This window comes from Streptomyces sp. NPDC039462 (assembly GCF_055639375.1).
Genome location: NZ_JBVKAO010000005.1, coordinates 224,110 through 567,815, shown reverse-complemented (window position 1 = coordinate 567,815; position 343,706 = coordinate 224,110). Strand labels below are relative to the sequence as shown.

General features: G+C 71.4%; 310 protein-coding genes, 7 tRNA genes, 2 pseudogenes and 1 riboswitch (1 of these 320 running past the window's edge). Of the genes and pseudogenes, 111 read left to right on the top strand and 208 right to left on the bottom strand.

What is annotated here, in order from left to right; genetic code table 11:
• Window positions 1-402: 402 nt before the first annotated feature.
• Together ACZ7LU_RS28345 and ptsP are read left to right on the top strand one after the other, a co-directional pair.
• Window positions 403-852 carry a PTS glucose transporter subunit IIA gene (locus ACZ7LU_RS28345; protein ID WP_398312449.1) on the top strand — a complete coding sequence of 150 codons (450 nt, stop codon included), beginning with the start codon at window positions 403-405 and terminating at the stop codon, window positions 850-852.
• Window positions 853-929: 77 nt separating this feature from the next.
• Entirely contained in the window at window positions 930-2,600 is a 1,671-nt protein-coding gene (gene ptsP / locus ACZ7LU_RS28340; protein ID WP_468092715.1) for a phosphoenolpyruvate--protein phosphotransferase, read from the top strand.
• Between the two features lie 69 nt (window positions 2,601-2,669).
• Here ptsP and ACZ7LU_RS28335 read toward each other — a convergent pair whose 3' ends face one another.
• Both ACZ7LU_RS28335 and ACZ7LU_RS28330 read right to left on the bottom strand, forming a co-directional pair.
• Window positions 2,670-3,563: a hypothetical protein gene (locus ACZ7LU_RS28335; RefSeq protein WP_471918357.1), complete on the bottom strand. Its 894-nt coding sequence runs from the start codon at window positions 3,561-3,563 to the stop codon at window positions 2,670-2,672.
• Between the two features lie 90 nt (window positions 3,564-3,653).
• Window positions 3,654-5,639, bottom strand: a complete 1,986-nt coding sequence (locus ACZ7LU_RS28330) for an acetoacetate--CoA ligase (RefSeq protein WP_471918356.1) — start codon at window positions 5,637-5,639, stop codon at window positions 3,654-3,656.
• 215 nt (window positions 5,640-5,854) lie between these two features.
• On the opposite strand from ACZ7LU_RS28330, the gene ACZ7LU_RS28325 reads away from it, so the two are divergent.
• Window positions 5,855-8,218, top strand: a complete 2,364-nt coding sequence (locus ACZ7LU_RS28325; RefSeq protein ID WP_471918355.1) for a glycoside hydrolase family 31 protein — start codon at window positions 5,855-5,857, stop codon at window positions 8,216-8,218.
• A gap of 51 nt (window positions 8,219-8,269) precedes the next feature.
• Here ACZ7LU_RS28325 and ACZ7LU_RS28320 read toward each other — a convergent pair whose 3' ends face one another.
• Window positions 8,270-8,800, bottom strand: coding sequence for an NUDIX domain-containing protein (locus ACZ7LU_RS28320; protein ID WP_471918354.1), 531 nt, complete (start codon window positions 8,798-8,800; stop codon window positions 8,270-8,272).
• A 72-nt stretch (window positions 8,801-8,872) separates the two neighbouring features.
• Here ACZ7LU_RS28320 and ACZ7LU_RS28315 point away from each other — a divergent pair, with 72 nt between their 5' ends.
• From ACZ7LU_RS28315 to glpK (ACZ7LU_RS28295), 5 genes are all read left to right on the top strand, one after another.
• On the top strand, window positions 8,873-9,679 hold the full coding sequence (locus ACZ7LU_RS28315) for a M15 family metallopeptidase (RefSeq protein WP_471918353.1): 807 nt from the start codon (window positions 8,873-8,875) through the stop codon (window positions 9,677-9,679).
• Window positions 9,680-9,741: 62 nt separating this feature from the next.
• Complete coding sequence (locus ACZ7LU_RS28310; protein WP_468316818.1) at window positions 9,742-10,188, top strand: Zn-ribbon domain-containing OB-fold protein; 447 nt, start codon at window positions 9,742-9,744, stop codon at window positions 10,186-10,188.
• A complete protein-coding gene (locus ACZ7LU_RS28305) occupies window positions 10,185-11,375 on the top strand; it encodes a lipid-transfer protein (RefSeq protein ID WP_471918352.1) in 1,191 nt (396 codons plus the stop codon). The genes ACZ7LU_RS28310 and ACZ7LU_RS28305 overlap by 4 nt, the downstream gene beginning before the upstream one ends.
• A 486-nt stretch (window positions 11,376-11,861) precedes the next feature.
• Entirely contained in the window at window positions 11,862-12,617 is a 756-nt protein-coding gene (locus ACZ7LU_RS28300) for an MIP/aquaporin family protein (RefSeq protein ID WP_398312423.1), read from the top strand.
• Window positions 12,618-12,650: 33 nt separating this feature from the next.
• Window positions 12,651-14,171 (top strand): glycerol kinase GlpK, encoded by a 1,521-nt coding sequence (glpK, locus tag ACZ7LU_RS28295; protein WP_471918351.1) that lies wholly within the window; start codon window positions 12,651-12,653, stop codon window positions 14,169-14,171.
• A 66-nt stretch (window positions 14,172-14,237) separates the two neighbouring features.
• On the opposite strand, the gene ACZ7LU_RS28290 is transcribed toward glpK (ACZ7LU_RS28295), so the two are convergent.
• From ACZ7LU_RS28290 to ACZ7LU_RS28270, 5 genes are read right to left on the bottom strand one after another with little or no spacing between them, the layout of a single operon-like run.
• Window positions 14,238-14,843: a GTP-binding protein gene (locus ACZ7LU_RS28290; RefSeq protein WP_398312417.1), complete on the bottom strand. Its 606-nt coding sequence runs from the start codon at window positions 14,841-14,843 to the stop codon at window positions 14,238-14,240.
• The gene (locus tag ACZ7LU_RS28285) at window positions 14,824-18,567 is read right to left on the bottom strand and encodes a hydantoinase B/oxoprolinase family protein (protein WP_471918350.1); all 3,744 of its coding nucleotides are present in this window, start codon (window positions 18,565-18,567) and stop codon (window positions 14,824-14,826) included. The genes ACZ7LU_RS28290 and ACZ7LU_RS28285 overlap by 20 nt, the downstream gene beginning before the upstream one ends.
• A 25-nt stretch (window positions 18,568-18,592) precedes the next feature.
• Window positions 18,593-19,039, bottom strand: coding sequence for a DUF742 domain-containing protein (locus ACZ7LU_RS28280; RefSeq protein ID WP_398312411.1), 447 nt, complete (start codon window positions 19,037-19,039; stop codon window positions 18,593-18,595).
• Window positions 19,040-19,048: 9 nt separating this feature from the next.
• Entirely contained in the window at window positions 19,049-19,489 is a 441-nt protein-coding gene (locus ACZ7LU_RS28275) for a roadblock/LC7 domain-containing protein (RefSeq protein WP_398312407.1), read from the bottom strand.
• Window positions 19,486-22,551, bottom strand: a complete 3,066-nt coding sequence (locus ACZ7LU_RS28270) for a sensor histidine kinase (protein WP_471918349.1) — start codon at window positions 22,549-22,551, stop codon at window positions 19,486-19,488. The genes ACZ7LU_RS28275 and ACZ7LU_RS28270 overlap by 4 nt, the downstream gene beginning before the upstream one ends.
• Before the next feature lie 443 nt (window positions 22,552-22,994).
• Between ACZ7LU_RS28270 and ACZ7LU_RS28265 the strand changes: the two genes are divergently transcribed.
• Window positions 22,995-23,558, top strand: a complete 564-nt coding sequence (locus ACZ7LU_RS28265) for a hypothetical protein (protein ID WP_471918374.1) — start codon at window positions 22,995-22,997, stop codon at window positions 23,556-23,558.
• Window positions 23,559-23,624: 66 nt separating this feature from the next.
• On the opposite strand, the gene ACZ7LU_RS28260 is transcribed toward ACZ7LU_RS28265, so the two are convergent.
• Both ACZ7LU_RS28260 and ACZ7LU_RS28255 read right to left on the bottom strand, forming a co-directional pair.
• The gene (locus tag ACZ7LU_RS28260) at window positions 23,625-24,893 is read right to left on the bottom strand and encodes an FAD-dependent oxidoreductase (protein WP_471918348.1); all 1,269 of its coding nucleotides are present in this window, start codon (window positions 24,891-24,893) and stop codon (window positions 23,625-23,627) included.
• Entirely contained in the window at window positions 24,890-25,273 is a 384-nt protein-coding gene (locus ACZ7LU_RS28255) for a bifunctional 3-phenylpropionate/cinnamic acid dioxygenase ferredoxin subunit (RefSeq protein ID WP_471918347.1), read from the bottom strand. Before ACZ7LU_RS28255 ends, ACZ7LU_RS28260 begins: the two co-directional genes overlap by 4 nt.
• A gap of 212 nt (window positions 25,274-25,485) precedes the next feature.
• Here ACZ7LU_RS28255 and ACZ7LU_RS28250 point away from each other — a divergent pair, with 212 nt between their 5' ends.
• From ACZ7LU_RS28250 to ACZ7LU_RS28230, 5 genes are all read left to right on the top strand, one after another.
• Complete coding sequence (locus tag ACZ7LU_RS28250) at window positions 25,486-26,316, top strand: IclR family transcriptional regulator (RefSeq protein ID WP_468717607.1); 831 nt, start codon at window positions 25,486-25,488, stop codon at window positions 26,314-26,316.
• 207 nt (window positions 26,317-26,523) lie between these two features.
• The gene (locus ACZ7LU_RS28245; protein ID WP_471918346.1) at window positions 26,524-27,609 is read left to right on the top strand and encodes an S-(hydroxymethyl)mycothiol dehydrogenase; all 1,086 of its coding nucleotides are present in this window, start codon (window positions 26,524-26,526) and stop codon (window positions 27,607-27,609) included.
• Entirely contained in the window at window positions 27,606-30,050 is a 2,445-nt protein-coding gene (locus ACZ7LU_RS28240) for a GcvT family protein (RefSeq protein WP_471918345.1), read from the top strand. The genes ACZ7LU_RS28245 and ACZ7LU_RS28240 overlap by 4 nt, the downstream gene beginning before the upstream one ends.
• Window positions 30,051-30,083: 33 nt before the next feature.
• Window positions 30,084-31,238: an N-methyl-L-tryptophan oxidase gene (gene solA, locus ACZ7LU_RS28235; RefSeq protein WP_471918344.1), complete on the top strand. Its 1,155-nt coding sequence runs from the start codon at window positions 30,084-30,086 to the stop codon at window positions 31,236-31,238.
• Between the two features lie 27 nt (window positions 31,239-31,265).
• Entirely contained in the window at window positions 31,266-32,390 is a 1,125-nt protein-coding gene (locus tag ACZ7LU_RS28230) for an aromatic ring-hydroxylating oxygenase subunit alpha (protein WP_471918343.1), read from the top strand.
• A gap of 21 nt (window positions 32,391-32,411) precedes the next feature.
• Here ACZ7LU_RS28230 and ACZ7LU_RS28225 read toward each other — a convergent pair whose 3' ends face one another.
• From ACZ7LU_RS28225 to ACZ7LU_RS28210, 4 genes are all read right to left on the bottom strand, one after another.
• A complete protein-coding gene (locus ACZ7LU_RS28225; protein WP_471918342.1) occupies window positions 32,412-37,064 on the bottom strand; it encodes a coiled-coil domain-containing protein in 4,653 nt (1,550 codons plus the stop codon).
• 66 nt (window positions 37,065-37,130) lie between these two features.
• A complete protein-coding gene (locus tag ACZ7LU_RS28220) occupies window positions 37,131-38,024 on the bottom strand; it encodes a hypothetical protein (RefSeq protein WP_398312377.1) in 894 nt (297 codons plus the stop codon).
• Between the two features lie 259 nt (window positions 38,025-38,283).
• The gene (locus tag ACZ7LU_RS28215; protein WP_398312374.1) at window positions 38,284-39,810 is read right to left on the bottom strand and encodes a hypothetical protein; all 1,527 of its coding nucleotides are present in this window, start codon (window positions 39,808-39,810) and stop codon (window positions 38,284-38,286) included.
• 59 nt (window positions 39,811-39,869) lie between these two features.
• Window positions 39,870-40,595 (bottom strand): GntR family transcriptional regulator, encoded by a 726-nt coding sequence (locus tag ACZ7LU_RS28210; protein WP_468316789.1) that lies wholly within the window; start codon window positions 40,593-40,595, stop codon window positions 39,870-39,872.
• A 150-nt stretch (window positions 40,596-40,745) separates the two neighbouring features.
• Here ACZ7LU_RS28210 and ACZ7LU_RS28205 point away from each other — a divergent pair, with 150 nt between their 5' ends.
• The 5 genes from ACZ7LU_RS28205 (at window position 40,746) to ACZ7LU_RS28185 (ending at window position 45,197) form a co-directional block, all read left to right on the top strand.
• Window positions 40,746-42,047, top strand: a complete 1,302-nt coding sequence (locus tag ACZ7LU_RS28205; protein WP_471150014.1) for an MFS transporter — start codon at window positions 40,746-40,748, stop codon at window positions 42,045-42,047.
• On the top strand, window positions 42,044-42,832 hold the full coding sequence (locus ACZ7LU_RS28200; RefSeq protein WP_468564692.1) for a putative hydro-lyase: 789 nt from the start codon (window positions 42,044-42,046) through the stop codon (window positions 42,830-42,832). Before ACZ7LU_RS28205 ends, ACZ7LU_RS28200 begins: the two co-directional genes overlap by 4 nt.
• Before the next feature lie 81 nt (window positions 42,833-42,913).
• Window positions 42,914-43,678, top strand: coding sequence for a LamB/YcsF family protein (locus ACZ7LU_RS28195; protein WP_471918341.1), 765 nt, complete (start codon window positions 42,914-42,916; stop codon window positions 43,676-43,678).
• Window positions 43,675-44,325 carry a 5-oxoprolinase subunit B family protein gene (locus tag ACZ7LU_RS28190; RefSeq protein WP_471918340.1) on the top strand — a complete coding sequence of 217 codons (651 nt, stop codon included), beginning with the start codon at window positions 43,675-43,677 and terminating at the stop codon, window positions 44,323-44,325. Before ACZ7LU_RS28195 ends, ACZ7LU_RS28190 begins: the two co-directional genes overlap by 4 nt.
• The gene (locus ACZ7LU_RS28185; RefSeq protein WP_471918339.1) at window positions 44,322-45,197 is read left to right on the top strand and encodes a 5-oxoprolinase subunit C family protein; all 876 of its coding nucleotides are present in this window, start codon (window positions 44,322-44,324) and stop codon (window positions 45,195-45,197) included. Before ACZ7LU_RS28190 ends, ACZ7LU_RS28185 begins: the two co-directional genes overlap by 4 nt.
• Before the next feature lie 15 nt (window positions 45,198-45,212).
• Here ACZ7LU_RS28185 and ACZ7LU_RS28180 read toward each other — a convergent pair whose 3' ends face one another.
• Window positions 45,213-46,631 (bottom strand): HEAT repeat domain-containing protein, encoded by a 1,419-nt coding sequence (locus ACZ7LU_RS28180; RefSeq protein WP_470985737.1) that lies wholly within the window; start codon window positions 46,629-46,631, stop codon window positions 45,213-45,215.
• A 300-nt stretch (window positions 46,632-46,931) separates the two neighbouring features.
• The gene (locus ACZ7LU_RS28175; protein WP_398312351.1) at window positions 46,932-47,324 is read right to left on the bottom strand and encodes an ankyrin repeat domain-containing protein; all 393 of its coding nucleotides are present in this window, start codon (window positions 47,322-47,324) and stop codon (window positions 46,932-46,934) included.
• A gap of 308 nt (window positions 47,325-47,632) precedes the next feature.
• Between ACZ7LU_RS28175 and ACZ7LU_RS28170 the strand changes: the two genes are divergently transcribed.
• Window positions 47,633-47,827 carry a hypothetical protein gene (locus ACZ7LU_RS28170; protein WP_362994889.1) on the top strand — a complete coding sequence of 65 codons (195 nt, stop codon included), beginning with the start codon at window positions 47,633-47,635 and terminating at the stop codon, window positions 47,825-47,827.
• Between the two features lie 37 nt (window positions 47,828-47,864).
• On the top strand, window positions 47,865-49,487 hold the full coding sequence (locus ACZ7LU_RS28165; RefSeq protein ID WP_471918338.1) for an ATP-binding protein: 1,623 nt from the start codon (window positions 47,865-47,867) through the stop codon (window positions 49,485-49,487).
• A gap of 70 nt (window positions 49,488-49,557) precedes the next feature.
• Here the strand turns inward: ACZ7LU_RS28165 and ACZ7LU_RS28160 are convergent, their stop codons facing one another.
• Window positions 49,558-51,057, bottom strand: coding sequence for an SCO1417 family PLP biosynthesis transcription factor (locus ACZ7LU_RS28160; protein ID WP_468564682.1), 1,500 nt, complete (start codon window positions 51,055-51,057; stop codon window positions 49,558-49,560).
• A 101-nt stretch (window positions 51,058-51,158) separates the two neighbouring features.
• Here ACZ7LU_RS28160 and yczE point away from each other — a divergent pair, with 101 nt between their 5' ends.
• The 4 genes from yczE (at window position 51,159) to ACZ7LU_RS28140 (ending at window position 54,640) form a co-directional block, all read left to right on the top strand.
• The gene (gene yczE / locus ACZ7LU_RS28155) at window positions 51,159-51,839 is read left to right on the top strand and encodes a membrane protein YczE (RefSeq protein WP_471918337.1); all 681 of its coding nucleotides are present in this window, start codon (window positions 51,159-51,161) and stop codon (window positions 51,837-51,839) included.
• Window positions 51,836-52,603, top strand: a complete 768-nt coding sequence (locus tag ACZ7LU_RS28150; protein ID WP_471918336.1) for a glycerophosphodiester phosphodiesterase — start codon at window positions 51,836-51,838, stop codon at window positions 52,601-52,603. Before yczE ends, ACZ7LU_RS28150 begins: the two co-directional genes overlap by 4 nt.
• A gap of 46 nt (window positions 52,604-52,649) precedes the next feature.
• Window positions 52,650-54,008, top strand: a complete 1,359-nt coding sequence (locus tag ACZ7LU_RS28145) for an MFS transporter (RefSeq protein ID WP_471918335.1) — start codon at window positions 52,650-52,652, stop codon at window positions 54,006-54,008.
• 257 nt (window positions 54,009-54,265) lie between these two features.
• Complete coding sequence (locus ACZ7LU_RS28140) at window positions 54,266-54,640, top strand: RNA polymerase-binding protein RbpA (protein ID WP_030360404.1); 375 nt, start codon at window positions 54,266-54,268, stop codon at window positions 54,638-54,640.
• A 122-nt stretch (window positions 54,641-54,762) separates the two neighbouring features.
• Here ACZ7LU_RS28140 and fxsA read toward each other — a convergent pair whose 3' ends face one another.
• From fxsA to ACZ7LU_RS28120, 4 genes are all read right to left on the bottom strand, one after another.
• The gene (gene fxsA / locus ACZ7LU_RS28135; protein ID WP_468717626.1) at window positions 54,763-55,338 is read right to left on the bottom strand and encodes an FxsA family membrane protein; all 576 of its coding nucleotides are present in this window, start codon (window positions 55,336-55,338) and stop codon (window positions 54,763-54,765) included.
• Window positions 55,339-55,444: 106 nt separating this feature from the next.
• Entirely contained in the window at window positions 55,445-56,236 is a 792-nt protein-coding gene (locus tag ACZ7LU_RS28130) for a polyprenol monophosphomannose synthase (RefSeq protein WP_398312331.1), read from the bottom strand.
• Between the two features lie 512 nt (window positions 56,237-56,748).
• Window positions 56,749-58,428 (bottom strand): amidohydrolase, encoded by a 1,680-nt coding sequence (locus ACZ7LU_RS28125; RefSeq protein ID WP_471918334.1) that lies wholly within the window; start codon window positions 58,426-58,428, stop codon window positions 56,749-56,751.
• 42 nt (window positions 58,429-58,470) lie between these two features.
• Entirely contained in the window at window positions 58,471-58,911 is a 441-nt protein-coding gene (locus ACZ7LU_RS28120) for an Lrp/AsnC family transcriptional regulator (RefSeq protein WP_030789227.1), read from the bottom strand.
• A gap of 207 nt (window positions 58,912-59,118) precedes the next feature.
• Here ACZ7LU_RS28120 and ACZ7LU_RS28115 point away from each other — a divergent pair, with 207 nt between their 5' ends.
• Complete coding sequence (locus tag ACZ7LU_RS28115; protein WP_362994870.1) at window positions 59,119-59,547, top strand: hypothetical protein; 429 nt, start codon at window positions 59,119-59,121, stop codon at window positions 59,545-59,547.
• A gap of 1 nt (window position 59,548) precedes the next feature.
• On the opposite strand, the gene ACZ7LU_RS28110 is transcribed toward ACZ7LU_RS28115, so the two are convergent.
• Together ACZ7LU_RS28110 and ACZ7LU_RS28105 are read right to left on the bottom strand one after the other, a co-directional pair.
• Window positions 59,549-60,649: a phosphotransferase family protein gene (locus tag ACZ7LU_RS28110; protein ID WP_471918333.1), complete on the bottom strand. Its 1,101-nt coding sequence runs from the start codon at window positions 60,647-60,649 to the stop codon at window positions 59,549-59,551.
• Window positions 60,650-60,678: 29 nt separating this feature from the next.
• The gene (locus ACZ7LU_RS28105; protein WP_471918332.1) at window positions 60,679-61,806 is read right to left on the bottom strand and encodes an Rv3169 family protein; all 1,128 of its coding nucleotides are present in this window, start codon (window positions 61,804-61,806) and stop codon (window positions 60,679-60,681) included.
• 500 nt (window positions 61,807-62,306) lie between these two features.
• Between ACZ7LU_RS28105 and ACZ7LU_RS28100 the strand changes: the two genes are divergently transcribed.
• Complete coding sequence (locus ACZ7LU_RS28100; RefSeq protein ID WP_468092871.1) at window positions 62,307-62,525, top strand: hypothetical protein; 219 nt, start codon at window positions 62,307-62,309, stop codon at window positions 62,523-62,525.
• On the opposite strand, the gene ACZ7LU_RS28095 is transcribed toward ACZ7LU_RS28100, so the two are convergent.
• Window positions 62,488-63,660 (bottom strand): acyl-CoA dehydrogenase family protein, encoded by a 1,173-nt coding sequence (locus tag ACZ7LU_RS28095; RefSeq protein WP_468564671.1) that lies wholly within the window; start codon window positions 63,658-63,660, stop codon window positions 62,488-62,490. The two genes, ACZ7LU_RS28100 and ACZ7LU_RS28095, sit on opposite strands and share 38 nt — an antisense overlap.
• A 348-nt stretch (window positions 63,661-64,008) precedes the next feature.
• Here ACZ7LU_RS28095 and ACZ7LU_RS28090 point away from each other — a divergent pair, with 348 nt between their 5' ends.
• The gene (locus ACZ7LU_RS28090; protein WP_471918331.1) at window positions 64,009-65,253 is read left to right on the top strand and encodes a glycoside hydrolase family 18 protein; all 1,245 of its coding nucleotides are present in this window, start codon (window positions 64,009-64,011) and stop codon (window positions 65,251-65,253) included.
• Window positions 65,254-65,317: 64 nt separating this feature from the next.
• Here ACZ7LU_RS28090 and ACZ7LU_RS28085 read toward each other — a convergent pair whose 3' ends face one another.
• Window positions 65,318-65,941, bottom strand: coding sequence for a TetR/AcrR family transcriptional regulator (locus tag ACZ7LU_RS28085; protein ID WP_468316764.1), 624 nt, complete (start codon window positions 65,939-65,941; stop codon window positions 65,318-65,320).
• Between the two features lie 232 nt (window positions 65,942-66,173).
• Between ACZ7LU_RS28085 and ACZ7LU_RS28080 the strand changes: the two genes are divergently transcribed.
• From ACZ7LU_RS28080 to ACZ7LU_RS28070, 3 genes are read left to right on the top strand one after another with little or no spacing between them, the layout of a single operon-like run.
• Window positions 66,174-66,695 (top strand): DUF6230 family protein, encoded by a 522-nt coding sequence (locus ACZ7LU_RS28080; protein ID WP_471918373.1) that lies wholly within the window; start codon window positions 66,174-66,176, stop codon window positions 66,693-66,695.
• Window positions 66,686-67,678 (top strand): DUF6114 domain-containing protein, encoded by a 993-nt coding sequence (locus ACZ7LU_RS28075; RefSeq protein ID WP_398312310.1) that lies wholly within the window; start codon window positions 66,686-66,688, stop codon window positions 67,676-67,678. Before ACZ7LU_RS28080 ends, ACZ7LU_RS28075 begins: the two co-directional genes overlap by 10 nt.
• A 10-nt stretch (window positions 67,679-67,688) precedes the next feature.
• Window positions 67,689-68,648, top strand: a complete 960-nt coding sequence (locus ACZ7LU_RS28070) for a hypothetical protein (RefSeq protein ID WP_471918330.1) — start codon at window positions 67,689-67,691, stop codon at window positions 68,646-68,648.
• Here the strand turns inward: ACZ7LU_RS28070 and ACZ7LU_RS28065 are convergent.
• Window positions 68,626-68,772 carry an SCO1431 family membrane protein gene (locus tag ACZ7LU_RS28065; RefSeq protein ID WP_362994854.1) on the bottom strand — a complete coding sequence of 49 codons (147 nt, stop codon included), beginning with the start codon at window positions 68,770-68,772 and terminating at the stop codon, window positions 68,626-68,628. The genes ACZ7LU_RS28070 and ACZ7LU_RS28065 overlap by 23 nt on opposite strands.
• Window positions 68,773-68,994: 222 nt before the next feature.
• Here ACZ7LU_RS28065 and ACZ7LU_RS28060 point away from each other — a divergent pair, with 222 nt between their 5' ends.
• The 4 genes from ACZ7LU_RS28060 to ACZ7LU_RS28045 all read left to right on the top strand — a co-directional run bounded on the left by ACZ7LU_RS28060 (window position 68,995) and on the right by ACZ7LU_RS28045 (window position 71,946).
• Window positions 68,995-70,503: a M1 family metallopeptidase gene (locus ACZ7LU_RS28060; RefSeq protein ID WP_468717640.1), complete on the top strand. Its 1,509-nt coding sequence runs from the start codon at window positions 68,995-68,997 to the stop codon at window positions 70,501-70,503.
• A gap of 88 nt (window positions 70,504-70,591) precedes the next feature.
• Window positions 70,592-70,963, top strand: coding sequence for a hypothetical protein (locus ACZ7LU_RS28055; RefSeq protein ID WP_471918329.1), 372 nt, complete (start codon window positions 70,592-70,594; stop codon window positions 70,961-70,963).
• A gap of 82 nt (window positions 70,964-71,045) precedes the next feature.
• Window positions 71,046-71,231, top strand: a complete 186-nt coding sequence (locus ACZ7LU_RS28050) for a CsbD family protein (RefSeq protein ID WP_398312299.1) — start codon at window positions 71,046-71,048, stop codon at window positions 71,229-71,231.
• 178 nt (window positions 71,232-71,409) lie between these two features.
• Entirely contained in the window at window positions 71,410-71,946 is a 537-nt protein-coding gene (locus ACZ7LU_RS28045; protein WP_471918328.1) for an MmyB family transcriptional regulator, read from the top strand.
• Between the two features lie 45 nt (window positions 71,947-71,991).
• On the opposite strand, the gene ACZ7LU_RS28040 is transcribed toward ACZ7LU_RS28045, so the two are convergent.
• Window positions 71,992-73,365: a peptidase C39 family protein gene (locus ACZ7LU_RS28040; protein ID WP_471918327.1), complete on the bottom strand. Its 1,374-nt coding sequence runs from the start codon at window positions 73,363-73,365 to the stop codon at window positions 71,992-71,994.
• Between the two features lie 358 nt (window positions 73,366-73,723).
• Between ACZ7LU_RS28040 and ACZ7LU_RS28035 the strand changes: the two genes are divergently transcribed.
• Both ACZ7LU_RS28035 and ACZ7LU_RS28030 read left to right on the top strand, forming a co-directional pair.
• A complete protein-coding gene (locus tag ACZ7LU_RS28035) occupies window positions 73,724-74,332 on the top strand; it encodes a uridine kinase family protein (protein ID WP_471918326.1) in 609 nt (202 codons plus the stop codon).
• 507 nt (window positions 74,333-74,839) lie between these two features.
• Window positions 74,840-76,822 (top strand): AAA family ATPase, encoded by a 1,983-nt coding sequence (locus ACZ7LU_RS28030; RefSeq protein WP_471918325.1) that lies wholly within the window; start codon window positions 74,840-74,842, stop codon window positions 76,820-76,822.
• Window positions 76,823-76,859: 37 nt separating this feature from the next.
• On the opposite strand, the gene ACZ7LU_RS28025 is transcribed toward ACZ7LU_RS28030, so the two are convergent.
• From ACZ7LU_RS28025 to ribD, 10 genes are all read right to left on the bottom strand, one after another.
• Complete coding sequence (locus ACZ7LU_RS28025; protein WP_471918324.1) at window positions 76,860-77,954, bottom strand: hemolysin family protein; 1,095 nt, start codon at window positions 77,952-77,954, stop codon at window positions 76,860-76,862.
• A complete protein-coding gene (locus ACZ7LU_RS28020) occupies window positions 77,951-79,303 on the bottom strand; it encodes a hemolysin family protein (RefSeq protein WP_468564657.1) in 1,353 nt (450 codons plus the stop codon). Before ACZ7LU_RS28020 ends, ACZ7LU_RS28025 begins: the two co-directional genes overlap by 4 nt.
• A 203-nt stretch (window positions 79,304-79,506) precedes the next feature.
• Complete coding sequence (locus tag ACZ7LU_RS28015; protein ID WP_471918323.1) at window positions 79,507-79,956, bottom strand: PH domain-containing protein; 450 nt, start codon at window positions 79,954-79,956, stop codon at window positions 79,507-79,509.
• Window positions 79,957-79,987: 31 nt separating this feature from the next.
• A complete protein-coding gene (gene hisG / locus ACZ7LU_RS28010) occupies window positions 79,988-80,836 on the bottom strand; it encodes an ATP phosphoribosyltransferase (RefSeq protein WP_398312276.1) in 849 nt (282 codons plus the stop codon).
• 63 nt (window positions 80,837-80,899) lie between these two features.
• Complete coding sequence (locus ACZ7LU_RS28005) at window positions 80,900-81,172, bottom strand: phosphoribosyl-ATP diphosphatase (protein WP_030951748.1); 273 nt, start codon at window positions 81,170-81,172, stop codon at window positions 80,900-80,902.
• 35 nt (window positions 81,173-81,207) lie between these two features.
• On the bottom strand, window positions 81,208-81,693 hold the full coding sequence (ribH, locus tag ACZ7LU_RS28000; protein WP_398312273.1) for a 6,7-dimethyl-8-ribityllumazine synthase: 486 nt from the start codon (window positions 81,691-81,693) through the stop codon (window positions 81,208-81,210).
• 34 nt (window positions 81,694-81,727) lie between these two features.
• Window positions 81,728-83,026: a bifunctional 3,4-dihydroxy-2-butanone-4-phosphate synthase/GTP cyclohydrolase II gene (locus ACZ7LU_RS27995; RefSeq protein WP_471918322.1), complete on the bottom strand. Its 1,299-nt coding sequence runs from the start codon at window positions 83,024-83,026 to the stop codon at window positions 81,728-81,730.
• A complete protein-coding gene (locus ACZ7LU_RS27990; protein WP_398312461.1) occupies window positions 83,023-83,622 on the bottom strand; it encodes a nicotinamide riboside transporter PnuC in 600 nt (199 codons plus the stop codon). Before ACZ7LU_RS27990 ends, ACZ7LU_RS27995 begins: the two co-directional genes overlap by 4 nt.
• 44 nt (window positions 83,623-83,666) lie before the next feature.
• Window positions 83,667-84,287: a riboflavin synthase gene (locus ACZ7LU_RS27985; protein WP_398312267.1), complete on the bottom strand. Its 621-nt coding sequence runs from the start codon at window positions 84,285-84,287 to the stop codon at window positions 83,667-83,669.
• A gap of 1 nt (window position 84,288) precedes the next feature.
• A complete protein-coding gene (ribD, locus tag ACZ7LU_RS27980; RefSeq protein ID WP_471918372.1) occupies window positions 84,289-85,344 on the bottom strand; it encodes a bifunctional diaminohydroxyphosphoribosylaminopyrimidine deaminase/5-amino-6-(5-phosphoribosylamino)uracil reductase RibD in 1,056 nt (351 codons plus the stop codon).
• Between the two features lie 210 nt (window positions 85,345-85,554).
• A riboswitch (FMN riboswitch) is annotated at window positions 85,555-85,685 on the bottom strand.
• A gap of 283 nt (window positions 85,686-85,968) precedes the next feature.
• Between ribD and ACZ7LU_RS27975 the strand changes: the two genes are divergently transcribed.
• Window positions 85,969-88,305 carry a chitinase C-terminal domain-containing protein gene (locus tag ACZ7LU_RS27975; protein WP_471118814.1) on the top strand — a complete coding sequence of 779 codons (2,337 nt, stop codon included), beginning with the start codon at window positions 85,969-85,971 and terminating at the stop codon, window positions 88,303-88,305.
• Window positions 88,306-88,349: 44 nt separating this feature from the next.
• Window positions 88,350-89,240, top strand: a complete 891-nt coding sequence (locus tag ACZ7LU_RS27970; protein WP_471918321.1) for an RNA polymerase sigma-70 factor — start codon at window positions 88,350-88,352, stop codon at window positions 89,238-89,240.
• Between the two features lie 28 nt (window positions 89,241-89,268).
• Here ACZ7LU_RS27970 and ACZ7LU_RS27965 read toward each other — a convergent pair whose 3' ends face one another.
• Window positions 89,269-90,438, bottom strand: coding sequence for an ROK family transcriptional regulator (locus ACZ7LU_RS27965; RefSeq protein WP_470985677.1), 1,170 nt, complete (start codon window positions 90,436-90,438; stop codon window positions 89,269-89,271).
• 99 nt (window positions 90,439-90,537) lie between these two features.
• Between ACZ7LU_RS27965 and ACZ7LU_RS27960 the strand changes: the two genes are divergently transcribed.
• From ACZ7LU_RS27960 to ACZ7LU_RS27940, 5 genes are all read left to right on the top strand, one after another.
• A complete protein-coding gene (locus ACZ7LU_RS27960) occupies window positions 90,538-91,746 on the top strand; it encodes an MFS transporter (RefSeq protein WP_471918320.1) in 1,209 nt (402 codons plus the stop codon).
• A 98-nt stretch (window positions 91,747-91,844) separates the two neighbouring features.
• Complete coding sequence (locus ACZ7LU_RS27955) at window positions 91,845-93,224, top strand: uracil-xanthine permease family protein (protein ID WP_471918319.1); 1,380 nt, start codon at window positions 91,845-91,847, stop codon at window positions 93,222-93,224.
• Between the two features lie 195 nt (window positions 93,225-93,419).
• On the top strand, window positions 93,420-94,613 hold the full coding sequence (locus tag ACZ7LU_RS27950; protein ID WP_471918318.1) for a Cmx/CmrA family chloramphenicol efflux MFS transporter: 1,194 nt from the start codon (window positions 93,420-93,422) through the stop codon (window positions 94,611-94,613).
• Between the two features lie 35 nt (window positions 94,614-94,648).
• Window positions 94,649-95,362, top strand: coding sequence for a DUF5995 family protein (locus tag ACZ7LU_RS27945; protein ID WP_471918317.1), 714 nt, complete (start codon window positions 94,649-94,651; stop codon window positions 95,360-95,362).
• A 48-nt stretch (window positions 95,363-95,410) separates the two neighbouring features.
• On the top strand, window positions 95,411-96,340 hold the full coding sequence (locus tag ACZ7LU_RS27940; protein ID WP_398312243.1) for an LLM class F420-dependent oxidoreductase: 930 nt from the start codon (window positions 95,411-95,413) through the stop codon (window positions 96,338-96,340).
• Window positions 96,341-96,443: 103 nt separating this feature from the next.
• Here the strand turns inward: ACZ7LU_RS27940 and ACZ7LU_RS27935 are convergent, their stop codons facing one another.
• The 4 genes from ACZ7LU_RS27935 to ACZ7LU_RS27920 all read right to left on the bottom strand — a co-directional run bounded on the left by ACZ7LU_RS27935 (window position 96,444) and on the right by ACZ7LU_RS27920 (window position 101,179).
• Window positions 96,444-98,135: a flavin monoamine oxidase family protein gene (locus ACZ7LU_RS27935; protein WP_398312240.1), complete on the bottom strand. Its 1,692-nt coding sequence runs from the start codon at window positions 98,133-98,135 to the stop codon at window positions 96,444-96,446.
• Between the two features lie 76 nt (window positions 98,136-98,211).
• Window positions 98,212-99,009, bottom strand: coding sequence for a carbon-nitrogen hydrolase family protein (locus tag ACZ7LU_RS27930; RefSeq protein ID WP_471918316.1), 798 nt, complete (start codon window positions 99,007-99,009; stop codon window positions 98,212-98,214).
• A 234-nt stretch (window positions 99,010-99,243) separates the two neighbouring features.
• Window positions 99,244-99,699 carry an Lrp/AsnC family transcriptional regulator gene (locus ACZ7LU_RS27925; protein WP_268770070.1) on the bottom strand — a complete coding sequence of 152 codons (456 nt, stop codon included), beginning with the start codon at window positions 99,697-99,699 and terminating at the stop codon, window positions 99,244-99,246.
• Between the two features lie 10 nt (window positions 99,700-99,709).
• Window positions 99,710-101,179 carry an amino acid permease gene (locus ACZ7LU_RS27920; protein ID WP_398312234.1) on the bottom strand — a complete coding sequence of 490 codons (1,470 nt, stop codon included), beginning with the start codon at window positions 101,177-101,179 and terminating at the stop codon, window positions 99,710-99,712.
• A gap of 310 nt (window positions 101,180-101,489) precedes the next feature.
• Here ACZ7LU_RS27920 and ACZ7LU_RS27915 point away from each other — a divergent pair, with 310 nt between their 5' ends.
• The 3 genes from ACZ7LU_RS27915 to ACZ7LU_RS27905 are packed head-to-tail and all read left to right on the top strand — an operon-like array spanning window position 101,490 to window position 104,385.
• Entirely contained in the window at window positions 101,490-102,605 is a 1,116-nt protein-coding gene (locus tag ACZ7LU_RS27915) for an LLM class flavin-dependent oxidoreductase (RefSeq protein WP_470985659.1), read from the top strand.
• Complete coding sequence (locus tag ACZ7LU_RS27910) at window positions 102,602-103,411, top strand: SDR family NAD(P)-dependent oxidoreductase (RefSeq protein WP_471918315.1); 810 nt, start codon at window positions 102,602-102,604, stop codon at window positions 103,409-103,411. Before ACZ7LU_RS27915 ends, ACZ7LU_RS27910 begins: the two co-directional genes overlap by 4 nt.
• An 8-nt stretch (window positions 103,412-103,419) precedes the next feature.
• The gene (locus ACZ7LU_RS27905) at window positions 103,420-104,385 is read left to right on the top strand and encodes a GDSL-type esterase/lipase family protein (protein ID WP_471918314.1); all 966 of its coding nucleotides are present in this window, start codon (window positions 103,420-103,422) and stop codon (window positions 104,383-104,385) included.
• On the opposite strand, the gene ACZ7LU_RS27900 is transcribed toward ACZ7LU_RS27905, so the two are convergent.
• Window positions 104,361-104,789: a winged helix-turn-helix transcriptional regulator gene (locus ACZ7LU_RS27900; protein WP_471918313.1), complete on the bottom strand. Its 429-nt coding sequence runs from the start codon at window positions 104,787-104,789 to the stop codon at window positions 104,361-104,363. The two genes, ACZ7LU_RS27905 and ACZ7LU_RS27900, sit on opposite strands and share 25 nt — an antisense overlap.
• A gap of 129 nt (window positions 104,790-104,918) precedes the next feature.
• On the opposite strand from ACZ7LU_RS27900, the gene ACZ7LU_RS27895 reads away from it, so the two are divergent.
• Entirely contained in the window at window positions 104,919-105,731 is an 813-nt protein-coding gene (locus tag ACZ7LU_RS27895) for an NAD(P)H-binding protein (RefSeq protein ID WP_471918312.1), read from the top strand.
• A gap of 88 nt (window positions 105,732-105,819) precedes the next feature.
• On the opposite strand, the gene ACZ7LU_RS27890 is transcribed toward ACZ7LU_RS27895, so the two are convergent.
• The 5 genes from ACZ7LU_RS27890 to rpe form a co-directional block, all read right to left on the bottom strand.
• The gene (locus ACZ7LU_RS27890; RefSeq protein WP_471918311.1) at window positions 105,820-107,262 is read right to left on the bottom strand and encodes a GuaB1 family IMP dehydrogenase-related protein; all 1,443 of its coding nucleotides are present in this window, start codon (window positions 107,260-107,262) and stop codon (window positions 105,820-105,822) included.
• 174 nt (window positions 107,263-107,436) lie between these two features.
• Window positions 107,437-107,871 (bottom strand): barstar family protein, encoded by a 435-nt coding sequence (locus tag ACZ7LU_RS27885; RefSeq protein WP_471918310.1) that lies wholly within the window; start codon window positions 107,869-107,871, stop codon window positions 107,437-107,439.
• Window positions 107,871-108,263, bottom strand: coding sequence for a guanyl-specific ribonuclease (locus ACZ7LU_RS27880; RefSeq protein ID WP_471918309.1), 393 nt, complete (start codon window positions 108,261-108,263; stop codon window positions 107,871-107,873). Before ACZ7LU_RS27880 ends, ACZ7LU_RS27885 begins: the two co-directional genes overlap by 1 nt.
• A 75-nt stretch (window positions 108,264-108,338) precedes the next feature.
• Window positions 108,339-109,391, bottom strand: a complete 1,053-nt coding sequence (locus tag ACZ7LU_RS27875; RefSeq protein ID WP_150165561.1) for a sugar-binding transcriptional regulator — start codon at window positions 109,389-109,391, stop codon at window positions 108,339-108,341.
• Window positions 109,392-109,469: 78 nt separating this feature from the next.
• Window positions 109,470-110,156, bottom strand: a complete 687-nt coding sequence (gene rpe / locus ACZ7LU_RS27870) for a ribulose-phosphate 3-epimerase (RefSeq protein ID WP_398312208.1) — start codon at window positions 110,154-110,156, stop codon at window positions 109,470-109,472.
• A 134-nt stretch (window positions 110,157-110,290) separates the two neighbouring features.
• Here rpe and ACZ7LU_RS27865 point away from each other — a divergent pair, with 134 nt between their 5' ends.
• A complete protein-coding gene (locus tag ACZ7LU_RS27865) occupies window positions 110,291-112,399 on the top strand; it encodes an MMPL family transporter (RefSeq protein ID WP_471918308.1) in 2,109 nt (702 codons plus the stop codon).
• 1 nt (window position 112,400) lies between these two features.
• On the opposite strand, the gene ACZ7LU_RS27860 is transcribed toward ACZ7LU_RS27865, so the two are convergent.
• The gene (locus tag ACZ7LU_RS27860) at window positions 112,401-112,574 is read right to left on the bottom strand and encodes a hypothetical protein (protein WP_468316706.1); all 174 of its coding nucleotides are present in this window, start codon (window positions 112,572-112,574) and stop codon (window positions 112,401-112,403) included.
• A 207-nt stretch (window positions 112,575-112,781) separates the two neighbouring features.
• On the opposite strand from ACZ7LU_RS27860, the gene ACZ7LU_RS27855 reads away from it, so the two are divergent.
• A complete protein-coding gene (locus ACZ7LU_RS27855) occupies window positions 112,782-113,708 on the top strand; it encodes a hypothetical protein (protein WP_398312199.1) in 927 nt (308 codons plus the stop codon).
• Between the two features lie 39 nt (window positions 113,709-113,747).
• On the opposite strand, the gene ACZ7LU_RS27850 is transcribed toward ACZ7LU_RS27855, so the two are convergent.
• Both ACZ7LU_RS27850 and fmt read right to left on the bottom strand, forming a co-directional pair.
• On the bottom strand, window positions 113,748-115,220 hold the full coding sequence (locus tag ACZ7LU_RS27850) for an RsmB/NOP family class I SAM-dependent RNA methyltransferase (protein ID WP_468316702.1): 1,473 nt from the start codon (window positions 115,218-115,220) through the stop codon (window positions 113,748-113,750).
• Between the two features lie 34 nt (window positions 115,221-115,254).
• Window positions 115,255-116,199, bottom strand: a complete 945-nt coding sequence (gene fmt / locus ACZ7LU_RS27845; RefSeq protein ID WP_468092846.1) for a methionyl-tRNA formyltransferase — start codon at window positions 116,197-116,199, stop codon at window positions 115,255-115,257.
• 335 nt (window positions 116,200-116,534) lie between these two features.
• Here fmt and ACZ7LU_RS27840 point away from each other — a divergent pair, with 335 nt between their 5' ends.
• On the top strand, window positions 116,535-117,113 hold the full coding sequence (locus ACZ7LU_RS27840) for a hypothetical protein (RefSeq protein ID WP_398312190.1): 579 nt from the start codon (window positions 116,535-116,537) through the stop codon (window positions 117,111-117,113).
• A 134-nt stretch (window positions 117,114-117,247) separates the two neighbouring features.
• Here the strand turns inward: ACZ7LU_RS27840 and ACZ7LU_RS27835 are convergent, their stop codons facing one another.
• The 14 genes from ACZ7LU_RS27835 to pyrR all read right to left on the bottom strand — a co-directional run bounded on the left by ACZ7LU_RS27835 (window position 117,248) and on the right by pyrR (window position 133,916).
• Complete coding sequence (locus ACZ7LU_RS27835; protein ID WP_471918307.1) at window positions 117,248-119,428, bottom strand: primosomal protein N'; 2,181 nt, start codon at window positions 119,426-119,428, stop codon at window positions 117,248-117,250.
• Between the two features lie 100 nt (window positions 119,429-119,528).
• A complete protein-coding gene (gene metK / locus ACZ7LU_RS27830; protein ID WP_223773522.1) occupies window positions 119,529-120,737 on the bottom strand; it encodes a methionine adenosyltransferase in 1,209 nt (402 codons plus the stop codon).
• A gap of 327 nt (window positions 120,738-121,064) precedes the next feature.
• On the bottom strand, window positions 121,065-122,270 hold the full coding sequence (gene coaBC / locus ACZ7LU_RS27825; RefSeq protein ID WP_398312184.1) for a bifunctional phosphopantothenoylcysteine decarboxylase/phosphopantothenate--cysteine ligase CoaBC: 1,206 nt from the start codon (window positions 122,268-122,270) through the stop codon (window positions 121,065-121,067).
• A gap of 125 nt (window positions 122,271-122,395) precedes the next feature.
• The gene (gene rpoZ / locus ACZ7LU_RS27820; protein ID WP_005319902.1) at window positions 122,396-122,668 is read right to left on the bottom strand and encodes a DNA-directed RNA polymerase subunit omega; all 273 of its coding nucleotides are present in this window, start codon (window positions 122,666-122,668) and stop codon (window positions 122,396-122,398) included.
• Between the two features lie 52 nt (window positions 122,669-122,720).
• The gene (gene gmk / locus ACZ7LU_RS27815) at window positions 122,721-123,314 is read right to left on the bottom strand and encodes a guanylate kinase (RefSeq protein WP_471918306.1); all 594 of its coding nucleotides are present in this window, start codon (window positions 123,312-123,314) and stop codon (window positions 122,721-122,723) included.
• 38 nt (window positions 123,315-123,352) lie between these two features.
• Window positions 123,353-123,679: an integration host factor gene (locus ACZ7LU_RS27810; RefSeq protein WP_055564204.1), complete on the bottom strand. Its 327-nt coding sequence runs from the start codon at window positions 123,677-123,679 to the stop codon at window positions 123,353-123,355.
• A gap of 223 nt (window positions 123,680-123,902) precedes the next feature.
• Entirely contained in the window at window positions 123,903-124,748 is an 846-nt protein-coding gene (gene pyrF, locus ACZ7LU_RS27805; protein WP_471918305.1) for an orotidine-5'-phosphate decarboxylase, read from the bottom strand.
• Window positions 124,745-125,860, bottom strand: a complete 1,116-nt coding sequence (locus ACZ7LU_RS27800; RefSeq protein ID WP_471918371.1) for a quinone-dependent dihydroorotate dehydrogenase — start codon at window positions 125,858-125,860, stop codon at window positions 124,745-124,747. Before ACZ7LU_RS27800 ends, pyrF begins: the two co-directional genes overlap by 4 nt.
• 100 nt (window positions 125,861-125,960) lie before the next feature.
• Window positions 125,961-129,269, bottom strand: coding sequence for a carbamoyl-phosphate synthase large subunit (gene carB, locus ACZ7LU_RS27795; RefSeq protein WP_398312171.1), 3,309 nt, complete (start codon window positions 129,267-129,269; stop codon window positions 125,961-125,963).
• Window positions 129,262-130,404, bottom strand: coding sequence for a glutamine-hydrolyzing carbamoyl-phosphate synthase small subunit (gene carA / locus ACZ7LU_RS27790; protein WP_468092856.1), 1,143 nt, complete (start codon window positions 130,402-130,404; stop codon window positions 129,262-129,264). Before carA ends, carB begins: the two co-directional genes overlap by 8 nt.
• Window positions 130,401-130,973, bottom strand: coding sequence for a PH-like domain-containing protein (locus ACZ7LU_RS27785; protein WP_471918370.1), 573 nt, complete (start codon window positions 130,971-130,973; stop codon window positions 130,401-130,403). Before ACZ7LU_RS27785 ends, carA begins: the two co-directional genes overlap by 4 nt.
• A gap of 5 nt (window positions 130,974-130,978) precedes the next feature.
• Window positions 130,979-132,265, bottom strand: a complete 1,287-nt coding sequence (locus tag ACZ7LU_RS27780) for a dihydroorotase (RefSeq protein WP_471918304.1) — start codon at window positions 132,263-132,265, stop codon at window positions 130,979-130,981.
• Window positions 132,266-132,270: 5 nt separating this feature from the next.
• Window positions 132,271-133,257: an aspartate carbamoyltransferase catalytic subunit gene (locus ACZ7LU_RS27775; protein WP_398312162.1), complete on the bottom strand. Its 987-nt coding sequence runs from the start codon at window positions 133,255-133,257 to the stop codon at window positions 132,271-132,273.
• An 86-nt stretch (window positions 133,258-133,343) separates the two neighbouring features.
• Window positions 133,344-133,916, bottom strand: coding sequence for a bifunctional pyr operon transcriptional regulator/uracil phosphoribosyltransferase PyrR (gene pyrR, locus ACZ7LU_RS27770; protein WP_362994752.1), 573 nt, complete (start codon window positions 133,914-133,916; stop codon window positions 133,344-133,346).
• 224 nt (window positions 133,917-134,140) lie between these two features.
• Between pyrR and bldD the strand changes: the two genes are divergently transcribed.
• Window positions 134,141-134,641, top strand: coding sequence for a transcriptional regulator BldD (bldD, locus tag ACZ7LU_RS27765; protein WP_030787240.1), 501 nt, complete (start codon window positions 134,141-134,143; stop codon window positions 134,639-134,641).
• A 218-nt stretch (window positions 134,642-134,859) separates the two neighbouring features.
• On the opposite strand, the gene nusB is transcribed toward bldD, so the two are convergent.
• From nusB to aroC, 8 genes are all read right to left on the bottom strand, one after another.
• On the bottom strand, window positions 134,860-135,294 hold the full coding sequence (gene nusB / locus ACZ7LU_RS27760; protein ID WP_398312155.1) for a transcription antitermination factor NusB: 435 nt from the start codon (window positions 135,292-135,294) through the stop codon (window positions 134,860-134,862).
• Between the two features lie 2 nt (window positions 135,295-135,296).
• Window positions 135,297-135,863 (bottom strand): elongation factor P, encoded by a 567-nt coding sequence (efp, locus tag ACZ7LU_RS27755; protein ID WP_345647318.1) that lies wholly within the window; start codon window positions 135,861-135,863, stop codon window positions 135,297-135,299.
• 57 nt (window positions 135,864-135,920) lie between these two features.
• Window positions 135,921-137,027, bottom strand: coding sequence for a M24 family metallopeptidase (locus tag ACZ7LU_RS27750; protein ID WP_398312151.1), 1,107 nt, complete (start codon window positions 137,025-137,027; stop codon window positions 135,921-135,923).
• Window positions 137,028-137,112: 85 nt separating this feature from the next.
• Window positions 137,113-137,616 carry an excalibur calcium-binding domain-containing protein gene (locus ACZ7LU_RS27745; RefSeq protein WP_471918303.1) on the bottom strand — a complete coding sequence of 168 codons (504 nt, stop codon included), beginning with the start codon at window positions 137,614-137,616 and terminating at the stop codon, window positions 137,113-137,115.
• A gap of 112 nt (window positions 137,617-137,728) precedes the next feature.
• Window positions 137,729-138,679 carry a Pro-rich N-terminal domain-containing protein gene (locus ACZ7LU_RS27740; protein ID WP_471918302.1) on the bottom strand — a complete coding sequence of 317 codons (951 nt, stop codon included), beginning with the start codon at window positions 138,677-138,679 and terminating at the stop codon, window positions 137,729-137,731.
• A gap of 162 nt (window positions 138,680-138,841) precedes the next feature.
• Window positions 138,842-139,939, bottom strand: coding sequence for a 3-dehydroquinate synthase (gene aroB / locus ACZ7LU_RS27735; RefSeq protein ID WP_398312142.1), 1,098 nt, complete (start codon window positions 139,937-139,939; stop codon window positions 138,842-138,844).
• Entirely contained in the window at window positions 139,936-140,418 is a 483-nt protein-coding gene (locus ACZ7LU_RS27730; protein WP_398312452.1) for a shikimate kinase, read from the bottom strand. The genes aroB and ACZ7LU_RS27730 overlap by 4 nt, the downstream gene beginning before the upstream one ends.
• A 29-nt stretch (window positions 140,419-140,447) precedes the next feature.
• The gene (aroC, locus tag ACZ7LU_RS27725; protein ID WP_468717689.1) at window positions 140,448-141,632 is read right to left on the bottom strand and encodes a chorismate synthase; all 1,185 of its coding nucleotides are present in this window, start codon (window positions 141,630-141,632) and stop codon (window positions 140,448-140,450) included.
• On the opposite strand from aroC, the gene ACZ7LU_RS27720 reads away from it, so the two are divergent.
• Window positions 141,541-141,729 (top strand): hypothetical protein, encoded by a 189-nt coding sequence (locus ACZ7LU_RS27720; RefSeq protein WP_469252458.1) that lies wholly within the window; start codon window positions 141,541-141,543, stop codon window positions 141,727-141,729. The genes aroC and ACZ7LU_RS27720 overlap by 92 nt on opposite strands.
• 83 nt (window positions 141,730-141,812) lie before the next feature.
• On the opposite strand, the gene ACZ7LU_RS27715 is transcribed toward ACZ7LU_RS27720, so the two are convergent.
• The gene (locus tag ACZ7LU_RS27715) at window positions 141,813-142,640 is read right to left on the bottom strand and encodes a shikimate dehydrogenase (RefSeq protein ID WP_471918301.1); all 828 of its coding nucleotides are present in this window, start codon (window positions 142,638-142,640) and stop codon (window positions 141,813-141,815) included.
• A 180-nt stretch (window positions 142,641-142,820) separates the two neighbouring features.
• Between ACZ7LU_RS27715 and ACZ7LU_RS27710 the strand changes: the two genes are divergently transcribed.
• A complete protein-coding gene (locus ACZ7LU_RS27710; protein WP_471918300.1) occupies window positions 142,821-143,213 on the top strand; it encodes a hypothetical protein in 393 nt (130 codons plus the stop codon).
• A 350-nt stretch (window positions 143,214-143,563) separates the two neighbouring features.
• On the opposite strand, the pseudogene ACZ7LU_RS27705 reads toward ACZ7LU_RS27710, so the two are convergent.
• The 6 genes and pseudogenes from ACZ7LU_RS27705 to ACZ7LU_RS27680 all read right to left on the bottom strand — a co-directional run.
• A pseudogene (locus tag ACZ7LU_RS27705) lies at window positions 143,564-143,925 on the bottom strand (shikimate dehydrogenase); the annotation flags it as partial.
• Between the two features lie 87 nt (window positions 143,926-144,012).
• On the bottom strand, window positions 144,013-145,776 hold the full coding sequence (gene mltG, locus ACZ7LU_RS27700) for an endolytic transglycosylase MltG (RefSeq protein WP_471918299.1): 1,764 nt from the start codon (window positions 145,774-145,776) through the stop codon (window positions 144,013-144,015).
• Window positions 145,777-145,900: 124 nt separating this feature from the next.
• Window positions 145,901-146,395 carry a Holliday junction resolvase RuvX gene (gene ruvX, locus ACZ7LU_RS27695; RefSeq protein WP_398310830.1) on the bottom strand — a complete coding sequence of 165 codons (495 nt, stop codon included), beginning with the start codon at window positions 146,393-146,395 and terminating at the stop codon, window positions 145,901-145,903.
• Window positions 146,395-149,064, bottom strand: a complete 2,670-nt coding sequence (gene alaS, locus ACZ7LU_RS27690) for an alanine--tRNA ligase (protein WP_398310833.1) — start codon at window positions 149,062-149,064, stop codon at window positions 146,395-146,397. Before alaS ends, ruvX begins: the two co-directional genes overlap by 1 nt.
• The gene (locus ACZ7LU_RS27685; protein WP_398310836.1) at window positions 149,064-149,411 is read right to left on the bottom strand and encodes a DUF6167 family protein; all 348 of its coding nucleotides are present in this window, start codon (window positions 149,409-149,411) and stop codon (window positions 149,064-149,066) included. The genes alaS and ACZ7LU_RS27685 overlap by 1 nt, the downstream gene beginning before the upstream one ends.
• Before the next feature lie 7 nt (window positions 149,412-149,418).
• Window positions 149,419-149,877: a DUF948 domain-containing protein gene (locus tag ACZ7LU_RS27680; RefSeq protein WP_398310839.1), complete on the bottom strand. Its 459-nt coding sequence runs from the start codon at window positions 149,875-149,877 to the stop codon at window positions 149,419-149,421.
• 173 nt (window positions 149,878-150,050) lie between these two features.
• Between ACZ7LU_RS27680 and ACZ7LU_RS27675 the strand changes: the two are divergent.
• Window positions 150,051-152,145 (top strand): annotated as a pseudogene (locus ACZ7LU_RS27675) (ATP-binding protein); the annotation flags it as partial.
• Between the two features lie 25 nt (window positions 152,146-152,170).
• Here ACZ7LU_RS27675 and rpsD read toward each other — a convergent pair.
• The 5 genes from rpsD to ACZ7LU_RS27650 all read right to left on the bottom strand — a co-directional run bounded on the left by rpsD (window position 152,171) and on the right by ACZ7LU_RS27650 (window position 157,343).
• Window positions 152,171-152,785, bottom strand: coding sequence for a 30S ribosomal protein S4 (gene rpsD, locus ACZ7LU_RS27670; RefSeq protein ID WP_125511570.1), 615 nt, complete (start codon window positions 152,783-152,785; stop codon window positions 152,171-152,173).
• Between the two features lie 343 nt (window positions 152,786-153,128).
• Window positions 153,129-154,490, bottom strand: a complete 1,362-nt coding sequence (locus ACZ7LU_RS27665; RefSeq protein ID WP_470984606.1) for a replication-associated recombination protein A — start codon at window positions 154,488-154,490, stop codon at window positions 153,129-153,131.
• Window positions 154,491-154,536: 46 nt separating this feature from the next.
• The gene (locus ACZ7LU_RS27660; RefSeq protein WP_398310846.1) at window positions 154,537-155,166 is read right to left on the bottom strand and encodes a vitamin K epoxide reductase family protein; all 630 of its coding nucleotides are present in this window, start codon (window positions 155,164-155,166) and stop codon (window positions 154,537-154,539) included.
• Window positions 155,167-155,350: 184 nt separating this feature from the next.
• Complete coding sequence (gene hisS, locus ACZ7LU_RS27655; protein WP_471918298.1) at window positions 155,351-156,616, bottom strand: histidine--tRNA ligase; 1,266 nt, start codon at window positions 156,614-156,616, stop codon at window positions 155,351-155,353.
• Window positions 156,617-156,629: 13 nt separating this feature from the next.
• Entirely contained in the window at window positions 156,630-157,343 is a 714-nt protein-coding gene (locus tag ACZ7LU_RS27650; protein ID WP_471918297.1) for an MBL fold metallo-hydrolase, read from the bottom strand.
• Between the two features lie 167 nt (window positions 157,344-157,510).
• Here ACZ7LU_RS27650 and ACZ7LU_RS27645 point away from each other — a divergent pair, with 167 nt between their 5' ends.
• Window positions 157,511-158,332 carry a peptidylprolyl isomerase gene (locus ACZ7LU_RS27645; RefSeq protein ID WP_471918296.1) on the top strand — a complete coding sequence of 274 codons (822 nt, stop codon included), beginning with the start codon at window positions 157,511-157,513 and terminating at the stop codon, window positions 158,330-158,332.
• A 134-nt stretch (window positions 158,333-158,466) separates the two neighbouring features.
• Window positions 158,467-159,699: a DUF349 domain-containing protein gene (locus ACZ7LU_RS27640; protein ID WP_398310857.1), complete on the top strand. Its 1,233-nt coding sequence runs from the start codon at window positions 158,467-158,469 to the stop codon at window positions 159,697-159,699.
• A 69-nt stretch (window positions 159,700-159,768) separates the two neighbouring features.
• On the opposite strand, the gene ACZ7LU_RS27635 is transcribed toward ACZ7LU_RS27640, so the two are convergent.
• The 15 genes from ACZ7LU_RS27635 to pgsA form a co-directional block, all read right to left on the bottom strand.
• Window positions 159,769-162,309: a RelA/SpoT family protein gene (locus ACZ7LU_RS27635; RefSeq protein ID WP_398310860.1), complete on the bottom strand. Its 2,541-nt coding sequence runs from the start codon at window positions 162,307-162,309 to the stop codon at window positions 159,769-159,771.
• A 228-nt stretch (window positions 162,310-162,537) separates the two neighbouring features.
• The gene (locus ACZ7LU_RS27630; RefSeq protein WP_398310863.1) at window positions 162,538-163,086 is read right to left on the bottom strand and encodes an adenine phosphoribosyltransferase; all 549 of its coding nucleotides are present in this window, start codon (window positions 163,084-163,086) and stop codon (window positions 162,538-162,540) included.
• On the bottom strand, window positions 163,083-164,207 hold the full coding sequence (gene secF, locus ACZ7LU_RS27625) for a protein translocase subunit SecF (RefSeq protein WP_471918295.1): 1,125 nt from the start codon (window positions 164,205-164,207) through the stop codon (window positions 163,083-163,085). The genes ACZ7LU_RS27630 and secF overlap by 4 nt, the downstream gene beginning before the upstream one ends.
• Window position 164,208: 1 nt before the next feature.
• Window positions 164,209-165,978, bottom strand: a complete 1,770-nt coding sequence (gene secD, locus ACZ7LU_RS27620) for a protein translocase subunit SecD (RefSeq protein WP_471918294.1) — start codon at window positions 165,976-165,978, stop codon at window positions 164,209-164,211.
• Between the two features lie 164 nt (window positions 165,979-166,142).
• Complete coding sequence (gene yajC / locus ACZ7LU_RS27615; RefSeq protein ID WP_468092485.1) at window positions 166,143-166,610, bottom strand: preprotein translocase subunit YajC; 468 nt, start codon at window positions 166,608-166,610, stop codon at window positions 166,143-166,145.
• Between the two features lie 220 nt (window positions 166,611-166,830).
• Window positions 166,831-167,928 carry a Holliday junction branch migration DNA helicase RuvB gene (ruvB, locus tag ACZ7LU_RS27610; protein WP_468316330.1) on the bottom strand — a complete coding sequence of 366 codons (1,098 nt, stop codon included), beginning with the start codon at window positions 167,926-167,928 and terminating at the stop codon, window positions 166,831-166,833.
• 61 nt (window positions 167,929-167,989) lie between these two features.
• The gene (gene ruvA, locus ACZ7LU_RS27605; RefSeq protein WP_398310878.1) at window positions 167,990-168,601 is read right to left on the bottom strand and encodes a Holliday junction branch migration protein RuvA; all 612 of its coding nucleotides are present in this window, start codon (window positions 168,599-168,601) and stop codon (window positions 167,990-167,992) included.
• Window positions 168,598-169,185 carry a crossover junction endodeoxyribonuclease RuvC gene (ruvC, locus tag ACZ7LU_RS27600; RefSeq protein WP_468717712.1) on the bottom strand — a complete coding sequence of 196 codons (588 nt, stop codon included), beginning with the start codon at window positions 169,183-169,185 and terminating at the stop codon, window positions 168,598-168,600. The genes ruvA and ruvC overlap by 4 nt, the downstream gene beginning before the upstream one ends.
• Before the next feature lie 103 nt (window positions 169,186-169,288).
• On the bottom strand, window positions 169,289-170,041 hold the full coding sequence (locus ACZ7LU_RS27595) for a YebC/PmpR family DNA-binding transcriptional regulator (RefSeq protein WP_362999325.1): 753 nt from the start codon (window positions 170,039-170,041) through the stop codon (window positions 169,289-169,291).
• Window positions 170,042-170,121: 80 nt separating this feature from the next.
• Window positions 170,122-170,727, bottom strand: coding sequence for a pyridoxal 5'-phosphate synthase glutaminase subunit PdxT (gene pdxT, locus ACZ7LU_RS27590; RefSeq protein ID WP_398310887.1), 606 nt, complete (start codon window positions 170,725-170,727; stop codon window positions 170,122-170,124).
• Window positions 170,727-171,641, bottom strand: a complete 915-nt coding sequence (gene pdxS / locus ACZ7LU_RS27585) for a pyridoxal 5'-phosphate synthase lyase subunit PdxS (protein ID WP_398310890.1) — start codon at window positions 171,639-171,641, stop codon at window positions 170,727-170,729. The genes pdxT and pdxS overlap by 1 nt, the downstream gene beginning before the upstream one ends.
• A gap of 169 nt (window positions 171,642-171,810) precedes the next feature.
• Window positions 171,811-172,356 (bottom strand): hypothetical protein, encoded by a 546-nt coding sequence (locus ACZ7LU_RS27580; RefSeq protein WP_398310893.1) that lies wholly within the window; start codon window positions 172,354-172,356, stop codon window positions 171,811-171,813.
• Window positions 172,357-172,501: 145 nt separating this feature from the next.
• On the bottom strand, window positions 172,502-173,662 hold the full coding sequence (locus ACZ7LU_RS27575) for a glycosyltransferase family 4 protein (protein ID WP_471918293.1): 1,161 nt from the start codon (window positions 173,660-173,662) through the stop codon (window positions 172,502-172,504).
• Complete coding sequence (locus ACZ7LU_RS27570) at window positions 173,659-174,582, bottom strand: phosphatidylinositol mannoside acyltransferase (RefSeq protein ID WP_471918292.1); 924 nt, start codon at window positions 174,580-174,582, stop codon at window positions 173,659-173,661. Before ACZ7LU_RS27570 ends, ACZ7LU_RS27575 begins: the two co-directional genes overlap by 4 nt.
• Entirely contained in the window at window positions 174,579-175,274 is a 696-nt protein-coding gene (gene pgsA / locus ACZ7LU_RS27565; protein ID WP_471918291.1) for a phosphatidylinositol phosphate synthase, read from the bottom strand. Before pgsA ends, ACZ7LU_RS27570 begins: the two co-directional genes overlap by 4 nt.
• A 259-nt stretch (window positions 175,275-175,533) precedes the next feature.
• On the opposite strand from pgsA, the gene ACZ7LU_RS27560 reads away from it, so the two are divergent.
• Both ACZ7LU_RS27560 and ACZ7LU_RS27555 read left to right on the top strand, forming a co-directional pair.
• Window positions 175,534-177,741, top strand: a complete 2,208-nt coding sequence (locus ACZ7LU_RS27560) for an elongation factor G-like protein EF-G2 (RefSeq protein WP_398310903.1) — start codon at window positions 175,534-175,536, stop codon at window positions 177,739-177,741.
• Window positions 177,742-177,922: 181 nt separating this feature from the next.
• Entirely contained in the window at window positions 177,923-179,590 is a 1,668-nt protein-coding gene (locus ACZ7LU_RS27555; protein ID WP_398311267.1) for a hypothetical protein, read from the top strand.
• Between the two features lie 48 nt (window positions 179,591-179,638).
• On the opposite strand, the gene ACZ7LU_RS27550 is transcribed toward ACZ7LU_RS27555, so the two are convergent.
• The 4 genes from ACZ7LU_RS27550 to ACZ7LU_RS27535 all read right to left on the bottom strand — a co-directional run bounded on the left by ACZ7LU_RS27550 (window position 179,639) and on the right by ACZ7LU_RS27535 (window position 184,174).
• Complete coding sequence (locus tag ACZ7LU_RS27550; protein ID WP_398310906.1) at window positions 179,639-180,202, bottom strand: HIT family protein; 564 nt, start codon at window positions 180,200-180,202, stop codon at window positions 179,639-179,641.
• A gap of 60 nt (window positions 180,203-180,262) precedes the next feature.
• Window positions 180,263-182,242 (bottom strand): threonine--tRNA ligase, encoded by a 1,980-nt coding sequence (gene thrS, locus ACZ7LU_RS27545; RefSeq protein WP_471918290.1) that lies wholly within the window; start codon window positions 182,240-182,242, stop codon window positions 180,263-180,265.
• A 139-nt stretch (window positions 182,243-182,381) separates the two neighbouring features.
• Window positions 182,382-183,611: a hypothetical protein gene (locus tag ACZ7LU_RS27540; protein WP_471918369.1), complete on the bottom strand. Its 1,230-nt coding sequence runs from the start codon at window positions 183,609-183,611 to the stop codon at window positions 182,382-182,384.
• Entirely contained in the window at window positions 183,608-184,174 is a 567-nt protein-coding gene (locus tag ACZ7LU_RS27535; protein ID WP_398310912.1) for a DUF4365 domain-containing protein, read from the bottom strand. The genes ACZ7LU_RS27540 and ACZ7LU_RS27535 overlap by 4 nt, the downstream gene beginning before the upstream one ends.
• 168 nt (window positions 184,175-184,342) lie before the next feature.
• Between ACZ7LU_RS27535 and ACZ7LU_RS27530 the strand changes: the two genes are divergently transcribed.
• On the top strand, window positions 184,343-185,068 hold the full coding sequence (locus ACZ7LU_RS27530; protein WP_398310915.1) for a 3'-5' exonuclease: 726 nt from the start codon (window positions 184,343-184,345) through the stop codon (window positions 185,066-185,068).
• Window positions 185,069-185,158: 90 nt separating this feature from the next.
• On the opposite strand, the gene ACZ7LU_RS27525 is transcribed toward ACZ7LU_RS27530, so the two are convergent.
• Together ACZ7LU_RS27525 and ACZ7LU_RS27520 are read right to left on the bottom strand one after the other, a co-directional pair.
• A tRNA-Val gene (locus ACZ7LU_RS27525) sits at window positions 185,159-185,230 on the bottom strand.
• Window positions 185,231-185,269: 39 nt separating this feature from the next.
• Window positions 185,270-185,716 (bottom strand): SRPBCC family protein, encoded by a 447-nt coding sequence (locus ACZ7LU_RS27520; protein WP_398310918.1) that lies wholly within the window; start codon window positions 185,714-185,716, stop codon window positions 185,270-185,272.
• A gap of 94 nt (window positions 185,717-185,810) precedes the next feature.
• On the opposite strand from ACZ7LU_RS27520, the gene ACZ7LU_RS27515 reads away from it, so the two are divergent.
• Complete coding sequence (locus tag ACZ7LU_RS27515; RefSeq protein ID WP_471918289.1) at window positions 185,811-188,336, top strand: SCO7613 C-terminal domain-containing membrane protein; 2,526 nt, start codon at window positions 185,811-185,813, stop codon at window positions 188,334-188,336.
• A gap of 124 nt (window positions 188,337-188,460) precedes the next feature.
• On the opposite strand, the gene ACZ7LU_RS27510 is transcribed toward ACZ7LU_RS27515, so the two are convergent.
• Window positions 188,461-188,532, bottom strand: a tRNA-Val gene (locus tag ACZ7LU_RS27510).
• Window positions 188,533-188,598: 66 nt separating this feature from the next.
• The gene (locus tag ACZ7LU_RS27505) at window positions 188,599-189,033 is read right to left on the bottom strand and encodes a TIGR02611 family protein (protein WP_468092463.1); all 435 of its coding nucleotides are present in this window, start codon (window positions 189,031-189,033) and stop codon (window positions 188,599-188,601) included.
• A gap of 191 nt (window positions 189,034-189,224) precedes the next feature.
• On the opposite strand from ACZ7LU_RS27505, the gene ACZ7LU_RS27500 reads away from it, so the two are divergent.
• Both ACZ7LU_RS27500 and ACZ7LU_RS27495 read left to right on the top strand, forming a co-directional pair.
• A complete protein-coding gene (locus ACZ7LU_RS27500; RefSeq protein ID WP_003959770.1) occupies window positions 189,225-189,638 on the top strand; it encodes an SsgA family sporulation/cell division regulator in 414 nt (137 codons plus the stop codon).
• A 215-nt stretch (window positions 189,639-189,853) separates the two neighbouring features.
• Entirely contained in the window at window positions 189,854-190,411 is a 558-nt protein-coding gene (locus tag ACZ7LU_RS27495; protein ID WP_468561421.1) for a CGNR zinc finger domain-containing protein, read from the top strand.
• Here the strand turns inward: ACZ7LU_RS27495 and ACZ7LU_RS27490 are convergent.
• The gene (locus ACZ7LU_RS27490; RefSeq protein ID WP_398311298.1) at window positions 190,408-190,674 is read right to left on the bottom strand and encodes a hypothetical protein; all 267 of its coding nucleotides are present in this window, start codon (window positions 190,672-190,674) and stop codon (window positions 190,408-190,410) included. The genes ACZ7LU_RS27495 and ACZ7LU_RS27490 overlap by 4 nt on opposite strands.
• Window positions 190,675-190,858: 184 nt before the next feature.
• Here ACZ7LU_RS27490 and ACZ7LU_RS27485 point away from each other — a divergent pair, with 184 nt between their 5' ends.
• Window positions 190,859-192,454 carry a DUF4874 domain-containing protein gene (locus ACZ7LU_RS27485; protein WP_471918288.1) on the top strand — a complete coding sequence of 532 codons (1,596 nt, stop codon included), beginning with the start codon at window positions 190,859-190,861 and terminating at the stop codon, window positions 192,452-192,454.
• Window positions 192,455-192,476: 22 nt separating this feature from the next.
• Here ACZ7LU_RS27485 and ACZ7LU_RS27480 read toward each other — a convergent pair whose 3' ends face one another.
• On the bottom strand, window positions 192,477-192,923 hold the full coding sequence (locus tag ACZ7LU_RS27480; RefSeq protein ID WP_398310933.1) for a hypothetical protein: 447 nt from the start codon (window positions 192,921-192,923) through the stop codon (window positions 192,477-192,479).
• A 205-nt stretch (window positions 192,924-193,128) separates the two neighbouring features.
• Between ACZ7LU_RS27480 and ACZ7LU_RS27475 the strand changes: the two genes are divergently transcribed.
• Entirely contained in the window at window positions 193,129-193,656 is a 528-nt protein-coding gene (locus tag ACZ7LU_RS27475) for a DsbA family protein (RefSeq protein WP_471918287.1), read from the top strand.
• On the opposite strand, the gene ACZ7LU_RS27470 is transcribed toward ACZ7LU_RS27475, so the two are convergent.
• Genes ACZ7LU_RS27470 through ACZ7LU_RS27460 form a run of 3 tightly spaced genes read right to left on the bottom strand, consistent with a single transcriptional unit; the run spans window position 193,653 to window position 196,374 of the window.
• Window positions 193,653-194,477: a GNAT family N-acetyltransferase gene (locus tag ACZ7LU_RS27470; RefSeq protein ID WP_471918286.1), complete on the bottom strand. Its 825-nt coding sequence runs from the start codon at window positions 194,475-194,477 to the stop codon at window positions 193,653-193,655. The genes ACZ7LU_RS27475 and ACZ7LU_RS27470 overlap by 4 nt on opposite strands.
• 53 nt (window positions 194,478-194,530) lie before the next feature.
• Entirely contained in the window at window positions 194,531-195,352 is an 822-nt protein-coding gene (locus ACZ7LU_RS27465) for an aminotransferase class IV (protein ID WP_471918285.1), read from the bottom strand.
• The gene (locus tag ACZ7LU_RS27460) at window positions 195,349-196,374 is read right to left on the bottom strand and encodes a chorismate-binding protein (protein WP_468316465.1); all 1,026 of its coding nucleotides are present in this window, start codon (window positions 196,372-196,374) and stop codon (window positions 195,349-195,351) included. Before ACZ7LU_RS27460 ends, ACZ7LU_RS27465 begins: the two co-directional genes overlap by 4 nt.
• A 187-nt stretch (window positions 196,375-196,561) precedes the next feature.
• On the opposite strand from ACZ7LU_RS27460, the gene ACZ7LU_RS27455 reads away from it, so the two are divergent.
• From ACZ7LU_RS27455 to ACZ7LU_RS27435, 5 genes are all read left to right on the top strand, one after another.
• Window positions 196,562-196,634: transfer RNA gene (locus ACZ7LU_RS27455), tRNA-Gly, on the top strand.
• A 40-nt stretch (window positions 196,635-196,674) separates the two neighbouring features.
• Window positions 196,675-196,748 (top strand) — tRNA-Cys (locus ACZ7LU_RS27450).
• A 1-nt stretch (window position 196,749) separates the two neighbouring features.
• Window positions 196,750-196,821, top strand: a tRNA-Val gene (locus tag ACZ7LU_RS27445).
• A 37-nt stretch (window positions 196,822-196,858) separates the two neighbouring features.
• Window positions 196,859-196,930: transfer RNA gene (locus ACZ7LU_RS27440), tRNA-Val, on the top strand.
• A 29-nt stretch (window positions 196,931-196,959) separates the two neighbouring features.
• A tRNA-Val gene (locus ACZ7LU_RS27435) sits at window positions 196,960-197,034 on the top strand.
• 78 nt (window positions 197,035-197,112) lie between these two features.
• Here ACZ7LU_RS27435 and ACZ7LU_RS27430 read toward each other — a convergent pair.
• The 4 genes from ACZ7LU_RS27430 to ACZ7LU_RS27415 form a co-directional block, all read right to left on the bottom strand.
• On the bottom strand, window positions 197,113-197,427 hold the full coding sequence (locus ACZ7LU_RS27430) for a TFIIB-type zinc ribbon-containing protein (protein WP_398310945.1): 315 nt from the start codon (window positions 197,425-197,427) through the stop codon (window positions 197,113-197,115).
• 95 nt (window positions 197,428-197,522) lie between these two features.
• Window positions 197,523-198,461 (bottom strand): aminoglycoside phosphotransferase family protein, encoded by a 939-nt coding sequence (locus ACZ7LU_RS27425; RefSeq protein ID WP_471918284.1) that lies wholly within the window; start codon window positions 198,459-198,461, stop codon window positions 197,523-197,525.
• Window positions 198,462-199,340: 879 nt separating this feature from the next.
• Complete coding sequence (locus tag ACZ7LU_RS27420; protein WP_055569527.1) at window positions 199,341-199,544, bottom strand: hypothetical protein; 204 nt, start codon at window positions 199,542-199,544, stop codon at window positions 199,341-199,343.
• Between the two features lie 209 nt (window positions 199,545-199,753).
• Window positions 199,754-200,020: a hypothetical protein gene (locus tag ACZ7LU_RS27415; RefSeq protein ID WP_398310951.1), complete on the bottom strand. Its 267-nt coding sequence runs from the start codon at window positions 200,018-200,020 to the stop codon at window positions 199,754-199,756.
• A 196-nt stretch (window positions 200,021-200,216) separates the two neighbouring features.
• Between ACZ7LU_RS27415 and ACZ7LU_RS27410 the strand changes: the two genes are divergently transcribed.
• Window positions 200,217-201,542: a serine/threonine-protein kinase gene (locus ACZ7LU_RS27410; protein WP_471918368.1), complete on the top strand. Its 1,326-nt coding sequence runs from the start codon at window positions 200,217-200,219 to the stop codon at window positions 201,540-201,542.
• Window positions 201,543-201,556: 14 nt separating this feature from the next.
• Here the strand turns inward: ACZ7LU_RS27410 and ACZ7LU_RS27405 are convergent, their stop codons facing one another.
• The 10 genes from ACZ7LU_RS27405 to ACZ7LU_RS27360 all read right to left on the bottom strand — a co-directional run bounded on the left by ACZ7LU_RS27405 (window position 201,557) and on the right by ACZ7LU_RS27360 (window position 215,034).
• Entirely contained in the window at window positions 201,557-202,375 is an 819-nt protein-coding gene (locus ACZ7LU_RS27405) for a TrmH family RNA methyltransferase (protein WP_398310954.1), read from the bottom strand.
• Between the two features lie 88 nt (window positions 202,376-202,463).
• On the bottom strand, window positions 202,464-203,696 hold the full coding sequence (gene cobA / locus ACZ7LU_RS27400) for a uroporphyrinogen-III C-methyltransferase (RefSeq protein WP_471918283.1): 1,233 nt from the start codon (window positions 203,694-203,696) through the stop codon (window positions 202,464-202,466).
• A 192-nt stretch (window positions 203,697-203,888) separates the two neighbouring features.
• Window positions 203,889-207,920 carry a nicotinate-nucleotide--dimethylbenzimidazole phosphoribosyltransferase gene (gene cobT, locus ACZ7LU_RS27395; protein ID WP_471918282.1) on the bottom strand — a complete coding sequence of 1,344 codons (4,032 nt, stop codon included), beginning with the start codon at window positions 207,918-207,920 and terminating at the stop codon, window positions 203,889-203,891.
• A gap of 356 nt (window positions 207,921-208,276) precedes the next feature.
• Window positions 208,277-209,491 carry a precorrin-6y C5,15-methyltransferase (decarboxylating) subunit CbiE gene (cbiE, locus tag ACZ7LU_RS27390; protein ID WP_468092444.1) on the bottom strand — a complete coding sequence of 405 codons (1,215 nt, stop codon included), beginning with the start codon at window positions 209,489-209,491 and terminating at the stop codon, window positions 208,277-208,279.
• A 106-nt stretch (window positions 209,492-209,597) separates the two neighbouring features.
• On the bottom strand, window positions 209,598-210,278 hold the full coding sequence (locus ACZ7LU_RS27385; protein WP_468316365.1) for a GNAT family N-acetyltransferase: 681 nt from the start codon (window positions 210,276-210,278) through the stop codon (window positions 209,598-209,600).
• A 153-nt stretch (window positions 210,279-210,431) separates the two neighbouring features.
• Entirely contained in the window at window positions 210,432-211,247 is an 816-nt protein-coding gene (locus ACZ7LU_RS27380) for a MetQ/NlpA family ABC transporter substrate-binding protein (protein WP_398310969.1), read from the bottom strand.
• 2 nt (window positions 211,248-211,249) lie between these two features.
• Window positions 211,250-212,086 carry a MetQ/NlpA family ABC transporter substrate-binding protein gene (locus ACZ7LU_RS27375; protein WP_398310972.1) on the bottom strand — a complete coding sequence of 279 codons (837 nt, stop codon included), beginning with the start codon at window positions 212,084-212,086 and terminating at the stop codon, window positions 211,250-211,252.
• A 78-nt stretch (window positions 212,087-212,164) separates the two neighbouring features.
• The gene (locus tag ACZ7LU_RS27370) at window positions 212,165-212,911 is read right to left on the bottom strand and encodes a methionine ABC transporter permease (protein WP_471918281.1); all 747 of its coding nucleotides are present in this window, start codon (window positions 212,909-212,911) and stop codon (window positions 212,165-212,167) included.
• Window positions 212,908-213,966, bottom strand: a complete 1,059-nt coding sequence (locus ACZ7LU_RS27365; RefSeq protein WP_398310978.1) for a methionine ABC transporter ATP-binding protein — start codon at window positions 213,964-213,966, stop codon at window positions 212,908-212,910. Before ACZ7LU_RS27365 ends, ACZ7LU_RS27370 begins: the two co-directional genes overlap by 4 nt.
• Window positions 213,967-214,386: 420 nt before the next feature.
• Complete coding sequence (locus ACZ7LU_RS27360) at window positions 214,387-215,034, bottom strand: HAD family hydrolase (protein ID WP_398310981.1); 648 nt, start codon at window positions 215,032-215,034, stop codon at window positions 214,387-214,389.
• Window positions 215,035-215,147: 113 nt separating this feature from the next.
• Here ACZ7LU_RS27360 and ACZ7LU_RS27355 point away from each other — a divergent pair, with 113 nt between their 5' ends.
• Window positions 215,148-215,507: a hypothetical protein gene (locus ACZ7LU_RS27355; protein WP_468092432.1), complete on the top strand. Its 360-nt coding sequence runs from the start codon at window positions 215,148-215,150 to the stop codon at window positions 215,505-215,507.
• The gene (locus tag ACZ7LU_RS27350) at window positions 215,488-215,940 is read left to right on the top strand and encodes a hypothetical protein (RefSeq protein WP_468092430.1); all 453 of its coding nucleotides are present in this window, start codon (window positions 215,488-215,490) and stop codon (window positions 215,938-215,940) included. The genes ACZ7LU_RS27355 and ACZ7LU_RS27350 overlap by 20 nt, the downstream gene beginning before the upstream one ends.
• An 82-nt stretch (window positions 215,941-216,022) precedes the next feature.
• Here ACZ7LU_RS27350 and ACZ7LU_RS27345 read toward each other — a convergent pair whose 3' ends face one another.
• The 4 genes from ACZ7LU_RS27345 to ACZ7LU_RS27330 all read right to left on the bottom strand — a co-directional run bounded on the left by ACZ7LU_RS27345 (window position 216,023) and on the right by ACZ7LU_RS27330 (window position 219,211).
• Window positions 216,023-216,790 carry a hypothetical protein gene (locus ACZ7LU_RS27345; RefSeq protein ID WP_471918280.1) on the bottom strand — a complete coding sequence of 256 codons (768 nt, stop codon included), beginning with the start codon at window positions 216,788-216,790 and terminating at the stop codon, window positions 216,023-216,025.
• Window positions 216,791-216,862: 72 nt separating this feature from the next.
• Window positions 216,863-217,390, bottom strand: a complete 528-nt coding sequence (locus ACZ7LU_RS27340; RefSeq protein WP_470984539.1) for a GNAT family N-acetyltransferase — start codon at window positions 217,388-217,390, stop codon at window positions 216,863-216,865.
• A 37-nt stretch (window positions 217,391-217,427) separates the two neighbouring features.
• Complete coding sequence (locus tag ACZ7LU_RS27335; RefSeq protein ID WP_471918279.1) at window positions 217,428-217,955, bottom strand: RNA polymerase sigma factor; 528 nt, start codon at window positions 217,953-217,955, stop codon at window positions 217,428-217,430.
• Between the two features lie 74 nt (window positions 217,956-218,029).
• Window positions 218,030-219,211 (bottom strand): glycerophosphodiester phosphodiesterase, encoded by a 1,182-nt coding sequence (locus tag ACZ7LU_RS27330; RefSeq protein WP_468561441.1) that lies wholly within the window; start codon window positions 219,209-219,211, stop codon window positions 218,030-218,032.
• A 435-nt stretch (window positions 219,212-219,646) separates the two neighbouring features.
• On the opposite strand from ACZ7LU_RS27330, the gene ACZ7LU_RS27325 reads away from it, so the two are divergent.
• Window positions 219,647-220,267: a lysophospholipid acyltransferase family protein gene (locus ACZ7LU_RS27325; RefSeq protein ID WP_223828252.1), complete on the top strand. Its 621-nt coding sequence runs from the start codon at window positions 219,647-219,649 to the stop codon at window positions 220,265-220,267.
• A gap of 191 nt (window positions 220,268-220,458) precedes the next feature.
• On the opposite strand, the gene ACZ7LU_RS27320 is transcribed toward ACZ7LU_RS27325, so the two are convergent.
• From ACZ7LU_RS27320 to ACZ7LU_RS27300, 5 genes are all read right to left on the bottom strand, one after another.
• Window positions 220,459-222,006 (bottom strand): MFS transporter, encoded by a 1,548-nt coding sequence (locus ACZ7LU_RS27320; RefSeq protein ID WP_471918278.1) that lies wholly within the window; start codon window positions 222,004-222,006, stop codon window positions 220,459-220,461.
• Window positions 222,003-222,554 (bottom strand): TetR/AcrR family transcriptional regulator, encoded by a 552-nt coding sequence (locus ACZ7LU_RS27315; protein WP_468092421.1) that lies wholly within the window; start codon window positions 222,552-222,554, stop codon window positions 222,003-222,005. The genes ACZ7LU_RS27320 and ACZ7LU_RS27315 overlap by 4 nt, the downstream gene beginning before the upstream one ends.
• Before the next feature lie 53 nt (window positions 222,555-222,607).
• Window positions 222,608-223,582 (bottom strand): aldo/keto reductase, encoded by a 975-nt coding sequence (locus tag ACZ7LU_RS27310; RefSeq protein ID WP_471918277.1) that lies wholly within the window; start codon window positions 223,580-223,582, stop codon window positions 222,608-222,610.
• A gap of 94 nt (window positions 223,583-223,676) precedes the next feature.
• Window positions 223,677-225,107 (bottom strand): argininosuccinate lyase, encoded by a 1,431-nt coding sequence (argH, locus tag ACZ7LU_RS27305; protein ID WP_398311011.1) that lies wholly within the window; start codon window positions 225,105-225,107, stop codon window positions 223,677-223,679.
• A gap of 45 nt (window positions 225,108-225,152) precedes the next feature.
• The gene (locus ACZ7LU_RS27300) at window positions 225,153-226,346 is read right to left on the bottom strand and encodes an argininosuccinate synthase (RefSeq protein ID WP_398311014.1); all 1,194 of its coding nucleotides are present in this window, start codon (window positions 226,344-226,346) and stop codon (window positions 225,153-225,155) included.
• A gap of 152 nt (window positions 226,347-226,498) precedes the next feature.
• On the opposite strand from ACZ7LU_RS27300, the gene ACZ7LU_RS27295 reads away from it, so the two are divergent.
• Complete coding sequence (locus tag ACZ7LU_RS27295) at window positions 226,499-227,086, top strand: pyridoxamine 5'-phosphate oxidase family protein (RefSeq protein WP_471918276.1); 588 nt, start codon at window positions 226,499-226,501, stop codon at window positions 227,084-227,086.
• 73 nt (window positions 227,087-227,159) lie between these two features.
• Window positions 227,160-228,131, top strand: coding sequence for a bile acid:sodium symporter family protein (locus ACZ7LU_RS27290; RefSeq protein ID WP_471918275.1), 972 nt, complete (start codon window positions 227,160-227,162; stop codon window positions 228,129-228,131).
• A gap of 17 nt (window positions 228,132-228,148) precedes the next feature.
• Here ACZ7LU_RS27290 and ACZ7LU_RS27285 read toward each other — a convergent pair whose 3' ends face one another.
• The 6 genes from ACZ7LU_RS27285 to ACZ7LU_RS27260 are packed head-to-tail and all read right to left on the bottom strand — an operon-like array spanning window position 228,149 to window position 234,113.
• Window positions 228,149-228,694, bottom strand: coding sequence for an arginine repressor (locus tag ACZ7LU_RS27285; RefSeq protein ID WP_468717938.1), 546 nt, complete (start codon window positions 228,692-228,694; stop codon window positions 228,149-228,151).
• 7 nt (window positions 228,695-228,701) lie between these two features.
• On the bottom strand, window positions 228,702-229,907 hold the full coding sequence (locus ACZ7LU_RS27280) for an acetylornithine transaminase (RefSeq protein WP_398311026.1): 1,206 nt from the start codon (window positions 229,905-229,907) through the stop codon (window positions 228,702-228,704).
• The gene (gene argB, locus ACZ7LU_RS27275; RefSeq protein ID WP_471918274.1) at window positions 229,904-230,893 is read right to left on the bottom strand and encodes an acetylglutamate kinase; all 990 of its coding nucleotides are present in this window, start codon (window positions 230,891-230,893) and stop codon (window positions 229,904-229,906) included. Before argB ends, ACZ7LU_RS27280 begins: the two co-directional genes overlap by 4 nt.
• A complete protein-coding gene (argJ, locus tag ACZ7LU_RS27270) occupies window positions 230,890-232,041 on the bottom strand; it encodes a bifunctional glutamate N-acetyltransferase/amino-acid acetyltransferase ArgJ (protein ID WP_471918273.1) in 1,152 nt (383 codons plus the stop codon). The genes argB and argJ overlap by 4 nt, the downstream gene beginning before the upstream one ends.
• Window positions 232,038-233,066 (bottom strand): N-acetyl-gamma-glutamyl-phosphate reductase, encoded by a 1,029-nt coding sequence (argC, locus tag ACZ7LU_RS27265; protein ID WP_471918272.1) that lies wholly within the window; start codon window positions 233,064-233,066, stop codon window positions 232,038-232,040. The genes argJ and argC overlap by 4 nt, the downstream gene beginning before the upstream one ends.
• A gap of 45 nt (window positions 233,067-233,111) precedes the next feature.
• Window positions 233,112-234,113 carry an ArsR/SmtB family transcription factor gene (locus ACZ7LU_RS27260; protein ID WP_471918271.1) on the bottom strand — a complete coding sequence of 334 codons (1,002 nt, stop codon included), beginning with the start codon at window positions 234,111-234,113 and terminating at the stop codon, window positions 233,112-233,114.
• Window positions 234,114-234,168: 55 nt separating this feature from the next.
• Between ACZ7LU_RS27260 and ACZ7LU_RS27255 the strand changes: the two genes are divergently transcribed.
• From ACZ7LU_RS27255 to ACZ7LU_RS27245, 3 genes are all read left to right on the top strand, one after another.
• Window positions 234,169-235,452: an MFS transporter gene (locus ACZ7LU_RS27255; protein ID WP_471918270.1), complete on the top strand. Its 1,284-nt coding sequence runs from the start codon at window positions 234,169-234,171 to the stop codon at window positions 235,450-235,452.
• 346 nt (window positions 235,453-235,798) lie between these two features.
• Entirely contained in the window at window positions 235,799-236,272 is a 474-nt protein-coding gene (locus tag ACZ7LU_RS27250) for a carboxymuconolactone decarboxylase family protein (RefSeq protein WP_398311278.1), read from the top strand.
• 20 nt (window positions 236,273-236,292) lie between these two features.
• Complete coding sequence (locus ACZ7LU_RS27245; RefSeq protein ID WP_471918269.1) at window positions 236,293-237,225, top strand: RNA polymerase sigma-70 factor; 933 nt, start codon at window positions 236,293-236,295, stop codon at window positions 237,223-237,225.
• Between the two features lie 35 nt (window positions 237,226-237,260).
• Here ACZ7LU_RS27245 and ACZ7LU_RS27240 read toward each other — a convergent pair whose 3' ends face one another.
• Window positions 237,261-237,668: a DUF5997 family protein gene (locus ACZ7LU_RS27240; RefSeq protein WP_468092403.1), complete on the bottom strand. Its 408-nt coding sequence runs from the start codon at window positions 237,666-237,668 to the stop codon at window positions 237,261-237,263.
• A gap of 57 nt (window positions 237,669-237,725) precedes the next feature.
• On the opposite strand from ACZ7LU_RS27240, the gene ACZ7LU_RS27235 reads away from it, so the two are divergent.
• Window positions 237,726-238,481, top strand: coding sequence for a LysR substrate-binding domain-containing protein (locus ACZ7LU_RS27235; protein ID WP_471918268.1), 756 nt, complete (start codon window positions 237,726-237,728; stop codon window positions 238,479-238,481).
• An 86-nt stretch (window positions 238,482-238,567) separates the two neighbouring features.
• Here ACZ7LU_RS27235 and ACZ7LU_RS27230 read toward each other — a convergent pair whose 3' ends face one another.
• A complete protein-coding gene (locus ACZ7LU_RS27230) occupies window positions 238,568-240,787 on the bottom strand; it encodes an NADP-dependent isocitrate dehydrogenase (RefSeq protein ID WP_471918267.1) in 2,220 nt (739 codons plus the stop codon).
• Window positions 240,788-240,947: 160 nt separating this feature from the next.
• Between ACZ7LU_RS27230 and ACZ7LU_RS27225 the strand changes: the two genes are divergently transcribed.
• On the top strand, window positions 240,948-241,544 hold the full coding sequence (locus ACZ7LU_RS27225) for a TetR/AcrR family transcriptional regulator (RefSeq protein WP_471918266.1): 597 nt from the start codon (window positions 240,948-240,950) through the stop codon (window positions 241,542-241,544).
• Window positions 241,545-241,639: 95 nt separating this feature from the next.
• Entirely contained in the window at window positions 241,640-243,079 is a 1,440-nt protein-coding gene (locus ACZ7LU_RS27220) for an MFS transporter (protein WP_471918367.1), read from the top strand.
• On the opposite strand, the gene ACZ7LU_RS27215 is transcribed toward ACZ7LU_RS27220, so the two are convergent.
• On the bottom strand, window positions 242,982-244,193 hold the full coding sequence (locus tag ACZ7LU_RS27215; protein WP_471918265.1) for a serine hydrolase domain-containing protein: 1,212 nt from the start codon (window positions 244,191-244,193) through the stop codon (window positions 242,982-242,984). The two genes, ACZ7LU_RS27220 and ACZ7LU_RS27215, sit on opposite strands and share 98 nt — an antisense overlap.
• Window positions 244,190-245,695 (bottom strand): alpha/beta hydrolase, encoded by a 1,506-nt coding sequence (locus tag ACZ7LU_RS27210; protein ID WP_471918264.1) that lies wholly within the window; start codon window positions 245,693-245,695, stop codon window positions 244,190-244,192. Before ACZ7LU_RS27210 ends, ACZ7LU_RS27215 begins: the two co-directional genes overlap by 4 nt.
• A gap of 241 nt (window positions 245,696-245,936) precedes the next feature.
• Between ACZ7LU_RS27210 and ACZ7LU_RS27205 the strand changes: the two genes are divergently transcribed.
• Window positions 245,937-246,926 (top strand): aldo/keto reductase, encoded by a 990-nt coding sequence (locus ACZ7LU_RS27205; RefSeq protein ID WP_470984492.1) that lies wholly within the window; start codon window positions 245,937-245,939, stop codon window positions 246,924-246,926.
• Window positions 246,927-246,945: 19 nt separating this feature from the next.
• Window positions 246,946-247,443, top strand: coding sequence for a DUF6314 family protein (locus ACZ7LU_RS27200; RefSeq protein ID WP_471918263.1), 498 nt, complete (start codon window positions 246,946-246,948; stop codon window positions 247,441-247,443).
• Between the two features lies 1 nt (window position 247,444).
• Here ACZ7LU_RS27200 and ACZ7LU_RS27195 read toward each other — a convergent pair whose 3' ends face one another.
• Window positions 247,445-247,882 carry a GNAT family N-acetyltransferase gene (locus ACZ7LU_RS27195; protein WP_471918262.1) on the bottom strand — a complete coding sequence of 146 codons (438 nt, stop codon included), beginning with the start codon at window positions 247,880-247,882 and terminating at the stop codon, window positions 247,445-247,447.
• Window positions 247,883-247,952: 70 nt separating this feature from the next.
• Entirely contained in the window at window positions 247,953-249,389 is a 1,437-nt protein-coding gene (locus ACZ7LU_RS27190) for an aminotransferase-like domain-containing protein (RefSeq protein ID WP_471918261.1), read from the bottom strand.
• Between ACZ7LU_RS27190 and ACZ7LU_RS27185 the strand changes: the two genes are divergently transcribed.
• Window positions 249,388-250,332 carry a DMT family transporter gene (locus tag ACZ7LU_RS27185; RefSeq protein ID WP_468092386.1) on the top strand — a complete coding sequence of 315 codons (945 nt, stop codon included), beginning with the start codon at window positions 249,388-249,390 and terminating at the stop codon, window positions 250,330-250,332. The genes ACZ7LU_RS27190 and ACZ7LU_RS27185 overlap by 2 nt on opposite strands.
• A gap of 95 nt (window positions 250,333-250,427) precedes the next feature.
• Window positions 250,428-250,622, top strand: coding sequence for a DUF1918 domain-containing protein (locus ACZ7LU_RS27180; protein WP_398311077.1), 195 nt, complete (start codon window positions 250,428-250,430; stop codon window positions 250,620-250,622).
• Window position 250,623: 1 nt separating this feature from the next.
• Here the strand turns inward: ACZ7LU_RS27180 and ACZ7LU_RS27175 are convergent, their stop codons facing one another.
• Window positions 250,624-251,868 (bottom strand): glycoside hydrolase family 10 protein, encoded by a 1,245-nt coding sequence (locus ACZ7LU_RS27175; protein ID WP_398311080.1) that lies wholly within the window; start codon window positions 251,866-251,868, stop codon window positions 250,624-250,626.
• A 189-nt stretch (window positions 251,869-252,057) separates the two neighbouring features.
• On the opposite strand from ACZ7LU_RS27175, the gene ACZ7LU_RS27170 reads away from it, so the two are divergent.
• Entirely contained in the window at window positions 252,058-252,918 is an 861-nt protein-coding gene (locus tag ACZ7LU_RS27170) for a 3-hydroxybutyryl-CoA dehydrogenase (protein WP_398311083.1), read from the top strand.
• Between the two features lie 217 nt (window positions 252,919-253,135).
• A complete protein-coding gene (locus ACZ7LU_RS27165; protein ID WP_468092381.1) occupies window positions 253,136-253,393 on the top strand; it encodes a hypothetical protein in 258 nt (85 codons plus the stop codon).
• On the opposite strand, the gene ACZ7LU_RS27160 is transcribed toward ACZ7LU_RS27165, so the two are convergent.
• The 10 genes from ACZ7LU_RS27160 to infC all read right to left on the bottom strand — a co-directional run bounded on the left by ACZ7LU_RS27160 (window position 253,394) and on the right by infC (window position 264,508).
• Complete coding sequence (locus tag ACZ7LU_RS27160; RefSeq protein ID WP_362993555.1) at window positions 253,394-253,936, bottom strand: NUDIX hydrolase; 543 nt, start codon at window positions 253,934-253,936, stop codon at window positions 253,394-253,396. It abuts the gene before it with no gap.
• Window positions 253,937-254,021: 85 nt separating this feature from the next.
• Window positions 254,022-255,371, bottom strand: coding sequence for a transcriptional regulator (locus ACZ7LU_RS27155; RefSeq protein ID WP_398311089.1), 1,350 nt, complete (start codon window positions 255,369-255,371; stop codon window positions 254,022-254,024).
• 314 nt (window positions 255,372-255,685) lie between these two features.
• Complete coding sequence (locus tag ACZ7LU_RS27150; protein WP_468092378.1) at window positions 255,686-256,792, bottom strand: PP2C family protein-serine/threonine phosphatase; 1,107 nt, start codon at window positions 256,790-256,792, stop codon at window positions 255,686-255,688.
• 191 nt (window positions 256,793-256,983) lie between these two features.
• Window positions 256,984-259,494: a phenylalanine--tRNA ligase subunit beta gene (pheT, locus tag ACZ7LU_RS27145; protein ID WP_398311095.1), complete on the bottom strand. Its 2,511-nt coding sequence runs from the start codon at window positions 259,492-259,494 to the stop codon at window positions 256,984-256,986.
• A complete protein-coding gene (gene pheS, locus ACZ7LU_RS27140) occupies window positions 259,494-260,624 on the bottom strand; it encodes a phenylalanine--tRNA ligase subunit alpha (protein WP_468092374.1) in 1,131 nt (376 codons plus the stop codon). The genes pheT and pheS overlap by 1 nt, the downstream gene beginning before the upstream one ends.
• A 166-nt stretch (window positions 260,625-260,790) precedes the next feature.
• A complete protein-coding gene (locus tag ACZ7LU_RS27135; protein ID WP_398311101.1) occupies window positions 260,791-261,933 on the bottom strand; it encodes a sensor histidine kinase in 1,143 nt (380 codons plus the stop codon).
• Between the two features lie 51 nt (window positions 261,934-261,984).
• Window positions 261,985-262,830 carry a TrmH family RNA methyltransferase gene (locus ACZ7LU_RS27130; RefSeq protein WP_471918260.1) on the bottom strand — a complete coding sequence of 282 codons (846 nt, stop codon included), beginning with the start codon at window positions 262,828-262,830 and terminating at the stop codon, window positions 261,985-261,987.
• Window positions 262,831-263,023: 193 nt separating this feature from the next.
• On the bottom strand, window positions 263,024-263,407 hold the full coding sequence (rplT, locus tag ACZ7LU_RS27125; protein WP_362993569.1) for a 50S ribosomal protein L20: 384 nt from the start codon (window positions 263,405-263,407) through the stop codon (window positions 263,024-263,026).
• A gap of 93 nt (window positions 263,408-263,500) precedes the next feature.
• Complete coding sequence (rpmI, locus tag ACZ7LU_RS27120) at window positions 263,501-263,695, bottom strand: 50S ribosomal protein L35 (protein ID WP_362993571.1); 195 nt, start codon at window positions 263,693-263,695, stop codon at window positions 263,501-263,503.
• 105 nt (window positions 263,696-263,800) lie between these two features.
• Window positions 263,801-264,508, bottom strand: a complete 708-nt coding sequence (infC, locus tag ACZ7LU_RS27115; protein ID WP_398311108.1) for a translation initiation factor IF-3 — start codon at window positions 264,506-264,508, stop codon at window positions 263,801-263,803.
• A gap of 441 nt (window positions 264,509-264,949) precedes the next feature.
• Here infC and ACZ7LU_RS27110 point away from each other — a divergent pair, with 441 nt between their 5' ends.
• Window positions 264,950-265,327, top strand: coding sequence for a DUF1844 domain-containing protein (locus ACZ7LU_RS27110; protein WP_398311111.1), 378 nt, complete (start codon window positions 264,950-264,952; stop codon window positions 265,325-265,327).
• Between the two features lie 43 nt (window positions 265,328-265,370).
• On the opposite strand, the gene ACZ7LU_RS27105 is transcribed toward ACZ7LU_RS27110, so the two are convergent.
• Genes ACZ7LU_RS27105 through ACZ7LU_RS27095 form a run of 3 tightly spaced genes read right to left on the bottom strand, consistent with a single transcriptional unit; the run spans window position 265,371 to window position 268,994 of the window.
• Window positions 265,371-266,105: an SseB family protein gene (locus ACZ7LU_RS27105; RefSeq protein ID WP_398311114.1), complete on the bottom strand. Its 735-nt coding sequence runs from the start codon at window positions 266,103-266,105 to the stop codon at window positions 265,371-265,373.
• A gap of 40 nt (window positions 266,106-266,145) precedes the next feature.
• Window positions 266,146-267,315, bottom strand: a complete 1,170-nt coding sequence (gene mycP, locus ACZ7LU_RS27100) for a type VII secretion-associated serine protease mycosin (RefSeq protein ID WP_471918259.1) — start codon at window positions 267,313-267,315, stop codon at window positions 266,146-266,148.
• Window positions 267,312-268,994, bottom strand: a complete 1,683-nt coding sequence (locus ACZ7LU_RS27095; protein ID WP_471918258.1) for a hypothetical protein — start codon at window positions 268,992-268,994, stop codon at window positions 267,312-267,314. Before ACZ7LU_RS27095 ends, mycP begins: the two co-directional genes overlap by 4 nt.
• 542 nt (window positions 268,995-269,536) lie before the next feature.
• Between ACZ7LU_RS27095 and ACZ7LU_RS27090 the strand changes: the two genes are divergently transcribed.
• On the top strand, window positions 269,537-270,763 hold the full coding sequence (locus ACZ7LU_RS27090) for an amino acid deaminase/aldolase (protein WP_471150158.1): 1,227 nt from the start codon (window positions 269,537-269,539) through the stop codon (window positions 270,761-270,763).
• 16 nt (window positions 270,764-270,779) lie between these two features.
• On the opposite strand, the gene ACZ7LU_RS27085 is transcribed toward ACZ7LU_RS27090, so the two are convergent.
• The 6 genes from ACZ7LU_RS27085 to ACZ7LU_RS27060 form a co-directional block, all read right to left on the bottom strand.
• Complete coding sequence (locus tag ACZ7LU_RS27085) at window positions 270,780-271,733, bottom strand: DUF2510 domain-containing protein (protein WP_398311126.1); 954 nt, start codon at window positions 271,731-271,733, stop codon at window positions 270,780-270,782.
• Between the two features lie 58 nt (window positions 271,734-271,791).
• Window positions 271,792-273,093: a haloacid dehalogenase-like hydrolase gene (locus ACZ7LU_RS27080; RefSeq protein ID WP_471918257.1), complete on the bottom strand. Its 1,302-nt coding sequence runs from the start codon at window positions 273,091-273,093 to the stop codon at window positions 271,792-271,794.
• A gap of 16 nt (window positions 273,094-273,109) precedes the next feature.
• Window positions 273,110-274,423: a haloacid dehalogenase-like hydrolase gene (locus ACZ7LU_RS27075; RefSeq protein ID WP_468316431.1), complete on the bottom strand. Its 1,314-nt coding sequence runs from the start codon at window positions 274,421-274,423 to the stop codon at window positions 273,110-273,112.
• 91 nt (window positions 274,424-274,514) lie between these two features.
• A complete protein-coding gene (locus ACZ7LU_RS27070; protein WP_468316433.1) occupies window positions 274,515-275,303 on the bottom strand; it encodes a 3-oxoacyl-ACP reductase in 789 nt (262 codons plus the stop codon).
• 3 nt (window positions 275,304-275,306) lie between these two features.
• Window positions 275,307-276,704: an aldehyde dehydrogenase family protein gene (locus ACZ7LU_RS27065; protein WP_471918256.1), complete on the bottom strand. Its 1,398-nt coding sequence runs from the start codon at window positions 276,702-276,704 to the stop codon at window positions 275,307-275,309.
• Window positions 276,705-276,711: 7 nt separating this feature from the next.
• A complete protein-coding gene (locus ACZ7LU_RS27060) occupies window positions 276,712-278,082 on the bottom strand; it encodes a glutamine synthetase family protein (RefSeq protein WP_471918255.1) in 1,371 nt (456 codons plus the stop codon).
• 75 nt (window positions 278,083-278,157) lie between these two features.
• Here ACZ7LU_RS27060 and ACZ7LU_RS27055 point away from each other — a divergent pair, with 75 nt between their 5' ends.
• The 3 genes from ACZ7LU_RS27055 (at window position 278,158) to ACZ7LU_RS27045 (ending at window position 281,309) form a co-directional block, all read left to right on the top strand.
• Window positions 278,158-278,907, top strand: a complete 750-nt coding sequence (locus ACZ7LU_RS27055; RefSeq protein WP_468316438.1) for a FadR/GntR family transcriptional regulator — start codon at window positions 278,158-278,160, stop codon at window positions 278,905-278,907.
• A 139-nt stretch (window positions 278,908-279,046) separates the two neighbouring features.
• Entirely contained in the window at window positions 279,047-280,492 is a 1,446-nt protein-coding gene (eat, locus tag ACZ7LU_RS27050; RefSeq protein WP_398311143.1) for an ethanolamine permease, read from the top strand.
• A gap of 100 nt (window positions 280,493-280,592) precedes the next feature.
• Window positions 280,593-281,309 carry a gamma-glutamyl-gamma-aminobutyrate hydrolase family protein gene (locus ACZ7LU_RS27045; protein WP_471918254.1) on the top strand — a complete coding sequence of 239 codons (717 nt, stop codon included), beginning with the start codon at window positions 280,593-280,595 and terminating at the stop codon, window positions 281,307-281,309.
• On the opposite strand, the gene ACZ7LU_RS27040 is transcribed toward ACZ7LU_RS27045, so the two are convergent.
• The 3 genes from ACZ7LU_RS27040 to ACZ7LU_RS27030 form a co-directional block, all read right to left on the bottom strand.
• Window positions 281,278-282,246, bottom strand: coding sequence for a phosphotransferase family protein (locus ACZ7LU_RS27040; protein ID WP_471918253.1), 969 nt, complete (start codon window positions 282,244-282,246; stop codon window positions 281,278-281,280). The genes ACZ7LU_RS27045 and ACZ7LU_RS27040 overlap by 32 nt on opposite strands.
• A gap of 138 nt (window positions 282,247-282,384) precedes the next feature.
• Window positions 282,385-282,828, bottom strand: coding sequence for a DNA-binding protein (locus ACZ7LU_RS27035; protein WP_471918252.1), 444 nt, complete (start codon window positions 282,826-282,828; stop codon window positions 282,385-282,387).
• A 94-nt stretch (window positions 282,829-282,922) separates the two neighbouring features.
• Window positions 282,923-283,927 carry a LysR family transcriptional regulator gene (locus ACZ7LU_RS27030; protein ID WP_471918251.1) on the bottom strand — a complete coding sequence of 335 codons (1,005 nt, stop codon included), beginning with the start codon at window positions 283,925-283,927 and terminating at the stop codon, window positions 282,923-282,925.
• A 70-nt stretch (window positions 283,928-283,997) separates the two neighbouring features.
• On the opposite strand from ACZ7LU_RS27030, the gene ACZ7LU_RS27025 reads away from it, so the two are divergent.
• Both ACZ7LU_RS27025 and ACZ7LU_RS27020 read left to right on the top strand, forming a co-directional pair.
• Window positions 283,998-285,116: a TDT family transporter gene (locus ACZ7LU_RS27025; protein WP_471918250.1), complete on the top strand. Its 1,119-nt coding sequence runs from the start codon at window positions 283,998-284,000 to the stop codon at window positions 285,114-285,116.
• 59 nt (window positions 285,117-285,175) lie between these two features.
• Window positions 285,176-285,574, top strand: coding sequence for a GNAT family N-acetyltransferase (locus ACZ7LU_RS27020; protein ID WP_470984441.1), 399 nt, complete (start codon window positions 285,176-285,178; stop codon window positions 285,572-285,574).
• Here ACZ7LU_RS27020 and ACZ7LU_RS27015 read toward each other — a convergent pair.
• The 5 genes from ACZ7LU_RS27015 to ACZ7LU_RS26995 form a co-directional block, all read right to left on the bottom strand.
• Entirely contained in the window at window positions 285,571-286,326 is a 756-nt protein-coding gene (locus tag ACZ7LU_RS27015; RefSeq protein WP_471918249.1) for a helical backbone metal receptor, read from the bottom strand. The two genes, ACZ7LU_RS27020 and ACZ7LU_RS27015, sit on opposite strands and share 4 nt — an antisense overlap.
• A 1-nt stretch (window position 286,327) precedes the next feature.
• Window positions 286,328-286,903, bottom strand: coding sequence for a helix-turn-helix domain-containing protein (locus ACZ7LU_RS27010; RefSeq protein ID WP_362993648.1), 576 nt, complete (start codon window positions 286,901-286,903; stop codon window positions 286,328-286,330).
• A 126-nt stretch (window positions 286,904-287,029) separates the two neighbouring features.
• Complete coding sequence (locus ACZ7LU_RS27005) at window positions 287,030-288,025, bottom strand: hypothetical protein (protein ID WP_471918248.1); 996 nt, start codon at window positions 288,023-288,025, stop codon at window positions 287,030-287,032.
• A 163-nt stretch (window positions 288,026-288,188) separates the two neighbouring features.
• Window positions 288,189-290,801 carry an ABC transporter permease/substrate binding protein gene (locus ACZ7LU_RS27000; RefSeq protein WP_471918247.1) on the bottom strand — a complete coding sequence of 871 codons (2,613 nt, stop codon included), beginning with the start codon at window positions 290,799-290,801 and terminating at the stop codon, window positions 288,189-288,191.
• Window positions 290,794-291,864, bottom strand: coding sequence for a quaternary amine ABC transporter ATP-binding protein (locus tag ACZ7LU_RS26995; RefSeq protein WP_468092334.1), 1,071 nt, complete (start codon window positions 291,862-291,864; stop codon window positions 290,794-290,796). Before ACZ7LU_RS26995 ends, ACZ7LU_RS27000 begins: the two co-directional genes overlap by 8 nt.
• Window positions 291,865-292,184: 320 nt before the next feature.
• On the opposite strand from ACZ7LU_RS26995, the gene ACZ7LU_RS26990 reads away from it, so the two are divergent.
• Together ACZ7LU_RS26990 and ACZ7LU_RS26985 are read left to right on the top strand one after the other, a co-directional pair.
• Window positions 292,185-293,090: a 5'-3' exonuclease gene (locus tag ACZ7LU_RS26990; RefSeq protein WP_471918366.1), complete on the top strand. Its 906-nt coding sequence runs from the start codon at window positions 292,185-292,187 to the stop codon at window positions 293,088-293,090.
• A gap of 51 nt (window positions 293,091-293,141) precedes the next feature.
• Window positions 293,142-293,978, top strand: a complete 837-nt coding sequence (locus ACZ7LU_RS26985) for a siderophore-interacting protein (protein ID WP_471918246.1) — start codon at window positions 293,142-293,144, stop codon at window positions 293,976-293,978.
• A 27-nt stretch (window positions 293,979-294,005) separates the two neighbouring features.
• Here the strand turns inward: ACZ7LU_RS26985 and ACZ7LU_RS26980 are convergent, their stop codons facing one another.
• Window positions 294,006-294,608: a GNAT family N-acetyltransferase gene (locus tag ACZ7LU_RS26980; protein WP_398311179.1), complete on the bottom strand. Its 603-nt coding sequence runs from the start codon at window positions 294,606-294,608 to the stop codon at window positions 294,006-294,008.
• Between the two features lie 194 nt (window positions 294,609-294,802).
• Between ACZ7LU_RS26980 and ACZ7LU_RS26975 the strand changes: the two genes are divergently transcribed.
• A complete protein-coding gene (locus ACZ7LU_RS26975; protein WP_471918245.1) occupies window positions 294,803-295,747 on the top strand; it encodes an RluA family pseudouridine synthase in 945 nt (314 codons plus the stop codon).
• A 6-nt stretch (window positions 295,748-295,753) separates the two neighbouring features.
• Here the strand turns inward: ACZ7LU_RS26975 and ACZ7LU_RS26970 are convergent, their stop codons facing one another.
• From ACZ7LU_RS26970 to ACZ7LU_RS26890, 17 genes are all read right to left on the bottom strand, one after another.
• Window positions 295,754-297,235: a cytochrome P450 gene (locus ACZ7LU_RS26970; protein ID WP_471918244.1), complete on the bottom strand. Its 1,482-nt coding sequence runs from the start codon at window positions 297,233-297,235 to the stop codon at window positions 295,754-295,756.
• Window positions 297,236-297,296: 61 nt separating this feature from the next.
• A complete protein-coding gene (locus ACZ7LU_RS26965; protein WP_398311188.1) occupies window positions 297,297-297,920 on the bottom strand; it encodes a GTP-binding protein in 624 nt (207 codons plus the stop codon).
• On the bottom strand, window positions 297,901-298,314 hold the full coding sequence (locus ACZ7LU_RS26960; protein WP_398311191.1) for a DUF742 domain-containing protein: 414 nt from the start codon (window positions 298,312-298,314) through the stop codon (window positions 297,901-297,903). Before ACZ7LU_RS26960 ends, ACZ7LU_RS26965 begins: the two co-directional genes overlap by 20 nt.
• Window positions 298,311-298,718, bottom strand: coding sequence for a roadblock/LC7 domain-containing protein (locus tag ACZ7LU_RS26955; protein ID WP_055556816.1), 408 nt, complete (start codon window positions 298,716-298,718; stop codon window positions 298,311-298,313). Before ACZ7LU_RS26955 ends, ACZ7LU_RS26960 begins: the two co-directional genes overlap by 4 nt.
• A complete protein-coding gene (locus ACZ7LU_RS26950; RefSeq protein WP_398311195.1) occupies window positions 298,715-300,319 on the bottom strand; it encodes an ATP-binding protein in 1,605 nt (534 codons plus the stop codon). The genes ACZ7LU_RS26955 and ACZ7LU_RS26950 overlap by 4 nt, the downstream gene beginning before the upstream one ends.
• Window positions 300,320-300,670: 351 nt before the next feature.
• Window positions 300,671-303,481: a DEAD/DEAH box helicase gene (locus ACZ7LU_RS26945; protein WP_471918243.1), complete on the bottom strand. Its 2,811-nt coding sequence runs from the start codon at window positions 303,479-303,481 to the stop codon at window positions 300,671-300,673.
• Between the two features lie 54 nt (window positions 303,482-303,535).
• The gene (locus tag ACZ7LU_RS26940) at window positions 303,536-304,426 is read right to left on the bottom strand and encodes a diacylglycerol kinase (RefSeq protein WP_468083877.1); all 891 of its coding nucleotides are present in this window, start codon (window positions 304,424-304,426) and stop codon (window positions 303,536-303,538) included.
• A gap of 17 nt (window positions 304,427-304,443) precedes the next feature.
• Entirely contained in the window at window positions 304,444-305,337 is an 894-nt protein-coding gene (gene tatC / locus ACZ7LU_RS26935; protein WP_398311289.1) for a twin-arginine translocase subunit TatC, read from the bottom strand.
• Between the two features lie 95 nt (window positions 305,338-305,432).
• Entirely contained in the window at window positions 305,433-305,717 is a 285-nt protein-coding gene (tatA, locus tag ACZ7LU_RS26930) for a Sec-independent protein translocase subunit TatA (protein WP_398311204.1), read from the bottom strand.
• A gap of 209 nt (window positions 305,718-305,926) precedes the next feature.
• Window positions 305,927-306,124, bottom strand: coding sequence for a hypothetical protein (locus ACZ7LU_RS26925; RefSeq protein WP_398311207.1), 198 nt, complete (start codon window positions 306,122-306,124; stop codon window positions 305,927-305,929).
• A gap of 9 nt (window positions 306,125-306,133) precedes the next feature.
• On the bottom strand, window positions 306,134-306,394 hold the full coding sequence (locus tag ACZ7LU_RS26920) for a CpXC domain-containing protein (protein ID WP_362993733.1): 261 nt from the start codon (window positions 306,392-306,394) through the stop codon (window positions 306,134-306,136).
• Between the two features lie 11 nt (window positions 306,395-306,405).
• Window positions 306,406-307,446 carry a helix-turn-helix transcriptional regulator gene (locus ACZ7LU_RS26915; RefSeq protein ID WP_398311210.1) on the bottom strand — a complete coding sequence of 347 codons (1,041 nt, stop codon included), beginning with the start codon at window positions 307,444-307,446 and terminating at the stop codon, window positions 306,406-306,408.
• A gap of 16 nt (window positions 307,447-307,462) precedes the next feature.
• Window positions 307,463-308,440, bottom strand: a complete 978-nt coding sequence (locus ACZ7LU_RS26910; protein ID WP_398311213.1) for a helix-turn-helix transcriptional regulator — start codon at window positions 308,438-308,440, stop codon at window positions 307,463-307,465.
• Window positions 308,441-308,574: 134 nt separating this feature from the next.
• A complete protein-coding gene (locus ACZ7LU_RS26905; RefSeq protein ID WP_398311216.1) occupies window positions 308,575-308,949 on the bottom strand; it encodes an FKBP-type peptidyl-prolyl cis-trans isomerase in 375 nt (124 codons plus the stop codon).
• A gap of 58 nt (window positions 308,950-309,007) precedes the next feature.
• Window positions 309,008-310,006, bottom strand: coding sequence for an FKBP-type peptidyl-prolyl cis-trans isomerase (locus ACZ7LU_RS26900; protein ID WP_398311219.1), 999 nt, complete (start codon window positions 310,004-310,006; stop codon window positions 309,008-309,010).
• Window positions 310,007-310,153: 147 nt separating this feature from the next.
• Complete coding sequence (gene pafA, locus ACZ7LU_RS26895) at window positions 310,154-311,515, bottom strand: Pup--protein ligase (protein WP_055567245.1); 1,362 nt, start codon at window positions 311,513-311,515, stop codon at window positions 310,154-310,156.
• Window positions 311,516-311,524: 9 nt separating this feature from the next.
• Window positions 311,525-312,784, bottom strand: a complete 1,260-nt coding sequence (locus tag ACZ7LU_RS26890; RefSeq protein ID WP_471918242.1) for an MFS transporter — start codon at window positions 312,782-312,784, stop codon at window positions 311,525-311,527.
• A gap of 142 nt (window positions 312,785-312,926) precedes the next feature.
• On the opposite strand from ACZ7LU_RS26890, the gene ACZ7LU_RS26885 reads away from it, so the two are divergent.
• Window positions 312,927-313,949, top strand: coding sequence for a LacI family DNA-binding transcriptional regulator (locus tag ACZ7LU_RS26885; RefSeq protein ID WP_471918241.1), 1,023 nt, complete (start codon window positions 312,927-312,929; stop codon window positions 313,947-313,949).
• Between the two features lie 72 nt (window positions 313,950-314,021).
• On the opposite strand, the gene prcA is transcribed toward ACZ7LU_RS26885, so the two are convergent.
• The 6 genes from prcA to arc form a co-directional block, all read right to left on the bottom strand.
• Window positions 314,022-314,795, bottom strand: a complete 774-nt coding sequence (gene prcA / locus ACZ7LU_RS26880) for a proteasome subunit alpha (protein WP_398311228.1) — start codon at window positions 314,793-314,795, stop codon at window positions 314,022-314,024.
• 53 nt (window positions 314,796-314,848) lie between these two features.
• Entirely contained in the window at window positions 314,849-315,694 is an 846-nt protein-coding gene (gene prcB, locus ACZ7LU_RS26875) for a proteasome subunit beta (RefSeq protein ID WP_398311231.1), read from the bottom strand.
• The gene (locus ACZ7LU_RS26870; protein ID WP_468317761.1) at window positions 315,646-316,239 is read right to left on the bottom strand and encodes an endonuclease VII domain-containing protein; all 594 of its coding nucleotides are present in this window, start codon (window positions 316,237-316,239) and stop codon (window positions 315,646-315,648) included. Before ACZ7LU_RS26870 ends, prcB begins: the two co-directional genes overlap by 49 nt.
• 3 nt (window positions 316,240-316,242) lie before the next feature.
• Window positions 316,243-316,461, bottom strand: a complete 219-nt coding sequence (locus tag ACZ7LU_RS26865) for a ubiquitin-like protein Pup (RefSeq protein ID WP_150165888.1) — start codon at window positions 316,459-316,461, stop codon at window positions 316,243-316,245.
• A 124-nt stretch (window positions 316,462-316,585) separates the two neighbouring features.
• A complete protein-coding gene (dop, locus tag ACZ7LU_RS26860; protein WP_398311234.1) occupies window positions 316,586-318,097 on the bottom strand; it encodes a depupylase/deamidase Dop in 1,512 nt (503 codons plus the stop codon).
• Window positions 318,098-318,310: 213 nt separating this feature from the next.
• Entirely contained in the window at window positions 318,311-320,077 is a 1,767-nt protein-coding gene (gene arc / locus ACZ7LU_RS26855; protein WP_398311237.1) for a proteasome ATPase, read from the bottom strand.
• A gap of 254 nt (window positions 320,078-320,331) precedes the next feature.
• Between arc and ACZ7LU_RS26850 the strand changes: the two genes are divergently transcribed.
• Window positions 320,332-320,643: a ferredoxin gene (locus ACZ7LU_RS26850; RefSeq protein ID WP_398311240.1), complete on the top strand. Its 312-nt coding sequence runs from the start codon at window positions 320,332-320,334 to the stop codon at window positions 320,641-320,643.
• A gap of 19 nt (window positions 320,644-320,662) precedes the next feature.
• Here ACZ7LU_RS26850 and ACZ7LU_RS26845 read toward each other — a convergent pair whose 3' ends face one another.
• From ACZ7LU_RS26845 to ACZ7LU_RS26835, 3 genes are all read right to left on the bottom strand, one after another.
• Complete coding sequence (locus ACZ7LU_RS26845) at window positions 320,663-321,244, bottom strand: hypothetical protein (protein WP_468317764.1); 582 nt, start codon at window positions 321,242-321,244, stop codon at window positions 320,663-320,665.
• A gap of 228 nt (window positions 321,245-321,472) precedes the next feature.
• Window positions 321,473-322,375: a tRNA (adenine-N1)-methyltransferase gene (locus ACZ7LU_RS26840; RefSeq protein WP_398311246.1), complete on the bottom strand. Its 903-nt coding sequence runs from the start codon at window positions 322,373-322,375 to the stop codon at window positions 321,473-321,475.
• A gap of 58 nt (window positions 322,376-322,433) precedes the next feature.
• On the bottom strand, window positions 322,434-323,855 hold the full coding sequence (locus tag ACZ7LU_RS26835) for a site-2 protease family protein (RefSeq protein WP_471918240.1): 1,422 nt from the start codon (window positions 323,853-323,855) through the stop codon (window positions 322,434-322,436).
• Window positions 323,856-323,984: 129 nt separating this feature from the next.
• Between ACZ7LU_RS26835 and ACZ7LU_RS26830 the strand changes: the two genes are divergently transcribed.
• Window positions 323,985-324,866, top strand: a complete 882-nt coding sequence (locus tag ACZ7LU_RS26830; protein WP_471918239.1) for a RecB family exonuclease — start codon at window positions 323,985-323,987, stop codon at window positions 324,864-324,866.
• A 15-nt stretch (window positions 324,867-324,881) separates the two neighbouring features.
• On the top strand, window positions 324,882-325,553 hold the full coding sequence (locus tag ACZ7LU_RS26825) for a response regulator (RefSeq protein WP_098241447.1): 672 nt from the start codon (window positions 324,882-324,884) through the stop codon (window positions 325,551-325,553).
• Window positions 325,554-325,636: 83 nt separating this feature from the next.
• Here ACZ7LU_RS26825 and ACZ7LU_RS26820 read toward each other — a convergent pair whose 3' ends face one another.
• The 4 genes from ACZ7LU_RS26820 to metH all read right to left on the bottom strand — a co-directional run bounded on the left by ACZ7LU_RS26820 (window position 325,637) and on the right by metH (window position 333,576).
• Complete coding sequence (locus tag ACZ7LU_RS26820) at window positions 325,637-327,223, bottom strand: ABC transporter substrate-binding protein (RefSeq protein ID WP_398311255.1); 1,587 nt, start codon at window positions 327,221-327,223, stop codon at window positions 325,637-325,639.
• 65 nt (window positions 327,224-327,288) lie between these two features.
• Window positions 327,289-328,896: an ABC transporter substrate-binding protein gene (locus tag ACZ7LU_RS26815; RefSeq protein WP_398311258.1), complete on the bottom strand. Its 1,608-nt coding sequence runs from the start codon at window positions 328,894-328,896 to the stop codon at window positions 327,289-327,291.
• Between the two features lie 350 nt (window positions 328,897-329,246).
• Entirely contained in the window at window positions 329,247-329,942 is a 696-nt protein-coding gene (locus tag ACZ7LU_RS26810; protein ID WP_398311261.1) for an HAD family hydrolase, read from the bottom strand.
• A gap of 100 nt (window positions 329,943-330,042) precedes the next feature.
• Window positions 330,043-333,576: a methionine synthase gene (metH, locus tag ACZ7LU_RS26805; protein ID WP_471918238.1), complete on the bottom strand. Its 3,534-nt coding sequence runs from the start codon at window positions 333,574-333,576 to the stop codon at window positions 330,043-330,045.
• A gap of 267 nt (window positions 333,577-333,843) precedes the next feature.
• On the opposite strand from metH, the gene ACZ7LU_RS26800 reads away from it, so the two are divergent.
• The 7 genes from ACZ7LU_RS26800 to mtnB all read left to right on the top strand — a co-directional run bounded on the left by ACZ7LU_RS26800 (window position 333,844) and on the right by mtnB (window position 341,066).
• Window positions 333,844-334,608 (top strand): IclR family transcriptional regulator, encoded by a 765-nt coding sequence (locus ACZ7LU_RS26800; protein ID WP_471918237.1) that lies wholly within the window; start codon window positions 333,844-333,846, stop codon window positions 334,606-334,608.
• Window positions 334,609-334,924: 316 nt separating this feature from the next.
• Window positions 334,925-335,716 carry an MIP/aquaporin family protein gene (locus ACZ7LU_RS26795; protein ID WP_398309738.1) on the top strand — a complete coding sequence of 264 codons (792 nt, stop codon included), beginning with the start codon at window positions 334,925-334,927 and terminating at the stop codon, window positions 335,714-335,716.
• 81 nt (window positions 335,717-335,797) lie between these two features.
• Entirely contained in the window at window positions 335,798-337,342 is a 1,545-nt protein-coding gene (glpK, locus tag ACZ7LU_RS26790) for a glycerol kinase GlpK (RefSeq protein ID WP_398309741.1), read from the top strand.
• A 3-nt stretch (window positions 337,343-337,345) separates the two neighbouring features.
• Window positions 337,346-338,956 carry a glycerol-3-phosphate dehydrogenase/oxidase gene (locus tag ACZ7LU_RS26785; protein ID WP_398309744.1) on the top strand — a complete coding sequence of 537 codons (1,611 nt, stop codon included), beginning with the start codon at window positions 337,346-337,348 and terminating at the stop codon, window positions 338,954-338,956.
• A gap of 165 nt (window positions 338,957-339,121) precedes the next feature.
• Complete coding sequence (locus ACZ7LU_RS26780) at window positions 339,122-339,712, top strand: 1,2-dihydroxy-3-keto-5-methylthiopentene dioxygenase (protein ID WP_468091056.1); 591 nt, start codon at window positions 339,122-339,124, stop codon at window positions 339,710-339,712.
• On the top strand, window positions 339,709-340,452 hold the full coding sequence (gene mtnC, locus ACZ7LU_RS26775; RefSeq protein WP_471918236.1) for an acireductone synthase: 744 nt from the start codon (window positions 339,709-339,711) through the stop codon (window positions 340,450-340,452). The genes ACZ7LU_RS26780 and mtnC overlap by 4 nt, the downstream gene beginning before the upstream one ends.
• Window positions 340,449-341,066: a methylthioribulose 1-phosphate dehydratase gene (gene mtnB / locus ACZ7LU_RS26770; RefSeq protein ID WP_398309753.1), complete on the top strand. Its 618-nt coding sequence runs from the start codon at window positions 340,449-340,451 to the stop codon at window positions 341,064-341,066. The genes mtnC and mtnB overlap by 4 nt, the downstream gene beginning before the upstream one ends.
• Window positions 341,067-341,208: 142 nt before the next feature.
• On the opposite strand, the gene mtnA is transcribed toward mtnB, so the two are convergent.
• A complete protein-coding gene (mtnA, locus tag ACZ7LU_RS26765) occupies window positions 341,209-342,276 on the bottom strand; it encodes an S-methyl-5-thioribose-1-phosphate isomerase (protein WP_471918235.1) in 1,068 nt (355 codons plus the stop codon).
• Between the two features lie 353 nt (window positions 342,277-342,629).
• On the opposite strand from mtnA, the gene ACZ7LU_RS26760 reads away from it, so the two are divergent.
• Window positions 342,630-343,706, top strand: a complete 1,077-nt coding sequence (locus tag ACZ7LU_RS26760) for a BMP family ABC transporter substrate-binding protein (protein WP_471918234.1) — start codon at window positions 342,630-342,632, stop codon at window positions 343,704-343,706.
• A protein-coding gene (locus ACZ7LU_RS26755; protein ID WP_471918233.1) for an ABC transporter ATP-binding protein crosses the window boundary here: on the top strand, window positions 343,690-343,706 show its 5' portion. It continues 1,558 nt past the right edge of the window; 17 of the gene's 1,575 nt are visible here — the first part of the coding sequence; its start codon is at window positions 343,690-343,692; its stop codon lies off the right edge, out of view. The genes ACZ7LU_RS26760 and ACZ7LU_RS26755 overlap by 17 nt, the downstream gene beginning before the upstream one ends.

Here is a 343,706-nt window from a genome sequence, read left to right as displayed (position 1 = left end):
CTATCAGACTCTTTCGTGTCCGATTTCCTCGGTGCCTTTCCGGTTCCCGCTCCGGCCTTTCGGCTTTCGCGTTTCCCTTTCCGGCGGTTCCGACTTTATCAGGTCTCATTCGTCTCTCTGACCACGGTCACCGCGAACATGCGGAACCGATCCCAGGGATAGGATCTGATGTGAAGGATGCCGCCGGGGCCGGACGCTTGCGTCCCACGACCTCAGGCAGGAGTACGACTGTACATCGGGCATCGGGCCGGGCGCAAATCGTTCGTGCGCTGCCTCTACGTCCGTCAACCGGGACCACTCATGCGGAACCGGGACTTCTTATGACTTACCCTTCTGAACAGCGCGTCGTCCCGGACAGGTAGTGACGACGGCTATGAATCTCCACCCCCTGGGAGGCTTGCCATGACCAGCGTTTCGTCCCCGCTTGCAGGACGCGCCATTGGGCTCTCTGCTGTACCGGATCCCGTGTTCTCAGGCGCGATGGTCGGGCCTGGCACGGCTATCGATCCCGTGCGTGAGCCTTCCGAGGCCGTCTCTCCCGTGGACGGCATCGTCGTCTCTCTCCACCCCCACGCGTTCGTGGTGGTCGACGACCAGGGTCACGGCGTGCTGACGCACCTGGGCATCGACACTGTCCAGCTCAATGGTGAGGGCTTCGAGCTGCTCGTCAACAAGGGCGACACCGTGCAGCGCGGTCAGGCCGTGGTCCGCTGGAACCCGTCCGCCGTCGAGGCGGCCGGCAAGTCCCCGGTGTGCCCGATCGTGGCGCTCGAGGCCACGGCCGAGTCCCTCGCCGACCTCGTCGAGGCCGGCGACGTGAAGGCCGGCGACGCGCTCTTCAGCTGGAAGTGACGTCATCGCCGTCACTGACGGCAGGCACGACAACCACCGCGACGGCTGGGCCCGTCGCACTACCGGAGACGGGTGAAATGGAGACAACGCTGCGAGGCGTCGGTGTCAGCCACGGTGTGGCGATCGGCGAGGTTCGGCACATGGGTACGGCTGTGCTCGAGCCGCCGGCCAAGCAGATTCCCGCGGAGGAGGCGGAGCGCGAACAGGGGCGCGCTCGCCAGGCCGTGGAAGCTGTGGCGGCCGACCTGAATGCGCGCGGCAATCTGGCGGGCGGCGAGGCCCAGGCGGTGCTCGAGGCGCAGGCCATGATCGCCCAGGACCCGGAGCTCATGTCCGACGTCGACCGGCGCATCACCGTCGGCAGTACGGCCGAGCGTGCCGTCTACGACGCGTTCTCCCACTACCGCGAACTGCTGGCCGGCGCCGGTGAGTACATGGCCGGTCGCGTGGCGGACCTCGACGACGTGCGGAATCGTATCGTCGCGCGTCTGCTCGGCGTTCCGATGCCGGGCGTTCCGGACAGCGACCAGCCGTACGTGCTGATCGCGCGTGACCTGGCGCCCGCGGACACCGCGCTGCTCGACCCGGCTCTGGTGCTCGGCTTCGTCACGGAAGAGGGCGGTCCCACGAGCCACAGCGCGATCCTGGCGCGGGCGCTCGGCGTGCCGGCCGTCGTGGCGCTGCCCGGCGCCGGTGAGCTCGCCGAGGGCACGGTCGTCGCCGTGGACGGCAGCACCGGTGAGATCTTCGTGGACCCGAGCGAGGAGAAGCGGGCGCAGCTGTCGGCCGCCGCCGCCGAGCGCAAGGCCGCGCTGGCCGCGTCGACCGGTCCGGGTGCGACGTCCGACGGGCACAAGGTGCCGCTCCTCGCCAATGTCGGCGGTCCCGCCGACGTGCCGGCCGCGGTCGAGGCGGGGGCCGAGGGCGTCGGTCTGTTCCGTACCGAGTTCCTGTTCCTGGACGACAGCACGAAGGCGCCGTCCGAGGAGAAGCAGGTCGAGGCGTACCGCAAGGTGCTCGAGGCGTTCCCCGAGGGCCGGGTCGTCGTGCGTGTGCTGGACGCGGGCGCCGACAAGCCGCTCGACTTCCTGACGCCCGGCGACGAGCCGAACCCCGCGCTCGGTGTGCGAGGGCTGCGGACGCTGCTCGACCACCCCGAGGTGCTGCGGACGCAGCTGACGGCGCTCGCCAAGGCCGCCGAGGGGCTGCCCGTCTACCTCGAGGTCATGGCCCCGATGGTGGCGGACCGCACCGACGCCAAGGCCTTCGCGGACGCGTGCCGTGAGGCGGGGCTGCAGGCGAAGTTCGGCGCGATGGTCGAGATTCCGTCGGCCGCCCTGCGGGCGCGCTCGATCCTGCAGGAGGTCGAGTTCCTGTCGCTGGGCACCAACGACCTCGCTCAGTACGCCTTCGCCGCTGACCGGCAGGTCGGTGCGGTGTCCCGGCTGCAGGACCCGTGGCAGCCCGCGCTGCTCGACCTGGTGGCGATGTCCGCCGAGGCGGCGAGTGCCGAGGGCAAGAGCTGTGGCGTGTGCGGCGAGGCCGCTTCGGACCCGCTGCTCGCGTGTGTGCTGACCGGTCTGGGTGTCACCTCTCTGTCGATGGGTGCGGCGTCCATTCCTTACGTGCGTGCGACGCTCGCCAAGTACACGCTGGCGCAGTGCGAGCGTGCCGCGTCGGCGGCGCGGGCCGCGGACAGTGCCGAAGAGGCTCGCAAGGCCGCGCAGGCGGTGCTGTCGGGCGAGTAGCCCGCTTGCGGCATTCTGATCGCGACCCCGAGGGGCGCTCCACCGGTCGGTGGGGCGCCCCTCGGGCGTTCAGTGCGTGTGTCCCCCTTCGGGAGCGTCCGGTTCGAGGTCGGGGGCGGCGCAGTAGTCGACGCCGGATTCCGGGGAGACCAGTTCCCCCGAGATGGCGTCGGTGCAGTACGCGTCGAAGACCTCGGCCGCGTTGAGGGGCTGGAGGCGGCCGCCGTGCATGCGCCAGCCCTGGACGCGGTCGCGGGTGCCTTCGGCGCTGGAGCGCAGCACCATGCCGACGGCGCGGTGGGTGGCGATGCCGACGGCCAGGACGGTGGCGAACTCCAGGGCCTCTTGGTCGTCGAGCAGGGCGCGGCCGTCGGCCTCGACCTCGATGTGCAGTGCGGCGAGGAGGGTTTCGGGGTGGGCGGGGACGCTGCACACGAGGTGCCGGGTGCCGGGGCGGGAGGTGTCGAGGGCCCGCGTGATCAGTTCGGAGGCTCGGGCGAAGGCGGCTCGTCCGATGTCCTCGCCGCAGGTGGCGCAGGTGCCGGCGCGGGCGAGCTGCACTGTCGCGTACTCCCAGGTGGCCCGGCGGACCGCCTCGTCGACGAGGTCGGGGACGAGGTCGGCGAGGGGCTGGCCCTCGTACGGAACGGTGGGGCCGCCTGCGGCCAGTTCGGCGGTGAAACGGGTGCGGCTGTCCGGGGTGTCCGGGTCGCGGCCGGTCTCCGCGCAGTACTCCTCGTACTCCTGTGGGTCGAAGAGCGCGATGGTGGTGTGGCTGCCCTGGGCCGCGAGGGTTTTGAGGAGGGCTTCGACCTGCTGGAGGTAGGTCTCGTGGTCGTCGAAGGTGAAGGTGCGGTAGCGGCGCATGGCCGCGAAGTCCGTCTCGTCGGCCAGCAGGCCGATGGTTCCAGCGACTTCGCGGCGCAGTGCGCGTCGCATCGTGTCGTGTCGGGTGTGCGCCATGATTTTCCCCCTGCGTACGGTCGATCAATGCTCACTCACAGTAACGAGGGCCACTGACAACGGCCGCTGAGCTGCGGGAAGGCGCTTTCGTCAGGCGCGCTTGCGCGCCAGGTCGGCGTAGAAGTCGAGGAGTTCGACGCGGTCGACGGAGCCGGGATTGACCGCCTTGTCCAGAGGTGTCCCCTGGAGGAGGCGTTTGACCGGGACCTCGATGCGCTTGCCGGTGAGGGTGTGCGGGACGGCGGGGACCTCGATGACCTCGTCCGGGACGTGGCGGGGTGAGAGCTGCTCGCGGATGGTCCGCTTGATGCGGTCGCGCAGGGCGTCGTCGAGGGTGGCGCCTTCGGCGAGGTGGACGAAGAGGGGCATCCAGTAGCCGCCGTCGGGCTGTTCGACGCCGATGACGAGGGATTCGCGGATTTCCGGGAGCCGCTCGACGGCTTCGTAGATGTCGGCCGACCCCATGCGGACGCCCTGGCGGTTGAGTGTGGAGTCGGAGCGGCCGTGGATGACGACCGAGCCGCGTGAGGTGAGGGTGATCCAGTCGCCGTGGCGCCAGACGCCGGGGTACGTGTCGAAGTAGCTGTCGTGGTAGCGGGTGCCGTCCGGGTCGTTCCAGAAGTGGATGGGCATGGACGGCATGGGGTTGGTGACGACGAGTTCGCCGACCTCGTCGGTGAGTGGTTTGCCCTGGGGGTCCCAGGACTGCAGGTCCGTGCCGAGGCAGGGCGCCTGGAGCTCTCCGATGTGGACGGGGAGGGTGGGGACGGCGCCTGCGAAACAGGAGCAGACGTCCGTGCCGCCGCTGACCGATGCCATCCACAGGCCGCCCGGGGTGTCGGCGAATTCGTCGTGCAGCCAGCGGAAGCCGTCGGGGGGCAGCGGGGAGCCGGTGGTGGCGACGCAGGTGACGCGGGAGAGGTCGAAGTCCCTGGCGGGGTGGACGTCGGCCTTGCGGCAGGCCATGACGTATGCGGCGGAGGTGCCGAAGAGGGTGGCTCCGGTGCGCTCGGCGATGCGCCACTGGGCTCCGGTGTCGGGGTGGCCGGGGCTGCCGTCGTACAGGACGATCGTGGTGCCCGTGAGGAGACCGGAGACGAGGAAGTTCCACATCATCCAGCCGGTCGATGTGTACCAGAAGAAGCGGTCGTCGGGGCCGAGGTCGCAGTGGAGGCCGAGCTGCTTGAGGTGTTCGACGAGGATGCCGCCCTGGGACTGGACGATCGCCTTGGGCAGGCCGGTGGTACCGGAGGAGTAGAGCACCCACAGGGGGTGGTCGAAGGGCACCTGTTCGAAGGTGGGTGCCGTGTCCCCCGAGGTGAGGGCGGACCATTCCAGGGCGCCGTCGGGGGCTTCGGTGCCGAGCAGCGGGATGTGGACGACGGCGCGGAGGCTGGGCAGTTCGGCGCGGAGTTCGGCGACGGTGTCACGGCGGTCGTGCTCCTTGCCGCCGTAGCGGTAGCCGTCGACGGTGAAGAGGACGACCGGTTCGACCTGCTGGAAGCGGTCGAGGACGCTGCGGGCGCCGAAGTCGGGGGCGCAGGAGGTCCAGACGGCGCCGACGGCGGCGGTGGCCAGGAGGGCGACGACGGCCTGCGGGATGTTCGGCAGGTAGCCGCTGACGCGGTCTCCGGGGCGTACACCCAGATTGCGCAGTTCCGCGGTGAGGGAGCCGACTTGGCGGCGGAGCTCGGCCCAGGTGACGGGCTGGGGGTCGTGGCTCTCGTCGACGTGGAGGAGGGCGGGGGTGTCCGCGCGCGTGGGGTCCTCGGCGGCGCGGAGTGCGTGCTCGGCGTAGTTGAGGGTCGCTCCGGGGAACCACTCGGCGCCGGGCATGGCGCGGTCGCCCAGCACGCGCGCGTAGGGGGTGGTGAAGCGGACGTCGAACCAGTCGGTGACGGCTTTCCAGAACGTCTCGAGCTCGGTCACCGACCAGCGGTGCAGCGCTTCGTAACCCCCCTCGGCGGGGGCTCCGTAGTGCTCGGCCGCCCAGGCCTGGAACTGGGTGACCTGCGCTTCGGCGATCCTCTCGGGGCTCGGCTGCCAGAGCGGCACAGGGTTCGCTGAGGACGTCATGGGGCGGCTCCCGGACTGTACGCGTCGTATGCGTGTGGGGTGCGCACGTGCTGGGTGTGCGCGTGAACACGGCTGCAAGGGACGATGCCACGTGATCGACTTCCGCACCAGGGTCTGCCGCACAAGGGCGCCCCGTCGGACATGTGGCGTAGCCCCAGGTGAACGGCAGTTGAACGCGGCCCGCACACGGCTTCTTCGGTGGCAGGGTGAGCAGCATGAACGGTCGTGACCTGGTGCGTTCGGTGAAGGCGGTCGGCATGGTCGGCACGGCGCGGGGGTTGCGCACGGTGCGCTCCTCGTGGCGCAGGTGGCGGGCGGACGCGACGGGGCTGGCGCCCCGGGGTGCGGAGCGTGCGCGGGTGCCGGGGGCCGTGACGGGGATGGAGCCGGAGCCGGGCGGTGGTGTGGTGCGGTTCGCCCGCTCCGAGCTGCGGGTGCGGGTGACGGTCGGCGGAGCGGTCTTCCTGGGCTGGGACGGGGCGGAGCCCGAGCCGTCGTACGCGTTGTCGTGCGGGAGCCCCGAGCCGGACCCGCGGGCCGTGCTCGAGCCCGACAAGGAGGGCGGCTGGCGGGTCGTGTCGGAGCGGGCGACGGTCGTCGTCTCGCGGCACGGTGCGGTGGAGCTGCGCACGCCGGGTGGTGTGATGCTGCGGCGTGATCTCCCGCCGCGCTGGTGGGAGCCGGCCGAGGGGGGTGCGGCGCGCTGGGTGCAGCGGTCGGAGGTGGCGGCGGACGCGCGGTTCTTCGGTCTGGGCGGGCGGTCCGGCGGGCCACGGCTACGGAACGGGACGTACCGGCTGTGGAACACCGACCCGGGCGGCTCCTTCGGGCCGGGTGACGATCCGCTGTACATCACCATGCCGGTGCAGATGGTGGTGGCGGATGCCGCCACGCATCTGGTCTTCCACGACAACACGTGGGAGGGCGATGTCTCGGTGCGCGAGGGGGTGGAGGGTGACGGGTCCGGTCATGACCGGGCCGGTGCGTGCGAGGTGCGGATGAGTGGCGGGCCGCTGCGGTGCTGGGTGATGGTCGGTACGCCCGCGCGCGTGATGCACGCGTGGGCGTCGCTCACCGGCCCGCCCGCGCTGCCGCCCTCGTGGGCGCTGGGACACCATCACGCGCGGTGGGGTTTCGGCAGTGAGCAGGAGGTGCGGCGGATCGTCGCCGGGTATCAGGAGCGCGGGCTGCCGTTGGACGCCGTCCATCTGGACATCGACCACTACGAAGCCCACCAGGTCTTCACCGTCGACAAGGAGCGCTTTCCCAAGCTGCCGCAGTTCGCCGAGGAGTTGCGCAGGGACGGGATCCGGCTCGTCTCGATCATCGATCCCGCGGTGAAGTCCGAGCGGGGTGTCGAGGTGTACGACAGCGGGGTGGCGGCCGATGTGTTCGTGCGGGATGTCGCGGGGCGGCCGGTGCGCGGTGTCGTGTGGCCCGGAGAGGCGGTGTATCCGGATTTCACCGACCCGCGCGCGCGTGAGTGGTGGGGCACGCTCTACGAAGAGCGTCTGGAGCAGGGCTTCGCGGGCTTCTGGCACGACATGAACGAGCCGGTGTCGTTCGCGGCGTTCGGTGAGACGACGCTGCCCCGGTCGGCGCGGCACTCCCTGGAGGGGCGTGGTGGTGACCACAGGGAGGCCCACAACGTGTACGGCTTGGGGATGGCCCGTGCCGGGTACGAGGCGCTGCGTGTGCTGCATCCCGAGGAGCGGCCCTTCTTGTTCTCGCGTTCCGGCTGGGCGGGGATGCAGCGCTACGGAGGGACGTGGTCCGGAGACGTGTCCTCGGACTGGCCGGGGTTGCGGGCTTCGTTGGCGTTGGTGCTGGGGCTCGGGTTGTGCGGTGTGCCGTACTCGGGGCCTGACGTGGGTGGTTTTGGCGGCAGTCCGTCGCCGGAGCTGTATCTGCGGTGGTTCCAGTTGGGGGCCTATCTGCCGCTGTTCCGTACGCACGCGGCGATCGGGGCCGGGCGGCGTGAACCGTGGGAGTTCGGTGAGGAAGTGCTGGGGCACGCGCGCGAGGTGCTCGTCGAGCGCAGGCGGCTGTTGCCGTACTTCGTGACGCTCGCCCATCTCGCGCGGCGTACGGGGGCTCCCTATGTGCGGCCCCTGTGGTGGGGGAACCCCGAGGACCGGGCGTTGCGGGACTGTGAGGACGCGTTCCTGCTCGGGGATTCCCTGCTGGTGGCGCCGGTGCTGGAGTGCGGTGCGTTGCGGCGGTCGGTGCGGTTGCCGGCGGGGCGCTGGTACGACACGGCGACGGGCAGGGCGTACGAGGGGCCAGGGAAGGTGCTGGTGGACGCTCCGTTGGCGCGCGTGCCGGTGTTCGCGCGCGCGGGCACGGTGGTGCCCGTGCGCGGCGCCGACGGCGACTTGGAGCTGGAGGTCTGGGCGCCTGCCGAGGGGCGTACCGGTGGTGGTGTCGTGGTGGTGGACGCGGGTGACGGCTGGGCGGAGGCGGAGCTGGAGCGGTTCACGACGCGGTGGAGCGCGGGGCGGGTGGTCGTCGAGCGGGACGGGGGCGAGGACGGGCCCGCACCGGGGCGTCCGGTGCGGGTACGGGGACTCGATGGCTGAGGGGCAGTGTGTGACGGGAGTGGGCGGCGGCTGCGGGCCGGGAGCTCCTGGTCAGTAGCGGCCCTCGAACCACGCGCGTGCCGCCAGCGTGTGCAGCGGGAAGGCGAGCTCGCCGGGGCGGCGCAGCAGGTCCCAGCCCTCGGTCTCGTCGGTCGGCGCGGGCGCCGGCAGGTCGGAGACGGGTCGTGCGGGGAGGAGGCCGAAGAGCAGGAGGTATCCGTCGGGGGCGCTCATGGCGTCGGCCAGGCGGACGTCGCGGCTCTCCGCGCCGATGCCGGTCTCTTCCTTCAGCTCGCGCACGACCGCGTCGCGCCAGTCCTCCCTGTCGTCGATGTAGCCGCCGGGCAGGGCGAGGCCGCCGAGCGCGGGGGCGATGGTGCGGGTCACGACGACCAGGCCGGTGCCCTGTGTGTCGTACGCGGGCTGGACGGCGACCGCCACGGGCAGCGGGTTGCGGTAGGCCACTGTGCCGCAGGCGGCACAGGTGCGGGGCCAGCCGGAGGGCTGGTCTTCGTAGGACGCTCCACAGCTCGAACAGTGGGAGCCCGGAACGGAGTTGGTGGTGTGTGGGGATGCGGACACGCCGCGGACTGTATCCGATCCCCGATGCGTCGGTCTTTCGCGGGTGGCGGAGACCCTGATAGACGCAGGGGCATGACAGGAATTGTCCCCGCTCTGCGGAATCTCGCCGTCGGCGCCGCCGCTCTGCTGGCCGTGGCAGCCGCTCCTTCGCCCGCGCAGGCCAAGCCTGAACCGAAGGCTCCGGAGGAGTTCGTCGCGCTGCGCGACGTCGACCCGACGATCATCCAGGAGATGCGCTACTTCACCCCGCACAACTTCGTCGGGGAGCCCATCGACGGCTATCGGAAGCCGATGTGCATCCTCACCGAGCCGGCTGCGAAGGCACTCCACAAGGCGCAGCGCACTCTCCTGCGCAAGGGCTACTCCCTGAAGGTGTACGACTGTTACCGGCCGCAGCGAGCCGTCGACCACTTCGTGCGCTGGGCCGAGGATCTCTCCGACGAGCGCATGAAGGCGGAGTTCTATCCCCATGTCGACAAGTCGCGGCTGTTCGCGGACGGTTACATCGCCAAGAAGTCCGGGCACAGCCGTGGTTCGACGGTGGATCTGACGGTGGTAAGACTGCCTGCCCTGCCGACCCGCCCGTACGTCCCTGGAGAGCCCCTGACGCCCTGCTTCGGTCCGCGGAGCGAGCGCTTCCCCGACAACTCGGTGGACATGGGGACGGGGTTCGACTGCTTCGACACGCTGTCGCACACGGACGATCCGCGCATCAAGGGGAAGCAGCGGGCCAACCGCGATCTGCTGCGGAACACCCTGGGCAAGCAGGGCTTCGTCAACCTCCCTGAAGAGTGGTGGCACTTCACGTACAAGCCGGAGCCGTTCCCCGACACCTACTTCGACTTCCCCGTCTCGCGGAGGTCGCTGCGGGGGACGTAGCGCCGACGGACACCCCGTGGCACACTTCTGACGTTCCGTCAGATCCAGTGCCTGGAGGAGCCTTGTCGCGTACGCGCACACCCGTAGTGGCCAACTGGTTCGCCGGGGAGGGCGAGGACTTCCGCCTTCTGGGCACGCGTTGCTCTGCCTGTGCCTGCGTCTTCTTCCCTCGCGAGGACGGCTTCTGCCGCAACCCCGGCTGCGGGAGCGGGGAGCTGGCCGAGGTGCCGCTGTCGCGGCGCGGGCGCGTGTGGTCGTACACCGACGGCCGCTACCGGCCGCCCGCGCCCTACGTCTCCGACCCGGAACTTCCCTGGCAGCCCTACACGTTGATCGCTGTGGAGCTGGCGGCCGAGCGCATGGTGGTGCTCGGGCAGTCGGTTCCCGGGGTCTCCGTCGCCGACCTGGAGGTCGGCATGGAGGTCGAGGTCGTCCCCGGGGTGCTGAACGAGGACGACGGGACGACGTGGACGACCTGGCACTGGCGGCCCGTGGGGGTGGGCGCATGACCGGAGAGGTGGCGGTGCTCGGCGCGGGCATGCATCCCTGGGGCAAATGGGGGCGCGGCTTCGTCGAGTACGGAGTGGCGGCGGCGCGCGCGGCGCTCGCGGACGCCGGCGTCGACTGGCGGGACGTGGGTTCCGTCGTCGGGGCGGACACGGTGCGCGGCGGCTATCCCGGTTACGTGGCGGGGGCAACGTTCGCCAAGGCGCTCGGTTGGCAGGGCGCGCGCGTGGCGAGTGTGTACGCGGCGTGCGCGTCCGGCGCCCAGGCCATCAACGCGGCGCGTACGCAGATCCTGGCGGGCTTGGCCGACGTGGTGCTGGTGGTCGGCGCCGACGCGGCCCCCAAGGGGTTCTTCCGGCCCGCCGGCGGGGACCGGCCGGACGATCCCGACTGGCTGCGGTTCCGGGTTCTCGGGGCGACGAACCCCGCCTACTTCGGCCTGTACGCACGCCGTCGGATGGCCGTGCACGGCGACACCCTGGAGGACTTCGCGCAGGTCAAGGTGAAGAACGCGGCAGCGGGCGCGCTCAATGAGAACGCGCGCTACCGCAAGGCCGTCACCGCCGAGGAGGTCGCCGCCTCCGCCGTCGTGGCCGACCCGCTGCGACTGCTCGACATCTGCGCCACCTCGGACGGCGCCGCGGCCCTGGTGCTGTCCAGCATGCAGTTCGCGCGGCGGCACGGGGCGGCGGATCCGGTGCGCATCCGCGCGGTGTCCACGGTCACGCCGACGTATCCGACGACGGTGCTCGACCTGCCGGACATCGCCACGGACTCGGCGGCGGTCGTGAGCCCCGCCGACGGGACGTTCCGCGCGTCCATCGCCCGGGCCGCGTACGAAGAAGCGGGCATAGGCCCCGAGGACATATCGCTGGCGGAGGTCTACGACCTGTCGACCGCCCTGGAACTGCAGTGGTACGAGGACCTGGGGCTGTGCGGCGAGGGCGAGGGCGCCAAGCTGTTGCGCGACGGGGTGACGGCGCCGGGTGGGCGCGTGCCCGTGAACACCAGCGGAGGACTCGCCTCCTTCGGGGAGGCGGTGCCCGCCCAGGCCATCGCCCAGGTCTGCGAAGTGACCTGGCAGCTGCGCGGGGCCGCCGGGGCGCGGCAGGTCGAGGGGGCGCGCGTGGGAGTGACCGCGAACCAGGGGTTGTTCGGACACGGGTCGTCGGTGGTGGCGGTGCGCTGACGGGTCGGTGGTGGCGGTGCGCTGACTGGTCGGTCGTCGCGGTGGCTCCTCAGTTCGCCGGTCGTCGCGGTGGCCTGAGCCTGCCGATCCTTGCGGTGCTCTGAGGCCGTCCGCGGGGTCTGCCGGTCGCTCACCACGGGCGCTGTTGAGGAAGCCCACGCGCCGGTTAACCGTTGCCGTCCGCGACCTTGACGCTCCATCACCATCGGTGAACACTTCCGGGTGTCAGTCGGCGTCGCCGCACTTCGGCTCCACGCGTTCAGAGCGTCTGCGCGCGCGAAGGGTCTGCACAAAGGGCCTGTTCACCGGGTCATCCCCCATGGGCGATTCGACTGCGACGGCACGCTCGCCATGGACGCCGGGCGGGGTTCGGGAGACCTCTGCCGCCGGCTGCGTCAGCCGGGCGTATCCAGGCAGCGGCCGTGAGAACGCACCCTGCACGGAGGACCGGGGCGCACCGCCCCGGACCAGGGCCTAGGAGCCGCCATGTACTCGAACGGGGACATCTTCGTCGGTGAGGTCATCGGCACCGCGATCCTGATTCTTCTCGGCGCCGGCGTGTGCGCCGCCGTCACGCTCAGCCATTCGAAGGCGAAGGCCTCCGGGTGGGTCGTCATCGCCTTCGGATGGGGCTTCGGCGTGCTCGCCGGCGCGTACACCGCGGGCCCGCTCTCCGGCGGTCACCTCAATCCGGCCGTCACGCTCGGCATCGCGATCGACACCGGCGAGTGGGACAAGACCTGGGTCTACGTCCTCGGGCAGATGGTGGGCGCGATGCTCGGCGCCGTCCTCGCCTATCTCGTGTACCTCGCGCAGTTCAACGCCAACGTCACGCGAAGCGTCAAGGACAAGGTGACCAGCGCGCACGAACCGACGCCGACGCTCGGCATCTTCTCCACCATCCCGGAGATCCGGAACCCCGTCGCCAACATCATCACCGAGGTCATCGCGACCGTCGCCCTGGTGCTGCCCATCCTGGCCTTCGGGCTCACCGAGGGACTCGGCGAATCCGGCACGCAGACGCTGATCGTGGCCTTCCTGGTCGTCGGCATCGGCCTCTCCCTCGGTGGCCCCACGGGCTACGCCATCAACCCGGCGCGCGACCTCGGTCCGCGCATCGTGCACACCTTCCTGCCGATCCCCAACAAGGGAACGTCCGACTGGAGCTACGCCTGGGTTCCCGTGGCCGGACCGCTGATCGGCGGCGCCCTCGCGGGCCTCATCTACAACGCAGCCTTCTGACGTCGTCTCACCAAGGGTCATCAAGGGGTAGCCATGCCGGACAGCTCCGAGAAATTCGTCGCCGCCATCGACCAGGGCACCACTTCGAGCCGCTGCATCATCTTCGACCAGGACGGCGCGATCGTCGCCGTGGACCAGCGGGAACACCGCCAGATCTTCCCCAAGCCCGGCTGGGTGGAGCACGATGCCACGGAGATCTGGTCCAAGGTGCAGGCGGTGGTCGCGGGAGCCATCGCCAAGGCCGGGCTCCGCGCCGACCGGCTGAGCGCGCTCGGCATCACCAACCAGCGCGAGACGACGGTCCTGTGGGACCGCGCCACCGGCAAGCCCGTGCACAACGCGATCGTGTGGCAGGACACCCGCACCTCCGGGCTCTGCAACGACCTGGGCGGCGCGGACGGCCAGGACCGCTTCCGCGAGCAGACGGGGCTGCCCCTGGCGAGCTACTTCTCCGGGCCCAAGGCCGCCTGGCTGCTCGACAACGTGCCGGGGCTCCGGGCCCGCGCCGAGCGGGGCGAGATCGCCTTCGGCACCATCGACTCCTGGCTGATCTGGAACCTCACGGGCGGCACCGGCGGCGGCCGGCACGTCACCGACGTCACCAACGCGGGCCGCACCATGCTGATGAACCTCCAGACGCTCCAGTGGGACAACTCGATCCTGTCGGCGATGAACATCCCCGAAGCGATCCTGCCGGAGATCAGGTCGTCCGCCGAGGTCTACGGCACGGCCGTGGGCCAGCTCTCCGGAGTGCCCGTCGCCTCCGCCCTGGGTGACCAGCAGGCGGCCGTCTTCGGACAGGCCTGCTACGACACGGGGACGGCCAAGAACACCTACGGAACGGGCAGCTTCCTGCTGCTCAACACCGGCAACCGGCCCGTTCCCTCGAAGAACGGGCTGCTCACCACGATGGGCTACAAGATCGGCTCCGAGGCGCCCGTGTACTGCCTGGAGGGGTCCATCGCGATCACCGGCGCACTGGTGCAGTGGTTCCGCGACCAGCTCGGCATCATCCGCAGCGCCGACGAGATCGAGCCGCTCGCGGCGAGCGTGGACGACAACGGCGGGGCGTACATCGTGCCCGCGTTCTCCGGCCTGTACGCGCCCTACTGGCGCTCCGACGCACGCGGTGTCGTCACCGGGCTCACCCGGTACGTCACCAAGGCGCATCTGGCGCGAGCGGTCCTGGAGGCGACCAGCTGGCAGACCCGCGAGGTCGTGGACGCGATGTACCAGGACTCCGGAGTGCGGATCACCACCCTCAAGGTGGACGGCGGCATGACCAAGAACAACCTCCTGATGCAGCACCAGGCGGACGTCCTGGGCGTGCCCGTGATCCGCCCCAAGGTCTCCGAGACCACCTGTCTGGGGGCGGCGTACGCGGCCGGGCTCGCGACCGGCGTATGGAACGACCTCGACGAACTCAAGGCGCACTGGCAGCAGGACGTGGAGTGGACGCCGCGGATGGACGCCGCATCGCGGGACCGCGAGTTCCATAACTGGCACAAGGCCGTGGAGCGGAGCTTCGGCTGGCTGGAGGACGGCGAGGGCTGAGCCGGGCAGAGCTGCGGCCCGTACCCCGGTCGGCGGGGGTACGGGCCGCTGAGGGCGGTCGCCGCCCTAGGTGGTGGCGTGCTCGCGGGAAGCCGCGGCCGCCGCCATCGCGTGTTCGACGACGTCGATGAGGACCTCCTTGACGGACTCGCGGTCGCGCGCGTCGCAGAGCACGACGGGCACTTCGGGGTCGAGGTCGAGCGCCTGGCGCACGGTGTCCGTGGGGTAGCGCGAGGCGCCTTCGAAGCAGTTGACGCCGACGACGAAGGGTATGGAGCGCCGTTCGAAGTAGTCGATGGCGGCGAAGCAGTCCTCCAGGCGGCGGGTGTCGGCGAGGACCACGGCGCCCAGCGCCCCGGTGGCCAGCTCGTCCCAGAGGAACCAGAAGCGGTCCTGCCCCGGGGTGCCGAAGAGGTATAGGACGAGGTCCTCGCGCAGGGTGATGCGGCCGAAGTCCATGGCCACCGTGGTGGTGTGCTTGCCCGCGACGCCGCGTGTGTCGTCGACGGGGCGGCCGGCCTCGCTGAGGGTCTCCTCGGTGCGCAGCGGCCTGATCTCGCTGACCGCGCCGACCAGGGTCGTCTTGCCGACGCCGAAGCCGCCCGCCACCAGGATCTTCAGCGTGACCGGCTCGACGGGGGCCTTGCCGCGCTCACTGCGCTTGAAGATCATCGCTCACTTCTCCTGCATCGGTGGTGTCGCGTGCATTGGTGGTGTCGCGCGGGGCCGTTCCGTATCCGCCGCCGCCGGGGGTTTCGATCACGAGTACGTCGCCGGGGCCCAGGTCGGCCGAGTCGCTGCCCGCGAGCTCCACGACGGTGCCGTCCGCGCGTTCCACGCGGTTGGCCCCGAGGGCGCCGGTGGCACCGCCCGCCATGCCGTACGGCGCGATCCTGCGGTGCTGCGACAGGGTGGAGACCGTCATCGGCTCGCGGAAGCGGATGCGGCGCACGGCTCCGTCGCCGCCGCGCCATCTCCCGTCGCCCCCGCTGCCCCGTCGCACGGCGAACTCCTCCAGGAGGACGGGCAGCCGCCACTCCAGTACCTCGGGGTCGGTGAGCCGGGAGTTGGTCATGTGGGTCTGTACGACGGGCGCCCCGTCGAAGCCGTCGCCCGCTCCGGAGCCGGAGGCCACCGTCTCGTAGTACTGGTGGTGGTCGTTGCCGAACGTGACGTTGTTCATCGTGCCGGAACCCTCGGCCTGCACGCCCAGGGCGGCGTAGAGCGCCCCCGTGATGGCCTGGGAGGTCTCCACGTTCCCCGCGACGACGGCCGCGGGCGGCTCGGGGGCGAGCAGCGAGCCCGGGGGCACGATGACGCGCAGGGGACGCAGGCAGCCGTCGTTGAGCGGGATGTCGTCGGCGACGAGGGTGCGGAAGACGTACAGGACGGCGGCGTTGACCACAGCGAAGGGGGCGTTGAAGTTCGTGGCGAGCTGCGGCGACGTACCACTGAAGTCGATGGTCGCGGAGCGTTCCGCGCGGTCCACGGTGACGCGGACGTGGATCGTGGCGCCCGAGTCGGTTTGATAGGCGAACTCGCCGTCTTCAAGGACGTCGATCACGCGGCGTACTGATTCCTCGGCGTTGTCCTGGACGTGCTTCATGTACGCCTGGACCACGTCGAGGCCGAAGTCGTCGATCATCCGGGAGACTTCGTCGACGCCCTTCTGGTTGGCGGCGATCTGGGCACGCAGGTCGGCGAGGTTCGTGTCCGGGTTGCGTGAGGGGTAGGGGGCGTCGGTGAGCAGGCGGCGGGTCTCGACCTCACGGAAACGGCCGTCTTCTACAAGAAGCCAGTTGTCGAAGAGGACGCCCTCCTCGTCGATGGTGCGGCTGTCAGCCGGCATGGAGCCGGGGGCGATGCCGCCGATCTCGGCGTGGTGCCCGCGCGAGGCGACGTAGAAGAGGATCCGCTGCACGGGAGAACCGTCCGTCTCCGAAGTGCCGTGCTCCCCCGGCCTGTCGAACACCGGCGTGATCACCGTGACGTCGGGGAGGTGCGTGCCACCGTGGTACGGGTCGTTGACGGCGTAGGTGTCGCCGGGACGCATGCCGGTGCCACGGCGCTCGATCACCTCCTTCACGCTGGTGCCCATGGAGCCCAAGTGGACGGGGATGTGCGGGGCGTTGGCGACGAGGTTGCCGTCGGGGTCGAACAGCGCGCAGGAGAAGTCGAGACGCTCCTTGATGTTCACCGACTGGGCCGTGGACTCCAGGCGGGCGCCCATCTGTTCGGCGATGGACATGAAGAGGTTGTTGAACACTTCGAGGAGCACGGGGTCGGCCGCGGTGCCCGCGGTGGAACTCTCCGGCGCGGTGACGCGTTCCATGAGCAGATGGCCCGCTTCCGTGGTCGACGCCTCCCAGCCGTCGTCCACGACGGTGGTGGCACCGGCTTCGGTGATGATCGCCGGTCCCGTGACGGTCCGGCCCGGCGGCAGCTCCTCGCGGCGGTGCAGGGGTACGTCGCGTCGGCTGCCGCCGGTGTGGAGGCCGACCCGCTGCGGGGTGCCCGGCCGAACCGCGCCCGCGAGGGCCGAGAGATCGGGTGGTTCGGTGCCTCCGGTGGCCTCCACGGAGAGGGCCTCGACCACGACGGGCCGGTCCAGGGTGAAGGAGTAGGTGGCGCGGTGGCGGTCCTCGAAGTCCCGGGTCATGGTGTCCGGGTCCGTGAGTTCCACGGTCAGGGCGGTGTCCGTGCCGTCGTAGCGGAGTTGGGCGCGGCGCGTGACGCGGACGCGGTCGGTCGGCACGTCCTCGGCGAGGAGTTCGTCGCGGGCCGCGCTCTCCAGGTCGTCCGCCGTTTTGCGGACGTGCGGCATCGACGAAGCCTCCAGCGGCATCTCCACGGACTGCTCCCGTATCGCCGTGGTGTCGGCGAGGCCGATGCCGAGGGCGGAGAGCACACCGGCCATCGGCGGTACGAGGACGGTGCGGATGCCGAGTGAGTCGGCGACCATGCACGCGTGCTGGCCGCCCGCGCCGCCGAAGGTGGTCAGGGCGTAGCGCGTGACGTCATGGCCTTTCTGTACGGAGATGCGCTTGACGGCGCCCGCGATGTTGGCCACCGCGATCCGCAGGTAGCCCTCGGCGACCTGCTCGGGCGTGCGGTCATCGCCCGTCGCCGCGCGGATTTCCTCGGCCAGGGCGGTGAAGCGGTCGCGGACGAGGTCGCCGTCGAGGGGCTGGTCCCCGTTCGGCCCGAACACCGCCGGGAAGTGGGCGGGTTGGATGCGGCCGAGGGCGACGTTGGCATCGGTGACGGTGAGAGGTCCACCGCCGCGGTAGCTCGCCGGGCCCGGATCGGCGCCCGCCGAGTCGGGGCCGACGCGGTAGCGGCTGCCGTCGAAGTGGAGCACCGACCCGCCGCCCGCGGCGACGGTGTGGATGTCGAGCATGGGGGCACGCAGCCGGACCCCGGCGATCTGCGTGGTGAAGACCCGCTCGTACTCGCCGGCGTAGTGCGACACGTCCGTCGACGTGCCGCCCATGTCGAAGCCGATGACGCGGTCGAAGCCCGCGAGGCGCGACAGGCGCGCCATGCCGACGATGCCGCCCGCGGGACCGGACAGGATCGCGTCCTTGCCGCGGAACCGGCCCGCTTCCGTGAGACCGCCGTTCGACTGCATGAACATCAGCCGCACGCCGTGGAGTTCGTCGGCGACGTGCTGGACGTAGCGGCGCAGAACCGGTGACAGATACGCGTCGACGACCGCGGTGTCGCCCCGCGGTACGAGCTTCATGAGGGGGCTGACCTCGCTGGAGAGCGAGACCTGCGGGAAGCCGGCGCGGACGGCGAGCTCGCCGATGGCCTGTTCGTGGGCGGGGTACAGGTGGCTGTGCACGCAGACCACCGCCACCGAGCGGATTCCGTCCTCGTACGCGGCGCGCAGGGGGCCCGTCAGGCCCTCCAGGTCGGGTGGGCGCAGCACGTCGCCGTCGGCGGTGACGCGCTCGTCGACCTCGATGACGCGGTCGTACAGGAGTTCGGGGAGGACGATCTGGCGGGCGAAGACCCGTGGGCGGTTCTGGTAGGCGATGCGGAGCGCGTCGCGGAAGCCCCGGGTGATGACCAGGGCGGTGGGCTCTCCCTTGCGCTCCAGGAGGGCGTTGGTGGCGACGGTGGTGCCCATGCGGACGGCGTCGACGGGCGCGGCGTCACCGCCGTCGCCCGCCTGCCTGCCGTGGCCCGCCTCCGTGCTGCCGCCGGTCCACGTACCGTCGCCCGTCTTCGCGTCGGCGAGCAGTTCTCGGATGCCCGCGACCGCCGCGTCCCGGTAGCGCGTCGGGTTGTCGGAGAGGAGTTTGTGCGTGCGGAGGCTGCCGTCCGGGCGCCTTGCGACGATGTCGGTGAAGGTGCCGCCCCTGTCGACCCAGAACTGCCAGCCAGTCACGTTCTCACTCCCGCTTCCGCGCTGTTCAGAGCGCCCGGAGGCCGCTGATCACGTCGCGCAGAATACTCTCGTCCGGGAGCTCGGCAGGGGGCACCGGACGGGTCACGTGCACCAGTTCGTCCTCGACGAGATCGCCGATGAGGACGCGGACCACGCCGACGGGCAGGTCGAGTTCGGCCGCCAGTTCGGCGACCGACTGGGGTGTGTCGCGACAGAGCTCGACGATGTCCACATGCTCCGGAGACAGCGTCTGGTCGGCCTCGTGGACGCCGGACGCCCGGTCCTCGGTGATGACGACCGCGATCAGGTCGAGCCGGTGCTGCCCGGGGCTCGTGGTGCGGCCGCGTGTCATGGCGTACGGACGCACTACGGGACCGGCGTCGTCGTCGAACCAGCGGGGCGCCTCCTGCGCCTTCGGTAACTTCCGCGTGGCCTCTGTTGTTCTCTGCGTCCCTCGACCGTCTTCGCTCATGACCTCCCACTACCCTCCGGCGGGCAGATCCGTGCGCGGCGCCGTACCCAGATGCACACCGACCCGCTTGACCAGCAGCGTCATCTCGTACGCCACCAGGCCGACGTCGGAGTCCGCCTCCGCGAGGACGGCGAGGCAGCTGCCGTCGCCCGCGGCCGTGACGAAGAGGAAGGCGTCGTCGAGCTCGACCACGGTCTGCCGGACCCTGCCCGCCTCGAAGTGCCTGCCGACCCCCTTGGCGAGGCTGTGGAACCCGGAGGCGACGGCGGCGAGGTGCTCGCTGTCCTCCCGGGTCAGGTCCTTCGACACACCGGTCGGCAGGCCGTCTCCGGAGAGCACGAGCGCCTTGCGGATGCTGGCGACGCGCTGCACCAGGTCGTCGAGGAGCCAGTTCAGCTCCCTCCTCCCGCCGGTCGTGGTGGTGCGTGCGTCGGCATTCGGTGCGGTCATCGACCGTCCCCCTCGGATGTCGTTCCTGGTGCTGTGCCGTTCGTGGCGTCGTCGCCCGCGGCGTTCTCGTCGCGGCCGCGCTGCCAGCCCCGCTGGAGCGAGGCCATGCGGCTGCGTACCTCGTCCGCGTCGCGCTCCTCCGGCCGGGTCTCGGCACGTCGGGGGCGGCGGTCGGGTCCGTCCTTCAACTGCGGGGCCAGGTTGGCCTGCCGGACGCGGCGGGGCAGCCCGCCCGTAGCGGTCGTGTCGGGGTCGGGCGCCGCCGCTGGGCGGAGCCCGGTGCCGTCCCAGGGGGCGCGGTCCGGGGTGGCGCGGTCTTGGGCGGCGGTGTCGGGGGCGGCGGTACGGCGGCCGCGCCGGGGGAGGTCCGTCGACGCGTCGTCGACGGCTGTGACGTCGTGGTGCGGGGGCGACAGGTCGGGCCAGGCGGGCTGCGACTGCGGGCGCCGCGGGATCTCGTCCTCTGCGGCCGGGGCCAGGGGCCTGCTCTCCGGCTGTCTGTCGTCCAGGAACCGGCTGTCGAACTGTCTGTCGTCCGGGTACCGGCTGTCGGACCGCCTGTCGTCCGGGAATCGGCGGCTGTCCTGCGGGAACCGGCTGTCCTGCGGTTTGCCGTCGGGGAACCGGCCGTCCTGCGGCTTGTCGTCGGGGAACCGGCTCTCCTGCGGCCTGACGTCCGGGAAACGGCTGTCCTGCGGCCTGGTGTGCGCCACCGGGCGGCCGTTCGAGCGGACCAGTTTCGGGGTCCTGCGGCGCGGCAGCGGGACGGGCCCTCCGGAGTGGGCGTCCTCGCCGGCGTCGTCCTCGGCTCCGGTGGGCGCGGCGCCCCTGCGGGTCGGCTCCCCGCGGCTCGCCTCGCGGTCGTCGCGAGCCTGCTGATGCTGTTCGCCGGGCGTGCCCGCCACCCGGCGGCGCGGCCGGAAGAGGCCGCCGCGCTCGCTCTCCTCGTCGCCGAGGGCACCGGGGAAGGCGTCGAGGTCGGCCAGGCCGACGGGCGCCTCCAGCTCGACGGGGCCGTCCAGGACGGAGGCGGGCAGGCCCGGCAGCTGCACGGGCACCTGGGCGAGCGCCGCAGCGCGGTCGGCCGCCTTGTCGGAGCCCGCCACGGCCTCCCTGGTCTGCGCCCGGTCGAAGCGGAAGCCCGCGCCACCCGTGTCGGGGACGTCGTCGGTGAGCAGTGACTCGGGAATGAAGACGACAGCGGTCGTGCCGCCGTACGGAGAGGGCTGCAGCGACACGCGGACGCGCTGGCGCTGTGCGAGCCTGCTGACCACGAACAGACCGAGCCTGTCGGTGTCCGACAGCTCGAACTCGGGGGTCTCCGCGAGCCGCAGATTGGCGTCCAGGAGCGCGTCGGCCGTCATACCGAGGCCCCGGTCGTGGATCTCCAGGGTGAAGCCGTTGGCGACGTGCTCGCCGAGCACCTGCACCGCGGTGTGCGGCGGTGAGAACACCGTGGCGTTCTCCAGGAGTTCGGCCATGAGGTGCGTGAGGTCGGCGACCGCGGGCCCGGTGACCGCGATGCGGGGCAGGCGGCGCACCTCGATGCGTTCGTAGTCCTCGACCTCGGCGACGGCGGCGCGGACCACGTCCATGAGCTGGACCGGCTTGCGCCACTGCCGCGACGGGGCGGCGCCGGAGAGGATCACGAGACCCTCGGCGTGCCGCCGCATGCGGGTGGTCAGGTGGTCGAGACGGAACAGGTCGGCGAGCTCGTCGGTGTCCTCGGTCCTGCGCTCCATGGCGTCCAGCAGGGTCAGCTGCTTGTGCAGCAGGACCTGGCTGCGGCGGGCGAGGTTGACGAAGACCTCGGAGACGCCGCGGCGCAGGTCGGCCTGTTTGACGGTGGCCTCGACGGCGGCGCGCTGCAGCGTGTTGAGGGCCTGCCCGACCTGGCCGATCTCGTCCTTGCCGTACTCGAGGCGCGGGGCCTCGGTCTCCACGTCGACCTGCTCGCCCGCCGCCAGGCGACGCAGTACGCCGGGCAGCCGGACCCCGGACGCCTCGTGGGCCTCCAGCCGCAGCCGGCGCAGGTCGCGGATGAGGCCGCGGCCGATGCGTACGGACAGGAAGAGCGAGACGAGCAGCGCCAGCAGGCCGAGCACGCCTGCCGCGATGACCCGCACGATCACGCCGACGGCGGCCGGCTCGACGCGGTCCTGGAAGCGGTCGGTCGCCGCGTTGTTGCTCTCGGAGAGCTGCTTGAGGACCCGGCCCGCGGCCTGGTCCCACTGGCTCGACGTGACCGCGCGCTGTTTGTCGGGCCCGGACTCGATGATGTCCTGCTCGGCCTTGCGCAGCTGGGTGGTCTCGGTGCCGTTCCAGTAGCGCTCGTAGCGGGCGCGGTCGTCCTCGGGGAGCTGCGCGAAGTTCACCTCGAAGAGGAGGGAGCGCTGGGCGCGGAGCTCGGTGGCCTGCCGGATCTCGGCCTTGGTGATCCGGCCGGCGACGAGCGCGGAACCGATCAACGCGTCCTCGCGGGAGAGCAGTTCACGCGCGCGGGTGGCGCCGACGAGCGCCCGGCCCTGCTGGTCGTACTTCATGTCGTCGAGACCGGAGAAGCCGTTGAGCGTGCTGAGCAGGTCGAAGTAGGGGTCGATCAGCTTCGTGTACATCTTCAGGGCGCCGGCCCTGGTGATCGTGCCCTCTTCGACGCTCCTGCGCAGCGGCTCGATGCCGTCGAAGGCTTCGACGAGCTCGTCGAGCCGCTTCCGTGAGTCTCCGTTGACGCCGTCACGGACGTCCGGGTCCTGGGCGTTGGCCCGGATCTTGTCGACCATCTCGTCGGTCGCGGTGCGGCTGCGGCGCAGCGCTGCGAGCGCGTCCGAGGCCCGGGGGTCGGCGAGGTAGACGAGGGTCTGTCGGCGCTCCTGCTGGATCACGCGCGCCGTGTCCTCGACCGGGTAGGCGAGCTTGTCGACGACGTTCACCGTGTCGATGAGGCTCAGCGCCTGGCGACCGGTGACGACGGTGGCGAAGCCCCAGATGGCGGTGAGGGAGAGCAGCGGCACGAGCAGCAGCGCCACGATCTTCCGGCGGATGGACTTCCCGCGAAAGCGCATGGCCTCCCCCAGATCGGCCCCCTGCGGCCGTTGCATGGGCCAGGGGCACACATGTGCGTCAACAAACGGCGCGAGCCTACTACTGACTCACGGGCAACTCGAAGGTGCATCCGAACGCTTTTCAGCCGTGACGCGAAAAGGACGTCCCTAGTTGTCCCTCCATTACGGGAGATTGCGTCCCAGCATGTGGCACCTACTTGGAGGCTTCATCCGCCTTTGTTGGCACGCCAGTTGGCCGGATCTCTTCGCTTCGCGGAACCGGAGCGGGAATCTTTCTGATCTCTCGTTCGTCCATGAGGAAGAGAGCCGCGGATCGAGGAGAGGTCACCGGCGCGCCACCGGTAGGTCACGGGGGCAGGCGACATGAAGCGCGGCAAAACGGGCAGCCAGTGGTGAGTTGGTGTCTGTGAACGACCGCGAGTAGCGGGGGGAGTGACGAGATGATGGGCACGGCAGAGCGCCACAGGAAGTCCGGGGCCGGGGCGGACGGGGCCGGTCCGCAGGAGCATGGGGCCGGTCCGCGGGAGCGGGAGCGTTCGGCCGAGCGGCCGCCGTTGTGGGTCGAGGAGCCCGCCCGCAGAAGGCGGTTGCCCGATCCGGTGCGGACGGCCGCGGTGCGGGCCGTGATCATAGTGGCGGTCACCCTCGTGCAGGCGATGGTCGCCGTCCTCGCCGCCCTGGCGGGCTCCTGGCTCTCCTTCCCCATGGTCCTGAGCAGCGTGGCCAGCACGGTCGTGGCCACCTGGGGCGTGCTCGACGTGTGGGTGACCCGCCAGGTGTGGAACCAACGGCACGGGGTCGTGTCGATGCCGAGCAGTACGGCACGGCGGCTGCGGCGCGAGCGGCGCCGGGCCCGCCGCCAGGCACGGGCCGCGGCGCGCGGGAAAGAACGCATACAGGGGTACGACCGCACACAGGGATACGACCGTGCGTCGGGGTACGACCGAATACAGGGACGCGACCGCGTACAAGGACGCAGCGGGTCGGGGCAGTTGTCGCACTCCTGAGTGCGACCTGCTGAGCGTGGGCTCCTGACTGTGAGCGGTCACCCGTAACGCCCTCAGGGCGCCGCCTCAGACCGCAGCGAGCTCCGCCGCCCGCTCGGCTGCCCGCTCCGCCGCCAAGGCCCTGCGCGCCTTCATGAAGGGACGGGCGCGGTCCACCGCGAGGACCGCCGTGGTCCTGCCCCTGCGCTCGTACGCGGCGAGGAACCCGTTGCCGCCACCCTCCCCCACTCCCTCCGGCGAGCCCTCGACGATGCGCACGGTGTCACCCTCGCCCCGGCGCCCGGCGAACTGCACGCGGGAGCCGTACTGATCCGACCAGAAGTACGGCAGCGGGCACACCGACTCCACGGTGCGCCCGGCGAGCAAGTTGCGTACCGCGACGCGGGGTTGCTCTGTCGCGCTCGTCCAGTGCTCGGCGCGGATTCCGCCCACCCTGGCGACATCCCCCACCGCGACGACCTGAGGCAGCGCGGTGACGCAGCCGTCGTCGCACAGGACGCCGTCGTCGACGGCGAGAGGTGAGCCCGCGAGCCAGCCGGTGTTGGGGGTCACCCCGATGCCGACCACGACCACGTCGGCGGGCAGCAGCCGGCCGTCGGACAACTCCACAGCGGTGACAGCGCCCCCGGCGCCCTCCGCACCCCTCACACTCCCCGAGCCCCCCGCACTCCCGGCGCCCGGCGACACAAGCCTGGACGCGCCGCGCAGCGCCGCCACCCCGACCCCCGTCAGCAGTCCGGCCCCACCGCGCGCGTGCAGCCCGGCGCACACCGACGCCATCTCCGGCCCGAGCTGGGCCACGAGCGGCAGCGGTGCGGCTTCGACGACGGTGACGTCATGCCCCAGTGCCACGCACGAGGACGCGGTCTCGGCGCCGATGAAGCCGCCGCCGATCACCACCACCCGACGCGGGCCGCGGTTCAGTTCCGCCCGCAACTCGCGGGCGTCGTCGAGGGTTCGGAGCGTGTGGACGCCCGCGAGCGGGGGCCCGGGCAGGCGGCGTGCCGACGCCCCGGTGGCGATGACGACGCCGTCGCCGGCCAGGGTGCGGCCGTCGTCGAGAACGACCGTGCGGCCCCGCGCGTCGAGGGCCCGTGCGCGCGTGCCGAGGATCCACTCGGCGGCGAGCTCCGCCGTCTCCTCCTCGTCGGATAGGGCGAGTTGGGTTTGGTCCATGTCTCCGGTGAGGAAGCCCTTGGACAAGGGCGGCCGGTCGTACGGCGCGTGCGGCTCGTCCCCGATGAGGACCAGGCGGCCGTCGAACCCCTGGGCGCGCAACTCCCGCGCGGCGTACAGGCCGGCGAGTGAGGCGCCCACCACGATGACGGTCCTCATGCCGCGGACCCCTGGCCGGCGGTTCCCGCGCCAGTGGCTCCCACGTCGGTGGCTCCCGCATCGGTGACTCCCGCGTCGGTGGCCGCGAGGCGCACATGGACGACGCCGTCCTCGACGTACACCTGATGCGTGCGTACGGGGCGGCGCGCGGGCAGGCAGACGGGCCGGCCGGTGCGAAGATCGAAGGACGCGGCGTGCAGCGGGCATTCGACGAGACAGCCCTCCAGCCAGCCCTCCGAAAGGGACGCGTCCTGATGGCTGCACGTGTCGTCGATGGCGAAGAGCTCACCGTCGGCGTTGAACACCGCGACGGGCGGTGTGGTGTCGAGGCGGACGGATTCGCCCGCGGGGAGGTCTTCAAGGCGGCATACGGGGATCATGGGCCCCCCTCTGGGTCGTTCCCGCTGTCATTTCTGATGTCATGCGGCGCGGTCCTGGGCCCTCGGGGGTCCCAGACCCTTCGGTAACATGCTGTTTCGCATGACGCATGAGAGAGCGCCATGCGCAACAGAATCCGGGTGGGGCGCCCATCGCGTCAAGGGCTTCCCGAAGACGCGGCTTCAACAGGCCGCAAGGTGGTGAGGGTTCAGGTATGACGGGCGACCGGAAACAGGCTGATCAGGGCAGAGAACCGCGCGGTGAGCCGCGGGAGAGGCAGGCGAAAGGCGCGGCCGGATCCGTCCAGTCCGTGGACCGCGCGGTGAGCGTGCTGGAGATCCTGGCGCGGCACGGGGAGGCCGGAGTCACCGAGATCGCCGACGAGTTGGGCGTCCACAAGTCGACGGCCTTCCGGCTCCTCGGCGTGCTGGAGAACCGCGGCCTGGTCGGCCAGGCCAAGGACCGCGGGAAGTACTTCCTGGGCGCCGGCGTACTCCGCCTCGCGGGGGCGGCGGCAGTGCGCATGGACATCTCGCAGGAGGGCGGCCCGGTCTGCCGCGAGCTCGCGGACGAGCTGGGCGAGACGGTGAACATCGCGGTCCTGGACGACGACGCCGCGGTCAACATCATGCAGGCCAGGGGCCCGGCGTCGGTGACCGCGCAGAACTGGCTCGGCCGGCGCACCCCGCTGCACGCCACGTCCAGCGGAAAGGTGCTCCTCGCCCATCTGCCGACGACGCTGCGGGAGGGCCTGATGGCCCGCACCCTGCCCCGGCTCACCGAGCACACGGTGACCGGGACGGTGGCGCTGCGCCGCGAGCTGGAGGCCGTCACCGGGCAGGGATACGCCGTCGCCGTCGAGGAGTTGGAAGTGGGCCTCGCCGCGGTCGCGGCGCCGGTGCGCGCGCACGACGGCAAGGTGATCGGGGCGCTCAGCGCGTCCGGGCCGGTCTACCGGCTGACCGAGGAGCGGTTGACCGAGCTCGCCAAGCGCACCGTCGCTGCCGCCGTCGAGCTGTCCCGCCGGATGGGGTACGGCTTCTGACACTCGACGGGAGGGCGGGGCCGGAAGTCTCCGGCCCCGCCCTTTCGTGCGTTGCCCGCACCCCGGCGTCCACCGTTTCGCGAAGGCTTGACTCCGCCCTCTTGACGGCCTCTTGATGGCGTTCCCAGTATGTCTCTCATAGCGCAACCGAACGTGCAGTACGCAACAACACCGCCACGCCGTGCGCAACAGCAGAGGAGTCTGGCCGTGCCCCACGAGGTCCGTGCCGTCGTCGCCCCGAAGAAGGGCGCACCCGTCGAGGTGCAGACGATCGTCGTGCCAGATCCCGGCCCCGGAGAGGTGCTCGTCTCCGTACAGGCCTGCGGGGTCTGCCACACGGATCTGCACTACCGGGAAGGCGCGATCAACGACGACTTCCCGTTCCTGCTCGGCCACGAGGCGGCCGGCACCGTGGAGGCGGTCGGCGCGGACGTCGCCGATCTCGTCCCCGGCGACTGCGTCGTGCTCGCCTGGCGCGCGCCCTGCGGGGCCTGCCGCTCCTGCCTCCGCGGCCGCCCCTGGTACTGCTTCGACTCGCGCAACGCCGCGCAGCCCATGACCCTCCTCGACGGCACCCCGCTGAGCGCCGCCCTCGGCATCGGCGCCTTCGCCGAGAAGACCCTGGTCGCCGCCGGGCAGGCCGTGAAGGTCGACCCGGCGGCCCGACCCGAGGCCGTGGCCCTGATCGGCTGCGGAGTGATGGCGGGGTACGGGGCCGCGGTGAACACCGGCGGAGTGGGCCGCGGGGACACCGTCGCCGTCATCGGCTGCGGCGGCGTCGGGAACGCCGCGATCGCCGGGGCGTCGCTGGCCGGGGCGCGCCGCGTCATCGCCGTCGACATCGACGAGGGCAAGCTGGACGGTGCGACGCGGTTCGGCGCCACGCACACCGTCAACTCGCGCGGCACGGACGCTGTCGAGGCGGTGCGCGAGCTGACCGGCGGTCACGGCGTCGACGTCGCGATCGACGCGGTCGGCACCCCGTCGACGTACAAACAGGCCTTCTACATGCGTGACCACGCCGGCGTGCTCGTCCAGGTCGGAGTGCCCGATCCGGAGATGACCGTCGATCTGCCGCTGATCGATATCTTCTCGCGCGGGGGCGCCCTCAAGTCGTCCTGGTACGGCGACTGCCTGCCCACCCGGGACTTCCCGATCCTCGTCGACCAGTACCTCAGCCGCCGTCTCGACCTGCGCGGATTCGTCTCCGAGACCCTTCGGCTCGACGAGGTGGAGGAGGCGTTCGCGCGGATGCGCCGGGGCGAGGTGCTGCGATCGGTGGTGGTCCTGTGAGCGCCGCCCGGTCCCGCGGGCCCCGCGTGGTCGTCATCGGGGCCGGCATCGTCGGCTGCTCGCTCGCCGACGAGCTGACCGCCCGCGGCTGGACCGACGTCACCGTCCTCGACCAGGGGCCGCTGCCCGCACCGGGCGGCTCCACCTCGCACGCGCCGGGCCTGGTCTTCCGGACGGGCCCCTCCAAGACGCTGACCGCGTTCGCCGCGTACACCGTGGAGAAGTTCACCGCCCTGGAGGTGGACGGCCTTTCCTGCTTCAACCCGGTGGGCGGTCTGGAGCTCGCCACCACGTCCGAGCGCTGGGCCGACCTGCACCGCAAGGCCGGATGGGCCGCCTCCTGGGGCGTGCGCGCCGAGCTCGTCGGCGCCGCCCGCTGCAAGGAGCTGTGGCCGCTCATCGACGCGACACAGGTGTACGGCGGTCTGTACACACCCGACGACGGGCTGGCCCGCGCCGTGCCCGCCTGCCGTGCGCAGCTGGAACGGGCACGCGCGCGTGGAGCACGTTTTCTCGACCGGCACACCGTGACGGGCATTGAGCGGGACGGCGGCCACGTCACCGGCGTCACCACCGACCGCGGCACCTTCCCCGCCGACCACGTCGTCTCGGCGGCCGGCTTCTGGGGTCCGGTGATCGGGCGCATGGCCGGCGTCGACGTGCCCCTGCTGCCGCTCGCCCACCAGTACGTGAAGACCACGCCCCTGCCCGAGCTCGCCGGGCTCAACGACCCGCGCACCGAGGCGTCGCGGCCGACCCTGCGCCACCAGGACCGGGACCTGTACTTCCGTGAGCACACCGACCGCGTCGGCATCGGGTCGTACGCCCACCGGCCGCTGCCCGTCGACCCGTTCGCTGTCCCGGCGTACGACGACGCGGAGGACATGCCCTCCTCGTACCCCTTCACCGAGGAGGATTTCGCGCCCAGTTGGGAGGACTGCCGCCGGCTGCTCCCGGCCCTGAAGGGGGCGGAGATCGCGGAGGGCTTCAACGGCGTCTTCTCCTTCACGCCCGACGGCATGCCGGTGCTCGGCGAGTCCCGTGAGCTGCGGGGCTTCTGGCTGGCCGAGGCCGTCTGGGTCACGCACTCGGCGGGCGTCGCCAGGGCGGTCGCCGAGTGGATGGTCGACGGACGGCCCTCGCTCGACCTGCACGACTGCGAGCTGACGCGCTTCGAGGACGCGCAGCGCTCCCCCGCGTACGTGGCCGAGCGCGGGGCACAGCAGTTCGTCGAGGTCTACGACGTCATCCACCCGCTCCAGCCGCCGGACCGGCCGCGGCCCCTGAGGGTCAGCCCCTTCCACGTCCGGCAGCAGGAGCTGGGCGCGGTCTTCCTGGAGGGCGGCGGCTGGGAGCGCCCGCACTGGTACGAGGCCAACACTCCGTTGACGGAAGGCATCGAGGTGCCCGGGCGTGACGCGTGGGCGGCCCGTCACTGGTCGCCCGTCGCGGCGGCCGAGGCGCGCGCCACCCGCGAACGGGTCGCCCTCTACGACATGACACCGCTGCGCCGCCTCGAGGTCACCGGCAGCGGGTCCCTCGCCTTCCTCCAGCGCATGACGTCCAACAACTGCGCCAAGAGGCCCGGTTCGGTCACGTACACCCTCCTGCTCGACGAGGCCGGGGGCATCCGCTCCGACCTGACCGTGGCGCGGCTCGGCCCCGACCGGTTCCAGGTGGGCGCCAACTCCCCCGCCGACCTCGCCTGGCTGCTCCGCCACGCCCCCGACGACGTGCACCTCAGGGACATCACCTCGGGGACGTGCTGCGTCGGTGTCTGGGGACCGCTGGCCCGCGCGCTCGTCCAGCCGCTCACGCGTGACGACTTCTCGCACGAGGCGTTCGGCTACTTCAAGGCCAAGGAGACGTACATCGGACACGTGCCGGTGACCGCCATGCGCCTGTCGTACGTCGGTGAACTGGGCTGGGAGCTGTACACCAGCGCGGATCTCGGGCTCCGCCTCTGGGACACGCTGTGGGAGGCGGGCCGCGCGCACGGCGTGATCGCGGCGGGCCGGTCCGCCTTCAACAGCCTGCGCCTGGAGAAGGGATACCGGGCGTGGGGCCAGGACATGACCACCGAACACAACCCCTACGAGGCCGGTGTCGGCTTCGCGGTCCGGATGAACAAGGGTGACTTCGTGGGACGTTCGGCACTCGAAGGGCTGGGGTCGCCCACGCGCAAGCTCACCGCCCTCCTCCTCGACGACCCCACGGCGGTCGTCCTCGGCAAAGAGCCCGTCTACGTAGAGGGCGCCCCGGCCGGATACGTCACCAGTGCCTCCTACGGGTACACCCTGGGCCGTTGCGTCGCCTATGCCTGGCTGCCGCCCCTGGAGCCAGGTGCCGGTGTCACCGTCGAGTACTTCGGCGAGAAGGTTCCCGCGACGGTCGCCGAGGAGCCCCTGTTCGACCCGGAGATGACCCGCATCCGCCGCTGACCCATCCCGCCCGCCGACCGCCAGGAGGCAACGGTGTCCCCCACCCATGACGTGATCGTGATCGGCCTCGGCGGCATGGGCAGCGCCGCCGCCCACCATCTCTCCGCACGCGGCGCCCGCGTCCTCGGCCTGGAGAAGTTCGGCCCGGTACATCGACGCGGCTCAAGCCACGGCGGTTCGCGCATCACCCGCCAGTCGTACTTCGAGGACCCCGCGTACGTACCGCTGCTGCTGCGCGCCTACGAGCTCTACGACCGCCTCGAACGCGACACCGGCCGCGACATCGCCACCCTGTGCGGCGGCGTGATGCTCGGGCGGCCCGACAGCCGTACGGTGACCGGATCTCTGCGCTCCGCCGAGCAGTGGGGCCTGCCCCACGAGATGCTCGACGCGAAGGAGATCCGCCATCGCTTCCCGACGCTCACCCCTGCCGACGACGAGGTGGCCCTGTACGAGGCGCGGGCGGGTCTCGTCCGGCCCGAGAACACGGTGGCCGCACATCTCCAGCTGGCCACGCGGCACGGCGCCGACCTGCACTTCGAGGAGCCGATGACGCGGTGGGAGCCGTACAAGGACGGAGTGCGCGTCCACACCGCGGAGGACACCTACACCGCCGGGCAGTTGGTGATCTGCCCGGGCGCGTGGGCACCTCAGCTGCTGACCGACCTGAGCGTGCCGTTCACCATCGAACGGCAGGTCATGTACTGGTTCCAGCCCTCCGGAGGAGTCGGCCCCTTCCTCCCCGAGAACCATCCGATCTACATCTGGGAGGACGCGGAAGGCGTCCAGGTCTACGGTTTCCCCGCCATCGACGGACCCGCCCTGGGAGCGAAAGTGGCCTTCTTCCGCAAGGGCACGCCCTGCACTCCGGAGACCATCGAACGGACGGTCCACGATGACGAGATCGTCGCCATGGCCGAGCAGGTGGGGCGGCTGCTCCCCGACCTCCCCGGCGGCTTCGTCAAAGCTGCCACCTGCATGTACTCCAACACCCCCGACGAGCACTTCGTGATCGCCCGCCATCCGGAGCACCCCGGGTCGGTGACCGTCGCGGCCGGCTTCTCCGGACACGGCTTCAAGTTCGTGCCCGTGGTCGGCGAGATCCTCGCCGACCTGGCCCTCGACGGTGCCACCGGACACCCCATCGAGCTCTTCGACCCCAGCCGCCTCGCCGCCGCGCCTGCCTGACAAGCACCGTTGAGGAGTACGAGAACCGTGACGACGACTCCGTTGCCGCCGAGCCTCACCGCGACCCTCCCCGGCCGCTACTACACCGACCCGGAGATCTTCCGGCAGGAGCAGGAACGCGTCTTCGAAGCGCTCTGGTTCTGCGCGGTGCGCGCCGCCGACCTGGACAGGCCGGGCGCCTTCCGCACCGTGCGGGTGGGGCGTGAGAGCGTCCTCGTCACCCGCTCGCGCACCGGAGAACTGCGGGCCTTCCTCAACGTCTGCCGCCACCGCGGCGCCCGACTGTGCACCGAGGAGTCCGGCCAGGTGCGCCGCGCCCTCCAATGCCCCTACCACGCCTGGACGTACGACCTGGACGGCCGGCTGATCGCCGCGCCCGGCCTGACGAAGATGCCGGACGTCAACCGCACCGCGTACGGCCTGGTGAAGGTTGCCCTACGGGAGTGGCTCGGCTACGCGTGGGTGTGCCTGGCCGACGAGCCGCCCTCCTTCGAGGAGACCGTCATGGGCGCCGCGGTCGAACGCCTCGGCGACAAAGCGTCCATCGAGCGGTACGGCACCGAGCGGCTCGCGCTCGGCAAACGCGTCACGTACGACGTGCGCGCCAACTGGAAGCTGATCGTCGAGAACTTCATGGAGTGCTACCACTGCGCGACGATCCACCCGGAACTCACCGACGTGCTGCCGGAGTTCGCGGAGGGCTTCGCCGCGCAGTACTACGTGGGGCACGGTGCCGCGTTCGGCGAGGAGGTCGGCGGCTTCACCGTCGACGGCAGCGCGGGCTTCGGCCGTCTCCCCGAGGTGCCGGAGGACCAGGACCGCCGCTACTACGCGATCACCGTGAAGCCGACCGTGTTCGTCAACCTCGTCCCCGACCACGTCATCCTGCACCGCATGTTCCCGCTGGCCGAGGACCGCACGGTCGTCGAGTGCGACTGGCTGTACGCACCCGACGTCGTCGCGTCCGGCGCCGACCTCACGCACTCCGTGGAGCTCTTCCACCGGGTCAACACGCAGGACTTCGCGGCTTGCGAGCGCACCCAGCCCGCGATGGCGTCACGCGCCTACCGCGAGGGCGGGGTGCTGGTGCCGACCGAGCACCACATCGGGCTCTTCCACGAGTGGCTGACGAAACAGCTCACTACGGAGTGAGTGCACGGTGGAGTGAGTGCACTACGGAGTGACGGGGTCCGGCTGTGCGGCGGGCCGCTTGTACATCCGGGTCGCGGTGATCTCGCCGTGCACCGTCTCGCCGTCGGGATCCTGCTGCGGCAGGCCCGGACGCAGGTGCTCCTCGACGCTGATGTACTTCAGGCCCGCCCGCAGGTCCGCGTCGTTCCGCAACCGGATGACCAGCGGGAACTCCGCGAGCGCGGTCGTGTCGAACAGTCCGGTCGTGTAGAGCAGCTGCACGCCGAGCGCGTCGGAGACGGCCCGCTGGAGCTCCAGGAGGTACGTCGCGTTGGCGCGGCCGATGGGGTTGTCCAGGAACAGCGTGCCGGCGTGCCGGTGCTTGTCGCGCCCCCGGTCGTTGCTGCGCAGGGCGGCCATCGTGCAGTACAGGGCGATGGCCGCGGTCAGCAGCTGGCCGCCGGAGAACACGTCGCCCATCTGTCCGACGGGGACGCGCTCGGCACGCAGCACGGCGTCCGGCTTGAGGATCTCGACGGCGACACCGCGTGGCTCCAGGGCGGCCTGGACGCCGCGCAGCAGCAGGGACATGCCGTCGCGCCGCAGGTCCGAGTTCTTCTTCACGGCGGCGCGGGTGGCCTCGTCGATGACCTCGCCGAGCCGCTCCACGAGGGTGGCCTGGTCGGGCTCCTCGAAGCGGACCCGCAGGAACTCCTGCCCGGACCACTCCCCCAGGCCCTCGGGCAGGCGGGAGAGGCGCTGGGCGGAGCGCAGGGTGGCGAGCGCGGACTCGACGAGGCCGCGCAGGCGGTCGACGATGCTGTCGCGGTTGCGCTCCAGCTGCTCCAGCTCGTCGGTGAGGACACGGAGGCGGGGCGCGAAGGCGTCGGCCCACTTCTTGGCGTGCTCGGGCAGCGCGGACGCGGGCAGCTCGCGGATCTGCTGGCGGGCGGGGGTGCGCACCTGCTCGTACCGCGTCGAGTTCGCGTGGCGTACGAGGATGTCGCTCGCCTCGCGGACCGCGGACTCGGCCGTCGACAGGTCGGCGGCGCAGCCGCGCAGGGAGCGGCGGGCCTCCGCGGCGGCCTGGCGGGCCTCTTCTAGGGAGCCGGGGTAGGCCTCGGGGGCCTCCTCGGTCTCCTCTTCGTGGTGCTCGCGGAGGAGGTCCCGCAGCAGGGCCGCGGTCTCGTCGAAGCCGCCGGCCGCGTCCTCGGTGGCGCGGTGGGTGTGCAGGAGGGCGGCGTGCGCCTCCTTGGCTCGGCTCAGCGCCTCGGTGTGCGCGGCCAGCTCGCCGGTGGCGGTGCGCAGGAGTGCCTGGGCCTGCTCGGCGTCGCCGGGAACGAGCTCTTCGGGGAGCTCGGTGTGGGCGTCGCCGTCCTCGGGGGCGTGCCGCTCGGCCTCGCCGCGCAGCCGGCCGAGCTGCTCGCTCGCGGTGGCCGCGCGGGCCTCGATGAGCTGGACCTGGGCCTCGGCGCGCGCGGCGGCGGCCTGCCGGGACGGGCCGTCGGAGCCGTCGGTGCCTTCGAGGAGCAGGGCGGCGCGGGTGCGGACCTTGTTGCTGAGCCGGTCGAGCTCGGCGAGCGCGGCGCTCTCGTCGCTCTCGGCGCGGGCCTGCTCGGCCCGCAGGTCGGCGCCGACGCCCACCTTCTCGTAGAGCTGGGACGCCGCGCGGTAGGCCTCGCGCAGGGCGGGCAGGGACGCCTTCGGGGGCTCGCTCTCCGCCGGTACGTCCTCGGGGGCGCCGGCGATCTCGGCGCGCTCGGCGCGCAGCGCGCGGGCGGTGCGACGGGCGTCGTCGGCGGCGCGCTGGGCGGCGCGGCGGTCCTCGTCGGCGGCGCGGGCGCGGTCCAGGCAGGTCTGGGCGCGGGCTTCGTACTCGACGGCGTCGTCGGCCAGTTCGCGCAGCTTGGCCTGCCATCCTGCCCGCTCGCGGAGCCTGAAGGCGAGGCCCGCGAGGGCGTCGGCGGAGCGCCGGGCGCGCTGGGCGGCCTCCTGGCGCTCGTCACGCACGCGTGCCGCCTCGCTCGCGGCCTCGTCGGCCTCGGCGCGCGCGGTGCGGGCCTCGGTGAGCTCGGCCTCCGCCTCCTCGGCGAAGGCGCGCGCTTCGGCGGCCGCGGTGGCGAGCTCGGCGAGCCGGCCGCTGGGGCAGCCGGCGCGCCAGGAGGCGAGGCGGGCGGCGAGCTCACGGTCCTTGCCGAGCCGGCCGGCGAGCGTCCGGATCTCCTCGTCCCGCCGTGCGGCCCGCGCGCGGAGCGCCTGCCGCTCCTCGTCGGCCGCGTGCTCGTCGTGCATGGCCGGGTTCGGCGGTACGAGGAAGACGCTGCCGGCGCTGCTGTCCGCCGCCTGGTCGCTCGGGGTGGGGGCGAGGAGGGCGGCGGCGGTGCCGACGGCGACGGCGGAGCGGGGCAGCAGCGCGGCGTCGGCGAGGGCTTCGCGGGCGCGGGCGTGGGTGTCGGGGTCGGTGATGACGACGCCGTCGACCAGCTCGGGCCGGGCGGCGAGCACGCGCGCGTGGTCGGCGGGGTCGACGGCCTGGGCGAGGTAGCGCCAGCCGGGCAGTGCGGGGATGCCGTGCTCGCCGAGGAACTCGACGGTGGCGAGGACGTCGGGGCCGGGCGGCAGCAGTCCGCCGTCGCCGAGGGCGCCGAGGATGCGGGAGTCGTCGGCGGCCGCGGTGCGCAGCTCGAACAGCTGTCGCTCGGCGGAGGCGACGCCTTCTTCGAGGAGGGCCTTCAGGTCGTCCGCGGAACGGTCGAGCTCCTCTACGGAGAGGACGCCGTCCGCGGCGGTGCCCGTGTCGGTGTCGGCCTGGTCGGCTCCGCGGCGGGGCTGCGGCACCGCGGTGGCCCCGGTCGGCAGGCTCAGCAGCTCGGCGAGCCGGGGGTCCCGTGCGATGGACTCGGCGGCGCGGCGCTCCGCGTCGTGGGCGGCCTCGGCGGCGGCCGCGGCGTCCGAGGCACGCGCGGCGGTCAGCTCGGCGCGGGCCTCGGCGGCGGCGGTCTCCTTGGCGTGGTCGGCGGCGCGGCGAGCGGCCTCGCGGGCGGTGTCCCAGGCGGCGACGGTGGTCTTCTCGGCGTCGCTCGCGGCGAGGGCGGCGCGGGCCGGGTCGGCGTCGGGGGCGGTGTCGTCGAGCCAGCCCGCGCGGACGGCCTCTGCGGTCTCCTGCTCGACCTCGGCGAGGCGCTGCTTCAGGTGGCCCGCCTCGCTGCGGGCGCGCTGGGCCTCGGTGGCGGCGGCGGTGGCGTCGCGGTGCGCGGCCTCGCCGGTCTCCTGGAGGGCGGCGGAGCGCTCCTCTTCCTCGTTCGCGACGTTCTCCGCGCCTTCGGCGGCGGTGTGCAGGGCGCGGACGAGGTCGGACGCGGCCTTGGCGCGAGCGGCGAGCGCGGGTGCCGCGTCGCGCTCGGCCTCGCGGATCGCGACGGCCACGCGCGCGGAGCGGTCGGCGGCCGCGCGGTGCCGCAGGACGGCTTCGGCGGCCTGCCAGGCGGCGTGCAGGGTGCGTGCGTCGGCGAGCTCGCGGCGCTGGGCGGCGGCGGCCTTCTCGGCGACGGTGAGCGCCAGGGAGGCGTGCCGGTAGGCCAGTTCGGCGGAGATCAGGGCGCTCCTGCCGCGGGCCCGCTCGGCCTCGGTGACGGTGCGGGCGGCGGCGGTGACCTGCTCGGCCAGTTCGGCGGCGCGGCCCCGCTCCTCCGCGGCGCGCGCGGAGAGCCTGCGCGCCAGCGTCCGGGTGCGGCGCTCGGCGCCCGCGTGCACGTCACGCGCGCGTGCCCGGGTGTCGGCGGCGTCGACGATGCGGCCGAGCAGGTCGACGGAGCCGGCGGTGAAGTCCCGTTCGGCCATGAGTTCGGCGCGGCGGCCGAGTTTGTTGCCGAAGCCGTGGACGAGGTCGGCGAGGCCGTCCGTGTCGCGCGTGTCGGTGACGGCGCGCAGCAGCAGGTCGGTGAAGTCGGAGTCCTTCTTGACGGCGAAGAGACCCGCGGCCTCGCCTTCGTCGGCGTTCATCTCGCGCTGGTAGCGGAAGAGTTCGGGGTCGAGGCCGAGGTCGCCGAGGTGTTCGTTCCAGCGGTCGTGGATCTCTTCCCAGTGCACCTCGAGGTGCGGGTACGCCTTGCCGGCCTCGGTCAGCGCGTCGCGGAAGCCCTTCATGGTGCGCCGTCGCCCCTGGGCGCCCGAAGCACCCTCCACCGACGGCCGTACGGCGGTGGACTCGGCGACGGGCAGCGAGTCCAGGCTCATGCCGGGCCCGGGCCGGAAGGAGTACCAGGCCTCGGCGAACTTCCGCGGGTCGTTGGAGACCTGCCGCCCGCGCCACTCGCTGACCTTGCCGACGACCACGCACTCGCCGGTCAGGGTGTGCTGCCACTCCAGGGCGACGTGCCCGCAGTCGTCGGCGAGCAGGAACTTGCGCAGCACGCCGGAGCTGGCGCCGCCGAGGGTGTTCCGGTGGCCCGGCAGCATCACCGAGAAGATCAGCTTGAGCAGGACGGACTTGCCGCCGCCGTTCTCCAGGAAGAGCACGCCCGCGGGCGCGGGGCGGCGCGGCGGGCCGACCGGCTCGTCCTCGAAGAACTCCGCCTGGGCGGGCGCGGGGTCGGGCACCTCGGCGCCGACTCCGCGCAGGTCGAGCACGGTGTCGGCGTAGCGCGCACCGGCCGGACCGATGGAGTAGAGGCGGACCCGGGACAGCTCGTACATGGCGGCGGACTCTCGTCGTAAGTCGTGCGGAACAGCAGGAAGTCAAGCAGGCGGGGGCGGCGGGGCTCAGGAGTGGAAGGGCAGCCCCGCGTCGGCGGCCAGCTCCAGGTCGTCGGTGTCCTCGGGCGGCAGGAGCGTCGCCGAGCCGTCCGTGACCGGCACGACGCCGAGCTCCAGGAGCTCGGCCATGGCGGCGCTGCCCGCCATGTCGCGGACCTGCAGCTGGTAGCGGGCCGTGGTGCGGTAGGTCCCTCCGGAGTCGTCTCCCGTGCGCTGGAGGAAGCCGGAGTCGGTGAGGAAGGCGACGGCCTTGCCGATGATGCCGGTGGTGGAACCGGCGAGGCGGCGGGCGTCCTTGGTGGCGCCGGTCGAGCTGCGGCGCGCCCAGATCCGCCAGGCGGCTTCGAGGCCCGGGGCGTCGGTGGCGGGGTCGGTGTTCTCGCCGTGCTGCTCGGCGCGCTCCTCCAGGCGCCGGCAGGCCTGGCGGACGAACGCGTCGACGCCGTTGACCGTGACGCGGCCGATGTAGCCGTCGTCGGCGAGGTCTTCGGGGCGGGGGAACGCCATGGCGGCGACGGCGAGATGGGCGAGGCCGTGCAGGAAGCGGTCGGAGGCGTCGGTCGCCGCGCGGCGGGCGTAGTCGCCCATGCGGACGGCGAAGACGGAGTCCTCGGCGGCGGTCACGGCCATGCCCGCGCGCGGGGAGACCTCCAGGACGACGAGTCCGAGTCCGGTGGCGACGGCGTCGGCGAGCCGGGCGAAGGGCGGGTCCTCGCGGTAGCGGCGGAGCAGTTCGGCGTACTCCTGGTCGCGGGCGGGCTGGAGCTTGGGCTGCAGGCCGAAGGCGACGAGCCGCGCGGCGTCGGCGGCGTCGGCCGGGGTGACGGGCGCGGGGGCCGCGGGCGCCGCCGTGGAGTCCGGCTCGCCCCACGCGGCGTGCTCTGCGGGGTGGTCGGTCACGGCGTGTGCTCCTTGTGGGGGTGGGGCGCGCGGACAGGGTGGGGCGCTAGTTCGGGGAGGGGCGTGCCGGGCCCGGGGTGTGGCGCGCGGTCGGCGTGCCGTGTGCCGGGTCCGGGGTGAGATGTGCGGACGGGGTGCCGCGTGCCGGGTCCAGAGTGAGGCACGCGATCGGCGTGCCGCACGCGCGGTCCGGGGCGGGGCGCAAGCTCCGGGTGCCGTATGCCAGGCCCGGGGCGGCGTACGCGAGGGGTGGTCATGGTCAGGCCGCCTCCGTCCGGTCGGCCGCCATGCCGGCGGCGTCCAGGAGGGCGGTGCCGACGATGAGGTCGGCGCCGCCGAACTCCTCGTCGTCGAGTTCGGTGCCGTCGTCCACGGCGAAGAGCAGCTTCTCCTCGCCCTGGCGGTAGGCGGTGCCGACGGGCGGGCTGGCCGCGTGGACGGCCAGCAGGGCGACGAGGTAGGGCAGTTCGGGGTCGCGGCGACGGGCGTCGGCGAGCAGACCGGAGAGCCGCCGCGGCGCGTCGGCGGGCAGGTCGAGCAGCTCCATGGCGCTGGAGAGCTGCTCCTCGCTGAAGCGGCTGTCGTCCGGGGTGGCGATGAGGTCGGGCTCGGGCATCTCGGCGCCCAGGTGCTCGCGCTCCATGGGCGGCGTCAGCAGTATGTCGACGAGGTCGCCGACGCGGACGGACACGGGGGTGCGCAGTCCGGTGCCGCGCGCGAAGAAGGCGTCGGTCACGCGGCTCGCCTGCTCCGCGGGGAGCGGCAGGAGGGGGGCGACCAGCTGCCCGTACAGGTCGAGGCCCGCGCGGGCGGCGGGGGTGGCGAAGGCCTGCCGGTCCTGCTCGGCGCGGAACAGCGGGCCGGCCTCCAGGAGGCGGGACTGCAGCTGGGTGTGGCGGCGGATGCAGTCCTTGACGATGTCGACGAGCTCGGCGGCGCGGCGCTTCTGCTCGGGGTCCTCGGACTCGTCGCGGGCCTTGCGGATGTTGGTCAGGATGGCGTTCTCGTGGCGGTAGCGGTCGGCGACGTGGTCGAGCGCCTCCGCGATCATGTCGGGGACGGCGCGGAGCCAGTCGACCGCGCGGACGTTGCGCCGGGTGGCGTCGAGGGCCTTGCGGAGGGATTCCGAGTACTGCACGGTGCGGTAGCGGGCCTGCTCGGCGGCGAGCTGGGCGTCGGCGAGCCTGCCGCGGCTGATGAGGACCTCCAGCTTCACCTCGGCGGCGATCTGGGCGCTGGTGACGTCGGTGTCCAGGGCCCCTACCAGGACGTTGACCGCTTCGTCGGTCGTGCGGAGGTAGACGCTGCCGCCGTAGCCGGAGACCTCTTCGAGGAGCTTGAAGTCGTAGTCCCTGCGGACATATGTCCCGTCAGGGGCGAAGGTGCCGTACACGGCGCGGAAGCCGCGGTCGACGCTGCCGACGTTGATCAAATTCTCCAGGACCCAGCGGGCCACGCGCTCGTGCTCGGCGGCCGGGCGACGCGGGGCCTGGGCGGCGACGCGCGGGAGCAGCCTGGCGACGATCTGCTCGTGGTCGGCGCCGGTGTCGAAGTCCATGTTCAGCGTGACGAGGTCGATGGCGGAGAGGGCCACTTCCGCCATCGCGTACACCGTGTACTCGCCCGCGAGGTTGGCCTTGCGCACGTCGAGGTCGTGCAGCGGAGCCGTGCAGGCGAGGGCGCGCAGGCGGCGCGCCAGGCCCTCGTCGGCGGCCGGGCCCAGAGCGGGCCGCGGCCCCGCGCTGAGCTGGGGCGGAGCGGTGTCCGTAACGGCAGGCGAAGTCACGGTGCACAGACTAGGTCCTCGGTCTGACAACGGTCGAAACGGCGCAGACCCGGCGGCCCTCAGCCGTGGTCCCGCCCGCTCCGCCCACCGTCGGTGTCGCGCCGCCCGTACGCCTCGACGAGCCGCCTGCGCGAGTCGTCGAGGTACTCGGCGAGCAGCGTCTCGGCGTCGTCACGACGGCCTTCCTGGAGCGCTTCCAGGATCTGCCGGTTGCGTGCGATGTAGGGCTCGTGGAGTCGCCGGGGGTCGCCCATCACATGGAAGGCGAGGCGCAGTTCGGCGAAGACGCTGCGCATCAGCTCGTCGGTCCTGGCGCTGCCGGCGAGGGCGACCAGTTCCCGGTGGAAGTCGATGTTGGCGGTGGAGACGCCTTTCCAGTCGCCCGCGCGCGCGGCCCGCAGGCCGTCCGCCACGGCGCTTGCGAGCCCGTCCACGGCGTACGGCGGCTCGCCGAGTCCGCGTACGACGGCGCATTCGACGAGCGAGCGGGTGCGGTAGATGTCCAGTACGTCCTCGTCGGTCAGTACGCGTACGAAGACGCCGCGGTTGAGCTGGTGCTCCAGGAGCCGCTCGTGGGTGAGCAGCCGGAACGCTTCTCGCAGGGTGTTGCGGGAGACGCCGAGCGCGCTGCCGATGCTGTCCTCGGAGAGCCGGGTTCCGGGCGGGAAGAAGCCCGCGGCGATGCGGCTCCTGAGGATGTCGGAGACCCGCTCGGCCGTGCTGGTGCGCCCCAGGAGCGCGCGGTCGTCGGCCAGTCCGTTCACGTCGGTCATCCCCTCCGCCATGCCCGGATTCAATCGCAGACAGCAGAACGAAACAACATGGGTATTGAGGGATCGTTCAACGATCCTCTACCTTGTCGGGCACCGCTCCCTTCGAGCGCACCGAAGGACCGCACGCTCCAGCACCCTCCGTCCCTCTTCTGCGAGGTGCCCATGAGCACGACCCCACCACCCGGCATCGCCCCGGCCGACATACGCTCCGGCAAGGAGGAACTCCCCGACGACAGCGGCGCGTTCGGCTGGCTGCGCGCGCTCGGCCCGCGCGGCCGCCGCGCCTTCGGAGGCGCCTTCGGGGGCTATGCCCTCGACTCGTACGACTACTTCACACTGCCGCTGAGCATGGTGGCGCTCGCGGCGTACTTCGGCCTCGACAGCGGCCAGACCGGGCTCTTCACCACCGTCACGCTCGTCGTCTCCGCCGTGGGCGGCGCCGTCGCGGGTGTGATCGCCGACCGGATCGGCCGCGTCAAGGCGCTGATGATCACGGTCATCACGTACGCGGTCTTCACCGTCGCCTGCGGTTTCGCGCCCAACTACGAGACCCTGCTGGTCTTCCGCGCTCTCCAGGGGCTCGGTTTCGGCGGCGAGTGGGCGGTCGGCGCGATCCTCGTCGCCGAGTACACCACCGCCAAGCACCGTGGCCGCACCCTGGGCGCGATCCAGAGCTCCTGGGCCGTGGGCTGGGGCCTCGCGGTGATCGTCTACACCCTGGTGTTCCAGTTCCTGGACGACGACGTCGCCTGGCGTGTGATGTTCTGGACCGGCGCCCTGCCCGCGCTGCTCGTGATCTACGTCCGCCGCAACGTGCACGACGCCCCTGAGGCCGCCGAGGAGCGGCGCAAGAGCACCGACAAGGGGTCGTTCACGGCCATTTTCAAGCCGGGACTGCTGCGCACCACGTGCTTCGCGGTGCTCCTGTCCACGGGTGTGCAGGGTGGCTACTACACGCTGGCCACCTGGGTGCCCACCTATCTGAAGAGCGACCGGGGCCTCACCGTCGTCGGCACCGGCGGCTATCTGACCTTCCTGATTTCCGGCGCCTTCGTCGGCTATCTGACCGGCGGCTATCTGACCGACAAGCTCGGCCGGAAACGGAACATCACGCTCTTCGCGTTCCTCTCCGCGGCGAGCATCCTCGCCTACACGAACATCCCCGACGGCGCCAACGGCCTTCTCCTTGTGCTCGGTTTCCCCCTGGGCTTCTGCATGTCGGCGATCTTCAGCGGCTTCGGCTCGTTCCTCAGCGAGCTCTACCCGGCCGCCGTGCGCGGTACGGGACAGGGCTTCACGTACAACACAGGGCGCGCTGTCGGCGCCGTCTTCCCCACCATGGTCGGCTTCCTCGCCGACAGCTGGGGCGTCGGCGGAGCGCTCGTCTTCGGAGCGGTGGGCTACGGCCTGGCCGTCGTCGCGCTGCTCGGCCTCCCCGAGACGCGTGGAAGGGAGCTCCTGTGAACGGCACACGAGTGATCCGCAGCGCCAAAGAGGCCCGGGCGGCGTTCCGCTCGGGCGAGACGAGCCCCACCGCCGGCTGGGCCGCGGGCTTCACCCAGGCCAACCTCATCTCCGTCCCCGCCGACTGGGCGTACGAGATGCTGCTGTTCTGCCAGCGCAACCCGAAGCCCTGCCCGGTGCTCGACGTCACGGACGCGGGCTCCTGGGTCACTCCGCTCGCCCCCGGCGCCGATCTCCGTACCGACCTGCCGCTCTACCGGGTCTGGGAGCACGGCGAGTTGACCGAGGAGCCCACGGACGTGGTCGGCCGCTGGCGGGACGACCTGGTGACCTTCCTCATCGGCTGCAGCTTCACCTTCGAGTGGGCGCTCGCCGACGCCGGTGTGCCGCTGCGCCACATCGAGCAGGGCCGCAACGTCCCGATGTACGTGACCGCGCGCCCCTGTCGCCCCGCCGGGCGCCTGCACGGCCCCATGGTGGTGTCGATGCGCCCCGTGCCGCCGCGGCGGCTGGCCGACGCCATCAGGGAGAGCGCCCTGATGCCCGCGGTGCACGGCAGTCCGGTGCACTGCGGCGACCCCGGCGGGCTCGGCATCGAGCACCTGGACCGCCCCGACTTCGGCGACGCGGTGACCGCCGAACCGGACGACATACCGGTGTTCTGGGCGTGCGGGGTGACCCCGCAGGCCGCCGTGATGGCCTCCAGGCCGCCCTTCGCGATCACGCACGCGCCGGGCCGGATGTTCATCACCGACGCCAGGGACGAGCAGTACCGCGTGGTCTGACCGTCGCGGACAGCGGGTTTCGGGTATACGGACAGCAGCCTTCCAGAACACGGGCTTCGAGAGCACGGGAGAGCCACGAGGATGAGCACGGCCCTGATCGATCTGAACGCGGACCTCGGCGAGGGCTTCGGCCGCTGGCGCCTCACCGACGACGAGGAGCTGCTGTCCGTCGTCACCAGCGCCAACGTGGCCTGCGGCTTCCACGCCGGGGACGCGGTCACCATGCGCCGGGTCTGCGACAGCGCCGCCGAGCGCGGTGTGCGGATCGGTGCCCAGGTGTCCTACCGGGACCTGGCGGGGTTCGGGCGGCGCGCCATGGACGTGCCGGCCGAGGAGCTGGCGGCCGAAGTGGCGTACCAGATCGGCGCTTTGGAGGTCTTCGCCCGCGCGGCGGGCACGCGCGTGTCGTACGTGAAGCCGCACGGCGCGCTCTACAACCGTGTCGTCTACGACGAGTACCAGGCCCGCGCAGTCGTCGACGGCGTACTCCTCGCGGATGACTCGCTGCCGCTCCTGGGGTTGCCCGGATCACGTCTCCTGGAGACGGCGGAAAAGGCGGGACTGCCGGCCGTGACCGAGGCGTTCGCGGACCGCGCCTACACCGACGAGGGCACTCTGGTTCCGCGTACCGACGAAGGAGCGGTCATCACGGAGGAGGACACCGTCGTCGCGCGGTCCGTCGGCATGGCCCGCCTGGGCGTCGTCACGTCCCAGGGTGGGCGCGAGATCCCGGTCCGCGCGCGTTCCCTGTGCCTGCACGGCGACACTCCGGGCGCGGTGGGCCTGGCCCGCCGGGTGCGGGCCGAGCTGGAGTCGGCGGGCGTGCGGGTGGAGGCCTTCGCGTGAGAGTCCTGCCGGTCGGCGACCGGGCCCTGCTCGTCGAACTCGCCGACGGCACCGAGGCCCAGGCCCTCCACGCCGAGCTGCTGCGCCGCCGCGCGACGGGCTCCTTGCGGGTACGGGAGATCGTCCCCGCGGCCCGCACGGTGCTCCTCGACGGCCTCGACGAGCCCGGCCGTCTCGAGGCGGAGCTGCCGGGCTGGGAGATCCCGCCGCTGCCCGCGCGCGCGGGAGCCCTCCTGGAGATCCCGGTGCGCTACGACGGACCGGACCTCGCGGACGTGGCGGCGCACTGGGGGGTGCCCGTGGCCGAGGTGGCGCGGATCCACTCGGACGCCGAATTCCGCGTCGCCTTCTGCGGGTTCGCCCCCGGCTTCGGCTATCTGACCGGACTGCCCGCGCCCTACGAAGTGCCGCGCCGGGCGACGCCCCGCACCTCCGTGCCCCGGGGCAGCGTCGCGCTGGCGGGCCCGTACACGGGCGTCTATCCCCGCGCGTCGCCAGGCGGCTGGCAGCTGATCGGCTCCACGGACGTCGTGCTGTGGGACCACGCGCGCGTGCCCGCCGCGCTCCTCTCCCCAGGCGTACGGGTCCGCTTCGTGCCGGTCGGCTCACCGGCGGAGTCGTCGCCCGCGGCGGCGGGGGCGCGATGACCGACCGTGCCGTGTCCGTCGTGCGGGCCGGGGCGCTGACCACCGTGCAGGACCTCGGGCGCCCCGGGCACGCCCATCTCGGGGTGCCGCGCTCCGGGGCCCTCGATCCGCCCGCTGCCCGCCTGGTCAACCGCCTGGTGGGCAACGCGCCGGATGCCGCCGTCCTGGAGACGACCCTCACCGGCTGTGCCGTGCGCCCGCGCCGCCCCGTGACGGTCGCCGTCGGCGGTGCGCCGTGCCCGGTGACCGTGGACGGCCGGCCCGCGCCCTGGGGAGTGCCGGTGCGGGTGCCCGCGGGGGCACTCCTGGACGTCGGAACCGCTCTCTCCGGAGTACGTTGCTACCTCGCGTTCGACGGCGGGGTGACCGTGGACCCCGTGCTGGGCAGCCGCTCCACCGACCTGCTCTCCGGACTCGGTCCGCTCCCGCTCGCGGACGGGACCGTCCTGCCGCTGGGGCGCCCCGGTACCACGTACGCGCGCGTGGACACCGTCCCGCAGCCCGCACCGCCCCAAGAGCTGGTGCTGCGGGTGACGTTCGGGCCGCGCGCCGACTGGTGCACGCCCGCGGCGCTGACGACGCTCACCACGCGCGCGTACCGGGTGTCGTCGGCGAGCAACCGTATCGGGCTGCGCACCGAGGGTCCTGCCCTGGAGCGGGCGCTCCAGGGCGAACTGCCCAGTGAGGGCATGGTGCTCGGCGCGGTTCAGGTGCCGCCGGACGGCAGGCCGGTCGTCTTCCTCGCCGACCATCCGACCACCGGGGGCTACCCGGTGGTCGCGGTCGTGCGGGAGGCCGACCTCGCCGCGGCGGCCCAGGCGCGGCCGGGCACGCCGGTGCGTTTCGTCGCGGTCGGCCGGGGCCGGGGCTGACCCGGCGCCCCGGTTCTACATCGCGGGCGCGTCAGGTCCGATCCTGCTCCGTACCGCGGTCTGTACGTCGTCCTCCTCGGCGGGGTCCGAGGCGAGTCTCCGGAGCCTGTTGACCACGCGGGCGTCGCCGGTCTCGGCGTGCCGCGCGGCGACTTCCCTGGTGGACTCCTCGCAGTCCCACAGGCACTCGACGGCGAATCCGGCCGCGAAGGTGGGGTCGGTGGCGGCAAGCGCGCGGGCGGCGCGGCCGCGGAGGTGGGAGGAGGCGGTCTCCCTGTAGACGTGCCTCAGCACGGGGGCGGCACAGGCGATGCCGAGGCGTCCCGCGCCGTCGACGAGGGTCCACAGCGTGGGGGCGTCCGGGCCCTCGCCGCGGACCGCCTCGCGCAGTGCGGCCAGGACCGGCTTGCTGTCCTGCGCGCCGCCCCGGCAGGCGAGCATCCGCCCGGCGGCGGCGCCCAGGTCGTCGGGGCGATAGGCCCAGCGTCGGGCGCGCTCGACGGCGGCGACGCTGCGCATCCGTTCGAAGGCGCCGGTCGCGGCGTCCACGATGACCTGGGAAGGGCTTTCCGCGGCGTACTCGATGAGGTCGAGCACCGCGGGGTCGTGGGCGTCGGCCAGGTAGCGCAGGGCGGTGCCGCGCGCCCCGTCGGACCCTTCGCGGGCGGCCTCGATGATCTCGGGGCGGTCCTCGGGCCCGGCGACGGCGGCCAGGCAGCGGGCCGCGGGGACGTAGAGCACGGAGCCCCGCTCCAGGCCTTCCTGTGCCCAGTCGAAGATGGCCCGGACGCTCCACTCGGGGCGTGGTCCCGAGGGCCGCATCTGGCGCTGCCAGCGGTCGAAGGAGCCCTGTTCCCGGGCGGCGCGCACCCGGGCGCCGATGTCCGGGCGGGGGTCCTCTTCCCAGAGGCGCCAGGGCCGCGGTTCGTAGGCGTCGCGGACGGCGGCGGCCAGGTCGGCCTCGCCCTCGGCGTCGGGGGCGAATCTGGCGAGCACGGGGGCCGCGAGGGCGCGCAGGCCCGCGTCGTCGTCCCGCAGCGCCAGTTCGTCGAGGGCCCAGGCCCAGTTGGAGCCGGCCGCCGCGTACCTCCGGAGGAGGTCGAGGGCGTCCTGCCTGCCGTACGAGGCGAGGTGCCCGAGCACGGCCAGGGCGAGCCCTGTGCGTGAGTCGTCCGTGTTCAGGACGTCCTCGGCGTCGAAGAGGTGGCGCTCGATCTCACCGAGCCCGCCGTGCAGGTCGAGGTAGAGCCGGGCGTAGTACAGCGAACGGTTCTCCACCTGCCAGTCGTGGCGGGGATCGTTCAGCACGCAGTGGTCGAGGGCGGCGAGCGCCTCGGATCGTGGAGCGGTGAGCGCGTGCAGGGTGCCGTCGCCGCGGCCTCTCTGCAGCAGGCCGAGCAGCGTACCGCTGGGCGCTATGACCGGATCGAACATGGGAAACAGCCTCACATCAAGCGTCGACGCAACCGGGAATCACGCATTACCTGGCCGTGCGCCAACACGTCGGGCCGCCCGCCGTCTCTTGCTTGTCGAAGACCATCTTCCTCTGCCTCTCATCCATGGCCCAGGGGTCCCGGACGGGAGGTCCGGGGGCGGGCCGCTCACGGGCCACGCGGTGCGGCACCAACTGCCCCGCCGTCGCGTCCGTGAATCACGTCGTCATGATGACCCGGCGGTAAGCTCCGCCGCGACCACATTTCCAGCGCCCCCGTTGTTGCTGGTCAGGTACCCCGTTCAGGCGGCCCCGAACAGATCGAGCAGTTCGGCCTTCCCGAACATGCGGGCCGTGTCGACGGCCGACGGAGTGCCCGCGGCCGGATCCGCGCCTCCGTCGAGAAGGGCCCGGATCACCGCCTCCTCGCCCTTGAAGACGGCCCCGGCGAGCGGCGTCTGCCCCCGGTCGTTGGCGCGGTTGGTGTCGGCGCCGCGCTCCACGAGGGCCCGGACCGCCTCGGCGTGGCCGTGGTAGGCGGCCAGCATGACGAGCGTGTCGCCGCTGTCGTTCGTGAGGTTCGCCGGGACGCCCGCCTCGACATAGGCAGCGAGCGCCGCGGCATCGCCCTGGCGCGCCAGATCGAAGATCTTGGTCGCCAGCTCCACGACCTCGGGGTCGGGAACTTCGCTCATGGGGGCGTCCGCCTTTCTGGCTTTCTGGCTTTCCGGCTTTCCGGCTTTCCGGGGGTGCTGCATGTGCAGCCGTACGAGTGAATCGACAGGGTACTGCCCCCGCGGGCACATGACCCGGCCCGCCCGAGGCAAAGATCACGGCGAGAGCGGGAGCCCGTCCGGACCCGCTCCCGCACGGCCCGACCGGGCTCCGCCATTCAGGGGAAATCCCCAAAAAGCAACCCATTTGCACCTTTAATCGCATGGATACATGCTGTGAACCTGGAAGAACTCATGGTGACTGTCCCCACGAAACCAGGAGAACCGTCATGATCCTTTCCATCTCGGGCGTCGTGCTGCTCGGCATCATCGTCTTCCTCTTCTTCCGCAAGGACGGGCTGAAGGCGTCCCACGCACTGGTCTGCGCCCTCTTCGGCTTCTTCCTGGCGGGCACCGCCATCGCCCCGAGCATCAAGGCCGGCAGCGCGAGCCTGGCGAGCCTCCTCGGCGGGATCAAGTTCTGACGTTCCCGCTGTCCGCACGCACCTCCAGGAGACAGACGTGGCCAGGCGCCCACTCCCCCGCATTCTGAGCAACGGCACCGCATCCATCGCCCGGAGCCGGGAGCTGGCACGGTCGGCGGCCGACAGCGCCACCGACGTACTCCATCCGCTGATCACGATCACCCGTGGACTGCGCCGGCTGGCTGGTGCCGGGCGGCGCAAGTGGGCCGACACGCCGAAGGACAAGCGCGGACCGCTGCTGTTCCTGGTGGCCTCCGTGGTCCTGGTCGTGGCGCTCGTCCCCTACGGGCCGCTGCTCGCCCTCATCACCTTGATGGCGGCCTCCGCGTGGACGGGCCGCGAGCGCACCCCGGCGGCGCCCACCGGCCCGGACGAGGCACAGGTGCAGCGGCTGCAGTCCCTCTACGAAGCACTCGTCCCGTACTTCTCGGTCCCCGAGGACCCCGCCCCGCTCTTCGCGCACGGCGGCGAATGGGACAAGGCCTTCCCGGAGTACGACTTCGACGGCACCGGGCGGATCTCCCGGCTCGTCGTGCACTACCCCGCCTACTTCACGGACGGCGAGGCCGAGTCCCGCGCACGGATCGAGCAGCTGCTGCACGCCAAGGCGGGCCGCGGCCGGGAGTACCACTTCGCGTGGGACGAGGAGGCCAACCAGCTCGTCGTCACGGTGCTGCCCCCACTGCCCACCGACATCGCCGCCCAGCGCTTCGTCACCGCCCCCGGGGAGACCGTTCTCGGCTTCACCGACGAGACCGGCGTCCAGCGCACCCTGCCGCTGGCCGAGGGCGAGGGGCAGCGTGACGTGCCCCCCGTCGTGTGGCGCACCGGCATCCGCTCCACCGAGCCCCACCTCCTGATCGCGGGCCAGCCGGGCAGCGGCACGACGACACTGCTTCGCTCGATCGCCCTCCAGGCGCTCCAGTACGGCGACATCCTCGTCGTCGAAGGCAGCGGCACCGGTGACTACGCCTGTCTGACCGGCCGCGACGGGGTGCTCGGCATCGAGTGCGGCCTCTCCGGGGCGCTCGCGAGCCTCGAATGGGCGGCGCACGAGACCGAGCGCAGGCTCATCGCCGCCAACCGCGCCCGACAGGCCGGCCACCCGCCGCCGGAGGACACCAAGCGCCCCCTGTGGATCCTCCTCGACCACCCGAGCGCCCTCGGCCATCTCGCGGCGGCCGACGGGCGCACGGACCCCCAGTCGCTGCTGCAGGTCCCCCTGCGGCACGGCAGGGCGGCCAACGTGACGGTCGTGGTGGCGGACCAGCTGGACAGCCTGGACGCGCTGAGCGACGCCGTGCACCAGCACACCCGCGCGCGTGTGGTGCTCGGATACGCCACGCCCGACCAGCTGGAGGACGTCCTCGGAGCGCCGCCCCACACGACACCCACGTCGGACGTCCCGCCCGGCCGTGGCTACGCCCGGCTCGGCACCGGTCCGGTGCACCGCCTCCAGGTGCCCGCGACCCCCGATCCGTACGACGACGCGACCAGCGAGGCGCACCGGCGGGCGGTCCTGGAGCTGCTGCCGGAGCGCAGCACCCCGCCGGACGAGGCGGACGCCGTCACCCCGGCTCCGGCCCCCTCACCTGCCCTCGCCCCTGCTCCCGAGGCCGCAGAGGCGCAACCGGTCCCCCGCCAAGAGCTCACTACGTAGAGGACGTCCAGAAGAGGGGGATCCAGAAGAGGGGCATCCAGGAAAGAGGCATCCAGGAAAGGGCAATGGCTCACGCCACGAAGGGATGCGCGGCCTGCGTGCCCGCGCCCGCCCCCGTCTCCACCAGCCGGGCCGCCGCCGCGAGCCGCGCCGCCGCCTCGTCGGCCACCGCGCCCCCCACGGTGAACGGCAGCCGCACATATCCCTCGAAGGCCCCGTCCACTCCGAAGCGCGGCCCCGACGGAACCCGGACTCCCACGCGCTCGCCCACCTCGGCGAGGCGCGACCCCGAGACGCCCCCGGTGCGCACCCACAGGGTCAGCCCGCCGCTCGGCACCTCGAACTCCCAGCCGGGGAGCTCCCGCCGCACGGCCGCGACCAGCGCGTCGCGGTTCTCCCTCGCCTGTTCCCTGCGCACGTTCACGGCCGACTCCCAGCCCCCGGTGTTCAGCAGCCAGTTCACGGCGAGCTGTTCGAGGACCGGGGTGCCGAGGTCGGCGTAGGCGCGAGCCGCGACGAGGCTGCGGATCACGTCGGGCGCGGCCCGCACCCAGCCGATGCGCATGCCCGCCCAGAAGGCCTTGCTCGCCGAGCCGACCGTGATGACGGTGGAGCCCGCCGGGTCGAAGCCGCAGACGGGGCGCGGCATGGTGAGGTCCGGGTCGAGCCCGAGCTCGCTCATCGTCTCGTCGACGACGAGGACCGTGCCGGCCGAGCGGGCCGCCTCGACGAGCTGCCTGCGCTGGTCCTCGCCGGCGAGCGCGCCGGTGGGGTTGTGGAAGTCGGCGACGACGTACGCGAGCCGGGGCGCCGCGTCGCGCAGCACCTGCCGCCAGCGGTCCATGTCCCAGCCCTGGAGGCCTTCGGCCATGGCGACGGGGACGAGCCGGGCGCCCGCCTCGCGCATCAGCTGGAGGATGTTGGCGTACGACGGGGACTCCACGGCGATGCGCTCGCCGCGGCCCGCGAAGAGGTGGCAGATCGCGTCGATGGCACCCATGGCGCCGGTGGTCACCATGATCTGTTCGGGCATGGTGGGGATGCCGCGCGCGGTGTAGCGCTCGGCGAGCATCTGGCGCAGCGCGGGCAGCCCCGCGGGGTAGTCGCCGTGCGTGTGGGCGTACGGCGGGAGTGCTTCGAGGGCGCCTTGGACGGACCGCGTGAGCCACGGCTCGGGCGCGGGCAGCGCGGCGCAGCCCAGGTCGATCATGGAGCCGAGCGCCTCGGGCGGCAGCGGTTCGAGGCCGCGCGCGGGGAGGGGGTTGCCGGCCGGGACGGCGGTCCAGCTGCCCGCTCCCCTGCGGGACTCCAGGAACCCCTCGGTGCGCAGCGCTTCGTAGGCGGCGGCCACCGTGGTGCGGCTGACGGCGAGTGCCACGGCGAGTTCACGCTCGGCGGGCAGGCGGGCGGCGACGGGCACGCGGCCTTCGAGCACGAGCAGCCTGATGCCGTCGGCGAGGGCGCGGTAGGCGGGCGGACGGCGCGAGCCGGTGCCCGCGGGGCGCTCCTGCTGGGAAGCGAGAAGGCGGGCGAGCTGCGTCGACCCCATCGCCGAAGTCCACTGAGCCATGATTCCCAGTCCACCTTCCCTGAATTGGCCATGGTTGAGGTCCGGTTCCAAGCCACAGGGTGTCATGCGTCGGGCCACCAGCACTACACGGGGAGCGTTCCTTGTCCGGTACGAAGCCACATCTCACGAGGCGGCTCATCAAGCTGTACGCGGGTCTCTCCCTGTACGGCGCGAGTTCCGCGCTGATGGTCTCGGCGGGCCTGGGGCCCGAGCCCTGGAACGTCCTCAACCAGGGCCTCGCCGAACTGACCGGCCTGACCATCGGCGCGGTGTCGATCGTCGTGGGCGCCGCCGTGCTGCTGCTCTGGATCCCCCTGCGGCAGCGTCCCGGCCTGGGCACGGTCTCGAACGTGTTCGTCTGTGGTCTGGCGATGGACGCCACACTGGCGCTCCTGCCGGACGTGCACACGCTCGCCGTCCGCGTTCCGCTGCTCGCGGTCGGAATCCTGCTCAACGGAGTGGCGACCGGGCTCTACATCACGGCCGCCTTCGGCCCCGGCCCCCGGGACGGCCTGATGACGGGCCTGCACGCGCGCACCGGCCGCTCCATCCGGCTGATCCGCACCTCGATCGAGGTGACGGTCGTCGCCACGGGCTTCGCGCTCGGCGGCACGGTCGGCGTGGGCACGGTCCTCTACGCGCTGTCGATCGGCCCGCTCGCGCAGTTCTTCCTGCGCCGCTTCGCCGCACCCGCGCCCGCACCCGCACCCGCACCCGCGACCACCGCGTCGACCGTCGTGGCCTCCGGCGGCCCCACGGAGCAGGCGATACTGCACCCGTGACCACGCGCGTACGCCACCCCTACCTCGATCACCCGGGACCGCTCGCCCTCGCCCACCGCGGCGGCGCGGCGGACGGCCTGGAGAACACCGCGGCGGCCTTCCGGCGCGCCGTCGACCTCGGCTACCGCTACATCGAGACCGACGTGCACGCCACCGCCGACGGCCGGCTCGTCGCCTTCCACGACACGACGCTGGACCGGGTGACGGACGCGGTGGGGCGCATCGTCGACCTCCCCTGGAGCGAGGTGCGCCACGCGCGCGTGGCGGGCAGCGAACCGGTGCCCCTCTTCGAAGAGCTCCTGGAGTCGTTCCCCGAGGTGCGCTGGAACGTGGACGTGAAGGCGGAGCCCGCGCTCCTGCCCCTGCTCGATCTCATCCGCCGCACCGGATCCTGGGACCGCGTCTGCGTCGGCTCGTTCTCCGAGGCCCGGGTGGCCAGGGCCCAGCGCCTGGCGGGCCCGCGCCTGGCCACCTCGCTGGGGACGCGGGGCGTGGCGGCGCTGCGGATGGTGTCCTACGGAGTACCCGCCGCGCTGCGCCGGTCCGCGGTCTGCGCCCAGGTGCCCGAGACCCACGGCCGGATCCGGGTCGTCGACCACCGCTTCGTGCGCGCGGCCCACGCGCGTGGGCTGCAGGTTCACGTGTGGACCGTCAACGACGCCGAGCGGATGACGGCCCTCCTCGACCTCGGCGTGGATGGCATAGTTTCCGATCACATCGAGACGCTGCGCGGGGTGCTCGAGGCCCGGGGCACCTGGGTCTGACCTCCCCGGAGGCCGCGTCGCACCACGGGGAACAGCGAGGTCACGGGTGAGCACCGACACCGTGAAGGCAGCGGCGGCCGACGACGCCGCCATGGAACGACGACGCGAACAGCGGGGCTGGTACTTCTACGACTGGGCCTGCTCGGTCTATTCGACGAGCGTCCTGACCGTGTTCCTGGGGCCCTATCTCACGGAGATCGCCAAGGCGGCCGCCGACCCGGAGGGCTATGTGCACCCGCTGGGCATCCCGGTCCGCGCGGGCTCCTTCTTCGCGTACACGGTGTCCGCGTCCGTGCTCGTGTCGGTCTTCGTCATGCCGATGGCCGCCGCGGCCGCCGACCGCACCGGCCGCAAGAAGCCCCTCCTGGCCGTGGCCGCGTACCTGGGGGCGGCCGCCACGGCGGGCATGTTCTTCCTGGACGGCGAGCGCTACCTCCTCGGCGGCTTCCTGCTGATCGTCGCCAACGCCTCGCTCGCCGTCTCGATGGTGCTCTACAACTCCTACCTGCCGCAGATCGCGCCCCCTGAGGAGCGCGACGCGGTCTCCTCGCGCGGCTGGGCCTTCGGTTACGCGGCGGGCGCCCTCGTCCTGGTGGCGAACCTCGTCCTGTTCCTCGCCCACGACAGCTTCGGCGTCTCGGAGTCGACCGCGGTCCGCATCTGTCTGGCGTCGGCAGGTGTGTGGTGGGGCGCCTTCACCCTCGTACCCCTGAAGCGGCTGCGGGACCGGCGGACGGCGCCGGCCGAGGCGGGGGCGCCGTCCCGGGGAGGCTGGCGGCAGCTGCGCTCGACGGTCCGCGACATGCGCCGCCACCCGCACACACTCGCTTTCCTGCTCGCCTATCTCGTCTACAACGACGGGGTCCAGACGGTGATCTCGCAGGCGTCCGTCTTCGGCTCGGAGGAGCTCGGTCTCGACCAGTCCACACTGATCGTCGCGGTCCTGCTGGTGCAGCTGCTCGCCGTCGCCGGTGCGCTCGCCATGGGGCGGCTCGCCCGGACGTACGGCGCCAAGCGCACCGTGCTCGGCTCGCTGGTGGCCTGGACGGTCACGATCGGGGCCGGTTACTTCCTGCCGGCCGGCGCGCCCGTGTGGTTCTTCATGCTGGCCGCCGGGATCGGCCTGGTGCTCGGCGGCACGCAGGCGCTGTCCCGTTCGCTCTTCTCGCATCTGGTGCCGCGCGGGAAGGAGGCCGAGTACTTCTCCGCGTACGAGATCAGCGACCGCGGGATGGCCTGGCTGGGACCGTTGATCTTCGGCCTCACCTATCAGCTCACGGGAAGCTACCGGGACGCGATCGGCTCGCTCGTGGCGTTCTTTTTGCTCGGTTTCGTCCTGCTCGCACGGGTACCTGTACGGCGTGCGGTGCGCGACGCGGGCAATCCCGTACCCCGGCGGATTTAGCAACTGGAGGCAAAGGCCGGTAGTGTACGCCTTTGGCCTGCCAGGCGGACCGTTACTGCGAGCTGAGGATTCAGAAACGCTGGGTGACATCTGCTACTAGATGTGACAAACCGGGCGCTGGTGGGTACAACAAGGGGCGGCATACGACGGCGACGCATGACCCAGATCGGGAATCTTTACCGCCGACCGGACGTTGACCGGATGACGACGACAGCGACACCTGTCCTGTGGGCGACAAAGCCCGGGAGGCACGATTCATGAGTGAGCGAGCTCTTCGCGGCACGCGCCTCGTGGTGACAAGCTACGAGACCGACCGCGGCATCGACCTGGCCCCGCGCCAGGCCGTGGAGTACGCATGCCAGAACGGACATCGTTTCGAGATGCCGTTCTCGGTCGAGGCGGAGATCCCGCCGGAGTGGGAGTGCAAGGTCTGCGGGGCCCAGGCACTCCTCGTGGACGGCGACGGACCTGAGGAGAAGAAGGGCAAGCCGGCGCGTACGCACTGGGACATGCTCATGGAGCGCCGCACCCGAGAGGAGCTCGAAGAGGTCCTCGAGGAGCGTCTCGCGGTTCTCCGGTCCGGTGCCATGAACATCGCGGTGCACCCGCGAGACAGCCGCAAGTCCGCCTGACGGCGGTCACCTGCGGCACACCGCACAAGCACGACGCACAAACGCACAACGCATCAAAAGGGCCGGGGCCACTGCTGAGCAGTGGCCCCGGCCCTTTTGCGCGTCTTGGCGCCTGCGCGCACTCAGCGCGGCAGCTGCGGGTCGTCCGGACGCGGGCCCCGCGTCGGCGGCTCGTCGTCCCTGATGACCTCGCCCTGCACGACCTTGCCGTCGGGCCGGTGCATCCGGGCCTGCTGGAAGGCGTCGCCCAGACCGCCGGGCGTCGCCTCGCGCACCTTGCGCTCGAAGGTCCGCTCCGCATACCGCCCGAGGGCCTTCTGGACCGGCGGGACCAGCAGGATCAGCCCCAGGGCGTCCGAGATGAGCCCCGGCAGGATGATCAGGAGGCCGCCCAGCATCGTGAGGGCGCTGCCGCCGCCGGTCTCCGGAGGGGGCGTCACACCGCTCTGCTGCTGTTGCACCGCCTCGCTGAGCTTGCGGAACGCCCTGCGCCCCGCGCGCTTGATCACCGCGGAGCCGAGCACGAGGCCGCCCACCAGGAGCAGGAAGACCACGAACCCGCTCGTGGCTCCCGCCACCACGGTGAGCAGCCAGATTTCCAGGACCAGCCACGCGGCGATACCGAGCGGCAGGTACTTCAGGCGCCCGGAGCGCCGGGGCCGGGCAGGTCGGATGGGAGGCGGTGCGCCAGTCGTCATGCTCCCAGTGTGCCTGGGCCCGCCTCAGTCCGGCATAAGGGGGATGATCAAGAAGGGCAGCGGCTGGACCGCACGGCACAGCCCTCAGAGCCGCACGGCACGGCGCTCAGGGCTGCTTGCGGCCGATGACCTTGCCGACGCGCTCGCCCACGCCCCAGGCCGTGACCCGCCACAACGCCTCGACGACGATGTTCTGGCTCATCTTGCTGTCCCCGAGCTCACGCTCGACGAAGGTGATGGGCACCTCGACGACGTGATAGCCCGCCTTCACCGCGCGGCGCGCCAGGTCGACCTGGAAGCAGTACCCCTGCGACTCGACCTCGCCGAGGCCGAGCCCTTCCAGGGTCTCGCGGCGGAAGGCGCGGTAGCCGCCGGTCACGTCGCGGATGGGCACGTCGAGCAGGAGGCGCGAGTAGGTGCTGCCGCCGCGCGAGATGAACTCGCGGTGCTTGGGCCAGTTGACGACCCGGCCGCCCGGCACCCAGCGCGAGCCGAGCACGAGGTCGGCGCCCTTCAGCGCGGTGAGCAGCCGGGGCAACTCCTCCGGCTGGTGGGAGCCGTCGGCGTCCATCTCGACGAGGACTCCGTAGTCGTTCTCCAGGCCCCAGCGGAAGCCCGCGAGGTAGGCCGCGCCGAGCCCTTCCTTGCCCTTGCGGTGCAGCACGTGGACCTGGTCGTCGTCGGCCGCGAGCTCATCGGCGATCTTGCCGGTGCCGTCGGGGCTGTTGTCGTCGGCGACCAGGATGTGCGCGTCCGGTACGGAGGCCCGCACCCGGCCGACGATCGCCTGGATGTTCTCCGCCTCGTTGTAGGTCGGAATGATCACCAAGGCCGTGCCGAGCGGGCCGAACCGCCTCCCCTGGTCCCCCGCTTCGGAGACCCCGCCGCCGTCGTTCACTACTGCCCCTTCGTTCGTACGCAGAGGACCACCATAGTGGCCGCGGCCTGCGGCGCAGCGACGGCACGGAGGTCGGGGCGCGAGCGCCCGCCGCCCGGGCGGAAAGTACTGCGGATCGGGGCCCGGCGCCCTTCGGGCCGGCCTGGGACCCGCTGGCTGCGGATCGACCGAGAGCCGTTGTCTACTGAGCGTCCGGGCCCCACCCGGGTCACACCTGCCGATCGGCTGATACGTTCCCTCGCCTCCGCGTCGCGGGCGCTGGACCTGGCTCCCAGTGGTGGTGCGCCGGTGCGGCACACCACCTGTGACCCAGCGGCGTTCGACGACTGCGTGGAGGTTCGCCGGTCGGACGTCCTGTGGTGGACCCGGCCGAACCTACCGGCCCACGGCGGCTGTCTGTCAATACCCCGCTGAGCTGCGGCTCCTTCACGGACCGCCAGGTCAGTGCCGAGGATTCCCAGGTCGTGCGAGGCGGTGCGGGGCCGCGATCGGCGCCGCGCACCGCCGGGACATCACTCTTCCGGCCGCACGAACACGGGCCGTCCGGCCACGACCGTGCGCAGGCACACGGGGAGCTGGGCGCCCGGCGACAGGTCGGGCAGGCCGGGCGTGCCGGAGCGGGGGTCGGTGGACCAGCGGGCCACCCGGTCGTCCGGGGCCTGCACCACCAGCTCGGAGGTGCGCCACACGGCGTAGTCGGCGGGCGCGCCCGGCACCAGGGTGCCCGCGTCGTCGCGGCCGACGGCCCGCCAGCCGCCCCGGGTGTGCGCGGTGAACGCGGCGCGCACGGAGACGCGGTGCTCGGGCGTGCGGTGGAAGGCGGCGGCGCGGACGGTCCCCCACGGGTCGAGCGGCGTGACGGGGCTGTCGGAGCCGAACGCCAGCGGCACACCGGTGCGCAGCAGGGCCGCGAAGGGGTTGAGGGTGCGCGCCCGTTCGGCGCCGAGGCGCTGGACGTACATGCCGTCCTCGCCGCCCCAGAGCGCGTCGAAGGCGGGCTGGACGGACGCGGTGAGGCCGAGCTCGGCGAAGCCCGCGATCGTCTCGGGCGTGAGCATCTCGGCGTGCTCGACGCGGTGCCTGGCGGCGCGCACGCGGGCGAGGCCGACCTTCTCGGCGGCCGCGCGCATGCCGTCGACCACGGAGGCCACCGCGGCGTCCCCGATGGCGTGGAAGCCCGCTTGGAGGCCCGCCTCCGTGCAGGCCACGACGTGGGCGGCGACATCGGCGGCGTCGAGGTAGGCGGTGCCGGTGTGGGCGGCGTTTCCGTCGGTGTCGGCGTAGGGCTCGTGCAGGCAGGCGGTGTGCGAGCCGAGGGCGCCGTCGACGAAGAGGTCACCGGCTGCGCCGACCGCGCCGAGCTCCCGGGCGCGCCGCACGTCGCGCTCGGCCCAGTAGCCGACGACGCGCGGGCCAGGCTCCTCGGCGGCGAGCCGCAGCAGTCCGGTGAAGTCGTCCTCGTCGGAGATCTCGGGCCCCGCGCACTCGTGCACGGAGCCGATGCCGAGGGACGCGGCGTGCCGGAGAGCGGCGCGCTGGGCCTCCGTGCGCTGGCGCGGGGTGATCGCGCCGAGCGCCGCGGCGCGCACGCCGTGGTGGGCGTCGGCGGTCAGTGGGGCGTCCGGGTGGTAGCCGGCGCGCTCGGTGACGCCGGGCACCAGGTCGAGGAGCGCGGTCGTGACCACGGCCGAGTGGACGTCGATGCGGGAGAGGTAGAGCGGCCTGCCGCCGGTCGCCTCGTCGAGCTCCGCGCGCGTGGGCGGGCGGCCGCCGGGCCAGCGGGCGGCGTCCCAGCCGTGGCCGAGGAGGACGGTGTCGTGCGGATGCGCGGCAGCGTGTTCGCGTACGAGAACGAGTGCGTCGGCCAGCGAGCGCGCCCCGGACAGGTCCAGGCCCGTCAGGGCGAGGCCGGTGGCCGTGGTGTGCACGTGGGCGTCGGTGAACGCCGGGGTGACCAGCGCGCCTTCGAGGTCGACGACCTCGTCGACACCGTCGGCGAAGGAATCGGCGGCGCCCTCGGAGCCGACCCAGGCGACGTGCCCGCGTTCGACGACCATCGCAGTGGCGAACGGGTCGGCGGGGCTGTGGACGTCGCCGCCGCGCAGCAGCACGGTGCGGTGGTTCTGCGGTTCCTGGGCAGGGTGGTGCCGAGGGTCCTGCGGGGTGTTCCCGGGGGTGGTGCTCTCGCTCATGGGACCAGTCTCGCCCCTGTCGGCGGCGGGCCGGCGCGGGGGTCAGACCTGGGGCGGGCGGGCCTCGTACGGAGTCGAGAGGACGACCGTCGTGCGCGTGGAGACGCCTGCGAGGGCGCGCAGGCGGCTGAGCAGGTGCTCCAGCTCCAGCGGCGTGGCCACGCGGACCTTGAGGATGTAGTTCTCGTCTCCTGCGACGCTGTGGCACGCCTCGATCTCCGGAACGCCCGCGAGCCGTTCCGCGATGTCGTCGGGGGCGCTGGGGTCGAACGGCTTCACCGAGATGAACGCGGTGAGCGGCAGCCCGACGGCTTCGGGGTCGACGACCGCGGCATAGCCGCGGATGACGCCCCGCTGCTCCAGACGGCGCACACGCTGGTGCACGGCCGAGGTGGACAGGCCCGTGGCCTTGCCCAGGTCGGTGTAGCTCATCCGCCCGTCCTTGACGAGCAGCTGCACGATCTGTCGGTCCAGCTCCTCCATGCGCCGAACCTACAGGGCTCTTGATCTCGGCGGATACCTGAGGGCCGGTCTTTGCGGGGCGGGCAACTCCATTTGGCATGTGACGAACGCCACACTCTCGTGACCGGGTCCGAAGGGATGCAACGATTACCTCTACGACGGGACGGGAAGTGCTTGCTGTGGTCGAGGCCGCAGCGCCTTGTCGGCCCACCCGAGGGGGAGATTCCCATGCAGAATTTGAAGCGCCCCGGCCGGTCTGTCCGCGCCAAGCAGCAGCCGGCCGCAGAGCCCGAGCCGGAGGGCGTCGAACCGGCGGACGCCTTCCTGGACGCCTACGACACTTTCGAGATGTACCGGGTGAACTGCCCCGACTGCGAGCAGCCCATCGCGCTCCTCGCGGACGAGGACGTGCTGCCCGAGCACGCACTGTGCCCCACTCCGTGGAATCCGTTCGGGCTGACGGTCTGCGCCGGCACCGGCCGGGCGGCCACCGACGCCACGCCCGCCGACGAGTCGATGGAGGTTCAGGAGCAGGACACGGCCCTGCTGTTGACGCTCCCTCAGGGACTCGACTGGCGGACACAGCCGTTCTCGCATGTTGGCGGGCCCGGCTCGCAGCCGTTCCGCGTGCCGCGACAGCAGCGGCCCGCCGCCTGATTCACCAGTAGGTGCCCTGCACCATGGCGGCCAGGCTGTCGTGGTGCAGGATCAGCGCGTCCGCGGCCGCCGCGCTCTCGGGCACGGCGGCCTCGCCGAAGTGGACCTGGCGGTAGGCGACGCGCAGCATGACGATCGCGTGCCGCAGCGCGGCGTACAGCGTGTAGAAGTCCATGTCGCGCGGCGTGTACCCGGTGAGCAGGGCGTATGCCTCCTCGACGCGGTCGCGGCGCAGGAAGTCCGGCAGTCCGGGCTGGCCGAAGCTCACCGTCAGGTCCTGGAAGAAGCGGTGCAGATAGACCGCCCAGCCGAGGTCGACCTCGCGCGGAGCGAGCGCCGCCATCTCCCAGTCGAGGACCGCGGCGGGCTCGAAGCCGTCGTAGATGATGTTTCCGATGCGTGCGTCACCCCAGTTGAGGACGGCGTCACCCTCGTCTCGTGGCCACAGTTCCTCGAGGCGGTCGAAAGCTCCCTCTATGACGGGCGAGCGGGGCAGTCCGCTCACCACCCAGGCGTAGTAGGCGCGTTGGGCCGTGACATGGCGGCGCAGCGGGCTGCCCTCGCCCGGCAGGGTGAGGAACTCCGCTGCTTCGGGCGACACTTGGTCGTGCAGCCGTGCGAGGACGCGGACGGAGGCCTTTTCGAGGTGTGCGCGCTCGGCGTCGGTGGCGGCGTGCAGCCAATTGCCCTCGTACGTATAGGGCATGACGTCGGGCGGGACGCGTCCCTCGACGCGCTCCATCACGAAGAAGGGCGCGCCGAGCGGGCCCGGGTCCTCCTCGAGCCACAGCACACGCGGCACCGGCACGTCGGTGTGTTCGGCGACGAGCCGCATCGTGCGGTACTGGCGCGGCATGTCGTAGACGGGAAAGATCGTGTACGCCGCCGGGTCGGCCGCCACGCGCAACGCGCAGCGCTCGATGGGTGGTTCGGGGTGCTCGACGGTGAAGAGCAGCGTCTCGCTGGACATGCCGTTGGACTCGGGCACGGTCACGTCGACGGCTTTGGCGCCGGGCAGCCGCGTGTCGAGCCAGGCGCCGAGGCGGCGGGCGAGGTCTTCCGGGTCGCGCGTGGTGGTGCGGGGGCGGGGTGCCGTTGCCATGTGCGTACTCCTTCCTCCGGCCCGTGCCCTCAGGGCGCCACGGAGTCGAATCCGGTGAAGCCGCTCGGGTCGTGGCGGCCGAAGCTGCCGTGCTCGAAGATGCCGTATCCCGTCTGTCCGTCGAGGGTGAAGCGCGCGGCGTGGTCGATGACTCCGTAGGCGGCGAGCGGGTGGGCGGCGGGGTCCGACAGGTCGTAGGTGCGGCGGTCGGTCCAGTCGCGGCCGCGCCAGGTGCCGTGCTGCCAGTCATCGGCGGGCGGATACCCGGCGCCCACGGCCAGGGGCAGCGAGGCGAGCACCTGTACGCCGAGTTCCAGGGGCTTGCGGCCGTCGGGGCCGGTGAGGTGGATGACGGCGCTTTCGGGGTGGCGGGTGCCGGAGCGGTAGGTGATGTCCGCCTGGGGCCAGCCGAGTTGGCGGTCGCGCTGGTCCGGGCGGACGAGGGTGGCGTCGTTGAGGGTGCGGTAGCCGTCCGCGTCCTCCTGGGAGATGACCATGAGGAAGCGGTCGTCGAAGCGGACCGGACACCAGATCCAGTGGAAGCCCTCGGTGGCGAACTCCTCCTCCAGGCGCCCGCGTTCCTCGCCCGGCACGGGCCGCACGCCCCAGCTGCGGTCGCGGGTGGCGGTCCACTCCCCCGCCGTGACGGCGATCTCCTCGCCGCCCGCGCGGATCACCCCGGCGGGCCGGCCCGCCTGCACGAACCGGCGCCCTTCGAGGGTGAGCCGGTCGCCGCGGCGCTGGATGTGGTGCGGCTCCCACAGGGCGGGGAAGTCGGCGGTCCAGGTGAGGTCGTACGAGAGTGAGGCGGGGTCGCCTGGGTCGGCGGCGCACCGCAGACGGAGGCGGCGGAGCGGTTCGTCGACGGTGATGTCCAGCGGGCCGACGCGGAGGTTCATGCGGTCCTCGCCGAGCGCGTCACTGGCGCGTACGGCGTGGAGCGTGTCCCCCGTACGCAGGGTCGCGTACGCGTCGATGACACCGGTGTTCGGATAGACGCCGAGCCCGAGGATGAGCAGGGCGCGGCCCCGGTGGTCGAAGAGGTGGAAGATGCACCGGTCGTAGGCGTTGCGGTCGCCCGTCGCGACGTGCTTCATCGACAGGGGGACCTGGTGGACGGGGTATTCGTCGAGCGGGACCGGACGGTCGTCTGCCACGGCAAACCTCCCTGGTCGCACGGCAGTTCAGGGTGGCGGGAGGCGGTGGGGCCCTCCGACGCGGAGTTGACGGTACGTCAGTTCATCGGGCGGGACCAGAGACGTGCCGGGCCGTTCGCGGGGCGGGGCCAGAGCCGTGCCGGACCCTTCACCGAACACATGTCGTACACCCGCCCGAGCCGTCACCGCCCCCACGGGCACGCCGTGAACAGACGCCCTATTCGCCCGGGCGGTGACTTCGCCGCGACAGTGCGCGTTGCCCTGGTATGACCCCCATGGAAACGGGTGCGGGCACGGGCCCGACGCACCTTCCCAGCGGGCGGCGGCGGCACACCCTGGTGACGCTGCCCGTCGCAGAATCGGTTCCCCGGCACCCCCCGGATCCCCCGCAGCACCAGTCGTCACCCCAGCCACCGGGGCCGCCCCAGCCACAGCAGCACGTGTACCAGCAGCCGCCGCAGCAGCACGTACACCAACAGCCGCACCAGCAGTACGGGCAGATGTATCAGCCCTACCAGCCGCCGCACTTCCCGGATCCGCACTTCCCCGATCCGCACTTCCAGGACCCGCCGATCTACCGCGCCCTGCTCCACCACTGGGCCGACCGCGGCCGGACGCTGCCCGGGCGCCACGACCCGGAGTGGGCCCGGCTCTTGGCGCCGCCCGTGCACCGCGGCCAGTTCAGCGCGAGTCGGGACCCGCGAGGTGACGCGCGATGACCATGCGCTGGATCTGATTGGTGCCCTCGACGATCTGCAGCACCTTCGCCTCACGCATGAGGCGCTCCACGGGGAAGTCCGCGGTGTAGCCGTACCCCCCGAGAACCTGCACGGCGTCCGTCGTCACCTTCATCGCGGCGTCCGTGCACAGCAGCTTGGCCATGGCCGCCTGCTTGGCGAACGGCCGCCCAGTGTCGCGGAGCCTGGCCGCGGCCAGATAGAGCGCCCGGCCCGCCTCGATCTGCGTCGCCATGTCCGCGAGCATGAAGCGCAGGCCCTGGAAGTCCGCGATGGGCCTGCCGAACTGTTTCCGCTCGGTGGCGTACGCGACGGCCTCGTCGAGCGCCGCCTGGGCCACGCCGATCGCGCAGGCCGCGATACCGAGCCGCCCGGAGTCGAGCGCGGAGAGCGCGATGGCGAAGCCCTGGCCCTCGTCGCCGATGCGGCGGGAGTCTGCGACGCGCACCCCGTCGAAGTGGATCTGGGCGGTGGGCGAGCCCTTCATGCCCATCTTCTTCTCGGGCGCCGCGGCGCTCAGCCCCTCGGCGTCGCCCGGCACCAGGAAGGCCGTGACGCCGCGGGCGCCCTCGCCGCCCGTGCGGGCGAGCACGGTGTAGAAGTCGGCGACGCCGCCGTGGGTGATCCAGGCCTTGGTGCCGGTGATGACCCAGTCGTCGCCGTCCCTGACGGCCTTGGTGCGCAGCGACGCCGCGTCGGACCCGGACGCGGGCTCCGACAGGCAGTACGCGCCGAGCAGGCCGCCGCCGAGCATGGCGGGCAGGTGGTCGGACTGCTGCTCCTTGGTGCCGTAACCGGCGAGGGCGTGGCAGGACAGGGAGTGGACGCTGACGCCGAGGCCGACGGTCAGACGCGCTGCGGCGAGCTCTTCCAGGACCTGGAGATAGACCTCGTACGGCTGGTCGCCGCCGCCGAACTCCGAGTCGTACGCCAGGCCGAGCAGGCCGGATTCGGAGAGCAGCGTGAAGACCTCGCGGGGGAAGCGCCCGGCGTCCTCCTCCTCGGCGGCCTTGGGGGCGATCTCGCGCTGGGCGATGTCCCGGACCAGCGAGAGCAGATCCCTGGCCTCATCCGTGGGCAGCTGACGCTCCACCGACTGCGTGATGTGGTCGGGCATGACGCTCTCCTCCCTGTGGGGCTGCGGCGGACGCCCGCGCTGGGTGGGGCGGCGCCGCCGGGAAACGTTGCCGAGCCGGGGTCTCCTTCCGGGTCTCGGAAGCAGCTGACCAGCGGCTCTGGCGCGTTGAGTATGCCCGATCGGCGGCAGCCCGTCACTAGTTAACGACCGCTTACTCAAAACATAACTGAAGATCGCCACTGCGGGCCGGATTGGTCCGAACCATTGACCACACTGGTCTAGTCCTCCTACTGTTCTTTTCAACGACTTAACGCGTTCATGCCAAGTCGTACGCGCAGGTCCACAGCACCACTTCCCGCTCCCGGTTTCCCCCCACGAGGAGACACGATGCTCAGACCGCACTCCCCTCGCGCCTCCTTCCGGGCGCTCATCGCCACCACCTGTGCCGCCGTCCTCGGCGCGGGCCTGCTGGCCGGCGCGGGCACCGCCGCCGCCGAGCCCGACCAGGGCACCGAGCAGAAGGCCGCCGCCGGCTCCAAGGTCGTCGGATACTTCACCGAGTGGGGCGTCTACGGCCGGAACTACCACGTCAAGAACGTCGAGACGTCCGGCTCGGCCAACAAGCTCACGCACATCAACTACGCCTTCGGCAACGTCCAGGGCGGCAAGTGCACGATGGGCGACGCCTACGCGGCGACCGACAAGGCCTACACCGCCGACCAGTCCGTGGACGGCGTCGCCGACACCTGGGACCAGCCGCTGCGCGGCAACTTCAACCAGCTGCGCAAGCTGAAGAAGAAGCACCCGGACCTCAAGGTCCTCTGGTCGTTCGGCGGCTGGACCTGGTCGGGCGGGTTCACCGAGGCGGCGAAGAACCCCGCGGCCTTCGCCCAGTCCTGCTACGACCTGGTCGAGAACTCCAAGTGGGCCGACGTCTTCGACGGCATCGACATCGACTGGGAGTACCCCAACGCCTGCGGCCTGACCTGCGACACGAGCGGGCGCGCGGCCTACAAGAACCTGATGTCGGCGGTCCGTTCGAAGTTCGGCAGCAACAATCTGGTCACCGCGGCGATCCCGGCGGACGCCTCGACCGGCGGCAAGATCGACGCGGCCGACTACGCGGGCGCGGCCCAGTACGTCGACTGGTACAACCCCATGACGTACGACTACTTCGGCGCCTGGGACGCGAAGGGCCCGACCGCCCCGCACTCGCCGCTGACGTCGTACACCGGCATCCCGAAGGCCGGCTACAACTCCGACGCCACCATCAAGAAGCTGAAGGCGCTCGGGGTGCCGTCCCAGAAGCTGCTGCTCGGCCTCGGCTTCTACGGCCGCGGCTGGACGGGCGTCACGCAGAAGGCGCCCGGCGGCACCGCGACAGGACCGGCCACGGGCAAGTACGAGCAGGGCATCGACGACTACAAGGAACTGAAGACCAAGTGCCCGGCCAACGGCACGGTCGGCGGGACCGCGTACGCGCACTGCGGGAACAACTGGTGGAGCTACGACACCCCGGCGACCATCACGGGCAAGATGAACTACAAGAACCAGCAGGGCCTCGGCGGCACCTTCTTCTGGGAGCTCAGCGGAGACACGTCCAACGGTGAGCTGATCAAGGCCATCAACTGACCTGAAGCATCAGCTGTGTCGAGGGGCGGGAGCCGGCGGGCTCCCGCCCCTCGCGCGCGTCCGCTCACGGGCGCGCCGGCGCCGGGTACGACGGCTCGAAGTCCTCGATGACCCGCAGCGTGTCCCCGAGCGTCCGCACCAGGAGCGCGCCGACCGTCTCGCGCGACAGGCCCCGGCTGCCGATCCAGTCGAGGGTGATGCCCTCCACGCTGCACAGCCAGCCGAGCAGGGCCGTGCGCGCCAGCTGCGGGATGTCCTTGCGGCCGTACGCCCCCTCGGCGATCGTCCCGATCAGCGCCTCGCGCACGCCGTCGCGTATGGCGTGCACCTCCGCGTCGAAGCCGACGCCGCCGCTGATGATCGTGCGGTACGCCGCCTGGTGGTGCTCGGCGTAGCGCAGATAGCCGTCGACGGTGCGCTGCACCCGCTCCACGGGCGGGAGGTCGTCGTGGCGTCCCGCGCGCGCGACCAGGTCCGCGACGGAGTCCTCGATGATCGCCAGGTAGTAGCCGCGCTTCGACTTGAAGTAGTAGTAGATCAGCCCCTTGGCGACGCCCGCCTGCTTCGCGATGTCGTCCATCGACAGGGCGTCGTAGGACGTGTCGGCGAACAACTTCCGTCCGATGGCGATGAGTTCGGCCCGACGTGCCGCCGAGCGGTCCGTTCCGCGCTGTTGACTATTATTCAATTTCGGCCCTAGTCTCCAACTGCCTCGGGATCGTCCGCAGTATGGCAGACCACTGCCACCTGCCGGTTCGGCTCCCGTCGGCCCCACGCACTCCCCTTACGCACGCCTACGGACGCGGAACGACGTACGGGAGGAAACAGTGAACGCAAGCCGCACCGCGTTACGCGAGGGCAGAACCTCCTGGAAGAAGACGGCCGTGGTGGCCCTGCCGGCCGTCCTGGCCGTCGGTGTGATGGCCTCCGTGATGGCCGAGGGCGCGCTCGCCGCGTCCTTCGCCGTCTCCGGCACCAGCTTCCAGGTGTCGTCCGGCAAACTGACCAGCCAGGGCCTGTCCTCGTACGTACAGACGGACCGGGACATCGACGGCAAGGGGCACCCGGTGGCGCTCCTCGGGATCGGTGACGCGACCCTCTCCGACATCTGCCAGGCCGCCAAGGTCAAGACCCCCCTCGGGAACGTCGTCTTCAAGCTGACCGCGGGCGGCGACGCGGGCAACGTCACCGCGAGCAACCTCATCATCGACGGCGAGGACCTCGTCGGCGACGCCCGCTTCGGCACCGCGCAGATCGGCCGGGACGCCTCGACGCTCGACGAGGTCCCCGGCATCAAGGGCGAGCGGGGCAAGTTCGGACTCCAGGCCGGGGACATCACCGTCTCCGGGGTGAAGTCGAACGCCTGGTCGGCGACGGGCGGCAACTTCCGGCTCAAGGGCATGCGGGTCGACGTCAGCCTCGGCGGCAAGAAGTGCTTCTGACCGGCGGCGGCAGAAGTGGTGTCAGAGCCTTCCGGGGCGACGGCGGCGGCTGGCTCGACCGGCGGCTGCCGTGGCCCGACCAGCGCCGGGCCGTCCGCAGATGGCGGCGCACCCGGCCGTTCTGGGGCGGGCTGCTGCTGATCCTCGGCGGCGCCGAACTGCTCCTGATCCCGCTCTCGCCGCTGACCGTGCTCGTCAGCCTCGGCCTCGGCGGGATCGCGGCGCTCGGCATCGGGATCGCGCTGGTCGTGGCGGGGCTCTTCCTGTGGCTGCTGCCCCACACGCACCACTACGTGAGCGTCAACGCGCTGATCCTGTCGGTGCTCTCGTTCGCGGCCACCAATCTCGGCGGGTTCCTCGTCGGGATGCTGCTGGGCATCGCGGGCAGCGCCATGGGGTTCGGCTGGACTCCGGTGCCCGACGACGCCGAGGAGGATCCGGCGCGGCCGAAGGTGCGGGACGGACAGGGCACACGGACGCTCGGGGTACTGCTGCCCGTGGTGATCGTCGCCGGCATCGTGAACGGCAGCCCGGCGAAGGCGACGCCCGCGCAGGCGCCGCCCGCCGGGGCGATCGTGGCCGCGCGGGTGCCGCCGACGATCACCACGACGCTCTTCGCGCCGCAGGGCTTCATCGTGGCGGGCGTCCGCGAGATCCCGACCGCCGACGGGCCGCTGAAGGTCATGGTGCTGCGGATGAAGGCCGCCTCCCTGACCGACTACAAGCTCACGACGCGCGACGGGAGCCGGGAACTCGCCCTGGGCGCCGACACGTTGGACCTCAGTGGTCAGGTGACGCTGTATCTGACCAAGTTCAGGGGATGCATCGAGGGCATCCTCTGCCTCACCTTCACGCCCGACAAGCTGCCGGTGCCGCCCCTCGTGCCGCCGTTCATCTTCATGACGGACGTGAGCGCCGAGCAGGCCCTGGTCACCTCGGACTCGATCGTGGCGGGCGGGCTGACACTGAAAGCCACGGCATGAGGGGCGCGGCGTGATCCAGATCCAGGCCGCCCTCTTCTGGGCGTACGCGGTCGGCGCGACGTTCGCCCTCTCGGCCGGGCGTCAGCTCCAGGTGTGGGAGCGGATCAACGCCGGCGAGGGCCCGCGCACCCGCAGCCGGGCCGCCAACCCCTATCTCGCGCTGACCGCGCTCTTCGCCGCCGTCCTGATGGTGCCGACGGGACTCTTCCTGCTGTGGCAGAACCCGTCCTGGTCGACCATGCACGTGGCGGAAGGCCACGAAGGCGTGTGGGCGGGGTTCGTGCTGTTCTACGCGGGCGGCATCCCGGTGGCCGCGATCCTCGGGTTCCTGGTGGCGCAGGGCCTGGTGCTCGTGGGGGCCGGCTACTGGGCGTACCTCCAGTGCGTCGGCGGGTATTTCCTGCTGTTCGGGACGTTGATCCACGGGTGGGACGGCAGAGGATACGAGCGCTTCCTCTCACCCGGCGCCGAGGATTTCGCCGACTGGTCGCGGGACAGCGTCGTCAACCACGTGCTGGACTTCCTGACGTCCGGGACGTTCCTGGCGCTGCTGCTGTTCGGCGCCGCGGTGATCGGCACCATGCTGGTGACCGAGATCGGCTGGCTCATGGAGGGCTGGTCGCTGCCGGGCGCCGACGAGGACCGCAAGGTGCCGAGGTTCCTGGGCATCGCCATCGCGGCGGCCGGGGTGTACGGGCTGCCCTTCGTGGGCGCGCTCTTCGCGAGCGTGCTGGTGCGCCTCGTCGGCGGGTGGCTCGGCCTCCCGCTGTTCGCGGTCGTGGCGGGCATCACACTGCTGCACCGGCGCTCGCCGGTGCGGTGGCTGTACGGCTTGGTGGGCGTGCCGGGGCGGCACTGGCGGGCCGGCCTCGACGAGGCCGGCGGTCAGGAGAGCGCGGGCTCGGGCGGCCGGGAGGGCGACGGCAGGGACGGCCGGGAGAGCGACGTCACAGCAGACCGGTCTGGGTGACGAGCATCGCGAGGACGACGACGAGGGTCCAGCCCGCGAGGTGCTCCAGGAGGGTGGGCCCGTCTTCGTCGGGGCCGCCGGTGCGGGCCTTCGCGCGGACAGCGGTGGCAGAGGTCGCGGTCATGTCTTTCTCACTGACGTCTCGTGTGGCAGTACTCCCCCGCAAGGTCCCGGGCAGTGCCTGCACCCCCACGGGACCCCCTCCACCTTGCCAGCCGGAAGGCCTTTTGCGGGCGAGACCTTGGTCACCCCGCAACTGGGACGTCGCGTCGCGCGTCTAACCCCGGACGGCGGGGTCGTCTCCCCCGTCCGTCCGCCCGTGCACCGTACGACCGAGAGGTTCCCGATGAGCACGAACCGGACGACGTCCCGCCCGCGCCGCAGGGCCGGGCTCGCCCTCGCGGCCGCGATCACCGCCGCGGCCGCCCTCACCGCACCTGTCTCGCAGGCCGCACCGCTCCCCCAGGCCGCACCGGTCACCGCCGAGAAGCCGTCGCCGGGCGCGCCAGGGCTCGGCGACCCGATGTTCCCGCTGGACGGGAACGGCGGGTACCAGGTGGAGCGCTACTACCTGGACTTCGACTGGCAGGCCCCGAAGACGCCCTTCGAGGCGACGACGACGATCAGGGCCCGGTCCACCCAGGCACTGTCCCGCTTCAACCTCGACTTCGGCGGCAACACCCTGCACGACGTCACCGTGAACGGCTCCCCGGCGGGCGCCTCGCGCGCGGGCGACGAGCTCACCGTCACCCCCAAGTCCCCGATCGCCAAGGGCAGTTCCTTCACGGTCAAGGTCACCTACACCGCCGACCCGACGCAGACCCGGCACCGCGACGACGCGATCGAGGACTACGGCTGGATCCCCACGCCCGACGGCACAGTGGTCTACCCGCAGCCGAACGGCGCCCGGCTGATCTTCCCGGCCAACGACCATCCGAGCCGGCGCGCGCCGATCACCTTCCGCATCACCACGCCGGGCGACCGCACGGCCGTCGCCAACGGCAAGCTGGTCTCGCGCACCGAGCGCCCCGACGGCCGGGTGCGCTGGACGTACGACTCCGAACAGCCCCTCTCCACCCAGCTGGTGCAGCTGGCCATCGGCAAGTTCCGGCTGGTCGACAGCGAGGGGCCCGGCGGGCTGCCGCTGCGCGACGTCGTCCCGGAGGAGCTGGTCGAGCCGACGGCCGCGTACCGCGCACTCACCCCGGACCACCTGAAGTGGCTGGAGGAGAAGCTCGGCCCCTACCCCTTCAACCGCTACGGCCTGCTGGTCGGCGACACCGACCTCGGCGTGGCCCTGGAGACGCAGACCCTGTCGCTCATACCGAAGGCGGACCTGCTCGGCACCCGGGTCGACGCCGAGCGGAACATGGTGCACGAGCTGGCCCACCAGTGGTTCGGCGACAGCGTGGCCCTCAAGAGCTGGTCCGACCTGTGGCTGAGCGAGGGCCACGCCCGCTTCTACGAGAGGGAGTACTCCGAGCAGCACGGCGGGGACAGCTTCGAGGCCGCCATGAAGACCGCGTACCAGAACCACGACATCTGGCGCCGCGACTTCGGCGCGCCCGCCGAGCCGACCGAGCCGAACCTCTTCAAGCGCATGCGGTACGACGGCTCGGCCCTGGTCCTGTACGCGCTGCGCGAGCAGGTCGGCGACGCGACGTTCCAGAAGATCGAGCGTGCCTGGGTGAGCGGTTTCGCGGGGCGCGCGGCGAGCACGCGGCAGTTCGTCGACCTCGCGTCGAAGGTCGCGGGCGAGGATCTGGAGGGTTTCCTCAACCCCTGGCTGTACGGCTCGAAGACGCCGCCGATGCCCGGGCACCCGGACTGGGTGGTGGAGCCGGCAAGCGGATGAATCCATTCGGTCCCACGGCGCGCTTTCCGCCCCTATGATCACGTCGATCTCCAGGGGGGAGATCAGCACCATCTAGGAGGGGACCACCATGACCGGAGTTTCCAGACGCGCCCTGCTGGGCTATTCGGGCAGTGCCGCCGCAGGAGCGGCCCTGGCGGGCGCGGGGTCCGCCGGTGCCGCCGAGGCCGACTCGGCGGCGACCGCCCAGGCGGCCTCGGCCACCGCGGCCACGCCGACGTCGGACGCCGACGTACCGAACGGGCAGAAGTTCGGGGGCAACGTCAGCATCGGCGACATCGACGCGATGATGGACTTCTCGTTCAGCCTGCGGGTCGAGAACGCTCCCGCGGCAAAGCAGATCACCCCGATGGAGATCGTGAACGCCTTCAACGAGATCGCCACGTCCCGCGGCTGGCCTCGGATGACGTTCTACTACGAGACCAGCGCCCCGCTGAACTGACCGACCGCGCCCGCTCCGCCCGAGATGCACCTTTCCTCCGCTCCTCTTAGCGTGGGGGCATCCCCGACCAAGAGGAGCCGTCATGGGCGACAGCGCCATGAACAAGGCAAAGGGCAAGGCCAAAGAGATGGTGGGCAAGGCCACCGGCAACGACCGCAAGGTGGCCGAGGGCAAGACCGATCAGGCCAAGGGCAAGGCGAAGGACGCCGCGGACGACATGCGCGACAGGGCCGAGGGCATGCGCGACTCGTTCCGCGACGACCGCTGAGCCGACGCGTGTGCCCGTCCCCACGTGGGGGCGGGCACACGCGCGTCACCGGCCACCTCAGTCTCAGCCCCCCCGGCCGCGCACGCTGGCTAGGCTTGCGGCACACGCTGTGATCGCGCTGGTACCGACCTGCGGCCGACATGAAGGGGACGGGCAAGTGCAGCCGGACGGACAGGACTTGGCAGAGCGGACGCCGATGGGCGCGGCCTGGCGGACGGTCGTCGAGGGCGTCACGGGCTCGATGGCCTACATCGCCGACGCGCACTGGAACGTCGTGGCCTGCAACGACGAGTTCAGAGCCCTCTTCCCGGCCGGTCGGCCACCGGCCAACATCATGCGGTGGATGCTCCTCGACGATCAGGCCCGGCACAACGTCCTGCTGAACTGGGCCGAGGACTGGGCGCGCGGCGCCTGCCCCGCGCTCCGCCGGGCCGTCACGAACCGTCCCGCCGACCCCGCGCTCATCGAGCTGGCGAGCGATGTCCGGCGCGACCCGCTCGCGGGGCCCATCTATCTGGCGACCGCGAGCTCGCACCCCCTGCACCCGGACGGTGCCGTGCGCCAGGTCAACCACGCCGCGAAGGGGCCCGGCTGGGTGATCGCGTCCGCCGCCAGCCCGCTGCCGGAGACGGACGCCCTGTTCGTGATGATGCAGTACCGGCCGGGCGCGACCCGCCCTCATCAGCCGCCGCCGCTGAGCACGAACACCCGCTGACGCCGACGAGCGCCCACTGACAGGCGCCTGCCGACGAGCGGTGGTTCAGCGGATGCCGACCGCGGCCAGCGCGCTCCGCCGGCGTGCGGACAGTGTCGTCGGGAAGTACAGGTAACAGACGCCTCCCGTGCCCGACACGACCTTTCCGGTGGAGTTGTAGCGCTTCGTCCTCAGCCAGATGTTTTCCCACTCGCGCCTCTTGTAGACGCGGCGCACCTCGGGATTGCTGGGCGACGCCGGGTCGTTGGCGATCACGTCGCCGTCCGCCGTGAAGCCGATGACGGTCATGAGGTGGCCAGCCGTGCCGTAGCCCGCGCCCGTCAGCTCCTCCCTGAGGAACGACTGGGACGTTATGGCCGGGATGCCCGCGGCGATCAGCGTCTCCAGCTCCGTCAGCGAGGCGAGCCGGGTCACGACGCCCTGGAGGTCCTTGTACGTCGACGCGTACGCGGCGTTGAAGGGCCAGTTGCCGCAGCCGTTGTACTGGTAGTCGAACGTGAAGCGGGCCGCGTGGCAGACCTGCGGATCGGCGTAGGAGGGGTCGACCCAGGCCAGGTCCTCGGCCGTCGGCCTGCGCCCCCAGTACTCAATGATCATCTGGGAGGAGGTCGGGCTGCACCAGGCCTCGCCTCCGTTGTCGTACTCCGGATACTGGCCCTTGTGGATGTCCTGCGAATAGCGCGGGACCGTCAGCTCCTTGGCGAGGCCCGGCTGCGACGCGGGGACCGTGAAACGGTCGGGGACCGCCGAGGCCATCGCGCCGAGCCGCCAGACCGTGGGGGTCGCGGTGGCGCCGGGCCTGCGGTGGAGCGTCAGGCGCAGCTGGTACGAGACGACGCGCAGGCCGGTGGTCGTGTCGTCCACGGAGAGCGTGTCCGTCCAGACCGTCGACTTGCCGTCGGTCTGGTCGTCGACCGAGGTCCGCCGGATGTCGGCCTCCGCGTCGTCGCCCGAGGCCCAGCGGCCCATCACGTACCACGGCGAGTCCGTCCCGTCGGAGTACGTGCCCCGCAGCTCGACCTGGAGCCAGGTCCCGGCGGGGGTGTGCGCGTTCCAGGACGCGATGAGCTCTGTGGCGGGGACGGTGGAGCGGTGCGTCGGCGAGGTCCACCTGGCGTACTCGTAGGTGGTGGTCCTGCCGGTGTGCGGGTCGGCGTAGTCGGTGCGGCCCGCGGGCTCGGCGATGCGCAGGCCGGGGCGGGCTCCGGTGACGGCGGCCGTGCCCTCCGCGGTGCCGGTGCGCCAGTCCTTCGCCGAGGTCCAGAAACGGTTGTCCACGAAGCGGTCCGCGCGCGGGGTGCGGCCCTGGGCCGGTGCCGGGCCCGCGGCCAGGGCGGGCGTGGCGTGCGTGGCGGTCGCCGCGAGGGCCGCCCCTGCGGCGGCGGTGACGGCGGTGGTGAGCACGGATCTGCGCGACATGCCGTCGACGCGGCCGGCTGCGTCCGTACCGCCCGTCCTGTCAGGTCGCTCTGCTCGGCCGACTCCGTCTGCTTGGCCTGCTTGCCCTGCTTGGTCTGCTCGGCCGGCTCGGTCGGCTTGCTCTGCTCGGTCTGCTCGGTCTGCTCGGTCCATGGAAGGGACCCCCAGTCGACATGGTTTCCGGCGGGATCCGGAAGGGTCGGGTCAGGTGCACGGAAGTGGGCCAACTATGGCCGGTCCCGGCCGACTTCTGCCAGCGCTTCGGGCACTGTCGCGCGCAACAATATTGGCCTCAACCAATGGCATGACCTGCGGCGGCGCGCGGAACACATCCTTCCGCAGTCGTACCCTTGCCGTGATGACCGGACACCCGCCCACCCCGCTCCCCCGCCTCGCCGACACCCTGCGACGCCTGCCGCCCTCCTGCGGCCCCGTCCGCCTGATCGCCGTGGACGGGCACGCGGGCTCCGGCAAGTCGACGTTCGCCCGGCGGCTCGCCGAGGCGTCCGGCGACGCTCCCGTCCTGCGGCTCGACGACATCGCGAGCCACGCGGAGCTCTTCGACTGGACCGAGCGGCTCCGGCGGCAGGTCATCGGGCCGCTCTCCCGCGGCGAGACGGCGCACTACGCGACGTACGACTGGCACGAGCGCCGCTTCGGTCCCGCCGACGAGCCCCTGCCGTCCGCGCCCGTGGTGATCGTCGAGGGCGTCGGGGCGGGCCGCCGGGCGCTGCGGCCGCACCTCGCCGCGGTGCTGTGGATGGAGGTGCCGCGCGAGGAGGCGTGGCAGCGGGGCCGCCGGCGGGACGGGGCGGTCCAGAGCGACTTCTGGGACGGCTGGGAGCCCGCGGAACGTCGGCATTTCGCCGAGGACCCCTCCAGGCCTTTCGCGCACTATGTGGTACGACAGTGCCCAGAGGGATACGAGGTACTTCAAGGGCCCGGTGTGGCGCTTACAAAGGCCTGAGCCGTCACGCAGAGTGAAGGACCGTGGGCGGTCCGCTGAACCTCCGGAAAACCGCTTCCAGTTGGCCTCACGAGTTTTCGCCAGTGCCCCAACTACGCTTGACCCAGGGCCCTTACAGGACTTACGTTCTGAATGTGCGGTGTTGCGACACCGCCCGCAGACGCGAAGCCCCCGGTTGTTCCCCCGTGATCGGGGGCTTCGTTCTGCCTCAGGAGCCCGATTTCCGACCGCCGCGTGCCGCCATCCGCTCACCCTCGGTCACCGTCGGGCCACCCTCCATCGGCCCTTTCCGGCCGATCCGCCGGTGCGGCACCCTACGGCCCACCGCTCCCCCGCAGGTACGATGCATCTCGGTGCGCCTTTTCGGACGGCTGCTCTGCGCATCGAATCAACTCCCGTCCGCAGCACAGTGGTTCAGGCAGTGGTTCAGCGCGGTGGTTCAGCGCAGTCGCCGGCGGGCACCGGTCCGGCGGTACGCAAACGGGGGCACGGTTTGTGGGGGACCTGATGGACTTCGACGCGGTGGGCTCACCCGCCCCGGCCGACCTCGCCTGGCTGAGGGGCGTCGACGCCTACACCATGGGCGCCTATCCGCAGGCGGAGGAGGAATTCCGGACGGCGGTGCGGATGGATCCCGGGATGGCCGACGGCTGGCTCGGGCTGCACGCGCTGCGCATCGACACGACGACGGCGTTGCTGCGGATGTTCCAGCACCGGGACCGGTTCGGGGAGCAGCGCACCCGGCACGCGCGCGCCCTCAACTCCTGGTACTGGCTGGGCTGGTGGGTGCAGCCCGTCCTAGAGAGCACCCGTGACCTGCTGCTCGCCCACGCCTCGCACTGGCTCGACGGCCGCCATGTCCCGGAGCTGGACCGGGCGTTGGCGGGCCTGCCGCCCGTCGACGCCGATCCGCAGGTGCGCTTCCTGCACGCCTGCCGCTCCTATCTGGTCAAGGACTGGGAGCAGTTGGTGCGCCACACTGACCCGCTGATCGACGACCCGATGCTGGGCATCGAGGCCGGGCTCTTCGGCGGCATGGCCCGGGTCCGCCTGGAGACGTACAGCCAGGCGGAGCCGCTGCTGTCCGCCGCCCTCATGCGCTGCCGCAGCGAACAGCCGCAGCGCAAGGAGCTGCGCTACTGGCTGGCCCGCGCGCACGAGGGCACAGGACGCTCGGCGGCGGCCCTGCCGCTGTACCGCGCGGTGCACCGGGTCGACGCCTCCTTCATGGACACCTCGGCCCGGCTCGCGGCGATCTCCGAGGGCGACGGGTACGACGAGGCGGCCGACCTCGCCGCCGCGATCAGCCTGACCGGGGTGGGACAGGACGTGCTGGAGGGGCCGGACGGCATCGACGTGCTCTTCGGCACGGAGGGGCGTGACGTGAAGGTCACCGACCCCGAACCGCCGTCGGGCGGCGGCTCCCCGACCACCAGCAGCCCCACCGGCCCCGGCAGCCCCGGCAGCCCCGGTAACCCCGGCGGGTCCACTGGTCCCACCGGCCTCTCCGGCCCCACCGGCCCCTCGAAGCCCTCCGAGGCCGACGCCGTCCGCGAGAAAGCGATCATCCCCATCAAGGCGGCCCCGACGCAGCTGCCCCCGGGCCCCACCGACCCCGCGCTCCTGGAGGCCGCCCTCTCCGAACTGGAGGGCATGGTGGGTCTGGAACCGGTGAAGCGCCAGGTCAAGGCGCTCTCCGCGCAGCTGAACATGGCGCGGCTGCGGGCCGCGCAGGGCCTGCCGGTGCAGCCGCCGAAACGACACTTCGTCTTCTCCGGCCCCTCCGGCACCGGCAAGACCACCGTGGCCCGCATCCTCGGCCGGGTCTTCTACGCGCTCGGCCTGCTCGGCGGCGACCACCTGGTGGAGGCGCAACGCGCCGACCTGGTCGGCGAGTACCTGGGCCAGACCGCCGTGAAGGCCAACGAACTGATCGACTCGGCGATCGGCGGCGTCCTCTTCGTCGACGAGGCCTACTCCCTCTCCAACTCCGGCTACGGCAAGGGCGATGCCTACGGCGACGAGGCCCTTCAGGTCCTCCTCAAGCGCGCCGAGGACAACCGCGACCACCTCGTCGTGATCCTCGCGGGCTACCCGGAGGGCATGGACCGGCTCCTGGCCGCCAACCCCGGCCTGTCCTCGCGCTTCACGACCCGCGTCGACTTCCCCTCGTACCGCCCGCTCGAACTCACCGCCATCGGCGAGGTCCTCGCGGCCGACAACGGCGACGTGTGGGACGAGGAGGCGCTCGAAGAGCTGCGCTCCATCAGCGGGCACGTCGTCGAGCAGGCCTGGATCGACGAGCTCGGCAACGGCCGCTTCCTGCGCACGCTGTACGAGAAGAGCTGCGCCTACCGCGACCTGCGGCTCTCCGGCTACCCCGGCGAACCGGGGCGCGACGACCTGTCGACCCTGCGGCTGCCCGACCTGATGCAGGCCTATGGAGAAGTGCTCTCGGGGCGGGGACCGCAGGACACCCCGGGGATCTGACGACCCCCGGGGCGCCCCGCCACGCGGCGCATGGAGCTCAGCCCACGCGGCTGCCGGCCAGCGCGGAGTCCCTGGCGTCCCCGGCGTCCTCCGGCGGCGTCCGCTGCACCGTGACCCGGTGCGCCGGGTCACGGACCTCGCCGACCAGCATTTCCAGGACGTCCTCCAGGGCGACCAGGCCCAGCACCTTGCCGGACGCGTCGGCGACCTGCGCCAGGTGCGTCGCGGCGCGGCGCATCACGGTCAGGGCGTCGTCCAGCGGCAGTTCGGACCGCAGGGTGGTCATCGGGCGCCAGACCTGCTGCGGCACGGCGCGGTCGGTCTCCTCCAGATCCAGTACGTCCTTCACGTGGAGGTAGCCCATGAACGCGCCGTTCTCCGCGCGGACCGGGAAGCGGGAGTAGCCGGTGCGCCCGGTGAGCTCGATGACGCGGGCCGGGGTGACCGAGGGACCCACGGTCACCAGGGACGCCCGGTCGAGCAGGACGTCGGTGACCGGGCGCGAGCCCAGCTCCAAGGCGTCCTCCAGGCGCTCCTGCTCGACGGGGTCCAGCAGGCCCGCCTGGCCGGAGTCCTCCACGAGGCGGCCCAGCTGCACGCTGGTGAACACCGCCTCGACCTCGTCCTTCGGCTCCACCCCGAAGAGCCGCAGGACGACGCGGGAGCACGCCCCGAGCGCCGCGGTCACCGGCCGGCACAGCCGCGCGAAGGCGACCAGGCCGGGACTGAACCAGAGGGCGGTCTTCTCGGGGGCCGCCATCGCGAGGTTCTTCGGGACCATCTCGCCGATGACGAGGTGGAGGAAGACGACGACGGCGAGCGCGATCACGTAACCGAGGGGGTGGATCATGCCCTCGGGCAGGTGGACCGCCTCGAAGAGCGGCTCCAGGAGGTGCGCGACGGTCGGCTCGGCGACCGCGCCGAGCGTCAGCGAGCAGACGGTGATGCCGAACTGGGCGGCCGCCATCATCTGCGGCAGATGCTCCAGGCCGTACAGGACCTGGCGGGACCGCTTGGTGTCCAGGGGCTCGATCTGGCTGCGGCGCACGGACACGAGCGCGAACTCGGCGCCCACGAAGAAGCCGTTGGCGAGCACGAGCAGGACGGCGAAGAGGAGTTGCAGCATGCTCATCGCAGGGCCTCCGCCGGGGCTGCGGGGACTGTGGACACAGGGGTTTCCGCCGTCCTCGCGATCCTGACCCGCTCGGCGCGGTAGTGGCCGACCTGGCGCACCGAGAGCCGCCAGCCCGGGAGTTCGGCCCGGTCGCCGGGGGCCGGGATGCGGCCGAGCAGATCCGCGACGAGGCCGGCGACGGTCTCGTACGGGCCCTCGGGCACGGCGAGTCCGATGCGCTGGAGCGTGTCGACGCGGCAGCCGCCGTCGGCGTCCCACGCGGGCCTGCCGTCCTCGGCGGGTGCCACGCAGAGCTCCGGCAGGTCGAGGAGGTCGTGCTCGTCGCGGACCTCGCCGACGAGTTCCTCGACGATGTCCTCCAGGGTGACGACGCCCGCCGTGCCGCCGTACTCGTCGACGACGACGGCGATGGGCTGCTCGCTGCGCAGCCGCTCCAGGAGGGGCTGCACGGGCAGCGTCTCGGGGACGAGCAGCGGGGATCGCGCGATGCGTCGCACGGGCGTCCTGAGGCGCTCGTGGGCGGCGACCGCGAGGGCGTCCTTGAGGTGCACCATGCCGACGACCTCGTCGATCCGCTCGCTGTAGACCGGGAAGCGGGACAGGCCGGTGGCGCGGGTCAGGTTCACCACGTCCTCGGCGGTCGCCGACGACTGCAGCGCGCTGACCTTCACGCGGGGCGTCATGACGTGCTGCGCGGTCAGCTCGCCGAGGGAGAGGGTGCGGACGAACAGGTCGGCGGTGTCCTGCTCCAGGGCACCGGCCTGCGCCGAGTGCCGGGCCAGGGAGACCAGTTCGCCGGGGGTGCGGGCGGAGGCCAGCTCTTCGGCGGGCTCGACGCCGAGGGCGCGCACCAGCCGGTTGGCCACGGCGTTCAGGAGGGCGATCACGGGCCGGAAGAGCCGCGCGAACACGTGCTGCGGGCCCGCGACGAACCGCGCGACCTGCAGCGGCCTGGAGACCGCCCAGTTCTTGGGCACCAGCTCGCCGATCACCATCTGTACGGCGGAGGCGAGCAGCATGCCGACCACTACGGAGACACCGCCTACGGCGCCTTCGGGGACGCCGGCCGCCGTGAACGGGCCCGCGAGCAGGTGCGCGAGGGCCGGTTCGGCGAGCATGCCGACGACGAGCGAGGTGATGGTGATGCCGAGCTGGGTGCCGGAGAGCTGGAAGGACAGCTCCTTGAGGGCGCTGACGACCGTGGCGGCCCTTCGGTCGCCGTCGGCCGCGGCCTTCTCCGCGTCCGGCCGCTCCACGGTGACGAGGCCGAACTCGGCCGCCACGAAGAAGCCGTTGGCGAGAATCAGCAGGAATGCCGCCCCGAGAAGCAGCAGGGGCACTGTCATGCCGCCGCCTCTCCGGTCGTGCCGGTCCCGGTATGTCGGGAGGGGGCGGCGCAGGTACTACAGGACGATCCGTCCATCGCCGGAGGGAGTCACTCCTCGGATAGCAGGAGCCCCTGGGAGCCGGGCGGGCCCGTCAGGAGCGGGGCGGCACTCACACGCCCCGCCAACAGATTAATCAAGACCGGGCGCGGAACGTCCAGAGCCTAGTTCTCGCGAGCCGTCCTGGCCTCGGCGAGGGCGCGGAGGCTGCGGGCGTCGGTGACGGCCTGCTGCCTGCCGATGCCCGGCTGGATGCCCAGGGCGGGCAGGCTCGTGCCGTCGCTGAGGTTGAGGAAGACCCACGGGTCGCCGGGGCGGAGGTTGACCTGCACGATCTCGGCCCACGCCAGACGGCGGCTCGTCGCGATGTTGACGACGGTCACGCCGGACTCGTCGGCGACGACCTTGGGCCTGCTGAGCAGCACGAGCACGCCGAAGAGAAGCGCGCCGGTGAAGACGAAGCTGGTCCGCTCCCCCGGGCTGAGCTTGGGCAGCAGGAAGGCGATCGCCGTGATCACCACGAAGATCGCGGCGCCCGCGGTGAGCAGGACGGCCCGGGTCCGCGTCGGCCGGAAGGTGACGGGCAGCGCGGGGAGGGCGGAGGTGTCGGACATGAGGCGGGTGCTCCTACCGGATCGGGGCCGGTCAGAGGCGGCAGGCGTGGATGGCCGTGGTCAGGATGGCCCGGGCACCGATGGCGTACAGGTCGTCCATGATCCGCTGGGCCTCCTTGGCGGGGACCATGGAGCGCACGGCCACCCAGCCCTCGTTGTGCAGCGGGGAGATGGTCGGCGACTCCAGGCCCGGGGTGAGGGCGACGGCCTGCTCCAGGTGCTCGGCGCGGCAGTCGTAGTCCATCATCACGTACGACCTGGCGACGAGGACGCCCTGGAGACGGCGGAGGAACTGCTGCACCTTCGGGTCGTCGGTGTCGGCGCCGGTACGGCGGATGACGACCGCCTCGGACTTCATGATCGGGTCGCCGAAGACCTCCAGGCCGGCGTTGCGCAGGGAAGTGCCGGTCTCCACGACGTCCGCGATGACCTGGGCGACGCCCAGTTCGATGGCGGTCTCGACGGCGCCGTCCAGGTGGACGACGGAGGCGGCGACGCCCTGCTCGGCGAGGTGCTTGGCGACGATGCCCTCGTAGGAGGTCGCGACGGTCTTGCCCGCGAGGTCCTTGATGTCGCTCGCCGTGCCCGGCTTCGCGGCGAAGCGGAAGGTGGAGCGGGCGAAGCCGAGCGGCAGGATCGCCTCGGCGTCGGCGCCGGAGTCGATCAGCAGGTCCTCGCCGGTGATGCCGATGTCGAGCCGGCCCGCCGAGACGTAGATCGCGATGTCCTTGGGGCGCAGGTAGAAGAACTCGACCTCGTTGTCGGGGTCGACGAGGACGAGCTCCTTCGACTCCTTGCGCTGCTGGTAGCCGGCCTCATGGAGCATCGCCGACGCAGGTCCGGACAGTGAACCCTTGTTGGGGACGGCAATGCGCAGCATGAGGTCAGCTTCCTTGATCGGTTGATACGAGTCGGTTGGTACGGGGACGAGTCGCGGTGCGGCTCAGAGGTGGGCGTAGACGTCGTCGAGGGAGATGCCGCGGGCGACCATCATCACCTGCACGTGGTACAGGAGCTGTGAGATCTCCTCGGCGGCGGCTTCCTTGCCCTCGTACTCGGCGGCCATCCAGACCTCGGCGGCCTCCTCGACGACCTTCTTGCCGATGGCATGGACGCCCTTGTCGACCAGCTCGGCGGTGCGGGAGGTCGCGGGGTCGCCGTTGGCGGCCTTGTGCTGGAGCTCGGTGAAGAGCTCCTCGAAAGTCTTCTTGGACATGATGGTCGCCACTCTACGCGGCCGGGCGGTCCCCCTCAGCGCCAGGGTTCGGAGACGGTGCGCAGCGTGGTCGCGGTGGCCACGGCCGCGGTGACCGCTTCGTGGCCCTTGTCCTCGCGGGAGCCCTCGATGCCCGCGCGGTCCAGGGCCTGCTCCTCGGTGTCGCAGGTCAGCACGCCGAAGCCGACGGGGACGCCGGTGTCCACGGAGACCTGGGTGAGGCCCTGGGTGACGCCCTGGCACACGTACTCGAAGTGCGGGGTGCCGCCGCGGATGACGACGCCGAGCGCGACGATCGCGTCGTAGCCGCGCCCGGCGAGGACCTTGGCGACGACGGGCAGCTCGAAGCTGCCGGGCACGCGCAGCACCGTGGGCTCGCTGATGCCGAGTTCGTTCAGGGCGCGCAGGGCGCCGTCGACGAGGCCGTCCATGACCTTCTCGTGCCACTGCGCGGCGATCACCGCGACCCGCAGGTCGCCGCAGTTCTTCACGCTCAGTTCGGGTGCACCCTTGCCGCTCACGCGCTTCTCCTCTGACTCACGGGACGTACTGGATCTACTGGTTTCCACAGGCGGACACTTCGGTGGCGTCCAGCCAGGGCAGGTCGTGCCCCATCCGGTCCCGCTTGGTGCGCAGGTACCGAAGATTGTGTTCGCCGGCCTCGACGGGCATGGGCTCGCGCCCGGTGACCTTGAGGCCGTGCCGCAGGACCGCGTCGGTCTTGTCGGGGTTGTTGGTCATCAGCCGGACACCGCGTACCCCGAGGTCGCGCAGGATCTGCGCGCCCGCGCCGTAGTCCCTGGCGTCGGCGGGCAGGCCGAGCTCCAGGTTGGCGTCGAGGGTGTCGCTGCCCTGTTCCTGGAGGGCGTACGCGCGCAGCTTGGAGAGCAGGCCGATGCCGCGCCCCTCGTGGCCGCGCAGGTAGACCACGACGCCGCGCCCCTCTTCCGTGATGCGCCGCATGGACGCCTCCAGCTGCGGGCCGCAGTCGCAGCGCAGGGAGTGGAAGACGTCGCCGGTGAGGCACTCGGAGTGGAGGCGGGCGAGGACGTCCTCGCCGTCGCCGATGTCGCCGTGGACCAGGGCGACGTGTTCGACGCCGTCGACGGTGGAGCGGTAGCCGTACGCCGTGAAGTCGCCGAAGGCGGTGGGCAGGCTGACCTCGGCCTCGCGGCGGACGGTGGGCTCCGAGGAGCGGCGGTACGCGATGAGGTCCTCGATGGAGATGATCGTCAGGCCGTGCTTGCGGGCGAAGGGGACGAGCTCGGGCAGCCTGAGCATCTTCCCGTCCTCGCCCGCGATCTCCACGATGGCTCCCGCGGGGCGCAGTCCCGCGAGGCGGGCGAGGTCGACGGCGGCCTCGGTGTGGCCGTCGCGGGCGAGGACGCCGCCGGACTTGGCGCGCAGCGGGAAGATGTGCCCGGGGCGCACGAAGTCGTCGGGTCCGGCCCCGCCGCCCGCGAGGAGCTGGAGCGTGGTGGCGCGGTCGGCGGCGGAGATGCCGGTGGTGACGCCGTGCGCGGCGGTCGCGTCGACGGAGACGGTGAAGGCGGTGCTCATCGACTCGGTGTTGTGCTCGACCATCTGCGGGAGCCGGAGCCGGTCGAGCTCGTCGGCCTCCATGGGCGCGCAGATGAGGCCGCGGCACTCGCTCATCATGAAGGCGACGATCTCGGGGGTCGCCTTCTCGGCGGCGACGACGAGGTCGCCCTCGTTCTCGCGGTCCTCGTCGTCGACGACCACGACGGGGCGGCCCGCCGCGATGTCGCGGACGGCCTGCTCGACGGGGTCGAGGGAGAGGTCGAAGGGGTCTTCGTTGCCGGCGGTGCGGTGCCAGACCGGTGCCACAGTCATGCCGGGGCTCCTTCCATGACGGGCTGCGAGGCGGCCGCGCGGGAGCGCAGCCACCAGTCGCGCATGCCCCAGAGGACGAGGGCGAGGTAGACGACGTAGACGAGTCCGGAGAAGGCGAGGCCGCTGCTGAAGGCGAGCGGCACGCCGACCACGTCGACGAGCAGCCAGGCGAACCAGAACTCGACGAGTCCGCGGGCCTGGGCGACCATCGCGGCGAGCGTGCCGACGAAGATGTAGGCGTCGGGCCAGGGGTTCCAGGACAGCGAGGGGACGGCGCTGAACAGGGCGCCGACCGCGAGGGTGCCGACGGCGGTGCCGGCGAGCAGGATGCCCCGCTCGCGCCAGGTGGCGAACCGGATGGCGATGGAGCCGTCCTGCGCCTGCTGCCTGCCGCGGGTCCACTGCCGCCAGCCCCACAGGGCGACGCCGATGACGAGGAGCTGCTTGCCGACGCCGCCGGAGAGCTGCGCGGAGGCGTAAGCGGCGACGAGGATGACGCCGGACAGGAACTGGGCGGGCCAGGTCCATATGGAGCGCCGCCAGCCGAGCGCGAGGGCGATGAGGCCGACGGTGTTGCCGATCATGTCCGACCACATGATGTGCTGGTCGAAGGCCGTGAAGGCTTCGGAGTTGAGCCAGTTCACTTGGTGGCCTCCTGAGCGGGCACTTGAACACGGTCGCCGAGCAGGCGCTCGACGTACTTGGCGATGACGTCGACCTCGAGGTTGACCGGGTCGCCGGGCTGCTTGATGCCGAGCGTGGTCAGCGCGAGGGTGGTGGGGATGAGGCTGATGGTGAAGTGGTCGGGGCCCGCGTCGACCACGGTGAGGCTGACGCCGTCGACGGTGATGGAGCCCTTCTCGACGACGTAGCGGGAGAGGCCGGCGGGGAGCGAGACCTTGACGATCTCCCAGTTGTCGGACGGCTTGCGCTCGACGATCTCGCCCGTGCCGTCGACGTGGCCCTGCACGATGTGGCCGCCGAGGCGCGCGCCGACCGCGGTGGGGCGCTCCAGGTTGACGCGGGAACCGACTGTGAGCGCACCGAGGCTGGAGCGGTTCAGGGTCTCCGCCATGACGTCGGCGGTGAACTCGTCGCCCTCGTGCTCCACGACCGTCAGACAGACTCCGTTGACGGCGATGGAGTCGCCGTGCTTGGCGCCCTCGGTGACCACGGGGCCGCGCAGGCGGAAGCGGGAGGCGTCGGGGAGGTTCTCGACGGCGGTGATCTCGCCCAGCTCTTCGACGATTCCGGTGAACACGTCAGTGCTCCTTCGCTACGAGGGTCGCGGTGATGCGCAGGTCGGGGCCGATACGGACGGTCTCGCTCACGTGGAGCCGCAACGCTTCGGTGATCGTGGTGATTCCGCCGCCGGTCAGGGCGGCGGGGCCGGCGCCCAGCAGGACGGGGGCCAGGTAGCCGACGACGCGGTCGACGGCGCCGGCGGCGACGAAGGCTCCGGCGAGCGTCGGGCCGCCTTCGAGGAGGACGGACCGCACGCCACGCGCGTGGAGCACGTCCAGGAGGGTTTGGATGTCCAACCCGCCTTCCGCGCGCGGGAGCCGGACGGTGTCCGCCGGAAGCCGCGTCTGGACGTCGTCGGCGACGGCGATCAGGGTCGGTGCCGCGTCGTCCAGGACGCGGGCGCCCGGCGTGACGGCGGTGCCGTTCGTGTCGACGACGACCCGCAGCGGCTGCACGGCGCCGTCGATGCCGCGGACGGCGAGGTGCGGGTCGTCGGCGCGCTGGGTGCCGGAGCCGACGACGACGGCGTCGCACTCGGCGCGCAGCCGGTGCACGTCGGCGCGGGCGGCGGCGGAGGTGATCCAGCGGCTGGTGCCGTCGGCGGCGGCGATGCGGCCGTCGAGCGTGGCGGCGTACTTCCAGGTGACGTGGGGGCGGCCGAGGCGCACGGAGGTCAGCCAGGCGGCGTTGACCTCGGCGGCCTCGGCCTCCAACAGGCCCTGCTCCACCGGGACTCCGGCCGCGCGCAGGGTCTGCGCGCCGCCGGTCGCGGTGGGGTTGGGGTCGCCGACCGCGTAGACGACCCGGGCGATGCCTGCGTCGATGAGGGCCTGCGCGCAGGGGCCGGTGCGGCCGGTGTGGTTGCAGGGTTCGAGGGTGACGACGGCGGTGCCGCCACGGGCCCTGTCGCCGGCCGCGCGCAGGGCGTGGACCTCGGCGTGCGGGCCGCCCGCGCGCTGGTGCCAGCCCTCGCCGACGGGCTCACCGGAGGCGTCGAGGACGACGCAGCCGACGACGGGGTTGGGGCTGGTGGAGCCGAGACCGCGGGCGGCCAGCGTGATGGCGCGCCGCATGGCGGCTGCTTCGGCTGTGGCGGTGGCCACCGGGTCCTCCTGCCTCTTCGGGCACGGACTCCGGGGCCTGTCGATGACGACAGAAAGGACGGACAGCGACATCTGGGGAACGCCTGCGCCGGATGACACCTGTCCCCGGAAAACCCAGGAACCGTCCCCGGCCGAGGCCAGGAACAAGCCAATACGGCGGCGTGCACAAATGCCCGCCCGCCGCGCACTGCCTCCCATCCGGACTTTCACCGTCGGTCCAGGAATTTCACCTGGTCAACCGGCCACTGGAGGTGGCCGGGTCGCGGACTGTAACCGCCGGTTCGGAATTACACCGACCCCGGAGTGCGCTGCTTCTGGTACGAGGCCAGTGTGCCATGGCTGGTTGCGGGCCATACGGGTGACTCGCTGTGGGCTGGCTCACAACATCACCGTCCAACATCATGTTCAACCAACTTGGTCCAGACCTATTGACGCACTGGTCTAGTCCTCTTAATCTCTGCGACACCTCCGAGGAGCCGGAGCCGACGGTGTGCGCACACCGGGGCCCCAGAACGATTCACATCTCCACCAGTTGTGTTGTTCCGCCCCGTCTCTGCCCCGCACCTGTGTGCCGACCGTCCCCAGGAGGTCCCCTTGCCTTCCCTCATCCGTGCGAGACCCACGCTGCTCGCGTCCGGCGCGGCCGTCGCCGGTCTGCTGATCAGCCTCGTCTCCGGCGGCGCCACGCAGGCCGCGGCCGCCGACGACGCCGCCTGCCGCCCCGACGGCCTCTACAAGACGCCCGGCGTCGACGTCCCCTACTGCTCCGTCTACGACAGCGAGGGCCGCGAGAAGATGGGCGCCGACCACCAGCGGCGCGTCATCGGCTACTTCACCGGCTGGCGGACCGGCAAGAACGGTGAGCCCGCCTATCTCGCCTCGGACATCCCCTGGGAGAAGGTCACCCACGTCAACTACGCCTTCGGGCACGTGGACAAGGGCAACAAGCTCTCCGTCGGCTCCGACAGCGACACGAACCCCGCCACCGGCATGACCTGGCCGGGCGTCGCGGGCGCCGAGATGGACCCGGCGCTGCCCTACAAGGGCCACTTCAACCTGCTGAACAAGTTCAAGAAGAAGCACCCGAACGTCAAGACGCTCATATCGGTGGGCGGCTGGGCGGAGACCGGCGGCTACTTCGGGGACGACGGCAAGCGCGTGAACTCCGGCGGCTTCTACTCGATGGCCACCAATGCGGACGGCTCCGTGAACCACGCGGGCATCGACACGTTCGCGGACTCCGCGGTCGCCTTCATAAAGAAGTACGGCTTCAACGGCGTCGACATCGACTACGAGTACCCGACCACGATGAAGGACGCGGGCAACCCGCTCGACTACTCCATCTCCAACGCCCGGCGCGGCGGCCTCGTCAAGGGCTACGCGGCGCTGATGAAGTCCCTGCGCGAGAAGCTCGACAAGGCGGGCGCCGCCGACGGCAAGCACTACATGCTGACCGTGGCGGCCCCCTCCTCCGGCTATCTGCTGCGCGGCATGGAGACCTTCCAGGTCCAGAAGTACCTGGACTACGTCAACATCATGTCGTACGACCTGCACGGCGCCTGGAACGAGTACGTGGGCCCGAACGCAGCGCTCTTCGACGACGGCAAGGACGCGGAGCTGGCGGCGGCGAACGTCTACGGAAGCCAGCAGTACGGCGGCATCGGCTATCTGAACACCGACTGGGCCTACCACTACTTCCGCGGCTCGATGCCCGCGGGGCGCATCAACATCGGCCTGCCGTACTACACGCGCGGCCACAAGAACGTGCAGGGCGGCACCGACGGACTGTGGGGCAAGGCCGCGGCCACGACCTGTCCGGCCGGATCCGGCCTGACCAAGTGCGGTGACGGCGCGGTCGGCATCGACAACCTCTGGCACGACAAGGACGACAACGGCAAGGAGTCCCCGGCGGGCTCCAACCCGATGTGGCACGCCAAGAACCTGGAGAAGGGGATCGTCGGCGACTACGTCACCAAGTACGGCTTCCCCGCCGGCACCAAGCTCACCGGCACCTACGCCCGCAAGTACAGCTCCTCGCTGGTCGCGCCCTGGCTGTGGAACGCGGACAAGAAGGTCTTCCTGTCCACGGAGGACGAGGAGTCGGTGGCGAAGAAGGCCGACTACGTGGTCGACCGGGGCATCGGCGGCACGATGGTCTGGGAGATGGCCGGTGACTACGACTGGAACGCGGCCAAGGGCCAGTACGAGATCGGCGACACGCTCACCTCGCTGATGTACGACAAGTTCAAGGCCGCGAAGCCGTACGGCGCGAAGGTCTCGAACAAGGAACTGCCCACCAAGGCCGTCGACATCGGCGTGGACTTCGGGGACTTCAAGCTGGGCGACTCCAACTACCCGATCACGCCCAAGGTGAAGATCACCAACAACACGAAGACGGCGCTGCCGGGCGGCACGGAGTTCCAGTTCGACTACTCCACCGCGGCCCCTGGCAACGCCTCCGACCAGTCCGGTTTCGGTACGAAGGTGATCAGCAGCGACCACACGGGCAGCAACGCCGGCGGCCTGAAGGGCGACTTCCACCGGGTCTCGCTGAAACTCCCGGCCTGGCAGTCCCTCGCGCCCGGCGCCTCCGTGGACCTGTCCTTCAACTACTACCTGCCGGTGTCCACGCCGTGGAACTGGACGGTGAACATCAGCGGCACGACGTACGCGCTCGCCGGTGACCTGGCGCGCGGCACCACGCTCGTCGAGCCGGGCGGCGGCACAGGACCGACCGACCCGCCGGACCCGACGGACCCGCCGACGCCCGGCAAGTGCACGGCGCCCGCGTGGAGCTCGTCCGCCGAGTACGGCAGCGGGACCAGCGTGTCCCACAAGTCCCACACGTGGAAGGCCAAGTGGTGGACGAAGGGCGATGAGCCCGGCGCCGGCGGCGAGTGGGGTGTCTGGCAGGATCTCGGCGCCTGCTGACCGTCGCGCGTGCTCACGCCCACGGGATTTGGCACCCTGTGGGCGTGAGCACCGCAGCGGCACTGGCCGAGGAGTTCGAGTCCCACCGTCCCCGGATGTTCGGCCTGGCCTACCGCATACTCGGCTCCGCGCAGGAGGCCGAGGACACCGTGCAGGACGCGTATCTGCGCTGGAGCGGCGCCCGGCGCGAGGACATCGCGCAACCGGCCGCCTGGCTGGCCAAGACCGTCACGAACCTCTGTCTGACCAGGCTGACCTCGGCCCGCGCCCGGCGCGAGCAGTACGTGGGGACCTGGCTGCCGGAGCCGGTCATCACCTCCGGCGGCACCCTCGGACCGCTGGAGTCGGCCGAGCAGCGGGAGGCCGTGTCGATGGCGCTGCTCGTCCTCCTGGAACGACTCACGCCCAAGGAGCGTGCCGTGTACGTGCTGCGGGAGGCGTTCGCGTACAGCCACCAGGAGATCGCCCGCGTCCTGGACGCCGGTGAGGCCAACTGCCGCCAGCTGTACCGCAGGGCGGTACGGGCGGTCGCCGACGCGCGGTCCCGCTTCGAGCCGGGGCACGAGCTGCGGCAGAGGTTCGTGGAGGCGTTCGTCGCGGCGGCCCGCGAGGGCGACGTCGCGAGCCTGGAGAAGATACTGGCCAGGGACGTGACGTGGTGGGGCGACGGCGGCGGCAAGGCGGCCGCTACCCGCACCCCCGTCCTCGGGCGCGACAACGTACTGCGCTTCCTGATCGGCGTGATGGTGGACTTCGCAGCCGACGAGGTGTCGTACGCCGAGGTCAACGGCGGCCCCGCGCTGGTCGTGCGCGCGGCGGGACACCTGACGGCCGTCGCCGCGTTCGAAGGGGGCGACGGGGTCGTCACCGGGGTGCGGTCGGTCGTCAATCCGGACAAGCTGGGGTTCGTGGCACGCCAGCTGGCCGCCGCCTGACGGCGAAGGAGCGCCCCGGGCCCCCTCCTCAGTGCCCCGTCGGCGGCCCGAACAGCTCGTCCTGCGCCGCGTCCCGCGCGGCGAGCAGCGCGCCCCGCAGCACCGCGGCGCCGCCCAGCGTGCTCGCGCGGACCTCGGTGCGCAGGGGTGACATGGCGGTGACGCGGTCCTCGACACGGGCGGCGAGCGGGGCGCCGCCCGCGCGGCCCACCTCGCCGCCCAGGACGACACAGCCGGGGTCGAGGATCGCGGCCATCGCGGCCGCGCCGACGGCGACCCGGTCGGCGACGGCGTCCAGGAAGGCGTCCTCACCGGCCCCGACAGCGTGCCGCACCACGTCGGCGGCGGACATACCGGGGCCCAGGAGGCCGTGCGCCTCGCCGAGTTCGCACAGCGCGGCGGCGCAGGCCAGCGAGTGGAAGCCGCCCTCGCAGCCGGTGGCCGACGGCAGCGAGCCCGTGCCCGGCACCGGCAGGAAGCCGATCTCGCCGGTGCCGCCCGACGCGCCCCTGCGCAGCACGCCGTCGAGCACGACGGCGGCGCCGACCCCGTCGCCGAGCCAGAGCAGCACGAAGGTGTCCCGGTCGTGCGCGGCGCCGTCGCGGCGCTCGGCGCGGGCCGCGAGGTTGGTCTCGTTCTCCACGAGGACGCGGGCGCCGAGCCGCTCCTGGAGGCTCCCGGCGAGACGGCGGTGCCAGGCGGGCAGCGAGGTCGTGTCGTGCAGGTCGCCGGTGGCCGGGTCGATGAGGCCGGGGGCGCCGATGCCGACGGTGTGCAGCCGCTGGACGCCGCCCTCGCGCGCCGTGCGCCCGACGAGGTCGAGGACGCCCCCGAGGGCGGTCTCCGTGTCGCCGCCGACGGGCGCGGAGGCCTCGGCGAGCACCGCGCCGAGCAGATCGGTGACGACGACGGAGACGCTCTCGGTGCGCACGTCGAGGGCGGCGAGGTGGGCCCGGTCGGCGACTATGCCGTAGAGCCGGGCATTCGGGCCGCGCCGCTGGGCACCCGCCTCCCCGACGACGGTGATGAGCCCGGAGCCCTGGAGCCGCTCGACGAGGTCGGCCACCGAGGGCCTCGACAGGCCGGTGAGCTGCTTCAGCTGGTTCGCGGTCAGGGGCCCTTCGCGCTGCAGGAGACCCAGGGCGAGCCGGTCGTTGATGGCCCGGGCGGTCCTCGGTGAGGCAGGCGAGACAGGCATGTCCGGGATCCTCCCACAGAAAGTCTTCTATTTATCAGGCAGGGTTCCTGATAGTTTACGTCGCCGTACCGGTGCGGCACTCGGGAGGGGCGGAACGGCATGAGTGAAGTGGTCTACGACAAGCGCCGGTTGAAGCGGGCGCGGGTCGCCGTGGCGGCCGTCTTCTGCGCGCACGGCGCGGTCGCGGGATCCTTCGCGACCCGGGTGCCCTGGATCCAGGAGCACGCCGACGTCAGCGCGGGCATGCTCGGCGTCGCGCTCGCCTTCCCCGCGATCGGCGCCTCCGTCGCGATGCCTCTCGCGAGCCGGATCAGCCACCGCTTCGGCACCAGGCCCGCGCTGCGCGGCCTCCTCGCCCTGTGGACGCTCGCCCTGATCCTGCCCTCGCTGGCGCCGAACCTGCTGACGCTGTGCGTGGCGCTCTTCGTGTACGGCGCCACTTCCGGCATGTCGGACGTGGTGATGAACGCCGTCGGCGTCGAGACCGAGACCCGCATGCGGAAGTCGATCATGTCGGGGCTGCACGGCATGTGGAGCGTCGGCGCCCTGATCGGCTCGGCGGCCGGCACCGTCGCCGCCCATCTGGGCTCCGACGCCCGCCTGCACCACGCCCTCGCCGCCGCCGCGCTCACCGGGCTCGGCCTCGTGGCCTGCCAGGGCGTGCTCGACGTACAGGCGGAACCGGAGGAGGAGGCGCCGCCGCGGTTCTCGCTGCCGCCCAAGTCGGCGCTGCTCATCGGCGCCGTCGGGTTCTGCGCGGTCTTCGCGGAGGGCGCGAGCCTGGACTGGTCGGCGGTCTATCTGCGGGACGTCCTCGACACGTCGGCCGGTGTCGCCGCCGCGTCGACCACCGGCTTCACGCTCACCATGGCGATCGCACGGCTCGCGGGTGACGCCGTGGTCGACCGGTTCGGCGCGGTGCGCACGGTGCGGGCGGGCGGCGTCCTCGCGGTGCTCGGCGGGCTGCTCGTGGTGCTGGCCTCGCACCCGGTCATGGCCATGGGCGGCTTCGCGCTGCTCGGTCTCGGCATCGCGGTCGTGGTGCCGCTCGCCTTCGCCGCCGCCGGGCGCAGCGGCCCGAACCCGAGCCAGGCCATCGCGGGCGTCGCCACCATCACGTACACCTCAGGTCTGATCGCCCCCTCGGCGATCGGCGGTCTCGCGGACGCGACGAGCCTCGTGACCTCCTTCGGCCTGGTGACGCTGCTCGCCTTCGGCCTGGTGATCTTCGCGGGCGTGCTGCGCACGGACAGCCGCAAGGCGGCCGAGGCGGGAAGTCCTCAGCCCACCGGAGAGAAGTCGCACTGACGTCGCATTAACATGGCGTCGATCATTTCGGGCCACGCACCACTGGGGAACGCACCACTGGAACGGCCCGGCCCGGCGCACAGAAAGCGACACTCACCATGGATCTCGGCGTGCGCTGGAAACTCCACGGCGACGGACGCACCCCCGCCCCGGGCGCCGTCGTCCGGCCCGACGAGCGCCTCTCCTGGCCCCGCACGTTCGGGCTCGGGGCGCAGCACGTGGTGGCCATGTTCGGGGCGTCTTTCGTAGCACCCGTCCTCATGGGTCTCGATCCGAATCTGGCCATCATGATGTCGGGCGTCGCGACCGTCATCTTCCTGCTCGCCACGCGCGGCCGGGTGCCCAGCTATCTGGGGTGCTCGCTCTCCTTCGTGGGCGTCGCCGCCGTCATCCGGGCGCAGGGCGGCTCCAGCGCGACGGTGACCGGCGCGGTCTTCGTCGTCGGCGCCGCGCTGTTCCTGGTGGGGCTCGCGGTGCAGAAGTTCGGGGCGCGGATCATCCACGCCGCGATGCCGCCGATCGTGACCGGCGCGGTCGTCATGCTGATCGGCTTCAATCTGGCGCCGGTCACGGCGTCGACGTACTGGCCGCAGGACCAGTGGACGGCGCTCCTGGTGATGCTGTTCACCGGATTGGCCGTGGTCTGCCTGCGCGGCTTCTGGTCGCGCGTCGCGATCTTCCTCGGCCTGATCTTCGGCTACGGCATCTCCTGGGCCTTCGACCGGATCTTCGGCAGGATCCACTCGGCGGACGCCTCGGGGAAGGTCGTCGACCACTGGCGGCTCGACCTGTCCGCCGTGGGCAGGGCCGACTGGATCGGCCTGCCGTCCTTCCACGCGCCGAGCTTCGAGTGGTCGGCGATCCTCGTGGCGCTGCCCGTCGTCATCGCGCTCATCGCGGAGAACGCGGGCCACGTGAAGGCCGTCGGCGAGATGACCGGCGACAACCTCGACGACAAGCTCGGCACGGCGATCTCCGCCGACGGCGCCGCCTCCATGCTCTCCACCGCGGTCGGCGGCCCGCCCAACACGACGTACTCCGAGAACATCGGCGTGATGGCCGCGACCCGCGTCTACTCCACGGCCGCCTACTGGGCCGCCGCGTGCTTCGCCCTGCTCTTCGGGCTCTGCCCCAAGTTCGGCGCCGTCGTGGCCGCGATCCCCGGCGGCGTGCTCGGCGGCATCACCGTCATCCTGTACGGCATGATCGGCCTGCTCGGCGCCCAGATCTGGATCAACGCCAAGGTCGACCTGCGCAATCCACTGAACCTGGTGCCGGCCGCGGCGGGCATCATCATCGGCGTCGGCGGCGTCTCCCTGAAGATCAGCGACAACTTCGAGCTGAGCGGCATCGCGCTCGGCACGATCGTCGTCATCACGGGCTACCACGTGCTGCGCGCCTTCGCCCCCGAGCACCTCAAGTCGCAGGAACCGCTGCTCGATTCGGGCACGTCGACGTACGACAAGGAAGAACGCTAATCGGTTGGACGTGGTGCGTGACGCCTGATTAGGGTGCGCACCATGTCCAGCCCCGAGTCCGACAGACTCCCGCCACCGGTCGTCCGGTGGCTTCTCGCACCGTCGCGCTGACGCGCCCGCGGCACCACCACCGGATCACCGCTCCCGTGTCCTGATCGTCTCGATCGATCCACACCGTGGTTGCGGAGTCTTGCTGTGCCCTTTGCCCTCTACCTCCTCGGACTCGCCGTGTTCGCGCAAGGCACCTCCGAGTTCATGCTGTCGGGACTTGTCGCCGACATCGCCGCGGACCTGGATGTCTCCATTCCGTCCGCGGGCCATCTGACCTCGGCGTTCGCCGTGGGAATGATCGTCGGCGCGCCGCTGATGGCCGTCCTGAGCCGCCGCTTCTCCCGCCGGAGCGCGCTTCTCGTCTTCCTGATCACCTTCCTCCTCGTCCATGTCGTCGGCGCGCTCACCACGAGCTTCGCCGTGCTGCTCGCGACGCGCGTCGTGGGAGCCCTCGCCAACGCCGGATTCCTCGCGGTCGCCCTGGTGACCGCCACGGACATGGTCGAGCCGAACGCGAAGGGGCGCGCGACCTCCGCGCTGCTCGGCGGCGTCACCCTCGCCTGTGTCGCGGGCGTGCCCGCGGGCGCGCTGCTCGGCGAGGTCTGGGGGTGGCGCTCGGCGTTCCGGGCCGTGGCCCTGATCTCCCTGCCCGCCGTCCTCGCCATCGCGCGGGCCGTGCCCGCCGGCGCGCCGGACGCCGCGGGGCCGAGCGCGCTCGGTGAGTTGCGCGCGCTGCGCCGCCCGCGGCTGCTCGTGACGCTGCTGCTCGGCGCGCTGGTGAACGGCGCGACGTTCTGTACGTTCACCTACCTCGCACCGCTGGTCACCGGCGTGACCGGCGTCGGCTCCGGCTGGGTGCCCGTGATGCTCGCGCTGTTCGGCATCGGCTCCTTCATCGGTGTCACCGCGGGCGGCCGCGTCGCCGACGCTCGGCCCGTGCCGCTCCTGGTGTGCGGCTCGCTCGCGCTGCTCGCCGGCTGGACCCTCTTCGCGGTGACGGCCGCGCATCCGGTGGCGGCGGTCGTGCTGGTCCTCGTCCAGGGCGCGCTGTCGTTCGCCGTCGGGTCCACGCTCATCTCGCAGGCGCTGTACGCGGCGACCGACGCGCCGCACCTGGCGGGCGGGTTCGCCACGGCCGCGTTCAACGTGGGCGCCGCCCTCGGCCCGTGGCTCGGCGGCCTCGCGATCTCCGCGGGGCTCGGCTACCGCTCGCCGCTCTGGCTCAGCGCGCTCCTGGTGGCGGCGGCCCTGGTCATCGGGGGCGTGGCGGTCGGTGTGAGCCGTCAGGCCCCGCGCGGTGGCCGTTCCCTCGTTTCGGGGAAGCGGCCGGTGCGCTGACACCCGGGCGCGCCCGGGGCTGCGACCCTGCCCCCATGGCGCAGTTGGAGCGGTTCGCAGAGTTCGGGGCACCGGCCCGTGGGGACGACGACGTCGCCGCCGTGGCGGCACGGATGCGTGCGCTCGGCGCCGACTGGCCGCCGCGCGACGGCGTCGCCGTCTTCAACCGCGTCTACCTCTCGGTGACCGAGGAGGTCGGCCGGCGCCTCGACGGCGGCGCGTTCCCGGACGCCCGTGCCGCGACGACGCTGGCCGTCCGCTTCGCCGGACGCTATCTGGCGGCCGTCGACGCGGCGGCCGACGGGCACCGCCCGCCCGCCTGCTGGCGCCCGCTGTTGCAGTACCGCAGGCATCCGGGCGTCAGCCCGCTGCAGTTCGCGCTCGCGGGGATCAACGCGCACATCGGACACGACCTGGCACTCGCCCTCGCGGACAGCTGTCGCACGCTGGGCTGCGAACCGGCCGATCTGGAGGACGAGTTCGACCGTGTGGGCGATGTCCTCGCGGCACTGGAGGAGCGCATTCGCGAAGAGCTGATGCCCGGCCCCGACCTGCTCCAGGTCGGCGACCCGCTGACGCATCTGGCCGGTTCCTGGAGCCTGGAGCGCGCCAGGGACGGCGCGTGGGCGTCGGCGCGGGCCCTGTGGGCGCTGCGTGAACTGCCCGCTGTCGCCGAGGAGTTCGTGGAGCGACTCGACGGGGCGGTCGGGTTGGTGGGACGCATCCTGTTGACGCCCCTTCCGGACTGAGGTCGTTGTACGTTGAATGCACTGACCCCGACGCGAAGGAGCACCGGAATGGCGACGCGACTCGGACTGAGTCTTCCGCAGGGCCGGCAGTACACCATCGGGCGTGACGTCCCCGCGGTCGCCCAGGCCGCCGAGGACATCGGCTACGAAAGTCTCTGGGTCTACGAGCGCGTCCTCTACCCCGAGCCCGCCACCCAGGGGCTCTACGGAATACCGGGCCGCCCCTGGCCCGACGCGTACCGCTCGGTCGCCGATCCCCTGATCACCCTGACGCTCGCCGCCGCGGCCACGGAGCGCGCCCGCCTCGGCACCAGCGTGCTCGTCGCCCCGCTGCACGTCCCGTTCCAACTCGCCCGCTCGCTGGCGTCGTTGGACGCGGCGAGCGGCGGCCGGGTCGTCGCGGGACTCGGTACGGGCTGGTCCCACGACGAGTACGCGGCCGCCTCGGTCGCCCCGTTCAAGCAGCGCGGCCGGGTCCTCGACGAGCTGATCGACGTCTGCCACGCGGTCTGGGGCCCGGACCCGGTGGCGTACGAAGGGGAGCTGACCACCATCGCGCCGTCCGTGGTGGGCCCCAAGCCCGCGGGTCCGATCCCGATCCTGCTGCCCGCCAACAGCCCGCGGGCACTGCGCAGACTGGTGGACCGCGCCGACGGCTGGATGCCGGTGGCGACGGGCGCCGACGCGCTCGCCGAGCAGTGGGCCACGGTGCGCGAAGCGGCCGCGGAGCGGGGCCGCGAGCGGCCGGTCCAGAGCGTGCTGCGGGCCAACGCGCGCTACACACGCAAGGCGTACGACGGCCCGGACCGCGCCCCGTTCCGCGGCAACGTCGAGCAGATCGTCGAGGACCTCGCGGCGCACGCGGCGGTGGGCGTCGACGAGATCCTGATCGACCTCGGCGGCTCGGCACGCGACGCGCAGGAACTCAAGGACCTGGCCGCCCAGGTGTACGAGGAGGCACGGGCGGCCGGGGTCTAGAGCAGGCGCCCTGAAAGGGCGCGGCCCTCAGGGGCGCGGGGAACTGCGCGACCAGCCACAACGGCCCGGCAGCTTCCCACGCGCCCCACCCCCAACGGCGCCGTCAGTCCTCAGGCAGCTCGACGGGAGCAATCTCGTCGTACACATCCCCGGGCCCGGGGTTCGTGGCATCGGTCGCCCCGCCGAAGTGGTGCATCACACCCCACACCGCGTTGAGCGCGGTCTGAATCGCCCCCTCGGCCCAGCCTGCCGTCCACGAGATGTCGTCCCCGGCGAGGAAGATGCCCCGCTTGTCCTCGGGCAGCGACTCCTGCATGAAGTGGGTGAACAGGCGCCGCTGGTAGCGGTAGTGGCCCGGCAGGTTCGCCTTGAAGGCGCCCATGAAGTAGGGCTCGTTCTCCCAGGACACGGTCACCGGGTTGCCGATGATGTGCTTCCGGATGTCGACCTTCGGGTAGATCTCGCCGAGCGACTTGAGCATGACCTCCATGCGCTCGTTCGCCGACAGCGGCAGCCACTTCAGGCTGTCGTCGCACCACGTGTACGAGAGGCAGATGACGGCGGGCTTGTCCGGCCCGTCGTCGAGCAGGTAGGTACCGCGCGTCATCCGGTCGGTGAGCGTCATCGACATGACGTCACGCCCGGTCTCCTCGTCCTTGTCCAGCCAGAACGGCCGGTCCACCGGCACGAACAGCTTCGAGGACTCCATGTAGTGGGTGCGCTCCATCGCCGTCCAGTGGTCGATGGGGAAGAGCGAGTCGTCGCACTCGATCTTCGAGAGCAGCATCCAGGACTGGGCGGTGAAGATCGCCGCCTGGTAGGTGCGGATGTCACCGGAGGCGTCCGTGACGGTGATCCGGTTGCCGGCGGTGCGGTTCAGGCGGGTCACGGCGGGCTTCGGCTCGCCCTCGTGCAGCGACTTCAGCGACGTACCCGGCGCCCAGTGCACGATCTTCTGCGGCTCGCGCTCCCACAGGCGCAGCGGCAGCTGCTGGCTGCCGCCGACGATGCCGCGGTGGTGGTCGTCGGCCTCGGTGTAGACGACGCGCAGGATCTCCAGGATGGAGTTCGGGAAGTCGGTGTCCCAGCCGCCCGTGCCGAAGCCGACCTGGCCGAAGATCTCGCGGTGCCGGAAGGACTTGAAGGCCTCGGAGTCGCAGAGGAAGCCGTAGAAGGTCTGGTTGTCGAGCTTCTCGACGAGCTTCGACCAGATCTCGCGGATCTTCGGCACGTCGCGCTCGCGCAGGGCGCGGTTCATGTCGGAGAAGTCCGCACCCTCCTCCAGGCAGTCGGCCCACGCCTTCGCCACGTCGCGGTAGACCTGCGGCAGGTCCTCCACGGTCTCGGCGTAGTGCGACTCGCCCTTGAGGTCCACGACCGTGGAGGGCGTCGCCTCGGCGAGCGGGTTGGGGAACGCCCTGGTCTTCAGGCCGACCAGGTCGATGTAGTGCTGCAGGGCCGTCGACGACGGCGGGAAGCGCATCGCGCCCATCTCGGCGGTGAGGTCGCCGTCACAGCCCTCGAAACCCACCGTCCGCAGCCGGCCGCCGATCTGGTCGGCCTCGTAGACGACGGGCTTGAGGCCCATCTTCATCAGCTCGTACGCGGCGACGATGCCGGAGAGTCCGCCGCCGATGACGGCGACCTCGGTGCCGTGCTCGGTCGCGGGTATCTGGCCGAGGCCCGCCGGGTGGGCGAGGAAGTCGTCGTAGGCGTAGGGGAAGTCCGGACCGAACATGGTGATCGGCGGCTGCGCGTCGGTGTGCTGGATGGCGGTGGGCACCGTGGACGTCATGGGGTACGGACTCCTTGCACGGAACTGAAAGACAGGTGAGGGGGGGGTGCGGGCCGGGACTGGGGCTCGGGCGCGGTCAGACGAGGGACGCGTACAGGCCGGGCCGCCGGTCGCGCAGGTAGGGGTTGGTCGCGCGGGAGGCGCTCAGGAACTCCGGGTCGACGTCACCGAAGACGAGTTCCTCGCCGCGGCCCGCACGCGCGCGTGCCACGCCGTCCGGCCCCGCCAGCGTGGAGAGCCCGACGAACTCGAACTCTCCCTCGGGCCCGACCCGGTTGACGTACGCGACGTACATCTGGTTCTCGAAGGCGCGCACCGGCACGACGGACTCGGCGACGAACTGGAAGGGGTGCATCTGCGCGGTGGGGACGACGAGGAGGTCGGTGCCGGCCAGCGCGTGCGCGCGGACGTTCTCCGGGAACTCCACGTCGTAGCAGATCATCAGGCCGACCCGCACGCCGCCCAACTCGGCCTGCACGACGGTCTGTTCACCGGGGGTGAAGGCGTCGCGCTCGAAGCCGCCGAAGAGGTGGGTCTTGCGGTAGTTCGCGAGGCGGGCCCCGTCCGGGCCGACCAGCTGGACGGAGTTGTAGACGACATCGCCGTCGCGCTCCGGATACCCGTAGGCGACGCCGACCTCGTGGCGCGCCGCGATCCCGGCGACGGCCTTCGCGGACTCCCCGTCGACGGGTTCGGCCAGCCGGGCGATGTCGTCACCGATCGCGTACCCGGTGAGGAAGAGCTCGGGCGCGATGAGCAGCCCGGCACCCGCCGCGGCGGCGCGGCCCGCCGCACGGTCCAGTGCCGCGAGGTTCTCGGCGACGGATCCAAGCTGCCCGGAGCTCTGGAGCAGGGCGGTGCGCAGCGCAGGCATGGCGGAACCTCAAAGGGTACGAAGGGGAAGGCGGGATCGATAAGACGGTACGGTCGTCAACCACCCCCGGACAAGCTCAGACCGTTGCGCCCAGCCGCACGATCCGTTGCGCATACACGCCCCGAACCAGCGATTCATTGCGCCCCCACACCCGCACCCAGCAAACCGACCGGGGGGACGCCCCAGGGGCGCGGGGAACTGCGCAAAACCCACACTCAACCCGCAGCCGAAGACTTACGCGGGGGACCCCGAAGAAAACCTCCGCATAAGCGGCGAAAGCACAAGAACAGACTTGGTCCGCTCCACGAACGGCTCCCCCGCAATCCGCTCAAGGACCCGCTCAAAGTGCCGCATATCAGCAGCGAAGACCTGGACGATCGCGTCCGCGTCCCCGGTAACGGTGGACGCGGACGAAATCTCCGGATACCTCTCGAGCCCCCGCTGAATCGCCTCCGGCGAGGTGTTCCGGCGACAGTAGATCTCGATGAACCCCTCGGTCTCCCAGCCGAGCGCCGCCGGGTCCACCCGCACGGTGAACCCGGTGATGGCACCCGTGGCCCGCAGCCGGTCCACGCGCCGCTTCACGGCGGGCGCGGAGAGTCCGACCAGCTGGCCGATGTCGGCGTAGGAACGGCGGGCGTCCTCGGCGAGGGCGTGCACGATGCGTTCGTCGAGATCGTTCAGTCGCACGGGGGGTGGATCACTTCTCTGCTGTGGCCAATCGGGAGCGGCTCATGCCGTACAGGAAGTAGAACACGAGGCCGACGGCCATCCAGACACCGAAGACCGTCCAGGTGGTGGAGTCGAGGCTGAACATGTTGTACGCGCAGAAGCCGAAGCCGAGGACCGGGAAGAGCCAGCCGAGCGGCACCCGGAAGGTGCGCGGCATGTCCGGGCGGGTCCGGCGCAGCACGATCACGGCGATGTTGACCAGGCCGAAGGCGAAGAGCGTGCCGATGCTGGTGGCGTCGACGAGCTTGCCGAGCGGGATGACCGAGGCGAGGGCGCCGCAGAACAACGAGACGATGACCGTGTTGACGCGGGGCGTGCCGGTCTTCTTGCTGACCTTGCCGAAGGCCTTGGGGACCAGACCGTCGCGGGACATGGCGAAGAGCACGCGCGTCTGGCCGTACAGCACGGTGAGGACGACGGACGCGATGGAGATGACCGCGCCGGCGGCGAGCAGCGTGCCCCAGAAGCTCTGGCCGCTGACGTCGTTCATGATCGCGGCGAGCGTGGCCTCGGAGCCCTCGAAGTCCTTCCAGTTCCAGGCGCCGACGGCGACGGCGGCGACGAGGACGTAGAGCGCCGTGACGATGACCAAGGACAGCATGATCGCGCGGGGCAGGTCGCGCTGCGGGTTCTTGGCCTCCTCACCTGCGGTGGAGGCGGCGTCGAAGCCGATGTACGAGAAGAAGAGGCTCGCGGCGGCGGCGCTGACGCCGGCCGTGCCGAGCGGCATGAAGTCCGAGTAGTTGCCGGACTTGAAGCCCATGAAGCCGATGGTGCAGAAGAGCACGAGCGCGGCGATCTTCACGATGACCATGATCGTGTTGGCCGTCGCCGACTCCTTGGCGCCGCCGAGCAGGAAGACCATGGCGAGCAGCACGACGATCAGGCCGGGCAGGTTGATGATGGCGCCGTCGACCTCTCCGGGCGCCGCGGAGAGCGCGTCGGGGATGGTGACGCCGATCGTGCCGTCGAGGAGTTCGTTGAGGTACTCGCCCCAGCCGACCGCGACGGCGGCCACGGACACGCCGTACTCCAGGACCAGGCACCAGCCGCACACCCAGGCGATGAGTTCGCCCATCGTTGCGTACGCGTACGAGTAGGAGGAGCCGGCGACCGGGATGGAGCCCGCCAGTTCGGCATACGAGAGGGCCGAGAAGAGGGCGGTGAGTCCGGCGATCACGAAGGAGATGGTGACGGCGGGCCCGGCCTTGGGCACGCTCTCGCCGAGGACGACGAAGATGCCGGTGCCGAGCGTGGCACCGATGCTGATCATGGTCAGCTGCCACATGCCGAGGGAGCGCCTGAGCGATCCTCCCTCACCCTGGCCACCCTCCTCGACCAGGGCTTCGACCGGCTTGCGGCGCATGAGCCGGCTGCCGAGGCCGGGGGTGCCCTTGGGGCGTGGGCGGTTCTGCGGGGGTGCGCCTTGGTCGAGCACGCGCTGGCTCCTTCATCGCTGCCGGTCAGGGCGGCGAGGACCTCGGGGGAGTCGCGCCGGGCGACGGGAACCACCGAGCAGGCAGTCCCCGCCACACCACGTTCAGGGCCTGACTCTAGAGTCCATGGTTCCCGACCGTAATGCAGCAACCTTGCGTACCGGCGGATGATCATTGCGCACTTCCGTCATATACGTCTCATCGTTGCGCCGTCCGTTTCGTCCGTTGCGTTCCGTACCTCGCCGAGCGCTGTTGACACTTCGTCAGATCTGCCGCATCGTGCACGCCTCTCGCCCGAGACGGAGGCACGGCATGGACCTCGACGTCCTGTACGAGATCGACGTACCGAAACCGTGGGGCGCGCCCCACCCGCACGGTCAGCGCGCCGCCGAGCAGCGCGCCTACCGCGAGGCCGTCGAGCAGATCCGGCTCGCCGACCGGATGGGCTTCCGTACCGTCTGGGCGGTCGAGCACCACTTCCGCGAGGGCCGCTCGCACTGCCCCGCGCCGGAGGTCCTGCTCGGCCACCTCGCGGCGCTGACGGAGCGCATCCGCCTCGGCTTCGGCGTCACGCTCACCCCCTTCGGCTTCACGCCGCCGCAGCGGATCGCGGAGAAGGTCGCGGCGGTGGACGTGCTCTCCGACGGCCGCGTGGAGTGGGGCACGGGCCGCTCGACCCCCATGGAGCAGACGGCCTTCGGCGTCGACAGGGAGCAATCGCGCTCCGACTGGCGCGAGGCGATCGAGATCGTCACGGGCATGTGGCGCGAGGAGTACTTCGCGTACGAGTCGGAACGCTTCAGCTTCCCCCGGCGGATGGTCACCCCGAAGCCGGTCCAGGACCCGCACCCGCCGTGCTGGATGGCCGCCACGTCGCCCGGCTCTGCGGAGGTCGCGGGCGCGGCGGGCCTCGGGCTGCTCTCCTTCTCGATCATGCAGCCGCTGGAGGCGATGGCGCGCCAGGTCGCGGCGTACCGCAGGGCGGCGCGCACCCCGTCCCCGATCACGGACGTCACCACGGACCGCGTCAGCGCGTACACCCTCGTGCACGCGGCGGACCGGCCGTCGAAGCGCGTCTGGGACTCGGTCGCGTGGTGGTACCGCAACCTCGCCCAGTTCACGCTCGACTGGGAGCTGCCGCACCTGAGCCCCGAGGAGCGCGAGCGGACCTTCCCGTTCCTCACGCCGATCATCGAGGGCAGCGTGCCCGTCGAGGAGTTCGACGCCGGGGACATGATCCTCATCGGCGACGCGGAGACCATCGTCCGCAAGGCCAAGCGCTACGCCGATCTCGGCATCGACCAGCTCATCTGTTACGTCCAGTGGGGCTATCTGGAGCACCGCGAGATCCTGCGGACGATCGAGATCCTCGGCAAGGAAGTCATCCCGGAGCTCGCGTCGTACGTGCCGAGGGGAACGCCCGCATGACGGAGCCCCTGGACACCTCCCCCGTCCCCGACTACGCCGCCCTGCACCGCCTGGACGGCCGCGCCTTCGTCCTGCTGGGCGCGGGCAACGGCATCGGCCGCCAGACCGCGCACGCGCTGACGGCGGCGGGCGCGCGGGTGCTGTGCGTCGACGTCGACAAGGCGCGGGCGGAGGCGGTGGCCGCCGAGACCGGCGGGGTCCCGTACGTCGCCGACGTGACCCGGCGCGAGGAGGTGCGGGACCTCTTCGCGTCCGCGCGCCGGGAGTGGGGGCCGGTCGGCGGCGTCGTCGACATCGTCGGCATGGCCCGCTACGCGCCCCTGGCCGACCTGGACGACGAGGCGTGGGACTGGCACTTCTCGGTGGTCCTGCGGCACGCCTGGCTGGCCGTGCGGTACGGCGGCGAGGCCCTCGCCGGCGGGGGCGGCGGCGCGATGGTCTTCGTGGCGTCGGTGTCGGGGCTGACGGCGGCGCCCCTGCACGCCGCGTACGGCGCGGCCAAGGCGGGCCTGGTCTCCCTGGTCCGCTCGGCGGCGGTGGAGTACGGCCCGCGCGGCGTGCGGGTGAACGCGGTGGCGCCCGGCGTCGTGTGGACCCCGCGCGTGGCCGCCCTGGTCGGCGACGAGGGACGCGAGCGCAACGCCCGCAACGCGCCGCTCGGCCGCGTCGCCGAGACCTCCGACATCGCGTCGGCCCTGCTGTTCCTCGCCTCGCCGCTCTCGTCTTACGTCACCGGGCAGACGCTCGTCGTGGACGGCGGGGTCGGCGTGAAGTTCCCGTACCCGACGATCGGCGGCGCGCGGTGAGGGAGTTCGTGCGGGGCGCGCCCTGGTGGACCGGGGACGGCCGGGTGGTGCGCGCCGACCCGGCCGACCGGGAGCGGCTGCCCCGGGACACGTGGGACCGGGCGGGCCTGCCCGCCGGGGTGCGCCTGGAGTTCACGGCGCACGGAGTGAGCGCCGTCGAGGTCGCGTACACCGCGTCACCGCCCGAGGGAGCGGACGCCCACCGCGACGCGCCCGCGATGTTCACACTCCTCGCCGGCGAGGACGCCACCGACACACCGGCCTCACCCGGCGAACACCGGGCGCTCATCCAACTCCCCTCCCCCGACGGCGAGTTCACCCTGCACCTGCCGGAGACCCTGCGGCCCGCCCTGCACGGGGTGCGCCCGGTGGACGGCACCCTGACGCCCGCCGTCCGCCGGCCGCGCTGGCTCGTCCACGGCGACTCGGTCGCGGAGGGCTGGTCGGCCTCGCGGCCCCATCTCGCCTGGCCGGCGCTCGCGGGGCGGGCCCTCGGCGTGGAGACGGTGAACCTCGGCTACGCGGGCGCGGCACGCGGGGAACTGGCGTCGGCCGAGCAACTCGCCTCACTGGACGCCGACTTGATCACCCTCGCCTTCGGCACCAACTGCTGGTCGCGGGTACCGCATTCGGCGAGGCTGCTGTACGAGACGGTGCGGGCGTTCCTGGATCTGGTCCGCCGGGGCCACCCGAGCACCCCCCTCCTGGTCGTCTCCCCCGTGGTCCGCCCGGACGCCGAGGCGGTGCCGAACGTACTCGGCGCCACGCTCCGGGACCTGCGGACCGCCGTGGAGCGGGCGGCCCTGGACGCGCGGACCGAGCTGCTGCCGGGCGGTGAACTGCTGGACGCCGGGCACCTGGTGGACGGGGTGCATCCGGGCGACGCGGGCCACCGTGTCCTCGCGGAGGCGGTGGCGTCCGCGGTGCGGAAGGGTTACGGCACGGGCTGTCAGTCGCGGGCCGCTTCGTCGTAGGCCTCGCGGGCGGCGGCGATGGCGGGCCGGTGGTCGATGGACCAGTCGGCGAGCGCCTTGACGAGGTGGGTGAAACTGTGGCCCATCGCGGTCAGTTCGTACTCGACCTGCGGCGGGATCGTCGGGTAGACGGTCCGCTTGACCAGGCCGTCGCGCTCCAGGCGGCGCACGGTGAGGGTGAGCATGCGCTGCGAGATGCCGCCGTGGATCCGGCGCTGCAGCTCCTTGAACCTCAGGACGCCCGAGGCCAGTTCGACCACCACGTACACGGACCACTTGTCGCCGAGCCGGTCGAGGACGTCCCGCACCCCGCACTCGTCCTGCGGGGTCTCACAGCTGATGACGGGCTCGGCGGGGGCCGAGCCGGCCTGCGGGGTGGTTACCGCCGTGTGCCCTGCTGACATGAAAGTGCCTCCTTATGCGCCTGCGTCACGCGGGTCACCATGGTCACAGGCCCGGTCACCGGGCCCGGCCCGGACTGCGGGCCCCGCCCGGACGGCGGGCACAACCACTCACCACGGGGGAACCTTCCCATGCTCATGATCACCGGCGCCACGGGCGCACTCGGCTCGCTCATCACCGCCCGCGTCGCGGACCGCGACGACGTCGTCATCGGCAGCCGCAACCCCGCGCCCGGCGGGCGCCGCGTCGACTTCGACGACCCTGCGTCGCTGGACTTCACCGGCGTCGACACCCTCCTCGTCATCTCGGCGGGCGCCGCCGAGGACGACGTGGTCGTCTCACGCCACGAAGCCGTGATCTCCGCCGCCGAGAAGGCGGGCGTCGGCCACCTCGTCTACACCAGCCTCAGCGGCGACGGCGACCATCTGACGTACGCGCTCGCCCACCGCTGGACCGAGCGCAGACTGCGCGGCTCCTCGCTGCACTGGACGGTGCTCCGCAACGGCCTGTACGCGGAGTTCCTCGCCGCCGTCGCGGCGCCGGGACCCGACGGGACCATCGCCGCGCCGCTGGGGGCGGGCCGCCTCGCCGCCGTGGCGCGCGAGGACCTGGCCGAGGTGGCGGTGCGGGTGGCGAAGGACCCGGCCGCCCACCGGGGCCGCACCTACGAACTGGTCGGCGAGCACGCCCTGGGCGGCGCCGATCTTGCCGCCGCGGTCGGCGGATCGTACGAACCGGGCACGCTCGCCGCGACCCGCGAGGCGCTGACCGCCGCCGGCCAGGCGCTGCCCTTCCAGGTGCCGATGCTCATGAGCACGTACTCGGCGATAGCGGGCGGCTTCCTGGACGGCACAGGGGTCGAGGACCGGGGCGCGCTCCGCACCCTGCTGGGCCGAGCGCCCCGCCCGGCCATCGAGGCATACACGGCAGCGGTACGGGGCTGACCCGAGGCACCCCGTCACGGGCGCGGGGAACCGCGCGACCAGCCGCGGTCGCCCCGCGGCCGGGAGGGCGCAGCTCCCCGCGAAGCGCCTAGCTCCAGCTGGCGTGCAGCGGCTTGCCCTCCGCGTAGCCCGCGGCGCTCTGCACACCCACGGTGGCCCGCTCGGCGAACTCCTCCAAGGAGGCCGCGCCCGCGTACGTGCAGGAGGAGCGGACGCCCGCGATGATCGAGTCGATCAGGTCCTCGACGCCCGGACGGGTCGGGTCGAGGAACATGCGGGAGGTGGAGATGCCCTCCTCGAAAAGCGCCTTGCGGGCACGGTCGTACGCGGACTCCTCGGACGTGCGGTTGCGCACCGCACGGGCGGAGGCCATGCCGAAGGACTCCTTGTACGCGCGACCCTGGGCGTCGTGCTGGAGGTCGCCCGGGGACTCGTACGTCCCCGCGAACCAGGAGCCGATCATGACGTTCGAGGCGCCGGCGGCGAGCGCCATGGCGACGTCGCGCGGGTGGCGGACACCGCCGTCGGCCCAGACGTGCTTGCCGAACTTCTTGGCCTCGGCGGCGCATTCGAGCACCGCGGAGAACTGCGGGCGGCCGACGCCGGTCATCATGCGCGTGGTGCACATGGCGCCGGGACCGACACCCACCTTGATGATGTCGGCGCCGGCCTCGATGAGGTCGCGCACGCCCTCGGCGGCGACGATGTTGCCCGCGACGATCGGCACCTGCGGGTCGAGCGCGCGCACGGCCCTGACCGCGGAGATCATCGACTCCTGGTGGCCGTGCGCGGTGTCCACGACGAGCGTGTCGACGCCCGCGTCGAGGAGCTGCTTGGCCTTGCCCGCCACGTCGCCGTTGATGCCGACGGCGGCGGCGATGCGCAGGCCGCCGTCGGCGTCGACGGCGGGGGTGTAGAGCGTCGCGCGGAGGGCGCCCGTGCGGGTGAGGATGCCCGCGAGGCGGCCGTCCTTGTCCACGGCCGGGGCGTACCGGCGGTTGGCGTGGTCCAGCTTGTTGAAGGCGTCGCGCGGGTCGATGTCGGCGTCCAGGAGCAGCAGGTCCCTGGACATGACCTCGGAGAGCTGCGTGAAGCGGTCGACGCCGCTCAGGTCGGTGTCCGTGACGACGCCGATGGGCTTCTGGTCGGCGTCGACGACGACGCCCGCGTTGTGCGCGCGCTTGGGCAGGAGGGCCAGCGCGTCCGCGACGGTCTGCGACGGGGCCAGGACGATCGGGGTGTCCAGGACGTGGTGGCGCGTCTTGACCCAGGAGATGACGTCGGTGACGACCTCCATCGGGATGTCCTGCGGGATGACGACGAGGCCACCGCGGCGGGCGACGGTCTCGGCCATGCGCCGGCCGGCGATCGCGGTCATGTTGGCGACGACCAGCGGGATCGTGGTGCCGGTGCCGTCGGGCGAGGAGAGGTCCACGGCCTGGCGGGAGCCGACGGCGGAGCGCCTCGGGACCATGAAGACGTCGTCGTACGTCAGGTCGTACGCAGGCTGGATGTCATTGAGGAAGCGCACGTGCTGCTCATCCCAGTCGATCAGAGGTGGCCCCCGGACAGTTAGGCCGAGGGAAAAGCACGTACTTCATTCTCCCATGCCGACCGGGTTATGCCGCCTGGGACGATCACCCAGGGGGGCCGTACGGGCGGTGGTCGGATCATCCAAGCCCCGGCCGGAAGCGGAACAGTCCGTTCAGGACTCGGCACGCTCTGTGTCGGCGGGGTCGGGGGCGGGTGCGGGGGCCGGTCCGAGCGCGAGGACGATCTCCAGACCGGTCTCCGCGTCCCGCCAGTGCTCGACCGCCGCGGAGAACACCTCCTGCGCGATCCGCCACTCCCCCGGCGCCCCCCGCGCGTACTCCTGCCACTCGGAGACGACGAGCAGCCGTCCCCGCGCGGCGGGCGCCCACGACAGGTCGGTGAGGCAGTCGGCGAGGGCGTCCCAGTTGTGCCCGAACCAGTCGGGCAGGCCGAGACCGCGGGCGCAGCGCTCCATGAACGCGGCCTTGTCCGTGACCCCCGCCAGGGAAAGCGTCGCGGTGGTCCAGCCCGCGCCGCGCGCCGCGTCGAGGACGGGCGCGAGAGGGTTGGGGTGGGGTGAGCTGCTGCTGTCAGTACCGCCGGGCATTACCTCAGCACCGCCTTGAAGGACGCGTAGTGGTCGTCGGTGTAGTAGATCTCGCCCCCGCCGCCGGTGACGATCCGCCGGGCCCCGCGGTCGCGCTCGCCGGGCGTGCGGACGGTGTACTCGCGGTAGTAACCGCGCTTCTGGCGCGGCAGCTCCCGCTCGAAGTTCCCGAAGACGGCACCGTCCTTCTCGTATGGGAAGGGCCCCCCGTCATCGATGCGCCGCAGCGTCTTCCGCGCCTCGGCAGGCAACGCACTGACCGTGACGGTGTCCATGCCGCGCGCCCAGGCAGGGGCGTCCCCGTCATTACCCCCGGACGAGCACCCGGCGACGAAGACCGCGAAGCAGACGAACAGAACCGCCATGACGCGAGGAACAAATCGGTGCACCATGCGTCAGACCCTGCCACGGCGCCCCTTTAGGGGCGCGGGGAACTGCGCGACCAGCCCCCACCCTCCCGCAGGAACTCAGCTACCGTCCGGGTCCGCCCGGTTCAACGCGGGCCGAGGCGCAGCCCCGGCGACGAGCAGCTGATCGGCCGCCGCCGTGTCCGTCACCAGACTGGTGACGAGCCCGGACCGCAGCACCGCGTCAATGGCGGCAGCCTTCCGCTGTCCGCCCGCGATGGCGACGACCTCAGGGATCCGTCGCAGCCGGTCCGCTTCGACGGTGATGCACCGCTCCCCGAGGTCCCGCCCGACCCGACGCCCCTCGGCGTCGAACAGGTGCGCGGACATCTCGGCGGCCACGCCCAGCGAGGCGTAGTGCGCGCGCTCCTCGTCGCTGAGCATGTCGTGGACGGTGGAGATGCCCGGCTCCCAGGAGCCGATGGAGACGCAGGCGACCGTGACCTTGTCGAAGTACTCGAAGGCGCGGGCGATGCCGGTCTGGTTGCGCAGCGCCGCCGCGGTCGCGGGGTCCGGCAGCAGCATCGGCGCGTAGATGGGGTGGGCCTCGCCGCCGGAGACCTGGGCGGCGCGGCGGACGGCCTCGACGGAGCCGCGCTCGGCGGTCCCTGCGTCGTACACCCCCGTCAGCTGCACGACCGTGCAGGGCGGCAGCTGGTCGAGCGCGGCCGCCATGTGGATCGTGGAGCGGCCCCAGGCGAGGCCGAGGACGTCGCCCTCGTTGACCAGCTCGCCGAGCAGATCCGCCGCGACCTCGCCGAGATTCTCGGGGTCGGGCGAGTCCTCGATCTCGTCGGTCGGCGCCGGGGACTCCACGACGACCGCGTGCCGCAGTCCATAGCGGGCGCGCAGCGCGTCCGAGCGCTCGGCGTCCAGTTCCGCTGGGACCCGGATCTCGATGCGCACGAGATCCCGCTCGAGGGCGGTCTCCAGGACCCGGGCCACCTTGAAGCGGCTGACGCCGAACTCCTCGGCGATCTGGATCTTGGACTTGCCCTCGAGGTAGAAGCGGCGGGCCATGGCCGCCGCCTGCACCAGCTCCGCGGGTCCCATCCGCATGGCTGACCGACCCGCCGACATGGCCGACACGGCGCTCTCCTCACTGCTGTTCACAAACTGGGTTCGCCGTTCATCCTTGCAGATCCGGCCTAGTCGATCAGCCCTGAGGGACTGCGTTCACGTTCCCTTGGCTCAGTGGTCGCACGCCCAGCCGCTTGACGCGGTCTTTGCCTGCGCTTGGGTGCGCAATGAACGTACCGCTTCCGCCGGATCCTTGGCGCCGTAGACCGCCGAGCCCGCGACGAAGACATCGGCGCCGGCCTCGGCGCAGCGCTCGATGGTCTCGGCCGAGACACCGCCGTCGACCTGCAGCCACATCTCCAGGCCGTGCTTGGCGATGAGCTCACGGGTGCGGCGGATCTTGGGCAGCATGATGTCCAGGAACGCCTGGCCGCCGAAGCCCGGCTCGACCGTCATGATCAGCAGCATGTCGAGCTCGGGGAGCAGGTCCTCGAACGGCTCGATGGGCGTCGCCGGCTTCAGCGCCATGGAGGCGCGGGCGCCCTTGGCGCGGATCTCGCGGGCGAGACGGACCGGCGCGGCGGCGGCCTCGGCGTGGAAGGTGACCGACCCGGCACCCGCCTCGACGTACTGCGGGGCCCAGCGATCGGGGTCCTCGATCATCAGATGGCAGTCCAGAGGCGTGTCCGTCGCACGGGCCAGCGACTCTACGATCGGCACACCGAGCGTCAGGTTCGGGACGAAGTGGTTGTCCATCACGTCGACATGGAGCCAGTCGGCGCCTTCGACAGCCTTTGCCTCCTCGGCAAGACGGGCGAAGTCCGCGGACAGGATGCTGGGGTTGATCTGCACGGCCATACCCCAAGCCTGCCATGCCCGGCGCGCGTCGCCGACCGCAGTCCACCGCCTGGGCACAGCGGCTCCCGCGCGCACCCCCCGAGTGTCATGCTGGACGGTCAAGCGGCACCGCGCACGGCGAGCGGGGGGAAGCCATGGCGGACGAACGGCGGCGGGAGCGACGCGGGGTCGCGTGGCTGGTGTGCGGGCGGCGCACCAAGTGGCTGGTGGTGCTGTTCTGGCTGGTGGTGCTGATCGTCGCCGCGCCACTCGCCCAGAAACTCACCGACGCCCAGGAGAACGACGCGGAGTCCTGGCTGCCCGGCTCCGCGGAATCGACCCAAGTCCTGGACGTCTCCGCCGACTTCAGGCCCGAGGTGATCCCCGTCATCGTCGTGTACGCCCGCGAAGGCGGACTCACCGCGGCGGACCGCGCGCAGATCGCCGAGGACGTACGGCAGGCGAAGGCGCTGCGCGACCACGGGACCCGGGGCGCCGAGACCCGCGGCCCCGTCTTCGACAAGAAGTCGGGCGCCGAGGCGGCCCAGGTGTTCGTCCCTGTCACCATGGACGCCGAGGGCTGGGAGCGCATCGGTCCGGCCGTCGACGCCGTCCGGGAGCGGGTCGGCGACGGCGGCGACGGACTGGCCGTGCACGTCACCGGCCCTGGTGGCACGGCCGCGGACTCCGCCGAGGCCTTCGAGGGCATCGACTCGACGCTGCTGCTCGCGGCGGCGGGCATCGTCGTCGTGATCCTGCTGTTCACCTACCGCAGCCCGACGCTGCTCCTGGCGCCGCTGCTCGCCGTGATCACCGCCCTCTTCACGGCCCAGGCCTTCATCTATCTGCTCGCCGAGCACGCGGACCTCACCGTCAACGGCCAGAGCGCGGGCATCCTGACCGTGCTCGTGTTCGGCGCGGGGACCGACTACGCGCTGCTTCTCGTCGCTCGCTATCGCGAAGAACTGCGCCGCCACGAGGACCGTCACGAGGCGATGGCGCTCGCCCTGCACCGGGCCGGCCCCGCGGTCCTCGCGTCCGGCGCGACCGTCGTCCTGAGCATGCTGGTGCTGCTCGCCGCCGAGATGAACTCGACGAGCGGCCTCGGTCCGGTCGCCGCGATCGGCGTCGCGGTGGGGCTCCTCGCGATGCTGTCGCTCTTCCCGGCCCTCCTGGTGATCTTCGGCCGGTGGTTCTTCTGGCCGCTCGTCCCGCACGTCGGCTCCCCCGAGCCGACCGAGCGCGGCGTGTGGGCCCGCACGGGCCGGCGCATCGACCGCCGCCCGCGGCTGATCTGGGGCGTCACGGCGGCGGCCCTCGCCCTGCTCTCGCTCGGGCTGCTGCAACTGCGGGCCGAGGGGCTCAGCAACGCCGACGCGTTCACCGACAAGCCGGACTCGATCACCGGCCAGGAGGTGCAGGCGAGGTACTTCCCCGCGGGCTCCGGCGACCCGCTGGTCATCGTGGCGGACGCGGCGCGCGGCGACGAGGTCGCCGAGGCCGTCCGGAAGACCCGGGGCATCGTGCCCGACAGCGTCGCCCGCCCGCCGGGGACGAAGTCCGAGCACGACGGCAAGGTGCTGTTCGAGGCGACGGCGACCGACCCGCCCGACAGCGCGGCCGCCAAGGAGACCGTGGAGCGGGTGCGCGACGCCGTCCACGCCGTCCCGGACGCGGACGCGCGGGTGGGCGGCGGCACGGCGGCCCTGCTCGACATGGACCGCGCCACCGCCCACGACAACAAGCTGATCATCCCGCTGGTCCTGGTCGTGGTCCTGCTGATCCTCGCCGTGCTGCTGCGCGCGGTGGTGGCCCCGCTCCTCCTGATCGCCACCGTGGTCCTGTCCTTCGCCACCGCGCTCGGCCTGAGCGCGCTCGCCTTCCGCCACCTCTTCGACTACGCGGGCGAGCCGACCGACTTCCCGCTCTTCGTCTTCGTGTTCCTGGTGGCCCTCGGCATCGACTACAACATCTTCCTGTCGACCCGCATCCGCGAGGAGGCGGGCCACCAGGGCACTCGAGCGGGCGTCCTGACGGGCCTCGCCGCGACCGGCGCGGTGATCACCTCGGCGGGCCTGGTCCTCGCGGGCACGTTCGCCGCACTCGGCACGCTCCCGATGGTGGCCTTCGCCGAGATCGGCTTCGCGGTGGCACTCGGCGTCCTGCTCGACACCTTCGTCGTACGGTCGATCCTGGTCACGTCACTGTTCCTGGACGTGGGGCCGAAGGTGTGGTGGCCCCACCCCTTGGCGAGGCGTCCGTGAGTCACCGGATGAGGGCGTGCAGCGCAGGGATGCTGCTGCCCGCACTGGCGAGGCCGGCGATGACGGCGGCGGCGACATGGACACCGGTGAGCACGGTGAGTCCGCCGATGACGAGACCGATGACGAGCGCGGCGAGCAGGACGACAGCGCTGTGCAGGGAGAGGAAGGGTGTCATGGCTCGATTGTGGAAGCGCCTTCCACGAGGGTGCGTCTGGAGCGAACGAATCCGCAGAGACCCGATCACCGGCGTACAACACCGTTGAGTCGCCCCCGCGTTCGCCGTTGTTCGGGCACGTTCAGCCAAGTTCGGCGCCGTTCCTTCCAGTTCGGTGATGTTCCGTGCATCGGACCGGCCCGGCCGGCCCTCTGCCAGGCTGGGCCGATGGACCAGAAGGGGTACTGGACGTGGCACCCGGGCGATCCGACGGACCCGTCGGCGGAAGCCGCGGCCGTGGAGCGGTACTTGGCCCACGCACGCGGCGGCGCCGCGCGGATCATCGCCGAGGCCAAGGACGAGGCGGGCAGAATGCGCAGCGCCGCCGCCGAGCAGGTCAAGCATCTGCTGCGGGAGGCCAAGAACATCAAGGCCGAGGCAGTCCTCGAGGCCGAGCGCACAGTCGAGGAGGGAAGGCGCGAGCTCGGCATCCTGATGCGTCGCCGTGAGGACATCAACGCCGAGATCTCCCGCGTCCAGGACGTGCTCGAGGCGTTGGAGTCGTTCGAGGCCCCGCCGACTAGCAGGAACGGCAACTCAGGTGCGCATGCGTCCAAGGCAGAAGCGCCCGGGGCGAGTGGACCGGCGCCGAGCCGCGTGTACGTGCCCCGGCCGGGCGGCACACCGCACGAGACCCCGCACTCCGTGAGCGTCCCGCCGGCCGCGGCAGCAGAAGCCACCCGCCCGGCCGGCGAGCCGCCCACCGAGGACGTCCGCGCCGACCATGCCCTCCACGCCTACGAGGAGAATCTGCGACGCCTCGCGGACAGCCTGAAACGACTGAAGGCCGAGCGCGGCGACCCCTCGATGCGCACGGTCGAAGCCCGGGCCAAACAACTGTTCGGGGGGAAGGCGGTGCTGTCGGCCGCGACGCAGAGCGCCGCCTTCAACGCCCGGTACGTGGGTCGGGACAAGGTGATGTGGCTCGTACGCACCCTGCTCTCCTGGGACGAGTACGGCGAGGAGTGCGCCCCTCCCGACCACCGGTCGGACGAGCTGATCGCATGGCGCGCGCAACTGGTGGCCATCTCCAGGCTGCGGCCACCACGCCGACGCCCGCCCTCGGAGACACCCACGCACGACACCGCCGAGTGATCCGTCGCGGTCGTCACACTCGGCGGCACAGGAACAGAATCAAGCGGTCCGTCGGATCAGCGCCAGATACATCGCGTCCGTCCCGTGCAGATGCGGCCACAACTGCACGTCGGGCCCGTCCCCCAGCGCCGGCACACCCGGCAACAGCGGACGCGCGTCGATGAGTTCGGCGCCGCCGGTCTGCTTGAGCACGTCGTCCACGACGGCCCGCGTCTCGGCGAGGTGCGGCGAACACGTGGCGTATCCGACGACACCGCCGACGCGGACGGACTCCAACGCCCTGCGCAGCAGGCCGCGCTGGAGCGGGGCGAAGCCCTCCAGGTCCTGCGGGCGGCGGCGCCAGCGGGCCTCGGGGCGGCGGCGCAGCGCGCCGAGCCCCGTGCACGGCACGTCCATCAGGACGCGGTCGAAGGTGCCGGGCCGCCACGGCGGACGGGTCCCGTCGGCCGCGATGACCTGGTAGGGACCGGGGTTGCCGGCGAGCGCCTGCGCGACGAGACCGGCCCGGTGCGGCTGCTTCTCGGAGGCGAGCAGCGCGGCACCTCGCCCGGCGGCGAGCCCGGCGAGCATGGCCGCTTTGCCGCCGGGGCCCGCGCAGCCGTCGAGCCACTTCTCGTCGGGGCCGTCGAGCGGCGCGTTCGCCAGCGCGAGCGCGACCAGCTGGCTGCCCTCGTCCTGCACGCCCGCGCGCCCCTCGCGCACCGCCTCCAGCGAACCCGGCTCGCCGCCTTCGCTGAGCCGCACGGCATACGGTGACCAGCGCCCCGGCAGCGCGGAGTCCTCGCCGACGGAGTCGAGGAGGTCGTCCGCGGTGGTACGTCCCGGCCGCGCCACGAGCGTCACCTCGGGCCGTTCGTTGTCCGCCTCCAGCAGGTCCTCGATGCCGGCGCGGCCGCCGCCGAGGGCGTCCCACAGTGCCGAGACGACCCAGCGGGGGTGCGAGTGGACGACGGCGAGATGCTCCTCGGCGTCCTCGTCGTAGGGCGGCGCGACCTTCTCCACCCAGGCGTCGAGGTCGTGCTGCGCGACCTTGCGCAGCACGGCGTTGACGAACTTGGCCCGCCCGTCGCCGAGCACGACGCGCGCCAGCTCCACGGAGGCGGAGACGGCGGCGTGCGTCGGGATGCGCGTGCCGAGCAGCTGGTGCACGCCGAGGTTGAGCACGTCGAGGACCGGCGGGTCGACCTCGCGCAGCGGCCGGTCGATGCAGGCCGCCACGATCGCGTCGTACGTCCCCTGCCGGCGCAGCGTGCCGTAGACCAACTCGGTGGCGAGCGCCGCGTCCCGCGCGTCGAAGTTCTCGTCCTTCTCCCTGGCCTTGCGCAGCAGGGGCGGCAGGACGAGGTTCGCGTAGGCGTCGCGCTCGTCCACGGCCCGCAGCGCCTCGAAGGCGAGGATGCGGACCGGGTCCTTCTGCGGGCGGCGGTAGGGCTTCCCCGGCTTTCCCGGCTTGCCGGACTTGCCCGGCTTGCCGGCCGCGTTACGGGGTCGCCGGTTCGGCTGGTCGTTCACAAGGTGCTCCGCTGCTGGTGTGGGTCGAACCCACCTAGCCTACGTCGCCCGCGCCCACCCGCTCGCCGGAGGCGATCCGCACCCCGCGCGCCCAGTCCGCGCCGCGCATCGGCTTCTTGCCCTGCGGCTGGACCCAGAGCAGCTCGACGGCGTGCGATCCGGAGCCCACGTACACGTTGTTCTTGGCGGCCGACAGCTCACCGGGCGCGAGATCCGTGCGGTCCGGGACCAGCGCGGCCTGGATGATCTTCAGCCGCTCGCCGCGGAACAGGGTCCACGCACCGGGCGCGGGGGTGCACCCCCGGACGACCCGGTCCACCCGCAGCGCGGGCGCCGCCCAGTCCACCTGCGCGTCCTCGACCGTCAGCTTGGGGGCGAGGGTGACGCCGTCGGCGGGCTGCGGCACCGCCTTCAGGCTGCCGTCCTCGATGCCGTCCATGGTCGCGACGAGCAGCCCCGAGCCCGCGAAGGCGAGCCGGGTGAGCAGGTCGCCGCTGGTATCGGTGGGCCGCACCTCCTCGGTGACCGTCCCGTACACCGGACCGGAGTCGAGGCCCTGCTCGATCAGGAAGGTGGAGGCGCCGGTGATCTCGTCGCCCGCCAGCACCGCGTGCTGCACCGGCGCGGCACCGCGCCAGGCGGGCAGCAGCGAGAAGTGCAGGTTGACCCAGCCGTGGGCCGGGACGTCCAGGGCGACCTTGGGCAGCAGCGCGCCATAGGCGACGACGGGGCAGCAGTCGGGGCCGATCTCCCGCAGCCGCGCCAGGAAGTCCTCGTCGCGCGGCTTCGCGGGCTTGAGCACCTCGATGCCGGCCTCCGCCGCGCGCTCCGCGACCGGGCTCGCCACCAGCCTGCGGCCCCGCCCCGCGGGCGCGTCCGGGCGGGTCACGACGGCGGCCACCTCGTGCCGGTCGGAGGCGATCAGGGCGTCCAGGGCGGGGACGGCGACCTCGGGAGTGCCTGCGAAGACGAGCTTCACTGGTGGGTACCTCGGATCTCTGGTCAAGGGTGGGGCGACGGCAGCGCACCAGTCTATGGGCCGCTCCGGGAACCCGCCCCGGGCGGTCTTCCGGAGAGCCGCGGTTCCGGACCTCGGTCGAGCTCTGCGGTTGGGGACCGCAGTTGTGGACCGCTGTTGTGGACCGAGGTTGACGCTCTTGGGGGCGTACGAAGCGGCGCGCGCCCCGTGCATATGCGCATACGCCCCTGCACCGTGACCCCTCACGAGCTAGCGCGTTGGTCAAGAAAGAGTTGACCAAAACGGGCCAGCGATACGGCCCGATCCTTTTCAACGCCGGTTCGAGAGGCTTGTTCATGGCCGACCACGCAACCCACGACGCCCAGGCACGGGCCAGCCTGCACCTTCTGGTGCGGGACATCGAGCGGGTCCGCCGGCAGGTGGATGCACTGCGCACCCTGACCGCCCAGCTCGGCAACGTCTACCGCCCGCGCCGCTCCAGCCCCTCCGCGGGCTTCGTCGTGTACGGGCGGGCCCCCGCCCCGACCGTCCGCCTCGCCCAGGAATTGCGGGACAGTGTCGAGACGCTGGTCACCGCGGCGGTGGACTTCGACCGTTCGCTCGGCTTCTCGTGGGACGCGGTGGGCTCGGCCCTCGGCGTCACCAAGCAGGCGGTCCACCGCCGGTACGGCGCGCGCCGGGCCACCACGCAGGCGGCGGCCGAGGCGGAGCGCGCCGCGGAGGCCCCGGCGCAGGCCGTGACGTCCACGGTGACGTCGACATCCACCGTCACGGCCACGCGCCCGCTCCCCGTCGGTGTCCCGCTGCCGTCCGTCCCCGCCGCCCGCGCGATGCCGACCCAGCCCACCGCGGGCAGCCCCACACTCCGCGACGAGCCCAGGCCGACCGCCTTCCCCGGCCCGCGCAACGGCTGACACACGACGGGTGACACGCAACAGCCGAGGCGCGACGGCTGACGCACACCGGCCGCCCCTCCCCCGACCGCTGCCCCCTCGTTCCTCCGCCAAGGGCGAGGGGGCAGCTCTGTGCCGTCATCCGTACGACGTACTCAGCCGATGTCCAGCGGATCCACCCGGACCCGAACCGCCTCGCCCCCCGCCTCCCGAGCGCCCTTGGCGCCCCGGGCCATCCGCGCGGCCTGCGCCACCTTCAAGGAGGCGGCGAGAGCGGCACCGCTGCCCGGCGGCACCCGGATCAGCACCCGCTCCCACGCCTCTCCGGCGGGCACACCCGCACCCCGCCGCGAACCCCCGGCACCGGCGGCGGGCCCCCCGTCCCACATCGGAACAGGCCCCAACACCACCGCGTCCCGCGGCAGTTCCGCGGCGGACAGGAACTCCGCGAGCGCCTCGGGCGGTCCCGACACCGCCGCCATCCGCGACACCGGCGGAAACCCGAGCTCGGCCCGCTCGGCGAGCTCCCGCACCGCGTGCCCCACGGGATCCCACCGCACCAGCGCCTGCACGGGCCGCAGCGTCGGCTCGGCGACCACCACCACCGTGCCGCCCGCGCCCTGCGGCCGGACGAGCGAAGAGGCCCCGATCCACCGGCGCAGCGCGTCCTCACCCGCCCGCAGGTCGGGCCGCCCCAGCATCGCCCACCCGTCGAGCAGCAGCGCGGCCGCGTAACCGCCCTCGGCGATGGGCTCCGCCCCCGGCGTACTGACCACGAGCGCCGGCGTGTCCGGCACCGTGTCGAGAACCTGCTCCCGGCCCGACGTCCGCACCGGCACCGCGGGGAACGCCCGCCCCAGCTCCTCGGCGGTCCGGCGCGCCCCGACGACCTGCGCCCGCAGCCGGAAGGCGCCGCAGGCCTCGCAGTGCCAGGCGGCCTCCTCCACCCCGCACCAGCCGCACCGCAGGGCGGCCCCGCTCTCCTGCGCCTCCAGCGGCCCGGCGCACCGCCGGCAGCGCGCGGGCTCGCGGCACCGCTCGCAGGCGAGCCTCGGCACATAGCCGCGGCGCGGCACCTGCACGAGGACGGGGCCGTGCTTCAGTCCCTCCCGCGCGACCTGCCACGCCAGCGACGGCAGCCGCGCGGCCCGCGCCGCCTCGTCCCGCGCCAGGTCACCGTCGCCCACGGTCCGCACGAGCGGGGCAGCCCCCCGCACCTGCTCGCGGTCGGCGACCAGCGGCGCGGCCCACCCGCTCTCGACGAGCTGCGCCGCCTCCACCGTGCAGCTCCAACTCCCCAGCAGGAAGCCGCACTTGTCCCGCGTGGCCCGGAGCTCCAGGACTTCCCGCACATGCGGGAAGGGCGCGCGGTCGTCGCTGTGGCTGGAGTCCCCGTCGTCCCAGACGACGACCAGGCCCAGATCCCGGACCGGCGCGAACATGGCGGCCCGGGTGCCGACGACGGCGCGCACGGCCCCGCGCCGCACGGAGAGCCACTCCTGATACCGCCGCTCCTGCCCGGCGTCCGCGGTCAGCAGCGCGTGCTGCCCCGCACCGAGCAGTCCGGTGAGCGCGGCGTCCACGCGCGCGGCGGGCCGCCCGGTCGGTACGACGACGAGCGCGCCGCGCCCCGAGGCAAGTGTGGCCTGCACGGCGCGGGCGATCTCCTCGGCCCACTGCGGCCCCGGCAGAGCGGTCCACACGGCACGCGGGGCGCCGCCTGTGGCCAGTGCCCGCAGGAATTCGGGCCCGTGCCCGTACCTCCGCCAGCTCCCCGCGTCGGGCGCGGCCGGCGGAGCCGGGGGCTCGGGCGACACCCGTGACTCGGCCCGCGCGTGCCGCGGCGGAACCGCCAGCTGCAGCACGTCGGCGAGGCTGCCCGCGTACCGGTCGGCGACGGCCCGGGCCAGCTCGAGCAGCTCGGGCGAGAGCACGGGCTCGGGCGACACGACCTGCGCCAGGGCGGCCAGCGGTCCCGTGTAATCGGTCTCGGCGCACCGCTCGACGATGAACCCGTCGATCAGCCCGCCGCCCTCGCGCCGCCCGTCCCGCACGTTCCGCGACCCGGCGCCGAACCGGACCCGGACCCGGACCCCGGGCTGCGCCTCGGCGTCGAGTTCCTCGGGCACGGCGTAGTCGAAGTACCGGTCGAGGTGCAGCACGCCCTTGTCGACGAGCACCCGCGCCACCGGCAGCTCCTTGGCCAGCGCGGCCCCCCGCCACGTCCGCGGCTTGGCCCGCGGCACCTTGGCCTTGCGCACCGACTCCCGAATGAGCGCAAGCTGCTCCGGCTCCTCGTCTCCCCCCACCCCGGACCCTTCGTTCTCCCTGCTCACAGCTGCATTCCTACCAGACCCCACTGACACGCCCGGAAAACGCCGAGGCCCGGCACCCCCGCAGGGGTACCGGGCCTCGCCGAGCCTGGAAGAGCCGGGACTAGAGCCCCGCCGCCTTCCGCAGCGCGTCCACGCGGTCCGTGCGCTCCCACGTGAAGTCGGGGATCGCCCGGCCGAAGTGGCCGTACGCGGCGGTCTGCGAGTAGATCGGGCGGAGCAGGTCGAGGTCGCGGATGATCGCGGCCGGACGCAGGTCGAAGACCTCGCCGATGGCCGTCTCGATCTTGTCCGTGTCGACCGTGGCCGTGCCGAAGGTCTCGACGAAGAGACCGACCGGCTCGGCCTTGCCGATGGCGTACGCGACCTGGACCTCGCAGCGGGCCGCGAGGCCGGCCGCGACGACGTTCTTGGCGACCCAGCGCATCGCGTACGCCGCGGAGCGGTCCACCTTGGACGGGTCCTTGCCGGAGAAGGCGCCGCCGCCGTGGCGGGCCATGCCGCCGTACGTGTCGATGATGATCTTGCGGCCGGTCAGGCCGGCGTCGCCCATCGGGCCGCCGATCTCGAAGCGTCCGGTGGGGTTGACCAGCAGGCGGTAGCCCTCGGTCTCCAGCTTGATGCCGTCCTCGAGGAGGGCCTTCAGCTCGGGCTCGACCACGAACTCCCGGATGTCGGGAGCTAGGAGCGAGTCCAGGTCGATGTCGCTCGCGTGCTGCGAGGAGACCACGACCGTGTCGAGGCGGACGGCCTTGTCGCCGTCGTACTCGATGGTGACCTGGGTCTTGCCGTCGGGGCGCAGGTAGGGAATTGTCCCGTTCTTGCGCACCTCGGAGAGGCGGCGCGAGAGACGGTGCGCGAGGTGGATCGGGAGCGGCATGAGCTCCGGGGTCTCGTCGCAGGCGTACCCGAACATCAGGCCCTGGTCGCCCGCGCCCTGCTTGTCGAGCTCGTCCTCATCGCCCTCGACACGCTTCTCGTACGCCGTGTCGACGCCCTGCGCGATGTCGGGGGACTGTGAGCCGATGGACACCGAGACGCCACAGGAGGCGCCGTCGAAGCCCTTCTTCGAGGAGTCGTAGCCGATCTCGAGGATCTTGTCGCGCACGAGCTGCGCGATCGGCGCGTACGCCTTCGTCGTGACCTCGCCGGCCACGTGGACGAGGCCGGTGGTGATCAGCGTCTCCACGGCGACGCGGGAGGTGGGGTCCTCCCGCAGAAGCGCGTCGAGAATGGTGTCGCTGATCTGGTCAGCGATCTTGTCGGGGTGACCCTCGGTCACAGACTCCGAGGTGAAGAGGCGCCGGGACACATCGCTCCCTGTGGTTGCAGCGGCTGCTGGCTGATCATGGGTGGACGGCCGGGGGCTGCGCCCGGCGTCGTCCGAGACCAGTTTATCGGTCACACTCGGCCGCCGGTCCACATGTCTCGCCACTTGGGAGGCCTGTGACCTGCGGCACTGTCTTGCGCGGTACGACGATCGTCCTCCTCCAGGCGGTCTCGCGCCCGTTTTCCCCGGGTTTGAGGCGCCCGATGGGGCGAAGGTGACATTGAGCCCTGCCTGCGCAGACCTCGTCAAGAGAGGCGCCAGAATGTGGCCAAGTTCCGCCAAGAGGCGAAACGGGAATGGCCACGGCTGTCACCGCAGCCGCTCCGCGACCAGGTCCCAGACCGTGTCCGCGAGGGCCTCCTTGGGGCCGTGGGGCACCGGCGTCTCGCTGCCGTCGGCGCCGAGCACGACGGCTTCGTTCTCCTCGGCGCCGAAGGTCTTGCGCTCGCCGACCTCGTTGACGACCAGCAGGTCGCAGCCCTTGCGTGCGAGCTTGGCGCGGCCGTTGGCCAGGACGTCGTCGGTCTCCGCGGCGAAGCCGACGATCACCTGGCCGGGACGGGGCCTGTCCCCCGCGATCTCCGCGAGGACGTCGGGGTTGCGGACCAGGGCGATCGGCGCAGGTTCCTGGCCGTCCTTCTTCTTGATCTTCCCGGTCGCGTACGTCTCGGGGCGGAAGTCGGCCACGGCGGCCGCCATCACGACGGCATCGGCGTCGGGCGCGGCCTTCAGGACGGCCTCGCGCAGCTGCACCGCCGTGCCGACCGGCACGACGTCCACGCCGGCCGGGTCGGGCAGCGCCGCGTTGGCCGCGACGAGGGTGACGCGGGCGCCGCGCGCCGCCGCGCTGCGGGCGAGCGCGTAGCCCTGCTTGCCCGAGGAGCGGTTGCCGAGGAAGCGGACCGGGTCGAGGGGTTCGCGGGTGCCGCCGGCGCTCACGACGACGTGGCGGCCCGCGAGGTCCTGGGCCAGGTCGCCCCTGGCGAGGACGCGGCGTACGACCTCGAAGAGCTCGACGGGGTCGGGGAAGCGGCCCTTGCCGGTGTCGACGCCGGTGAGACGCCCGACGGCGGGCTCGACGACCAGCGCGCCGCGGCGGCGGAGCGTGGCCACGTTCTCCTGGGTGGCCGGGTGCTCCCACATCTCCGTGTGCATGGCCGGGGCGAAGATCACCGGACAGCGGGCGGTGAGGAGCGTGTTGGTGAGCAGGTCGTCGGCGAGACCGTGGGCCGCCTTGGCGAGCATGTCGGCGGTGGCGGGCGCGACGATCACGAGGTCGGCGTGCTGCCCGATGCGGACGTGCGGCACCTCGTGGACGTCGGACCAGACCTCGGTCGAGACGGGGTTGCCGGACAGCGCGGACCAGGTCGCGGCGCCGACGAAGTGCAGCGCCGACGCGGTCGGCACGACGCGCACGTCATGGCCCGACTCGGTCAGCCGCCGCAGCAGCTCGCACGCCTTGTAGGCGGCGATGCCACCGCTGACCCCCAGGACTACCTTCGGCTTCTCGGCCACGGCCTCTGTCTCCCCGCGCTCGGTGCGTACGACGTTCGGATGCGTACGACTCCATGACACACCACAGGCCCGGCAGCCGTGCTGCCGGGCCTGTGGTGAAAGAACGAACCTGAAGGTGGGACCGCTTACTGAGCCGGGCCCTCGATGGCCTCGGACGTCAGCAGACCCGCGTTGATCTCGCGGAGCGCGATCGAGAGCGGCTTCTCGTGGACGTGCGTGTCCACGAGGGGGCCGACGTACTCCAGGAGGCCCTCACCGAGCTGCGAGTAGTACGCGTTGATCTGACGCGCGCGCTTGGCGGCGTAGATCACGAGGCTGTACTTCGAGTCGGTGGCTTCGAGCAGCTCATCAATCGGCGGGTTGATGATGCCCTCGGGCGCGGTGATGGAAGAGGACACTCTTCGCCTTCCGATGGGGTCAAGACCAGAAGGGTCAAGACAGGGGTAAAGATCAAAGAACCTTCATCAAGGCTAGCAGCTCACGAGCCACGTCCTCGACTGAGGTGTTGACCAGGGTCGTATCGAACTCGGCCTCCGCGGCCAGCTCCACCTTGGCGGCGGCGAGCCTGCGCTCGATCACCTCGGGCGCCTCGGTCCCCCGACCGGTGAGCCGGCGGACCAGCTCGTCCCAGCTCGGCGGGGCGAGGAAGACCAGCTGTGCCTCGGGCATCGATTCGCGCACCAGGCGCGCGCCCTGCAGGTCGATCTCCAGGAGGACGGGCTCGCCCGCCTCCAGGCGTTCGAGCACGGCGTGCCGGGGCGTGCCGTAGCGGTTGCCCGCGAATTCGGCCCACTCCAGGAGCTCGCCGTTGGCGATGAACTTGTCCATCTCGTCGTCGGAGACGAAGAAGTACTGGACACCGTGCTTCTCACCGGGCCGCGGCTTGCGGGTGGTGGCGGAGACCGAGAGCCAGACCTCGGGGTGTTCTTTGCGCATATGAGCGACGACCGTGCTCTTGCCGACCCCGGAGGGGCCGGAGAGCACGGTCAGCCGCGGACGTACGTCCGGGGGCGCGGGGGTCGTCCCCCGGGATGTTGCAGCCATGCAGCGATTATCCAGGTTCTCAGGAGTGCCTGAGAACATCAGCCCGCGGCACCGCCACCGAACTCTCGCTCGAGCGACGCGATCTGGTTGGAGCCGAGACCGCGCACACGGCGGCTCTCGGAGATGCCAAGACGCTCCATGATCTGCTTGGCGCGGACCTTGCCCACGCCAGGCAGGGACTCCAGGAGGGCGGAGACCTTCATCTTGCCGATGACATCGTTCTCCTGGCCCTGCTTGATGACCTCGTGGAGAGAAGCACCGGAGTGCTTGAGTCGATTCTTGACCTCGGCCCGCTCCCGGCGAGCCGCGGCGGCCTTTTCGAGCGCGGCTGCGCGCTGTTCAGGGGTAAGGGGCGGAAGAGCCACGCCTACGTCACCTCGGATGTCGAACTGTCGGATACGGACCGGTGAGGAACCTAGTCGCCCCACACCTGGTGAGCAACGTGCAACGCGCTTGCCCGTTCGCTCTCGTCGGAGACTAGCGGCCATGGCCGCTGGAGTCAGCGAGAACAGACGAAAAGTCCTGGTCAGCCTGCGCCGAGCCGTACATATCGGGCATTTCTCCCCGGTTTTGAGCCGGCGGTCGCTCTCAGGCCGCTCCGACCGCCGCCCTGATCTCGTCCGCGAAGCGCTCCGCGGAGTCGCGCAGGGCCGTGACATCGGGTCCGTGCCGCAGCACACCCCTGCTGACGTTCGGCACGACGTTGCGCACGGCGGCGCCGAAGACGCCGGGAAGATCGGCCGGGGTCGCGCCCTGCGCCCCGATGCCGGGGGCGAGCAGCGGACCGTTGATCCCGAGGTCGTACGACGACAGGTCGCCCAGCGTCGCCCCGACGACCGCCCCGAAGGACCCCAGGGGCGTCTGGCCGGCGTTCTCCGCGGCGAGGTGCCCGAGGACGGTGGCCGCGACGGTCCGCCCGTCCTCGCGCACCGCGTGCTGCACCTCGGCGCCCTCCGGGTTGGAGGTGAGGGCTAGCACGAAGAGCCCGGCGCCGTTCTCGCGGGCGAGGTCGACGGCCGGCTTCAGGGAGCCGTACCCGAGGTAGGGCGAGACCGTGAGCGCGTCGCTGAAGAGCGGCGAGTCCTTGCGCAGGAAGGTCTCGGCGTACGCGGCCATGGTCGAGCCGATGTCGCCGCGCTTGGCGTCCATGACGACCAGGGCACCGGCCGCCCGCAGCTCCTCGACCGCCTTCTCCAGGACGGCGATGCCGCGCGAGCCGAAGCGCTCGAAGAACGCGCTCTGCGGCTTGAAGACGGCGACGGTCCCGGCCAGCGCCTCCACGACGGTCCGCGTGAACCGCTCCAGGCCCGCGATGTCGTCGTTCAGGCCCCACGCGGTCAGCAGGGAGGCGTGCGGGTCGATGCCGACGCACAGGGGGCCGCGCTCGTCCATGGCGTGGCGCAGGCGCGTGCCGAAGGGCTCCAGGGGGCTCATGCGGTGACCTCGGGCTTCCTCACATCGGCGCCGACGGCGTCGGCGAGGGTGGCGTACGGGCTCGTCCGCAGGCGTGCGGCGAGGCCCTTGTGGATCGCGCGGCCCCAGAAGGGCCCTTCGTAGATGAAGGCGCTGTAGCCCTGGACCAGGGTGGCGCCCGCGAGGATGCGCTGCCAGGCGTCCTCGGCGGTCTCGATGCCGCCGACGCCGACGAGCGTGATCCGGTCGCCCACGCGCGCGTAGAGGCGGCGCAGGACCTCCAGGGAGCGCTCCTTCAGCGGCGCGCCCGAGAGGCCGCCGGTCTCTCCGTAGAGGGCGGGTTCGGATTTCAGACCGAGGCTCTCGCGCGCGATGGTGGTGTTCGTGGCGATGATGCCGTCCAGGCCGAGCTCGACGGCGAGGTCGGCGACCGCGTCGATGTCCTCGTCAGCCAGATCCGGCGCGATCTTGACGAGCAGCGGGACGCGGCGGCCCTCGACGCTGCGGTCCGCGGCCTCGCGGACGGCGGTCAGGAGGGGCCGCAGCGACTCGGTGGCCTGGAGGTTGCGCAGGCCCGGGGTGTTGGGCGAGGAGACATTCACCACGAGGTAGTCGGCGTGGCGGGCGAGCCGCTCGGTCGACTTCACGTAGTCGGCGGCGGCCTCCTCCTCGGGGACGACCTTGGTCTTGCCGATGTTCACGCCCACGACGGTCTTGAAGACCGCCGTGCGGGCCGCCAGACGGGCCGCCACGGCTGCCGAGCCCTCGTTGTTGAAGCCCATGCGGTTGATCAGCGCGCGGTCCTGCACGAGGCGGAACAGCCGCTTCTTGGGGTTGCCGGGCTGCGGCTCGCCCGTGACCGTGCCGACCTCGATGTGGTCGAAGCCGAGCATCGACATGCCGTCGATCGCGACGGCGTTCTTGTCGAAGCCCGCGGCGAGCCCGAAGGGGCCGTGCATCCGCAGCCCGAGGGCCTCGGTGCGCAGCTCCTTGTGGCGCGGCGCGAGGACGGCCGCGACGAAGGTGCGCAGCACGGGAACGCGGGCCGCGAGGCGGATCCAGCGGAAGGCCAGGTGGTGGGCCCGCTCCGGGTCCATGCGCTTGAAGACGAGGTTGAAGAACAGCTTGTACATGAAGGGGTCCTCGGTGTCCTCACCGGAAGTCGGTGTTCTCACCAGATCGGTGTTCTCACCAGAAGGGGGACACCGTCTCCGGTGTCCCCCTCGTGGGCTGCTAGTCGCGGGTCGCGGTCAGGTGTTCCGCGTGTTCCTGGAGTGACCGGACGCCCACGTCCCCGCGGCCCAGCGCGTCGATGCCCTGGACGGCCGCGGCGAGCGCCTGGACCGTGGTCAGGCACGGCACGGAGCGTGCCACGGCGGCGGTGCGGATCTCGTAGCCGTCGAGGCGGCCGCCGGTGCCGTACGGGGTGTTGACGATGAGGTCGACGCCACCGTCGTGGATGAGCTGGACGATGGTCTTCTCGCCGTTCGGGCCCTCGCCCTCGGACTGCTTGCGCACCACCGTGGCGTTGAGGCCATTGCGCTTGAGCACCTCGGCCGTGCCGGACGTGGCGAGCAACTCGAAGCCGTGCGCGACCAGTTCACGCGCCGGGAAGATCATCGAGCGCTTGTCGCGGTTGGCCACCGAGATGAACGCGCGGCCCTTGGTCGGCAGCGGGCCGTACGCGCCCGCCTGCGACTTGGCGTACGCGGTGCCGAACACCGAGTCGATGCCCATGACTTCGCCCGTGGAGCGCATCTCCGGGCCGAGGACGGTGTCGACGCCGCGGCCGTGGATGTCGCGGAAGCGCGACCACGGCATGACGGCCTCCTTGACGGAGATCGGCGCGTCCATGGGGAGCGTGCCGCCGTCGCCGACGGCCGGCAGCATGCCTTCGGCGCGCAGCTCGGCGACGGTCGCGCCGAGCGAGATGCGCGCGGCGGCCTTGGCCAGCGGCACCGCGGTCGCCTTCGAGGTGAAGGGGACGGTGCGCGACGCGCGGGGGTTGGCCTCCAGGACGTAGAGGATGTCCCCGGCCATCGCGAACTGGATGTTGATCAGGCCGCGTACGCCGACGCCCTTGGCGATGCCCTCCGTGGAGGCGCGCAGGCGCTTGATGTCGAAGCCGCCGAGCGTGATCGGGGGCAGCGCGCACGCCGAGTCGCCGGAGTGGATGCCGGCTTCCTCGATGTGCTCCATGACGCCGCCGAGGTAGAGCTCCTCGCCGTCGTAGAGCGCGTCGACGTCGATCTCGATGGCGTCGTCCAGGAAGCGGTCGACGAGCACCGGCCGGGTGGGGCTGATCTCGGTCGACTCCTCGATGTACGCGGAGAGGCGGGTCTCGTCGTACACGATCTCCATGCCGCGTCCGCCGAGCACGTACGAAGGACGGACGAGGACGGGGTAGCCGATCTCGTCGGCGATGGCCTTCGCCTCCGCGAACGTCGTCGCGGTGCCGTGCTTCGGCGCGGGGAGCCCGGCCTCGGCGAGCACGCGGCCGAAGGCGCCGCGGTCCTCGGCGGCGTGGATGGCCTCCGGCGGGGTGCCGACGATCGGCACGCCGTTGTCCTTGAGTGCCTGGGCAAGGCCCAGCGGGGTCTGGCCGCCGAGCTGGACGATGACGCCCGCGATCGGCCCGGCCGCCGCCTCGGCGTGGACGATCTCCAGGACGTCCTCCAGGGTGAGCGGCTCGAAGTAGAGCCGGTCGGAGGTGTCGTAGTCCGTGGAGACGGTCTCCGGGTTGCAGTTGACCATCACGGTCTCGTAGCCCGCGTCGCTGAGCGCGAAGGAGGCGTGGACGCAGGAGTAGTCGAACTCGATGCCCTGGCCGATGCGGTTCGGGCCCGAGCCGAGGATGATCACGGCGGGCTTCTCGCGCGGGGCGACCTCGCTCTCCTCGTCGTACGAGGAGTAGAAGTACGGCGTCTTCGCGGCGAACTCGGCGGCGCAGGTGTCGACCGTCTTGTAGACCGGGCGTACGCCGAGTGCCTGGCGCACCTCGCGGACGACGTCCTCGCGCAGGCCGCGGATCTCGGCGATCTGGGCGTCGGAGAAGCCGTGCCGCTTGGCCTCGGCCAGCAGGTCGGCGTCCAGGCGCTCGGCGGCGGCCAGCTCGTCGGCAAGCTCCTTGATGAGGAAGAGCTGGTCGACGAACCACGGGTCGATCTTCGTGGCGTCGAAGACCTCCTCGGGGGTGGCGCCCGCGCGGATGGCCTGCATGACGAAGTTGATGCGGCCGTCGGTGGGGCGCACGGCCTCTTCGAGGAGCTGCTTCTTGTCGCCGGGCTCGCCCACGAAGGTGAACTGCGAGCCCTTCTTCTCCAGCGAGCGGAGCGCCTTCTGCAGGGCCTCGGTGAAGTTGCGGCCGATGGCCATGGCCTCGCCGACCGACTTCATGGTGGTCGTCAGGGTGGAGTCCGCCGACGGGAACTTCTCGAAGGCGAAACGCGGGGCCTTGACGACGACGTAGTCGAGGGTCGGCTCGAAGGACGCCGGCGTCTTCTCGGTGATGTCGTTCGGGATCTCGTCCAGCGTGTAGCCGACGGCCAGCTTGGCGGCGATCTTCGCGATCGGGAAGCCGGTGGCCTTGGACGCGAGCGCGGAGGACCGCGAGACGCGGGGGTTCATCTCGATGACGATGACCCGGCCGTCCTCGGGGTTCACCGCGAACTGGATGTTGCAGCCGCCGGTGTCGACGCCGACCTCGCGGATGATCGCGATGCCGACGTCGCGCAGGATCTGGTACTCGCGGTCGGTGAGCGTCATCGACGGGGCGACGGTGATCGAGTCGCCGGTGTGCACGCCCATCGGGTCGAAGTTCTCGATGGAGCAGACGACCACGACGTTGTCGTTCTTGTCGCGCATCAGCTCCAGCTCGTACTCCTTCCAGCCGAGGATGGACTCCTCCAGGAGCACCTCGGTGGTCGGCGAGAGGGTGAGGCCCTGCCCGGCGATGCGGCGCAGCTCCTCCTCGTCGTGCGCGAAGCCGGAACCGGCGCCGCCCATGGTGAAGGAGGGGCGGACGACGACGGGGTAGCCGCCGAGCTCGTCGACGCCCTTGAGGACGTCGTCCATGGAGTGGCAGATGTACGAGCGGGCGGACTCGCCGTGCCCGATCTTCTTCTTGACCTCTTCGACGACGCCCTTGAAGAGGTCGCGGTCCTCGCCCTTGTTGATGGCCTCGACGTTGGCGCCGATGAGTTCGACGCCGTACTTCTCCAGGACGCCCTGCTCGTGCATGGAGATGGCCGTGTTGAGGGCCGTCTGGCCGCCCAGCGTCGGCAGGAGGGCGTCGGGGCGCTCCTTGGCGATGATCTTCTCGACGAACTCGGGGGTGATCGGCTCGACGTACGTGGCGTCGGCGATCTCCGGGTCGGTCATGATCGTCGCCGGGTTGGAGTTGACGAGGATGACGCGCAGGCCCTCGGCCTTGAGGACGCGGCACGCCTGGGTACCGGAGTAGTCGAACTCCGCGGCCTGGCCGATGACGATCGGGCCGGAGCCGATGACCAGGACGGACTGGATATCGGTGCGCTTAGGCACGCTGGCCCTCCATCAGGGAAACGAAGCGGTCGAAGAGGTACGCGGCGTCGTGCGGGCCGGCAGCCGCTTCGGGGTGGTACTGGACGGAGAAGGCCGGCTGGTCGAGCAGCTGGAGGCCTTCCACGACGTTGTCGTTGAGGCAGACGTGGGAGACCTCGGCGCGGCCGAAGGGGGTCTCGCTTGCCTTGTCGAGCGGCGCGTCCACGGCGAAGCCGTGGTTGTGCGCGGTGACCTCGACCTTGCCGGTGGTGCGGTCCTGCACCGGCTGGTTGATGCCGCGGTGGCCGTACTTCAGCTTGTACGTGCCGAAGCCGAGGGCGCGGCCGAGGATCTGGTTGCCGAAGCAGATGCCGAAGAGCGGCGTCTTGCGCTTGAGGACGGCGGTCATCAGCGCGACCGGGCCTTCGGCGGTGGCGGGGTCGCCGGGGCCGTTGGAGAAGAAGACTCCGTCGGGGCTGACGGCGTAGACGTCCTCCTCGGTGGCGGTCGCGGGCAGCACGTGCACCTCGATGCCGCGCTCGGCCATCCGGTGCGGGGTCATGCCCTTGATGCCGAGGTCGATGGCGGCGACGGTGAACTTCTTCTCACCGACGGCCGGGACGACGTAGGCCTCCTTGGTGGCGACCTCCTCGTACAGGCTCGCACCCTTCATCTGGGGCTGTGCCTGGACCCGGGCGGCCAGCTCGGCGTCCGGTGCCAGCGCCTCGCCGGAGAAGATGCCGGAGCGCATGGAGCCGCGCTCGCGCAGGTGGCGGGTGAGGGCGCGGGTGTCGATCCCGGAGATGCCGACGACGCCCTGCCGCGACAGCTCGTCGTCGAGGGAGCGCGCGGAGCGCCAGTTGGAGGGGATGCGGGCCGGGTCGCGGACCACGTACCCGGAGACCCAGATGCGGTCCGACTCGTCGTCCTCGTCGTTCCAGCCCGTGTTGCCGATCTGGGGGGCGGTGGCGACGACGATCTGACGGTCGTACGACGGGTCGGTCAGGGTCTCCTGGTAGCCGGTCATGCCGGTGGAGAACACCGCTTCGCCGAAGGTCTCCCCCACGGCGCCGTAGGCACGGCCGCGGAAGACGCGGCCGTCCTCCAGGACGAGTACGGCGGAAACCTTGCCGGTTTCCCTTGTGGAGGTCGTCATCGTGCGGTGCCTTCCGTAGTGCTGGTGTTGATCATGTTGCTGATGGCCTCGACCCACTCGGTGTGCTCGGCCGCGTGGTCCGAGCGGAAGCCGGAGTCGAGCAGCTTCCCGCCGTGTTCCCAGGTGACGATCAGGAGACCGCCCTCCGTGAGGACCTTGCCCGCGATGCCCTTGTCGAGACGGGCCTCGCGCAGCTGTGCGACCGGGATGAAGAAGTCGGTCGCGCCGGGGCGTACGACGCCCAGGCCCGCGTCGGTGAGCGTCAGCTCGACGCGGCTGCGGGTGCCCAGGCCGTGCGCCACGATGCGGTCGAGCCACTGCCCTGCCGTGGTCGAGCCGTGGTAGCGGCCGCTCAGCTCAAGTCTGGCCGGACCCGGGTCGCTCGGCGCGTCGGGCAGCTCGGGCAGGTCGCCCTGGAGCGTGCCGCGCCACTTCCAGCCCTCGCGCATCAGCCAGTAGACGAGCGCGATGAAGAGCAGGAGTCCGACTACCCAGCCGAGGCGCGCGGCCCAGTCGGTCACCTCCGCCGATTCCTTCTCGGCGGCCAGTTCCAGAAGAGGTGTTCCCAGAGATGTCACGTGAGCTTCCCGTCGTCGAGCGTGGCCCGACCCCGGAGCCACGTGTGCGTGACGCGGCCCGGCAGCTCACGGCCCTCGTAGGGAGTGTTGCGGCTGCGCGAGGCGAAGCCCGCGGGGTCCACTGCCCCACGGTAATCCGCGTCGACCAGGACGAGGTTCGCGGGCTCACCTGCCGAGACGGGGCGTCCGTGGCCGGTCGCCCGGCCGATCCGCGCGGGCTTGAAGGACATCCGGTCGGCGACGGCCTCCCAGGTCAGCAGGCCGGTCTCGACCATCGTCTGCTGGACGACGGAGAGCGCGGTCTCCAGGCCGACCATGCCCATGGCGGCCGCGGCCCACTCGCAGTCCTTGTCCTCGTGCGGGTGCGGGGCGTGGTCGGTGGCGACGATGTCGATGGTGCCGTCGGCGAGGGCCTCGCGGAGCGCCATGACGTCGCGCTCGGTGCGCAGCGGCGGGTTGACCTTGTAGACGGGGTTGTAGGAACGCACCAGCTCATCCGTGAGGAGGAGGTGGTGCGGGGTGACCTCGGCGGTGACGTCGATGCCGCGCGACTTGGCCCAGCGGACGATCTCGACGGATCCGGCGGTCGACAGGTGGCAGATGTGGACGCGGGATCCGACGTGCTCGGCGAGCAGGACGTCCCGGGCGATGATCGACTCCTCGGCCACCGCGGGCCAGCCGCCGAGGCCCAGCTCGGCGGAGACGACGCCCTCGTTCATCTGGGCGCCCTCGGTGAGCCGCGGCTCCTGGGCGTGCTGCGCGACGACGCCGCCGAAGGCCTTCACGTACTCCAGGGCGCGGCGCATCATCACGGCGTCGTCGACGCACTTGCCGTCGTCGGAGAAGACGGTGACCCCGGCGGCGGACTCGTGCATGGCGCCGAGCTCGGCGAGCTTCTTGCCCTCGAGGCCGACGGTGACGGCGCCGATGGGCTGCACGTCGCAGTAGCCGGACTCCTTGCCGAGCCGGTAGACCTGCTCGACGACGCCGGCGGTGTCGGCGACGGGGAAGGTGTTGGCCATGGCGAACACGGCGGTGTAGCCGCCGGAGGCGGCGGCGCGGGTGCCGGTCAGGACGGTCTCGGAGTCCTCGCGGCCGGGCTCGCGCAGGTGGGTGTGGAGGTCGACGAGGCCGGGGAGCAGCACCTTGCCCTGGGCCTCGACGACGGTCGCGCCCTCGGCGGCGAGGCCGGTGCCCACGGCCTCGATGGTCTCGCCGTCGATCAGGACGTCCTGCGCCTCGCCGCCGAGCACCTTCGCACCACGGATCAGGATCTTGCTCATGGGTTTTACTTCTCCTCGGAACCGGTGGGGCGGGTGTGGGTGACGGCGGGCTCGTTGCCGCCCAGGAGCAGGTAGAGGACGGCCATGCGGATGGAGACTCCGTTGGCGACCTGTTCGACGACCGTGCAGCGGTCGGAGTCGGCGACCTCGGCGGTGATCTCCATGCCGCGGACCATGGGGCCGGGGTGCATGACGATGGCGTGCTCGGGCATCTTCGCCATGCGCTCGCCGTCCAGGCCGTAGCGGCGCGAGTACTCGCGCTCGGTGGGGAAGAACGCGGCGTTCATGCGTTCGCGCTGCACGCGCAGCATCATCACGGCGTCGGACTTCGGCAGCACGCTGTCCAGGTCGTAACTGATGTCGCAGGGCCACTGCTCGACACCGACCGGCACGAGGGTGGGCGGGGCGACGAGGGTGACCTCGGCGCCGAGGGTGTGCAGCAGGTCGACGTTGGAGCGGGCGACGCGGCTGTGCAGGACGTCCCCGACGATGGTGATGTGCTTGCCCGCCAGGTCCTGGCCGAGGCCCGCGTCGGGTCCGACGAGGCGGCGCCGCATGGTGAAGGCGTCGAGCAGGGCCTGGGTGGGGTGCTGGTGGGTGCCGTCGCCGGCGTTGATGACGGCGGCGTCGATCCAGCCGGACGTGGCCAGGCGGTAGGGCGCGCCGGACGCGCCGTGCCGGATGACGACGGCGTCGACGCCCATGGCCTCCAGGGTCTGCGCGGTGTCCTTGAGGGACTCGCCCTTGGAGACGCTGGAGCCCTTGGCGGCGAAGTTGATGACGTCGGCGGAGAGGCGCTTCTCGGCGGCCTCGAAGGAGATCCGGGTCCGGGTCGAGTCCTCGAAGAAGAGGTTGACCACGGTGCGGCCGCGCAGGGCGGGAAGTTTCTTGATCGGCCGGTCGGCGACCCGCGCCATCTCCTCGGCCGTGTCGAGGATGAGGACGGCGTCGTCGCGGGAGAGGTCGGCGGCCGAGATGAGGTGTCGCATCATCTGCGTGTACTCCGGTGTGTGGAGGTCTGCGGGCGCGCGGGCGCACAGGGGTGTGCCCCTGTGGCCCGTGAGGGAGGAAACCGGTCTTACGCGGAGGCGGGCTTGGCGCCGAGCAGCACGGCGTCGCGGCCGTCCTCCTCGGCGAGCTGCACCTTGACCGTCTCCCGCAGCGACGTGGGGAGGTTCTTGCCCACGTAGTCGGCACGGATGGGCAGTTCGCGGTGGCCGCGGTCGACGAGGACGGCGAGCTGCACCGCGCGGGGGCGGCCGATGTCGTTCAGCGCGTCGAGGGCGGCGCGGATGGTGCGGCCGGAGAAGAGCACGTCGTCGACGAGGACGACCAGGCGGCCGTCGATGCCCTCACCGGGGATCTCGGTGCGGGCCAGCGCGCGCGGCGGATGCATGCGCAGGTCGTCGCGGTACATGGTGATGTCGAGGGAGCCGACCGGGATCGTGCGGCCGGTGATCTCTTCGAGCTTCTCGGCGAGCCGACGGCCGAGGAAGACGCCTCGGGTGGGAATGCCGAGGAGGACCACGTCGTCGGCGCCCTTGGCGCGCTCGACGATCTCGTGGGCGATGCGGGTCAGAACCCGCGCGATGTCGGGCCCTTCGAGCACGGGCCGGGCGACAGCGGAGTCTTTGGTGTCCTGCGTGTCCATATGAAAACGGACCTCCTTCTCCGCCTCACGGGACGGACCTTAAAGGACGTCGAAATTGCGCCAGTCATGCTACCAGTACCCGGCACTCGGCACGTCATCGGCCTCCACCGAAGGGGCGGTAAGGACCTTTCGGCTTGACGCAGGCAAGTAACGCTGCGTAACCTCACAGTGAGTTACCAGCCACGCGGCGGAGCCGCATGATGTCGCAGCGTCCGGGGAGCTATATGTCCAGCGAATACGCCAAGCAGCTCGGGGCCAAGCTCCGCGCGATCCGTACCCAGCAGGGCCTTTCCCTCCACGGAGTCGAGGAGAAGTCCCAGGGACGCTGGAAGGCGGTCGTCGTGGGGTCGTACGAGCGCGGCGACCGTGCCGTGACCGTGCAGCGCCTCGCCGAGCTGGCGGACTTCTACGGCGTCCCGGTGCAGGAGCTGCTGCCTGGCACGGCTCCCGGTGGTGCCGCCGAGCCGCCGCCGAAGCTCGTCCTCGACCTGGAGCGTCTGGCGCACGTCCCGCAGGAGAAGGCGGGCCCGCTCCAGCGGTATGCCGCCACGATCCAGTCCCAGCGCGGTGACTACAACGGCAAGGTGCTCTCGATCCGCCAGGACGACCTGCGCACCCTCGCCGTGATCTACGACCAGTCGCCCTCGGTCCTGACCGAGCAGCTGATCAGCTGGGGCGTCCTGGACGCGGACGCGCGTCGCGCCGTCGCCCACGAAGAGGTCTGACCGCCGCGCGACACATCAGCAGAAACGTGCCGCCGGGGTGGCCGCAGCCGAAAGGCCGCGGCCACCCCGGCGGTTTTCTGTTCCGCCGGAGCGCTTTCTCCGGAGCGCTTTTCCCCGGAGCGTTTTCCTGGCGCGTTTTCGCGAAGCGTTTTCGCAGAGAAAACCGGAGGGCCCGCAGCGGATTGCTGCGGGCCCTCCGGTTGGCGTACGACGACGCCTTACGACTCGTCGCGGCGCAGGGACGGCTTCAGGTCCTTGAAGCGTCCCAGCAGACCGTTGATGAACGACGGCGACTCGTCCGTGGAGAACTCCTTGGCGAGCTCGACCGCCTCGTCGATCACCACGGCGTCCGGCGTCCCGTCGACCCATACGAGTTCGTAGGCGCCGAGCCGCACGATGTTCCGGTCGACGACCGGCATGCGGTCCAGGGTCCATCCGACGGCGTACTGCGAGATGAGTTCGTCGATGCGGCGCTGCTGCGTCGCGTACCCCTCGACGAGCTCCATCGTGTACTCGCTCACCGGCGGCTGCCGGGTGTCGGACCGCGAGTGGCGTACCCAGTCCGCGAGGACCGTCAGGACGTCCGTACCGCGCTGGTCCGCCTCGAAGAGGATCTGGAAGGCGCGCTTGCGGGCCGTGTTACGAGCAGCCACGGTTAGCTGTTCACCCGGCCGAGGTAGTCGCTGGTACGGGTGTCGACCTTGATCTTCTCGCCGGTGGTGATGAAGAGCGGCACGTTGATCTGGTGGCCGGTCTCCAGGATCGCGGGCTTGGTGCCGCCCGTGGAGCGGTCGCCCTGGACGCCCGGCTCGGTCTCCTGGATGACGAGCTCGACGGCGGCCGGCAGCTCGACGAAGAGCACCTCGCCCTCGTGCTGCGCGACCGTGGCGGTGAAGCCCTCGATCAGGAAGTTGGCGGCGTCACCGACGGCCTTCTTGTCGATGTGCAGCTGGTCGTAGGTCTCCATGTCCATGAAGACGAAGTACTCGCCGTCCATGTAGGAGAACTGCATGTCGCGCTTGTCGACAGTGGCCGTCTCGACCTTGACGCCGGCGTTGAACGTCTTGTCGACGACCTTGCCGGAGAGCACGTTCTTGAGCTTGGTGCGCACGAAGGCCGGGCCCTTGCCGGGCTTGACGTGCTGGAACTCGACGACGGACCAGAGCTGGCCGCCTTCGAGCTTGAGCACCATGCCGTTCTTGAGGTCGTTCGTGGAAGCCACGGTTGCGGAATCTCCTGCACTGACTGACTGGTGGACGACCCCGGTCGGGCACGCGCGCTAGAGCGCGAGCAGTTCCTTGGTCGTGATGGTGAGTAGCTCGGGTCCGCCGTCCGCCTCGGGGCGCACGACGAGCGTGTCATCGATCCGGACACCACCCCGGCCAGGGAGGTGAACCCCCGGTTCGACGGTGACCGGCACGCAAGCGTCCAGTTTACCCATGGCCGCGGGCGCCAATTGAGGGTCCTCGTCGATTTCGAGCCCCACACCGTGCCCAGTCAGCGGAGCAAGGGCCTCCGCATAGCCCGCGGAGTCCAGTACGTGGCGTGCCGCGCGGTCCACATCACGGCAGGCGGCACCGGGTACGAGGGCCTCGCGGCCGGCCCGCTGCGCGGCGAAGACCAGGTCGTACAACTCGATCTGCCAGTCGGCGGGCGACGTACCGATGACGAACGTACGCCCGATCTCGCAGCAGTAGCCGCGGTAGCTCGCCCCCAGGCAGACGGAGAGGAAGTCGCCCTCCTCCACCCGCCGGTCCGAGGGCCGGTGGCCACCCTTCCCGGAATTCGGGCCGGTGGCCACGGACGTCGGGAACGCGGGGCCGTCCGCGCCGTGGTCGACGAGCCGCCGCTCCAGCTCCAGCGCCAGATGGCGTTCCGTGCGCCCCACGAGGATGGACTCAAGGAGCTCCCCCAGCGCCTGGTCGGCGATCTCGGCGGCGATCCGCAGGCAGGAGAGTTCGTCGGCGTCCTTGACCAGGCGCAGCTGTTCGACCGCCGTGCCGAGATCCGTCAGGCGCAGCCGGGGCGCGACCGAACCGAGTGCCCGGTGCCGGGCGACGGTCAGGTGGTGCTCCTCGACGGCCAGCGCCCCGACGCCCGCGGCAGCCGCGAGACCGGCTCCGGCGACGGCCGGATCGGCACCCGGCGCGGGCAGCACCTGCACCTTCAGTGCTTCGTCGGGCCGCCCCTCGCCCTGCTGCTCACCGGGCGGACGCCCGCACAGCAGTACGTCCTCGTCCCTGCCGACGAGGAGTACGGCGCCGTGGGGCGCCGCACCGGCGAGATAGCGGACATTGGCGGGCCGGGAGACCAACGCCGCCGCGCCGCCACCGGCGGCACACCGCTCCCGAACCCGCTCCCTGCGGACCGCGTACACCTCTGACATGGGGCGAGCCTATGAGCGCCGCCACCACACGGCCCGGCAGACGCGTCCGACCGGGCGGCGCCCCCGCCCCGGGCCCCTCGCCCACTCAGCTGTCGCAGCCGACCCCGTCGCCGTCCCGGTCCAGGTGGCTGCCGTAGCCGGGTTCGCCCCGACGGACGGGGGCGGCACCGGCGGCCCGGGCCTCGGAGCAGTTCGCATAGGACACGGAGCCGCCTCCACCGGACCCGGAGCCGCCGTCGCCCGAGCCGCCGTCGCCCGAACGCCCGTCTCCGGAGCCGGCCGCCGAGGTCACCGTGACCGTCGCGGTCGACCTGACCGTCTTGGTGGACCGGACGGTGACAGTCGGAGTGGGTTCGGCGGCTGCCTTCGGCGTCACGGTCGCGGTCGCGGTGACCGTCGCCGTACTGGTGGCGGCCGGGGCGGCGCCGGTCTTCTTCTCACCGGTCGTGTCACCCTCGGCCGCGCCTATGCCGACGCCGAGGAACAGGGCGACGGCGAGGGCGGGCAGGAGGTAGCGCTTCCGGGCCCACTTCGGGGCGGGCCGGGAGGCGGGCGGCGGGGTGGGCGGTGTGCCGTACGGAAGGGTCATGTCATATCCCTCGCGCTCATTGCGGAGGCATGACCGTAGTACCGGTGACGGACGTGTGAGGTGGTTCGGAGACTCGGTGGCTCAACTGTGACCGATGGTTCGGACTACCGGACTACCACTTCGGAGGGCTGGTGATCGCGCGGGCCAGGACGTCGTCCAGGACGCGGGCCGTGGCGGGGACGTCCAGCTGGGAGTTGTCGATGATCGGGAGGCCCGAGCCGTACCAACCCGCCATGCGGCCGTGGATGCGGGCCACTTCCTCGTCGGAGAGGCGGCGGTTGCCGCTGCGCTCCGCGTTCCGCTCCAGGACGATCTCCAGGCCGGGGAGGAGGACGACCGGCAGCAGACCGGGACCCACGTGCCGCTTCCAGCCACCGAGGCCGACGACGGGGCGGTCGGGGAAGACCGCGTCGTCGAGGATGCACGAGATGCCGTTGGCCAGGAAGTTCCGCGCGGCGAAGCCGCAGGTGCGGCGGGCCAGGCGGTACTGCGCCTCGGAGTGGTCGTTCCACCCGGACTGGGGGTCGGCGAAGCCCGAGCGCACCCATTCGCGCACGTCGTCGAGGCTGATGTGGGCGGTGGGCACACGGCGGTGCTCGGCCCAGTACTTCGCGACGCTCGTCTTACCCGCGCCCGCGGGTCCGATGAGCAGCACGGCGAGTGTCGTGCCGCCGGTGTCGGTCTGTGCCGTGCCCGGCGGAGGGCTCGGCATGGCCACCGGGCCGCCCGGCGGCAGTTGTATGTGCCCCGTCTGCCCCGAGGTGTCCGGTGGCGGGGGCACGGGGCCTGGCCCGTGCTGCGGGGGCTGGGGCTGGGGTGCCGCGTGTGGCGCCGCAGGAGCGTGCGGCATCGGCGCCTGCCCCGGCGCGTGAGCGGCCTGCGTGTGCGGGGCGGACGGTGGGACGGGACCGCCCGTGAAACCGGGCGCGGGAGGCACCGCTCTGTGCGGCGCCGCTCCGGGGGGCGGAGCGCTCGGGTGGTGTGCGGCCGGCGTCCAGCCGGTGGCCGGTCCGTGCCCCGGCTGATGGGGCGGCGGCAGCGGAGATCCCACTGCGTGCTGCATCCGGTGCCACTCCGTCTCGTGCGACTGACGCTGGTCGGGCGGCGGCCGGGCCGCCCGTTACCGAACGGTACCGTCCCCGGCCGCCGTTGTGTGAACGGCCGGGGAGGCCGAGAGGTGCCCGTGGCCGGATCCGGCAGCTCCGGCAGCCACGGAGGAAGCCGGTTACTGGCCGACTTCGCCGTACGCGGCGAGGAGGACGGCCGGGTCGGGGCCCTCCAGGACGGTCGGCTTGCCGAGGCCGTCGAGGACGATGAAGCGCAGCAGGTCACCGCGGGACTTCTTGTCGACCTTCATGGTCTCCAGGAGCTTGGGCCACTGGTCGTAACGGTAGGTCAGCGGCAGACCGACCGATTCGAGGACCGTGCGGTGCCGGTCAGCGGTCGCGTCGTCCAGACGGCCCGCCAGACGGCCGAGTTCGGCCGCGAAGTGCATACCGACGGAGACCGCGGCGCCGTGCCGCCACTTGTAGCGCTCGTTCTTCTCGATGGCGTGCGCGAGGGTGTGGCCGTAGTTGAGGATCTCGCGGAGGCCCGCCTCCTTGAGGTCGCCCGAGACGACCTCGGCCTTGACCCTGATGGAGCGCTCGATGAGCTCGGCGGTGTGCGGTCCCGCGGGCGTACGGGCCGCCTGCGGGTCCGCCTCGATGAGCTCCAGGATCACCGGGTCGGCGATGAAACCGGCCTTGATGATCTCCGCGAGCCCGGAGACGTAGTCGTTCACGGGGAGCGAGTCCAGCGCCGCCAGGTCGCAGAGGACCCCGGCCGGCGGGTGGAAGGCGCCCACCAGATTCTTGCCCTCGGCGGTGTTGATGCCGGTCTTGCCGCCGACCGCCGCGTCCACCATGCCGAGCACCGTGGTCGGTACGGCGATCCACCGCACCCCGCGCAGCCAGGTCGCGGCCACGAACCCGGCGAGGTCGGTGGAGGCGCCGCCGCCGACGCCGACGATGACGTCGCTGCGCGTGAAGCCGGACTGGCCGAGGGCCTTCCAGCAGTACGCCGCGACCTCCGCCGTCTTGGCCTCCTCGGCGTTCGGGATCTGGATGGCCACGGCCTCGTAGCCCTGGTCTGCGAGGTCCTGCCGCAGCGCGTCGCCGGTCTCGGCGAGCGCCTCGGGGTGGATCACGGCGACCCGCTTGGCCTGGTCGCCGATGAGGCCGGGCAGCTCGCCGAGGAGCTGCCGACCGACCAAGACCTCGTACGGATCCGTGCCGGCGGTGCCACCGACCTGGATACGGGTGGGGGTCTGCTCCGTCGTCATGCTTCCTTCAACTCCAGTGCGTCGAGGACCGCCTGGGCGACCTCATCGGGGGTGCGGCCGTCGGTGGCGACGACCGCGCGGGCGACTTCGGCGTACAGGTGGCGGCGGGCGTCCATCAGCTCGCGCCACTGCTTGCGCGGGTTGACGGCCAGCAGCGGGCGCGCCTGGTTGAGGCCGGTGCGCTTGACGGCCTCCTCGACGTCCATCGAGAGATAGACGACGGGGTGGGCGCCGAGCAGCGCCCGCGTCGTCTCGTCGAGGATCGCGCCGCCGCCGAGGGCGAGGACGCCGTCGTGTTCCGTGAGGGCACGCGCCACGGCGGCCTTCTCCAGGCCACGGAAGTACGGCTCGCCCTCGTCGACGAAGATGTCGGAGATCTCCCGCCCCTGGGCGGCGACGATGTCGGCGTCGGTGTCCCGGAAGGTGACACCCAGTCGCTCGGCCAGCAGCTCACCGACCGTCGTCTTGCCGACACCCATCGGACCGACGAGGACGATCTGCGGACCGCTCACCGGATCTGGAGGTGGTCGAGGTACGACTCCACATTGCGCCGCGTCTCGGGCACACTGTCGCCACCGAACTTCTCCGCCACCGCGTCCGCCAGAACCAGCGCCACCATCGCCTCCGCGACGATCCCGGCAGCCGGCACCGCACACACATCCGAACGCTGGTGATGCGCCTTCGCCGCCTCACCCGTGGCCACATCGATGGTGGCCAGCGCGCGCGGCACGGTCGCGATGGGCTTCATCGCGGCACGTACACGCAGCAGCTCACCCGTGGTCAGACCACCCTCGGTGCCACCGGAGCGGCCCGAGGTGCGCTTGATGCCCTCGTCCGTGGTGACGATCTCGTCGTGCGCCTTGGACCCCGGAACCCGCGCCAGATCGAAGCCGTCCCCGACCTCGACACCCTTGATCGCCTGAATACCCATCAGCGCCGCCGCCAGACGGGCATCGAGCCGCCGGTCCCAGTGCACATGCGAGCCCAGACCCACCGGCACCCCATACGCGAGCACCTCGACCACACCGCCCAGGGTGTCGCCGTCCTTGTGCGCCTGATCGATCTCCGCGACCATCGCCTTCGACGCATCCGCATCCAGACACCGCACCGGATCCGCGTCCAGCTTCTCCACATCCGCTGGCGTCGGGTAGACGCCGTAGGGCGCCTTCGCCGCCGCCAGCTCCGTGACGTGCGAGACGATCTCGATCCCCGCCGTCTCCTTCAAATACGAACGCGCCACCGCACCCAGCGCCACCCGGGCCGCCGTCTCACGCGCCGAAGCACGCTCCAGCACCGGACGCGCCTCATCAAAGCCGTACTTCTGCATCCCCGCCAGGTCCGCGTGACCGGGCCGGGGCCGCGTCAGCGGCGCATTACGCGCCAGCTCGGCCAGCTCCGCCGGATCCACCGGATCGGCCGACATGACCTGCTCCCACTTGGGCCACTCCGTATTGCCCACCATCACCGCGACCGGCGAACCCATGGTCAGCCCGTGCCGCACACCACCCAGGAACGTGACCTCATCACGCTCGAACTTCATCCGCGCACCACGGCCATACCCCAGCCGCCGCCGCGCCAGATGATCCGCCACCATCTCCGTCGTGATCGGCACGCCGGCGGGAAGACCCTCCAACGTCGCGACAAGCGCGGGTCCGTGCGACTCCCCCGCGGTCAGCCAACGCAACCTGCTCAACGGTGTGCTCCTCATGCTCGCGCCTCGAACTGCGGTCTTCGACGGCGCGGCCGGGTGCGCGGCCCTGGCCCGCCACCCCGATCCTCCCACGACCTGAGGCGCGACCTGCCGTCCGGTCCATCTGACGGACGTCATCGGCCCACCCCTCGGCCGCGCCTCGACCACGGCGCGACCAGGGATTTACCGGGCGGCGAGCGCGCGCTCCCCCGCCTTGCGCATGGCGGCCAGCGGCGCGGGCGCGCGACCCGTCATCTGCTCGACCTGGAGCACGGCCTGGTGGACGAGCAGGTCGAGTCCGCTGACGACCGCCCCGCCGTACGCCGACCAGCGCGCCGCGAGGTCGGTGGGCCACGGGTCGTACAGCACGTCGAAGAGGGTGGCGGGCCGCTCGGGGACCAGGCCGGCCAGCGCGTCCGTGGTGCCCGCCGGGGTCGTGGCGATCACCAGGGGGGCGGTCAGCGCCTCGCGGGCGTCCTCCCAGGCCTCGGTCCTGACCTCCACGTCGAGGCGTTCGCCCCACTGCCGCATCTCGGCGGCGCGGGCGTCGCTGCGTACGTAGACGACGACCTCGCCCGTGCAGATCCGGGCGAGCGCGGCCAGCGCCGACGACGCGGTGGCGCCCGCGCCGAGGATCGCGGCCGACTCGACCTGCTCGATGCCGTGCTCGCGGAGCGCGGCGACCATGCCGGGGATGTCGGTGTTGTCGCCGACCTTTCGGCCGTCCTCGGTGAACACGACCGTGTTCACGGCCTCAACGGAGGCGGCGGTGCAACTGATCTCGTCGAGCAGCGGGATGACCGCCCGCTTCAATGGCATCGTCAGCGAGAGCCCCGCCCATTCGGGGCCGAGCTCCCCGACGAAGCTGGGCAGCGCGGCCTCGTCGATCTCGAATCGGTCGTACGACCAATCACTCAGTCCCAGCTCTTCGTATGCGGCGCGGTGCAGCACCGGAGAGAGGGAATGGGCGATCGGGGAGCCGAGGACTGCGGAGAACTTCACTGCACGCATCACCCAAACCTCAAGAGGAACCTGCTGAAATATTGATTTTCCACACACCTGTACACCTACCGCGCTTTCGCGACATTTACCCTATACGTGACCCTTCTTGACATCAGAGGCCACGTGAAAGAAAATTTCTCAAGATCGCATTCCTGACCACCCGGGCCACCCGAGAAAGTAGTTCACTCCATGCAGCTTAGACGAGCGACGCTCGCAGCGTCAGTCGCCCTGGCGACAGCAGTTACCCTCTTCGGATCAGGCTCAGCCTACGCCGGGACCGACGCACGCGCCTGCAACGGCGGCATAAATACCTACGGCGCCTGTGTCGGCGAAGGCGCATTCGTGGCAGACGGCGACGTTTATATTATCTACGATTGGAAATCGGACGGCCATGGCGTAAGTATGACCATTTGGGACCACAATTCCATTCGCACCGAGGTTTGCAATGCGGGCAAGGGGCATTCGTGTGAATACAATAAAAACTTGCCTGAAGGTTCAGCGGTTCAGATTCAAGTATGCCTGACCGAGAAAAGAGTCGAAATCGAAGGGTCTTGCGGCTATTCAGTGAAGGGAAAAGCATAGCCAACCTGACCGAATGACGCATCCTTAGAAGATTTGCGCGCGATTTGCGACCCCCTGGCATGAATTTCCCGGGGGGTCGCATTTTGCTTTCATTTCCCACTACTGCCCCAGACAAGTCGAAGCAGTGGCCTCGCGTGATCCTGTTTCCGCGGCTGAGGATCGCACTAGTCTGGCTGAACCGACCAGAAGTACTACTCTCAGGACACATCTGGGGGTATCTAGGGCGTCGGCCCCCGGCCATGGACCATGTCGAGGAGCGTGCGGGTGTGATGGAAGACTCCCGTGACATGCTGGTGAATTGCACCGGACGCTGAGCCGGCCGCTCCAGCCCACGCATCGGCCCGCTATGTACTGCGTACGTAGGCAACGACCTCGTCGGCAAATATGTGCCAGGGCGGCGTGCGCCGCAGAGACGGTGGCGCACGCGCCGAGGATCGCGGCGGACTCGGACTGATCGATACCGCGCTCGCGGCACGCGGCGACCATGCCGGAGATGTTGGTATTGTCACCGGCCTCCCGGAAGGCCATGGCATTAACGGCCTGGACGGGCGCGGCGGCCCCGCTGATCTCGTTGAGCAGCGGAACGACCGCCCCCTCCAACGGCATCGTCAGCGAGAGCCCCGCCGCCCGGCCATTCCGGACCGAGCTCCCCGACGCAGCCGGGTAGCGCCGCCTCGGCGATCTCGGAACGGTGGTATGACCAGTCACTCAGCCCCTAGTCATCGTTACAACCCCAGGGAGAGGGAATGGGCAATCGGCGAGCTAAAGACTGCACTCATCACCCGTCACCGCTAAGCGCTCATTGCCCCTTCAGATACTTCTCACGGTTCCGGTTCTGCTCTTCGTTGGTTTCAGCGAAGAGCGTCTTGTCCTCACTGACGGAGACGAAGTAGTACCAGTTGCCCTGGGCGGGATGCAGTGCGGAATTCAGCGCCACCTCGCCCGGGTTTCCAATCGGTCCGGGCGGCAGGCCCTTGATCTTGTACGTGTTGTACGGGTCCTTGAGCTTGCGGAGCTCGTCGACCGAGCCCGTAGCCAGCTCGGACTTGCCGCGCAGGTAGTTCACCGTCGAGTCGAAGTCCAACAGGCCGTACGTCTCGGTGTTGTTGGGCTTGAGGCGGTTGTAGACGACCGTGGCGACCTTCTCGAAGTCGTGCTTGTACTTTCCTTCGGCCTGGACCAGGCTCGCCACGGTGAGAAGTTCGAGCGGATTCTTGAGGTTCAGGTCCTTGGCCTTCGAGGCGAGGCTGAGCTCGTCGTACTTCTCCGTCGCGTGGGCGACCATGTTCTTCAGGACGTCCGCGGGCTTCTGGCCCTTGGCGACCGGATAGCTGGATGGATAGAGAAATCCTTCCAGGGGGTCCTTGATGTCCTTGTTCGTGTTCGCCCAGTGGGGAAGTCCGAGATTGCGCCAATCCTTCCTGGCGACTTTCTCCGTGGTGCCCTTGGGGACCTCAAGGCGGCGGTCGATCTCCGCATACACCCAGACATTCCGCTTACCTTCAGGAATGATGAGATTGTTGCGGCTCTTCGGACTGAGCATCATTTCGACCGCGCTCGCCGCAGACATATGTTTCTTGAGAGTGTAGACACCCGGCTGGATGGTTCGGCCCTGCTGGTGCTGCCCCTGGGCGGAGACGAACGCGTCGACGCTCTTGACGACGCCGGCGTCCTTCAGCTTCTGCCCGATCGCGTATCCGCTGGAGGCCTTGGGGATCTCGACGACGGCCGTCCCCGAGCCCTCGCCCGCGTAGTCCGGCGCCGTGCCGAAACGGTCCTGATAGAACTGGTAGCCGAAGTAGCCGACTCCGCCGAGGCCGCCGCCGAAGACGAGCGTGACGACCAGACAGGCACAGCCGTTGCGGCGCTTCTTGGGCTTCTTTCCGCCACGGCCGCCGCGCCGGTCGCCCCGGCGGCCCGCCCCGTCGTCGTCCTCGGCGTCGTCGCCCGCGAAGAAGGCATGTTCGCCCTGGTCGGGGCCCGGGTCCCAGTCCGTCTCGGAGTCGGAACCGGACTCGGGGGGCCCGGGCGAGCGTCGGCGACCGGGCGGCTCCGGCGGCGAGTAGGCGTCCGGCGTGGAGTAGTAGTCGTGGCTCTCCGAGCCGTAGCCCGCCTGCTGGGCGCCGTAGGGGTCCATCGGGTCGCCGCTGTAGGGGGCCTGACCCTGCTGACCGGTGTCCCAGCCACCGTCGCCACCGTTGTAGCCGTGCTCGGGGCCGCCGTTGTAACCCTGGCCGGAATCGCCGTTGTAGCCCTGGTCCGAGCCTCCGTGGTACCCCTGACCGGCGTCGCCGTTGTACTGCTGCTGGCCGCCGTACTGCTGTTGCTGTCCGTAGGCCTGCTGCTGTCCGGTGCTCCAGTCACCGCCGTACTGGGAATCGTGCGACGGCTGCTGCTGGTGCGGCTGCTGATGCTGGTGCGGCTGCTGCGGGTGGTACTGCCCCTGGCCGCCGTAGGTGGACGTGCCGCCCGAAGGCTCCTGTCCTCCCCATCCGCGGTCCCCGTACAACGGGTCCTCCGGATGCCACGGTTCGGAGCCTGGGCCCCGGCCATACTCAGTCATCGATCCCCTACATGCCGCGAGGCGGGGCCGCCGTCGGGATGGCCGGGCAACCGTTCCGCCTCTTGATGCTGTGCGGCAGCTGTTCGAACGCCGCCGCATCGCGCGGAACGTTACCGTATCGCGATCAGATGACCACTTCGACGCCCTCGCCGGGAGCTTTACCTGACGCCCGTTCGGACTCCAGGGCCTGCTGAAGGATGATCACGGCCGCCGCCTGATCGATGACAGACCTGCCCTTTTTGGACTTCACGCCGGAGGCGCGCAGCCCCTGACTGGCCGTCACTGTGGTCATCCTCTCGTCCACGAGCCTCACCGCAATGGGGGCGACCATGCGGGCGAGGTCCCGGGTGAACGCGCGGACCTTGGCGGCCGCCGGGCCCTCGCCCCCGTTGAGGGAGCGAGGGAGGCCGACGACGATCTCGATCGGCTCGTACTCGTCGGCGAGCTGCTTCAAGCGGCGCTGGGCGGCCGGGACATCGCGCCCCGGCACCGTCTCCACCGGCGTGGCGAGGATCCCGTCGGGGTCGCACGAGGCGACCCCGATGCGGGCGTCCCCGACGTCGATGGCGAGGCGGCGGCCGCGGCGCATGCCCCCTGACTGGCCTGCCGACTCCGTCATCAGGCCGTCTCGGTGACGAGGCGCTCGACGGCGGCGATGGCGTCGCCGATGGCGGCCGGGTTCTGGCCGCCGCCCTGGGCGACGTCCGGCTTGCCGCCGCCACCGCCGCCGAGGGTCTTGGCGGCCGTACGGACCAGGTCGCCGGCCTTGAAGCCGCGCTCACGGGCGGCTTCGTTGGTGGCGATGACCGTCAGCGGCCGGCCGTTGGCCGTGGTGAAGAGCGCGACGACGGCCGGACGGTCGCCCTGGATGCGGCCGCGCACGTCGAGGACCAGCTTGCGCAGGTCGTCGGCGCCCGTGCCGTCCGGCACCTGCCCGGTGACGACGGCGACACCGCGCACGTCCTTGGCGGACTCGACGAGACCGGCGGCGGCCTGGAGGACCTTCTCCGCGCGGAACTTCTCGATCTCCTTCTCGGCGTCCTTCAGCTTGGCGAGCATGCCGGAGATCTTCTCGGGCAGCTCCTCCGGACGGCCCTTGACCAGCTCCTGGAGCTGAGCGACGACCGTGTGCTCCTTGGCGAGGAAGTTGTACGCGTCGACACCCACCAGCGCCTCGATGCGGCGCACACCGGAGCCGATGGAGGACTCGCCGAGGAGCTTCACCAGACCCAGCTGGGCGGTGTTGTGGACGTGCGTACCGCCGCACAGCTCCTTGGAGAAGTCGCCGATGGTGACGACGCGCACGCGCTCGCCGTACTTCTCGCCGAACTCGGCGATGGCGCCCTGCTTCTTCGCGTCGTCGATCGACATGACCTCGGCCTGGACGTCCAGTTCCCTGGAGAGCACCGAGTTGATCTTCTGTTCGACGTCCGTCATCACGGCCGTGGGCACGGCGGACGGCGAGCCGAAGTCGAAGCGGAAGCGGCCGGGCTGGTTCTCGGAACCGGCCTGGGCGGCCGTCGGGCCGAGCGCGTCGCGCAGCGCCTGGTGGGTGAGGTGCGTGGCGGAGTGCGCGCGGGCGATGGCGCGGCGGCGGTGGGCATCGATCGACGCCCACACCGGGGCACCCACGGTGATCTCGCCGACCTGGACGACACCCTTGTGGACGTGCACGCCGGGCACCGGCTTCTGCACGTCACGGATCTCGACGATCGCGCCGCTGTCCAGGCGGATGCGGCCGGTGTCGCCGATCTGGCCGCCGCCCTCGGCGTAGAACGGGGTGCGGTCGAGGACGATCTCGACCTCGTCGCCCTCGGTGGCGGCGGGCGAGGAGACGCCGTTGACCAGCAGGCCGACGATCTGGGCCTCGTTCTCCGTGAGGGAGTAGCCGGTGAAGTCGGTGGCGCCGGAGGTGTCGGCGATCTCGCGGTAGGCGTGCAGGTCGGCGTGGCCGGTCTTCTTGGCCATGGCGTCGGCCTTGGCGCGGTCCCGCTGCTCCTTCATGAGGCGGCGGAAGCCGTCCTCGTCCACGGAGAGGCCCTGCTCGGCGGCCATCTCCAGGGTGAGGTCGATGGGGAAGCCCCACGTGTCGTGCAGCAGGAACGCCTTGTCGCCGGAGAGGACCTTGCCGCCGGCGGCCTTGGTCTCGGTGACGGCGGTGTCGAGGATGTTCGTGCCGCCCTTGATGGCCTTGAGGAAGGCGGCCTCTTCGGCGAGGGCGACGGTCTCGATGCGCTTGCGGTCGGTGACGAGCTCCGGGTACTGCTGCCCCATCGTCTCGATCACGACGTCGACGAGGTCCTTGACGACGGGACCGGTGGCACCGAGCAGACGCATGTTGCGGATGGCGCGGCGCATGATGCGGCGCAGCACGTAGCCGCGGCCCTCGTTGCCGGGGGTGACGCCGTCGCCGATGAGCATCGTCGACGTACGGATGTGGTCGGCGACCACGCGCAGGGAGACGTCCGTGCCGTGCTCGGCGCCGTAGCGCACGCCGGTGAGCTCGGTGGCCTTGTCCATGACGACGCGCAGGGTGTCCGTCTCGTACATGTTCTGTACGCCCTGGAGGATCATGGCGAGACGCTCGAGACCGAGACCGGTGTCGATGTTCTTGGTCGGCAGCTCGCCGAGGATCTCGAAGTCCTCCTTCGAGGTGCCCTCGCCGCGCTCGTACTGCATGAAGACCAGGTTCCAGATCTCCACGTAGCGCTCGTCGTTGACGGCCGGGCCGCCCTCGACGCCGAACTCCGGGCCGCGGTCGTAGTTGATCTCCGAGCAGGGGCCGCAGGGTCCGGGCACGCCCATGGACCAGAAGTTGTCCTTCTTGCCCAGGCGCTGGATGCGCTCGGCAGGGACGCCGACCTTCTCGCGCCAGATCTGCTCGGCCTCGTCGTCGTCGAGGTAGACCGTGATCCACAGCCGCTCGGGGTCGAGGCCGAAGCCGCCCTTCTCGACGGGGCTGGTCAGCAGCTCCCAGGAGAGCGTGATGGCGCCTTCCTTGAAGTAGTCGCCGAAGGAGAAGTTGCCGCACATCTGGAAGAACGTGCCGTGGCGCGTGGTCTTGCCGACCTCTTCGATGTCGGGCGTGCGCACGCACTTCTGCACGCTGGTGACGCGCGGCGCGGGCGGCTTGACCTCACCCAGGAAGTAGGGCTTGAAGGGCACCATGCCGGCGGGGACGAGCAGCAGAGTCGGGTCGTCCGCGATGAGCGACGCCGAAGGGACGACGGTGTGCCCGCGCTCCTCGAAGAAGCTCAGCCAGCGGCGGCGGATTTCAGCCGACTCCATCAGTGGTCCTCATTCCAGTTGTACTGCGTCTTCTTGTGGTTCGTGTTACTGCTGGGGTTCTTGCTGAGATGGTTCTCGATGACCGCGAAGCGGCGCGAGGCGGGCAGCTCGGCATCGGGGTGGTCCCGCAGCCCCAGCGCCTCGTCCAGTTCGGCCTCGCGCTCGGCCATGCCGTCGCGGATGTCGAGCGCGAAGTCCTTCAGGCGGTGGCCCGTCTCGATCGCCTTGTTCGCGGCCTGCGCGGCGAGGCTCTCGGGGGTCAGCTGCTTGAGCTTGCGGTTGACCTTGGTGGTGGCCCATACGCCGGCGGCTGCGCCCGCGGTGAACCAGAACGTACGGCGGAACATCGCTGCGTCAGTCCCTCTTACTCCGGTTGGCCCGCTTGGTCCGCCGTGCGGACGGGACGGTTCGGCCCACGATCACCGTACGACGGGACGGCCTGGCGGGCATTTCCTCTGCCGCGGGGGCGGCCTTGCGGCTGATGGCCCTGCGGACGCCGTACCCGAACGCGGCGACCTTGACGAGCGGGCCGCCGAAGGTGGAGGCGACCGTCGTGGACAGCGCCGACGCGTTCGACGTGACCTCCTGGACGTCGGAGGCGATGGCGTCGACGCGGTCGATCTGCGTCTGCGCGGAGCGCACCGCGGTGGAGGCGTCCGCCAGCAGGGGCACCGCCTGCTCGGTCACCTCCGCGACGAGCTTGGTGGTCGCCCTGAGCGTCTGGGCCAGCCTCGCCAGTGCCACCGCGAGGAAGGAGACCAGGATCGCCCAGAAGACGGCCACCAGGATCCCGGCAACCTCTCCACCGGACACTTGGCACCGCTCCCTGAATCTCGTCCCTGAACTTCGTACCTGAACATCTAAAAGTCGTCCTCCGACCCTATCGCGCCGGTGGCGTCGCTCCGTACCGCATTCCCCGCCGCTTGCCCAGGAGTTGCCCGGCATGTTTGTACGGAGCGCAAACGACTGGGTACGCTCCGTACCCCATGCGACCCTCTCAGCCCGGCAATCTCCCCCTGGAACTGAACGCCTTCGTCGGGCGCGAGACCGAACTCACCGAGCTCACCGCCGCATTGGAGGCCGGGCGCCTGGTCACGGTCACCGGGGTCGGCGGGGTCGGGAAGTCCCGGCTGGCCGTGCGGGCCGCGGCTCGGCACGGGTCGCGCGACGGCGCCTGGCTGGTGGATCTCACGGCGCTGCGGGACCCGGACCTGCTCGACCACGCGGTCGTCGAGGCCCTGGAGCTGACGGACCACACGAAGAGGCCGCCGCGCCAGGTGCTGCTCGGGCACCTCGCGGAGCGGGAACTGCTGCTCGTCGTCGACGGTTTCGAGCACCTCGTCGACGCCTGCGCCTCGCTGGTGCGCGATCTGCTGGTGCACTCCCCCGGGCTGCGGGTGCTGGCCGTGGGGCGCCGGCCGCTGGAGACCGAGGGCGAGCGGCTCTTCCCGCTCGCGCCGATGCCCTGCCCGGAGGCGGCCGCGCTCTTCACCGACCGCGCGACGGCCGGCCTGCCCGGTTTCGTCCTCGACGACGGCAATCGCGCGGACGTCATGGAGCTGTGCCGGCGTCTCGACGGCATCCCGCTCGCCGTGGAGCTGGCCGCGGGACGGCTGCGGGCGCTCTCGCCCGCGCAGCTCCTCGCCCGGCTCGACGACCGGTTCCGGCTGCTCACCGGCGCCCGGCGCGACACCCCGGCGCGCCACCAGACGCTGCGGACCGCGATCGGCTGGAGCCACGAGCTGTGCGCGCCGCGGGAGCGGCTGCTGTGGTCACGTCTCTCGGTGTTCGCCGGACAGTTCGACCTGGAGGCCGCCGAATACGTCTGCGCCGGGGACGGGCTGCCCGCCGACGATGTGCTTGACGTACTGGACGAGCTCCTCGCGCAATCCGTCCTCACCCGTGAGGAGGGGCCCTCGGGGGTGCGCTACCGCATGCTCGACACGGTCAGGGCCTACGGCGCCGACTGGCTGGCGGCGGCGGGCGAGAGCGCACGGATGCGGCGCAGGCACCGCGACTGGTATCTGGGGTTCGCCACCTGGTGCGAGCTGGACTGGTTCTCGCCGCGCCAGCAGGAGATCGCCGCGCTCGTCGACGCCGAACTGCCTAATCTGCGGGCCGCGTTGGAGTTCTGTCTGACCGAGCGGGACGAGACCCACCTGGGGCAGCACCTCGCCGGGACGCTGTGGTTCTACTGGGTCGGCTGCGGACGGCTCACGGAGGGCAGGCACTGGCTGGACCGGGCCCTGGAACTCGACGGCGGCCACGAGGAGCCGCGGCTCAAGGCGCTGTGGGTGCTCGGCTATGTGGCGGTGCTGCAAGGGGACGCGGTCGCCGCGCTGGCCGCGCTGCACGAGTGCCGTGACGGCGCGCACCACGCGGGCAGCGCGATCGCCGCGGCGTACGCGGAGCACCGCATCGGCTGTCTGGCCCTGGTCACGGACGACCTGCCGCGCGCGGAGACGCTGCTGCGCGCGGCGCTGGAGCGGTACCGGGAGATCGGCGAGCTCAACAGCAATGTCCTGATGGGGCAGACGGAGCTCGCCATGGTGCTGGCCTTCCGCGGCGAGCTCGCCGCCGCGGTGGAGCTCTGCGAGGACGTGCGCCGGGTCTGCGAGGACCACGGCGAGCGCTGGACCCTCGCGTACGCCCTCTATGTCCTCGGCTACGCGGCGTGGACCCGCGGTGAGGCGGCGACGGCGCGCGAGCTGCTCGCCGAGTCGCTGGATCTCGACCACCGCTTCCACGACCTGCTCGGCACGGTCCTGTCCATCGAGCTGCTGGCGCTGTTCACCGCGGCGGAGGGTGATCCGGCGGAGGCGGCGGTGCTGCAGGGCGCCGCGTCCCGCATCTGGACCTCGGTGGGTCTGCCGCTGTTCGGCTCGGTCCATTTCGGCGGGCCGCACGTGCTCTGCGAGCGGCAGGCCCGCGAGGCGCTCGGCGACGAGCGGTACGAGGAGTGCGTGCGCGCGGGGGCCGCCCTCGATCTGGAGGCGGCGGTGGCCCGGGCGCTGCGCGGCGGCCCCGGAAACGACCGAACCCGCCGCCTCCCCCACCACGAAGGGCGGGGAGGCGACGGGCTGCAGCAGGGTGAGCTACGTCCGGGTCAGCGGGCGTAGTACTCGACGACGAGCTGCTCGTCGCAGATCACGGGGATCTCCTTGCGGTTCGGGTCGCGGTCCAGGCGGAAGGCCAGGGCCTTCAGGTTCACCTGGAGGTAGCGCGGGATCTCGCCGTCGGGGGCGAAGCCACCCTCGCGCGCGACCTGGAACAGCGGCTTCTCACGGCTGCGCTCGCGGACCATCACGACGTCGTCGGGACGGACGCGGTACGACGGCTTGTCGACCTTGCCGCCGTTGACCTCGATGTGGCCGTGCACGACCATCTGGCGGGCCTGGTAGATCGTGCGGGCGATGCCCGAACGCAGAACCAGGGCGTCGAGACGACGCTCCAGCTCGATGACCAGGGCCTCACCGGTCTTGAGCTGCGTCTTGGACGCACGCTCGTAGGCACGGACGAGCTGGCGCTCGGAGAGGTCGTACTGCGCGCGCAGCCGCTGCTTCTCGAGCAGACGGACCTTGTAGTCCGAGTTCTGCTTGCGCCCACGGCCGTGCTCGCCCGGCGGGTAGGGGCGGGCCTCGAAGTACTTGACGGCCTTCGGGGTCAGCGCGATGCCGAGGGCACGCGACTTCTTGACCTTGGGGCGGGACTGGTTCGGCATGAACCAACCTCTCTGTTCTTAAGTGAAATCGGCTTCACCAGTGGTTAGGGGAGGTCGCAATCCGCAGCCTGGGAAACCCGGCTCGTCCTGATGGACGGGCCCGGCAGCCGCTCCCTGGTCTGGGCACAATGTGCAGCACGCGAGTGGCCCACCGACCGATTCCCGGGGCTCCGGGGTGGTGGTGGGCTGCCCGCGACACCTTCAACGGTGCGCGACGCTCCTGGATCCCCCTTGCCTCGCGGCGGTGGGGCTCCGGCTGGATGTCCCGTTCTGGTGGTGCCGGTACGAGACCGGACACGGGACGCAGCGCTCCGGTCAACTATACCGGGTGCGGCGAGATGCCTCAGCCCTCGGGCTGCTCGCCCTTGAGGCGGGAGCGGACACGCTCGACCACGTCGGCGTATCTGGCCTCCGCTCCGTACCTCGTCGGCTGGTAGTAGCGCTTGCCCTCGATGGTGTCCGGTGCGTACTGCTGGGCGGCGATGCCGCCGGGGACGTCGTGCGGGTAGACATATCCCTGGGCGTGGCCGAGCTTGGCCGCGCCCTTGTAGTGGCCGTCGCGCAGGTGGGGCGGGACGGGGCCGGCGAGGCCGCCGCGGACGTCGGCCTGGGCCTGCTGGATCGCGATCGTCGCGGCATTCGACTTGGGGGCGAGGGCCAGGGCGATCGTGGCGTGGCTGAGGGTGAGCGCGGCCTCGGGGAAGCCGATCATGGCGACGGCCTGGGCGGCGGCGACGGCGGTGGGCAGCGCGGTCGGATCGGCGAGGCCGATGTCCTCGCTGGCGGAGATCATCAGGCGCCGGGCGATGAAGCGGGGGTCCTCGCCCGCCTCGATCATGCGGGCCAGATAGTGCAGGGCGGCGTCCACGTCCGAGCCGCGGATGGACTTGATGAGGGCGCTCGCGACGTCGTAGTGCTGGTCGCCGTCGCGGTCGTACTTCACGGCGGCCCGGTCGACCGACTCCTCCAGGGTCTGGAGGGTGATCTCCCTCTCGCCCTTGGCGAGCGCCGAGCCCGCGCCCGCCTCCAGGGCGGTGAGCGCGCGGCGGGCGTCACCCCCGGCGATGCGCAGCAGGTGCTCCTCCGCCTCCTCGGGCAGCTCGACCGCGCCGGCCAGGCCGCGCTCGTCGACGAGCGCCCGGCGGAGCAGGGCGCGCAGGTCGTCGTCCGTGAGCGGTTCGAGGGTGAGGAGCAGGGAGCGGGACAGGAGGGGGGAGATGATCGAGAAGTACGGATTCTCGGTGGTCGCCGCGATGAGCGTCACCCAGCGGTTCTCCACGGCGGGCAGCAGGGAGTCCTGCTGGGCCTTGCTGAAGCGGTGGATCTCGTCGAGGAAGAGGACGGTCTCCTTGCCGTGGCCGCCCATCGCCCTGCGGGCGCCGTCGATGACGGCACGCACTTCCTTCACGCCCGCGGTGATCGCGGAGAGCTCGACGAAGCGCTTGTTCGTGGCCTTGGAGACCACGTACGCGAGGGTCGTCTTGCCGATGCCGGGCGGGCCCCACAGGAAGACCGACGAGGGTCCTGCGGGGCCGCCGCCGCCCTCGCCGACGAGGCGGCGCAGGGGCGAGCCCGGCTTCAGCAGATGCTGCTGGCCGACGACTTCGTCGAGGGTACGCGGGCGCATCCGGACGGCCAGGGGGCTGCTGGACGGATCCTTCTCCTGGCGGTCTTCGGCTGCGGCGGTGAACAGGTCGGGCTCCACGTCGAGAACCCTATGTCACCCCACTGACAATCCCTCCGGGCGCCGGTCAGGCCCAGAGGTCGGCGCCCCAGCGGGTGAGGATCAGCATCGCGATGACGCCGGTGTGCATCACCGGCAGCGCCCAGGTGAAGTCGGCCAGGAAGCTCTTGGCCCAGGCCGGCGCGGGCAGGAAACCGGCCCGGATGTTGAAGGACGTGATGTACCAGAACATCAGGAGCGTGGCGATCCAGGCCAGGGTGCACCAGAGGCAGAGCGCGTTGATGTGGTAGAGCGACTGGATCATCAGCCAGGTGCAGAACCCGACGCCGAAGAGCGCGCCCGCGTTGAACGTGAGCCAGTACCAGCGCGGGAAGCGGGCCCCGGCGAGGAGGCTCATGCCGACGCAGATCACGATGCCGTAGGTGACCAGGCCCAGCATCGGGTTGGGGAAGCCGAAGGCCTCGGCCTGCTCGCTCTTCATGATGCTGCCGCAGGCGACGACGGGGTTGATGCTGCAGCCCGGCTGGAAGTTCGGGTCCTTCAGGAGCTCGAACTTGTCGATGGTGATCACCCAGGAGGCGAGCAGCCCGGCGGCGCCCGTGATCACCAGCAGCAGGGCGAGCGCGCGGCTGCCGCCGACGGCGCCGGGAACGTCCGTGCGCTTCCGCTCGTCCGAGGCGTCGTCCTTCGCTGACATCGTTTTGCTCATCACGCCGTTCCGTCGCTCGAGGTGTCCGCGGGCACGCACATTGTGCCGTATGCGCCTGTGGGTCCACCGTTCGATGGACATAAGGAGGCACGGACGGGGGACGAGTCGAAGGGGGCGAGGCCACGGGCTCACCCCGTGACCTCGCCCCCGATCGTCGGCCGTCCGCGAGGCGCTACTTTCCGAGCCGGTCCTTCAGGACCGTCACGATGTCGTCCACCGCCACCGCGTCCTGCTCGCCGGACTCCATGTCCTTGAGCTGGACGACGCCGTCCGCCAGGTCGCGCTCGCCGGCGACGACGGTGAAGCGCGCGCCCGAGCGGTTGGCGTTCTTCATCGCGCCCTTGAGGCCCTTCCCGCCGTACGAGAAGTCCGCCGCGACCCCGGCCCTGCGCAGCTCCGTGACCTTGGCGAAGAGGACGCGGCGCGCCTCGTCGCCGAGCGGTACCGCGAAGACGCTGGTGGACGCGGGGAGTTCGAGCTTGACGCCCTCCGCCTCCAGGGCGAGCACCGTGCGGTCCACGCCGAGCGCCCAGCCGACCGAGGGCAGCGAGGGGCCGCCGATCATCTCGGACAGGCCGTCGTAGCGGCCGCCGCCGCCGACCGCGGACTGCGCGCCCAGGCCGTCGTGGACGAACTCGAAGGTGGTGCGGGTGTAGTAGTCCAGGCCGCGGACGAGCTTCTCGTCGTCCTCGAAGGCGACGCCCGCCGCCGTGATCAGCTCGCGGACCTGCTCGTGGTACGCCTTGCAGGCGTCGCACAGGTGGTCGCGCAGCGAGGGCGCGCCCACCAGCTGCTTCTGGACGTCGGGCCGCTTGTCGTCGAGGACGCGCAGCGGGTTGATGTCGATACGTCGACGTGTCTCCTCGTCCAGGTCCAGGCCGCGGAGGAACTCCTGGAGCGCGGCGCGGTAGACGGGGCGGCACTCCTTGTCGCCGAGCGAGTTGAGCAGGATGCGGAAGTTCCGCAGGCCGAGGGCGCGGTACGCCTGGTCGGCCAGGATGATCAGCTCGGCGTCGAGCGCCGGGTCCTCGGCGCCGATCGCCTCGGCACCGACCTGGGAGAAGTGCCGGTAGCGGCCCTTCTGGGGGCGCTCGTACCGGTAGTAGGAGCCCGAGTACCAGAGCTTGACCGGGAGGTTGCCCGCCTTGTGGAGGTTGCCCTCCAGGGCCGCGCGCAGCACGGACGCGGTGCCCTCGGGGCGCAGCGCGAGTTCGTCGCCGCCCTTGGTCGTGAAGGCGTACATCTCCTTGGTGACGATGTCGGTGGACTCACCGACACCGCGCGCGAACAGCTCGACGTTCTCGAAGCCGGGCGTCTCGATGTAGCCGTAGCCGGAGTCGCGCAGCGGCGCGGCGATCGCCTCGCGCACCGCGAGGAACTTCGCGGAGTCGGGCGGCAGCAGGTCGTACGTGCCCTTGGGGGCCTTGAAGGTGCTCACGGGAGTTCTCTCGTCACATTCCTCGTCGCGGGGCGGACGTGTCGTCCGGACCCAGGCCGGCGGCCACCTGCCGCAGATACGGGTTGGTGGCGCGCTCCTGGCCGATGGATGTCTGGGGGCCGTGGCCGGACAGCACCACGGTCGAGTCGTCGAGAGGCAGGCACACGCGGGCCAGCGACTGGAGGATCTCGGTGTGGCTGCCGCCGGGCAGGTCGGTGCGTCCGATGGAGCCGGCGAAGAGCAGATCGCCCGAGAAGAAGACCGAGGGGATCTCGGCCGTCTCGGGCATCTGGAAGGTCACCGACCCCTTCGTATGGCCCGGCGCGTGCGCGACGGTGAAGTCGAGACCCGCCAGCTTCAGCCCGGCGCCGTCGGTCAGCTCGCGCAGGTCGTCGGGCTCCCCCACCGTCAGCTCGCCCATGAGCGGCATCCCGATGGAGCGCCCGAGGGCCTTCTCGGGGTCGCTAATCATGTACCGGTCGGAGGGGTGGATCCACGCGGGCACGTCGTGCGCTCCGCACACCGGGACGACCGAGGCGACGTGGTCGATGTGGCCGTGGGTGAGGATGACCGCGACGGGCTTGAGCCGATGCTTCTTGAGTGCGTCCTCGACTCCCTGGGCGGCCTGGTGGCCCGGGTCGATGATCACGCACTCCTCGCCTGCGGCGGGGGCGACCACGTAGCAGTTGGTGCCCCAGGCCCCGGCGGGGAACCCGGCAATCAGCACGATCGTCCTTCATTCGTCGTCCGGCGGGAGGGTGCCGCGGCCCCCGGCGGGAGAACGCGGCAGATCAGAGCCTACCGGCGCTGCCGATTCCACAGGTAACCCATATACGGTACGGGGCACTACGCAGCGTATGACGAGACATACGCCGGAGAAGGGGAGAAGAGCCGGTGGTCAGCCAGGAACAGCGGCGCAAGCAGCTCGCGCGGGAGAAGCGGCTGCGGCAGCAGGAGCGGCGCGAGGCCGCACGGCGCCGGGTACGGGCGCGCAACGCGGTGATCGCGGGGACCCTCGCGGTGGTCGTGGCCGGTGGCGCCGTGTCGTACGCAGCGGGGGCCTTCGACGGGGACGACACGAAGGACGACGCGAACGCGCAGGCGAGCAGCGCGCCGAAGGACCCGTGCGCGAAGGCGGCGCCCGGCAAGGTGAAGCCGCTCAGCTTCAAGAAGGAGCCGGCGCTCACCATCGACAAGTCCGCCGACTACCGGATGGACCTGAAGACGACGTGCGGTGACATCGGCCTCGACCTGGACGCGGCGAAGGCCCCGCGCACCGTCAACTCCTTCAACTTCCTGGTGAACAAGGGCTATCTGGACCACACCAAGTGCCACCGCCTGACCACCGGCGGCATCTACGTCCTCCAGTGCGGCGACCCGAAGGGCACCGGGAAGGGCTCCCCCGGCTACACGATCCCGGACGAGAACCTGAAGGACAAGCGCCTCAAGGGGAACGTGTACCCGGCCGGCACGGTCGCGATGGCGAACCAGTACAACGCCCAGGCGAAGACCGGCAGGAACACCGGCGGCAGCCAGTTCTTCCTCGTCTACCAGGACAGTCAGCTCCCGCCCGACTACACACCGTTCGGGACCATTTCCGATTCCGGGATGAAGGTCCTGAAGAAGATCGCCGCCGCCGGCGAGAGCACCGGGCAGGGCGACGGCGCCCCGAACGCGACGGTCGTCATCGACAAGGCCACCGTCACCAAATCCTGAGCGCCGCCAGGCAAACTTCGGTCGTGCGGGATGCGGACAGCCGCCCCGCCGGTCGCCTATGTTGGCGGTGACGAAACTGTGGACGATGCCGGGGGCCCCGAGGCCCTGCGCAGGCATCATGTGGAGGAGGCGCTGTGAGCAGCGACCCGTGGGGCCGCGTCGACGAGACGGGGACCGTGTACGTGCGTACGGCCGACGGCGGCGAGCGAGTGGTCGGTTCGTGGCAGGCAGGATCTCCCGACGAGGCCCTTGCCTACTTCGAGCGCAAGTACGACGGTCTGGTCGTCGAGATCGGACTTCTCGAGCGCCGGGTGAAGACGACCGATCTGTCGGCCAAGGACGCGATGACCGCCATCGACCACCTGCGTCAGCAGGTCGACGAGGCGCACGCGGTCGGTGATCTGGACGCCCTGAGCAAGCGGCTCGACAAGCTGGTGGAGACCGTCGAGGCGCGCCGCGAGGAGCGCAAGGCGCAGAAGGCCAAGCAGTCCGACGAGGCGCGGCACGCCAAGGAGGCCTTGGTCGTCGAGGCCGAGGAGCTGGCCCAGAGCGAGCAGTGGCGGGCGGCCGGTGAGCGGCTGCGGGCCCTGGTGGACACCTGGAAGGGTCTGCCGCGCCTGGACCGCAAGTCGGATGACGAACTGTGGCACCGCTTCTCGCACGCGCGCTCGGCGTTCTCCAAGCGCCGCAAGGCGCACTTCGCCTCGCTGGACGCGCAGCGCGAGGAGGCCCGCAAGGCCAAGGAGAAGCTGGTCGCCGAGGCCGAGGCGCTGTCGAGCTCGACGGACTGGGGCCCGACGGCCGCGCGGTACCGCGAGTTGATGGCCGACTGGAAGGCGGCGGGCCGCGCCCAGCGCGAGCACGAGGACGATCTGTGGAACCGCTTCCGCGGCGCCCAGGACGTCTTCTTCGCGGCGCGCAGCGCGGTCTTCGCGGAGCGCGACGCGGAGCAGGGCGAGAACCTGAAGCTGAAGGAGGAGCTGGCCGCCGAGGCCGAGAAGCTCGTCCCGGTGACGGACCTGAAGGCGGCGCGTGCCGCGTTCCGGTCCATCAACGAGCGGTGGGAGGCCATCGGCCACGTCCCGCGGGACGCCCGCCCGAAGGTCGAGGGCCGGATGCAGGCCGTGGAGCGTGCGCTGCAGGAGTCTGAGGAGGCCGAGTGGCGCCGGACGAACCCGGAGGCACGCGCGCGTGCCGAGGGTCTCACCGGTCAGCTGCAGGCGGCGGTGGACAAGCTGACGGAGCAGATCGAGAAGGCGCGCGCCGCGGGCAACAACTCCAAGGCCGACAAGCTCCAGAAGGAGCTGGACGGCCGCCAGGCGCTGCTCGACCAGGCGCTGAAGGGTCTGCACGAGTTCGGCGGCTGAGTTTTCCGCACGCTACGTAGAGGGGCTCCCGCACATCGTGTGCGGGAGCCCCTCTACGTAGTACTGCGTTTACGGCCTGCGCGCCGACGTCACCCGGTAGACGTCGTACACGCCCTCGACGCCCCTGACCGCCTTGAGCACGTGGCCGAGGTGCTTGGGGTCGCCCATCTCGAAGGTGAAGCGGGATGTGGCGACGCGGTCGCGGGAGGTCTGCACGGCCGCCGACAGGATGTTCACGTGCTGGTCCGAGAGGATGCGCGTGACGTCCGACAGGAGGCGCGAGCGGTCCAGGGCCTCGACCTGGATGGCGACCAGGAAGACCGACGACTGGGTGGGCGCCCACTCGACTTCCAGGATCCGCTCGGGCTCGCGGGAGAGCGAGTCCACGTTCACGCAGTCGCTGCGGTGGACCGACACTCCGCTGCCGCGCGTGACGAAGCCGATGATGGGGTCGCCGGGGACGGGCGTGCAGCAGCGGGCCAGCTTGACCCACACGTCCTCGACGCCCTTGACGACGACACCCGGGTCGGCGTTGGAGCGGCGCTTGCTGCGGCCGCGCGAGGGCGGCGCGCTCTCGGCGATGTCCTCGTTGGCGGCTTCCTCGCCGCCGAGCGCCTGGACGAGCTTCTGCACCACGGACTGGGCGGTGACGTGGCCCTCGCCGATCGCCGCGTACAGCGACGAGATGTCGGGGTAGCGCATCTCGTGGGCGAGGGTGACCAGGGAGTCGCCCGTGAGGATGCGCTGGATCGGCAGGTTCTGCTTGCGCATGGCCCGCGCGATGGCGTCCTTGCCCTGCTCGATGGCCTCGTCGCGGCGCTCCTTGGAGAACCACGCGCGGATCTTGTTGCGCGCCCGGGGCGACTTGACGAAGCCGAGCCAGTCGCGGGACGGGCCCGCGCCCGCGGCCTTGGAGGTGAAGACCTCCACCAGGTCGCCGTTGTCCAGGGTCGATTCGAGCGGTACGAGACGGCCGTTGACCCGCGCGCCTATGGTGCGGTGGCCGACCTCGGTGTGCACCGCGTACGAGAAGTCGACGGGGGTGGCGCCCGCCGGCAGCGCTATGACGTCGCCCTTCGGCGTGAACACGAAGACTTCGTTGCGCGACAGGTCGAAGCGCAGCGACTCCAGGAACTCGCTGGGGTCCTCGGTCTCCTTCTGCCAGTCGAGGAGCTGGCGCAGCCACGCCATGTCGTTGAGGTGGTCGTCCTTGCCGCCGGCCTTCCTCGGCACGTCGGTGCGCACCTTGGAGGCACCGGCGACGGCCTCCTGCTTGTACTTCCAGTGCGCGGCGATGCCGTACTCGGCGCGGCGATGCATGTCGAACGTACGGATTTGGAGCTCGACGGGCTTGCCGTTGGGGCCGATGACCGTCGTGTGCAGCGACTGGTACATGTTGAACTTCGGCATCGCGATGTAGTCCTTGAACCGGCCGGGGACCGGGTTCCATCGCGCGTGGACGGTGCCGAGTGCGGCGTAACAGTCGCGCACGGTGTCGACGAGTACCCGAATGCCCACCAGGTCGTAGATCTCCGCGAAGTCACGGCCGCGGACGATCATCTTCTGGTAGACGCTGTAGTAGTGCTTCGGGCGGCCGGTGACGGTGGCCTTGATGCGGGCGGACCTGAGGTCGGCCTGGACCTCGTCGGTCACTATGGCGAGGTACTCGTCGCGCTTGGGGGCCCGCTCGGCGACGAGGCGCACGATCTCGTCGTACATCTTGGGGTAGAGGATCGCGAAGGCGAGGTCCTCCAGCTCCCACTTGATGGTGTTCATCCCCAGGCGGTGCGCCAGCGGAGCGTAGATCTCCAGGGTCTCCCGGGCCTTCTTCTCCTGCTTCTCGCGCTTGAGGTACCGCATCGTGCGCATGTTGTGCAGGCGGTCGGCGAGCTTGATGACGAGGACGCGGGGGTCCTTGGCCATGGCGACGACCATCTTGCGCACGGTCTCGGCCTGCGCGGCCTCGCCGAACTTGACCTTGTCCAGCTTGGTGACGCCGTCGACGAGCAGCGCGACCTGGTCGCCGAAGTCGCGCTTGAGGGTGTCCAGGCCGTACTCGGTGTCCTCGACGGTGTCGTGGAGCAGGCCCGCCATCAGGGTGGCGGGGTCCATGCCCAGCTCGGCGAGGATGGTCGTCACGGCGAGCGGGTGCGTGATGTACGGGTCGCCGCTCTTGCGCTTCTGGCCGCGGTGCCAGCGCTCGGCGACCTGGTAGGCCCGCTCGATCTGGCGGAGCGTGGACGTCTCGATCTTGGGGTCGTTGCTGCGCACTATGCGCAGCAGGGGCTCAAGGACCGGGTTGTACGGGTTCGAACGCTGGACGCCGAGCCGGGCGAGCCGGGCCCGGACGCGGTTGGAGGAGCCCGTGCGCGCGGGCTGGCCGGTGGCGGGCCGGATCGCGGGGGCCGTCGGGTGGTGGTCCGCGGGCGGCTTCGGGCGGGGCTGCTCGGCCGGTTTGTCGCCCCGGGCGACCTCTGCCTGGGCGCGCTGCGCGGACGTGCCGCCCTGCCCGCCTTCTGCCTTCTTCGCGGGCGCGGCTGACCCCGCCGAGGCCTGCTGGGCCTGCTGCGCGGCCTTGGCGGCGGTGAGTGGCTGGGACTCGTCTGGCAAGAGCGCTCCCTGTGCGCGATCGGGGTCCCCCGGTCAGGCCCCGAAGAGTCCATGGTATCGATCCTGGACCGTCGGCTCGCCCTGGGCCGGTGAGACAGCTCTGTACTGGAGAAACGCGCGAGGCGAGGGCTCGATTCCCGAGCCTGTCCAGGCGGGAACCGGCCCGGACGACGACGGGCGCCCCGGTGGATACCGGAACGCCCGTCGTGCCGTCCTGCGGACCGTCGCTCAGACGGTGATCAGCGCCTCCAGCGGTGCCCCGCCCAAGGCCTGCGCCAGCTTCTGGCGGCCGTCGAGGAAGCCGAGCTCCATGAGGACCGCGACACCGGCCACCTCGGCGCCCGAGCGGCGGATCAGGTCCAGCGAGGCCGCCGCGGTGCCACCGGTGGCGAGGACGTCGTCGATGACCATGACGCGGTCGCCCGCGTCCAGGTCCTCGGCGTGCACTTCGATCTCGGCGCTGCCGTACTCCAGGTCGTAGCTCTGCTTCAGCGTCGCTCCGGGGAGCTTGCCCGCCTTGCGTACGGGGACGAAGCCGAGCCCGGCGCGGACCGCGACCGGGGCGCCGAGGATGAAGCCGCGGGCCTCCAGGCCGACGATCTTCGTGGCGCCGTGCCGCACGCTGAGGTCGGCGAGCGTCTCCGTGAGCGCGGCGAACGCCACCGGGTCGGCGAGCAGCGGCGTGATGTCCTTGAACATCACGCCCGGCACCGGGTAGTCCGGGACGTCGCGGATGCGGCTGAGCAGCAGCTCCGTGACGCCTGCGAGCTCGGTCATCGGCGCTTCCCGGAAGGACGGCCCTTGCCGCGGCCGCGCGACGAGGGCTGCGAGCGGGGACCGACGACGGCCGGGGTGGCGTCACCGACCACGGTGTCCTGCGGCTCCTCGTCACCGGCGGGCTCCGGCGCCTCCGCCGACTCGCCCTTGGCCGCGGCCGCCGCGCGCTTGGCGAGCACCCGCTTCTTGAGGGCCTTCATCTGCGGCTCGCGCTCCTTGAAGTCGGCGACGAGCGGCGTGGCGATGAAGATCGAGGAGTACGCACCGGCCGCGAGGCCGACGAACAGCGACAGCGAGATGTCGTTGAGCATGCCGGCGCCCAGGACACCGCCACCGATGAAGAGCAGGCCCGCCACCGGGAGCAGCGCGACGACCGTGGTGTTGATGGAGCGGACCAGGGTGCCGTTGATGCTGCGGTTGGCGAGTTCGCTGTAGGTGTACCTCGTCTGCTTGGTGATGTCCTTCGACTGCTCCTTCAAGCTGTCGAAGACCACCACGGTGTCGTAGAGCGAGTAACCGAGGATGGTCAGCAGACCGATCACCGTACCCGGGGTGACCTCGAAGCCGACCAGTGCGTAGACACCCACGGTGATGGTGATGTCGTGGATCAGCGCGATCAGTGCCGCGAGCGCCATCCGCCACTCGAAGGCGATGGCGAGGTAGATCACCACGAGCACCATGAAGATCGCCAGGCCCTGCCAGGCCTTGTTGGCGATCTGCTCACCCCAACTGGGGCCCACCAGGTCGGCGTTGATGTCGGCGGCCTTGACGTCCAGGTCCTCGGCGAGCGCCTTCTTGATCTGGTCGGACTTCTTGATGTCCACGCCCGCGATCTGGATGCGCATCGCGTCGTCGCCCAGCTTCTGGACGATCGCGTCGTGGCCGGACGCCTTCTCCGCGGACTCCTCGGCCTGGGAGACCGAGACGCTCGTCTTCGGGGTGTTGAAGACGGCGCCGCCCTCGAACTCGATGCCCATGTTCAGGCCGCGCACCGCCAGGCCGACGATGGCCGTGATGGTGATCAGTATCGAGATGCCGTACCAGATCTTGCGCTTGCCGACGAAGTCGTAGCCGACCTCACCGCGGTAGAGCCTGGCGCCGAGATTGCCGAGCTTCGACATCTCACGCCTCCTTCGGGTCGACAGGGCCGGCGGGGGGAGCGGTGACGCGGCGGGACCGGCGCAGCGGGGGCTTGGCGCCGAGCCGCTCCGGGTCGAGGCCGGACCACTTGTGGCCATTGGCGAAGAACTTCTTGCGGGCCATGAGCGTCATCAGCGGCTTCGTGAAGAAGAAGACGACGACGACGTCGAGCAGCGTGGTCAGGCCGAGCGTGAACGCGAAGCCCTGCACCTTGCCGACCGTGACCACGAAGAGCACGGCGGCGGCGAGGAACGACACGAAGTCGGAGACCAGGATGGTGCGCCGGGCGCGCGGCCAGCCCCGCTCGACGGCGGGACGCAGCGTGCGGCCCTCGCGGATCTCGTCCCGCACGCGCTCGAAGAACACGATGAACGAGTCCGCCGTGATGCCGATCGCGACGATCGCACCGCAGACCGCGGGCAGGTTCAGCGCGAACTTAATGGTCGGGCCGAGCAGCGTCATGATCGTGTACGTCAGCGCCGCGGAGACCAGAAGGCTCGCGATGGCGATGAGCGAGAGACCGCGGTAGTAGGCCACCAGGTAGACGATGACCAGCGCGAGGCCGATGGCGCCCGCGATGAGGCCCGCCTCCAGCTGCTCGCCACCGAGGGCCGGGCTGACCGTGGTGACGCTCTGCTCGTGGAAGGTGAGCGGCAGGGCGCCGTACGACAGGACGTTCGCCAGGTCCTTCGCGGACTGCTGGGTGAAGCTGCCGGAGATCTCGGCGTTGGAGCTCAGGGTCGTGTTGACGCTGGGGGCGGAGACCACGTCACCGTCGAGGACGATCGCGAACTGGTTCTGCGGGGGCTGCTGCTGCGAGAGCTTGCTGGTGACCTTGGAGAACTTCTTCGAGCCGTCCTTGGTGAAGTCCATGTTGACGACCCAGGCACCGGACGACTGGTTGATGACCGCCTGGGCCTTCTTGACGTCCTTGCCGTTCACCTCGGCCGGGGCGAGGATGAACTTGTCCCAGGACTTGCCGTCGGTGCTCTTGCCGCACGCGATGGTCGGCTCGGAGGGCTTGATGCCCTGGCCGGCCTTGACGCGCGCCTTCTTGTCCGTGCAGTCCAGCTTGGTGAACTGCTCCTGGAGCTTGGCGGTGGCCGGGTCGGGAGTCGGCGCCTTGTCGTTCTTCTTGCCGTCGTCACCGTCCTTGGCCTTGTCCGACGGCGTCGGGTCGGCCTTCAGGGCCTCGCTGACGGCGCGGCCCTGGGGCGAGGCCTTGTCGGTCGGGGAGGTCGCCTTGCCGGTGGCTTTGTCCGTCGCCTTGTCGGTGGCCTTGTCCTTGTCCTTCTCCTTGTCCGTCCCGGACGAGGAGCTGGGGGACGGCTCGGGCGTGGGCGCGCCGCTGGTCTGCGTGATCACCGGACGGAAGTAGAGCTGAGCGGTCGTGCCGACCTGCTCGCGCGCCTGCTTCTCGTTCGAACCCTTGGGGATGTTGACAATGATGTTCTTGTCGCCCTGGGTCTGAACCTCGGCCTCGGAGACACCCAGGCCGTTGACGCGGTTGTTGATGATGTCAACCGCGGTGTTCATGTTGGTCTGGTTGATCGCGTTCTTCTGACCGGGCTCGTTCTTCGCCTCGAGCGTGATGCTCGTGCCGCCGGCGAGGTCGATGCCCAGGCGAGGCGTGGTGTGCCCCGAAAGGAACATTCCCCCGGTCAGCGCCACGAGGGCGATCAGGATGAAGACCAGTGAGCGTCCCGGCTTGCCCGGAGCGCTCTGCCTTCGGCCCTTCTTGGGTGCTGCCACCTTCTCGTTCTCCCTGTCCAACCGCCCGGCGTCCGGTCTGCCCCCTTGCGGTGCGGGGAGGCCCGGGCGGGCGGCCATGAAGTGGTGTCGAGATTCGGCGCGAAATGCACGTGATCCGGGGCCCGTGGTGCGCGAGCGGCGCGCCCCACGGGCCCCGGCCGTGACTACTTCGCGTCGGACTCGCCGTCGGTCTTCTTCGGCTCCGCGTCGTCGGTCCCGGCGGCCGCGTCCTTCTTGCCGAGGTCGATGGGCGAGTCGTCGGAAGCGGCGGCGGGCTCGTCGGTCTCGGTCAGGGAGGAGGCGTCGTCCGGAACGACGGGGGCGTCCTCGTCCTCGTTCAGGTCGTCCTCGGTGCCGTGCACGATGCGGTTGTACTCGTCGTCGGCGAGAACGGCGCCGATCGAGTTCTTCGCGTAAACCGCGTGGACACCGGGAGCCACCTCAAGGAGGACGGCTTCGTCGTGAACCTCCTTGACGGTGGCGTACATGCCCCCGATCGTGCGGATGCCGGTGCCGGGCTGCATCTCGTTACGCATCTGCGCGGCGGCCTGCTGCTTCTTCTTGGCAGACCGGGTCATCAGGAACATGGCCCCGATGAGCACGATGAACGGGAGGAGGGTCACGATATTCACGGGACGGAGTTTCCTTCGCACGACCGCGCAGGTGAGCGGCCATTGGGATGGGGGTGGGTACACCGCCCGCAAGGGCGGCATCGGCGGAGTCTAAGCGAGTCCGCGCCTAACGAACAACGCTCAGCATGGCACCGCAGTTCCTGAGGGGTCGACTATCCGCGCCGTTGTCCTTCGGCCGCGGTGCTCTCTCGCCGATGTCCGCGGTGCCGTCTCGCCGACATCACGTCCCGAACAGGTCCTGTTGTCCCTTTCCGCCCGTCTGGCGCGGGGGCACCAGGCCGAGGTGCGCCCAGGCCGCAGGCGTCGCGACGCGGCCGCGCGGGGTGCGGGCGAGCAGCCCCTCCCGTACCAGGAAGGGCTCCGCCACCTCCTCGACCGTCTCGCGCTCCTCCCCCACCGCGACCGCCAGCGTCGACAGGCCGACGGGACCGCCACCGAACAGCTTGAGCAGCGCTTCCAGGACGGCCCGGTCGAGTCGGTCCAGGCCCCGCCCGTCCACCTCGTATACCGCGAGGGCCGCGCCTGCGATGTCGCGGTCGATCCGGCCGTCGGCCTTGACCTGGGCGTAGTCCCGGACGCGGCGCAGCAGGCGGTTGGCGATACGGGGCGTGCCGCGTGAGCGGCCCGCGATCTCGGCGGCGCCCGCCGGGTCGATCTCCACGTCGAGCAGCTGGGCGGAGCGGTGGACGACGCGCTCCAGCTCCGCGGGTTCGTAGAACTCCATGTGCGCGGTGAAGCCGAAGCGGTCGCGCAGCGGCGGCGGCAGCAGGCCCGCGCGCGTGGTGGCGCCGACGAGGGTGAAGGGCGGCAGTTCGAGAGGGATGGCGGTGGCGCCGGGGCCCTTGCCGACGATGACGTCGACGCGGAAGTCCTCCATGGCCATGTAGAGCATTTCCTCGGCGGGCCGCGACATCCGGTGGATCTCGTCGAGGAAGAGGACCTCGCCCTCCTGGAGGGAGGAGAGGATCGCTGCGAGGTCGCCCGCGTGCTGGATGGCGGGGCCGCTGGTGATGCGGATCGGGGCGCCCATCTCGGCGGCGATGATCATCGAGAGGGTGGTCTTGCCGAGGCCGGGGGCCCCGGAGAGCAGCACGTGGTCGGCGGTGGCGCCACGCGCGCGTGCCGCCCGCAGGACCAGGTCGAGCTGCTCGCGGACCTTCTCCTGGCCGATGAACTCGCCCAGGTCCTTGGGGCGCAGGGCGGCCTCGACCGCCTGGTCCTCGCCGTCGGCGCCGGAATCCACCAGCCGCTCCGCGGCGGGCCCGACGAGCCGCTCGGCCGCGCCGGCAGCTTCGTCGGTCGTGTCGTCCCAGTTCATGCGGTGTGCCTCGCGATGCGGTTCAAGGGGTGGCCTGCGGGTGTGTACGGGGGCAGTGGGGCTAGCGGGTGCGGTTCAGGGTCTGGAGCGCGGCCTTGAGGAGCTGTCCTACCTGGGGCGTGCCCTCGGTGGCCTCGGCCTGCGGGGTGACGGCGGCGACGGCCTCGTCGGCCTCGCGTGTGGCGTACCCGAGGCCGATGAGGGCTGCGTGCAGCTGGTCGCGCCAGCCCGCGGTGACGGCCTTGCCGATGGCCGGGCCGCCGGTGCCGAGGGGCTCGCCGAGGCGGTCCTTGTACTCCAGGAGGAGCTTCTGGGCGCCCTTCTTGCCGATGCCGGGGACGGCGGTGAGCGCCTTCTCGTCGCCGGTGGAGACGGCGCGGCGCAGGGCGTCGGGGGTGTGCACGGCGAGCATGGCCTGGGCGAGGCGCGGGCCGACGCCGCTCGCGGTCTGGAGCAGCTCGAAGGTCTGACGCTCGTCGTCGTCCGCGAAGCCGTACAGGGTGAGGGAGTCCTCACGGACGACCAGGGAGGTGGCGAGCTTGGTCTGCTGGCCCACCCGGAGCGTGGAGAGCGTGTTGGGCGTGCACTGGACGGCCATGCCGATGCCGCCGACCTCGACCACCGCGGTATCGGGGGCGAGGGCGGCGACGGGGCCGCTGACGAAGGCGATCATGCGGTACGGCCTTTCTGGGCTGATGTCTGCGCTGTGGGGGTCCTGGCGGCGTGCTGGGCCATGGCCTGCTGGAGGCGGTTCTGGGCGACGGCCTGTTGCAGGCGGTTCTGCGCGGGCGCGCGCCAGATGTGGCAGATGGCGAGGGCCAGGGCGTCCGCCGCGTCGGCGGGCTTGGGCGGTGCGTCGAGCCGCAGGAGGCGGGTGACCATCGCCCCGACCTGGGCCTTGTCGGCGCGGCCGCTGCCGGTGACGGCGGCCTTGACCTCGCTGGGGGTGTGCAGGGCGACGGGGATGCCGCGGCGGGACGCGCAGAGCATGGCGACGGCGCTGGCCTGGGCGGTGCCCATGACCGTGCGCACATTGTGCTGGCTGAACACCCGCTCCACGGCGAGGACTTCGGGGCTGTGCTCGTCGAGCCACTGCTCGATGCCCTGCTCGATGGCGACGAGGCGGTGGCCCAGCTCCGCGTCGGCCGGGGTCCTCACGACCCCGACGCCGCGCATGGTCAACGGCCGTCCGGCGACGCCCTCGACGACACCGACACCGCACCGGGTGAGTCCCGGGTCGACCCCCAACACGCGCACGTAAGCCCCTCCCATTGCCTGTCCGTGCAGGTTATCGGGTCCCTCTGACAACGCGACGGGCCGACGGGGTGTGTCCCGTCGGCCCGTTCAACGCGGGGAGCGCTTACGCGTCGACCTTCGCCATGACCTCGTCGGAGACGTCGAAGTTGGCGAAGACGTTCTGCACGTCGTCGCTGTCCTCCAGGGCGTCGATCAGCTTGAAGATCTTCCGGGCGCCGTCCTCGTCCAGCTCGACCTGCATGGTCGGGACGAAGTTGGCGTCGGCCGAGTCGTAGTCGATGCCGGCCTCCTGGAGGGCGGTGCGGACCGCGACCAGGTCGGTGGCCTCGCTGAGCACCTCGAAGGTCTCGCCGAGGTCGTTGACCTCTTCGGCGCCCGCGTCGAGGACGGCGCCGAGGACGTCGTCCTCGCTCAGCTCGCCCTTGGGGACGATGACGACGCCCTTGCGGTTGAAGAGGTACGACACGGAGCCCGGGTCGGCCATCGAGCCGCCGTTGCGCGTCATGGCCACGCGCACGTCGGAGGCGGCGCGGTTGCGGTTGTCGGTGAGGCACTCGATGAGCACCGCGACACCGTTCGGGCCGTAGCCCTCGTACATGATCGTCTCGTAGTCGGCGCCACCGGCTTCGAGGCCGGCGCCGCGCTTGACCGCGGAGTCGATGTTCTTGTTCGGGACCGAGCTCTTCTTGGCCTTCTGGATGGCGTCGAAGAGGGTCGGGTTACCGGAGACGTCGGCGCCGCCGGTGCGGGCCGCGACCTCGATGTTCTTGATCATCTTCGCGAAGAGCTTGCCGCGCTTGGCGTCGATCACGGCCTTCTTGTGCTTCGTCGTAGCCCATTTAGAGTGGCCGGACATCTGCCTGTCTCCTTCGCGTTACCCAACAACCAGTACGAACTCTCCCAGACCTTAAGGCCCCGGGGGGATCCCCGGAGATCCTACAAGGATCCCGCGCGCGGGTTACCCCGCGCCATCTCCACGAACAGCGCGTGAATCCGGTGGTCGCCCGTCAGCTCGGGGTGGAACGACGTGGCGAGCGCGTTGCCCTGGCGCACGGCGACGATGTGGCCCCCGTGCTCGGCGAGCACCTCGACCTCGGCGCCGACCGACTCCACCCAGGGCGCGCGGATGAAGACGCCCTCGACCGGGGCGCCCTCGACGCCCTTGACGTCGACGGCCGCCTCGAACGACTCGTTCTGCCGTCCGAACGCGTTGCGGCGCACGATCATGTCGATGCCGCCCACCGTCTCCTGGCCCGAGCGCGGGTCGAGAATCTTGTCGGCGAGCATGATCATGCCCGCGCAGCTGCCGTAGACCGGCAGACCGTCCCGCACACGTGCGCGGAGGGGCTCCATCAGGCCGAAGAGGGTGGCCAGCTTGGAGATGGTCGTGGACTCGCCGCCGGGGATGACCAGGCCGTCGACCTCGGCGAGCTCTTCGGGGCGCCGGACCGGCCTGGCCACGGCGTCCGCCGAGGCCAGGGCGATCAGGTGCTCCCGTACGTCCCCCTGAAGGGCGAGGACGCCCACTACAGGAGTGGTCATTACCAGCCTCGGTTCGCGTAGCGCTCGGTCTCAGGCAGGGTGTCGCAGTTGATGCCGACCATGGCCTCGCCGAGGTTGCGGGAAGCGTCGGCGATGATCTTCGGGTCGTCGAAGAAGGTGGTGGCCTTCACGATGGCGGCGGCGCGCTTGGCCGGGTCGCCGGACTTGAAGATGCCGGAGCCGACGAAGACGCCCTCGGCGCCGAGCTGGCGCATCAGGGCGGCGTCGGCCGGGGTGGCGACGCCACCGGCGGAGAAGAGGACCACCGGGAGCTTGCCGAGCTCGGCGGTCTCCTTGACCAGCTCGTAGGGGGCGCGGAGGTCCTTGGCGGCGGCGTACAGCTCGTTGTTGTCGAAGCCGCGCAGCTTGGCGATCTCGTTCTTGATCTGGCGCAGGTGGCGGACGGCCTCCACGACGTTGCCGGTGCCGGCCTCGCCCTTGGAGCGGATCATGGCCGCGCCCTCGGCGATGCGGCGCAGGGCCTCGCCCAGGTTGGTGGCACCACACACGAACGGGGTCGTGAAGGCGAACTTGTCGCTGTGGTTGACCTCGTCGGCCGGGGTGAGGACCTCGGACTCGTCGATGTAGTCGACGCCGAGGGACTGCAGGACCTGCGCCTCGACGAAGTGGCCGATGCGGGACTTGGCCATGACCGGGATCGAGACGGCCTCGATGATCTCTTCGATCATGTTCGGGTCGGACATCCGCGCCACGCCGCCGTCCTTGCGGATGTCGGCGGGCACCCGCTCCAGCGCCATGACGGCGACGGCGCCGGCGTCCTCGGCTATCTTCGCCTGCTCGGCGTTGACGACGTCCATGATCACGCCGCCCTTGAGCTGCTCGGCCATGCCGCGCTTCACGCGGGCGGTGCCGGTCTCGGGCGTGTGGTTGGTGCTGTCAGGGGTGCTGGACACGGAGTTGACCTCACTCGCTGAAGAGGATTTCTACAGCTCCGAGGAAACGCCCGGCGACCAGGCCACAGCAAGGGCCAATGGATGACCGGTGGCTCATTTTCCCCGGACGCCCCTGGTCAGACCGTCCGGCCGTCCCTGGTCGGACCGTACTGACCAGCTTTTCGTGCCTCTACGTAGTCGCACGGTCCGCCAGCGCCGTCGGCGGCTCGTCGTCCATCTCGAAGGCCATCGGGAAGGGCGCGTGCCCCGCGAGCCGGAACCAGCGGACCTTGCGGTGCCTGCGCAGGGCGCGGGCGGCGCGCACGGAATCGTTGTGGAAGCGCCGGGCCATCGGCACCCGGCGCACGGACGCGGCCAGCTCGGTGGCCGCCTCGTCCCCGCCCGGGGCCTCGCGCACCGCCTCGACCTGCTGCACCTCGCCGAAGATCGCCCGCAGCGCCTGACTGAGCTCGCTCTCGGCGACCTCGCGCTGCTCCTCCTCCGCCTGCCGGGCCGCGTGCGCCGCTTCGTAGAGCACGATCGAGGCGGCGGGGTCGAGCACTCCGGAGGTGGCCAGCTCCTGGGCGACCGAGGCGCGGCGCAGCAGCTGGGCGTCGAGGGCGGCGCGCGACGCGTCGATACGCGCGTGCAGCCGGTCGAGCCGTCCCGCGGTCCAGCTCAGGTACAGGCCGATCGCGAAGAGCGCTACCGCGATCCAGATCAAAGTGGAGGTCACGGATGTTCAGGCTAGTCGCCCCACGACCGCCGGCCCGCCACCGGGCACCCGCGGGGCGCCGGAGCGCGGCGGACCGCCGGGCGGGAGCACCGCGGCGCGTCAGGTGCGGTGAGCCCGAACCGTCAGGTGCGGTGAGCCCGAACCGTCAGGTGCGGGTGAGCCCGAACCGCGCCCGCAGCCCCACCCGCTCGTCCTCCGCGACCGACGCCGCGCCGTCCGTGACCGTCTCGTACACCGCGAGGATGTCGGAGCCGACCGTCGACCAGTCGAAGCGCCGTACGTGCGCGCTGCCGCGCTCGCGCAGGCCCTCGCGGCGTTCGGGATCGGCGAGGAGGCGCACCGCCGACTTGGCGAGGGACTCCGCGTCCTCGTTGCCGAACAGGTCGCCCGCGGCGCCCTGGCCGAGGACCTGCGCGAAGGCGTCCAGGTCGCTGGCGAGCACGGGCGCGCCCGCGGACATCGCCTCGACCAGGATGATCCCGAAGCTCTCGCCGCCGGTGTTGGGTGCGACGTACAGGTCGACGCTGCGCAGCAGCCGCGCCTTGTCCTCGTCGCTGACCATGCCGAGGAACTCCACCCGGGAGCGCAGCTCGGCCGGGAGCGAGGCCACCGCCTCCTCCTCGTCGCCGCGGCCCGCGACCAGCAGCCGGGCGTTCGGCCGCTCGGCGAAGATCTGCGGGAGCGCCTTCATCAGCACCGGGAGGCCCTTGCGGGGCTCGTCGATGCGGCCGATGAAGCCGATCGTCTCGCCCTGCCACTCGGGTCTGGGCTCGGCCTCGGCGAAGAAGTCGACGTCGACGCCGTTCGGGATGACGACGGCGTCGCCGCCGAGGTGTTCGACGAGCGTGCGGCGCGCGTACTCGCTCACGGCGATGCGCGCGCTGATCTTCTCCAGGGCGGGCTGCAGGATCGGATACGCGGCGATCATGGCCCGGGAGCGCGGGTTGGACGTGTGGAACGTCGCGACGATCGGGCCCTGCGCGGCCCAGCAGGCGAGCAGCCCCAGCGAGGGCGAGGCGGGCTCGTGGATGTGGATGACGTCGAAGGTGCCGTCGTGCAGCCAGCGGCGCACCCGCGCGGCCGACAGGAAGCCGAAGTTGAGCCGTGCGACGGAGCCGTTGTACGGCACGGGAACGGCGCGGCCCGCCGACACGACGTACGACGGAAGGGGCGTCTCGTCGTCGGCCGGGGCCAGTACGGAGACCTCGTGCCCGAGGCGGAGGAGGTGCTCCGCCAGATCGCGGATGTGGAACTGGACGCCGCCCGGCACGTCCCACGAGTAGGGGCAGACGATGCCGATCTTCACGAGGGCTCCCCCGCCCGGCGGGATTGGTCGGAGCGGGGCTCCAGGTCGGCGAGCCACAGTCGCTGCAGCATGTGCCAGTCCTCCGGATGGTCGGCGATACCGGTGGCGAAGGCGTCGGCCAGCGCCTGTGTCATGGCAGACGTCTTCTCGACGCGGTTACCTGTCTCGGGGACGTCGACGGGCGGATGGACGCGACCCTTCATGACGGGCGACTCGTCATACCAGAGGGTGACGGGCAGCAACAGTGCGCCGGTCTGCTGGGCGAGCAGTGCGGGCCCGGCGGGCATCCGGGCGGTGTCTCCGAAGAACTTGACCTCGACTCCGGAGGCGGACAGATCGCGGTCGGCGACGAGGCAGACGAGGCCGCCCGCGCGCAGCCGCCGCGCCAGCGTGCCGAAGGCGGCGCCGCCGGTGTGCGGCAGGACCTCCATGCCGAGGCTCTCGCGGTAGGCGACGAAGCGGTCGTACAGCGTCTCGGGCTTCAAGCGCTCGGCGACCGTCGTGAAGGGGGTCTCCAGCTTGGTGGTGACCCAGGCGCCCGCGAGGTCCCAGTTGGCCAGGTGCGGCAGCGCGAGGACGACGCCCTTGCCGGCGGCGAGCCCGTCGGTGAGGTGGTGGACGTCCTTGACGTCGAGGCCGTTCGTGATCCGGTCCCTGCTCCAGGACGGCAGCCGGAAGGACTCCATCCAGTAGCGCAGGTAGGAGCGCATGCCCGCCTTGGAGAGCTGGGCGAGGCGCTGCGGGCTCGCGTCGGGCACCACGCGCGCGAGGTTGGACTCCAGCCGCAGCACGCCCTTGCCCCGCCGCTTCCAGACCGTGTCGGCGATGGTCCTGCCGAGCCGTTCGGCGACGGGTTCGGGGAGCTTCTTGACGGTGCTCCAGCCGAGCCCGTACAGCCCGTCGGTGAGTCGGTCCTTCACTGCGCGGCCTCACTCTCCTGCGCGTCGGCGGCCGCACTCTCCTGCGCGTCGGCGGCCGCGGCGGCGTCCGCCTCCGCGGACTCCCTGCGCACGGTCACGACGCGCTGGACGAGGGTGACCATGCTGCCGGCCGCGACGATCCACAGCGCGATGGGCAGCAGGATCTGGATGCCCGGGACGCCGAACTTGTGGAGGCCCGCGAGGCCCGCGGCGACCAGGGAGATCACCAGGCGCTCGGCGCGCTCCACCAGGCCGTTGACGGCGACGGGCAGGCCGATGGCCTCGCCGCGTGCCTTCGTGTACGAGACCACCTGGCCGCTCGCCAGACAGAAGATGGAGACGGCGCAGAGGATGTTGTCGTCGCCCGATCCGGCGTACCAGAGGGCGAGGCCTCCGAAGATCGCGCTGTCCGCCACCCGGTCGAGCGTCGAGTCCAGGAACGCGCCCCAGCGGCTGGAGCGGCCCAGCTGACGGGCCATGTTGCCGTCGACGAGGTCCGAGAAGACGAACAGGGTGATGACGATCGTTCCCCAGAAGAACTCTCCCCGGGGGAAGAAGACCAGCGCTCCCGCCACCACACCGGCGGTGCCGATGAAGGTGACCGCGTCGGGGCTGACCCCGCGGCGGATGAGAAACGCGGCGAACGGTGTGAGGACACGCGTGAAGAATGCACGCGCGTACTTGTTCAGCATGGCCTTCCCGAGGGTTCGGTGCGCCGTGTGGCCCCGTTGGCCACCGGCTGGCCCATCGTAGTCACGCCCTTGACGGACCGGCTCGCCCCCTCACGATCGCGTACGACGTATGGACGCAGAGTGACCCGGGTGGAAAGCTCGAAAGCATGACGGGCGCCGCCGGGGCCGCCCCGCACCCGGCCCCCGCGCGTCCGCGAGCAGCCAGCATCCCCGAGGGGGCTGAGCCTCCTCACCGTGCACGTAACCGGGAGGCCAAGGCATGGGCGACAAGGCGAACGCACACCCCGGAGCCGCCGGCAGGGCAGCGTCGGCCGACCACCCCGCGTCCGTACGGAATGTGGTGCTGGTCGGCCACAGCGGTTCGGGCAAGACGACGCTGGTGGAGGCTCTCGCGCTGACCGCCGGGGCGGTGAACCGGGCGGGTCGTGTGGAGGACGGCACCGCCGTCTCCGACTACGACGAGATCGAGCACCGGCAGCAGCGCTCGGTGCAGCTGTCCCTGGTCCCCGTCGAATGGGGCGGCTTCAAGATCAATCTATTGGACACCCCCGGATACGCCGACTTCGTCGGGGAGTTGAGGGCCGGTCTGCGCGCCGCGGACGCGGCCCTTTTCGTCGTCTCGGCGGCGGAGGGCACCGAGGGCATCACCGGCGCGACCCGCATGGTGTGGGAGGAGTGCGCGGCGGTCGGCATGCCGCGGGCCATCGTGGTCACCCACCTGGAGTCGGCCCGCGCGGACTTCACCGAGATGACCCGCACCTGCGCCGAGGCGTTCGGCGCCGACGACCCCGATGCCGTGCTGCCGCTGTATCTGCCCCTCTACGGAGAGCAGGGGCCGGACGGCCACGCCCCGGTCACGGGCCTGATCGGGCTGCTGTCGCAGCGGATCTTCGACTACGCCTCCGGGGAGCGCAAGGAGTCCGAGCCCGGCGAGGACCAGCTGCCGCTGATCGCACAGGCACGCAACACCCTGATCGAGGGGATCATCTCCGAGAGCGAGGACGAGTCCCTCATGGACCGCTATCTCAGCGGTGAGGACATCGACTTCAAGACACTCGTGGACGACCTGGAGCGGGCCGTCGCGCGGGGCATCTTCCATCCGGTGCTCGCCGCCGCGCCCGCCGCGGAGGGCGCCCGCCAGGGCATCGGCACGGTCGAGCTCCTGGAGCTCGTCACGGGCGGCTTCCCGACCCCGCTCGAACACCCGGCACCGGCCGTGACCACGCCGGACGGCAAGGCGCGGCCCGCGCTCACCTGCGATCCGGACGGGCCGCTCGCGGCCGAGGTCGTGAAGACCGCGTCCGACCCGTACGTGGGCCGGATCTCGCTCGTCCGCGTCTTCTCCGGCACCCTGCGCCCTGATGAGACCGTGCACGTCTCCGGGCACGGCCTGGCCGACCGCGGCCACGAGGACCACGATGTCGACGAGCGCGTCGGCGCGCTCTCCTCCCCCTTCGGCAAGCAGCAGCGCACGCTCACCCGGTGCGTGGCGGGCGACATGGCGTGCGTGGCCAAGCTGAACCGGGCCGAGACCGGTGACACGCTCTCCGCGAAGGACGACCCGCTCCTGATGGAGCCCTGGGACATGCCCGACCCGCTCCTGCCGCTCGCCATCCAGGCGCACAGCAAGGCCGACGAGGACAAGCTCTCGCAGGGCCTTGCGCGACTCGTCGCCGAGGATCCGACGATGCGGCTCGAACAGAACCAGGACACCCATCAGGTGGTCCTGTGGTGCCTGGGCGAGGCGCACGCCGACGTGGCCCTGGAGCGGCTGCGCAGCCGGTACGGCGTCCAGGTCGACGTGGTGCCGCACAAGGTCTCCCTCCGGGAGACGTTCGCCGGCAAGTCCGGTGGCCGCGGCCGCCACGTGAAGCAGTCGGGCGGGCACGGCCAGTACGCGATCTGCGAGATCGAGGTCGAGCCGCTGCCCGGCGGCAGCGGCATCGAGTTCGTCGACAAGGTCGTGGGCGGCGCGATCCCGCGGCAGTTCATCCCGTCCGTCGAGAAGGGCGTGCGCGCGCAGGCGGCGAAGGGTGTCGCCGCCGGGTACGCGCTGATCGACGTGCGCGTCACGCTGCTCGACGGCAAGGCGCACTCGGTCGACTCCTCCGACGCCGCGTTCCAGACGGCGGGCGCGCTCGCGCTGCGCGAGGCCGCGGCCGGCGCCCGGATCCATCTGCTCGAACCGGTCGCGGAGGTGCGGGTCCTGGTCGGCGACGACTACGTGGGCGCGGTGATGAGCGATCTGTCGGGCCGCCGCGGCCGGGTGGTCGGCACCGAGCAGGCAGCGGGCGGGCGGACCCTGGTGCGGGCCGAGGTCCCCGAGATCGAGATCGGCCGGTACGCCGTGGACCTGCGGTCCCTCTCGCAGGGCACCGCGCGCTTCAGCCGTACGTACGCACGTCACGAGCCGATGCCTCCGCAGCTCTCCGAGCGGATCCGCGAACAGGCGCGGGGCGGCTCGTAGTTGGAGCGCCCGGCGCGCGGGCCGCCCGCCGCCCGGTGCGGGCGGGCGGCATTCCGCCGTCCCCTGACGGATGTCGGTGCTCCCCGATACGCTGATGACCTGATCAACGGTGTACCGGACGGCAACAGGTGTGCCGGACAGGCAAGTCGGGAAGAGCCGCAGCAGCGAAGGCGTCGCGGCGATGGGGGCGGCAGTGGCGGACGATGTATTCGACTTCAGGCCCGGGGCCCAGGTTCCTCTCTCGGGCGCCGCGGGACAGACGGCGGCGACGCATGCCCTGGCCTCGGCGGCGTACCGCGACGGCGATGTCGAGGGCATCCTGGCGGCCAACAGCGAGTGGCACAAGTCCGAGGTGAAGCCCGGCCTCTCCTCCCTCTGCAAGCCGAACCTCGGCGAGGCGTTCGCGCGGGCCGTGCAGGTGCGGATGCTGGGCGGTGGCCGCAATCCCCTCATCCAGTCCTTCGGGACGGAGCCGCAGGCGGTCGTCGAGCACTGCCTCGCGGCGAACCGTATCCGCAAGGAGCGCGACAGCTGGCTGACCGCCGTGATGGTCCTGTGCGGGGTGCTTTTCCTGCCGGGGCTGCTCGTCTGGCTCGTCGTCTTCACGATCCGCAGGCAGGTCGCCAAGAGCGAGGACAAGCGCGCTGGGGCGCTCGCGACGGCCGTCCTGGTGGCCGTGGGGGTGCTCGCCGTCCTCGCCCTCCTCAAGCTGCCGTTCGACGGCTTCTGGGCCTGGTATCTGCGCGCGGCGATCGTGCTCCCCGTGGTGGGCTGGTTCTGGGCCAAGCAGATCGCCGAGCGCACCGCCCGCGACCTGCGCGACCGCTGGTCGAGCCTGCTCGCGGGCGGCGGCATCGGCGCGAAGATCCCCGAGGCGGTGCCCGGCAGCCCCGGCGAGACGGCCGCCGAGCGGCTCCGTCAGGGCCTGGCGAGGCTCTCCGCGGAGCAGCAGAGCAACTCCGTGTTCTACGCAGGACCCAAGGGCATATTGGGCATGGGCACGCGCTGGGGCAGCTGGCAGCTGGCCGAGGAGCTGGTGCCGGCCGACCCGGCCAAGGAGATCCACCCCTTCCGCAGCTGGGACGTCATAAGGGCGGTGCACGACCAGCTGCGCATGCTGGAGCGTGGCCCCCTGCACACCGGCGGTTTCCCCACCCCGGACATAAAGCACTGGATCGTCTCCCCCATCGGGGAGAACGCCAAGGCGGTGTCCCGCCCCACCGGCACGGACGTCGAGGCCTTCCAGATCCGCGGCCACGAGATACAGCGCATCTGTAACGAACAGCAGTTCGGCAGCGGCAACCGCCACTACCTGGGCGTGCAGTTCACGCTCTGGGACGGCCAGTTGGTCATCACCATGCTGATCACGGTGACCGTGCTGCACGAGACGCTCCGCATCGAGGTCACGGGCCACGCCCTCGGCCCGGTGCACTCGCTGTTCACCACGAAGCCCTCGCCGAAGACGAAGACGGTCTCCAAGGCGATCAAGTTCTGGGAGACCACCACGCGCAACCTGCCGCTAATCGACGCCGACGAGGTCGTGCGCCTCGCGGTCCGCGCCCCCTTCACCTGGTACCCGCCGCTCCTGGACTACCTCGGCGGCAAGCTGGTCCTGCCCGAGCCCTTCGGCCTGCGGCACGCCTGGGCGGACAAGCCCTGGCGGCACCGCTTCATGGCCGACGACGCGCTGCGTGCCGCCACGCCCGTGCTGCGCGTGGTGCACTCGGCGGCGATCAGGGTCCTCGAGGAGAACGGCGTGAACACGGAGAAGTTCGGCGCCCGCTCCGGCTTCCTCAGCGGGGCGATCCAGGACCCGATGCCGAGGAAGGCGGACGTGTACGACGCGTAGGGATCGTACGGTCCCGACGGAGCGTACGAACGGGGCAGGGCCCGCGGACTAGAGAGCCGCGGGCCAGGCGTCCGCGAGCATCTTGCGGGTGTCGGCGAGCAGCTGCGGCAGCACCTTGGTGTGCCCCACCACCGGCATGAAGTTGGTGTCGCCGCCCCAGCGCGGGACGACGTGCTGGTGCAGGTGCGCGGCGATGCCGGCGCCCGCCACGGCTCCCTGGTTCATGCCGATGTTGAAGCCGTGCGCGCCGGACGCGGTGCGCAGCGCCTTCATCGCCTGCTTGGTGAGCTCGCCGAGCTCGGCCGTCTCCGGGCCCGTCAGGTCCGTGTAGTCGGCGACGTGGCGGTAGGGCACGACCATCAGGTGGCCGCCGTTGTACGGGTAGAGGTTGAGGACCGCGTACACCTGCTCGCCGCGCGCGATGACGAGACCGTCCTCGTCGGACTTGGCCGGGATGGAGCAGAAGGGACAGCCGTCGTCGGCCCCCGGGCCCGTGGGCTTGTTCTCGCCCTGGATGTACGCCATCCGGTGGGGCGTCCACAGGCGCTGGAAGGCGTCCTGCGACCCGACTCCGATCTGCTGCTCCGGCTCACTCGTCATGAGGTGAAGCATATGACTTGGCCCCGGGGAGAGGTCCCCGGGGCCCGAGCTCACCGCAGTGTCACCGTGACGTCAGACCTGGACGCGGTCCTCGACCGCCTTCGCGATCTTCGCGATGGCCTCGTCGACGGGGATGCCGTTCTCCTGCGAGCCGTCGCGGTAGCGGAAGGACACGGAACCGTTGTTCATGTCCTCGTCGCCCGCGATGACCATGAAGGGCACCTTGGCCTTCTGCTGGTTGCGGATCTTCTTCTGCATGCGGTCGGACGACGCGTCGACCTCGACCCGCAGCCCCTGGGCGCGCGCCTTCTCGGCGAACTCCTGGAGGTAGGCGACGTGCGCGTCACCGATCGGGATGCCGACCGCCTGGACGGGGGCCAGCCAGGCCGGGAACGCGCCGGCGTAGTGCTCGAGGAGCACGCCGAAGAACCGCTCGATCGAGCCGAACAGGGCGCGGTGGATCATGACGGGCTGCTGGCGCGAGCCGTCCGCGGCCGTGTACTCCAGGTTGAACCGCTTGGGCTGGTTGAAGTCGACCTGGATGGTCGACATCTGCCAGGACCGGCCGATGGCGTCCTTGGCCTGCACGGAGATCTTCGGGCCGTAGTACGCGGCGCCGCCCGGGTCCGGCACCAGCGGCAGGTTCTGCTTCTCGGCGGCGAGCCGCAGCGCCTCGGTGGCCTCCGCCCAGTCCTCGTCCGTGCCGATGAACTTGTCGGAGTCGTCGCGGGTGGACAGCTCCAGCTCGAACTCGGTCAGGCCGTAGTCGCGCAGCAGGTCGAGCACGAAGGTCAGGAGCGTGTCGAGCTCCTGCGGCATCTGCTCCTTGGTGCAGTAGATGTGCGAGTCGTCCTGGGTGAAGCCGCGCGAGCGGGTCAGGCCGTGCACGACGCCCGACTTCTCGTAGCGGTACACGGTGCCGAACTCGAAGAGCCGCAGCGGCAGTTCGCGGTAGGAGCGGCCGCGCGACTTGAAGATGAGGTTGTGCATCGGGCAGTTCATCGCCTTGAGGCGGTAGTTCTGCTCGTCGAACTCGATGGGCGGGAACATGCCCTCCGCGTAGTGCGGCAGGTGACCCGAGATCTCGAAGAGCTTCTCCTTCGAGATGTGCGGGGTGTTCACGAACTCGTAGCCGGAGACCTCATGGCGGCGCCGCGAGTAGTCCTCCATGACCTTGCGGATCACGCCGCCCTTGGGGTGGAAGACCGCGAGGCCCGGGCCGAGCTCCTCGGGGAAGGAGAAGAGGTCCAGCTCGGAGCCGAGCTTGCGGTGGTCGCGCTTCTCGGCCTCGGCGAGGAACTCCAGGTGCGCCTTCAGCTCGTCCTTCGACGGCCACGCGGTGCCGTAGATGCGCTGGAGCTGCGGGTTCTTCTCGCTGCCCCGCCAGTAGGCGGCGGCGGAGCGCATCAGCTTGAAGGCGGGGATGACGCGGGTGGTGGGCAGGTGCGGGCCTCGGCAGAGGTCCTTCCAGCACAGCTCGCCGGTCTTCACGTCGAGGTTGTCGTAGATGGTCAGCTCGCCGGCGCCCACCTCGGCGTCGGCGCCGTCGGCGGCCTGCGCGGCGTTGCCCTTGAGGCCGATGAGCTCCAGCTTGTACGGCTCGTCGGCGAGCTCGACGCGGGCGTCGTCGTCGGTGGTGACGCGCCGCGAGAACTTCTGCCCGCGCTTCTGGATCTCCTGCATCTTCTTCTCGATGCGCTTGAGGTCCTCGGGGGTGAAGGGCTCCTTGACGTCGAAGTCGTAGTAGAAGCCGTCCCGGATGGGCGGGCCGATACCCAGCTTGGCGTCGGGGAAGAGCTCCTGCACGGCCTGCGCCATGACGTGCGCGGTCGAGTGGCGCAGGATGTTCAGGCCGTCCTCGGAGGAGATCTCGACGGGCTCGATCTCGTCGCCGTCGGCCACGGCGTACGCCAGGTCCTTCAGCTCGCCCGCCACGCGCGCGGCGACGACGGTGCGCTCACCGGGGAAGAGCTCGGCGGCCGTAGTGCCCGTCGTCACCACGCGCTCTTCCCGCTCGGAATCGCGTTGGATGATCACACGGACGTCTGACACCGGTCTCTCCTAGCTGAAGGGGGTGCGGCGCTTTCCACTGCGCGCGCAAGAGGGATCGTACCGAGCCACGGGCCCCCGCCGCGAAACGGATCTCTCCGCACCCCTTCTCCCGGCGCCCCTTGAGTCCGTGCCGCACGCCTCAGTCCGTGCCGCACGCCTCCTCGAAGAAGTCGAGGTTCTCCTGGAGCGACTTCATGAGCCGGTCCCGCTCCGCGTCGTCCACCTGCACGGGCACCACCCCGGTCGCCCCGGTGAGCCTGCGGAAGCCGCCCCGGCTCTCGAGCCGCCCGTGCACCCGGATCGGCAGCCCGACCAGGTGCGCGTGGCCCGCGATGCGGTACGCCTCCTCGTCCAGGGTCATCCGCACGTGCGGGACCTCGGCCCCCGCGATCACCCGGATCCGCACCGTGCCGTCCCCGCTCGGCGCCGCCCGCCGCATCCGCACCACGGTCCCGGTGATCCGCACCGGCACCGACGGCTCGGCACGCAGGTACCGGGCGCCCGCCGCGCGCAGCGCCGCCAGGTCACCGGGCGAGAACTCGACGGGCCCGGCACCTGCCGTGCAGCCCTCGGGCACCCCGGCACCCGGCGCCCACTCCACCGCGACGCGCGCCCCTTCCGTGCCGCGCACGAGCGCGACGAGCGCCTCGGTCAGCTCGTGGCTGACGCCCGCCTCGACCGCCCCGTCGAAGGCGTCCATGCCGCCGGTCGCGCGCTGGTAGTCGACGGCTTCCCGGGCCGCGTACAGGGCCTGGTGCAGCCGGACCGCGAGGGGCCGCCCGGTCATGACGGGGACGAAGGCGGTGAGCCTGCGCCCGCCCGTCGCCGGGCCCACCAGGACGTTCTCCAGGGACGCGGCGGCGGGCCCGCGGTGGCGCGCGCCGTGGTACCCGGCGCGGGCGCGGGCGGCGAGCGCCCCGGCGAGCAGCATCCGTCGCGCGGCGGAGCGCAGCTGTTCCTCCGCCGGCCAGGTCGCGGTGCCTGCGGGCCCCACCGGTTCGTCGCGCCACCAGTGGATCTCGTCGCTGGGCACGGCGAGCCCGACGAGGACGTCGCGGGCGGCGGGCGAGCCGCTGCGGGCCAGCCCGTCGAGCGCCTCGCCGATCAGGTCCTCGCAGTCGGGGAAGGCGCGGCTCTCCGGCACGAGGAGGCTGGTGCCGGCGCCGCCGGGGCCCGGCGGGGTCCACCGGGCATAGCGGCCGGGGGCTCCGCCGCGCCGCTGCCAGCCGTGCCGGGCGAGGAGTGCGGCGAGGACGGCGGGGTCGACCGAGGAGGGTTCGGGCGGCTGCGCCCACCGAGCCGCGGCCGGGGCGGGGTGCGGGCGGCCGGGAGGCAGGGGCTCGTCGTGGTCGAAGGGGCGGTGCATCAGGGTCGTCCTCCCGTCCCGACGCGCGTCATGATCTCGCAGAGGGCCCGGTCGTCGAAGATCCGCGAGGTCGGGACGCGCACGGTGGTCCTGCGCCGGCCGGTCACGGGGTGCCCGGCGAGGTTGGTCCAGTAGCAGCAGTGCCGCAGGTCGAGCCGGTCGTGACCGGCGCGCAGCCAGTCGTCCTGCGAGCGGGGCACGAGCATCACGACGAGGATCTTGTGGACCGAGACCGGGGTGCGGGCGAGCTTCTCCAGGTGTGCGTTGTCGAGCGTGAAGGAGAAGGCGGCACCGGCCTGCTGGGGCGGCAGCTGGTACGTGCACTTCAGCTGGACCTTGATGGTCACCTCGTCGTCGACCGTGTGTCCGGGCGCGCTGTGGCTGACGTGCCAGTCGATGCCGTTGTCCGGGAACGGCTGGGAGAGCGAGCAACCCGCGGCCGCCGCGACGGCGTGCAGATAGCCCACCTGGAGCGTCTCCATACAGGCGGTGGTGGCGAGTGTGCCGCGCGGCGGTGCGATCCGCTCGGGCAGCAGCCCACCCTGTTCGGGCTGCGCGAGCGCCATGGTCAACAAGCCTTCCGAACCCGGTAGTTGTCCGCTCGGGCGGTCAATTCCAAAGCCCCGTACCTCTGTTGTCTCCGGGCCGCGTACAGCGCAAACGGCCCGGGTATCACCGTCGTGGGCAGGGGACCGAACGTCATCTGCCGGGAGAGGACGAGGAGTTGCGTCACCATGACGTGCTGGTACGAAGGCCCCTTGGCCGCATTCGACACGGAGACCACGGGCGTCGACGTCGAGACCGACCGGATCGTGTCGGCCGCCGTCGTCGTCCAGCAGGGCGCGGGAACCCGACCGCGCATCACCCGCTGGCTGGTGAATCCGGGCGTACCCGTGCCCGAGTCCGCCACCGCGGTGCACGGACTGACGGAGGAACACCTGCAGCGCACCGGCCGCTGGCCGGCGCCGGTGATGGAGGAAATCGCGCGGGATCTGGCCGAGCAGGGCGCGGCGGGCCGGCCGATCGTGGTGATGAACGCGCCGTTCGATCTGACCATCCTGGACCGGGAGTTGCGCAGGCACCGCGCCTCGTCGCTGAGCCGCTACATGGAGGGTTCGTCGCTGTGCGTGATCGACCCCCGGGTCCTGGACAAGCAGCTCGACCGGTACCGCAAGGGCCGCCGCACGCTCACCGACCTGTGCGCGCACTACGAGGTGGAGCTGGCCGAGGCCCATGACGCGGCGGCGGACGCGCAGGCGGCGATGGATGTCGTACGCGCGGTGGGGCGCCGTTTCGCGGCGCGCCTTGAGCGGCTGTCGCCGGCCGAGCTGCACACGCTGCAGGCCGTCTGGCACGCGGCGCAGGCGCGCGGTCTGCAGGCGTGGTTCGCGAAGAGCGGCACACCGGAGGCCGTGGACCCGGCGTGGCCGCTGCGTCCCGAACTCCGGGCGGCCGCCTGACGCACGCCACCTCGGACGGGAGACCGGCGGGCTCTTGGCGCCGGGCAAGAAAAAACCGGTCCGTCTGCTGACGGACCGGCATTCTCCGGGTGGGCGATACTGGGTTCGAACCAGTGACCTCTTCGGTGTGAACGAAGCGCTCTCCCACTGAGCTAATCGCCCGGGAACGCACTGAACAATACAGGTCCGGGCGCCCTTCCTTCAAACCGCTGCCAGCCGGGCCGCGAGGCCGCGCCGCCCCGCACGCATCATCACGGCGTGGTTGAGCAGGAACAGCGGGCGTCCGGGGACGGCGAAGCGCCGCATCAGGGGGCTGCGCACGTCGACCTCCTGGTCGTAGCGGGCCCGCGTTCCCGCGGGTGTGGCCGTGAGGGTCCAGCGCGCCCAGCCGTCCAGGTCCCCGGTCATGCCGATCTCCAGGACTCCGGCCGCGGGGTCGCGGCGCCGCTCCTCCGCGGTGACGACGAGGTCGTACGGGAGGAAGGACCGGAAGCGGATGACGCCGCTGCGGTCGTCGATGGGTTTCACCTCGCGCACCTGCGGCCACCACAGCGGATAGTCCTCGGCGCGCTGCAGCTCGGCGAAGGCGTCGGCGGGTGCGCCGGGGATGTCCCAGACGCTGCGGAATCGGTAGTGGCACCAGTCCATGGTCCGAGTCTGCCTGGTCGCGGGCCCGATCTGAGTACGTCCCTGAGTATCCACACCCATGCCGCACGAGGTGGCGCGGACCACACTCCGAGGCATGACGAACATTCCGCCCCCTGCCGAGGAGCTCCGCCTCCTCGACTGGGAGCTGCGCCAACTGGAGGCGCGCAGGACGCTGTTGCTGCAGCGCAGAGCCTGGCTGCTCGGCGCCCTGCGCGCGGCCGGCCCGGCCTGGCCGCCCCCTCGCCCGGCAGGACCGCCCGCCCCCGGAGCCGCGCCGCCGAGCGCGCAGAACGTCCTGCTCACGCTGGGCGGGGTGCTCCTGACCGTCGCGGCGATCGCCTTCACGGTGGTGAGCTGGGGCCACTTGGGCATCGGCGGCCGCAGTGCGGTCCTCGGCGCCGTGACGCTGGCGGCGCTCGCCGCGCCCGCGCTCCTGCTGCGCCGTGCGCTGCGTTCGACGGCGGAGGCGGTGGCGGGTCTCGGGCTCGCGCTGACCGTCCTGGACGCGTACGCGCTGCGCTATCTGTCCCTCTCCGACACGGGTGCCCTCGGTTACGCGGCGGGGACCTCCGCGGTCCTCGCCACGCTGTGGGCGGGGTACGGGCTGCTGCTCGGCGGGTTGCGCTCGCCGCTGCCGACGGCGGTCGCGACGGCCCAACTGCCCCTGGTGCTGTGGGCGGGCGCCGCGCACGCCGGTGAGCACGCGATGACGGCCGCGCTGCTCGTGACGGCGGCCTTCGACACCGGGCTCGCGCTGTGGGCGGGCGTCCGTTCCGTACGGGTCGTCGCCGCGGCCGGTGCCTGCGTGCTGGGCCTGTGGGGTGCGGCGGGTGCCGGCTGGCTTTCCGTGCGGGCCACGGACCCGGCGGAGGCGGCACGCGCGGGCATGCTGCTGCTGTTCGCCGCCCTGATCGCGCTGGCAGCCGCGTGGTGGGCGAAGAGCCGCGAGGTGACGACCGGCGCGGCGGCCTTCGCCGGGCTGCTCGTGGTGGCCGCGTCCGGCGGCGTGCTGCGCACCGTGCTGCCCGCCGCGTGGACGGTGCCGGCCTATCTGGCGTGCGGCATCGCGCTGTTGGGGGCCGCCCGCCCCGCGGTGCCCCGGCCGCTGCGGCGCGGGATCGTCGCGGCGTCGGGCGTGGTGCAGGGCTGCGCGGTGCTGTGGGCACTGCCGGTCGCCGGGATCGCGCTGCTCGGGCCGCTCGGCTGGGCGACCCGGGTCTGGTCGGGCGCGACCTCGGACGCCCGGGACGCCCTGCTGCTCGAACTGCCGCTCCCTCACCCGCTCCTGGCCCCGCTCGTGCTCGCGACCGTCGCCGCGGTGCTGGTCGCGGCGAGCGGCCCGCTGGGCGGGACGGCCCGGCGTGCGGCCCGGTACGGTGCGCCGGTACTCGTCTGGGCGGCGGCGATCGCGCTGCCGGCCGCGCTTCGGCTTCCGTACGAGGTGGGGGTCTCGGCGCAGGTTGTGGTGACCGCCGCGCTGCTCGCCGCCGCGACCTGGAGCACGTCCGCAGTACCGCTCACGACTGCCACGTCCACTGCGTCGGCTACGCCCACCGCTGCGGCCACGTCCGCCACCTTCACCGCTTCCGGCACGCCCACCACACCTGTCGCGGCACCTACCTCCGCCACCCCCACCACACCCATCACCCCCGCCCTGACCGCCTCCGTCCTGGCGCTCGTGTCCTCGGTGAGCGTCGCGTTCCTCTCGTTGGCCACGAGTACGGCCACCCTCACCACGCTGGGCGTGCTCACGGCGCTCCATCTCGCCGTCTGCGTGCGCATGGCGCGGGGCGGGGCGTCCGCGCCGGGTACGGCCGTGCTCGCCGGGTGTGCCGTCCTCGCCCACGCCACCGCGCTGGTCTGTGCCGTAGGCGCCGCGTGGGGGCTGCGTCCGGAACACATCGGGCTGCTCACCCTCACGGTCCCGGCCCTTGCCGCACTCGCGGCGGCGCGTCTCGGCCGGCATCCCCTGACACCACCTGTCGAGATCACGGCGGCCGGGTCCGGAGCCGTCGCCGTCCTGCTCGCCGCGGGCACCGCGCCCACGCTGGCGCTCGCCCTCGCGCTCGGCGGACTCATCGCGTCCGGCACCGCGCTGCGTCCCGACCGCAGGCCCGTCGGGTACGCGGCCGGGGCGCTGTTCGTCCTGGCGAGCTGGGTCCGCCTCGCCTCGTGGGAGGTGTCGGCCCCGGAGGCGTACACCCTGCCGGTGACGATCCCCGCGCTGCTCCTCGGTCTGCTGCGGCGCCGCCGCGACCCCGAGACCTCTTCCTGGACGGCGTACGGCCCCGGCCTCGCGACGACGCTGCTGCCGAGCCTCGCCGCCGCCTGGGCCGATCCGTACTGGCAGCGTCCGCTACTGCTCGGCACCGCGGCACTCGCCCTGACGCTGCTGGGCGCCCACCACCGGCTGCGCTCCCCGCTGGTCCTGGGCGGCACGGTCCTCGCCCTGGACGCGCTGCACGAACTGGCCCCGTACATCGTGCAGGCCGTGGGGGTCCTGCCCCGCTGGCTGCCGCCCGCGCTCGCGGGTCTGCTGCTGCTCGTCGTCGGCGCGACGTACGAACAACGGCTGCGGGACGTGCGGCGGTTGCGGAATGCGCTGGACCGAATGCGCTGATTCCGGTCGCCGCCACGACATGCGGAGTCAATGAGCCCATATGTCGACCCGTCAATTCTGTTGAAAAACACGGGAATACGAGAACGGCCCGGAGGCTCAAAAGCCTCCGGGCCGTAATCCGGGGTGGGCGATACTGGGTTCGAACCAGTGACCTCTTCGGTGTGAACGAAGCGCTCTCCCACTGAGCTAATCGCCCCGGGCGCACGGAGAACATTACCGCATGTCAGCGGGTGCTCCGGACCGCCCCGGAGTCACCCGGGGGTCACTCCTTGATCTCCCACGGCATCGTGATGCCGAACTTCCACACGTAGACACCGACGAGCACCGCGACGATCACGAGCCCGATCGTCGTCAGGATGATGTTCCTGCGGCGGACCTTCGGGTCGAGTGCGCGCTGTGCGGCCTCGGTGACCTTGCGCTTCGTCCAGCGCAGCACCAGCTGGGCCCAGACGAACTCGGTGGCCCAGATCGCCATGCCGCCGAAGATCACCAGCCAGCCCGGCCCCGGCAGGGGCAGCATGATGATGCCCGCGACGACGACCGCGAGACCGACGATGAAGACGCCGACCTGCCAGCTCAGGTGAAGGGCCCTGCGGGCCTGGACGAACCCCGGCGCCCGCGAGCCGAGCGGCTGGTCGGGCCTGTCTCCGGCGACGGGATCCGTGACCCCCGCCGGCTCGTTACTCCCCGTATTCATGCGGCCAAACCTTACCGGACGGAAACCCGTCACCGGAATGGGCGCACGAAGAGACGGGACAACCCGCCATACGAGGCACCTAAAGACACGCAAAGCCCTCAGAGGGGTTTACAACGGCACCGTAGGTGGCATGTCGATTTCGCCGACGTGCGAATCCCCGAGCGCACACTGAGCGAAAGGCCCTGGCGCTTATGAACACCACGGTCAGCTGCGAGCTGCACCTGCGCCTCGTTGTGTCGAGCGAGTCCTCACTGCCTGTACCCGCAGGACTGCGGTATGACACGGCCGATCCCTATGCCGTGCACGCCACCTTCCACACCGGAGCCGAGGAAACCGTCGAGTGGGTGTTCGCCCGCGACCTCCTCGCCGAGGGCCTGCACCGGCCCACCGGTACCGGCGACGTCCGAGTCTGGCCGTCCCGGAGCCACGGTCAGGGCGTCGTCTGCATCGCCCTGAGTTCCCCGGAGGGCGAGGCTCTGCTCGAGGCCCCGGCGCGGGCCCTGGAGTCCTTCCTGAAGCGAACGGACGCAGCCGTGCCACCCGGCACGGAACACCGCCACTTCGATCTCGACACGGAGCTCTCTCACATCCTGGCCGAGAGCTAGCGCCACAAGGGCGCGTCGAGAACCACCACGCCGTCCGACTCGGGGCGACGGCGCAAGCAGTCACGGCACGACGACACAAGGCGAACAGACGCAGACACCGGCGCCGTCGCCGCGGACCTCCCGCGGCGACGGCGCCGGTGCGTCCGGTGACGAAGCCGCTAGCATCGGCCAGCATCGGCGGGCATCGGCCCGACCCCCAGGCCAGGGAGCGAATCGTGCTGATCACCCACGACACCCGGTGTTCCCTCGACGCCGTGGTCGATCTGGTGAACACCGCACCGGAGACGAACGGCACAGACGGGCTCGCGAATCTGGCGGCGCTCGGTGAATTCGTACGAAGCCACGACGTCAGCGATGTCGGCACGCTCTCCGAAGGCGACCTCGCCGACGTCCACCGCATCCGCGCCCGCTTCGGGGAGGTCTTCGCCAACCCCGAACCGCAGGCCGCGTCCGTGATCCTCAACGAACTGATCGCGTCGGCGGGCACCACGCCCCGGCTCACCGACCACGACGGGTACGACTGGCACATCCACTACTTCGCGCCCGGCGCCTCCGTCGCGGACCACCTGGCGGCCGACTGCGGAATGGCACTGTCCTTCTTCCTCGTCGCCGGGGAGCAGGAACGGCTGCGGCGTTGCGAGGCCCCGGACTGCCGGCACGCCTTCGTCGACCTCTCCCGCAACCGCTCGCGCCGCTACTGCGACAGCCGCACCTGCGGCAACCGGCTGCACGTCGCCGCGTACCGCGCCCGCCGCAAGGAGGCCGCGGGCTAGAGCAGCAGCAGGTCGTGCAGCGAGGCCACCAGGATCAGGGTGCTGATCACCGCCAGGAAGATCATCAAGGGTGGCTGCGAGAGGGCGAAGAGACAGCCCTGCCGCTCCTCGTCGCCGGTGGGCCGCTCCGCTTCGCCGTCGGTGGCGCGCCGCTCGGTGGCGGCAGGTCGTCGCTCATGGGCCGGGGCCGCTCGTCTGCCGTCGTCCGGCTGTCCGCCGTCGTCCGGCGGGGCGGCATCGCCCTCTGTGGTGGTGTCCAGCATCTCGCGGTGATGATGACGCAGCGGCCGGGTCGTCGCCTACCAACACGCCCAGTCGCGGCGGCAGTCAGCCGGATCCCGTGAACAGGCGAAAGTCCAGTGCCCAGCGCGTTCCGTCCATGGCTCACGGGCGCCTCCCCTAGCGAGACTCGGCGGCACCGTCCGCACTCGAACGAGGGAGCCGCTCATGTCCATGGAACGCCGACGGCTGTTGACGACCGCGCTCGGCACGGCGGCACTCGGCACAGCGGCACTCGGCACAGCGGGAGCCGCGGCGGCGCCGCTCGGCACCGCGTCGGCCACCACCGGCCACATCGGCCACATCGGCCGCACCGGCCCCTGGCACCGCGTCCCGCACCGCGGCATCCGCCCCGACGCCCCGGACGGTCGCGCCCCGCTGCCGAACCCGCGTCGCGGCTTCCGCTACGAGATGTCGTACAACGCCCGCGACCTGACGAGCCCCTGGCCGAACGAGCAGGACCACTCCCCCGACGCCGCGAAGACCCTCGACCTCCTGGAACGCGAGTACGGGCCCGGCGCGAACCTCACCCAGCTCTACTTCTACCTCTGGGACTTCGCGACCTCGACGATCCCGCGGAGCGCGCTCGACAACATCGAGAGCGTCTTCCGGGGGCTGCGCGCCAAGGGGTACGCGGCGGTCCTGCGCTTCGTGTACGACGACGGGGTGCGGGAGAACCGGCGCTACACCGTGCGGGACGTCCAGCGGCACATCGGGCAGCTGGCACCGCTGGTCGCGCGCAACAGCGACGTCGTCGCGGTCTGGCAGGCGGGTTTCCTCGGCACCTGGGGCGAGTGGCACGGCAGCCACTACCGGCACGAGACGTACCCCGACGCCGTCACCGCCATCATGACGACGCTCGTCGAGGCGCTGCCGCCGGGCCTGCACACCCAGGTCCGGTACGCGGAGAAGCGCGACATGATCACCAACAGGGCGATCCTCGACCGCGTCGGCTTCCACAACGACTATGTGACGCTGGGCGAGGGCCTCTGGGACTACTACGTGCCCGCCAACCCCGGCTGGCCCACCTACCTCGACGCCTCGCGGACGCGGATGATGGACGGCGAGATGCCGTGGGACAAGGGGCAGAGCTCCGATCCCTACGCGTGGAGCACCGTCATCCCGGGGCTCGCAGCAGCGCGGCGGCTGCAGACGCTCCGCTTCGACACCCTCTCGCTCGTGCACAACGCCACGGTCACCATCCCGGAGTGGAAGGCCGCGCGGCTCACCAGGAAGCAGGTCATGGAGGCTCGGCTTCCGGTGTCGGACGGCTACTTCGAGGACCGCAGGGGGCGTGCCGTGGACCGCAGCCAGTTCGAGTACCTCCGTGACCACCTGGGGTACCGGCTGGAGGTGCGGGAGGCGCGCTACGACCTCGGGGCGGCCCGGCGGCGCGGGCGGCTCCCCGTGGAGGTCGACGTCGTCAACCGCGGCTTCGCGCCGCCCAAGCACCCGCGTCCCGCACGGCTGGTCCTGCTGGACGCGGCGGGGCGGACCGTGGCCTCGGCCGACAAGGGTGCGGACTGGCGCGACTGGCGGCCGCAGGGGCGTGCGGAGACCGACGACGACCACGCGGCTCCGGCGCCCTCCACCGTGCGCGCGGAGCTCCCACTGCCCGCAGGCGCGCGCGGCCCGCACCGCATCGGGCTCGCCCTGCCCGACCCGGCCTTCCCCGCGCGCGGACGGGCCGTGCGGTGCGCGAACGCCTCCGTCGACTGGGTCGACGGCGTCAACGTGCTGGCGGAGGTCCGGCTGGGCCGCTGACGCCGCACGCCACCGGCTGCCGTCAGATGCCGTGCTTCTTCAGGATCGCCTCGATGTCGCTGAAGTCCTCCGCGGGTGCGGCCTGCTGCGGCTTGGCCGCGGGCCGGCCCGCGGCGGGACGGGCGCTCGCGCCGAGCGAGGGCGCCGACGCGGCGGGCGCCACCGCCTCCCGCCGCGCGGCCTTCGCCGCCTTGCGCTCCTTGCGGGTGCCGCCCGTGCGGCGCTCCACCGCGCGCGTGCCCAGGAACATGAGCCAGGCCACGCCGAGCACGCCGAAGCCGATCCAGGCCTTGAGGCTGAACGCCGTGTCGGCGGCCCAGCCGACGACGCCCGTCATCACCAGGCCGATGGGAACCAGTGAGTACGCGGCGAGCCGGGCCGCGGAGAGGAAGCGCTTGCGGTAGGCCGTGACCGCGGCGATGCCGAGCCCGGCCGCGGATACGGCGGAACAGACGGTCTCGGCAATCATCCGGTCCTCCAGGCATGCAGGCGTACGTCGGAAAAGACGCTGTCGTCCCTTCCATCCTGCACCGGACGGGCGCCGCGTAGCCATGTCCCGGTCGGACCTCAGGGACATATCCGGGTCATCTCGGGGTCCGGCCTCCTCCCCAGGTGCCGGTCGGCGCGGCCCGTCCCGGTTGGGTGGCGCGTCCTCGGGCTGGAAGACTGTGCGTATGAACGACTCCCCTCCCGACCACCCCGCCCGCCCCGTCGTCGTCGACGTCTGGTGCGAGCTGCAGTGCCCCGACTGCCGTACCGCCCTCGACGACGTGCGCGCCCTGCGCGCCCGCTACGGCGACCGCGTCGAGCTGCGCCTGAGGCACTTCCCCCTCGAGAAACACAAGCACTCCTTCGCCGCCGCCCAGGCCGCCGAGGAGGCCTTCGAGCAGGGCAAGGGGTGGCCGTACGTCGAGGCGGTGCTCGGCGGGGTCGAGAACCTCGACCGCGAGGGCGAGAAGTACCTGGTGGACACCGCCCGCGAACTCGGCCTCGACGCCGAGGAGTTCGACACCGCGCTGATCGACGGACGGCACATCCTGATCGTCGACGCCGACCAGGCCGAGGGCAAGGCGATCGGCGTCACCGGCACGCCGACGTACGTCATCGGCGGCGAGCGCCTGGACGGCGGCAAGAGCCAGGAGGGCCTGCGCGAGCGCGTCGAGGCGGTCGCCGACCGTCTCCTCGCGGCGGACGACGCCTAGATCAGCGGCTTGTAGAGGTAGTACGAGACCGGTTCGTAGCCCATCGACTCGTACAGGCGCAGGGCCGGGGTGTTGCCGGCGAAGACGTTGAGGCCGATGTGGTCCCGGCCGGCCGCACGGCCCTGCGTCTCCGCGACGAGCATGAGGGAACGGCCGTGGCCTCGCCCGCGGTGCGCCTCGGCCACCTCGACCTTGTAGACGAAGATGTCCTCGCCCTCCAGGGCGACCCACAGTGTGCCCACCCGCACACCGTGGTGGGTCAGGACGCTCACCCAGGAGTCGGCCGTCGCGAGGCCCTGCGGGAGCAGGCGCGCGTGGTCGGCGCGCGCCTTGGCACGCGCCTCCGCCTCGGGCACACCGCGCTCCGTCCAGTCCTGGACGTAACCGTCCTCCTCGTGCGCCAGCCACGGTTCGTACTCGTCCTCGGCCATCGGCCGCCACTCGACGCCGTCGGGCAGGGCGAGCGCGTCGGCGGGCAGCGGCTTGCGCAGCACGCGGTTCCGCTCGACGTACCCGAGAGCCGTGCCGAGCCGCAGGGCCGCCGTTGCGTCGGCGGGGACGGTGGCCTCGATGCGCGTGCAGCCCCAGCCGCGCGCCACCTCCTCGGCGGCCAGCGCCGCCACGGTGCCTCGCCCGCGGCCGCGGTCCGGCTCCGCGATGCGCAGGTCGCCGACCCGGCAGACGCGGGGGCCGAAGACCTCGTGCGTGGCGAGGGCTATCGAGCCCACGGGACGGCTGTTCACACAGACGTCGTACGTGCGCGCCTTGCCGCCGTCGGCGCTCTGCTGAAGCGGCCCGGTCGGCCGCAGGGTCGTGGTCATCCCTCAGGTTCTACCCGCCGCGGGCCCGCACCGTCACCGGGGATTCCCGGGACTTACGGATCCAGGTCGTCCGCGGCCCGCTCGTCGAAGACCCGCATCGCCTTGGTGGTCACCGGGCCCGGTGCCACGGGGAGTTGCCGTGCGTCGACGCGGTGCACGGCCTGCACGTCGCGCAGCGTCGACGTCAGGAAGACCTCGTCGGCGCGGTCCAGGACGTCCAGGGGCAGGTCGGTCTCGTGCGCGCCCGTCCACTCGACGGCCAGCTCGCGCGTGATGCCCGCGAGGCACCCGGAGGCGACCGGCGGGGTGTGGATCTCGCCGTCGAGGACAACGAAGACGTTGGATCCGGTGCCCTCGCAGAGCTGTCCGACGGTGTTCGCGAACAGTGCCTCCGAAGCGCCCTGCTCGCGCGCGCGGGCCAGGGCCACGACGTTCTCCGCGTACGAGGTGGTCTTCAGGCCGGTCAGCGCGCCGCGTTCGTTACGGGTCCACGGCACCGTGACCACCGCGGTGGTGTCGGGCCGCCGCGCGGCCTCGCCGAGGGCCACGACGAGGGTGGTGCCCTGGTCGCCGCGGTCCGAGCCGAGCGGCGAGAGGCCCCCGGTGTAGGTGATCCGCAGCCGGCCGAGCGGGAGGGGGTTGGCGTCCAGGACGGCGGCGCAGGCGCGGCGCACCTCGTCGAGGTCCGGCTCGGGCAGCCCGAGGCCGCGCGCCGACATCGCGAGCCGGGCGAGGTGCCGGGTCAGGGCGAAGGGGCGGCCCTCGACCGACTTCACCGTCTCGAAGATGCCGTCGCCGACCGTCAGACCGTGGTCGAGGACGGAGACGCGGGCGTCGTCGAGGTCCTGCAGCCCGCCGTTGAGCCAGATCTTCACGTTGTGGTCCCTCCGCTCGCTTCGTACGCCCCCGACGCTACCGCCAGCAGCCGCGCGGCCTTCAGCTCGGTCTCCCGCCACTCCCCCTCGGGGTCCGAACCCCAGGTGATGCCCGCCCCGGTGCCGAAGCGCAGGACGCCCTCGGCCCGGTCGATCCAGAAGGTGCGGATGCCGACGGCGAGCTCGCCGGTGCCGCGGTCGGCGTCGACCCAGCCGATGCCGCCGCAGTACGGGCCGCGGGGCGCGGTCTCCAGCTCGTCGATGATCCGCAGGGCGCTGGACTTCGGGGCGCCGGTGACGGAGCCGGGCGGGAACGCGGCGCCGAACAGCTCCGGCCAGCCCGCGCCGGGGCGCAGCTCGCCGCCGACGGTGGAGACGAGGTGGACGAGTCCGGGGTGCTTCTCGACGACGCAGAGGTCGGGGACGGTGACCGAGCCGGTCGCGCAGACGCGCCCGAGGTCGTTGCGGACGAGGTCCACGATCATGACGTTCTCGGCGTAGTCCTTCTCCAAGAGGTCCGCCTCGGTCCGGCCGGTGCCCTTGATGGGGCCCGACTCCACGAAGCGGCCCCGGCGGCGCAGGAAGAGCTCGGGGGAGGCGGTGGCCACCTCCACGCCGTGTTCGGGCAGGCGGATCGTTCCGGCGTACGGGGCGGGGTTCCCGCGCGCGAGGAGAGAGGTGAGGGCGTCCACGTCGGCGTCGGCGGGGACGGGCGCGGACAGGACGCGGCAGAGATTGGCCTGGTAGACCTCGCCGGCGGCTATGTACGCGCGTACGCGGCGCACGCCGTCCGTGTACGCGGCGCGGTCCAGGGACGACGTCCAGTCGTCGGCGGCCGGGCCGTGCCACTTCCCCGGGACGGGGGCGGGCACGGCCTCCGCGCGTACGTCGTCGAAGCGGGCGCAGACCATGCCCCCCTCGAAGTCCGCGGACACCGCCCAGAAGCCGGTGGAGTCCAGGGCCGCGGGGTCGCTGGTCACGTCGCGCAGACCGGTGGCCACGAGACCGCCGAAGCGGGCCATGGGAGGGAGCGTGGAGGAGGACGTCAGAGGGGGGTTGTGCACGGCTGTGAGTCTATGACCGGCGCGCCGGGCGTGCCTCGGACCAGGGACAGCGCAGCACGCTGCGCAAACGCGTTTTTGTACTGGCCCAGGAATCCGCTAGAGTTCAACACGTCGCCGGGACGCGCAAGCGGACCGGGAAAGACAAGCGGACGTAGCTCAGTTGGTAGAGCGCAACCTTGCCAAGGTTGAGGTCGCCAGTTCGAACCTGGTCGTCCGCTCGCAGGAAAGTGGGGGATCTTCCCGAACCCCCGCACTCCTGGTGGAGTGGCCGAGAGGCGAGGCAACGGCCTGCAAAGCCGTCTACACGGGTTCAAATCCCGTCTCCACCTCCAAGGACGATTAGCTCAGCGGGAGAGCGCTTCCCTGACACGGAAGAGGTCACTGGTTCAATCCCAGTATCGTCCACTTGGATCTTCTGATCCTGGTCCTCGGACCGAATCCCGCGCGATTAGCTCAGCGGGAGAGCGCTTCCCTGACACGGAAGAGGTCACTGGTTCAATCCCAGTATCGCGCACGCAGTACGCAACAAACGCAGGTTGACCTGCGCGATTAGCTCAGCGGGAGAGCGCTTCCCTGACACGGAAGAGGTCACTGGTTCAATCCCAGTATCGCGCACCACACAGAAGCCCCCGGTCGTCTCCACGACCGGGGGCTTCGTCGTTCAGGTCAAGCTGTTCAGATCAAGCTGTCGTTCGTTCAGGACGAGAAGAGCATGTGCCCGAAGCTCTTGTGACGCTTGTGGCCGTAGTGGTCGCCGTGGCCGTGGTGGCCGCCGTGAGCGACGTGCGGGGCGCCCCAGGCCGGAGCCGGGGCCGCGGGGTAGGCCTGGGGGGCGGCGGGCGGCGCGGGCGGCGGAGGAACCTGCTGGCCGCCCCACTGCGCCTCCAGACGGGTCAGCGACTCGAGCTCGCCGTAGTCGAGGAATATCCCGCGGCAGTTGTTGCACTGCTCGATCTGGACGCCATTGCGGTTGTACGTGTGCATCGGTGCATGGCACTTGGGGCACTGCATGTGGACGGCTCAACTCCTCGCCGGTGGTGACTGCTTAGCCGGAAGACTGCCCGGCTTCGGTGTGTTGCACCCTACTTCGTCGTGTCCGGGGCCAACTAGGTCGGGCGAGCGGCCACTCCGGCCATCCGGCCGCAGGCGTCGACCAGGGCCTGTTCCACCTCGTCCAGGGGGCGTCCGGCGGCCACCGACTTGGCGATCGCCAGGGCGGCGGTCTGCACGGTCAGGGCGCGGGCCGGGACGTCCAGGACGGGCCAGGGGTCGGAGCCGTCCCCGGGGACCGCAGGGCCCCCGGCCCTCCGATAGGCGTCGAGGAACCGCGCCCACTCCTCCGGAGCGAGCAGGCCGCACGCGTACCAGGCGGCGGGCCGCGCCAGGTCCCAGGCGGGGTCGCCGCCGCCGAGATCGTCCACGTCGATGAGCAGCCACTGCCCTCCTACCGTGCGCACGAGCTGACCCAGGTGGAAGTCGCCGTGGCACAAGTACGTGGGTCCAGGTGCGGGGGCTTCGGCGCGGGCCCAGGGCGGCAGCCCCGCCCACGCCCGCAGGACGGGGGGCGCCGCGGGGTGCGGGCCCGTGGCGCGGAGCCGCTCGACGGCCCGTGCCGCCTTGACGGGGCCACGCATCGGCGGGAGCGGGCGCGGCAGCGCGGCCGCAGGGGTGGCGTGCAGGCGGGCGAGGAGGGTGGCGGCGGCCTCCCAGGGGGCGGCGTCGGGGTCGTCGCGGTCGACCGGGGTGCCGTGGGGCCAGAACGTCACGAGACGCCCGTGGAGCCCGTCCGCGACGGCTCGCAGAGGCGCCAACAGCACCCCCGGCAGCCGTGCGGCCACCCCGAGGCGTACCGCCAGCTCTCCCGCCTCCGTGCCGGGAGCGTGGGCCTTCGCAACGAGCTCGCCGTGCCGGACGACGGTGGCATCGGCCCGATCGGCGAGCACCCCGCCCCCGTTCCGGTCCCCGCAGACGCAGGGCTCACCGGAACGGGCGTGGACGGCGGCCCGGGCCTTGGCGGTCAGAGCGGTGAGAATCGCGGTGGTCACATGCTTCCGTACGTCGAAGTGCTGTCGCCGAAGCGTACGACCAGCCACGCGCCTTGACGGCACGGTGTGAGCGGGCGGGGTCGGGGTGCTCGGGCCTCCCCCGGGCCGGGGACCACCCACACATCCGAAGCCGGAGTCGGAAGCACCCCGCGCAGCCAGCCCGGGGGCAATGCCCAGGCGGCCGGGGCCGGAAATCACGCCCGCGCGGCAGGCGGGGGTCTGCACGGGTCCGTTCCCCCCGGGGACAGCGCGGTGAAGAACTACACATGCGCCTCGACGGGCACCGCCCAGGCAGCGGGACCCGGGGAAGGGGGAGCCCCTACGCAGCGGGGCCCCAGGCGGCCTACGCAGCCGGGGCAGGGAGAGCATCGCGGAGCCGGGACTGGGGTGCCGCCGTGCAGACGAGGCCTGGGACCGGACCGCTACGCAGCCCAGGCCCGGGGCAGGACCGCTACGCACACGGGCTCGATGGCCACCCACGCAACCGAAGCCGGGGCCTGGGGCACCGCCGTGCACCCTGGCCGGGGCTACCGCGCAGCCAGCCGAAGCCGTGGCACCCGCGCAGCCCCGGGCCGGACAGGCCTGGCACGCAGTCCGCGCGCCTGGTCCCCGGAGCCGGAGGCCGGGTTCCGATCGTCCCAGTCCATGCGGGCGACCCGCCCGGCCGCGTGCCGGTGGCGCACATTCCCTGCGCCACCGCCTGCATGGCGGGCACCTGCGTGGCGGGTGGGCAGGAGAGGCGGCCGGGGGCGGGTATGGCAATGCCCGCGCAGCTCCCCAGCTGCGCGGGCATTCTGCCGTCCGCCGCACCCCCGTCCCCACGGGGTTTCAAGGCCGGATGTCCCCGCCCGGACCGCTCTTCCGGGCCCGGGGCGCCGCTCAGCGCCCCAGCATCACGCCTACGGACGACGCTTGTGTGACCACTGCCTCCCAGCCGCCGAAGACGACCACGAGCAGGGCTGCCAGGGGGAGGACCATGGCCGTCGCCACCAGGGGGTGGCGCGTGCCGGACGGGCGGACGCCGAACGCGGAGAACCTGCGCCCTTGCGTGCGGATCATGGTCCGCGGTGCCGTGTCCGCCATGATTCCTCTCCTGACCGCTTCGATGTGGATGTGCAGCGGCGAGTGTCTGACCTCGGGGGACGAGTGCTACACCCGCCGCTTGACCTCAAATTTAGGCGCGCGGGGCGTCCCGGGCGTCATGCCCTCGTACCGATTGCCGGGCCTCCCGGAGGATGAGCGGTCGAGGGGCGCGTACTCCCGTGGGTGGAGAAAGGGTCCTACGACAGGTCCTAGGACTCAGGGTCTTCCCGGAGGGGACGCGCCGTGACCTCGGAGGCGTCCTCCCTGGGGACGGGCTGCTCCACCAGGGCCAGGACCCGGGTCGCCATGAAACGCGCCGTACGCACCACAGACCCGCTACGGGTGACTTCGCTCACTTCGACCACTCCCCTGCGGACCGCCGTCTCCACCCGCCGACCGGCCCTGCTCGCCACCACTTCGTACGTCCGAGTCGTGTCACCGGCGTCCACGACTATCTCCACACGATCACCCTTCACGGGATCAATCCCCCTTCAGTGATGGTTGGTTGGGGCACGGGTCGGCGGCAACGGCCGCCCGTCCCCCGTCCCCTGACCACTCTTCAAGTTTCCCACCCGGCACTGACAATCGATCGCCCCGCGAGGGCGCGGCCTCTGCACGTGCCCGGCCGCGGAAACGTAAGCTGTGGCTCGTCAGACGGACCGGGTAGCGGGGATGGACATGGCGATGATGCGGCTCCGGCGCGAGGACCCGCGTGTCGTCGGCTCGTTCAGGCTGCACAGGCGCCTGGGCGCCGGCGGCATGGGGGTCGTCTATCTGGGGTCGGACCGGCGGGGGCAGCGTGTCGCCCTGAAGGTGATCCGGCCCGACCTGGCGGAGGATCAGGAATTCAGGTCGCGGTTCGCGCGGGAGGTCTCGGCCGCCCGGCGGATCAGGGGCGGGTGCACGGCCCGGCTCGTCGCCGCCGACCTCGACGCGGACCGGCCGTGGTTCGCCACGCAGTACGTTCCCGGGCCCTCGCTGCACGACAAGGTCGCCGCCGAGGGGCCGCTCTCCGCGGCCGATGTGGCGGTGGTCGGTTCGGCGCTGGCCGAGGGGCTTGTCGCCGTGCACGAAGCCGGTGTCGTGCATCGGGATCTCAAGCCGTCCAATATTTTGTTGTCCCCCAAGGGACCGCGGATCATCGACTTCGGGATCGCGTGGGCCACCGGCGCCTCGACGCTGACGCATGTCGGTACCGCCGTGGGCTCCCCCGGCTTCCTCGCTCCCGAGCAGGTGCGCGGCGCGGCCGTCACCCCCGCCACCGACGTCTTCGCGCTCGGCGCCACGCTCGCGTACGCGGGCATGGCGGACTCGCCGTTCGGCCACGGCAGTTCCGAGGTCATGCTCTACCGCGTGGTGCACGAGGAGGCGCAGCTGCACGGCGTGCCCGACGCGCTCGCGCCGCTCATCAGGGCCTGCCTCGCCAAGGACCCGGAGGAGCGGCCCAGCACGCTCCAACTGTCGCTGCGGCTGAAGGAGATCGCCGCCCGCGAGGCCCAGGGCATCGGCGAGGCGCGGCCGCCCGCGCCCCGCCAGGACCACGACCGGCCGACGGGCAGGCTCGCGGAGAGTTATCTGGACGAGCGCACCCAGCGGCGGCCCGCCCCGGGCGCCACTCCCCCGCCGCGGTCGGGGCCGGCCCGGACCGGCTCGTCCCGCCCTGCCGCGCCGCGGTCCGGCTCCCGGCCCGCCGGGCCCCGCAACACCACCCGCTCCGGCGGCCGGCCCGCCCCGCGCAGCGGCACGGGGCGCCAGGGACCGCGCACCACGGGGACGGGCCGTCGCATGCCCGCCAATCCGCGGCTGCTGCGGCAGCGGCTCACCGTGTTCGTCGTCGTGACGCTGCTGGTCGCACTCGGCATCGCGGCGGCCCAGGGGTGCCAGGGGCCCGCCCGGAGCCTCGGCGACACCGGCGTACGCCAGCAGCAGTCACAGACGCAGGAGCAGACGCAGTCGCAGGAGCGGGCGCACCATCCGCAGGGCGGCGTCCGCGGCTGAGGGCGCCCGGCCTCTCAGAGCTCCGGGCGGCCTGTCGCCACCGCGTAGAACGCGACCGCCGCCGCCGCGCCCACGTTGAGCGAGTCCACGCCGTGGGCCATCGGGATGCGCACCCATTCGTCGGCGGCGACCAGCGCCTGGGTGGAGAGCCCCTCGCCCTCCGCGCCGAGCATCAGTGCGACGCGGTCCATGCGGTGCGGGGCCGCCTCGTCGAGGGACTTGGCCTTCTCGTCCGGGGTGAGGGCCAGCAGGTTGAAGCCCGCCTCGCGCACGCCTTCCAGGCCCTTGGGCCAGGACTCCAGGCGGGCGTACGGGACCGAGAAGACAGCGCCCATCGAGACCTTGACGGAGCGTCGGTAGAGCGGGTCCGCGCAGTCCGGGGAGAGCAGGACGGCGTCCATGCCCAGCGCCGCCGCGGACCGGAAGATCGCGCCGATGTTCGTGTGATCGTTGACCGCTTCCATGACGACCACGCGGCGGGTGGTCGCGAGGATCTCGTCGGCGGTGGGCAGCGGCTTGCGCTGCATGGAGGCGAGGGCGCCGCGATGCACGTGGTAGCCGGTGACCCGCTCGGCGAGGTCGGGGCTGACCGCGTACACCGGCGCGGGGAGTTCGTCGATGACGTCGCGCATGACGTCGACCCACTTGGCCGAGAGCAGCATCGAGCGCATCTCGTAGCCGGCGTCCTTGGCCCGTCTGATGACCTTCTCGCCCTCCGCGATGAACAGGCCCTCGGCCGGTTCGCGCTTGCGGCGCAGCTCGACGTCGGTCAGGCCTGTGTAGTCGCGCAGGCGCGGGTCGTCGGGGTCGTCGACGGTGATGAGATCAGCCACAGGGTGATACTGCCTTGTCCTGGGTGTGGTGCCAACGGCTCCGGACAGGTTCCGTTACCGCTGGTTACGTGCGGGTGGGCGGGTCGCGTTACGCGAGGGGCTCGGGGCCGACCTTCACGACCTCGCCGATGACGATGACCGCGGGGGGCTTCACCTCGTGGGTGCGGACCGCCTCGGCGACGGTGCCGAGCGTCGCGTCGACGCGGCGCTGGGCGGCGGTCGTGCCCTCCTGGATCAGGGCGAGCGGGGTGTCGGCGGCCTTGCCGTGGGCGATCAGGGCCTCCGCGATCTTCCCGATCTTGTCGACGCCCATGAGGATCACCAGGGTGCCGCGGAGCTTGGCCAGGGACTGCCAGTCGACCAGGGAGCGCGCGTCGTCCGGGGCGACGTGGCCGCTGACCACCGTGAATTCGTGGGCGACGCCGCGGTGGGTGACGGGGATGCCGGCGGCCGAGGGGACGGAGATCGAGCTGGAGATGCCGGGGACGACGGTGCAGGTGATGCCCGCTTCGGCGAGCGCCTGGAGCTCCTCCATGCCGCGGCCGTAGACGTAGGGGTCGCCGCCCTTGAGGCGGACGACGGCCTTGCCCTGCTTGGCGTGCTCGATCAGGGCGTTGTTGATCGCCTCCTGGGCCATGAAGCGGCCGTACGGGATCTTCGCGGCGTCGATGACCTCGACGTGCGGCGGCAGCTCGTCGAGGAGGTCGCGGGGGCCGAGACGGTCGGCGATGACGACGTCCGCGGCGGCGAGCAGGCGCCGGCCGCGCACGGTGATCAGGTCGGGGTCGCCGGGGCCGCCGCCGACCAGGGCCACGCCGGGGGTCCTGGTGCGCAGGTGCGGGGCGACGAGGCTGCCGTCGCGCAGGCCCTCGACGACGGCGTCGCGGATGGCGGCGGTGCGGCGCGGGTCGCGGTCGTGGATGTCGCTGGAGAGGACCGCGACGGTGACGCCCTCGGAGCGGCCCGTGGCCGGGGTCCAGGCCGTGGCCGCCTCGGCGTCGTCGGAGCGCACGCACCAGACGCGGTGCCGCTCGGCCTCGGCGGAGGCGCGGGTGTTCGCCTCGTCGTCACTGGTGGCGATGAGGGCGTACCAGGCATCCTGGAGGTCGCCGTCCTCGTAACGGCGCCTGGTCCAGGTGATCTCGCCCGCGTCCGCCATGGCCTCCACGGACGGCGTCGCCGAGGGGGAGACGAGGAGGATGTCGGCGCCTGCCTTGATCAGCGCCGGGAGGCGGCGCTGGGCCACCTGGCCGCCGCCGAGGACGACGACGCGGCGTCCCGCGAGGCGGAGACCTACGGGGTAGGCGGGGTTTTCGGCCATGGCTCTGGGGCTCCTCGTGCGGGCGGAGTCTTCGTGGTGCGCTACCGCTGCTGCGCTGGAGCGGCTGCTTGACGTGCGGGTTCAGTATGGCTGGGGCGGGGCCGGAGGTCTCCCCCAGCCCCGCCCCGGTACCGAAAACGGGGGCTTCGCCCCTCGGCGTCTCCTTCTCGGCGGTTACTTCGCGGCGGTCGGCTACTTCTCGGTGACGCCCGCCGAGTCGAACGTGGCCACCTCGTGCATCGCGCGGGCCGCGCTCTGGACGACCGGCAGCGCCAGGAGCGCGCCCGTGCCCTCGCCGAGGCGGAGGTCCAGGTCGACCAGGGGGCGCAGGCCCAGCTTGTTCAGGGCCGCCACGTGGCCGGGCTCCGCGCTGCGGTGGCCCGCGATGCAGGCCGCGAGGACCTCGGGGGCGATGGCGCGGGCGACCAGGGCCGCGGCGCCCGCGCTGACGCCGTCCAGGATGACCGGCGTACGCAGGGACGCGCCGCCGAGGAGGAGGCCCACCATGGCCGCGTGCTCCAGGCCGCCGATCGCCGCGAGGACGCCGATCGGGTCCGCCGGGTCGGGCTGGTGGAGGTCCAGGGCACGGCGGACGACCTCGACCTTGCGGCTGTGCATCTCGTCGTTGATGCCCGTGCCGCGGCCGGTGACCTCGGCGGGGTCGACCTCGGTGTAGACGGAGATCAGGGCCGCGGACGCGGTCGTGTTCGCGATGCCCATCTCGCCGGTGAGGAGCGCCTTGTTGCCCGCGGCCACCAGGTCGCGGGCCGTCTCGATGCCGACCTCGATGGCCGCCTTGACCTCTTCGCGGGTCAGGGCGGGCCCGGTCGTCATGTCGGCCGTGCCCGGGCGGACCTTGCGGGGCAGCAGGCCGGGGGTGGCGGGCAGTTCGCTCGCCACGCCCACGTCGATGACGCAGACCTCGGCGCCCACCTGGTTGGCGAAGGCGTTGCAGACCGCGCCGCCGCCGAGGAAGTTGGCGACCATCTGCGCGGTCACCTCCTGGGGCCAGGCGGTGACGCCCTGGGCGTGCACGCCGTGGTCGCCCGCGAAGATCGCGACGGCCGCGGGCTCCGGGATCGGCGGCGGGCACATCCGGGACAGGCCCGAGAGCTGGGCGGAGATGATCTCCAGCATGCCGAGCGCGCCCGGCGGCTTGGTCATCCGCTTCTGGCGTTCCCACGCCTCGCCGAGCGCCTTGGCGTCCAGCGGGCGGATGTTGGCCACGGTCTCGGCGAGCAGGTCGTGCGGGTCCTCGCCGGGCAGCGCGCGTCGGCCGTACGTCTCCTCGTGGACGACCCAGGACAGCGGGCGGCGCTTGGACCAGCCCGCCTGCATCAGCTCGGGCTCGTCCGGGAACTCGTCGACGTATCCGACACAGAGGTACGCGACGACCTCGAGGTGCTCCGGCAGGCCCAGCGCGCGGACCATCTCGCGCTCGTCGAAGAAGCTGACCCAGCCGACACCGAGGCCTTCGGCGCGGGCGGCGAGCCAGAGGTTCTCGACGGCGAGCGCCGAGGAGTACGGGGCCATCTGCGGCTGGGTGTGCCGGCCGAGGGTGTGGCGGCCGCCGCGGGTGGGGTCGGCGGTGACGACGATGTTCACCGGGGTGTCGAGGATGGCCTCGATCTTCAGTTCCTTGAACTGCTTCGCGCGGCCCTTGGGGAGGGACTTGGCGTACGCGTCGCGCTGGCGCATGGCCAGTTCGTGCATGCTCCGCCGGGTCTCTGCGGACTTGATGACGACGAAGTCCCAGGGCTGGGAGTGGCCCACGGAGGGCGCCGTGTGGGCCGCCTCAAGGACGCGCAGCAGCACCTCGTGCGGGATCGGGTCCGAACGGAAGCCGTTGCGGATGTCGCGGCGCTCGCGCATGACGCGCAGGACGGCCTCGCGCTCGGCGTCGGCGTAGCCGGGAGCGGCGGTGCCGGGCGACATCACGGGCTCGGCCGGGTCGGCGCCCGGCTCCGCCGCGATCAGGGGCTCCGGGGCCTCCGCCATCGCCATGGCGGGATCCGCGACGGCGGGTGCTTCGGCCGCTTCGGGGGCCTCCTGCGCGGCGACGGGCGCGAGTGCCTCGGGGGCCTCGGCCGTCTCGGGCGCGGGGGCGGGTGCTTCAGGCGCTTCGGCCATCTCGGGTGCTTCGGCCACTTCGGTCACTTCGTTCGCTTCGATCGGTTCGAACGAGATGACTTCGTCGGCCTCGTCCAACTCGTCGGCCGGGTCGGCCGTCTCGGGGGCGGCCGGGAACTCGGTCGGAGCCGCCGCAGAGGAGACAATACGGGGCACAGTGGGGACGGGCGGGACCTGGGGGGTGTGCACAGGCTCCGCCGACGCCTCGTCGGCCGGGGTCTCGTCGCTCTGCTGAACGGCCGCTTCCGGCGCAGCGCCGTGCTGGGCGGCCGCTGCTTCCGGCGCAGGGCTCTGCTGAACGGCCGCTTCCGGCGCGCCGGTCGGCTCGGCGGCGGGTGCGGGTGCCGCCGTGGGCTGGGCGCCGTCGCGCGGGCCCGGCACCGTGATGACGGGCTGCTGCGCCGCCTCGGGTCTCGCTTCGGCGGCTGCCGGTTCCTCGGGGGCTGCCGGCTCAGCGGGGCCTGTCGCCTCTTCGTGCGCTGGCTGTTCCACGGCGGCCGAGGGCTCGGCGGTCACGGCCTCGGGTGCCGCGGCTTCCGTGAACTCCGGGGACGGTACGGGGGCGGGGGCGCCGTCGGCCGAGTCCGCAGGGAACTCCGGAGCGGCGTCCTCCTGGACAGGGCGGGTCTCGGCGGCCTGGTCCTCCTGGGGGACGACCAGGGAGTGCGGCGGCGTCGGAGCCAGGTGCGGCGTGGTCGGAACCGTGCCTTCCACCGGCACGAACTGGCCGATGGGGGCGGGCTCTTGGGCGCCGCCGAAGTCACCCGGGCCGGACAGCGGGGCGTTCGTGGGCACAGCGGACTCCTGCGGCACCGCGGACTCCTGCGGCGCCTGGGACGTCTGAGGCGCATGCGGCAGCTGCGGCTCAGGGCTGTGCGGTTCCGGTGCGGCGTGCCGTGCCTCGGGAGCGAAGCCGGCCTGAGCCGCCTCCTCGGCGTGCGGGGCCTGCGCGCTCTCCCACGGCTGGGCGGAGGCGACGGCGAACGCGGGCTGACCGACGGCGGCGGGCACGCCCTGCGCGAACGCGGGCTGCTCCTCCACCGGGAACTGCTGCTCCTCCACCGGGAACTGCTGCTCCTCCACCGGGAACTGCTGCTCCTCCACCGGGAACTGCTGCTCCTCCACCGGGAACTGCTGCTGCGCCACGGGGAACTGCTGCTCCTCCGCCGGGGCCTGGCCGAGCTCGGCGGCGTGCTGCGCCATGGGGGCGGCCTCGCCCGGAGCGCCGTCGTCGGCATCCGCGGCCTGCGGGAACGCGGAGGGCTGGGGGGCCAAGGACGGCTCGGCTGCCACGGGAGCTTCAGCTACCTCGGGGGCCTCGGGCGCCTCCGGAGCCGGAACATCCGCCTCCGGGGACTCCGGTGCCGGTGTTACGTCTGTGGCGGCTGCGGCCTCTGGGACGACCGTTTCTGCTGGTGCGGAATACGCGCCCACACCCTCCGGCGCCCACGGCGCGGCCCCCTGCGGCTGGATCTCGCCCAGCTGCGGACCCGGCAACCCCGCGTCGTCACGCGGAACGTCGAGGTACTCGGGGCCGGCGGTCGGCGGTCCCGCCTGGCGTACCGGCACGGAGTGCTGCTGCGCGGCCGGCGCGCCCGCGGGGCCCCGGTCGGCGAGCGACCGCACCGGGCTGCCCGAGCCGTCCGGCACGACCGGGCCCGACGGGCCGTGGTGCAGCGGGCGGCGGGCGGGGCCCTGGTGGGACGCGGCGGGCATGGAGCCGGGCATCCGGACGCCGGTCAGGTCGACAGAACCGCTGTCCCGGCCCGCGGTCTCGTGCGGCCCGGGCTGATGGACGGCGTGGGCGGCGTGGAAGGCCCCGGTCTGCCCCGGAGCCGCCGCCTGGCCCTCGCTCCACGCGCCTTGGGCGCCCGGCAGCAGCAGGTCGTCGTCCTCGGCGGGCTGCTCGGAGAAGTCGGAGGGGGCGGCGGGCTCGGCGGGGGCAGCCGCGTCGGCCGCGTCGGCGAAGGGGCGCGTGCCCTGAGCGGAAACGCCCGGCTGCTGTGCTTCCATGCCCTGCACGGGCCCGGAAGGCACACCGTTGCCTGCGCCCTCCGGCAGTCCCTCACCCGGGACCTGGCCGGTGTCGGTCATGCGTAACCCCTCGCCCATCGGTTAGTGCTTCTTCGACCGCCCCCAGGCCTTCGGCCGGGGCGGCCCCATCGCCCGGAGCGGCGCACCGACCGCCCGTCATCCTCAACGAGCGTGTGCGCCCCGCGGCACGAACCGCGCGCCGGACAACAGGCATTGTCCCTGTCGGTCCGCCGCCGTGGCAGCTTGATCGGCCACGGCCCGCTGTGGACTGCGCCACGTTGCGCGTCCTCCGGTCATGCCGTACCACACACCCCCCAAAAACGGGCGGGGTTTCCGGGCATCGACCAATGAACGGCTGGGCGCCCGGGTGCAGTACAACAATCGGCCAGCCTACCCCGCGCTCTGTGTCGGCAGGGTCACGGGGAGCGGTCGGGCAGCCGCCCCGAGAGCAGGAACGCGACCGTCCGCTTCTCTTCGCGCCAGGCCCGTGTGTCGAGCTCCACGGACTGCAGGAGAGCGCACTCGACGGTGTACCCGTGCTCGCTCAGGTCCCTGCCGATGAGTTCGGCGGCGTCGCGTGTCGCGGCGTGCGTCACGATGCGCTCCGGCCGGCGGTCGGCGACCGCGGAGACCACCGCGGCTCCCCCGCCCCCGACGCGTACGACATCGGGCTCGGGCAGGTCTTCGAGGATGTGCGGGGCGACGCCGTGCACGGTCTGCGCCTGTACGCCGAAGCGGCGGACGGCCGCCGTGGTGCGGCCCAGGGCGTCGGGGTCGCGGTCGACGGCGATCACGGCGGCGCCGAAGCGGGCCGCCTCCGCGGTGAAGGCGCCGCTGCCGCAGCCGATGTCCCAGACGAGGTCCCCCGGGCGCGGCCCGAGGCGGGCGAGCTGGGCCGCCCGCAGCCGGTCGTTCTCCCCCTCGCCGAGCCAGATGTCGCCGCCGTACTCCGCGGCGGGCAGCGCCCAGCCGCGGGTGCCGCGGGTCGGTTCGCGCCCCATGATCCAGCCGGTGTCGGCGGCCGCTGCGGTGCCGCCGATGACGATGACGACGTTGGGGTCGCGCCAGGTGTGGTCGGCGGCGTTGTCGGAGGTGACGACGGAGACCTGCTCGCGCTCGGTGCCGAGCTCCTCGCAGATCACGAAGGTGCGGTGGACGCCCTGGAGCAGCAGGCCGAGCTCCGCGGGGCCCGCGCCGGGCGAGGTGAGGACGGCGACCTTGGGGTGGGCGCGGCAGACGTTGACGGCGCGGCGCAGGGTGCGGCGGTGGGCGACCACGACCTCGGCGTCGTCCCACGGCATGCCCGCGCGGGCGAAGGCCTGGGCGACGGAGGAGACGGCGGGCACCACTTCGACTTCGAGGCCGAATTCCGGGGCGCGCAGGGTGCGTACGACGCCGAAGAAGCCGGGGTCGCCGTCGGCGAGGACGACGGCGGTGCCGCGGTGGGCGGCGATGCGGCGGGCGGCGAGGGCGACGCTGCCGAGGCGGATCTTCTCGGCGCGGGCGGGGAGCTCGTCGAGCGCCAGGTGGTGGGCGGCGCCCGCCACGAGCGTCGCCGCGCCGAGCGCGGAGCGCGCCGCCGCGGTCAGCGGCGTGCCGTCCCAGCCGATCACCGTGACCCGGTCGGCCATCTTGGTCTGTCTCCTGGGTTCTCGCGGGTCGTCAGTGCGGGGTGGCGGCTGCGGTGGGGACAGCCGGGCACGCGGCCATGGGCGAGCCTACCTGCTGGAACCGGGGTCAGTTCCAGTCGGAGAAGGCCGAGAAGCCGCTGTCGGCGAGGCTCTCGGAGACGCCTTCGAGGTCTTCGGGCAACAGGCTCCAGACGATGAGGTCGGTGCGCACCTGCAGCCAGCCGCCGAAGGGGTCGCCGCCGTTGCGCGTGCGCGCTATCCAGGCGCCGCGCAGGACGCCCTCGCTGATGCAGCCGATCTTCTGCGCGACCTGCTGGGCGGCGGTGTTGTCGGCGGCGGTGCGCAGTTCGATGCGTTCGAACTTCTGGTCGTGGAACAGCCATTGGGCGGTGGCGAGCGCCGCCTCCGACGCGTAGCCCTCGCCGCGGGCCCAGGGGGCGACGACGTAGTTCAGTTCGGTGGAGCGCACGCGCCAGTCGGTGCACTTGAGTTGGACGATGCCGACGAGGCGCTGGGTGAGGAATTCGGTGACGGCGAGGACGAGGCCGCGGCCCTCGGCGCGCTCGGCGGGGGCCAGTCGGGTGATCCAGTCGCGCGCGTCGGCCTCGGTGAAGGGCTCGGGCACGGAGGTCCAGGCAGTGACCTGTTCGTCGTTCATCATCTCCGCGTACGCGGGGACGTCCGCCTCTTCGAGGGGGCGCAGCACCAGCCGCTCCGTGCTGATGGAGATGTCGGGGAACCCAGCCGAGCCCGACGTGCCCGATGTGCCCGAGGAGGCTGTAGTCATGCGCCGCTCCGTAACCTTCATAGACCTGAAGGACCTTCACCTTTCGGCCTTCTGAAGTGCCCAGCATGCAGCATGTGCGGGCGCAGACGCACCACGGGGTCCTCTCCCGGTGTGGAGGAGGACCCCGTGGGTGGCACGCGCGCGTGAGGCCGTTCAGCCCGCCCGGACGGGCAGGACGGAACCCCTGTACTTGTCCTCGATGAACCTCTTCACCTCGGGTGAAGTCAGCAGTTTCGCCAGCTTCCTGACCCGCGGGTCGTCCTCGTCGCCCTTCTTGACGGCGAGGACGTTGTTGTAGGGGTTGCTCTTCGGGGACTCGAGGAGGATCGCGTCCTTCTTGGGGCTGAGCTTCGCGTCGAGCGCGTAGTTGTTGTTGATGACCGCCGCGTCGAGGTCGTCGAGGGAGCGCGGCAGCTGCGCCGGTTCGAGCGGCTTGACGGTGAGCTTCTTCGGGTTGGACGTGATGTCCTCGGGCGTCGCGGTGCCGCCGACGCCCTTCTTGAGCCCGATGAGGCCCTTGGAGGCGAGCAGTTGGAGCGCCCGGCCCTCGTTGGTCGTGTCGTTCGGGACACCCACGGTCGCGCCCTCGGGGAGCCGGGCGACGTCCTTGACCTTCTTCGCGTACACACCCATCGGGGGCAGGTACACCTCGGTGACCGGTACCAGGTCCGCGTCCTTCGACTTGTTGAAGTCCTCGAGGTACGGGGTGTGCTGGTACAGGTTGGCGTCGAGGGAGCCCTCCTGGAGCGCGGTGTTCGGCGTGACGTAGTCCGTGAACTCCGTGATCCGCAGGTCGAGGCCCTCCTTCTTCGCGAGGTGCTGCTCGATGTACGCGAGGACCTCGCCGGCCGGCGTCGGGGTGGCGCCGACCACGAGCTCGCCGTCGTTCCCGGTGTCGGCGCCGCACGCGGTGAGGCCCAGAGCCAGGGTCAGGGCCCCCGCCGCGGCGGCGATGGCGGGCGTGCGCACGATCAGAACGCCGCGACGACGGCGCCGTCGTACTTGTCGTCGATGAACTTCTTGACCTCGGGCGAGGTGAGGAGCTTGGCGAGCTTCTTCACGCGCGGGTCGTTCTCGTCGCCCTTCTTGACGGCGAGGAAGTTGCCGTAGGGGTTGCCCTTGGCGGGCTCGGCGGCGATGGCGTCCTTGGCGGGGCTGAGCGCGGGCTTGGCCTCCAGGGCGTAGTTGCCGTTGATCACCGCGGCGTCGACGTCGGCCAGGGTGCGGGGCACCGTGGGGGCCTCGAGCTCCTTGAACTTGATGTTCTTGGGGTTCTTGGCGATGTCCTTGGGGGTGGCCTCGTAGCCCACGCCCTTCTTCAGCTCGATGATGCCGTTGTCCGCGAGGAGCTTGAGCGCGCGGGCCTCGTTGGTGGTGTCGTTCGGAATGGCGACGGTGGCGCCGTTCTTCAGCTCACCGAGCTTCTTGACCTTCTGCGAGTAGACGCCGAGCGGCTCCAGGTGAACCGTGGCTCCCGGGACGGGCACGATGTCGGTGCCGCGCTTCTTGTTGAAGTCGTCCAGGTACGGCTTGTGCTGGAAGTAGTTGGCGAAGACCTCGCCCTGTTCCACGGCGGTGTTCGGCGTGACGTAGTCGGTGAATTCCTTCACCTCGAGGTCGAGGCCCGCCTTCTTGGCGAGGTTCTTCTGGACGTAGTCCAGGATCTCGCCCTGCGGCGTCGGGGTCGCGGCGACGACGAGCGGGCCGTCCTTGTCGCCGGAGCCCTTGTCGGAGCCGCAGCCGGAGAGCCCGAGAGTGAGGGCTCCGGCGGCGAGGACAGCGGTGGTGATCTTGGCGGTGTTACGCACGAAAAGTGCCTTTCTCCATGGGTGGTGCAGCCCCGCGTTGGTGTGCGGGGAAGTCTGCGGTGGCGCCGGTGGGGCCGGTCAGCCGGTCTTCGTGGTCGACTCGGCGGCGACCGTGCCGGGCAGCGTGCCGCGCAGCGGCCGGAAGAGCAGCAGCCGGCCGGAGCCGCCGCCGCGCTTGTGCAGCCTGCGGGCCGCGTAGTCGCCCACGAACTGGATGATCGAGATGACCACGGCGAGGATCGCCACGGTGATCCACATGAGCTCGGTCTCGAAGCGCTGGTAGCCGTAGCGCAGGGCGAGGTCGCCGAGGCCGCCGCCGCCGACGGTGCCCGCCATGGCGGAGTAGCCGATGAGGGCGACGATCGTGGTGGTGGCGCCGGAGATCAGCGAGGGCAGCGACTCCGGGACGAGGACCTTGCGCACGACGGTCCAGGTGGAGCCGCCCATCGACTGCACGGCTTCGACGAGCCCGCCGTCGACCTCACGGATGGAGGTCTCCACCAGGCGCGCGAAGAACGGGATGGCGCCGATGGCCAGCGGCACGAGCGCGGCCTCGCGGCCGATCGTGGTGCCGGTGATCCAGCGCGTGAAGCCCATCAGGGCGACCATCAGGATGATGAAGGGCATCGAGCGCGCGATGTTCACGATCTGCCCGATCACCTTGTTGAGGAGGGCGTTCTGCAGCAGCCCGCCGCGCTCGGTGAGGACGAGCAGGATGCCGAGCGGCAGTCCGGCGGCGACGGCTATCAGCGTCGACCAGCCCACCATGTAGAGGGTGTCCCAACAGGCCTGCTCCAGCAGGGGCTGCATCTCCGACCAGGTCACTTGGCACCTTCCTTGACCAGCAGCGGCTCGCTCTTCGGCGTCGGCGCGGGGTCTTCGCCCGCGATGTCGACCTGCAGCCCCTGCTCGCGCAGGAAGCCGATCGGGACGACGTTCTCCTCGAAGCGGCCGGGCAGCTCGATGCGCATGCGGCCGACCTGGCGGCCCGCGACGGTGTCCATCGCGGCGCCGAGGATCGAGATGTCGATGTTGTACGTGCGCGACAGCTGGGAGATGACCGGCTGGGTGGCGGCCTCGCCGTGGAAGGTCACGTCGACGACGGTGCGGTCGTCGCCCGTGGCCTCACCGCTGACCGGGAAGAGCGCGGCGGCGAGCTCGGATCCCGGCGTCGCGAGCAGCTCGCTGACGGTGCCGGACTCGATGATCTGTCCGCGCTCCATGAGGGCGGCGGAGTCGCAGACGCTCTTGACGACGTCCATCTCGTGCGTGATGAGCAGGACGGTCAGGCCGAGCTGCTGGTTGAGGTCGCGCAGGAGCTGGAGGATGGAGCGGGTCGTCTCGGGGTCGAGGGCGCTGGTCGCCTCGTCGGAGAGCAGCACCTTCGGGTCGCCGGCCAGGGCGCGGGCGATGCCGACGCGCTGCTTCTGGCCGCCGGAGAGCTGGGCCGGATAGGACTTCGCCTTGTCGGCGAGACCGACCAGGTCGAGCAGTTCGAGCGCCTTGCGGGAGCGCTCGGCGCCACTGAGACCGAGGATCTCCAGCGGCAGCTCGACGTTGTCCTGCACGGTCCTGGAGGACAGCAGGTTGAAGTGCTGGAAGACCATGCCGATGCGGCTGCGGGCCCGGCGCAGTTCCTTGCCCGCGCGCGGACCGCGTCCCGCCAGGGCGGTGAGGTCCTGGCCGGCGACGGTCACGGTGCCGGAGGTGGGGCGCTCGAGGAGGTTGACGCAGCGGATCAGGGAGGACTTGCCGGCGCCGGACTGGCCGATGACGCCGTACACCTCGCCCTCGCGGACGTGCAGGTCGACTCCGTCGAGGGCGGTTACTTCACGACCGCGTGAGCGGTAGACCTTGGTGAGGCCGGAAGTGGTGATCACAGGGGTTTCCGTCACTGTCGAGTGCGCGGCGCGGGATGCGCCGGGCACGGGGCATTCGTTCGGAACGCGGCACGGTTCTCGCGGTGGTGGTGCGGTGGAACCGGAGGACGTGTGCGCGGGGGCCGGCTCGCCTCCTACGTCGACTTGTCGACTCCATGGGGTTCATCGAGTACGTCGGTCGGGAGCGGCACAGCGGCTTCGCTTCGGGGCGCGAGGCTCAGAGGTGGTGCGGGGGCCCTCAGAAGGCGCACATTCGACACATACAACGAGCACCGGGCGTCGTGATCGCCTCGGTCGCAAGGGTGCGGCTGCTCGTCGTGGTCATGGGGCCAAGTAAAACACGCGTGAGGTCGGCGTCCGCCACCGCTGTCCGCATTACGGACAGCGGTGGGACGGCGACGGACGCGCGACGCCGGCGGGTCAGTCGGCGGTCACGATCTCCACGCCGCCCGCCGTGGCCTGCGCGGACACGGCGGAGAGGTCCTTGACGACCACATCGGCGGAGAGCTCGGAGGCGTCGTGCGTTGTGGCCAACGCCACGGTGGTCATCCCCGCGGCCCGGCCCGCCTGGAGTCCGGCCGGCGCGTCCTCGAAGACGACGCAGCGCGCGGGGTCGGCGCCGAGCTTCTCGGCCGCGAGGAGGAAGGGCTCCGGGTCGGGCTTGCCGTGCGTGATGTCGTCGGCGGCTATGAGGAGGCCGGGGCGGATGCCGACCTCGGCGAGCCTGGCCTCGGCGAGGACGCGGGTCGCCGAGGTCACCACGGCCCAGCGGTCCATCGGCAGGGAGTCCAGGAGCTCACGCGTACCGGGCAGCAGCACGACACCGCCCGCGACGTCGGAGACCTCCAGCTCGTCGATGCGGGCGACGGCCTCGGCGACCTTCTCCGGCGGCAGCAGGTCTGCGGCGATGTCGGCGGCGGGACGCCCGTGCAGCTCGACCCGGCCGAACTCCTCCGCGGTGATCCCGTACTCCCGCGCCCACCGCGTCCAGCAGCGGTACACCGACTCCAGGGAGGAGACGAGAGTGCCGTCGTTGTCGAACAGGAGCGCGTCAGCATGGATCTTCATGAGCATCGAGCGTACGGGGCGCTCCCACGGACGGTGCAGGGGGCCGAGGGCCGGACGCGGGGGTCCCAGGGCCGGACGCGGCGGGCCGGAGGACCCGTAATAAAGTCACGGGCATGCTTGTTGCCCTGACGATCGCGACCTCGGTGGCCGCGCTCGCCCTCGCCGCCTGGTGCGGTTTCGCCGCGTACCGCGACCAGCCGACCAAGGACTGGCACTTCATCGGCATGGGCGTGGTGACCCTGCTGGCCGCCGTCCAGCTGGTCGCCGGCATCGTCCAGCTCGCCCGCGGCGAGCAGGCGGAACAGGGCACGGTGATCTTCGTGGCCTATCTCATCGGCGCTTTTGCGTGCGTCCCCGCGGCGGGCTTCATGTCGCTGGCCGAGCGCAGCCGCTGGGGCTCCCTGACGGTCGCCGCGGGCGGCGTGGTGCTCGCGGTGCTCGAAGTACGGCTCTATGACATCTGGGGAGGCTGAGGTGACGGTGACCGAAGAGAGCGAGCCCCGTGGCACCCGCCAGAAGCTGATCGCCGGGCCGGGCATCCTGCTGGTGTGGCTGTACGGCGTGATGGTCGTCGGCGCCGTGTCGCGCTCGGCCGTGCAGATCTCCACGGACTTCGACAAGGCCCCGCTCGCGTACTCGCTCTCCGCGCTCGCGGGCCTCGTCTACGGCTTCATCACGTACTCGCTGGTGCGCGGCGGGAGCACGGCCCGCACGGCGGCGCTCGTGTGCTGCGCCGCCGAGCTGGTCGGCGTGCTCGGCGTGGGCACGTGGACGCTGGTGGAGCCGTCCGCCTTCCCGGACGCCACGGTGTGGTCGGACTTCGGGATGGGCTACCTCTTCATCCCGGTGATCCTGCCGGTGACGGCGATCTTCTGGCTGATGAAGGCGCGCAGGGCGGGGCGCTGAGCACGCCCGGGGCCGAGCCCCTCCGGAGCTGAGAGCCTCCGGAGCTGAGTGCCTCCGGAGCTGAGAGCCCGGCCCCCGCGCGTCAGGCCCCGGCTTGCGCCTTCGTCACCCGGTCCAGCTGGGCGTCGATCAGGTCGAGATCGGGCCCGGTGAGTTCCCAGGGCGCTTCGAGGTTGGTGGCCTGGAAGGTGACGACGGTCGAGCCGCTGCGGATCACGGTGTACCGGGCGCTCGCCGACTCGCCGTTGACGCCGCCCTGGAGGACGTACGCGACGGCGTCGTCACCGAGACCTTGGGCGGGCCAGTCCTCGACGTCGCCGTACGTCCCCTTGGCGCTCTCGAAGCCGCTGCCGCACTTCGCCACCGCTTCGCGGAGCCCGGCCATCACCTTCTTGGCGCCGGCCGTGTCGTGCGCGGCGAGCCCGACGACGAGCTCGGTGCCCTTCGGCTCGGTGTACGTGGAGCCCTTCTCGATGACGGAGTAGGGGTGGAAGGCCTTCGGCTGCGGGCTGGAGCTGTACGACAGCATCTGGTCCAGCGGGCGGCACCGGGCCGGGGTGGCACTGGATTCCGCTTTTCCGTAGGCGGCGGCCACCCCGTTGTTCAGGGCCCGGATCCGGTGCCGCGCGCCCACGTCGGCGTTGGTGAGGGCCATGGCCTTCAGGGCGGCCGGCCGATCCCGGTCGGCCGCCCCTCCGGCCTTCACCCCCTGCGAGGCCCGGGCCCCCTTCTTCGCGTCGGCCCGGTCCTCGGCGTCGCCGGAGCCGCCACCGCACGCGACCGCGCCAAGCAGCACCGGTAACACCAGGGCAGCCGAGTACCGCGTGCACCGCTCCTGAAAAGTACGCATCTATAGTCCCCACCCAGTGTTCAGAACATCGTCACGCGATGTTCACAGCGGGGTGAGTCAACGCGCGTCGGATCAGGCCGTCAATGTGACGCGGGACACGCCTTCGCCGCTCGTGTCCGAGTCCTTGGCGAGGGTCACGACCGTGAGCCGGTCGTCGACGCGCTGGGTCTTGACCGGGGCATAGCCGTGCTTGCGGTACAGCTGGAGGTTCTGTTCGCTGCGGTGGCCGGTGAAGAGCTGGAAGGACTTCGCGGTGCCGTCCGCACCGAGGCGGAGCTCTATGGCGTCGAGGAGCCGGCCGCCGAGGCCGTGCCGCTGCATCCTCGGGTGGACGATGAGCTTGCCGATGCGCGCGGTGCCGTCGGCGTCGACCGTGCCGCGCACGGAGGCCACCACCTCGGTGCCGAGCCGGGCCACCAGGACCGTGCCCGCGGCCAGCTCCGCCCTGACGGAGTCGAGGGACTGGGTCAGGGGTTCGATCGAGTAGTCGCCGTAGAGCTCGGCCTCGCTCTGGTAGCAGAGGTACTGCAGTTTGAGGATCTGTTCGGCGGCGTCCTGGTCGTCGGCCGCCGCCTCCGAGATGGTCACGCTCATGCCCATGTGTGCATGCCTCCCGCTCACCTGCTCCACCGGTTGTCTAACGCTCCATTCCCCGCAGGGCTGGAGCCGCAACCTCCGCCGCCAGCATTCTGCGCAGGCATCCCAGGCAACGGGAACGTTCTGGCCCCAGACTCCCCTGTGACATTCCCAACTCCCCTGCGATTTCTCGGTAGGTGAGGTCTTCGGGGGACAGAAGTGCGGCCATGAGACGGGGGCAGCGGCCGGGCAGCCTGCGCACCGCGGCGTGCAGCGCGCGGTCCCGGTCGGCGGTCAGGGCGCGCTGCTCGGGGCCACGCTCGGCGTCGTCGGCGGGCTCGGTCGCGTACGCCGCTTCCTGTCGGCTCGTACGCCGGGTGCGGCGCGCCTCGGCCTGGACGGCGCCGCGCAGCCACAGCGCCGGGTCGGCGGGCGGCCCGTCGGACTCCAGGCTCTCCAACAGGCGCAGCCAGACGGCCTGTTCGAGGTCGCCGGGATCGGTGCCCGAGCCGAGCGCCTCCGCGGACGCCTCGGCGGCGAGCAGCGGGCGCAGGGTGGGGATGAGCGTGGGGATGAGGTCGTACGTCATGCACGGCGGGACGCGGCCGCTCCGGCGCCGGGTTTCCGGAGCGGCCGTGTCTCACCCCAACCGGGGCCGCGACCTCACCGGTTGACGAAGTCGGCGGCGGCGAGCAGGGCGGTGTCCGGGTTGTCGGAGAAGATGCCGTCGATGCCCGTCGCGAAGTAGGTCTTGAAGGCGCCGAAGGCGTCTCCGTAGGCGGCCGGGTCGGTGCCCTTCCTGAAGTTCGCGGGCAGGAAGGTGTTCTCGTTGCGCATCGTGTACGGGTGCAGGATCAGGTCGGCCGCGTGCGCGTCGTCGACGAGCGTGGTCGGGGTGCCGAGGCTGCCGTCGGCCTTCCTCGGGATGATCAGGTCGAGGGTCGGGCCGATGCCCTGCGCGAAGCGCGCCATCCACCGCAGCCCCTCGGGCTTGATCAGGTCGGCGACGGTGCGCGGGTCGCCCGCCTCGACGAAGTCCCAGGGGCGGGAGTTCGCGCTGGACAGGAGCACGACGCGCGGCGCCGAGACCAGTTTGGCCAGGCGCTGGATGCTGCTGGGCTCGAAGGACTGCAGGAAGGTGGGCGAGTTCTTCCGATGCCTGCCGTAGCGGCGCAGGAGCTTGGCGAGCGGCTCTTCGAGGCCGAGGCCCAGCTTGCGGAAGTACGTGGGGTGCTTGGTCTCGATGTGCAGCCAGATGGGCTTCCCGCGCTTGCGGCCCTCTTTCTCGGCCCAGCGGAAGACCTCTTCGAGGGTGGGGACGTCCCAGCGGCCGTCGTAGAGGGTGTTGCGCTGGCGGGTGCCGGGGATGCGCTCCTTGGCGCGCAGCGTCTTCAGCTCGGCGAGCGTGAAGTCCTCGGTGAACCAGCCGGTGAGGCTGGTGCCGTCGACGGACTTGGTGGTCTTGCGGGAGGCGAACTCGGGGTGGGCCGAGACGTCCGTCGTCGCCGTGATGTCGTTCTCGTGACGGCAGACGAGATGGCCGTCCTTGGTGGGCACGACGTCCTGCTCGATGACGTGCGCGCCCATGTCGAGGGCGAGCTGGTACGAGCCGAGCGTGTGTTCCGGCCGATAGCCGCTGGCGCCCCGGTGGGCCACGACCGTCGGCACGGGCAGCGACTTGTATCCGCCATGTCTGCCGTGCCCGTCGCCGTGCCGTTCGTCCGCTCTCGCCACGCCGGGCAGTCCCACGGCGGCGGTGCCCGCACCGAGGATCGCCGCCCCCAGTACCGCTCGACGCCCCCGGCTGGTCCCCGACTGCTGCTGCCCCGACTCCTGCGTCGCCATTGGCGCTCCTCCCGATGTACCGCTGCCTTGCACCTGACAAAGCGGGACTGATCGTAGGTGGCCACAAGTGACCTGTGGGAGACCCCTGAAGGAACGGCGGGGTGACGTGGCGTGGCGAGTGGGCGCACCATGGGGGTGGTGGTGCGTGCCGAGCGGCCACCACGCGGAGCGAACGGTGTGCGTGACAAGAACCACTGATTCGGGCCACAGCGACCCCGCGGGGATACGGTCGTCCCACGGGCGACGGCCCCGGGCGACACCGCACGGAATCAGGTCAACACTGCGTATCGGGCCCATGAACCCGATGTGCAAAGGGCGGTGGCCCGCGAGTACCGTACTCACCTGCACTTACTCGTCGTCGACCCGTTGACACCGGAGGGCCTGTTGTCCCGTCTAGCGCTCATCAAGGCAGTGCTCGGACCGATCTTGCGCCTGATGTTCCGCCCACGGGTAGAAGGCGCCGAGAACATCCCGGGGACCGGGCCCGTCATCCTGGCCGGAAACCACCTGACGTTCATCGACTCGATGATCCTGCCGCTCGTGACCAACCGGCCGGTGTTCTTCATCGGCAAGGACGAGTACGTCACCGGCAAGGGCCTCAAGGGCCGCCTCATGGCGTGGTTCTTCACCGGCGTCGGCATGATCCCGGTCGACCGGGACGGCGGTCGCGGCGGTGTCGCCGCGCTGATGACCGGCCGGCGCATCCTCGACGACGGCAAGGTCTTCGGCATCTACCCCGAGGGGACGCGCTCCCCCGACGGCCGGCTCTACCGGGGGCGTACGGGCATCGCCCGCCTCACCCTGATGACCGGCGCGCCCGTCGTCCCCTTCGCGATGATCGGCACGGACAAGCTCCAGCCCGGCGGCAAGGGGCTGCCGCGGCCCGGCAAGGTGACGGTCCGCTTCGGCGAGGCGATGGAGTTCTCCCGGTACGACGGGATGGACCGCGACCGCTATGTGCTGCGCGCGGTGACGGACTCCGTGATGACGGAGGTCATGCTGCTGTCGGGGCAGGAGTACGTGGACATGTACGCCACGAAGGCGAAGGCCGCGTAGGCCTGCGGGGCTTGAGCGGATTACTTGGGCTTGTTTGGCGGGTGCGGGTTGTGTGTGGCTGGGCGCGCAGTTCCCCGCGCCCCTGAAAGACCCGCAGCAGACGGCGATGAACGGCGCCCCGTCAGGGGCGCGGGGAACTGCGCGGCCCGCCCCCACCGGCCCGCGGCCGACGAACCCGCCCCGCGCAGCGGTCAGTGTTCGGGGCCCGGGCCGTCCTCCAGTTTCTGGTCCTTCAGGAGGAACCAGGCGACCGCCGCGGTCACGAGGAGAACCCCCGCCCCGACGCCCGCCGCGAGGCGAAGCCCGTCGACGAAGGCCGTCTGGGCCGCTGAGAGAAGCACGTCCGCCTGCGCGGACGGAAGATCCGCCACCGACTCCACCGCGCCGCCGAGCGATTCGTGCGAGGCGGACGCCACGTCGGGCGGCGTGCCCGGTGGGGCCGTGAAGTCGCGGTAGACACCGGTGACGATGGAGCCCAGCAGGGCGATGCCGAGGGCCGCGCCCAGTTCGTACGCCGTCTCGGAGACCGCGGAGGCCGCGCCCGCCTGTTCCTTGGGGACGCTGGAGAGGATGACGTCGGCGGTCACGGTGAACGAGAAGCCCGCGCCGATACCGACGACCAGGAGCGACGCGCCGAGCAGCGGATAGCCGGTGTGCTGGCTCAGCCCCGTGAGCGCGGCGAGCGAGAGGCCGACCGCCGCGAGGCCGCCGGCGACCACGACCCGTACCGAGAACCGCCGGGCCACCATGCCCGCGATGAGGCCCGCCCCCACCGCGCCCACCGCGGCGGGCAGTTCCGCGAGGCCCGCCTCGAACGGGCGCCTGCCCTGGACCAGTTGCAGGAACTGGGAGAGGAAGAAGACCAGGCCGGACAGGCCGAGGACGGTCAGCAGGTCGGCGAGGACCGCGCCCGAGAACCCGCGGTTGCGGAAGAGCCGCATGTCCAGGAGCGGCGCGGGGAGCGTGAGTTGGCGGCGTACGAACCAGACGAGCGCGGCGACACCGACGACGGCGGCCGTCACGGCGTCCCAGCGCAGCCCGTGCGCGGCCGCTTCCTTGATGGCGTACACCACCGCGATCATGCCGATGAGCGAGAGCGCGACACTGATCAGGTCCCAGGGTCCCGGCGCCGGGTTCTTGGACTCGGGCAGGAACTTGATGCCGACGAGGACGAGCACGGCCATCACCGGCAGGTTGATGAGGAAGACCGAGCCCCACCAGAAGTGTTCGAGCAGGAAGCCACCGACGACGGGCCCGACGGCCGCGCCCGCGGAGGCCATGGCGCCCCAGATGCCGACCGCGAGGCTGCGCTCGCGCGGGTCGTGGAAGATGTTCCGGATCAGCGCCAGCGTCGACGGCATCAGCGTCGCGCCCGCGACACCGAGCAGCGCACGGGCCAGGATCATCAGCTCGGGGCTGGTGGCGTAGGAGTTGAGGACCGACACCGCGCCGAAGGCGACGGCTCCGGTGAGCAGCAGCTTCTTGCGGCCGATGCGGTCACCGAGGCTGCCCATGGAGACGAGCAGGCCCGCGATCACGAAGGAGTAGACGTCTCCGATCCACAGCAGCTGGGTGCCGGAGGGTTTGAGGTCCTCGCTGATGTACGGCGTCGCCAGGCCGAGCACGGTCGCGTCGACGGCGACCAGGAGCACGGCCAGCGCGAGCACGGCGAGCGCGAGCCAGCGGCCGGGGCTGCGCTCCGCCTCCGGTGCCGCTGTCGGCCGGTGAATGCTGGTCATGAGTCCACTCTCCGCTGTACGCCGCCGATCAGCAGCTCGGCGATCATGTACGAGACGTCGTTGGCGGCCACCCGGCCGTCCTGGACGGCCCAGGCGCCGGAGCCGATGAGGCCGTAGAGCGCCTCGGTCAGCCAGGCAGGGGTCAGGTCGATGCGGAACTCGCCGCTCTCCTGGCCGCGCCGGAAGAGCGCAGCGAGCCGCTCGTCGATACGGGACCAGCCCTCGTGCTGCGCGTCGCCCTCGAAGAGCTGGTTCTCGGTGTAGAGGAACGCGAGCAGCCCGGCGGCCGGCTCGAGCTCCTTCACCAGGCGCCGCAGGGCGTCGCCCGCGCCGCCCTCGTCGAGCCCGGCGCGCCCGAGGGCGGCCTCGCACTCCTGGAGGCCCAGCTCTTCCAGGGCGAGGACGAGCGCGTCGCGGCCGGCGAAGTGGCGGTGGAGGGTCGCCCTGCTGATGCCCGCGGCGCGGGCGACCTCGTCCATGGTGGCGGTTGCCTTGCGGGTGAGCAGGGCCGCGGCGGTGCGCAGGACCTGATCGCGATCGACTGACATGAGACAACCATAAGCCTACTGAGACAAAGACGTCTCAGTGGCCGGGCGGGCCGTCAGTTCCAGGGCAGCCGCGCGCGGCCCTCCCAGTACGCGGCGGGGTCCTGGGTGAGCCCCACGAGCCGCTCCACCTGCCCGGCGTCCAGGTCGACGGCGGCGGCGTGCAGGTTGGAGACGAGCTGGACCGAGGTGGCCGCGCCGGACAGGACCACGCCGGTCCAGGGTTCGGCCAGCAGGACGGCCAGCGCCACCGCGTCGCAGCCGAGCCCCGTCTCCTCGGCGACCTCGCGCAGCGCGGGCGGCGCGTACGGTCCGGCGAGCCGGCCGTTGGCCAGGCCCTCCTTGACGATCACGGTGAGCCCCGCGTCGTGCGCCTCGGCGAGCGCGGGCCCCGCGGAGGTCTCCAGGATGTTGTACGTCGCCTGGACGGTGCGGAAGAGCGGCTCCCCGTCGACGGTCACGGCGAGGGCGGCGCGGATCGCGGCCGCCTGTCCCGGGCCGCTCACGGAGAGGCCGACGGTGACGCCCTCGGCCGCGAGCTCGGCGAGGCGGGCGTGGAGTTCCTTGTCGGTGAGCGCCGGGCTCTCGGGCGTCACGGAGTGGATCTGGTAGAGGTCGAGCCGGTCGCCGAGCAGAGCGGCGGTCTCGGCGCGCTGACGGGCGTACGCCGCCGGGCTGTGGTCCTTGACCTCGTGCGGGCCCTCGACCTCGGTGCGCCAGTCGGCCGTGTACGTATAGCCCCACTTGCTGCCGATGACGACGTCGCGGATGTCCGGCCTGGCGCGCAGCCAGTCGGCGAGGAACTCCTCGGAGCGGCCGTACGACCGCGCCACGTCGACGTAGCGGACGCCCGAGGCGTAGGCCGCGTCGAGGAGTTCGAAGGTGCGTTCGCGCAGGGCCTCGACGCTGCGGGACGGCGGCAGGTCGGTGTCGCGGCCGAGCGTGATGTAGCCGGGCCTGCCGACGGCGGCGAGACCGAGCCCTATGTGCGCGGTCGGGGACGTGGCTTCGGCCAGCCGGGCGAAGGGCATCGCGGGCTCCTCGTTGTAGGGGGTGCCCCGTCAACGTAACCCGCGACGCCCCTGGAAGCTCGCGACGCCCCCGGTGGCCGGCGGCGCCCCCGCGTCACCTGCGGGCGTTCACCCACTCCTTCTGCACCGACAGGTCCGCCTTGACGTCGGCGAGCTGGTCGGCGACGGCCGAGGGCGCGGTGCCGCCGCGGCCGCTGCGGGAGGCCAGCGCACCGGGCACGTTCAGGACGGTGCGCACCTCGGGCGTGAGGTGTTCGGAGATGGCGGCGAACTGGTCGTCGGTGAGGTCGTCGAGCTCCTTGCCCTCGGCCTCGGCGACCTTCACGCACTCGCCCGCGACCTCGTGCGCGACACGGAACGGCACGCCCTGCTTGACCAGCCACTCGGCGATGTCGGTAGCGAGCGAGAAGCCGGCCGGGGCCAGCTCCTCCATGCGCTCGCGGTGGACGGTGAGCGTCGCCATCATGCCGGTGAAGGCGGGCAGCAGGATCTCCAGCTGGTCGCAGGAGTCGAAGACCGGCTCCTTGTCCTCCTGGAGGTCGCGGTTGTACGCGAGCGGGAGGGCCTTGAGCGTGGCGAGCAGGCCCGTCAGATTGCCGATGAGGCGGCCCGACTTGCCCCGCGCCAGCTCGGCGATGTCCGGGTTCTTCTTCTGCGGCATGATCGACGAGCCGGTCGAGAAGGCGTCGTGGAGGGTGACGAAGGAGAACTCCTTCGTGTTCCAGATGATGACCTCCTCGGCGATCCGGGAGAGGTTCACGCCGATCATCGCGGTGATGAAGGCGAACTCCGCGACGAAGTCGCGCGAGGCCGTCCCGTCGATGGAGTTGGCGGACGAGCCGTGCTCGAAGCCGAGGTCCCGCGCGACCGCCTCGGGGTCGAGGCCGAGCGAGGACCCGGCCAGCGCGCCCGAGCCGTAGGGCGACACGGCCGTCCGCGAGTCCCACTGCCGCAGCCGCTCCGCGTCCCGGGACAGCGCCTGGACGTGCGCGAGGACGTGGTGCGCGAAGAGCACCGGCTGGGCGTGCTGAAGGTGTGTGCGCCCCGGCATGGCGACGTCGGGGTGCGCCTCGGCGAGACCGACGAGCGCGCCCTGGAGGTCGGCGAGCAGGCCGCCGATGATCCGGGCGTGGTCGCGCAGGTACATCCGGAAGAGCGTCGCCACCTGGTCGTTGCGAGACCGGCCGGCCCGCAGCTTGCCGCCGAGGTCGGGGCCGAGCCGTTCGAGGAGGCCCCGCTCCAGGGCGGTGTGGACGTCCTCGTCGGCGATGGTGCCGACGAACGATCCGTCGGCCACGTCGGCCTCCAGACGGTCGAGCCCGTCCAGCATCCCGGCCAGCTCGTCGTCGGTGAGCAGGCCCGCCGTGTGGAGCACGCGCGCGTGGGCGCGGGATCCCGCGATGTCGTACGGCGCCAGGCGCCAGTCGAAGTGGACCGATGCCGACAGCTTCGCCAGGGCCTCCGCGGGCCCGTCGGCGAACCGTCCGCCCCAGAGCCGGACGTCACCGCCGTTGTTGCTGCTCACTGCACGTACTCCTCAAGGCTGTTGCTGGTACGGCGGGCCGCGCGCTTACGCGAGGTCCCGCTTGGCGGCGATCTTCGACGAGAGACCGAAGATCTCGATGAAGCCCTGCGCCTTGGACTGGTCGAACGTGTCGCCCGAATCGTAGGTGGCGAGGTGGAAATCGTAGAGCGACTCGCTGGACCTGCGCCCGGTGACGACGGCGCGGCCGCCGTGCAGGGTCATCCGGATGTCGCCGGTCACGTACTGGTTCGCCTCTTCGATGAAGCCGTCGAGGGCCCGCTTGAGCGGCGAGAACCACAGGCCGTCGTAGACCAGTTCGCCCCAGCGCTGCTCGACCTGCCGCTTGTAGCGGGCCAGTTCGCGCTCGACGGTGACGTTCTCCAGCTCCTGGTGGGCGGTGATGAGCGCGAGGGCGCCCGGCGCCTCGTACACCTCGCGGGACTTGATGCCGACGAGGCGGTCCTCGACCATGTCGATCCGGCCGATTCCCTGGGCGCCCGCGCGCTCGTTGAGCCGCTGGATCGCCTGGAGGACGGTGACGGGCTCGCCGTCGACGGCGACCGGCACACCGGCCTCGAAGGAGATGACGACCTCGTCGGCCTCGCGCGGCTCGGCCGGATTCGCGGTGTACTCGTAGATGTCCTCGATCGGCGCGTTCCAGATGTCCTCCAGGAAGCCCGTCTCGACGGCCCGTCCGAAGACGTTCTGGTCGATGGAGTACGGCGACTTCTTGGACGTCGCGATCGGGAGCTGCTTCTCCTCGCAGAAGGCGATCGCCTTGTCCCGGGTCATCGCGTAGTCACGGACGGGGGCGATGCACTTGAGGCCGGGGGCGAGGGCGACGATGCCGGCCTCAAAGCGCACCTGGTCGTTGCCCTTGCCGGTGCAGCCGTGGGCGACCGTGCCGGCGCCGTGCTTCTCGGCGGCGGCCACCAGGTGCTTGACGATCGTGGGCCGCGAGAGGGCGGAGACCAGCGGATAGCGGTCCATATAGAGGGCGTTGGCCTTGATCGCCGGGAGGCAGTACTCCTCGGCGAACTCGTCCTTGGCGTCGGCGACCTCGGCCTCCACGGCACCGCAGGCGAGCGCGCGCTTGCGGATGACGTCCAGGTCCTCGCCGCCCTGGCCGACGTCGACGGCGACGGCGATGACCTCGGCCCCCGTCTCCTCGGCGATCCAGCCGATGGCGACGGACGTGTCAAGACCGCCCGAATAGGCGAGTACGACGCGCTCGGTCACGGGGCCCTCCTTGCGGTGCGTTCATGCGTTGTTATGCATGAGTATGCAGTGCTCCGTATGTTTCGTCAATCCAGCGAGCAAGGGGTGGCGTGGGCCGGCGGCGCGAGAAAGTTCGTTAGACAGACGAAGTACTTGTCCCCGATAATCCCCGCATGGGAAAGACTCACGAACGCATAGACGGCAGGCTGCGCACCTTCATCGAGGAGCAGCCGATGTTCTTCACGGCGACCGCTCCCCTCGCCGACGACGGCACGATCAACCTCTCCCCCAAGGGCCTCAAGGGCTCCTTCGCGGTCATCGACGAACTCACCGTCGCCTACCTGGACTTCGCGGGGAGCAACGCCGAAACCGTCGCGCACCTCAGGGAGAACGGCCGCATCACGCTCATGTGGTGCGCCTTTCAGGGACCGCCCAACATCGTGCGCGTGCACGGCAGGGGCGAGCCCGTCTTCCGTGACGACCCGCGCTTCCCCGACCTGCTCGGCCACTTCCCCGACATCGACCCCACTCCGCACGGTCTGCGCGCGGTCATCGTCGTGAAGGCCGACCTGGTCCGCGACACGTGCGGCTACGCGGTGCCCTTCATGTCGTACGACGAGGACCGCGATCTGCACGCCAAGCGCTTCGCGCGCGAGGACGACGCCTCGCTGAGCGCGTACTTCACCAAGAAGGACCACATCGCGCAGAGCATCGACGGGCTGCCGGGGCTGCCGTTGCCCCTGCCGCCCAGCGTCGCCTGAGCCGAAGCTCGTGTAGCGACCACATATCGAGACGGGGTTGCACGCGCGTACGGCCGGGGCGTTGCATCGCGCCGTGCAGACCGAACAGACGAACACCGGCTCCACCGTCGGCGGGACGGGCACGGCCGACCGGGCCGCCCGCCGCGCCGTCACCGTCTTTCCCGTTCTCGTCCTGGCCGCGGGCGCGCTCGGCCTCGCCCTGCCGGACGCCTTCGAAGGCTGGGGAACGAACGTCCCGTACCTGCTGGGTGTGGTGATGTTCTGCATGGGGCTGACGATGACCCCGCTCGACTTCCAGGGCGTGGTCAAGCGGCCCTGGGCGGTCGCGCTCGGGCTCGTCGCGCACTACGTCATCATGCCGGGGCTCGGCTGGCTGATCGCCCACGCGCTCGGCCTGTCACCGCAGTTGGCGGCCGGTGTGATCCTGGTGGGGTGCGCGCCGAGCGGCACGGCGTCGAACGTGGTGACCTACCTGGCGCGCGGCGACGTGGCGCTGTCCGTCTCCGTCGCCACCGTCTCGACCGTCCTCGCGCCGCTGATCACACCGCCGCTGACGCTGCTGCTCGCGGGCGAGTATCTGCCCGTCGACGCGGGTTCGATGGTGACGGACATCCTCAAGACGGTGCTGCTGCCCGTGCTCGCGGGGCTGGTGGTGCGGCTGCTCTTCGGGCGGTACGTCGACCGGGTCCTCGGCGCGCTGCCCTGGCTGTCGGCGCTGACCATCGCCGCCATCGTGGCGATCGTCGTCGCGGGCAGCGCCGCGGCCATCAAGTCGGCCGCCGTCCTGGTGTTCCTCGCGGTGTTCCTGCACAACGGCCTCGGTCTCGCGCTCGGTTACGGCGCGGGCAAACTGGCCCGGCTCGGGCCGCCCGCCTCACGGGCGATGGCCTTCGAGGTCGGCATGCAGAACTCGGGCCTCGCGGCGTCCCTGGCCACGGCCCACTTCAGCCCGCTGGCGGCGCTGCCCGCGGCGGTGTTCTCCGTGTGGCACAACGTGTCGGGGGCGTTGGTGGCGGCGTGGATGGCGCGCCGCCCCCGCAGCTGAGCCGCGCGGCCGACCCCTCAGTGCTCGTTCGACGCCAGCCGCAGCAGGTGGTCCGCCAGCGCCTGGCCCCCCGAAGGCTCCCTGCTGATCAGCATCAGCGTGTCGTCGCCCGCGATCGTGCCGAGGATGTCGTGCAGTTCGGCCTGGTCGATGGCCGATGCCAGGAACTGGGCGGCGCCCGGTGGCGTGCGCAGGACGACGAGGTTGGCCGAGGCCTCCGCGGAGATCAGGAGTTCCGCGGAGAGGCGTCGCATCCGCTCCTCCTTGGCCGACTCGCCCAGCGGTGCGCGCGGGGTGCGGAAGCCGCCCTCGCTCGGCACCGCGTAGATCAGGTCGCCCTCGGCGTTGCGGATCTTGACCGCGTTCAGTTCGTCCAGGTCCCGGGAGAGCGTCGCCTGGGTGACGCTCAGACCGTCGTCGGCGAGCAGCTTCGCCAGCTGGCTCTGGGAGCGCACCGGCTGCCGGTTGAGGATGTCCACGATCCGGCGGTGGCGTGCGGTGCGGGTCTGCGGCACGGCGGGACCCGCGTGGTCGCCGTGCTCGTTGCCTTGCGCCTGGCTCATCGTCGTCTCATTCTCCGGATCGTCCGTCCCCGTCGGCCTCGGCGGCCTTGTGCAGGATGCCGGGCAGTGCCTTCAGGAACGCCTCCACCTCGTCGTCGCGCACGTTCAGCGGCGGCATCAGCCGTACGACATCGGGGGCGGGCGCGTTCACGAGGAAGCCGGCGTCCTGAGCCGCCTGCTGCGCCCGCGGCGCGAGCGGCTCGGTGAGCACGATACCCAGCAGCAGGCCCGCACCCCTGACGTGCCGTACCAGCGGGTGCCCTTGTGACTCGATTCCGTCGCGCAGCTTTTCGCCCGCGCGCTTGGTGTTCTCCAGGAGGCCCTCGGCCTCGATGGTGTTCAGGACGGCGAGGCCCGCGGCGCACGCGACGGGGTTGCCGCCGAACGTCGTGCCGTGGTGACCGGGCTTGAAGAGTTCCGCGGCGGCGCCGAACGCGACGGTCGCGCCGAGCGGGAGCCCGCCGCCCAGACCCTTCGCGAGCGTGACGACATCCGGCTGTACGCCGTCGTGCGCCAGGTACTCGAACCACTGCCCGGTGCGGCCGATTCCGGTCTGCACCTCGTCGAGGACGAGGAGCGTGCCGGTGGCCTCGGTGATCTCCCGGGCCGCCTTGAGGTAGCCCGCGGGCGGCACGACGACGCCGTTCTCGCCCTGGATCGGCTCGATCACGACGAAGGCGGTGTCGGTGGTGACGGCCGCGCGCAGCGCCTCCACGTCGCCGTACGGGACGTGGGTGACGTCGCCGGGCAGCGGCAGGAACGGCTCCTGCTTGCCGGGCTGGCCGGTGAGGGCGAGCGCCCCCATGGTGCGGCCGTGGAAGCCGCCCTGGGTGGCGACCATGTGCGGGCGGCCGGTCAGCCGGCCGAGCTTGAACGCGCCTTCGTTGGCCTCGGCGCCGGAGTTGCAGAAGTACACCCGGCCCTCGCGCCCGAAGAGTCCGAGCAGCTTCTCGGCGAGCGCGACGGGCGGCTCGGCGACGAAGAGGTTCGACACGTGGCCGAGGGCACCGATCTGGGTGCTCACGGCCTCGACGAGCGCCGGGTGGGCGTGGCCGAGGGCGTTGACCGCGATGCCGCCGACGAAGTCGAGGTACTCCTTGCCGTCGGCGTCCCACAGCTTGGTGCCCGCGCCGCGCACGAGGGGCAGCCGGGGCGTGCCGTAGTTGTCCATCAGCGCGCCCTGCCAGCGCGCGGTCAGCTCCTGGTTGCTCATGACTCCCCCTTCGTGTCGGTGATGCTGTCGTGGGTGATGCTGTCGTCGGTCGTGGTGTCGTCGGTGGTGCTGTCGTCCTGGTCGGGCACGACCATTGTGCCGATGCCTTCGTCGGTGAAGATCTCCAGCAGGATCGAGTGCTGGACGCGGCCGTCGATGACGCGGGCCGTCTCGACGCCGTTGCGCACGGCGTGCAGACAGCCCTCCATCTTCGGGACCATGCCGCTGGCCAGCTCCGGCAGGAGCTTCTCCAGCTCCTTCGCGGTGAGGCGGCTGATCACCTCGTCGCTGTTGGGCCAGTCCTCGTAGAGGCCCTCGACGTCGGTGAGGACCATCAGGGTCTCGGCATCAAGCGCCGCAGCGAGTGCCGAAGCCGCCGTATCAGCATTGACGTTGTAGACATGGTGATCGTCCTGGGAACGGGCGATCGAGGAGACGACCGGGATGCGGCCGTCGGCGAGCAGCGCCTCGATGGCGCCGGTGTCGATCTCGGTGATCTCGCCGACCCGGCCGATGTCGACCAGCTCGCCCTCGATGCGGGGCCGGTGCTTGGTGGCGGTGATGGTGTGGGCGTCCTCGCCGGTGAGGCCGACGGCGAGCGGGCCGTGCCGGTTGAGCAGCCCGACGAGCTCGCGCTGCACCTGTCCGGCGAGCACCATGCGTACGACGTCCATGGCGTCCTCGGTGGTGACGCGCAGGCCCGCCTTGAACTCGCTGATGATGCCGTGCCGGTCGAGGGCCTTGCTGATCTGCGGTCCGCCGCCGTGCACGACGACGGGCTTGAGGCCCGCGTGGTGCAGGAAGACGACGTCCTGCGCGAAGGCGGCCTTCAGCTCCTCGTCGACCATGGCGTTGCCGCCGAACTTGATGACGACGGTCTTGCCGCGGTGCCGGGTGAGCCAGGGCAGCGCCTCGATGAGGATCTGGGCCTTGGGGAGCGCGGTGTGTTTGCGGGCGGTGGGCTGGCCGCCGGGGTCTTTGCTCATGAGGAGTACGCGCTGTTCTCGTGGACGTAGTCCGCGGTGAGGTCGTTGGTCCAGATCGTCGCGGTCTCGTCACCGGCCGCGAGGTCGGCGGTGATGACGACCTCGCGGTAGCGCATGTCGACGAGGTCGCGGTCCTCGCCGACGGAGCCGTTCTTGCAGACCCAGACGCCGTTGATGGCGACGTTCAGCCGGTCGGGGTCGAAGGCGGCGGAGGTGGTGCCGATGGCGGAGAGCACGCGGCCCCAGTTGGGGTCCTCGCCGTGCAGGGCGCACTTGAGGAGGTTGTTGCGGGCGATGGAGCGGCCCACCTCGACGGCGTCGGCCTCGCTCGCGGCGTTCACGACGTCGACCCTGATGTCCTTGCTGGCGCCCTCGGCGTCGCCGATGAGCTGCCGTCCGAGGTCGGCGCAGACCTCGCGGACGGCCTCGGCGAACTCGGCGTACTCGGGGGTGACTTCGGCGGCGCCCGAGGCGAGCAGCAGCACCGTGTCGTTGGTGGACATGCAGCCGTCGGAGTCGACGCGGTCGAAGGTGAGCCGGGTGGCGTCGCGCAGGGCGCGGTCCAGGACGTCGGCTTCGAGGTCGGCGTCCGTGGTCAGGACGACGAGCATCGTGGCGAGGCCGGGGGCGAGCATGCCCGCGCCCTTGGCCATGCCGCCGACGGTCCAGCCGTCCTTGGTGACCACGGACGTCTTGTGCACGCTGTCGGTGGTCTTGATGGCGATGGCGGCCTTCTCGCCGCCGTGCGCGGAGAGCTCACCTGCGGCCTTCTCGACGCCCGGCAGCAGCTTGTCCATGGGGAGGGTCACGCCGATGAGCCCGGTCGAGGCGACGGCGACCTCACCGGCGTTCACGGACAGGACGTCGGCCACCTTCTCGGCGGTGGCGTGCGTGTCCTGGAAGCCCCGGGGACCCGTACAGGCGTTGGCGCCACCGGAGTTGAGGACGACGGCGGAGACGAGGCCGCCCTTGAGGACCTGCTCCGACCACAGGACCGGGGCGGCCTTGACGCGGTTGGAGGTGAAGACGCCCGCGGCGGCCAGGCGGGGCCCGGTGTTGGCCACGAGGGCCAGGTCCGGGTTGCCGTTCTCCTTGATTCCGGCGGCGATGCCCGCGGCCGTGAATCCCTTGGCTGCCGTCACACTCACGGCGCTACTCCGATCGTAGTGAGCCCGGTGGTCTCGTCGAGGCCGAGGGCGATGTTCATGCTTTGGAGGGCGCCGCCCGCGGTGCCCTTGGTCAGGTTGTCGATGGCGCTGACGACGATCACGCGGCCGGCCGCCTCGTCGTACGCGACCTGGAGCTGCACCGCGTTCGACCCGTATACGGAGGCGGTGGCGGGCCACTGCCCTTCGGGGAGCAGCCGCACGAACGGCTCGTCGGCGAACGCCTTCGCGTACGTCTGTCGCACGGACTCGGCGGTGACGCCCGGCTTGGCCTTCGCGCTGCAGGTGGCGAGGATGCCGCGGGACATCGGGGCGAGGGTCGGCGTGAAGGAGACGCTGACGGGGGTGCCCGCGGCGGAGCTCAGGTTCTGGATCATCTCGGGGGTGTGCCGGTGGCCGCCGCCCACCCCGTACGGGGACATGCTGCCCATGACCTCCGAGCCGAGGAGGTGCGGCTTGGCGGCCTTGCCCGCGCCGGAGGTGCCGGATGCCGCGACGATCACCGCTTCGGGCTCGACGAGGTCCGCGGCGTACGCGGGGAAGAGGGCGAGCGAGACGGCGGTGGGGTAGCAGCCGGGCACCGCGATGCGCTTGGTGCCCGCCAACGCGGCACGGGCGCCGGGCAGTTCGGGCAGGCCGTAGGGCCAGGTGCCGGCGTGCGGGCTGCCGTAGAATTTCTCCCAGTCCCCCGCGTCCCTCAACCGGAAGTCGGCCCCCATGTCCACGACGAGGACGTCAGGGCCGAGCTGCTCGGCGACGGCGGCGGACTCCCCGTGCGGCAGGGCGAGGAAGACCACGTCATGCCCCGCGAGCACGTCCGCGGTGGTCGGCTCCAGGACGCGGTCGGCGAGCGGCGCGAGCTGCGGCTGCAGGCCGCCCAGTACCCGGCCCGCGTTCGAGTTGCCGGTGAGGGCGCCGATCTCCACGTCGGGGTGACCGAGCAGCAGACGCAGCAGCTCGCCGCCCGCGTACCCACTCGCCCCTGCCACTGCTGCGCGTACCCTCATGGAACCCTCCTCTTGGATGGCATGACTATACGTTCCGTCGCAGTTTTATGCAATGCCGGGTGAGTCCGCCCCTGCCGCCTCCGTCACTGTCTGGCCGGCTTGGGTGCGTGCGTACAGGACCTGCCTGCCCGCGCGGTGGGCGCTGACCAGTCCGGCGTTGCGCAGGGCTGTGAGGTGCTGGGAGGTGCCGCCGGGGGTCAGGCCGGTGCGGCGGGCGAGTTCGGTGGTGGACGCGGGGGCGGTCAGCTCGGCCAGGATCAGCGCGCGGGAGCGGCCGAGCACCCCCGCCAGGGCGTCGGGGCCGGTCGCGGGCCGGGGGTGCCAGAGCGTGCCGACGGCTCGGGGCGGATAGCGCAACGACGGCTGCCACGGTTCCTTGAGCACGGAGAAGACGCGCGGCCAGACGAAGGCGGAGGGCACCAGCAGCAGGCCCCGGCCGTCGAGCCGACGCGCTCCGCGCACGGTGCGGTGTTCCAGGTGCAGGGTGCCTTGAGCCCAGCTGACCTGCGGGTCGAGGTCGGTGAACAGGTGCTGCGCGCCGGCGGCGACCAGGCGGCCCGCGCGGTAGCGGATGTCGTCCTCCAGCAGGGTGAGGATGCGCGACCAGTACGGGGCCAGCGCCAGCTCCCAGTACGCCTCGATCACCTCTGCCAGCCGTGCGAGTTCGGCGGCCGGATTGCCGCGCAGCGCCGCCAGCCGGGTCTGTGGCACCCCGGCCGTGGTGTGCAGCAGCGCCGGCGGCATGGCCCGCACCGTGGCCAGCTCGATCTCCAGCGACGGCAGCGGTGTCGTGGGCGGCGGGCAGATGAACCCCGGGACGAGGCCGGCCCAGGGCGAGCGCTCGGGCATCGGGACGAGGTCGAACAGCGGGCTCAGGTCGAGGCCGGCCGACGCGAGCCGCGGGCGTACCTGATCCGACCAGGTGCGGTGCAGTCCGTGTGTGTCGGCGCCCTTGAGCACCCGGACGCTTGCCACCACCTCCCACAGCGGGGAGATCGCGAAGCGGGTGCGGGCCACGTCTTCCATGGCGAATTCGATCTCGATCATTTAGCTCAGACTAAATCTCTGGGGAGAGCCGCGCGTGTCCCGCAGCGTACGCCGCATGACCGAAGCCCCTGATTCCCCGTGGCGCGTGGGCGCCTTCCGTACGCTCTTCGCCGCAAGCGCCCTCAGCCACCTCGGCAGCAACGTCGGCTATGTGGCGATACCGCTGCTCGCCGTCACCGCGCTCGACGCCGGCCCCGGCCAGGTCGGCGCGCTGGCCGCGCTGTCCACCGCAGCCTTCCTGCTCATCGGACTGCCCGCGGGCGCGTGGGTGGACCGCCTGCCCGGGCGCCGTCTGCTGGTGGCCGCCGACGCCGTTCGCGCGGTGTTGCTCGCCTCGATCCCGGTCGCCTGGTGGCTGGGTGTGCTCTCGCTGCCGCAGCTGTACGCGGTGGTGCTGCTGACCGGCTGTGCCACCGTCTTCTTCGACGTCGGCTCGCAGAGCGTCCTACCCGAACTGGTCGGACGCGAGCGCCTGGTGCCGGCGAACGCCGCCATCGTCAGCCTGATGGCCGGCGCCAACATCGCCGGCCGCGGCGCCGGTGGCTTCATGGTCCAACTCCTCACGGCACCTCTGGCGATTCTCGGCGGCGCCCTCGCCTACCTCGCCTCCGCGTGCGGCCTCACCGGTATCGCCCGCCACCACGCTCGCACCGAGCCCTCGACCGTCAGGCGCCGGCTGCGAACCGAGATCAGCGAAGGACTGCGCCATGTCTTCGGCACCCGGGAGCTGCGGCCCCTGGCGCTCACCGCGGCCCTCGCCAACCTCGGCGCACAGATGATCAACGCCATGCTGCCGGTGCTGTTCACCCGCGAACTGCACCTGCCCGCCGGAGCACTCGGCCTGTACTGGGCAGCCGGCGGCCTGGGCATCCTGCTCGGCGCCCGCCTCGCCCGCCCCCTCGCCGCCCGCCTCGGCCACGGCCGCACCCTGGCCCTGGCCGGACTGTGGTGCGCACCCGCCGCACTGGCCGTCGCACTGGTCGACACCGGCCTGTGGCTGTGGGTGGCCGGCGCCGGGTGGCTGGTCGCCATGACCAAGACGGGCATCGACAACGTCCTCGGCGTCACCCTGCGCCAGCACCTGACTCCGGACCCGCTGCTCGGCCGCATGAACGCCACCTTCCGCTTCGTGCTCACCGGCGCCCTGGCCGTCGGCTCCGCCCTCGCCGGCCTCATCGGTGAGGCCGCGAACGTACGCATCGTCGTATGGGCAGGCGCGGTGTGCCTGGCCTGCGCCTTCCTGCCGGTCTTCTGCTCCCCCGTCCGCGCGCTCCGAGAGTTGCCGGCAACTCCGGTGGCGCCCCACCGGGCATCAGCGACGTCCCCCACCGAAGCGTGAACCCCGCGCCGTCCGCGCGCCCATCAGGGTGTCCCGCTGTCCGGGGGGGGGGCAGTGCAGGGGGCCGGGCGGGGTTCTCGCTCAGCAGGGGGAACAGCCGGGTCACCGCGGCGACGGGCATGGCCCCGACGCCCGGCCGCCGGTTCGGATCGCCGTAGGGCGTCGGCAAGGAGCGTAGGGCGGAGGCGAGTTCGGCCATCTCCGCCGGCAGCCGGCAACACCGAAGCCGAGTTCGGGAGCCCGGAACTCTCCCGGTGGAGACGCACGTCACACCCGGCCGTGTCACAGGGCGCGGTGCTGTCTCGTCTCGGGGTTGCAGGTCACCGACGATCCCGAGGAGCCCACCATGGACGCGCGACTGAACTACATGACCCAGCCCAAGGCCGGCAAGGCGATCAAGCACTTCCTCGCCGGTGTGCAGACGCTCCAGGATTCGACGCTGCCGGCGGCCACCCGGGAGCTGGTGGCGCTCCGGATCAGCCAGATCAACGGCTGCGCGGGCTGCACCGACATGCACACCAAGGACGCCGCCGCGGCGGGCGAGACCGCGGTGCGGCTGCACCTCGTGGCGACGTGGCGGGAGGCCACGGTCTACACCGAAGCCGAGCGTGCCGCGCTGGAGCTGGCGGAGGAGGGGACCCGGGTCGCCGACGCGGCCGGCGGGGTGAGCGACGAGGTGTGGGCGCGGGCCGCCGAGCACTTCGACGAGGAGGAGCTCACCGCCCTGGTGGTGTACATCTCCTTCATGAACATGGTGAACCGGCTGAACGTCATCAGCCGGCAGCCTGCGGGCGACTACGTGCCCGGGCAGGTTCACTGACGTCAAGACGAGGGGTCGACGTGAGCAAGGTCGAGGAGTTCGAGGAGCTGCGGTCGCTGCTGTTCTCGATCGCCTACCGGATTCTCGGCAGCGTGACCGAGGCGGAGGACGCGGTCCAGGAGACGTGGCTGCGCTTCGACGCCACGACGACCCTGCCCACGTCGACGAAGGCCTTTCTGTCGGCCGCGGTGACACGGATCTCGATCGACGTGCTGCGTTCCGCGCGGGTACGGCGCGAGCAGTACGTCGGCCCGTGGTTCCCCGAGCCGCTGCTGAACGATCCGTATCAGGATCCGGCGCGGTCGGTGGAGCTGGCCGAATCGGTGTCGGTGGCGGCGCTTCTGCTGCTGGAGCGCCTCAGCCCGCTGGAGCGGGCCGTGTTCGTGCTGCGGGAGGTGTTCGGCTTCGGCTTCGACGAGGTCGCCGCGGCGGTGGAGCGGTCCGAGGCGGCGTGCCGGCAGCTCCTTGTGCGGGCCCGGCGGCACATGGAGGCGGGCCGGCCGCGCTTCCGGGCGGCCCGCGAGGAGCGGGAGGAACTGGCGTCGCGGTTCTTCGACGCCCTCAGCGAAGGGGACGTCACCGGCCTGCGGAAGCTGCTCGCCGCCGACGTGACGATGGTCGGCGACGGCGGCGGCAAGGGCCCGCAGCTGTCCAGGACCGTGGCCGGCACCGAGAAGGTCGCGCAGCTGCTCGCCGTCAGCTTCCCGGCGCTGATGTCGATCGGCGTGACGTTGGAGACGCGGGAGCTGAACGGCGGGCCCGGAGCGGTCTTCCGCGACCAGGACGGGAAGGTGCTCAACACGCTGGCGCTCGAAGTGGCCGACGGACGGATCCGGGCGATCCGCCTGATCATCAACCCCGACAAGCTCGGGCACCTGGGTCCCGTGGCGGACGTCTGGGCCGTCGACCGCGAGACGCGGCACGCCATGCGGGCCGTGAGGCGGCCGCTCTGATCCACCGCCCCAGCCGTCCGGGCCAGTCGTCCGGGCTAGTCGTCCGCGCGGGCCGCGCGCTTCTCCGCCTGCTCCGCCTGCTTCTCCTTGATGCGCACCGTCTCCTTGCGCACCTCGGCCTGCACGGCGCGCTCCTGGCGCAGCCAGCTGGGCTGCTCCTCCTTCAGCGCGTCGATCTGCTCCGTGGTGAGCGCCTCGGTCACTCCGCCGCGCGCGAGACCGGCGATGGAGACGCCGAGCTTGGCGGCGACCACGGGGCGGGGGTGCGGGCCGTTGCGCCGCAGTTCCTGGAGCCACTCGGGCGGGTCGGCCTGCAGCGCGTTCAGCTCGCTGCGCGAGACGACACCCTCCTGGAACTCGGCGGGCGTGGCCTGGAGGTACACACCCAGCTTCTTCGCCGCGGTCGCGGGCTTCATGGTCTGGGTGGTCTGGTGCGACGTCATGGGACCAGGGTATCGAGCATGTGCGCTACTCCTGACCACGCCGGGTAGCCTGGCGAGGTGACAGGCTCGGAAGTACCCCCGTCGTTCCGGCTCGCCTACGTTCCCGGAGTGACGCCCGCCAAATGGGTGCGCATCTGGCACGAGCGACTGCCCGACATCCCGCTGGCCCTCCTCCCGGTGGCCGCCGCCGAGGCGCCCGACGTGCTGCGCGCGGGCGGCGCCGACGCCGGTTTCGTACGGCTCCCCATCGACCGCACGGACCTCAGCGCGATCCCCCTCTACACCGAGACGACGGTCGTCGTGGTCCCCAAGGACCACGTCGTGGCGGCGGTCGAGGAGGTGTCCCCCGACGATCTCGCCGACGAGGTGGTGTTCCACCCGCTCGACGAGACCCTGGAGTGGGAGACCCGGCCCGGCCTGCCCGCGTACGAGCGTCCGGCGACGACCTCGGACGCCGTGGACCTGGTCGCGGCGGGCGTGGGCCTCCTCGTCGTACCGCAGTCGCTGGCCCGTCTGCACCACCGCAAGGACCTCACCTACCGCACGGTGACGGGCGCCCCCGAGTCGCGCGTCGCCCTGTCGTGGCCGGAGGCCGAGACCACGCCCGACCTCGTCGAGGACTTCATCGGGATCGTCCGGGGCCGTACGGTCAACAGCTCCCGGGGCCGTACGCAGGCCCCCGAGCAGCCCAAGGCCAAGGGCAAGCCGAGGACTCCGGCCAAGCCCTCCGCCAAGAAGGCCGCACAGGCCAAGCGGGGCGGTGCGGCCCGGCCCAAGCCCGCCAAGCGCGGCAAGCCCCGGCGCCGCTCGTAGCGTTCACGCAGCTGAAGGAGGGGCCTCCCGCCACGTGGCGGGAGGCCCCTCCTTCACTTACTGCGTGCAATGACCGCGTGCGAGCGTCAGCTCAGGGTCGACAGCGCCTGGTTGAGCGTCGCGGACGGGCGCATGACCGCGGAGGCCTTGGCCGCGTCGGGCTGGTAGTAGCCGCCGATGTCGGCCGGGGAGCCCTGCACCGCGATGAGCTCGTCGACGATGGTCTGCTCCTGCTCGGCCAGCGTCTTGGCCAGCGCCGCGAACGCCTCGGCGAGCTGCGTGTCCTCGGTCTGCTTGGCCAGCTCCTGCGCCCAGTACAGGGCGAGGTAGAAGTGGCTGCCGCGGTTGTCGATGCCACCGAGGCGACGGCTCGGCGACTTGTCGTTCTCCAGGAACGTGGCGGTGGCACGGTCCAGGGTGTCGGCGAGGATCTGCGCGCGGGCGTTGCCCGTGGTGGTGGCGAGGTGCTCGAAGCTCACCGCGAGGGCGAGGAACTCACCGAGGCTGTCCCAGCGCAGGTAGTTCTCCTTGACCAGCTGCTGGACGTGCTTCGGGGCGGAGCCGCCGGCGCCCGTCTCGAAGAGGCCGCCGCCGTTCATCAGCGGGACGACCGACAGCATCTTGGCGCTGGTGCCCAGCTCCAGGATCGGGAACAGGTCGGTGAGGTAGTCGCGCAGCACGTTGCCGGTGACGGAGATGGTGTCCTCGCCGCGGCGGATGCGCTCCAGGGAGAACGCGGTGGCCTCGACCGGGGACATGATGCGGATGTCCAGGCCCTCGGTGTCGTGGTCGGCGAGGTACTGCCGCACCTTGCCGATGAGCACGGCGTCGTGGGCGCGGGTCTCGTCCAGCCAGAAGACGGCGGGGGTGCCAGTGGCGCGGGCGCGGGTGACGGCGAGCTTCACCCAGTCCTGGACCGGGGCGTCCTTGGTCTGGCACATGCGGAAGATGTCGCCGGCGGCGACGGTCTGCTCCAGGACGACGTTGCCCGCGGTGTCGACGACGCGCACGGTGCCCGTGGTCGGGACCTCGAAGGTCTTGTCGTGGCTGCCGTACTCCTCGGCCTTCTGCGCCATCAGGCCGACGTTCGGGACGGAGCCCATCGTGGCCGGGTCGAAGGCGCCGTTGGCGCGGCAGTCGTCGATGACGACCTGGTAGATGCCCGCGTAGCTGCTGTCGGGGAGGACCGCGAGGGTGTCGTGCTCCTCGCCGTCCGGGCCCCACATGTGGCCGGAGGTGCGGATCATGGCCGGCATGGAGGCGTCGACGATGACGTCGCTGGGGACGTGCAGGTTGGTGATGCCCTTGTCGGAGTCGACCATGGCGAGCTCGGGGCCCTCGGCCAGCTCGGCCTCGAAGGACGCCTTGATCTTGTCGCCCTCGGGCAGCGACTCCAGGCCCTTGAAGATGCCGCCCAGGCCGTCGTTCGGCGTCAGGCCGGCGGCGGCGAGGGTCTCGCCGTGCGCGGCGAAGGTCTTCGGGAAGAAGGCGCGGACCACGTGGCCGAAGACGATCGGGTCGGAGACCTTCATCATCGTGGCCTTGAGGTGCACGGAGAAGAGCACGCCCTGCGACTTGGCGCGGGCGACCTGCTGCTTCAGGAACTCGCGGAGCGCCGCGACGCGCATCACGGAGGCGTCGACGACCTCGCCCGCGAGGACCGGTACGGACTCGCGCAGGACAGTGGTGGAGCCGTCGTCGCCGACGAGCTCGATGCGCAGCGAACCGGCCTCGGTGATGACCGCGGACTTCTCGGTCGAGCGGAAGTCGTTCTCGCCCATGGTGGCGACGTTCGTCTTCGAGTCGGCCGTCCAGGCACCCATGCGGTGCGGGTGGGCCTTGGCGTAGTTCTTGACCGACGCGGGGGCGCGGCGGTCGGAGTTGCCCTCGCGCAGGACCGGGTTGACGGCGCTGCCCTTGACCTTGTCGTAGCGGGCGCGGATGTCGCGCTCCTCGTCGGTCTTCGGGTCGTCCGGGTAGTCCGGGAGCGCGTAGCCCTGGCCCTGCAGCTCGGCGATCGCGGCCTTCAGCTGCGGGATCGAGGCCGAGATGTTGGGCAGCTTGATGATGTTCGCGCCGGGCGTCTTGGCCAGCTCGCCGAGCTCGGCGAGGGCGTCGGAGATGCGCTGGCTCTCCTCGAGACGCTCCGGGAAGCTCGCGATGATGCGCCCCGCGAGCGAGATGTCGCGGGTCTCCACGCCGACACCGGCCGTCGAGGCGTAGGCCTGGACCACCGGCAAGAACGAATGGGTCGCCAGGGCCGGGGCCTCGTCAGTGTGGGTGTAGATGATGGTCGAGTCAGTCACCGGGTGCTCCGCTCCGCGTCTGCAACATTGCTCGACATCAAGATATCTCCTACCTCCCCCCTGAAGGACAGGGCCTAGGGGCCCGATCTCTGTAGACACCGTCTACATCCAGGCGGCCGTTCGGTAGACAGTGTCTACCGATACGTAGTAGACACTGTCTATGGCCGAACAGACTGAGCAGGAGACCGGGCTGCGAGCCCGGCTGGTCGACGTGGGCGTCGAGCTGGTGGCGACGCGAGGCGTGCAGGCGCTGTCGCTGCGGGAGATCGCGCGCGGGGCGGGGGTCTCGCACGGTGCGCCCCGGCGGTACTTCCCCACGCATGTGTCGCTGCTGTCCGCGATCGCGCGGCGGGGCTTCGAGGAGCTGGCGGCCGATGCGGCGCGGGCTCTGACGGACGGGGCAGACCAGGACGCGCGGACGCGGCTGAAGGCGCTGAGCCGCGCCTACCTCGGGTTCGCCGCCGCCCACCGCGGGATGTTCGAGCTGATGTTCCGCCACGACCTGCTGGAGAGCAACCAGCTCGGCCTGCGCGAGACCAGCCTGCCCCTCTTCGAGACCCTGGCCGGACTCGTCGCCGAGGCCCGCCCCGCCACCGGCGCGGGAGCACGGGTCGTCGCGGGCGCGCTTTGGGCGAATCTGCACGGCATCGCCCAGCTGTGGGGATGGGGCAGCCTGCGCCTCGCCACGGGCGCCGAGGACGTGGAGGCGCTGCTCGACGCGGCGCTGGAGGCGCATCTCGGACCGGAGGAGGCGTGACGACCGCCACGGAGACGCAGGCGGGGCCACCCGCGACGCCCGCGCCGTCGACGGGTCGGCGGCACCTCACCCTCGCCTGCAGCGTCGTCGGCGCGATGGTCGTCGCGCTGGACGGCACGGCGCTGACGGTCGTCCAGCCCGCACTGCAACGCGATCTGGACGCCTCGTTCGCACAGGTCCAGTGGACGAGCACCGGTTATCTGATCGCCGTGGCGAGCCTGCTCGTCTTCGCCGGGCGGCTCGGCGACCGGTACGGGCACCGGCGGGTCTTCGCCGTCGGGACACTCGGCTTCGCCGCCGCGTCGGCGGGGGTCGGCCTCGCGTCCGGCGTCGGCTGGGTGATCGCGCTACGCGTCGCCCAAGGGGTCTTCGGGGCGTTGCTGCAGCCTGCGACGCTCGGCATGCTGCGGGCCGCGTTCCCTGCGGACCGGCTCGGGATGCCGATCGCGTTGAGGACGAGCGCGATCGGTCTCTCGGCGGCGGCCGGTCCGGTGCTGGGCGGCGCGCTCGCCACCCAGCTGGGCTGGCGCTCCGTGTTCTTCCTCAGCGTGGTGCCCGCGCTCCTGATCGGCGTACTGGCGCTGGCGGTACGCGTCCCGACGGCGCGGGACGGGGGCGGCGCACCCGCACCCGGGCTCGACCTGCCGGGTGCCGGGCTCCTCGCGGTGGCGCTGGCCTGTCTCGTGCACGCGCTGGTCGCCGTGCCGGATCAGGGCTGGACGGCGGCGACGGCGGCGGGGCTCCTGGCGGCGGTCGTCGCGGGCGGCGCGTTCGTCCGGCACGAACGGCGTGCGGCGAGCCCGCTGGTGCCGCCCCGCCTGCTCGGTGCCGCCGCGGTCGGCCCCGCGCTCGGCATTCTCGTCGCGGCGTCCGCGGCGATGTTCGGTGCGCTCTTCGTCGGGACGTACTTCCTCCAGGACGTGCTGGGGCTCGACCCGCTGCACAGTGCGCTGAGGGCGCTGCCGCTCGCCGTGATGATGGTGGTGGGCGCGCCGCTCGCCGCCGTGCTGCTGCGGCGGCAGGGGCCGCGGCGGACGGTCACGGCGGCGATGGCGGTGCTCGCCCTCGGCGTACTGGCCCTGTCCCGGCTGGACAGGTCGTCGGGGCCGCTCGCGACCGGCGTCGCGTTCACCCTCGTGGGGGCCGGATTCGGCACGGTGATGGTGGCCGCGACGGCCGTCGTCGTACGCCATGCCCCGGTGGCCGACGCCGGTGTGGCCGGCGGCCTCCAGCAGACGGCGATGAACGTGGGCCCCACCGTGGGCATCGCCGCGGCGACCACCCTGATGACAGCCCTCACCTCCCCCACGGACCGCCCGCAGGGGCATGACCCCCACTGGCCCGACGACGCGTTCCTCTCCGCGATGACCCCGACGCTGACGGTCCTGGCGGCGGTGGCGGCACTCGGCGCGCTGGCGGCGACACGGCTGCCGGGTGCTACGAACCGCCCCCGCGCCGCAACGCCGAGTCGACCATCCGGAGCGTCGCGCGCGCCTGCGCCTCGTTCGCCCGGGCGTCGTCGAGACGCAGGGTGAAGGCCGCGCTGGTCACGGCCGTGGCGCCGTCCGAGGTCACGCCGCACTCGCTGACGCAGCCGAGGCTGGTCCCGCCGTGGAACCAGACGCCGTCCGCGCGCCCGGCGACGGGACGCCAGGCGATGCCCAGGCCGTAGCGGACCCCGTCGGCCGGGACCCAGTCCCGCACCGGCACGGTCCTCTTCATCGCCGCGAGCTGCGCCGGGCGCAGCAGCCGCCCGCCGAGCAGGGCGCGCAGGAAGACGCCGTGGTCGTGGGTGGTGGAGATGAGGCAGCCGTCCGCTCCCCCACCGAAGCCGAGGGTGGTCTCCGTGGGGCGGGTCTCCTGCGGGAAGTACGTGTAGCCGGTGGCCGTCGGCCGCGGCACGTACGGAGAGGTACCGGGGGTGAAGGTGGCGCGCAGACCGAGCGGTTCGATGATCCGCTCGTGGACCTCCTGAGCCCAGGGGTGTCCGGTGACCGCCTCGACGACCATCCCGGCGACGACGTAGTTGGTGTTGGAGTACGACCAGCGCCGCTCCCCGGCCGGGTCGTCGGCGTCGGGCAGCCACCGCGGTGGCGTGCTCAGGGCCACCGTCAGCTGCTCCTTCGGCGACTGGGAACGGAAGCGGTTGCGCCGGTAGGCGTCCGGGGTGAAGTCGCCGCTGTCCGCGGTGATGTAGTCGTTGAGTCCGCTGGTCTGCCGCAGCAGGTTGGTGACGGTGATCCGGCGGCCGTCGTTGCCGTGGCCGCGGATCGTGCCGGGCAGCCACCGCTCGACGGTGTCGGTGAGCCTCAGCCGCCCTTCGCCGACGAGCTGGAGGACGACGGTCGCAGTGAACGTCTTGGTGTCGCTGCCGATGCGGTAGTACGCGTCCTCGGGTACGGGGCCTTTCCCGCCGAGGTCGGCGACGCCCGCGCGAGCGGTGGTGTGGCCGTGCGCGCTCTGCACCTCGGCGATGACACCAGTCACGCCGGTCGCGTGGATCGCGTCGACGCCACGCTGGAGGGTGCTCCTGCGCGAGGCGGGCGCGGAGGGCGCGGAGGGCGCGGCGTCGGCGGCCGTTCCGGACGCTCCCGTGAACAGTGCCGCCGCGGTGGCCACGAGGCCGGTGCGCCTGCTGATCTCCGTCATCGGGTCCTCTCCGCCTTCCGGTCGGTCTTCGTGCAGGTGATGTCCGTGGCGGGCAGTTCGCCGTCGCGCAGGTAGGTGTTGACGGCCTCGTCGGCGCAGGGGACGGGGGTGAGGCCGTCGGTGCCGCGCCCGTAGACGCCGTGCGAGCGGATGTCGGCCGTCACGAGGCGGGATCCGGTGAGCTTCTCGTGCAGGGCGAGAGCGCCTTCGTACGGGACGTTGTTGTCGTGGCGGGCCTGCAGCAGCAGGGCGGGCACGTCGTTGCCGATCTTCGTGCCGGGTTCGCGGGGCTCGCTCCCCCAGAACGCGCACGGGGCGATCATTCCGTTGACGTACGGCCCGAAGACCGGCTGGGTGGCGCGGCTGCGCTGCATGTTCTTCCAGTACGTCGCCGGGTTCTCGGGCCAGCCGCCCGCGGGCCAGCCCCCGTCGCCGCACATGAAGATCGCGCCGCCCACCATGCTGTCCGCAAGGCCGGGCGAGGAGAGGAGTTCCAGGAGCCCGCCGAGCGCGGGGCCCGGCTCGACCTCTTCGCCCGCCGCGGCCTTCTTCAAGTCGGCCACGACGGCCTCCAGTTGAGGGTCGTACTCCTCGTGCTGGACGAGCTGCTTGAAGATCATCCGCAGGAGCGGCGCGGTCAGGCGCAGCCCCTTGACGGCGATGGGGCGCCGCTCGGCCCGCCCCAGCAACTTACGGACATCCGCGCGTACTTGGCCCCGCAGCGCGGCTTCCGCAGGAGCCCCCGACCGCTGGAACAGTTCGTACTGCGTGGCCGCCGGGTCGGTCGAGGAGTCCAGGACGATCCGGTCGGCCCGGCGCGGGAACAGCTGGGTGTAGACAGCGCCCAGGTCGGCTCCGTACGAGATGCCGTAGTACGACAGCGTGGGCTCGCCGAGCGCCGCCCGGACGGCGTCCATGTCGCGTGCGACGTTCCTGGTCGAGGCGTGCGGGAGCAGTTCGGCGTTGTCGCCGTGCTCCTGGCAGCGGCGCGCGGTGTCGCGTGCGGACCGCACCGAGTCCTCGAAGTCGCGGCGCGGGGTCGTGGTCTCGGGGGGCGGGGCGGGCCGCGGGGCCTCGCCGCAGGTGATCGGGGTGCTCTCACCGAGGAAGCGGGGGTCGAAGCCGATCAGGTCGTAGCGGTCCGCCACGTCCTTCAGCGCGGGCCGCAGTGCGAGGGTGTTGGCGAGGCCCGTGCCGCCCGGTCCGCCCGGGTTGGAGAGCAGGATGCCGCGTCGCTCACCCGGCGACTTCGCCTTGACGCGCGAGATGGCGATCTTGATGGTGCGGCCGCCGGGATCGGCGTGGTCCAGCGGCACGGTCACCTTCGCGCACTGCGCGCCCGCCTCGATCAGCTCCTTCTGGTCCGCCGGGCAGCGGCCCCAACTGAGGGTCTGACGTGGCTTCTTCGGGTCCCCGTCCCCGGGCGGGGCCGCGGCGGCCACTCCGCTCGCGAGTAACCCGACGAGTCCCAGACCCGCGGTGACTGCTGACGCGACGCGCATCGTGCTCCTTGGATGTGGTTCGGAAGGGGGCGACCTGGTTCGGCGAGGGGGGGCAACAGGAAGACGATCTCCACGCTAGGAACCGGCACGCCCCCGAACCATCGGGCTACCGGGCCGAATCCCCCTGGGGAAAGCCCCCGTACGCACGCTCCTGTCCCGCGCCCGAACCGCCTTGACCTGGAGTCCACTCCAGCTCCTAGGGTCGGAGCCGATCACCGGGCACACCCCAGGAGGTACCACCATGACCAGCCTTCCCACGCGCCGGCTCGGCGCGCTGACCGTCTCCGCCCAGGGCCTCGGCTGCATGGGGATGAGCCACGGCTACGGCACGTCGGACGACGCGCAGTCCATCGCGACGATCCACCGCGCCCTCGACCTCGGCGTCACCCTCCTCGACACCTCCGACTTCTACGGCGGCGGCCACAACGAACAGCTCATCGGCCGCGCCCTCGCGGGCCCGCGGCGCGAACAGGCCGTGATCGCCACCAAGTTCGGCTTCGCCAACCGGCTCGGCGAGCCCACCCTCATCCGGGGCGACGCGGCGTACGTGCGCGAGGCCTGTGACGCCTCGCTCCGCCGCCTCGGCGTCGACCACATCGACCTGTACTACCAGCACCGCGTGGACCCGAGCGTGCCGATCGAGGAGACCGTCGGCGCGATGGCCGAGCTGGTCCGGGCGGGCAAGGTGCGCCACCTCGGGCTCTCCGAGGCCAGTGCGCGCACCCTCCGGCGGGCGCACGCCGTGCACCCGATCGCCGCGCTGCAGAGCGAGTGGTCGCTGTGGACCAGGGACCTGGAGGCGGAGATCGCGCCGGTCTGCCGCGAGCTCGGCATCGGCCTCGTGCCGTTCTCGCCGCTCGGGCGCGGCTTCCTCACCGGCCGCTACACCTCGCTCGACGGACTGCCGCAGGACGACCTGCGCCGCACCCAGCCCCGCTTCGCCGACGGCAACCTGGAGCGGAACCTGTCCATCGTGGAGACCCTGGACGCGCTCGCCGCCGAGAAGGGCGTCACCGCGGGGCAGCTCGCGCTCGCCTGGGTGCAGCACCGGGGTGCCGACGTGGTGCCGATCCCGGGCACGCGCCGCGAGAAGTACCTGGAGGAGAACGTCGGAGCCGTCGCGATCGAGCTGTCGGCCGACGAGCTCGCCGCGATCGACGCGGCGGCGCCCGCGGGCCGGGTGGCGGGCACGCGGTACGACGAGCGCAGCCTGGCGGCCGTGGACAAGTAGGGGCGCGTAACCTGCGGGTATGCCCTTTCCCGACGAGAACACCGACGGCGCCGCGAGCGGTGCCGTCCCGGTGTTCCGTCCCGTGCCGGACGTCCTGGCCCATCTCGCGGGCGAGTGGCGCGTCGAGCGTACGGTCCGCGACCTCGCGGACGGCTCCGAGGGCCGCTTCACCGGTACGACGCTCTTCTCGCCGCTGCCCGCCCCGGGCACCGGCGGCCTCCTCCACCACGAGTCCGGCACCTTCACCTGGCACGGTGTCGCACGCCCCGCCGAGCGCACACTGCGGTTCCTGCCCGGCGAGGAGGCGGGCACGGCCCGCGTGGAGTTCGCCGACGGCCGCTTCTTCCACGACCTCGACCTGCGCACGGGCCGCTGGACGGCGGACCACCCCTGCGCACGCGACCTCTACCGCGGCGAGTTCGAGGTGGTCGACGCGGACCGCTGGCGCGCCCGGTGGCGGGTCGGCGGCCCGGCGAAGGACCTGCTGCTCGTCACGGAGTACCGGCGGACGCAGTGACTCACTGTGTGCCGCGCGCCATCCACTTCTCCGGGGCCTCCAGGGCCTTGAAGCCGAGCTTCTCGTAGACCCCGTGCGCGTCCCCCGTGGCGAGCAGGGTCCGCCGCACGCCGTACGGCTCCAAGTGCGCGCAGACCGCGTCGACGAGCGCGACACCGAGGCCCTTGCCGCGCACGTCCGGCGAGACGTACACGTCGCAGAGCCAGGCGAAGGTGGCCCGGTCGGTCACCACGCGGGCGTACGCGACCTGCTCCCCCGAACCCGCCTCGTACACCCCGAAGTTGATCGATCCGGCGATCGCCGCGTCCTGCTTCTCGCGGGTGCGTCCGAGCGCCCAGTACGCGTCGGTGGAGAGCCAGTGGTGGACGCGGGCGGCGTCGATGCGGGCGGGGTCGGCGGATATCTCATAACCGTCGGGCACGGTGACACTGTCGTTCATGGGGCGAGCCTCGCAGCCGCCGCGGGGTGGAGTCGAGTGGATTCCGCCTGGTGGGACGGGTTGTCCACGGCTACCCCAGTACCTCGTCGCACGCCACCCGCAGCCTGCGCACCCCCTCCGTGATCTCCCCCACTCCGGCGACCGCCGCGAAGCTCAGCCGGACGTGTCCCGCCGGGGGTTCGGCCGCGAAGTACGGGCGGCCGGGGGCCACGGCCACGCCCGCGCGCAGGGCCGCGGAGGCGAACGCGGACTCGTCCACACCGTCGGGCAGCCGCAGCCACAGGTTGTAGCCGCCCGCCGGGATGTGCGGCACCGTGAACTCGGGCAGGCGCAGCCGCAGCGCCGCCGCCATCGCGTCCCTGCGCTCCTTCAACTCCCCCGCCACCGCCCGCAGATGGCGCGGCCACGCCGGGGTGCCCACCAGTTCGAGTGCCGCTTCCTGGAGGGGCCGCGGCACGAAGAAGTGGTCGACGACCTGGATCGCGCGCAGCCGTTCGAGGACCGGTCCGCGGGCGGCGAGCGCGCTGACGCGGAAGCTCGGCGAGGTGGCCTTGGTGAGCGAGCAGACGTGGACGACGACGCCGTCGTGGTCGTCGGCCGAGAGCGGGCGCGGCAGCGGCCCGGCGTCCTCGTGGACGAGGCGGCGCACGAAGTCGTCCTCGATGACGAAGGCACCCGCCTCGCGGGCGATCCGCAGGACCTCGGGGCGGCGCTCGGCGGAGAGCACGGCACCGGTCGGGTTCTGGAACAGCGGCTGGCAGACGAAGACCCGGGCGCCCGTCGCCCGGAAAGCGGCCGCCAGGAGCTGGGGCCGCACCCCGTCGGTGTCGACCGGCACCGGCACCGGCCGCAGCCCCGCCGCCCGCGCGATCGCCAGCATGCCCGGATACGTCGGGGACTCGACGAGGACAGGGGCGCCGGGCGGGGCGAGCGCCCGCAGGGCCGTCGTCAGCGCGCTCTGGCCGCCCGCCGTGATCAGCACTTCGGCGGCCGTGATCGCGCCGCCGATCCCCCGGGCGAACCACTCGCGCAGCTCGGGCAGGCCGTCGACGGGCGGCCGCCCCCACGCGCCGGGCCGCCGCCCCGCCCGCGCGAGGGCCGCCGCCATCGCCCGCTCGGGCTGCAGCGCGGGGTTCAGATAGCCGCCGTTGAACTCGATGATGCCCGGCGCCGGCGCGGCGAGGGTGGCCAGGACCCCGGAGGCGTCGACCGAGCGCGGCACGAGTTCGGCCGCGGCGTCGGCGCTCAGCGTCACCTCCTGCCACGAGGTGTCCTCGGCGGGTGCGGCGGCCGCCGCCGGTTCCGCGCGGAAGACGCCCGCGCCGGGCCGGGTGACGACGAGCCCTTCGGCGGCGAGCTGCGCCAGCGCCCGCGACACGGTCACCGGGCTCACCCTGAACCGTTCGACGAGCGACCGGCTCGACGGCAGCTTTCCACCCGGTGAGTAGCGGTCCAGCTCGCTCCGCAGACTTTTCGCCAGTTCAGCCACGCTGCTACTGTCATGCATGACAGCACAGGATAGCGCTACTCGCCCGACCCGGATAGCGGTCCCGGCCCCCGCGGAGACTCCCCGGCCGGCCCGCCCCTCCGGTACCCGCCGCGCCGGCACCGTCATGGCCGCCCTCGGCGTCACCGCCTTCTCCCTCACCTTCCCCTCGACCGCCTGGGGCCTCGAAGGCATCGGGCCCTGGAGCTTCGTCACCCTGCGCGGCGTGCTCGCCGCACTCGTCGCGGGCGGCTGTCTGCTCGCCCTGCGCGTCGCGGTCCCGCACCGCCGCCACTGGGCGGGGCTCGCGGTGGTCGGCGCGGGCGTCGTCGTCGGTTTTCCACTGCTCACCACGCTCGCCCTGCAGACCTCCACCACCGCGCACGCCGCCGTGGTCGTCGGCCTGCTCCCCCTCACGACCGCCGTCCTCTCGGCGCTGCGCACCGGCGCGCGCCCGTCGCGCGCGTTCTGGGCCGCGGCGCTCACCGGGGCCGCCGCCGTCATCGCGTTCACCGTGCAGCAGAGCGGCGGCGCCCTGACCGCCGCCGACCTCTACCTCTTCGGCGCGCTGCTGATCTGCGCGGCCGGCTACACCGAGGGCGGTCGGCTGGCCCGTGAGATGCCCGGCTGGCAGGTCATCGGCTGGGCGCTGATCCTCTGCCTGCCGCTCAACGTCGTGGGCGCGCTGGTCGCCCTGCCCCACGAGTCCTTCCAGCTCACCGGGCACAGCACGGCCGGGCTGCTGTACGCCGCGATCGGCTCGCAGTTCCTCGGCCTGGTCGTCTGGTACCGGGGCATGGCGGCGATCGGCGTCCCCAAGGCCAGCCAGCTGCAGCTCGCCCAGCCGCTGCTGACCCTGGTCTGGTCCGTGTTCCTGCTCGGCGAGCACCTGACCGTCGCCGCGCCGCTCACGGCCGCCGCCGTCCTCGTCTGCATCGCGGTCACCCAGCGGGCCCGGAGCTGACCCGCGGCACGCCGCACCAGGGGTCAACTGCCACCACCCGTCGTAGACTGACGGCCACGGAACGCGACCGCAGAGCGGACGAGGGAGCACTCCACATGCGCGCAACCGTAGGTGACCGACTGTTGGTGCACGGCAGGATCGTCGGGCAGCGCGACCGCACGGCGGAGATCATCGAGGTGCTGGGCGCGGACGGCGGCCCGCCGTACCGCGTCCGTTTCGACGACGGCCACGAGACCCTGATGTCGCCGGGTCCCGACACCGTCGTACGGCATCAGGACCCGGCTCAGTAGCTCACATGGCTCCGCGCGGTGGCTTCGCCGGCTCCTGGTAGTGGTCGGCGACCACCCGCGCCATCGCGCCGATCTTGTCGACGCCGACTTCCTTCGCCGAGAAGTAGATGTGCCCGCGCACCTCGTCGAACCCCTTGGCGTACGTGAGGTGCCGGGACAGCTCCGCCGGGTCCTGCCAGGCCGCGGGCTGCGCCGGGTCGCCGGCCTTGTAGAGGGCCTCGCCGATGTAGAGGTTCACGCCGGTGCCGCGCACGACGTCGTTCCACCACGGGATGAGCTTGGCGTAGTCCGCGGCGGGGAAGCCGATGTTCCAGTACACCTGCGGGACGATGTAGTCGAGCCAGCCCTTCTTCACCCAGCCGCGCGTGTCGGCGTACAGGTCGTCGTAGGTCTGCACCCCGGCCCGGGTGTCCGAGCCCGTCGGGTCGGTCGCGATGTTGCGCCAGACCGCGAAGGGGCTGATCCCGAACTGCGTCTGCCGCCGCGCCTTCTTCACCCGGCCCGACATCTCGCGCACCAGCCGGTCGATGTTGTCGCGGCGCCAGGAGGCCCGGTCCGGGAAGCCGCCGCCGTACTCCTCGAAGGCCGCGTCGTCGTCGAAGACCTGGCCCGCGACGGGATACGGGTAGAAGTAGTCGTCCCAGTGCACCGCGTCGATCGGGTACTTGCGGACGGCGTCCAGCATGGCGTCCTGGACGAAGCGCCGCACCGCGGGCAGGCCCGGGTTGTAGTAGAGCTTCCCTCCGTACGGCACGACCCAGTCGGGGTGCACCCGCGCGGGGTGCGTGGCCACCAGACGCGACGGGTCGGTGTGGTTGGCGATCCTGAAGGGGTTGAACCACGCGTGCAGTTCGAGACCCCGGCGGTGCGCCTCCTGCACGGCGGTGCCCAGCGGGTCCCAGCCCGGGTCCTTGCCCTGCGTCCCGGTGAGGTACTCCGACCACGGCTCGTACGGCGAGGGCCACAGGGCGTCGGCCGTGGGGCGCACCTGGAAGACCACCGCGTTGAGTCTGCGGCTCGCCGCCGAGTCCAGGTAGGCCAGGAGCTCGCTGCGCTGCTGTGCCGCCGGGAGCCCCGGCTTGGAGGGCCAGTCGCGGTTGACGACGCTCGCCAGCCACATGCCCCGCAGTTCGCGCTTCTTCTTCCGTCGCCGGTCGGGAGCGGCGGCCGCGTCACCCGCCGTCGCCAGGCCGGCCACCGCCGCCGCGGCCACCACCGAGAAACCCCGACGTGACATACGCCTCATCTGCATGCCCCCTGAGCTCGCTGTGCACCGGCACCCCTTGCCGGTTGCGGACAGCATGCCCGACCCGGCCCGCCATGGACCCCTCATTGCGGAGTAACGTTCACGGCCGAGGCAGGCACCGCATCCAAACGGGGGTACGGGGACCTGCCGGCCCCGTTGATCAGCGAAAGGCACGAGGTGACCGACTCCATGACCGATATCGCACGCGTCGGAGTGGTGGGCTGTGGCCAGATGGGCGCCGGAATCGCAGAGGTCTGCGCCCGCTCCGGACTGGACGTGAAGGTCGCGGAGACCACCGGCGAGGCCCTGGAAATCGGGCGTACGCGGCTCTACAACTCGCTCTCCAAGGCAGCCGAGCGCGGCAAGATCTCCGACGAGGAGCGCGACGCGACGCTCGACCGCCTCAGCTTCACCACCGACCTCGGCGAGTTCGCCGACCGTGACCTGGTCATCGAGGCCGTGGTGGAGAACGAGCAGGTCAAGACGGAGATCTTCCAGGTGCTCGACCAGGTGGTGACCCGGCAGGACGCGATCCTCGCCTCCAACACCTCCTCCATCCCGCTGGTGAAGCTGGCCGTCGCGACCTCGCGTCCCGACCAGGTCATCGGCATCCACTTCTTCAACCCGGCGCCGGTGCAGCAGCTCGTCGAGCTGATCCCCGCGCTGACCACCTCAGAGGGCACCATCAGCCGGGCCCAGGCCGTGGTCGAGAAGATCCTCGGCAAGCACGCGATCCGCGCCCAGGACCGCTCCGGCTTCGTGGTCAACGCGCTGCTCATCCCGTACCTGCTCTCCGCGATCCGGATGTTCGAGTCGGGCATCGCGAGCCGTGAGGACATCGACAACGGCATGGAGCTGGGCTGCGCCCACCCGATGGGCCCGCTCAAGCTCTCCGACCTGATCGGCCTGGACACGGTCGCCTCGGTCGCCGACTCCATGTACGCCGAGTACAAGGAGCCGCTGTACGCCGCTCCCCCGCTGCTGCAGCGGATGGTGGACGCGGGGCGGCTCGGCCGGAAGACCGGCTCGGGCTTCTACACGTACGCCTGACGGGCCGTACGCCTGACGGGGCTCACTCCCCGTACGAACACTCTCTGTACCCGACGGGCCCGGCACTCCTGCGAGTGCCGGGCCCGCGGCGTTCACACACCGTGTGCGCCGGGGGCTCGCATATGCCCATCGCACACGCTCCCGCCCTGCCCACCGCGCTAGTTCACTTTCTGTGCGGAGGAAGGGGGGACGCGCCATTACAGAGAGGAGTGGTCTCGTGGCCACCGACGGCGAGAGTGCCGTGGTCCCGGAAGAACTCGCGGAGTTGCGACGCTGCCTGGACGTGGGGCTCGCCCGCGTCGACGGACGGCTGGCGTTGCTCACTCAGCACGACGAGCAGACCGCCAAGAACGTGGAGACCATGGAGGCCAGGGTCACCGCGCTGGAGAACACACGCTGGCCGCTGCCCACCATCGTCGCCCTCGCGGCGGTCGCGGCGATCGCCGTGGCGGTCTGGCAGGCCATCGGTCGCTGACTAGCGCGCGTCCTGACCGAGGCGCAGATGGTGGAGGAGGAGCAGGGCCGCGGCCATGTTCGCGGCCGGCACCTCCCCGCGGGAGACCATGTCGGGGACCAGCTTGAGCGGGACCCACTCGCGGCGGTCCGACTCGAAGTCGTCCTCGGGATGACCGATGTACGTCCCTTCGTCGGACCAGTAGATGTGGTGCCGGGCGTCGGTGAGGCCGTTGGACGGCTCCACGCTCATGAGGTGCCGCAGCGGGCCCGGCCGCCACCCGGTCTCCTCCTCCATCTCGCGTGCCGCCGCGTACGCGATGTCCTCGCCGTCCTCGACGACGCCTGCCGCGAGCTCCCAGCCCCAGCTGTCGGTGATGAAGCGGTGCCGCCACAGCAGGAGCACTTCGTTGGCGTCGTTGACGACGGTGGCCACGGCGACGGGCCGCAGCCGTATCAGGAAGTGGTCCAGATGCCGGCCGTCGGGCAGTTCGACGTCGGCGAGATTGACCGTGAACCACCTGTTTCCATACACAGTTTGTTCGCTCTGTTTCGTCCACTGCACGGTTCTGCCACCTTCCGACTGGTAGATGGCAATATCGCAGCAGACGAATCTTTGCAGCAGCGTGTGTGCGCCTCCGGACTGTGCGTCACAGTGGTACGCGCAGCGCCCCCGCGATCAGTTCGGCCGCCTCGGCCGTGCCCGCGCAGTCGCTGCGGACCAGGTGTTCGCGCACGGCGCGCAGCCGGTCGCGCAGCCGCTGGGACTCCATGCCCCGCGCCTGTTCCGCCATTTCCACCGCGGTGGCCACCGCCTCGTCGGTGTTGCCCTGGCGCAGTTCGATCTGGCTGAGCATGGCGAGCCGGTGCACCCGCCCGCGGTCGTGCGCCGGAGTGTCCACGGCCGCCGCGGCGTGCTCCCTGGCGCTGACCAGATCGCCGAGGCTGAGCAGCGCCTCCGCCACTTGCACGTTCACCAGACCGGGCTGGACATAGCCGGTCTCGTCCGGCTCACGGCCGCGCAGGATCCGGTCGGCCGCGGCCTCCGCACGCCGGATGCAGGACAGCGCGCTCCTGCCGTCGCCCAGGTGCGCGTACGCCTTGGCCTGCATCGCGTACAGGTCGGAGGCGAGCGCCGGGGTCAGGTCGCGGCCCGCGGCCCGCAGCGCCGCCTCGGCGAACGCGACGGCCTGCCGGTACTCGCGCATGAACAGCGACTGGTTGACGAGCAGCGCGATCACATACGCCCCGAGCCCCGTGTCGCCGCTCGCCTTGGCGAGGCGCAGCGCCTGGTGGAAGTAGCGCTGGGCGAGGCCGTGCGCGTCGGAGTCATAGGCGCAGATTCCCGCGATGGCCACCAACCCGCCCGTGGAGCGGTGCAGTTGGCGGCCCATCTCGTCGGTGTAGCTGCCGCGCAGCAGGGGCGCGGCCTCGGCGTTGAGGAAGCCGACGATGCGGGTGCGGGTCGCGATGCCCCCGGTCTTGCGGTACATCTGCTCGTAGTGGGCGCGGGCGGCTCGCATCATCTCGATGTCGGCCGTGCTCACGGGGTGCCGTCCGCCGCGCGACACGTCGACGTCGTCGGGCGGGTTCTCCCACTCCCAGACGGGCATCACGGCGGGCGTGCCGGTGACGGCGGGGGCGCCGAGCAGGTGCGGGCGCTGCTGTTCGTCCGAGCGCCACAGGGCGGTGGCCCGTTCCACGAAGCCGGAGAGCGTGGAGGCGGCCGAGCCGACCCGGGCGGCGGGGACTCCGGGCAGCCCGAGGCCGATGTCGTCCAGGGTGACGGGCCGCTGCAGCCGGGCGGCGAGCACCTCGCAGATCAGGTCGGGCACCTGGCCGCGCGGGCGCTGGCCCTTCAACCAGCGGGACACGGCGGTGTGTTCGTACCGCAGGGCGAGGCCTCTGGATCTGCCGGCCTGGTTCACATGTGCGGCAAGTCCCGCGTGGGAGATGCCGGCTTCGTCGAGGATCGCGTCGAGCAGGGTGTTGGGCTGCATGGATGCCCTCCGGAGGCTCGGTGCTCCTCAGATTAGTGGAGGTCCCTTCACACGGGGTGTGAACGGAGTGCTCGAATCCGGGGGGTGTGCGCTCTGCCGCACGGTGTGTGGGATCGCTTGACTGAGGTGCCTCATCAGTTAAGGAGGCCGGCCGGGCCGTCGGCTCCCCCCTCGAACAGCGCGGCGGCCCTCACTCGCGTCGTCCGTCCCGCCGTCTGCCCACAACTCCATGGCGGGGCGGATGGCGCACGCCGGTGTTCCACCGCCTGCCCGGACCGGCCAGCCGCCCGGACGCGCCGGAGTCCGGCCGTCGTTCACCTGCCGGTCATGGAGCGGACGTGCCGCTCCGACTCGTGTTCCGGCTCCGGCTCCGGCTCCTCCTCAGGCTGCTGCAACGGGACCCTCTTCCGGTCGTTGCGCAGCACGAGCAGCGCCGTGTCGTCGGACGGCAATCCCTCGGAATGGCGGAGGAGTTCGGCGTAGACCCTGCGGATGAGGCCCTGCGGGGAGACCGGCGGGACGCGGGCCGCCTCGGCGAGGACGGCCCGCAGCGGGAAGAACGTCCCCGCCGCGTCGCGCGCGTCCTCCATGCCGTCCGTGTGCAGGACGAGCAGCTCGCCGGGCAGGAGCCGTCCGCAGTTGAGCACCGGCAGGTCGGCCGGGAGCGGGAAGGAGCCGAGCGGTGGCAGCGGCACACTGTCCGTCAGGTGCCGCGCGGTGCCGCTGAGCAGGTGCGGCCAGGGGTGCCCGCAGTTGAGCGCGGAGATTCCGCCGTCCTTGGCGATCTCCAGAAGCAGTACGGTGACGAACTCCTCGGCCAGCGCGCTGTCCGGCGCCGGGGTGCCGCTCGCGGTGCCTCCGGCCCGCGAGCGCTCGTGCAGGTGCCGTGCGAGTGCCCGCTCCAATCGCCGCAGGACCAGGGGCAGTTCGGGCTCGTCGTGGGCGGCCTCCCGGAAGCTGCCGAGCACCGCGGCGACGGTCCCCATGGCGGCGAGGCCGTGGCCGCGCACGTCTCCCATCACGACACGGACGCCGTGGTCGGTGGCCGCCACCTCGTACAGGTCGCCGCCGACGGAGGCGCCCCGGGACGCGGAGAGCCGTCCGGCGGCGAGCGTGAGCCCTTCGACGCGCGGCGGCAGGGGTCTGAGGAGTACGTTCTGTGCGGCGCCCGCGACCTCGCGGACCTGCCGCAACTCCCGCAGCAGCGCCCGCCGGACGTGGAGGATGAGCCCGGTGCCGACGGCGAAGAAGACGGCACTGCTGACGATCCGCGCCCCCATGCTGTCCTGCGTGGCGAGCGGGCAGGCCAGTTTGTACGTGATGGCGACGGCGCCCCACACCGTGGGCAGGCCCAGCGTGAGCACCCGCCGGGCGCCCTGCCGCTCCGCCCGGCAGGGGGCTCTGGTCTTGATACGGATCATGCCGGTGGCCCCCCTTGGCCCTGTTCCGCGCGCAGACCGGCCCTTACGACCGGATCGATTCTGTCTACCGTGTGATCCGATCGGGCCAAGTGACGCCACATGTCACCCAAATGAGTGAGGGGCTTACCCGGTGGTCCGGGTAAGCCCCTCTTTGCGCCTCTTGTGCGCCTGGTGGCGGCTACGGGCAGTGACTACGCTCCGCGCAGCACCGCGCCCGTCCGCTCGGCCGCCAGCGCGACGGCCGCGTCGCGGGCCGCGGAGGCCTCGTCGACGGTCAGCGTGCGGTCGGCGGCCCGGAAGCGCAGCGCGTACGCGAGCGACTTCTTGCCCTCGCCGAGCTGCTCGCCCTCGAAGACGTCGAACAGCCGGATGGACTCCAGGAGTTCACCGGCCCCGCCGCGCAGGAAGTACTCGACCACGGCGGCCGGCACCTCCTTGTCGACGACGAGCGCGACGTCCTGCGTGGCCACCGGGAAGGTGGAGATCCGCGGCGCGTTCAGCGCCCCTTCGCGGGCCTGCTCCAGGGCGTCGAGGTCGAGCTCCATCGCGCAGGTGCGCGCGGGCACGCCGAGCGCCTTGACGACGCGCGGGTGCAGCTCACCGGCGTGTCCGACGGAGACGATCTCGCCGTCGACGACGACCTTCAGCTCGGCGCAGCGGCCCGGGTGCCACGGTCCGTACTGACCCTTGTCGACGATCAGCTCGACGCCGGCCTCACGGGCGACGGTCCGCGCCGCCTCGACGGCGTCGGCCCAGTCGGCCGGGCGGCCCTTGCCCCACCAGCCGGCCTGCTCGCGGGCGCCCGCGAGGACGACGGCGGCGTGCCGGGGCTGGACGGGCAGCGCGTCGGTGAGGGACGCGATCTCCTCGTCGGTGGGCCGCCGGTCGACGGGCAGCCGCACCGCAACCTTCAGCTCGTCCTGGGGGTGGAAGACGAGGCCGGTCTCGAAGAGGGCCAGGTCGTGCGAGCCGCGTCCGTCGTTGCGGCGCAGGGCCGAGAGCAGACCCGGCAGCAGCGTCGTGCGGAGCGCGGGCTCCTCGTCGGAGAGCGGGTTGACGAGCTTGACCACGCGGCGGTTCGGGTCGTCCGCGTCCAGGCTCAGCTGGTCGAAGACGCCCTCTCCGATGAAGGGGTAGCTCAGCGACTCGACGTAACCGGCGCCGGCCAGCGCACGGCCGACGCGGCGGTGCAGCCGCTGCCGCTCGGTCAGGCCGCGGCCCGCGGGGGGCTTCGGCAGGGTCGAGGGCAGGTTCTCGTACCCCTCGAGGCGGATGACCTCTTCGGCGAGGTCGTTCGGCTCGGCGAGGTCGGGGCGCCACGACGGGACGGTGACGGTCAGGTCGTCCTGGCCGTACACGTCGCAGCCGACCTCCTGGAGGCGGCGTACGACGGTCTCGCGGCCGTAAGTGACACCGGCGACCTTGTCGGGGTGGTCGGCCGGCATGGTGATCGTGCGCGGCGCGGTGGGGGCGATGACCTCCGTGACGCCGGCCTCCGCGGTGCCGCCGGCGAGCAGCACGAGCAGGTCGACGGTGCGCTGCGCGGCGGCGGCCGCGGCCTGCGGGTCGACGCCGCGCTCGTAGCGCTTGGACGCCTCGGAGGACAGCTTGTGGCGGCGCGCGGTGCGGGCAACGGAGATCGCGTCGAAGTGCGCGGCCTCGATGACGACGTCGGTGGTGCCTGCGGCTTCGTCGTGGTCGGCGATCTCGGTGTTGGCGCCGCCCATGACGCCCGCGAGGCCGATGGGGCCGCGGTCGTCGGTGATGACCAGGTCACCGGCGTCGAGGACGCGCTTGACGCCGTCGAGCGTGGTGAACTTCTCGCCCTGCTCGGCCCGGCGCACGCCGATCGCGCCCTGGATGCGGGAGCGGTCGTACGTGTGCAGGGGCTGGCCGAGCTCCATCATCACGTAGTTGGCGATGTCGACGGCGAGCGAGATCGGGCGCATGCCGACCTTCTGCAGGCGGCGCTGCAGCCAGATCGGGGAGCGGGCCTCGGGCCGCAGGCCCGTGACGGTGCGCGCGGTGAAGCGGTCGCAGCCGAGCGGGTCGCTGATCTTGACCGGGTAGCCGAAGGAGTTCGGCGCGGGCACGTCGAGGAGCGCCGGGTCGCGCAGCGGCAGGCCGTAGGCGATGGCGGTCTCGCGGGCGACGCCGCGCATCGAGAGCGCGTACCCGCGGTCGGGCGTGACGGCGATGTCCAGGACCTCGTCGACGAGCTCCAGGAGCTCGATGGCGTCGGTGCCGGCCTCGTGCTCGGGCGGCAGGACGATGATGCCGCCGCTGCCGTCGTCGCCCATGCCGAGCTCGTCGCCGGAGCAGATCATGCCGTGCGACGTCCTGCCGTACGTCTTGCGGGCGGCGATGGCGAAGTCGCCAGGCAGGACGGCGCCGGGCAGGACCACGACGACCTTGTCGCCGACGGCGAAGTTCCGGGCGCCGCAGACGATCTCCTGCGGCTCACCCGTGCCGTTGGCCATGCCGACGTCGACGGTGCAGAAGCGGATGGGCTTCTTGAAGCCCTCCAGCTCCTCGATGGTGAGGACCTTGCCCACGACGAGCGGGCCCTTGAGGCCGGCGCCGAGCTGCTCGACGGTCTCGACCTCCAAGCCGACGGCGATCAGCTTGGCCTGCACGTCACGGCCGGTCTCGGTGGCGGGGAGGTCGACGTACTCCCGCAGCCAGGAAAGCGGGACCCGCATCAGATCTCCATCCCGAACGGCCGGGTGAACCGGATGTCACCCTCGACCATGTCTCGCATGTCTTCGACGTTGTGGCGGAACATCAGCATCCGTTCGATGCCGAACCCGAAGGCGAATCCGCTGTACTTCTTGGGGTCGACGCCGCAGGCCGTGAGGACCTTCGGGTTGACCATGCCGCAGCCGCCGAGCTCGATCCAGCCCTCGCTGCCGCAGGTGCGGCAGGGGCGGTCGGGGTTGCCGACGGACTCGCCGCGGCACACGTAGCAGACCATGTCCATCTCGGCGGACGGCTCGGTGAACGGGAAGTAGTTCGGCCGCAGGCGGGTCTTCATGTCCGGGCCGAAGAGCGCCTGGACCATGTGGTCCAGGGTGCCCTTGAGGTCGGCCATGGTGAGGCCCTCGTCGACGGCGAGCAGCTCGATCTGGTGGAAGACCGGGGTGTGCGTCGCGTCGAGCTCGTCCGTGCGGTACACGCGGCCGGGGCAGACGATGTAGACCGGCGGCTCGCGGCGCTCGAGGAGCGCGCGGGCCTGCACGGGCGAGGTGTGCGTCCGCAGGACGACACCGGACTCGTCGCCCGTCTTGCCCTCGGGGCCCTGCACGAAGAACGTGTCCTGCATCTGCCGGGCCGGGTGGTCGGGCGTGAAGTTGAGCGCGTCGAAGTTGAACCACTCCGCCTCGACCTCGGGGCCCTCGGCGACCTCGTAGCCCATCGAGACGAAGACGTCGGCGACGCGCTCCATCATCGTGGTCAGCGGGTGCCGGGCGCCGGCGGGCGTGCGGTCGTACGGCAGCGTGACGTCCACCGCCTCCTCGACCAGGACGCGGGCGTCGCGCTCGGCCTCGAGCTCGGCCTGGCGGGCGGCCAGGGCCTTGCTCACGGCGCCGCGCGCCATGCCGACGCGCTTGCCCGCCTCGGCCTTGGCCTGCGGGGGCAGCGCGCCGATCTCGCGGTTGGCGAGCGCCAGCGGCGAGGTGCCGCCGGTGTGCGCGACCTTGGCCTCCTGGAGCGCGTCGAGGGAGTCTGCGGCCGCGAAGGCGGCGAGCGCCTCGTCCCGCATGCGCTCGATCTCTTCAGGTTTCAGTGCCTCGACCTCAACAGGGTCGTACGACTTGTTCGGTGCCGACATCTCTTCCCGTGCTTCCGGTTGGCTGGCGGATGGGTCCCCGTCAACGACTCGGAGACAAGCTGTCCCAGGTGTGGGGACACAAAGTGCCAACGACCGAGTCTAACGGGGGTGCGGTGAACGAATGCGCCCGCGGGCTGCTCAGGGCGCCCTCACTGACTCATGTGAGTCACTGGAGATACGCCGGGGCCCCCACGGGCAACGTAAATCGGAACTGGGCGCCGCCGCCGGTCGCGCGGCCGACGGTGATCGTCCCGCCGTGCGCCTCCACGATGCCCTTCACGATGTACAGCCCCAGTCCCGTCCCGCCGCGCTTGCTGCCCCGCCAGAAGCGGGTGAAGACGCGGCCCATCGACTCCTCCGGAATGCCGGGACCTTCGTCGCTCACGGTCACGGCCGTCTCGGCGCCGCCCCGCTCGCGCGGCGAGGAGGAGGGCGCCACCTCGATGGTGACGGTTCCCTCGCCGTGCCGCACCGCATTTTCCAGCAGGTTGCTGAGCACCTGGTCGACCTTGTCGGGGTCCGCCCAGCAGTCGGGCAGGGGCCGCTGGACCCGGACGAGGAAGCGGTCCGCGTCCTGGCCCGCGGCGACGTGCGCCTGGACGTGCCGGCCGACGGCCACCCCGATGTCGACGGGCTGGCGGCGCAGCTCGAGGCGGCCGGAGTCGATGCGGGAGATGTCGAGGAGCTCGGCGATCAGCCGGGTGACGCGGTTGGCGTCGGCGTCGACGGTCTCCAGCATCAGTTTCTTCTGGTCGTCGGTGAACCGCTCCCACTTGGCGAGCAGTGTCGCCGTGAAGCCCTTGACGGAGGTGAGCGGGGAGCGGAGCTCGTGGGCGACCGTGGCGATCAGCTCGGCGTGGCTGCGCTCGGTGCGGCGGCGGGCCTCGGTGTCGCGGAGGGAGACGACGACACGGCGTACGGGGCCGGTGCGGGTGGTGCGGACGTAGCGGGCGGAGACGAGGACCTCGCGGCCGCCGGGCAGGAGCAGGTTGCGCTCGGGCTGGCCGACGCGGATGGCGAGGCCGCCGTAGGGATCGGTCAGCTGCCACCAGCGGCGGCCTTCGAGGTCTTCTAAGGGGAGCGCGTGGTCCAAGGGCGTGCCGAGGGCGTCGGCCGCGGGGAGAGCGGTGATCCGCACCGCCGCCGCGTTGAAGCAGATGACACGGCCCGTCTCGTCCGCGACGACGAGCCCGTCGGGCAGCTCGTCGGGGTCGAGTCCGAGGCCGCCGAGGTCACCGGGACCGCCGTGGTCCGCGCGAGCACGGACGAGGTCCTGTACCCCCGGTGCTCTGCTCGTGCCCACACTCATTCCCCGTACCCCACCTCTCGGACCTGTCGGGGCCCCGAGCCCGTCACACTACTAGCTCGATGTGACGGAGCGGCACCCTCCAGCGGCGCGCTGTGCACGGGCTGAGGCATAGAGGCACACGGCCGCGGCCGTCGCGAGGTTGAGGCTCTCGGCTCTGCCGTGGATCGGAACACGCACCACCGCGTCGGCGAGTGCGCGGGTCTCCTCCGGCAGTCCCCAGGCCTCGTTGCCGAAGACCCAGGCGGTGGGGGTGCCCATGGTGCCCTTGTCGAGTTCCGTGTCGAGGTCGTCCTCGCCGGCCCCGTCGGCGGCGAGGATCCGCACGCCCGCGTCCTTGAGCCCTCGTACGGCCTGTTCGACGGGTACGCCGACGGCGACGGGGAGGTGGAAGTGCGAGCCGACGGACGCGCGCACCGCCTTGGGGTTGTAGAGGTCCACGGAGCCGTCCGTGAGGATCACGGCGTCGGCGCCCGCGGCGTCCGCGCAGCGCAGCACGGTCCCGGCGTTCCCGGGGTCCCGGACGTGCGCGAGGACGGCGACGAGCCGGGGGCGGGCGGCGAGGATCTCCTCGAAGGGCACGTCGAGGAACCGGCAGACCCCGACGAGGCCCTGCGGGGTGACCGTCGTCGAGATGTCGGCGATGACGTCCTCGTCGGCGAGGTGCACGCGGGCCCCGGCGGCACGCGCCTCCCCCACGATGTCGGCGTACCGCTCGGCGGCCTCGACGGTGGCGAACAGTTCGACGAGCGTCCGCTCGTGCCCGGCGGCCTCCCGCACGGCCTGCGGCCCCTCGGCGAGGAACAGCCGCTCCTTCCCCCGGAAGTTCCGCTTGGCCAGCCGCCGCGCGGCACTGACGCGAGGCGACTTGGGGGAGATCAATTCGGGGGCGGCGGTCATGAACTCACCTTCAGGGAAAGATGCGGGCGCCCCGTGAGGGGCGTCCCGTCAGGGGCGCGGGGAACTGCGCGACCAGCCACAAGAGGCCCGCGGACGGCCGACGACAGACGAGGGCAGACGAGTACCCGGACGCACTCGGACCCGCAAGCCGTTCGGCTTACGGGTCCGAGATCACGCTCAGCTCAGCGAAGCGTCACGCCGCCTTGGGCGCGTTGACGTCCGACGGCAGCGCCTTCTGCGCGACCTCGACGAGCGCGGCGAACGCGTTCTCGTCGTTGACGGCCAGCTCCGCGAGGATCTTGCGGTCCACCTCGATGTTGGCGGCGTTCAGACCCTGGATGAAGCGGTTGTAGGTGATGCCGTTGGCGCGGGCAGCGGCGTTGATGCGCTGGATCCACAGCCGACGGAAGTCGCCCTTGCGCTTCTTGCGGTCGTTGTAGTTGTAGACCAGGGAGTGGGTGACCTGCTCCTTGGCCTTGCGGTACAGGCGCGACCGCTGGCCGCGGTAACCGCTGGCCTGCTCGAGGATCGCCCGACGCTTCTTGTGGGCGTTGACTGCCCGCTTGACGCGTGCCACTTGTTAACTCCTTGTAGCTGGGTCACGTGTGTGACCCGAGAACGGCTTGGTCCCGATGGTCGGTCGGCTGCGCCCCGGGTGCGGGGCGCGCCGTCACATACCGAGGAGCTTCTTGACCTTGGCGGAGTCCGCCGACGACAGCTCGACGGTGCCGGCGAGGCGGCGGGTCAGGGTCGAGGACTTGTGCTCGAGGTAGTGGCGGCGGTTGGCACGCTGCCGGAGCACCTTGCCCGAGCCGGTGACCCGGAAACGCTTCTTGGCACCGCTGTGAGTCTTGTTCTTCGGCATAGCGCCGTTCTCTCCTCGTCAGTGGCACTCCGATGCCCGGTCGCGAAACCGGGCATCCGGGAGCCATATGTATCGATTGGCATCCCCTGGACTCGCGTCCGGGGATCAGGCCTCGGCGTTGGCCTCGGCCGGGGCCTCGGCGGGAGCCTCGTCGAGCTCCTCCCCCTCGGCGGAGTTCTGCGAGCGGCCCGGATTGGCCTTCGCGTCCGCCTTGCGAGCCGCCTGGGCCTCACGGGCCTCGGCCATCGCCTCGGTCTTCTTCTTGTGCGGACCGAGAACCATGATCATGTTTCGGCCGTCCTGCTTCGGGTTCGACTCGATGAACCCAAGGTCCTCGACGTCCGAAGCGAGGCGCTGCAGCAGTCGGAAACCCAGCTCGGGGCGGGACTGCTCGCGACCACGGAACATGATCGTGATCTTGACCTTGTCGCCCTGCTTGAGGAACCGGACGACGTGACCCTTTTTGGTGTCGTAGTCGTGCGGGTCGATCTTCGGCCGGAGCTTCATCTCCTTGATGACCGTGTGCGCCTGGTTCTTGCGCGCCTCACGGGCCTTCATGGCCGACTCGTATTTGAACTTCCCGTAGTCCATGAGCTTGCAGACCGGCGGACGCGCGGTCGCGGCCACCTCGACCAGGTCGAGGTCGTACTCCTGTGCAAGCTCCAGGGCCTTGGCAAGCGGAACAATCCCGACCTGCTCGCCGCTGGGACCGACAAGTCGCACCTCGGGAACGCGAATCCGGTCGTTGATGCGGGGCTCGGCGCTGATGGATCCTCCTCGGTAGCACCACGCGGCCGTCTGGCGGACAGCCACGTAACGTCTGTTTTCGTTGGACCTAACCGATTCGGCGCACAAAAAATGCCCCGACCGGAACACAGGCGGGGCTCCTCACAAACCGGAGCACCACCACGGTGTACCGCGGGGCGCGTCTGACAATTCCATCGTCCGTACGGAACGATGGAAACCGTCTGACCGGTGACCCGCCGCCCTCAGGGCGGCCAGGTGGGAGATTCGGAGCCTCCACTTGCGGGTTGACTCACTGCGGAGCCAACCGGTCGCTGTCCAGAATACCAGCACTTCGGGAAGTACACGCCCCAGCGGTCCCGGGCCGCCGGCCGGGGAGCCCGTGCGGCGACGTATTTGATCGAAGAAGTCGTCCGTCGTGACCGCCGTGCCGGGGCTCCGTCGGGCCGAAGGCCCGGGCACCGCCATCAACTAGGCTTACACCGTTTCGGCCCTCAGGAAGATGTGAGCATGAGCGACGCGACCCCCGCCCCCGAGTCCCCCTCCGGTGACTCCCCCGACTTCGACACCCTGACCCGTGACATCGCGGACGTCCCCGCGGTCGAGGTGATCACCACCGTGGCGGTCCACCTGATGAGCGCCGCCGCCGTCAACCTCGGTCTGGCCGAGGGTGGCGAGGGCCACAAGGACCTGGACGAGGCCCGCAAGCTGATCCACTCGCTGGCCGGCCTCCTCGACGCGAGCGCCACGGAGATCAGCTCGTTCCACGCGGCGCCGCTGCGCGACGGGCTGAAGTCGCTGCAGCTGGCGTTCCGCGAGGCGTCGCTGGTGAAGGACGAGCCGGGCCAGGGGCCGGGCGAGAAGTACACGGGTGCGATCTACGGCTGATGTGTCGCCCGGTCCACGGCTGACCCGTCGACCGTCGGTGCTTTCAGACCGTACGTACGTAGAGGGGCTCGCCCGGTGGCGTCGCCTCGGCCGGCAGGAGTGCCAGGTCGAGACCGCGCACCAGGCGGGCCCTCAGTGTTTCGTCGGCGGCGATCCGCCGGGCCACGCGCTGGGCGGCGTCGGCCGGGTCCGCGGCCGGGTCGAGGACGAGGGCGAGGGTGCCGTCCGCGCGGCCGGGGCCGAGGTGGGCGCGGAGCACGACGGGCTCGGCGGCGACGGCGGCGCGGACCGCCTCGGTGACGGCCGGGTCGGCGAGCGGGTCGGCGCTGGCGCGTCCCTCGGCGAGGGCGAGCAGGGCGGAGCGGCCCAGCTCATAGGGGACGGGGCCCGCGAGGTCGAGGACGATGGTGTCGGCCTGCTCGTGGGCGGCGGCCTGCAGTGCCTGGTGCAGCGGGACGGCGACGGGGCGGGCGGCCGGGTCCCACAGGGCGAGGGCCTCGATGGAGGTGAAGGCGGGCAGCGCCTTGCGGTCGCCCGCCTTGAGGGTGGGGACGGCCATGTCGCTGGTCTTCTCCCTGCGCAGCCCGTTCTCGTCCTCCTCGACCTCGCCGAGCACGGCGACGACGGGGACGAGGAGCCGGGCCCCCGCGAGGGCTTCGAGGACCGGGCCGTGGGCCGTGCGGTCCGCGGACCAGGCGGCGAGCGCCGCGGCCAGCCGGGGGTCGGCCGTGCCGTCGTCGTCGGAGAAGCCCGGATCGGGAATGTTCTTGTTCGCCATGTTCGCCATGTTCGCCACGTCTCGACCCTACAGAGTGGTCTCAGTCCCGCCGCGGCGCCCCGGACCTGGTCCGCCACAGGTGGACCGCCAGCGCGAGCAGGCCGACACCGAGGCCGCCGGCGACCGGGCCGACCCAGCCCGCGGGGCCGTCGTCGCCCCGCGTCTCGTCCGGGCCCCGGCCGAAGTACTTCGTGCCGTACGCCGCCGTGCGCGGCTCCTCGGGCTTGAGCCGGCCGGCCCGGGCGAGCGCGGCGGCGGGGTCGATCAGGCCGAAGCCGCGGGAGTCGTCACGGCCGCCGGACGGGGCGTCGCGGGCCGTGTCCTCCAGGAGCTCCTTGATCTGCGCGGGCTGGAGCCCGGGGTATGCGGCGCGGATCAGAGCCACGGCACCCGAGACGAAGGCGGAGGCGGCGCTGGTGCCCCAGCCCTCGTAGTACTTGCGGTCCGGGTCGGCGATGACGATGTCGTCGCCGGGGGCGGCGACGGTGGCGTACCAGCGGCGGGTGGAGAAGGAGGCGCGGGCGCCGTTCTCGTCGACGGCGGTCGCGGCGATCACGCCGGGGTAGGCGGCCGGGTAGGAGATGTGGTCGCCGCGCTCGCCGCCGTTGCCCGCGGAGGCGACGACGGCAGCGCCCTTCTTCAGGGCGTACTGCACGGCGGCGTCCTCGGCCGGTTCGGGGTGGGCGGACTTGGAATCGTCGCCGAGGGAGAGGTTGATGACGTCCGCGCCGTGGTCGGCGGCCCAGCGGATGCCTTCGGCGAGGGCGTTGCCGCGGGTGTTGCGGGCCTTCTTGCGGGCCGGGTCGCCGTCCTCCAGGATCACCCGGACCGGCAGGATCTTCGCCTCCGGCGCGATGCCGAGCACGCCGTCGCGGCCGCCCGCGCCGTGCCCGTGGCCCGCGATGATGCCGGCCATGGCGGTGCCGTGCCGGGCCCAGGGGCGGTCGCCGCGGCGGGCGCCGAAGCCGACCATGTCCTTGCCTTCCAGGACGCTGCCCGCGAGGTCCGGGTGCTCGGCGTCTATGCCGGTGTCCAGGACGGCGACGGTGATGCCGTTGCCCTTGCTGATCTGCCAGGCCCGGCTGGTGTGCATCGCGTCGAGGGCCCACTGCTGGGCGCGGATGCCGTCGTCGGCGTACGCGGTGGCGGTCGGGGCGAGTGCCAGCGCGGCGGCGGCCATGGCGGCGACAACCGCCCTACGAGCCCTCATGCCGACTTCTCCGCGGCCGCGATGGTCTTGCGGAGCCCCCGCTCGACACGGTCGGCGATGCCCTTCGCCTCGTGGCCGAGGCCCGCCTGGGCGGGCGCCGACGTGGTGTTGCTGCCCATGGCCTCGGTGGCGGGCTGGGGGTCGGTGACGGCGCGGCCGTCGGCGAATCCGGAGACGGCGTACGCGACGACGGGGGCGTCCGGGAGCACGGACACGGTCCAGGCCGCCCGCTGGGCGTCCCCGAAGCCCTCGGCGGCGGTGCCCTTGGCGGCGTACGGCCGGGGCATGAGGTCGGTCCGCCGGTCCAGGCCCTCTTCCGTGAAACGGTTCCGCAGGGTCTGCATCGCGTCGGCGTCCGCCTTGGTGAACAGCAGGCCCACGGTGGTGACATGGCTGTGGGTGGCGTCCGTGTACGTGGCCCGGAGCAGCCGCAGACAGCCGACCGGGTCGAGAGCCTTCTTCAGCAGCGGGTCGAAGGCGCCCTGGCAGCCGCTGTCCGGGGCGACGGCTATGCGGGTCCAGTCGCGGTCGGCGCCGCCGGGTCCGGCGCCCTCGCCCTTCAGCTCCGGCGGAAAGAGCCGGTCGACGGGGACGCTGTGCCAGAGGGCCCCGGTGACCGTGTACGCGCTCCGGGCGGCACCGCCCGCAGCGGACTCCCCGGTCAGCCAGCTCCCGGTCACCGCGCCCCCGATGAGCCCGAGTCCGAGCACGGCACAGGCCGCGGCGGCGGCAGCGCGGGGGCGGGCCCAGGCGCCGACGGTCCGCGGCCGGGTGGCGCGGTCGTCACCCATCGCGGGCCGCGCCAAAAACACGAAGGGCCGCGCCTCGGCCCCTCCCCCGCCGGACGGCTCCTGAGCCGCCCGGCCCGAGGACGCCGAGGAGCGCGGCTCTGTCTCCCCACCAAAACCATCACGCCGCGTACGGACCGCGCCGCCCCTACCGCCTGCCCCGAACACCTCATCAACGTCAGCGTCCGCCGCGCCTACCTCTCCCACAACTACCGGCGACTCGTCGGCCAGCCGAGCCGAGGCCGGCACCGTCTCGCCGGCGGCGTCACCTTGCGTGCGGGGCACGCCTTCCCCGACGGCTGGGCCAACCCCCTCGTCGAGGGCCGCGCGCGCACGCGCCTCCCCAACCACCGGCGGCACGTCGGGCAGACGCGCCGAGGACGGCGGGGGCGGCAGCGTATCGCCTTGTATGTGGGTGCCGTCGTCGGCCGAGGGGGCGTCGGGGGCACGGGCCGGGAGCGGGGGCGCCGGCTTGCCGGACGCCTCGCGGCGCGTGCGGGCTGCGTCCTCGTCGGCGGACGGGGCGGCCGTGTGCCGCTCCCCCGCGACCGTCGGCGTGTAGTCCGGCAAGCGTGGTGGGGTGGTGGGGGTGGGGCGCCGGGGGCGGACCTCTTCGAAGGGGGCCAGCAGGTCCTGGATGCGGGCTGCCTGGTCCGGGTCCTCGACCACGTCCACGTCCACGTCGTGGGAGACCGGGGTGGGGCGCGGGCGGTCAAGGACCCAGTCCTGGTCGACCGGCGGCCGGACGTCCGGGAAGCGAGCGGACGGCACGGGCGGCGGCTCGACCGCCGGCTCGACCGTCTCGTCGGGCGGGGCGACGGAGACCGTGGGGGCCGGAAGCGTGGGGGCCGCCGACACCACGGAGGCCGGGGCCGGCGGGACCGGAGCCACGGAGGCCAAGGCCGTGGGGGCCGAGCCCACAGAAGCCGAAGCCGTCGAGGCCGAGCCCGCGGACGCCGGGGCCGTCGGAGCTGAGCCCGCGGACGCCGGGGCCGCCGGAGCCGATCCCACAGAAGTCGGAGCCGTCGGGGCCGAGCCCACAGAAGCCGAAGCCGTCGGGGCCGAACCCACGGACGCTGGGGCTGCGGACGCCGCCGAGCCTGCGGACGCTGGGGCCGCTGGGGCCGCAGGGGCCGGAGCCGAGGTGGAGGGTGGGGCCGTGGGGCGTGGTGGGGAGGGAGGGTGGGGTGGGGTGGTGGGGCGCGGGGGGATGGGGCTGTGAGGCGCCTCCGTGCTCATGCTCCCCCGTTTCCTCGCGCTCGGCCGGCCGGAGCGCGAGGTCGGCGAGGCTCCGTACGCACCGCTCGGCCAGGCTCCGTGCGCGTCACTCTACGGGCAGACCCACGGCGTACGGGAACTCAGTCCGCGCCCCCGGGCGATCTGCCCGGATCATCCCCCTACCCTCTGGTAATCGCGTCTGGCAGGCTTCGGCCATGACAGCCCGTGCCGCAGACCGAGTCGCCGACCGAGCCGCCGATCGCGCCCGCTACGACCGCGCCACCGCACACCTCGACGCCCCCCTCGCCCTCGTCGACCTGGCCGCTTTCGACGCCAACGCCGACGATCTCGTGCGCCGGGCCGCGGGGAAGCCGATCCGGGTCGCCAGCAAGTCCGTGCGCTGTCGCGCCCTGCTGGAGCGGGTACTGGCCCGCGACGGCTTCGCCGGGATCATGTCGTTCACGCTCGCGGAGTCGCTGTGGCTGGCCCGCTCCGGCTTCGACGACGTGCTGCTCGCGTACCCCTCCGCGGACCGGGCCGGTTTCGCGGAGCTGACCGCCGATCCGAAGCTGGCGGCCTCGGTGACCGTGATGGTCGACGACCCGGCCCAGCTGCGGCTGATCGACGAGGCGCGGAACGGCGGCACCGAAGAGGTGCGGGTCTGTCTGGAGCTGGACACCTCCTTGAAGGTGCTCGGCGGCAAGGTGCGGATCGGCGCGCTGCGTTCCCCGCTGCACTCCCCCGTGCAGGTCGCCGCCCTGGCCCGGGCCATCGTCCGGCGGCCGGGGTTCCGGCTCGTGGGTGTCATGGCGTACGAGGGTCATGTCGCCGGCGTGGGTGACGCCGTGGCGGGGCACCCGGCGCGGTCCCGGGCGATCCGGACGATGCAGGCCGCGGCCCGCAAGGAGCTGGCCGCCCGCCGGGGAGAGACCATCGCCGCCGTCCGGGCGATCGCGCCGGACCTGGAGTTCGTGAACGGCGGCGGCACCGGCAGCGTCCAGCACACCGCGGCCGAGCGCGCGGTCACCGAGATCGCCGCGGGGTCGGGGCTCTTCGTGCCGCGGCTCTTCGACAACTACACGTCGTTCAGCGGGCGTCCCGCCGCGCTGTTCGCGCAGCCCGTGGTGCGGCGGCCCGGCGCGGGGACGGTGACGGTGCTCGGCGGCGGCTATCCGGCGTCGGGCGTCGCGGGCCCGGACCGTTCGCCGGTGCCGTATCTCCCTGAGGGGCTGCGGTACGACCCGCAGGAGGGCGCGGGGGAGGTGCAGACGCCGCTGCACGGACCGGCGGCGGACGATCTGCTGATCGGCGACAAGGTGTGGTTCCGGCACGCCAAGGCCGGGGAGCTGTGCGAGCGGTTCGAGACCCTGCACCTGGTCGAGGGCGACAGGGTGACGGGAAGCGTCCCGACGTACCGCGGGGAGGGACGTACGTTCCTCTGAGCCCCCGCCCGCGTCCTCAGGGCGTCGCCCCGACGTCGTCTCCCACCCCGCCGCCCGTCGCGCTGTCCTCGACCGAGCGGATGCCGTCGGTGATCTCGTCCATGACGGAGACGGGCGGGGCGTCCTCGCCCGCGCCGACGCTGAACCGCACCATGACCATCGACTCCGAGCCGACGCTCGACGCGAAGGCGAGCGACTGGACGTATCCGCCGTCGCCCTTCGCCGTGTGCACGCGCCACCGCACGAAGTAGCCGCTGCGGCCCGCGACGGCCACCTGGCCTTCCTTGACCTTCTCGTGGCCGGTGATGCCGCCGTACGGCTTGTTGTCCAGCTTGTCCTTGTCGTAGGCGGCGTCCGCCGCGTCCTTGATGTCGCCGAGGGCGAGGGCCTTGGGGTCCGTCTCGTCCGTGCCGGTCACGGTGCTCGACGTGACGGTGCCTTCGCGGCAGAGGCCGGAGTCGCCCGGGCAGTCGACGATGTCGGGGGTCTGGATGGTCGCGCCGCCGCCGAAGGAGTCGTCGTCCTTCTCCCAGCCGTCGGGCACCGGGAGCGTGATGCCGTTGAGGTCGTCGACGAGGGTGTCCGGGTCGGGGTCGGGCTTCGGGGACGCCGACTCCTCCTCCGACCCGGTGGGCGTCGGGCTGCTCTCGGCGGTGGCGCTCGGCGCCGGGGTGCCGCCCTGCGGGTCGCCGTCGTCCTTGGTGAGGGCGACGGCGCCCGTGACGATCGCCGCGACGAGGACGGCCCCGGCGACGCCCAGCGCGACGACCTTCGCCCGGCCGCCGCCCCGGGACGCCACCGGCATGACCGATGTCGCGTCCTGCGGCGGCCCGAACCCCTGCTGCGCCGGGGCCACTTGGGGCGGCTCGGGCGTCCGCCGGTGCTCGGTCCAGGCGGCACCGTCCCACCAGCGCTCGACGGTGGGCTGGTGCGGGTCCGGGTACCAGCCGGGCGGCGTGGGCATGCTCATTCCGGCACTCTAAGACGTGCCGTGAAGATCAGTACACCGAGGACCGGTGCACCAACGGTCAGTACACCGAGTCCCGCTGGTCGGCGACCACGCTGCCGTCCGGGCGCCGGACGGGACCCTTGTCCCCGTCGTGCTCGTTGTACGCGGCCGTCGCGCACGGGTAGAGGTCCTGCTTCTGCCGCATCGGCTCGATGAACATGGGGTTCACGACCCAGCGGCCGTCCGCGTTGTCATACGCGCGGCACATGAACTCGCTCTTGTTGCGGTTCAGCACCAGGTGCGCGCCCGTCGCGTCGCCGACGAACGTCACGTCGGTGTCGGCGTCACCGCCGCCGAGCGCGATGCGGTGCCTGAAGTCCTGCTTCGCCCAGGCCTTCTTGCCCTTGATGCCGAAGATCTCCTGGTTGACCCAGCAGCGCTTGCCGTCGATGTAGGGGATGGCCTCGCCCTTGTTGACGGGGACGCCGCCGCAGCCCTGGTTCCAGGTGGTGATGCGGCCCTTGCGGTCCAGGACGGAGCGGATGGCGACGGTGTGCTTCCGGTCGATGCCGACGCTCTTCGACCAGACCTCGGTCACCGGTTCCGAGCCCGCCGAGACGATGTAGACGTCGAAGCCGGCCTTCTTGAGCGTGCGGATCAGGTCGCGCTGCTGGTCGTAGTAGCGGACGTAGCCGGGGATCTTGTGCGTGCCGACGGTCTGTGTGGCGCCGACGGGGGCGGCGAGCGCCTCCTTGCGGGCCTTCGCGGCGTACGACTCCAGCTCGCGGACGGTGTGCCCGGCGAAGAGCTGCGGCACCCAGGCGTACTGCGGGACGGTGTGGCGGTGGTCCCACTTCCCGGCGAAGGCCGCGGCGCCGCTCATCGTCAGCCCGTCCTCGCGGACCTCGAAGATCTCGTCGGCGCAGTCCTTGTCCCTGGAGGTGGGCAGCGGCTTACCGACGGGGACCTTCGTGCCGCACGCCTCGGTGAGCGCGCGGTCGGCCTCGTCGGTCATCCACTTGCTGGTGGACTTCCAGCTCTTGGGGCGCAGGATCTTGTCGTGCCGCAGGGACCAGGCGATGGTCGCGTCGGTGACGTCGTTCTTCGTGATGGTGTTGTCCCAGTCGAACGCGGCGACCGGGCGCTTGTTCCCGCCGTGGCCGAGGTCCGGGTTCGCGCAGGTGCCGCGCTCGTCGATGGTGCGCTGGAGCTTGGCGCGGTTGTTGCCGTACCAGGTCAGCTTCTTCGACAGCTGGGGGCAATCCGCGGCTGCGGTGCGGGAGTTCGCGGCCGTGGCGGCGGCCGCGGGGAGAGCTGCCGGCACGGCCGCCAGGGTGGCGGCCGCGGCCAGGGTCAGCGCCAAAATGTTTCTGTTACGCATGTGAGTGGACCGTACATCAGTCGTGCGAGGCCGGCGATGCCGGAGACGCCCCGTGCACCGTGTCCCGCTGATCGGGGATGACAGAGCCGTCCGTACGGCGCACCGGGCCCTCGCCGCCGTCCCGTTCGGTGTAGCCGGTGGAGGCGCAGGGGTAGGGGTCGGCCTGCGCGCCCTTGGGCTCGATGAACATGGGGTTGACCAGCCAGCGGCCGTCGCCGTTGTCGTAGGCGCGGCACATGACTTCGTTCTTGTTGCGGTTCAGGACGAGCCGCAGGCCGGTGGCGTCGCGCAGGAAGGAGACGTCCGTGTCGGAGTCGCCCGCCGCGAACACCTGGCGCTTCGCGGCCGGTTGGACCTTCTCGGCGGCGGCGCCGCGCACGCCGAGGATCTCCTTGTTGATCCAGCAGCGCTTGCCGTCGATGTACGTGATCATCGAGTCGTCGCCGTCGCGCACGGTGCCGCAGCCCTTGAGGTGGGCGGTGTGCTTGCCGTGGGCGGTGACGTTGCGGATGCCGAGGGTGTGCCGTGCGTCGATGCCCACGCCCCTGCCCCACACCTCGGCGACCGGTTCGGGCGACGCGGAGACGACGTAGACGTCGAAGCCGGCCTTCTTGAGCGTGCGGATCAGGTCGCGCTGCTGGTCGTAGTAGCGGACCCAGCCGGTGACCTTGCCGGTGCCGACCCGCTGTTCGGTGCCGATGGGTGCGGCGAGGTTCTCCGCGCGTGCGGCGGCCGCGAACTGCTTGACCTGGCGGGTGGTCCAGCCGCGGGTGAGCTGGGCGAGCCAGGCGTACTGCGGTTCCATCCTGCGGTGGTCGAAGCCGGCGAAGGCCGCCTTGCCGGAGGTGGTGGTGCCCTCGCCGTAGACGGAGAGGATCTCGTCGGCGCAGGCGGTGTTCCGGTGGGTGGGCAGGGTGGTGCCGGTGGCGGGGCAGGCCTTCGCCAGGGCTCCGGCGGCCGGGCGGGTCAGATAGCGGCTGGTGGTGTGCCAGTCGCCGTCCTTCGGCGTGCGTATCTTGCCGTGGCGCAGCAGCCAGTACATGGTGGCGTCGCCGATGTCGTTCTTGATGACGGTGTTGTCCCAGTCGAAGGTGGCGACCGGCTTGGCGCCGCGGCCGTCACCGCAGCTGCCGTACTTGTCCACCATGCGCTGGAGTCTGGCCCTGTTGTCGCCGTACCACCCCTCGGAGACGCTGAGAGTGGGGCACTTCGCGGCCCTCTTCGGCGGGGCGTCCTGGGTTGCCTCCGCGGTGGCCTGGACGCCGATGAGGCCGGTTCCGGCGACGGCGAGCACGGCGGCCGCGGCGGTGCAGCGGCGCTTGAAGTTCATGTACACACTCCCGTGTCTACGCAGGTCAGCCGGGCGTCGTGCGACGCCCGGCTGACGGTGTGGTGGCCGGAGGATGAACTGCGAGATGCGGCTACAGGGGTGTGACGTACGCCCCGGTGAGGCCGCCGTCGACGAGGAAGTCGGTGGCGTTCACGAACGAGGCGTCGTCGCTGGCGAGGAACGCCACCGCGGCCGCCATCTCCTCGGCCTCGGCGAAGCGGCCCACCGGGATGTGCACGAGGCGGCGCGCGGCGCGCTCGGGGTCCTTGGCGAAGAGTTCCTGGAGGAGCGGGGTGTTCACCGGTCCCGGGCAGAGCGCGTTGACGCGGATGCCCTCGCGGGCGAACTGCACGCCCAGCTCGCGCGACATGGCGAGGACGCCGCCCTTGGAGGCGGTGTACGAGATCTGCGAGGTCGCCGCGCCCATCCGGGCCACGAACGACGCGGTGTTGATGATCGAGCCCTTGCCCTGGCGCCGCATGTAGGGGATGGCGGCCTTGCAGCAGAGGTAGACGGAGGTGAGGTTGACCTCCTGGACGCGCTTCCAGGCTTCGAGGCCGGTGTCGAGGATGGAGTCGTCGTCGGGCGGCGAGATGCCCGCGTTGTTGAAGGCGATGTCGACGGAGCCGTAGGTGTCGTAGGCGGTCTTGAAGAGCGCCTCGACCTGCTCGGCGTCGGTGACGTCGACCTTCACGAAGGTCCCGCCGACCTCGTCGGCGGCCTGCTTGCCCGCGCTCTCGTCGATGTCGCCGCAGACGACGTGGGCGCCCTCGGAGGCGAGGCGGCGGGCGGTGGCGAGACCGATGCCGCTGCCGGCGCCGGTGATGACGGCGGTGCGGCCGACGAGGCGGCGGCAGATGTTCTCTGACGTGTTCGACATGGGTCAGGCCTCCGTGCTGATGAAGACGTTCTTGGTTTCCGTGAAGGCGTGCAGGGCGTCCGGGCCGAGCTCGCGGCCGAGTCCGGACTGTTTGTAGCCGCCGAAGGGGGTCCAATAGCGCACGCTGGAGTGCGAGTTGACGGACAGGTTGCCTGCCCGGACGGCCGCGGAGACGCGCAGGGCCCGGCCGACGTCCCGCGTCCAGATGGAGCCGGACAGGCCGTAGTCGGTGGCGTTGGCGAGCCGGATCGCGTCGGCCTCGTCGTCGAAGGGGATGACGACGGCGACGGGACCGAAGACCTCCTCCATGGCCACCGGCGCCTCCGGGTCGACGTCGGTGAGCAGCGTCGGCGGGAACCAGAAGCCGGGCCCCTCGGGCGCCGTGCCGTGGATGCCGTCGCCCGGGGTGACGTAGGAGCGGACCCGGTCCAGCTGGGTCCGGGAGATCAGCGGGCCCATCTGGGTCTTCTCGTCGGACGGGTCGCCCACGACGATGGACTCGACGGCGGGGGCCACGACGTCCAGGAAGCGGTCGTACACCGAACGCTGCACGAGGACGCGGGTGCGGGCGCAGCAGTCCTGACCGGAGTTGTCCAGGTACGACATGGGGGTGGCGAGGGCCGCCGCTTCCACGTCGGCGTCGGCGAAGACGATGTTCGGGCTCTTGCCGCCGAGTTCCAGGGTCAGCCGCTTCACCCGGTCGGCGCAGGTGGCCATGATCTGCTTGCCGACGCGGGTGGAGCCGGTGAAGACGATCTTGGCGACGCCGGGATGCTCCACCAGCGCGTTGCCCGCTTCCGCGCCGGTGCCGGGCAGGACCTGGAAGAGCCCTTCGGGCAGGCCGGCCGCCAGGGCGAGTTCGGCGAGGCGGAGCGCGGTGAGCGGGGTCGTCTCGGCCGGTTTGAGGATCACCGCGTTGCCTGCCGCGAGGGCGGGCGCCGTGCCCCACGCGGCGATCGGCATCGGGAAGTTCCAGGGGGCGATGACGCCGACGACGCCGAGGGGTTCGAGGACGGTGACGTTCAGGCCGCCGGGCACGGGGATCTGCCGGCCGCTCAGCCGCTCGGCTCCCCCGGCGGAGAAGTCGAGGAGGTCGCGGACGTTGCCGGCCTCCCAGCGGGCGTTGCCGATGACGTGACCGGCTTCGCGGACCTCCAGGCGGGCCAGTTCTTCGAGGTGGTCGTCGACCTGGGCGGCGAAGCGGCGGAGCAGCCGGGCCCGGTCGGCGGGGGCGGCCGCCGACCACTGTTCCTGGGCGCGCGCGGCGCGGGTGACGGCGGCGTCGACGTCCTGCGCGGTGGTGGCGGGGACGGTGGCGACGACCTCTTCCGTCGCCGGGTTCAGTACGTCGAGTGTCGATACATCGGGTTTCGATGCGTCGGAATTCGATACGTCGAGCAAGGCTGCCTCACATGCGTTCGAAGGAGCGGCGGAGCTCCCAGTCGGTCACCGCGGAGTCGAAGGCCTGCAGCTCGACCCGCGCCATGTTGCGGTAGTGCGCGACCACCTCGTCGCCGAAGGCGGCCTTGGCGATGGGGCTGTTCTCCCAGAGCTCGGCGGCCTCGCGCAGGGTGGTGGGGACGTGTTCGTAGTCGCCGGTGTAGGCGTTCCCTGTGCACTCCTCCGGCAGTTCGAGCTTCTGCTCCATGCCGTACAGACCGGCGGCGATCAGTCCGGCGACCGCGAGGTGCGGGTTCACGTCGCCGCCGGGCAGGCGGTTCTCGAAGCGCATCGAGCGGCCGTGGCCCACCACGCGCAGCGCGCAGGTGCGGTTGTCGTGGCCCCAGGCGGCGGCGGTCGGCGCGAAGGTGCCGGGCTGGAACCGCTTGTAGGAGTTGATGTTGGGCGCGTAGAGGAGGGAGAAGTCGCGGAGCGCCGCGAGCTGGCCCGCGAGGAAGTGCCGCATGACGGGCGACATGCCTCCCGGGGCGTCCGGAGAGCCCGCCATGACGTTGTTGCCGTCGGCGTCCTGGAGCGAGAGGTGGATGTGACAGGAGTTGCCCTCGCGCTCATTGAACTTGGCCATGAAGGTGAGGGAGACACCTTCCTGGGCCGCGATCTCCTTGGCGCCGGTCTTGTAGATGGCGTGCTGGTCGCAGGTGACGAGGGCCTCGTCGTACTTGAACACGATCTCGTGCTGGCCCGGGTTGCACTCGCCCTTGGCCGATTCGACGACGAGTCCTGCGGCCGCCATGTCGTTGCGGATGCGGCGAAGCAGCGGCTCGATGCGGCCGGTGCCGAGGACCGAGTAGTCGATGTTGTACTGGTTGGCCGGCGTGAGGTCCTTGTATCCGGCGTCCCACGCCTGCTCGTAGGTGTCCTTGAAGACGATGAATTCGAGCTCCGTGCCGACGTGGGCGGTGTAGCCGAGCTCCGCGAGCCGCTCCAGCTGGCGGCGGAGGATCTGGCGGGGCGCGGCCACGACGGGCGAGGAGTCGCTCCAGGCGAGGTCCGCGACAAGCATCGCGGTGCCCTCGTTCCAGGGGACGCGGCGCAGGGTGGAGAGGTCGGCGTGCATGGCGAAGTCGCCGTAGCCGCGGTCCCAGGACGACATCGCGTAGCCGTCGACGGTGTTCATCTCCGCGTCGACGGCGAGGAGGTAGTTGCAGCCCTCCGTGCCGTGTTCGAGGACCTCTTCGAGGAAGAAGCGGGCGGCGAACCGCTTGCCCTGGAGCCGCCCCTGCATATCGGGAAAGGCCAGGACGACCGTGTCGATCTCGCCGCTCGCGACGAGGGCCTTCAGCTCCTCGACGGCGAGCGGGGGTGTGCGGTCTGCCACGGGAAATGCCTCCTTGGGTCAGCCGGGAGCCATAAGGTATTGCCGAGAACCTTTGCTTGGGAAGGGGGTACGGACATGTCACACACGGAAGAGGGCACCTCGTCCGCGGCGCTGGACGACGACCGGCTGACACCGGTACTGCGTCCGGTGCGGGCGGGCAACGGCTTCGAGGAGGCCCTGGAACAGATCCTCCAGGTCGTCCGCCTCGGCCTGGTGCCCGGCGGCGAACGGCTGCCGTCGGAGCGGGAGCTGGCCGACCGCCTCGGCATCAGCCGGGTGACGCTGCGCGAGGTCCTGAAGGTGCTGCAGGACCAGGGACTCGTCGAGTCGCGGCGCGGGCGGTACGGCGGCACGTTCGTGCGGCCGCGCCCCGAGGCGCCGGGCGAGGACGAGCTGCGCCGCCGCATCAAGGACGTGGACGTCGAGGACGCGCTGCGCTTCCGCGAGGTCCTGGAGGTCGGCGCGGCCGGGCTCTGCGCGGCGCACGGGCTCACCGACGAGCAGGCGGACCGGCTGCGCACGGCGCTCGCGCAGACCCACGACGCGCCCCTCGCGGAGTACCGCAGGCTCGATACGCTGCTCCACCTCACGCTCGCCGAGCTGTGCGGCTCGCCGACGCTCACCGCGCAGTACGCGGCGGTCCGCGCCACCGTCAACGACCTCCTGGACTGCATCCCGCTGCTGGTACGGAACCTGGAGCACTCGCAGCGCCAGCACACCGCGCTCGTCGAGGCGGTGCTCGACGGGGACGCGGACGGCGCGCGGGAGATGATGCGCGAACACTGCGCGGGAACGGCGGCCCTGCTGCGGGGCTTCCTGACGTGACGAGCGTGAGGAGCGGTTAACCGTCGCGTAACGCAAGGGGCTTGCTTTCTCGTGCCCCGCACGGCAAAGGTATGGATCCGTTCCTTTGAGTCCCCCGTCTGAGTCACCCGCCGCAGTGCCGTCGCATGGGAGCCGTGCCATGACCGTGGAGTCCAGCAAGCCGAGCCCACCCGAACCGGCGGACGACTATCTGGAACGCAGAACGCTCCGCCGGGGCAGCGCGGGCTGGCTGCTGCTCACCGGACTCGGCGTCGCCTATGTCGTCTCCGGCGACTTCTCCGGCTGGAACTTCGGCCTCGCGGAGGGCGGCTTCGGCGGCCTCGCGATCGCGATGGCGCTCATGGGTGTGATGTACGCGTGCATGGTGTTCTCGCTGGCGGAACTGTCGTCCGTCCTGCCGACCGCAGGCGGCGGCTATGGCTTCGCGCGCCGCGCGCTCGGCCCCTGGGGCGGCTTCCTGACCGGCACGGCGATCCTGATCGAGTACATCCTGGCGCCGGCCGCGATCTCCATCTTCATCGGTGACTACGTGGAGTCGCTGGGCCTCTTCGGCCTCACCTCGGGCTGGCCCGTCTATCTGGCCTGCTTCGTCATCTTCATCGGCATCCATCTGTGGGGCGTCGGTGAGGCGCTGCGCTTCAGCTTCGTCGTCACCGGCATCGCGGTGGCGGCGCTGCTCGTCTTCGCGGTCGGCGCCTTCATGGACTTCGACGCGTCGAAGCTGAACGACATCCCCGTGGAGGCGGACGCCTTCGGCTCCAACTCGTGGCTTCCCATGGGTCTGTTGGGCATCTGGGCGGCGTTCCCCTTCGGCATGTGGTTCTTCCTCGGGGTCGAGGGCGTGCCGCTGGCCGCCGAGGAGACCAAGGACCCGGCGCGCACGCTGCCGCGCGCGATCCGCTGGTCGATGGCCATTCTCGTCGCCCTCGCGCTGCTCACCTTCTTCGCGTCGGCCGGGGCGCGCGGCGCGAACGCGATCCAGGACGCGGGCAACCCGCTGGTCGAGGCGCTGCAGCCGGACGGCGACGCGACCGGCCTGAGCCGCGTCATCAACTACGCGGGCCTCGCGGGCCTGATCGCCTCCTTCTTCTCCCTCATCTACGCGGGCTCGCGCCAGCTCTTCGCGCTCTCCCGGGCCGGGTACCTCCCCCGCTTCCTCTCGCTGACCAGCAGCCGCAAGGCCCCCTACCTGGGCCTGCTCGTGCCGGGTGCGATCGGCTTCGGGCTCGCCGCGGCGACCGGCGACGGCGCCCGCATGCTGAACGTCGCGGTCTTCGGCGCCACCATCTCGTACGCCCTCATGTCGCTCTCCCACATCGTGCTGCGCCGCCGCGAGCCGGAGCTCCGTCGGCCCTACCGCACGCCCGGCGGCGTCCTGACGTCGTCCGTCGCGCTGGTCCTCGCGTGTGCCGCGCTGGTCGCGACGTTCCTGGTGGACGTGACGGCGGCGCTCATCGCCCTCGCGGTGTACGTGGTCGCCATCGCCTACTTCGGCGTCTACAGCCGCAAGCACCTGGTGGCGCGCGCACCGGAGGAGGAGTTCGCGGCGCTCGCGGCGGCCGAGGCAGAGTTGGAACGCGACTGATCGCACGTACGGAAGAGAACGTACGGCGGCGAACGTACGGCGGCGAACGTACGAAAGAGAACCTGCGGCAGCGAATGCACGGAAGAGATACGGGAGAACGGTGCGCGAGAACGGCGAGAAGAGCACAGTGAGCGGCAGCAGGCCGCTGATCGGGGTCAGCACCTATCTGGAGTCCAGGGTGAGCTGGGGCGTCTGGGAGCTGCCCGCGGCCGTGCTGCCGGCCGGCTATCCGCGCCTCGTGCGGGCGGCGGGCGGCATGACCGCGATGCTGCCGCCGGACGACCCGGCGCACGCGCGCTCCGTCGTCGCCCGGCTCGACGGCGTGGTCGTCGCGGGCGGTCCTGACGTGGAGCCCGCGCGGTACGGCGCGGCGCGCGAGGAGCGCACGGGGCCGCCCGCGCGGGAGCGGGACGCCTGGGAACTCGCCCTGATCGAGGCCGCGTTGGCGTCCGGCACGCCACTGCTCGGCATCTGCCGCGGCATGCAGCTGATGAACGTGGCGCTCGGCGGGACCCTGATCCAGCACCTGGACGGGCACGTGGAGCGGGTGGGCACCTTCAGTACGCACACGGTGAAACCGGTACCGGGCACGCTGTACGAGTCGATCGTGCCGGACGCGTCCACGGACGTGCCGACCTACCACCACCAGGCGGTGGACCGCCTCGGCAAGGGTCTCGTCATCTCCGCGTACGCCGAGGACGGCACCGTCGAGGCCGTCGAACTCCCCGGCCCCGCCTGGGCGCTCGGCGTGCAGTGGCACCCAGAGGCGGGCGAGGACACGCGCGTCATGGCAGCGCTGGTCCGAGCCGCTTCCTGAGCCACTCAAGGGCCGCCGCGCCCTGGGCGGCCTGGAAGGCGCGCAGGGTAGGCAGGCCGGGCGGGTCGGGCCGCAGAGAGTGGCGTACGAAGTATCCGGCGAGGCCCGCGAGCGCCGCGGTCACCCCCCTCGGGTCGGCGTCCCGGCCCACCCGTTGGGCGGTGAACACCTCCTCCGGGTCGGGGCCGCCCTGCGCCCGCACGCACGGCAGCATGACGAGCAGGTCGAACCAGGGCGTCGCGCGCACGGCGTGCGGCCAGTCGACGAAGACGACGCGGCCGCCGTCGGACGTGAGCAGCATGTTGTCGGCGCGCAGGTCGGCGTGGGCGAGGGTGTCGCCCGCGACGGACGCGGCCGCGGGCACGGCGAGTTCGGCGAGGTCGGGCAGGTGGCGGCGGGCCCACGCGGCGATCCTGTCGTCGCTCTCCGCGCCCTCCTCGACGAGCCGTTCCCACCCCCGGAACATGTTCGCCACGGCCTCTCCGGCGGAGGGAGCGGCGACGGGCGAGGGTGTCAGCTGCCGCGAGAGGGCGTCCACCGCGTCCAGGACGCGCCCGAACTCTTCGGCGCGCCAGGGCACATGGGGCTGCCTTCCGTCGATGTCCTCGAAGGCGAGCGCGACCCAGGTCCCCTCGTCGTAGGAGGCGAGGAGCCGGGGCGCGGGCACGGACTCGGGCAGGGCGGCGGAGTTCCTGGCCTCGGCGCGGTGCAGCGCGGGGCTGCCCGGGTTGGCCTCGGAGCTGACGGCCTTCACGAACGCCCGCCGTCCGTCGTCGAGCCGCACCCGGGCGGCGGCGCCCGGCGAGAACCCGCCGCGCTGCGTCACCGCCTCGACCACCGGCGCGCCGAGCGCGTCCGCCAGCCCGTCCCGCACGTGCGGGGGGAGCTGCCACCAAGGGGTGCGGACGCCGGTCGCCGGGGGTGCGGTGGGGTTCATGCCACTCATGGTGGGCGGGCCCCGGCTCAGCCGCCAGGGAATTTCCCGGCCGCCGATGCCGCCCCTTCCACCGGGCCCGCCAGGTGCCGCCCGGGCCCGCCGGAGGTTACTCCGCCGGCCGCCCGGGCCCGCCGGGAGCTACTCCGCCTCGCCCGCCGTCCGGGACACGAGCCGCTCATACCGCTGCCGGGCGGCCTGCGGGGTGCCGAGCCCGAGCCCGAAGGCGATCTCGGGCCAGGTCATGCCGCGCCCCCGCGCCATCTGGAGGAGGCCGGTCTCCAGCTCGTCCAGTTCGCCGCGGACCAGCGGCAGGAGGGTGAGGGCCGCGGTGATGTCGGCGTGGTCCACCTCGGGCTCGCCCTCGACGGGCTGCGCGGCGCCGCTGAGCAGGAACGAGACGAGCCGCACGGCTTCGTGCGGGCCGAGGACGGCGGGGTGGACCTGGCGCCTGCGCTGCGCGTCGTCGGCGGCGTGCCGCTCCGCGACGCGCATCAGCGACGCGTACACGCGCTGGGCGCGGGCCTGTTCGGGGTGCGGCGGCGTGAACGGGTCGTCGGTCTCGGACTGTTCGGGATGCGACATGCGCTCATCATGGGCCGACACACACATCGTAGTCAACGATTCGTTGTAAACACTTTGTTTGCACCCACTGTCGATCGAGGTCCTGCCCCGCAGCTCAAGACCGCCGCCCTCCGCTCCCCGCCCCACTCCGCGTCAGCGCCAGCAGATCCCTCCCCGGCCCCGCCGGGCGATGCCCCGTCGGCCAGACCGCCCGCAGTTCCCTGCGCAACTGGACCTCGGCCAGCGGGATCTCCACCAGACGCCGCGCCGCCAGCTCCTCGCCCACCGCGAGCTCGCTCAGGACCGAGGGGCCCGCGCCGCTCACCGCCGAGGCCTTCACCGCCGTCGTGGACGACAGCTCGATCAGGGGGCGGGCGAGACCGCCGAGTGCCGCGTCGAGGACCTGCCGGGTGCCCGAACCCTCCTCGCGCAGGATCAGCGGCGTCGCCGCCAGCTCCGCCGCCGCGAGCGGCTTCCTGCGCCGCGCCCACGGGTGCCCCGGCGCCGTCACGACGACCAGGCGGTCGTGCGCGATCACGACCTCGTCGAGGCCGCCCGGCACGGTGAGCCCCTCGACGAAGCCGAGGTCCGCCTCGCCGGCCAGAAGCCGGGAGGCGACGGCGGCGGAGTTCCCCGCGAGCAGGGACACCGCAGTGTCGGGCCGCTGTGTCCGCAGGGCGATCAGCCAGCCCGGCAGCAGGTACTCGGCGATCGTCATGCTGGCCGCCACCCGGAGGCGCGAGTCCCGCCGCACGCGCAGCGCCTGCGCCCCCGCGTCGAAGGCCTCCGCCGCCTCCACGATGCGGCCCGCCCAGTCGGTGACCAGGGCGCCCGCGTCGGTGAGGCGCGAGCCGCGCGGCGACCGGTCGACGAGGGCGACGCCCAGCTGCCGCTCCATCGCACGCACCCGGCTGCTCGCCGCGGGCTGGGTGATGCCGAGCTCCCGGGCGGCCCGCCCGAGACTGCCGAGCCGCGCCACGGCGAGCAGCAGCTGGAGCGCACCGAGGTCGGGAACGCGGTGTGCGAGGGATGCCTCGGGGGTGTGGGCGGGGACGGGAGCAGAGGCGGCGGGGACGGGGGCAGCGGCGGCGGGCTCGGGCGACGCAGGGGACGTACTCATAAAGCCAGCTTATGCCCCCATAGAAGCGTGCTCCCTGGTCGCACCGTCTCCCGCGGACGACGGTGGGCCCATGGTCACCACCGCTCACCCCGTCGCCGTCTCCCCCACGGCCCCCGGCACCCGCGCCCTCGCGGTCCGGCACCTCGGCCCGAACTGGTACGCCTCCGTCATGGGCACCGCCATCATCGCCAACGCGGGCGCGACACTGCCGTATCAATTCACGGGGCTGCGCACGGGCTGCACGATCGTGTGGGCGCTGTCGTGCGTGATGCTGGCCGTGCTGCTCACCGCCCGCGCCGCGCACTGGATCCACCACCGCGACCAGGCCCGGGCCCACCTGCTCGACCCGGCCGTGGCCCCGTTCTACGGCTGTCTGTCGATGGCCCTGCTCGCGGTCGGCGCCGGCGCCCTGCTCGTCGGCGAGGACTGGATCGGCACGGGCGCGGCCGTCGCGCTCGACACCGTGCTGTTCACCGCGGGCACCGCCATCGGGCTCGCGGCGGCCGTCGCCATCCCCTGCCTGATGGTGACCCGGCACCGCATCGCCGCCGACCAGGCCTCACCGGTGTGGCTGCTGCCCGTGGTGGCGCCCATGGTGTCGGCGGCCGTCGGACCGCTGCTCATACCCCACCTGCCCGCGGGCCAGGACCGGCAGACGATGCTGTACGCCTGCCTCGCGATGTTCGGCCTGAGCCTGCTCGCCACCCTGGTGATGCTGCCGGCGATCTTCGCCCGCCTGGTGACCGCGGGACCGCTGCCGCTGGCGCTCACCCCCACCCTGTTCCTGGTGCTCGGCCCACTGGGCCAGTCCACGACCGCCGCGAACAAGTTCGCCGACTTCGCCCCGGACGTCGTCCCCACGCCCCTGGACCGCGGCTTCCTCGCCTTCGCCGTGCTCTACGGCGTCCCCGTGCTGGGCTTCGCCCTGCTGTGGCTGGCACTCGCCGCGGCCATGGTGGTGCGCGCCCGCCGCCGCGGCATGGGCTTCGCCATGACCTGGTGGGCGTTCACCTTCCCCATCGGCACCTGCGTGACCGGCGCGGAGGGCCTCGCACAGCACACCGGCCTCACCGCGTTCGCCTGGCTCGCGACCGGCCTCTTCCTCTTCCTGCTGGCCGCGTGGGCCGTGGCCCTGACACACACCCTTCGGGGCGTCGCGGGCGGAAGGCTGCTCACGGCCCCGCGCTGAGCTGCCCCGCGGCTGAGCCCTCCCACGGGCACGGCGCTCCCCCGCCCTACGATGCCGACATGACGATCACCTACGAGTGGCGCGGGGAGTTCACCGACGCGGCCGTCAACGCCCTGCACGCGGAGGCGTTCGAGCACGCCCCGCTGCCCATCGGCTGGCACGCCCGGGTCCACCGCCACAGCCTCGGCTGGGTCTCGGCCCACGAGGAGGGCAGACTCGTCGGGTTCGTCAACGTCGCCTGGGACGGCGGGGCCCACGCCTTCGTCCTCGACACGATGGTCGCCAAGGACCGACGGGGCAGCGGCGTCGGCACCGAGCTCCTGGCAGCCGCGGCGCGTGGCGCCCGCGCGGCCCGGTGCGAGTGGCTCCACGTCGACTTCGACGAGCACCTGCGCGGTTTCTACTTCGACGCCTGCGGGTTCCGGCCGACGGACGCCGGGCTCATCGCCCTGCGCTAGCACTCCCCCGCCGGACGCGCCGCCCGCAGCGCCGCGTCGAGCACCGCGGGAGCCTCCGCGAGCGACGGCCCGTACCAGGTCAGATGGCGGCCGCTGACCAGGGCGACCGGTGTGCCCGGCGGGAACGCCTCGGGGCCGTCGTCGCGCGTGAAGCGATACGGCTCGTCGGGGAGCACGACCAAGTCCAGACCGGCCTCCCGCAGTTCCTCGATCGGGACGCGTGGGTACCGCTCGGCGTGCCCGGCGTACGCGTTGTCGACGCCCATGCGCGCGAGCAGGTCTCCCGCGAATGTGTCGCGGCCCAGGACCATCCACGGCCGCCGCCAGATCGGGACCGCCCCGCGGCGGCGGGCCGAGGGGGCCGCCCACCCCTGCCACGCCGCTTCCGCCGCCTCCAGCCACCGCGGCCGCCGCTCCGCCCCGCACGCCGCGAGGACGCGGGTCAGCTCCCGGAAGGCCTGGTCCAGCGTCCGCACCTCCGTCACGAGGACCTCGACGCCGGCCGCCCGAAGAGCCGCCAGGTCGGGGGCGCGGTTCTCCTCTTCGTTGGCGATGACCAGGTCGGGCGCGAGGGCGACGATGCGGGGCACGTCGGGGTTCTTCGTGCCGCCCACCCGCCGCACGTCGAGGTCCGCCGGATGACTGCACCAGTCGGTCGCCCCGACCAGCGCCCTCGGCACGGTGACCGCGACCGCCTCGGTCAGCGAGGGCACCAGCGAGACGACCCGCAGCGGGCCACGCGCGAGCGGCACGTCAGCGCCCCCTGTCGTCCACCGCTTCGATGTGGTCCCCCACGGCGATCACCAGGACCCGGGTGTCCGGCACGGTGGCCCGCCAGCGGTGCCGCACCCCGCCCGTGAGGAACAGGGTGTCGCCGCGTCCGAGGCGGTAGGCACGGCCTTCGGCCTCCATCTCCACGGCGCCCTCGACGACGTACATCAGCTCGTCGTTGCGGTGCTGGAACTCGCGGCCCTCGTCGTGGTCCCCGATGAACTCCAGGGCGTGCAGCTGGTGGTGGCCGCGCGCCAGTTCCCGTACGCGCGCCTCGGGGGTGGAGCCCTCCAGGTCCGTGGCGTCGTCGGCGCGCACCACCTCGACGGTCCGGGCCGGGTCGGCGGCGGCCAGGAGCTCCACGTCGGTGGTGCACAGCGCGTCGGCGACCCGCTGCAGGGACCGCGAGCTGGGGCGGGCCCGCTCGTTCTCGATCTGGCTGAGGAACGGCACGGAGAGTCCGCTGCGCTCGGCGACGACGGCGAGGGTGAGCTCCAGCTGGCGGCGGCGCCGCCGCACGGCAGAGCCCACCCGGAGGGTCTCCTTGTGCTCATCCATCGCCTCGGCTCCCTTCAGCGCATCGGGCCGCTCTCAACCCTGAGGGGTTTTCTGCACCCTACGCATGTTCGCCAAACGGTTTCGCCCCGTTGCCGGGACCGACCCCCGCAGCTTCTGCCGGTGGAGCTACAGCTGGTGCCAGTAGAGCAGTTGTCCGGCCTCGCCGGGCGCGGAACCCTCAGCCGGTACGAACAGGCTGACGAGCAGGGCGGGACGGCCCCGCGGATCGGTGAGAAGGGTCGCCGACGGATTGGCGAAGGCGCGGCTGCCGCCGTGCGTGCGGATGTGGAGGCGGTCCGCGCGGCCACTCGGGGGGTCGTAGGCGTACGTGCCCCAGCTGCCGAAGTCACCGCGCCGCCCCTGCCCCTCTATGAGCACCACGCGCTGTCCGCCGAGCTCCACGGGCGCCCGGTCGCCGATGTTGCCGCCGTTGCCCCAGACGCGCACGGCACGGTCCAGGCGCCGGTCGGCCTCGGCGTGCCAGTGCCGGAAGCCGGTGAGGGTGGCGCGCAGCTGGCGGTCGGTGTCGCAGCCCGCCCGGTAGTGCCCGGTGAGGTGGATCGTGGCGCCGCGCACGGAGGTGACGCTCGGGGTTCCCTCGGCGCAGCGCGAGAGGGTCAGCGGCGCGTCGAAGGCCCGGTCGGCACGTCCGTCGAGCAGCGCCGTGCGGTTCTCGTACGCCCGGACGGCGATGTGGTTGCGCGGGTCCTTCTCGTACGCGAGGACGTAGCCCCCGCGGCCGTCGTGCGCGAGCGAGGCCTGGTGCGTGCCGGGCCCGAAGTCGTGGCGGCGCTGCCAGTGGCGCAGGTCGGTGGAGGTGGCGACGGCTGCGTGGAAGCGGCCGTCGGCGAGGAGCGTGTGGTAGACGGCGAGGTAGCCGCCGGCCGGGTCCTGCTCGATCTGCGCGGCGTCCATGGTGCGGCCGGTGTGGTCCCGCACGTCGTAGCGGTGCCCGTCGGCGGCGGTCACGTCCTCAGCGAGCGCGGCGAGGCGCGCGGTGCCCGCGGAGGCGGGGGCGGCGTCGGCCCGGGCGAGCTGCGCGACGAGCAGGGCGGTGGCCAGGGCCAGTGCGGCGGCGGCGAGGAAGAGCGCCGTCCTGGGCTGCCTCGCGGTCACGGTCACGGGCGGGGTCTCACGTTCAGGTATGTGTTCGGGATGGGCCCAGTCGAGGTTATGGAGTGTGCGGCCCCCCGGGAACGCCGGAAGGGGTGGGCTTCGCCACAAGGCGAGGCCCACCCCTTCCGGGAGAGGAAAGGTTCCCTCGGGGAGAGGAAAGGTTCCGGCTCTACTTCGCTGCCGTCATCTTCTGCTCGAATCCCGGGTTCTTCTTCAGCCAGGCGTCGACGGCCTCGGGCTCATTGCCCTTGCCCGCCTTGTTGATCTCGTTCTCCAGGCTGGCCAGCTGCTGCTCGCTCATCTTGAAGTCCTTCAGCCACTTCGTGAGCTGCGGGTACTGCTCGGGGAACTTCTTGCTGGAGATGGTGCGGATCGTGTCGCCCTTGCCGAAGCCGCCCTTGGGGTCCTTCAGCTTGGTGAGCTTGTACTCGTTGTACGCCCAGTGCGGCGACCAGAGCAGGACCGCCACCGGCTCCTTCTTGGCGTAGGCCGACTTCAGCTCGGAGAGCATCGCCGGCGTGGACCCGGGGACGATCTTGTACTCCTTGTCGAGGCCGTAGCCGGGGAGCACCTTGTCCTTGAGCGCCGTCATCACACCCGTGCCGGGCTCGATGCCGATGATCTTGCCCTTGAACTTGCCACCCTTGCCCTTGAGGTCCTCGAGCGACTTCACGTCCTTGACGTAGGACGGGACGGCGATCTCCAGCGACGTCGGGCTGTACCAGGAGCCGAGGTCCTTGAGGTTCGCCTTGTTCTTGTCCCAGTACTGCTTCTGGGCCGTGGGCAGCCAGGCGTCGAGGTCCAGGTCGAGGTCGCCCTGGGCGAGGGCGGTGTAGACCGGGCCGACGTCGGCCGGCGTCAGCTTCATCTTGTAGCCGCGCTTCTCCAGGACGCGCTTCCACAGATTGGTGACGGCGATGTTCTCGTCCCACGCGAAGTACGCGGCGTTCAGCGGACGCTTCGCCTCGGCGGGCGTGGAGTCGTCCGGCAGCGGGGCGAGCTTGTCGACGACGCCGGGGTTCTTCTTCAGCCAGGCACGGACGGCTTCCTGCTGCTTGCCCTTGCCCGCCTTGTTGATCTCCGCCTCAAGACCCGTGAGCTGCTTCTCGCTCATCTTGAAGTCCTTGAGCCACTTGGCGACCAGCGGGTTCTCGTCGGAGAAGCCCTTGCGCGCCAGCGAGTGCACGCCGTCGCCCTTGCCCCAGGCGCCCTTCGCGTCCTTGAGCTTCTTCAGGTCGAAGTCGCTGTACGCCCAGTGCGGCGACCAGAGCGTGGTGACGATCGGTTCCTTCTTGGCGTACGCGCGCTTCAGCTCGGCCAGCATCGCCGGCGTGGAGCCGTCGACGACCTTGTACTCCTTGTCGAGGCCGTACTCCTTGAGGACCTTGTCCTTGAGGAGCCCCATCATGCCGGCGCTCGGCTCGATGCCGACGATCTTGCCCTTGAACTTGCCGCTCTTGCCCTTGAGGTCCTCGAGCGAGTCGACGCCCTTCACGTACGAGGGCACGGAGAGCTCCAGCGAGGTCGGGCCGAACCACGAGCCCATGTCCTCCAGCTTGTCGCCGTACTTCTTCCAGTACGCGGCGTGCGTCGTCGGCAGCCACGCGTCGGTCTGGAAGTCGATGCTGCCCTGCGCCAGGGAGGTGTAGAGCGGGCCCGCCTCCAGCTGCTTGGTCTGCGGCTTGAAGCCGCGCTGCTCCAGGATCTCCTTCCAGAGGAAGGTGGAGGCGACGCCCTCGTCCCAGGGGATGTAGCCGATGTTGAGCTTCTTGCCCTGGCCGACGTTCTTCGCGTCCGTGGCGGTGTCCTCGGACTTCGAGCCGCCGAAGATGCCCATGCCGCCCGCGATGAGGGCGAGGACGACCACGCCGACGACCGCGACGGCGGCCTGCGGACGGTAGGTCCAGATGTTCAGGCCCTGCGCGGCCCGCAGCTTCGCGACGGCGCGCCGGCCCAGCGGGGAGACCTGGGTGCCGAGGGCGCCGGTCATCCGGTCCAGGTAGATCGCCAGGATGACGATGGCGATGCCCGCCTCGGAGCCGAGGCCCACGTTGAGCTGGCCGATGGATTCGTTGACGTCGGCACCCAGGCCCTCCGTGCCGACCATGCCCGCGATGGCGGCCATGGACAGGCCCAGCATGATGACCTGGTTGACGCCGGCCATGATCGTGGGCAGGGCGAGGGGCAGCTGGACGCGCAGCAGGATGTTGCGCGGCGTGGTGCCGAACGCGTCGGCGGCCTCGACCAGTTCCTTGTCGACCTGGCGGATGCCCAGCTCCGTCATGCGGACGCCGGGGGCCAGGGCGAAGATCAGGGTGGCGACGATGCCCGCGGGGGCGCCCATCCCGAAGAAGAGGATGGCGGGGATGAGGTAGATCATCGCCGGCAGCGTCTGCATGAAGTCGAGCACCGGGCGGACGATGCCGCTGACCGTGCTGGACCGCGCCGCCCAGATGCCCACGGGCACGGAGATGACCAGCGCGATGATCGTCGAGACGAGCACCAGGGCCAGCGTCATCATCGCGTGGTCCCACAGCTCCAGCGAGACGATGAAAGCGAAGCCCGCGAAGGTCAGCACACCGGCGACCACGCCGCGCAGCCAGAACGCGATGACGGCGAAGATGCCCGCGAGCAGCAGCGGCTCGGGCGCCTGGAGCACATCGGCTATGCCGTCGTAGGCGCCCTGGAAGACGGTCTTGAAGAAGTCGAACAGCCAGGACATGTGGCTGAGGAGCCAGTCAACGGTGTCGTTGACCCACTCACCGAAGGGAATCCTAGGCACCGCTGACCACCTTCTTGCTCTCCTGCGGCTCGTCCTCGGGGGCCATCGGCTCGCCGAGGACGGCCAGCAGCCGCGCCCGCGGCACGACGCCGACGAGCTTGCCGTCGGCATCGGTCACGGCGACCGCCACACCGCTGGTGGAGCAGGGCGTGAACAGTTCGATGATCGGGGTGTCCTCGGTGACCGTCGCGGGGGCGTCGGCCAGCACGAAGTCCTCGTCGGGGTCGGCCATGATCGCGCCCGCCGTGAGCACGCGGGAGCGGTCGACGTCCTGCGTGAACGCGGCGACGTAGTCGTTGGCCGGGGTGACGAGGATGTCCTCGGCGGTGCCGATCTGGACGATGCGGCCGTCGCGCATGACGGCTATCTGGTCGCCCAGGCGCATGGCCTCGTTGAGGTCGTGGGTGATGAAGACGATGGTCTTCTTCAGCCGCTTCTGGAGCACCAGGAGCTGGTCCTGCATGTCGCGGCGGATCAGCGGGTCGAGCGCGCTGAACGACTCGTCCATGAGGAGCAGATCGGCGTCGGTGGCGAGCGCGCGGGCCAGGCCCACGCGCTGCTGCATGCCGCCGGACAGCTCGTCGGGCCAGGACTTCTCCCAGCCCTTGAGGCCCGCGAGCTCCAGCGCCTCGGTGGCGCGCTTCTCGCGCTCGGCGCGCGGGACGCCCTGCACCTCGAGGCCGTAGCCGGCGTTCTCCAGAACGCTGCGGTGCGGGAAGAGCGCGAAGTGCTGGAAGACCATGCTGATCTTCTTGGAGCGCACCTCCCGCATCTGGCGGGCGCTCAGTTCGGTCAGGTCCTGACCGTCGAAGCGGACGTGACCGGCCGTCGGCTCCGACAGTCCGTTGAGCATGCGCAGCAACGTGGACTTGCCGGATCCCGAGAGACCCATGACGACGAAGATCTGGCCCGGCTCGACCTCGAAGGAGGCGTCGATCACGGCGGCGGTGGTGCCGTCGGCGCGCAGCTCCTCTCGGTCGGCTCCGTGGCGGATTTTCTCCACCGCGTCATCGGGTCGTCTGCCGAACACTTTGTACAAGTGCTCGGCCTGCAGCCTGGACACATACACCTCTCGGGTTGAACCAAGACGGCCCGCCTCCCCCGCCGGCGGGCCGTGGAGCGATGCGACATCTGCCCGCTTACCGATCGAAAAGTTGAATACGCGACCGGGTTCGCTCCGGGTGCGCCCCTGCCCCCACTTACGCGAAGCAAACCAAGGAGTGATCCAGTTCACATCCGTTGCGTTCTCGGCACGGCGGGGCGCGATGCGCAACGCGGCCGTCTCATCGAGGCGGCGCGGCCGAGGGCTCCGTACGCTGCGCGGTCGCGCTGTCGGTGCCGTGCGGCATGATGCGCGATGTGACTCAGCGAACTCGACGGCTCATGCTCCTCGACACGGCGTCCCTCTACTTCCGGGCCTATTTCGGCGTCCCGGAGTCCGTGAAGGCGCCGGACGGCACCCCGGTCAACGCCGTGCGCGGATTGCTCGACTTCATCACCCGCCTCGTCCAGGACCACCGGCCGGACGACCTGGTCGCGTGCATGGACGCGGACTGGCGCCCGCACTGGCGCGTCGAGCTCATCCCGTCGTACAAGGCGCACCGCGTCGCCGAGGAGGTCGCGCAGGGCCCGGACGCCGAGGAGACCCCCGACACCCTCGCCCCGCAGGTGCCGGTCATCGAGGCCGTCCTCGACGCGCTCGGCATCGCCCGCGTCGGCGTCGAGGCGTACGAGGCGGACGACGTGATCGGCACCTTCGCGGCCCGCGCCACCGGCCCCGTGGACATCGTCACCGGCGACCGCGACCTCTATCAGCTGGTGGACGACAAGCGCGGCATCCGCGTCCTCTATCCCCTGAAGGGCGTCGGCACCCTCCAGACGACGGACGAGGCGTGGCTCCGCGAGAAGTACGGCGTGGACGGTCCCGGCTATGTGGACCTGGCGCTGCTGCGCGGCGACCCGAGCGACGGCCTGCCCGGCGTGCCCGGCATCGGCGAGAAGACGGCGGCCAAGCTCCTGGACGCGTTCGGCGACCTGGCCGGGATCATGACCGCCGTCGACGACCCGAAGTCGAAGCTCACGCCGTCGCAGCGCAAGCGGCTCGACGAGTCCCGCGCGTATGTGGCGGTCGCGCCGAAGGTCGTGCGGGTGGCACACGACGTCCCCCTGCCGGAGGTGGACCTCGCGCTCCCCCGCGAGCCGCGCGACCCCGCCGCCCTGGACGAGCTGGCGGCCCGCTGGGGCCTCGGCGGCTCGCTGACGCGGCTTCTCTCCACCCTGCACACCTGAGGTGTTAGCTTAGGTAAACCTAAGTATTGTGGATCAGGGGAGGCCGTCGCCATGGCAGAACGTCCGGCACGCAAAGCACCGAAGGCCCACGTCGCACAGGTCGTGCGCACGGAACGGCTGACCCCGCACATGCAGCGCGTGGTCCTCGGCGGCGAGGGCCTCGCCGAGTTCACGGCGGGCGAGTGCACCGACCACTACGTGAAGCTGCTCTTCGACGCCGAAGGCGTCACCTACCCGGAACCCTTCGACATGCAGCGCATCCGCGAGGAGTTCCCGCGCGAGCAGTGGCCGGTGACGCGGACGTACACGGTGCGCTGGTGGGACGCCGAGACCCGCGAGCTGGCCCTCGACTTCGTCATCCACGGCGACGAGGGCCTCGCGGGACCGTGGGCGCGCGACGTCGAGCCGGGCGCCACGGTCCGCTTCCTCGGCCCCGGCGGCGGGTACGCCCCTGACGCGGCCGCCGACTGGCACCTCCTCGCCGGCGACGAGAGCGCCCTGCCCGCCATCGCCGCCGCGGCCGAGGCGCTGCCCCCGGGAGCCGTCGCCCACATCTTCATCGAGGTCGAGGGCCCCGAGGAGGAGCAGAAGATCGCGACGGACGCGGAGATCGTCTGGCTGCACCGCGGCGACCGCCCGGTCGGCCGGCTCCTGGTCGAGGCCGTCCGCGCACTGGAGTTCCCCGAGGGCGACCTCCACGCCTTCGTCCACGGCGAGGCAGGCTTCGTGAAGGAGCTGCGCCGCTACCTCCGCGTGGAACGCGAGGTGCCGCGCGAGCGGCTCTCCATCTCCGGCTACTGGCGCCTCGGCCACAACGAGGACGGCTGGCAGGCCTCCAAGCGCGAGTGGAACGCCCAGGTGGAGGCGGAGCAGGAGCGGGCGGCCTGACCCGCGTCACACCAAGCCTGACCCACGTCACACCAAGGCGACGGGCCCGTCATCCCTGATACGGGCGTGCAGATGCATGTCGTGCCAGCCGTCCTCGTGGAGCAGTGCACTCCGCTTCGTGCCCTCCGGTGTGAAGCCCGTCTTCAGGGCCACGCGGCAGGACGCCTCGTTGGCCGTCGAATGGGTCAGCTCCAGGCGGTGCAGGCCCACTTCGTCGAAGGCCCAGTCCGTGAGCGTGGCGACGGCGCGGGGGGCGACGCCGCGGCCGCGTGCCGACGGCATCGTCCAGTACGCGACCTCCGCCTGGCCGTCGCCGAGGACGATGCACCGCAGGGCGACCCGGCCGACGACCTCGCCGGTGTCGGCGTCGGCGACCGCCCAGTACGCGTCGCGCTCGTCCGCCCAGGCCCTGCGCCAGCCCTCTATCCAGCCCCGCACCTCGCTCTCGGAGTCGGCCACGCGCGCGTGCCAGCGCTGCATCACGGGGTCCTGGAACGCCTCGTACACGGCGGGCGCGTCCTCCGTCTCCCAGGGACGGACGACCAGGCCGCCCCCCGCGACGGGAAGCGTCGGCTGCGGACGGCGGGCGAGCGTGCCGGCCGCGACGATGTCGGAGATCTTGAAAGGCATGGGCGCATCGTGCCAGCGGGGCCCAGGTGGCGGCAGTGGATTTCCGGGGCGCACATGAGCCCCCGGGTCCCGCACCCGCGCGCCCCGCACACCATCCGCCCCCACAGCCCCACGAACACACCCCGCCACCACCGCCCGCCCCCGTGCCCTGCGCCGTCCTCCCCCGGTGCGCCGCCCCGTACGCTGACCCCCTGATGACACGCAAGCCCCGCATCCCGCCCGCCCCGCTCCCCCAGCGCGACGGCGTCGACCCCACCCGGGTCAGACTGCCGGCCGACGGAGCGTGGCCCACCGTGCGCGACCACCTGGTGGAGCGGCTCGCGGCCGGGCCGGGTGTCGTCGACGCGATGCTGCGGGACGGCAGGATCGTCGGCGCGGACGGCACCCCGGTGCCCGCCGACGCGCCCTACGCGCCGGGAGCCTTCGTCTGGTTCCACCGGGACCTCCGCCCGGAAATCCCCGTGCCGTTCCCCCTCGACGTCGTCCACCGCGACGAGCACATCGTCGTCGTCGACAAGCCGCACTTCCTCGCGACGATGCCGCGCGGCAGCCACGTCACCCAGACCGCCCTCGCCCGGCTGCGCAAGGAACTCGGCATCCCGACACTCGGCGCCGCGCACCGCCTGGACCGGCTGACCGCCGGACTGCTCCTGTTCACCGTGCGACCCGAGGAACGCGGCGCGTACCAGACGCTGTTCAGCGAGCGCCGCGTACAGAAGGAGTACGAGGCCGTGGCCCCGTACGACCCGGACGTGCCGCTCCCGCGGACCGTGCGCAGCCACATCGTCAAGGAGCGCGGGATCATCGCGGCGTACGAGGTGGCGGGCGCGCCGCCGAACAGCGAGAGCCGGATCGAACTCGTCGAGCACCGCGCCGGTCTCGGCCGCTACCGCCTCACCCCGCACACCGGCCGCACCCACCAACTCCGCGTCCACATGAACGCGTTGGGCCTGCCGATCCTCGGCGACCCGGTCTACCCCGTGGTGGCCGGACCCGTGCCGCCGGACGACTTCCGGCGGCCCCTGCAACTCCTGGCGCGCGCCCTGGAGTTCACGGATCCGGTCACGGGCGTCGCGCACCGCTTCGTCAGCGGGCGGACGCTGGGCGCCTGGTCCGCGTACGACACCTGGGCGCGGTAGCAGCCGTCAGTAGCCGCGCCACCAGGTGAGGAAGCGCTGCCAGGCGCCCTTGGGGCGGGCGGCCTCGGGGCTCGCGGCCTGGGCGGCGGCCGCCGGCTGTGCGACCGGGGCGGCGGTCTCCGGCCTGCGCGGCGGCGGGGACGACACCTGCCAGTCCCTGCGCGGCGTCGGCACCTGCGCCGAGGGGCGGGCGGTCACGTCCTGTGGGGGCCGCGGCGCGAACTTGACCGGCAACTCCACCAGATGCCGGGACATGATCGTCGACGTCCACCGCAACTCGCTCTCGTCGATGTCCAGTTCGACGTCCGGCAGCCGCATCAGGAGCGCGTCGACACCCGTGTCCGCGATGGCGCGGCCGATGTCCTGGCCCGGGCACTCGTGCGGCCCGCCGCCGAACGCGAGGTGCGAGCGGTTGCCCTGCATGTTGGCGGCGAGATCGGGCCGTACGACCGGATCGACGTTGCCCGGCGCGATGCCCATGATCAGGCCGTCGCCCGCCCGGATCCGCTGCCCGCCGAGCTGGGTGTCCTGCTTGGCGAAGTAGCCGATCATCGCGCTGAACGGCGGCTCGTCCCACAGGGACTGCTCGACCGCCTCGGGCACCGTCATCTGGCCGCCGCTGAGCTGGGCGCGGAAGCGCGGGTCGGTGAGGACCATCCGCAGGACGTTCGCGATGAGGTTGGCGGTGGCCTCGTACGCGGCGATGAGCACCAGGCGCAGGTGGGCGCCGACCTCGTCGTCGGTGAGCTGCGCGGGATGCGCGATGAGGTTGCTGGTGAAGTCCTCCTCGGGGTTGGCGCGGCGCCGCGCCACGAGTCCCATCAGGACCTCCATCACGTACGCGTTGCTGGCGATGGCGGTGTCGGTGCCCTTGATCATGTCGCGGGCGGACTGCACCATGCGCTCGTTGTACTCCTCGGGCATGCCGAGGACGTGGCACATCACCATCATCGGCAGGTGCTCGGCGAACCGGCTGACGAGGTCGGCGCGGCCGTCCTGGCAGAAGTCGTTGAGGAGGTGGTTGGTGTAGCGGTTGATGTAGCGGCGGATGCCGCGGTGGTCGATGCCCGACATGGCGCCGGTGACCGCGCCACGCAGCCGCTGGTGCTCGTCGCCCTCGACGAAGCTGCACATCGGCTGCCAGGTGAAGACGGGCGCGAGCGGGTGGTCGAGTCCCGCCGAGCCGTCCTGCACCGCCCGCCAGCGGCGCGAGTCGCGCGTGTACTGCGAGGGGGTCCGCACCATGTGGAGGTTCTCGCTGTGGCCGAGCACCGCCCACATCGGCACGTCGTTGTGGATCAGCACGGGCGCCACCGCGCCGTGCTCGGCGCGCAGCTTCTCGTACAGGCCCGCGAGGTCGGCGTCCGCCTCGGGGCCGTACAGCCTGCGCAGGCCGCCGGGGCCGAGGCCGTGGGCGGGACAGCCGACGGGCGGCCCGGCGGTCGGGTCGTCGGTGCCGGGCCAGGAGGGGGAGGCAGGAGTCGTCACGGTCGTCGCTCCGGGTTTCGCTGAAGGGTTCCGGGTTGCTGGATACGGGGTGCGGGCGCGGTCAGACGCGGGTCACCGTCAGGGAGTGGAGATAGCGCATCAGGGTCATCAGGACGTCCCGGCTCGACTCCCTGCGGCGGGCGTCGCACGCCATGATCGGCACGGCCGGTTCCAGGTCGAGCGCCCTGCGGAGCGTCTCGACCGGGTGGACGGGCGCGTCCGGGAAGTCGTTGACGGCCACGACGAACGGCACGCCGCGCTCCTCCAGGCGGCCGATCACGTCGAAGCTGACTTCGAGGCGGCGGGTGTCGATGAGCACGACCGCGCCGAGCGCGCCTTCGAAGAGGCCGTTCCACAGGAACCAGAAGCGTTCCTGGCCGGGGGTGCCGAAGAGGTAGAGGACGAGCTCCTCGGAGATGCTGATGCGCCCGAAGTCCATCGCCACGGTGGTGGCCGTCTTGGACTCGGAGCCGTAGTTGTCGTCGACCCCGATGCCCGCCTGGGTCATGGTCTCCTCGGTGGTCAGCGGGCGGATCTCGCTGACCGAGCCGACCATCGTCGTCTTGCCGACCCCGAAGCCGCCCACGATCACGACCTTCACGGCGGCCGTGGCGGTGTGCGGCAGCACGTCCTCGCTGCGCGGGCCGGAGATCGTGTCGGTGGTCTCAGAGTTTCTGAAGTCCATGCATCACCGCTTCGAGGAGGGATCGGTCGGGGAGCGCGGAGCGGACGATGGGAGCGCGCGCCTGGACGAGGTCGGTCGCCAGTAACTCCGTCAGGACGACGGTCACGACGCTGAACGGCAGCGCCATGTAGGCCGAGAGCTCGGCGACGGACAGCGGGGTCGCGCACAGCCGCAGGATCGCGGAGTGCTCCGGCTGGGCCATGGGCGACGCCTCGCCCTGCGCGACGATCAGGGTGACGAGGTCGAGCGGGGCCCGCTCGGAGTCCTCGCCGGTCAGGATGTACAGCCGCTCCGGGTTCTCGGGGCCGCGGCGCTCCCGCTGCGGGGGCGTGCCGTGATCCGGCGGGTCCGCGCCCCGCTCCGAGCCGTGGGAGGAGTCTTGCGGAGGAGTCATACGGCCTGCCCGTCACGCCTGGGCGGACTCGTCAGGTGCGCCCCGATGCGGACGACGAGGTCGCGCATGCGGGTGCCGATGAGGCCCGCGTCGACGGTCTCGTCGGCGAGCACGGCGAGGTAGGCGCCCGCGCCCGCTGCCATCAGGTAGAAGTAGCCGCCGTTGATCTCGATGATGACCATCTTCATGCCGCCGTCGCTGTGCGGGATCTCGGTGGCGACGGCGGCGGCGAGGGACTGCAGCCCCGCACAGGCCGCGGCGATGCGGTCGGCCGCGTCGGGGTCGCCGCCGTAGCGCGCGATGCGCAGGCCGTCGGCGGAGAGCACCACGATCTGCCGGGTCTGCGGCACCCCGTCGGCGAGTTCCTTCAGCATCCAGTCGAAGTTGGCGCGTTGCTGGATCACTGCCAGTCCCTCTCGTCGGCGCTGCCGTGGTTGTTCTGCGGGGGCACCGGGTCGGAGCCGTCCTGCTGGTTCTCTCCCTTGACGCCCTTCATGAACGCCTCGATCCACAGGCCCGGTTCGGGCTCGTCCCGCTTGGGCGCGGGCGGGGGCGGCGCGGTGGCGGCGGCGTGGGCCTCGGCGATCCGCTGGGCCTCGGCCTCCTGGGCGTACCGCTCCTTGAGGGAGATCTTGACGCGGCTGCGGCGCTGCGGCAGGCCGCCGGAGGTCCACTCGGTGACCTCGGGGACGTCGTCCTCCACGGTCGCGGTCGCGGTGAGCGGGGAGCGCAGCGGCGGGCCGGCGGTGACGACGCGCGGCTTCTTGCGGCGGATGTTGCGGGCGGGCTCCTCGATGGTCCGTCCGGCGTTGTCCACGCGCGGCACGGCGGAGGCGCCGATGCCGTGGGCGAGGCCGGGCGCGGGCCCAGTGGTCATCATCTCGCGCGGCACGATGAGCACCGCGCGGACCCCGCCGTACGCGGACTGCCGCAGGGAGACCTGGAGGTTGTACATCTGCGAGAGGCGGCCGACGACGGCCATGCCGAGGCGGGGCGTCTCACCGAGGTCGTTGAGGTCGATGCCGGCCTGTGCCTGGGCCAGCATGCGCTCGGCCCGGGCCCGCGCCTCCTCGCTGAGGCTGACACCGCCGTCCTCGATCTCGACGGCGATGCCGGTCTGCACCTCGACGGCGGTGACGTGCACCTTGGTCTGCGGGGGCGAGTACCGGGTGGCGTTGTCGAGGAGTTCGGCGCAGGCGTGGATGAGGGGCTCGACGGACGTGCCGTGGATGGCGACGTCGGCGATGGAGTGCAGTTCGACGCGCGGGTAGTCGAGGATCCGGGACATCGCGCCGCGCAGCACGCTGAACAGCGGTACGGGCTTGGGCCACTGGCGGCCGGGGCGGGCGCCGCCGAGCACCGCGATGGAGTCGGCGAGCCGGCCGATCAGGGCGGTGCCGTGGTCGATGCGCAGGAGGTCGTCGAAGACCTCGGGGTTGCGGCCGTGGAACTCCTCCATCTCGCGCAGTTCGGCGGCCTGCTGGTGGACGATCGACTGGACGCGCCGGGCGATGTTGACGAAGGCGCGCTGCGCGGACTCGCGCATCGCTTCCTCGTGGTCCAGGGTGTCGAGGACGGAGCGGAGCAAGTCCCGCTGCGAGTCGGGGAGTTCGCGGTAGGCCTCGCTCTTGTCGACGACGTTGCGGATCACTTCCGCGGGCGCTTCGCCCTGCCGGAGCCGCCAGACGGCGTCGGGCAGGATCTCCCGGCCGAGGCGGACGGTCTCGTCGTCGTGGGATGCGATGCGCCGTTCGAGGTTGGCGAGTCGCTGTGCGTACTGCGTGCGCTGCCTCCGGACGGTCCTGCCGCGGCGTACCGCCTCGGCGCCGACCGCGACGACCATGAGGGTCGCGACGGCGCCGCACCAGCCGACGGCGGGCCTGGCCGGCGCCGCCACCGAGGCGACGGCGGCTCCGGTCGCCGCCGCCATCAGCATGGCGGGCAACAACAACACGCGCGCGTAAGGGACTTCTCGGCCACCGGGAGGCGATTGAACACTCACCATGTATGCCCTCTGAACACTCGTCTTGGGGGATATGACGTCTTCGGACGATGACGGAACATGTTTTCGGGGATGACGAAACGAACGAACGGAAGATTTGGGAACAAGCGCGCGAATGTATCGCAACTCGTTTCAACTCGCCGCGCTCCGGGCGAGCTTAGTCCGCCGAAATCATCGCCGAGTCATATTCGGCAACCCCCTGCAAAGGGCTCGCCGAGGGGCATACACTCTCCCCTTTTGCACGCCTCGCAACCCTTCGAACACATGGAGTAACGCCGGAAGGGCATACGGAACGGGCGCGTCCGCCGACCGGCAGGTCGACGAACGCGCCCGTGTTCAGCCGATGCCGCGGCCTCAGCCCACCGAGCTGTACGCCACGACACCGCGCAGGAGCTGGTCGACGGCCTTGCGGGCGTTCCTCGCGACCGTGCTGCCCTCGCGCGGCGCCGCCGCGGAGATCTGGCCGAGGACGTCGATGACCTGCTTGCACCAGCGCACGAAGTCACCGGCCGGCATCTCGGCCTCGCGCAGCACCTCGTCGAGGCCCTTGTCGTTCGCCCACATGTACGCCGCCCAGGCGAAACCGAGGTCGGGCTCGCGCTGCCCCACACCCTCGGCCTGACTGATCTTGAACTCCTCCTCAAGACCGTCCAGGCGGCCCCAGATCCGCACCATCTCGCCCAGCGCCGCCTTCGCCGCACCGGACGGCAGCTTGGGCGCGAGCGCGTCGTCACCGATCCGCGACTCGTACACCAACGCCGAGACGCACGCGGCCAGTTCCGCCGGGTTCAGCCCCTCCCACACGCGGGCACGCAGGCATTCGCTGGCCAGCAGGTCCAGCTCGCCGTACAACCGGGCGAGCCGCTTGCCGTGCTCGGTGACCTCGTCACCGCGGAGGTAGTCGAGCTCGGTGAGGAGCGCGACGATGCGGTCGAAGGTGCGGGCGATCGTGTTCGTCCGCCCCTCGATGCGGCGCTCCAGCTGCGCGGTGTCGCGCTTGAGGCGGTGGTACCTCTCGGCCCAGCGGGCGTGGTCCTCGCGCTCGTCGCAGCCGTGGCAGGGGTGGGCGCGCAGCTCGGTGCGCAGCCGTGCGATCTCCTGGTCGTCCGCGGCCGCCGCGCGCCCCTTGCGGTGCCGGTCGGGGACGATGTGCCCGGCCTTGGTGCGCAGCGCGGACGCCAGGTCGCGGCGGGACTGCGGCGAGCGGGCGTTGAACGACTTGGGGATGCGCATGCGCTCCAGGGCCTCGACGGGCACCGGGAAGTCCATCGACGCGAGCCGCTTGACCTGCCGCTCGGCGGTGAGCACCAGCGGGCGCGGCCCGTCCACGTGGTCGAAGCCGCGGTGGCCGTTGGCCCGGCCGGCGGGCAGGCCCGGGTCGAGGACGAGCGCGAGGCCCGCGTACTTCCCCGTGGGGACGTGGATGACGTCCCCCGGCTTCAGCTTCTCCAGCGCGGCGGCGGCAGCGGCCCTGCGCTGGGCCGCGCCCTGCTTGGCGAGCTCCGTCTCGCGGTCCTTCAGCCGGCGGCGCAGCCGCGCGTACTCCTCGAAGTCGCCCAGGTGGCAGGTCATGGAGGCTTTGTAGCCCTCCAGGCCCTCTTCGTTCTTCTGCACCTGACGGGAGATCCCGACGACCGACTTGTCGGCCTGGAACTGCGCGAAGGACGTCTCCAGGAGCTCGCGCGAGCGGTGCCGCCCGAACTGCTCGACCAGGTTCACCGCCATGTTGTACGACGGCTTGAAGCTGGAGCGGAGCGGATACGTGCGGGTGCCCGCGAGACCCGCCAGGTGCTCGGGGCTCATGGCGCGCTGCCAGAGCACCACCGCGTGGCCCTCCACGTCGATGCCGCGGCGCCCGGCGCGACCGGTCAGCTGTGTGTACTCGCCCGGGGTGATGTCGGCGTGCTGCTCGCCGTTCCACTTGACGAGCTTCTCCAGGACCACGCTGCGCGCGGGCATGTTGATGCCGAGGGCGAGGGTCTCGGTGGCGAAGACGGCCTTGACGAGGCCGCGCACGAACAGCTCCTCGACGACCTCCTTGAAGGTGGGCAGCATGCCCGCGTGGTGCGCCGCGATGCCGCGCTCCAGCCCCTCCAGCCATTCGTAGTAGCCGAGGACGTGGAGGTCCTCGTTCGGAATGGAGGCCGTGCGCTCCTCGACGATCTCGCGGACCGTCATCCGCGCCTCGTCGTCGTTCAGCCGGAGGCCCGCGTACATACACTGCTGCACCGCGGCCTCGCAGGCCGCGCGGCTGAAGATGAACGTGATCGCGGGCAGCAGGCCCTCGGCGTCGAGCCGCTCGATGACCTCGGGGCGGCCCGGCGTCCAGATCCGCGACCGCTGGCGGCGCTCCCGCTCGCGGTCGGCCTCGCGGATCATCTTGCCCTTGCGGCGGTCGCGCGGGTTGTACGAGCGGCTGGCCTCCATGCGTGCCATGCGCGTGAGGTCCGGATTGACCGCCTTCTTGTGGCCCTCGCCCTCCTCGAAGAGGTCGTACATCCGGCGGCCGGCCAGCACGTGCTGGAAGAGCGGCACGGGCCGGTGCTCGGAGACGATCACTTCGGTGTCGCCGCGGACGGTGTCGAGCCAGTCGCCGAACTCCTCCGCGTTCGACACGGTGGCCGACAGGGAGACCAGCGTCACCGACTCCTGGAGATGGATGATCACTTCCTCCCAGACGGCGCCACGGAAGCGGTCCGAGAGGTAGTGCACCTCGTCCATGACCACATAGCCGAGGTTCAGCAGCGACTGCGAGCCCGAATACAGCATGTTCCGCAGGACTTCGGTGGTCATGACGACCACCGGGGCATCGCTGTTGACGCTGTTGTCGCCGGTGAGCAGGCCGACCTTGTCCGCGCCGTATCTCTTGGAGAGGTCGGCGTACTTCTGGTTGGAGAGCGCCTTGATGGGCGTGGTGTAGAAGCACTTCTTGCCCTGGCGGAGCGCGAGGTGCACGGCGAACTCGCCGACGATCGTCTTGCCCGAGCCCGTGGGGGCGGCCACGAGCACGCCCTTGCCCGCCTCCAGCGCCTGGCAGGCCTCGATCTGGAAGGGGTCGAGGCCGAATTCGTACATCTCGCGGAAGGACGCGAGCGCGGTGGCCTGCTCGGCAGCGCGCTTGCGCGCCGCCGCATACCGCTCGGCCGGTGAGAGGTCCTCTGTCATCGTGCTTTCGAGACTACCGGCCACCACTGACAACGGACGATCATTATCGTCGGCTCACGTGGCCAGGACCCGCACCGCCCCCGGCACGCACTCCGCGGTCAGCGGCAGCGCGCCCAGCGGCTCCCCGTCCGCGTACCCGGTGACACCGGGCGCGGCGAGCTCGACCCTGGCCGCACGGTGCACGGTGACCTTCGGATGGTCGAGGTGCGTGCCCTTGTAGACCCGAGGGAAGACCTTGAGCAGCGTCGTACGGCTGCAGGCCCCCACCACCGTGACGTCGAAGAGACCGTCGCCCATGTCGGCACCGGCGCAGATCCGCATGCCGCCGCCGTACGACGGTCCGTTGCCGACCGCGACCAGCGTGGCCTCGACCTCGTGGACGTCCCCGCCGTCCAGGGTGACGCGGTACGGGATCGGCTTGAGGGCCGCCAGCTCCGCGACCATCGCGAGGTCGTACTTGAAGCGCCCCGTGGGCCACCGCATCCGGTTGCCCCGGTCGTTGACGCGCGAGTCGAAGCCCGAGGCGAGCACCGTCCCGAACCAGGTCCCGCCGGCCCTGCCCAGGTCGACGTCGCGGGTGCGCGCCCCCTTGAGCGCCTCGGCCACGGTCTCCCCCGCGGCGGCGGGGTCGCGCACCGGGAGGCCGAGGGCCCGCGCGAAGTCGTTGCCGGTCCCCACCGCGATCACCCCGAGCGGGGTGCGCGTCCCGGCGACGGCCTGCAGCGCGAGGCTCGCCATGCCGTCGCCGCCGACGGCTATCAGCGCCCCCGTGCCGCCGTCGACGGCCTCGCGGGCCCGCCGCAGCGCGTCGGGGGCGTCCTCACCGATGACCGTTCGCACGGAGAAGCCGCGGGCCCGCAACGCGGAAGCGGCCGGCTGCGCCGCGTGGGCGCCCCGGCCGCGGCCCGCGGTGGGATTGACGAAGAGGGTGATCTCGCTGGTCACGGCCGGACCCTACAAGGTCAGGTCACGTCGTCGAAACCGTTCACACGATGATCGGCCCGGCCGGTGCCCGCCTGCTCAGGCAGCGCCTGCGGCGACCGCACCGATTCGACCTCGCCGACGGCCTCGGGCGTGAGGTCGATGTCGGAGGCCTCGTCGTCGTCGAGCTCGGCGTCCGGGTCGTTGCGACGGCGGCGCGCGTCGTTCAGGAACGAGATGCCGACGGCCATGAAGTAGAGGACGACGATCGGTCCCGCGAGCGCGATCATGCCGACGGGGTCGGTGGTCGGGGTCGCCACGGCGCCGAAGATGAAGACGCCCATGACCACGCCGCGCCACCACGTGAGCATGCGGCGGCCGGTCACCATCCCCGTCATGTTGAGCATGACCAGGAGCAGCGGCAGCTCGAAGGAGATGCCGAAGACGAGGACCATCCTGACGGTGAAGTCGAGGATCTTGTCCATCGCGAGGAGGTTCTCGGCCTGGTCGGGCGTGATGCTGATCAGGACCCGCATGCTGACCGGCATGATCGTGTACGCCAGCCAGGCGCCCCCGAAGAAGAGCGGCACGGCGGCGGAGACGAACCAGTAGGTGTACTTCCGCTCGTGCTTGTGCAGGCCTGGCGCGACGAACGCCCACAGCTGGTAGAGCCAGACCGGGCTCGACACGATGATGCCGACCATGAGGCTGACCTTCACCGTGGTGGTGAAGGGCGACAGCAGGTCGTTGAACGTCACCTTCGCGCAGTGGCCGCCCGTCGGGTCCATGCCCGGCTTGCAGCGCGGCACCGGATCAGCCAGGAACTCCATCAGGTCCTGGCTGTAGAAAGCCGCCACGATCGATACGACCGTGATGGCGAGGAGCCCCTTCGCGAGCCGGTTGCGGAGCTCGCGCAGGTGCTCCGCGAGGGACATCCGCCCCTCGGGGTCCTTCTCCTTCTTGCGGGCAGACTTGAGCAACCCACGTCCTCATCTCGTGCGGCAGGCCGGCCGTCGTCGCCGGCCTTGGATCAGCGCTGCGTCGTGCGGTCGGTCGGCTCGGTGACCGGGCGCGAGCTGGTCACGTCGCCGGGGGCAGCCTGGATCGTGCGCTTCTGGAGGGCGGGGTCGCTCGGCGGGTCGGCCGGGGCGGCGGTGTCGTCCTTGCCCTCGGACTTCATGGCCTTGGCCTCGCTCTTGAGGATGCGGGCCGACTTGCCGAGGGAGCGCGCCATGTCGGGCAGCTTCTTGGCTCCGAACAGCAGGACGATGATGACGAGGATGAGAATGATCTCGGTGGGGCCGAGCCTACCCATAGCTGTATACCTTCTTCACCGAGGCGACAGGAGTCTGGTTGCCCGGCAGACCGGACATACATCCGATCTCCCGCGCTGACAGCGATCGTAACCCCCCGGGGTAAACGCTCGGCAATCCCCGCGCATACTCCGAGTGCGGCCCCCGCCTCGATCCCGGGCCGTGTCCGCAGCGTACCCGCCCCTCTCGGGGAGTTGACAGGTCGCGAACCCTAAAGAACCCCTCGTCCCGCATCGGCCACACGGGCCGCGGCCTTCTCCAGGTCCTCCGCGGCCCGGTTGATCTTCCCTGTGGTCTCGGTCACTTGACGCGCGAGGCGCTGCGCCTCCACGAAGACCCTGACCGCCAGTACGCCGAGGACGGCGAGGCCCAAGAAGCCCGCCGCGATCGCGAGCATCGCCCAGAACATGCGCCGAGCCTAGACGGTCGAGTGCAGACGCAGCGTCCGCACCCCGCCGCGGGTGAGGAGTTCGACGATGCGCTCCCCCGCGGGCTTGCGCACCGCGGCCCCGCACTCGGGGCAGGTGAAGGAGTAGAAGGTGGTGCGGCGGCTGGCGCCGATCGCGAGGCGCAGCGCCCCGGCGGAGAGCTCGAAGCGTGCGCGGCAGTCCGGGCAGGCGGCCGTGAAGAAGACGGGGGCGGGCCGCGGCTGCGCCGGCACCCCGGGCAGCCCGGACATCGTCGGTGTGCTCAACGCCCTTGCTCCTGACTGTCGTGGTCCCTCTCGTACGCCGCGACGTCCCTCTCGTACGTCTCGACGCCCTTGTCGTACGTCTCGACATCCCTGTCGTACGCCTCGAGGGCTTCCCGTGCCGCCTGCCGTGCGCTCTCCGCGAGCTGCGCCGGGGAGACGATCCGACCGTCCCTGCCGAGCCGCAGCGCGAGCCGGCGCAGCGAGGCGGGCTCGGGGGTGCGCAGCGTGATCCGCAGACCGCCGTCGGGCAGCTCCTCGGCGCTGTCGTGCGGGTAGTACTCGGCGACCCAGCGGCCGCCGGGTCCCACCTCGACGACGACCTCCGGGTCCTCGGCGGCGGGCTGCACGAGGCCTTCGGAGAGGTCGCGCAGCTCCACCTCGGGCGGCGCGGACGGCTCGTCCAGGATCTTGATCTCGGCGACGCGGTCGAGGCGGAAGGTGCGCCGCGCCTCGGAGCGCCTGCACCACGCCTCCACATAGGTGTGGCCGACGCTCACCAGGCGGATCGGGTCGATCTCGCGCTCGGTGACCTCGTCGCGGGCGGGTGAGTAGTAGCGGATCCAGAGCCTGCGGCGCTCGGAGATGGCCCGGTCGACGTCGGCGAAGACGCCGCCCTCGGACTCGAAGGTCACCGAGAGGCGCGAGCTGGCGCCCGCCGCCTCGCCCGCCGCGGTCTCCAGCTTCGCGGTGGCGCGCAGCAGCGCGAGGCGGTCGCTCTCGCGCAGGCCGGGCAGCGTGGCCACGGCGCGGGCGGCGACGAGCAGGGCGGTCGCCTCGTCGGCGGCGAGCCGCAGCGGGGCCGCGACGTCGTCGGGGTTGTGCCACCAGATGCGGTCGCCGTCGGTGTCGATGTCGAGGAGGTCGCCGCCGCGGAAGCTGGTCCCGCACATCGGCAGCACGTCGAGGTCGGAGATCAGCTCGTCGGTGGTGATGCCGAAGGCGCGGGCGACGTCGCCGACGTGGGCGCCGGGGCGCTCGCGCAGATAGGTCACCAGCGACAGCATCCGCCGCGTCTGGTCGATGGCGTTCGAGGCCATTGGTCTTCCGTTCCCCTCAGCCCTTGGCCACGGCGCGCAGCCGGTCCACGACGTCGGCCCGCAGCTCGGCGGGCTCCAGGACCACCACGTCGGGCCCGAACTCCACCAGCCAGGCATCCAGCCCGTGGCCGTACGGAATCTCCAACTCCGCCCAGCCGTCGCCCAGTTCCCGCACGGCGACGGCCTTGGCCCGCAGCGGGTAGCCGGCGTCCGTGCGCAGCCGGATCAGAGCGGTGCGGTCGGCGGTCTCCCCCGCCCAGCTCGCGACGGTCTCACGGACCGTGACGACGTCCGGGACGTCCGCCGTGTACTTCCCCGCGCGGGCGCGCACCTTGCCGGTGATCCGGGAGAGCCGGAAGACCCGCTCGGCACCCCGGTCGCGGTCCCAGCCCGCGAGGTACCAGTGGCCGCGCCAGCACTCCAGCGCCCAGGGCTCCACGTGCCGCTGCTCGGGGCGGGCCGCGGTGGCCTTGCGGTAGTCGAAGACGACGGGACGGCGGTCCCGGCAGGCGAGCATCAGCGGCTCGAAGGCCGCCTCGTGCGCGGGGATCCTGGGCTCCAGGGCGCTGTGCGCACCGTACGGGTCCACGCCCTCGGGCAGGCCCGCGGCGCGCAGCTTCTGCAGAGCACCGCTGGCGGCGCCGGCGAGCCTGGCCTGCTGCCAGACCTTGGCGGCCAGGCCGAGGGCCGCGGCCTCCTCGGCGTCGAGAGTGATGGGCGGCAGGCGGTTGCTGTCGCGGCGGGCGAGGTAGCCGACCTCGCCCTCGAGGTTCTCCACGGTCTCGATGACCAGGCCCAGCTCGCGCAGATCGTCCTTGTCGCGCTCGAACATCCGGTTGAAGGAGTCGTCGGATCCGGCCGCCCGGCCCCCCGCCCCGGAGGCCTCGACGTACGCCTCGATGGAGTCCCGAAGCTCGCGCTTGCTGAGCGGCCGCCGGGTCCCGAGCAGGCACAGCGCAAGATTCATCAGCCGCTCGGCCTTGGCAATGGCCATCGACGCCCTTTCTCGGCTGTTCAGATTGTGCTTCCGACCGATGACCGTACCGCCCCGGGGTGTCGGGGCAAAAGCCGAGGGCCCATGCCGGACAGGCATGGACCCTCGGCGAAAGGATCAGGTCAAGGACGTCCTCAGACGGAGACCAGGTCGCAGACGAAGATCAGCGTCTCGCCCGGGGCGATGCGGCCGCCGCCGGCGCCGCGGTCGCCGTACGCCAGGTGGGCCGGGATGGTCAGCTCGCGCCGGCCGCCGACCTTCATGCCCTGCACGCCCTGGTCCCAGCCGGAGATGACCTGGCCGGCGCCCAGCTGGAACTCCAGCGGGTTGCCGCGGTTCCAGCTCGCGTCGAACTCCTCGCCCGTGCTGAAGGCCACGCCCACGTAGTGGACCTTGACGAAGTCGCCCGCCTTGGCGACCGGCCCGTCACCCTCCCAGATGTCCTTGATCTGCAGATCGGCCGGCGGCTCGCCGACAGGGAAGTCGACCTCGGGCTTGTCAATGCTCACGAAAATGCTCCTGCTTGATACGAAAGGTCAGCTCGGACAGTCTTACATCCCCGAGGGCTCAGGCCTTCGCGAGGATGTCCACGCAGAAGACCAGCGTGGAGTCCTTCTTGATCGAGCTGCCCTGCGGCGGCTGGTCGCCGTACCCCAGCTCCGGCGGGATCACGATGAGGACGCGGCTGCCGACCTTCTTGCCCGTCAGACCCTGCGCCCAGCCCTTGACGACCTGCGCCAGCTGGAACTGGGCGAGCTGACCGCTCTTGTACGAGGAGTCGAACTCCTTGCCGTCGGCCCAGAGCACACCCTTGTACTGGCACAGGAGGCTGTCGGTCTCCTTGACCTTGTCGCCGTCGCCCTCCAGGACGTACGAAGCGACGAGCTTCTTGGGGGCGTCGGTCTTCGGGACGTCGATCGAGGGGGCCTTGCCGTCGGTGTTCGTGCCGACCTTGGGCAGGTCCTTGTTGGACTGCGCGACCTCCTTGCCCTCCACCGAGCTCTTGGAGTTGAAGGTGCCGACGAGGTCGACGACGAACACCAGGGTGTCCGAGCCCTTGATGCCCGCCTGCTTGTTGCCCTCCTTGCCGTATCCCATCTTCGGCGGGATGGCGATCTCCACGCGGCTGTCGAGCTTCTTGCCGACGAGCGCCTGGTCCCAGCCCGGGATGACCTGGCCGACGCCGATCGGGAAGACCGTGGGATTACCGCGGTCGTACGAGTTGTCGAAGACCTTGGCCGTCGCCCAGATCTGGCCGAGGTAGTTGGCCTGCAGATAGTCGCCCTTGGCCACCTTCTTGCCCTTGCCCTCGATCAGGGTCTTGACGGCGAGGTCCGAGGACGGCTGGCCCTTGCCCTTGGCGACGGTCGGCTTCTCGCCGAACTTGTCGCCCTTCGTGATCTCGGGCAGCGGCCCGTCCACGATCTTCGCGGTCGGCGGGGCCGACGTGGCGTTCGTCGGGCTGTCGGTGGGCTTGGACTTGGCCTTGTCGGCCTTGTCGTCACCACAACCTGCCAGCGTGAGCAGGCCGGCCGGGACGGCAAGGAGAAGTGAGCGTCGGCGCACGGTGGGGGCCTCGTATCGGTCGATCTTGTGGGTTGGCGTGCGCGCAACTCTACGGCGTGAGAAGGGCGCCGTACGAGGAACGTACGGCGCCCGTGTTGCGTTCCCGCAACGTCACTCGATTCCCTCGGGTCCCTCGCGATCCGGAGTTCACATGCCGGCGATGAGCTTCTCCACCCGGTCGTCCACGGACCGGAAGGGGTCCTTGCACAACACGGTGCGCTGTGCCTGGTCGTTGAGCTTGAGGTGGACCCAGTCGACCGTGAAGTCACGGCGCTGCTCCTGGGCTCGTCGGATGAAATCACCGCGCAGCCGCGCGCGAGTGGTCTGCGGCGGCACCGACTTGCCCTCGAAGATCTTCAAGTCGTTGCAGATGCGGGCGGCTTGCCCCTTCTTCTCCAGGAGGTAGTACAGCCCTCGACGACGGTGGATGTCGTGGTACGCGAGGTCTATCTGCGCGACCCTCGGGTGCGACATGGTCATGTTGTTCTTCGCGCGGTACCGCTCGATGAGCTTGTACTTCATGACCCAGTCGATCTCGGTGCCGATGCGGTCGAGGTCCTCGCTCTCGATCGCGTCCAGCGTGCGGCCCCACAGCTCCAGGACCTGCTCGACGGTGCCGGTGCGGATGCCACGGCGGTCGACGAAGTCCACCGCCTTCTCGTAGTACTCACGCTGCACTTCGAGAGCCGAGGCCTCACGGCCACTGGCCAGGCGCACCTTGCGACGCCCTGTGATGTCGTGACTGACCTCACGGATCGCCCTGATCGGGTTCTCCAGAGTGAGGTCACGCATCACCGTGCCCGCCTCGATCATGCGCAGCACGAGGTCGGTGGCGCCGACCTTGAGGAGCATGGTCGTCTCGGACATGTTCGAGTCACCGACGATGACGTGGAGCCTGCGGTAGCGCTCGGCGTCCGCGTGCGGTTCGTCGCGGGTGTTGATGATCGGCCGGGACCGGGTGGTCGCGGAGGACACCCCTTCCCAGATGTGCTCGGCCCGCTGACTGACGCAGTACACGGCGCCGCGCGGAGTCTGCAGCACCTTGCCCGCGCCGCACAGCAGCTGCCGGGTGACGAGGAACGGAATGAGGATGTCCGCGAGCCGGGAGAACTCCCCGTGACGGGCCACCAGATAGTTCTCGTGGCAGCCGTAGGAGTTTCCCGCCGAATCGGTGTTGTTCTTGAAAAGGTAGACGTCGCCCGCGATTCCCTCCTCGTGCAGGCGGCGCTCGGCGTCGACGAGCAGGCCTTCCAGAATGCGCTCGCCCGCTTTGTCGTGGGTGACCAGCTCGGTCACGTTGTCACATTCGGGTGTCGCGTATTCCGGATGTGACCCCACGTCGAGATACAGACGGGCGCCGTTCCGCAGAAAGACGTTGCTGCTGCGGCCCCATGACACAACACGGCGGAAGAGGTAGCGCGCCACCTCGTCAGGGGACAGGCGGCGCTGTCCCCTGAACGTGCATGTGACGCCGTACTCGTTCTCCAGCCCGAAAATGCGGCGGTCCATGACTGAACATTACGCCTGATGCCCGGCACTGAAACCGGGTTCGGCAGCACCGTTTCGATCATTTTCCGATGAACCCGCAACAACCCCGGATTCCACGGCCGGTACCAGTACCCGCGCCGTGGCCAGCAGAACCATCAGCGCCGCCACACCGGCGAGCCCCGGCACCGCGAAACCCCACGCCGTACCACCCCACTCCACCACCGGCCCCGCCGCGGCCGTCCCCAACGACGCCCCGACCGTGAACGTCGTCACCAGCCAGGAGAACGCCTCCGTCACCGTGCCCCGCGGAGCGTGCCGGTCCACGATGATGAACGCGCACGCGAGCGCCGGCGCGAGGAACACACCGGCGAGCGCCGTCAGCGCCGTCATCGCCACCGCCCCGGGCGTCAGCACCAACGGCCAATAGCAGACCGCCAACAGCGCCACCAGGACACTCAGCCTCCGCTCCGGCACACCGACCCACTGCCGCGCCCCGTACACCGAACCGCCGACGAGCGCGCCGAGCCCGAGCGCCGCCATCATCCAGCCGTACACCGCGTCGCCGCCGTGCACGTCCGCGTACGAGACACCGGCGACGGTGATGGAGCCGAGCGCCATGCCGATGAACAGGAACGCGCCGAGGAGCGCGAGGAGCCCGGGCGAGCGCAGGGCACCGAGCCAGTGCGCCTCCCGCGGCGCCGAGCGCCACGCGCGTGAAGGCCGGGACACCACTACGGAGAGGGCACCGAGCACACCGACCACATTGACGACGAGCAGCGCCACCTGCTCCGACCACAGGGCCACGCAGCCCGTGATGAGCAACGGCCCGACGGTGAACATGACTTCCTGGGCGATGGCGTCCATGGCGTACGCGGTGTGGACCTGCTCCTCCTTGCCGAGAACGCTCGGCCACAGGGCACGCAGACCACCCTCCAGAGGAGGCGTGAACAGGCCGGCGGCCCCCACCGCCACATACGCCAGGGCCAGCTGGTCCGGCCCCGTGAACGCGAACACCGCCATGCCGAACGCGGAGAGCAGCGCGGCGGGCAACTGGACGCGCGGCTGGCCGTACAGGTCGACGAGGCGCCCGAGCAGCGGCTGACCCACCGCGTTGGCCACGCCGTACACCGCGGCGAGCGCGCCGGCCAGGCTGTAGGTGCCGCCCTCGGCCCGGATGAACAGCACGATCGCGATCGCCGCCGTCGCGTTCGGCAGCCTGCCCACCAGCGTCCCGGCGAGCAGCCGTGTCGCGTAGCGCGTCCTGAGGATGTCCGCGTATCCCGCCGCCATGCTCTCCCGCCCTCCCCCCGCACGCCGAGCCGGGGTTTTACGTATAACGTCCGGCGTCATACGTACCATGAGCGCAGTGCGCGGGTCCACCGCGACCCCGCGCCACGGGCCCCCGTGGCGCGGCACAGACCGGGAGGTGTCAGTGGCCGGGCCGCTGCAGGAAACCGGGGCCACCCGCCCCACGAGCCGCGACGTCGCACGCGCGGCCGGGGTCTCCCAGGCCACCGTCTCCCTCGTGCTCGGCGACAAATGGCGCGGTCGCGTCGCCGAACCCACCGCCGAACGCGTCCGGACCGCCGCACGCGAACTCGGCTACCGCCCCAACCTCGCCGCCCGCAACCTCCGCCTCGGCAGGACCAGAACAGCCCTCCTCGTCGTCCCCGAACTCACCAACGAATTCTTCGCACACGTCTACACCGGCGTCGCCCGCATCGCCGCCCGGCACGGCTTCGGCGTCGTCCTCTACCCCTCCCCCGACGGCATCGGCCCCGCCCGCGACCCCTTCGCCTCCGCACGCGCCTCCCTCGACGGCGTCCTGGCCTCCTCCATGGCCTCCGACGCCCTCGCCACCATCCGCGGCGACGACCTCCCCCTCGTCATGCTCGACAGCGACCCCGCGGGCAGCCTCGGCGCCACCACCGTCAACCTCGACCTCGCCGACGGCATGCGCCGAGCCACGGAACACCTCCTCGCCCTCGGCCACCGCGACTTCCTGCACCTCGCCGCCGACGTCGACTCCTGGACCTTCGACGTACGCGCCGAAGCCCTCGACCGCACCCTGCGCGGCACCGACACCTCCGTACGCCGCGCCGCCGCGCCCCTGAACGTCGCCGGCGCCCGCGTCGTCGCCGAAGCCGCACTCTCCGCCCCCGGCCCCCGGCCCACCGCCGTCGTCTGCGACGACGACTTCCTCGCCGCCGGAGTCTGCAAAGCCGCACGCCGACTAGGCCTGCGCGTCCCCGAGGACGTCTCGGTCACCGGCTTCGACGATCTGACCCTGGCCACCGCCGTCGAACCGGAGCTCACGACCGTCCGGCTGCCCGCCGAGCGGTTCGGCGAGCGCGGCATGGAATCCCTCGTCGCCGTCCTGGAGGGCCGCAGCCCCGACGCGACCCCACTCCCCGTCGAACTGATCGTCCGCGGCTCCACAGGACCGCCCCGCTGACGGCCACCCCACACACGAACGCGCCCCGCGCCCCGGCCATCGGCCGGAACACGGGGCGCGCCCGCAAGCGAACTACTCGACGTCACCGCCGGACTTCGGCGCCGGCCCGGCGTCCTCCTCCGTGTCGGTCGCCGCGTCCGTCGCGCCGCCCTCGTCGAGCAGCCGCGACAGCTGACGCCCCACGATCCGCTTGAACTTCCGCTGCTGCGGCCGCGTCCGGTCGAGGATCGCCACCTCCAGCCGCTCCGCGGGGATCTCCCGCTCGCTGCCGTTGGTGTCGCGGGACAGCGCCTGCACCGCGAGCTTGAGCGCCTCGGCCAGCGTCATCCCGTCCCGGTGACGCTGATCGAGATACGTGCTGATCTGCTCGGCATTGCCACCGACCGCGACCGAACCGTGCTCATCCACGATCGAACCGTCATGCGGCAGACGGTAGATCTGATCACCGTCCGGCGTCACACCGACCTCGGCGACGACCAGCTCCACCTCGTACGGCTTCTCCGCGTTACTGGAGAAGATCGTGCCCAGCGTCTGCGCATAGACGTTGGCGAGCCCACGGGCCGTCACATCATCACGGTCGTACGTATATCCACGAAGGTCGGCGTAGCGCACGCCGCCGATCCGCAGATTCTCGTACTCGTTGTACTTGCCGGCGGCCGCGAAGCCGATCCGGTCATAGATCTCGCTGAACTTGTGCAGCGCACGGGACGGGTTCTCGCCGACGAACACAATGCCGTCGGCATACTGCATCACGACAAGGCTGCGGCCACGGGCGATGCCCTTCCTGGCGTATTCCGCCCGGTCGGCCATGGCCTGCTGGGGTGAGACATAGAACGGCGTCGACACCGGATCCGTCCCTTTCTGTCAAAAAACTTCAGTCAGTGGCGAATTCGGAGCGATCAGAGCAGAGCGGCGCGCGGGCCGTCCGGCTGCTCGAGACGCTTCTCCAGGATCGCGCGCGCGATCGCGGAGGACTCGTCGTCCGTCAGCCTCCGGAACCCCTCGTCGGAGATCACGGTGACGATCGGGAAGATCCGGCGGGCCACGTCCGGGCCACCGGTCGCCGAGTCGTCGTCGGCCGCGTCGTACAGCGCCTGGACGACCAGCGTCGTCGCCTGATCCTCGGTGAGACCGTCGTGGTAGAGCTTCTTCATCGCACCGCGCGCGAAGACCGAACCAGAACCGGTCGCCGCGAAACCGTGCTCCTCCGAACGCCCGCCCGTCACGTCGTACGAGAAGATGCGGCCCTTCTCGCGGTCCACGTCGTACCCCGCGAAGAGCGGCACCACGGCGAGGCCCTGCATGGCCATGCCCAGGTTGCTGCGGATCATCGTGGAGAGGCGGTTCGCCTTGCCCTCGAGCGAGAGCGTGGCGCCCTCCACCTTCTCGAAGTGCTCCAGCTCCAGCTGGAAGAGCTTCACCATCTCCACGGCGAGACCCGCCGTACCGGCGATGCCCACCGCCGAGTACTCGTCGGCCGGGAACACCTTCTCGATGTCGCGCTGCGCGATCACATTGCCCATGGTCGCCCGCCGGTCACCGGCCAGCACCACACCGCCCGGGAACGTCACGGCCACGATGGTCGTGCCGTGCGGCGCCTCGATGACGCCCTGGGTAGGCGGCAGTTGACGGTTGCCGGGCAGGATCTCCGGCTGGTGCTCGGACAGGAAATCCATGAACGACGACGAACCAGGCGTCAGGAAGGCAGCTGGTAGACGCCCGGTGCTACGAGGATTGGCTTCCACGAGTTTCCTTCCAGGTAAGCGGTGGCTCGGCGGGTCCTGTCGGGGTCGTCCCCCAACTTGCCGATGCCCGAGTTGCAGTTGAAGCACAGTACGCCACGGACTTTACCCGTCTCGTGACAGTGATCCACATGGACTGCGGGGGCACTGAGACAGATCACGCAGAGCCCCATCTGGGAGGCGATCATCTCGTCACGCTCGGCTTCGGTCATGCCGTACTGGCGCTTGAGATGCCCCTCCCGACCCTGGATGGCCCGGCACGCCTTGCAGCGCGTCGACAGGCCATCGGAGGCGGTCGCGTTCCGGTGCCACTCACTGTGAGCCTTGATCTCGCCGCAAGTGCGGCACAGCTTGTACCCCTCGGGCACGTCTACCTTCTCGCGAACCGACTTGCCGCGAGCTTTTTGGCGCCGCTTGTAGTACTCAGCTGCGCACTCGCGGCAACTGGTCTGCAAGCCATCAGGCCGCGACTTGTTCACCGCGAAGGCGCCGACAGGAAGAGTTTGCTGACAGGTCGAGCATTTCTTCCCGTTGCCCGATTCGGACATTCGTCACTGTCCGCCCTTTTGCACGAAACTCCGGACAAAGTCCTCGGCATTTTCCTCCAAGACGTCATCGATTTCGTCCAGGACGGAGTCGACGTCGTCGCTCAGCTTCTCCTGGCGTTCCTTGAGGTCCTCCGAAGCCTGCGCGTCCTGCGTCTGCTCCTCGGTCTCCTCGGTGGGACGCGTCGCCTTCTGCTGTCCGCCGCCGGTGTCCTTGGTCGCCATCTACCTCACCCCGCTCGCTCGGTTAGACGTTCTTGATCAGACCCTACGCTTCGGGTCCGACATCGGCCCCGCAGTTGCTTCAACGTGCGGGACCCACCTCTGTGATTCCCCCGTCGATGACCTTTCAGCCGCCCGAGAGGACCCGAACCAGGTCCTCTGCGGTGCGGCAGCGGTCCAGGAGTTCCTTGACGTGGTTGCGCGTGCCGCGCAGGGGCTCCAGCGTGGGCACCCGTTGCAGAGAGTCACGGCCCGGGAGGTCGAAGATGACCGAGTCCCAGGACGCCGCGGCCACGTCGTCCGCGTACTGCTCGAGGCAGCGGCCGCGGAAGTACGCGCGCGTGTCCTCGGGCGGCTTGGTGGTGGCGCGCTCGACGTCCGCCTCGTCGAGGAGCCGCTTGATCTTGCCGCGGGCCACCAGCCGGTTGTAGAGGCCCTTCTCGGCCCGTACGTCGGCGTACTGAAGGTCGACCAGGTGGAGCCGGGCGGCGTCCCAGTCGAGGTTGTCGCGGCGGCGGTAGCCCTCCATGAGCTCGCGCTTGGCGACCCAGTCCAGCTCTCCGGAGAGGCTCATCGGGTCGCTTTCGAGGCGGCCGAGGACGTCTTCCCAGCGGGCCAGGACGTCCTTGGTCTGTTCGTCGGCGTCGGAGCCGTACCGCTCCTCGACGTACTTGCGGGCGAGCTCGAAGTACTCCATCTGGAGTTGCACCGCGGTGAGTGAGCGGCCGCTGCGGAGCGTGACGAGGTGCTTGAGGGACGCGTCGTGCGAGACCTGGTGCAGGGTGCGCACGGGCTGGTCGACGGCGAGGTCGACGTTGATGAAGCCGTCCTCGATCATCGCGAGGACCAGGGAGGTGGTGCCGAGCTTGAGGTACGTCGAGATCTCGGAGAGGTTGGCGTCACCGATGATGACGTGCAGCCTGCGGTACTTCTCGGCGTCGGAGTGCGGCTCGTCGCGGGTGTTGATGATGGGGCGCTTCAGCGTCGTCTCCAGGCCGACCTCGACCTCGAAGTAGTCGGCGCGCTGGCTGAGCTGGAAGCCGTGTTCGTGGCCGTCCTGGCCGATGCCGACGCGGCCTGCGCCGGTGACGACCTGCCGGGAGACGAAGAAGGGTGTCAGGTGCCGCACGATGTCCGAGAAGGGGGTCTCCCGCTTCATCAGGTAGTTCTCGTGCGTGCCGTAGGAGGCGCCCTTGTTGTCGGTGTTGTTCTTGTAGAGGTGGATCGGCTGGGCGCCGGGGAGCTGGGCCGCGCGCTCGGCGGCCTCGGCCATGATGCGTTCGCCGGCCTTGTCCCACAGGACCGCGTCCAGGGGGTTGGTGATCTCCGGTGAGCTGTACTCGGGGTGCGCGTGGTCCACGTAGAGGCGCGCTCCGTTGGTCAGGATGACGTTGGCGAGGCCGATGTCCTCGTCGGTCAGCTGGCTGGAGTCGGCGGCCTCGCGGGCGAGGTCGAATCCCCGCGCGTCCCGCAGCGGGTTCTCCTCCTCGAAGTCCCAGCGGGCGCGCCGCGCCCGGTGCATCGCCGCGGCGTAGGCGTTGACGATCTGGGACGAGGTGAGCATTGCATTGGCGTTGGGGTGGCCGGGGACGGAGATGCCGTACTCCGTCTCGATGCCCATTACTCGCCGTACGGTCATGCGGCCCTCCTTGCCCGGCGGCGCTCCCGTTCGGGAACGGCGCTCAAGTACCGCTGTTGCTCCGGTGCGTGTGCGGTGCCCGTCCCCGCACTGCGCGACTCGGCGGTACCGAAGAGCCTAGAACGCCTTTGCGCTGGTGGGGAGATCATTGCCTTCATTGAAAAACAGACGGCTGCGGGTACCCGTGAAGGACACCCGCAGCCGTCCTGTGTTCTACAGGTATTGACCGGTGTTGGCCACCGTGTCGATGGAGCGTCCGGTGTCCGCACCCTGCTTTCCGGTGACAAGGGTGCGGATGTACACGATCCGCTCGCCCTTCTTTCCGGAGATGCGGGCCCAGTCGTCGGGGTTGGTGGTGTTGGGCAGGTCCTCGTTCTCCTTGAACTCGTCGATGCAAGCCTGGAGGAGGTGAGCGACCCTGATGCCCTTCTGGTTCGCTTCGAGGAAGGCCTTGATGGCCATCTTCTTGGCGCGGCCCACGATGTTTTCGATCATGGCGCCGGAATTGAAGTCCTTGAAGTAGAGGACTTCCTTGTCGCCGTTGGCGTACGTCACCTCGAGGAAGCGGTTCTCCTCGGATTCGGCGTACATCTGCTCGACGACGGACTGGATCATGCCCTGGACGGTGGTGCGCCGGTCGGCGCCGTGCTCGGCCAGGTCGTCGGCGTGCAGTGGGAGCCGTTCGGTGAGGTACTTGGCGAAGATGTCCTTCGCCGCCTCGGCGTCCGGGCGCTCGATCTTGATCTTGACGTCGAGTCGTCCGGGCCGCAGGATCGCGGGGTCGATCATGTCCTCGCGGTTGGAGGCGCCGATGACGATGACGTTCTCCAGGCCTTCCACGCCGTCGATCTCGGCGAGCAGCTGGGGGACGATGGTGTTCTCCACGTCCGAGCTGACGCCGGATCCGCGGGTGCGGAAGAGGGATTCCATCTCGTCGAAGAAGACGATGACGGGGGTGCCCTCGCTGGCCTTCTCGCGGGCACGCTGGAAGACCAGGCGGATGTGGCGCTCGGTCTCGCCGACGTACTTGTTGAGGAGCTCGGGGCCCTTGATGTTCAGGAAGTAGCTCTTCCCGGCGGGCTGGCCGGTCACCTCGGCGACCTTCTTGGCAAGGGAGTTGGCGACGGCTTTGGCGATGAGTGTCTTGCCGCAGCCGGGGGGCCCGTACAGCAGGACGCCCTTGGGCGGCCGCAGTTCGTGCTCCTTGAAGAGGTCGGGGTAGAGATAGGGGAGCTCGACGGCGTCCCGGATCATCTCGATCTGGCCGCCGAGGCCGCCGATCTTCTCGTAGCTGATGTCGGGGACTTCTTCGAGGACGAGCTCTTCGACTTCGCTCTTGGGGATGACTTCGTAGACGTAGCCGGAGCGGGGTTCGAGAAGGAGGGCGTCGCCCGGGCGGATGGTGACGTCGAGGAGGGGTTCGGCGAGCCGTACCACTCTCTCTTCGTCGGTGTGTCCGACCACCAGGGCTCGATCGCCGTCCTCGAGGATCTCCTTGAGGGTGACGATGTCGCCGACGCTCTCGAACTCCATGGCCTCGACCACGTTGAGCGCTTCGTTGAGCATTACTTCCTGGCCGCGCCTGAGCTCTTCGAGCTCCACACTCGGGCTGACGTTCACCCGGAGCTTGCGGCCCCCGGTGAAGATGTCCGCCGTGCCGTCCTCGTTCGCCACGAGGAAGACTCCGAAGCCGGCCGGTGGCTGTGCGAGCCGGTCGACTTCCTCCTTGAGGGCCACGATCTGGTCGCGGGCCTCACGGAGCGTGTTGGCGAGCCGCTCGTTCTGTGCGGATACGCCGGCCAGGTTGGTCTGCAGCTCGACGATCCGCTCTTCGAGAATCCTCGTATGACGCGGAGAGTCGGCGAGCTTGCGTCGCAGGACGGCGATTTCCTGCTCGAGATAGGCAACCTGACCGGCGGGGTCCTCAGACCCTCGCCCCGGCCGGATGCCGCGGTTGATGTCGTCGTCGTGGGCTGCCACGGTCCTCACCTCCTCCAAGGGGAGCTGGACGCTTCCAGACCCTACCTGGGTGGGTGTCGATTGAAACCCCTAGATCACAAAGACAGTGGGGGTGTGTCCGATCTTCACCCTTGCGCTCTCCCTCACGCCAGAGGAATACCCACCCAACAACATCGGAAAGCGGGCGGTTGTATCGTCGAACTGTTCAACACCCGTCAGGGCTGGCCCGACTTGCTGTATTTTCGGGCCGCCCGGCGCAGCGACCGGCAGGAGAGATGACCGTGCGGCACGAGGCCGAGACCGGCAGTGAGGGCGATCCGCTGGAGGTCTGGATCGACCAGGACCTCTGTACCGGGGACGGCATCTGTGCGCAGTACGCGCCGGAGGTCTTCGAGCTGGACATCGATGGTCTGGCTTATGTGAAGAGCGGTGACGACGAGCTGCTGCAGGCTCCGGGGGCGACAACGCCCGTGCCGTTGCCGCTCCTCCGTGACGTGGTGGATTCGGCCAAGGAGTGTCCTGGCGACTGCATTCACGTGCGGCGTGTTTCGGACGGCGTCGAGGTCTACGGCCCCGAGGCGGCTTGATCCAGCCGCCGCCGGGGGGTCATACGCTGCGCGCCTGCGCGGGTGTCGTCCGCTCGAACGTCCCGTCGCGCCATTGCCACTTGGCCTTGTCCTGCTTGTCGGGGCAGCAGCGGGGGACGTCGGGCGTGGAGTAGCCGAGGAGGGTGGCGGTGACCGCGCCGTCACGCAGGGCGAGGTCGCTGACGGTGAGCCGGTCCTTCGGGTCGACGAGGGTGGCGACGACGCGGGGTTTGCCCGCCGCCGGGCTGGTGATCACATAGACGCCGTCGGGCGGGGTGCCTGAGCCGGCCTTGCAGTGGACGACCGCCACCGTTTCGGGTCGGCTGTCGCCGTCGAGGTCGCCGGTGGCCTTTTTCTTCACGACGGGCTCGACGGGGCCGCAGGTGATCGGGAGGTCGACGGAGGCCGGATCGGGTGCGGGGGCCGGGGCGGCCGCGGCGGCTCTGGGGTGGGGCTTCGGGTCCGTCTGTGCGGCGGTCGCGGGGTCGGGCTGCAGGACGGCCGAGCCGGCGACGACGGCGGCCAGCGCGGCCGCGGTGGCGAGCCAGTGGATGGGGCGGGCTGTGGTGTGGGCCAGTTCCGGGACGGCGGGGTGCTGCACGAGGAAGTGTCTCCTGTGAGGGCTGTGCCGGCGGGGGGTGGCCAGCATCGTGCCATACGTCACAGTGAGGTGGAACACCGGGGTCACGGTGGTGGTCCGGTGCTTCTCGCGGTTCTTCCGGTACGGGGCTGGTGTCCTGTCAACGAAACGGCGCCGCCGCCGAGTTCCCTGGTCGGTCAGGGAACTCGGCGGCGGCGCCTGCTCATTGGACGGAGCCCGTGGCGCGGGTCAGCGCGGGGTGCCGCCGTCGGCGTTCGGGCCGGAGTAGTCCTCGCCGTAGGCGCCCTTGGCGGGGCGGCGGCGGCGCATGGGGGGCTCGACGCCGTCCGCGAGGCGGCGGGCGGTGAGGAGGAAGCCGGTGTGCCCGATCATGCGGTGGTCGGGGCGGACGGCGAGGCCTTCGATGTGCCAGTTGCGGATCATCGACTCCCAGGCGGTCGGCTCGTTGAAGCCGCCGATCTCGCGGATGGACTCGACGGTCCTGGCGAGCTGGGTGGTGGTCGCGACGTAGCAGCAGAGGATGCCGCCGGGGACGAGTGCCTTGGAGACGGCCTCCAGGCATTCCCAGGGGGCGAGCATGTCGAGGATGACGCGGTCGACCTCGGTGTCGCTGAGGTTGTCCTGGAGGTCGCCGACGGTGAGCTGCCAGGCGGGGTGGGGGCCGCCGAAGTAGCGCTCCACGTTCTGCTGGGCGATCTCGGCGAAGTCTTCGCGGCGCTCGTACGAGTGCAGCATTCCGTGGTCACCGATGGCGCGGAGCAGGAAGCTGCTGAGCGAGCCGGAGCCCACGCCCGCCTCGACGACGCGGGCGCCGGGGAAGATGTCGGCGAAGGCCAGGATCTGCCCCGCGTCCTTGGGGTAGACCACGGCGGCGCCGCGGGGCATGGACAGGACGTAGTCGGGGAGCAGGGGTCGCAGCGCCAGGTAGGCGACGTTTCCCGTGGTTCGGACAACACTGCCCTCGGGAGCGCCGATCAGCTCGTCGTGGGGGAAGGAACCCTTGTGGGTGTGGAAGTTCTTCCCGGCCTCGAGCGTGAACGTGTAGTGGCGTCCCTTGGGGTCGGTGAGCTGGACCTGGTCCCCGACCTTGAAGGGCCCGCGACGGCGGGCGGCACCGGTCGGTTCGGACATGTGACCAGCCTACCGGCCGTGGCGGGAAGCTCGGACCACCGCTTTAGGAGAGCGGTGCTCAGGAGGGGCGGGCCATCGCCTTGACGAAGGCGCGCTCGACGTCGGCGGCGGAGAGTACTCCGTAGATCTCGCCGGACTCCTCGACGACGAGGTATTCGGTGGCGGGGGTGGCCCGGAGCGTGTCGAGGAGTTCTTCGCCGGCGAGCTCGGCGGAGATGCGCATGCCTTCGGTGATGTCCTGGGCAAGGCCGCCGACGCCGACCCAGGGGCGGCGGTGCTGGGGGACGGAGACGATGGCGGCCTCGCGCACGACGGCCATCGGGTCGCCGTCGGCGTCGACGACGACGAGGGCCCGGGCGCCGGCGTCGTTGGCCCTGCGGAGTGCTTCGGAGAGCGGGGTGTCGCTCTCGACGGGGACGGCGCGGCGGGTCAGGGTGCGGGCGCGCAGTTCGGGCAGGTGTTCGCGCAGCCGGGCCATGCGGAGGCTGTTTCCGGCGCCGGTCCAGATGATGGCGGCGAGGATCGCGGCGAGCAGGGCGTCGGTGACGGTGTTCATGCCGCCGATGTCCTCTGGTTCGCCGCCGAGGGCGCCGGACTGGTTGAGGAGGGGCAGTCCGATGAGGACGGAGATGGCGAGGGCGCGGCCGACCCAGGCGGCGGCGACGGTGCCGCTCATGGGCTTGCCGGTGATCTTCCAGACGACGGCGCGCAGCATGCGGCCGCCGTCGAGGGGCAGGCCGGGGAGGAGGTTGAAGGCGGCGACGATGAGGTTGGAGATCATCAGGCCGGCGAGGAGGACGCCGGGCACGGTGCCGGGTTCGACGGCGCGCATGCCGGCGTAGAAGATGCCGGCGAGGACGAGTGAGAGGAGGGGGCCGACGAAGGCGAGGACGAACTCGCGGCCGGGGGTTTCGGACTCCTTCTCGATTTCGGAGACGCCGCCGAAGAACTGGAGCTGGATGCGGCGGACCGGCAGTTTGAAGCGGAGGGCTGCGACGGTGTGGGCCAGTTCGTGGACGAGTACGGAGGCGTAGAAGGCCACGGCGAAGAAGAGGGAGACGAGGTAGCGGGCGCCGCCGAGCTCGGGCAGGACGCGGTCGAGCTGGCCGCCGAAGACCCAGGTGATGAGGGCGGCGACGAGGAACCAGCTGGGTGCGACGTAGACGGGCACGCCGAAGGGCCTGCCCATGAGCAGTCCGCCGCCGGGTCCTTTCTGTGCCTTGGGGGGCACCGGGGTTCCTTTGCCGGGGGGTGGCGTGGGCGGGGTGTTCGGGCGCTGTGGTCCGGTGGGCGGCTCGTCTGGCGGTGTCTTGGTGAGGGATGTGCCGCTCTGGTCGTGCCGGGGCTGTTCCGGCTCGTGGGCCGTGTCCGTGTCCGTGTCGGCCGGACGCGTCGGCTCCCGGGAGCCGGTGGCGTCTTTCGGCCGCAGGCCCTCGGTGCCGTCGGACTGCGGCCCGCCGCTCCTGCCGCTTTCGTCCACGATGTCCCCTCGTTCGAAGCGTCCCTCGCCCCGGTATGGCGCGGTTACCCGCACGATCATGCAGGGTGAGACGGTCTGTCGTCGATGGTATGCGGCTGTTGTCAGTGGTGGGTCGTAGGGTCTGTCCTCATGGAAACCAGTACCGACGGTGCCGTGGCGGCCGTGCGCCCGGCGTCCTTGTCGCCCTCGCGCGCGGGCGATTTCATGCAGTGTCCGTTGCTGTACCGGTTCCGGGTGATCGACAAGCTGCCCGAGAAGCCGAGTGAGGCGGCGACCCGGGGCACTCTGGTCCACGCGGTTCTGGAGCGGCTCTTCGACGCCCCGGCGGGTGAGCGCACGGCGCCGCGCGCCAAGTCGCTCATTCCGGGTCAGTGGGACCGACTGCGGGAGGCGAAGCCCGAGCTGTCGGAGTTGTTCGCGGACGATCCGGAGGGCGAGCGCATGGCGCGCTGGCTGTCGGACGCGGAGAAGCTGGTGGAGCGCTGGTTCACGCTGGAGGATCCGACGCGTCTGGAGCCCGCGGAGCGTGAGCTGTTCGTGGAGGCCGAGCTGGCGTCGGGGCTGAAGCTGCGCGGCATCATCGACCGGGTGGACGTGGCGCCTTCGGGTGAGGTCCGCATCGTGGATTACAAGACGGGCAAGGCCCCGCGTCCGGAGTACGCGGAGGGCGCCCTGTTCCAGATGAAGTTCTACGCCTTGGTGGTGTGGCGGCTGAAGGGTGTGGTGCCGCGCCGCCTCCAGCTCGTCTATCTGGGCAGCGGTGACGTGATCACGTATGACCCGGTCGTGGCGGATCTGGAGCGGGTCGAGCGCAAGCTGCTCGCGCTGTGGGAGGCGATCGAGCTGGCGACGGAGACGGGGAACTGGCGGCCTCGGCCGACCAAATTGTGCGGTTGGTGCGATCACCGGGCGGTGTGTCCCGAATTCGGGGGGACTCCCCCGCCGTATCCGCTTCCTGTGAGGGCGCCCGAGTCCGCGGAGGGCGGGCAGGGCAGAATGGGCGCGGACTAGCTGAAGGAGAGACACGTGGCCATCCGCGTCCTACTGGTCGATGACCAGCCGCTGTTGCGCACCGGGTTCCGGATGATTCTGGAGGCCGAGCAGGACATCGCGGTCGTCGGCGAGGCCGGAGACGGCCTGCAGGCTCTCGACCAGGTGCGGGCCCTGCAGCCCGATGTGGTCCTGATGGACATCCGCATGCCGCGGATGGACGGTGTGGAGGCGACCCGGCAGATCACCGGTCCGGGCCGGGACGGTCCGGCGAAGGTGCTGGTCCTGACGACCTTCGACCTCGACGAGTACGTGGTGGAGGCGCTGCGCGCCGGTGCCAGCGGCTTCCTCCTGAAGGACGCCCCGGCGAACGAGCTGGTGCAGGCGATCCGGGTGGTCGCGGCGGGTGAGGCGATGCTCGCGCCGAGCATCACGCGCCGGCTCCTCGACAAGTACTCCGCGCACCTGCCGTCGGGTGACGAGCCGGTGCCGGACACCCTGCACACGCTCACCGAGCGCGAGGTGGAGGTCCTCAAGCTGGTCGCGCGCGGCCTGTCGAACGCGGAGATCGCGGCGGACCTGTTCGTCAGCGAGACGACCGTGAAGACGCATGTCGGCCATGTGCTGACGAAGCTGGGCCTGCGCGACCGGGTGCAGGCCGCGGTGTACGCGTACGAGAGCGGTCTGGTGCGCCCCGGCGCCCAGTGACCGGGACCCGATCCTGAGAACGGCGAAGGTGGCCGCCCCCGAGGGGCGGCCACCTTCGTCGTTGTGGTCATGCGTCGGGCCGGTCAGCCCTTGCTGATCTCCCAGAAGCGGAAGACCGTGGACGCGTCGAGGCAGGACTCCAGGCCGTAGACGCTGTCGCGGACGACGGCGTACTGCTTGGCCTGCCAGACCGGCAGGACGGGCAGCTGCTCGGCCACGATGTCCTGCAGCTCGCCGTACTGCTTGTCGGTCTTGGCGCGGTCGCTCTCCGTCGCGGTGCCGGGGATGATCTTCCCGGTGATGGTGCCGTTCTCGAAGTGGTTGCCGAGGACGTTGCCCTTGCCGAAGAACGGCTGCGTGAAGTTGTCCGGGTCCGGGTAGTCCGGCACCCAGCCCTTGACGTAGACGCCGTACTTGCCGGCCTCGATGTCCTTCTCGTACTGCTCGAACGCGACGGACTTCACGTCGGCGTCGAAGAGGCCGGAGGCGTTGAGCTGCTTGGCGATGGCCCGCAGCTCCTGGTCGGTGGCCGGGCCGTAGCGGGTCGGCGTCGACCAGAGCGTCAGCTTGACCTTGCCGTCGATGCCGTCGGAGCGCAGCGCGGCGGCGGCCTTGGCGCGCTGCGGGCGGGCGCCGTAGGTGTCGAAGAACGCCGTGTTGTGGCCGCCGATGCCGGCGGGCACGATCGAGTACAGCGGCGTGGCCGTGTCCTGGTAGACCTCCTTGACCAGGGCGTCCCGGTCCAGGAGGTACGCCATGGCCTTGCGCACGCCGAGCTTGCCCGCGACCGGGTCCTTCATGTTGAAGACCAGGTGCTGCACCTCGGCGCTGGTGCCCTCGACGATGTCGACGTCCTGGCCCTCCTTGGAGGTGTCCCGCTCGATGTCCGCGATGTCCGCGGCGGCGAGGCCTCGGTAGGCCAGGTCGATCCTGTCCTCCAGGAGCGCCTTCTTCAGGCCCTTCTGGTCGCCGTGGAAGAACTTGATGGCCACGCCTTCGTTCTTCGCCTTGGCGGTGCCCTTGTAGCCGGAGTTGACGGAGAAGACCGCCTGCTCCTTGTCGAACGAGTCGAGCTTGTACGGCCCGGAGCCGACGGCCTTGCCGTCCTTGCGCAGCGCGTTCATGTCGTACTCGCGGTGGTCCACGATGGAGCCCGCACCCGAAGCGATCTTGCTGGGGAACGTCGCGTCGGAGTACTTGAGCTTGAAGACGACGGTCTTGGCGTCCGGTGCCTGCACCCGGTCGAGCATCGGGAACATGATCGCGGGGCCGTCGTCGGCGTTGATCTTCCGCATGCGGTCGAAGGAGAACTTGACGTCCTTCGACGTGAGCGCGTTGCCGTTGCTGAACTTCAGCCCGTCACGCAGCTCGCACTTGAAGACCTTGGCCTCGGTGTCCGTGAAGCCGCAGCTCTCGGCGGCTTCCGGCGCCGGCTCGGTGGCGCCCTTGGGGAAGCTCAGGAGCGACTGGAAGACGTTGTTGAACAGGAGCCAGGAACCGGGGTCGTAGCCGGATGCGGGGTCGGTGGCGAGGACGTCGTCGGACATCCCCATCACGACCGCGTCGCCCGTATCCCCGGCGCCGCCCGATTCCGTGCCACAGCCGGTCAGCAGGGCGGCGGCGAGCCCTCCCGTGAGGGGAAGGGCCAGCCACTGGTTACGACATTTCACTTACGTGCCTTTGGTGTTGTGGTCGTTCGCTGGAACTCGGTCGAGGTGTCTTTGGGTGCTGAGGGTCAGCCGCTGACGCCGCGGCTGAGCTCCCACAGCTGGAGGTTGGACGAGGAGTTGAGGGCCCACTCGACACCGGTGATGTCGTCGCGTGCCGCGATGTACTGCTTGCCCTGCCAGAGCGGGAGCACCGGGACGTCGTCGGCGACGATGTCCTGGATGCGGCGGATGCTCTTGGAGGCGGCGAGCCGGTCGGCCTCGCGTCGGGACGTCGGGATCAGCTGGTCGTTGATCGTGTCGTTCACGTACGGCGAGCCGAGGAAGTTGTCCTTGTCGAGGAACGGCGCGAGGAAGTTGTCGGCGTCGGGGAAGTCGGGGAACCAGCCCATGCCGTACGCCGCGTACTTGCCGTTGCGCTCGGCCGCGCGGAAGGTGTTCCACGGCACGCCCTTGATCGACACGTCGAAGAGGCCGGAGTCGTTCAGCTGCTTGCGCAGCAGCTCGAACTCCTTCTTCGTGCCCGGGCCGTAGTGGTCGGTGGTGTAGTGCAGCGTCATCTTCACCGGCGTGGAGATGTTCGCCTTGTTCAGCAGGGCGCGGGCCTTGGCCGTGCTCGGGTTGCCGTACTTGTTGAAGAACGAGTTGGCGTGCCCGGTGATGGTGGAGGGGACCAGCGAGTACAGCGGGTCGGCCGTCGAGCCGTACACCGCGGAGGCCAGCGCGCCGCGGTCGACGAGCTGCGCCATGGCCTGGCGGACGGCCTTGCTCTTGGCCGTCGGGGCGTCGGTGTTGAAGGCGAGGTAGCGGATCTCCAGACCCTGCATCTCGACCACGTCGATCTTCTTGTCCTTGGCCCCGTCGTACTGCTTGACCTGCTCCGGCGACATGGTGCGCGTCATCAGGTCGATGTCGCCGTCCTCGAGCGCCTTGCCCATGGCGTCGGTGTCGGTGAAGTTGCGGAGCTCCACCTTGTCGCTCTGGACCTTGAACGCGCCCTTGTAGTGGGGGTTCTTGGTGAACACCGTCTTGACCACGCGGCCGTTCTCGACCTCCGGCTTCGCCGTGTACGGACCCGAGCCGTCCACGTCGAAGCCGTCCCGCAGCTTGTTCTTGCTGTAGTGGTCCTTGCTGATGATGCCCGCGGTCGGCGTGGCCAGCTTGAACGGGAACGTCGCGTCGGGGGTCTTGAGGTGGAAGACGATGTCGCGGTCGCCCTGGACCTCGATCTCGTCGACGTTCGCCACCAGGCCGTCCGAACCGCTGGGGTACTTGATCTTGATGTCGCGGACCCGCTCGATGGAGAACTTCACATCGGCGGCGGTCAGCGGCTCGCCGTCGGAGAACTTCAGCCCCTTGCGGAGGGTGCAGGCGTAGCGCTCGTTGCCCGTGTCGGTGAAGCCGCACTGCTCGGCGGCCTCGGGCTGCGGGTCGCCGCCGCCGCGCGGCATGGCCATCAGCGTCTGGACGGTCTGGCGCAGGACGTTCCAGGAACCGGCGTCGTAGGCGTACGCCGGGTCGAAGGGCGCCGGCACCTCCTTGGAGATGGCGAACGTGTCCGTGGTGCCGGCGGTGACCGGCTTGTCGCCGTCTCCGCCGTCCGAACCACCGCACGCGGCGAGCGCGGGGGCGAGCAGACCTATGACAGCCGGCAGCACCAAAGTCTTGCGGTTCATGCTCGACGTTCTCCAGAGCTCTTGAATCCCGTGAATCCCGCAACGCGGGGTGAGGGTTGATGGGGCACGGGGGGTGGGGCGATGTTCTCGCGACGAGATTAGTCCGCACCAGATGAGCTTCGGAGGGGGCCTGAAGCGCTTATCAATCACGCTGCGAAACCGGGCGTGGACACACCGATAACCCGACACCGGAAGGTTTCGTGCACGCTCCCACCAATCGGGACACAACGTCACGTCACCCGGCACCCCGGAGGGGCCCTCTGCACATGCCGGGCCAGCTGTCGACCCCCGATGGAGTGGGAAACGTCACAGCCGACAACGGGGGTTTCGACGGGAGCCGCCGGTAGCTGTCAGAGGGTCATCAGGCCTTGCAGGAAAGGCAGGTTGACGTGTTCGAGGGAGGGGACGACGGTGCGGCCCGCGGCGGCGAGGATGGGTGCGACCGAGGGTACGGCGACCACCCGGCAGCCCGCGGCCTCCGCCGAGGCGACGCCGGTCGCGGTGTCCTCGATGACGGCGCATCTGGTGGGGTCCGCGCCGAGCCCGCGGGCCGCGAGGAGGTACGGGTCGGGGTGCGGCTTGGTGCGGGCCACCTCGTCGCCGGCGACGGTGAGTTCGAAGTGGTGGGCGCCGACCGAGTCGAGGACGCGGTCGATGATGCGCCGGTGCGACGCGGAGACCAGGGCCATCGGCACGCCGTGCGCGCCCAGTTCGGCGAGCAGGCGCGCGGCGCCCGGCATCAGCGGCAAGGACCGGCCGATGCGGTCCTCGAAGCGGTCGTTGAGCAGCACGGTGAGCTCGGGGACGGTGATGTCGGCGCCGGTGGCCTCGATGAGGAAGCCGGCGCTGCGCGTCATGGGGCCGCCGACGACGACGTCGCGCCAGGCCTCGTCGAGTGCGTGGCCGAGGGACGCGAAGACCTCGACCTCGGCGTCCCACCAGAAGCCCTCGGTGTCGACGAGGGTTCCGTCCATGTCGAGCAGCACACCCTGCAACGCGGAGCCTTCGGCCGTTCGGGTGCCGAGCGCGGGAACCGTACTGGTCATGCGACCACACCTTCCATGAGGGACGAGAAGGCCGGTCGCCTCCTTCTTGCGGGAAGGCAACCGGCCTGCACTGGACCGACCAGTGTACGACTGCGCCGGATCAGCGCGCGTTGAAATATTTCGCCTCGGGGTGGTGGATGACGATCGCGTCGGTGGACTGCTCGGGGTGGAGCTGGAACTCCTCGGACAGCTGGACGCCGATCCGCTCGGGCTGCAGGAGCTCGGCGATCTTCGCGCGGTCCTCCAGGTCGGGGCAGGCGCCGTAGCCGAGCGAGAAGCGCGCGCCGCGGTACTTCAGCGCGAACATGTCCTCGACGTCGGCGGGGTCCTCTCCCCCGAATCCGAGCTCGGCGCGCACGCGGGCGTGCCAGTACTCGGCGAGTGCCTCGGCCAGCTGGACGGACAGGCCGTGCAGTTCGAGGTAGTCGCGGTAGGAGTCGGCGGCGAACAGCTCGGCGGTCGCCTCGCCGATCTTCGAGCCGACGGTGACCACCTGGAGCCCGACGACGTCGGTCTCGCCGGACTCCTCCGGGCGGAAGAAGTCGGCCAGGCACAGGCGGCGGCCGCGGCGCTGACGCGGGAAGGTGAAGCGGGTGCGCTCCGACCCGTCGTCGTTGAGGAGGATCAGGTCGTCGCCCTTGGAGACGCACGGGAAGTAGCCGTAGACGACGGCCGCCTCCAGCAGGTTCTTGGTCTGCAGCTCGTCCAGGAGACCGCGCAGGCGGGGCCGGCCCTCGCTCTCCACCAGCTCCTCGTAGGTGGGGCCGGTGCCGGTGCGGGCCTGCTTGAGGCCCCACTGCCCCTTGAACAGGGCGCCCTCGTCCAGCCAGGAGGCGTACTCCTTGAGCTGGATGCCCTTGATGACCCGGGTGCCCCAGAACGGCGGGGTGGGCACGGGGTTGTCGACGGCCACATCCGAGCGGGACGGGCCCTCGGGCTCCTCGACGGTCACCGGGGTGTCGCGCTTGGGGACCCGGCGCTGCTTGAGTTCGGGCAGGCTCGCCCCGGGCACGCCGCGTTTGACCGCGATGAGCGCGTCCATCAGCCGCAGCCCCTCGAACGCGTCGCGGGCGTAGCGCACTTCGCCCTCGTAGATCTCGTGCAGGTCCTGCTCCACATAGGCGCGGGTCAGCGCGGCGCCGCCGAGGATGACGGGGTAGTCGGCGGCCATCTTGCGCTGGTTGAGCTCCTCCAGGTTCTCCTTCATGATCACCGTGGACTTCACCAGCAGCCCCGACATGCCGATCACATCGGCCTTGTGCTCCGCCGCCGCATCCAGGATCGCCGCGACCGGCTGCTTGATGCCGAGGTTGACGACGTTGTAGCCGTTGTTGGACAAGATGATGTCGACGAGGTTCTTGCCGATGTCGTGCACGTCCCCGCGCACCGTGGCCAGCACGATGGTGCCCTTGCCCTCGGCGCCCTCGACCTTCTCCATGTGCGGCTCCAGGTGGGCCACCGCACTCTTCATCACCTCGGCGGACTGGAGGACGAAGGGCAGCTGCATCTGGCCGGAGCCGAACAGCTCGCCGACGACCTTCATGCCCTCCAGGAGGGTGTTGTTGACGATGTCCAGGGCGGGTGTGGTCTGCAGGGCCTCGTCCAGGTCGGCTTCCAGGCCGTTCTTCTCGCCGTCGATGATGCGCCGCTGGAGTCGCTCCTCCAGGGGCAGGGCGAGGAGTTCCTCGGCCTTGCCGGCCTTCATCGACTTCGTGGAGACGCCCTCGAAGAGCTCCATGAGCTTTTGCAGCGGGTCGTAGCCCTCGGCGCGCCGGTCGTAGATCAGGTCGAGGGCGGTGGTGACCTGTTCGTCGTCGAAGCGGGCGATCGGCAGGATCTTGGAGGCGTGCACGATGGCGGAGTCCAGGCCGGCCTTGACGCACTCGTCCAAGAAGACGGAGTTGAGCAGGACGCGGGCGGCCGGGTTGAGGCCGAAGGAGATGTTCGACAGCCCGAGGGTGGTCTGGACGTCCGGGTGGCGCTTCTTCAGCTCCCGGATCGCCTCGATGGTGGCGATGCCGTCGCCCCGGGACTCTTCCTGGCCGGTGCAGATGGTGAAGGTCAGGGTGTCGATGAGGATGTCCGCCTCATGAATGCCCCAGTTGCCGGTCAGGTCGGTGATGAGGCGTTCGGCGATGGCGACCTTGTGCTCGGCGGTGCGGGCCTGGCCCTCCTCGTCGATGGTCAGCGCGATCAGCGCCGCCCCGTGCTCCTTGGCCAGCGCGGTCACCTTCGCGAAGCGGGATTCGGGCCCGTCGCCGTCCTCGTAGTTGACGGAGTTGATGACCGCCCGCCCGCCCAGCTTCTCCAACCCCGCCTGCAGCACCGGCAGTTCGGTGGAGTCCAGCACGATGGGCAAAGTGGAGGCCGTCGCGAAACGGCCGGCCAGCTCGGCCATGTCGGCGACGCCATCGCGGCCCACGTAGTCGACACACAGGTCGAGCATGTGGGCGCCCTCGCGGATCTGCTCACGCGCCATCTCCACACAGTCGTCCCAGCGGCCCTCCAGCATCGCCTCACGGAACTTCTTCGACCCGTTCGCGTTCGTCCGCTCCCCGATCGCCATATACGCGGTGTCCTGGCGGAACGGCACCGTCTGGTAGAGCGAGGCGGCACCGGGCTCCGGGTGCGGGTCGCGCGCCGGTGTCTCGACGCCGCGTACGCGCTCCACGACCTGGCGCAGGTGCTCCGGCGTCGTACCGCAGCAGCCGCCCACCAGCGAGAGGCCGTACTCGCGGACGAAGCTCTCCTGCGCGTCGGCCAGCTCGGACGCCGTCAGCGGGTAGTGGGCGCCGTCCTTGCCCAGGACCGGCAGGCCCGCGTTCGGCATGCAGGAGATCGGGACGCGGGAGTGACGGGCGAGGTAGCGCAGGTGCTCGCTCATCTCGGCCGGGCCCGTGGCGCAGTTCAGGCCGATCATGTCGATGCCCAGCGGCTCCAGCGCGGTCAGCGCGGCGCCGATCTCCGAGCCCAGCAGCATGGTGCCGGTCGTCTCGACGGTGACCGAGCAGATCAGCGGGAGGTTGGCGCCGGTGGCGTCCATGGCGCGGCGGGCGCCGAGGATGGCGGCCTTGGTCTGCAGGAGGTCCTGGGTGGTCTCCACCAGGAGGGCGTCGGCGCCGCCGGCGATCATGCCTTCGGCGTTCGTCTGGTAGGCGTCGCGCAGGACGGTGTACGGGGCGTGGCCGAGGGTCGGCAGCTTGGTGCCGGGGCCCATGGAGCCGAGCACCCAGCGCTGCTGTCCGGTGGAGGCGGTGAACTCGTCGGCGACCTCGCGGGCGATGCGGACGCCCGCCTCGGACAGCTCGAAGTTGCGGTCGGCGATGTCGTACTCGCTCAGGGCCGCGAAGTTCGCGCCGAAGGTGTTGGTCTCCACGCAGTCCACGCCGACGGCGAAGTACTCCTCGTGCACGGAGCGCACGATGTCGGGGCGGGTGACGTTCAGGATCTCGTTGCAGCCCTCGAGCTGCTGGAAGTCGTCGAGCGTGGGGTCCTGGGCCTGGAGCATGGTGCCCATCGCGCCGTCGGCCACCACCACGCGGGTGGCGAGGGCCTCGCGGAGGGCGTCGGCTCGGGTCCTGCTGTCGGACGAAACAGGCGTGGGCTGCGACGACGGGCTTGGCGACGAGGCCATGAAAGAGCTCCCTGGAGTGCGACGGCTGTCGGCTTTGCGCCTTCTGGCTGGAGGGCGCACTCGGTCAGGGTAGCCGGGACCAAGGTCCGTTTGGGAAGGAGTCCACGAGACGGACGGGTGTGGCGGGCTTGGCCGGTTCAGGTGCTTGACATGGGGAGTGGGGGCAACGCGTGTTGTCCGCGCATTAGCGAGAGGTCGACAACGACCGATAGTGTTCAGCATTGTCGAACGTCGAGTTGGTGCAAGGGGACGGAGGTCGGGGCTGCGATGGCACGCAACATCCAGTCGCTCGAAAGGGCCGCGGCGATGCTGCGGCTGCTCGCGGGCGGCGAGCGACGGCTCGGCCTCTCCGAGATCGCCTCTGCCCTCGACCTGGCCAAGGGTACGGCGCACGGCATTCTGCGCACCCTTCAGGCGGAGGGTTTCGTCGAGCAGGACTCCGCGTCGGGCCGCTACCAGCTGGGCGCCGAGCTGCTGCGTCTGGGCAACAGCTATCTGGACGTGCACGAGCTGCGGGCGCGGGCCCTGGTGTGGACGGACGACCTGGCCCGTTCCAGCGGTGAGAGCGTGCACCTCGGGGTGCTGCACCAGCAGGGCGTGCTCATCGTCCACCACGTCTTCCGGCCCGACGACAGCCGCCAGGTCCTGGAGGTGGGGGCCATGCAGCCGCTGCACTCCACGGCGCTGGGCAAGGTGCTCTCCGCGTACGACCCGGTCGCGCACAACGAAGCGGTGGAGGCGGAGCGGCAGACCTTCACCGTGCACACGGTGGCCGACGCCGAGGGCTTCGAGAGCGTCCTCGATCTCACGCGCGCGCGTGGGTACGCGGCGGATGTCGAGGAGACCTGGGAGGGCATCGCCTCTGTGGCGGCCCCCATCCACGACCGGCGGCACATGCCGGTCGGCGCGGTCGGTGTCACCGGGGCCGTGGAGCGCGTCTGCAAGGACGGGGAGCTGCGGCCCGAGCTGATCGCCGCCGTGCGGGACTGCGCCCGCGCCGTGTCCAGGGATCTGGGCGCCGGGCGCTTCTGAGCCCCCGCGGATCCGCAGCGTCCTTTCCGGGCTCCGCCACACCGTCTCGGAGCTGCGCCGCACCCTTCCCTGCTGCGCGGTCACCGATAACGCGGAACGATCAATAACGATCGTGTTTTCAATAACAGAACCCTTGACGGGCGAGTAACCCCAGGGTGAGACTCGCGTCCATCGGTCGGCATTGTCGAACACCTACCGGCATTACGCGTTAGAGTGTGACAAGGCCAAGGGCCGGCAACGACCTCACCTGAGGTCGCGGACCACCGGAGGGACCCGGGGTTCGCCTTCCCCTGGACGAAGGACAAAGGAGTCGCGGGTGTCCAGCTCCGACATCTTCATCGGCGAGACCATCGGTACCGCCGTGCTCATCCTGCTCGGCGGTGGCGTGTGTGCCGCCGTCACGCTCAAGCGCTCGAAGGCCAAGGACGCCGGCTGGCTCGCCATCACCTTCGGGTGGGGCTTCGCCGTACTGACCGGCGCCTACCTCGCGGGTGGTGTCTCCGGTGCCCACCTCAACCCGGCGGTCACGCTCGGCCTCGCCGTCGAGGGCGGCACCAAGTGGAGCGACGTTCCGCTCTACCTGGCCTCGCAGCTGCTCGGCGCGATGATCGGCGCCTTCCTGGTGTGGGTCACCTACATGGGCCAGTTCAAGGCCCACCTGACCGACCCCGAGGTCCTCGCGGCGCAGCCGGTGGAAGAGGGCATGGTCGACCAGAAGGCCGCCCCGTCGGCGGGCCCGGTGCTCGGCATCTTCTCGACCGGACCCGAGATCCGTAACTACGTCCAGAACGTGCTCACGGAGATCATCGCCACGGTCGTCCTGGTTCTCGCCATCCTGACGCAGGGCCTCAACGACGGCGGCAACGGCCTCGGCACCCTCGGCGCCCTGATCACCGCGCTCGTCGTGGTCGGCATCGGCCTCTCGCTCGGTGGCCCCACGGGCTACGCGATCAACCCGGTCCGTGACCTCGGCCCGCGCATCGTCCACGCCGTGCTCCCGCTGCCGAACAAGGGCAGCTCGGACTGGTCGTACGCCTGGGTGCCGATCGTCGGTCCGCTGATCGGCGGCGCCATCGCCGGCGGTCTCTACAACGTCGCGTTCAAGTAGGCGTTCAAGTTGACCCGCCACAGCGACCGATGACCGCCACAGACGCTTGAGAGCCGTCAGCAAAGAATTCTGGAGCACACCGTGACCGACGCACACACCGCAGGCCCCTTCATCGCGGCCATCGACCAGGGCACCACGTCCAGCCGCTGCATCGTCTTCGACAAGGACGGCCGGATCGTCTCCGTCGACCAGAAGGAGCACGAGCAGATCTTCCCGAAGCCGGGCTGGGTCGAGCACGACGCGACCGAGATCTGGACCAACGTCCAGGAGGTCGTCGCCGGCGCCGTCGACAAGGCCGGCATCACCCGCGACGACATCAAGGCGATCGGCATCACCAACCAGCGTGAGACCACGCTGCTGTGGGACAAGAACACCGGCGAGCCGGTGCACAACGCCATCGTCTGGCAGGACACCCGCACCGACGCGCTCTGCAGAGAGCTCGGGCGCAACGTCGGCAAGGACCGCTTCCGCCGCGAGACCGGCCTGCCGCTGGCCTCCTACTTCGCGGGCCCCAAGGCCCGCTGGCTGCTCGACAACGTCGAGGGCCTGCGCGAGCGCGCCGAGGCGGGCGACATCCTCTTCGGCACCATGGACTCCTGGGTCATCTGGAACCTCACCGGCGGGGTGAACGGCGGCCGGCACGTCACCGACGTCACCAACGCCTCCCGCACCATGCTGATGAACCTCCACAAGATGGAGTGGGACGAGCGCATCTGCGAGTCCATCGGCGTCCCGAAGCAGATGCTGCCGGAGATCCGCTCCTCCGCCGAGGTCTACGGCGAGGTCACCGGCGGACAGCTCGGCGACCTGCTCGGCGGCATCCCCGTCGCCTCCGCGCTCGGCGACCAGCAGGCGGCCCTGTTCGGCCAGACCTGCTTCGCCGAGGGCGAGGCCAAGTCCACGTACGGCACCGGCACCTTCATGCTGATGAACACCGGTGACAAGGCCATCAACTCCTACTCCGGGCTGCTGACCACCGTCGGCTACCAGATCGGCGACCAGAAGCCGGTCTACGCCCTGGAGGGCTCCATCGCCGTCACCGGTTCGCTGGTGCAGTGGATGCGGGACCAGATGGGCCTGATCAACTCCGCCGCCGAGATCGAGACGCTCGCGTCGTCGGTCGAGGACAACGGCGGCGCCTACTTCGTACCGGCCTTCTCCGGCCTGTTCGCCCCGTACTGGCGCTCCGACGCCCGCGGTGTGATCGCCGGTCTGACCCGGTACGTCACCAAGGCGCACATCGCGCGCGCCGTCCTGGAGGCCACGGCCTGGCAGACCCGTGAGATCACCGACGCCATGACGAAGGACTCCGGCGTCGAGCTCGCGGCCCTCAAGGTCGACGGCGGCATGACCTCCAACAACCTGCTGATGCAGACCCTCTCGGACTTCCTCGACGCGCCGGTGGTGCGCCCGATGGTGGCCGAGACGACCTGCCTCGGTGCCGCCTACGCCGCCGGTCTCGCCGTCGGCTTCTGGTCCTCGACCGACGAGCTGCGCGCCAACTGGCGGCGGGCCGCGGAGTGGACCCCCCACATGGACGCGGGCACCCGCGACCGTGAGTACAAGAGCTGGCTCAAGGCCGTCGAGCGGTCCATGGGTTGGCTCGATGAGAGTGGCGAGGAGTAAGACATGACCACCCTGCAGAGCGTCCCTGCCCTCGGGACGCATCCGGCTGCCGGCCTCAACCCGAGCCGCGCCGAGACCCGGGAGCAGCTTTCCAAGGCGACGTACGACCTCCTGGTGATCGGCGGCGGAATCCTGGGCATCTCGACCGCCTGGCATGCCGCGCAGTCGGGACTGCGGGTGGCCCTGGTGGACGCCGGTGACTTCGCCGGCGCCACCTCCTCCGCCTCCTCCAAGCTGCTCCACGGCGGTCTGCGCTACCTGCAGACCGGCGCGGTGAAGCTGGTCGCGGAGAACCACTTCGAGCGTCGTGCGGTGTCCCGTCAGGTGGCCCCCCACCTGGCGAACCCGCTCACCTTCTACCTGCCCGTCTACAAGGGCGGCCCGCACGGCGCGGCCAAGCTCGGCGCGGGCGTCTTCGCCTACAGCGCGCTGTCCGCGTTCGGCGACGGCGTCGGCCACCTCCTGTCGCCCTCCAAGGCCGCGCAGGACGTGCCGGAGCTGCGCACGGACAACCTGAAGGCCGTCGCGGTCTACGGCGACGACCAGATGAACGACTCCCGCATGGCCCTGATGACGGTCCGCGCGGCCGTCGAGGCCGGTGCCGCCGTCCTCAACCACGCCGAGGTCACCGGACTGCGCTTCACCAAGGGCCGGGTCACGGGCGCGGAGCTCAAGGACCGCATGAGCGGCGACGAGTTCGGCGTCAACGCCCGCCTCGTGCTGAACGCCACCGGCCCGTGGGTCGACCACCTGCGGAAGATGGAGAACCCGGACGCGGCGCCCTCCATCCGCCTCTCCAAGGGCGCGCACCTGGTCCTCAAGCGCACCGCCCCCTGGAAGGCCGCGCTGGCCACGCCGATCGACAAGTACCGCATCACGTTCGCCCTGCCCTGGGAGGACATGCTGCTGCTCGGCACCACGGACGAGGAGTTCGAGGGCGACCCGGCGGACGTCAAGGTGACCGAGGCGGACACCGCCCAGATCCTGGACGAGGCCGCGTTCTCCATCCGCGACCAGCAGCTGTCGCGCGACCTGATCACGTACTCCTTCGCGGGGCTGCGGGTGCTGCCCGGCGGTCCCGGCGACACGTCGAAGGCCAAGCGCGAGACGGTCGTCACCGAGGGCCGCGGCGGCATGCTGTCGGTGGCCGGCGGCAAGTGGACGACGTTCCGCCACATCGGTCGTACGGTGATGAAGAAGCTGGAGTCCCTGCCGGGGCACCCGCTCGGCGACGACTACGAGCCGATCTCCGAGCTGCCGAAGAAGCTGCCGCTGCCCGGCATCGCCAACCCGCGTGCCGTCGCCCACCGTCTCCTCGTGGACGGTCCGGCGCCCGGCCCGCGCATGGCCGCCGACACCGCCAAGCACCTGGCGACGCACTACGGCTCGCTCTCCTTCGACATCGCCCGGCTGGCGAACGAGAACCCGGAGCTCGCCGAGCGCGTCCACCCGGACGCCCCGGAGATCTGGGCCCAGGTCGTCTACGCCCGCGACAACGAATGGGCCGAGACGGCGGACGACGTGCTGCGCCGCCGTACGACGCTGACGATCCGCGGCCTGGCCACGGACGAGGTGCGCGGCAAGGTCGAGGACCTGCTGAACAAGAAGGCCTGACGGCCCGTCGGCAGTAGGCGACGAGCAGTAGGTAATAGGTAGCAGGTAAGGGGCGGTCTCCAGGGAGGCCGCCCCTTGCGCGTCCACGCACTGGGACACCCTATGGCGGCCGGGGGACGGGAGTTACGATCCCGAGAACACCCGCTGACCTGCCCTGGAGTGACCATGACTCTCCTGACGACCTGGCCGGAGGCCGGGCCCGAGACCGTCGTCCGCCGCACCGCGGACCCGGCGGAGATCGCCGCCGCGCTCGCTCCGATAGGCGTGCGCTACGAGCAGTGGCCGGTGCGCGAGGATGTGCCGGCCGACGCCGACAGCGACACCGTCTTCGCCGCGTACCGCACGGAGATCGACAAGCTGAACGCCGAGGAGGGCTTCCGGACCGTCGACGTGGTGGCGCTGCACCCCCCGGCCGGCGACGACCCCGAGTGGCCGGCGAAGGCGACGGCGGCCCGCCAGAAGTTCCTGGCCGAGCACACGCACGACGACGATGACGAGGTGCGCTTCTTCGTCGCGGGCGCCGGGATCTTCTACCTCCACGTGGGCGGTGAGGTGCACGCCGTGTACTGCGAGAAGGGCGACCTGCTCGGCGTGCCGCGCGGCACCACGCACTGGTTCGACATGGGCACGTCCCCCGCCTTCACGGCGATCCGCTTCTTCCACGAGGAGGACGGCTGGATCGGCAACTTCACGGGCAGCCCGATCGCGGACCGCTTCCCCGACTTCGACGAGATCCACGCGGGGTACGCCGCGTGACGGATCACGACCTGGGCCCCGTGGACGCCGTGGTGCTCGACATCGAGGGCACCACGAGCGCCACCGGGTTCGTGGTGGACGTGCTGTACCCGTACGCGCGCGAGCGGTTCGGCGAACTGCTCGCCTCGCGGGGCGACGAGCCCGAGGTGGCGCGGGCCGTCGCGCAGGTGCGGGCCGAGATCGGCGAGCCGGAGGCCGACGCCGGGCGCGTGGAGAAGGTCCTCGGCGAGTGGGTCGACGCCGACCGCAAGGCGACTCCCCTGAAGACGCTCCAGGGCGTCCTCTGGGCAGAGGGCTTCGCGCGCGGCGACCTCGTCTCGCACTTCTACCCGGACGTCATCCCGGTGCTGCGGCGCTGGCACGCGGACGGGGTGCGGCTGTACATGTATTCGTCCGGTTCGGTGGCGGCGCAGCGGGCGTGGTTCGCGCACTCCGCGGAGGGCGATCTGCTGAGCCTGGTCAGCGGTCTGTACGACACCGAGAACGCGGGCCCGAAGCAGGAGGCGGACTCTTACCGGGCCATCGCGGCGTCCACCGGCATCGCTCCCGGGCGGCTGCTCTTCCTCTCCGACCGGCCCGGCGAGCTGGACGCGGCGCGGGCCGCGGGCTGGCGGACGGTGGGTGTGTGCCGGACCGGGGAGCCGTACGCCGACGCCGACTTCGGCACTCATCCGCGGGTGTCGGCCTTCTCCGAGATCAGTCCCCTTGCCGCCACTCCTGACCCTGGGAGCAGTTCATGACCGAGACCTCCACCGACGTCACCGCCGCGGAGCTGGCGGAGGCCGGGGCCGTGCTGGCCGCGGAGGCGGCGCGGTTCGCCTCCTTCGGGTGGATGCGAGGGACGTCCGGGAATCTGTCCCTGGTCCTCTCCCGGGATCCGCTCCGGCTCGCCGTGACCGCCAGCGGGCGGGACAAGGGTGAACTCACGCCGTCCGACGTGGTGTTGACGGACGGCGAGGGCGCGGCTGTCGGGCCGGGGCGGCCCTCCGCCGAGGCCGCCCTCCACGCGCGCGTGGTGCGGCTCACCGGGGCGGGCGCCGTGGTGCACGTCCACACGGTGGCGTCGGTCCTCATGGGGCAGCGCTCCCCCGCCGGAATCCCCTTCGACGACCTGGAGATGCTCAAGGGGCTCGGGCATCCGACGCACGAGGTGTCGGTGACGTTGCCGGTGATCGCGAACAGCCAGGACATGACCGAGCTCGGGGACCGGCTCGAGGCGGCGCTCCAGCCGGGGATGCCGGCGGTGGTCGTCGCGGGGCACGGGATCTATGTGTGGGGCGCGGACCCGCGCGAGGCGCGGCATCGGGCCGAAGTCGTGGAGTGGCTGCTGGAGTTGGCGGCGGCGCGGGGCTGAGGGAACCGGGGGGTGAGGGGCCGGGGGGGCAGGCCCCCCGGTCACTGGCGGCGGCTCGGCGGACGTGCCAGACGCCGGGGAGGCCGGATGTGTCAGAAGCCGGGAAGGCGGGATGTGTCAGAAGCCGGGGAGGCCCGGCGTGTCAGACGCCGTGCAGGCCTGACGTGCCCGGCAGTTCCCCGGCCGCCACCTCCAGTACGCCCCGCTCCGTGACCAGAGCCGACACCAAGGCCCCCGGCGTCACGTCGAACGCGGGATTGTGGCCGCGCGAGGCCGCGGGGGCCGTGCGGACGCCCGCCCACTCCAGGACCTCGTCCTCGCCGCGGAGTTCGATGTGGATGTCGTCGCCCGTGGCCGTCGCGAGGTCCACCGTCGTCGTGGGCGCCGCCACCACGAAGGGGATGCCCGCGTGCGCGCACGCGAGGGCGATGCCGACCGTGCCGACCTTGTTGGCCGTGTCGCCGTTGGCCGCGACGCGGTCCGCGCCGACGATCGCCGCGTCGACCTCGCCGCGCAGGATCGTGCCCGCGGCCGCGCCGTCCGCCTGGACGTAGTGCGGGATGCCTTCCTGGGCGAGTTCCCAGGCCGTCAGGCGGGCCCCCTGGAGGAGCGGGCGCGTCTCGTCGGCGTACACCGTTTCCAGCCGTCCCCTGGCGTGCAGTTCGCGGATGACGCCGAGCGCCGTGCCCCAGCCCGCCGTGGCGAGGGCGCCGGTGTTGCAGTGGGTGAGGATGCGCAGCGGCCGGTCAGCGGCGGCCGGCACGCGGCTCAGGAGCCAGTCGGCGCCGTGTGCGCCCATCGCGTGGTTGGCCGCGAGGTCCTCCTGGACGATCGCGTCGGCCTCGGCGAGGACCGCGGCCATCCCCTTGTCGATGTAGGGCCGCACGCGGTCCACGCACACCATCAGGTTCACGGCCGTGGGCCTGGCCTCTCGGATCCGCGCCACCTCGGCGTCGAGGCGCGGGCGGTCCCAGCCCTCGCGGCCGGCCTGCGCCATCGCCAGCGCGACCCCGTACGCGCCCGCGGCGCCGATCGCGGGGGCGCCGCGCACGACGAGGCGGACGATCGCGTCGACCAGCCCTTCGACCGTCGTGACGGCCAGGCGCTCCAGGGTGTGCGGGAGCGCCGTCTGGTCGATGAGGGAGAGGGCCGGGGCGGAGTCGCCCTCCGCCTCCGTCCACGTCACGGCGCGCAGATCCTGGCTCTTCATGGGCTCAACTCCGAAGGAAAGGGGGCGATTCGGCCACGGGAGGAGGGGTGTCGTCACCGTACCTGACGTGCTCGAACCACATTTCGAGACGTTCGTGCGGCTGTCCGAAATCCGGTGTTACTCTCGCCGCCACCCAGGACAGATCGATCCGATCCACGGTGCGAGGAGGACAGCCATGGCCGCGAAAGCCGACGCGATGTGCTGCCCCGCCGTGTCCTGCGGCCGCCGAATGCGCCGCTGCCGGCCGTGTTTCCGCGGTTGCCGCTGTTGTCGCTGAGCGACGCCGCTCGCACCCGCACGACTCTCCTGTCACCGTCCGGGCCGCTCCCGGGCACCTCCACGAAGGCGATCCCATGTCCTTGCTGTCCCTGCGTACGCGTACGTCCCTGAGACTCACCGCCGCGGCCGTCGGCGCCGCCCTCCTGGCCACGGGCTGCAACGCCGCGGCCAAGGACGGCGGTTCGGGCAAGAACGGGGACGGCGGAAGCGGCAGGTCGTTCACCCTCGTCACCCCCGACCCCGTCGCCCAGAACGAGTTCCTCAAGCTCGCCGTCTCCGGGGTGAAGACGGCGGCGAAGGCGCACGACGGCTCGCAGAAGGTCTTCCAGAGCAGCGACACCGACTCCCGGCAGCAGAACGTCGCCTCCGCCGTGGACTCGGCGCCCGACGTCGTCGTGCTGGTCGGCTTCGAGTTCGCGGACATCGTGGCGCAGCAGGCCGAGGCCCACCCGAAGCAGCAGTTCCTGCTCGTCGACGCGTGCACGAAGAAGACGTACGAGAACGTCACCTGTGCCGTCTTCCGCGAGCACGAGGCCGTCTTCCTCGCCGGCGCCGAGGCCGGTCTGCTGACGAGGAGCAAGAGGGTCGGCGCCGTCGACGTGCTCGACACCCCGCAGTTCCGGCGGTACAGCGAACCCTTCGCGGCGGGCGCGCGGAAGGTGCGGGCGGGCGTCGGTTCCCGGACGCTGTTCGTCGGCGGGCAGTCGCCGTTCAACGACGCGGCGCGCGCCAAGGACCAGGCGGCGACGCTCGCCTCGGGCGGTGTCGACCAGGTGATGGCGGCCGCGGCGGCGGGCAACACGGGCGTCTTCCAGGCGGCGAAGTCCGCGAAGGGCAAGGGCTTCCGGGCGTACGGCGTGGACGCCAACCAGTGCCTTACCAGCCCCGGTGTCGTCGTCGACAACGTGCTCAAGAAGACCGATGTCGCCGTGGAGAAGGGCATCGGCCGGATCCTCGACGGCAAGGGCGGCACCACCGTGTCGTACGGCCTCAAGGAGGGCGGCATGTCGCTGACCGGCCTGGAGCCGGGGCTCGCCGACTCCAAGTGCCTGATCGCGGAGCCCCTCAACAAGGACGTGCTGAAGCGCGTCGAGAAGCTGCGCGACGACATCGCCGCCGGAAAGCTGACCGTCGATGACCCCGCCGCCTGA

What these genes read in the sequence shown, in the direction of transcription:
- ACZ7LU_RS28180 (WP_470985737.1), bottom strand. Translation starts at nt 46,631, where the DNA reads ATGTTCGATCCGGTCATAGCGCCCAGCGGTACGCTGCTCGGCCTGCTG.
- dop (WP_398311234.1), bottom strand. Translation starts at nt 318,097, where the DNA reads ATGACCGTACGGCGAGTAATGGGCATCGAGACGGAGTACGGCATCTCC.
- ACZ7LU_RS27215 (WP_471918265.1), bottom strand. Translation starts at nt 244,193, where the DNA reads ATGACGGAGATCAGCAGGCGCACCGGCCTCGTGGCCACCGCGGCGGCA.
- rpmI (WP_362993571.1), bottom strand. Translation starts at nt 263,695, where the DNA reads ATGCCGAAGAACAAGACTCACAGCGGTGCCAAGAAGCGTTTCCGGGTC.
- ACZ7LU_RS27385 (WP_468316365.1), bottom strand. Translation starts at nt 210,278, where the DNA reads ATGACTACAGCCTCCTCGGGCACATCGGGCACGTCGGGCTCGGCTGGG.
- ACZ7LU_RS28265 (WP_471918374.1), top strand. Translation starts at nt 22,995, where the DNA reads ATGGGCACGGCAGAGCGCCACAGGAAGTCCGGGGCCGGGGCGGACGGG.
- ACZ7LU_RS27490 (WP_398311298.1), bottom strand. Translation starts at nt 190,674, where the DNA reads ATGCTGGACACCACCACAGAGGGCGATGCCGCCCCGCCGGACGACGGC.
- ACZ7LU_RS28160 (WP_468564682.1), bottom strand. Translation starts at nt 51,057, where the DNA reads ATGGCTCAGTGGACTTCGGCGATGGGGTCGACGCAGCTCGCCCGCCTT.
- metH (WP_471918238.1), bottom strand. Translation starts at nt 333,576, where the DNA reads ATGGCCTCGTCGCCAAGCCCGTCGTCGCAGCCCACGCCTGTTTCGTCC.
- ribD (WP_471918372.1), bottom strand. Translation starts at nt 85,344, where the DNA reads ATGCGGCGCGCCATCACGCTGGCCGCCCGCGGTCTCGGCTCCACCAGC.
- ACZ7LU_RS28195 (WP_471918341.1), top strand. Translation starts at nt 42,914, where the DNA reads ATGAGCACGGCCCTGATCGATCTGAACGCGGACCTCGGCGAGGGCTTC.
- ACZ7LU_RS26840 (WP_398311246.1), bottom strand. Translation starts at nt 322,375, where the DNA reads ATGTCCGAACCGACCGGTGCCGCCCGCCGTCGCGGGCCCTTCAAGGTC.
- ACZ7LU_RS27090 (WP_471150158.1), top strand. Translation starts at nt 269,537, where the DNA reads ATGACAGCCCGTGCCGCAGACCGAGTCGCCGACCGAGCCGCCGATCGC.
- ACZ7LU_RS27070 (WP_468316433.1), bottom strand. Translation starts at nt 275,303, where the DNA reads ATGTCGAACACGTCAGAGAACATCTGCCGCCGCCTCGTCGGCCGCACC.
- ACZ7LU_RS28125 (WP_471918334.1), bottom strand. Translation starts at nt 58,428, where the DNA reads ATGAGCGAGAGCACCACCCCCGGGAACACCCCGCAGGACCCTCGGCAC.
- ACZ7LU_RS27885 (WP_471918310.1), bottom strand. Translation starts at nt 107,871, where the DNA reads ATGCCCGGCGGTACTGACAGCAGCAGCTCACCCCACCCCAACCCTCTC.
- ruvB (WP_468316330.1), bottom strand. Translation starts at nt 167,928, where the DNA reads ATGAACTGGGACGACACGACCGACGAAGCTGCCGGCGCGGCCGAGCGG.
- ACZ7LU_RS27105 (WP_398311114.1), bottom strand. Translation starts at nt 266,105, where the DNA reads ATGGCGAACAAGAACATTCCCGATCCGGGCTTCTCCGACGACGACGGC.
- ACZ7LU_RS27350 (WP_468092430.1), top strand. Translation starts at nt 215,488, where the DNA reads ATGACATCTGGGGAGGCTGAGGTGACGGTGACCGAAGAGAGCGAGCCC.
- ACZ7LU_RS27075 (WP_468316431.1), bottom strand. Translation starts at nt 274,423, where the DNA reads ATGAACTTCAAGCGCCGCTGCACCGCCGCGGCCGCCGTGCTCGCCGTC.
- mycP (WP_471918259.1), bottom strand. Translation starts at nt 267,315, where the DNA reads ATGAGGGCTCGTAGGGCGGTTGTCGCCGCCATGGCCGCCGCCGCGCTG.
- ACZ7LU_RS27900 (WP_471918313.1), bottom strand. Translation starts at nt 104,789, where the DNA reads ATGTCAGCAGGGCACACGGCGGTAACCACCCCGCAGGCCGGCTCGGCC.
- ACZ7LU_RS26945 (WP_471918243.1), bottom strand. Translation starts at nt 303,481, where the DNA reads ATGACAGAGGACCTCTCACCGGCCGAGCGGTATGCGGCGGCGCGCAAG.
- ACZ7LU_RS27715 (WP_471918301.1), bottom strand. Translation starts at nt 142,640, where the DNA reads ATGCGTGCAGTGAAGTTCTCCGCAGTCCTCGGCTCCCCGATCGCCCAT.
- ACZ7LU_RS28140 (WP_030360404.1), top strand. Translation starts at nt 54,266, where the DNA reads ATGAGTGAGCGAGCTCTTCGCGGCACGCGCCTCGTGGTGACAAGCTAC.
- ACZ7LU_RS28115 (WP_362994870.1), top strand. Translation starts at nt 59,119, where the DNA reads ATGCAGAATTTGAAGCGCCCCGGCCGGTCTGTCCGCGCCAAGCAGCAG.
- ACZ7LU_RS27240 (WP_468092403.1), bottom strand. Translation starts at nt 237,668, where the DNA reads ATGACGTCGCACCAGACCACCCAGACCATGAAGCCCGCGACCGCGGCG.
- ACZ7LU_RS26915 (WP_398311210.1), bottom strand. Translation starts at nt 307,446, where the DNA reads ATGGCCTCGAACGCCATCGACCAGACGCGGCGGATGCTGTCGCTGGTG.
- ACZ7LU_RS27745 (WP_471918303.1), bottom strand. Translation starts at nt 137,616, where the DNA reads ATGACCCTTCCGTACGGCACACCGCCCACCCCGCCGCCCGCCTCCCGG.
- ACZ7LU_RS26965 (WP_398311188.1), bottom strand. Translation starts at nt 297,920, where the DNA reads ATGGACTTCAGAAACTCTGAGACCACCGACACGATCTCCGGCCCGCGC.
- ACZ7LU_RS26785 (WP_398309744.1), top strand. Translation starts at nt 337,346, where the DNA reads ATGACCACCCTGCAGAGCGTCCCTGCCCTCGGGACGCATCCGGCTGCC.
- ACZ7LU_RS27010 (WP_362993648.1), bottom strand. Translation starts at nt 286,903, where the DNA reads ATGGATGAGCACAAGGAGACCCTCCGGGTGGGCTCTGCCGTGCGGCGG.
- ACZ7LU_RS27335 (WP_471918279.1), bottom strand. Translation starts at nt 217,955, where the DNA reads ATGACGTACGACCTCATCCCCACGCTCATCCCCACCCTGCGCCCGCTG.
- ACZ7LU_RS27990 (WP_398312461.1), bottom strand. Translation starts at nt 83,622, where the DNA reads ATGTGGTCGGACATGATCGGCAACACCGTCGGCCTCATCGCCCTCGCG.
- ACZ7LU_RS27480 (WP_398310933.1), bottom strand. Translation starts at nt 192,923, where the DNA reads ATGATTGCCGAGACCGTCTGTTCCGCCGTATCCGCGGCCGGGCTCGGC.
- secF (WP_471918295.1), bottom strand. Translation starts at nt 164,207, where the DNA reads ATGTCGAAGCTCGGCAATCTCGGCGCCAGGCTCTACCGCGGTGAGGTC.
- ACZ7LU_RS28170 (WP_362994889.1), top strand. Translation starts at nt 47,633, where the DNA reads ATGATCCTTTCCATCTCGGGCGTCGTGCTGCTCGGCATCATCGTCTTC.
- ACZ7LU_RS27865 (WP_471918308.1), top strand. Translation starts at nt 110,291, where the DNA reads ATGGCGGACGAACGGCGGCGGGAGCGACGCGGGGTCGCGTGGCTGGTG.
- ACZ7LU_RS26950 (WP_398311195.1), bottom strand. Translation starts at nt 300,319, where the DNA reads ATGGTGAGTGTTCAATCGCCTCCCGGTGGCCGAGAAGTCCCTTACGCG.
- ACZ7LU_RS28325 (WP_471918355.1), top strand. Translation starts at nt 5,855, where the DNA reads ATGAACGGTCGTGACCTGGTGCGTTCGGTGAAGGCGGTCGGCATGGTC.
- ACZ7LU_RS26990 (WP_471918366.1), top strand. Translation starts at nt 292,185, where the DNA reads ATGCTCCTCGACACGGCGTCCCTCTACTTCCGGGCCTATTTCGGCGTC.
- carA (WP_468092856.1), bottom strand. Translation starts at nt 130,404, where the DNA reads ATGACGACCTCCACAAGGGAAACCGGCAAGGTTTCCGCCGTACTCGTC.
- ACZ7LU_RS27730 (WP_398312452.1), bottom strand. Translation starts at nt 140,418, where the DNA reads ATGGGTGTCGGCAAGACGACGGTCGGTGAGCTGCTGGCCGAGCGACTG.
- hisG (WP_398312276.1), bottom strand. Translation starts at nt 80,836, where the DNA reads ATGCTGCGCATTGCCGTCCCCAACAAGGGTTCACTGTCCGGACCTGCG.
- ACZ7LU_RS27460 (WP_468316465.1), bottom strand. Translation starts at nt 196,374, where the DNA reads ATGGCCCGCTTCGGCGGTCTCGTGGCCACCGGTCTGCGCGACGTGACC.
- ACZ7LU_RS27940 (WP_398312243.1), top strand. Translation starts at nt 95,411, where the DNA reads ATGGCGACGCGACTCGGACTGAGTCTTCCGCAGGGCCGGCAGTACACC.
- ACZ7LU_RS27325 (WP_223828252.1), top strand. Translation starts at nt 219,647, where the DNA reads ATGTTCCGCCCACGGGTAGAAGGCGCCGAGAACATCCCGGGGACCGGG.
- ACZ7LU_RS27250 (WP_398311278.1), top strand. Translation starts at nt 235,799, where the DNA reads ATGGACGCGCGACTGAACTACATGACCCAGCCCAAGGCCGGCAAGGCG.
- eat (WP_398311143.1), top strand. Translation starts at nt 279,047, where the DNA reads ATGACCGTGGAGTCCAGCAAGCCGAGCCCACCCGAACCGGCGGACGAC.
- ACZ7LU_RS28005 (WP_030951748.1), bottom strand. Translation starts at nt 81,172, where the DNA reads ATGTCCAAGAAGACTTTCGAGGAGCTCTTCACCGAGCTCCAGCACAAG.
- ACZ7LU_RS27205 (WP_470984492.1), top strand. Translation starts at nt 245,937, where the DNA reads ATGACCAGCCTTCCCACGCGCCGGCTCGGCGCGCTGACCGTCTCCGCC.
- glpK (WP_471918351.1), top strand. Translation starts at nt 12,651, where the DNA reads ATGCCGGACAGCTCCGAGAAATTCGTCGCCGCCATCGACCAGGGCACC.
- ACZ7LU_RS28120 (WP_030789227.1), bottom strand. Translation starts at nt 58,911, where the DNA reads ATGGAGGAGCTGGACCGACAGATCGTGCAGCTGCTCGTCAAGGACGGG.
- ACZ7LU_RS28305 (WP_471918352.1), top strand. Translation starts at nt 10,185, where the DNA reads ATGACCGGAGAGGTGGCGGTGCTCGGCGCGGGCATGCATCCCTGGGGC.
- ACZ7LU_RS27660 (WP_398310846.1), bottom strand. Translation starts at nt 155,166, where the DNA reads ATGTCAGCGAAGGACGACGCCTCGGACGAGCGGAAGCGCACGGACGTT.
- ptsP (WP_468092715.1), top strand. Translation starts at nt 930, where the DNA reads ATGGAGACAACGCTGCGAGGCGTCGGTGTCAGCCACGGTGTGGCGATC.
- ACZ7LU_RS28040 (WP_471918327.1), bottom strand. Translation starts at nt 73,365, where the DNA reads ATGTCGCGCAGATCCGTGCTCACCACCGCCGTCACCGCCGCCGCAGGG.
- ACZ7LU_RS27475 (WP_471918287.1), top strand. Translation starts at nt 193,129, where the DNA reads ATGAACGACTCCCCTCCCGACCACCCCGCCCGCCCCGTCGTCGTCGAC.
- ACZ7LU_RS27055 (WP_468316438.1), top strand. Translation starts at nt 278,158, where the DNA reads ATGTCACACACGGAAGAGGGCACCTCGTCCGCGGCGCTGGACGACGAC.
- argB (WP_471918274.1), bottom strand. Translation starts at nt 230,893, where the DNA reads ATGAGCAAAGACCCCGGCGGCCAGCCCACCGCCCGCAAACACACCGCG.
- ACZ7LU_RS27190 (WP_471918261.1), bottom strand. Translation starts at nt 249,389, where the DNA reads ATGCATGACAGTAGCAGCGTGGCTGAACTGGCGAAAAGTCTGCGGAGC.
- ACZ7LU_RS27685 (WP_398310836.1), bottom strand. Translation starts at nt 149,411, where the DNA reads ATGTTCCGCCGTACGTTCTGGTTCACCGCGGGCGCAGCCGCCGGCGTA.
- ACZ7LU_RS27420 (WP_055569527.1), bottom strand. Translation starts at nt 199,544, where the DNA reads ATGGCGGACACGGCACCGCGGACCATGATCCGCACGCAAGGGCGCAGG.
- ruvA (WP_398310878.1), bottom strand. Translation starts at nt 168,601, where the DNA reads ATGATCGCCTTCGTCAGCGGCCCCGTCGCCGCCCTCGCCCCCGATACC.
- ACZ7LU_RS28290 (WP_398312417.1), bottom strand. Translation starts at nt 14,843, where the DNA reads ATGATCTTCAAGCGCAGTGAGCGCGGCAAGGCCCCCGTCGAGCCGGTC.
- ACZ7LU_RS28270 (WP_471918349.1), bottom strand. Translation starts at nt 22,551, where the DNA reads ATGCGCTTTCGCGGGAAGTCCATCCGCCGGAAGATCGTGGCGCTGCTG.
- ACZ7LU_RS28080 (WP_471918373.1), top strand. Translation starts at nt 66,174, where the DNA reads ATGGCCTCCGTGATGGCCGAGGGCGCGCTCGCCGCGTCCTTCGCCGTC.
- ACZ7LU_RS27360 (WP_398310981.1), bottom strand. Translation starts at nt 215,034, where the DNA reads ATGAAGATCCATGCTGACGCGCTCCTGTTCGACAACGACGGCACTCTC.
- ACZ7LU_RS27210 (WP_471918264.1), bottom strand. Translation starts at nt 245,695, where the DNA reads ATGCGCGTCGCGTCAGCAGTCACCGCGGGTCTGGGACTCGTCGGGTTA.
- ACZ7LU_RS27780 (WP_471918304.1), bottom strand. Translation starts at nt 132,265, where the DNA reads ATGAGCAAGATCCTGATCCGTGGTGCGAAGGTGCTCGGCGGCGAGGCG.
- ACZ7LU_RS27555 (WP_398311267.1), top strand. Translation starts at nt 177,923, where the DNA reads ATGGGGGCGGCAGTGGCGGACGATGTATTCGACTTCAGGCCCGGGGCC.
- ACZ7LU_RS27505 (WP_468092463.1), bottom strand. Translation starts at nt 189,033, where the DNA reads ATGAATACGGGGAGTAACGAGCCGGCGGGGGTCACGGATCCCGTCGCC.
- ACZ7LU_RS27320 (WP_471918278.1), bottom strand. Translation starts at nt 222,006, where the DNA reads ATGACCAGCATTCACCGGCCGACAGCGGCACCGGAGGCGGAGCGCAGC.
- ACZ7LU_RS26780 (WP_468091056.1), top strand. Translation starts at nt 339,122, where the DNA reads ATGACTCTCCTGACGACCTGGCCGGAGGCCGGGCCCGAGACCGTCGTC.
- ACZ7LU_RS28255 (WP_471918347.1), bottom strand. Translation starts at nt 25,273, where the DNA reads ATGATCCCCGTATGCCGCCTTGAAGACCTCCCCGCGGGCGAATCCGTC.
- mtnB (WP_398309753.1), top strand. Translation starts at nt 340,449, where the DNA reads ATGACCGAGACCTCCACCGACGTCACCGCCGCGGAGCTGGCGGAGGCC.
- pgsA (WP_471918291.1), bottom strand. Translation starts at nt 175,274, where the DNA reads ATGCTGAACAAGTACGCGCGTGCATTCTTCACGCGTGTCCTCACACCG.
- cobT (WP_471918282.1), bottom strand. Translation starts at nt 207,920, where the DNA reads ATGACCGACACCGGCCAGGTCCCGGGTGAGGGACTGCCGGAGGGCGCA.
- pheS (WP_468092374.1), bottom strand. Translation starts at nt 260,624, where the DNA reads ATGTCGGCACCGAACAAGTCGTACGACCCTGTTGAGGTCGAGGCACTG.
- ACZ7LU_RS28225 (WP_471918342.1), bottom strand. Translation starts at nt 37,064, where the DNA reads ATGTACGAGCTGTCCCGGGTCCGCCTCTACTCCATCGGTCCGGCCGGT.
- ACZ7LU_RS28055 (WP_471918329.1), top strand. Translation starts at nt 70,592, where the DNA reads ATGACCGGAGTTTCCAGACGCGCCCTGCTGGGCTATTCGGGCAGTGCC.
- ACZ7LU_RS27195 (WP_471918262.1), bottom strand. Translation starts at nt 247,882, where the DNA reads ATGAACGACAGTGTCACCGTGCCCGACGGTTATGAGATATCCGCCGAC.
- ACZ7LU_RS27260 (WP_471918271.1), bottom strand. Translation starts at nt 234,113, where the DNA reads ATGATCGAGATCGAATTCGCCATGGAAGACGTGGCCCGCACCCGCTTC.
- ACZ7LU_RS28020 (WP_468564657.1), bottom strand. Translation starts at nt 79,303, where the DNA reads ATGACAGTGCCCCTGCTGCTTCTCGGGGCGGCATTCCTGCTGATTCTC.
- ACZ7LU_RS27965 (WP_470985677.1), bottom strand. Translation starts at nt 90,438, where the DNA reads ATGCCTGTCTCGCCTGCCTCACCGAGGACCGCCCGGGCCATCAACGAC.
- ACZ7LU_RS27840 (WP_398312190.1), top strand. Translation starts at nt 116,535, where the DNA reads ATGGCCGACCACGCAACCCACGACGCCCAGGCACGGGCCAGCCTGCAC.
- ACZ7LU_RS28035 (WP_471918326.1), top strand. Translation starts at nt 73,724, where the DNA reads ATGACCGGACACCCGCCCACCCCGCTCCCCCGCCTCGCCGACACCCTG.
- ACZ7LU_RS28025 (WP_471918324.1), bottom strand. Translation starts at nt 77,954, where the DNA reads ATGAGCATGCTGCAACTCCTCTTCGCCGTCCTGCTCGTGCTCGCCAAC.
- ACZ7LU_RS27295 (WP_471918276.1), top strand. Translation starts at nt 226,499, where the DNA reads ATGGGAAAGACTCACGAACGCATAGACGGCAGGCTGCGCACCTTCATC.
- ACZ7LU_RS27860 (WP_468316706.1), bottom strand. Translation starts at nt 112,574, where the DNA reads ATGACACCCTTCCTCTCCCTGCACAGCGCTGTCGTCCTGCTCGCCGCG.
- ACZ7LU_RS27340 (WP_470984539.1), bottom strand. Translation starts at nt 217,390, where the DNA reads ATGGGCATGAGCGTGACCATCTCGGAGGCGGCGGCCGACGACCAGGAC.
- ACZ7LU_RS27410 (WP_471918368.1), top strand. Translation starts at nt 200,217, where the DNA reads ATGGACATGGCGATGATGCGGCTCCGGCGCGAGGACCCGCGTGTCGTC.
- ACZ7LU_RS27800 (WP_471918371.1), bottom strand. Translation starts at nt 125,860, where the DNA reads ATGTACAAGCTGTTCTTCAACCTCGTCTTCAAGCGCATGGACCCGGAG.
- ACZ7LU_RS26960 (WP_398311191.1), bottom strand. Translation starts at nt 298,314, where the DNA reads ATGACTCCTCCGCAAGACTCCTCCCACGGCTCGGAGCGGGGCGCGGAC.
- ACZ7LU_RS27180 (WP_398311077.1), top strand. Translation starts at nt 250,428, where the DNA reads ATGCGCGCAACCGTAGGTGACCGACTGTTGGTGCACGGCAGGATCGTC.
- pyrF (WP_471918305.1), bottom strand. Translation starts at nt 124,748, where the DNA reads ATGAGCCCCCTGGAGCCCTTCGGCACGCGCCTGCGCCACGCCATGGAC.
- ACZ7LU_RS27515 (WP_471918289.1), top strand. Translation starts at nt 185,811, where the DNA reads ATGACGAACATTCCGCCCCCTGCCGAGGAGCTCCGCCTCCTCGACTGG.
- ACZ7LU_RS28030 (WP_471918325.1), top strand. Translation starts at nt 74,840, where the DNA reads ATGGACTTCGACGCGGTGGGCTCACCCGCCCCGGCCGACCTCGCCTGG.
- ACZ7LU_RS27775 (WP_398312162.1), bottom strand. Translation starts at nt 133,257, where the DNA reads ATGATGCGACACCTCATCTCGGCCGCCGACCTCTCCCGCGACGACGCC.
- ACZ7LU_RS28175 (WP_398312351.1), bottom strand. Translation starts at nt 47,324, where the DNA reads ATGAGCGAAGTTCCCGACCCCGAGGTCGTGGAGCTGGCGACCAAGATC.
- ACZ7LU_RS27175 (WP_398311080.1), bottom strand. Translation starts at nt 251,868, where the DNA reads ATGAGGCGTATGTCACGTCGGGGTTTCTCGGTGGTGGCCGCGGCGGCG.
- cbiE (WP_468092444.1), bottom strand. Translation starts at nt 209,491, where the DNA reads ATGGCCGACCGGGTCACGGTGATCGGCTGGGACGGCACGCCGCTGACC.
- ACZ7LU_RS28095 (WP_468564671.1), bottom strand. Translation starts at nt 63,660, where the DNA reads ATGCCCGACCACATCACGCAGTCGGTGGAGCGTCAGCTGCCCACGGAT.
- ACZ7LU_RS27430 (WP_398310945.1), bottom strand. Translation starts at nt 197,427, where the DNA reads ATGCAGTGCCCCAAGTGCCATGCACCGATGCACACGTACAACCGCAAT.
- rpe (WP_398312208.1), bottom strand. Translation starts at nt 110,156, where the DNA reads ATGGCCGTGCAGATCAACCCCAGCATCCTGTCCGCGGACTTCGCCCGT.
- ACZ7LU_RS27030 (WP_471918251.1), bottom strand. Translation starts at nt 283,927, where the DNA reads ATGAGTACGTCCCCTGCGTCGCCCGAGCCCGCCGCCGCTGCCCCCGTC.
- ACZ7LU_RS26865 (WP_150165888.1), bottom strand. Translation starts at nt 316,461, where the DNA reads ATGGCGACCAAGGACACCGGCGGCGGACAGCAGAAGGCGACGCGTCCC.
- ACZ7LU_RS26870 (WP_468317761.1), bottom strand. Translation starts at nt 316,239, where the DNA reads ATGTCCGAATCGGGCAACGGGAAGAAATGCTCGACCTGTCAGCAAACT.
- ACZ7LU_RS28260 (WP_471918348.1), bottom strand. Translation starts at nt 24,893, where the DNA reads ATGAGGACCGTCATCGTGGTGGGCGCCTCACTCGCCGGCCTGTACGCC.
- ACZ7LU_RS27355 (WP_468092432.1), top strand. Translation starts at nt 215,148, where the DNA reads ATGCTTGTTGCCCTGACGATCGCGACCTCGGTGGCCGCGCTCGCCCTC.
- ACZ7LU_RS27485 (WP_471918288.1), top strand. Translation starts at nt 190,859, where the DNA reads ATGTCCATGGAACGCCGACGGCTGTTGACGACCGCGCTCGGCACGGCG.
- ACZ7LU_RS27020 (WP_470984441.1), top strand. Translation starts at nt 285,176, where the DNA reads ATGACGATCACCTACGAGTGGCGCGGGGAGTTCACCGACGCGGCCGTC.
- ACZ7LU_RS27150 (WP_468092378.1), bottom strand. Translation starts at nt 256,792, where the DNA reads ATGATCCGTATCAAGACCAGAGCCCCCTGCCGGGCGGAGCGGCAGGGC.
- rpsD (WP_125511570.1), bottom strand. Translation starts at nt 152,785, where the DNA reads ATGCCGAACCAGTCCCGCCCCAAGGTCAAGAAGTCGCGTGCCCTCGGC.
- ACZ7LU_RS27960 (WP_471918320.1), top strand. Translation starts at nt 90,538, where the DNA reads ATGAGTGAAGTGGTCTACGACAAGCGCCGGTTGAAGCGGGCGCGGGTC.
- ACZ7LU_RS27220 (WP_471918367.1), top strand. Translation starts at nt 241,640, where the DNA reads ATGGTCGTCGCGCTGGACGGCACGGCGCTGACGGTCGTCCAGCCCGCA.
- ACZ7LU_RS26760 (WP_471918234.1), top strand. Translation starts at nt 342,630, where the DNA reads ATGTCCTTGCTGTCCCTGCGTACGCGTACGTCCCTGAGACTCACCGCC.
- ACZ7LU_RS27710 (WP_471918300.1), top strand. Translation starts at nt 142,821, where the DNA reads ATGCAGCTTAGACGAGCGACGCTCGCAGCGTCAGTCGCCCTGGCGACA.
- ruvX (WP_398310830.1), bottom strand. Translation starts at nt 146,395, where the DNA reads ATGACGGAGTCGGCAGGCCAGTCAGGGGGCATGCGCCGCGGCCGCCGC.
- ACZ7LU_RS27530 (WP_398310915.1), top strand. Translation starts at nt 184,343, where the DNA reads ATGACGTGCTGGTACGAAGGCCCCTTGGCCGCATTCGACACGGAGACC.
- ACZ7LU_RS26815 (WP_398311258.1), bottom strand. Translation starts at nt 328,896, where the DNA reads ATGAACCGCAAGACTTTGGTGCTGCCGGCTGTCATAGGTCTGCTCGCC.
- ACZ7LU_RS27520 (WP_398310918.1), bottom strand. Translation starts at nt 185,716, where the DNA reads ATGGACTGGTGCCACTACCGATTCCGCAGCGTCTGGGACATCCCCGGC.
- ACZ7LU_RS27895 (WP_471918312.1), top strand. Translation starts at nt 104,919, where the DNA reads ATGCTCATGATCACCGGCGCCACGGGCGCACTCGGCTCGCTCATCACC.
- ACZ7LU_RS26830 (WP_471918239.1), top strand. Translation starts at nt 323,985, where the DNA reads ATGGAAACCAGTACCGACGGTGCCGTGGCGGCCGTGCGCCCGGCGTCC.
- ACZ7LU_RS27225 (WP_471918266.1), top strand. Translation starts at nt 240,948, where the DNA reads ATGGCCGAACAGACTGAGCAGGAGACCGGGCTGCGAGCCCGGCTGGTC.
- mtnA (WP_471918235.1), bottom strand. Translation starts at nt 342,276, where the DNA reads ATGAAGAGCCAGGATCTGCGCGCCGTGACGTGGACGGAGGCGGAGGGC.
- ACZ7LU_RS28330 (WP_471918356.1), bottom strand. Translation starts at nt 5,639, where the DNA reads ATGACGTCCTCAGCGAACCCTGTGCCGCTCTGGCAGCCGAGCCCCGAG.
- ACZ7LU_RS28280 (WP_398312411.1), bottom strand. Translation starts at nt 19,039, where the DNA reads ATGAGCGAAGACGGTCGAGGGACGCAGAGAACAACAGAGGCCACGCGG.
- ACZ7LU_RS27995 (WP_471918322.1), bottom strand. Translation starts at nt 83,026, where the DNA reads ATGACTGTGGCACCGGTCTGGCACCGCACCGCCGGCAACGAAGACCCC.
- ACZ7LU_RS28300 (WP_398312423.1), top strand. Translation starts at nt 11,862, where the DNA reads ATGTACTCGAACGGGGACATCTTCGTCGGTGAGGTCATCGGCACCGCG.
- ACZ7LU_RS26925 (WP_398311207.1), bottom strand. Translation starts at nt 306,124, where the DNA reads ATGTTCTGGGCGATGCTCGCGATCGCGGCGGGCTTCTTGGGCCTCGCC.
- ACZ7LU_RS27470 (WP_471918286.1), bottom strand. Translation starts at nt 194,477, where the DNA reads ATGACCACGACCCTGCGGCCGACCGGGCCGCTTCAGCAGAGCGCCGAC.
- cobA (WP_471918283.1), bottom strand. Translation starts at nt 203,696, where the DNA reads ATGGCCGAAAACCCCGCCTACCCCGTAGGTCTCCGCCTCGCGGGACGC.
- ACZ7LU_RS27945 (WP_471918317.1), top strand. Translation starts at nt 94,649, where the DNA reads ATGGCGCAGTTGGAGCGGTTCGCAGAGTTCGGGGCACCGGCCCGTGGG.
- ACZ7LU_RS27550 (WP_398310906.1), bottom strand. Translation starts at nt 180,202, where the DNA reads ATGCTTCACCTCATGACGAGTGAGCCGGAGCAGCAGATCGGAGTCGGG.
- ACZ7LU_RS27155 (WP_398311089.1), bottom strand. Translation starts at nt 255,371, where the DNA reads ATGCAGCCCAACACCCTGCTCGACGCGATCCTCGACGAAGCCGGCATC.
- ACZ7LU_RS27560 (WP_398310903.1), top strand. Translation starts at nt 175,534, where the DNA reads ATGGGCGACAAGGCGAACGCACACCCCGGAGCCGCCGGCAGGGCAGCG.
- gmk (WP_471918306.1), bottom strand. Translation starts at nt 123,314, where the DNA reads ATGGCTGCAACATCCCGGGGGACGACCCCCGCGCCCCCGGACGTACGT.
- tatC (WP_398311289.1), bottom strand. Translation starts at nt 305,337, where the DNA reads ATGTCCCTCGCGGAGCACCTGCGCGAGCTCCGCAACCGGCTCGCGAAG.
- pdxT (WP_398310887.1), bottom strand. Translation starts at nt 170,727, where the DNA reads ATGACCACTCCTGTAGTGGGCGTCCTCGCCCTTCAGGGGGACGTACGG.
- argC (WP_471918272.1), bottom strand. Translation starts at nt 233,066, where the DNA reads ATGAGGGTACGCGCAGCAGTGGCAGGGGCGAGTGGGTACGCGGGCGGC.
- ACZ7LU_RS27035 (WP_471918252.1), bottom strand. Translation starts at nt 282,828, where the DNA reads ATGTCGCATCCCGAACAGTCCGAGACCGACGACCCGTTCACGCCGCCG.
- ACZ7LU_RS26850 (WP_398311240.1), top strand. Translation starts at nt 320,332, where the DNA reads ATGACCGTGCGGCACGAGGCCGAGACCGGCAGTGAGGGCGATCCGCTG.
- ACZ7LU_RS28315 (WP_471918353.1), top strand. Translation starts at nt 8,873, where the DNA reads ATGACAGGAATTGTCCCCGCTCTGCGGAATCTCGCCGTCGGCGCCGCC.
- ACZ7LU_RS28205 (WP_471150014.1), top strand. Translation starts at nt 40,746, where the DNA reads ATGAGCACGACCCCACCACCCGGCATCGCCCCGGCCGACATACGCTCC.
- pheT (WP_398311095.1), bottom strand. Translation starts at nt 259,494, where the DNA reads ATGCGGGTCCCGCTTTCCTGGCTGCGGGAGTACGTCGACCTCCCCGCC.
- ACZ7LU_RS27170 (WP_398311083.1), top strand. Translation starts at nt 252,058, where the DNA reads ATGACCGATATCGCACGCGTCGGAGTGGTGGGCTGTGGCCAGATGGGC.
- ACZ7LU_RS27280 (WP_398311026.1), bottom strand. Translation starts at nt 229,907, where the DNA reads ATGAGCAACCAGGAGCTGACCGCGCGCTGGCAGGGCGCGCTGATGGAC.
- ACZ7LU_RS27935 (WP_398312240.1), bottom strand. Translation starts at nt 98,135, where the DNA reads ATGACGTCCACGGTGCCCACCGCCATCCAGCACACCGACGCGCAGCCG.
- ACZ7LU_RS27285 (WP_468717938.1), bottom strand. Translation starts at nt 228,694, where the DNA reads ATGAGCCAGGCGCAAGGCAACGAGCACGGCGACCACGCGGGTCCCGCC.
- ACZ7LU_RS27255 (WP_471918270.1), top strand. Translation starts at nt 234,169, where the DNA reads ATGACCGAAGCCCCTGATTCCCCGTGGCGCGTGGGCGCCTTCCGTACG.
- ACZ7LU_RS27855 (WP_398312199.1), top strand. Translation starts at nt 112,782, where the DNA reads ATGGACCAGAAGGGGTACTGGACGTGGCACCCGGGCGATCCGACGGAC.
- ACZ7LU_RS27200 (WP_471918263.1), top strand. Translation starts at nt 246,946, where the DNA reads ATGCCCTTTCCCGACGAGAACACCGACGGCGCCGCGAGCGGTGCCGTC.
- ACZ7LU_RS28275 (WP_398312407.1), bottom strand. Translation starts at nt 19,489, where the DNA reads ATGACCGCACCGAATGCCGACGCACGCACCACCACGACCGGCGGGAGG.
- ACZ7LU_RS27910 (WP_471918315.1), top strand. Translation starts at nt 102,602, where the DNA reads ATGACGGAGCCCCTGGACACCTCCCCCGTCCCCGACTACGCCGCCCTG.
- ACZ7LU_RS28345 (WP_398312449.1), top strand. Translation starts at nt 403, where the DNA reads ATGACCAGCGTTTCGTCCCCGCTTGCAGGACGCGCCATTGGGCTCTCT.
- mltG (WP_471918299.1), bottom strand. Translation starts at nt 145,776, where the DNA reads ATGACTGAGTATGGCCGGGGCCCAGGCTCCGAACCGTGGCATCCGGAG.
- ACZ7LU_RS27040 (WP_471918253.1), bottom strand. Translation starts at nt 282,246, where the DNA reads ATGAACCCCACCGCACCCCCGGCGACCGGCGTCCGCACCCCTTGGTGG.
- ACZ7LU_RS27185 (WP_468092386.1), top strand. Translation starts at nt 249,388, where the DNA reads ATGACAGCACAGGATAGCGCTACTCGCCCGACCCGGATAGCGGTCCCG.
- ACZ7LU_RS26980 (WP_398311179.1), bottom strand. Translation starts at nt 294,608, where the DNA reads ATGCCTTTCAAGATCTCCGACATCGTCGCGGCCGGCACGCTCGCCCGC.
- ACZ7LU_RS28050 (WP_398312299.1), top strand. Translation starts at nt 71,046, where the DNA reads ATGGGCGACAGCGCCATGAACAAGGCAAAGGGCAAGGCCAAAGAGATG.
- ACZ7LU_RS27535 (WP_398310912.1), bottom strand. Translation starts at nt 184,174, where the DNA reads ATGGCGCTCGCGCAGCCCGAACAGGGTGGGCTGCTGCCCGAGCGGATC.
- ACZ7LU_RS27330 (WP_468561441.1), bottom strand. Translation starts at nt 219,211, where the DNA reads ATGGCGACGCAGGAGTCGGGGCAGCAGCAGTCGGGGACCAGCCGGGGG.
- ACZ7LU_RS28060 (WP_468717640.1), top strand. Translation starts at nt 68,995, where the DNA reads ATGAGCACGAACCGGACGACGTCCCGCCCGCGCCGCAGGGCCGGGCTC.
- ACZ7LU_RS27630 (WP_398310863.1), bottom strand. Translation starts at nt 163,086, where the DNA reads ATGACCGAGCTCGCAGGCGTCACGGAGCTGCTGCTCAGCCGCATCCGC.
- ACZ7LU_RS28335 (WP_471918357.1), bottom strand. Translation starts at nt 3,563, where the DNA reads ATGGCGCACACCCGACACGACACGATGCGACGCGCACTGCGCCGCGAA.
- ACZ7LU_RS28210 (WP_468316789.1), bottom strand. Translation starts at nt 40,595, where the DNA reads ATGGCGGAGGGGATGACCGACGTGAACGGACTGGCCGACGACCGCGCG.
- ACZ7LU_RS27930 (WP_471918316.1), bottom strand. Translation starts at nt 99,009, where the DNA reads ATGCCTGCGCTGCGCACCGCCCTGCTCCAGAGCTCCGGGCAGCTTGGA.
- ACZ7LU_RS26910 (WP_398311213.1), bottom strand. Translation starts at nt 308,440, where the DNA reads ATGGCCATTGCCAAGGCCGAGCGGCTGATGAATCTTGCGCTGTGCCTG.
- ACZ7LU_RS27135 (WP_398311101.1), bottom strand. Translation starts at nt 261,933, where the DNA reads ATGAGTGTGGGCACGAGCAGAGCACCGGGGGTACAGGACCTCGTCCGT.
- ACZ7LU_RS27110 (WP_398311111.1), top strand. Translation starts at nt 264,950, where the DNA reads ATGAGCGACGCGACCCCCGCCCCCGAGTCCCCCTCCGGTGACTCCCCC.
- pafA (WP_055567245.1), bottom strand. Translation starts at nt 311,515, where the DNA reads ATGGACCGCCGCATTTTCGGGCTGGAGAACGAGTACGGCGTCACATGC.
- ACZ7LU_RS27880 (WP_471918309.1), bottom strand. Translation starts at nt 108,263, where the DNA reads ATGGTGCACCGATTTGTTCCTCGCGTCATGGCGGTTCTGTTCGTCTGC.
- tatA (WP_398311204.1), bottom strand. Translation starts at nt 305,717, where the DNA reads ATGGGTAGGCTCGGCCCCACCGAGATCATTCTCATCCTCGTCATCATC.
- ACZ7LU_RS28110 (WP_471918333.1), bottom strand. Translation starts at nt 60,649, where the DNA reads ATGGCAACGGCACCCCGCCCCCGCACCACCACGCGCGACCCGGAAGAC.
- ACZ7LU_RS27500 (WP_003959770.1), top strand. Translation starts at nt 189,225, where the DNA reads ATGAACACCACGGTCAGCTGCGAGCTGCACCTGCGCCTCGTTGTGTCG.
- ACZ7LU_RS27740 (WP_471918302.1), bottom strand. Translation starts at nt 138,679, where the DNA reads ATGCAGCACGCAGTGGGATCTCCGCTGCCGCCGCCCCATCAGCCGGGG.
- ACZ7LU_RS28090 (WP_471918331.1), top strand. Translation starts at nt 64,009, where the DNA reads ATGCTCAGACCGCACTCCCCTCGCGCCTCCTTCCGGGCGCTCATCGCC.
- ACZ7LU_RS27130 (WP_471918260.1), bottom strand. Translation starts at nt 262,830, where the DNA reads ATGACCGCCGCCCCCGAATTGATCTCCCCCAAGTCGCCTCGCGTCAGT.
- alaS (WP_398310833.1), bottom strand. Translation starts at nt 149,064, where the DNA reads ATGGAGTCGGCTGAAATCCGCCGCCGCTGGCTGAGCTTCTTCGAGGAG.
- ACZ7LU_RS27310 (WP_471918277.1), bottom strand. Translation starts at nt 223,582, where the DNA reads ATGCCCTTCGCCCGGCTGGCCGAAGCCACGTCCCCGACCGCGCACATA.
- ACZ7LU_RS27595 (WP_362999325.1), bottom strand. Translation starts at nt 170,041, where the DNA reads ATGTCCGGCCACTCTAAATGGGCTACGACGAAGCACAAGAAGGCCGTG.
- ACZ7LU_RS26800 (WP_471918237.1), top strand. Translation starts at nt 333,844, where the DNA reads ATGGCACGCAACATCCAGTCGCTCGAAAGGGCCGCGGCGATGCTGCGG.
- ACZ7LU_RS27315 (WP_468092421.1), bottom strand. Translation starts at nt 222,554, where the DNA reads ATGTCAGTCGATCGCGATCAGGTCCTGCGCACCGCCGCGGCCCTGCTC.
- ACZ7LU_RS27085 (WP_398311126.1), bottom strand. Translation starts at nt 271,733, where the DNA reads ATGAGCATGCCCACGCCGCCCGGCTGGTACCCGGACCCGCACCAGCCC.
- pyrR (WP_362994752.1), bottom strand. Translation starts at nt 133,916, where the DNA reads ATGGACACGCAGGACACCAAAGACTCCGCTGTCGCCCGGCCCGTGCTC.
- ACZ7LU_RS28015 (WP_471918323.1), bottom strand. Translation starts at nt 79,956, where the DNA reads ATGTCCGACACCTCCGCCCTCCCCGCGCTGCCCGTCACCTTCCGGCCG.
- ACZ7LU_RS28065 (WP_362994854.1), bottom strand. Translation starts at nt 68,772, where the DNA reads ATGACCGCGACCTCTGCCACCGCTGTCCGCGCGAAGGCCCGCACCGGC.
- ACZ7LU_RS27345 (WP_471918280.1), bottom strand. Translation starts at nt 216,790, where the DNA reads ATGCGTACTTTTCAGGAGCGGTGCACGCGGTACTCGGCTGCCCTGGTG.
- ACZ7LU_RS26985 (WP_471918246.1), top strand. Translation starts at nt 293,142, where the DNA reads ATGGCAGAACGTCCGGCACGCAAAGCACCGAAGGCCCACGTCGCACAG.
- ACZ7LU_RS28250 (WP_468717607.1), top strand. Translation starts at nt 25,486, where the DNA reads ATGACGGGCGACCGGAAACAGGCTGATCAGGGCAGAGAACCGCGCGGT.
- ACZ7LU_RS26920 (WP_362993733.1), bottom strand. Translation starts at nt 306,394, where the DNA reads ATGTCCGGGCTGCCCGGGGTGCCGGCGCAGCCGCGGCCCGCCCCCGTC.
- ACZ7LU_RS27750 (WP_398312151.1), bottom strand. Translation starts at nt 137,027, where the DNA reads ATGTCAGAGGTGTACGCGGTCCGCAGGGAGCGGGTTCGGGAGCGGTGT.
- ACZ7LU_RS27025 (WP_471918250.1), top strand. Translation starts at nt 283,998, where the DNA reads ATGGTCACCACCGCTCACCCCGTCGCCGTCTCCCCCACGGCCCCCGGC.
- bldD (WP_030787240.1), top strand. Translation starts at nt 134,141, where the DNA reads ATGTCCAGCGAATACGCCAAGCAGCTCGGGGCCAAGCTCCGCGCGATC.
- ACZ7LU_RS27955 (WP_471918319.1), top strand. Translation starts at nt 91,845, where the DNA reads ATGGATCTCGGCGTGCGCTGGAAACTCCACGGCGACGGACGCACCCCC.
- ACZ7LU_RS28100 (WP_468092871.1), top strand. Translation starts at nt 62,307, where the DNA reads ATGTATCAGCCCTACCAGCCGCCGCACTTCCCGGATCCGCACTTCCCC.
- ACZ7LU_RS27915 (WP_470985659.1), top strand. Translation starts at nt 101,490, where the DNA reads ATGGACCTCGACGTCCTGTACGAGATCGACGTACCGAAACCGTGGGGC.
- aroB (WP_398312142.1), bottom strand. Translation starts at nt 139,939, where the DNA reads ATGACGACGGAGCAGACCCCCACCCGTATCCAGGTCGGTGGCACCGCC.
- ACZ7LU_RS26810 (WP_398311261.1), bottom strand. Translation starts at nt 329,942, where the DNA reads ATGACCAGTACGGTTCCCGCGCTCGGCACCCGAACGGCCGAAGGCTCC.
- ACZ7LU_RS28185 (WP_471918339.1), top strand. Translation starts at nt 44,322, where the DNA reads ATGACCGACCGTGCCGTGTCCGTCGTGCGGGCCGGGGCGCTGACCACC.
- ACZ7LU_RS27080 (WP_471918257.1), bottom strand. Translation starts at nt 273,093, where the DNA reads ATGCGTAACAGAAACATTTTGGCGCTGACCCTGGCCGCGGCCGCCACC.
- fxsA (WP_468717626.1), bottom strand. Translation starts at nt 55,338, where the DNA reads ATGACGACTGGCGCACCGCCTCCCATCCGACCTGCCCGGCCCCGGCGC.
- ACZ7LU_RS26890 (WP_471918242.1), bottom strand. Translation starts at nt 312,784, where the DNA reads ATGGCGGCGGGATACGCGGACATCCTCAGGACGCGCTACGCGACACGG.
- ACZ7LU_RS26975 (WP_471918245.1), top strand. Translation starts at nt 294,803, where the DNA reads ATGACACGCAAGCCCCGCATCCCGCCCGCCCCGCTCCCCCAGCGCGAC.